Raw genomic sequence first — 461,373 nt, forward strand, 5'->3', positions numbered from 1 at the left:
ATAACAAGGTGATTAAAAATAAAAGTGGAAAAAGGCTATCAGATTTTATTACTATAAGAAGGTAGTGTTCAAATGGAAAATATCATTCTAGCTTCAATAATAGTTTTTGTTGCGGCAATTTTGCAAGCTTGCACGGGATTTGGTTTTTCAATTATGGCCACCCCGTTTCTTCTATTTGTATTTGAACCACATGTAGCAATTCAAATAAATATTATTTTATCAATTGTTATTTCAATATTTCTCGTTCCACGTGTAAGAAAAGAAGTAGATAAATCATTACTAAAAAGACTTATAGTAGGAAGTGCTTTAGGCTGTCCAATTGGTATCCTCATTTTTATTTATTTAGATGCCCAACTTCTAAAAGTAGTTACTGGGTTATTAATAATTGGCTTAACCATTCTCTTGTTTTTAAGTTTCCATATAAAAAGATCAATTAGAAAAGATGGTTTAGCTGGTGGCTTTTCGGGATTGCTAACAACAAGCATCGGCATGCCAGGTCCGCCTATTATTATTTATTTTATAGGAGCTAGTATTCAAAAGGAGGTTATACGAAGCACAACTTTAACCTTTTATTTATATGTATATTCAATCAGCTTAAGTATGCAATTAGTATTCAGTTCGACTACAAAAGAAATATGGGTGGCGTCTGTATGGCTATTACCAATTACATTTGTAGGAATGTTTATTGGACATCAGTTATTTCATTACATTAATGAACATTTATTTCAAAGAATTATGTATCTTATTTTAAGTGTGACAGGGATATACTTAATCATTTCGTCATTATGAAATGGTAATTAGATGTAGGGTTGAATAGAAATCTATTTAAATATTGAATAAATGTCATCTGAAAGCACAATAACTTTTCCTTCTCTCTTCATGATACTGTTTAATAAACCAGTAGAGGAGGAGGATTATGGAATCTGCAAAAATAATGGAAAAGCAAATTGTTAAAGAGCCAGAACAAAGAAAAGCATTATTTATCTTACAAGCGTTTCCTGGTATTTTACTGTGCATTGTAATTATGCTGCTTGGTATCTTTTTTGCTTATTTGTTAGGGAATTTCTTAACTAACTTTGGTATTCTTCCTGCCGAAAGTTCGAATCCAATTTCCGGAATTTTTGTAGCAATTTTATTAGGGATTCTAATCAGAAATGTCGTCGGTTTAAAAAGTGAGTTTGAAATAGGTGTGAAATACGCCATAAAGTTTTTTTTGAAAGCAGGAATTATATTATTAGGAATTCGGCTAAGTTTGTTAGATGCTTTGAAGTTAGGGATGTGGGGAGTTCCGATTATTTTAGTATGTATTGCAAGTGGATTACTAGTTACTTTATGGCTAGCAAAAAAATTAAACCAGTCAAATCGGTTAGCGACACTTACTGCTTGTGGAACAGGGATATGTGGTGTTACAGCGATTATGGCAACTTCGCCAGCTATTAAAGCAAAGGATGATGAAGTATCGTATGCGATTGCTAATATTACAATATTTGGATTAATTGGGATGTTAGCTTATCCTTATTTAGCATTCTTATTATTTGGAGATGATCCAATTAGAGCTGGATTGTTTTTAGGTACTGCCATTCATGATACTGCACAAGTTACAGGAGCAGCCTTAATATTTGATCAAACGTTTCAGGTTGAAAAAGTCGTCGATGTTGCTACAATTACAAAGCTAACAAGAAATGTGTTTATCGTTGCTGTCATACCGATAATGACATACTTCTTTTTAAGAAAAGAAAAGAATAAGGCAGGTGAAGCTTATAAAGCAGCAAAGTGGTATCAATTGTTTCCGTTTTTTGTTTTGGGTTTTCTACTTTTTTCTATTATTAGAACGTTTGGAGATGCTGGTTTAACCAAAAGCGGGATGGCATTTGGGATTTTAACAGAGGATTCTTGGATGGCATTTTATCAAATGTTAAGTTTACTAGGTTCACAGTATATTTTGGGTGTTGCAATGGCTGCGGTTGGTTTATCTACAAGTTTTAAAGTGTTTAAGGGATTAGGAATGAGGCCATTTTATGTGGGATTGGCAGCAGCGTTATCTGTGGGAGTTGTAAGTATATCCATGGTATATCTTTTTGGAGGGTTTATCACCATGTGAAACAACTATTTAAAATTTAAATAAGTTTCTTCCTCTTTTATAATAACTATTTTATAAATGGAATTACTATAATAGGTATAAAGCAGAACGATCATGATTGCTGCAACAGCTTAAGTTGCACGAGAGGGGGAATCATGTGAGGAATTTTTTTCAAGACTTGAGTGACCATGTAAAAAGATATCGACCAAGTATTGTTTTTCCAGAAGGGTTAGATAAGAGAGTGTTAACTGCTGGATGCCGTTTATCTACAGAAAAAGTTCTTAAACCTATATTTATAGGTGATGAAAGAGCTATCTTGAAAAAAATAGAAGAACTAAATTTAGTTCATGATGGCATAGAGATTATAAACCCAACAACTTTTGGTAATTTAGAAAAGTATGTGGAGACTTTTGTTGAACTTCAAAAAGGAAAAGTATCTTTTGAGGAAGCTCATAAAATGTTACTTGAAAGGAATTATTTTGCTGCAATGCTAGTACATTGTAATAAGGCACAAGGCTTAGTTAGTGGTGCTGAATACGCGACAAAAGATGTAATTTTACCTGCTATAAAGATCATTAAAATGAGAAGAGGAATTGAAAAGATATCAAGTGTATTCATTTTGGTGAAAGGCGATAAGAAATTATTATTCTCTGACTGTGCGATCAATATTGCACCAAATAGTAAAGAACTGGCGAACATTGCTATTTTAGCTTCTGAGGCTGCATATGCATTCAGTATAATTCCAAAGGTTGCTTTATTAAGTTTCTCAACGAAAGGATCAGCTATTTCAGAAGAAACATTAAAAGTTCTAGGGCTAGTAAGATTATAAAAGAACAGAGACCGGATTTACTAATAGATGGTGAACTGCAATTTGATGCTGCATTTGTACCTGAGGTCGCTAAGAAAAAAGCTCCACTTTCTCCGATAGAAGGGGAAGCAAATGTATTTATTTTTCCAAATCTGGATGCAGGGAATATTGGGTATAAAATTGCACAGAGATTAGGAGGATATCAGGCAATCGGTCCTATTATTCTGGGACTAAACAAACCTAGCAATGATCTTTCTAGAGGTTGTACAATAGAGGAGATATATAATGTAGCAATAATAACCGCGATACAAAGTATATATTATAATATGTGATAAGTTCTATTTCAGGAAGTGATTATCAATTATTCAGAAAATACAAAAAATAAATTGCCTATTACTAACTTAGTTGCTATAATATTGGTAGCCTAACAAATATTGTATTGGCAAACTGGTACGGACGTGATGATGAGTTTAAGGGATGAGATAGAAAAAGGAGTTGCCAACTATGAAAATCAATATAGATAACCCTGTACCATTGCATATTCAAATTCGTAATATAATTGAAAAAGAGATTAACGAAGGACATTATCAGAATAAGATACCTAGTGAAAGGGATCTGATGGAGCGTTTTTCAGTTAGTCGGACAACGATTAGAGAAGCTATAACTGCACTTGTTAACGAAGGAGTATTAAAAAAAGTTCATGGTAAAGGGACATTTATTTCAGAACAATCACCAGTTCAAGAGTGGTTATCATCTCTTAATAGCTTTACTGAAACAGTTAAGAATATGGGAATGGAACCAGGAACGAAGCTTTTAAAATGTGGCATTGTCTCAAATCAAAGTCATATTATAGATATGCTTGAAACCGATGAAATTTATCGAATAGAAAGGCTAAGGTTTTCTGATTCTATACCGACTGCAATTGAAAGGCATCATTATAATAAAGAGATAGGGTTAGCATTAGCTAAATATGATTTAAATAGAGAAACTATTTATGACTTAATAGAGAAAAATTTAGGTGTTGAATTGAATGAGGCTGAACAATTCATTTCTTGCAAAGAAGTTAGCGATGAAGATGCACATTTACTTGAGGTGAAAACAGGATCTAGCATCCTTTATGTAGAAAGGCTTATCACAAATGCAAATGGAGAACCGGTAGAATATTATACGAGTGTTTTTAGACCTGATATGTATGCTTTTCGTATTAAAACAAAGCGAAAAAAGTAACAGATTAAGTCTAATTTTTAAGATAGGAAAAATGTAAGCGTATTCAAAAAAAGAAAAGGGGAGATTTTGATGAAATACTTTAGGAAAAGTAACATAATTGCGTACCTTCTTCTATGTGTATTGGTTCTTACGTTAGCAGCTTGTGGAGCTAGTGATAGTTCAAGTGAATCAAGTAAAGGTAATGAACAAAATGGTTCAACTGAACAAACAGTCAAGTTACGTTTAGGACAATCAAAATCTGCTAATCACCCAGTATCACAAGGAATCGATAAATTTGCTGAATTAGTTGAGGAAAAGTCAAACGGCAGTTTAATCATTGAGACCTTTCATGATGCTACTCTTGGTAGTGACCGTGAAGTAATTGAGGGGACTCAGCAAGGGACATTGGATTTAGCTAGCTCATCTACTCCTAATATGTCTAGTTTCACCAATTTATTTATCGCTTGGGATCTCCCTTATATTTTTGAAAACAAAGATGAAGTTTATAAGGCAGTTGATGGTCCAGCAGGCGAAATTGTCCGAGAAGAGTTAGAGAATTCCGGTTTTAAAGTAATTTTCTTCCCAGATTACGGCTTTCGTCAAGTTGTAAATAATGTTAGACCAGTCAGAACTCCCGATGATTTACGAGGATTAAAGGTGCGTACAACTAACTCTCCAGTAGAAATTGCAGATTATACGGCATGGGGAGCTAATCCTACTCCAGTAGCTTGGGCGGAGGTTTTTACAGCGCTTCAGCAAGGAACAGTTGAGGCTGAAGGTAATTCCTATTCATTATTATGGGATACAAAGCATCAGGAAGTGTTAGATTATGCAACGGAAGTTAATTACAACTATAGCTCAGATATTGTCGTAATGAATAAAGATATTTTTGATAACTTATCATCAGAACACCAAGAAATTGTTATGGAAGCAGGTCAGGAAGCTGTTAGTTGGCAACGTGATTTAGCAAATGAAAGGGAAGCAGAAGCCAAACAACAATTTATTGACTACGGAATTGAAGTATATGAACCGACAGAGGAAGAGTACCAACAGTGGAAGAATGAAGTAGAGGTTGTTTGGGATGAATTTGTTGTTCCAGGTAAAGCTGAGCCAGAATATGTAGATTTAATTTTAGAAACGATTGGGAAAACAAGAGAAGATATTTTTAATAACTAAAATTGTTTCTTCTCACTATGGAGCAGAAACTAGCTACTGCTCCATAGTGAGTGAAAGGGGGGTGAACTGATGAATACAGAAGAGAGCATAACTACCGAGGAAATTGATATCACTTATAATCAGAATAAAGGCAAACCTAGCAGATTTAAAAAAGTGATACAACTGATTGATCATCACTTTGAAGAAGTTTTTATTGTATTAGGTTTTCTCACTTTCATTTTGTTTATAAATGCTCAAGTACTAAATAGATATTTACTACCTTTTCTTGAAATTGGTAATATTACGACTTGGACAGAAGAAGTCTCACGGTATATTTTTATTTGGATATCTTATTTGGGAGCAAGCCTTGCCATAAAAAGAAGAGAATCTATCCAAGTGAACTTTTTTATTGGTAGATTGTCAGAGGATTTAAGAAAGTCGATCAATATAGCAAATTCAATTTTTATCATCTATTTTAGTTATATCCTTATTGAAAATGGTTATGCAACACTTCTAATGCAATGGGCAAATAATCAGACTTCACCAGCGCTTGGAATTCCAATGGTTATTCCATATGCAGCTGTCCCACTTGGCTTTGCACTAATTATGATTAGAGTTGTCCAGAATATTGTCATCGATCTTAAAGGAGCGAGAATTAAAGATATCGCTATGTCTATTGGTATAGCTAGTATTCTTGGTTTTCCTCTATTGTGGTTATCAAGTGCCAATGTAGCATTAATCTTATTCGGCTATTTTGCTCTATTCATTATTATAGGCATGCCAATTGCTTTTGCTTTAGGAATTTCAACATTGGCAGCGGTGTTAGCAACAAATGTTATTCCTATGAATTTCTTTTCACAGACTGCTTTTACAAGTATTGATAATTTTCCGGTCATGGCGATTCCTTTCTTTGTTGTTGCTGGTCTTATCATGGGTGGGGGAAGTTTAATTAAAAGGTTGTTAAAGCTTTCAGACCACTTGCTAGGCTTTTTACCAGGGGGGCTTGCCCTTGTTGCGATCGTAACGAGTATGTTTTTTTCTGCTATTAGTGGTTCTGGTCCAGCTACTGTCGCTGCCATTGGTACACTACTAATTCCAGCTATGATTAAGCAAGGTTATCATCCAGGGTTTGCTACAGCTGTTATTGCAGCAGCAGGATCAATCGGTGTAATTATTCCTCCAAGTAATCCATTTGTCATTTATGGCGTAATGTCGCAACAATCAATCTCACAATTATTTATCGCAGGTATTTTACCGGGAGTATTAACAGGTTTGGTTCTTCTCCTTTTTGCCTTTGTCATATCCAAGAAGAATAATTGGCAAGGTGAAACAACATCATTTAGTTTGAAAGGGGCAACATTAGCAGCATGGGATGCTAAATTAGCATTATTAGTTCCTGTATTAATATTAGGAGGTATTTATGGTGGAATCATGACTCCTACAGAGGCAGCAGCAATTGCGGCTGCTTACGGATTAATTATTGGGATGTTCGTTTATAAAGATTTAAGTATAAAGCAACTTTATCATTGCTTAGTAAAGGCTGGTATGACTTCCTCTGTAATTATTCTCCTTATCGTTATGGCAACAATATTTGGAAGGCTCATTACAGTTGAAAGAATTGCGGAGACAGTTGCGTCATTCGTATTAAGTATTAGTGAGAATAAGTTTGTTATTCTTTTACTATTAAATGTGTTCCTATTATTAATTGGTTTAGTTTTAGAAGCGCTTGCGGCGATTGTAATACTAACACCAATTTTACTACCAATTATATTAATGATTGGAGTAGATCCTGTACATTTTGGCATTATTATGGTGTTCAATTTAGCTATAGGTTTCATTACGCCACCTGTTGGAGTTAACTTATTTGTCGCAGCTGGGGTAACGAAAACGCCGATAGAAACAGTCATCAGTAGAATTGGTCCATTCTTATTGGCTATGATAGTAGTTTTAATGTTAATAACATATATTCCGGAAATATCATTATGGTTAGTGGGTTTAATGAGATAGGAAGTTGAATAAGGAGGCTGGTAAGATGGAGGTTGTGAGAAACTTTACTAGGGATCCGCCTAGTTACGTTAAAAATAAATAAAGAAAATTTAAACGTTTTATTTACTATTAGGGAGGTGTGCAAAATGTCCTCATTGCACGTACCAAAGGAGATTAACCTCGAGTTCGGCAGTGTTCAGAAGCTAGGTCAAATAGCATCAGATTTTGGTGCCACTCATTTATTCATAGTTATAGACGCTTTTTTAACACAAAGTCCATTAAATTATCAAGATCAACTTGAGCAAATTTGTCGTAAACATTCTTTGGAAATTACCTGTTTTTCAGATTTTAGGGGAGAGCCTACTACTGAACATTTAGATGAAGCAATATCAAAGATAAATGTTTGTGGTGCAGACTGTATTGTTGCGATGGGAGGAGGTAGTTCAATAGATTTAGCGAAAGCCATCTCTGTATTTGCTATTAATAGGGGAATAACTTTAGATGAAATTGAACAGAAAAGAGATTTAAAGAGATTACCTTTAATCGCCATACCGACTACTGCTGGTACGGGTTCAGAAGCGACAAAAGTAATGGTCATTACCGATTCTAAAAGTAATATAAAAAAGAACCCAGGAAATCCAAAATTGATTCCTGATGTTGCGATATTAGATCCCAATTTGACTATGAGTCTTCCTAAACATTTTACCGTGTATACAGGTCTTGATGCTTTGGCACACGCGATGGAAGCTTATGTATCCACTCGAGCAACAGAGCTTAGTAATCATTATGCCTTAGAGGCAATAAAGATGGTGGGAGAGGCATTACCAAGAGTCTATGACAATGGAAAAGATGAAGAAGCTAGAAAGAAAATGTTATTAGCTAGTTGTTATGCGGGGATTGCTTTCTCAAACTCCTCTACTAACTTAGCGCATGCTACTGCTAGACCTTTAGGAGCTCACTTTCATATTCCTCATGGGTTAAGTGTAGCGTTACTATTACCGTTTGTAATTGAATTCGGGTTGGAGGCAGCGCGTGAACGTTATGCAAATATTGCCATGGCACTAGGAGTGGAACGAAGTAAGAATAAAGAGGAATTGGCGAAGGATGCACTTATGATTGTTCACAGATATAACGAAAGATTTAACATTTGGAATGATGGTTTCAAATACATAAAGCCATCAGAATTTGAGGAAAGTATCCCAACTCTAGTTCAAGATTCTTTATCTGGAAATGGGGTGTTAACGAATCAAATAATACCAACTGATGCAGATGTAGAAAAGATCTATAAGCAACTGCTTAAGAAAGTTTCTCAATATTCAGTGAACTAACTGGTACGTACGTCGTAACAAGTAAAATAATGGAGGGGTAAAAATGAAAAAAACAAAAGTGAAAGTTGCAACGAAAGTGAAGATGACACCGAGTGAAGCAATTGTTGAAACATTAGTAGCTGAAGGGGTCAACCATATTTCTGGTATTCTAGGTTCTGCATTCATGGATTTGCTAGATTTATTACCTGCTGCTGGAATAAGATTTATTGGTGTTCGTCATGAGCAAAGTGCGGCACATATGGCGGATGCATATACAAGGGTTAGTGGTGTAGCAGGTGTGGTGATAGGTCAAAACGGACCTGGAATTACAAATATGGTTACTTCTGTAGCGGCGGCGAATCAAGCTCATACTCCGATGGTTGTGATATCACCTTCTGCAGGAACTCCAACGATTGGGTGGGATGGTTTCCAAGAGTGTGATCAAGTTTCAGTATTTAAGGCAATTACAAAGGAGACCGTTCGTGTAACCCATCCAAGTCGTGTTGCAGATTGCTTAAGGACAGCATTTCGTATAGCCTATGCTGAACGAGGTCCAGTATTATTTGATATTCCACGAGATTATTTTTATGGTGAAATTGAGGACCAAATTCTAGCCCCTCATCAATATCGTGTTGATAATAGAGGGTGTGGCTCGCTAGAAGCAATCGATAAAGCCGTTGATTTATTACTTTCAGCAGAAAATCCTGTTATAATTTCGGGCCGTGGAATCGTGGACTCGGATGGAATTGATGTAGTGAAAGAAATCGCTGAACATCTAACGACACCAGTAGCTGTTTCCTATATGCATAATGATGCGTTTCCAGCATATCATCCACTTGCAGTTGGTCCAATTGGGTATATGGGATCTAAGGCTGCGATGAATACATTAAAAGAAGCTGATGTAGTGCTTGCTCTTGGAACGAGACTTTCTGTATTTGGAACGCTTCCATGTTATGATATTGATTATTTTCCTAAGAGTGCAAAAATTATACAAGTAGACATTAATCCAAGGAACATTGCTCGGACTCATCCTGTCGAAGTTGGAATTATAGGTGATGCAAGAGCAGCTGGACATGAAATAATAAAACGATTAAAGGAAAAAGCACCGTATCGAAAAGAGAATCAAGAAAGAGTTAGAGACATTATACGAGAAAAGGAAAAGTGGGAACAAGAACTTGAAACTTTAGCCATGGTTGATGGAAGCCCAATTAACCCTAGGCGTGCATTGTTAGAGCTTGTAAAGGCTGTTCCTGAAGATACAATTATCTCAACTGATATTGGCAATGTGTCATCTACAGCAAATGCTTATTTGAAATTTAATAAAGGTCGTCAACATATTGCAGCCTTAACGTTTGGGAATACAGGTTTTGCTTATCCTTCTGCTTTAGGAGCGAAGCTTGCGAATCCATCGAGCCCAGTATTAGCCATAATTGGAGATGGTGCCTGGGGTATGAGCTTGCATGAGGTTAGTACAGCTGTTGAAGAAAATATTCCTGTTGTTGCTTGTGTGTTTAATAATGGTGCATGGTGTGCAGAAAAGAAAAACCAAGTAGACTTTTATAATAATCGATTTGTTGGAGCGGACATTCAAAATCCAGATTTTGCTGAGGTAACTAGGTCAATGGGAGCGATTGGAGTAAGAGTCGATAGACCTGAAGATGTAGGTCCAGCGATTCAGGAGGCAATTGCTTTAAATAAACCGGTTGTTCTTGATATTCAAGTTGACGGAACTCAATTAGCTCCTCCATTTAGAAAAGATGCATTAAAAATGCCTGTAAGACTTCTACCTAAATATGCTCATTTAGATCATCGTAACTGGTAATGACTCGGGGTCTGACTTAGCTTCGTTCCACAGTATAAGAGTCAGACCCTTATTTCTAATAGAGAAGGTGGGATCTTTGTGAATTATGAACAATTAAAGACTTTTGTTACAGTTGCAGAGAAAAAGAATTTCTCAGAATCGGCAAAGGCTCTTTATTTATCACAACCAACCATCACTTCCCATATAAAATCATTAGAAAGACAGTTAAATACTAGTCTATTTGAAAGAACTACAAAACAAGTAGAATTAACACCGGCAGCAAATATATTAAATAAGTATGCAAAAGAAATAATTAAACTTAGTGAATCAGCTGAAAAAGAAATTTCTAAATTATTAGGTGAAATACATGGGTACATGTGTTTAGCATCTAGTTTGACGATTGGAGAACATATTCTTCCACAGCTGTTGGGAGAATTTAAAGAACACTTTCCGTTAGTCGACATGAAAGTGGAAATAACAAATACAGAAAAAATTCTAGGGAAAATTAAGAATCATGTAATTGATATTGGGATGATTGAAGCACCTATTGAAGATCCCGATTTAATATTAGAACCTTTTATGGAAGACGAGTTGGTACTCATTACGAGGTCTGATTTTTTTCCAGAGGAAAAAGTCGATATTACGCTCGAAGAATTAGTTACTTTGCCGTTTGTTCTGAGAGAGAAAGGTTCTGGTACTAGAGCAGTAATGCATCAACATTTAACAAAAAATGGTCTTAAGCCTGATGAATTGAATATAGTACTTGAACTTGGTAGTACAGAGTCTGTAAAAGTTGCTGTTGAAGCCGGCATCGGTACTTCAATTATTTCTAAAAGTTCTATTAAAAAAGAACTTCAATTAAAATCTCTTAAAGCATATCCGATTAGAGATCTTATTTTATCTAGATTTTTTTATTTGGTCTATCACCGTGATTCGGTGTTAAAAGCACCTACAGAAGCATTTATGAATGTTGTTTTTAATGAGGTTAATCAAGGAGTCTTTCAGCCTGTATCGTCATAGTTAGAAAAGATAGTTGAAGTCAAAAAAAAGACGCCCCGTAAGGCGTCTTTTTCTACGCTTTGCTGCGAGAGACAGCACTCCACATTGTGCATTGCCGATGACGGCGCGTCAATCTCGTCTTATGCAAATAAGCTCATCGCAAGATAAGTATACCATCCTTTAGCTAGAAAGCAAATATGAAATAATTTCCGATTGTTTATAACTCGAGTACTTCAACTTCTTCATTTTTTCTTCCGATTCGGTTAATTTGAGTAATACGTTGTGTTGATTCATCTTTAATGATAAGACGAAAATGTTGTTTTTGTTTAAATAATGTTAGAAAGCTTTGAAATCCTTCGCCTTTCGGTTGAATGGCTCCTTTTAGTTCCAATCCATCTTCATTCTCACGGTTTATGTGGATGTGGACATTAACCGATGATTCTTGCTCTTCAATTTTTACTTTTACAGTGTCAGTTGGTTGTGATTTGATACGGTATTGGCTAAGGTAACCGATGCCAGGACTTTCTCGCAATGCTACGTTTTTCTGGATTTCTTCAATAACTTGATTGTATCGATCTCTTTCTTCAAAAACAAAGCTGATAAATGCAATATAGTTGTACTGATTAAGCTCATCTTCTTCGACAACACCAATCATTGTTTTCCCTTCATTTATTGAAATCATTTCTTAAACCTCCAAAAAAGTATGTGAGATAAACGAAAGTTTGCGACGGACCATGTAAAAAATAATATTGTGATACGCATAGTCGGATTTTATCATTTATTAATCAATGTTAAAATCTTCCGTTTATGGGTAAGGTAATGGTAGATTGTTCTTTTTACTCGTAAGAGAAAAATCATATCATTAGGGGCGGTTTATGACAACTCATTTACAAGCTTTTGTAGTTGATGCAAAACGTCAAATAAAGGGCTTTGATGAACAAAATGTAGAGTGCATAAGAGAAATTGTTAGAAAGTCGATGGCCTTTTATCAGATGAAATCGTATGAAGAAGTTGAAGAAACTCAGTTTGGACGTGTTCATTCGTTGCATTTACATTCAATGATGGAAGAGAATGTATTGGCAAAAGTGGTTAAGCTTGCAATGAACCAAGAAGAAGGCTTAAGTCTTGAGGAACTATATAACAGTCATATTAGCAGACATTATTAGGTGAAAGGATGTTGATCGATGGAACAAAAACGAGCCATTACAATTGCAAAAGGGGACGGGATTGGTCCAGAAATAATGGATGCGACGTTAAAGATTTTAGAGCATGCAGGAGCTAGGATTGAACCAGAATTTATTGAGATTGGCGAGAAAGTTTATTTATCAGGAAATAGCTCTGGGTTGACTGAAGAAGCTTGGGAATCACTAAGACGTACGAAAGTTTTCTTCAAAGGTCCGATTACAACTCCTCAAGGTGGAGGATATAAAAGCTTAAATGTAACAATTCGAAAGACGTTGGGGCTGTTTGCTAATGTTAGGCCAAATATTTCTTATGCCCCTTTTGTTGAAACGAAGCATCCAGATATGAATCTTGTCATCATTCGGGAAAATGAAGAAGACTTATATGCTGGGATTGAACATCAGCAAACACCAGAGGTCGTTCAATGTTTAAAATTAATCACAAGGCCTGGAAGCGAAAAAATTGTCCGGTATGCGTTTGACTATGCAAGGCAAAACAACCGAAAGAAAGTCACATGCTTTACAAAAGATAACATTATGAAATTGACAGACGGTCTGTTCCATAAAGTATTTAAAGAAGTGGCAGAGGAATATCCTGATATTGAAACAGAACATTGGACCATTGACATAGGAATGGCTAAGATAGCAGATTCTCCACAAGATTTTGATGTGATCGTGATGCCTAATTTATACGGGGATATTGCTTCTGATGTCGCTGCTCAAATTACAGGAAGTGTTGGTTTAGCCGGTTCTGCTAATATTGGTGATCAGTGTGCGATGTTTGAAGCGATCCATGGGAGTGCTCCAGATATTGCTGGAAAAGGGATTGCCAATCCTTCGGGGCTGATCCATGGAGCAATTATGATGCTCGTTCATATTGGACAACCTGAAATTGCATCACGCGTTCATAATGCATGGTTAAAGACGTTAGAGGATGGGGTGCATACAGGAGATATTGCTAAGGGGAAGCGCTCAGTTGGAACAATGGAATTTGCTGAAGCAGTTATGGAGCGACTTGGGCAACTTCCTGTTCATTATGAACCAGTTGAATACAAGGAAGTGGCAAAGGCAGAACCGTTTACCTTGGCTCCCATGGTAAAGGATCGTGAAAAGTCTGATGTTGTAAGGGAATTAGATGGTGTTGATGTTTTTCTATTTAATAATGAGGACACACCAGATGAAATTGGTCATAAGTTAGAAAAGCTATCTGGTGATTTATTTTCTTTAGCGGTTATTACAAATCGTGGAGTCAAAGTGTATCCGAACGGCTTTCCTGAAACGTTCACGACAGACCATTGGCGTTGTCGTTTTCAGATTCGGGAAGGACAAGAAGCAAACAATGCTGATATTGTTCAGCTATTGCATCACATTGAAGAGGCAGGGCTTAATTTTATAAAGATTGAAAATCTTTACCGCTTTAACGATGAACGAGGTTATTCACTTGGTCAAGGACAATAAAAGGGTTAAACACATGTCATGTTACTTTTGACATGTGTTTTAGCTTTTTTAAAAAGTTCGAAAAAGATGTATCGGTTTAAAGTGTGAATAATTGGAAATAAATGTAATAGACTTGCATAAGCAGGAGGGATATATGGGATTAGATAAAGTTAAATTTGCTAAGGGATATGAAGTGTATGCTTTGATTAGAAGTTTGAATTTTGAGATTGAAGCGGATATAAGGCACCAATTAGAAGAGCATGATATAACGTTTCCGGGATTTCGTATTTTGTGGATTTTATCTTTTCATTCGATTATGACGATGACCGATTTGGCGTATTTAGCTCAGGCAAATATTTCAAATGTGTTCCGCCAATTAGATAAATTAAAAGAAGGAGGCTTGGTAAAGATCGTGAGTGGAATCGATGCTAGGAAGAAAGAAGTGCATTTAACAAAAAAAGGTCGGCTGATTGTTCAAACATTTATTGATAAACATAGTGCAAGTTCTGATCTGAGAATTGTTGAGTTAGTTGAAAAAATACCGAAAGAAGATTTAAATACGTTTATTGAAGTAGCTTCTTACATGAATAAAGCGTTGGTTGGCGAACCGTATTATGAATTTGTAAAGAAGTCTACAACGGATATAGCGCGCAGTTAAAAGGTTTGTCGAGGATCCCTCGGCTTTTTTTATTTGCAATCGCAAATAATTTTCGTTGACTGTGCCATAATATGACCATCTTCACTTTGTAGATCTTTTGGAAAAGGAAGAAATCTCATTTGGCGCAATTGTAATTGGGGGATAGAAATGTCAAGTAAACGAACCAATAATCTCATTGTTCTCGGTGCCAGTTCAATGATGCTAATTTTATTAGCTAAATATGTGCCACGCAATAGAATGAGGGAAGCGCATATTTCTTTCTTGTTTCAACAAGTGATTACGTGGTTCTTTGGGTTGTTGGTTGTAGAGTTAGGCTTAATCAAATATCCGTACCGAATCTTCTTTAAGAAAGCAAACAAATCAAGCTTTGTATTTGAATTTTTTATTTGTCCAGCAATAACCGTCTTATTTAATCTTTATTATCCGGATAGAAGAAGCCGATTTAAAAAAGCCATATATATATTTGCTTATAGTGGAAGCATTACTTTCATTGAGATCTTTATTGAGAAATACACAGATTTAATTAAATATAAAAAATGGGCCTGGTATTGGAGTTTTATTACTCTTTCAATGACGTATTATCTTTCTCGCCTTTACTATAGATGGTTTACAAAGGTTTCAGCAGAGCAAATAATTAAAGAAGGATAGCCTGACTAAGATAATGGTCGGGCTATTGTAATTGATTTTCATTTGGTAATAAATTCAAAAATTTTCCTGATATAGAAGTATTCATGAAATCGTTTTATAAAGGCTTATTCTACCAGGCAAAAAGGTTAATTTATCCCTTTTTAAAATTTTTTGAAAAAACTAATTGTATTATTTGCAACTTTTTCTTATAATGTGAACAATGAGTTATAACCAACTAAATTTCTTGGTTTTTTCTGCTAATGTTCTAAAGAGACATAGAAAAGGGGGAATTAGTAGATGAAGTCAATAAGAGTACAAGCGTCACCAAGTTATTATGCTTGCGAACTTGGCGTGTTTGACCAATTAGAGAGTCTGATCATTGAGGGTAGAAGAGAGAAGGCATTGTTTGTACATGGCGAAAAGTCGTTAAAGGCTGCAACGTCCTATTTGCCTCCCTTTAATAAAGTTGATGTAGTTTTTAACCAATATCGTGGTGAGTGTTCATTAGAAGAAATTGCACGCATAAAAGAGAGGGCGCATGAGGACCAGTGTGATGTGGTCATTGGTCTTGGTGGTGGAAAAGTTCTCGATTTAGCCAAGGCAGTGGCTAATGAGTTAGATGTTCCAGTTATATTATTGCCTACACTTGCTTCTCAATGTGCTGCATGGACGCCCTTAAGTGTCATTTATACAGAGTCAGGCGATTACGTGAAGTATTGCCAGTACTTGAAGAATCCTTGGATTGTTCTAGTAGAACCAGCGATTATTGCGGCTTCACCTGCCTCCTATTTACGTGCTGGAATCGGTGACACATTAGCGAAATGGTATGAAGCGAGAGCATTAACTAAGCATTTGGATGACATGCGAGTGCCTATACGTCTATCGTTACAAGCTGCTTCCCTTTGTCAGGAACTACTTCTGAAGGAAAGTGAAGACGCGTTAGAAGCATTGAGTAAGAAGGAAGTAACACCAGCTTTATTGAAGGTCATTGAAACGAATATTGCTGCAGGTGGACTTGTCGGCGGGCTTGGTGATAAGTTTGGAAGAATTGCAGCGGCTCATTCGATCCATAATGCACTTACACAATTTGAAAGTACACATTATTATCTTCATGGAGAGAAGGTTGCTTATGGTATTCTCGTTCAATTGGCACTAGAAAAAGAATTGAAAGATTTACAAACTCTATTAGTCTTCTTTAAAAAAATAGGATTGCCAGTTTCTTTAAGTGAGCTTGGTCTTGAGACAAACGAACAGACTTTAGAGAAAATAGCGTTGCATACATTACATCCAAATGAGTCAATCCATTTTATGGGGAATCATTTGCAACAGAAGATATTGTTCGCGGGATTGAAACCGTGGAATCATATAAAAACAATATATAAAGAGAAGGGGAGAGAAATATGAAGAAAGTACTTATTACAGCATTAACAGCGTTGTCAATGATTGGTCTTGCTGCTTGTGGCAGTGGAGATTCAACTAGTGGGGAATTATCAGAAGATCTATTAAAAGTTGGGGTAACAGCTGGTCCACATGAGCAAATCATGGAAAAAGTGGTTGAGTTAGCAGCTGAAGAAGGTCTTGAGGTTGATATGACGGTATTTACTGAATATGTAATGCCTAATGTTGCTCTTGATGAGGGAGAACTCGACATTAACAGCTTCCAACATAAACCATACTTAGATAACTTTAAAGAAGAGCGTAACTTAGATTTAATCGAAGTGGCGACAACAGTTAACTTCCCGATGGGAATTTACTCGATAGGGTTAAGTGATGTGGCTGAATTACAAGAAGGCGATAAAGTAGGGTTACCGAATGATCCTACGAACGGTGCACGTGCTTTAATTTTATTTGAAGAAGCTGGATTACTTACGCTTGACCCTGAGGCAGGAGTTACAGCGACAGTCAATGACATTACTGAAAACCCGTATAACCTAGATTTCATTGAATTAGAAGCTTCACAGATTCCTAGACAATTAGATGAATTAGCAGCTGCAGCGATTAACACAAACTTTGCGATTGAACATGGATTTGTTCCAACAGAAGACTCAATTTTCATTGAGCCGAGTGATTCTCCATGGGTGAATGTACTAGCTGTTCGTACAGAGAACAAAGATGATGTAGTTGTCCAAAAGTTTATTGATATTTACCATTCCGATGAAATTAAACAATTCATTGAAGAGCAATTTGAAGGTTCAGTTATAGCTTCATGGGAATAAAAATTGTGAGCGGGTGACGAAGAGTCACCCTCTTTTTCTATTAAGGAGTTGACGAATATGATCGAATTAAGACATGTCTCAAAGACTTTTACGTCAAAAAAAACAATGGTTACAGCTTTAGATGATGTTTCACTACATGTTAAAAAAGGTGAGATTTATGGTGTGATCGGTTACAGTGGTGCAGGGAAAAGTACGCTCATTCGTTGTGTGAACATGCTTGAGAAACCGAGTGAAGGTGAAATTATTGTAAATGGTGTTACAATGACTGGTTTGTCACAAAGCAAACTTCGTGAAGCACGGCAAAATATTGGGATGATCTTTCAAGGGTTTAATCTTTTAAAAACAGCAACGGTATACGACAACATTGCTATCCCTCTTAAACTAACAGGAATTCCTAAAGCTGAAATAGATGGGAGAGTTAAAAAATATTTAGAAGTTGTTGGGTTAGAACAGAAAGCTGATTCTTATCCTGGCCAATTATCAGGTGGACAAAAACAAAGAGTAGCCATTGCACGAGCACTTTCACATGAACCAGATGTGCTGTTAAGTGATGAAGCGACAAGTGCCTTAGATCCTGAAACGACAGAATCAATATTAAATTTATTAATGAAAATCAATAAAGAGTTTGGTATTACCATTCTATTGATTACACATGAGATGCATGTTGTTCAAAAAATCTGCGATCGAGTTGCAGTAATGGAAAATGGGAAAGTCATTGAAGAAGGAAATGTTATCGATATTTTTTCGAAAGCGAATTCGAATACAACGAAGAAATTTATCAACAGTCTATTCCCTGAAGATATACCAGCAGAAGTTTTTAATTCAATTAGTGAACAAGGTCCTGTGATTCGTTTATCCTTTGTTGGTCATTCAACGGGAAAGCCTGCATTAGCTGAAGTAGCAAAGAAATTTGATGTTTATACAAATATTTTATCAGGAAATATTGTTCAATTGAAAAATGAACCATATGGGCGGATGGTTGTTCACTTACAAGGAATCAAAGATCAAACCGATGCATCAATTGCTTATTTAGAAGCAGAGGGTGTTCATGTAGAAAGGGTGAATAGATAGGATGTTACAACTTACCGAATTCTTTGATCGTTGGGGAGATCCAATTTGGAAAGCAACAATTGAAACATTTCAGATGGTTTCCATCTCACTTATTATTTCCATTTTAATCGCCCTGCCGTTAGGTACGCTGTTAGTTTTAACAAGGCCAAATAAAAGTTTAGAAAATAAGTATGTGTACCAAGGTCTCAATATTGTCATTAATGTCATTCGCTCGATTCCGTTTATTATCTTACTGTTCTTTATTTTACCTTTTACAAAATTTATTGTAGGGACATCGATGGGAGTAAAAGGGGTTATCGTTCCTCTTGTAGTCTATACGGCTCCATACATTGCGCGTCTTATGGAATCAGCATTGCTAGAAGTTGATAAAGGTGTCCTTGAAGCGTACGAAGCAATGGGAATCAAAACGCAACATATCATTTGGCACGTAATGGTTCGCGAATCACGTCCTTCACTTATTCTAGGTCTTGCGATCGCAACAATTGGATTAATTGGAGCGACGGCAATGGCTGGCTTAGTTGGTGCTGGTGGTTTAGGAGATTTGGCGTATCGCTTTGGTCATTTACGTTATGAACCGGAAGTCATGTATGCAACCGTCATTATCTTAATTATCCTCGTTCAGGGAATTCAATCAATCGGCAACCGCGTTGCAGCAAGATTGAAGAAAGACTAGAAGGAGGAAGGGAGAATGTCAGGAAACATTCACTTCAGGTCACCAGAAGAATGGGAACGAGTCGCGAAAGATTATTTAGACAAAGGGGCGTTTGAATACATTCAAAGTGGAGCTGGAGCAGAGGAAACATTATTGGCTAATGTGCGTAGTTTGAAGAAATGGACAATTGTCCCGCGCGTGTTGCGAGACGTATCGGCCATTGATGTTACACAACGAATTGTTGGTGTCAAAGCTCCTGTTCCCTTTGCGCTTGCTCCGGTAGGGTTTCAAACAATTGTTCACCCGCAAGGTGAGTTAGCTTCAGCAAGAGCTGCCGCTGCCCATAATGTTCCTTTTATTGTAAGTACAGTATCAAGTTATTCGTTAGAAGAAATTGCTGAGGTAATGGGAGACTCTCCACGTTTTTTTCAGCTATATTGGCCAAGTGATGATGAAATTGCGTTGAGTTTTGTGAGACGAGCAGAAGAGAATGGATACTCCGCCATTTTTGTCACTGTTGATACACCGATGCTTGGCTGGAGAGAGCAAGATAAACAAAATCAGTATTTTCCGTTACGAAATGGACAAGGATTAGGTAATTACTTAGCTGATCCTGTGTTCTTACAGAAAGCAACAGTGACTAAAACGGAAGATGCGATTAAAGAAGTAGCTTCCCGCCTTTTTAACGCAACCTTAACGTGGGAGCATCTAAAGTGGCTTCGCGCTCAAACGAAGCTACCAATTGTTGTTAAAGGAATTGTTCACCCAGAAGACGCTAAGCTAGCTGTTGAATATGGGGCTGATGCCATCGTTGTTTCTAACCATGGTGGCAGACAGTTAGATGGTTCAATTAGTAGCATTGATGCGTTGCCAGCCATTGTTGAAGATGTAAAAGGAGAGGTTGAGATTCTCTTTGATGGTGGAATTCGTCGAGGCACAGATGTAATAAAAGCACTTGCACTTGGTGCTGATAGTATTCTACTTGGACGATTGTTCGTATACGGCCTTGCAAATGGACAAGCAGGAGTAGAGAAAGTCATAACACAATTAAAAGAAGAAGTAGAAATAGCCTTGGCTTTAACGGGGGAAACGAAGATTCGTTCGTTACAATCAGGGGTAGTGCGAAAAGTAACAAATTAATAATAAGTTTCTTAATCCCCGGTGCTTAATGTGCTGGGGATTAAGCATGATAAGAATGATGTTTATTGAGATGATGGAAAGCTAAGTGTATACTGGCTTAATAACTTGTTTTATGTAGGAGGAAAATAATGATAGAAAAGGTAAAGGCTGTATTCTTAGATATGGACGGGACAATCTTGAATCATCAAAATGAGGTGAGTATTCACACAAAAGAAATAATTGATGAGTTACGAAGCAAGGGGCTCTATGTTTTTATTGCGACTGGAAGAGCATTTGATGAGGTTTGGGAGCTTGTCCCATCAGGTTTTCAAGTTGATGGTGTTGTGACATCAAACGGAATGGCTGGTTATGTCGGGCAAGAAGTTATATTTGAACATTCACTGTCTCGTGAACTGGTTGACTTAATTATTGAGAAAGCAAGAGAAAACAAAGTGTATTATGAACTTTTTCCATACGGAACGGAGCGGGTCACTTTACGAGAAGACAAATCCTATGTTGAACATGAAATTAGAGATCCTAAGCCAGAAGGGGTCGGAATCAATGAATGGAGTTCAAGGAAAAAGGCGATTAGGGAAGAAATTGATTGGAAAGAAAAAATTGAAGAAGGTCGATTTTCGAAGTTTTATTTTTTCGCTAGGACGCAAGAGCATATCAATAAGTGGAAAGAGGTCCTTGACCAATTAAAGGAACAAATAGATTTTACGACTTCTGTATCCTCCTTACATAACGTTGAAGTGATGGTGGCTAATGTTAATAAAGCAACAGGAATAAAACAGATTATCGATCACTTTGGCTTTTCTGAGTCAGAAGTAATGGCAATGGGGATAGTGACAATGACTTGCCAATGTTGAAGCTGGTTCATTACCCTGTGGCAATGAAAAATGCCCTAGATTATGTGAAAGAAGTCGCTAAAGACGTGACTGATTTTACTTGTGATGAGGACGGAGTTTATCATTATTTGAAACGAAAATTTGAACTATAAAATAGTGAAAGGGGTGTCTCGAAAGGTCTAAAACAGACCTTATGAGACACCCTCTTCTTTGTAATTAAACGGTTAATTTTAATAACTTACTTTTTGAGTCTACCGAATCATGTTTAAGCGATTCTACCTCTTGATACTCATTTGTATTAGTGATGACTACCGGCGTTGTTAATTGATAACCTGCAGCTTTAAGTTCATCTAAATTAAATTCAATCAGTAAGTCACCTTGTTTGACAGAATCCCCTTGTTTAACGTGTTGCGTGAAGTATTTTCCTTTTAATTGAATCGTGTCGGTGCCAATGTAGACTAAGATTTCTGCCCCGTCTTTTGATGTAATGCCGATAGCATGTCCTGTTGGAAATAAAGTAGTGACGACTCCATCAACTGGAGAGAATACTTGACCGCTATCTGGTTCAATGGCAACTCCTTTTCCAACCATTTCTGTTGAAAAAAGTGGTTCATTCATTGTGTGTAATGGCACAACTTTTCCTTGCATCGGACTTGTAATGGTTTCAGGTTTTACCCCAAATAATAGTCCATTTTCGTTCTTTTTTTCTGATTTGTTCTCAAAGCCAAAAATGAAAGTTAAGAGAAACCCTATGATACAAGCAGTACTAACTCCGATAATGTATAACCAGATTGGAGTAAAAGCAGGAATAGATAACATACTTGGTAATACAAAAGTATTCATGACTATTCCCATACTGCCGTTAATCGCCCCGCCTATTGCTCCTGCTATTGCTACATAGATCATTGTTCTCCTAAAGCGAAGAATAATTCCATAGCTAATTGCATCTGTCGTACCAGCTAGTGCACCAGGAACGACTCCGCTTGCTGAAAGAGCTTTTAAGTCTGTATCTCTTGTTTTGAGAAAGACGGCTGCGCCGATTCCCACCTGTGCAAATGGTGCAGCAGCTGCCATAGCAATAATCGGATCAGGACCTGTCGCAAGGTTTGCTAGGGCAATAGGAACAATTGTCCAGTGTAAACCCAATATGTTTAAGAATGTCCATGCGCTTCCTAAAACAGCTCCAGCTAAAAGCCCACTTCTACTACTTAAAGAATCAATAATAGATGCAAGTCCTTCACCAAAAATTGTACCCACCGGTCCAAAGACGAGGAGCGTTAAAGGGACAAGCACAAGTAGAGAAATCATCGGATTGATAAACATTTGAATATCTTTGTAGATGATTTTCTTTAAGAGCCGCTCTAAGCCAGCATAAACAAACATGGCAATAAAAATGGGGAAAACAGTTGAAGAATAATTATTTAAAAGAACAGGCATCCCTAGAAAATCAATCGATTCAACGCCTCCCTCAACTAAATGGACGATATCAGGAGTGAAAAGCGATGCACCAACGGCACCTCCAACATAGCCACTGACACCGAGCTTTATCGCCGTTGAAACTCCTAAAAATACAGGCAAGAAATGGAAAACTGCGTTTCCTGCGGCTGATAAAACAATATAAGTTCCATCCCCTGGTGAAAGCCATCCTAGCATTGTTAAAACAGATAGGAAAGCCTTCAATAATCCAGCTCCGGCTAATAAACCGATAATCGGTGTAAAACTTCCTGAGATGATATCTAATGTTTTAGCCAACATGGTTTCTTTGTTTTGATTCTTCATAGGTTGTTCTCCTCTTTTATTAGTTTATAAAGAGCGCTTTCATTTTATTGAAAATATAGAATGCTCAAGTAAGAATATAAAAAGTAACGTTAATTGATAGTTGAAAGCGTTATTATGTTTTTATTATAATAAACAGAAAACAAGCTCGTTAGGATTATTATTACAATATCAGGACTGATAAATTGTTTTTTCTAATCACGGAGGAATTTGTATGAATGAGTCTCAAATCATTTCTACTTCAATGAAAATTCACTATATAACGAATTTAAATGTTTATGTTTTAAATCAGGACGGAGATCTCTTCTATGAAAACGAATCGATCTCTATTCCAATGTTTATGCCGGGAAATAATGCAGAAAATGTAAAAGCTTTATATGAAATAATGACGGAAGATGGTGAAGAAGAAATAGTCTATTCGTATATAAATGAATGGGGCTTACATTATTTTGGACGGAGATTTAGGGTGTTAGAGCAAATGTATACGATCATTATTGGCCCCTATTTTGAGCGAACACCTAACCATTATAGATTAACAATTGATTATCAATTAAGTAATGATCAAAGTCAGGATTTACGTGTAGTATGTGAGAAGGTTCATGTGTTATCAGGTGAACAGGCAAATAGTTTTGCTAGTGTTCTTGGTCAATTTAGGGCATTACTTGATCAAAAGCTACAAACAAAAATCATAGTTGCTGATAAAAACAAACGTTCAATAAAGGATCAAATGAATCATATTGATGAAGATGCAGAACTTGTAAATGTGCGCTACAAGATCGAGAAAGAATTTATATATGCGGTAGAACAAGGAGATAAGAAAACAGCATTAAAACTTATGAACTCAAGTAATATGTCAACACTATTTTCCTTTTCTGAACGATTTCCGAACCAACCGCTTCGTCGTCTGAAAAATTTAGCCATTGTTCTTAACACTTTGTTGCGAACAGCAGCTAGAACTAGTAAAGTTTCTTCCATTTTGATTCATCGAATCTCAGAGAAGTATGCTTTTGAAATTGAGCAAGCTAGCCAACTGACAACCCTTTACAAATTAGAAGAGCGGATGATAGAAGAATATTGTGATCTAATTTTGTCCAACTCATTGAAGAAGTACTCAACCTTAACGCAAAAGATCATTGAACATTTACTAAGTTCATACGACAAACCCTTAAATAAGGAAGAATTAGCGTCGATCTATCATACGCACCCAAGTCATTTATCAAGAAAGTTTAAGCAAGAGACGTCATATACATTATCTGGTTATCACCAAATGCTGCGATTAAACAAAGCGAAACATTTATTAAAGAATGAAAACCTATCGATTGAGGACATTTCATGGGTTGTAGGGTACGAGGACTCCTCTTATTTTGCGAGGGTGTTTAAGAAAGAGACCGGCATGACACCATCTCAATTTCGCGAGGAGGAGACGTAATGAAAATGAAGCGAGGGGAGGTGGCTCCATACAATCGTTCAAATGAAAAGAGGTTGTTCCAAAAGGACAATCGATCCTTCTGAAAACAACCTTTCATACTTTACATTAGTTTTTGTACCCGAAATCAGCGATGTTTTTCCAACGACGGCGTAATTCATGAGCGGCAGCTTTTGGCTTTCGGTCACGTGTAAACGTACCTTTTTTATTTCCTTGAACACGCATCGTTCCTTGGCTCGTAGCAAAGTCAGCAAAGTTCCAAACATGTTCTCCGATAAAATAATCAAATTCATCGAAGATTTCATGGTTAGCGCGTAGAAATTCGACTTGATATTCTTCGGTAAACATAACTGGGTCAATATCATGAAAGCCAGCTACGGTATCAGCGCCGTACTCGGTCATCATAATCGGTTTTCCTGGACAACGCTTGTCCCAATCAATCAATTCCTGACGTAAATGTGCTTTGGCGGATTCAAGATCTCCGCTGTCTACATACCAACCATAGTAACGGTTAATCGCAATGACATCGACAAGCTCAGCGATTTGATCTGTTTCCGGTGTTGCCATAATGAATAGAACAATCGTTACTGGACGCTTTTGCGGATCAAGCTCTTTTGTTAATTCAACAAGTGGTTTGAAATATTCGGCAGCCCCTTTTTCTTCAGTTGCTGCTTCATTTGCAATCGACCACATTACAACGGATGGATGATTCTTGTCGCGGGCAATTAAGTCTCGGATCACATCTTCGTGATGCTCAAATGTTTGAATCTCTTTCCATGTATCTCGTTTTTCTCCTTTTCCTAACCCAGATGTCGCCATGAAGTTAAGGTGAATTCCAACAGCTGGTGTTTCATCGATTACGACTAAGCCTTCGCGGTCTGCAAGACGCATTAGTTCTTCTGAGTATGGGTAATGGGCTGTACGGAAAGAGTTGGCGCCAATCCACTTTAGAATATTGAAATCCATTATATTAGAAGCTTCATTAAAGCCTCTTCCATTAATAGGAGAATCCTCATGTTTACCAAACCCTTTAAAGTAAAAAGGTTTATTATTAATTAGAAATTTTCCTTCGGTTACTTCCACAGTACGGACACCAAAAGGCTCTTCATATACGTCTACAATTTGATCATTTGAAAGCAACTCTATTTTTAAGTGGTACAAATAAGCATTTAATGGTTCCCATAGAGTGACATTTTCAATGTTCACGGAACCAGAAGCACCTTCATTTGATGCAACGATTTGCCCTTCTTCATCAATTACACTTACTTTTACTGTCGCGTCATTTCCTTGATAATCAACTTCATAATCAACCTTTCCGGTTGTGTTCGTATAATCTGTTACAACCGTGACATCGTTAACATAAGTAGTTGGAGTTGTATAGATTTTCACAGGACGATGCAAGCCGGCATAGTTAAAGAAGTCAAAATTTGGATTGTTTCGTACCACTTTCCCTAATCCTTTTTCTTCCGATTCACTGTAAAGACCGACTGGTAAAGTTGACTCATCTAAAATGTTGTCAACAGCTACGGTTACTCGATTTTTTCCTTCTATTAAATATTTATTAATTTCTGCTTCAAATGGTAGGAAGCCACCCTTGTGTTCAACTACGAGTTGACCATTTACATAAACAATCGCTTTATGAGTAGCTGAGCCAAATCGTAATACAATACGCTCATCAGATAGATAGTAGGGAAGAGTAAATTCTCGTTCATACCATACGTAACCAATGTGATTTCTAATTTCTTTTGTAACACCTATGTCATTATAGGAAGAAGGAACGGCCATTGGGATAGTTTCAGTCAGTTTTGTCTCAAACCACTTTTGCTCAAATCCTTTTCCATCATCTAATTTGAAATTCCATGTTCCATTTAAGTCGATAACACCACGAGTTTCTGTTGTAATAGGATATAACATAATAGCACTCCTTTATGAAGGTATACTCTATTTTTAACATAAGTAAAGCGATTTCATTAGGATAAAAATCGCATTTATAGGACTTTTTTGTCTTAGTTATACTGAAAAGCATAAGGCTGGGACTTCTAAAGCTTAAAGAGGAGTAGATGAAATGCCTGTAAGTTATGTGGAAAGAATCTTAGAGGGGCTGGAAGAACAATCCCTTATCTACTAATGTTCATTGTTTTGTCATAAATTACAAAGTAATATTTATAGCTATGAATCTCTCTTGAATCATGAACCTGATATAATAGTAAAATATGATGATTGATAAAACAGCAATAATAGAAGGGAGATGTAGGTTGCCGCAATGGAACCTTTATTAAAAGAAGAAACAAGTAATAATAATAATGATTCACTTAGAATGAAGATTAAGCAGTTAATTGAACATAAACACTTTCAGCCAATTGTGATTGCCATTATCTTATTGAATGGCTTGATTATTGTTGCTGAGACATATTTTACTGGTAACAATCTATTACTAGCATTAGATAGAATCATTGTTTGGATTTTTGTACTAGAGCTAATCATCAAAATTATTGGACTTGGGTTTAGAGGCTATTTTTCTGATCGGTGGAATATTTTTGACTTTAGTATTGTGATAGGAAGCATTGTCTTTTATGCGACACCTTTTGTTAGTGTCCTAAGGCTCATAAGGGTGTTACGTTTGATCAGAATGATACCAGCCATTCCTGCATTACGAAAAATCATTGATTCCTTAATGAAGTCTGTACCAGCATTAACAGGGATATTAGGATTGTCCATTTTGATCTTTTCTATTTATGCGATCATTGGGACAACCTTTTTCAGTGAAGTTCTTCCGTATGAGTTCTTTGGAAGCTTCCATACAGCCTTATTTACGCTCATGCAAGTTGTGACGTTTGAATCATGGGCAAGTCAGGTTGCAAGACCGATTATAAATGAAATTCCATGGGCTTGGGCTTATTTTGTTACCTTTATCATTATTGGGGCATTAGTTATTCTAAACTTAGTTGTTGCCGTTATCTTAAGCTATCTTGGTCAGGATGACGAAGCGAAACGAGAAGAACAGATGGACCGACTTTATAAGGAAAATCAAGAGTTAAAGCAAGACATTAAGGAGATTAAGCAATTACTTCTCGACACAAATAAAAAAAGTGCAAAGCATTAAATAACGTAAACTAGGGGTCGTCTCAAAAGGTTTGGTTTAACCTTTTGAGACGACCCTTTTTTGAGACAGCTCTTGAATTAAATCGTGAAATATAAATTCACTTAATAATAGAAATAAAAGAGGATTGAGGCTCTTACTTTCCTCAATCCTAGTGTTATTATGATCCAAAAATTGCTTGCATGATTAAAAACAAAACAGATGGAACCAATAAACAGCCTAAGCCTGTATAGAAAGTTGCGGTCATTGCCCATAAGGGACTAGTTTCGGATCTGTTGCAGCTAATCCTCCTGCAACACCACTTGTTGAACCCATTAGTCCTCCGTATACAACGGCAGCACGCGGGTTATTTAACCCAATATATTTTGCAACAAAAGGGGTTGCAACCATGATTAAAATGGCCTTAATTAAGCCAGCTGCGATACTAAGCGCAATGACTTCTGAACTAGCACCAACCGCTGCCCCTGTAACCGGACCAACAATATAAGTAGTGGCCCCGGCTCCGATTGTTGTTAAACTTGCTGCATCCGTATAGCCAAAGGAGAGGGCTACAATAACACCGACTAAAAAGGAGGAAAAGACCCCGACAAATAATGCTATTATCCCGTTAAGACCAGCTTTTTTTACTTCTTCAAGACGTACTCCAAAGGCAGTGGCTATGATCGCCAAGTCTCTTAACATTCCACCGCCCATTAAACCGATTCCAGCAAAGATAGAAATGTCGGCAAGGCCTTTTTCTCCACCTGTATGAATACCGCCAAAGTAAGCTAGAACGAGACCTAGAATAATGGCAATGGCTGAACCGTGGATCCGTCCTTTTGTTAATTTATTTGAGATAATGTAAGAGAGGTACATTGTAATTCCAACAAGGGCAAAAGCTGTAACAAGCCCATTCTTTTCTAATACTCCAGTCAGCATCTCTACCATTTAAATTCCTCCTATTTCGCTTCTTTTAACTGAATTTCATCTTCAGGAAAATTTGTATTGTCGTTACCGATTTTCGTTAATAAAGGAACGAGAGCGAAACTGACAATTGTTGCAAAAAGTCCTGCTAGTAGAGCGAGAGGACCACCGTCAAGAGCTGCAACAACGTTTTGTTGGGCCGCCATTGCGACAACAACAGGAATATAGATGGAACTCCAAAACTGTAATCCTTCTTGTGATTGTTCGTTTAAGCGCTTCTTCTTTCTTAATTTATCTACCAACAATACGAGAAGAAGCATCCCAATCCCAACACCGCCAACATTAGCGCTTACACCAACGAGACCTCCTAGTAAATCACCCAAAAAGACACCAATCAACATACAAATGGACAGTAAAGCAACTCCGTAAATAACCATTTACTCACATCCTTCATATCGTTTTTTGTGTTACAGGTAATAAGGTGATAGCGGTTAAAGATAAGGAGAAACAGAAAAGTAGAAAGCCAAAGAGGTAATTTGTAAGGTTTTATGAAGTAAGAAAGTGGATCCCTCCTTTACATTTGTAAGCGTTTGCAACTGTGGTGTCAACTGTCGACTGAAAGTTCTAAAACCAATGATAGTAGGGTCTAAAGGAAAATGCAACTATTATTTTAAATTTTCTAAAATATTGAAAACGTATTGTGAGTTGTTGTATAATGATAATCGACAGTCGACCATGCTGTTGTAGTCTATTAAGAAAGCGGGTGAGATATTCCATGAGTAATATGGATCTTAGTAATAATTCGTTATCAAATAAAATTGCAGAACGAATTACTCAACAAATTATCACGGGAGAGTTAAAGCCAGGTGAGAAATTAGTTGAATACGCGTATGCAGAAGAATATGGAACAAGTCGTGCACCGGTGAGAGAGGCTCTTTATCTTCTAACGATTGAAGGTCTAGTAGAGCGAATTCCTCGAAAAGGTGCAGTTGTCAAAAGCTACACGGAAGCTGAGATCATTGATTTACTTGAAATTAGAATTATGTTGGAATCTCTCGTCATGAAACGAATTCTTGAAAGAGGAGTAGATCTTTCTATTGTAAACAAAATGAAAGAGCTACTAAAAGATATGAAAGAAGAAAAGGATTATAAAAAATACACAAAATTAAATCATGCTTTTCATATGTGCTTAATAGAGATGAGTAAGAGTGAAATTATTAAAAATATGTACGTTCGTATGGAACTACCTTTGTTAACGATTCAAAGCATGTCATTTGCTAGTGAGGGAAATATTGAAAAATCCATTAAAGAACATGCATTAATTGTAGATTTACTAAGTAACAATAAATTAACAGAGGCTATTCATATGGTAAATAAACACAATGAATATGTGATAACAAGCATGCAAAAGCTTTTGAAAATGAATGCAAATGAGTATTAGCCTATTGAGCATTAATAGGCTTCTACACAAAATAAATTGTCGACAATCGACTTTGTTTTGAGAAAGGAGGCATTATGAAGGTTGCCTTTTTGTTTCCTGGCCAAGGTTCCCAACAAGCGAATATGCTTCATGATCTACCAAGAAGCTCTATCGTTGATGAGGCTTTAAGAGAAGCAAGTGAAGCTTTAGAAGAAGATGTCTTGCATCTAGATACGAAAGAGTCACTCCGTTCGACGGTTGCGGTGCAAATTTCTTTACTTGTAGCGAGCGTTGCTTCAGCAAGACTTCTAGAAGAACAAGGGGTGAAACCTGATGCAGTAGCAGGTCACTCTGTTGGGGCTTATGGAGCTGCAGTAGTTGCAAATGTTCTTTCGTTCCAAGATGCTGTTAAGATAGTGAAATTAAGAGGCGAACTAATGGAAAGAGCCTATCCGTCTGGCTATGGTATGGGAGTTGTATCAGGAATAATGTCCAATCAGCTTGAGAGAATCATTGGTCAGTTGTCCATTAATAACGAACCAATTTATCTCACAAATATTAATTCACCAAATCAAGTAACTATTTCAGGATCGGTTAAGGGAATCAATAAGCTACTTCTAGCAGTAAAAAAAGAAGGGGCTCGTAAAGCCGAATTATTGCAAGTGAATGTTCCGTCCCATTGTGAGTTAATGAAGCCCATTGCTAATGAGCTGGCATGTGCATTAGAACAAATAACGTTTCGCAACCCGAGGATCCCATTTGCTTCAAATCGAACAGCTCGCTTGTTGCGAAACGCGCAGTTGATTAAAGAAGAATTAGCTTTCAATGTTTCAAAGCCCGTCAGGTGGCATGAAATCACGCAAATACTTTATGAGAGGGGGACGCGGTTATTTGTGGAGTTACCGCCAAATCATGTGTTAACCGATCTTGCAAGCGCAGCATTTCCTGATGCTAGGGCAATCTCTGTAATGAAAATGGGAATTCGATCTACAAGTTTATTAATCAATAGAGAGCAGTCAGTAGAAAACTAAAACGTAAGCGTTTACAATACGGATGAATTGAAAGGGGAGATTGGAATGAGTCAACTAGTAAATCAACAGATAGCTAAAAAGAGGTCTTGGACAACAAGGCGAGATGCAAAGGCAAAACGTCTTTCAAAGGTTGAAAAAATGACATGTGGAAAAGTGATTGCAACTGAAAATATTGTTCAAGTATTAGAAGAACTATTAGTCTCTGGAGATCGAGTTGTACTAGAAGGCAACAATCAAAAACAAGCCTCTTTTCTTTCTCAGTCTTTAACAGAGATCAATCCCAATAAAGTAAACCAGTTACATATGATCATGTCGAGTATATCAAGACCCGAACACCTTGATATTTTTGAAAAAGGAATTGCCAATAAAGTTGATTTCTCATATGCAGGTCCACAAAGTTTGAGAATGGCACAAATGCTAGAAGATGGGCAGCTGACAATGGGAGAAATTCACACATACGTTGAACTGTACGGCAGGCTGTTCATTGATTTAACACCTTCTGTTGCTTTAGTAGCTGCTGATAAAGCAGATGCGCATGGGAATCTCTATACAGGTCCGAATACAGAAGAAACTCCAACCTTGGTAGAGGCTGCGGCTTTCCGTGATGGAATTGTTATAGCTCAAGTAAATGAATTAACTGATGATTTACCACGAGTCGATATTCCTGGCTCTTGGGTAGATTTCATTGTCGTAGCAGATAAACCCTATCAGTTAGAGCCGTTGTTCACTAGAGATCCAAGACACATTACTGAACTGCAAATTCTTATGGCAATGATGACTATTCGCGGTGTATATGAGCGGCATCAAGTAGAGTCATTGAACCATGGAATTGGCTTTAACACAGCTGCGATTGAGTTATTGCTACCGACATATGGAGAATCACTAGGACTAAGAGGAAAGATCTGTAAGCATTGGGCTTTAAATCCACACCCAACCTTGATTCCAGCGATTGAAAGTGGCTGGGTAGACAGTGTTCATAGTTTCGGTGGAGAAGTAGGAATGGAACAGTACATTGCAGCTCGTCCAGATGTGTTTTTTACAGGAAGAGATGGCAGTATGCGATCGAACCGGACTCTTTGTCAGTTAGCAGGTCAGTATGCAGTTGATTTATTTATCGGTTCAACCTTGCAAATGGATCGTGATGGGAATTCTTCAACGGTAACAGCAGGAAGGCTTGCTGGTTTTGGTGGAGCGCCGAATATGGGGCACGATCCAGGAGGGAGACGCCATTCTTCTCCTGCGTGGTTAAACATGATGACAGCAGATGATCCACTCGCGAAAGGAAAGAAGCTTGTTGTTCAGATGGTAGAGACATTCCAGGCGGGGAATCAGCCTGTTTTTGTCGACTCGCTTGATGCGATTAAGGTACGTGACGATGCGAATTTAGAAACGACACCAGTGATGATCTATGGAGAAGATGTCACCCATGTTGTGACAGAAGAGGGAATAGCTTATTTATATAAAACAGATAGCATTGAAGAAAGAAGGGAAGCGATTGCTTCCATTGCAGGAGTTACACCAATTGGCTTAAAGAGTACGGTTAAATCGAAATTGAAATTGCGTGAAAAAGGTATATTGGCTCTTCCAGAAGATTTACAAATTAGAAGAACAGATGCGAAACGATCACTGCTGGCAGCTAAAAGTGTAGAAGAGCTAGTAGATTGGTCAGATCATTTATATCACCCACCAGCTAAGTTCCGTAGTTGGTAAGAGGAGGGATTTAATGAGTTGGCAAACTGCAATGGATTGTAGTGAGATTTTAGCCCAGCATGCGGTAACAGCCTTGATTGAAGAAGCTGAATTAACGCCGAAGCCCGGTCTTGTTGACAAGCAAAATAGTGGTTCCCATTCAGATATGTCTTGTGAGTTGATGATTACGTCGGCGAAGGCGTTAGAAGAAACTTTTGCGCAAATAGCTTTAGTGTCTTATCAGCAAAAACCAAGTCAATCCCTTCGTGAAAAAATTGCTGAGATTGGCCGAAGTGGTGAAAAGGCTATGTTTCGAGCGACCGGTGGGGTTAACACTCATAAAGGTGCGATTTGGGCATTAGGACTTTTAATTTCAAGCAAAGCGATGGCAAGCCCCGATACTGACAGTGAAACAATTGCTAAGTTAGCTGGAGAACTTGCCCGTTATCATGATCGCTACGTTCCTACTCAACAAACGAACGGGTTACGTATCCAAAAACGTTACGGGGTTCCTGGAGCAAAAGGTGAGGCAGAACAAGGCTTTCCTCATCTAAGGCTGATTGGCTTACCTGCTTTACACAAAGCTCGCCAAAAAGCAAAGTCTGAATTACATGCGAGGATTGATACGCTCCTTGCCTTAATGGCGAATTTAGATGATACATGTATTTTACATCGAGGTGGGATGGACACTTTGTTAGTCATTAAAGAAAAAGCGGATCGCGTTTTGGTACAGGGAGGCGTCTCAACAGCAGCAGGCTGGGAAGCTTTAGCTGATCTAGATCTCGAGTGCGAACGACGTCGTGTTTCGCCTGGTGGAAGTGCTGATTTATTAGCCGCTACGATCTTCCTTGATGCGTTCAATACATCTACTAAGTCTAGATGCCTTGAATCAAGTGTTACAAACTAACTTTATTGAGGTGATTATTTTGGAAACACGTTTATATAAGTATCCAGCTTCTAAAGGCAATGTTCATCGTGCGCATGTTGGAGTCGTAGGTTCAGGTGACTTGGAAATATTACTTGAGCCATCTAATGAACCGTATGCTCAAATCGAGTTAAGAACAGGAATAGATGGGTTTGAAGCGACATGGAAGAAGGTATTAGATCGCTTCTTTTCTACTCACGATATTGCGGCAACCATAAAGATAAATGATTTTGGGGCAACCCCTGGTGTTGTGTTATTGCGCTTAGAACAAGTTTTGGAGGTGAGCAGACGTTATGAAAATGCTTAAGGATAGCTTTGTTGAAAAAGATGCTAGGCAAAGAGCGATTGCGATCTTGGATGAAGGTACCTTTAGAGAACTGTTAGGACCTTTTGATGGATTTGAATCTCCACATCTTCAGAATCAAGGAATTGTTCCGCAAAGTGATGATGGGGTTGTTCTTGGTCGAGGCGAGATTGATGGTGAATCGGCAATCGTTATTTCATTAGAAGGAAAATTTCAAGGAGGAGGAATTGGTGAAGTATCTGGAGCAAAAATCGCCGGAGCACTGGAATTAGCTCTTCAAGACAATCAAAAAGGTATCGCGACTCGACCTGTTTTATTGTTTGATACAGGGGGCGTTCGTCTTCAAGAGGCGAATTATGGACTATTATCGATTGCTGAAATTGGTGCTGCGATTGTTGCGTTAAGAAACTACATTCCTGTTGTAGGGGTGATACCAGGAAAAATTGGTTCCTTTGGTGGGATGTCGATTACGGCAGGGCTATTCAGCTCATTAATTATTACACGTGAAGGGAGAATTGGGCTGAATGGACCAGAAGTAATCGAGCAAGAAGCAGGAATTGAAGAATTTGATTCGAGGAATCGACAGCTCATTTGGAACACGATTGGCGGTGTGCAAAGGCTTGCGACTGGGGGCGTTGATCATCTCGTTGAAGATGATCGTGAGACGATTCGAAACCAAGTTAGAGAAGTGTATCAAAGCGGACTCAATCAGCAACCAAGAAGTACACAAGTAGAATTATTTCAATCGTTGCTAATGTCAATTGACCCTTCGCAACATTTAACTCCAATAGAGCTGAGAGACATTTTCGAAAAAGTTAAAGAAGGACACGAAGAGTTAGTTAAGTATGTCGGTCATGAGAGTACAAAAGAACGATCTAGTCGAGGACTTAAGTGGTTTGAAGCATTGACTGATCCGTCAGAAGAGGTTCATTCTCGTGTTCCGTCCGTGAAATGTGCAGATGGTATGCTCGAAGACGAGCGTGCCCGATTTATCGCAGTCGTTCCGAATCCTAATAGCCGCTTTCCTCGAGCGCGAAATGGAGAGGTAGGGCTAGAAGAAGGGTGGACGATTGCAGAATCGGTAAGGAATGCTATTAAGGAAGATGAAGGTGGAGACAAACGAGCGATCGTCGCAATAGTGGATGTTCCTAGTCAAGCCTATGGCTATAACGAGGAATTAGTCGGCATTCACTTAGCTTGTTCAGCAGCGGCTGATGCTTATGCAACAGCTCGATTAGCAGGCCATCCTGTAATTACACTTATTGTTGGAAATGCGATATCAGGTGCATTTTTAGCACACGGTCTTCAAGCCAATCGGATTCTCGCGTTAAAGGATCCTAATGTGCATGTTCATGTCATGTCAAAGCAATCAGCCGCTAGAATTACAAGAAGAACGGTGGAGGAACTAGAAGTAGCAACAAAGCAAACACCAGCGATGGCTTATGACATTGACTCTTTTAAAAAGCTTGGTGCATTGCATGAATTAATAGAAGGAATCAATGCAGATGCCCCAGATGTTGAGGATTGTATTATCATAAAGGAGAAGTTACGAGCTGCTATTATAGATACGAGAGGTTCACAAACGGACTTAGGCAATCGTCTCAGGTCCAGAGAAGCAAGAGAAGAAGGGCGAATCACATCTATCTTGGTAAGAAAGCAGTTGGCAGAACAATGGAGTTAAGAACGCATGATTTAATTAGAGTTAAAGGAATGCCCTCGTTCTTGGACAATGAAGCATGTGAGGAATGGGTAACGGAAGCGATGCATGAAGCGCCATTTGTTGTCGTGAGACGGGCTCCAATCGAAAATGAAATGATTCCCGTGGGCATTCGAGGGAAATCACGTTCCCATAGGTATGCAGCTTTTTTACACATGGATGAATTGGAAGAAGTAATTTCTCCAGAAAAGTTAGCAAATGAAAAAAGATGGTTAGAAAATCCACGGTTACAGGAGATCAAAGTTCTTCAAGTGTTACATGAAGTAGATGAAATTCTTTCAAATCATGATATCGTTTGGGGACCAGGTGGAAGTGCGGGGTTTGAGCTGGCAAGTGGGATACCGACTCTCACGACTAAAAGTGATTTAGATTTGATCATCCGGACGCAGCCTCAGTTACTGTTAGTAGAAAAAGCAAGGCAAATCTATCAGGAGCTTACAAATATTGAAACTAGGGTGGATGTTCAACTGGAAACACCAATCGGTGCTATCGCATTAGCGGAATACTGTCTAGAGCCAGAGCAAATTCTTACCCGAACAAAAAAGGGTCCTAAGTTAACAAAGTTTTCATTGTTAAAGGAAACAGTTAAGCTTAACGGTTAAGATAAATCAGTTTACACTTGTAAAATGGTGTAAACTGATTTTCCATTTGAGATGAGGAAGATAAATTTAAGCAGAGATAGGTGTTTCAAATGTTCATACTTGTTGAAGTGGTCTTTCCGGTATTTGCAATTTTCTTTGCAGGCTTTGTGCTAAGAAAGAAGTTTGGTTTGCAGATTGATTCTCTTTCGCAAACTGCTTTTTATTTGTTACTGCCATGTTTAGTCTTCCGAACTCTTTATGAAGTTGATATTAAAGGAGACTTGAAAAATATCATTATTTTTCAGTTCTTCTTAATGCTTTTCCTTGCAGCTCTTGTGTTGCTTATTGGGAAATTAAGAAAACAAACAGCTCAGATGACAAATGGTTTGTTGCTTTCTACCATTTTTATGAATGCAGGAAATTATGGTGGTCCTTTTATTTTATTTGCACTTGGAGAAGTAGCTTTTCAATTAGCGATTGCTTATTGGGTTATTCAAACAATTCTAATGAATACATTGGGCGTATTTATAGCGAATAAACAAGGAACCACTTTAAAGGCCACACTGATCGTAACACTGAAAATGCCGATTGTGTACGCCGCGATACTCGGGATTGGACTTCAACTGCTTGAATTAACTATTCCAATGTTTCTTTTTCAACCAGTCGATATGTTGGCTACAGCGACAATTCCAATTATCATGCTCTTACTTGGCATGCAATTAGCGAATGTGACTTTTACAAAGGCGTGGTCAGTGATTAACTATGGGATCATTTTAAGGTTAGTCATTTCACCGGTACTGGCTTTTCTCATTGTTCAATTTATAATGAACGTTGATGGGCTTTTATCCAATGTACTCATTCTTCAAGCTGCTATGCCGTCCGCAGTTGTGATGACTTTAATAGCGACAAAGTATTACTGCGAGCCTGAAGCAGTATCTGGAATTACGCTTATTACAACAATCGTCTCGATGATTACGTTGCCACTTATATTGTTCTTATTATAGTTCAGCTTCCCTTATTCTTTAACAAGATTGGAACGAACAGCGCTGTTGTAAATAAACATACTGTTCGTTCTATATAAATATAAGAAAGTCCATTTCATTCACATATATACTATTCGCTTATGATTTCATGGCCGTCTTCAAGATCAAAACCAAATCCTTCATATAAATACGTCAACACGTCCATGAAGCTTAACCATGTTGTATCTAATGTAATTATCTTTTTATTTTTATAACAGACGACGCGATAAGGCTCCTGCTCGTCTTCTTGGTATGTATAAATAAAATAGATGTATTGATACTTGAGACCTAATTCTTTTATTTTAATTGTCGAGATAGGGCTTCTCACAAAAGCAATAAAATAGTCATCTTCATTTCGACGTAAAACCTGTACGTTTTCTGAGCTCTCTTTAACTGTAAGGTCATACTCATAACCTTGCCAAAATACTTTCCAACGTTCTTTTGTTAACATTGCGTTCACTCCTGAAAATCGGTATCTTTTTTTGAATACCCAAATTTTCAAATGTTAAACCACTAATTGGAATAATTTTCAATAAAAATTAAGAAGGGAATAGCTTGAATATGTCAAGCTATTCCTGTGCTGGACTAATGATAGCTATTACGCCCATTCGCACTTCCACTTGTTTTATGCTTCGGTCTGCTTTTGTTATTTTGCTGCTTTGTTCCACTGCTGTTGCTGTTTTTATTTTTAGACATCGTTATGCCTCCATTTTTTTTGGGATTACTTGCACAATGCATTATTATCGTTTACGTATTTCGTTAAATCATTAGCAACAATAGTTGGAAGTGATAAAAATCAACACTCTTGGAGAAACTCTTGGATGACGTAGTACATATTTGTTGACAGTATTTGTTAAACGTTATAGGTTAAAAAGGTAAGTGATCAAAATGTGTAAAGGAGAATGTACAATGGATTTTGTTACATTAAATAATAGTGTGAAAATGCCGCAGCTTGGTTATGGCGTTTGGCAAGTTGAAGATGAGCAAGCGACTACTGCAGTGAGGAAAGCCATCGAAGTTGGTTATACGTCCATTGACACAGCGATGATCTACCAGAACGAAAGAGGCGTTGGGAAAGCCATTAAAGAAGCCTCTGTTCCTCGTGAGCAGCTCTTTATCACAACAAAAGTGTGGAATAGTGATCAAGGGTTTGAGAACACGTTACGTGCTTTTGATGAAAGTCTAGAACGATTAGGGCTTGATTATGTTGATTTATATTTAATTCATTGGCCAACTCCTGAGTTCGATCAGTACGTTGATACATACAAAGCATTAGAAAAGCTTTATCACGATGGACGAGTGAAAGCAATTGGCGTTTGTAACTTTGAAATTGAACATTTAGAGCGCCTCTTACAAGAGTGTGAGGTTAAACCAGTTTTAAATCAAGTGGAATGTCACCCATACCTTCAACAAAATGAGTTAAAGGACTTTTGTGCAAAACATGATATCTTCTTAGAAGCGTGGAGCCCTCTTGAGCAAGGTGGCGATGTGTTGAAGGATGAAGTTATACAAAAAATTGCTGATGTACAAGGCAAAACTCCGGCACAAGTTGTACTTCGTTGGCATTTGCAAAAGAACAACATCGTTATCCCAAAGTCAGTGACACCATCAAGAATTGAAGAAAACTTTAATGTCTTTGACTTTGAATTAACGGAGGAGCAAATGGATGAGATTAATCAACTGAATCGCGATCGTCGTAAAGGTCCTCATCCTAATGAATTTCATAATCGCTAAAATAATTTGCCCACTTCAAACCGAAGTGGGCTTAAATTTGTGTGTAAATAGGCCCTTTGGTGCAGGGGGAATCAATTAAAGTCCTAACAAAATTTCTCGTTAGGAGGAGAGGATTAGGCATATAGTAGTGTGTGTGTTTATATAATGCTAGAGAAGGAGGGGGAATCATATGGGAGTGAAACTCATTAAAGTTTCTGCATTGTACTTTGTTCTTGGCGTCTCACTAGGCTATTATATGTCGGTTGCCCATGCGTATCATCTGACAGGGGTGCATGCTCATGTGAATTTGTTAGGGTGGACGTCCATGACATTAGCTGGACTGATTTACATCTTATTTCCAAAAGCGGGATCTAGTATGCTAGGAAAGATTCATTTTTGGCTTCATAACATTGGACTTCCACTCATGATGGTTGGGCTTTTTCTCTTATTACAAGGGAATTCAGCTCTCGAAGTATTAATTCCAATTGGTGCAACATGTGTATTAGTCGCAGTCATTTTATTTGCGGTAAATGTGTTATTGAATGTGAAGAAAGAAGAGGTTGAGGCTCGTTTTCAAAAATAAAGATGGAAAATGCCAACTTAAAATTCCTTGAACACGCTTGGGTTTGATCACTCAAGCGTATTTTCATGTTCCACGATTATTTCACTTACTCTCATGCATGATTTGTCCAGTCTTCGAATAAGTATAAAAAACTGGAGACAAGTCATAGTTAAATAGGGGGATTTGGAAATGGTTGAAGCGATTTTGACATTATTTACGAATGAACAGCAAGCCCAATCGATTGTATCCAATCCGTTGGTAGAATTCATATTTATGGTGTTATTTGTCACATTTGCCGCAGCGGTTTTCGTTCATTTTCTCTTGTTTAGCAAACTAAGAACGATTCGAAATTTTATAGGAGAAACGAATTCATTAGAAATGGCACCGGTTAATTCGTTTCAAAAAGAATTCGAACAAAAAAACAAACAGGAATCAGTAAAAGCTGAGACATTTGTACAAGAAAAATTTTCAAGTTGGAGAATGTTCAATGTACCGGTTGTAAGTTTGATTAAGATGATTCAAATGACGGTATCGATTTTTATATTAGTAGGTGTATTAGGAACATTTATTGGACTAGCGATGTCCCTTGGAAGTATTGATGCAACAGGCGATCAATTAGTCGAGAATGTTGCTTTGGTGCTTGCAGGCATTGATGTAGCTTTTTATACGAGTATTGCAGGGATGGGATTATCCTTACTCATGACTGTAATGACCCGTGTTTGGAATACGGAATTTCTGTTAACGGACATCATGCTCAAAACAGAATCACATTTAGAAGAGAAGGAAAAGGACGGGATGACCCGCCTCATTGAAGTATCAGAAACGATTCATACATCCATTGTTGATTTACATGAATCCAATCAAGAATCAATGCAGAGTATTGTCGAGTCATTCCATGGCTTTCAAGAATATACGGTCGGCTTGCAGCAATCAGCGAAAGATTTAGCGAAGTTTAATGAAGGACTATCAGAGAATTTAAAAGATTTCACTGTGATCTTTGATCGAGTCAAAGAGATGACGGAAGGGTTTGATAAAGGAGTTAAAAAGCTTAATAAAAATTTTGATCAATTATTCTCTTATTTTTATAAAATGGATCAAAGAAATGAAAAAATGACTAGTGCGTTTACAGAAACGTATAAGAAAATAGATGAACTCTCAACGTCTCAGATCGAATCAATGAATCAATTCCAAGACTCAGTCGGTGATTTAAGAGATTACTTTTCTGCAATTGCTAATAGGCAGGAATCGATTCAGACGGCTTTTGAAAGAATGCTTGGACAAAGTGATCAGCTCGTTAAAGCGATGAAAGAGAACAATCAACAGTTTGAACGGATTTTCGGACATGATGTCAGCTCAAAATTATCAGCTATGACTACGAATTTACATGATTTGAAAAATGATTTTCATAGACTAGGACATACGATCTCTCGTTTACCTGATGAACTCGAAACAATAAACCGAGCTCAAGGGGAGTATAAAACTCTTCTCGGAAATCGTTACGACGAATTAAAGCAATACAATCACGAAATTTACAATCACTTAAAAATGCATTCTGCCAATTCAAGTGCATATGAAACATATTTAAATGATGCATCCCGTTATTATGAACAGTTAGGAATGACAAATCAGCAATTGTTGAATGATTTGAATCGAACAGTGACACAGATGACTGACTCTTTTAACCAAAGGGAAAATCAAATGGAATCAAACGTAGGCATCTTAAAAGATACATTATCAAGGTATGTCGCTAATTTAGAAGGAACGCTTGGTGATAAACTTGAAAAGGCGAGTAGGAATATAGGGGATTACGTAACCGAAATTAATTCAGTCTTAAAGAAAGAATTCAAGCAAATAGGTGAAATAACAGAAGAAAGCCAAATAAGAAGTGCACGTTCAATCCAACAGCTTGTGCAAGAGTTAAATCAAGAAATCCAACTGCTGAACCGTCAGTTACAAACTTTTTCTGAAGAGGCGAGTAGAAAAAGCAGTATAAGGGTTGGAGCCAATGATTAATAAATACAAACGATTATTTCAGCGTGAAGATGAAGAAAGTCACTTTTGGCCATCATTCACCGATTTGTTAACGGCGATTCTTCTTTGTTTTATTTTAATCTTTATCATCATGATGGTGATCAAATCGTTTCAGATTGAGGAGATGAAACGAACGATTGATCAGATCATGGGGGTTCGAGTGAATATCATTCAAGATTTAAATGAAGAATTCACCGAATCTGATTTGAAGATTGAGATTGATGAGAAGACAGGCGCATTGATTTTTAATACAGACATTTTGTTTGAATTTGATGCAGCTGTTCTAAAGCCAGAAGCATTTCAATTTTTGGATGAATTTGTTCCAGCCTATTTGGATGTATTACTTGAAAATGGATATGAGGAGTATATCTCGGAAATTATCATTGAAGGACACGCCGATCGTCACGGAAGTTATTTGTATAACCTAGAATTGTCCCAACAGCGAGCATTTAGCGTAGCAGAGTATATACTCAGTGAGGATTTCCCGTATAAAAATATTCAAGAACATTTAAAGACAAAGCTCACAGTCAATGGAAGATCGTATTCAGAAGGTCGTTCAGATGAAGCAGGGAAATATAGCAATCAAGCATCTAGAAGAGTTGAATTTAAATTTAGGCTGAAAGATGAGGAAATTCTAGAAAAAACACGTGAATTGTTGGAGTGAGAATGAAGAACCTATCTTTCTAAGCTTGGAAAGATAGGTTTTTATTAGAAAAGGTGAGAGTCTAGCTTCAACCGAAGATGTCCTTCAATTCTCCAGGTCTGGCATCAGTAGTGGCGTTAAAAGTGACTACCAACTTTATTTAGGACAGTTTCCAACTTACAACATACTCCGTTTTTTCATTCAAAATTCCTAGTTCAGGTTCTGATACAAACCATTGTCCATGTATATTTAATTCTTTACAAGCTAATTCAAACTGACATAGGAATAAATTCATTTTCTTGTAATTGAATCTCTTTTTCGAACGAATTCCTCGAGAAAGTCCCACCCATCCAGCACGTTCCGAGCCCTAATTGTGTTGCAAATAACAGTACTTTATGAAAAAGAAAAGCATATTCTACTAAAGCATATTTTTCGTTTTTAGCTGAACCAACTAAGTACGCTTGTGGGTTCTTAATGAAACCATATGTACCGAGCTTGATTCCTTTTTCTGTATGGTTATTCGTAACTTGAACAAGTGTAACCAAGCCTTTCCCTCCGAAAGGCCCTATTTGATTTTTCTCCTTATTAATGTAAGAAGTTAATTGACTGAGGTTTGATTTTGATAGTTTCACAGAGTCAAACGTTCTAATTGATTGACGACGGCGCATGATGTCAATATAAGAGTTCTTAGGTTCCATACGTACTCCTCTCAAGTTGAATGTTAGTGTATTTCGAGTTTTCTAGTATCTAAGTTATTGTAAATGATTCTTATACTTCTTTAATTTATAGATAACAGTTGGTTGGCTGATTTGTAAAAGCTCAGCCATTTCATAGGTCGTTTTGCATTGCTTTTTGGCTCTTGATAACATTTGGATTTCGACTTCTTCCACTGCTTCCTTCAAACTCTTTTTTTCTACCATATCCTGTTCATAATGGGAGGATTCAACGGTCTCTTTTATGTTACTTTGAAGCTCCAAAGGGAGGTGCTCAGGTCGAATGATCGGATCTTCAATTGTTAAAACGAGGCGCTCTAGAATATTTTCCATCTCGCGTACATTACCTGGCCATTTATATTGAACTAATTGATGATAAGTTGAAGGGTGTAATTTTTTTGTAGAGTGGTGCTTTTCATTCATTATTTGTAAGTAGTGTTGCAAAAGAATGACGATGTCATCTTGCCTTTCATGCAGTGGAGGAATTGAAATAGGGATGACATTTAGACGGTAATACAAATCAAGGCGAAATTTCCCTTCATCGACCATTTCTTTTAGCGGTTGATTCGTTGCAGTAATTAAGCGGAAGTTAACGAGATGTTCTACTTTTCCTCCAACTCTTGTCATTTTTTTCTCCTGTAACACTTTCAGTAATTTCACTTGAATGGATAACGGAAGTTCTCCAATTTCGTCTAGAAAAAGTGTTCCTTGATCGGCTTGCTCAATTAAGCCTTTTCTTCCTGACTTATGTGCTCCTGTAAATGAACCGGGCTCGTAGCCAAACATCTCCGATTCAAATAAAGTTTCTGGAATGGTACTACAATTCACCTCAATGAAAGGTTCTTTGTGTCGTTCACTACGATCATGAATATAACGAGCAAGGGTACTTTTTCCAACACCAGACGCACCTAAAAATAAAATCGTAGCGTCTGATTTAGCGACACGTTGAATCGTTGTTATGATTTGTTTCATCTTACTGCTTCTGAAAAGAATGGGGTGCTGACTTGCTTCTTTTCCACGTAATTCCTCGACTTCAGCTTGAAAGCCAGCAACTTTTGATTGTAATTGTTCATATTGTTCTTGAAGCCGATAGATTTCCGTCTGATCTTGACTGTAACTGATTGCTCTAATTAACTGCCCTTCTTTATTAAACACTGGATAACCGGTTGACATGATGACGTGACCAGATTTTGTATGTTGCAATACTTGCACTACTTTTTTCTCTTTTAACACAAGAGCATTAATAGAGGGGGAGAGAATCCCTTTCTTTTCTAACTCATAGATTGAAGTTCCGATGTATGAACCTTCTTCGATGTCATACATTTTCCAATGCTCGCGGTTGGAGCGGAGAATGATCCCATTTTCATCGGTAATCGTAATATTGTTATTTGATGTATTGATAATCGTATCTAATTCCAATCTCAACTCTTTTTCCATAAAAGAACACCTCTATTTACAGATTGATTTAATTATTAATTAAATTAACTGAATAATCAATGATTTAATCGATTTTGTCGTAAAACAATTTAATTGTTAATTAAATGAGCGGAAAATCAAGAAAAATGAATGTGGTAACATTGGCACTACTTTTGCATTAGAAAGAGTGAATACGTATAGGAGAAAGGGAGTCATCAACATGAATAATTGGATTAAAGAGTTAGAGGAGCTAGACAAGAAGCATTTTATCCACCCGACATCACCAATAAAGCAACAGCAACAAGCTGGTCCTAGTTTTATTTTTACAAAGGGAGAAGGTGTCTATTTAGAAGATTTAAAAGGGAATCGAGTGATTGATGGAATGTCCTCTTTATGGAATGTGAACATTGGTCATGGAAGAGAAGAGATGGGGGAAGTAGCGAAGGAGCAAATGTCAAAGCTTGCTTATAGTTCTTGTTTTGCCACTTTTAGCAATGAGCCTGCGATTCGGTTGGCAGCAAAGCTTGCCGAAGTGGCACCAGGAAACTTATCGGCCACTTTCTTTACATCTGGTGGATCAGAGGCGAATGATACCGCTTATAAATTAGCTAGGCATTATTGGATTTTAAAAGGGAAACCAAATAAGCAAAAGATTATTACAAGAACGAAGTCCTATCATGGTGTAGCGTTGGGGGGAACGAGTGCGACCGGGTTGCAGCCGTTCCGTGAGTTTACAAATTCGATCGCTCCTGATTTTGATTATGTAGATCACTTTTCTAGCGAAGCATTAAGGCGCAAAATTGAAGAGGAAGGTCCAGAAAAAATCGCGGCTTTTGTAGCGGAGCCGGTACAAGGGGCTGGTGGAGTTCATATTGCACCTGAAGAATATTTCAAAGAAGTACGCGTTATCTGCGATCAGTATGACATTTTATTTATCACAGATGAAGTAATTACAGGGTTTGGGCGTACTGGAACATATTTTGGAATTGAACACTATGGAGTCGTACCAGATATGATGTGCTTTGCTAAAGGGGTGACGAGTGGCTATGCACAGTTAGGCGGGGTGATGATGTCGGATCAAATGTATGAAGAGTTCAAGGAACTTTCAACGGGTACTCTTTTACACGGTTATACGTATAGCGGTCATGCGATGGCTTGTAGCGTCGCGCTAAAGAACCTTGAAATTATTGAAAAGGAGCAGTTGATTACTCGTGCTAAGGAAATGGGTGGTGAAATGCTTGCAGGCTTTAAAGAACTGCAACGTAAACACTCGATCATTGGCGAAGTAAGAGCACTTGGGCTTATGGGGGCAATTGAAATTGTAAAGGATCAAAATTCAAAAGAACGATACCAAACTGCTTTAGCCCCAATCATTGTTACAGAAGCTGCCAAGCGGGGTCTCGTCGTACGTTCCGTCGTTTTTGATAGTCAAGATACGCTTGTAATCGCTCCTCCTTTGATCATCAACAAGAAAGAAATCGAGGAAATGATGACGATTTTATCAAATACTTTTGCAGAAGTTGAACTGAAGATGATAGGATGAAACACAATTTAACGGTACCTGCTTGAAGTAAAACAATTTAACGGGCGTCTCAAAAGGTCAAAACAAGACCTTTTGAGACGCCCTCATTTGTTATTGGTTTAAATAATGCAAGCAGAATTCTAAGTCAGCCTGCAAATGCTTTTTCATTAATTCTTCTGCGAGATCACTGTCATGGTTAAGGATTGCCTGATAAATCTCTTCATGTTCGTCAATCAAAAAAGGTCTTTTATAAAGGACAACGGTTTTGCGGAATAAATAAATGATGGACTGCATGCGATCAATTGTATCAATCATGACAGGATTATTGGTCGCTTGAACAATTAATCCATGGAATTCTTCATTCGCTTTCATAATTTCTTCACTTGTACCGTTTCGTCCGATTTGCACACATTCTTGAAGTCGTTCTATGTTCGTATCATTCATATACATGGCTGCATTTCGTGTAGCAAATCCTTCAAGTAAAATACGGACTTGAAAGATATTGCGTAGATCGGTTTCGGTAGGATTGGCCACTCTCTTTTCTTGTATCAGTCCTTCTTGTTCCAACTTTCGTATAGCTTCTCTAATAGGGGTTCTACTAACTCCTAATTCGGAAGCAAGCTTTTCTTCAACTAGCTTTGTTCCTCGAGAGAGCTCACCGTTCAAGATTTGATCTCTAATGTATTCATAAGCTTTTGAGTAAGCGGATGTATGTTTCTTCAATATGTTGTAACTGTTACGTGGATGATAACTGTAACAGTCATCCTCCTTTCTAGAAAAACGTCCATTCCTATAAAGTATAAGAGTATTACCTGAAAATTGGAAGGGTCCAAATAGTTTTGTATACAAAAATAGATAAAAGTGTATACAAAACTAAAATATTTGTGTACAATCAATTTGTATTGAAAACGCTTTAAGATTTTTAGGAGGTAAGACAATGAAAATAGGATTTATTGGTCTAGGTATAATGGGAAAGCCAATGACACTCAATTTGATCAACAAAGGGTTTAATGTAACCGTATACGATATAAATGAAGAGGCTGTTCAACAACTAGTAAAGGCAGGGGCAATGGAAGCTGGATCACCAAAGGAAGTAGCGGAACAGAGTGAGGTTATCATCACAATGCTTCCAAAGTCTGAACATGTAAAAAGTGTAATCATAAATGAAAACGGAATCATTAATGGAGCAAAAGAAGAAACGACTGTCATAGATATGAGTTCTATTACACCAGATGCATCAAGAGAATTAGCTGCTATTTTAAAAGAAAAAGGAATTAGTATGTTAGATGCACCGGTAAGTGGAGGAGAGCCAAAGGCAATTGATGGGACACTTGCAATCATGGTTGGTGGAGATCAAGAAGTGTTTCAACGCGTAAAACCAGTGCTCGAAGCGATGGGCCAAGAGATTACATTAGTCGGCGGAAATGGCTGTGGCACAACCGCGAAGCTTGCGAATCAAATTATTGTGAATGTTAATATCGCAGCAATGTCTGAAGCGCTTGTATTAGCTTCAAAAGCAGGAATAGATATTGAGAAAATGTATCAAGCAATTCGAAGTGGACTAGCTGGAAGTTCTGTTTTAGATGCGAAGGTTCCATTAATACTAGAAAGAAACTTTGTTGCTGGTGGACGGATAGACATTAATGCAAAAGACTTAACGAATGTAAAAGAAACAGCTAATGCACTAGGTGCGCCGCTTCCCCTTTCAAGTCAAGTGCTTGAAATGTTTGAGGATCTAATAAACGAAGGTAAAGCAGCAGACGATCATGGTGGACTCATTCAGTATTATGAGAAATTAGCAAATACAGAAGTAAAGGGGAATGAATCATGAGCAACAGACTACTAACAGAACTTCAACACCAATACTCTCCTGTTAATGAAGAAGAAGTTACAAAATTATGGAATGAGGTTAGACCGACTTTCACTGATAAAATCATTGTGTTAGATGATGATCCAACTGGAGTACAAACGGTTCATGGAGTCTCAGTTTATACGGATTGGGAGGAAGAAACGATTGAACTAGGATTTAAAGAAGAAAATCAAATGTTCTTTATTTTAACGAATTCTAGAGCGTTTACGGAAAAAGAAACTAAGACCGCTCATGAACATATTGCAGAAAGAGTCGAGCGAATAGCTCAGAAGTTAGGCAGATCTTATATGATCATCAGCCGTGGTGATTCAACGCTACGAGGGCATTATCCACTTGAGACAGAAGTGATGAAGAACACGATTGAAGAACACAGTTCAATGAAACTTGATGGAGAAATTCTTTTGCCATTCTTCAAAGAAGGGGCCGTCTTACGATTGAGAATGTCCATTATGTTCAGTACGATCAAAAGCTTGTCCCAGCTGGTGAAACAGAGTTTGCCAAAGACCGGACATTCGGATTTGCTTCCAGTCATTTAGGTGAGTGGATCGAAGAGAAGACAGAGGGCGCGTTTAAAGCTGAGGATGTAACGTATATTTCGTTGCAATCTATTCGAAGTCTTGCAGTGGAGGAAATAACAAAGCAATTAATAGATGTGACTGATTTTAATAAAGTTGTCGTAAATGCCATTGAAGAAGAAGATGTCCGAATCTTTGCGATTGCCTTAATTAAAGCAATGAATAAAGGGAAGCGCTTTATGTTCAGGTCAGCAGCTACATGGACGAAAGTGATTGGAAATATATCGTCGAAGCCACTTTTGAAGCGTTCAGACTTAATAGAGCAATCTGTAGAGAATGGTGGTTTAATTATTGTAGGATCGCACGTCCAAAAAACGACTGAACAATTACAAGAACTTCAATCCCTTACTTCAATTACTGCAATTGAATTTGATTGTCATCTAGTGTTAGAGAAGGAACAATTCCGTAAAGAAATAGAGCGAGTGAAAAAAGAAGCGGAAAGTTCAGTTGCTGCAGGAGAGACGACCGTTATTTTTACAAAGCGTGAGCGCCTTGATTTAGGTGAAGGGATGAAAGAAGAGGAATTAAAACTATCAGTTGAGATTTCAGATGCTGTCACAAGCATTGTTCGTCATTTTGCAATCACTCCTAAATACATCATTGCCAAAGGTGGAATCACTTCTAGCGATGTGGGTACGAAAGGCTTGCAAGTCAAAAGAGCAACAGTAGCTGGTCAAATTGCCCCAGGAGTACCAGTTTGGAAAACGGGCAGCGAAAGTACATTTCCGGCTATTCCGTATATAATTTTTCCCGGAAATGTGGGAACAGCAAGTACATTGAAAGAAATTGTGATAGAGCTTGAACAATAAAGATCGTTAGGGGGAATTCAAATGGTAACAGGAAATATGTTATTAGTAGTCTTTTTAATCGCTTTAATCGTATTGTTTGTCTTAATATTGAAAATGAAATTGGAACCTTACCTAGCTTTAATTGGGGTTGCATTAGGAACCGGGGTTGTAATTGGAATTCCTCTATCAGAAGTTCCAGGAATTGTTGCGTCAGGATTTGGGAATACCTTAACAGGCGTTGGGATTCTGATTGGATTAGGAGTCATCTTCGGGCAGTTTCTTGCTGCCTCTGGTGCTGTTGAAAGAATTGCTCAGTCAGTCTTAAAAGTATTTGGAATTAAACGGTCACCTGCGGGCTTAGCTTTGACAGGTACGGCTGTATCAATTCCGGTATTCTTTGATGCCGCATTTGTCATTTTGAGCGGGCTTATTAAAAGTTTAACGAAAAAGACAGGGATACCTGTTATCTCATTTGTAACTGCTTTAGGTGTTGGATTAATTGTTTCTCATAGTATGATCGCTCCAACGCCAGGGCCGTTAATTGTCGCTGAAAATACGAATTCTGATTTAGGTTTCTTTATTCTATATGGAATCATTTGTGCAATTCCTGCGACACTTGTCGGTGGATATTTGTACGGCATGTTCATTGGAAAACGCATTCAACCTAATGGTGAAATCGAAGAAGCTCAGGTGAGTGAAGCTGAAAAGCCAAGAAAGCAAATTAGTACTTCTCTTTCGCTTGGAATGTTAGCGTTACCAATTGTGTTGATTTTATTAAATACTTTTTCAAAATTATTATTCCCTGATACTCAATTAGCTGCTTTCTTCGGATTTATTGGAGATAAGAATGTTGCGTTATTTATAAGTGTTATTGTTGGTGTCATTGTTTTAACTCCTTATATTTCTACTCCTAAGCAAACACTTTATTCTGAAGCGATCAGTTCAGCTGGTATTATTATCTTAATTACAGGTGCTGGGGATCTTTTGGTGCAGTTATTAATCAAAGTGGTGTAGGAGATCATTTAATTGCAACGATGCAGAGCTGGAGTATACCGGTTTTCCTTCTTGCCTTTATTTTCTCTCAAATTTTACGTGCTTCATTAGGTTCCGCGACAGTTGCCTTAGTCACTACCTCTAGTATCTTAGGACCTTTAGCGATTGATTTAGGTGTCGCACCAGTACTTCTTGGTCTAGCGATTTGTGCAGGGGCAATTGGTTTATCTCTTCCTAATGATTCCGGATTCTGGGTTGTGAACAAATTTGGTAAATTAACAATTGCTCAAACATTAAAAGCATGGACAGTTGGTGGCTTTGTTGCTGGATTATCCGCATTAGGAATGGTTTACATCTTAAGCTTATTCTCTGGTATTCTACCTGGACTTTAACATGTATTTCTACAAAAAGAGAACCTAGAGTAAAAGGAGTAAACTTATGATTGTTAATACAAAAGAGATTTTAGTAGAAGCTAGGAAAAAGAAGTACGCTGTTGCTGCTTTTAATGTGTTCAACCTTGAAACGGCTCAAGCTGCGGTTGCAGTTGCTGAGAAAGAGAAACAGCCTGTTATTTTAGCTTTAGGGGAGAGATACTTTCCTACCGTAGATGTTGAAGGGTTTTCGGCTTTGGCGCATGCGATCGCAGCCAAAGCAAAAGTGCCAATTGCTCTTCATCTAGATCATGCCTATGAAAAACAATCGATTATTCGTGCCATACGCTGTGGCTTCTCTTCTGTCATGTATGATGGCTCACGCTTTGAGCTAGAGGAGAATATCCGCCATACAAAAGAAATCGCAGAAATTGCGCATATGGCTGGAGTTTCCATTGAAGCGGAAATAGGATCTCTTGCAAGAGGCTCTTACTCGGATGAAGAGGAAGGAGATGGCACACTTACAGATCCAGATGAAGCTGTGAGATTCATTGAAGAAACAGGAGTGGATTTTTTAGCAGCAGCAATTGGAACAGTACACGGGATGTATCAAGGGGAACCGAATATTCAGATACCTTTATTAAAAGAAATAAATGAAAAGGTTAACATTCCTCTTGTTCTGCATGGTGGTTCAGGAACGCCAAATGAAATCATCACCGAGTCGATTCAATTTGGCATTTGTAAAATCAATGTCAATACAGAAGTGTCGATGGCTGCAGTTAATTATTTACATCATACCGAATTTAAAGAACAGCATCTTTCTAGTATCACTGCTGATATTCAAGCAGAGATGGAGAAAGTCATGACAAAATTTGTGAGGTTGTTTGCTAATCGATCAAATTAGTCTTATGCAGTTGAAGAACTCTTCTAGGCCTTATTGCCCAGGAGAGTTCTTTTAATTGAAGGTTTTTCATTGATCAAGTCGATTTTAACTATTTATGCAACTTTTTCGTCCCGCTGATATCCTTCTGACATTGATCCTTTATTCTTTTATGTAACAACTGAAGAATGATAAAGGGTGAATGAATGTGAGTAAAGAAATCAAACAAAAAGAGTCCATTTGGCGAAATTCAATTTTCATGAAATTATTTGCTTCCTATACAGTGTCGATGTTCGGTCATTGGTTTGATATGGTTGCAATCATTGTATTGTTTAGTTATGTATGGGAGACAGAACCGATTGTTTTGGCGCTTATCCCTGTTGCTTATGCGTTACCACAAGTCCTTTTAGGGCAGTTTGCTAGTATGTTGACAGATCGATTTCATAAAGTGAAAGTTATGCTGGTAGCAGATGTTGCAACGGCAGTCTTAACATTTTTGCTCGTATTTACAAAAGGTCCATGGATCGCACTTGTTCTCATCGCGCTTCGGTCCACGATCAGTGTTGTACATTTACCTGCTCAACAGGGACTTATTAAACGAGTAGTGAAAGAAAAGCTGCTTATGAAAGCTGTGACGTTAAACGGTTCGGTTAATCAATTAGCGAAAATGATCGGACCATTGATTGGTGCGTCTCTACTAACCATTTTCTCACCGAAGCTATGTATGATAGTAAATGCAATTTGTTATACGATATCCGCTTTCATATTGTTTAAGGTTTTGTTAGACAAAAAAGACAATGAGAAAACCTCTACTCCTGTCGTGGTAAATAAAATAAGATTAGGATTTTGGGGAACGTGGAAAACAGGGTGGCTCATCGTTTTCCAGAAAAAAACGCTTTATTACAGTTTAATGGCTACTTTCATTGGTGTGACAGCCATTCAAATGGTCGACATTCAGTTCCCCGTTTTGTTTCGGGAGATTGCTCCGCATCTACCTCATTTACCAGGTTGGTTAATGGCAGCATCAGGTGCAGGCGCCCTTACCATGATCATGTTATTAAACCACTTTAGAAAATTAACGAACTATGGATGGTTGATTGGAATCAGCTTATTCTTCATCGGGGCAGGTTTTGCAGGAGTCGCATTACTAAAGGAAGGATTTCATATTTTCTTTCCTCTTTTATTCGGTTTTATTGTTGGGTTAGGAGTAGGCCTGCTAACAATTACAAATCAGTACATTGTACAATCAGAAACAACGGAACAAGAAATTGGTAGAGTCACTGCTATCACGAACTCTGTTATCAGCTTTACTGTGATCTTGTCTCCACTAGCAGGTGGTGTACTTGTACAATATTTTGGCGTTCGGTTTGTTTATTTAGGATCGGGTAGTTTATTGCTTTTGATTGGAATGCTTTTGTTTGTAGGGGATTCTATTTTGTTTAAAAATAATCAAAATAGAAAAAAGGTGGTGATCGCAGAGGGAAAGTCAAGCTCTTGACTTTCCCTCCATAACCCTTTTACATATACCTATAAATTCATCTAGGAGGCATACAAATGGAACAACAGCACCAGCATACGTTAAGTATTGTTGACTTTAGCACAACCGCACATGGTTCAACCTTTGTGAAATTCACTGGATACGATGCTAAAATAGAGAAAAAGTTTTCAGGAGAAGTGAAATTTCTAGGTGGCAACCCGTATGGGGATATCATTCATCCTGATCGATCGACCTTATCTGATGACTGTAGACAGTATGTGCAAAATTTATTAGTGGAGAAATTTCATTCAGGAGAATTTCAATAACTAATGAAAAAAAGGTAAATGATCTAGGCGCAATACAGCTGTGTATGTGCGCTTTTTTGTTGCTAAAACTTAATTGTAATAAAAAATCCTACCAAGGCGTTCGTTCACTGTGTTAATTAGTTAGGATATTAAAAAGAAATCAATACTTATTAATATTTATTATTAATAAGTATTGATTTTCATTATAAGGAAGTGTTAAACTTAATATTAGTTAATAGGAAGCGTGTACAGAGGAGGTTCTAAAATGTATCAAGTAAATGAGACGATGGTAATTGAGAAAATGGACGAGCATTTTTGCTTAGTGAAAGAAGCAAAAGGAAAGAAAACAGTTGAGATGTGCTTTTCAACAATTGAAGATGCACTATCTTATTCATTTGAACGGAAATATTGTACGAGTTGTTAATTGAAAAAAAGGTGCCAGCTTAATTGTCGTCAAAGACTAAACTGGCACCTTTTTTTTGAATTGGATAATAAGAATTTAAACAAAAATCAGAAGAATACCACATATTAAAACGTACCAATTTGAAATAGGATGAAAGAATATAGGGGAAAGATTGTACCTTTTTCAAACGGAACCCTATCCCCTTCAATATATGATGTATTCCACTTAATTCCATGTATCATTACCGTTATTCATGATACTATTTTTCTAATATTAATTTCAGAAGATGGAGCTCTCTATGAAATTTCAAAAGAAAATTTTAATGGCCTTTTTGTTTTTTATTTTATTTCCTATTTTTATCTTAGGTTTTGTCTCGTACTATGTAACCTCTTCCACGTTAAAAAACAAAGTTGGTGAAGAGACGTTACAAACGTTGAATGCACTTGATCTTAATTTGGATATGGTGATTTCAGAAGTCAATACGCTATCTAATTACATTGCTTCATCTAGGGAAGTTCAAGATTTTTTAATGTACAACGATGAACAGTCTATGCTTGATTTTTATAATCAAGGTCAAGCAATCGCAGGGTTACTTTATGGTCAGTCAAAGATTGATAATTTAGTACTGTATAATGCAACAGAACAAGTTTATAGCTTTAAGCGAACGATTCCCCCAACGTATCAACAATTTCTTGAGTCTGACTATTATCAATACTTAGTAGCAGAAGAAGGAAGACCAGTTTGGTTGTCTACAGATCAGAGCAGTCAGTTTATTGATGAGCATCCGATTATTTTGCAAGGGCGTGCAATTAAGGATGTCAATACGCTTCGTGATATAGGCTATCTTATTCTAGAAGTGAAACTAGAACGGTTTGATGAAGTGTTTAAAAGCCTTGAACAAATAGGGTCTCAGGAAATGATTGTTAATCAAAGTGGAGAGATTGTATATAGCCTCAATCATCAAATGATTGGCGATACAGTTGATTTACCGGGTAGGATGGGAATGAATCAGTCAGGTACACTGATTGACAACTGGGATCAAGAAAAGAGTCTCATTTCTTTTATTCCGATTACCTTAAATGACTATGAACCAGCTCAATATTTTCTTTTGTCGATTAAGCCTTGGAGCTTTATTACGAATGAAACAAAAGTGATACGTCAAGTTACAATCATCTTAGTTATTCTTGTGACGGTGTTTGTTATTTCTTTCAAACAGTTATTTTTGAATAAAATTATCCATTTTATCACAGATTTTGAAAATAACATGAAAAAGATAGAAAAAGGGCAATTGGATACTAGGATGAAAGCGTTTCCTATTTGGGAGTTAAATCATTTGGCGATGGGGTTTAACCGTATGGTTAAGGAAATATCCTCGTTGTTAAGTCGAATTAAAGGAGAACAAGAGAGAAAAAGAAAAGCTGAATTTAAAGTTTTGCAAAACCAAATCAACCCTCATTTTTTATATAATACGCTTGAGTCGATCAATTCTTTGGCCGCATTAAGTGGGAATCGCGATATTAGTAAGATGACGATAAATTTAGGAAAGTTGCTTCGAATAAGTATCAACGCTGCTGATAAAGTATCAGTAAGAGATGAAGTACGCCATGTCATTAGTTACATGGAAATTCAAAAAGTCCGCTTTGAGGATCGATTTACATTTGAAATAGAGGTGGACAAACAATTAGAAAGTTACTATGTCTTGAAGCTAGTTTTACAACCGTTAGTCGAAAATATATTGATTCATGCTTTCAAACGAAATCAAGTAGATGGAATCATTAGGATTCGTGGTGGTATAGCTGGAAGCGATGGTTATTTCTTGGTTGAAGATAATGGTGTAGGCATTCCAGAAAATGTACTAGAAACGTTTAAGCATTGCAATCAAGGGAGTGAGACACATAGTCAGAACATTGGTTGTGGAGTAATGAATGTGCAAGAACGGATGAAAATTTATTATGGACAACGTTATGGAATGATGATCTGTTCGGAAGAGAACAAGGGAACAACGATTAAGCTAACATTTCCGATCAGTGAGGGGGAGCAAGATGACTTATAAAGTAGTACTAGTTGATGATGAATCACTTATTCTTAGAAGTTTAGAGAAGATTATTGATTGGGAGTCTCTTAATTGTGAGGTAGCAGGTACAGCAAATGATGGACAAAAGGCCCTTTCACTCATTAAGGAGATGAAACCAGAGGTTGTTGTTACAGATATTTGTATGCCTGAAATGAATGGGCTTGATTTGCTTAGAGAAATCCAACAATTACAAGCTCAACCGAAAGTTATTCTGTTAAGTGGATACAATGATTTTCAATATGCAAAGGAAGGATTACGGAACAATGCTTTTGATTATCTTCTAAAGCCAATCGATCATGATGAATTAGAGAAGTGCCTTGAAAGAGTCATCATTACCTATGAAGACGAAAAGAAGAAGAAGTACGATTATCGGAAGAATTTGATTTTCGAAGCTTTAACATTCGGGAGTTCATTAAAAGATGACTATGTTTACGTAATTGTAAAAGTCGAATTCAATAAATTATCATTAACTGATGAACAACAAATAAGGGAATGGGCGAATCAAGATATAGTAGATACGTTCTTAGATGTATTTTTTTATAAGGTTGATCAATCAAACTATCTACTTGTGTTTGTGGGATCTAAAGAAGACATTGATATCCAATTAAAGGTGCAGAGTGAGATACAAGAGGTAACAAACAGGATTTCGACACTTATGAAAATAGCGGTAGGAAAAAAAGTCATTGGAATTGATAACCTCTATGAATCTTATCTTCGTACAAGCAAATTGCATCAATCTGCCTCCTTTTTAAAAATGAAATGGGTTACCGAAGAGGAGATTAAAAATGAATATCATTCAATTGCCTCTCCTGACGTTGCCATTAATACAGCTAAGAGCTATTTGCTAGAAAATTTCACAAAGGAAATTGGCATTGAAAATGTTGCAAGATTAGTTGAGTTCAGCGTCAGTCATTTTAGTGTGTTATTTAAGCAAAAGACAGGTGTTACGTTTCTTGATTATTTAACAAATCTTCGAATTGAACATGCGTGTGTACTGTTAAAGACAACGGATTTAAAAACTTATGAAATTGCTGAAATGGTTGGTTATAGTGATCAACGATATTTCAGCCAAGTGTTTAAAAAGCGTGTATCTGTCACTCCGAGTCAATATAGAAAACAAGGTAACGTTTCTTAAATAAGGAGGCTCAAAATGATGAAAATGCATCTATTACGTTGTACTTTTGGGATTGCCTGTTTATTTTTGACTGCATGCACAATGGAACAAGAGGTTGTTATTGATTCAGAGAAAAAAGAAATTGAATTTTTCCAGACAAAGACAAACGTTGTTGATTTTTTTGATCAGTTAATTGAAGATTTTGAAACACAACATCCTGATATTAATGTGAAGCAAGTCAATGTTCCAGGAGGGATGGAAGTATTAAAGACGCGAATAGCACGTGGAGATGTACCTGATATTTTTATAACCTACCCAATTGAGCAAGACTATATGATCCGTGCAACAAGAGGCTATCTACTAGATTTATCAGAGGAGAACTTCATTTCAGAGATTGACCCAACCATTCAAGAGCGTTATGCGATTGATGGAAGGATGTATGGGTTGGCGCTCTCACAAAATGCTGTTGGAGTGATTTACAATAAAGATGTGTTTGAACAGTTGCAGATTGAAATTCCAAGTACGTGGGATCAATTTATAAGCGTTTTAAAGAAATTAGAAGCAAATGATTTGCAGCCTCTTTTAATGGCAAACAAAGATTTGGAAAGAGTGAGCGTCTTTAACCTTTCCCTTGTTGCCAATACTTTTGACAATCATTATTGGGAGGCGGTTAACAAAAATGAAATAGGCTTGCGAGGTGACCAAAGGTGGATTGAGATCTCGAATCAAATGCTCGAATTTTTAAGTTTTGCTCAGGAAGGTTCTTTTAATATGGAGGGGGAGGATCTTAATCAAGCCTTTATGCAGGGGGAAGGAGTCATGAGCGTGATTGGTGTTTGGGAGATTCCGAATCTTGAGAAGATCAATCCGGAGTTTGACTATGGTATTTTCCCTTTTCCTGCAACGAATGACCCAGAATTGAATAAGGTTCTTGGAGGAGTTGATGGTGGTTTTGCTATTTCAGCTGATACAGACCATCCTGAGGAAGCAAAAATGTTTCTAGAATTTCTGGTTGAAAAAGAGAATGCACAAAAGTTTTCGGACTATGAGGGGAATATAAGTACTGTTAAAGGAGTTCAGCAAAACAATGACAAAGTTCATTTATTAGCTGAACATATCAGTCAAGGTAAATCTGTCAATTGGCCGAATCATCATTGGGTTGGTGGGACAGCAGCTGAAGAGGATTTCAGGAAAATTTCACAACGTTTTTTTTATGAACGTGATATCGATGCTTATTTAGAAAGGTTAGAGATCATGTTTGAGATGTATAGACAACATCAGTAGATGTAAGTGTTTATCATAAATGGGAAACGTTCTACTCTTAAGCAACAGTTGGATGAGCCAGAATTTCAATCGATTCAGCAAGTGATCGTCGGCGAATTAAAAGCGATTGATATGGTAATCAATGAGTTTAGCCAACTTTTTGATATTCAAGAAAGTGAAGTAATGGAGTTCTTATCAAAGAAAAAAGAAGAACGACAAGCGTACAAAAGAAAAACAGAAGGAGAGGGGATTAAGAGCCATGAAACAAATGAATGAATATATTGATTCATTGTTTACTAAGAAAGACATTCTTTTAGAGGAGGTTATTACATCCATCGAAGCACATGACATGCCTTCTATCTCGGTATCACCGTCTTCAGGCAAACTTCTAACAATGCTTATCTCCATCTCAAAAGCGAAAAGTGTGCTTGAAATCGGTGCTCTTGGAGGTTACAGTGGCATTTGCCTAGCAAGAGGATTTGGAGAAAAAGGTAAATTAACTTCTCTAGAATTAAAAGAGGAGTATGCAGAGCTTGCATATGAAAATGTCAAGAAAGCTGGATTTGGTCATCAAGTAACTTATATGACTGGAGAAGCGTTACATAGTCTTGAACAATTAGCCGCTAGCAATCAGCGATTTGATTTCTTTTTTATTGATGCGGATAAAGGAAATTATGAACATTATTTAGAGTATTGTATTCAACTCGCAGAGCCCAATGCGCTTATTGTGACAGATAATGTTCTTCAAGGTGGTAGTGTAGCAGATCCAGAATGTAAGACAAGACGCCATACTGAATTTATGAAAGAGTTTAATAAAAAGGTAGCAAGCCATCCTCAATTAGACTCATTAATAGTACCAATTGGGGACGGTTTGACGGTTTCAGTTGTAAAAAAGTAAAAAAAAGCTATTCTTTGGTACCTCTAGAATAGAACACTTTATGAGCAACATGAATATTGTGAATGAAAAGAATAACGGAAAGAAGCTGTATCGTTGGTTACTAAGCGGTATAGTTTCTTTTTTAGTTAACATTCTAATATTCATTTGATTATTTGATTGACTTATATTCAAATGGTGATTAGAATGAAAATATAATCAAATGAATATTTGAATGAAGGTGTAAAAATGAAAAACAAAGTTAAACAATCGCCGGATACATGTGAAATATTTTGTTATGACGAAGAGAAGGTCAATCGTGTTCGTACAACAGTCGAAGAAGAGAATCTTGTTCCTGTTGCGAATATCTTTAAAGCTCTAGCGGATGAAACGAGATTGAAAATCGCTTATGCCCTAGTACAAGAAGATGAATTGTGTGTCTGTGACGTTGCAAACATTATAGATGCAACTATGGCAACAACTTCCCATCACTTACGGCATCTTCGTAATTTAGGAATTGCCAAAAGTCGTAAAGAAGGGAAGTTAGTCTTTTATTCTCTTGATGATGACCATGTCCGAATGCTTGTTACTACAGCAGTCGTCCATGGCAAGGAGGTCGATACCCGTGGCTGCTAAAAGCGATCAACATGTCTATCGTGTTGAAGGGTTTACTTGTGCGAATTGTGCAGGGAAGTTTGAAAGAAATGTTAAGATGCTGCCTGGGGTGACTGATGCAAAAGTAAATTTTGGAGCATCTAAGCTTTCTGTTTACGGCCATGCTTCCGTTGAAGATTTAGAGAAAGCAGGTGCATTTGAACAGTTAAAAGTGAGACCGGAATCAGAAAGGAACCGATCTTCTCATACTAGTAGAGAAGGGGCTGAAGAAGAAAAGCCATCCTTTTTCAAGAAATATAGTACAGTACTTTATTCTTTCTCCTTTCTTGTTTTCGGATTTTTGTCTTTCTTTGTAAATGGAGAAGAGAATCTCGTTACCGTTCTCTTATTTCTAGCATCAATGTTAGTCGGTGGATTCCAGCTGTTTAAAGTAGGATTTCAAAACTTAGTACGTCTTGAATTTGACATGAGAACACTCATGACAGTTGCCGTTATTGGTGGAGCACTTATCGGTGAATGGGCTGAAGTGGCTGTAGTCGTCATTCTCTTTGCAATTAGTGAAGAGCTTGAGCGATTTTCAATGGATCGCGCTCGAAATTCAATTCGTTCTCTTATGAATATTGCACCAAAAGAAGCACTTGTGAGACGTCATGGACAAGAGATTATGATACATGTCGATGATATTGCGCTTGGCGATATTATGATCGTCAAACCGGGGCAAAAGATTGCCATGGACGGTGTTGTCACTCGAGGTCATTCTTCGGTTAATCAAGCTGCGATTACTGGTGAATCCGTACCAGTTGAGAAAACCATTGATGATGAAGTCTTTGCTGGAACATTGAATGAAGAAGGATTATTAGAAATTAAAATCACGAAACTAGTAGAAGATACAACGATTTCAAAGATTATTCATCTAGTAGAAGAAGCGCAAGGGGAGCGAGCTCCTGCGCAAGCTTTTGTCGATCGATTCGCGAAATATTACACCCCGATCATTATGGTCATTGCAGCTCTCGTTGCGATCATTCCGCCACTCCTTTTTGCTGGAAATTGGGAAACCTGGGTTTACCAAGGATTAGCAGTATTAGTAGTTGGATGTCCATGCGCGCTAGTCATTTCGACGCCTATTTCGATTGTGTCTGCTATTGGCAATGCTGCCAATAAAGGAATTCTTGTAAAGGGAGGCATTCACTTAGAAGCAATTGGTTCGCTCAAAGCAATTGCGTTTGATAAAACAGGAACGCTAACAAAAGGGGTGCCTGAGGTTACTGATTATAAAGTGATTGCGCCTGATACAAATGAAACTAAATTATTGTCAATCATTACGGCATTAGAATACCATTCCCAACACCCTCTTGCATCGGCCATTATGAAAAAGGCAGAGACAGAACATATTCAGTATACAAAAGTAGATGTGGAAGACTTCACTTCAATTACAGGGAAAGGGATTAAAGGTAAGATAAATGGCGTTACTTATATGATTGGAAGTTCTAATTGGTTCCATGAATTTTACCCTTTACCCGAAGAAGTGGAACAACTGACTGCTTCCTTACAGAACGAAGGTAAGACCGCGATGCTCGTTGGAACGGATATAGAAATCTTAGCTATTATTGCGGTTCGTGATGAAGTTCGAGAGTCCAGTCAAGAAGTGATCAAAACGTTACATCGTGCAGGAATAAAAGAAACGATTATGCTAACTGGAGATAATCAAAGTACAGCTCATGCCATTGGCCGTGAAGTAGGTGTAACCAATGTTCAAGCAGAGTTAATGCCAGAGGATAAATTGAATTATATGAAACAATTAAGAGCAAAACATGGAAAAGTGGCAATGGTAGGAGATGGAGTGAATGATGCACCAGCCTTAGCAGCTTCGACTGTTGGAATAGCTATGGGTGGAGCTGGTACCGACACAGCCCTAGAAACAGCAGATGTTGCTTTAATGGGAGATGATTTAAGAAAGCTTCCATTTGCGATAAAACTAAGTCGTAAAGCGTTGAACATTATAAAGGCCAATATCACCTTTGCCATTGCAATTAAGATGATCGCCCTCTTATTAGTCGTGCCGAACTGGTTAACATTATGGATGGCGATTCTGTCTGATATTGGTGCAACGCTATTAGTAGCCTTAAATAGTATGAGACTGATGCGCGTCAAGGAATAACAACTAAATCATTGACTATTATTAGAAAACAAGACCAAATCTTAAGTGATTTGGTCTTGTTTTCTAATGAATGAAGCAGTTTGCTAGAAAAATAGTGTTATATTTAAGGGAGTCTAAAAATGCAGAGGTGAAAATAATGATGAACGAACAGATTCAGTTTCGGCATACAATTAAGACAGAAGAAGAGTTACGAAAGGTCGTTGGTTATCCGAGTGAACTCGTGAAGAAAAAGGTTATTTCCTATTTAGATCACAATTGTTTAGAGTTTATTTCCAAATCCCCTTTTTGGTAATATCAACTTCTGATGAATCAGGCTGTGACGTATCTCCTAGAGGTGATGAGGCAGGTTTTGTTCACGTTTTGAGTGAAAAGCTTTTGTTAATTCCCGAAAGACCTGGAAACAAAAGGATTGATTCGATGCGAAACATTTTAGCAAATCCTAGTGTCGGGCTGCTCTTTTTTATACCGGGCTTAGGAGAGACATTAAGGATTAATGGGAAAGCGAAATTAGTAATGGATGACGAATTACTTGAGAAAATGGCAGTCAACGGAAAAAGCCCTTTATTAGCGATTGGGGTAGAGGTCGAAGAATGTTTTATTCATTGTGCGAAAGCACTCAAACGTTCAGCATTATGGGAGCCGGAGTCTTGGATTGAGAAAGAATTAGTACCATCTGCTGCAAAAATCTTACTTGAACACGCGAAGCTCCCTAATACAAGCGTGGAATCGATTCAGACACGGCTTGAAGAAAGCTATACGAAGAGGCTTTATTAGTTGAAGGAGGGGAAGAGATGAAAATAATCAGGGATAAGAAAAGAAGCTTTGATCTAGATGCGTTTCTACATAAACCTCTCTTTGCGCATTTATCAACAGTTGCTGATGATGCCCCGCGAGATTCACCGGTTTGGTTTCTTTGGGAGGAAAGCGAATTATGGATCATTGGAACCTCAGCTGATAGCTTCCCTAAAAGAATTACAGAAAATCCGAAATGTGCAATTGGAATCGTTGATTTTAATCACAAGGAAGGAAAAGTTTTGCATGTTGGCTTTAGAGGACAGGCGGCAGTGGAACCATTTAACGTGACCATTGCCAAACGTTTACTTACTCGTTATTTAGGAGCGAATGAAAATCAATGGGATCCAAGATTTAAGCATTTAGATGACACGAATGTCTTAATACGGTTTATACCTGATACGGTAGTAGTACGGGATCAGTCTTATATAATTTAGTGTTGGATAACTAACTATTTGTGTAAGCGAGGCATCTTAATAGTTTGGTTTTTTACTTTATGAGACGTCCCGCTTTCACACAAAATGTATTTTGTTTCTGTTGCTTTTTTTATAGCCTTTACTTCGTATTTTCCCACTTCTGTGTTTATGATATATTCTGGTTTCGGTTGATGAAGCTTTGATTATGGCCAGCAATACAGCATCACTTTTTTCCATTTCTTCCAATTCTCGTCAGATTCCCACGTTACTAAAACGATAGCCTCTTCCTTCTTACTTTCTTAGTCAAGATCTATACATCTACAATCCCATCATGCTCCTCAATCATTCAAGGTTTAAGTCAATTTACTACTTGTTTGGAATTTCCTTCTGTACCTGTTGTTAAAAATCTCACCATATACAATAAAAATTTAAACATAAATCGAAGGAATGCCTCATTTTGAAAGCGTTTTATTACCTATACAATAAAACTAAGAAGTACAAAACAAAGTACGAGAGGGGAGCAAGTTAAAGATTTTAAACCAAAAATGTAAGCGTACACACCGATAAAAAAGTATAGGGGGAATAGAGATGAAACGTTTTGGTTTAAGCTTATTCACATTAGCAGCAGCAGCAGTTATTGCTACAGGGTGTTCTTCTAATGATGATGTAGCGGGTACAGGTGAAGGGGCTAGCAATGATTCATCCGATGGTGGAGAAGTGACATTAACTTTATGGCATCCAGAAGGAGATATGTCAGAGGCATATTCTGAAGTGATTGAGCAATTTAACGCTGATCATGAAGGAGAAATAGAAGCTGAAATTACATTTATTCCAAGAGGAAGTAAATATGCGTACGAAGATAAAATTTCAGCTGGTGCGACAAGTAATACGTTGCCTGATTTAGTTGCATTAGATGGTCCTAATGTGGCTAACTATGCAGAGGCTGGAATCATTCAACCGATTGATGGACTTGTAGAAAATCAAGAAGACTTCGTTGATTCAATCATCACACAAGGCACATTTGATGATCATTTATATACGGTTGGACCGACAGAATCGACAGTGGCCTTGTTCTACAATGTTGAAATGCTAGAAGCAGCAGGTATTACCCCACCGACATCATTAGAAGAAGCATGGACGTGGGATGAATTCTATGAAGCTGCTAAGACATTAACTGATGAAGAGAATGGGATTTATGGCGTGAACTGGACACTTGATTATGGAGAATGGATTATTTATTTCACTGGACCTACTGTATGGTCCAATGGTGGAAGCTTCATTGCTGAAGATGGCTCAACAACAGAAGGATATGTGAATGGTCCGGCTACCGTTGAGGCGCTCGAATATCTGCAGAAGTTTACGAACGAAGGACTAGTAAACTTACAACCTACACCTACAGAGTTTGAAGATGGAAACGCAGCGATGATGCTAATGGGTTCATGGCAGTGGAATAAACTACAAGACTACCCTGAAACAGAGTGGGGAATTACGTACTATCCTCGTAGCAATAATGGAGAACAAGTATCGCCATCAGGAGATTGGAACTGGGGAATCTCAACGAATACTGAGCACAAAGAAGAAGCGGCGATTCTCTTAAACTACATTATGAATGATGAGAACATTATTAAGTTAGCGGAAGCTGGAAATAAACCAGCAGCACGTATTTCTTCATTTGAACAAATGACAGAGTGGAATGAAGCACCACTTTCTATTTTGAAGGACCAAGTATTGAATACAGCACATCCAAGGCCGTCAACAACTTCATATCCAGTATTATCAACAAGATACGGTCAAGCTGTTCAAAACATTTTCCTTGGTGGTAACGTTCAAGAGGAATTAGATAAAGTAGTAGCAGAAGTCGATACGGACATTTCGCGTAAATAAGTTTTACCAAAAATAGAAAATGGCATTAGGCTAGCCGGCTGCCTGTACGCTACGACTCACGCGTCTTGCAGCGGCTATGCTGATTGCTACTGAGGTTGATTCAAACGGTCAATAAAGTGACCTTTTGAATCAACCTCTTTACTACAAACAAGGTGGTGGAAACGATGGCGCTTTCCAAACTAGAAAAAAGTCCAGCAACATTCCTTAGAAAAGGGCAAAGTCATTCGACTTATAAACGTCAGCAGAAAGTACTAGGAGTCTTGTTCACACTCCCGGCTTTAGCTCTTATGTTTACGTTTTTGATATTACCTGTTATTTTAGCTTTTATTTATAGCCTAATGAACTACAATATGTTAAATCCAGACGCTAAAACGTTCACGGGTTTGGATAACTATATTCGATTGTTCCAAGACCCGATCTTTTTTACCGCTTTGAAGAACACCTTGTATTTTACCGTTCTCGTCGTTCCACTACAATGTGCGGTAGCCTTGCTATTAGCGATCTTAGTTAATAAAAAGGTGAAGGTTGCATCGCTCGGACGAGTGTTTTTCTTCAGTCCGGTTGTAACTTCGATGGTCGTAGTCGCCATTCTTTGGACCTTTCTATATAACGTAAACAACGGGCTGATCAACAGTGCATTAAATGTTTTTGGTATTCCCAATCAACCGTTTTTATTAAGCCCAGATCAGGCGATGAACTCAATTATCTTTATGTCCATTTGGCAAGCGGCAGGATTTCAAATGATGATTTTCTTAGCGGGGTTAAAGGATGTTCCTGATACGTTGTATGAAGCCGCCGATATTGATGGCGCAAATGCGTGGCAAAAGTTTCTAAACGTTACTCTTCCATCCATTCAACATGTAACAGGATTTGTATTAATAATTACGACTATTCAAGCGTTTCGCTTATTTATACAACCATATGTGATGACAAACGGAGGACCTAGTGACTCGACGAAAACACTTGTTTTCATGCTTTATGAAAATGGCTTCCAATTTAGAGATGTTGGATATTCCTCAGCGATTGCCGTTGTGTTTTTCGTAGTGGTGATCATTACGTCTTTAATCTTGAAGAAGGTATTAAAACAATAAGGGGTTGATTGACGATGACACAGCGAACGAAGAAACAATTAAAGAAAATCGGGGTAACCCTGACGATTCTTTTGCTTGGTTTCTTATTTATTGCCCCGCTCTTATGGATGATCGTAGCGTCGATTAAACCAGAAACGATGATCTTTAAAGATATGGGGTTTGGAGCGTTTATTCCGAAAGAAGTAACATTTGCTCACTATTCAAAAATTCTCTTTTCTGAGAATATCAATTTCTTTCATTATATGAAAAACAGTATCTTTACTGTAGGCATGATTGTCATCCTTGGAACGATTGTCAATTCAATTTGTGCCTACGCCCTGGCCAAACTGAAATTTCCTGGCAGTGATTTCATTTTAATAGTAATCATTGCACTATATGTTGTCCCCTTTGAGAGTGTATTGATTCCACTTTACATTGTAGTCAACAACTTTGGCTGGATCAATCAATATCCGGCACTTATCGTTCCGTTTATCGCTTCTGCCTTTAACATCTTTTTATTCAGGCAGTTTTTCATGGGATTTCCAAAGGAGTTGGAAGAAGCAGCTCAAATTGATGGGGCGACACCATTTCAAACATTTATGCGGATTGTTGTTCCGAATTCAAAACCCGTATTTGCAACCGCAGCAATTTTAACGTTCGTTACACATTGGAGCGATTTTATGTGGCCATTAATTGTTGCGACTGATCAATCGATCCAGACGGTTCAAATAGGAATTCAGTATCTCTTTACAGATAACAATATTCAATATGGTCAAATCATGGCTGCATTAACCTTAACGACGATACCAGTGATCTTAATTTTCATCTTCTTCCAGCGTTATTATGTACAAGGGATCACTTCAAGTGGCGTAAAAGGGTAAAAGGAGGAGCAACATGTACGATATTGTTTCGCTAGGTGAATTGTTAATTGATTTAATTCCTCATGATGATTTTACACAAGAGCAATTTGCTTATGAAGCTAAGGTAGGAGGAGCTCCAGTGAATGTCTTGTCTGGACTTGCCAAATGGGGACATTCTTCCGCTTACATTGCTAAGGTAGGAAATGATGCATTTGGGCGCTATTTAAAGGAAAAGATTGAAAGGGCAGACATTGATGCTAACCATATAAAAGTAGATTCTAAAGCGCCAACGACGGTAGCGGTTGTCACACTAGATGAGCGTGGGGAGAGAACTTTTGATTTTATTCGGAACCCTGGGGCAGATCAGTTGCTGACCAAAGATGAAATTGACTACAGCTTAATTCGTCGAACGAAAATTTTTCATTTTGGAACTCTCTCGCTCACTCATCATCCTTCAAGAGAAGCGACTCTTGAGGTTATCAAATATGCAAAAGAGCAAAGCAAGCTTATTAGTTTCGATCCGAATTATCGTCCACTATTATGGGAGGATCAAGATGATGCTAAAAGAATGATCTTAGAAGGACTTCAATGGGCAGACCTTGTAAAGATCTCAGATGAGGAAGTTGAATTTCTGACAAATGATAAAGAGGTCGTATCAGCTGCCGAGCAGCTTGCAAGAAAATATCAGATCCCTATGTTATTTGTGACCAAAGGCAAAGAAGGTGCGGCAGTCATTTGTAATGGTCATCTTCTTTTTGAAAAAGGAAGGACGGTCCAACCCGTTGATACAACGGGAGCAGGGGATGCCTTTATGGCTTCTGTTCTTCATCAGTTTTTAGTGAAAGACAAACCGATTAGTGCAATAACAAAAGAAGATTTAGCGGATATGCTACAGTTTGCCAATGATGCAGCGTCAATGTCTACGATGAAAAAAGGTGGTTTTGGAGTCGTACCTGCGATCGATGAACTTCAAATAAACAATCGGACCGAGGTGTAAGGATGTACAAAGAACAATATCGACAACAATTCCATTTTAGCCCAAAGGAAAAATGGATGAATGATCCGAACGGATTGGTGTATTACAAAGGAGAATACCATTTATTTTATCAATATCATCCAGATAGTATGGTGTGGGGACCGATGCACTGGGGTCACACAGTCAGCAAAGATCTCATGCATTGGGAAGAATTACCGGTTGCTCTCTATCCAGATGAATTAGGGCAAATTTTTTCAGGAAGTGCGGTTATTGACCGAGATAACACGAGTGGTTTAAAAACATCAGATCAAGAAGATGTGATGGTCGCGATCTTTACTCACCACGGTGAAGATAACGAAAAACAAAGCATTGCTTACTCAAATGATCGCGGAAGAACATGGACGAAATATGAAGGGAATCCTGTCATTGAAAATCCAGGAATAAAAGATTTCCGTGATCCAAAAGTGTTTTGGCATGAATCTTCAGGAAAATGGATTATGTCACTCGCGTGCGGTGATGAAATTCAATTTTACGGCTCACCAAATCTTCTTGAATGGACGTTTCTTTCAGCTTTTGGAAAGGAATATGGTGCGCATGGTGGAGTGTGGGAATGTCCGGACTTAATTCAATTAGAGGTCGAAGAAACAGAAGAAAAGAAGTGGGTGCTCATCGTTAGTATTAATCCAGGTGGACCGAATGGCGGCTCAGTCGTTCAATATTTCATCGGTGATTTTAATGGGGAAACATTTACTTGTGATGATGACAAAGAAACGATCAAGTGGGCTGATTACGGCCGTGATTTCTATGCAGCGGTCACATGGAGCAATCTATCTGAGCCGATTTGGATTGGGTGGATGAGTAATTGGCAGTACGCTAATCAAGTGCCAACAGATCCATATCGGAGCGTCATGTCGATCCCGAGAAAATTGAAGCTACGGAGAGAGAACGAACAAGTAAAGCTCATTCAAACACCAATAGATCTTTCTTCCCTATATAAAGAGCCAACTCTAGTAGATGAACATCTAACAGTAGTTCCTACAAAAACGAAGCAAATGAATTTAAATGAGCTTCAAGTGTTGGTGCAGGCAAAGGTAGAGGAAAACCAAGCTTCTCTATTCACTTTAACGCTAAACGGGGAAAAGGAGAGACTGCATATTGAATTTGACCGTGTGAAACAAGAAGTAAGAGTCGACCGCACTGATAGTGGAAATGTAGCTTTCTCTGAACATTTTCCGAGTATTGACCGAATGCCACTCTCATTTTTTAAAGACTTTACACTAATAGTCGACCAGTCTTCCATTGAACTATTTATCAATGATGGCAGCAGTGTTATGACGGAATTGTTTTACCCATTAGAACAAACATATACGTTAGAGTGGAAAGCAATGGATGGAGAAATTACGTTTTCAAATGTAACGATCAACGAGATTAAATCTACTTGGAAGTAAGAAAGGAACGATGATGATGAATCCGTGGGATGGAAAAACCGCTTCATTTTTAAGAGCAATCACAAACGTTATTATTTTAAACTTTTTGTGGGTGATTGGTTCTATGCCGTTATTTACAATTGGACCTTCAACAGCAGCGATGTATGGAGTGATCAGGAAATGGCATTTGCATCAGGAGCATAGCGTGATAAGGTGCTACATAAATGAATACCGGCTCCATCTCAAACAAGGATTTGTCGTCGGAACACCTTGGATTTTGTTTGGTGGAATCTTACTTGTAGATGTTTATTACTTCTTGCAAATCTCTAGCTCGTTAAAGGCATTTTTTATCGCAATTACTGTCGTAGTATTTATCCTTTATCTCATTACAAGTGGTGTGTTCTTCCCTGTACTCGTTCACTATCAAGCAAAAGGTTTTACGCTGATCAAACAAGCCTTTACGTATTCACTAGTAGACCCGAAAACTAGCTTTGCGATATTTCTAATGTGGACCGGGGTTGCTGTAACGATGTATTATGCGCCATTAGCCTTGTTTGTTATCGTTGTCCCAGTATCAATGATTACGTTTCGTTTTGCTTTGCAGATGTTTAAGACCGTGGAGAAAGTACCACGGGTGCGGGAGGAGTATCTTCCAGTTGGCAAATAGATAAGGGCATATATTAGTAAGAAGGATTAAGTTGTTAACCTAATTGGTTAGCAGCTTTTTTTATTTAGTAGATTGGCATATTAAGTATTAATACTTTTTTAATATTTTCATAAGCACCATTTAAGTTTTCATTGTCATAATGCAATAACAGATGATCAAGAGGAGGAATTGAGATGGAGAATAAACCAATCGTTCAAATAAAAAATTTGAAAAAGCAAATAGGAAAAACGACAATCATTCACGGGATCTCGTTAGATTTGCACCCGGGTGAAGTGTTTGGTTTTTTGGGACCCAATGGTGCTGGTAAGACAACGACAATCCGAATGCTTGTAGGACTAATGAAAAGTACGGAAGGTGAGGTAATCATTAATGGTTATAGCATTCAAAAGGATTTTGAAAGAGCCATCTCACATGTAGGTGGTATTATTGAGAATCCGGAAATGTACAAATTTTTGTCTGGGTACGATAATTTAATTCACTATGCAAGAATGATCCCGAAGATATCAAAAGAAAAAATCGAAGAGATTATTAAACTTGTAGGATTAGAGAAAAGAATTCATGAAAAGGTAAAGACGTACTCTTTAGGGATGCGCCAACGCCTTGGCCTAGCGCAGGCGTTGCTTCATTCACCTTCGCTATTAATATTAGATGAACCTACTAATGGTCTTGATCCTGCAGGTATTAGAGAAATTCGTACCTATATTCGAAAAATTGCTAAAGAACAAAACATAACTGTCTTTGTCTCGAGTCATTTGCTCTCGGAAATGCAACTTATGTGTGATCGGATTGGGATCATCAATCACGGGAAGCTAATCAGTGTTCAAAAAGTTCATGACATGCTAAATCAGAATCAAAAGTTAACGGTTCACTTTCATGTCACTCCTCTTAAAAAGGCATTTGCAACTGTGAAGAAAAACTTTCCAAATGTTGAAATGAGAGACGGTAAGCTTCTTCTTATCATTGAACAGAAAGAAATCCCAACGATCACCAAATTTCTTGTAGAGCATGACTTCGAAGTGTTTGGTATTACTCAAGAAAGCAAAACGTTAGAAGAAAAATTCATGGAAATGACAGCGGGGGACTTGCATGCTTAATATAATTCGTTTTATTCAAAATGAAAACATGAAAATTTATAAACGTATTGGTACATGGGTAATGGTTGGAGTTTTGATTCTCACTGTAGTGATTGGTGGATTAGTGACAAAATATATGATGAACGTTTACGAAACAGAGGACTGGCAACTAGCATTACAAACAGAAAATCAGCAGCTTACTGATCAAATAGCACAGCTAAATGACATGGAAATGGGGAGTGCTGCACAACCCCTTCATCATCAGATTAGCATTAATGAGTATCGAATTACGAATAATGTTCCCCCAGTGGAATCGGGCACTTTATGGGGTTTTATGATGACAGTTCCAGATTTCACTGCGCTCGCATCGGTTTTTGTCATTGTCATTGGTGCAGGAATCGTAGCAGGGGAATTTTCCACTGGTACAATTAAACTTCTTTTAATACGTCCGGTAAATCGCTTTAAAATATTACTTTCAAAGTACATTGCGACGCTTTTATTTGCCGTTGTTTTACTAGCGCTTTTGTTCCTTTCATCTTTTGCTGTAGGTAGAATATTATTCGGATTTGGTGGGGGGCAGTTGCCTTATCTTGTATATAATGGCGAGGAAGTCGTAGAGAGAAGTATGATAACGCAAATTATGAGCTTCTATGCTTTTAACAGTATTGATTTAGTTATGATGGTTACATTTGCCTTTATGATTTCTACCGTTTTTAGAAGTGGCTCAATGGCAATAGGTCTATCTTTATTCTTGATGTTTACAGGTGGTCAAGTCGTCCAATTATTTAATCAATACGACTGGGTTAAATACATTTTGTTTACTCATACAAATTTAAGCCAATATAACAATGGAACACCGATTGTTGAGGGGATGACCATGAGTTACTCCATCATGATGCTCTGCATTTACTTTATCCTCTTCATTGGAATTTCGTTTATTACCTTTCAAAAGAGGGATGTTGTCGCTTAAACGTCTGAGAGTTACCTTTTGATGGGTTATCTTTCCTTTTAATAAATCAGTATAATGGCAAATAAAAGGAACTTCACATAGAAGTAGGGGACTGTCATGAAAGAAGAGGTGATCTTGATTGTTGAGGATGAAAAAGAAATTGGTGAACTGGTACGAGATTATTTAACGGCGAATGGATTCCATACTGTACTCGCCCATGACGGAGATGAGGGAATCAAACAATTTAAGAAAGTTTCACCGATCCTTGTTGTGTTAGATGTAATGCTGCCAAAGGTTAGTGGGATTGACGTGTGCCGAACAATTCGTGCGAGTTCCAATATCCCAATCATTATGATTAGTGCAAAGAAAAGTGAAACAGATAAAATTATCGGTTTAGGAATTGGAGCAGATGATTATATTGCCAAACCATTTAGTCCAGGAGAGCTTGTGGCTAGAATAAAAGCCCAATTACGGCGGTACAAGGAATTTGCTAGTCAGCCGATTGAAAGCAATACATTGAAAGTTGGGGAGTTAGAGGTTGATGAGAAAGGGTTTAATGTAACCATTTCTGGAAATAAAATTGAATTATCGGCAAAGGAATTTCAATTGTTGCATTATCTGGCCAAAAACAGGGGACAAGTCTTTTCAAAGACTCAACTTTTTGAACAAGTATGGGGATATGAAAGCTACGGAGATCTAAATACTGTTACCGTATATATAAGAAAGATTAGAGAAAAGATTGAAGGAAACCCGTCTGATCCGAAATATATCGTAACAGTGTGGGGAGTAGGCTATAAATTTGAAGGGAGTTCATAAAATTGAAATTAAAAGCGAGGCTCGTGTTAGCGTTCCTCTCAATTATATTGATTCCTATATTAATGTTTATTGGCATAACTTCCCTTTATACATTTCATATCGAACATGTAACTGAACAAGAGCAAGAACTCACGGAACAACTGATCAACTCGATCCATAAGTTAGTGATCGAAAAGCACGAATTATTAGATGATCCAGACGCTTTTTATAAAGAGATCTATCCGATAATTAAACCGTATATGATGGGAGTCGTGATTTCGACTTTCGACAGGGAAAAACTGTTTGATTCTCGTTTCATTGAGGGCCGTCCTCAAATGCAATTTATGTTCACCATTTGGGAATCACAGGTACAAGCTTTAACTGGAGAGCGATTTCATATTGAAATTCAATCAGATTCGATTCGACTAATGCCCGACCAAGCCGAAGAAAAGATTATAGATGTACTTCTTATTGCGATTAGTTCAGCCTTACTTGTTCTTGTTGTCCTTATGATTGGATGGACGGTTTATATAGCTCGAACGATCTTAAACCCCTTGAAGGAAATATACACAGCTACAGAGGAAATGACAGTTGGGAATTTAGATTACAAGATCTCCTATAGAAGAAAAGATGAACTTGGTCGTTTTATTGAAGGGTTTAATTTAATGAGAAGTCATTTAAAGCAATCGCTTGCCAACCAAAGGCAATATGAACAAAATAGGAAAGAACTAATTGCCACAATCTCACATGATTTACGTACTCCACTACAATCGATAAAAGGATATGTAGAGGGAATCAATGACGGAATTGTCCAAAACGAAGAAATGAAAAAGAAATATCTTCAAGTAATTCTCTCAAAAACGGAGCAGCTTGATCGTTTAATTGATGATCTTTTCGATTTTTCAAAGATAGAACTTGATCAACTAGCCATAGAAAAAAACGTCATTAACAGTCAAGAGTTTCTTGGAAGCCTATTTGAATATGCAAAAATGGATAATGAACGGAAGTCAGTAAAATTTAACGTAACAAATTCTATTCCATCCGTACTCATTGACATTGATCCAGTGCGAATAGAACAGGCTATAACGAATTTACTAGATAATGCTGTCCGATACGGCGGGACAGAAATTAACATCACAATCTCAATAGATCTTTTAACAAAATCACTTTCTATTGAAATAAAAGATAATGGAATAGGCATTTCAAAAGAAGATCTTCCAAATGTCTTTGATTTATTTTTTCGAGGGGAGAAATCAAGATCCCGAGAATTCGGTGGGACAGGGTTAGGCCTTGCTATTGTAAAGAAAATCATCAAAGCTCACGATGGAACAATCACGGTAGAGAGTGAAGTAGGGAGAGGAAGTTTGTTTATTATAAGGTTGCCTTTTGTAGAGAAAAAGCTGTAAATAGAACTTGCGTAAAGAATCTAAACTGCCTGCACCTTAAAAAGGGACAGGCAGTCTTTTTTTAGCTTTGAAATTTTTTATACTCCTTGCGTAACCCCTTTATCAAATTCATTCTTTTTCCCATGAAGTAGGTAGTACAAGCCCGTACATGCTAAGACAATAATGGCTAAGGTGACATATAGGTTTCGATAACCAATGAATGGAATTAACATGCCAAGAAGGAACGGGCCAAGACCAATTCCCAAATCATAACAAACCCAGAAAGTTGTCGTAGCGAGACCAATTCGGTGTTGAGGTACTTTTTTAATTGCAATGGCTTGTGTTGCTGACTGTAGATTACCGAATCCTAGTCCTATTAAAGCCCCGGCGATTAGTAAAGCAATGCCGCTTTCAGCTTGACTTAATACAAGCAAGCCCACTATAAATAAAATAAATGATGGAAACATCACAACATTATCGCCCCTTGTATCTAACAATCTACCTGTAAATGGTCTAGATACGAGAATACAGACAGAATAGACGATAAAAAAGTAACTGGCAGCCGTCATAAGATTAATTTCCATTGAATACGTCGCGAGGAATGACAGAATTCCAACATAGCATAACGCTAATAATCCAGTCATCGCCGTAATCGGAAGTGCGCGTTTATCAATAAAACTGGTTAACTGGAATCCTTTCATTTCGTTACGTTCCTTATACGTCATCTCAACATTAGGAATTGAAGCAAACAAAGGTAATAGGATACAAAGGATGGATAAAAGTGTACAAATGATAAAAATCATACTCATGTTGCCCATTTGCATAATGTAAACACCAATAAAAGGTCCAATCGCCGTAGCAAGGATAAAGCTTAATGAATAGTAACTTATGCCCTCGCCTTGTCGGTTGACTGGGATAATGTTCATAACAGATATTTGCATGACGGAAATGGCGACACCCATTACTATTCCTTGAACAAAACGAATGAGGAGTAAGAAGTTTAAGCTATCGATTGTAAAGAAAAACAATGAAACTAAAAAACTTAAGATGAGCCCAGTATAAAGAAGTTTCTTACGACCGATTAGGTCTAGATATTTACCCGTGAATAAACGAGCTGCTAGCACCCCGACAATAAATAAACTTGCTGCAAGACCAGCTGTTCCTTGGGAGGCACCGAAATGTTCAATCACATATGCGGTAATTGTGGTCATCGTTAGAAAATACATGAGTGCTAGTAAAAAAGTGCTTAGCCAAATAATCACAAAATCTTTTGTCCATAACGGTGTTTTAGAAGTTTGCATGTTTACTACCCCATTACTATTTTATTTTAGTAAGACCAATCAAATAACAATGAGACTTTTTAGAATTTCTCAACAATGAATATTTAGAATATAGAAATTATATCATGAATGAAGCATTTATTGAAAAGAGAATGAATCGCTAGATGATTTGTGAGTGGTGGCAATTTGTTCTCTCTAGAAAATAAACCGACCTTACTAATAAAAGGTCGGTTTGTAAATGAAACTCGATTATACTGTTTAAGAGATGCTCTCAACGATTTGCGATAAACCTTCACGAACTGGTGTAGCAGGACGCCCAAGCAGTTTCTCAAAATCATTGCTTTCGATTTCTAGTGTGCCTTCTCGAATGTCTTTTTGAATGTTGACAAGCATAGGAATAAGGAAATCTGGCACACCAGCAGCCTTCATGATATCACCGTAAGCCGTATCAGTAACGCGTTCGACAGGAACATCTTTTCCTAATACAGCGCTAAGAGCAGAAGCTAGCTCATCCTGAGTCAATAATTTGCCTGATAACTCATAAATGGTGTTCTCGTGTCCACCTGCTAAAACGGTGGCTGCTGCTTCAGCGTAGTCTTGCTGAAGAGCCCAGCCAACTTTTCCGTTTTCAGCAGACGTTACCCATGGAGCTCCTGCTAGAACCGCTTGTATACTTGATGCTTCATTTTCTAGATACCAATTGTTTCGTAAAAAGGAATAAGCGATCCCTGTGTTTAAAATCATTTCTTCTGTTGCTTTATGAGTTGGCGAAAGGAAATTAGTACTTTCCTTTGCATTTGCAATACTTGTATATGCGATGAATTTCACTCCCGCGCGCTCTGCCGCTGCAACGGCATCCCCATGCTGGCGAATTCTCGTTTCATTGTCACCATCTGCTGAAATCATTAACAGTCTATCAATTCCTCTAAATGCATGATCCAATGTTTCTGGTTTATCAAAATCACCTTGGCGAACTTCTACTCCGCGAGCTTGTAAGTCTGCTGCTTTCTCAGGGTTACGAACACTTACTGCAAGTTGATTGGTAGGAACTGTTTTTAATAACGCCTCGACAATTTTCCTTCCTAATTTTCCTGTTGCTCCTGTTACTAATAGTTTCATCTGTCAAACCCTCCCATATATTAAGTAGTATATTATTCTTGACATGTATCTATCTCGAGTACATGTATTCATGATAGATACATATTGGTGGATTGTCAACTAGGGAACAGTCATTTTGAATTTATCGTAATTTAGGTATAATAAGTTGTAATCAAATTTCATACATGTTCTGAGAAATAAATGGTTAGTAACGATAAAGTAGGTGAATGACATGTCTATTAGCAGTAGATTTTCTGTTGGTATTCACGTAATAGCTCTGATTGAGCTAAATAAAGACGGGGTAAGCTCGTCCGAATTTTTAGCAGGGAGTGTAAACACGAATCCGACTTTAATTAGAAAGATTATGGGGATGTTAAAAAAAGCTGGATTAATTGACGTACAACCTGGCATTGCAGGGGCAAAGTTAGCAAAGGACCCATCTGACATTTCATTGCTTGATGTATTTAAGGCGGTTGATGTTGTAAAGGAAAAAGATTTGTTTACTATACATGAAAGTCCACATCCTGATTGCCTTGTCGGCAGGAATATTCAAGATGCCATTATCCCCATACTTTCAGCGGCTCAAATAGCTATGGAAAAGGTACTTGGAAATGTGACGATTGAAGATATTATTAAGGATATTGTTGGAAAAGAGTAAAAAGAAATGTATTTTATTACACATTCATGCTTCTGCTGCACTCTTATATCAGGAGACTAATAAATGAAAGCAGGGTCTTTTATTAAATCAGTTAGTCAACCAAGCTCCCCAATTCATCTCTTTTGCACAAACTTTTCGTTTTTCATAAGTGAAAAGGTTATATAGAGTACCGTAGTAATATTGGTGAAAGCTTGTTTTGATTTTGCACTTTTTGTATTGATAAACGGTTACTTTCAGTGCTTTTACAATCACATCATGCAAGGAAGTAATGGGAGTCTGTGAGGGAAATCTAGCACACCGATAGGCGATTTGCGTTTGATTCCAGAGTTTGCAGATTTCTGTTGTACGATTGAAAAAAGGTTTTACCGCTTTGACAAATTTCTTTGGAATATAAGTAGGGGTGAAAGAAGAGTCTAGTTCATTTAACGAGAGTTCTTTCAACGGTCTCTTACGTAGATCTTTATTATGTAAGGTTTTCGTTTTAATGTAGTTAGTTTCCGCCTGGAATTTTCGCGGTTTAGCCCAAGTGTGATCGGGCTTTTCGTCCATATGTTGTTGCTTCAATTGTTGAGTATTGCTTGTGTCAAAATGATGAAAAACATAAACGCTATGAGAATAGCCACCTTTTTCTCGTTTCGTCCGATGATTAGATAGAATGCCTAGATTGCGTGCTTTTCGAAGCATTCTCTCAAAAGTAGAACGAGAGATTCCACCTTTAGTTGTTTGACAAGCTTGGACAAGTTTGCAAATGCGTGCATTGCAAACACCGATGACTTTAACACTGAAGCGAGTCAAATGGGTAAAGGCAATTAACTCTCCTTTAGTAAAATGATGGCCATGAATGTCTAATGTAACGGCGATTGATTGATTAAATTCCTTAACAGTTCTAAATTCACTTAAATGAGAAAATTGTTCAATTCTTCCTGATTTCATTTTCCTTCCCCCTTTAAAAATAGTTGCTTCATTTTGTATATATAAGCGATAGGGGGAATTGTAATAGCCTAATAAAAAGAAGCATTTGACTTAAATGAAAGTGAAATGCTTCTTAAATGGTTGAAGGGCTATTTTTTTTGATACGAAATCTTTCCTCTACATACAGTTAACACGACATTCAAATCTTGATCCACTATCGTCAAATCCGCATCTTTTCCAACCGCAATACTGCCTTTACGGTCGAATACACCAATTTGGATAGCAGGGTTCTTCGAAGCCATTATGGTAATGTCTTCTAAGGAACAGCCGGTATAATTTTTCATATTTTTAATGGCTTGATCCATCGTTAACATGCTACCAGCTAATGTACCATCAGGTAGTAGTGCTTTTTGATTGGAGACTTCCACTTGTTGCCCTCCAAGATCATAGGTGCCATCTGCAAGCCCTTTTGCGCGCATCGCATCAGTTATCAGAATTATTTCGTTTGCACCTTTTGCTTTGTAGGTAGTGTTGACAACTGCCGGGTGGATATGGATGCCATCAACGATCATCTCAACCATTACTTCATTTTGGTCTAACGCAGCTCCAGCAACGCCTGGTTCACGGTGATGAAATCCACGCATGCCATTGTATAAATGGGTGACGTGACGCAATCCTAGTGCGACAGCATCTTTAACTAGTGCATAAGTGGCATCTGAGTGACCAATTGATGCGATAACTCCTGTATTTGTTAAGTGCTTGACAAAGGCTAAACCATGCTCTCTTTCTGGTGCCATTGTGACAAGTTTAATTTGGTTGCCAGAGAGCTCTTGCCATTGATCAAATAAGGCAAGATCGGGATCTTTAATATGGGAGAGCGGCTGCGCTCCTGCACGTTCTGGTGAAATGAAGGGACCTTCTAAGTGAATGCCTACTATTTCTGCTTCCTCTTCGGAAGGGAGAGCGACTTGGTAGGCAGAAACATTTGATAGGGCCGCTTCAATTTGCTCGTTTGATTGAGTAATTGTCGTAGCTAAGAAACTAGTCGTTCCTTCTTTCGGAAGAGCTTGAGCCATCTTTGATAAAGCTTCAAACGAGTGATCCATTGTATCTGCACCGTTTACCCCATGAATATGGAGGTCGATAAACCCTGGTAGCAGGCAGAAATCAGACGAAAAGGTGAGGATTTCCGCTGATTCTATGGAGGGACACTCGTTCATTGGACCAACCTTTGAGATTTTGTCGTTTTTAATTTGAATAAAACTATCTTTCATTATTTCTTTTTCTGCATAGATTGTGATATTTTTTATGATGATTGTGTTTGGTCGATTCATGTAGCATAGCCCCAAGATTTCTTGATTGTTCTTGTTCTGAATTAACGAACCTCCCAATCATAAGAAAGATTAGAGAGGTTCGTGATGATCTTTATTTTCTAATAGCTATTTTTTTATTGAAGCTTTGAATTGGCTCTAAATCTTCTAATTTGTTCCCATACACATTATAAAGCAACAAACTTTCTGGTACAGATAAGGTTAGCGAATAGGAGCGTGGTGGAAGTTGCGGTGCAGTAGCTTCAAAAAGAAAGCGTTGATTTCCTAATTGGTCGACGAATGTGAACTCTAGTTGATGTCCTGCTAATGTACCAAAGAGTGAGCGTGTGCCAGTGAGGATGACAAATTCATCCATTGTCACTTCCAATTGAATTGGTTGGCCTGGGCTTATCGCACCTTGGCTGATCAGTTGCACGGATTCGATAGAAGGTTTAGGTGCATCTCCAAAACGATCCCACTTTAGAAATTCCGTGTTAAATTGAATATAATCCATATTCGTATTAGCAGTTGCTTCATAAAAAAGGCCAATGCGACCAGACTCTAAATTGGCCAGACTTGAATATCCATAATGCCCTTCTTTAACAAGCTGCTCATAACGCCAATCAATGCTATAGTTTGTTTCTCCATTGCTATACGTTCCGTCTTCTTCTATTAATCCAACTCTCACCGTTCCATTTACTCGGTTGTTAGGGTGGTTTGCACTTGAGAAAATAATCGCTTCTTTCCCATCTATCTGTCCATTGAAACGAATAGCAGACATTTGACTATAAGGTGCAACGAGTGCTTCTTCTGTTACAACTTCTTCATGCCATGTTTCTCCGCCATCAAAGCTTGTAGCAATTTGAGCAAAACCTGAATAGTTTCTCATGAACATTTTTAATTGCCCGTTTGGTATTTCGACAACTTGAGCCTCAGTTATTTCATGAGAGTGGTTAGTGAAATCTTTTTCTCTTATTGTTTCTCCGTTCGGTAATAATCTTCCCTCATTAGGTGATTCCCCTCGATGCCAAGTTTTCCCGTTATCATCACTATAGACTACAGCACTTGCCTGTCTATTATGGTCATTTAGGAAGTAGACAGGAAAGACAATCCGTCCTTTGTGAGTTCCTTCTTTCAGTTGAATTCCGTTACCAGGTCCTACTCCTAAAAAAATCATCCATTCTTCTTTTGTTTCAGGATTTAGATCAATCGGTCCTGTCCAAGTTTCTCCTTCATCATCACTAAAGTAGAGTTCGAGGTAAGAAGTTTTATAAGGTGTTAAAGGTGTTGTTGCACTGAAGATGTTATCGATCTTTTCATCGTCAAGGTAAAGGTCGCGACGCTCATCTACGCGATAATTTGTCGCTTCATTATGTTGATTATACACAACGCCTTCTTCTCGAATCGTATATTCGTTTTCATCTTGATCGACTAAAAACATATATGAGTTGCCATCAATTTCTTTAAAGCCTGTTCCTTTATAGGCATTATTGCCGAAGCCACCCATTAAGCCTGCTCCATTTGGAAAGCCATCAACTAAAGCAAAGATACGTTCATTCGTTTCATCTTGTGTGAAAGCTAAGTCAATGTTAGAAGCTTGATCCGGATAGGCATTAATAATAATTCCATCTGTTTCCCAAGTTTCTCCCTGGTCAAAGCTTCTTCTCACAGCTGCATGAATATCATTAGGTGAATCGCCTCCGTGGTTTACGCGGCGATCAATCCCAGCTAATAGTGTTCCATTCATCGTATAGTATAAAGCTGGAATCCGGTAGTTGTTTGAATCCATAAATCCTGGGTAGAAAATGCTAGAAGGTTCGGTGATAAAAGCATCGTCAGGGAGTGGATTTTCTAATGATTCATGATGCGTTTGACCGGTAATTTCAAGAAGATATTGATCATCAAGTGGTGTTGAATAAACTTCGGCAAAGTCAATATTTCCATTGAATAAATACTCGTTCCCTGATGAGCGCTCCGTTTTTCCTAATTTTGCGCTGTTTGGGCTATGAATGTTGTCTAGAAAAGCAATTTTTGATTGTTGATCTGAATGGACCAATTCACCATTTAAGAAATATTTATAGCCTTGATTTTTGTCAACGACGAGAGCAAGGGTATGAACGTAGTTTTCGGCTAATGAAACAGAGCTTGTGCGAGTATGAATGTTGCTTTTTGGAAAATCGGGGCCTTGATAGCGATTTTCACTTCCGATTGTGCCAGGTGAAATGTATAAGTGAAAGTGACTGTCTGGGAGTGTATTGTTACTTAGTGAGAACAAAGACATGAAGGATGAACCAGAATAGCGGAAGCGAACGATAATGGTTCCTTCGTCTAAGTCACTAAGCTCATCAACATATTCAGATAAATCTTTGCTTGTTCCGGTGCTTAGTTGAAGATTCTCATATCGAAGTAGGGGTGAAGGTTGTTCTGCAGCACCAACTGTTGTAACCGCTTGCAAACATAAAAAAGGCAACAATAAAAATGTGAAAATCATTAAACCATACATTTTACTTTGTTTCATCATATAACCTCCAAATGTAAAAGATTGGTCTAGCTCAACGGTGAAACGATGTTCCTCCTTTCGACGAAGTTAGAAGCCATGTAGATTTAAGTGAGTGTGCTGAGAAGAGGGCTTCAAAAATGTGGATGTTCATTAAAAAGGTATCATGATGACAATAGGTAGTCAATATATATTTTAAAAAAGGAGCTGCACTCCGTTTTGTGGGATGAAAAAATGAACCTTGATCTAAGCAGGGTTCATTTTAAACGGATTGTTCATTAGTACAATTTACTAGATATAACTTCTGCGACTTGCTCTTTATGCTGTTTCGCCTTGTCGTACATATTCATTGTAATGCCTGTGCATAAAAGGTCAATGATGAAGAGCTGAGAGACTTTTGATACGAGTGAGCCACTGTCCAATGGATTTTCTTTAGCTGATGTAAGCAACACCTGATCAGAGTATTTCGTTAGTGGAGAATTTGTATAGTTTGTTATCGCGATGACTTTCGCTCCTTTTTCTTTTGCATTTTGAACGGCATCGACAATATCCTTTGTACTACCTGTTAAACTGATCGCGACGACAATTGAATTTTCATTCATCGAAACGGTTCTCATCACTTGCATATGAGAATCAGTAATGACTTCAATGTTCTTTCCGATTCGGAGTAATCGATTTTGCATATCTAAACCTGCTATCCCAGAAGCTGAAATGCCAAATACGACGATATCGTTACTTGATGCGATTAAATCAATGCTTTTCTGCAATTCTTGCATATTGGTTAATTGCTCTGTATTTTCAATTGCTTGCAACATATTATTTTTTACTTTATCAATAAAGGTTTCATCATGATCGGACTTCTGGACGGAAGCTAACTCTTGCGCAAGGGCAAACTTAAAATCTTGATATCCTTTAAACCCTATTTTTCTACAGAATCTAAGAACAGTCGATTCACCCGTTTTACAGGCTAATGCAATCTCGGTCAATGATTGATAAATCACTTCTTCAAAATGCTCTAGTACAAAATCATAAACTTTCTTTTCCGACTTCGTAAATTCTTGCTTGCTTCTTTCCATTAAAACCGTTAGTTTAGGATGATTTCCTGTTAATAACTCGTCATTTGTCACACGTAACCTTCCTTTCTTTTTATTAAGTTCTTTTATCGTACATGAATAAAAGTAGTTTGTGTAGTCATTATAAATCATTTTGGTGCGAAACTCCAAAAATAAAAAAGTTATTGACTAGTTGTTTTCTTTTGGTTAAGATTAAGTCACAACATGCAAGCGCTTACTAAAACGTGAAGTATATTTTCGAATGGTAGGTGATGGATGTGTTACAAGGTGGTTGAAAGTTTGAAAGGTAGATTAGGAGTACAAAGCACCATTCTATTCTCCTAAAATTACTGAAAAGGTGAACAGATTGAAATGAATTGGAGATGTAAGAAATGAAAAGTAAATTAATTGTGTCATGCCAAGCTTTAGAAGGAGAACCTCTTCATAGTCCGTTTATCATGTCTAAAATGGCTTTGGCAGCTTATGAAGGGGGAGCTGGTGGAATACGTGCAAACAGCGTCATTGACATCCAAGCGATTAAACAGGAAGTAGATTTGCCGATCATTGGAATTATCAAACGAGATTTTGAAGGTAGTGACGTTTTCATTACACCGACGTTAAAAGAAGTAGATGAACTAGTTGCAGAGGGGGTTGATATCATTGCTTTTGATGCTACATTAAGAGAGCGCCCTGATAGCAAAACAATTGAAGAGTTTATTGGAACAATAAAGATGAAATATCCGAATCAAAAATTTATGGCAGACATTTCAACAGTAGAAGAAGCAATAAATGCTGAAAAGTTAGGTGTTGATTATGTTGGCACGACCCTTGTTGGCTATACTGAGTATACAAAAGAACATGATCCACTCGAAATCTTAGAACATGTCGTAAAACAAGTTACGATACCGGTTATAGCTGAAGGAAATATCAATACACCAGAAAAAGCTAGGAAAGCTTTGGAGTTAGGAGCAAGTGCTGTTGTTGTTGGAAGCGCGGTCACGCGTCCTAAATATATCACTGAGTCCTTTTATAAGGAAATGGAAAAATCCTTTAAACGAAAAGAAAAGGGGAGTCTATTATGAAAAAAATGTTAAAAGTAATGGTACTTGGGGTGGGAATGTTATTAGCTGCATGTGGGGGAGAGAATACATCCACTCAAGAAAACGAAACGAGTCCTTCTGGAAGTGCTGACGCAGAAATCAATCTTAAATTTGGAATGGTAGCTGGAACGCAATCAAATGAATACAAAGCTGCACAGTTTTTAGCTGATTATGTTAAAGAACAAAGCGAAGGTTCCTTTACAATTGATCTATTTCCAGATGCACAACTTGGTGATGATCGAGCTATGCTTGATCAGCTACAAGATGGAACGCTAGATGTAACCTTTTCAGAGACAGGTAGATTTGGTATTTGGGTGCCTAAAGCAACAATACTTGGCCTTCCTTATATCGTAGAAGACTACGATCATCTACATCGTGTAATTTATGATACAGAATATGGTCAAAACTTGCATGAAGAATTGATCAATGACTTCAACCTTCGTGTCGTTGGAACCGCTTATAACGGTACTCGTCAAACAACAACAAACAAAGAAATTAACTCTCTTGATGATATGAAAGGTCTAAAACTTCGAGTGCCTGAAGCCCAAACTCTATTAGATTATGCTTCTTACACGGGTGCTGCACCAACTCCGATGGCATTTACTGAAGTGTACCTTGCTTTACAGACGAACGCAGTAGATGGACAAGAGAATCCGTTGTCGACAATCGAAACTACTAAGTTTTACGAAGTTCAAGACTATTTAGCTATGACGAATCATGTCGTCAATGATGCCAACTATGTTGTTTCAGAATCTACGTGGGAAAGCCTTTCTGCAGAGCAACAAGAGCTATTAACAGAAGCGATTGAAGAAGCGGTAGCGTATCATACGGATCTATTTGAAACAGAAGAAGCAGAATTGGTTGCTTATTTTGAAGAGCAAGGCGTGACGATCACATATCCAGATTTAGATGAATTTAGAAATGCCGTATCAGAGGCGTATCCTAAATATTTAGAAGAAATCGGTGAAGGTGCAGAAGAGTATATGGAACAAATTGAAAATGTTCGATAAATAAAAGAGGTGCAGGTGGGATATGGGATGAAAAAATTAGTTAATAATTTTGAAGAGGTCATAGGCGGATGCTTGTTCATTGGAATGTTTATTATATTGGTTGCTCAAATTTTTTCGCGTCAGTTTTTAAACATGCCCTTGATCTGGTCTGAAGAACTAGCAAAGCTGATCTTCATCTACGTAGGGTTACTTGGAGTCACTGCTTGTATAAAAGATAAAAGTCATGTTGCCATTGACTTCTTTGTTCAAAAACTCCCACCTGCGTTCCAAAAAGCGATCTACGTCTTCAACCAGTTATTAATTTTAGCAGCATTGATTACGATTTTGATCATTAGTATTCGTATTACGGGGAGGCAGGCCCCCATTGATATGGTTTCATTAGGAATTTCTTACGTATATATGTACATGGCCCTACCAATCTTTTCGGTATTGATGATCCTTCGATTAATCCAACGAAATGTACTTGATTATCTAGCCTGGAGAAACAAGAAGGGTGGGGTGGTGTAAATGAGTGTAATAGCAATCTTTATTATATGGTTATTTTTATTATTGCTTAGTGTTCCTGTCGGCTTTTCATTAATTGTTGTTGCGTTTCTTTACTTTGTAACAGGTGACTGGAACTTAGTGTATGCTTCAGGTGCTAAACTGATTTCTGGTATTGATAGTTTTGCGCTCTTAGCTGTTCCCTTTTTCATCTTGACAGGAAGTTTAATGAATTCATCAGGGATAACAGATCGAATCTTCAACTTTGCACGTTCTTTAGTCGGTCATTTCACTGGTGGCATGGGTCATGTAAATATTATGGCTAGTTTAATGTTTTCTGGGATGTCCGGGTCTGCGTTGGCTGATGCGGGGGGTTAGGGCAGCTGGAAATTCGAACGATGAGAAAAGCTGGTTATGATGATGATTATAATGGAGGGTTAACAGCCGCCTCTGCGATTATTGGACCGCTTGTACCACCAAGTATCCCGATGATCATTTATGCGATTATTGCAGGTCAATCGGTTGCACAAATGTTCTTGGCTGGTATTATTCCAGGAATTCTATGTGCTTTTGCTCTTATGACGGTAGCTTATTATTTGGCTAAGAAAAGAAACTATCCTTTGATCCCTAAAGCAACTGGTAAGGAATGTTTGCATTACTTTTACAAAGCATTTTGGGCATTGATGACGCCTGTTATTATTATTGGTGGAATCTTCTCAGGCTATTTCACTCCAACTGAAGCTGCAGTAGTGACAACGGTGTACGCTATGGTTCTTGGATTTTTTGTATACCGTGAACTAACAATTAAGAAGTTGTTTAAAAATGTTATCGACTTCTTAAAGCTAACGGGTGTAGTCGTTTTGATGATTATGGGTGTAGAGTTTTTTGGACAAATGATTGCGCGTGAACGAGTTCCAGCACAAGTAGCTGAATTTTTCCTGAATGTAACCGACAATCAATTCCTTTTATTATTACTTATTGTCCTTTTATTACTAGTGTTAGGTACATTTATCGAATCTTTAGCTCTGCTGATTTTACTCGTACCAATTTTAGTTCCGGTAGCTGTAAATGCAGGGGTAGATCCAATCTTCTTTGGAGTTATCGTCATCTTGACGTTAATGATTGGTATTTTAACTCCACCGATGGGGATGGCGCTCTTTGTCGTAGCGAGGGCAGGTGAGATGCCAGTTGGCACAATCATTCGAGGGGTCATTCCGTTTCTCGTTCCACTATTCCTAACGGTGATTTTACTAATCATATTCCCAGAAATAGTAATGTTCCTACCAAATTTATTTGGTTAATTTGTTTCAGATAAAGGGTTGATAAAAATGAATTTTGCAGCAATTGATATTGGTGGAACAACGATTAAATATGCACTAGTAACAGAACATGGTGAAATAAGCGAAAAAGCAGCAGTACCAACACCTAAAACAGGAAAAAAAGCAATGGTAGATCAGTTGGTTGAAATCTGTAAGCGGCTTGATGCTAGAAAGAAAATCGATGCTGTGGCCATTAGTTCGGCAGGTCAAATTAATAGCCAAACAGGTGAAGTCATATTTGCTACGGATGCGATACCAGAATATGCAGGACTGAACATCATAGAAGAGTTGGAATCACGACTGAACAAGCCTGTTACAGTAGAAAATGATGTACATTGTGCTGCTTTAGGTGAGTATTGGGTAGGTGCGGCTAAAGGAAATGACAACTTCTTATGTTTAACATTTGGAACAGGTATCGGAGGAGCGGTCGTTAATAATGGCTTGATCTATCATGGTTCTACTTATTCAGCTGCCGAATTTGGTCATATTACTTTGTATCCTAATGGTTTGTCCTGTGTTTGTGGGGACCATGGTTGTTTAGAGATGTATGCTTCAAGCCTTGCTTTGGAAAAGAGGATCATGGATTTGACAGGACGAACTCAAGAAACTTTACCGATTTTTTTTGAAGAGGCTAGAAGTGGGAACATAGTTATAGAAGGGGTCATTGATTCATGGGTAGAAGATATAGCAGCTGGATTAAAAACACTTATTCACTCCTTTAATCCAAAGCAAATCGTCATTGGTGGTGGCATTTCAGCACAAGGTGAATACTTAATTAGCAAAATCCAAAAGAGTACGTACGCACGAATTATGCCATCTTTCAGCAAACAGCTTACCATTGACATGGCACAAAAAACGAATGACGCAAATTTACTGGGTGCTGTATATCATTCCTTAAAAGTGGTGTTTCCTTGAAGAAAGGAGCACCATTTTCAACTAACAGTACAATGAAAAAATATGTAAATAGAAGGGAAGAAAGGAGCTTCTAATGAGAGAGATTTCTGACCAAACTCTAATAGAAGCCTATTACGAAGCTCTAAAATTAAACTTGGATCTTGACTTTATCTTACTATTAGAAAAAGAATTAGCTTACAGGAAGTTACTCAATCCCAAAGCTGAAACTCATCCGACATAGGTATTCATTTAGAGATGTGTGTTTACTAGAGTTTAATAGAATAGTAAAAAAACGTGTAAATTAAAGGATTAGGAGAGGGTAATAATGAAAGGTATTATAACAGCTTTAATGGTTTCATATGACCAAGATGGGAACCTTAATGAAAAAGGGTTAAGAGAAATTATTCGATATAATGTAGATGTTTGTAAGGTAGATGGTTTGTACGTCAACGGAAGCACAGGCGAAAATTTTATGATTTCAACAGAAGAGAAAAAGGAAATCTTCCGTATTACAAAGGATGAAGTAAAAGGGCAAGTCCCGTTAATCGCTCAAGTTGGTTCTGTTAATTTAAGAGAAGCGATTGATTTAGCCAAATATGCAACAGATTTAGGATACGACGCTCTTTCAGCAGTTACTCCTTTTTATTACAAGTTTAATTTTAATGAAATTAAACATTACTATAACAGCATTATTAATGCGGTAGATAACAAAATGATTATTTATTCGATTCCATTCTTAACTGGTGTGAACATGAGCCTCGATCAATTTGCTGAGCTCTTTGAAAATGAGAAAATTATCGGAGTGAAGTTTACAGCTGGTGATTTTTATCTGTTAGAAAGAATGAGAAAGAAATTTCCAGAGAAATTGATTTATGGTGGCTTTGATGAAATGCTTCTTCCTGCTACGGTTCTAGGGATTGATGGAGCCATCGGCAGTACGTTTAATGTAAATGGACAACGTGCAAGGCAGATTTTTGAATTAGGCAAGCAAGGAAAAATAGAAGAAGCAAGAGAAATTCAACATGTAACCAATGACTTAATCTCTGAAATCTTAGATAATGGATTATATCAAACGATAAAAGAAATGTTAAAAGAAAAAGGTGTCGATGCTGGTTTCTGCCGTGAACCAATGGAGAAGCTTTCAGAGGAAAGAATTGCCAAGGCACGTTCAATCGCAAAGAACCATTTATAGTCTCTTAAACAAAGCACGTGTGAAGGAGTACGTAAAATGAAAATAATTGAGGTCGAAAACTACCAGGAAATGAGCAAACAAGCAGCACAATATATAATTGAAAAAATTAAGAAACAGCCGAAGCTAAAACTCGGATTAGCAACAGGAGGAACGCCCGTTGGCCTTTATCAAAAACTCATTGAAGATCATAGAGAGAATGGTACAGACTATTACGATGTGACCACATTTAATCTCGATGAGTATATAGGTCTTCAAGGTACAGACCCTAATAGCTATCGTTACTTTATGAACGATCAATTGTTTGATCATATTAACATTCAGAAAGAAAATACATTTATTCCTTCCGGTGTCAAAGAGGATAGTGAACAAGAAGCAAAAGATTATGAAGCAACGATTAAAAGTTACGGAGGAATCGATCTTCAAATACTAGGAATTGGCCAAAATGGTCATATTGGATTTAATGAGCCAGGAACTTCATTTGAATCGGCTACACACATTGTCCAGTTAGCTACCTCAACAAGAGAAGCGAATGCAAGATATTTCGCGCGGATGGAAGATGTACCTACAAAAGCGATTACAATGGGAATTGGAACGATTATGAAAAGCAAAGAAATCCTGTTACTAATCTCAGGTGATAGCAAAACCGAAGCCTTTAACCGCTTAGTAAATGGAGAAATTGATCCTCATTTTCCAGCTTCTATTCTCAGAAAGCATCCCGGTGTTACCGTTATCGCAGATCAGGCTGCCCGTTTAGGCGTGAAGGTGCATGGGTGAGAGATATTGAACGTGTAAAGGTTTACTCTATGTAAATCTTTACACGTTTTTTGCAATGTTATTTGGTTGAGGACGGAATCCGCTTGCAGGTGAAATGTTAATAATAGAACCACTTAAGCGATTTGCTTAAAGCGAAAAGTACCCAATAGGCTAACGCAATTATGAAAAGGTAGCAAACGAAAATAAAAATAGATGCCTGTCAGTTTATAAACTAACAGGCATCTATGATTTGAGTGAAAGATTATAGAGTTATCTTGTTGCCACAATCGATTTTCTTTTATAGAGCCATGAACCAAGAAGAAATGCAATGACGCCCCATAACACGATAATGCCAATTCCAGACCACAATGTACTTGAAAAGAGGCTTGTTTCATAGACCATACTTTCTCTTAAACCTTCAACGAAATAGGTGAGTGGAAGGATGTGAGAAAGGGGTTGGATCCACTCTGGCATTGTGTCAATTGGAAAGAACACACCACTTAAGAACATCATCACAAAGTTAATAATATTGACAATTCCCATATAAGCTTCAGTCGTTTGACTGAATGAAGAAAAGAGGTATCCAATTGCGTTAAAGGAAAGAGCCCCTAATAAGAAGACAACTACTAGACTTGTGAAGTTAATGTACAAATTGGCTCCAAAAACAAAGACGCCGATCAGAGAAAGTAACATAATTTGAATGACGCCAAACAACAAACGCATCGTCATATCGCTCAAGCCAAACAAACTCATATTGGCAGGAGTCATGCGCAATCTTTTGATCAGGCCTTTGCGGCGCATCTCTACTAAATCAACCATTCCAAACAGTCCACCTTGAGCAATCGCTAATGCGATCATTCCAGTAAGAAGAAAGTCGGTATAACTCAGATCATTACTTGATGAAGAAATCGATTCAAATGTTAATTCATATGTAGCGGTTGCACCGACGGCAAAAAGGTTGGCTTCTTGGACGAGCTGGTTTAACATTCCTGAAAGAGCCTGGGTAGTTACTTCTTGTTCGTTCTCTTTATTCACAACGAGTTGGATCGATGTATCCTCTTCAGATTCAGGTAAGACAATTGCAGCATCTACCTCTTGATCCATCACAAGCTGATAAGCTTCTTCTTGACTAACAGCCATGTCAGATTCAGTTTCAAGCACCGGGATTTGACTAATTTGATCAGAGAGCATTGCTGAGGTTGCATTTGGATTTTCGTCTACAATCGCAACATTTGCAGAAAACTCATTGTCAGAACTCCCACTGAAAATTGACATAAAGATGACCATCAAGATAACAGGGAAGAAAATCCCCCAAAACCAAGCTTGTTTTTCGCGGAAAGTCATTTTTAATTGGACAAGAAACATTTGTTTAAATTGTTTCAAGTTAATCCCTCCATTCCTTACCAGTGAACGTAATAAAAACATCCTCTAGACTCATTTCGCGGATGGAGACCTGCTCGACGGAATAATTCTTTTCTTTTGTAAACCCAAATAAGTTGTACAACGTGTCTTCTGGATTTGTTGTCCATAGTTTTAATGATGTATGTTCGAGCTCTGTACGTGAGACTGAATGAAGACGAGAAGAATAGTGATTGGCTTCCTCGGCAGCAAGTGGTCCATCAACAAAAGATAAATGAATTTCTCTTTCTTTCGTTAATTGATCAATGAGTGAAGAGGGGGTATCCAAAGTGACAACTTTTCCTTGATCAACGATACAAACGCGGTCACTTAACTTTTCAGCTTCTTCCATATAATGTGTCGTTAAAATCGTTGTTTTTCCTAATTCTTTTAACTGTAAAATGATATCCCAAATATTGCGTCGTGCTTGAGGGTCAAGACCTGTTGTCGGTTCATCAAGGAAGATAATCTCTGGATCGCTAATCATTGCAAGCCCAATCGCAAGCCTTTGACGCTGACCACCGGATAATTTTTTTACTTGATTGTTTCGGTGATCGGTTAAGTTGATTAGGGTAAGAATTTCCTCAGTTGGACGGGCCTTGTCGTAAAAAGTAGCAAAGAGGTTCAAGTTTTCTTGCGGAGATAATAAATCAAACATGGCACTTGATTGAGGCTGTACCCCGATTTTCTTTTTGATCATTGTTGCATGGTGATTCCAGTTCAACTCGCCAAAAGAGATTTCTCCATCATCTGGTGGAACAAGCCCTTCAATCATTTCCAGTGTCGTCGTTTTTCCGGCCCCATTTGGCCCAATGATGGTGAAGACTTCTCCAGCCTTGACTGAAAAGTTGATGTCCTGTACAGCGTGAATCGTTCCAAACGACTTTTTTAAGTTTTTCACTTCTAATACGGTCATTTTATTCCTCCTTATGAAACGAACTTCTCATCTTATATACGTTATAGATTTCTTAATAGTTTCAGAACTGCCACTTCAGATTAAGCGGCTTGGCGTATGTTTTTGTACAAATTGCCAAAAGTAAACAGAGATAATGCAGAATAAACTTTTGTTTTTACATCTCTTGATTAGACTTGAAACCTATACATTAGGAGGGATTCAGCTTGAGAAATATGAAGAAACCTATCATAGGATTAACGAGTTCAATTGTAAGTCATCACAATATCCCAAGTGTAAATTTACATACTAAATTTATTTCTTCAGTAAAAAGAGCTGGAGGAATCCCACTCATTATTCCGATCGGTACAGAAGAAATGTCAGAAGAATATGCTTCAATTTGTGATGGGTTGATCCTGACTAATGGAGAAGATGTCGATCCCTATTCTTTCAATGAAGAGCCAGATCCGCAAATAAAACAAACAAATGAAAATCGTGATAAATTAGAAATTGCGCTTGTGCAACAGGCTCAAAAGAAGAAAAAACCACTTTTGGGGGTATGTCGAGGAAATACGATGTTAAATGTTGCATTAGGAGGTACACTCATACAAGACATCCCTACACAAAATTCGAAGGCGATCAATCATCATCAAAAAGCAGATAGACCACAACCGACCCACTCGATTCAAATCAAAGAAGAAAGCTGGTTATATGAACTATTCTATACCTCTACAATGCGAGTGAATAGCTTCCATCATCAAGCGATTGATCAGCTCGGAAAAAACTTAAAAGTAGTTGCAGCTGCACCAGACGGAACGGTTGAAGCGATTGAAGGGATCTCTAAATGTCCTATTATGTGGGGCGTTCAGTGGCACCCAGAAGAAATGGCGAGTGAAGCTCCAACGATGCAACGGATCTTTGATGCCTTTATTGCTAAATGCGTGCATAATGATTAAAAATGAATATCTGGAGATGAACTTTGAGAAGGATGTGATGTGAATGGCAGATAGCAAACAAACTCAATATGTATGGTATGCCAGTTACGGCTCAAATTTAAGTAAGGATCGGTTTTTATGTTACATAAGAGGGGGGAAACCCGAGGGATCAACAAAGGTGGAAGTTGGTTGTAGAGATCAAACCCTACCTAAAAAAGAAGAGACGTATGAAATGCATTATCCTTTATATTTTGCAAAGAATTCCGCTCGTTGGCAAAATCAAGGAGTTGCTTTTATCGGGCTACAAGAGGATAAGAAGCAGGTTCTATACAGTAGAAAATATTTAATTACAACCGAGCAGTTTCTAGATGTTGTCAAACAAGAAAACAACGGAGAAGAGCTCGATATTGATTTGGAAGAAGTGAGAAAGAATAGATATATTACACTAAAAGATTCATGGTACGGAACAATTTTATTTGTAGGAGAAGAAAAGGGATTTCCGGTCTTTACTTTTACAGCTGACTGGGACTTAGATGTACCGTTTAGTACCCCTTCGAAAGAGTATTTGTCTATGATCATGGAAGGGTTGAAAAGAGATGTTGGACTGAATACCGAACAGATTATTCAGTATCTTGAGTCAAAACCAGGTGTGAAGGGGAGTTATCGTTACAGTGAACTTGAGCAGTTGATTATGTAAAAGATGAGTTTTTTTCAGTGATAACTATGATTGAAGAAATCACTTTCGGATTGGTGCGCTTATTAGGCTACGAATTCGAAGGTGTTTTTGCATTCAATTAATGAAGAAACCTTCTGTTCATAATAGTAGTTGACAATAAAAATCAAGTTATTATATAATTATCTCGAATTCGAGACAAAATGCATTTTAATAATATGTCTCGGTTTCATAATATACGACATTGATTATAATTTGAATGAATAGAAGAATGTCAATTACTACAATGGGTTAGTCTAAATCAGTAGATAAAGGAGTGTTAAAAAATGGGTAAACAAACAATGGGTATTCACCATATTACAGCGATTGTAGGTCACCCCAAGAAAATGTTGATTTTTATGCAGGGGTGTTAGGATTACGCTTAGTCAAGCAAACGGTCAACTTTGATGATCCCGGTACGTATCATCTTTATTTTGGCAATGAAGGTGGAAAACCAGGTACGATCATCACGTTCTTTCCATGGGCGAATGCGTATCAAGGGAAGATCGGTGATGGCCAAGTTGGTGTGACTTCTTATGTCGTTCCAAAAGGAAGTATCGAGTTTTGGGAAAGAAGGTTGGCAAAGTTCGACGTTCCTTTTACAAAAACGGAACGGTTTGGAGAAGTGTATCTTGAGTTTGATGATACACATGGACTTCACCTAGAAATAGTTGCAAGAGAAGAAGGCGAACCAAACACGTGGCAATTCGGTGAAGTGACACCTGATGTAGCAATAAAAGGGTTCGGTGGTGCAACGTTATTATCTGCTCAACCACATAAGACAGCCGAATTGCTTGTACAGGTAATGGGCCTTGAAAAAGTTGCGGAAGAAGATGACCTTATTCGTTTCCGCTCACCAAGTGAGATTGGCAATATCATTGATTTGAAAAAATCATCAATCGGTCGAGGTCAAATGGGTGTTGGGACCGTTCACCATATTGCCTGGAGAGCACTTGATGATCAGGATCAGTTAGATTGGAAAAACCATGTTGAAAGTTTTGGGTATGGGGTTACTCCTGTTCAGGATCGAAACTATTTTAATGCGATTTACTTTAGAGAGCATGGAGAGATTTTATTTGAAATAGCGACAGACCCTCCTGGATTTGCTCATGATGAATCATATGAAACAATGGGAAATCAGTTAAAGCTCCCAAATCAATATGAACCACATAGAGAAAAGATTGAACAAGGTGTGTTACCATTTGAAGTAAGAGAGTTAGATTAATTTGATGAGAGGATGATCAAGGTGCTATCAATTGATCCGTCAGCCCAAACAGAAAGAGAAAATTATAAGTTTTTAATCGGAAGCATTATTCCACGACCAGTCGCTTTTGTTACGACGGTTTCTGCCGATGGGACATTGAACGGGGCGCCATTCAGCTACTTTAATATCGTCTCTTCCAATCCACCAATGATTTCAATTTCGGTTCAGCGAACGGGAGGAAGACAAAAAGATACCGCTAGAAATATTAACGACCTTAAGGAGTTCGTCGTTCATATTGTCGATAATCAAAATGTAAAACAAATCAATCAAACAGCAGCAAGTCTCCCGTCAGATGAAAGTGAACTAGAATTAGCCAATCTAACTCCAGTAAAGAGCACAAATATCTCCGTACCTGGAATTAAAGAGGCAAAAATTCGCATGGAATGTACGTTAGAGCATTCTTTACAATTAGGTGAAGGGGATAAACAAAGCTGTGATTTCATAATCGGAAAAGTCGTTCGATTTCATATTGATGAGAACATTTATGAGAACGGAAGAATTGATGCAAACGGGTTAGGTGCGGTGAGCCGTCTAGCTGGGAATGACTATGCCAAAATAGGAGAAGTTTTTTCTTTGGAAAGGCCTAAATAATCGCAGCGTATGCAAAAAATGTAGTGAGAATTTATTCTCTACAATGATTCAAGACTTTAGAAAGGGGATACAAAAAATGAAACATATTTATCAAAAAGGAAAAGATCTATCAAAGCCGACTCTTTTATTGCTTCACGGTACAGGAGGAAATGAACTAGATTTAATGCCACTTGCAGGAATGATTGATGAGGATGCATCTGTATTAAGTGTGAGAGGAAACGTATTAGAAAACGGGATGCCACGTTTCTTTAAACGATTAGCGGAAGGGGTGTTTGATGAAGAGGATCTCATTTTCCGTACGAAAGAATTAAATCAATTTCTTAATGAGGCTGCAGAACAGTACGAGTTTGATCGAGACAATATGATTGCAATCGGATACTCAAATGGAGCCAATATCGCAGCGAGCTTATTGTTACATTATGAAAATTCATTGAAAGGTGCCATTCTTCATCATCCGATGGTTCCTAGAAGAAATATGGCCCTTCCAGATCTCACAGGAAAGTCAGTATTTATCGCAGCCGGAACGAATGATCCGATTTGCTCACCACAGGAATCAGAAGAATTATACTCATTATTAGAGCAAGCAAATGCAACGGTTGAGCTCCACTGGGAGAATCGTGGACATCAATTAACAGCAGACGAAGTAGCTGCTGCTGCAAAATGGTATCAAAATAAATAATTAATAAATATTTTACAAAAATATATTGAATTAGGAATAAATAAAATGGTAATATATTAAACAGAGGCAAATAAACACCAAAGCGGTGTTTATTTGTACCAAACATTTGGAGGAGAAAAGGTAATGGCAAACAGAAGTGAAATAGGAACATTATTATTACGAGTAGTATTGGGGATTGTGTTTTTAGCTCACGGTTCACAAAAATTCCAAGGAGGAATTGAAAATATAGTTGGATGGTTTGACAGCATCGGTTTACCAGGAGGCTTTGCTTATGTGGTCGCTGTACTTGAGATCGTCGGAGGAATTGCTTTAATTCTAGGATTAGGGACAAGAATTGCAGCTGCTATTTTAGGACTTATTCTCGCTGGAGCAATCTTCAAAGTAAACCTAGCACTAGGATTTATCGGAGGTTATGCTTATGACTTAATCTTACTTGTTATCGCAGTTCACTTAGTCATAAACGGAAGTAAGCAATATTCACTCGGGCAATTTTTGTTCAAAAATCAAGAAAGCAGATCAACTTTTTCAAAATCAGCTTAAATATCTCGAAATAAAGAAAAGTTAATTAAGGATAAATGATTTTGAACTAAGATGTAAACATTGAACTATTTTCATTTGAAACGATTCGCAAAAGAACAAAGAGGCAAGACTAAAGAGGAAGGTGTAAGAAGATGGGCCTTATTGAAAAATTATTTGGAAAATCAAAGGAGACGAATAAGATGTCAAACATTAAATTAGCCGTTATTTATTACAGTATGGGTGGAACGAATTATCAATTATCAAAATGGGCAGAAGAAGGAGCAAAAGAGGCAGGCGCTGAAGTAAAAGTACTTAAAGTACCTGAGCTTGCACCGCAATCTGTAATTGATGAAAACGAAGGCTGGAAAGCTCATGTTGAATCTACGAAAGATGTTCCGGAAGTAACATTGGATGATCTAGAGTGGGCAGACGCAATTATTTTCAGTGTTCCGACTCGTTTTGGAAACATGCCAGCGCAAATGAAACAATTTTTAGACACGACTGGCGGGCTTTGGTTTAATGGGAAACTTGTTAATAAAGTTGTAAGTGCGATGACATCCGCACAAAATCCTCATGGCGGCCAGGAAGCAACAATCTTATCGCTTTATACAACAATGCACCACTGGGGCGCGCTTATCGCATCACCTGGATACACTGATCCAGTCCAATTTGCAGCAGGCGGTAACCCATACGGAGTTAGCGTAACAGTTGGTCAAGATGGAAAAATGATTGAAGATGTAGAAGCGGCAGTTAAATATCAAGCTAAACGTACAGTTACGGTTGCGGAATGGGTGAAAAAAGGCAATCAATAATGTGGAATGAAACCAATCAATTAACGTTGATTGGTTTTTTGATATAAAGGGCCTACTAATTTAACCATTATACATCTGAAGGACAAATATATTTATGATAAAAAAAGTGGACAATTAAGTATAGTAGGTCTTTAATGAATGTATTAACTATAATAATGAAAGAATAAAAAATGAAAATTGCAACAACTAGAGTGGAACTAAATAAAATTTTCCTTAAAATAACCATATAGGTGAAGAGATGAAACAAAAACTTTTCCTTGTAATCACCATATTCATTGCTTTTCTTGTAAATCCTTATAGCCCAATGGACCAAGCTCCTTTTGAAATAAACAATGACGTCTATCTGGCTACTGATCTTGATTCGACAGTAAGTGCTACGGTTTTACTTTCCCCTAATTTATTTACATTTGTACTAGCTATGTTATGGGGGCTTACTTTTACTCATCTAAATCGCTACACAAGATATATTGTAGAGTTATTGCATTCTTTTGTCCCTTTAATAAAAACGAAAAGAAATCTTTTAACAATAAAATATCAGAGTACATTCTTCTCTTGTTTGTCTTAATTTCTTTTGAAAAACAAACAGAGGAGATGAGATAAATGTTAAAGAAAAAAGAAACAACGAACTGGACAGTGAGTGAGCCTATTAAAGGCTTAATTGCTGGGGTGATTATGATGATCGTTGTATTTAGCATTGCCTATTTTGTGTTTGGCCTTGTGCCGTTTTCGTAAATACGAATGATTAAGCAAACTGAATCTTAAGATTTGGTTTGCTTTTTTTTGTGTGTGGCTTTTTAAAAAAGCGCTGATCCTTTTGGATTAACGCTTCCCTTAATGAAATCAACCTCTTTCCCTTGCGATCTGTGTATCCCTAATATTTTTTTGAATCGTTATCGCTGCAAATAAACTAAGAACAAAAGCCATGCCATAAAAACCTTTTTCGCTTAAAACAATACTTTCTGCATTAAATAACCCGATCCCCATTAATGAAACAGCTATAATAAGCGCTAACCAGCTGATCCCATAATAAATACTTGTAACGGGTATGCCTTCATCTTTATCTCTTACTGCTTTCTGAAGAGATATTGCGGAATAGAGTCCGAAAATTAAAATAGCAAAGTAATACCCTTTTTCGTTCAGTTCCATTGTTGCATTAAATAAACCAATGAGATACCCCGAAACACCTACTAACAAGGCGGCCCAAGCAGCGCCTTTAAAAGCTGCAGTTGGCTCTCCGTCTTTCCTTTCTTCTTTCATTTTAAGATCAGTTTGTTTTTCTTTATCTACGACAACTTCACTTTTGTTTGTCATTCATCTTTTCCTCCTTTTTGTTAGCTAAGCTACTATCTTAGTACATTATATAGAAATTACTTACAAATAATAGATGAATTTTCCATCTCCAATTTAATTTATGTATTCACTCATTTATTGACAATGGGGAGATAGTCTTATATGGTTATATGCATAACTATATAACCATAAAACATTGTGTGAATGTCGGGGGGGTGAAAATCCATTGAGCAAGTCTTTTGATCAGAAGAAACCTATCTTTATCCAAATTAAAGAACTGATAGCAGATCAAATTATCAATAATCAATTAAAGGAACATGAGCAAATTCCATCAACCAACCAACTCGTCCAATATTATAAGGTCAACCACTTAACTGTTGCGAAAGGGATTAATCTTCTAGTTGAAGATGAGATTATTTACAAAAAGAGGGGTGTTGGGATGTTTGTTTCAGAAGGTGCAAAAGAAAAGCTAATGTTGCAACGGAGAAAAGGATTTGCAGAAGAGTTTGTATTGCCAATGTTAGAAGAAGCGAAAAAGCTTCAGTTGTCAAATAGTGAGATTCTGAAAGTCATAGAAGAATTGAAAGGACGTGTGAATGATGAGTATTAAGGTAGAGGGGCATCATTTAACGGTTCAATTTAAAGAGCATGAAGCGTTAACCAATGTGAGCTTTACATTAGAAAGCGGCAAGATCTATGGACTGATTGGGAGAAATGGTGCAGGGAAAACGAGTTTGTTGTCTTTACTAGCCTCTTACAGAAAACCAAGTTCAGGTACTCTTAAAATAAATGGAGAAGACATATTTGAAAATGAAAAGTGGATGGCTGAAGTGACATTTGTTCATCAGACAAACTATAAGGATGAATATGACACTGCTGAGGCTTATTTGAAGTTAGCGGAACGTTATCGGCCCTCCTTTGACCGAAAGTATGCGGAAGAAGTAGCCGCCCTCTTTAAGCTACCATTAAATCAACCTGTAAGAAAGCTTTCAACAGGGATGCAATCAGCTCTAAATGCCACGATTGGTTTAGCAACAAGGTCAAAGGTAACGATCTTTGATGAAGCCTATCAAGGAATGGATGCTCCTACTCGAGAGGTTTTCTACAAAGAAATATTAGAAGATCAGGCAAGATTTCCTAGAGTGATTATTTTATCAACCCATTTAGTTTCAGAAATGGAGTATTTATTTGATGAAGTTCTCATGATTCATAAGGGGAAATTAATGATTCAAGAGCCAATCGATACTTTGCTGCAAAAAGGTTTTTCCGTTACAGGTGATGCCGAGCAAGTAGAGCAATTTGCAGAAGGACTTGAAACGTTAAGTGAACAGCGACTTGGGGGAACAAAATCTGTGATGGTCTATGGTGCTATACCCGAGGATAAAATAGACTTTGTTCGGCAATCTGGATTAGAAGTAGGGAATGTTACTCTTCATGACCTATTTATCCAATTAACGAATGAGAAGGAGGAGAACTAAATGAATCAACTGATAAAAAAAGTAGCAACAGATCTTTACTCAGTTCAAATGAAATGGGTAGCGTGGTATTTACCAATCGTCTTTGTTGTATATGTTGCACTACTTGCGTTCGTGGCTGAACCAGAATTGAGAACAATGTCATTGCTGACTTTTACGTTTCAAACGGCTACAATCTTTATGCTTGTCTGTGGAATTCTAGCAAGTTTTGTCTTCCTCCCAGTATATATTAAGCAAGGAGTCACTAGAAAAACATACTTCAAAGCTACTATTTTGTCATCGATTGCTTTAGCAACGACAATCATTGTGATTACGGCGTTTGCAACGTGGGTTCTGACATTTTTTAAAAGATATACTACGCTTTTTGATGAGGTAGTCTTATCATCACTAGTTGTAATAGAGGGGAATTGGTTTTTAATCAGTTTTGCTTATGTAATAGTGATTTTCATTTATTATCTAGCTGGTTGGCTTATTAGCTTAGGGTTTTATCGGTACGGAGCGGCTGGTGGTTTTGGGTTTATTGCAATTTCTTTAGTGCTGATTTTCCTTACTGATATTATTTGGAATTTAAATACACCGAAGCCAATCGTAGGAATTATCCCGATTGGAAGTTTCTCTATTAATATAGGAATTGCATTCATATTATCGCTTATTATTATCGCTATTGTTGTTACTATTGTACAAAAAGTAACGAAAGACATCGCAATTGTAGTGGAGTAGGTAGGAAGAGGTGACAACGGCCGATTCACTACTAGCTTTAGAGGAGAGAGCTACTCCTCTAAAGCTTTGAAAGGTGAATCCTTTTTTGTATTGACTAAATCATCTAGTGGTTAAGGATGAGAGCATTGTCCCGCAATTTTTTTAAAGTCTTTTTCCGTAGTAGATAGATTGAGTTTCTAGATAGATCAAAAACAGTCTGAAGCTCTGCTGATTTCATTTCCAGGAAGATCGCCTTATGAACCCACCTTTTTTCTTTATCAGTTAAATTCCATAAATAAGCTTCAATCATTTCTTTTTCAAGAGGGATTTGCCCTTGGGTACTTGGTTCGAACTCGATAATCTCCTCAGTCGCAAACGAATGTCGCTCTTTAAACTTTGTTTCTTTACTAAGGTGGCTCATCATTCTACCGCGAATAAAGGAGATTGCATAAGAAGGGAAATGTCCTTTATCTGGATCGAACTGTTGATAAGCATTCCAAAGCGCAATACATCCAATTTGATAAAACTCGTCATGATCTTTGTACAAACGTAAAGTAACTAATTGTTTCTTAATAGCTGGATCAAACATACGTAACACTTCTTCAAATGGATATTCTTTAATGTTCATCATACATGTCTTTTTTGAAAACGCGTTTTCTAGTGTATTCCGCCGGTGCATTTACCTTAACGAAATACGGTAGGGCCCGTCACTTCAAGAAAATGGAAATATGGCATGGGAAAAAGATGATGATTTTTTTTGTTTGAGGAGGTTCATTTTTGAACGGAGAACGATGAGTAAAAGTAATTTTTGTAGAAGGATGAAAAATGAACAATTCTCATTTTAAGTGGGTTAGTAGTAACACTAGCCTCTTTTCCTATACTTATTTAACAATGCCATTAAAGAAGAAGATTCAGAGCAATTAAGCAAAAAAAGTTGCTTTTGTGGCTTTATTCATGTAAGTTAAAATGGTTATTAAACATTTTTGTTTAAAAAGTGTGAATTCAATAGTTGTTGTAGCAACAAAGACATTACTAAATTAGAATTTATAACAAGAGGATGGAAAAGAATAGACGGAAGAATAATGATTTGATTATAGGAGTGATGAAAGTGGAGACAAACGTTCCAACACATCAGAGAACTGTGAAGGATTCTTGGTATGTGAAGTATGAACAAGCCTCTTTTCCTTTTATCCAAAAGGGTTGGGTTCTACCTGCAGGGAGATGGAGAGATTTCGATCCTTTTATCCTGATGGCAGAAGATTGGTTTAAAAGAGGAGCTTTCGCTGATCATCCGCATCGTGGTTTTCAAACGATTACGTATGTCATTGATGGTCGATTAGAGCATATTGATAATGGTGGTGGCCGGGATATTTTAGAGCCTGGTGACGTTCAATATATGAATGCAGGATGGGCGGCTAGGCATGCTGAAGAGGCAGTGGAGGACGACATTGCTCACACGCTGCAGTTATGGTTAAACTTACCAAAGAACTTAAAAAAGTCAGACACCTCTTATCAAAATGTTTATTCAGAAGATGCGCCAATATTCAACGTTGAAGGGGTCTTATTAGGGTATTTGCTGGTGAGTTTGAAAATGTAAAAGGACCTCTCGAATCAGTTGTTCCAATCACACTAGCAGAAGTGAACCTTGAAAAAGGAGCTAGCTATGTCCATACATTGCCTGAAACGGACAATGCTTTTTTATATGTTCTATCGGGAGAATTGGAATTTGGAGAAGGAGCGAATAAAGTCCAATTATCAAAGCATGGTGTAGCAACACTTACCTATAAAGAGGATGGGGACTTATCTAAAAAAAGTTCATTTGCAATGACTGCAACTAGCAGACGTTCAAAAGTGCTTATTTATTCTGGAACACCAATTAAAGAGGAGATTGTTCCTCATGGTCCTTTTGTGATGAACTCGATGGAAGAAATTAGACAAGCTTACAGAGATTATCATGACGGGAAATTTGGACCTCCTGCAAATTAAAAAAATGACGGAATCATTCGCTGTAGCGTTTCAGAACTAATGTTATACAAATATAATCACAATGATAAAAAACAATAGTGGGAGGATATAAAATGAAACATCCATATAGGGTATTACTTTATTACATGTATGTGCCAATCGAAGATCCAGAGATGTTTGCTTCAGAGCATTTAACATTTTGTGAAAGCTTAGAACTAAAGGGAAGAATTCTTGTAGCTAAAGAAGGAATAAATGGGACGGTTTCCGGTACAGTGGAACAGACTGAGGAGTATATGAAAGTGATGAAATCAGATCCACGTTTTGCTGAAATGGTCTTTAAAATGGACGAATCGGATACTCATGCTTTTAAAAAGATGCACGTACGCCATCGTGAAGAGCTTGTTACACTTAGATTAGAAGACGACGTTAATCCAATGGAAACGACGGGGAATTACCTTAAGCCATCAGAATTCTTTGAGGCAATGCAAGATCCTGATACGGTCGTTATTGATGCGAGGAATGACTACGAATATGAATTAGGACATTTTCGTGGAGCAATTAAGCCTGAAATAAAGAACTTTCGTGAGTTGCCTGATTGGATTAAACAGAATCGTGATATGTTTGAAGGGAAAAAGGTTCTGACTTACTGTACTGGTGGGATTAGATGTGAAAAGTTCTCCGGTTGGTTACGAAAAGAAGGATTTGAAGATGTTTCGCAATTACACGGTGGAATCGTGACTTACGGTAAAGACCCTGATGTAAAAGGGAAGCTATGGGATGGACAATGTTATGTTTTTGATGAACGGATTAGTGTGCCAGTTAATCAAATCGAGCACGTAATTGTTGGGAAAGATCATTTTACTGGTGAACCTTGTGAACGCTATGTTAACTGTGGCAATCCAGAATGCAATAAGAAAATTCTTTGTTCTCCGGAAAATGAGCACAAATATTTACGCGGATGTACACATGAGTGTCGAGTACATCCAAGGAATCGTTATGTTGCAGAACACAACTTAACTAAAGAGCAAGTGAACGAAAGACTTTCACAACTATTGGGTGAAGTAGAGATTTAAAAGGAAACTGGATTGGTTAACGAATAATCAAAAAAATGTTATCAATCATAGTGAGATTTGAACACAAAAAGGGCCAATAACATAGGATGTCATTGTGAAGGTGATCCTTCATGAAAACTGATCAAAGGGAGTTGGTCATGATGAGTACAGTAGCAGGAACAGGATATAGTGGAGGATTTGCGTTATTAGTCGTATTATTCATCCTTCTAGTTATTATCGGTGCAAGTTATGTAGGTAAAGGATACGGTGGCTTTTATTAATATAAAAGAAAAGGGCAATGAATGCCTGATAATAAAGCAGCTCGTGAAGTAGGCTCTCTTTCTTGAATAGTGGGCCATTCAAAAGAAACCACCCGAACTAGGATGTGTACCAAGCTAGTTTGGGTGGTTTGTGTACAAAGGTAAACATTTAGTAACTTTCAAAGTAAGGTATATAATTAGATTGGTATTGTTTCGAGTTGTTCAACCCATTGGATTGTTAAGAGATTTGGTAATGTAGACGTTTCATGGTGAATCTGAATAAATTTATTGCATTTTACAGTTGCAACACATTCAATATTAAAATGTCGGTCTTCTATCAACACCTTATAACTACCTACATTTGGCAAAGAATAATTGGGTAATAACCCATTTTTTTGACAATACTTCGTTTTATAAAAAGTTCCTAATAAACTCGGTAACTCATTTAATTTTCCTTTAGTTAAGTAATTCCTAATCAATGTTGAGCTAATTTTTTGTTCATTCCATGTTAATTCTTCGACAACAGTTAGGTTTATCTGTTTTGTAGCCGCATAAACTGCCAAAGTATCAACAGAACCTCTTGCTTTTGCGCCATATGTGTAATCAAATCCACAAATAATCTCTTTGGCATTTAACCCTAAGATATAGTCATTTAAAAAAGTATCTGGCTCTACTTTTGCTAACCTTTTGGTAAACTCAACAACATAGAAAACATCTACGCCGAGCCTTTCTAACTTTTCAGCCTTTTGTTCTAATGGTTCTAAGTATAAAACTTCTTTATTAGATAATAAAATACTTTTAGGGTGCGGAAAAAAAGAGAGAACAGCTAATGACAAGTTTTGTGATTTTGCTTTTTCCTTAGCTGTTTGAATTACTTTTTGATGTCCTAAATGCACCCCATCAAAGTAACCAAGTGCCATAGCTACATCAGGCGCTGATTGTTTTATCTCTTGTAATTGATTAGCATTCACATAAACTATTTGCATTATGATCCACTCCTTTTTTCACTGCTGCTGTTAAATACAGTCCTACTTATGCGTATATGAGATTCTTGTCATTTTTTTACTAGTTCCTTAGAAATATTGACGCTTACTTTTCCAAGTATGCCAAAGTCGGCTTCGAATTTATCTCCTGCTTCAAAAGCAACAGCTTTTGAGAGCGCTCCTGATAAAACAAACATGCCTGGTTCGATGGAAATACTATATGCACTTACTTCATTTGCTAACCAAACAACTGCATTGAGTGGGTTACCTAATACAGCTGCGCTCGTTGATTCGTCTAAAAACTCACCATTTTTCTTCACAATCATTGGGATATTTGTAATGTCTTTAATATCTGTAAGAGGTGTACGCTTTCTACCTAAAATCGCACCTGCTGAAGATCCATTGTCCGCTACCGTATCCTCAAATTTAATTTTCCAATTTGCAATACGGCTATCGATTATTTCCACTGCTGGGACAACATAATCCGTTGCATCAATGACATCTTGTACAGTTATGTTCGGTCCTTTTAGTGCTTTATTAAGAATAAAAGCAATTTCAAATTCTACTTTTGGTTGAATAAATGATTCCGTATATAAACCTTCCATCTCGTCATACACCATCGAATCCAAAATAAAGCCATAGTCTGGTGTATATACATTTAACATTTCTTGCATGGCCTTACTTGTTAACCCAATTTTTAGCCCCTTTACTGCCGCACCTGCGTCAATTTTTTGACGAATTTGCGCTAATTGTACCGCATAGGCATTAGCAACTGTCATATTTTCATAGCTTTCAGTTAGTGGTGCGATTGGCTGTTTCGTACGTTCTGCTTTGAGTAATTGTTCAGCTATTAATTGAATATCCATAGACAATTCTCCTTTTTAGGACTCAATTGTTATTAACTCAGTCAATTGGCGATATTGACCACCAAAGAACAATAAAGGATCTTTATCCTCTAGTTGTAAATCTACGACTTTTCCAATAAACAATGTATGGTCGCCTTCTACATGCTCTGATACGACTTCACATGCAATTTTAGCGATGGCTCCTCTTAATACAGGTTGCTCCGCTACTGTTTCAAATTCTACTGCCTCTTCTCCAGGACGTCCTGCGAAATGACGTGAATAAGCCTCTTGATCTTCTGCTAAAATATTTACTGTATATGTTTTAGATTGCGAAACTTTCTCTAAAAATTTTGTTTTATGTCCAATAGAAATGAGGACAAGCTTTGGATCCAATGATACGGACATGAAGCCGTTTGCCGTCATTCCATGTATCTTTCCTTCAGTTTCTGTTAAAAGAACGGTTACACCTGTAGCAAATTTTCCCATCGCATCTCTAAATAAACGATCATCCATATCAAAAACCTCCATTTATAAGTGAATAATTCAAGCATAAATGAATTTATTCAAAAGTATCATTATATTTTTTATTGGAAATCCAAGAAAAAACAATAATAATTACTAAATAAAGAGGAGGGGGAAATCAGTCGTATTCTATTGGGGACGAGCCAAAAGAGCCATTGTACATTAAAAAAATTCACTTTACTCCCTTATGCAAAAATAGGCAAACGATGATCTGAATCCGATAAAAAAACTGTCTCTCCAAGTGTTAGATTGCCTTGACACTTGGAGAGGCAGTTCTTTGATTGTTTAGAATTTATCATTTATCTTTTAAATTCTTCAAAGGTTAAACTGTCTGACAATATTAATGCTTGAATAACTAATAAAATATACGCTGCCGTTGAGGCGTTCTTTAGTGAAATTTGTAGTAGGTCTTCAATTTGTTTTATTCGGTATTGGATACCACCGATTGATAATGTCAGCTCATTCACTGTCTCTTTTAAACGCTGGCCATTTAGTAAATAGATGTAAAGTGTGTATAGCAGCTCTTTTTTTCGTGGATCATTGAAATCGTATAAGTCTTTTAACGTCTTTTGCGCCATTTCATGCAACTGTTCAATGCTCATGTTCATGACGATATCGCCTAGTATACCTAAATCTTCGTAATCTGTTAGTAATTTTTGATTTGGGAATCGCTGTGCGACCAGTGCCTCTTTTAGTGAACGTTCGAAATCTTTTAAGTTACTAAAGGTTCCGCTAAGTCCGAGCGAATATTTATAATTGCTATTTTGTTTCTCTACCTTTTTGAATATTTTTGTGATTGTATTTTTCCAGCTTTTTTTATCAATATTTTGCGAGTTAAGGAGAGCAATTTCTTCTCCAAGTATCGCAAAAATACAAGGTAAATCCCAATCTTTTGCCAACTTCGACAGTTGTATTAGTTGGTCGTGAATGTCAATGATTTCGTTGTTTTTCTTCTTCTTTTGAACACTAATAATCCCTGTAGAAAACGGAGGCTGTAATTTAAATGGTAAAAATTTATAGTAAGATTCAATGCCTTTTATTTTTCGGTTATGGATTAACCGTTCTAATAACGAACTGCGTATGCGTTGCTGCTCTTCAAACTGTGCCTCCTCATATAAGATATATAATGCTAGGACCATTGAAATACGTTCTAAAAATAAATGGTCGTTTTCATCCATGCGCTTTCCATCAAAGTAAAAAAACGAACAAGTGGCATAATTATTTTTATTAATAAGAACAGGAGCTATCAACTTCCAATATGTACTGCCTTTGTAATGCTTAACATTGTGTTTATCGTCAATAAGCGATAACTGTAGCTTTTCTCTATTAATTGTTTCCAACTGTCTTTCCGTTAAGCCAATTTGACTTAAAAGATTGCCATGAATATCCTCAATTAAAATCGGGATGTTTAACAACTCATATGCTTCCTGTACTATTTCATCCATTGAATGCTTCTCTGTTACTTTTTGTGTGAGTTGACTATGAAACGTAGAAATTTTCTCTATCATTTTTTTATGATGTAAAAGTGAATCGTATGTCATTTCAAGTTCGGTTAAAATATTGTCATTTTGATAAAGGTGAATAAGTTCCTCTTGTTCTTCGAGCCAGTCTTGTTCCAAACGCACTTCGAACTCACAGCAAGAATCCCCTTTTGCGACACACTTACGCTCTATGGCAATAATTGACTCGCCATATTCATACGTCAATGCACCACTCGCAAAGCCGCACAACATATGACAAACACATTCATTGGCTAAACCGTAATTTTTTAGGTGTAATTCTGCTTCGAATGATTCTACCCATTGTCCCCACGTATCTATGCATTCAATCTGGCCGTCTGGATGTCGTACAATTTCTCCCATAAAAATAACATCTTTTACGTGGCCTAAGCGTGAGTGTCTTTTACCGACAGGATTCGTGCTGTCTTTATTTTGGCTTTTATTTTTTGCTGACTCGATTCCAAACTCTTTACCAAATCGGAATAAAAATCCTTTTGTTTTATAAGATCCGATGTTGTTATATAAATTATTTTTTAATGTGTGAAATGCATTTGCGGACATTAAGATTGTTTTCGTTTCGCTAGAATCAAAAAATACTTTACTCATTAAATAACCCCCCCTTTTTAGATTATATACTATTATGAAAATAATAACTTTTCAATAAAATTTAAAGATCATTAGTGATATTCCAATAAAAATCGATATGATATTCGAAACTTTGAACAGTTATAATCAAAACAGAAAATGATTAACTGATTAGCACATGGGGGTAATACGATGACAATTTTCGAAGGATTTCATAATAGCTACGTATTAGCAAACGGTGTACGTACACATTATTCTTGGGCCGGAACAGAAGGACCAGCTGTAATTTTACTGCACGGCGCAGGACCTGGAGCTTGTGGTGCAGCAGGTTGGCGCTTTATGTTACCTGCATTAGCTAAAGCGGGCTTCCGTGCATATGCAGTTGACCAACTATCAATGGGCTTTACAGATGCACGCCCTCACGCATGGCCGGTAAAAGGTCATCAAAGTTTAGTTGATCATGTACATGATTTTATTGAAGCGCTATGTCTAGATGAAGTATCACTTGTCGGCAATTCACAAGGTGCTTACGTTGCAGCTAAATACGCAATTGATCATCCTGAAAAAGTAAAAAAGGTTGTTTACATTGGAAGTAATACCATTTATCAAGCGATGCAAGAAGTACCCGCAAGAAAACTTCGTTCATTCTTAGAAGTAATCGGCTACGATTATACGGAAGAAGCGTTACGTAAATTTATGTATCGCAATTCAAGTGAAGACACAGTCATTCCTGAAGAACTCATTCAACTACGTCATGAAGCAGCAACTCGCCCAGGCGTAAAAGAATCAAATCAGGCGTTCGATGCTTACTTAGCAAGAATGAATGAAGAACCAAAGCTTTGGGATCGTTACTGCATTAAAGATACATTACCAAAATTAAAAGTTCCTGGTTTATTCATTTGGGGTAAACAAGATGCTGTCGCACCAGTAGAGACAGGTTATAAGCTTGAGAAATTATTACCAAACATTACATTTGATTATATTGAAAACTGCGGTCACCAAGCACAAACGGACCAACCAGAAATCGTAAACAAACTTGTTATTGATTTTTTAGCAACGGAAAAAAGTAAAGCAGTTACAGCACAATGAATTAGTTTGAAAGGGATGATTACATGGCAACCATCGTTGAAAACAAATCGCTTTATGAAGAAATTATGCAAAAAGCAAAGCGTGTAGGGGAAGTTGCAGAGTTAGAAGCAATGGAAGCAGATCGAAACGCGACCATTTCCCAACGCGTTGCAGATATTATTCGTGAGGAAGAAATTCATCGTTTGATTTTACCAAAAGAGTTTGGCTATCCACAACTCGACTGGCGCACGTTTGTTGATATGATAAGTAAAGTTGGTTATTATAATTTATCTGCTTCATGGCTAACATACTTCTTCTCAGCCCACAACTCTTGGGTTTGCTACTATCCGAAGCATATTCGGGATGCAGTGATTAACCAAGGAGGATTTGTAGCTGACGTATTTGCACCAATTGGAAAAGTGAAACCAGTTGAAGGTGGCTACATTGTTTCAGGTAAGTACAACTTTGTAAGCGGCATCAATTATTGTGACTGGGTTGGCGTAGGTGCAATAATGCAATTTGAAGACAACGATAAGCCTGAGCGGGTAGGTATTTTATTAAAAGTGTCTGATCTAGAAGTAGTAAATACTTGGGATTCCCTTGGTTTACGAGGATCAGGCAGTAATACTTTAATCGTCAACGATGTTTTCGTTAAGCCTGATGCCATTTTACGCTTTAACAAAATAGTTGAAAAGAGCCAACCACCATATGAAGATTTTGATCAAGACTATTTATACTACAATACACCATTTTATCCTGGTTTCTACGTAGGATTCGCAGCGATGGCTGTTGGAGGCGCTGAGCGTGTAGTCGAAGAATTCGAAAAGCATACAGCAGGCCGTGTACGTTTCTCTGGAGTAAACGAAAAAGACTCTCCTACAAGCCAACGTGTGCTTGCTAAGTTAAAACTTGAACTGATTTCCGCTAAAGCATTATTAACTGAATACATTACCATGATGGAAACAGATAAGAGTGGTCCATATGAAGGCGCAAAATATAAAGCAATCCGTGCTGAAATTATTGAAAAATGTACACAAATTGGCATAAAAGCATTGCTAACTTTAGGTGGGCATTCACTATTAAAAGGACATCCAGTTGAGTTATTTGCGCGTGACTTAATTGCCATCGCAACACATATTACTTCTTTATATGAAGACGGCATTCTAGGTTACGGCAGACATTTATTTGGGGTTCAAACAAATATTCAAGGCTAACTTAGCATTCGAAATATGTGATGTATAAAGTGCATGTTCGCATTTTATACACGTCTAAAATTTAAACTAATTATGAGGTGAATATAAGTGGGGAAATTTCTTTATGCACCAGAAATTGCAAAATTAGGACATGTAGCTTTAGTATCAGCAGATCTTGAAAAATCTTTATCCTTTTTCCGCGACACAATCGGTTTAGAAGAAACAGAAGTTGTAGATGGAGTCCACTACTTACGTGCTTGGGGCGACTTTGAGCACCATACACTATCAATTAAAGCTGGTAGTACATCTTACATCGATCATATCGGTTGGCGTACAAAACGTCGTGAGGATGTAGCAACTTTTGCGAAATTATTAGAAGACGCTGGAACAGAAGTACGTTGGATACAAGCTGGTGAAGAAGTAGCACAAGGTGAAGCGATCCGTTTTGAGTTGCCAAGTGGACACCGCTTCGAGCTTTACTATGATATGGAGAAAACACCTGCCGATGAATCTCGTAAATCAGTCCTTAAAAATCAAACGTATAAATCTTGGGCCAAAGGTGTGTCTCCACGCCGTATAGACCACGTAAACTTACAAACTTCTCATGATAACGCTGAAATCGTTAAATATTTACAAGAAGCATTAGGGTTTAAGTTGCGTGAATATTTCGTAAATCCGGACGATGTCCAAGTAGCAAGTTGGTTATCAGTAACAAACTTAGTACACGATGTGGCCATCATGTCTACACCACGTTCAAAAGAGCCTAATGAAATGCACCATATCGCTTACTGGTTAGATAATTCACAAGACTTGCTGCGTGCTGCTGACATCTTATGTGAAGCTGATGTGCAATTTGTAGGTCCAGGTAAACACGGTATTTCTCAAGCAATGTACATTTACGTAAAAGACCCAGGGAGTGGCTTACGTCTCGAAATCTTTACAAATGGCTACTTAATCTTCGAGCCAGATTGGGAACCAATAAAGTGGACGTATGAAGAGTATTTGAAAAACGGATCCGCTTACTGGGGAGACCGTCGACGTGATGACGTAGACCGTGATGCACAAGTAAAAGAATTGTTAAGATCATAATAAAACTACCAGTATTCATATCAATGAATGAACTGCACCCCAAAAGTTAGAATCTGACTTCTGGGGTGTGTTTTTATAGTAAAGAATTTAAATGCTAGTAAAGGAAGATCTAGTAGGAAATATATTATGTCAAGGTGGCAAAGAGAATAAAACGGATTATCGGTAAACTTTAACTTAATGTAAGCTAGAATAATTCTTAGTGAGGGGGTGTTACTGTTGAAGGCGATGTTAGGAGTTTTAATTCTATCTTTAATTGGCGGTTTTATTTTTAGCCTGTTACGTATCCCTATCCCATGGATGCTCGGTCCAATCATTGTTGTTATGTTAGTCCAATTTTTTTATAAAGAGCCTTTAAAATGGCCCGGTTATTTAATAGATTTCGGTGTTGTCACGGTCGGTACCGTAATCGGTGTGCAATTTAACACCGATTTATTTGGGTTTATGGGCTCCATTTTATTTTATATGGTAATGGTAAACAGTATTTTGATTGGCGGTTCAATTGGTATCGCCTCTTTAACAAGTAAATGGGCAAAAGTTCCAATGAAAGCTGCGGTATTAGGCACGATCCCAGGTGGCTTAAGTCAAATTGTCATCTTTGCAGAAGAAGAAAAAGTAAAAGAAATTGGCGTTATATCTTATTTTCAGGTCATTCGTCTATTATTAGTTGTTGTGTTCGTACCATTTATCGTTGCTGGTCAAGTTATCAGTAAGCAGCCAACTGACGCGAAGCTATCGATTGGTTTACTTTTATTAATTGTACTTGCATGGGGATGTTCCCATTTAACGCAGCGCCTTCATTTGCCAGTTGCATTCTTTATCACCCCAATAATATTATTAATTACGTTGCAGCTAACAACACCAATCACAATGCCACAAGTACCTGCTTTTGTCATGAACGTCGCTCAGCTGTTAATCGGTGCCCATATCGGTTTAATGCTTAAACCGGATATGATTAAACTGCCAGTCCGCGTACTTGTAGGCGGCATTCTGAGCGCATTTGCACTGATTGTTCTAACCTTCGCCTCAAGCTTTCTCATGTCGTTTGCAATGGAAACAACATACGCTACAAGTTTCCTAAGTACAGCTCCCGGAGGTCTAGATCAAATGGTTTTATTAGCCGATGCAGTTCATGCAGATGCCTCGCTTGTTTCAATGTTTCAAACTTTTAGGCTTCTATTTATATTTATTTTAGTTATGCCTTTGATGAAATTATTTTACCGCTGGCAAAATAAAAATTACCGTCTACAAGAAGAGAGCAGAGTTGAAAAATGTTAATAAGTGAAGGTTTATATTAGGAAAGATCATTTAGAATCTATAGCTATAACTAAACGCTCTCCTGACGAATTATTATATCAGTAGAGCGTTTAAACGTTTTAAAGTATACTTAAATATAAAATTACATCTAAAATAACCGGTAAAAATATTCTGAATTTTGAGTAAAAATTATTTTTTTTATTATCTATTTTAATAAAAATGTACATTATATTAGGTTTTAAAAAATAGTAGAATTGGCTTTATAAACCAAATACATTAATCTCTTGAAAGGTGGGGTGTGGAACTTGGCAGAATGAAAGGGTAAAATAAGCAGCATCTTGTAAGATCTTAGTTTTTTCGGATGCCTTTAGTAATTATAATTATTACTCCTACATTCTTTTTTCTAGTTAACATCGTCAAAGTGTAAAATTGAACAGTTATTTTAAAGAGATAACGGTTGGTAGAATTGGGCTTATGTAATCTAGACTATTTTTAAAGAAAATTACTTATAAGTTTAAATGAAAGCGTTTTAATTCTTTTGTGGGGCTAACCAACAGTATTAAGAGTAAGGAGGATTTGCTTTTGTGATAAAAATAATCTCTTATTTACCTAAAATATCAAACAGCTTTGGGATGATTGCCATCTTTATTATGATCTTAGTAACAGTCGTCGGTGTTGTTGGCCGAATGATTGGTAAGCCTGTATTAGGAAACGTGGAATTGGTTCAGATTATGCTTCTTGTCTTAATTATGACGACATTATCTTATGCGCAATCAGAAGATAGACACATTAAGATAGGATTAATTGTTGATCGGTTACCGAAAAAAGCTCAGTTTTGTCTAGATATTTTTAATTATGTTGCCACGTTTCTATATTGTCTTATTGTTGCTTATGCATTTGTACTGGAAACAGATAGGGAAATGAATGTGACTATGAAAAGTACATTGGTCCTTGGTGTTCCTCTTTACATCCTAAAAATAGTCGTAGTTATTGGATTTGTTTTATGGGCCATTGAATCAATTAACCGTATTATACAGAGATATAAATCCTTTTCAAGAGATGAATATAACAAGGAGGTTAAAGGCTGATGCCAGAAGAATTTGTCGGGGTTATTGCACTTGTTCTTATGTTGGTTCTAACAATGATGAGAGTGCCAATCTTTTTATCATTAGCCATACCAGGTATACTAGGAGTTTTATATCTGAGAGATTGGAACGTAGTCGTTTCAGCGTTAACGACAAATATATGGGACTCTAGTTTTCAGTATACATTAAGTACCTTGCCGATGTTTATTTTAATGGGAGCGATGCTTCACGCCTCGGGTATAAGTACGGAGTTGTTTGCTGCATTCAGATCCTGGTTTGGTAGAGTAAAAGGAGGCTTAGGCATTTCAACTGTAGGTGCATCAGCCCTTTTCGCAGCGGCGTCCGGTTCAAGTGTGGCTAATACAGGTACGATTGGTATGATGGCTAGTAAAGAAATGATGAACGCGGGATACAGTAAAGTTTTAACAAGTGGTTCTATCATATCTGGAGGTACTTTAGGAATATTAATTCCCCCAAGTACATTTTTAATCGTTTATGGAACGTTAACGGATCAATCTATTGGTCAATTATTATTGGCAGGAATATTGCCTGGTATCTTACTGGCTGTAAGTTTTGCGGTAACTATATATCTAACGGTTGTCATAAATCCCAAATTAGCACCAGCAACTGAGGGTGGTTCATGGCATGAGCGCTTAGTTGCACTCAAGAGCACAGGATGGATCCTTTTAATGTTTATGATTGTTATTGGCGGTATGTTTTTTGGTTTATTTGGACCAACAGAAGCAGCAGGAATCGGCGCTTTTACAGCTATTATTTTGACAGTAATAAAAGGGAAATTCACATGGAAAGTTTTATTAAACTCTGTACATAGTACAGCGCTTACAACTGGATATATATTTGCAATTGTACTAGCGGCTTTCTTATTTAAGTATCTCTTGATTATATCCAAATTACCGTTAATGATATCTTCGCAATTAACAGAAATGAATGTTCCTAACTGGGTGTTATTCTTAGCTATAGTCCTTATGTATTTTGCATTAGGTGCTGTTATGGACACGATGGGGATGATTATGGTGACAATACCAGTTGTGATACCGATTATTCAATATATGGGACTAGACCTAATTTGGTTTGGAATCGTGGTTTGTTTACTAGTTGAGCTGGCTATGATTTCGCCGCCACAAGGTGTTAACTGTTTTATCCTCGACTCAGTATCACCAGAACTAGGATTAAAGAATATTTGGTTAGGTAGTTTAATATTTATGATTCCAATATTTTTTGTCATTGCTTTGTTATATGTTTTCCCTGAAATTGCTTTATTCATACCGAATAGAATGCTAGGTTAGCTTTGTTTCTATGATGAAAGTAATAAGAGAAAGTCTATTTATAATAAAATTTCAGATGATAATGGGGGAAAATGATTATGCTGAAAAAAAGTGGTAGTAAAGGTCGTCTATTATGTTTCATGGTGATTGCAATCGTATCTGTTATTATGACAGCTTGTTCATCCGGTGAATCAAGCGGTACAGCAGAAGAGGGGAGGGCGAACCAAGAAGTTTATCAATTTGAATTTAACAACGTATCTTCTAGTTTGTCTTCAACAACTAAAGACGTTATCCTTCCTTGGGTGGAAATGGTTGAAGAGAAAACTGATGGAAGAGTAAAAATCAATGTGCACCACGGTGGGGCTTTGGGAAAAATTGGTACGGTTTATCAAGACGTGAGTAATGGTGTCTATGATATGGCAACTATGTACTCACAGTCAGTTGAAGAAACAGAAAATCATCTAATAACAGTTGGTGATTTACCGTTTATTGCGACGAATGATATCGAAATTGACTCGAAAGTTATGACAGAGTTTTACAATCGTCACAAGGATGAAGTGCTGAATGGTGTTGAAGTAATGGGGGTAACGACAGGCGGACTTACAAATATGCTCAGCTCAAAACCGATTGAAACGATTGAAGATTTCAAAGGACTTACGATTCGTGCAGGAGCAGATTCAGAATCTGCGATCTATTTTGACTGGGGAATGACACCAGTTGAAGTTGCCCCTGAAGAAAGGTACGATGCTCTTCAAAGAGGGATTATTACTGCGATGGGAACAGCAAAATCAGTCGCGGTGGATTCGCGTTATTATGAAGTAGTCGATTATTATTATGAATTACCATACAAAACAATGCACGTCTTTGCGATTGTCAATGAGAATAGATTCCAAAGTTTACCAGAAGACTTACAGCAACTGTTTAGAGAAGAGTTATTCCCTGCCTATCAAGAATTGAAAGTGAGAGAGACGATTATACAAGAAGATGTTTATCTGGAACAACTAAAGGATGAGATAAATGTTTCTGTATTTCCAGAGGAAGAGCTTGAAAAACTTAAAGATATTACAACATCATCGGAAGCTGCATGGATTGATAATGCAAATAAAAGAGGGTTGGACGGGGAAGGATTATTAGAAGAATATAGAGAGATCCAAAAAGAGTTGGCTGCACAGTAATGTAACATTCATTATTTTCATTCAACCCCTCTTCTTTTGCGAAGGGGGGTTTTATCATTCTCTTAGAAAAAGATATATAGTTCTTAAATGTTTCTCAGATGAGATAAAACAGTAAAGATTCACCAATAATCTCTTTCTTGCTAAAATCTATCCTCATTATGCTATAATTTCAGAGGGATAAAAGTCAGTTATATTTTTAGGTTGTAATTTGAAGCAGGTGACATATGTTGATGAAATATAGGACGCCATATCGTTTTCCAGTCACTTTGACGAATAAGGCAAAGGACAAGATGCGGGAGCTCAGTCTTAATGAGCGCTCGTTTTTTTCGTTGGAAAAGTCGTTTCATATCTATATAGAAAAGTATCCGCAAGAAGCTGGTCGCCCTCTTTCTGTTGCCTTGTTCTTTGATCATGAGACCAATGCAAACTTAGCTGCTAAGTACAAAGAATGTATCTTTGTCCTTCACTGTGTCGTTGAACAGGACCGCTTCATCGCGACAAATGTATCGACGAGATCGCGACAGACACCGGTCTCAAGCAATTGGCGACGAGCTGTTATGCTTGAGTTTGATTTGAACGTGCACAATAGAGAGCGTGTTTCGTTTGATTTGCTCCGAATACTTGATGAGATGCCTGTGGCTCAGGAAAGCTCGATGTATGTGAAGAAGCGAATAGCGAGTTGGGAAGGGTATTTAAAAATTCAAGAAAGATCTGCAGATATTCCGGATATGACTTCACGTTATTCAGGGCTGATCTTTAATGGTGATTTCAGTCGAGTAACGATCAAGGGGATTGAGCTTGGTGAAAAGGAATGGAAGTCACTTAAAGACTTGAGTGTTAAACTCAAAGGAATTGATCAAGACATTGGAAAAGTGTTAAAGGCAAATTGCTCCGCTCGTACAGTTGAAGTTGAATTGCATGGCTATATTGAGGGACGAGCTCGTAAAGGGCGGCTTGATGTACATCCGAAGGAAGTCGTTTTTAGCAATTTTGCAACATTGAGTCAGGTGAAAAGACTAAGGCAAGGGTTTAAGCATTTAGAAAACGGCTTAGCTGTGAATTCAGATCTTGAGCGTCTTCTATTTGAAAATAAACCACCGGTCAAGCCAGTAACAAAACAAGCGAAGTTGAAATTTCACAATCGTCTTAATGAGTTTCAACAAGAAGCCGTTAGCGGTGCGATGTCGGCTGAAGATTTATACGTCATTCAAGGGCCGCCTGGAACAGGGAAAACGACCGTTATTTCAGAAATTTGTTTCCAAAATGCAAAAGCAGGTTTACGGACGTTAGTAGCCTCACAGTCCAACTTGGCTGTTGATAATGCACTTAGCAGGTTGCTCGCGAATAAAGACATTCGTATCCTTCGAGTTGGGCGAACGGAAAGTATTGAGGAAGAAGGTAAAAAGTTCATAGAAGAAAATGTTGGTCAATACTGGAAAGACCATACGTTACATGAAGTCTCTACTCAATTTAAAAATCGGCAAAATCGAGAAAAAGAGATTGAAATAGAATTGGCTGAAAATGAACGAGAACAAGAAGCGGTGGAAGTTAACCTTAAACGTGTCAAAGCAGAACTAGAAGCAAAGCAAGATGCACAACACCAATTTAACGAAATCAAGGCGCAGCTTGATGAACATAAGAAAAACGTGGAAGTAGCTGAGCAAGAGAGACAAGCCGTTGAGAAACAGAAAGAGCAAATAAATAAATCTCTGCAAACTTTGAATTCGCAGATTGAAGAAGACGATGCCTTTCTTCTAAATCAACCTGATAGCATTCAGATTGTCATAGAGCAAGAAGAAAACGAACATCTGATTGAGCAATTAAAACAAAGCATTGCCAGTGAAGAGCTTGCCGAAAGGATAAACGAGAAAAAGAAAACGGTCGAACAAATCGTTGTTGAGCATGGAAAGTGGTCTGAGGCAGTCAAACAAATGAATGGTTTCATAGACAAAGTAAAAGCCATTAAACAAGTGGATGGATTAAAGTGGTTCTTGCTGGAGCAAAACATTACGCGAAATCCTAGGATGCACGAATACATGAAAGAGATTGAAAGGATTCGTGCAGAAGTCAATCAACTTGAAAAATTAAAATCTTATCATGACAAACTTACCCGTGCGATTACTTATGTCGAACAACTACTAACACAGCATTCAACCAAGTTGAATCAATTGCAGCAACGAGCGATCACCAATTCTAAAGCTTATACAGCTTCAGAAATTGATTATTATTTAGATGAATTGAGAAATCGTTTAAAAGAAACATCCGCAATCCTCCCGCAAATGCTCATGAACGCACTTGAAGGCTTATATAGTAGAAGACATTTTATTAGGATAAAGGCGAAACGATTAAAGCCTTTTGAATCGTACAAACAAATGGCCCAAGAATCCTTTCATTTTCTGAAACAAGAAGTGGTAGAGGAATTAGAACAAAACCAGCGTGACAATAAGTTACTCTTTCAGCAGTCAATGAAAGAGGTAGAAGAGGAAAACGAAAAGCTTGAATCTCTCCAAAATGAGTATCAACAAAAGTACGGGTCATTTGAACCCATTTCAAACGCGAAAGAACGACTTCGAGAAATAGAGGCAAAGAGATCTGAATTACAGAAGCTGAAAGATCAGATAGAACAAGCCAATTCTAGAGTAGAAGAAAATCGAGAAAGACGAAACAAGGACACTGTTCAGCTTGAGGAAGTGAAACAACAATTTGTTCAACTTGAAGCACGGTTGATTGAATTAAATGAGTTGATTGCTAGAAGGCAAGCAGAACAAGAGTCTTTGACAAAGTGGTTAGAAACAGAACCAGAACAAGAACACGAAAAAGTTCTAACGAAAATGGCAAGCCTTTCTCTAAAGCGAGATTCATTAATAGCGGAAAAGAAAAGATTTCCGCTATTTCAATCCATTCAGGGAAAATGGCTGTCCTTGCTGGAAGAAGCTGGTGATCATGACTTAGAAGAAATTCGAAAACTATATGTGAAGCATGCTAACGTGATTGGTACGACGTGTGTCGCATCGGCCCGAAAAGATTTTATTGAAAGTTATCCGGAATTTGATGTTGTAATCATTGACGAAGTATCAAAAGCGACACCGCCAGAACTGTTATTGCCTATGTTAAAAGGGAAAAAGATCATCTTAGTAGGCGATCATCACCAGCTTCCTCCCCTTATCGGGAATGACACGCTTGAAGAAACGCTTCAAGAGTTGGCAGATGGAAGTGATGACTTTGAAGGAAAAGAAGAATTAAACAAATTATTAAAGGAATCGCTTTTTGAACGGTTATTTAAAAACTTGCCGAAAAGCAATAAAACGATGTTAGCGATCCAATACCGGATGCATGAAAATATTATGGAGACGATCACTCCATTTTATGAGCAGGAAAACGAACGACTTCAATGTGGCTTGTTGGATTCAGATTCCGATCGCGACCACTTGTTACAATCTCAACTGATTAAGCGTGAGAACCATTTAATTTGGTTTGATATGCCGAATACTCCTTCATATTTTGAAGAAAGAATGAAGGGTGGAAAGAGCTTATACAATCCAGCAGAATTAAAGAATATTGCCGATCTTTTAATTCAATTAAATGATGCGACGGCTGAGGCGAAACAAGCTGGAAGAATGAAAGCCAATGAGCTTAAAAGTGTTGGAGTTATTAGCTTCTATGGAGAACAGGTGAAGAGAATTGACCGCCTCATTGAGCAAGAGCTTAGGTTAGAGCATTTGACGATTCGAACGGGAACCGTCGATCGTTTTCAAGGGATGGAAATGGATGTTATCTTATTAAGTATGGTAAGAAACCATGATAATAGACAAGATGATATAGGTTTTGCAAAAGATTATCGTCGTCTCAATGTTGCTTTATCAAGGGCGAGGGAGCTCCTCATTTTAATTGGAAGCACAAAAATGTTCACAGAGCGAACGAAACAGGCTCACGCAAGAAAGATGTACCAGCATGTATTAGACGTGGCGAAAAAGCAAAATGGGTTACGAACACTTGAAGAGGTGGCAAATGGATAACTTAACAAAACGTTTGCAGGCTAATGTACTTGAAAATCCAGCAATTGAAATGAAAGAAACTCTAATTTGGCGATTGCCAGTTGTACCGCTGGATGTTGAATTCAAACGGGTAAAACGGTTGAAAATGGATATTCTCATGAAAATGATTTTGTTGGCTGTTTTTGAAGCAGACATCCGTCGAGCTGCCAATTTAGCAGAGCTACTATTAGTAGAAGAGCTATTTATTGCCGATTTATTGGAAAAAATGGAGCGTACAGGCTTAATCAGATTAGAAAAAGGAATCTATCAACGTACTGCAAAAGGGGACGAGCAGCTTAAGGCTGGCATCGTTGAGGAAGAATTGGAAGATGAGTCGATTGACCTTTCTTACACCCCAGACAAAGATGAAATTTGGTTCGAGCAAGAGGGGACATTCACTGAGGGGAATGAAGAGTATCCGCTTTATCGATATGCAAAAGCAACTCCGGAATTTACTGACAAAGACCGTTTGTTACAGGTGGTTTCCGAGTGTAAAAATGAATTAGATGAAAATGGGCTGCAAATCGTAGTAGCAGATGTGTTGCAGGTCAACCAACGTGAAACCTACTATGTTCCTTGTATCGAATTTCAATTATATAACAAGGAGCAGGACATCTTTTACGCCCGTGTCTGGAACTCGTTGCTTGAGCGGTGGGATGAGACGCTAGAAAAACAGATTGAAGAGAAAGAGCTCATGGAATGGCGGAGAAAGTGGAAGATAGACTAGTTTAATTGTAGAACATAAGAATCAAGACGGAAAAGGCAATGGGTGAAAAAGTCCATTGCTTTTTTTAACGTGAAACTAGTTGGTTGGTTTATAGTCAGAGTCTATTTACCTACACCATAATTGAATAGATAGACTGAAATTCGTTCATCGTGTAGGTGATGCAACTTTCAGATAATTTGTATAATGAAAATTGTAAATCAATAAGGGAACAAACGAAGCTAGTCAATAAGCAATAAATAGAAAGCGTTTACATTTAGGCGAGGCCTTTTGAATGATGTGAGGGGGTGAAAGAAACAAAATCTGATTGGAAATGGATTTAACTCGTTTTCGACTAATTTCGCGTGAACAAAAAGATAGGGAGGTCAACAATATGCAAGTAAAAAATAAGTCTTTCTTTATCGTTTTTCTTATGATTGGATTCGCTTTTATTATGGCAGGGTGCGGAGGTCAGAGCTCGGAAAATACGAGTGCGACAACCGATGATAATGAAGCAATTGAAACAATGGATCCAGTAACATTAAGTTTTGCTGATTTCTTTCCAGCTCCTCACCCAGCTCAAGAACAATTGTTTTCAGGGTGGGCTGAGGCGATAGAAGAAGCAACCGACGGGTTAGTGAAAGTGGATCTTTATCCGGCTGGATCATTACTAGGAAGTGGCGATATTTATCCAGGTGTTGAGTCGGGAATTGCTGATATTGGTCATGATGTGTCTGGGTACAATGCAGGAAGGTTGCCGATCTTAAATGCAATGTATTTAGGAGGCGTTGAATATCAAAATGTTGCGGTTTCTAGTTATGTGGCACGTGATCTAGTAGCAGAGCTAAACCCTGAAGAGTTACAAGATACTGAATTAATGTTTATTTATGGGATTGCACCTGGATTATTAATGACGAATAAACCAGTTGAAAGTTTAGAAGATCTTAAAGGTATGCAAATTCGAGCAAGTGGTACAAATGTTGAAACGCTAGAAATGCTAGGAGCAACACCTGTGGCAATGCCAGTCAGCGAAGCTTATGAGGCAATGTCAAGAGGGGTTGTAGATGGAAGTTTACTGCCTCCTGATACACTTCAAGGCTTTAATTTGGCAGAAGTAACCAATTATGTTACACATTCTAGTTTAATTTATAACACGGTACACTATGTAACAATGAATAAAGACGTATGGAACTCTTTCCCACCTCACATTCAAGAAGCGATTCAAGAGGTAAATGAGCAGACTTTCGAAGAAGCTGTTGATCTATTTACAAGTTTAGTTGATGGTGGTTTACAGTATGCCATTGAGGAACATGGAGTAGAGGAAATTCATTTATCAGAAGAAGAGGAAGAGCGTTGGAAGGAAGCTCTTTCACCATTAATTGAGCGTCACGTTGAAGAGTTAGATAGTGCGGGTCTTAATGGGCAAGAAATTATGGACAAAATCGTTGAGTTAACTGAGAAATATAATGCTGAGTTAGGGGAGTAATCAACTAGCTTGAAAAAACATGCATCACACCTTTATGAAAGAAAGCGTGAAGGTGTGATGGCAAGTATGTTTTGAATTTAAGGGAGGATTGACAAGGTGATTAAGGGATATATCAACATCGTCAATAAAGCGAGTAAAGGTTTAGAAAATATTGCTGCTATCATTTTTTTTCTTACTGCAATGCTAATCATTGTCAACGTTATCTCGAGAAGAGCTTTTAATACTCCTGTAACAGGAACCGTTGATTTAGTCCTCTTTTTCACCACTGCAGTCATTGCCCTATCGATTGGCTACTGTGCTGTAAGAGATGGACATATAGCCATCAGTATCTTTATTGAAAAATTTCCTAAACGTGTTCAAAAAGTAATTGATGTCATAATTGGAAGTATTTCGGCTCTTTTTCTATTTCTTGTTGCATGGCACATGGTAGTATATGCGATTGCAATGCGCTCTTCTGGGGAAGTCTCACTTACGATTAAGTGGTCACATTTTCCGTTTGTTATGTTACTGGCTACTGGTTTTGGCATGCTAGCGCTTGTAGTAGTTGGCAAGATTTTATCTTTATTCATAAAAGAAGGTGAACAATAAATGACCCCCATTATAATTGGATTTATTTGTATTGCAATCTTTTTTCTATTTTTGGTGTTACGCATGCCTGTTTCCTATGCAATGTTAATTTCTGGTCTTATCGGGATAAGCTTCATCAATTCAACATCGGTAGCGTTAAGAGTTGCAGCGACTGAAATCTATTCGAGTTTCTCGACGTATACATTGAGTGCCATTCCTATGTTTATTTGGATGGGGTTTCTAGCTTTGTATGCCGGCATAGGAGCTAAATTGTTTGATTTTGCCCATAAAATGGTTGGACATTTACCTGGTGGGTTGGCGATTGCTGCCCAAGGGGCAGCTGGTCTTTTCGGTGCTATTTCTGGTTCGAACACGGCAACGGCTGCTACAATTGGATCGATTGCAGTACCAGAAATGAGAAAGCATGGTTACAATGATTCACTTTCAACAGCGAGTGTTGCTGCAGGTGGGATTTTAGGTGTATTAATTCCTCCAAGTACACTTTTCATTATTTATGGAATTGCTGCTGAACAATCAATTGGTTTGCTCTTTTTAGCTGGTATTATTCCAGGTATTATCTTGATGTTTTTCTTCATGGTCATCATCTATATCGTCACCATGAGAAATCCTGAGCTTGCTCCACGTGGAGAAAAATCAACTTGGAATGAACGTTTACAATCGCTTAAAGGAGGGCTTTGGGAAGTCGGTGTCATCTTTGCTCTTTCGATGGGAGGATTATTTGCGGGATGGTTTACACCAACGGAAGCAGGAGCGGTTGGAGCAGGGGGGGTGTTAGTCTTAACCCTTCTAACTAGGAAATTAACTTGGGAAGGTCTTAAAAATTCACTATTTGATACATTGCGTACGACAGCGATGATCATGTTATTAATTGGTTCGGCAGTTGTTTTCGGGAGGCTGATTGCGCTTAGTCGAATCCCGTTTGAACTAGGGGGTTGGGTAGAAAGCTTAGTATTACCTTCATTTGCCATTATGGCTTTGATCTTGCTCATTTACTTAATTTTAGGCTTTTTCATGGATGCGTTAGCATTAATATTATTAACGATCCCAATCTTTTATCCAGTAGTTGTTAACACATTAGGATACGATCCGATATGGTTTGGTGTCATTATCGTCCTTGTAGCGGCGATGGGCGTTATTACACCACCAGTAGGTGTGAATGTCTTCATTATTAAAGGGGTCGTGAAAGATGTAACTGTTGAGGAGATATTCCGGGGCATTTGGCCGTTTTTGTTTATGATTATCCTGTTAATTGCTTTACTGATGGTCGTTCCAGAGATTGCGACATTCTTACCATATCTTGATTTCTTTAATTAGTTGAATGAAGGTGGATGCATGTCTAAAGGTGAGAGTTTATGGACAAAAGGCTTTATTATCGTTACGATTAGTAGTTTTCTATTATTTCTCAATATGCAAATGCTGATTGTAACAACTCCTGTCTATTTAAGAGAACATTTTCAGGCAAGTGATCTGATGGTCGGGCTCGTTACGAGCCTTTTTGCTATCGCTGCTATAGTGGCTAGAATGTATGTAGGAAGACCCTCTCAAATGAATAAAATGAGAGGTCTTCTTTTTATAGGTTTATGTATTGCTTTACTGGCTACGATAGGTGTTTATTGGAGTTACGCAGTTATCGGAATATTATTATTACGAATGCTCTACGGTGTTGGTTTCGGTGTTGCTAGTACGACATTACCGACAATGGCTTCAAACCTAATTCCTGTCAAGAAAATGGGGGAGGGGATGGGGTATTTTGGTTTTTCCAACACGTTAGCTTTAATGATAGGACCAATGTTTGGATTGCTTTTGCTAACCACTTATAATATGGGGACGCTGCTAGTAGCTGCATCTACTATCCTTGTTATTATATTTCCCTTAATGTTTGTGTTGAATCGTGCGCCCTCACAAAGGGTTCATAATCGAACAATAGAACCTCCGGGTAGAGAAGTGAAGAATCCATTTTTCTTACCGAAACTTCTCGTTCCAAGTATCCTAAATGTATTGATGTATTCGACGTACAGTGGATTAATTAGTTATCTAATATTTTTCGGCCAAGAACGAAATATTCAAGGAATTGGCAGCTTTTTTTTATTTGCGTCATTAGCTATTTTACTGATTAGGTCATTTGCAGGAAAGGTTTATGACAAAAAAGGACCAGTTGCCGTACTTGTCCCTGGTGCGTTATTGATGATGATCGGTTTAATCATCCTTTCCTTTTCAACAAACCTCACTGTTGTCATACTATCTGCTTTTGTGTATGGCAGTGGGTACGGGATTCTCCAACCATCTATTCAGGCATGGATGATCAATTATGTATCAAAGGAGGAACGTGGGCTTGCAAATGGAATGTTTTTTAATTCTTTGGACTTAGGTGTTGTATCAGGAGCGATCATACTTGGAGTTGTTGCCTCTTCTTTCGGGTATGTCGCTATGTATCAAATATCCGCTACTTTCATGTTTGTATTTCTTGTCATATTTGGCATATCGATCTTCTTAGAGCGTCGTCGCGCTAAAGTGACAAAGACTAGAGAAATTGTCTAAATGTAAGATACAGAGAGGAAGATATGGAATTAACTTTAAAGATCATTGAAGAATGGGGGAATTTCCCTCCTTTTTCAGTGATCTCTTCTTTGTTTGCGCTTTTCTTACTGCATCAGTTGAATTTTTTGATTACAATGAAAATAGATAGAATGTTTGATTCATAGGAGAGATGCAGATGTATATTCGAGTAGTAGAAGGTTTTCATGCAGCTACCAATTGTTTGATTTTAAATCAAAAGGATCAATTGACTGAACGGATAGGCGGTTTAGGATGAGAGATTTCTATCAAAACTTTTTGAATAAGGAAAAATTGTATGAGACGTTTTATGATGAAAAGGAACAGAGATTATCGTTTGCTAAATTAATAGATTATCTCAATTACTCATACGACGGGTTACTATTAAGTGATACTGATGGACGAATTTTTTACGTAAATGAAGCTGTAGAGCGAATTTCTGGTGTGAAAAATCAAGAAATGCTTGGATTAACACCCGAAGAAATGCAAGAGCGAGGATTTATCGTTAGTCAATCGAAAAAGGTCTTAAAGAAAAATCCCCTAACGATTGTTCAAAAGTTAAAAACAGGAAAAGAAATATTCACAACGAGTCGACCGATTAAAGACGAAAAGGGAGAGACGGTTTGTTATATAGCGACGTTTCGAGACATTAGTGAATTGAATGAGCTTCATCAAGAACACACCTTTCAGCGTGATATAGATTACCAAGAGTTACAAGAACTGCGGTCTCGGTTTTTGATGATGGATGATATCGTTTCAACAAGTGCACAAATGAGGACGATCATTGAAAAATCGATTAAAGTTGCTCAATCAGATGCGACTGTGTTAATTCACGGAGAGTCTGGAGTTGGAAAGGAGTTAATTGCGAAAACGATTCACAATTCAAGTAGTCGATCCAAGAAACCTTATATTCAGATTAACTGCGGCGCCATCCCTGAGTCATTGATTGAAGCTGAGTTATTTGGTTATGAGAAAGGGGCTTTTACAGGGGCGGATCGTCCGAAAGCTGGTTTGTTGGAAGCTGGTAATGAAGGAACAGTGTTGTTAGATGAGATAGGAGATCTTCCTTTAAATGTTCAGGTAAAGTTGCTACGTGTCATTCAAACAGGAGATTTTTACCGGGTTGGTTCGACGACTCCTCGTCAATTAAAGGTTAGGTTCGTCGCAGCCACGCATAGGGATTTAAAAGAAATGGTGCGACAAGGAACTTTTCGAGAAGATTTATTTTATCGCCTTAATGTTGTTCCAATTGAAATTCCGCCATTGCGTGAGCGGAAAGAGGAAATCGTTCCACTGGCGTTTCATTTTCTGAAGAAAAATAATGAAAAATACCAAACGAATAAGAAACTAGATGAAGCTACGTGTAGACTACTAGAACACTATTCTTGGCCAGGGAATATTCGGCAACTGGAGAATATGATAGAAAGAATGGTCATTATGTCAGATGAGGATACGATTAAACCATGCGTCATTCCGGACGAAGTATTAGAACATCGTAAAAACGAAGGCGATCTTCCCGAACCTTCCATTTTAATGAACGAAACTGAAATTATCCCACTAGCTGAGTTACGAGAACGAACGGAGAAGAAAATGATTGCAAGAGCATTGGAGCGATATGGAAGCATTCGACAAGCGGCCAAACATCTAGGAGTCAACCACTCAACAATTGTGCGGAAGATGCAAAAGTATGGAATTGAATCAAAATCTACTAGTGAACACGGTGTGTAAATGCACCGTGTTTTATTTTTGCACCGTTGTTAGGTGTTAAAATGCACCGAATTTACTATACTGCTCCATAAAGGTCAGGTAAATAAGGATTTTCAGCTTCGAAAAAAGTTGGCACGCATTTTGCAGTATTAAAAGTAAATTGACTAAAACATGGTTGGAGGAATTCATATGGATTTCAAATTAAATGATGAACAATTAGCGATACAGGCAATGACAAGGGACTTTGTTAATAACGAAATTATTCCAGTCGCAAGAGAATTTGATGAAGCTGAAACATTTCCAACTCAAGTGATGGATAAATTAAGAGATTATGGACTTTTCAACCTATCGATCCCAGAGCAGTATGGAGGGCCTGGAGTTGATAAAATCTCACAAGCAATCATCGTTGAAGAAATCGCTAGAGGATGTGCAGGAATCGCTACCTCGGCTGAGGCGAATTCTCTCTCGTCTTATCCAATTCTAGTTGGAGCAAGTGAAGAGGTGAAAAAGAAGTATTTAAATCGCCTCACTGAAGAAAGACAATACGCCTCTTTTGCTTTAACAGAGCCACAAGCAGGCAGTGATGTGATGGGAATGTCGACAAATGTAGAGAAGGTCGGAGACGAATACATCTTAAATGGGGAAAAGTGTTTTATAACAAATGCTAGTTATGCTCACTTTTTCGTTGTGTTAGCAAAACTAAAAGGCGAGCAAAGCTCAAAATCATTCGTAGCATTAGTGGTCGAACGTGAATCTGAAGGGGTTTTGGTTGGTCCAAAAGAAAAGAAGATGGGATTAAGGGCATCTGATACTGCATCGGTTACGTTTAATGATGTACGAGTTCCTATTTCGAATCGAATTGGGGATGAAGGAGAAGGGTTTAAAATTTTTATGAAAGCACTTGCTTACGCCAGACCTATGGTAGGAGCACAATCGCTTGGTGTAGCACAAGGAGCTTATGAAGAAGCGCTAGCGTATTCAAAAGAAAGGAAACAATTCCGTCAACCGATCTCAAACTTCCAAGCGATTCAATTTATGCTAGCAGATATGGCGATGAATATCGAAGCATCACGATTGCTCGTACATAAATCTGCTTATTTGCTCCAAGAAGGAACACCGTCAACTCTCGCTGCTTCTTTTGGTAAATGTTTCGCGGCTGATACAGCAATGAAAGTCGCAACGGATGCAGTGCAAATTTTTGGAGGATACGGATATATTCGCGAATATGCTGTTGAAAAACATTTCCGCGATGCTAAAATTATGCAAATCTATGAAGGAACAAACCAAATTCAACGTGTCGTAATAGCGAAAGAAATTTTACAAGATTAATATATTGGAGGAGATTATAGATGAACATTTTTGTAATAATGAAACGTACTTTCGATACAGAAGAGAAAATTGCCATTAAAGCAGGTCAAGTCGATGATAGTGGTGCTGAATTTATTATTAATCCATACGATGAATACGCAATTGAGGAAGCGATTGTGCTGCGTGATCAACATTGTGGTGAAGTGACGGTTGTGACGGTTGGAACAGAAGAAACGGAGAAAGAACTTCGCACAGCTCTTGCGATGGGAGCCGATAAAGCTATTTTAATTGATTGTGAAGAGGTTGAATCAATGGATCAATTTTCCACTGCTACCTTACTGGCAACTTATTTAAAAGATCAAGAGGTTGATATTATTCTAGGCGGAAATGTTGCGGTCGATGGTGGTTCGGGTCAGGTAGGGCCTCGCGTAGCGGAACTTCTAGGAATTGCTCAAGTAACGACGATTACGAAGATTTCAATAGATGGAAACCAAGCGATCATCGTTAGAGATGTTGAGGGGATGAAGAAACGATAGAAGTAACTTTGCCTGTACTTGTAACTGCTCAACAAGGACTAAATGAACCTCGTTATCCGTCGCTGCCAGGAATTATGAAAGCGAAGAAGAAACCACTAGAAACATTAGATTTAGATGATCTCGATTTGGAGGAAGAAGACGTAGAGGGGAAAACGAAGACTGTTGAAGTGTTTCTCCCAGCAGAAAAACAAGCTGGGAAAATACTTGAAGGTGAGATAAATGCACAAGTACAAGAGCTCGTATCTTTATTAAAAACGGAAGCGAAAGTTATTTAATTGGAGGGATATACATGACTAAAAAAGTATTAGTAATGGCTGAAATTCGTGATGGTGAGCTTCGGAATGTTTCTTTTGAAGCTGTAGCTTGTGCTAAATTGATTGCAAATGGTGGAGAAGTAGTTGCCGCTTTATTAGGAGACTCGGTGGGTGAGATGGCAAACACGTTAATTCAATATGGTGCAGATCGAATTGTTAAAGTAGAGCACCCTGATTTAAAAGGATACACAACAGATGCTTATCAACAAGCGATTTTACAAGTGATGGATGTGGAACAACCGGAAAGCTTGGTGATGGGGCACACGGCAATTGGGAAGGATGTAACTCCTAGAATTGCCGCAAAGTTAAGCGCAGGCTTAGTATCTGATGTTGTAAATGTTGAGCTTGAAGGTGGCGAACCTGTTTTTACGCGACCGATCTATTCGGGTAAAGCTTTTGAGAAGAAGCAAGTGGAAGAGGGATTGATTCTTGTTACGATTCGTCCAAACAATATTATCCCGTTAGAAAGAGTTGAGAGTCTAACAGGAGAAATAGATAGTGTACAGGTAGAGATTAAAGATCTTCGCACGGTCATCAAAGATGTTGTGAAAAAAGCCACAGGAGGAGTTGATCTTGCGGAGGCAAAGGTAGTCGTAGCTGGTGGTCGTGGAGTAAAGAGTGCGGAAGGTTTCAAGCAACTTGAAGAGCTTGCACAGTTGTTAAATGCCGCAGTTGGTGCATCCCGCGGTGCTTGCGATGCGGATTACTGTAATTATTCTTTGCAAATTGGTCAAACTGGGAAAGTTGTTACTCCAGATCTGTACTTTGCCTTTGGGATTTCTGGAGCGATTCAGCACTTAGCGGGAATGTCTAATTCAAAAGTAATTGTAGCTGTCAACAAAGATCCAGAAGCACCAATCTTTGAAGTGGCTGATTACGGAATTGTCGGAGATTTATTTGAAGTCGTGCCACTGTTACTAGAAGAATTAAAGGGTGCTTATGTCAATGGCTAATGCGTTATAAATCATAGATAGGCGAGGCTGTCATCTGAACTATTGGTGGACAACCACAAAGCCTAATGATGTTGAGGTGTACAGATGGAAACATTACAAATTATCAATCTCATATTCTTTTTACTTGTGACAGGTTATGCCATTTATTTATTTGCTACATTGGTGAAAACACGTTATGAGTATATCAAACTAGGGAAAAAAGCAGAATTCGATCATACGGTACAAGAACGGTTTGAAGCGGTTCTTGTAAATGTATTTGGCCAGAAAAAGCTTTTAAAGGACAAGAAGAGTGGCGCGATCCATATTATGCTCTTTTATGGATTTTTGCTTGTGCAATTTAGTGCAATTGATGTCATTTGGAAAGGATTAGCATTTGGATCACACTTACCGCTCGGGCCTGTCTATCCATTTTTTACGCTCTTTCAAGAGATGGTTGTTGTCATGATTTTAGTGGCCGTTGTTTGGGCTTTTCATCGCCGCTATATTGAAAAGCTCGTTCGCTTAAAGCGCGGATGGAAATCAGGTTTGGTTCTGATCTTTATCGGTGGTTTAATGATTTCCAAATTAGTTGTAAAAGGCATGGAGAAGATTTGGTTAGATAAGCCGTTAACAGGCTTTGAACCGATTGCTTCTGGAATTGCCACTTTGTTTTCTGGAATTGGCCCTACGGCAGCGGCAGTGTTGTTTTTCGTATTTTGGTGGCTGCACTTATTGTTTTTATTAACGTTTTTAGTGTATATCCCTCAGTCAAAGCATGCACATTTAATTGCAGGACCTGCCAATGTGTATTTAGGTCGAACGAACAAAGTTGGCCAACTTTCAAGCATTGATTTTGAAGATGAAACTCAGGAAGTATTCGGTGTAGGAAAAGTCGAGGACTTCAACCAGAAGCAATTACTAGACTTATATGCCTGTGTGGAATGTGGACGCTGTACGAATATGTGTCCAGCCTCTGGGACTGGTAAAATGTTATCTCCAATGGACTTAATAGTAAAAATTCGAGATCATTTAACTGAAAAAGGAGCTGCTATTACGTCACGTTCGCCGTGGTTGCCAGCTTACGCCTTTCATCATACAAAAGGCAATCAAATCGCTGCAGGGTCTGCAGCAGGTGAAGAAGTGGCTGCTGGTTATGACGTTAGTTTGATAGGTGATGTCATCACGGAAGAAGAAATTTGGGCTTGTACAACATGTCGCAATTGTGAAGATCAGTGTCCAGTGATGAATGAACACGTTGATAAAATCATTGATCTGCGGCGATACCTCGTTTTAACGGAAGGGAACATGGACACAGACGCCCAACGCGCAATCACGAATATTGAACGACAAGGAAATCCATGGGGGATTAGCCGGAAAGAGCGGGATAATTGGCGTAATGGACGTGAGGATATTCATGTGCCGACCGTAAAAGAATTAGAAAAAGCTGGTGAAGACTTTGAGTATTTGTTTTTCGTCGGTTCTATGGGTTCGTATGATAAACGAAGTCAAAAAATTGCGCAATCATTTGCTAAAGTGTTGAACGAAGCTAATGTCAAATTTGCGATAATCGGCAACAAAGAGAAGAATAGTGGTGATACTCCGCGTCGGATTGGAAATGAATTTTTGTTCCAAGAACTAGCAACCGCTAATATTGAACTGTTTCAAAAGCACGGAGTTAAAAAAATCGTTACAATTGACCCGCATGTATATAATACATTCAAAAATGAATATCCAGAGTTCGGACTTGAAGGAGTGGAAATCTACCATCATACAGAACTTTTAGCCGAGTTACTCAAAGAAGGAAAGGTTAAACCGACGTATGAGGTGAATGAGACGATCGTCTACCATGATTCTTGTTATCTAGGTCGTTACAATGAGATTTACAGCCCGCCTCGCGAAATACTAGAGGCCATTCCGGGTGTAAACATCGTAGAAATGGAACGAAACCGTGAAAATGCTATGTGCTGTGGTGCGGGTGGAGGAATGATGTGGATGGAAGAGACTGTCGGACAACGCATCAATGTTGCACGTACAGAACAAGCGCTTGCTGTCAAACCAAGCGTGATCGGCAGTGGTTGTCCATATTGCTTAACGATGGTTAGCGATGGAACGAAAGCAAAGGAAGTAGAGGAACAAGTGAAGGCACTCGATTTAGTTGAAATACTAGAAAGATCAATTGTCAAAAGAGAAGAAATTGCATGATGAGGATCCTATGAATGAATAGGGCTTAAATGGTCTAAGAGACCTTTTAAGCCCTATTTTTCTTTTTTGTCATTCAGAAACTCTTACCTAGGATCGATAGGAGTTTGAATTTTCGCATGGGCTTCAATAACTTCCGCCGCATCAAATAAAGTGTCTTCTCGAAAACGTCTTCCTAAGAGCTGAACGCCAACTGGGAGATCATCCACAACAGCAGTTGGAACAGACATAGCTGGGAACCCAAGAACTGGAATGGCCATCATCGACCATTGTGCATCCATACAACGCCTCATGCTTTCAACACTTACTAAATCGGCATCTTGTTCAAATGCCTGGTCAGTAGAAACGGGCATAAGGAGGATGGGGTATTCTTGTAAAAACTCTTGAAGTTGAACAATTAATGTTCCGCGACGTGAATACCCTTTGATATAATCGGATAGCTTTGGTTCTTCTCCCCACCATTCTTTTGCATTGGAGAAATAATGAAATGCTGCCTTTTTCATTCCTTCATCACCGTATTGCTCTACAAGCGGCAAAGCGGTTCTAAAATCTTCTAATACTAGTAAATACCATAGCCTGTAGGCTTCTGCAAATAGAGGGAGATGGACTTCTTCGACAATATAACCAGCTTCTTCCAACTGACTAGCAGCATCATTCAAAGCTTGATTGACAGCTGGTGAAGGTTTGGCAACACCAACATCTCGTAAAAGGCCAACTCGAATTGGTTTTTGAAGAGGTTCCCCTAATAATGGTACGGAAGTATGAAGGGGATCCCGTGGATCAAACTCACTCATGCATGAGAAAGCAAGACGAAGGTCTGCAACATTGCGTGCAAGTGGTCCATCCGTAGACATTAATTGAGTAGAAGGTGATTGATCTCCGCTTGGAGGCCCATACCAACCAGGAATTCTTCCCATTGTTGGTCGGATTCCAGCAATTCCACATGCGTAGGCAGGGTGGCGAACAGAGCCACCGATATCATTTCCGTGTCCAATTGGCATCATTCCTGATGCGACAGCTGATGAGGCCCCACCACTTGACCCGCCAGGCGTACGTGTTTTATCCCACGGATTCAACGTTCTACCATGCAAATCATTATTAGTAAACCATCGAAAACTAAAGGCTGGTGTATTACTACGACCAACAATTACAGCTCCTGCTTTCCGTAAGTTCGCTACTGGCGGACTGTCTTTCTCTGCAATCTGATCTTTGAATGCCAAAACACCGTCTGTCGTTGCATGCCCAGCTTGGTCAACGTTAACCTTTGTAGAAACAGGCACCCCATGTAATGGTTTAAGCACCTCTCCTTTTTTTACAGCAAGATCTGCTTGATCGGCTGCAGCCAGTGCCTCCTCTGCATGAACTTCAACTAGAGCATTAAGCGCAGGGTTCACTTCCTCAATCCTATTTAAACAGCTGCTGACAGCTTCTCGCGATGAAATAAGTCCTGTTCGAATACCATGTGCCAAATCAGTTGCAGACCAACGCCATAATTCATCCGTTCTCTTATTAGTATATTCCATCTTGAAATCGCCACCTATCTATCATTTTTTTAATTGATATTGGAAACATAATGAAAAACTTGCTAACTAAAAAAGAAAAGTGTAGATGATTGCTAAGAGCTATTTTTCTAATAACGGTTCCTATCACCCTCTAGTTTCAGTGTTTTTCGCAATTACTACATTAATAATTAAATGATTAGGAAAGCGTTTTCATTCTTTTTATTTCAAAATCTTTCTAAAATATATAATGGTAGTCGAAAACGAAAGAGTATAATGAATGAAAGGTATCTATTTAAAGTGAACGAATAAGATAATGAAAAAGAGTTAGCTTTGAAGACGTTAAAATATTGATAAAGGAGAAAATATGGATATTAGATTACTAAATAGAAATGAAAATCCGCCTATGGATTTATTAATATTAGCGGATCCATCACGAGAGATCGTTGCGGACTATTTGAGGAGGGGAGAATGCTATATTGCGGAGATGGAGAAGCAGATTATTGGAGTTTATGTACTACTTCCAACAAGACCTGAAACTGTGGAGTTGGTAAACGTTGCAGTTGCGGAAAAAATTCACGGTCGAGGCATAGGGAAACGACTAGTCATGCATGCAATTGAAACCGCGAGAGGAAAAGGATACAAAACCATTGAGATCGGAACTGGAAATTCAAGCATGGGCCAACTAGCCCTATATCAAAAGTGCGGGTTTAGAATGACTGGTATTGATATAGACTTTTTTGTTAAACATTACCGCGAGGAAATTTTCGAGAATGGGATTCAATGTAAGGATATGGTTCGTCTGTCTCAGGAGTTATAAAATATACTGATGAGGTGGATTGAATTTATGTCTCAACCTTATTAGAAAAACTAATTTGTATAATGAAATGGTCAAGTTGGAAGAATGGGGAAAAGAAAATATCTTATCTTCTAGAAGGAGTGTGTTCATGATGATCGGTGTAGAAATGAATATGGTTGTGAGAGATAGCTTACAAGCATTAGAATTATACGAAAAATTATTCGATATCGAGCGTATCGAGGTTTCAAACTTCCCTCGTGGTGAAAATGAGGTAGTCTTCAGTCTATATGATGTTCGCTTTCATATGTTAGATGAAAATCCTAAGTTTCATTTAATCGCACCAACTCCTGATGATCCTAAAACTAGTTGGGTGAATGTGACTGTTCCAGATATTAACGTGACCTATACAAATGCGATAAAGTTAGGTTGTACAGAGATACAACCAGTGACCGAGATGCCTGATTATGGAGTATCAAACGCCATATTTATGGATCCTTTTGGTTATATATGGATGCTGCATCAAGTACATAAAGAGGTTAGTCATGAAGAGCGTATACAGCTTTGGGAAAAAAATAGGGAGAATGAACAATAATGAAGCTGAACATTGATGTGAAATAACGTTGAGCAAACATCTTCATTATTTTGTTGTTTATAAAATTAGTGAAAGCAAATAGAAAGAGTAGGCGATGGCTGGAAACAGCGATCGCCTACTCTTTAGCATATGTCCCATTTTTCAATTTCCGGAATAATAATACCCTAATAGCTCTGAAATTTCTTCCGCTGCTTTTATCATCTTTTCAATGAAAAATGGATAGTTGTCTTCCGTTATCCGTGTTTTTGGACCAACAATCGCTAAGGAGGATACAACTTCTTCTGTGTAATCGCGAATAGGCGCGGCAATACTGACAAACCCTTCATAAAATTGATCAATTGCAAGAGCATAGCCTTGCTCTTTAATAGTCCTTAGCTTTTCTTTAAGAATAGTAGGGTCGGTAATCGTTTTTGATGTATAAGGGTACAGTTCATTGCTTAACACTTGGTTGATTCGATCTTCGTGCTGATAAGCTAAAATGACTAAACCCTCACTAGTACAATGAATGGGGTTTCTTCTCCCGATTCTAGTCACAAGGGGGACGGTTGCCCGGTTCTCAACACGTAACAAGTACACAACCTCTGTTTTTTCTAATAAACAAATATGAGCGGTTTCTTGAACGCTATTGACTACTGATTGTAAGATCGGTAATGCTTCTTGATAGATTTCTGTTTGGGTCGTTATTACACCGCCCAATGAAAGAAGGGAAAGGCCAAGGCGATAGCGATTTGTCCGCGGGTTCTTCGTTAAGAAATTTTCTTGGGCAAGTGTTTTAATTAAGCGATGCGCTGTTCCTTTAGGTATGCCTAAATTCTTAGCTATTTCTGATACGCCGAGTTCATTTTGATTTAGCTTAAATAAGCGCAAGATCTGCATCGCATTTTTTACGGAAGAGAGTACGTTTTGATCTGTGTTTTTCGACATGTTCTCTCTCCTTCTACGACCTTAATTTAATGGCGTTTGATAGTGTCGCACTTGCTTCTACGACTTTTTTGATAATGTCTTGTTTGATGTGATTAACCCTTTTTAAGGGACCACTGACATCAATCGCAGCGACAACCTCTTTTTTAGGATTGTATACAGGTGCAGCAACTGACCAGATTCCCTCATCGAGCTCCTCGTTGCTAACTGCATACCCTTGACTTTTTACTTCGTTTAATTTTTCTTGTAATACGATTGGATCAGTAATCGTCTTGTTTGTATACTTTTTCAAATCAATCGTAAATGGTTCCTTTTGATAAGCAAGTAAAATTTGTCCGCAACTTGTGCAATGAAGCGGGTTCCTCTTACCAATATGTGAATTCAGATGCACCGGAAATTCACATTCAACCTTTTGTAAATAAATAAGACTATTTCCTTCGATAATTCCAAGGTGAGAACTTTCTCCAGTTGCCCTTGTTAGCTCTCTTAAAATCGGGTTTGCATCTCGAATGATTTTCATTTGTGACGTTACCGTATTGGTTAAGGCTAAAACCGAGACACCAAGGCTGTATGAATGATTGAGCGGGTTCTGGAGGACAAATCCTTCACTTTCTAACGTTTTTAAAAGACGGTGTGTTGTGCTTTTTCCGAGATTTAATTTATTCGAAAGGGACGTTAATGAAAGTTCAGGCTCATCAGATGAGAAACATTTCAATAAACGTAAAGCATTCTCTAATGAAGTAAACATCTTTTTCTCCTACGACATTTTCTCTTAATAGTTACAATATATCACAAAAGAAAGAGTTCCCAACCTATTTGAAGGAAACTCTTATTATGAAAGTATTAGAAATTAAAGGCGATCATGATCAATTGTCTCGTTTTTCCCAGCTCCAAGTCCCATCATGACCATTATGACAGAAACAATCGTTAGGAGAATTAATGGTGCTGTTCCTGAATGAGTGAAATCGAGAATAACCCCAAGTAAGATTGGTCCGCTTGCAGCAAGTAAATATCCAATTGATTGGGCCATTCCTGAAAGTTCAGCTGCTTGTCTAGGATTTGTCGTTCTAAGTCCTATAAAGGTAAGAGCTAAGCTGATAGAAGCTCCTTGTCCGAGTCCAAGTAAGATCGAGCTTATTGTTAAGGCAAATGAGTGACTGCTTACAATAATGCCTGTAAGTCCTGATAGATAAAGGATTCCGATTACGACAACAATGGTTCTTTGATTTCTGAAACGATCAGCGAGAATAGGGGTTAAGAAAGTCACAGGAAGTCCGGCTACTTGTAACATAGCAACCATCCAGCCAGCTTGAGAGATTGTTAAGCCTTTGTCATGAAGGATTTCAGGTAACCAAGTAATTAAACAATAAAATAAGAAAGATTGAAGTCCCATAAAAAGGGTAACTTGCCATGCAATTTTTGATTTCCAAATAGTGGTTTTCGGTAATGTACTGTTTTGGAGAGAATTACTATAAAAGTCTCGATGAAACTGCTGATACCATAAGAACAAACCGATAAAGGCAATAATAGTCCAAGCCAGTAAGGATTTTTGCCACCCTAAATGAAGACCTTCTGATAAAGGAATACTTAACCCCGATCCAATTGCAGCAAAAATGCACATGGCAGTTGTGTAAATTCCAGTTATCAAGCCAATGTTTTCAGGGTATCTACTTTTTATAATACTAGGTAACAAGACATTTGCTAGTGCAATTCCAACCCCGACTAAAGCGGTACCGGTAAACAACAAGAACGTTACACCTGTTGAGCGGATCATGATTCCTGTTATTAATGTTAGTAATCCGACTAGGATCATGGTTTCGTTGCCAAAGCGGTATCCTAATTTAGGCGCAATAAAGGATAGAAGAGCAAAAGATAATAAAGGTAAAGTAGTAATCAAACCAGCTAACCCATTTGATAGTCCGAAATCGTCCCGTATTGAACCAATTAATGGACCAACCGCTGTAATGGCTGGACGTAAGTTAAATGAAACAAAAATGATAGCTGTTAATAGTAAGATTTTTTCTTTTGACGTAACTTCTTTTGGGTAAGATAGTGAATGGTTTTCCATTAAGTAAACTCCTAGCTCGATGTAATTTTACAAACTACCCTCAATTATATTGACTCATTTCGAATAAGACAATATGACGATAACTAGAATGATAGCTGAAACGGTCTTCTTACTAGTTTAAAAGCTCCACTTTAAGCTTGAGAAACTAGCGTACGCTTGATTAACAGGCCAATCGTTTTTTCAGTAACAATCAGTAAGAAAAAAAGCTACAAAAAAAAATAAAAAGCGTTCCGCATAGAGGAACATCACTCTATAGTCAGCAGCTTCCAAACACTATAATAAAACCATAAAGAACGAAAAGCCGTAATACATTAACAGTTTGGAGGAAAAGAAAATGAGCAGAGTTGAAAAGCGTGAAGTTATAGTAGTAGGAGCAGGGCCAGTAGGGTTAACGGCAGCACTTGCTTTAAGAAGTAAAGGGATTTCAGCGACAATTATGGAAGCGGACCCAAAAGATCGACCGCGTCCAGGAAGTCGAGCGATCTACCTTCATAAAGCAACCTTAACTCACTTAGAAGAAATCTCTCCTGGGCTAGGATTTACTCTTTCAAGAAATGGAGTTTCATGGCCTATCAAACGGACATTTTTTCGCGGAACAGAAGTGTATGTAAGAAATTATGGTGTTACTGATATGAACCACCCGACGAAATTACCACCTTTTACGAGCTTGCACCAAGACGAAATAGAACGTCATATGTATGAAGCTTGTATAGCTGCTGGAGTTGAGTTTGTTTGGGGTACACCTGTTAAAGATGTCCAAACGAGCGAAGATGGAGCTGTAATAACAACAGAAACTGGTGATAAGTGGGAGGCACAGTATGTAATTGGTGCCGATGGAGCACGTTCCGCTGTGCGTGAATCTGTCAATCTTAAATTTGAAGGACCGCGTACAAAAGATACCTTCTTAGTAGTAGATGTGAAAGAAGATGAGGAAAATCCGCTTCCACTTGAACGTGTTTTCTATTATCAGCATCAAGCAATGGGTGGGCGAAATGTCATGCTTGTTCCATTTAAAGGAGGATGGAGAGTAGACTTACAGCTGCTTGAAGATGATAATCCAGATGATTTTACGACAATTGAAGGGGTTAAAAAGTGGTTGCCAAGCGTAATGGATGCTAAATATGCTGAGCGGATTACATGGGTGTCAACTTACCGTTTCCACCAAGTTGTGGCAAACTCTTTTACAGATGAAAACGGGAAAGTCCTTCTTGCAGGGGAAGCAGCTCACTTATTTGCGCCATTTGGAGCTCGTGGTTTAAACTCCGGTGTTCCGGATGCTGTCATTGCGGTAAAAGGAATCGAAAAGGCATTACAAGCAAATAGTCGTGATGAAGCGTATGAAGCGATCAGTGCTGCAGCGAAGGAACGAAAAATTGCGGCTGAATGGAATCGAAATGGTTCGACAACAGCGCTAAATCATCTTCAAGGAAGTTCTTCTTATATGAATATGAAGCGTGAATTGGCGGCTGCCTTAACACCTGTTGTACCGAAATTAGGCAGATGGTTAGATGAAGGGCCATATGGACCGAAGTCAGGGCCACCTGAGTTAACAACAAAATATTAATCATTCATTTTATCAATCTACCTTCACGGTATATGGAGGTAGATTGAGAGTATATAAGTAACAATTGGTTGGGAGATAGTCTTATGAATAAAATTGATTACCAATTTAAAGTGAATTTTGGCGATACAGATGCTGCTGGCATTGTTTTCTATCCTAATTATTATCGCTGGATGGATCAAGCGACCCATCATTTTTTTACGACTTTAGGGTTTCCTACGTCAACCTTAATAAGAGATGAGAAAGTCGGGACACCAATTATCGAGTCAAAATGTAATTTTAAATTCCCCCTTTTCTTTGATGATGAAGTGACGATTGAATCGACGATGACAGAAATGAAAGAAAAGGTGTTTACAATTGAACACGTCTTTCTAAAAGACGGGAACAAAATAGCGGGAGGCTATGAGGTTCGTGCTTGGTGTGACATAAGTGGAGAAAGACCAAAAGCAATAGCTATCCCAAATGAAGTCAGAGATGCAGTAGAGAAGATGAAGCTAATAGCTCAATCATAATTGTAAAACGAGAAAAAGTCAGGAGGACGTCAACAATGAAATTAGTTAATTACCGTTTAGGAGAAAGCGTACGTGCAGCAGCGATAGTAGGGGAGCAAGTAATTGATTTAAATCATGCGTATGTAGCGATGTTAGAAGCACAAGGGCAAGCTAGAGCAGAAAAGGTAGCCGAGGCATTGGTGCCTGCCAATACAATTGAATTCGTTGAGGGAGGAGACAAAAGTTTAGAAGAAGCATATAAAGCGATTGAGTTTGCTCAAACAAACGAAGCGAACAATCCGAAAATTGTCTTGAATCAAGAAGATGTCAAAATTGAAGCTCCTATCCTTAAACCTAATAAAATTATTTGCGTAGGTCACAATTACCGCGAACATATTCTTGAAATGAAACGTGAACTACCACCATATCCAGTTATTTTTGCGAAATTTAACAATGCGATTATAGGGCCGGAAGACGATATTCCATACTCACCTATTACGGAAAAATTGGATTATGAAGCAGAGTTTACATTTGTTATTAGTAAACAAGCGAAAAATGTTTCGAAAGAAGAGGCTTTGGATTATGTAGCTGGTTACACAATTGTAAATGATGTAACAGCTCGTGACTTGCAACGTCGTACGCTTCAATGGCTCCAAGGAAAAACATTAGATGGAAGTGCGCCAATGGGACCTTGGCTCGTTACGAAAGATGAAATACCGAATCCTCATGAGTTAGAAGTAGTGCTAACAGTAAATGGAGAAGAAAGACAACGTTCTAATACTGCGAATCTTGTTTTTGATGTGAACTATTTAGTAGAGTTCTTATCTAACATCATGACATTAGAACCAGGTGATGTCATTTGTACGGGAACTCCAGGAGGGGTAGGAGTAGCGCGTGATCCTCAAGTCTTCTTACAAGATGAAGATATTGTACGAATTGAAATTGATAAAATTGGCGCGTTAGAAAATAAAGTGAAATCAGTCAATGCTGCAGTTAAGGTGGGAGAGTAATGAGTTTGCTAGAGACATATCAGAAAGAGATGAACGAAGCTGTCGAGCAAATCATAAACAAGGTAGAAGACTTGTCAGAAGACGTTATTCGACACAAACCATCTAAAGAAGAATGGTCAATAATGGAGATTATCTGTCATGTCGAAGAAGTAATTCCTTATTGGATGGATGAGTTAGTCCGAGTTGTTGAAGCCAAAGGGACCGAATGGGGGAGAGGTCTTCAAGACGAAGCGAGACTAGCAGCTGTTGCTCAATCTCCAATGCGAGAGGTACCTGATGTTTTAAAAGGTATTAAAGAAGCTCAACAATATGCAAATGATCAGTGGACGAAATTAAGCGATCAAGATTTAGCTCTTGAAGCTCCTCACCGTAATCCTAAATTTGGTGTTAAACCGATGACATTTTTAGTGGAGCATTTTATTACAGAACATCTATTTAATCATGGTAAGCAAATCGATCGTAATCTTTCAAAAATTAACGAGCAATAAAGTGGGAGGGAATCTGTTATGGCAGAAGCTAACGCTTTTTTCAAAAGTAAGGAAGTTCAAGACTTTAACCGAGAAATTGAACAGTATCACTTAGGGCCTTTATGGAATGCAATTCCTGATTTGATGCATAAACAACCAAAACCAGAAGCAATTCCTTATTTATGGAAATGGGAAGTGCTTGAAAAGAAACTACAAGAAGCCACTCAAATATTTACACCTGAAAGAGGGGAGAACGTAGAGCGATTTATTTTCAAAATCCAGGCTTTCAAAGCAGGCAGCCTTGGGGTTGGGCTTCGACGACGAATACGCTCTATGCAGCTGTCCAACTTATCTTACCTGGTGAAGAAGCTCCTTCTCATCGCCACACACAAAATGCGATGCGTTTCATAACAAATGGAAGTGGAGCGTATTCAATTGTTGAAGGTCAAAAGATTTATATGGAAGAAGGAGACTATTTAATTACGCCGGGCGGGCTTTGGCACGGTCATGGCCATGAAGGTGATAAGCCGATGATTTGGATGGATATTTTGGATATTCCAATGATTTATTCAGCGGCTGGAACGTTCTTTGAAGGTCACCCAGATGGATTAGAGAAGCCTTCTCTACCGGATAATTATGGTTTAAGAAGATACGAAGGAGGATTGGTGCGTCCGCTTTCAGATCGAACACCACAGATTGCACCAGTAGGTTCTTATAAATGGGCGCAAACAGAGGCTGCACTTAATGGTTTAAGTGCCTTTGAACCTGACCCGTTTGATGGTATTGCAGTTGAATATATTAATCCGTCCAATGGGGCAACTGCGAACCCAACAATGGGTGCTTGGATTCAGAAGCTTCCAATAGGTTTCCATTCGAAAGCACACCGTCATACGAGTTCGGCGATCTATCATGTATATGAAGGCGAAGGATACAGCGTCATTGATGGGGTTCAGTTCCACTGGTCCAAAGGAGATTATTTTGTTATTCCGAACTGGGCTTGGCATGAACACGTCAATACGTCAGGGAACGATGCAATCTTATTCTGCTCAAATGACATTCCTATTATGGAAAAATTAAATCTACAAAAAGAAGAAGCTTATGAAAAAAATAATGGATACCAAGAAATAACGGGTGAATTTTCTCCTAAGCTTGTGAAGTAGAACAACTTCTTTATATTTACGTTGATAAGGAGAGGATTAGAGTGGTAACGACCGTACAAGATATTAATGTTGATATTTATGGGCCTAATGGAAAGAATGTAGCGAACCTAGTTGCTCGTCTTTCACAAATTGACTTTTATCACGCTCTTGGCGAGAAACAGAGTCAAGTTGCTGTTGAAAAAGTGGTTCATTCATTTATGGATGCATGGAAAGAAGAAGATTATCAGGTTGTTGGTTTAACGAAAGAGGAGCTTTCACCATTTTTAGAAGAGATGAGACTAGAAGCAAGTCCTTTATGGAGCAAATTGCAAGAAATTCCTGTTGCAATTAAGCAGAAGTTAGAAGAAACCGATCGAGTTGATTTATTATCACTTGCAAATGATGTTATTCCTGAACAAGTATTTCACCAAGCGTACGATGGAAGCTTTAAACAATTAGAGACGATTGGCCGTACAGCTATTAGCACCTTTACTGGAGCTGGCATGTACATTGCTGGGTTAGCCGTAGCGTGGGAACTAGTAGGTGACCTACCAAAGTGGCAAACAAATCCGTTCCTACCGTTAATTGAGCTAATGGAAAAAGGACATCTACCATTAGGTCTATACGATGGAAAATTTTATATCATTTAATAGAAATGACAGTAGGGCAAAGTTCTCCATGAACTTTGCCCTTTTGACGTTTATATAACAAAATCTATTCCATCAGTCATTATGTTGGAAAATATTCTTAGACATCCTATACGGTATAGGTTTTTTTATTCGTCAAAAAAAACTATAATTCACCTATAGAAGTATTTGAAAGCGCTTAACATCGATAGAGGGAGGACATTGCGTAACAGTTTCCTTTACATATTGAAATACTAGGGAAGACATAGGAGGTAACTATGAATAAAAATCGTAACGAATTGCCGTACTGGCCATTAGGTCCTTTTAAAATTCGACTTCCGTTTTTACATTATCGACTGGAAAAACCAGAAATTATTCAAGGATTTGTTTTATTTTCAATTGGCTTAAGTATCATTCCTCTTTTGCAATCTCAAGTTGGAATGTCTTATGAAGCAGCCTTAGCGGTCGTGATTGTTATGCAGATTACGATGATTATGCAGACGGCACTTGGATCACCTTTCGTTCCAGGTTTAATTACTCCTATAATTCCGCTAATCGTGATCTTTCTTGGTAATTTCGAGCCGGGTCCAGAAGCCATACAAGCTCTCGTTGCGGTTCAATTATTAGTAGCTTTTATCTTTTTATTGTTCGGTATTACCGGGCTCGGGAAGCTATTGGTAACTAAGTTATCTCAATCTTTAAAGGCGGGTATATTAATTGGGGCTGGTCTAGCTGCTTTCATTGGTGAATTCCAGCCAGGTGGAAGAGTTGCGGAGACGCCGATTTCATTAATCATTGGCGGGGCAATTTGTCTCTTTATTATGTTCTCACCAACATTTAAAGAACTTTATCAAAAGAGTTCGATTGCAAGATTTATAGCAAACTATGGTATTATGCCTGCAATCTTAATCGCGATTGCGATTGGAATGTTAGTGAAAGAATATCCTACTCCAACCATTGAGTGGGGGATTACGGTACCAAATTTTGTTGAGTTGTGGAAATATACTCCTTTTGTGATGGGCTTTCCTAGTTTAGATGTATTTCTACTAGCTCTTCCGATCGCTATTATGGGTTATATTATCGCGTATGGAGACATTATTGTCGGAACTTCACTCGTAGAACGAGCTGAAAGATTTAGAAAAGATGAGGTTATTGAGAATAATCTTTCTGCGCTTCATTTAATTACATTTATTCGAAATCTTATTCATGCTCTTTTTGCACCACATCCTGGTCTGGCTGGTCCGATTTTCACTGCTGGAACAGCTTCGGTTGTCGAGAGATATACGTATGGTAAAAAGGCAATGCAATCGATCTATTCTGGAACAAATACGCTAGTTCTCTCATTGTTTGTAGCTTGCTTTGTCTTGCCTTTAGTATCCTTTTTTCAACCGTTTCTACCAATTGCACTATCAATCACATTAATATTAACAGGCTATCTATGTATCACTTTAGGAATGGAGCAGGTGACGACTAATATTGGACGTGGGGTTGCGATGATTATGGCAGTTGTTCTTGCTGTATATGGAGCAGCACACGCACTCGTTGTCGGAATTATTCTCTATTTTGTGATTGAAAGAGGATGGGCTAGCGCAACAACAAATGAGAATGAGAAAGAAAATAAGAAAGTAAGTTAACAAAGGATAGGTGAATAGGCACCTAGTATGAATTCTACACAAAGGATAGAGTACTAGGTGTCTTTTTAATAAATTTTTCATAAATATAATTTAACATTCATCTCAATTGGAGGGGGAAATAATGAATAAAGTGAAGAGTGCAATTATCGTTGGAGCCGGTATTGGAGGGCTTATTTCTGCCTTGAGACTTTACCGCGTTGGCGTATCAGTGCGGTTGTTTGAAAGTGTGGAGAATATTCGTGAATTAGGTGTGGGGATTAATTTACTTCCTCATGCAGTAAAGGTCCTTACAGAGCTCGGATTAGATGAAGAGTTAAAGCAAATAGGGATCCCTACTGCTGAATTAATTTATAATAATAAATTTGGTCAGAAAATATGGCAAGAGCCTAGAGGCATAAATGCAGGTTATAATTGGCCGCAATATTCTTTACACCGTGGACGCCTACAAATGCTCTTACTTAATGCAGTTAAAAAAGAATTAGGGGAAAACGTCGTGTTCACAGGGCACCATTTTGATTCCTTTCAACAGTTTGACGATCGTGTTGAGGCAAGCTTTATCAATCGGAAAACGGGAGAACATGTTGGGACGTATGAGGCAGATATAATGGTAGCAGCAGATGGCATTCATTCGGTAGTTAGAAAGTTCTTTTATCCGAATGAAGGATTACCGAAATTCAGTGGCCGAATCTTATGGCGTGGATTAACGGAATCTAGTTCGTTTCTTACTGGAAAATCTATGATCATGTCAGGTTTCCAAGATCAAAAATTTGTCGCATACCCAATTTGTCCTCAAACAGCAAGTAAGGGATCATCTCTTGTGAACTGGATTGCCGAACTAAAAGTAGATGGAGATGCACCACCAAGGCATGATTGGAATCGAAAAGTCGATAAACAAATTTTTGCTCCAGCTTTTTCTAACTGGAAGTTTGATTGGTTGGATGTACCGAAATTGATAGAGGAAACAGAAATTGTTTATGAGTTTCCAATGGTAGACCGTGATCCATTACCAAAATGGACTTTTGGCAGAGTTACATTATTAGGTGATGCAGCTCATCCGATGTATCCGATTGGTTCGAATGGTGCCTCTCAAGCGATTCTCGATGCGGACGCATTAGGAGAGGCAATCGCTAAACATGCGAATGCCGAAGAAGCTTTAAAAGCTTATGAAACAGCAAGACTGCAACCAACGGCATCCATTGTGTTAAGCAATCGTCAAAATGGTCCAGAGAGTGTGATGCAAATTGTAGAGGAACGTGCACCAAATGGATTTGATCAATTACATGATGTGATATCTCATCAAGAGTTAGAGGGTATTGCTAATAAATACAAAAAAATTGCAGGTTTTGAAAAACAAACACTAAATAGTAAAGCAGGGGTCGCATTAAAATGATTCAGCATATTGTTCTAGTAAAATTTAAAAATAAGATTGCGGTAGAACAGAGAGAAGAGTTGATTCAAAAATCAAAGAAATTAAAGGAACATATTGTAGGAATAATTGATATCCAACAAGGTTTTAATTTTTCTGATCGAAATCAAGGGTACGAATATGCCGCTACCATCCTTTTTAAAGATAAACATGCTTTAGAACAATTTGGATCCCATCCCAAACACCTAGATGTCGTTTCGTATTTGCGAGAGATTGGTCTAGATGATATCGTGGTTGTTGATTTTGAAACAGAGTACCCTTTTAAGTGATTTTTAAGAAGATAGATTATTAAAACATGAAAGGACTAAAAAATGTCCTGCTGTAAGCAGGAATTTTTTAGTCTTTTTTGTGTGTGAAAATGCTTGATAGTGCTTGGAGACTTGTGAGGTTGGGCAACGCTCTTTAATAAAATATTGACGTGCAAAACTCCCACCTCCCCCCTAAAAAAGGGGGAGGGCACAGATTTACGGGGATATACCTAAGTTGATTAGTTCTGTACGATTATGTTATCAGTTATTTGTAAATTATGGAGGGGATATCAACGTGAGTCTTGAGCGAATATCAGCACAAAATATACTAGAGGATATCTCTAGTGTCTATCACTATCCTGAACAATATGTAACTAATTCGAACGAGGAGGGGAAAAAAAGAATAGGGTTTCTTGGAAACGACGTACCAGTAGAGTTATTAATTGCAGCTGGATGTATACCTGTTCCCGTTCGAGGGAGTCGAAATAAAGATCCCTACCTAGCAGATGAATATCTTGAAAGTGGTTTTGAACCAAGGGTCAAGATGCAGATGGGGCAGATTGTTAATGGTATTTATCGTGATCTCGACTACCTCATTATATCCAATTCATCGGATGCAGTTATTCGTGTCTATTATTACTTACGTGCATTGAAGTTGGCAGAGCACGATAGGAAATTACCAGAGCTATACTTTTTCGACTTCTTACATTCTAAGGTGAGAAGTGCAACTCTATATAACTTAGATAGGGTGCAAGAGTTAGTTAAAGAACTTGAACAATGGTGTGGGCACTCAATTACGAATCAGGATCTAGTTAATGCTATTAAATTAAGCAATAAGACACGTAGATTACTAAAGCGCTTTTCTTCGCTTAGGGGCCTGAAGCAGCATATGTAAATGGAGTTCAAGCTTTGCAGGTTATCAGTGCAGCCTACCTTTTTCCTCGCGAAGAGTATAATAACTTATTAGAACACTTTTTAGAGGATATAGAGCAACTTAAACAAATTGAGGGGCCTCGCATTTTTGTTACAGGTAGTACACATGAACATACAGAGTTTTATGAATTAGTAGAGTCAAACGGAGCTGTAATTGTTGGGGAGGATCATGATTTAAGTGTAAGGAATTTCATTGGGGAAATGGATACGAATGTCAATCCGCTAGAGGCTATTGTCGACTATTACCATCTCAAACGTGCACTCCCAGCCTCACAATCCACGGTGTCTGAAAGGGTTAAGTCACTAGTTGGAAATGTAAGCGCAACCAGTTCGGACGGAGTAATTTTTTATATTCACCATGCAGATGATGCGCCCTCATGGGATTTTCCAGAACAGAAAAAAGCTCTTGAAAGTATGGGAATACCAGTTCTTTTAATTGATCGCGAGCAGTATAGACTCGTTAATAAAGCAGAAGTCGATCAGAAAATAAAAGAATTTATAAAATTGTTGAAGAGTAGGGGGAGTAAACAATGAGAGAGCTCAAGGGAAAACCGATAGAAAAAGGAAGAGCGAGTGTTAAGCGATTGAAGACTTCTAGTGTAGCAACGTCTTATCAACGCGAATGGTTTAAAAATTTAAAAGAACAAGTGGAGCAAGGAGAACCTTTTGCCTTTGTGAATGCAGACGTTCCACAAGAGATTTTACGTGCAATGGAAATACCATACGTTGTGAACCAGTGGTGGTCTTCGGTATGTTCGGCCAAACAGATGTCTCCATACTATTTAGGTCTATTAAATGAGCACGGTTACCGTCAAGATTTATGTCGATACTGTTCACTTTCACTAGCGACTTCATTTGATCCAACTCCGGAAAATGGACCTTGGGGTGGTCTTCCTCAACCAACAGTAGCGGTAACGAGATTAACATGTGACTCTCAGGCGAAGATTTTTGAACTTTGGTCCCAAAAATTAGATGTACCGTTTTATCCACTTGAAAATACAGTCCCACGTTCGATCCCTAGCAACTGGTGGGAAAAAGCAAGTCATCAATGGGAGGATTTGTTTGAACCACACCGCTTAGATTATATGGTAGAAGATTTTAAAGGTCTTATTCGATTTCTTGAACACCATACGGGTAAAACCTTTAGTGAAGTGAAATTTAAAGAGGTTATGAAACTTGCAAATGAGCAGGCCGAATATAATCGGAAAACACGTGATCTTATTGCACGGATAATCCCTTCTCCTGTAAGTATTACGGATACAGTACCTGCTGTTATGGTCCCTCAATGGCAGCGTGGAACACAATGGGCAGTCGACATTGCGAAAGCATTGTACAAAGAGGTTAAAGAACTGGTTGATCAGCAGAAAGCGGTTTGTGAAAACGAGAACGTTCGACTTATGTGGCTTGGAAGAGGTCTATGGTTTAATTTAGGGTTTTACCAACATTTTGAACAAAAATACGGTGCTGCTTTCATCTGGTCAATCTATCTTGGCCTAGCTGCAGACGGATATGCAAGGTATGGAGAAGATCCATTAAGGACGTTAGTTAGCAGGACGGTTGGGATGGAAGATATGCTTCATATGCCACCATGGAATAGTGATTGGTATGTAAATGAGGCAAAGAGAAATGGGATTGATGGAGTTGTACATTTGATTTCTGATAGCTGTACTCAATCAGCGGGAGGAACGTATTTTGTCAAAAAAGCATTTGAAGATGCGGGCATACCTATTTTACAATTACGCGCCGATCCCGTAGATGCAAGAGGATGGGACGATTCTGCCATGACGGCTCAATTAGAACAATTCATAGAGAACAAAATTGGGGTGAAATAATGATGAAACAAGGTGCTTTAGACGGTGTAGTTGTTTTAGATTTTACGCAATTTGAATCAGGAACGGTATGTACACAGACATTAGCCTGGCTTGGTGCAACTGTTATTAAATTAGAAAAGCCGGGTACGGGAGAGCAAGGAAGGGGAGCGTCGAGGGATCGCCCAAATGAAGATTCTTATGGATTTCTAATTTTAAATAATAATAAGAAATCGGTAACGGTTGATGTGAAAAAACGAGAAGGAAGAGACTTAGTATTAAAAATGGTAGAGAAAGCAGATGTTTTTATTGAAAATTTCTCACCGGGAGTGATCGAGCGTTTAGGTTTTGATTATGAAACACTACGAAGCATTAACTCAGGAATTGTATATGCGCAGATTAAAGGTTTTGGTACAGATGGTCCATACGCTAAATTCCCCGCTTTTGATGCAATCGGTCAAGCAGCAGGAGGAGTCATGAGCATAACTGGCGAGCATGATGGTCCGCCGATGCATGCAGGAGCTAATATTGCTGATAGCGGAGCAGGATATCATTGTGCGATCGCTGTTCTTGGTGCTCTATACCAACGGACAGTTACAGGTGAAGGGCAAAAAGTTGAGGTCACAATGCAAGATGTGATGATAAATTTTAGCCGTTCAGCATGGGGACGGCAAATGGTGACAGGAAAAGAAGCACCCCGTGTAGGAAATGAAATGCCAATGGCGGGAGTTGCTCCTTGTAATGTGTATCCTTGTAAACCTGGTGATGCAAATGATTATGTATTTATTTATACGTCAAGACATCCAGGTAGCAAACAATGGCAAAACTTATTAAAAGTAATTGGCCGTGAAGATTTACTAGAAGATCCACGCTTTACAACACCGGAAAGTCGCTATGAGTACAAAGAAGAAGTGGATCGTTTAATAAGTTCGTGGACTAGTCAACGAACGAAATACGAAGCAATGGAAGTTTTGGGTAACGCGACTGTACCTGCAAGTGCCGTTTTATCGACAACAGATATAAGTGAAGATCTTTATTTGAGGGAACGTGGCATGATTGTTGAAGTTGATCATCCTATTCGTGGAAAGCTAGTCATGCCAGGAAATTCGATTAAATTATCGGCTTCAAATGTTCCGATAGAACCAGCACCTTTACTCGGTCAACATAATGAGAAGCTTTACAAAGAGTTATTTGAGTTCTCTGAGGAAGAGCTGAGTGAGTTACGTGCAAAGGGGGTGATTTAATTCAATGTAACCCTCTTTGTAGTTCATATTTGAGAATTTGTTTTGTTGGGAGTTAGTTTGAAAAATTAAATAATCTAGCATTCTTAAATGTAAGCGCTTAATCAAAGGGGGATAGTAGTACTAATTTGTTGTACCTACAACTGTGAAATTCATCAATAACTAAGTGATAGAGAAAAAACTATACTCAGGTGATCTTTCTCACCGAGTGAAATTGTCAGAGTGTTCCAAAAGGCTATCTCTTTTTAATTAAAATAATTTTGATTTAGGGGGCTAATATGGATTTCAAGAATCTTAACAGGTTTAGATTAACAGTTTTGGCACTGCCATTTATTTTGGTATTACTACTTGGAGCTTGCAGCAATGAAACCAATTCACCATCTGAATCTACTGATCAACACAATTCACCTGACGTTTCAGATCAAACAGTTGAAAATACGTCTGGCGGAGAGCTCAAACTTGCATTATCAGGCGGTGGGCAGGCATTAGCTCCTGCATCTGAATTGAGAACAGTTAATGATCTAATAATTTCTGGTACAACTTTGGAGAAATTAGGAAAATATGATGGAGAAGGTAAGATGCAGCCATTATTGGCGAAAGACTGGGAAGAGAATCCCGAGGATTTAACAATCACATTTGAACTAAATCAAGGAATTCAATTTCACGATGGAACAGATTTTAATGCTGAGGCTGTTAAATGGAATATTGATGAGTTTCTTGCTTCAGGGAGAGCTGAACTAAATGGGATTCAAGATGTGGAAATATTAGGAGATTATACGGTTCAAGTTCAATTAGATGAATGGAATAGTAGCATGTTAAATAATATTTGTCACTTTGTATCGATCACATCACCTAGTGCTTACGAAGAGAATGGTAAGGATTGGGTAAAAGATAATCCAGTTGGTACTGGACCATTTAAATTTGTAAGTTGGACGAAAGATGAATCGGTTGTGTTTGAAAAGAACACTAACTATTGGCAGGAGGGTAAGCCATATCTCGACGGTGTTACCTTTAATTTTATGGCGGATGCAACAACTGCTACATCATCACTACAAGTTGGTGAGATTCATGGTTTTGTAGGTGCACCGGCCCTTTCGGCTAAGGAAATGAGTGAGGTAGAAGAGCTTAAAGTTGAAACATTAACGACAGGGTTGGGGAGCTTAGGGAAAGGAATTATTGGTGATAGTGCTAACCCACAATCTCCATTTGCTGATCCATTAGTTCGAGGAGCATTATCGTATGCAGTAGATAGGGATGCAATTGTTGAAATATTGTACTATGGTCATGCGATTGCTACCAATCAGTGGGGAGTACCTGGTTCACCAACCTTTAATGATGATCTTGACACTACTTATGATCCGGAAAAAGCTAAGGAATTGTTAAAGGAAGCAGGATATCCAAATGGATTTAAGACAACTTTCACTACAAATAATAATGATGCTGACGTAAGCTTAGCAACAGCTATTCAAGGATACTTGTCAGAAGTTGGAATTGATGTTGAATTGAATACAGTAGATAATGCTTTTTTCAGAGAATTAACAACCTCTGCGAATAATCAACCTTGGGATGGTCTAGTGCTGTATAACCATAGAGGTGATTTTGACTTAGGGACATATATGCCAAGAAATTTTAGTTCGCAAGCTACGACTTACGGACATCATCTTACTGAAGTAGAAGAAATCGTAACGTTATTTAATGAAGTAAAGGGCGCGAAAGATTCAAATGAACTAGCAGATATTTCAAAAGACATCCAAAGATTAGTTGCTGTAGATCACGCTCTGGCTACTTTTATATTAGTTGAAGGATTACCATTCATTTCACATGAGTCCGTTTTAGATACCGGAATCAATTTTGGGCACGGTTCAGAGTGGACTCCTGAAAATGCAAAAATTAGTAGTAAATAAACTTGTTTTTAGTTAAAGGGGTAGGAGCACCCTGCCCCTATTTTTTTATAATCTTGCGAACCTTATTGTTTATAGTAGATTAGTTACTAAAGAACTTGTGAAAAATTGAACTTAATAGAAGAGGTGAAAATGTGAGTAAAATAAGTTTGTTAAATGTAGCAGATATTATCCTGGCATCAAATTCTGAACCTTTGTTTTCAGATGTGAAACCAATACTGCTTACAGGTGATGTTGTTGTCGGCCAACTTGAAGTGCCATACACGACCCGTCATCCTAACGCGGTATCATTAGACCGTCCTCCCAACAGCTTGCGGGCACTTAAAAATTGCGGCTTTGACATGGTTACACTTGCTGGCAATCATTTAATGGATGCAGGAATAGAGGGACTTGAAGATACGACACAATGGCTTCGCGATCATGATATTAAATATGTTGGGGCGGGAATGAACATACAGGAAGCAAAACAACCGTCTATTATTGAACGGAAAGGAACAAAAATAGGCTACCTAAATTACAACTGTGTTGGTCCAGAGGAAACGTGGGCACGACCGGATAGACCTGGCTGTGCCTTTGTGAAAATCATAACACATTATGAACTTGATCACGCGACTCCTGGAGGTCCTCCAAGTGTATATACGTGGGCGGAAAAAAGCACATTAGAGTCCATGAAAACTGACATTCATAGACTTCGAGAGAATTGTGATGTCCTCGTTGTATCCCTTCATAAAGGTTTAGGCCATACGCCAGCTAAAATTGCAGATTACGAGAAGGAAGTTTCCTATGCAGCAATTGATGCTGGTGCAGACCTAATTGTCGGACACCATGCTCATATATTAAGAGGAATAGAATTTTATAAAGGAAAACCAATTTTTCACGGGTTGTGTAATTTCGTTGCATATGCACCGATTTTAGCAGCTAAATCAAATGATGCATGGGCAAAAAGAAGAAGGGAATTATTCGGATTTGAACCAGACCCTGAATACCCTACCTATCCTTTCCATCCAGATGCCATCTATACAATGATCGCCCAATGTGAAATTGAGAATGGAAAGATTACAGAAGTAAGTTATGTTCCATTAATTGTTGATCAGGAATCAAGGCCGCTTGTCATGAGAAGAGATACGGACGGACAACGTGTGTTTGATTACGTTGAAAGGATTACACGGGAAGCTGAATTAAATGCAAGATATGAGTGGGCTGAAGATAAAATTTTAGTTTTTGAGAATCCAAACGGCAGGAGTGATTAGTTTGACACCTAGTAACGTGAATATATCAATAGTGGGAGATATTATCGTAGGTAATGACGCTGAGTATTATTTTGAACATGTTAAGGAAGAACTGGCAACAAAAGATGTATTAATTGGACAATTAGAAGTTCCCTATTCAACTGAACATCCAGAATCAGAAGAGTTGGAAAGAGACCCTGTTCATTTACATTCTTTAGTTTCAACTGGATTTGATGTACTTTCTCTTGCTGGAAATCACCTTGCCGATTTTGGAGATAGAGGAATTGACGATACCATATCTTGGTTGAAAAACCATAATATCAGTTATGTAGGAGCAGGCCCAAATCTACAAGAGGCTAGAAAGCCTGTCGTTCTTGAACGAAACGAAACGAAGATAGGTATTCTTAAGTACAACTGTGTTGGACCGAAAGAAACATGGGCTGCACCTAATAAACCGGGCTGTGCTTACGTCAATATTCTTACACATTATGAACTTCAACATGCCAATCCTGGAGGCCCGCCTAGCATTTATACGAGAGCCGAGCCAACTTCTTTACAATTGATGAAAGAAGATATTAAACAGCTACGGTCACAATGTGATATTTTAATAGTTTCCTTTCATAAAGGGCTTGTTCATCAACCTGTGAAAGTTGCCGATTATGAAAAGGAAGTTTCCTATGCAGCGATTGACGCTGGGGCAGATTTGATTGTTGGAGAACATGCCCATTTGCTAAAAGGGCTAGAGATTTATAAAGGGAAAACGATTTTTCATGGCTTGTGTAATTTGGTTGCGTACGTGCCTAGTTTACTTCCTAAACCAGGTCAAGACCAAGAGGCATGGTCTAATAAGCGAATGGAGCTATTCGGTTTTGTGCCAGACTTAGAGTATCCGACATATCCATTTCATCCAGAAGCAATTTATACAATGATAGCCAAGGTAAAAGTTAAAAATAGGGAAATTGTTCAAACGAGTTTTGTTCCATGTATCGTCAATAAGAAGGGTCAGCCTGTCGTAGTAAAACAAGAAGATGAAGGGCAGAAAGTGTTCGATTATATGGCAACGATTACACAAAAAGCAAATTTAAATGCTCGTTACCGTTGGGAAGGAAATGAAATAGTGGTTGAATAAGACGGAGTACGAGGTGGTCACTATGGAAAATTCAATTAAAATGGACAGAAATGTACCGATGGAAATGCGCGATGGTACCGTTTTACGAGCAGACGTTTATCGTCCAGATGATAACGGTAGGTATCCAGCCATATTAATTCGTACTCCTTATAGTAAACAACTTGCAAGTGATGGTTTTCTATCTGCGGTAGAAGCTGCTCAAGCCGGGTTTGTTATTGTTATTCAAGATGTTCGAGGGAGGTATCAATCGGAAGGGAAGTGGGACCGGTTGAACATGTTTGAAATAGAAGGAAGCGATGGGTTTGATTCAGTGGAATGGATTGCTGTTCAAAACTTTTGTAACGGCAATGTCGGCTTAGCCGGTGGGTCTTACTTAGCTGCAATGACTTGGATTGGCGCAATGGAAAATCCGCCACATCTAAAAGCCATCTCCCCTTGGATCGGAGACATTGCTCCAAATATGCAACCAACTCCTAGAAGTGGGGTGATCAATTTTGCAACAGCAGCAGATGCAATTCCGGTAACATCGTTGGACTTGGTCGATAAATTGGAAGAGCAAGGTCAGGATGTGGCAGAGCTTCGTTCTTACTTGAATAAGATATTAAACAATCCAAAAGAAGTGATTGAATATTTGCCATTAAAGGATATTCCCTTGGCTAGAAATGAAATCATTCGTTCCATGTGGGAGGCACGGCTGAAACCAGGTTCGGCCCAAGAACAAAACAAACGAAAGAAATACGAAAAAGTGAAAGTTCCAGGTCTTCATGTTGGTGGATGGTACGATCAACTAGAATGGGCGACATTTGAAAATTTTCTTGCTATGCAAGATCGTGGGGGCTGTACGTTCGCTCGTGAAAACCAAAACTTGTTAGTGGGTCCATGGATGCACGGTGCACCTGTTAACTTTTTAGGAGAAAGATCTTTTGGAGCTTCTGCGGGTGGTGGGAAGAGTTTAGAAATTCATGAATATCTTCTAAATTTTTTTCGAAAACATTTAACGCATATGGAGATATCCCTTCCAACTGTAAAATATTTTGTCATGGGTTCGAATGAGTGGAAAAGTGGGGACTCTTGGCCGTTACCTGAAACAAAATGGGTACGATATTTTTTTCATAGTAATGGAAAAGCCAATACGATGGCAGGTGATGGGGAACTAAGTATTCATGAACCTTATCATGAAAATCCTGATTCGTATGTATATGATCCACATGATCCGGTACCTACTCTTGGAGGGAAAACAATGGCGTCAACGGGACTCATCCCAGGTCCCTTTGATCAAACCCGAGTAGCAAATCGGAATGATGTGTTGTGTTATCAATCATGTAAATTGGAAGAGGATATAGAAATCACTGGCCCAATAAAAGTGCGCTTATTTGCATCTACAACAGCAGTGGATACTGATTTCACAGCAAAACTAGTTGATGTTTACCCTGATGGTCGTGCTTTTAATATTGCCGATGGTATTCAGCGTGCTAGTTACCGAGATTGGAATGCTCCACCGACATTAGTGAAACCAGGTGAAATCAATGAATACATCATAGATATGGGAAATACGAGCAACATGTTTCGAAAAGGACACCGAATTCGGATTGATGTTTCTAGTAGTAATTTTCCCTGGTATGACCGGAATATGAATACGGGGAATCCAATTGGTGAGGACCGTACAGGTATAAAAGCAACCCAAACGATCTATCATCAGCAAGATTTTGCTTCATATATTGATTTACCAATCATTCCAACAAGAAAGGGGTAACGAAATGCCACTTGCAAATATTAATGGAATTGAACTCTATTACGAGGAGTATGGAAGTGGAGATGAAGTAATCATTTCCGCACAACAAAATTTTACCGATGGGTGTTACCGGGAAGTGCTCGCAGAAAAAGGGTTTCGTGTTTTCAAAATCGTGTTACGAGGTTATGGAGAGTCTAGTCATGTATTTGAAGACCTAGGAACAGAATGGTACCCGACTTGGTCTAGCGATGTTCGCGCGTTTGCAAAATCGCAAGGAATCAATCAATTTATCTATACAGGTGTTTCACATGGTGCGGGTGTGGGGTGGCAGATCGCACAGGACGAACCAAAGATGTTAAAAGCATTTATCTCAGTCGTTGGTGCTCCGCATGATCGAGCTGGAGGTGATGTGTCAGAAGCCAGGAAAAGAATGATTGAAGCAGCTGAATCAAATGATTTAAACTATCGGCCTCCAGGTATATACCTAGTACCTACGACTGATCCAAACAGAATTAAGCGCAGGAACAAAATGGAGCAGTCTAAAGAGAAGTTCTTTACTAGTATGACAAAGGAAGAAAAGTTAATTAATCCACGGAAACAGTCCCCAAATGCCAAAACGAATGAAGAGCTTGCACAGAGGCTAAGTGAAATCCAAGTTCCAACTTTATTGTTATGTGCATGTCAAGATGATATTTCAAGTGCCGAGATGTCGCTATTAGCGGCCAAGTCCGTTCCAGGAGCAAAAGCAATCTTTTATCAAGATCATAGTCACGTATTAGCAAGTGAAATCCCTGAAGAAATCGCTGAGGATATTGAGACATATTTAAAGCGGTTACAAAATGATTGATGGTTTGATGCTGTAAAAAAACAGGACCGGCATAAATAGAATGAGGACAACTGAAGAAATTAAATAAATCGAAGCATACGGTGAGAATGTTATAAAAAAGATAAAAATGTATGCAGTTAAATGGATTGTGTATATTCTGGAGTGATGCTCATGGAACAATTGAATACGAAGCAGAAGGTTGTCATTATGCTTGCAATTGTGTCCGCTATGTTTTTTGCAGCGGTTAATCAAACCATAGTAGGAACTGCATTGCCACGAATTGTTGCTGATTTAGGAGGCGTAGAGTACTTTAACTGGGTTTACACCATTTTTATGCTTGCGTCTAGTATTTCAGGGATTTTAGTAGGAAAACTATCAGATATTTATGGACGTAAAGTATTTTTATTAACGGGCATTACAATTTTTCTCGTCGGTTCTTTTTTGTGTGGTTGGTCAAATTCAATCATTCAGTTAATCATATTTCGTGCGTTACAAGGTTTGGGTGGAGGGATGATTATATCGACAGCTCACGCTTCCGTAGGTGATTTGTTTTCACCAAGAGAGAGAGGAAAATGGCAGGGCTTCTTGGCATCCGGGTTTGGCCTTGCTAGTGTTTCTGGTCCAACTTTAGGAGGATTTATTGTCGATAGCTTCAATTGGAATTGGGTTTTTTGGGTGTTTCTTCCGTTTGGTGTCATTTCTTTTGTTTTGATTTTCTGGCTATTACCACAGATGGCCCCAAAAGAGAAAGAACCGATTGACTTCTTAGGGTCTGGGACGCTTACGATTGTATTAATATCCATGTTACTAACTTTCTCCTGGGGTGGTGTTCGATACGATTGGCTGTCACTCGAGATTACGGCTTTAGTCGTTATTACTTTTCTTTCCTTTTTGATATTTATTAAGGTTGAACGTACTGTTAAAAGTCCTGTTGTGCCTCTTGACTTATTTAAAAATAAAGTTTTTACTGTTTCCAATATGGCCTCCTTTTTTACTAGTGCAGGAATGTTCGGCGTCATGATGTATGTACCATTTTTTCTACAAGGAGTAATGGGATTATCAGCTACTGCTTCCGGATTTGTTATCATGCCGAAGATGATTTCTATGGTCATTTCAAGTACGATTTGCGGAATGATTATTAGCAGATTTGGGAAGTATAAAATGATTACCTTAATTGGAGTTTTTGCTATTGCTTCTGGCATGCTCTCAATATCATTGATGAATGCTGAATCTTCCCTTGTTGGGATTATTTGCAGTTTAATTATAATGGGTCTTGGAATGGGGGCTGCCTTTCCGGTATTTACACTCATTGTTCAAAATGCAGTTGAACATAAAGTGTTAGGCGTTGCTACATCGACGGCTCAACTAGCGAGGCATTTAGGGGCAACAGTTGGGGTTTCAATTGTCGGTATTGTGATGAACGCAAGATTAATGCAAGGCTTTAGCTCAGAGAATGTAACCGAGCTATTAGTAGAAATTCAAGATCATAACGGGGAGATTGAACAGCAGATTGCAAAATTGAAGGATCCGCAAACGTTAGTTGATCCCAAATCGGTTTCCGAAATCCAAACCTCACTTCCAAGCGAATTACACGAGCTATATGGGTCAATTATTATTGAACTAAGAGTAATCTTAGGTTATTCCATTTCAGGTGCATTATTAACTGGAACGTTTGTAGTCTTTTGCGGATTTATTATTACCCTTTTTTTAAAGGAAACACAACTTAGGACAACAATTAAACAAACTCCAAGTAAGAACACAAAAGAAACGGGCACTGCGGATCCAAATTTGTAGATTGGTTTAATAGTTTAATATTAAAAAAGAGTCAAGTTCTTTCCAAGTTTCTTGACTCCCGATTACATGATAATGCCTTTTCGTAACAAGACAACGGTGGCATGCAACCTATTGCTAGCTCCCGTTTTTTTTATCGCTGATTTAATATAATCCTTTACAGTATGCTCACTTATATTCATTCTTTGTGACATTTCTTTCACACTATTACCGTGGGCTAATCGCTGCATTACTTCTATCTCACGTTTACTTAATGGAATCACGTGGTGATAATGATAATTACTTTCTAAAATTTTACCGAACAATTTTCCATATAATGTAACTGTCTGTAGGAGATTCTGTATGTTAGTAGAAGTACTACTTTTACTAAAGTCAGTTGACACTGTATATCCTACTACATTAGCACTCATACAGATTGGAATAATTAACATTGAAGAAACCAAATTAGGTATAGACTGATTGGAAGTACGTGTAAGGTATGACTCAGTTGTAATAAATTCAGCTTCCCGGTTACGGATAGCTGAAAGGATTAAAGGCAAAGATCTAAGGTCATCCTGAACATTACTAATAGTATGAATTTTACCGTGTTGATCTAAATGGATAACACCTTCAGCCGAAAAACCAATGGGAGAATATCTAAATAGGTAAACATTTCGTAGAGAAAATAACTCTACTAAACCACGAATATATAAAATATGTTGATCTTCATTAGTTGTAGCTTTTTCAATTTTCTTTATATAGTCTTGGAGGGTAATATTGTCAATCAATAGCCAAACTCCCTTCGTTAAAGTTTGAATATTCGATAAATTAAACGAGATTTAATTAAATTATAAACTAGAATAGAAGAATAGTGAAGGAATAGGAAAAAATTCATCAATATTAGGAGGGGTTATTTGATCAGTAATATTAAAGTGGACAAAAATATAGCAATGAAAATGCGAGATGGCACTTTGCTTCGTGCAGATATTTATCGACCTGATGATGGTAATAAGTATCCAGCTATTTTAATGCGCACCCCATATAATAAAGAGAATGCAAAATACAATCGATATATGAATTTGTTTGAAGCGGTCATGTCAGGTTATGCGGTTGTTAGTCAAGATGTTAGAGGAAGGTTTGCCTCTAATGGTCATTATGAAGGAGAAGATGTAACACTTTCAGTTGAAGCTACAGATGGATATGACTCTGTTGAATGGATAGCAGGACAATCTTGGTGCGATGGGAATGTCGGTTTAGCAGGAGCTTCGTATAATGGAGCATTAGTGTTAAGAACGGCTATGGAAAATCCACCTCATTTAAAAGCAATTTCACCTTGGGTGATTGGCTCAGCATTTTCAGGTAATGAATGTACGTTATTAGATGGGGTGGTTGCATTAAATACAGGATTAAATTGGACCGCGAGAATGGCTGAAGATTTAGTGAAGCGAATGGATGATAAAAATGAAAACACCATAAAACTACTTCAATTATTAAATCAAGCTATTGAAAACCCTGAAGAAATTTATAACTTTTTACCTTTAAAAGAAGTTCCGCATTTTCAAATAAAAGGAGTAAGAGAGATTTGGGAACAGAGGATTTTGAACGCTGTACCCAATAAAGAAGTTGCAGAACACCTTTCACCTGTATACGAGAAAATTAAAGTACCTGCCTTTCACATATCTGGTTGGTTTGACTTTTTTACAAGAGGAACTATTGCGAATTTCTTAGGACTAACGGAAAAAGGGGGTTCGAGAAGAGCGCGAGAAAATCAATATTTACTTGTTGGACCGTGGGATCACTCAAACGTGTCAAGAGTGCTTGGTGAACTAGATTTTGGTCCGTTAGCAGATGTTCGAAATGCGGATCCAACGAAAAATGTGATTTCCTTTTTCAATCGTTATTTAAAAGGATTAGAGTCTGAAATCCCAACTGTCCGTTATTTTGTAATGGGAATCAATAAATGGCGGAATTCTGACAGCTGGCCGTTAGAGAACACGAACTGGACTAGATTCTATTTTCACAGTCAGGGACGAGCGAATTCTACAAATGGCGATGGGAAATTAGACCAATTAATGCCAGGCCTAGAAAGCCCTGATGTATTCACATACGGTCCTCAAAATCCTATCCCTTCTAAAGGGACACTTGGGCAGCCAGTCAATGGTTTTCTAGCAGGCCCATTAGATCAAGCAGCTATTGAAGCTAGACAGGATGTACTTTGTTATACGACATCCAAATTAGAACGTAGTTTAGAAGTAACAGGTCCGCTTAAAGTCCATCTGTTTGCTTCAACATCGGTTGTTGATACTGATTTTGTTGTGAAAGTATGTGACGTACACCCAGATGGACGAAGTTTCAATGTCACACATGGAATTATACGAGCTCGATATCGGAAGTCTATTTTTGAACCGCAGCTGTTAGATCAAGGTGAAATTTATGAGTTTGTTATTACAATGGGCCATACAAGTCATGTTTTTTTAGCTGGTCATCGTATCCGAGTAGATATAGCGGGGAGTTGTTTTCCGGAGTTCGATCGTAATATGAACACTGGAAATGCTGTTGGTGAGGATGAAGTCGGTGTACCTGCTAAAAATACTATTTATCACCAGTCTAAATTTGCATCTTACGTTGAACTGCCTGTTCCAGATCAGGAACCTAACTAAAAATGACTTTAAGATATTGTAAATTTGGTGCACGTCCCTGACTCCCTTAAATGGGGGGAGAGGTCGTGTTTTTACGGGGATGTTCTAAATAATAAAAAGATGGTACGTTAGCAACAAGGTAATAATCATCATCATATAGGAAACGAATAAAAACTGCCGGTGAAAAGAGATTATCTTAAGCCGGCAGCGCTATACTTTTTTCCTATTCTTTTTCATTCAAAACTTTGCAAGATTCTCTCACAATGAATTCTGTAGAGATAACCGTTGGAACTGAATTACCGTATAACTCTGGTTTTTGAATAAAATGTAAGACCATTTCCGCGATTTTTTTGCCCATTTGTAGTAATGGTCGTTTTATGACTGTTATAGATGGATTCAAAAGGCTTGTTAATTCGTAGTCCTCTATCGCAACTAGCGATACATCTTCAGGGTAACTGATTTGACTATCTTTCATAACTTGTAACAATCCGGGTAAAAATGTTCTATGCATGCATAAAATAGCTGATACTTTTTTACTGCGTATTTTAGGCATTAAATTAATCAATTCACTTGTGTTGAAATCGTTTGATGAACTATTTATGCGTACGATTAGGTTTTCATCTAAATCCAAATTGTTAGTGGCAAAAGAATCCTTGAAACCTTCTATAATTGCCCGATTTGAAGGGATGTCAGTTGAACTGCACAACAGAGCAATGTTTTTGTGATTAAGAGAGAATAAATAATTTGTCGCATGTTTGACTGCTGTATGATAATCAACGGATATTCCAGTAGCCAGCCCTGGTATGACTAACTCAAAGGTTACAACAGGTACATTAAGTGAACGTAAGAATTCATTTAATTCTTCATCATCTTCATGAGGGGAAGCAAGAATAATTCCATCGAAATGATGGTGGCTTGTATAGAGTTTAATTTTATCTAGAATATTATTCGCCCCAATATTACAGAGGCTCAGCATGTATCCTTCATTTTCAAGTTGACTGTAAATACCGTTTATGATCTTAGGAAAAGTAGGTATGCTCATGTTGACAAAAAACAAAATATTTTTATATTGTTGAGATCTCAAGCTTTGCGCAATACGATTCGGAACATAACCGAGTTCATTTATGCTTTGCATAATTTTTTGTTTTGTTTCTAAAGAAATACTTCCATTGTCATTTATAGCCCTTGAAACGGTTCCGACTCCTACACCTGCATGTTTAGCAACATCTACTATGCTTACTTTATTTTTATTATTAAGCATTACTTTCACCACCAAGCATATTTTCCTAGATTTATTTTTAATATGAAAGACTCTCATTAATTCTACTGTTAAAAGTATCGATCTTCAAGGTGCTTGTTATAAAAGAAGGAGAGTACAAACAAAAAAAAGTGAAACGTTTCCAAAATTCATTCTGATAATTCAGATTATTATTGTAAATATAGGGGTGTTGAGTTAAAATCAAAAAGTGAAACGTTTCCAATTTATTTATAAGATCTTCTGGAATGATGGATGTAGAAAGGATGATCAGAATGAAAAAAGAGATAAAGTTATATGCCGTTGGTGACATAGCCCCAAATAGAGAAAATCCAGATACGATTTTTGAAAAAGTGGCTCCTTTTATCCGAGAAGCTGATATAGCATTTTGTCAACTTGATTCGGTTTTGTCTCGGCGTGGAACGCCTCTACCTCAAGCTAGGTTGGTTGCTCATACAGATCCAGAAGTGGCCACTTCGATGAAAAAAGCCGGGTTTGATGTCGTTTCATTTGCAAGCAACCACTGTATGGACATGGGAAGGGAAGCTTTTTTTGATACTCTTGATGCACTACATCATGAGGATTTGGTGACAATAGGTGTGGGTGAAAATATAAATCAAGCAAGGAGGCCGGCCATTGAGGAGCGTGAAGGCACAAAAGTTGCATTTTTAGGTTATAACTCCATTTTACCTCAGGCTTATTGGGCAGAAAGTGATCGTCCAGGTTGCACACCTATGAGAGCGCATACATTGTATGAGCAAGTGGAGCATGACCAACCTGGAACACCTTGCCGAACACACACGTTCGCTCACCGTGAAGATCTCCAAGGGATGATTCATGATATTAAAAAGGCTAAAGAAAAAGCAGATGTGGTCGTTGTATCTGTACATTGGGGGATTCACTTTGTTCCGGCTGTATTAGCAGATTATCAAAGAGAGGTAGCGCATGCTGCGATCGACGCAGGTGCTGATTTGATACTTGGACACCATGCTCACATTCTAAAAGGTGTTGAAGTTTATAAAGGAAAAGTAATCTTTTATAGTTTAGGAAATTTTGCAATCGAATTACCACCGCATTTTAAAAAAGATGTATCAAAAAGTAAATCGTTCAAGGAAATCCAAACACTAAATTCTGATTGGGATGTTAATAAAGCTTTATGGCCGATTGATTCATATAAATCGATCACGGTGAAATGTACGATCGATAATAAACGAATAAAAAATGTTGCTTTTCAGCCTACATATATTGACCCGAAGACTGATCAGCCAAAAATGCTAAATGCAGAAGATCCACAATTTAATGAGGTTGTTGAGTACATGCAAGAAATAACGAATACTGCAAAATTAAATGCAGGTTTCTTTGTTCAAGGAGACGAGGTCCTAGTAAAGGGGGACGAAGTAGATGAATCTATCAAAAAGGTTGGCGGAACATTTAGTAACGATTAATTATGAAGATCTACCAGAAAAAGCTATTGAAGCATCAAAGAAGTGCATTTTAGATACGATCGGTGTCATTCTTGCTGCTAATACCCTTGGCGAAGGGTGTCAATCTTTTGTAAATATTACGTTAGCAGATGGTGGTAATGAGCAAAGTACGATATTCGGATTTGGCCAGAAGGTACCTGCAAGTGCTGCTGCTTTTGCCAATGGGGCGATGGCGCATTCCATGGATTTTGGAGAGTCACACGATACAGCGTTTGTTCATGCAAGTGCTCCTACAGTGCCTGCCGCTTTAGCAGTAGCAGAAGCACTTGATCATATTACTGGAAAAGATTTAATAACGGCAGTAACACTTGGAAATGATCTAGTTTGTCGACTTGGTCTTTCCATAACAAAAAATTTATTAGAGTACGGCTGGTATATGCCGCCAATCTTAGGGGCATTTGGAGCAACAGCAGCAGCAGGAAAACTATTACATTTGACAGAAGAACAGATGCTTGACGCATTTTCCCTTACACTTTGTCAAGCAACTTGTAGTGCTGAAATTACACGAAATCCACAAACACTCATTCGTTCAGTAAGAGATGCTTTCGCGGCAAAGGCAGGTGTAACCTCAGCCTTACTCGCGAAAGAAGGAGTAAAAGGATTTGATCAACCCTTCGACGGTGAAAGGGCATTCTTTTACTCATTCACTAGAGGACACTTTGATTCTAATTTATTGATGAAGAATCTTGGTAAACAGTTTGAGGGAACCAATGTTAGTTTTAAACCATGGCCGAGTTGTCGAGGAACTCATCCATATATTGAATGTTTACTGAACTTATTAAAAAAATATCAACTAGATGAGAGTGACGTTATCGAAATGAGAGCGGTTGTTAGTGAGGTTAATCAAATGCTTATCTGTGAACCGCTAGAAGGGAAACGTAAACCAGAGGGGGCAATCAATGCCAAGTTTAGTCTTCCTTATGTGCTAGCAACAACCTTAGTTCACGGAAAAGTTACACTTGAACAATTCACCGAACAATCGATTTTGGAACCTATAGTGCTAGCGAATGCACAAAAAGTGAAGTATAAAGTTAACTCGAACCTTACATTGAAAGAGTCATTACAAGGATATTTAGAAATCGAAACAAAAGATGGTGAGGTATATTCAGAAAAAATTGAGAGGCCTTATGGAAACCCGCTTCATCCAATGAGTAATGAAGAAATGATTGAAAAATTTAAGGACTGTGGCAAATATTCAAAAAAGAGATTAACAGATCATGCGCTAAATAAAGTAATTGAACAAATTTTTCATTTAGAAACTATAAAGGATGTTAGGGAGTTTACAAAATTACTATAGAGTCAAAGGTTTGTCTAAAAAATAATTTTAAAAATGGAAGCGTTTGCAGAGGGCGTGATATATCTTGCTAACTATTAGTTTGTAAGTTGTGAAAGGAGGGATTAAGTAAATTTCATCGGTTTTGTTTTAAAAATCAAAATTCATTCTGGAAAAGGATGGTGTGCCATGAAGGTGAGATGGAAGTTTCAGTATATAAATGTTACTGGAGTAATTGTACTTTTTTTATTGGCTATTACACTTGCAGGATGTAATTCAAGTAATGACGTGACAACTGCTGAAGAAAATGTATCGTCACAAGAGAAAAATGGTGAAAAGTCTTCAGAAGATAAATATGGTGGAACATTGAAAGTCGTTTTTGGAGACCCGGTCGTCAATATTGGTCTGCCACCACTTATACGAGGAAGAGGTGATATTGTCATAGCAATGTCAATTTATGAGAACCTTGCTCGTTATAATGAAAATGGTGAAGTGGAACCATGGTTAGCTGAAGGTTGGGAGGCAGATCCTAGTTCCAACAAGATTGAAGTCGAGTTAAAACAAGGAATTCAATTCCATGATGGAACACCATTTAATGCAGAAGCTGTTAAGTGGAATTTAGAATTGTATCGCGATAACGGACGTGTCGAGGCGGCTGCTATTGACACAATTGATGTAGTGGATGATTACAATTTGACAATCAATCTATCACGTTGGGATAACACTATTTTTGATAATTTATTTGGTTTTGCGCAAATGGCTTCGCCTACTGCATATGAGCAAAACGGTGAGGAATGGTTGAAAGATAATCCAGTTGGTACAGGTGCATTTGTATTGAAAGAATGGGTAAAAGATGAAAAAGTGACTGTTGAACGAAATGAGAACTATTGGGTAGAGGGCTTGCCGTATCTAGATGGTGTAGAGTTCCACACGATCACTGAGTCTTCTACTGCTGAAGCAGCAATGGTTGCGGGAGAATTTGATCTTTATTTGTTTTCGTCACCTCAAGTTACAAGTAATTTAGAAAAAGATTTTGTTATTGAAGCTCTTGAAAATGGCATGGGAGCTATTGGTAATAGTATGGCTCCTGATAGTGAGGACCCTAACTCTCCATTAGCAAATAGCGATGTACGAAAGGCGATTGGTTATGCCATAGATAAAGAAGCAATTGTAGAGGCTGTGTATTTTGGATATGCAGAAGTGGCTCATCAATGGTCTGTTCAAAAAGCAGCAAATTATAACCCTGATGTCGAGGGTACTCCATATAATCCAGAGAAAGCAAAGGAATTACTAAAGAAAGCTGGTTTTGGTGACGGTTTTGATTTGACGATTACATTTGTTAATAATCCAGATCTCACCCAATTGTATACAGCCATTCAGGCTTACCTTGCTGAAGTTGGGATTAATGTAGACTTAAATGGAGTTCAGTCACAAGAATGGCAGGAGATGACAGGTAGTGAAGGTGAGTGGGACGGCTTAATTAATAGTGTTTTTAGAATTAGTAATGACGTTACATTTGATTTCAATAGAAGCTTGGCAAGCACAAGCTCTCATTATCGCTCTACCAAATTAAGCGAAGAAGCAGAAGAATTATTAAGTCAGGCTCAAACCATTTCTACTTCAGAAGAATTACTAGAACTATCTCATGAGCTACAAAAACAAGTCTTTGATGAAGAACAGACAAGTATTCCTTTAGTGGTTGGCAATATGTTGCTAGCTCAAAATGGAAATGTTCAAGAACATGGATTTTTGAAAAGCCAGTTAACTCATTGGAGCCCAGAAGCTACCTGGATGCAACAGTAGGGAGCTAGTCGAAATGTCTTGCTTAGCGGAACAACTCTACACTATAGGGTTGTTCCAACATCAAATACTCTTCCATAGTGGTTTTTTTCATATTTATTTTTTGATTATTTAGATTAATTGACTAGAATTGTTCATACCTCAAAGGTAAATTTAAAACTTCTTAAAAAAACAAGGTGTGAAAGAGATCTTGGATTAAAGAGGAGTAGAAAAGGAGAATAACGATAATGGCTCAATATATTTTACACAGGTTGATGCAAATGGTTGTTGTTTTACTTGTCCTTAGTTTGTTTTGTTTTTTCCTTTTACACTCTTTACCCGGAAATCCAGTTTTAACAATACTTGGAGAAGATGCTACACAAGAAGAGATAACTCAATTGACACAAGAATTAGGATTAGATCGACCGTTGCCTGTGCAATACTTCTCTTGGCTTGGGGAGTAGTACAAGGGGATTTAGGGAGGTCGATCATTTATCGGGAAGATGTGGCAGATATGATAATAAATCGATTGCCACCCACTCTTCATATTGGCATATTTGCATTCATCATTAGTGTTATTGTTGGTGTTCCGATGGGAATTATGGCAGCAGTGAAACGCGGAGGATGGATCGATGGTTTTATTACAACTACTGCAAACTTTGCGATGGCAATTCCAAACTTTTGGTTAGGTATTTTAGGAATTTATCTCTTTAGTTTGACATTAGGGTGGCTCCCGGTACAAGGTTATGTTTCTCCAACCGAAGATTTTTGGGCTAGTACCAAGTATGTATTAATGCCATCTTTAGTACTCGGTTTATCATCTATGGCTATCCTAGCTCGACAAGCAAGATCATCGATGTTAGAAATCATTCGTCAAGACTATATTCGTACAGCTCGTTCGAAAGGGATTAAACAAAAGATAATCATTTTTAAACATGCTCTGAGAAACGCCATTATCCCAGTTGTGACACTTGCAGGGTTAATGTTGCCTAATATTGTTGGCGGCTCAGTCATCATCGAACAAGTATTTAATATTAATGGTCTTGGACGACTGTTGTTACAAGCAGTTTTTAATCAAGATATTGTTGTAGTCCAAGGGTGTTTGATTTTGATAACTGTTACAGTTGCACTGGCTAACTTGTTGGTTGATATTTCTTACAACTATATAGATCCACGAATACGTTATAAATAAGGAGTGGGATTAATGACAACTGAAACAGCTCGTACAATGCCAATCGATGAGGCTCCACCGAAAACAAATGAATTACGCAGATTTCTAAAAGTGTTTCTTGGGCGTAAAATTGTGATGTTTTTCGGTTTTATATTAGTAGCTATGGTATTTGTCGCAATATTCGCTGATTTTATAGCGCCTTATGATCCTTATAATCAAGATCTAAGAAATGCACTGCAGCAACCTTCAGCGGCGCACTGGTTAGGAACGGACAATTTAGGTCGAGATGTACTAAGCCGAGTCATTTACGGTACGAGAGTATCACTGCTTGTTGGCATGGTATCTGTAACCATTGCTGTAGTAGCAGGTGTATTGCTAGGAATAATTTCGGGCTATTTTGGTGGACTCATAGATACGGTTATTTCTAGAATAATTGACGCTTTACTTGCTTTTCCAGGCATTATTCTTGCTTTATCTATTGGAGCAGTCCTTGGTGCTGGAATGTGGACTGTTATAGTAGCTTTAGCGATTGCTTTAACACCTACTTTTGCAAGGCTTATGCGCGGTCAAGTATTGACAGTGAAAGAAGCAGACTATATCAAGGCATCTGAAGTAATTGGGGCATCTAATTTCCGTATTATGTTGAAGCATGTACTTCCGAATTGTCTTTCGCCAATCATAGTCTTAGTTACATTAAATTTAGGGGTAGCTATTTTAGCTGAAGCATCTTTAAGCTTTTTAGGAATTGGTATTACACCGCCTCAGGCAGCGTGGGGAGCGATGGTTAGTGAGGGTCAACGTTATCTAGTGAACAATCCAATTCTATCATTCGCACCAGGTGGCTGTGTACTTCTCGTTGTGCTGGCATTCAATATTGTAGGTGATGCGTTGAGGGATGCTTTGGACCCTCGCTTGAGAGGTTCGATCTAAGCAAAATAATAATAATAGATATTTGCTCCATTAAAAGGGTGAAACAAAAATGGTGAAGGGGGCTATGTTGAAAATGAAGCATCTCTTAGAAGTCAAACAACTAAAAACAGAATTTAATGTTGACGGAAACCGAATACAAGCTGTTGATGGTGTGAGCTATTATATTGAAGAAGGTGAAATAGTTTGCTTTGTTGGTGAAAGTGGTTGTGGTAAGTCAATTACGCAAATGTCTGGTCTGCAATTGATTCCTACACCTCCAGGTAAGATTGTTGGGGGAGAAGTTTTGTATAAAGGAGTTGACTTGCTCAAGCTTAAACCGGAAAGTGAAGAAATACGGAAAATCCGTGGTGGAGAAATTGGATTTATTTTCCAGGAGCCGATGACTTCACTTAATCCAGTGTTAACGATCGGTGAACAAATTATAGAGTCAATCATGCTTCATCTTAAAGTAAGTCGAACAGAAGCTCGTGAAAAAGCGATCGAAGTGATTAAGAAGGTAGGAATTCCAGATGCCCAGACACGTATTGATGATTATCCGCATCAATTTAGTGGTGGGATGAGACAACGGATTATGATCGCAATGGTATTATCCGTCAATCCTAAAGTATTAATTGCAGATGAAGCGACAACTGCACTTGATGTTACAACTCAAGCACAAATCTTGGAAATGCTTCGTGATATTGTTAAAAGTATGAATATGTCCTTAATTCTTGTAACTCATAATCTAGGTGTAGTTGCTAGGTACGCTGAGAGGATTTATGTGATGTATGCAGGAACGATTGTCGAATCAGGAACAGCTAAAGAAGTGTTGAAAAATCCAAGTCATCCTTATACAGTAGGGTTAATTAATGCCGTGCCAAGACTTGATGATCCAAAAGAAAAGAGGTTAGTCCCGGTTGAAGGACTGCCGCCAAATTTAATTAATAAAAAAGACCACTGCCAGTTCTTACCAAGATGTATCTTCCGAACAGAAGATTGTTACAATTTGCCAGCCCCCCATTAAAACAGGTGGAAAATGAGCATAGAGCGGCTTGTTATGTTGATTTGGCCTCGGTTAAACACATTGATTCACAGCAAGTCGCAAAAGAAACTGCTTCTGCAACTCAAGTTATAGAAAAACGAGAGGGTAAGTCAAATGGGGATGACAAGTTATTAGAAGTAAACAATTTAAAAATGTACTTTCCTGTTAGGAAAGGAATGCTTAAACGAAAGGTTGCAGATGTTAAGGCTGTTGATAACGTTAGTTTCTATTTGAAAAAAGGAGAAACATTAGGATTAGTAGGGGAAAGTGGTTGTGGGAAATCTACCATTGCCAGATCTGTTTTACGTCTTTATGATCCTACTTCAGGAGAAATAAAATTTAATGGAAAAGACATAGCCAACCTTACGAAAAATAAATTACGTCCAACAAGAAAAGAGATTTCAATGATTTTCCAAGATCCTTTTAGTTCATTGGACCCGAGACAAACAGCAGAATCAGTGGTCGGTGAGCCGTTAATTGTACATGGGCTTGTAAAAAATAAAAAAGAATATACGAATAGAGTGGAAGAGCTATTCCGTATGGTTGGACTGGATCCAAGTCTAAAAAATCGTGTGCCACATGAGTTTAGTGGAGGGCAACGGCAAAGGGTTGGAATTGCCCGTGCACTAGCAAGCAATCCTTCTTTAATTGTTTGTGATGAGGCGATTTCAGCACTTGATGTTTCCATCCAAGCACAAATTATCAATTTACTAGAGGACCTTAAAGTCAAACTAGATCTAAGCTATTTATTTATTGCTCATGATTTGTCTGTTGTTCGTCATATTAGTGATCGAGTAGCTGTTATGTATTTAGGTAGAATTGTTGAAACAGCTGATTGGAAAACGCTTTATGATAATCCGAAACATCCATATACTAAAGCTCTTTTAGAAGCAGTGCCTATTCCAGACCCTGACGTAGAGGAAGGGAGGGAACTCATTACGATAAAAGGTGAGATTCCAAGTCCCCAAAATAGGCCAACAGGATGCAGCTTTCATAATCGATGCCCGCTCGCAACGGAAGAATGTAGAGAAAGTGATCCTGAATTGCAAGAAGTTGAAGCGGGCCACGGAGTTGCCTGTATAAAAGTGTAAAGGAAAGGAAAAAGGATAATGAGATGGAGTTATTTCTATTAAACAATCCCTTTCGTTATCCTTATCTAATAGGAATGCGATGTCAGTCTTTTATATATTAACGGAAAGAGTGATTGTATGGCTAAACCGAAAGAAATTATGATTTATGGAATGACACGATCCGAATACGTAGCTCAACTAAGAGACTCTTTACCAAAATCTCAAACAATAGATAAGGAGCATATTACCAGGAAATGGCTAAATATTCCTTATACCAATCTACCTAACTCTCAATTGCTTGACATTTATCTGCCTAAGACGGGCGGTGGCCCGTTTCCTGTTGTCATTTACATTCATGGTGGGGGCTTTATCCTCGGCAGTAAAGATGGTAAATCGAGCGCTGTCGCACTAAATGGTTTAGATAGAGGATATGCTGTGGTGATAATAAATTACACGCTTAGTTTGGATGCGGCTTTTCCTACTCAAATACATGAAGTAAAGGCGGCGATCCGCTGGGTAAAATCGAATGCAAAAGATTACCAGATAGACTCTTCACGGATTGGGCTTATGGGTGCATCTGCTGGGGCCCATTTGGCTGCGTTAGCAGGCACATCTAGTGCTGTAGGTGAATTAGAAGATAAACGGTTAGGTCATCCAGAAATGGACAGTACGGTGCAGGCTGTAGTCGTGGATTTTACTCCGGTAAACTTCGCAACTGTCAATGAACAGCTCATTCGATTGGGACGTGAAATCCCTCAAGGATTAGATGCCCCGCAATATTCCAGTGCATTATATTTAGGTGACCTGATGGAAAATGTCCCAGAAGTTGTACAGCAAACGAATCCTGAAACGTATATTTCACCTTTGTCGCCACCTTTTTTTATTCAACATGGAACGGAGCATTATATATTGCCATATGATCAATCAGTTCACTTTGCAGAAAAGTTAGTAAAATCCATAGGTGTGAGCAAAGTGAAATTATCTTTATTGGAAGGAGTAGGAGGCGGAGATGATCCCAACTATTTCACCCCTGAACATATTAAGCGAGAATATGACTTTTTGGACCGATTTTTAAAATAGGGGGAAGGAATTGAAAGCATTTCGAAACTATAAAAGGAGTTCGCAATATGTACATGGTTATGAGGATATTAAACTTGCAGTAGATATATATCGCCCATATAAAGATAACAAAATGGAAGAGGTCGAACCACTTCCAGTCATTTTGTTAGCAGGGAGGTTTCATCGCCGTAAGATTTTCCTGAAGATGCAACAGGTCATAGAGAAGCTTATATTAAATGGGTACGTCTATATTGTTCTGGAAACGCGCGGGCATGGTGCTTCTTTTGGTTATTCACAAGGGTTTTGTGAGCCGCACGATAACCATGATGTCAAAGAAATCATTGAATGGGCAGCAACTCAGTCGTGGTGCAATGGGGCAGTTGCGATGATGGGAATTTCTAATATGGGATTTATACAGGAAACAACAGCGGTCACTGCACCTGCTCAATTAGTAGCGATAACACCTGTAGTATGTAATAGTGACTTCTATTACCAGAACTACCCGAACGGTGTTTCAGCAATACCGAAAATAATGAGTAATAGGCCAACCGTAACTGAGATGGGGGCACCAGTTGATGAGGATGTCCATCCAAAATATCCACTGGCCAAAGCTGCATTAAAGGAGCATGAAAACAACAAAGCTTTTATTGGCTATCAATTTGTTCCTAATATGTATCGAGATTCTGCTAATCCACATTTTGATTATGTTCCTAACATGGTGATACCTCCGTGTGAACATTCTGAGACGATCAAGGAAACGGGGCTTTCCATTTATCAGATGGCAGGTTGGTTTGACCCTAGCGTTGGTGGGCAGCTTATTACTTATAAAGACTGGGGCGGACAAATATTAATAGGACCGTGGAATCACTTTCAAAGTATGTATGGAGAGTCTGAATTACCGAACGGGAATGTTGATATGGGAGAAGAACATTTACGGTGGTTTGACTATATTTTAAAAGGAATTGACAATGGATTTGGTTCACAGCCTCCCATACGGTACTATACTCAAAATGCTCCTGCTGGAGAAGAATGGAGAGTCTCAGACAGTTGGCCACTAGAATATCAACAAAACACAACGCTTTATTTTGGACCTGGTTCAACAGGAACAATTCAATCTGTAAACGATGGCTCGTTGCAAGCACAGAAAACTTCGGAACAAGATCATGATAAATACAAAGTGAACTTTGATATCGATGTATTTGATTCCCAAATGGGTCGGATGGATCGGTTTTGCCCGAAAAATATGTGTGAAGTGTTAGATGAAAAAGGCTTAACCTATACTTCTATTCCTTTGCAGAAGGATACTGAAATAACAGGGCATCCAGTCGTGGATCTTTGGATAACGTCTTCTCAAACAGATGGGAATTTTATAGCTTATCTTGAGGAGGTTGATGATGAAGGATATTCTCGACTCGTTACAGAGGGGTTTATGCGAGCATCGCATCGTAAAGTGTCTAAGAATGTAGCTTGGGATTTATTAGAACTTCCTTACCACCGAAGTTTACAGAAAGAGGCAGAGCTTTTACCACGGGAGATACCGGTGAAATGTTCGTTTCACTTAGAAGCAGTTTCCTATATCTTTAAAAAGGGGAGTCGCATAAGAGTTACCATTACATGTGCTGAACGAGGGATTCAGCAGCCAGAGGGACTAAACGAAGAAACTGAACCGGTTATTAAGATATTCCGTGGTGGGATGACGAATTCTGCTATTAATCTACCTATAATTGTGCCAAAAGTGAATGTATTTAGAGGGAACGTCATATTGAATTGTTTAGGCTACCAATATTCTGGTTCTTCTACCCTTTATACCTTTAGGAATCATGTTTATTTGAGATTTAATAACAGATGGATGAAATGGGAGACGGTTGGGTTGAACGTACTTAATAATATAGAGAAGTATGAATTAAAAGGTGACAATGGTCTGTTTCAAGTTAGAGTATTGTTTACGGAAAATAATCAAGCGTCAGCAAAAGGTTTTGGGGAGGGGATCGAATTTGAATCTTTATAATTAACCATGTGTTAATTATAAAGAAAAATGACTTAGAAAATTAAATTTAAAAAATATTTATAAGTTATTGAAATTTCAATTAATAACCTGTATTATAATCAGTATATAAGTTAATTAGTTTCTCAACTTGAATATATTATTTAGGATCCTAATTAAATAACTTGGATTTATTTCTTGAAATGTTTTGAGTTGGAAAATAAATTTGATATTTAATAAGTGATGAGTAATAAGGAATAAACTAAAATATTAACCAAATAATTAGGTTCCTAACTAATTATTTGGTTAATTAGTTAGGAACCTAATTAATTGAAAAGCCGAAAATCAACTAAAGCGTGATAATGAAAGACTAGAAAACATCGAAAGGTTATCATTTACATAATGTTAAAAACTAGTACCTATGCCTTTGGAGGAGTAAAGTAAAATGTTTAGTCATGAAAAAATGTGGTTTGGAACGTTATTTCGAAGAATTTCCCTTAACTTAACAAATATGATCGATCATCAAATGGCAGATCGCGGTATCACAAGCTCACAATATTGGATATTAAAATTGCTTTGGGAAAATGATGGTGTTACACAAAAGGAATTAGTCACTGAATTAAGTGTAAAGCCCGCTTCTTTAACCGGAATGATTGATAGCATGGTTGAAAAAGGATGGGTGAAACGTTCTTTGGATCCAACAGATGCGCGTGTCAAAAGGATCTACTTAACCTCATCTGGTCGAGACCTTGAAGCCGATGCAATTAAAATTATAACGGCTTGTGAGGAGATTCTCTGTGAAGGGTTATCAGAAGAAGAAAAGATAGCTTTTAAAGGAATGCTGAAGATAGTCCTGGATAATTTAATCAAGGAACAAAAGAATAATTAGAAAGGAAACTTTTTAAAAGTACATTTGTAAGCGTTTGCGAAGAAATTGAGAATACTCATTTGGTGAACTAAAGTAAAGGAGTTTGATACTATGAGTAAGTTAAATGAAAGTAAATGTCCATTTAACTATGGAAATCTAGAAAGCTATGAAAATGAATTATTTAAGGAAGTGAAAATAGATAAAAGAGGTGATCATGACTTTGATCCAAAAGCACCTGAATCATTTACTAGCGCTCATGATCTATACAAAGAAATGCGTAGCAAATGTCCTGTAGCCCATAGCAATGAATGGGGGGGCTTTTGGGCTCTATCAAAATATGAAGACGTTGTTGGGGTGTTAAAAGATTACGAAACATATACGACATCTGTTCAAAACGTAGTCCCGAAAGTAGCATTTACTGGCAGACGTCCACCTTTACACTTCGACCCACCAGAACATACCGTTTACCGCCGACTAATTAATCAGTTTTTCACGAAAAAGAAGATGTTAAAGCTTGAACCAATCATACAACGGGACACTGAGGAGTTGGTTAAAGCTCTTATGGAAAAGGATGAAGTAGAGATTGCAGCTGATTATTCTCACCAATTACCCTCTCTAGTGTTTGCACAATTTTTTAACTTACCTAAGTCTCTTTCAAAAAAAATTAAGGAAGTTAGTACTGCTTATGTAAAAGCAATCATGGAGTTTGATAATCAAGAAAAGGTAAAAGGATTAAGTCTTCAACTTTACGATATAGCACGTACTGTTATCGATTCACGAAAGGAAAACCCGATGGATCCCGAAGAGGATTTTACTAGTGCATTATTAAACACGAAGCAGGAAGGTGAATACTTAACAGATGATATGGTATTAGGTTGTGTTCGAGCGATGTTAGTAGCTGGAATGATCGCACCGAGTGTCTTAATTGCTAGTATTTTTGTTCATCTTGCAAAGCATAAGGACATACAAGAGCAGTTAAGAAATGATTTGAGCCTGATTCCCGCAGCAACAGAAGAGTATCTTAGACTTCTTACACCATACCGAGGCATGGCGCGTACAGCAAAGCAGGACGTTGTTATTGGTGGTCAACTAATTAAGAAAGATGAACCAATCGCACTGAATTATGCGTCAGCAAACCGTGATGATGAAGTATTCCCTGATGGAGATACATTCATTCTAAATCGTCCAAACATTAATAAGCACATTGTATTTGGCGAAGGACCACATAAATGCCCTGCGTCACCATTAGCTCGTATGATGGTACGTTTTGCAATAGAAGAGGCTTTAAAACGCACTAAAGATATCGATTTAATTGGTGAAATTAAGATGACTGTATGGGCAGAGTGGGGCGTCCTAGAAGCGCCGATGAAATTAACGCCAGTAAAGTAAGGGTAACTTGAGGTAGACTTTAAAGTTAAAACGAAAATCGCAACAAAACTGAAGTACAACCAACTGATCCCTATTAAAATTTAAAAGAAGAAACCTAGGTAGGTGAAAATATGGAGCATAACGGACAAAAGGTTAAGAAGATTCAATCTTCCTTTGCAGGTGTTTTAGATAATGTTAGTGAAACACTAGGAAAAATAGGAGGATTAGCAATCTTACTAATGGTCATCTTAGTAACATTTAATGTTATCAGTCGAAAGATATTTAATTGGTCCATGCCTGGATTTTATGAAATCTTAGGATTGATTGGTGCAGTCTTTTATTCTTTCGGAATTGTGTATGGTGCTACTAAGGGTCAGCACATTGTAATGGATATGGTAGTGAATCGTCTCCCAAAAAATTGGCGTAAAATATGTGAAATGTTAACTCGAATCATTATTTTGGCATTCTGTGGGTTGTTAGCTTACGCAGGGATAGACGTAACATTAGGAATGTTAGAAGAAAGAACATATGATATCAAAATTCCTGTCGCTCCGTTTCGCTTCGTTGTCGTAACTGTTTTCGTATTGCTCGCACTTCTTATTCTAGCCGGGAAAAATATTAGTAAAGGCGGTGAAGAAGAATAATGGATCCGCTCACAGTCGGTATACTTTGTATGATTGCTTTCCTCTTAATGATGATAATCGGTGTGCCTGTTGGGATTGCGATGACTCTAACTGGGTTTGTAGGGTTTGGGTATATCGTTTCAATGACAGCATCGATAGGGAAGGTTGCTTTAATTCCATTTACGACAATTACTGATTATAACTTTGCTGTAATCCCTGCCTTTATTTTGATGGCTCAAATATTTGGAGTAGCTGGGTTCGGTGCCAAATTATATGAACTGTGTGAGAAATTATTAGGCTATCACCGTGGTGGGCTCGCATTAGCAACTGTAGTTGCGTCAGCTGTATTTGCAGCTATTAGTTCTTCAACAATTGCAACTGTTGTTACGATTGGAGTCATTGCTATTCCGGAAATGATGAGGCGTAAATACGATCCAGGTTTAGCAGGTGCCTCGGTTGCGGCAGCGGGGGCCTAGGGATTTTAATACCTCCTAGTGCTATTTTAATTCTTTATGCGTTAATGACAGAGCAATCTATTCGTGCTTTATTCGTAGCTGGTATTGTACCAGGAATGATACTTGCAATTGCTTACGTCGTAACAATAGCAATTATTTGTAGAATGAATCCTGAGTTAGCCCCAGGTACAGGAGAAAAATATTCGTTTAAAGAAAAATTGAAAGCGCTAGCAGGAACTTGGGAAGTTATAGCAATCATTATTTTGTCAATCGGCGGACTTACTTGGGGCTGGTTTACTCCAACAGAAGCAGGAGCAGTAGGTGCGGCTGGTGCCATCTTAATTGCAATTGCAAGAAAAAAGCTGACATGGGAGAAATTGATGCAATCTCTTAAGGGGACAGCAGCAAATAGTGGGATGGTTGGGCTCATTATGATTGGGGCATTTACATTTAACTATTTTGTAGCTGTAACGACAATTCCTCAAAATATCGTAGAAACGATCGGAGGAATTCAAGCCTCACCAATCATGATTATGCTAATTATTTCATTTATGTATTTGATATTAGGGATGTTTATGGACTCATTATCTATGCTTTTATTGACAGTGCCGTTTATGTTCCCTGTAGTAATCGCATTAGGATTTGACCCGCTTTGGTTTGGTATTTACATTGTTTTAGTTATGGAAATGGCTGTTATTACACCTCCGGTTGGAATAAACGTATATGCAACAGCTGGACTTTTTAAATGGCTCACTTTAGAAAAAGTCTTTCGTCGAGTTACTCCATTCGTATTAGCTCAGATTGTTGTTATTTTAATTTTATTGTTCTTCCCAGAAGTAGTTACTTTCTTACCAGGATTGTTGAGGTAAAGCAAAATAGGCTTCATGAAATTTAACATAAAACAATAACTCAAAATTAAAAGGGGGAAAAAAGGTTGAAGGCAAAAAAAGGGCTTCTTTCATTGGCGATTACTACGGTTTTAAGCATGGGTGTTTTGTTGGCGGGATGTGGAGATTCGACTAGTACAACTGGTTCAGATGAAGGTGCACAGGGGACGGTGGATTTGAGCTACGGCACATATATATCTTCGGGTCATTACCAAGGGAAACTTGATCAACAAATGTTTGAAAGGATTGAAGAACAAACAGAGGGTACGCTTGCTGTTAATAAGTTCTTTGATGGAACACTTGTAAATTCAAGAGAATGGTATCAAGAGGTGTTACGTGGATCAGCTGAAATTGTTCAGGCGGCAGTTGGATCGGAAAAAGATCGCTTTCCGCTAGAGTACTCTGTTGGCCTATTTAATTATGGAATTACTGATTTAGGTCATTTACTTGAGTTTACTAGAGAACTAGTAGAACAAACACCAGAATTGGCAGAAGAATACGAAGAAGTAGTGCCACTTAATAGAATGTCTGCAGGTCAATCGTGGATTCATACAGTTAGTAAGCCGGTAAGGTCTGTAGAGGATTTTAGAGGCATGAACATTAAGGTTGCAGATGAAGCATCTGTTGAATTAGTGAGAGCGCTAGGTGCTAACCCAATTAACTTACCTATCTCAGAGACATATAGTGCGCTTGAGAAAGGGACAATTGATGGAGTCGTCACAGGGGCTGATCCTCTTAGAACCTTTAATTTTGCTGAAGTAACAAAGTATAGTACTCGCTTACCTTATGCAACTCCATGGCAAAATTCAAAAATGATGAATAAGGAAGTATTTAACAACTTGTCATCAGAACAACAAAAAGTATTAATTGAGAATGCTAGATGGTGGGAAGAACAGTTAATTGTTGAATTAGAAAAAGAAGTTCAAGCAGGAGTAGATCTGGCTATTGAAGAGGGGAACGAAATAATCGACCTTTCTGAGGATGTTACCAATGAGATCCTAGCGGTTATGGAGGAAAATGCAAAGGCTGCTGCAGAGGCACTCGATGCAAAAGGTTTGAATGGAACAGAGTTATTTAATAATGCTCGGTTAATCGCTGACAAATTTACTGACTAAGCAGGCCCTTTGAGAAATCAACCTTTTGGAATAAGAAAACCTTAATAATAGGTTTTCTTATTCTTATCAACTATATTTTAGGAGATGAACTGCTTACATGAACAATCAAAATAATACTAGTCAACAAAAGTGTCCTTTTCATCAAGGAACTATAGATTTAAGTCTAGATAGTCAAGATAAGTTGGATGAACGGCTAACCAATGACTTTGATCCAACCAAAAAAGAGACCTTTACAAGTGCTCATGAAGAATATAAAGAGTTAAGGCAAAGATGCCCAGTCGCTTATAGTGAAGCTTATGATGGCTTTTGGGCGTTGTTGAAATATGAGGATATAGTTAATGTTTTAAAAGATCCGAACACTTATGTGACTTCAGTTCAAAATGTAGTACCTAAAGTTTCAACAACAGGAAGAAGGCCGCCATTACACTTGGATCCGCCTGAGCATACTCCGTATCGGAGAACGTTAGATCCGTTTTTTACGGATGAAAAAATGAACGAAATTGAGCCAGTTATTAGAAAAACAACAATAGACCTCCTTCAACCGTTTATTAATTCAGGAGGTGGAGATATATGCACGGAATTTTCGCATCAACTTCCTGGTTATGTGTTTGCACAGTTTTTTAATTTGCCAACTGAATTAGGAATGAAAATCCGTGAAGTTACAAAATTATATGTAAAAGCTTTGAATGAGGTGGATAAACCAACCATTCAAGAAAAAAGTTTAGAGTTATATGATATAGCTAGAATGATCATTCAGATGAGAAAAGAAGCACCATTGGACCCTACAACTGACATAACGAGTGCATTTTTAGCAAGAAAATACAAAGGAGAACCATTACCTGATGAACTCATTTTAGGTACAATCCGTCAGTTAATTGTTGTCGGAATGATTGCACCTGTAGTTTTCATTGGCAGTATGTCTGTTCATTTAGCTGAAAACCAAGATGTTCAGGAGTTACTTCGGAATGATCCAAGTCTAATTCCAGCTGCTATAGAGGAATATTTGCGGCTATTTACTCCTTATCGAGGTTTTGCACGAACGTCTAAACATGATGTGGAAATAAGAGGACGTAAGATTAAGAAAGATGAACCGATCGCAGTTGTCTTTGCATCAGCTAATCGAGATGAAGAGGTATTTCCGAATGCCGATAAGTTTATATTGAATCGTCCTAATATTAAGAAACATGTTGCTTTTGGAATGGGACCCCATCAATGTCCAGGTGCACCACTTGCTAGGTTAATATTGAATATAACACTTAAGGAATTACTAGTACGTACGAAGAAATTAGAACTTGATGGTGAAGTAATAATGACGCGTTTTCCAGAATGGGGGCCAGTTTCCGTACCTTTAAAGGTTGTAAATTAAGTTATAACTAGAAGTCTATTCTATAGACTTCTAGTTTTTTTTATGAGTATAGGTAGGCGTTGTTCTAAAATGTAAAAATAAGTCGGAATTTGATATGTTATAATACTTATTATTCATAGTTTCTTTTGTCTTGAGAAAGGGGATCGGTAATGGAGCTTACCAAACGGGAAAAACTATTACAACGACTTGAAAACCATTTGAGAATGACAGCTCGCCAACTTGTAAAGTTTGATACAGAAGAAGAAACATTACAATTCTTAATCGATTCTTTTCGCTCAGAGTTAAAATGTGATTTTGTTGGAATTGTGCGCAAGGAAGACCATTTATTCACTTCGAAAGTGTGGAGTGGCAGTGGAACGACGATCATTGATCATTTTCCATTGAAAGTAAATGAATGTTCTCCTACTTTACTGAATAAGAGTTTGGCGTTTTTTAAGGTTGATGAACATACGAAATGTAACTTTACGAAACTTTTAATAGATAAAAAGATCTCCACTTGGTTCACTGTACCAATACGAGATGGTAGCGAAAATTATGGCTTTTGCATTATTGGCTTTTTAAATTTTGTTCCTTTGTTAGAAGAGATGGATGAAGTGTTTGTTGAATTTGGGAAGGATGTAGCAGTAGCTCTATCTTTGTCGAAAAGAAAAGAATGGCAAAAGCAAAAGTTTAAAGGGATGGAATGGATTAGTCACAGTCTTTCGATCGACAATTCCATCGATCAAGTAGTAGAAAAGGTTGTAGAAGGTGCAGGGAAAGGAACAGATGCGACATTCGCCTGTATTTACTTGTATAACGAAAAGGAAAATTGCTTTGTTTTTCAGCCGCCGGCCTTTGGAACAGAGAAAGAAGCGATGAATATTTCGGTAGAGGGTAATTATGTACTTAAAAAATACTTTCCATATTTGGAAACACCAGGTGGGCAGCAGCTTACGATTCCTTTAGTAATGGATTTGAAAACGATCGGTGTTTTGCATGTAGAAAACAAAGAAACTGGTGTTTTCACAAAAGAAGATTGCGAAATTTTGGAATTATTATCTAGCCATGTTGCAACGATGATTGAAAATGCACGTTTATACAAAAATGAAATAGATCATAAGCAACGTCTTCATAACTTATTGGACTATCAACAATCTCTCGTCAAAGAAACGGTAGAAAGAGATAATTTTGATGGAATTACTGCGACACTAAGTGAGCTTTTCTCAAGATCGGTTATATTATTTGACCGATTTATGAGGCCGATCGCCTATCAATTATTTGATTTGAACGAAGATGACTTGCAATCGTTAATAGAGCTTGCGACATTAGAAGTATTTCAAAAGAAACATCGTGAACTCTTTTTTTCCGTTGATGAGGGCAAAAAAGTTGGAGTTTGGCCAGTTGATGGTGGCGGAGAAATATTAGGATATTTGGCAATTGATAGTACAAATGAACGGATTGATGACTTTTATCGTTTAAGCATTGATTTGGCTCGTAATATTTCATCGATTCAATTCATTAAGCAAAAACTTGTTTTAGATGCGAAAGAGCACGTGAAGGATAGTTTTATTAATAAGTTACTTGTGAAAGAAATAGAAGACGAGGAAAGCATTATCCAATATGCAAATTTATTTAATTGGAATTTATTTAATGAACATCGTGTCGCGGTCCTATCGATTCATTTAGATGAGCAGGGTCAACAAATAATGAATATTCTAGAAAAACAAGCAAAGATTACTTCGCTTTGGGATCAAATAAAAACGAGACTGCTCATGTACGACAAAGAGATCATAATTGCTGGTAAAGGTGACGAGTACATCTTGCTTGTTCCTGCTGATAGAGAAGGGAAGAACGCGAAGGTATTCTGGTCAAAGTTATACGAAGAATTATCAAAATTGTTGAAATTACAAGGTGATTCAAGCCAACTATATTTAGGAATAGGCGGGAAAACGGATACGTTGAAAGACTATTATGTTGGCTATCAGCAAGCTGTGCAAGCGCTTAATGTTGTCTCACGCCGGTTTTCAGACATTGGATTTGCAGTATTCGATGAATTAGGTTCGTATACTGTCTTGCATCATTTAAAAGACAGTGAAGTGGCAATGTTATTTATTCATAAGCAGCTCGAGGCTTTGTTGCAATATTCTGAAGGGAAAAGCATGGACTTGTTCCGGACATTAAGAGTCTATCTCTCGCATAATGGTAGTATCAAAGATACATCTGAAGAACTCTTTATACATAGAAGTTCACTTCTATATCGTTTGGAGAAGATTCAAAATCTTCTTCATGTTAATCTTGATTCTTCAGAAGACCGATTTGATTTAATGATGGCTTACAAACTTTATGATTTATATTACACAAATACAATGAAGAAGTCATGACATCTCAAGCTTGCTGTTAAATTAAAGGTGGCAATCGCCCCGTTGACAATAAGGCCGTCTTGTTACTTCCACGAATCTTCTAAGAAAGAATTTTTTTCAAAATCAATTGTTGCTTAGGGTGTGTCCTAAAGGTCAGAAAAAGGCCTTGTGGGACACACCCTTTTTGTTTCAGATACCAAAAGAGGAATCTCTCCCTGTAGAGACTACTAAATTAACGAATTAAATTTTGAGACTGCCAATTACACTTGATAGAACAATAATCACACCTAATAAGTCCTGGTTAAACTAATTACATATCTAACCAAAAGACATTTTCTTCGAATATCGAAATTCTCTCACGAAAAATCGAACTCGATCATTGCTATTTTCCATATGCAATCTATGGAATTCGTGAGATAGGTTAAATGACTGTTTCTTTTGTCGCAATTATTGTAAGAAAATAGTTAATTTATTTGTATGAATATTATTGCCCGTTAAACTAGTTAAAAATGAAGGCGAATGTGTGGTTAGACCTAATTTCTGATCGGGAAAATCGGTCAAAAATACTAGTTGATAAAAAGTCGAGTATGTTATTTAGCTTATCTAAGTTTTTTAGTTAGAAAGGCAGAAGCTTTATTTTATAGGTCATTTTATCCATTGTAAACCCAATGAACCATTTATGGACAGTTAATTCAGAGTAGTCAAAAAATGGATTTTTCCCTATAATTCCGATTGTATAGAACAATAACAATATCTGGAGGGATCTATTTGAAAAAGCGAAATCTACTTATTACAACAGCATTAGTTGGGACAATGACATTGGGAGGAATTGCACCGACGACTTTTGCCCATGATGCTCTTGGCTCAGATATTAACAAAGGCGAACGTCACGTATTCAATTTAGAAGAAATCGAGAGGTTAACAGCGAGCTTTAAAGATGGTTCGAAAAATGTGTCGAATTTCAGAGAGGCGGCAGCTGTCCAAATCAGTGAACTAAACGGTGTACAAAACAATACAGCTGATGTATACGCACATAAAGGTTATGCTTATTTAGGAACGCATACGGCAGCAGGTGGCAATGGGGGAGTTCGTGTTTTTGATTTACAAAACCCATCCAATCCAGTTGAAGTGGCCGTATTCGCGGATGATATTCCACATACATGGCAAGAAAAGGTGATTGTGAAATCAGTCAATACCCCTCATTTTAAAGGAGATCTTGCAGCAGTTAGTATCCAGCAAACTTCTCGTAACAATGTGAACCGTCCGGACAGTAAAGGAGGCGTACTATTATATGATGTGACAGATCCAACCAATCCACAGAAGCTAGGTTTCTATGAATTAGATCGTCGCATTACAGGAACGCATGAGCTCTATTTAACAACACAAGGTAACCGTGCACTTGTGTTAACGTCGAGTCCATATGCAGATTATTATACACATGGGGAAGATCAAGATTTTCAAATCATAGATGTGACAGATCCAACTAACCCTGATAAATTATGGGGCTGGGATCCACGCGAGCTTGAAGAAGTAGCCGAAGATTTCAATGGTTACCACTGGAATTCCCCAGATGGAAAAACTAGACCGGTCTTCAATCACAGTGTCATTACCGATAATAATGCTCAGCATGCTTATGTTTCGATGTGGGATTTAGGAACGGTCATTTTTGATATTAAAGACCCTGAAAACCCAGTATACTTAGGAAGAACAGATTACAGGGATGATCAAAAAGGAGCCGCTCACTCTGCTGCGCTTGCTAAAGGGGGTACGGTGTTAATTGAGACTCGTGAAGTAGCCAACCCTATTGGTGACGGTTATGAGAGTGCTTATGGTTATACGCGTATTTTTGATATTAAAGATAAGTCCAACCCTGTTTTGCTAAGTGAATTCACAACAGATCTTACGTATGATATTCCAGATAGCGGAAATGTAAGCACGTTCGCTAAAACAGTTCATGATCCTAAAGTACACGGCAACACATTGTATTTATCTTATTACTCTGGCGGGGTAGTGATGGTCGATATTACCGACCCAGCGAACCCTACTCAAATTGGTCAATATACTCCGGAGCAAGCCGATGTATGGGGTGTGTTTGTAGATCGTAACTATATCCTAGCATCTGATATGGGGCAAGGATTGAAAGTGTTAACTCGCGGACAACAAGGAAATGGGAATGGCCGCTAATCTAACAGAATTGGTTTCATATAATATCTACAATAAATAGATTGTTTGTCAGGTGGCTTAAGGGTTACGATTAACCCTTAAGCCACCTTTTTAACATCTGTAGCTGTTTAGTATATACAGATTTTATCATTCCTCTCAGTCCCTACTTTTTTGTTCTTCAATCATAATGAGAACTGATCGTACTTTTATCAACAATATGTAGAAAAAGCGAATCGATTTTCCTATATAGTGTACGTATCGTTTGCGAAACACTCCTTTTAAAATAAGAGTAAGGTTAATTCTTAAGACCTTTCGTATTATTTTGAGAGGGCTTACAAAGGTGATGAAAAAGACATAAATTGTAGTAGAAATTTAAATATCGAATGTTATTGTCAATTTAATGTAGGAAGGAAGCGAGAGTTATGACAAAGTCTTTTAAAGTTGGGGTTGTAGGAGCAGGAAATATGGGCTCTGGAATTGCACAAAAAATGGCGCAAGAAGGACTAGACGTTACGTTAGTCGATGTTACAGAAGAACAAGTTGAAAGAGGACTTGGAATTATTAAAAAGACTCTATCAGAGGGAGTCGAACGTGGTATCTTTAGTGAGGAGCAAGTAAGTGAAACACTGAATCGAATTCACGCAACACCATCCTATGAAGCTTTAAAGGATGCAGATCTTGTAGTAGAAGCTGTCTTTGAAGACTTAAATGTTAAAGGGAATTTATTTCAAAAGCTTGATCAAATTTGTGAGGAGAAAACAATTCTTGCAACAAACACATCAAGCTTATATGTTAAGGATATAGCGGAATTCACGAATCGGCCTGAAAAAGTGATTGGAATGCACTATTTCTATCACCCAGCAAAAAATAGATTAGTAGAGGTTATTCCACATCAAGAAACGAGTGAAGAGACGATTGAGACAACACTCTTAATTGGAAAGCTTCATAATAAAACGTGTATTGTCGTAAAAGACTCACCAGGATTTGCTGTTAATCGTTATTTTGTTCCGTTTTTAAATGAATCGGTTCATTTATTGGAAGATGGAATCGCAAATATTCCAACGATTGATGCTGCAGCGAAGCAAGGATTTGACATTGGAATGGGACCGTTTGAATTAATGAATGTAACAGGAGTTCCAATTGCTGAGCACTCGTGCACGTATTTAGCAAAGGAAATTAGTGAGTTCTATGCACCAAGTGACTTACTTAAAAAGCAAACAGAATTAAGAGAAAACTGGGATCTAAGTGGTGACATTGATGAAAGCAAGTTTGCAGAAATTAACCGTCATCTCTATGCAACGGTTTTTGGTGTCGCTGGCGCACAAGTTGACGAAGGTGTAGCAAGTGTTGAAGATACTGATCGCGGGGCAAAGATTGGATTGAAATGGAAGTTCGGACCGTTTGAATTGATTAATAAAATTGGTGTGAAAGAAGCATATGAAATGGTGCAAGAACTAGATTCCAAGCGATCAGGTTTTCATGTGCCAAACGTATTAAAAGAACATGCCAAACTAGATCAACCTTTTGAATTCAATTACATTGACCTTGAAATAAAAAATGCAATTGCTTACATTACGATCAATCGTCCAGAGGCGATGAATGCACTTAATCCAGTCGTAGTAGAACAATTGGAGCAAGCTTTTGATCAAGCTGAAAAGAAGCCTGAAGTGAAAGGGATTGCAATTCAAGGGGCTGGAAAGGCATTTGTTGCAGGAGCTGATATTAATTTCTTTATTGATTGCATTCAAACAAATCAAATTGAAAAAAATGTCGCGTTTACACGTAAAGGACATGAATTATTTAGAAGGTTTGAAACGTCTGATAAAGTAACGATTGCTGTATTAGATGGTCTTTCACTCGGTGGGGGAAGTGAATTAGCGTTATCTTGTCAAGCGATTGTTGCCACACAACAAGGGTCAATGGCCTTTCCTGAAAGCGGTCTAGGAATTTATCCAGGGCTAGGTGGAATGCTTCGAATTAATAAGCATGTAGGAAAAGAATTAGCTAAGTATTTTGTTCTAACTGGAAGACCGTTACCAGCAACAGTGGCGAAAGATTTAGGGATTGTGACTGAACTTACCGATATGGAAAGAATAGAAGCGTCGATTGAGAAGCTAGTTGAAAATGGGAAAAAAGATAAATATGCTAGTAGAGAGATTCCAGCGTCATATAATGAAATCGTAGACACATTTAATGAAGAAAATGTACAAAAAATGTTGAATGGTGAGCAACCTCTAGGTGTAAGTGATAAGGTTGCAGAGAAAATGACGAAAGTTCTTTCATATAAAGGACCGATAGCGCTAGAGACGATCAATGATCTTATTAATCAACAATCTGAATTAACGATTGATGAGGGCATTGAGCTTGAATTAAGCTATTTAGTGAAAACCTTTGAAACGGATGAAGCTTTAACTGGATTAAGTGCCTCTATGCAAGGACAGCGTCCGGTCTTTAAAAAAGCTGAAGTAGAGGTAGGAGGGAAGCAAACACAATGAGTATGTTTCACAAAGCATATATCCCATATGGAGGCTATTATTCTACTCCTTTTGTTAAGTGGCAAGGTTTATTACAAAATGAGAATTCAATCGAATTAGGGGCCAAAAGCAGTAAGAAATGGTTTGAATCTAGAAACATTAATCCTAATGAAGAATTAGATTATGTATATTTAGGTGTAACAGTTGGACAAAAAAGTGTCTTCTATGGTGCTTCATGGGCAGCTACGATGATGGGGGCTCCAGATATTCCGGGACAGACGCTTATGCATGCTTGTGCGACATCAACCACTTCTATATTCAACGCAGCAACAGCGGTTGAAGTTGGAAATGTCAATACAGCCTATTGCTTGTTAACGGATCGTTGTTCGAATGGTCCGCACACGATATGGCCGAACCCTAAAGGGCCTGGAGGGCAGGTTATTTCTGAAAATTGGAACTTAGATAACATGTCGGCGGATCCATCAACTGGTATTGGGATGTTAATGACGGCAGAAAAAGTAGCGAAGGAACATGGATTTACAAAGGAGCAAGCGGATGAACTGATTTTCCGAAGATATGAACAATATGCTGATGCGTTAAAAGATGACCGTTCTTTCCAAAAGCGTTATATGCAGCCAGTTGAAGTTGCGCTATCAAAGCGAGAAACAGTCCTGATTGAAACAGACGGAGGAGTAACAGAAACGTCAAGAGAAGCCCTACAGCGATTAAAGCCGACTACAGAAAATGGCATTGTTTCATTTGGAGGTCAGACTCATCCAGCTGATGGGAATGTCGGCGTGATCGTAACATCACAAGACAATGCTAGACGTCTCAGTACGGATTCAAGTATTCCGATTCAAGTGATTTCTTACGGGTATGCAAGAGCGGAGAAAGCAACTATGCCAGTAGCTCCTGTACCAGCCGTTCGAATGGCACTTGAACGAGCTGGAATTACAATTGATCAAGTGACAACAATTAAAAATCATAGTCCATTCATTGTCAATGATATGTACTTTGCTAAAGAGCTTGGCATTGATCCAATGACCTTTAATAATTATGGAACTTCTCTAGTATTCGGCCACCCACAAGCACCAACGGTTGGACGCTTATTAATTGAAGCGATTGAAGAAACGGTTGAAAAGGGTGGCGGTTACGCATTAGCAACGGGCTGTGCAGCAGGTGACAATGGTGCGGCAATCCTCGTTAAGGTTGGGTAACATTCACGTATGATTTAATCTGAACAGTTTTTTAATTGTCTTACTCCAGCTCTCTCTTTAACCGGAGAGAGCAAAGTCTTGTAGCTAGCTTTGAATTGGAAGGAGAATGTGCAGTGAATTACGATCTATCACTACCTGAAGTATTAGAAGAAGCATATCAAAAACATCCTGATAAAGAAGCAATTTATGATGGGCTTTCACGATTATCGTACAGACAACTATATGAGGATGTACAATTATTAACGTCTGGATTATCGCAAATAGGCATTAAAAAAGGCGACCGAGTGATAGCCTCACTGCCAAACTGGAATGAGTTTGTCACGATTTATTTTAGTTTAGCAAGTCTTGGAGCCATCTTAGTACCTTGCAATACTCGCTATCGCACCGAAGAATTAGAATATATTCTCGAGGATTGTGGAGCGAAAGTGGCCTTCATATCGGAAGATTCAGGCCACATAGATACACTAAATCATTATTTGAAAACATCAACAAACGGAAAAACACTTGAACACATTATTACCGTGCGCTTCAAGAAAGATGGCCATACGTCATTTGCTGAGCTATTAGACTTAGGTCAAAAAAGCCAAGTACAAGCGGCTACCATCAACCCAGTTGAAGATGTTTTTTCGATTTTATATACATCAGGCACAACTGGAAAACCTAAAGGAGCAATGTTAACTCATAAAAACGTTGTTCATACAGCGAAAATCTCTGCAGAATACATGGAGTGTAGTAGCGAAGATGTCTTTTTAGTGGCTGTTCCGGCTTTTCACGTATTTGGAATGGTGCCAGGGATCATGTCGGCGATCTCAGTTGCTGGAAAAATTGTCTTCATGGAGCAGTTTAAAGCGGAAAAAGCCTTGAAACTAATTGAACAAGAAAAAATATCGGTTCATCACGGAGTACCAACGATGTTTATTCTTGAATTAAATCATGCAGAATTTAAAAATGTAGATTTATCTTCCCTGCGTACTGGTATTATTGCAGCTGCACCGTGTCCTGAAGAAATTGTAAAGAAAATTCGGACCGACATGGGGTGTGATGTTGTTGTTTCATACGGCTTAACAGAATCTTCAGCTGGGGTAACGATGACGAGCTTCGATGACGATGACGCGGTTCGCTCGGAGACGGTTGGAAAAGTAATGCCAGGAGCAGAAGCGAAAGTGGTCGATAGCAATCGACAAGAAGTGGCTACTAATGAAGTTGGGGAATTGGCGATTAAGAGTTTTGGAGTAATGAAAGGATATTACCAATTACCGGAGAAAACAAGTGAAGCGATCGATCACGAAGGCTGGTTTTACACAGGAGATTTAGCGACCATTGATGAAAGGGGTTACATTCGGATTGTTGGCCGGAAGAAAGAAATGATTATCCGGGGCGGCTATAATATATATCCTCGAGAAATTGAAGAGATTTTTTACGCACATCCAAGTGTCTTAGAAGTCGCCGTTATTGGCTTACCAGATACTGTTTTAGGGGAAGTTACTTGTGCGGCAATCAAGTTAAAGCCAAATCAACAGGAAGACGAAACTTCGATGAAAGAATATATAAAAGGAAAGATAGCGAACTATAAAATTCCTGATCATTTCATTTTCTTAGAAGAACTTCCGATGACTGGAAGCGGGAAAATTAAAAAGATGGCGTTAGAATCGGAAGTGAGAGAGAAGTTAAAGGCATCATTGCGCTAGAAAATAATTAAAGATCATACATGATAGTCTTATATAATAAGGGCAGAGATTTGCAAATCTCTGCCCTTATTCATATGGAAATAACCAACTGATTGAGAGGAGGAAGGTGTTAAATACGATGTATTATTAGCCTGTAAATACTTCTCCATCAGGGTAACGAATATTCGATTTTTGAGCTCTTGCTAAAGAGAAAGCTAATGTTAAAGGCCCAATTCGACCAATAAACATTAAGACAATAATGATTTGCTTTCCTAAAGGAGACTATTCACTTGTTAAGCCCATCGATAATCCAACTGTCCCAAAGGCAGAAAAGGCTTCAAAGACAATCATGAGAAAGGGAGCATTCTCCGTTATGGAAAGGGCAAAGATTGCTAAAAATACGGCTAATAAACTAGTAACAACAATTGCCAATGAACGAATAATCATTTGATTTTTAATGGTACGCTCAAATACAACTGTTTCGGTTCGACCTTTTAAAAAAGTAATCACTGCCATAACAATGACAATAAATGTTGTTAACTTAATCCCACTACCGGTTGAAGCACTTCCAGCCCCTATAAACATAAGCAACAACATCAACACAATAGATCCAGTTGTCATACTGCCAATATCGATTGTGTTAAAACCTGCTGTTCGCGGAGTTACAGCTTGAAAGTACGATGCCCAAATCTTATCACCAAAATTAAATGCCCCTAAAGTAGCTGGATTTGAATATTCGAGTGTAAAGAGGATTAGCATGGCGACTACGTTGATTACTAACGTCCCAACAAGCATTAACTTTGTATGGAGTGACAGCTGGTGAAATCTTTTAGTATGCCATAGATCTGATAAAACCGTAAATCCAATTCCCCCAGTAATAAATAATAACGTAATGACCATATTTACAACCGGATCTCCAACATAACTCATTAAGCTGTCAGACCATAACGAAAAGCCTGCGTTATTAAATGCAGAAATCGCATGAAAAACACTCGTATAAATGCCATAGGCCCAACCTAATTCAGGTACCCAACGTATTGAAAGTAAGATAACGGCAATCAATTCGATTAATATAGCAAATATAAATAATATCTTAACTAGTCGAATCACTCCACCAATAGAGGTTTGGTTAAGAGCTTCTTGCACTAACATTCGTTCCTTCAAACCAATTTTCTTGCCTAGTACAATGACAATTAACACAGCAAAAGTCATTAATCCAAGCCCTCCAATTTGCATGAGGACCATGATTACGATTTGGCCAAAAACGGTAAACGCAGTCCCTGTATCAAGGACAACAAGACCTGTAACGGTTGTAGCCGAAGCAGCTGTAAATAAAGCGTCAATCCATGTAATTGGTTCCGTTGTAGCATATGGAATTTTTAAAAAGATTGTCCCAACCAAAATAGCAATAAGAAAACTTATTGCTAATGTTTGTGGGGGAGACATGCTTATTCGTCTTTTTAAGATGCTTTTTCTACGGGAAGACATGATTAAATTCCATCTTCTTCAAAGCGTTTTAAGTCTCTCTTGTGACCAATGACAATAAGGACATCTTCTTGATAAATCAATTCATCTGGCATAGGAGAAACATTAATGTCCTCCCCCCGCTTAATAGCTAAAATGGTGCAACCATATTTAGCACGGATATCTAAATTTACAATTGTTTTGTTATGCACTTTCTTGGTTGCGAGTAGTTCGACAATGCTATATTCCTCTGATAGTTCAATATAGTCTACGATTTTATCTGAGGTTAAGTGCTGCGCAATTCTCACGCCCATATCATGCTCTGGATGGATAATGCGGTCCGCTCCAATCTTTTCTAGTACTTTATGATGATAAGCATTTTGAGCTTTTACCCAGACCTTTTCAACATTCATTTCCTTTAACACTAATGTGGTTAAAATGCTAGATTGGATATTGTCACCGATCGCAACAATAACATATTCAAAATTACGAATCCCAAGAGACTGTAACGCTTTTTCATCAGTAGAATCTGCAATGACAGAGTGAGTGGAATGCCGTGCAAATTCATTTACTTTTTCCTCTCTAATATCAATTGCTAATACTTGATGACCCATACTATATAATTCTTTACAAACACTGCCTCCAAATCGACCTAAGCCGATAACAGCAAATTGTTTCTTTTGTTCTGCCAACTTTCTCCACCTCTTTTTTGCAAAATAAAATAGACCATCACTAAGAATGGTCTATAAAGGACCCTTCTCTCCAAAAAACGCTGACGAGGTTAGCTGTCGGATTAGGGACTGAGAGTATCCCCTCTTACTAAGTAAGATTCACCCCAAGATGGATTTTATCCATCAAAGTGGTTCCCCCGCTCATAATGATTAAGCGACTAAGGTTTTCTATATTGTTTTTATATAGAGAATTTACTCCTCTTTAAATAGATAGTCAATAAAAAATTACAATCGTGGCACTAAAATATGCGAAAAAGGCTTCTGTCCAAGGTTGCGAACAGGATGTTTACCCTTCAACGATCGCAAGGTATCGGATTAATTCTCCATTTGACTCAACGATTAAGATATCTTTTCGTTCTTTAACGGAATAGATCTTTGCACCGATAGGGAGTTTATTTGACATTTCATCCAAAAAGTTCGTATGAGTATCGGTTTTGCTTTTTATTTCACCAATTTGGACATCTGTTGTTAAAGATAATGTTTCTATCCAGTCAATATCTGTCTTGTAAATAATTCCATCATACTGAAAGATATCGGCATCTGGTTCTAAAGTTAACACTTCTTTAGCGTTAATCGAATCAATTACAGTAAACTCTTCATGATTTGTGCAACCTGAAATGGGAATTAAAACTAATATTAATAAACTTATAAAGCACTTTTGAGCATGCATCTGAAATCCCCCTTTATATTTAGACGAGTATTCTTTATCGAAAGTTTCTTTTCTGTTAGCTTCAATGGATAAGAAGGATTCAAGCAATTTCCCATAAAAGTGGAAAAACATGTTATGGTTATAAAGGAAGGAAAACAACCGGGGGAGGTTCGAAATGAGGTTTATTTTTGGAATTCCAATTCTTTTGTTTGGGAGTTTTTTACTTTCATTAACCGTATCTTCATTTGGAAATGTAGGAAATGCAATCATGAATGTAATAGGGTTTGTTTTTCTGATGGCTGGTGCTCTCATTATTAGCCGGAGAAAAGTAAAGGAACATTCCTCTTAAGTGTTTCTATATTCATGTGAAGAAACTTTTAATGGTCAAGTAAAGGAGAGATTGGGTGAATAAATACTGGCCACTCATAAACGTTTATTCAATATCGTTGTCGATTTTATGGCTCCTATATGTTATGGGCATTTATCCATATGGTTACGATTATCATTTGACTGCTGATAATGCTTTAGAAGTGGAGAAGGGAATCATAAATCCAGTAACGTTCTTTATTGAAGCAGGTGATCGTAACATCATTTCAATTATGGTTAGTATAAATTCATTCATCAATAATTGGTTAAAGCTACTACTTTTGATCCCACTATTTGTTGCAGGGGTATTTGGTTTTTTCAAGGCTGGGTTAAGAGGGGATGTAAGGCTCCGTACATATGCAATCATTTATCTGATTTTGTTACTAGTTGTATTAAGTACAAGCATTGTTATATTTCAGAATCAAAATGAAGAGATTTTAAGTTTGTTGATTGATAGTATGCCGTGAATGGGAGGAAAACATTTTGGTTATAAAGAAATTTCCATGGTTTATCATTATATTAGTATTAGTTGCTTGCAATAATGAGGATGAAACAATCGAGCAGCAGGAATTAAGAGAAAAGTTAATAGAAGTGAATCAATTAGGTGTCATGGGAGAGCTGAATAAGGCGGATATTGATGTTGCGATAAGTGAAGCTTCTCAATTAGATTTACAAGGGGTCGATCGAAAATGGTTTATTTTATTTCATTTACTATATACGACTAATGGAATCGAAGCTGACACTGAGAAGGTTTACGAGGACAGTCAGTTAAGGATCCTTTATGAGCAGACTTGGCAAGAGTTGGCATTAGAAAGATATGGTGTCCAGTTAGAAGAGGAAAAGTTGCAAGAAATACTGGAGACGAGTTTACGTCCTTTAAAAGAAAGTGTGCTTACTTCTGAAGAAGAGCAAGAGGATGGTGTTCATCACTATTTTGCAGAAGCGTTGGGATACAGTCTAGATGAGTATTTTTATATGTATACGATACATGTCTATGAAAGAAGGGCGATCAGTGAGACGTTGTATCCGTTGTTAGAGAGGGAATATAACCTTGCTGATGAGCATGATGTTAGCCTTCAATACCGTATGGAAGTGATTGAGGAAATTGTAGAGACTATCGTTTAAGCAATATCACTTGCGTAAAGTAGGATCTTTGTTGGAATAGCATATTTTATCATTAAAAAAATTTTAATAAAACTTAGCGTTGATCCAATTAAGGGTTAGCGCTTTTTATCAGTTCTTCAAACATGTATCTCTATCCTGAACAGAATTGAGAAGGGATGACCCTCACAGAGAGGTTTACATGCAAACATACATAATATATACACCTCTTTGAGCAAACTACTACAAAAGAAACAAGAGGTGAGAGAAGATGGAAACCTACAATCAGACAGCTTTTCCACGAGGGTTAACAGGAGATGATCCGATGGTGTTGAAAAATGCGCATGAATCTTATGACCTTTTTGTAAATGAGCAATACATAGGGAAGAAAGAGCTAACAACTCCTGAAGATAACATGAATCATGTCGTAGATTTTCTACACGCCCAAGGAATTGACGATGTATCAACACAATTGAAGGGGGACCATTTTAAGGTAAATACAAACGATGAAGAACGTGTCGTAAAGGTATTAAAGGCATATTTGCAAAATAATTAATTGAATCAGGATGAATTCGAAAGATCCAAGTGCAAAAGCTGCATTTGGATCTTTCGAATTCAGATGGTGATTCAATAATTTACACTAAAAACAGTAAGAAAAAATCAATTTGTCAATTTTCGAATAATATTGACATTTGAAGCGTTTTTATTTATTATCAAATTAGTGAAAGTGTTTCCCTAATATAGTAATAGGTGTTTAAGAATTCAGTCTCTTTATTCGTTCGATTTGTAACCGATTACAATGAAGTTCCCTGAATCATTTATTATATTGGGAAAAGAAAATAATGAAAAAATGGGGGAAGAAAGATGAAAAAAAACAAAGCTCTTTTTACTGTATTATTTGTGTCAATGCTCCTTCTACTCGCTGCATGTGGCGGCAATGAAGGTGCTCAGTCTGACGGAATATCAGATGAGCAAACGTATAACTTCCGGGTTTCGTTAGTAACTCCACCATCCCATGGTTGGACAGTAACAGCGGAGAAATTTAATGAAGAACTTCAAGCACGTTCTGATGGTCGTATGAGTGCAGAAGTATTTCCAAGTGAACAACTTGGTTCTGAAGCTGATATGGTTCAACAAATGGAAATAGGATCACTAGATTTTGGTTTTATTACAAATGCCTACATGAGTACTAGATCTGAATCTTTAAATGCGTGGTTTATGCCGTTTTTATTTGAAAATTTAGAAGAGGCAAGCCAAGTTCGTCAATCAGAAGAAGCAAAGCAAATGTTAGCTGAGCTTGAGTCGCAAGGACTTGTTGGATTAGACTTCAGTTTTGCTGGAGAGCGTCATGTATTAATGAAGAGTGGTGCAATTGAAGATCCATCTGATTTAGCTGGTAAGAAATTACGTATCATTGGTAATCCAGTTATGCAAGAATTTTGGACTGGTTTAGGAGTTAGTCCTACACCGATGCCGCTTGGGGAAGTTTATTCATCACTACAAACAGGTGTTATTGATGGAATTGATATTGATTTAGATGCTCTTGTTTCTTTAAATCTGCAAGAGATTGCTGATGATTTAACATTAACAAAGCATATGGCATTCCCATCAGTTGTTGTAATGAGTCAAGAAGTGTTCAATTCACTATCAGCTGAAGACCAAGAAATTGTAAAAGAAGCGATGCAGGCGGCAGTTGATTGGGGAGTTGAAGATGCGATTCAACGTGAGGAAAGCAACCTTGCAAAATTACAAGATGCTGGCTTAACAATTATTGATAATGTTGATACAAGTGCTTTTACATCTGTACAAGAAGATATCTATTCTAAATATAGCAGCAATGAAATCATTAATAGTTTCATAGAAAGCAATCAGTAAGACGATAGGGGCGTAGTAGTGACTTTAACTAACTTTTTCGGAAAATTAAGTGATGCTATCCATAAGGTAGAAAAGTTGATAGTTATGATCTTAATAGTTGCAATGTTTTTAGCACTTACAGCTGGTGTATTTTTCCGTTATTATCTAAACAGCCCCTTATTCTGGAGTGACGAGTTTGCTATTTTCACTTTGGTTTGGTTAACCTTTTTGGGTGGAAGTATAGGTATTAAACGGCAGCAAACAGCTGCCGTAACCATTTTAGTAGATAAATTGAATGAAAAGAGTCGAAAGATCATTGCAAGTATAGGTTTTGTGATTATTTTATTATTTTGTTTGTTTATCGTTTACTATTCTTATATTTGGTTAAGTTCACCAAATATCGTATTACAAAAATCTAATTCGATGCAGCTTCCGATGATTTACCCTTATTTAAGTGTTCCAATAGGCTTTATCTTTATGAGTTTACACTCGGTGCATTTATTTTTGTTAAGTCTAAAGGAAACTTTATAAGGGGAGGGGTTCACGATGTTAATCGCTTTGTTTGTGTTTATCGTTCTATTATTGTTACGTATACCTATAGCAATTGTTTTAGGAATAACAAGTATTTCTTATATCGTCATTAGTGGGAGTTTAGGACTTTTAAATACGGTTCCACAACGGTTATATTCTGGTTTAGAAAGCTACGGACTGTTAGCGATTCCTTTGTTCATGCTTGCTGGGGAATTAATGAACTCAGGGGGATTACAAAGCGTCTCGTTCGTTTTGCCAAAGTGTTATTTGGGCACTATCGAGCTGGGTTAGCATATGTAAATGTTGTCGCGAATATGTTTCTAGCTTCAATCATTGGTTCAGCCACAGCGCAAATAGCTATGATGAGTAAAGTCATGGTTCCATCAATGGAAGAAGAAGGATACAAGCGATCTTTTGCAGCTGCAACGACTTCTGCTGCTGCACTACTTGGACCAATTATTCCACCAAGTATGTTGTTTATCATTTACGGTGTACAATCAGGAACATCGATTGGGACGATGTTCTTAGCTGGGATTATGCCAGGGATTCTCTTAGGACTTTCTTTTATTCTACTAATCATGTATATCGGTTATCGTCAAAAGTTACCTAAATCTGAGAAAGAGCCTTTGAAAAATGTTTTTGAAGCTTCTTTCAAAATCATACCTGCTTTAATGGTTCCTGGAATCATTATTGTAGGGATCATTAGCGGAGTGTTTACTCCTACTGAATCAGCGGCGATTGCATGCTTACTTGCAATCATTGTTGGATTCTTCCTATATCGAGATTTGAAAATCAAAGACGTTCCTGACATTTTAGTGAATACAGCGATGACAACTGCGACAGTGACACTGCTAATTGCAATGGCGAATATTTTCGGATGGGTATTAACATTTGAGGGAATTCCGCAAATGTTAGCGAAAACCATGACAGGTATCACGGATAGTCCACTATTGTTCCTTTTATTAACGAATCTATTATTACTATTAATAGGGACGGTAATTGATGGAATCGCAGCATTAATCATCTTGGTTCCGATCTTCTTACCGATGATTAATATGTACGGCATTGATCCTGTTCACTTTGGGATTATCATTTGTATCAACTTAACGATTGGATTGTTAACACCACCAGTAGGAGCAGGTCTATTCATTGCTTCTTCGGTTGGTCAAGTGAAGATTGAAGCTTTAACGAAAGCAATCTTCCCATTTTTAATTGTTTCGTTTATTGTCTTACTGATCATTACCATTTGGCCAGAGATCGTATTATGGATTCCGAATATGGTGAGATAAATTTTTTACAATTAAGAAGCTGGGACGTTTTCTCTATCCATTATTGGATGAGAAATTGCCTTTTTAATGAAAATTAAACTTCAGACTGTAGACAAAGGCCTTTGAGTTTCGTTTCTCAAAGGCCTTTTTACGCTATTTCTCCTATTTCTTTTGATCGTTGAAGAGTAGGGAATTTCTATCTTTCCGCTCAACAAAGCGGACGGGATGGGAGGGCCGACTCCTGCAGGAGGGAAGGGCAGGTTGAAATCCACCGGCGCAGCCGGTTAGTTCAACGCCCGCCTGCGGAAAGCGTGCCCCCATCCCGGGAGCGAGGTCGAAGCTCCTTTTCAAGTCTACCGGCATACTCTGTTTGCCATCATATCATACCCAAAAAATGCCATTTATTATTGAGATTTTTTATAAAGGATTGGTAATACGCACCTGAAAAGGGTGCTTTTTTTCATTGAGAAAAAGAATGAGATCGAAGAGAATAGGAGGATGTGTGAATATAGAAGGGCGTTGATAACGTGACAAAAGAAATGAAAGAAGTGTATTGGCTTCGAGTCATAGCTTGTTTGAGTGTTGTCCTTACTCACGCGGTGAGCAGAGTCATAACAGACTTCTCTTTATCAGGGGATATTCGAGTTGGGTATCGGACGTTGCAAATGCTATTGCTTTACGGTACACCAATGTTTGTCCTTATTTCAACGATTGTAATGACGCATGCATATCAAGATAAAATACCAAAAGGGTTTCTCATAAAGAGAGTGAAATATATTTTCATTCCATATATCGTTATGTCACTATTCTATGCTGGCGACAAGTACTATCGGTTTAACTGGTCGTTAGCTGATTTGGTTACAGAATTTGGATACAATCTCATTGGTCAGTGGCATGGTTACTTCGTATTAATCATTTTTTAGTTTTACTTGTTGCATCTATTATTTGTAAAATACATGAAGCGATTTAAAGCCGCTCAAGTCCTTACGGCTAGTTTTGTCATTAGCGCAGGATACTGGGTGTGTTTGTATTTTTATTTCATTGATTTCGTGAATCATTCGAGTTACTTAACACTGTTCTTTTCTAGAATTTTGTTCTTTGGTTGGCTCTTTTATTACGTTGTCGCTTATTATTGTGGAAGAAACTATGAACGTTTTAAACAATTCCTCCATAACAATTGGATGTTGATTGTGATCGGGACGGCTGTATCACTTGGAGTGGTCCAATATATTTATCATTCAGGACTGTTAACGAGAGTGACATCAGCTCGTTTTGATTTAATTCCGTATACGGTATTTTTCTTTTTCCTTTCCTTCTACCTTGTTTCAAAAGTGAAACAGACTCCGAAGTGGGTAGTTACTATTAGTGAATATTCATTTGGAATTTATTTGCTTCATCCTTTTGTTCAAACTGTATTTAGTAGGAGGTTAGCGATTACAAGCATGACGGAAATTCAATATGTAATTGTCCAGTTGTTAGCTGGGATCGTAATACCGATTGTGATGATTTACTTTGTGTCTAAATGGAGATATGGTACTTTTATAGTTGGAAAATCAGGTGGTAGGAAGAAGAAAGTAACGGATCGTTATGAGCAGTCAAGGGCTGCGTAGGTTTGACAGGTGCACTAGCACTTGTCGAATTATAGTCTAACTTTTAATGTAAACCTTCTTTGTATAGAAAGTCGCGATTTTAACTATTTGTTCAGCCATATACGTTTTTGGATGGTTAAAGTCGTTTTGGATCCACTCGAGGATGAGCCCTATCATTCCGCTGACGCGATATGTATAAAAAAGTTCAATATTAATGTCTGTATCAATGTCATTTGCCTGGAAGTCAATATCTTCTCTAAAGTGTTTCTTCATGGACTCAATTAATTGGTCTCTGAAATTATGGGTAATATGAGAGCCTAGCATCACTTGATAAAATTGTTTGTACTCGATAAAGTGGTCAAATAAAGGAATGGTAGAAAGCTCTAATATATTTACTTCCGTATCAGAGTTCAAATAGCAGTGACGAAATGCTTTGCGTAGTTCAACAAAGACATCTTCAATCATCTCTTCTAATAAATCTTCTTTTTGCTCGTAGTGAAAATAAAATGTACCACGATTAAATTCAGCTTCTCTCACGATTTCGGTTATGGTAATTTCGTCAAAGGGTTTCTTCTGTAGCAAAGTTAAAAGAATTTTCTTGAAAATCTTTTTAGATCGTATGGCTTTCTTTTGAGTCGTTTGATTCATTGTAAGCTTTCCACCTTTTCTAAATAAAATAGTTTCTATTATACAATATGTGAGAAAGTGTTAAGTTTTGTACAATTATTAATATTTTGATTATTGGAAACGGTTACAATGATGACTATAATAACTTTACATACAATTATTTGCCTGAACGTATTGCTTTAATTATAAAAGGGGGTCTTCAGTATGTCCACATTAATTGCATTAAATTCAAAGGCAGTCGAGTTTACTTCCAAACCTTTAAAAATGTTAATAGGTGGTAGATGGGTAGATGCAATGTCAGGTAAAAGAACGGAAATAAGAAATCCGGCAACAGGTGAGTTAATTACTACAGCGGCAGAAGGTGATAAAGAGGATGTAGATTTGGCAGTTGCAGCGGCACGAAGAGCATTTGAAGAAGGTCCTTGGCCTAAAATGAAGCCAAATGAAAGAGCAAGGCTCATTTTAAAACTTGCAGATTTAATTGAAGCAAATGCGGAAGAATTGGCACATTTGGATACGCTTGATTATGGTCAACCGGTTTCTCTTACGACTGGCTTTGCAGCAGCAGCAGCTGATAATTTCCGTTATTATGCAGGATGGGCAACGAAAATAACAGGAGAAACAATTCCTTCTTCAACCCCTGGAAACATCTTTAACTATACGATTCGTGAACCAATTGGCGTTTGTGCAGGGATTGTTCCGTGGAATGCACCGTTAATGAATGCAATTATGAAAATTTCAGCACCATTGGCAGTTGGAAATACAGTCATTGTCAAACCTTCTGAAGAGACCCCGATTAGCTTGCTGCGTTTTGCTGAATTAGTCCAAGAAGCAGGGTTCCCAGATGGAGTCGTTAATATTGTCACTGGCTATGGAGCGACTGTCGGTGCAGCGCTTGCCTCACATACCGATGTCGACAAAATTGCGTTTACTGGTTCTACTGTTGTTGGGAAAGAAATCATCCAGAATAGTGCGGTTAACATTAAAAAAGTAACACTTGAGTTAGGTGGGAAATCTGCTCATATTATATTTGATGATGCCGACTATGAAACAGCTCTAGCAAATGCTGCCAATTCAATCTTTTTCAACTCTGGTCAAGTGTGTTTTGCCGGATCTCGATTATATGTTGAAAAAGGCATTTATGATCGTTTCTTAGCTGACTTAGCTGAATACTCGAAAAATTACCGTGTAGGAAATGGCTTTGACAAGGATACGGTTATCGGGCCTCTTATTTCATCTAAACAGAAACAACGAGTCCTTCATTATTTGGATATTGGCCAACAGGAAGGAGCAGAGATGATAATTGGCGGTGATGCTAAAGAGGCAAATCTAGCAAATGGACATTTTGTTAAGCCGACGGTAATGGCTAATGTTCATAATGACATGACGATTGCGAAAGAGGAAATCTTTGGTCCTGTCGTTTCTGCTATGCCGTTTGATGATATTGATGAAGTGATTAAACAAGCGAACAATACGGTTTATGGTTTAGGTGGAGGGATATGTACAACGGATCTTCGGAAAGCACATAAAGTAGCTCACGCATTACGAACTGGAAATGTATGGGTCAATACGTACAATATCACAGAGCCGGGCTCACCGTTTGGAGGTTACAAACAAAGTGGGTTGGGGAGAGAAAATGGGGCTGCATCCATTGATATGTATACAGAAATTAAAAACATCTGGATTAACTTAGGTTAATAGAAGCTGCCTCAGGTTAGCTCTTCATGCTTACCTGGGGTGGAATGATTTGATAAGTATAGGAGGAGCAGATGTATAACGGAATTGAAACTTTCGGAGAAGTTGTTAAGCACCGTGCGCGTTCTCATCCAAATAAACGATTCATAAAGTTTGAAAACGATACATTAACGTATGATGAGTACCATCGTGGTGGCAACCAAGCAGCTCATATGATTTCAGCTTTAGGACTTAAAAAAGGTGACACATGTGCGGTGATGCTGCCAAATAGCTCGGAATTTTTAGTTACCTGGTTAGGTTTGGCAAGAATCGGTGTGATTGAGGTTCCAATTAACGTTGCATATAAAGGAGATTTGCTTACCTATATTTTAAACAAAGCAACTTGTCAGGCTATTGTTATTTCCTCTAAATGGGTAGAGAGGATTAAGGATATCGCGGATGATCTAACACATCTTTCACACGTAATCGTTGTAGGAGAAAAAGTAGTAGAGAGACATACGAGATTTAATTGGTATTGTTTTAATGATTTACTCACACAAGCACAGGAATGCGACATAAAGGTAGAAATCACGCCTAATGATCCGTCTTTAATACTTTTTACCTCAGGAACAACAGGGCCTTCAAAAGGAGTGGTGCTGAGCCATCACGCTAATTTTAACCTAGCTCAAACCGCTTGTGACTTAATGCATTATGGTCCTGATGATCGCCTTTTTACGGTTTTCCCATTATTTCATGTCAATGCGCGTTATACGACGGTACTTGTTGCATTGCTTGCTGGTTGTGACGTTGTCATGCATGATCGCTTCTCTGCATCAAAATTTTGGGATATTTGTCGAAAGGAAGGAATTACTTGCTTCAATTATATGGGATCACTTCTGACCATTTTAATGAAGCAACCGAAACGAGCCAATGATGGCGACAATCCTGTCAGAATGGTTCAAGGTGCCCCTGCTCCAATTGAGATTTTTGATGAGTTTCAATCTAGATTTAATGTGAAAATAACAGAAGCGTATGGATCAACAGAAGTTGGCTTAACGATGATTAATCGTGCAGAATCATTTCGAAAAGGCTCTTGTGGGAAAGCGGTTAATTGTTATGAAGTAGAAATACATGATGAAGAGGGTCGTCCATGTCCACCGGGGTAGCAGGAGAAATTGTCATTCGACCAAAGGAGCCTGCCATCATGTTCTCTGGCTACTATGGTATGGCTGATGAAACTGTGAAATCTTGGCAAAACCTTTGGTTCCACACAGGGGATAGTGGATACATGGATCAAGATGGTTATTTTTATTTCGTTGATCGAAAAAAAGATGTCGTTCGGAGAAGGGGCGAGAATATCTCATCCTATGAAATTGAAAGTGTAATCAATAAACATCCGAAAATTCTTGAAGCTGCAGTCATTGGGGTGCCATCTGATTTAACGGAGGAAGAAGTACTAGCTGTTGTCCATTTGAAGGAGGAAGAGGAACTACATCCTGAAGAAATACTAGAGTTTTGCCAGTCTCGAATGGCGCATTTCGCAATTCCTCGGTATATTCGCTTTGTAAAAGAGCTGCCAAGAACACCGTCTCAACGAGTCGAAAAGTATAAATTAAGGAAAGCTGGGATCACTGTAGACACATGGGATCGTGAAATTACCGGATATAAAGTGACCCGATAGACAGGCGAACAATGGAGGGAGACTATGTATACAGGTCCACAGACATTTGGGGAAATCGTAGAGCACAGGGCAAAATTAAGACCGTATGATCGATTTATCCGATTTTTGGACGATGAGTTGACCTATGGTGAATATCATCAACAGGGGAACCAGGTAGCTAATGCAGCATTGTCTTTAGGGTTACGTAAAGGCGATTCTTGTGCTGTAATGCTGCCAAATAGTAGGGAATTTTTAATTACATGGTTAGGGCTTGCTCGAATAGGGGCAATTGAAGTTCCTATTAATACAGGTTTTCGAGGAGATCTTTTAGCTTACATTCTCAACCAAGCAAGATGTCAATCAATAGTCATACAATCTGATTGGATAGAGCGCATTAACGATCTTGCCAATCAGCTACAGTATTTAAAGCAAGTCATAGTAGTCGGGGCACTTCCTGAACAGAAGTCGAATCTCTTTACTTGGTATTCTTTTGAACAGCTTATCTCTCAAGCAAGCGATCATAGGATAGAGGCGTCAATTCAAGCAAATGATCCATCTCTCATCCTGTTCACGTCAGGAACGACCGGTCCGTCCAAGGGAGTCGTTCTGACTCATAGTGCAAATTTTAGTTTGGCACATACTGCTTGTGAAGTAATGGAGTATAAACGTGAAGATCGATTATTTACGGTCTTTCCATTGTTTCATGTTAATGCACGTTATACAACGGTTCTTGTTGCGCTGCTTGTTGGCTGTGACGTTGTGATGCATGACCGCTTTTCGGCTTCGAAATTTTGGGATATTTGCCGTAAGGAGGGCATTACGGCCTTTAACTTTATGGGGTCAATGCTAACAATATTAATGAAGCAGAAGCAACAAGCAAATGATGACGATCATTCTGTTCGTAAGGCATATGGAGCACCTACACCTATAGAAATTTATGAAGACTTCAAGCAACGTTTTCAGGTCGAAATCACGGAAGTATATGGGTCAACCGAGTTAGGAACAGTAGCAGCTAACCCTGCTAAGCAGTTTCGTAAAGGGGCTTGTGGAAAAATCCTCCCAATCTATGAAGTTGAAATTCATGATGAAAACAATCAGCCGTGCCCAGTTGGGAAAAGTGGCGAGATTGTTGTCCGTCCGAAAAAACCAGGAATCATGTTTACCGATTACTATGGTAACGCCGAAGCGACGATAAAAGCATGGCAAGATCTATGGTTTCATACCGGCGATACGGGGCGTCTAGATGAGGACGGTTATCTTTATTTTATTGATCGAAAGAAAGATGTTGTCCGTAGGCGTGGTGAAAATATTTCATCCTACGAAGTCGAGCGCGTGATTAACGATCACCCGCAAGTGTTAGAAGCAGCTATTATTGGAGTTCCTTCAGAGCTATCGGAAGAGGAAGTTCTTGCTGCTGTGATTGTAAAAGAAGGTGAAAAGCTGTCTCCTGAAAATTTATTAAATTTCTGCCAGTCCCGAATGGCTCATTTTGCTATTCCACGCTATATCCGCTTTGTAAAGAGCTTGCCAAGGACACCATCACAACGAGTGGAAAAATACAAACTGCGTACAGAGGGAATTACAGATGATACATGGGACCGGGAGCAAATAGGCTTTCAAGTTAAACGATAACATTTGATCATTACATGAAAAAGGAGACAAATGATGGCGTCATTAACAGGAAAGGTAGCAATTGTCGGTGCTGCGGACACGGAAGTTGGCTTCGTTCCTCATCTATCAGCTACACAGCTATGTATTGATGCAGCCTTAAGAGCATTAGAAGACGCTGGTATTAGTAAGGATGAAGTCGATGGACTGATAACGTGTAATTCGATGGCTGAACCAATTCTTTATCACGCAGAAGCCATCGCGGAGTATTTGCAAATATTTCCGAAATATTGCATGAGTGTTGGTACAGGAGGAGGAACGACCTTTTCTGCTCTTCATCATGCAGCTTCTGCGATTGCAACGGGAATTTGCGATACAGTTTTGATTACTATGGCAGACAGCTTGCGCAGTGGGCTTACAAAAGAACAGACAATGGCCATGCAAGCGTCGACCGGACACAGAGAGTTTGAACTACCATATGGTCCAACGGTACCTGCCTATTATGCACTCATCGCAAAAGCGCATATGGAACAATATGGAACAACTCCAGAGCAATTGGCGAGAGTTTCAGTCACGGCTCGAAAACATGCCCATTTAAATCAGAATGCCCAAATGAGAGATCTGATTACAGTGGAAGATGTCATCCAATCACGGTTCATTGCAGAGCCTTTACATCTTTTAGATTGTTCTCTTATATCAGATGGGGGGGCTGCCGTAATCCTTACATCCGCAGAACGGGCTGTTCATTTTCCACATCATCCTGTTTACATTCTTGGAGTCGGGGAGGGGCATGGGCATGAGCACATTAGTCAGGCGCGCAGCCTTACAACGTCAGCGGCTGTTGAATCAGGACAGCGTGCCTACAAAATGGCAGGTCTACGTCCAAAGGATATCGACTTTGCAGAGTTATATGATTGCTTTACTCCAACCGTCTTAATCGAGCTTGAAGACCTTGGTTTTTGTGAGAAAGGAGAGGCAGGAGCTTTTGTGGAAAGTGGTGAAATTGAACTCGGTGGTTCCTTACCCGTTAATACTCATGGGGGTCTCCTTGCTCATTGTCACCCAGGCAATCCTGGCTCAATGTTCGCATTAACTGAAGCGGTCACCCAGCTTCGTCATCAAGCTGGAATCAGACAAGTACCGAGAGCGGAAGTAGCTCTGGTCCATGGGCAAGGTGGGATTATGTCAAGTCATACAACCCTTATTCTTGGTCGGGAGGTAGGATAATGCAAGGAAAAATTACTCCAAAGCCGACCGTAGAGACAGCTCCTTATTGGGAGGCTTGTCGCAACCATGAACTTCTTATCCAGCAATGCTCTACTTGTCATCATTTTCAATTTTATCCGCGATTGATGTGTACAAAATGCACGAATAGAAAAATGCAGTGGAAAAGGGCTACTGGTCATGGAACTGTGAAGAGCTTTACAATTGTTCATCGCGCAATATCAAAGGTCTATCAAATGGAAGCTCCTTATGTTGTTGCATTAATTCAACTAGAGGAAGGCCCAACGATGATGAGCAACATTATAAAATGTAATTTACAAGCGGTTGAAATCGGTATGAAGGTCAAAGTTGAATTTGAGACTTGGTCCGAATCGATGACCGTTCCACAATTTACACCCGTTTAGCTAAGCTTAATTTCAGATTCACCTTTTTAAAAATCGATTTTGAGGAGGAATATCATGAAAGCGCTTGTTTTAACGGAGTTTGGCAAGAAGATGGAGGTACAAGAAGTTGAGAAACCATCATTGACGGATACTGGGGTCGTGATACGTGTTGAAGCGAATGGTATTTGTAGAAGTGACTGGCATTTTATGATGGGAGATTGGGATTGGATTGGCTTACAAATGGAACTGCCACATGTATTTGGACATGAATTTGCAGGTGTTGTGGAGGAAGTAGGAAATCAAGTGACTAAATTTAAAAAAGGCGACCGAATCGTAGTTCCTCATGCACATGGTGAAGGAACATGTGAATACTGCTTAACAGGTCATTCAAATATTTGCGATCACGGCAGTGTCGCCGGGACAACGTATTGGGGAGGCTACGGCAGATATGTAAATGTTCCAGATGCTGATCGCAATGCCGTTCATTTACCTGACAGTGTTAGTTTTGAAGCAGGTGCAGCTTTAGGTTGTAGGTTTATGACAGCTTTTCACGGGCTAGTCGATCAAGCAAAAGTGAAGCCGGGTGAATGGGTTGCTATCCATGGAAGCGGTGGTCTTGGGCTTTCACTCGCACATATCGCAAAAGCAATTGGTGCGAAAGTAATCGCTGTAGATATTAATGATGAAGCGTTAAAACTAGCAAAAGAATTCGGAGCCGATATTACAATTAATGGTCGTGAAACAGATGCTGTTCAAGAAATCATTAATATTACGAACGGCGGCGCTCACGTTGCTGTTGATGCACTTGGAATAGCATTAACTTGCCAAAATGCAGTAAATTCTTTACGGAAAAGAGGGAGACATCTTCAACTAGGCCTGACATCGAAGGATGAGAAAGGCAAGGTTGAATTACCAATCGACCTAATTGTTGTAAAAGAGCTTGAAGTTATTGGCTCAGCAAATATGCCTGTCTCTCGCTTCCCTGATATGATGCGCATGGTTGAAAGCGGATTGTTACAACCTGAAAAAATGATTACGAAAACAGTTGGATTGGTAGAAGCGGCAGATATTCTTTATGATATGGCGGAATTTAAGACACCTGGTATTACTGTGTTGAATAAATGGTGAGATGAGAGTGAACCCCTACTGGAATGTAGGGGTTTTTTAGGTTGTCTCATCCTCTGATCAAGGAGTATGAAGGTCAGGAAACTAACTGCCGAAATGTAACCATTCATCGATGTTTTTTAATAGTTAACCAGAGACGGATAATATTCAAATCATATGTCTATCAAATCACACTCTTTAGAGGGGAGAGCCTACTCTTAAATGGGAATATTTAAATAATTCAGAAAAGTGTACCATTAATTTAGATAGAAAATATGATTTGAAAAGAGAGGATGAGTTGTATGTCTAATTTAACTCCAGAAGCAAAAGCCTATTTACAAGTTTTTAATCAAATGCCTGCAATTCAATCTATGAATCCGAAAGAAGTAAGAGAAATGTTCGCTGATGCTCCTCCTGTTGAGGTATATTTGGCACCACTGGCAAGCGTTGAAGACCGGTTCATTTCTGTTGATAAGGATGAGGAAATAAAAATAAGAATTTATACGCCAGAAGGGGAAGGGCCTTTTCCACTTTTTGTTTACTATCATGGCGGTGGCTGGGTTTTAGGAGATATTGAGACATCTGATGCAAGCTGCAGAATGATTGCAAATCAAACAGGTACGATCGTTGTGTCGGTTGATTATCGACTCTCTCCTGAATATAAATTTCCTATTCCAATGCAAGATTCATATGCTGCCTTACAATGGGTGAGTGAAAATGCTGAACTCTTAAATGGAAACGCTTCCAAAATTATAGTAGGTGGAGATAGCGCTGGGGGAATCTCGCAACCGCTGTTTCTATGATCGCAAGAGATCAAAATGGACCAAACATTTCGGCGCAGGTGCTCATTTATCCGGTGACTGATTTGGGTTATGATACAGCGTCTTATGAGGAATTTCAACAAGGGTATGGGTTAGATAAAGATCTCATGATTTGGTTTGGAAGTCATTATATTAGAGACGAATCAGATCGAAAAAACGAATTTGTAGCACCTCTATTAGCGAAAGATCTAAGTAATCTTCCTCAAGCATTAGTCATTACAGCAGAATGTGATGTCTTAAGAGATGAAGGATTAGCTTATGCAAAAAGGTTAAGAGACGAAGGTGTTAACGTTGATTCCATTTGTGAAAAAGGATTAGTTCATGGCTATTTTACAAATATGGAAGTTTTTCCAGATAGAATTAAGAATACTACATTAAAAATTGATCAGTTTTTGACTGGAGCCGACCACAAAGTGAAAAATTCTTAAAGATTTTTTTCGCTTATCTCGATGTTTAATAGGTTGTTTGTTTTAACACTTTAATTTTAAGAGAGGAGTGTTCGAATATGAACCAAAAAAAAGAGGTCGTTCACTTAGACGCAGTTGTTGTAGGAGCAGGATTTTCGGGGTTATACATGCTTTACCGATTGCGAGAAGCTGGATTTAGTACGAGAGTTTTCGAAGCGGCTGATGGTGTAGGTGGGGTATGGCATAAAAATCGTTATCCTGGAGCACGCTGTGACAATGAAAGCATTGATTATAGTTTTACATTCTCTGAGGAACTTTTTAAAGAATGGAATTGGTCTGAAAAATTTTCAAAGCAGTCAGAAATCCTAGAGTATCTAAACTATGTAGCTGATAAATTTGATTTGCGTCGTGATATCCAGCTCAACACTCGAATTATTTCAGCGCATTATAACGAAGAAGATAATAGGTGGACGATTCAAACGAATGAAGGAAGTACACTAAGTGCTAAATATTTTATTTCAGGAGTAGGATGCCTTTCTACCGCTAATGTACCTAAGTTTAAAGGTTTAGATCGTTTTGAAGGTAAATGGTACCATACTGGAAACTGGCCAAAAGAACAGGTGAGTTTGAAGGGGAAACGAGTGGGGGTTATAGGTACCGGTTCCACGGGAATTCAAGTCATTCCAGCCATCGCCCCTGAAGTAGACCATCTTACTGTTTTTCAACGTACAGCACAATACAGTGTACCATCAAGAAACCATGCATATGACCCTGAGTATGTAAGACAAGTGAAGGACAACTTCAATGAATTTAAGCGTAAGAGGAGATATTCTTTTGGTGGGTTCCCAAATGACATAGAAGCTAGGCCTTCAGCATTAGAAGATACTCCAGAAGAGCGAGATCATTTATACGAGGCTGCTTGGCAAAAAGGTGGAGTTAGTAGCTTCTTCCTTGAAACCTATCAGGATTTAACAGCAAACGAAGATGCTAATGAAACATTGTCAGTATTTATCCGTAATAAAATTAAAAATATCGTCCACGATCCAGAAACTGCAGAGAAACTATCACCAACTTACTATTATGGCACGAAACGACCGATTCAGGATACAAATTATTATGAAACCTACAACCGTGATAATGTTAGCTTAGTAGATGTCAAGGCAAACCCGATTATGGAGATTACACCAAAAGGGATTCGTACAACTGATGGGGAGTATGAACTTGATATTATCATATTTGCTACCGGTTATGATGCAATGACAGGGTCACTATTTAAAATTGACATTCGAGGAAAAGATAACGTGACACTTAAAGAAAAATGGGAGAATGGGGAGCAAACAAAAACCTATCTTGGAATAGCAACTTCTGGTTTTCCTAATATGTTTATGATTACTGGTCCTGAAAGCCCTTCTGTATTAAGTAATGTACCTACTTCTATTGAACAACATGTGGAATGGATTACAGATTGTATTGAGTACCTAAGAGACAACGATATTGAAATCCTTGAGGCAAAAGAAGATGCTGAGGAGGCATGGAGCAAGCACTGTCGGGAAGTAGCTGAAGCCACCCTTTTTACGAAGACGGATTCTTGGTATACAGGTGCGAATGTCCCTGGTAAACCACGAAGATTCCTTATTTACCTTGGTGGAGTTGGCCCGTACCGTGAAAAATGTAGCGAAATAGCATTCAAGGGATATGAAGGATTCTCGTTGCAGTCCACAATGGAAAAAGCCTGATTCTTTTTAACAATATTATGAAAGCGCTTTAATAACCCTGCGTGAACTATTGATTTCTAAAAGAATAAAGCCCTGTCACTTATTGAAGTAACTAAGTGACAGGCGCTTTTAAAAAAGGTGGGATATCGTGTCAAAAACATTAGAGGATAGAATCGATGAACTAGAAGCTCGTCACCAAATCTATGAGGTAATAGCAAACTATAATCATGGTGTCGATAAAAAGGATCGAGAGTTATTTATGGATGTTTGGGAAGAAAATGCAATCTGGGATTTGGGAGATCCAGGAGGGTGCTGTCGCAATAAGCAGGAGATATTAGAAAGGCTAGAGATTAGTTGGAGGGATGTTCCAAAAACACATCATTATACAGTAAATATTGTTGTTACAACTGATATGGAGAATGGCATGGCAACTGCTATTTCAGATCTTGATGCAACGGCAATGGATAAGGAAGGGACAGCTTTTGTGATAGCAGGCACTTATTATGATAGATTTAGTAAGAGCACTGGAAAATGGCGTTTAGCAGAAAGGAAGGTGAAAATCCATTCCTTTACACCTGTTTCGGACCTTGCAGCTGCTAAACCTTCCACACATACGAATGGTTAACGAAGCAAAAAAAGCAACCTGTAGTCATAAAATAGATTACAGGTTGCTTGAATTGTAATTAAGAAATAAGCCCTTTTCGAAGTAACTCAGCTACTGCTTCGACACGGTTATTGACTTCTAGCTTCTTTATAGCAGATTTTATGTAATCCTTTACGGTATATTCACTTATTTCCATAGAGCTAGCCATTTCCTTTATACTTTCGCCCCAGGAAATCCGCTGCATCACTTCGCTTTCTCGCTTACTAAGCTTGTCAACCGCTTGTCCTTCCTTGTTGCTTTCGATCATTTTCCCGACTAATTTTCCATAGAGAGTTAAAATAGATAACATATTTTCGCTACAGGTGAAATTTGTCGGTAACTCTCGCGCAATAAAATAGCCAACGGGGGTCGAGCTATAACAAATAGGTATGATGATGTGATCATTTTTTTCATTAGGGTTCGTATATTTACTACCATATTTCCCAAAAAAATCTTCGTTAGAAATATAAACAGCTTTTCTTTTTTGTAGAGAGTTATAAATAGGAGGTAAGTTTCGGAGATCATCTCTCACATGGCCAATATAGTATAAACCTGATGCATTGAGCTTAATAATGCCTTCAGCGATGTTTCCTAGTGGAGCATATCTGAATAAATGAGCTTCTTTAATAGGAAATAAATCGAGTAATCCCTTCGTACACAAGTTTAATTTTTCCTCTTGCGATGAGGATTTATCAAGGTTTGCTATATACTCATGGATGGACGATTGTTTTAACATCTATAACCTCCTCAATTAAAGTATACGCTATCCTAAGTGACTGTATAAAGAAAGCGTTTTCAAAAAAATGGTATATTGCACTGATTTTGAACAAAAAAAGTATTTAGTTTATATCTAATATGCTTATGATGTTGTTTAATAAATATTCTCCATAAACTTGTAGTAACCTTCTTCTATGACGTTTAATTTCTTAATGTTCTAAAAAAATTAATCAACGACATTAGGGATTATCTAGCGTGGACTAGAATGGGAATTAGATATAATATCAACAGATGCCTGTAAAAGTCCTATAATGTAGGCGGCAATCTTTTTTGTTTTCATCATTTATGTTAGTGTTGAAGTAAATAAATGTACGAACGAGTAGTTCTCTTAATAATCAAAAGAAAAGAGCCGAAGTCATGGAGATCAAAATCAATCACAAGATAATTAAAGAAATGTGCGGCAACGTCTCCTTTAAAAAAGGAGACTCTTTTTATCGCTCGGATAAAGTGACAATTCACCATTGGAGCTCTGATTTTTGTGAAGCGACCGTTAGTGGAAAAGAAGACTTTCATGTCACGATTGCCAAAGGGGAAGCGGGCAATATTCAAACGACATGTAGCTGTCCGACTTTAGCTAATTTCCAAAAATGCTGTCAGCATGTCGCGGCTGTTTTGTTAGCGCTTTGTGACCAGCAGAGACAAGAAACGTTAGATTCAAGTGTACATGATGACCGAGCGCGATATGGTGATTTAACGGAAGACTTTCTAGCTCTTTTTAAAGACAGACCGACACGGACAAGTCGACAGCAACGTTATTTTGAGAAAAGAGAAATACTGAATACAAGGCTGATAAGTAAACCTGTTGCGGTCGGAAAAGATCAGTACTTACTTGGGATTGAGTTAGTAATAGAAGAGACAAAGGTTCCTCACGTAAGAGAGTTTTTACAAGATGTGAAACAGGGAAAGTCGAGAGTGGTGTCGTCCAAAGTAACGTATGATCCAAGCATTCACTGCTTTTCAAATGAAGCTGATGCCGTGTTGCAACAGCTGATTCGGATCATTCATGATGAAGAAGCTTATCTAGAGACATTGCCTGAGGCGGATATTCCTAGTACGAACGAGACTTTGCTCGTTCCGCCCTCTTCATGGGAGTACATCACCTCCTTGCTCATCAAGGCTTCATTTGTTTCGATGATGCATGATGACCATGTATATGAACGATTTAACCTTGTGAAAGGTTCACCGCCGCTACAATTTTCACTGAAAGAAACGGACCACGCTGAGTATCAATTGACCATTATAGGATTTGAGCGAATGATCGTTTTGCCGTTTTATAGTTCCGTGTTATGTGAAGGGGAAATATTTCAGTTAGAAGAAGCTGATTGTGAACGGTTGCTTCATTTAAAGCAAATGCTGGTGTCTCCAAGTGAAAATTCCATTCCGATTCCGCTCAATCAAATTGATTTCTTTTTAACGAAGATTGTACCTGGACTAAAAAGAATTGGGGAAGTCCAGATGTCAAAAGCGTTAACTGAAACAATGCTGAAAACTCCTTTAATTGCTAAGTTGTACTTGGATCGTTTGCGAAACCGACTACTTGCAGGGCTTGAATTTCAATATGGAAATGTGATCATTCAACCATTGGAAAGCAGAGACATTCCGAGTGGACCTATGATTATAAGGGATATGGAGAAAGAAGAGGAGATTCTTCAATTAATGGAGGCAAGTGGTTTTTCTCAAACTGATGGCGGTTATTTCATGCAAAATGAGTTACTCGAGTATGAGTTTTTATATCATATGGTTCCGAAGCTTAAGCGTCTTGTCCAGATTTATGCAACAACAGCTATCAGGAATCGGATATTTAGAAAGCATACCCCAAGAATTAGAGTAAAGGTGAAAGAAAAAGAGAGAAGGAACTGGCTCGCATTTACATTTGAGTTCGATGGGCTTGCAGAAAACGAAATGAAAGAGGTTTTGGCAGCGTTAGAAGAAAAGCGCAAATATTATCGGCTTCAAAATGGATCACTTCTGTCGCTTGAGACGAGAGAAATGGAAGAGATCGAGCGTTTCTTGAATGCTGTTCCAGTTCAGACTCAAGAGTTTGAGGTAGGTCTTAATCTACCTATTACCGAAGGACTCAAATATCTTGATTCAATTGAGGAAAGCGAAGTCTTTAAGATGGAGGAATCGTTCCGTCAATTTCTAGATCAGCTACAAAACCCAGGGGCTGTCGAATATGAAGTGCCTAAAGAGTTAGATTCGATCTTACGAGATTACCAAAAGCGTGGGTATCAATGGCTAAAGACATTAGCTAGCTATGGCTTTGGTGGAGTTCTAGCCGATGACATGGGACTCGGAAAAACGGTACAGAGCATTGCCTTCATTCTGTCAGAGCTTCCTCGTATTCGTGAAAGCGGTAAGCCGGTCCTAATTGTCTGCCCTTCTTCTTTAACTTATAACTGGTTAAGAGAAATTAGGACTTTTGCATCCGAGCTACAAGCGCTAGTCATAGATGGAAAGAAAGAGGACCGTGAACAGCTCTTGAAGGATATGAAAGAATTAGATGTTATCATCACGTCCTATCCGTTACTGCGTCGTGATAGGAAATCGTATGAAAAACAATCGTTTCATACAGTTTTCTTTGACGAGGCTCAGGCTTTTAAGAACCCAGTGACACAAACCGCGCGGGCTGTGAAAAGGATCGAGGCAGAACATCGTTTTGGGCTTACAGGAACGCCAGTGGAGAATTCCCTTGAAGAACTATGGGCGATTTACCACGTCGTATTCCCACAACTATTCCAAGGATTAAAGGAATACAGCGAGCTCACAAGGAAAGAAATCGCTCGCAGAGTTCGACCGTTTTTACTTCGGAGAATGAAAGAGGATGTGTTATCTGAGTTACCAGAGAAAGAGGAGATCCTTGTATCAACCGATCTGCTCCCAGATCAAAAGAAGCTCTATCTTGCTTACTTAGCAAAATTAAGACACGATACCGTAAAGCACTTGGATAAGGACACCTTGCGAAAAAATCGGATAAAAATATTAGCCGGGTTAACGCGATTACGCCAAATTTGCTGTCATCCTGCGTTATTTGTAGATGGCTATAAGGGAAGCTCAGCAAAGTTTGAGCAGCTAATCGAAATCGTGGAGGAATCAAGACAATCTGGAAGAAGGGTGTTGATTTTCTCTCAGTTTACGAAAATGCTTGAGCTAATTGGTAGAGAGCTCACAGCAAGTGGTCACACATATTTCTATTTAGATGGCCAAACTCCTTCAGAGCAACGAATTGAACTTTGCAATCAATTCAATGAGGGGGAACGAGATTTGTTCCTTATTTCTTTGAAAGCAGGGGAACAGGGTTGAATCTAACAGGTGCAGATACCGTTATTTTATATGATCTTTGGTGGAACCCTGCGGTTGAAGAACAAGCAGCCGATCGAGTTCATAGAATGGGACAGAACAATAAAGTGAAAGTCATAAAGCTCGTGGCCCGTGGTACGGTTGAAGAGAAAATGAATGAACTTCAAGAGCAAAAGAGAGATTTGATTGCAGAGGTTGTCGATTTAAAAGCGAACGCCACTGCAACGTTAACAGAAGAGGATATCCGTCAGATCTTAATGATTGAGTAGAGACAGATGAAGCTTTCTATAAAAGTGTTTCCTTTGATCAGGATTCGTGTGTAAAAAGCAGTGGTTCCTAACCACTGCTTTTTATGAAATGAAAGGAAAATTGAGAGCTTACTAGGCATTTTTCAATTTTGTTAGTTTGGGTATATCAAATGACAAAAAATCTTGTTACTGACTAATAAAACCTCCATTTCCATAATAAGGTCCATATGCTATCATGTTATACGTTAAACTTACATACTATTTGACTACAAATTGGATTTTTAGGAGTGACATTGTCTTACATGAAGAGCATTGTATGGTTAGGATATGAACTGAAGAATATGCTAACAGATCGAAAAGTGGTCGGTGTTCTCATATTCGGACCTCTTTTTTTGTTAGCGTTTTTTTCATATGTAGTGAGTCCTTTTTTTTCCGAAGAGGATTCAATGGAAAAAATAAATATAGCACTCGTGAATTTAGATGATGCGAGGGAAACAAGAATTATGCTTCAGCAGTTCATTCAGAATCCTGACATTCAGGAGGTTGTTACCCTCAGGCAAGTGAATGAAGTCATGGCCAATCAGTGGCTTGCAAGCAATCAAGTAGCTGCCGTTATTACAATTCCTGAAGGATTTGGAAGGGATTTAGCTAGAGGAATTAATACACCTATTGTTGTGACAGGAAATGAACAGCGCCCTCAGCAATCCGCACTTGTTCGCCAGCTCATGCAAAGTGGAGCTAATATGGTCACTGCCTCTCAAAGTGGAATTAATACGATCTATCTTTATATGGAAGAAGCAAAAGTTGCCCCAGAAGAACTCAATCAAATTTTTCATGAATCGATTCTAAGCTTTACGTTATTAGCGTTAAATCGTCAAGAAATATGGAAAAAAGAAAGGATTTCAGCGTTTGGTGATTTGAGTATGGGACAATATTATCTCGTCAACGCAGGAATTTTGTTCGTTTTTTTCATTGGATTATTTGGATTGAAAGTGGGGACAAATGAAAGCAGACTGCTTGAGAGGCGGTTACGTTCACTAGGAATTAATCATTGGCAAATCGTCATGGTACGAGTAGGGTCATTGGCTCTATTTATTGTTGTGCCGTACGTGTTGTTTTTTGGTCCTTCAATCTGGATCATGAAGGAGTCGTTTCAAGGGAGTATATGGGAAGTGATCATCATCAGTGCTCTTGTAATCATAACGATTAGTTCTTTTTTTATTTTCTTCTCTCTTTTGTTTGATAACATCGCTGCGATCAATTTGGCAAGCTTGATTCTTCTCATTGCCATGTCACTAAGTGGCGGAACCATCATCCCACTTGCATATTTACCGACTTGGCTTGAGTATATTCAGCCATTCTCCATGATGCATTGGTTGAGTCAAGGCTGGTTTTCTGCATTTTTTCATGAGAGTGGAAACGTATTTTGGCTAAGTTGTATGGTGTTGGTTCTATTCATTTTGATTTCTTTAAGTCTAGCTGTCATCGTCCAGTCTAGTAGAAGGGAAGTATAAGATGATGAAGATGATATGGACTTGTGCTTGGTTAAGAATGAAATGGTGGCTTAGAAGGCCAGTGGAGCTTAGTTTCTTAGTGCTAATCGTTCCAATAGCGGTGGTGTTGTTACTTTTATTAACTGGAAATTCCGCACAGGAGGAAGGGATACGAGTTGCGGTGGTCGATGAAGATCAGAGCATCTATTCCGAAGTAGTGATAGACCGCTTTTCTACTCAATCAATTGTATCGGTAGAAAAAATGAATAGAGAAGAAGCCATTCAGTTAGTACAGACGAATAAAATAGAGGCAGCTATTATTTTTAGCAATGGCTTTATGGATCAGCTGATCGATAAGAAACGAGCGGAAATCGTTGAATTGTATTATCCTCCTTCCTCTTTAACACATGTATTGATCTCAGAGCTTGTTGCTAGTGAAGTACTTCGGTTATCTAGCAATGTTCAAGCTGCTCATTATATTGATGATAAGTATGAAAAGCTTGATTTACTATCTCGAGAAGATAAGAAAATGATAGAGCAAAATAGAGTGCCGACAAACTTATGGGAAGATGCTTGGAATCAAAGTGATTCCTACTGGGAGCCAGAGCCATTAATGTCGATTACCTACATAGATGGTGGCCTTCATTCACGCATAGGGGAAACGGAAACTAGTGATGAGAGTGAGAGTCAAGCATGGATATACTTTGAAATTCAGTTTTTGATGGGCTGTCTTAGTGCGCTTATTTTATTTTTATTTATCTTTATGCAGCAATGGATCGTAGACGATTATCAATTAGGAGTTCGGAAACGTTTGAAGGGGACCGCTGTATCTCCACTATTATATATCATAGGACATTCTATACCGACGATGGTATTCGTCTTGCTTCAAGGGATCCTTGCATTGGTGTTGATTTTCGGTATGAATCAATTTGCTCTACCATTAACGTGGGAAATCGTCTTTCTTTTTGTCCTTTATGTTATGGCTACTTTTTCGATCGGAACCTATATCGCGATCTTAGTGAAATCACCTTTACAACTTCAAACAGTAGGAGTTTTATTTGTATTATTTACAAGTTTAGCAGGAGGGAGTTTTGTTGATTTAAGCGAATGGAGCGACTCCGTTAAGTGGCTCTCTTACGGAACACCACAAGGATGGTTCTTAAATGGAGTAAGAGACATCTTACCTTATGTAGGTGAAGGGTCTGTTGGATCTGCTGTATTGTTAACTGGATGTGCCCTTTGTGTGTTTACTCTCTTCTTTACAGCTCTTAGTGTGGAAAGGTGGCGGAAACAATCATGATTCGAATCGAAAACGTAAGCAAACAAATTGGGTCTAAGATGATCCTTGAAAACATAACGTTAACGGTAGGAAAAGGGGAAATACTCGGTTTGATTGGCCCGAATGGAGCGGGGAAAACAACCCTACTTTCTTTATTGAGTACGACAGAAAAGGTAGAGGATGGCGAGATATGGATCGGGGAGTGTTCACTCCGAAAAAACGTGAAAAAAGCTCGCAGAAAAATAGGCTATGTCCCACAAGAAATTGCTTTATACCCTTCATTGTCCGTCTTCGATAATGTAACGTTTTGGGCAAAAATGTTACAGATCAAGCAGACAAAAGTAACAGAATTAGTTCGTCTTTTGCAGTTGGATGACTTTTTGCACGAAAAAGTAGACCGTTTATCTGGGGGCTATAAGCGTCGAGTGAACATCGCAGTGGCATTGTTACACGAACCAGAGGTTCTTCTTATGGATGAACCAACAGTCGGAATGGATTTATATTCGAAAAAGGATTTGCTCCCTTTTATCAAACATGTTTCCAAACAAGGGACTACAATCGTTTTTACAAGTCATGACGTGGATGAAATGCTTTATTTAGCAGATCGAATTGCCATGCTTGAACAAGGAAAATTAATTTTTGATGGTTCGGTTGATCAAGCGAAAAAAGAAATAGCCATTCTCCAAGGGCTGAATTCCTAGTTCTTTGTAACCTATTCTTTCGATTAAATAGAAATTGTGTAACAAATTTGTAATTTTGTGTTCCATAAAATGGGAAAGTGTGATATCGTGTTTGTGGTTATCAAACAACTAAGAACTCTCACTAAAGCAGTTATACTTGAGAGGAGAAAAAGGAGTTAAATAATGAAAAGATTGAAATTGGTAGTTTGGGCTGTACTTGTAGTAGCGATGGCATTTCTTGCTGCATGTAACAATTCGGCAAGTAATGAAGCAGTGGATCCAAAGCAATTATTAACGGATGCGATTAAACAGTCACAGGAAATGGAAAGCATGGCGTTTGAAGGTCAATATGTATTATCATTAGACTTTGAAAATATGATGATAGATGAAGAGATTAAAGGTTTTCTAGATATTTTTAAAGATTTAACGATTAATTACAGCGGTGCTTACCAAAAGGACCTAGAAAAAGTCGAGTTAGTCCTCGAAACACAAATGAACCTTGGCGATTTAAGATCAACAGTTGAAGTTCCACTTCTAATTGAAGGTGAAAAGATCTGGCTCAAAGTTCCAAATCTTCCAGGATTTATTCCAGATGAGTTTTCTGGACAATATCTTGAAATGGATTTAAAAGAAATCGCTGAAATGAGCGGCGAAGAGTATGTACCGATTTTCCCAGAAAATGAAGAAGAAGAGCAAGCAATGACTGGTTTGGCTCTAGAAATCATTGGCGTTTTCATCAAGAATGTTGATGATTCTAATTTCAGTGTTACATCAGAAGAAGGAACAGAAGTAACGGTTGACTTCAGTGGAGATCGTCTCTATGACATTATTGAAAATACTGTTAGACACTCATTACCTGAACTATATGAAGTACTTTCTAAATCTGAACACTTGGAATTGTTAGGACTCACGCAAGCGGATTTAGATGAACTTAAGGAATTAGAAAACGAAATCCCAGAAGATGCGTTCGCAGAATTAGAAGAGCTTAAAGATTACATTCAAATCAACGTAGGAGAAATGAAAGTACTCCTTGATGAAGATGGCTTTATCAAACAAGAAGGCTTTTCGTTTGATGGAACATTTAGCGACCCAGAAATCGGGGAAGACATCCGTATTAGTTTTGATTTCACACAAAGCTATTCTAATGTTAACGGTGAGCAAGAATTTGTTCTAGAAGCACCAGGCGCGGACGTAATAGATGTAGCAGAGCTATTTGGTACATTAATGATGGGCGGCATGGATTATTCAGATGAATTTTACGATGTTGAATTTGAAAGAGTAGATGAGCTACAGTTCGAATTAGCTCAAGAAGAATGGTTTAACCGACCAGAAGTTAGTGAAATCTTCTTTGAAGATGAATCGACATATGAACTACTATTTGATGAAGAGTTCTTAGAAATGCTTCTATATGACGAAGCAGGACGCGACGAATGGTTAAGTGAATATGGTGTTGAATTGTAATTGATTACTAGGAAAGAGAATTGTCTTTGGACAATTCTCTTTTTTGTGTTTCGTATAAACATCCCTTTTACTTTTGAATTCGATAGGTTGTACCTCTCAACTCTAATTAAGAGGGGGACATACTTTGTATTTGTCGAATTCAAATTAGACGAGATCTTCAAAGGCAAAGATATGAATTCAATTGAATCCTGCTCCTCATTAGTTAAGTTGTCGATATGAAAATTCAGGTAGCTAAACAATTTGAAAAATTGGCATGGAAGTTGCAAAGAGATAATTGAATGACTAAATGAGGAGGGGAAGTTTATGTATTATGAAAATATCGTTGCTTATAAGGACGGGGTAATTGGTGTTATTAAATTAAATCGTCCTGAAATGAGAAATGCAATTGATTCTAGGACTCTTGAAGAGGTTGAGGAGGCGATAGAAATATGGGAAAAACATGAAGGCATCAAAGTCATTATTTTTACTGGTGAGGGGGAGAAGTCTTTTGCTTCTGGGGCTGATATTAAGCAATTAAAAGAAAAAGAAGCGAAAGATGCACTATTACCAGGACTATCAGGGGTTTGCCAAAAAATTGAAAGTAGTAGCAAAGTGACAATTGCCGCAATAAACGGATACGCACTAGGTGGCGGCTGTGAGCTAGCTCTTGCATGTGACATACGGATAGCGGCAGAGCATGCGAAAATCGGACTTCCTGAACTAAATTTATCAATAATTCCAGGTGGGGGAGGAACACAGCGTTTAGCAAGAATTGTTGGTAAAGGTCGTGCAATCGAAATGATTCTAATGGGTGAAGTGATTTCAGCTGAAAAGGCAGAAAACATAGGTTTAGTGACAAGAGTAGTAAAAATAGAAGATTTATTTCAAACAGCTTACGAAATCGCTGCGAAAATTATGGAGAAAGGTCCACTTGCTGTAACGCTAGCAAAGATGGTAATACATCAAGGGTTCGATCTTGATATGAAGAATGCTTTACTAATAGAAAAGTTAGCACAAGCGATTTTATTTAATTCTGAAGACAAACATGAAGGTGTAACCGCATTTTTGGAGAAAAGAGTGCCAAGTTATAACGGTAACTAGTGAAGAAGCGAATGTATAGAAAGTAAACATGTGATGTTTAATAAATTAACGATTTGAAATTAATTGATTATCTTTATGGTGATAGTTAATTTCAGGGAGTTTGATAATGGAATGGAAATCAAAAAGAATATTCATCCTACAATGTCGTTTTCTTTAAATGCAAAGGTTATTATTTTGTTCAGTTGTTTTCTTGTTGTCACAGGAAGTGTACTAATACCAAGTACATTTGGTTTGACTGAGATTCAACAGAGGACACTTGGGTTACTGATTTTTTCTATTATTATATGGGCAACTAAAGCAATACCAACTGGAATCTCTTCGTTACTTATTATTTGTTTACAATTAATGTTAGGGATTGTCCCAGAATTTTCAGAAGGGATCCAAGGGTTTCTTTCTTCGTCTATTTACTTCATACTAGCTGTTTCACTTGTTAGTACGGTTATGACAAAAGTTGGTATTGATAAAATACTTTCTACTATTATCTTGAAATTTTCACATGGAAATATAAAGAAAACAGCGATTGGATTCTTTGTAGCAACGTTGCTACTGCCGATCGTTATGCCGTCAGGAAACGCAAGACTCCGGATGTTCATTCCTTTAATGGAAGAAATTAACTGTAGTCATAATCTTCACAAAAATAGTTCGTTCGTACGTTTCACAACATGGGCCTTGTCGGGCATTAACCAAGTTGTTACTTTGATTGTTATTACCGGGGAGGGTTAGCGGTAGTAGCGAGTCAGTTAGTGGTAGATTTGGGATACGAAGTAACGTGGAGTAAATGGTTCTTCCTAATGGCTTTACCTATTTGGGCTATTACTTTAATGACGGGTATTTGTATGTGGTTCTTTTGGAAAATGAATAAATTACCTAAGTCTAAACTTCATAATGAATCGAAAAATAATCTTCTAGTTTCGAATGAAAGAAGTCATCTACCTGTTTCTATGGTAATTGTTGTACTAAGTTTTATGTTGATCTTATGGATAGTCGGGCCAACGTGGAACATTCCCATTATTGTACCACCATTATTAGCTTTAACATTTTTTTCTTTACCAGGTATTGGGTTGTTAAAAAATAGTGATTTAAGAAACTATGATTGGGAAAACTTTCTTTTATTAGGAACTGCTATTTCTTTAGCGATCACAATTGAGCATAATGGAACAGCAACATGGTTAGCTAGTAAAGTATTTTCCTTTATAGGCGGAAGCTCGTACGAAGTAATAAATGTCCTAATTGTGCTAGTGGTAGTTATGTTGATTCGTTTATTGTTTGTTAGTCCGGTAGCTTCTCTAACGGTTATCTACCCATTAACGATTGCGTTTTCTAACTCGGTCGCTTTAGACCCGCTATTAGTGTATCTATCGACAACGATCATCATTTGCTCAACAATGATTTTGCCGATTCATTCTCCTATTCTCGTATTAGCAAATGAAATGGGTCACCTATTTCTAAAAGAAAGTATTTTTATAGGCAGTATTTTACTTATCATTAGTTTTATTGTTGCGATCTTTTCTTATTTTATTTACTGGCCTTTACTGATTTAGAAAGACTACCGTTTTAATTTTTAACAATTGAACGTAAAATCAGTGGTCCTATGTTTAGAAAATGAACACAGATTTAAAGGTGGTAAAATATTCTCGAATTGAAAAGAATTATTAATGAAGGGATTATTAATAAAAAATTGTAAGCAGTACGCATATATTTCCGTAATTAAGTACCTATTTTTTCAACATGGCATATTTATTGCATGTATAATAAATGTCATTAAGTATAAATTGTGCAGCAGTGCTTTCATACGGTTTTTATTGATAACAGATAGGATGGCACGTTACTTGCATAGTAAGGATGTAAGATTTACATGTACAAATATAAATAGGAGGATATTTTTATGAGCTTCACACATCGTATTGCTGAATTCTCTGTTGGTTTAAAAGATCAAGATATAACCGAAGAGGTAAGAGAGCAAATTAAAAAGGTTTATTTAGACTACTTAACCGCAGCAATTTCTGGATCTCAAACGGAAGTTGGTAAAAAAGTTTATGAGTATTATAGCGAGTTGGGAAAGGGTGAATCAACAGTTTTAGGGCAAGACACAGGATTGAACTATCATAATGCAGCGTTTGTAAATGGAACAAGTGCACATTGTTTGGATTTTGATGATGGTCATACAAAAGGGTCTGTACATATTGGATGTGTCATCTTTCCAGCAGTATTGGCAGTCGCAGAAAAGAACAACTCATCAGTCCAACAAGTGATAAGAGCTATACTAGTAGGATACGAAGTTACCATTCGGGTTGCTTCCGTGATTCATCCCTATTCTAGACAACGTGGGTTCCACAATACATCAGTAGCTGGAATTTTCGGTGTGACAGCTGCCATCTCACATTTACTAGAGTTTAATTTTGATGAAACGGTTGGGGCATTAGGTAATGCAGCGAGCTTTGCTGGTGGAACCTTCGCTTTTCTTGGTAGCGGTTCTGAAGTTAAGCGCTTACATCCGGGTATCGCAGCACGTGACGGTATTATTGCTGCAGAGTTATCCAAGAGAAAACTATATGGACCAAGTGATATTTTTGAAAAAGAAGGTGGAGTTTTTGATGTATTTGCTGGAGGGCAAATAAACAACGAACTAGCGGAACTGCCTATCGGACGATCATTCGAAATATTGAATATTTATATCAAACCATATCCTTGCTGCCGACATTTGCATGTGGTCATTGACGCAATTAAGGAAATTCAAGAACAACACCATATTTCACCCACTGAAATCAAAAAGGTAAAAATTGGTGTTAATAAAGTTACTTCGTTTCATTCTCATAAGGAATGTAATAGCTTACTAGATTTACAAATGAGTATTCCTTTTGTAGCGGCAGTGGCTCTTTTAGGGGAAGAAATAACAGTTGATAGCTTTAATTTAGAACGTACTGATTATGAAGAGATTAGAAAAGTAATGGAAACTATTGATGTAGTACTCGATGAAGACTGTGAACGAGTCTATCCGTTGAGTAGGAAGACAAATATAGTGATTTACCTACAAGCAGGACAAAGCATTGAAATCTCATTTGACACAGTCAAGGGGAGCCGCCTAATCCTATATCAATGGAAGACTTACAACAGAAATTCACAAAAAATTGCGAGAACATAATTGGAGAAAGCGCGATAAAAAAAGTAACTAATAATGTTGAAAACCTTCATTTAATAGATATTTTTTCGACTTGAGGGTTGTACCATTTTTATTTTATAAAGGAGGCGATGGATAGAAGAAAGTGAAGGGTGAGAAGTGGTTAAATCAAAAAAAAAATGATGAAAATTAAGGGAGGAAGGCTTTTATGAAAAAGGGGAAATTGTTTGCATCAATTGTTTTTGCAATGATCTTTACTGTTTTAGTTGCTGCATGTTCTAGTGAAACACAAAATAGTAATGAAGGTGCTGAATCAGGTGATACAAAGAATGTTGTACTAACTACTGCTGGAACGTCTGGTGCATTTTATCCTATTGGTGCAGCGATGGCACAAATTGTTAATAACAATGAGCCTTCACTCCGCATAACAAACCAAGCATCTGGTGGATCAGTGGAAAATGTTCGTCTATTAAAAAATGGAGAAGTTGAATTCGCCTTGTTAGGTGGCGATAGTGCAGTTGGGGCATATGAAGGGATTGGCTTAGAGTTTGAAGGAGATCCACATGACGATGTGCTTAAAGGGGTATTCAGTATGTACTCTCAACCTTTGAATCTCGTTACAGTAGAAGGAACTGGTATTGAAAGTTTTAGCGATTTAGAAGGAAAAAGAATAGCAGTTGGAGCTCCTGGTAGTGGGACAGAGGTAAAGACAAGAGAAGTATTGGAAATCCTAGGGCTTCCTTATGGTGACGGTGTAAGACAAGAATACTTATCTTTTGCAGAAGGTGTAGAAGGGATGAGAGATGGACATATTGATGCTGCTTTCATTTGGGCTGGTATTCCTACTCCTGGGGTTATGGATTTAGCTAATGTACGTGACATTAAGTTAATCGGTCTTAATGATGAAGAAGTGGAAGCGGTAAATAATGCAAATCCATCCTTGTATAAAGAAGTTATTCCAGCTGGGACGTATAAGGGCGTTGATGAAGATACCCAAACACTTGCGGTTAATACGCAAACCGTTGTTCACGCTGATCTAGATGAAGAGTATGTCTACAATTTTGTTAAAGCAATTTTTGACAATCTTGACAACCTTCACGAAGCTGTTGAAGCGATGCGAGAAATGACACCTGAAACAGCGCATCAAAATGTGATTGAGTTACATCCAGGCGCTAAACGTTATTATCAAGAAATTGGCGTATTAGATTAATAAATGATTTCTGTTAAGGAGGAACGACTCGTTCCTCCTTCTAAAAAATAATTATGAAGGGGTGAATAGTAACTATGGAGGAAACTCAGCCAATCAATCGTTCAAAATTCGTTGTGAAAACGGTTTTCTTTCTTTCGATTATACTTTCACTGTTCCATTTGTATACAGGTGGATTTGGAGTCCTTACTGCCATGTTACAAAGGAACTTACATTTAACTCTCGTTTTAATTTTAGTATTTCTATTGTATCCAATTCATAAATCGGCAAAAGTAAGATGGCTAGACTACGTCTTTATTTTCATAGTGTTAGGATCTTGTTTATATATAATTTCAACATATGAACAATTGTTATTTAGAGTTGGTAATCCGGTATTTTTAGATAAGTTTTTCGGTGTCTTAATGATTCTTCTAGTTTTAGAAGCTACAAGGCGTGTTGCAGGCTGGGTTTTAGCTGCAATCGGGGGTTCTTTTTAGTCTATGCTTATTATGGTAGTTATTTCCCGGGTATCTTTCAATCGACTAATATGTCAATTGATCGTATGGTTTCGCTATTGTACATGTCAACCGATGGGCTTTGGGGGACAACATTAGGAATTGCAGCAACATTTGTTGCCTTATTTGTAATCTTTGGGGCGTTTTTAAATACGACTGGTGCAGGAAAAGTGTTTATTGATTTGGCTTTTATCGTCGGTGGTCGGTTCCGTGGCGGTCCCGCTAAAGTGGCGGTCATCTCGAGTGCGTTAATGGGAAGCGTAAACGGAAGCCCAGTTGCCAATGTTTCTTCTACTGGACAATTTACGATTCCTCTAATGAAAAAAGTTGGCTATAAACCTAAGGTAGCTGCCTCAGTTGAAGCGGTTGCGTCAACGGGTGGTTCGATTATGCCACCAATCATGGGTGCTGGAGCATTCGTAATGGCCGAATTAACGGGTATTCCTTATGCGGAAATTGTAATAGCAGCCGTCATTCCAGCGCTACTATTTTATCTATCTGTATTTTTATTTGTTGACTTTGAAGCTGGGAAACAAAAATTGAAAGGACTACCAAAAAGTCAATTACCAGTTTTTAAGGAAACATTTTGGAAGGGGATTCATTTATATGCGGGTTTAACTACTTTAATCTATCTACTCGTGTTTAAACAAGTATCTCCAATGTTTGCTGCTTTTTGGTCAATCATTCTTCTAATTGCAACTTATATGATTGTCTATTTTAAATCAGCTGACTGGAAGTTCTTTGTTCGGGCTTTGGAACAAGGGGCTAAATCGATGCTATTAGTCACAATGGCTTGTGCTACAGCTGGTTTAGTAGTAGGTGTTATTAATTTAACGGGAATAGGTGTAACGTTAACAACATTAATGGTAAACCTTGGTCAAAACCACTTAATCTTAACACTATTAGTTACTATGGTCGCTTGTATCATAATGGGAATGGGGCTACCACCAACCGCCTCTTATATCGTATTAGGTGTCTTAACTGCACCGGCATTAGTCAGTCTAGGAGTAGGAGTATTATATGCTCATATGTTCGTATACTATTTCGCGTGTTTAGCTCCAATTACACCACCAGTTGCGCTTGCCTCCTATACGGGAGCTGGGATTGCAGGTAGTAATCCACTACGAACATCATTTACTTCAGCAAGGATCGGCTTAGTCGCCTTTTTAATACCATATATGTTTATATTTGGTCCAGAACTACTAGCACAAGGTAGTGTAGGAGATGTTTCATTAGCTATCTTTATGGGGTTAATCGGTGTTACCTTGTTGGCAGCGGCCATTACTGGTTGGTTTAAAAGAGACTTGACTTGGTATGAGCGTTTTATCAGCCTAACTTCTTCTATCTTCTTAATTTATAGTGGAATCGTTACGGATGCTATTGGATTAGGATTAATGATTCTCTTTTTAGCTTTAGTATTTTTTACTAGGAAAGGTAATAGGGAAAATAATTCAACGGAGCTAGAGATGACTTCCTAGTTTTGAATCATTTGTACAATCGGTTAGGTAGCGTTTGTTACATGAAAGGAAGGTAAGTTGGAATATGGGATTTTATTGGGAAGAGTTTTCAATCAATGATCAATTTCAGACGGAAGAAATCACAGTGGAAGAAAAATTGGTACAGTCCTTTTCCGAACTATCAGGTGACACGAACCCAAATCATACGAATCCTTCTGAAGCAAAAAAATCAATTTATAAAAGACCGATAGCCCACGGCATGCTTATTGTTTCACTCTTTACAGGATTAAATAGAAAATTAGGGATATTAAAAGGTACATCTCTCGGAGTCATTCATGTCGAATGGTCATTTAAAAAACCTGTATATGTTGGTGATACGATCTACTATTCTATTCAAGTGATCGACAAAAAGGAAACATCTAAGACAGACCGTGGGTTATTAAAACGAAAGGTGTGTGTAATTCATAAGGATACAAATTGTATAGCAGGAGAAGGGACCTTCTTAAATCTTGTGAAAAGAAAGGCAGGGTCATTAAATGACAAGTAATCGTTTAAACGAATTACGAATATTATCACCATTAGGAATATTAGGTTATGGATTTTCAGAAGAATCATTTTATGAGGGTTTGCGACGCAACCCCCATTTTATTGGCATAGATGCAGGGTCAACCGATGGTGGACCCCAAAAGTTAGGTTTAGGGGTTGGAGTAGTAAGCAAACAGGCTGTGAAAAAAGATCTGAGTATTATCTTGAAAAATGGAAAAGCGAAAGGAATTCCTGTTGTAATTGGTAGTTCTGGGGCGCTGGTTGCAGGAAAGGGTTAGACTGGACGTTAGAAATAATAGAAGAGATTCTTGAGGAAGAGAAGTTTGAACTCACTACGGCAATCATTGGTGCAGAAATAGAGAAAGATGTTGTTAGATCTGCTATGCTGAACAATCAAATTAAGCCTTTAGGTCCAGTGCCAGAATTAAATGAAGTGCATATTCATACTGCCACCAAAATTGTCGCTCAAATGGGGTAGAACCATATATTAAGGCTTTTGAATTAGGGGCAGAATTAATTATTGGAGGAAGAACCTATGATCCGGCTATCTTTGCCGCTTATGCAATTAAGAGTGGATTTGATCCAGCATTATCATGGCATTTAGGGAAAATTCTTGAATGCGGGGCTCTTTGTTTAACTCCAGGAACAGCTGGAGATTGCGCTTTTGGCGTTTTGAGACATGATCATTTTGAAGTTCAATCTTTACACCCAGAACGGATGGTTACTGAGAGTTCAGTTGCTGCTCATGTGTTATACGAAAAATCACATCCAACTACTCATTATGGGCCAGGATTTAAACTAGATGTTAGTAACTGTCAGTACCAGCAATTGAATGATTTTAGTGTTCGCGTGTCTGGGACTAAAATCAAACAAGAACCATACAAAGTGAAACTTGAGGGTGTTGAACCTGTTGGTTGGCGGCATATAGCAATTGCAGGGGTCCGCGACCCCATTGCTATCAGTCAAATAGATCATATGATTAACTATGCAAAAGAACGTGTGAAAGAATTCTTCTCAAAAGAAGATATTAGCTACGAATTAAACATCATTCGCTATGGGTTAGATGGAGTATTAGGAGAAAATGAACCTAAACGAGATTCGACTCCACATGAAATAGGTTTAGTTCTCGATGTAGTGTCTACTAGCAAGGAGTATTCAAAAGCAATTTGTTCCTTTGCTCGTTCGACATTACTGCATTACCATTATCCTGGAAGGAAAGCGACTGCTGGGAATTTAGCTATTCCATTCCCTGATGTAAGTGGTGGAGAAGTATTTGAATTTACGATCTATCATTTAATGGAAGTGGAAGATCCATGTGAATTATTCCCATTGACTATATCTAATTTGGGAGGGAAACATGTCTATTCCAATCAGTGACGTTGTTCAAATCATAAGAAGTAAGAATGCGGGACCTTTTGAAATTACTTTTGACTTAATTTTTAAATCAAAAGAAAGCTTTGAAAAGGTCTTACAATTAGAAGTGTTTACAAGAGAAAGAATAGCAAGCCTTTATCGAATAAAACCAGAAGACGTCCTTTGTATTGCTAGTTATCCTCCTGCATTGGCGCTTAAAATAACAATCGCTAGAAGAAAGCCATCTGGTGGTATAGGAGAAACAGATACATTTGGCGCACAACAACATGCACCGTTATTAGACGTAACTATTCCTGCAGAGCGCTAGAAACGGGAAATTAAATGGAAAAGAAATAGTCGATCCTCTAAATTAGAGTTCGGCTATTTTTTTGTTATATAGGGACATCCATATTTAATCAATGAGAGTTCTGTTAAGGAATTAAACGTCAATGTTCAGTATATAAACGGATTGTTACCTTTGTTAAAAAATACACCGGAAAATACATGGAAACTTCGTCTGAAAAAGTTGGCACGTTAATTGCAATGTAAAAAGTGAGTGAAACATATAAAATAATTGTTATTTCGAGAGGAGATAGTTGTTATGGATTTTAACCTTAATCAAGAACAATTGGAGTTACAAAAATGGGCGAGGAATTTTGCTAAAGATAAGTTTTCGGAAAAAGCTTACACATGGGTGAGAAATCAAGAAGTTCCTTGGGAAAATGCCAGAATTTTAGCAGAACATGGACTAATGGGAATGGTTCTTCCAGAAGAAGATGGCGGTCAAGGCATGCCGTTAATTAATGCGATCATTGTTATGGAAGAAGTTGCAAAAGTTTGTCCAAGTACAGCAGATATGCTCCAAGTCGGAAACTTTGGTGCAATAAGACAACTAGCGGCATATGGAAGTAAAGAATTGAAAGATCGTGTTTTACCTTCGATTTTAGCAGGAGAAAAATTAATTTCAGTAGCGATGTCAGAACCAGGTGCTGGATCGGCGACAACTGATTTAAGTACAAAAGCTAGAATAGAAGGAGACAAAGTTATTATTAACGGTTCTAAAGTATTTAACACGCATGGTCCACACAATTCTTATTATGTTGTCTGGGTACGATTTGGTGATGATGTAAAATCTTCCGGGGCAATTCTAGTAGAAAGAGATGCGCCTGGTTTCAGCTTAGGAAAAACGGAAACTCATATGTCTGGCGAGGAACACTGCGCACTATTCTTTGATGATTGTGAAGTGCCAGTAGGAAACATTCTCGTTCCAGATAACGGATTTAAAAGATTGTTTACAATGTTCAATATTGAGAGAATGGGGAACACATCAAGATCGTTAGCTTTAGCGCAAGCAGCGTTTGATTTAGCGGTAGAGCATGTAAAAGAAAGAGAACAATTTGGAAGAAAATTAGCAGAGTTCCAGGGAATTCAATGGAAAATTGCAGAGATGAAAATGAAACTTGATGCAGGACGATTGCTACTATATCGCGCAACTACAAATGCAGATAAAGGAGCACCGAATCCTACAGAAGCGTCAATTGCTAAGGCGTACATTAATACAACAGCTTTTGAGGTGGCTCATGAAGCCGTTCAGATCTTTGGTGGATACGGATATTCAACAGACTATCCATTAGAGTATATTTTCAGAAGAATTAGAGGATGGATGATTGCTGGTGGAACACCAGAAATGTTGAAAAATAAAATTGCTGAAGATGTGTTAGAAATGAGATTTAGTCAAAGAAAGAAACCTACAGGAGGGGAAAAAGTTGGGGCGAAATAACATTGAAGAACCTACAGTTGTTACTGAAAAGGGCTCTAACGGATTTCTTATGGAATACGAAGGAGCTGAAATTCTATGTGAATATGGGCTACCGGTTGCCAAATCCAAACTAGCGCGTACAGAAGAGGAAGCTATTGAACTTGCTAACACGATCGGCTATCCAATCGTTTTAAAAGGGATGTCAAGAGACATTGTCCATAAGACAGAAGCGGGCATTGTAAAGGTAAATATTACGAACCAAACTCAATTAATTAAAAGTTTTAATGAAGTCCTTACGAATGCTTCCAATTATAATAGCGAGGCAAAGATGGCAGGAGTTCTAGTGCAAGAAATGGCATCAAAAGGAATTGAATTAATTATTGGTATTAAAAAAGATCCAATCTTTGGTCATCAGCTTGTAATTGGCTTTGGTGGAACATTAGTAGAAATTATGAAAGATTTCTCGATGAGAATGATGCCAGTTTCAAAAGAAGATATAGCAGAAATGATTAAGGAATTGAAAAGCTATCCAATCATTGAAGGATATCGTGGACAGCAAGGGATAAATAAACAAAAACTAATTGATATATGTCTAGGTTTAAATAACTTAGTAGCGGAAAGACCAGAAATCGAAGAATTAGACTTGAATCCAATCATGTTTTCTGGCAATGAGGCGGCAATTTGTGATGTCAGAATACTAGTCGGAAACGATCAGAAAAATGAGGTTTCTAATCGAGATCTTACTAACGTGAAGTATATGTTGAACCCACGTTCAATTGCTGTTATTGGAGCTTCAACAAACGAAAAGAAGAATGGTGGAAGATTGTTCAGATATATTGTTGAAAATAACTTTGACGGAGAGTTATATCCGATTAACCCAGGTGCTACAGAAATTAAAGGGTATAAAGCTTACCCTAGTTTAAAAGAGGTGCCAGGGGAGATTGATTTAGCTTGTATTATTGTTGGAGCGAAACATGTTCCTCAAGTAATGGAGGAGTGTATAGCAAAGGGAATAAAGGCAGCAATTGTCTATTCTTCTGGATTTGCTGAGATAGGAGAAGAAGGTCAGGCGTTACAAGAGCGTTTATTATCACTAGCTGAAGAAGGAAATATCCGAGTATTAGGACCTAACTCAATAGGTATTGCTAGTCCTTCCAAAAATATCTATACGGCTTTTGGTGCGGCATTAGAGTCAAAAGTTAAAGTACCAGGAAATATTGGCTTTATCTCTCAAAGTGGAGCAATGGGTAGCGCTTTACTTAGTAGGGCATGGGAGCAAGGAGCTGGTTTTAGTAGATGGGTCAGTGTAGCGAATGAGGCTGATTTAACGATTCCAGATTTTATTGAAGTATTAGCAGAAGATGAATTGACAAATGTTATTACTGTCTTTATGGAAGGAATTAAAGATGCTAAAGCGTTTAAGAAAGCTACAGAGAAAGCATTCCAACAAAAGAAACCTGTACTTGTATTTAAGACAGGTAGATCAAGTGTAGGGAAAAGAGCCGTTCAATCTCATACAGGTTCAATTGCTGGAGACGATGCCGTTTTCTCAGCAGCATTTAAAAAGTACGGAGCGCTTCGTATTGATCATATTGAAGAGTTAATTGACGTTTCTAGAGCATTTAATATTCAGCGATTGCCAAAAGGAAATCGAGTAGGAGTACTTACGGCTTCTGGTGGTGCTTGTAGTGTGATTGCCGATCTATGTTCAGAGAAAGGGTTAGAGGTTCCGGAATTAAAGGAAAGTATCAATGAAATTAAGGAACTAATTCCATCATTTGGTTCAGCTCAAAACCCGGTTGATGTAACAGCAGAAGTTATAGCAAAGCCAGAAATGTTTAAAAAAGTAATGGAAACGCTTACGAGGGATTCAAATATTGATGGCGTGATTGTCATGCTTACTACGAATGCAGACCCGGGTGCTACAGTCATTGCACAAGCAATCTTGGATGTATTTAATGAGTCTGATAAACCAATCGTAGTTGGTCGTTTAGGGGCAGAAGCAATTGCAACTCAGGCTATGGATTTTTACCAGAAAAATGCGTTCCCAGTGTATTCAACGCCTGAAAAGGTTGTGAATGTCATGGATTATTTGGTCCGCTATAGTAAAATCTCTCAAGAAAAAAAGTAACAGTCTAATAGAATAGAATGGAGAGATAACATGGAAAATCTAGCAGTAATTGGTGGAGGAGTAATGGGCAGAGGCATCGCTTACGCTGCTGCCCTATCTGGGCATCAGGTGCTCCTTCAAGATATTCAACCTAATGCTTTGGAAAAAGCCACTTCCTTTATTGAAAAGGAAGTGAAAAAGTCAATTGAAAGAGGACGCTTACAAGCAGTAGAAGCAGAAGAGTGTCTTAGTAGAATTAAGTTTACAACGAGTATAGAAGAAGCTGGAATGCAAGCTGATCTAGTTATTGAAGCTGTACTTGAACAAATGGAACTAAAAGTAAATATTTTTAAGCAATTAGATGACGTATGTCCTAATCATACAATTTTAGCTACCAATACCTCAACAATGAGTCCTACTGAAATTGGGGCACAAACATCACGACCTGAGAAATGTATCGCAATGCACTTTTTTAATCCTCCACATAAAATGAAGTTGGTCGAGATAGTAAGAGGTTTAGATACATCTGATGAAACATTTAATAAAGCAAAGCAAGCTGCCCTTTCAATGGGTAAGGAAGTTGTAGAAGTGAATGAGTTTCCTGGTTTTGTAACGAGTCGGATGAATTGCTTAATTGGAAATGAAGCAATGAATATGCTGATGGAAGGGGTCGCTTCAGCTGAAGATATTGATAAAGCAATGAAACTTGGATTAAATCATCCAATGGGGCCATTGGAGTTGGCAGATCTTGTCGGCCTAGATACTCGGCTTAGAAACATGGAGTATCTTCATGCCACTTTAGGTGAAAAATATCGTCCTTGTCCATTGCTAGCTAAATATGTGAAGGCTGGTAGGTTAGGTAGAAAATCTGGCATGGGATTTTATAACTACGAGAAAAACATAATAGGAGTGCAGAAAGTATGAAAAATCCAGTAATTGTTGATTCAGTTCGAACGGCTGTAGGTCGACTTGGGGGTAGCTTAAAAACGGTAGAGGTTGATTTTCTAGCTGCGAAAGTGATTGATGAAGTTGTATCTCGTTCAGGTATTGAAAAAGAAGTTGTTGATGAAGTTATTTTAGGACAAGGGAAACAAAGTACAGATACGCCAAACCTTGCTAGGTTAGCGACACTTAGGGCACAGCTTCCGATTGAAGTTCCTGGCTATACTGTCCATCGGCAGTGTGGTTCAGGAATTCAAGCAGTAAATAACGCTGCTCAACAAATCCATTGTGGTTTGTCAGACGTAGTGATAGCTGGTGGAGCTGAAAGTATGAGTACCGCTCCATATTACATACGTAATGCTAGATTCGGCTATGGTGCTGGAAATGGCGAAATTCTAGATCCAAATACGGAGAGTCAACCACGATCACAACCTATTGAAGATTATGGACATTTGACAATGGGAATGACAGCTGAGAACCTTGCTGAAAAATATAACATCACCCGCGAAGAGCAAGATGAATTTGCCCTTCGTAGCCAGCATTTAGCGCTTCAGGCAATTGAATCAGGAAGATTCAAAGATGAGATTGTTGGTTATGAAACAAGAGTAAAACGAGAGAGTGTTATGTTTGACATCGATGAACATCCAAGAAATACAACACTTGAAAAGCTATCGACATTAAAACCCGTCTTTAAAAAGAATGGAACAGTCACAGCAGGAAACAGTAGTGGTCGAAATGATGGGGCATCAGCCATCCTATTAATGTCAGAAGAGGCAGCTAGTAGATATAGTATAAAACCAAAAGCAAAAGTTATTGCTCAGGCTTCAGTTGGAGTCTCTCCTGATATTATGGGGATTGGTCCGGTTCCAGCAACGATGAAAGCTTTGAAAATGGCAGGGTTAACGTTTGATGATATTGGACTAGTAGAATTGAATGAAGCGTTTTCTGCTCAAGCGTTAGCAGTACTTAAAGAGTGGAATATCGGTGTGAATAAAGTAAATGTAAACGGTGGCGCCATTGCTTTAGGGCACCCAATTGGTGCAACTGGCGCAATTTTATTAACGAAGTTGTTACATGAAATGGAGCGTCGTGGTGAAAAGTATGGGCTTGTGACGCTTTGTACGGCAGGAGGACTAGGGATTTCTACAATCATTGAGAATATGCAAGTGTAATGTTAATTCGTGAGGAGGAAATGAAGTGAATATATTTGTCATTTTAAAACGGACGTTTGATACTGAGGAGAAAATTACGATCAGCAATGGGAAAGTAAATGAGGATGGTGCTGAATTTATTATCAATCCTTATGATGAATACGCTGTTGAAGAAGCAATCACGTTACGCGATGCTCATGGTGGGGAAGTAACCGTTATCACAGTGGGTGAAGAAGAGTCAGAGAAAGAGCTACGGACGGCACTTGCGATAGGGGCTGACAAGGCCGTTCTGATTAACAATGAAGATGTTGAAGATTTTGATCAATTCTCAACTTCTTCAATTCTAGCAGCTTATTTAAAAGAGAAAGAGGTTGATATTATTTTAGCTGGAAATGTAGCAGTTGATAATGGTTCAGGGCAAGTTGGACCACGTTTAGCAGAAGAACTGGGAATTCCAGCCCTAACAACGATAACGAAGCTTACGGTTGATGGTGGAAAAGCGACAGTTGAGAGAGATATCGAAGGTGATGTAGAAGTAGTCGAAGTATCTCTGCCACTATTGGTTACTTGTCAGCAAGGACTAAATGAACCTAGATACCCTTCGTTACCAGGGATTATGAAGGCAAAGAAGAAGCCGCTTGAGAAACTAGATTTAGATGATATCGATCTAGATGAAGATGATGTAGAAGCAAAAACAAAGACAGTTGAACAATTCTTACCTCCAGAAAAAGAGGCAGGGAAGATTTTAGAAGGGGAAATGGAAAAACAAGTCCAAGAGCTCGTGTCCTTATTAAGGAACGAAGCGAAAGTAATGTAACTTAGGAGGGACAAAAAATGGAGAAAAAAGTACTTGTTTTAGCAGAGATTCGTGAAGGGGAAATTCGTAATGTTTCTTTTGAAGCCATTGCAGCTGCCAAAAAAGTTGCTAACGGAGGGGAAGTCGTTGGATTACTTCTCGGAGAAAGGGTAAGTCATCTGACAAAAGAGCTAATCCAACACGGGGCAGACCGCGTCATTACTGTAGAGGATAGAAACTTAAACGTATATACTACAGATGCTTATTTACAAGCGATTATCCAAGTAATAGATTATGAGAAGCCAGAAGGATTTATTTTAGGCCACACAGCTATAGGGAAAGACGTATCTCCACGAATTGCTGCCAAGTTGAAGACTGGGCTTATCTCAGATGCTGTTAGTGTGGAAGTTGTTGGAGAAGAAGTGTTATTCACTCGTCCAATCTATTCTGGTAAGGCATTTGAAAAGAAAATCGTTCAAGAAGGCATTGTCTTTGCAACAATTCGCCCAAACAATATTCAGCCATTGGACAAAGAACCATCACGTACTGGTCATGTAACGTCAATAGCAGTCGATATTAAAGATTTGCGTACAATTGTGAAAGATATCGTAAGAAAAACAACTAGTGGTATTGATCTTTCTGAAGCAAAAGTGATTGTTTCTGGTGGGCGTGGCGTAAAAAATGCAGAAGGATTTAAACCACTGCAAGAGCTAGCAAATGTGTTAGGTGGAGCGGTTGGAGCATCACGTGGAGCGTGTGATGCTGACTATTGTGATTACTCGATGCAGATTGGGCAAACGGGGAAAGTTGTTACTCCAGATCTTTATATTGCTTGTGGTATTTCTGGCGCTATCCAACATGTAGCTGGGATGAGTAATTCAAAGGTAATTATCGCAATAAATAAAGATCCTGAGGCGCCAATTTTTTCAATTGCAGACTACGGGATTGTAGGTGACCTTTTTGAAGTCGTGCCAATGTTAACGGAAGAAATTAAGAATTTAAAAGTAACAAATTAAAATTTAATTAAAAAACCACTAATTGATCGTTAGGGTGTAACTAGTTATCTCATACACTTAATGGCGAGTCTAGCAATGGACTCGCATTAAGTGTATGAAACTTAGAGAAAATCGAGGCTGATAACCATCAAGGAAAGCGCATAAATGGCGTTTGTGTATTTGTGTTTTTGACGGAGTAAACTTTGCTTTGCTTCGTCAATCAAATTTAGTAAGGAGTTGGGAATGATGAGAAGAACAGAGCCTGGAATGAGTCCTTTCTGGGATTATATCGGAATGGAAGAAGTGGAAATGAGCGAAGGGTATGCAGAAATTAAAATGATTATCAAACCAGAACATACTCAACGAAGAGGCACTGTTCATGGCGGAGTACTTGCGACATTGATTGATGCAGCTGTAGGCTCTGCAGTTCGAACTACACAAACTGAAGATCAATCTTCAGCCACAATCGAATTGAAGATTAACTATATTCGACCTGCTAAGGGAGACTATTTACTTGCAAAAGGAAAATTGTCGCATAGAGGAAAGAAAGTACAAGTTGGTACGGCAGAAATCTTTAATTCAGAAGGGAAAATGGTGGCAATGGGTTCTGCTACCTTTATGGTGATCTCTTAGAATTAAACACTACCGTTAATAATAAAAAATGTAAAAAGTCGGTTTTCCTTTTTAGGGAAATCGACTTTTGTTCCTGTATGCACTTATAAAAAACTGAACGAGTACTAAGAAGTTACTATGTTATAATATTCATAATATTAGTAAATGTACAATTAGACGATGGAGGGTAGAGCTAGTGAAATTCAAAATGATTATGACTTCAGGCTATCCTGAAATGACGAAAATGATAAAGAAGGTTGCATCTGAATTAAACTATGCAGTAACAGTTGTTGAGGGTACATTGAATGAAGCGGCTAATGAAGTGAAAAGTCTTGTAGCTAAGGGCGGTTATGAAGTTGTTATTAGCCGAGCTGGAACAGCAAAAGTAATTAATGAAATTGTAGACCTACCTATTGTGTATAGCGATTCAGATCATTTTGATTTTTTGCAAGCTTTTGTTCGCGCTAAAAAACACGGAGATAAAATTTGCTTTATTACATATCCTGAAGAAGGTTTTTTGTTTAATTTTGAACACATATTTGAAACAATTGGCTTTGAAGTTACAATTCTACCTTATAAGAATCAGACAGAAATGATCAACCAAATAAAAGTGGCTAAAAAGATGGAAATGGATGTTGTCGTAGGAGGCGGAATTCGCGCTACAGAAATTGTCCAAAGTCATGGAATGAAAAGCATGTTTCTTACAATAAGTGAAAGAACAATAAAACGAGCCTTAATTCTTGCTAGTAAAGTAGCAAGTGACCGTATCGTTGTAAAAGAAAAAGCAGAAAAGCTCAATGCGGTTATTAATGTTTCGGAAGAAGGCATTTTATTTTTAAATCGAGATGGAAGAATTGAAACATGTAACCCAGCTGCAGAGAAAATATTTGAAGAAAAGGAAGAAGGAATTACTGGGAAAGGGTTAAACGAAATTAAAAACGCTAAGTTACTAGAATTGCTGAAAGTAGAGAAAATCTATACTGGGAAAGGTAATTTTACGTTAAAAGATCTTATCGTAACCTATGAGCCAATTATCGTTGATTATGAAAGATTAGGAACGGTTATTACATGTCGAGAATTTAGCAAGATTCAGAAATTAGAAAATAAGGTTCGTCGTGAATTACAATCGAAAGGCTTAGTAGCTCGATTTTCTTTGGATGATATTCACCATAGAGGTGAAAAAATGTCTGATGTTATTCAACTAGCAAAAGAGTATGCGACTACCGAATCAACAGTCCTGATTATCGGTGAAAGTGGTACAGGGAAAGAACTCATTGCACAAGGGATCCATAATGAAAGTAGTCGTAGGGAAGGCCCTTTTGTTGCAGTTAACTGTGCTGCCTTACCAGAGAATCTGCTAGAGAGTGAATTGTTTGGGTATGCAGAAGGAGCATTTACAGGTGCAAATAAAGGGGGAAGACAAGGGGTTTTTGAATTAGCTCACAAAGGAACAATTTTCCTTGATGAAATAGGTGAGATCCCTCATCATATTCAAACAAGATTATTGAGAGTACTTCAAGAAAAAGAAGTCATGCGTGTAGGCGGTGACAGAGTTACCCCGGTCGATATACGAATAGTAGCTGCGACAAATCAAAAGCTGTGGGAGCTTGTCCAGGATGGAAAGTTTCGATCTGACCTATACTTTCGCTTAAGTGTTTTACATATAGAAGTACCACCTTTAAATCAGCGCCGCGACGACATCCCTATACTGGTTAATTACTTCTTGGCGGGGTTAAACTCTACATTAACGTTTGATGATTTTTCAGAGGAACTACAAACCTTTTTCATCTCATATAATTGGCCAGGTAACATTAGGCAGTTGGAGAATATAATTGAAAGACTTCATTTGCGTGTCAAAAATGTAAAGGATGAGAAAGCATTCATTCAAGATGCACTGAGAGAGACGGATGACAATCAAAAGCTAATGGAAATAGGCGATCAATCCCTTGTTTTAAAAAATGGGACAATGGAAGAGATTGAGAAACAAGTCATTAATCAAATGCTTGAAAAACATAATAATAACAAAACGATTGTTGCAGAGAAATTGGGCTTAAGCCGGACGACATTGTGGAAAAAATTGAATGATTGATCCTATTTATGAGGCTGGGACATAAAGAAAGTGTTTATTAAAAATTCGAACGACGACAACCTTAGCGGAGGAAATATACGTAGACTCCTGCGGGATTAAAAGGGAGGCCACAGAAAAACTTCCATTTTTCTGTGCTTAATAAGAATCTGAATAAAAAAGGCAATTTCTATCCATTATTGGCTGAGAAATTGCCTCTTTCCTTCTCTATTTTCCTATTATTTTTCATCCAAAAGCTTTAGTATTCTCTTAATATTCACTGCGAATATCGTGGTTGCTGCTTGAATTTTCATACCAAACAGACCCGAGGATGTTGCAATTTTGAACCCTTGTCTATGTTTTAATTCGCTATTTTCTGACTCTATTTTATAACGTGACCTCTCCATTTCTTTAAACTCTTCCGTTTGTTGAAAGGCTTTTTGTTCAGAGTGTTCTTCTGATTTAATGGTCACATAATAAGACTTTGTTTTTGCTCCTTCTTTGTAACATCCTACTTGAAACGGACAGACTTTGCATTTTTCAACATCAAATTGTTATCGGATTCTAGGGTTAGTATGAATGAAAAATCAACAGGTTCATGTAATACCTAAATTATAAAATAAAAGGACAGTGAAATGTTTGATGAAAATTAAACTTCAGACTGTAGACAAAAGGCCTTTGAGTTTCGTTTCTCAAAGGCCTTTTTACGCTAATTCTCCTATTTCTTTTGATCGTTGAAGAGTAGGGAATTTCTATCTTTCCGCTCAACAAAGCGGACGGGATGGGAGGGCCGACTCCTGCAGGAGGGAAGGGCAGGTTGAAATCCACCGGCGCAGCCGGTTAGTTCAACGCCCACCTGCGGAAAGCGTGCCCCCCATCCCGGGAGCGAGGTCGAAGCTCCTTTTCAAGTCCGAAACAAACGAGCACTTTTTCAGTGGCCTCATGAAAAGGCAAGGATGAGACCCCACAGTGCGTTAGTACGAGGAGGCTCACCAGCCGCCCGCTAAAAAGCGAAGTATATTTCCGGAGCGGATGCTATGCATCGACGGTTCGGAATTTTCACTATTAAAAACGCTTTTGTCCCGGCCTCTTTTTTGTTGTGTTTAAAAAGTAAACAATCAATCAAGAAAAGGTTTTATAAATTAACAGATTTAAATTATTTCTACCATTTTCAGGAGGAATTTATGGCATAGATCTTGCAATGATATGAAATGAAAACAATTAAATCTCTTAGCTGAAATTTCAAGAAAATGATTTACGATGAAGGAGGATTATGATGGGGAAAGTATTTTAGTAAATAAAGATCGAGGAATTGCTACGATATATCTAAATGAACCAGAAACGTTAAATGCATTAAGTATGAATTTAAAGTATCAATTATTAGATACCCTAAATGAAATTGAAAGAGACAACCATATTAATGTTGTGATTATTGCAGGGAAAGGGAAAGCTTTTTGCGCTGGTGGAGACGTGAAAGCTATGGCACGTGATGAATATGATCCAATCGTAATTAAAAGAAATTTAGAAGTGTCGACCAGTATCATAGATAAGATTCGTAAAATGAGAAAAATCACCATAGCTGCGATACATGGATACGCGGCTGGTGCTGGATTGAGTTTGGCTCTATCATCTGACCTAATTGTTGCAGAGGAAGAAACGAAACTCATCCTTTCCTTTAAAAATGTTGGGTTAACCCCTGATCTTGGAATCCATTATCACTTACCAAGAATTGTTGGAGAGTGGAAGGCGAAGGAATGGATATTTAAAGGAATGAAGCTATCTGTAGAAGAAGCAGTAAACTACGGCTTTCTAATTGATGTTGTACCTAAAGGACAATCTCAAGAAAAAGCTTTTGAATTGGCAAGTGAGTTAGCTGCTGGACCATTACAAGCATTCATTCAATCAAAGTTATTGATCAATAGCGGCTCAAATTTAAAATTAGAAGATATCATGGAAAAAGAAAATGATCTTCATACCATTTTACGGGCCACTAATGATCATAAAGAGGGGATTAATGCCTTTTTTGAAAGACGTACTGCTAGATTCTCAGGTAGATAAGACATACTGAATAAGACTCTGTTTGGCTATCTGGTTTAGTGTAATGCCACTTACCTAAAATGATATGTTTATTAGTATTTTTCTTATCAATTAGTTTAAAAAAAAGAGAAAAATATAGTGCGGAATGTTCTTCCATGCCATAGTATGTAACAAACTGGGGCATGGATATATTTATATTCATGCCCCAGTTAACCTTTTTCTTTTTATTATACTATTCTATAAGTACTATGAACTAGTTGATAAAATAGATACCAAATTTATGTTTGTATATTCTTCTAATATCATTTAAAATACAATTTAAATCGTAATTGTTACGATTTGTTGTGCGGTTAACACTTCTTCATACACGAATTATGTAAAGGGTGAGAAGATGCTAGCAAGCTCTCGATAAAGCTGAAAGATAAAGAGACTCAAGTTAGAAAACAGGAGGGATAAGCAATGAGTGTAATAGAACATAAAAAAGAAGCGCCGAAACAAGTCAATTGCAAAATAATAACTGTAAGCGATTCTAGAACGATTAAGACCGATAAAAGTGGATACATAATTCGTGCACGTTTAGAAGAAAAAGGACATGTTATAAGGGATTACGAGATTGTTAGAGATGAAAAACAGGCGATTAGTGAGGCTCTTCAAAGAGGAATCGCAGCAACTGATATAGACGCAATTTTATTGAATGGAGGTACCGGAATAGCCGATAGGGATGTTACGATTGAGACCGTTAAAGAATTACTGGATAAAGAGATTGTTGGTTTCGGTGAGTTATTTAGAATGCTAAGCTATACAGAAGATATTGGGGCTGCATCTATGTTAAGCCGTGCTATTGCAGGTGTAAGTAAGCACACAGCTATTTTCGCTATGCCTGGTTCTAGTGGTGCTGTGAAATTAGCAATGGATAAATTAATTAGTTCAGAAATAGCACATGTCATTAGAGAAATTAGAAAGGACTTAATAAAATAGCAAATGAGTAATGAGTGTGTAGATATTAGAAAGCTAATAGTTGAGCAGGTTAAATAGGCAAATTTAATTCTTATAAACAAGATAGACCAAGTGAGCAAGAATGTACTTGATTCAATTGAAACAAATATTGCAGGGATTAACAATTATGCTCGTGTTGCTAGTACTACCTTTGGAAAAATAAACCCTTCATTTTTATACTTAAAAAAAGATGGCCATCATTCACATGTTACAAATCATTTGCATATTAGAACCGTTTCCATTCATATCGACCAACCTACTGATCGAATTCAATTTAATCATTGGTTAGAAAAATATCAAGGACAAATTTTACGAGCAAAAGGTTTTATTTATTTGAAAGAGATTCCTGGCCTTTTTTTATTTAACTATGCCTATGGGGATCTCATAATTGAAAGATATACACTAGAAAAACATCTTGAACCTGTCGTTGTACTGATTGGCGAGAATTTAGAGAGGAGAGTCTTAGAAAACGAACTAAGGAACTTACAAGATAGCTGTAGTAATTAAATTGGAAGTGGTGTCTCAAAATAGCTTAATTGAGACACCACTTTTTTTGATTATAACGATTGTTTCGTATAGAAACGAATAATGTTTTGACAATTTTTAAAAGAAAGGATAAAATAATGTAAATCGTAATAGTTACGTTTTACATTATTGGAATTTGTGTCTTTACATGAGTAAGTAAGGTAGTTCCTTAACGATTTTAACCAAATCTACGGGATTGGATAGTAATATATTCAATCAAATTCTAAAGGTGATTATGGTTGAGGATCAGTGGTTATAGAATTTAGGATCTTAAAATGATAAAGGGAGTGGTAGGGTGGCTACATGGGATTTAAGTGATACGAAATATCACATTCTAATTTGTAATGGGAGTAGTTGTAATAAAGCAGGAGCTGAAACATTAACGCAATCTATTAGAAATGAACTATATGCAAATGATTTAGATTCTAAGATACATACAACAAGGACGTTATGCAATGGAAGGTGTCATGATAAATGTGTCGTAATCACATACCCGGATGGTAATTGGTATAAAGATATGACTAGTGAAGATGCTTCCCTTTTTGTTGAATCATTAGTAGCCGGAACGACAATGGAATACAAACTTAGTCATACTTATTTTGGAAACGGCTTTGAACGAACGGAGGGAACTATAAAAGGAGTAGAAAGAGATGTTGAAAAAGTAGAGCGAGTTTCAAAGAAACTATGAGTTAAAACTATGTCCTGATTTAAGTAATCATTACGTTTAACAAGATATCAAGGAGGCAATTTATGAAAAAGATTATTCCTGTAACAGTATTAAGCGGTTATCTTGGTTCTGGTAAAACCACATTACTTAATCACATATTGAGAAACCGTAAGGGATTAAAAGTTGCAGTCATTGTAAATGACATGAGTGAAGTGAATATTGATGCAGAACTAGTTAAACAAGGTGGTGAGTTATCTAGAACTGAAGAGAAACTAGTGGAAATGTCTAACGGATGTATTTGCTGCACGCTTCGAGAAGACTTATTACTAGAAGTCGAAAAATTAGCTCTAGCAGGGAATATTGATTATATTGTGATCGAGTCAACAGGGATCAGTGAACCAACACCAGTTGCGCAGACATTTTCCTACATAGATGAGCAATTAAATATAGATTTAACTAAATTTTGCCGTTTGGATACGATGGTGACTGTTGTCGATGCTAATCGTTTTTGGCAAGACTTTCGTTCTGGAGATAGTTTACTCGATCGAAAGGAATCGTTAGGAGAAGATGATCAACGAGAAATTGCTGACTTGCTAATTGATCAGATAGAGTTTTGCGATGTTCTCATCGTAAATAAATGTGACCTTGTTTCAGAGGAGGAGTTAGTAAAACTCGAACAAGTATTAAGAACATTGCAACCAAAAGCAAAGGTAATTCGCTCTATTCATGCAGATATAGATCCTGGTGAAATAATAAATACAAAATTATTTAATTTTGAAGAAGCAAGTAATTCAGCAGGGTGGATTCGGGAATTAACTCAAGGTCATGCTCAGCATACACCTGAAACAGAAGAGTATGGAATTTCCTCTTTTGTGTATATGAGAAGGGAACCATTTCATTCAGTTCGTTTTCATAATTGGATCCATTCTATGCCCAATAATGTCGTTAGGGCAAAAGGGATTGTCTGGTGTGCAACAAGAGGTAATCTAGCGCTGTTAATGTCACAAGCAGGACCTTCCGTAACAATAGAACCGATTTCCTACTGGGTAGCAAGTCTTCCAGCTGCTGAGCAAAGACAGATTATAAAGGAAAACCCTCATCTACTTCAAGATTGGGATGTCGAACATGGTGATAGACATACTAAGTTAGTTTTCATTGGAACAGATCTAGATAGAGACGAAATGACAAAGGAGCTAGATCAATGTTTGTTAACCGACACAGAGTTTACAACTGATTGGAAGATGTTAGAGGATCCCTTTAAGTGGAATTTACAAAAGGCTTAAAAAAGTTGGGGTAGTTTGATTTTGTCTAGATAGAGTATACAATCGAAGAGCAACTACAAGTAAAATTCATATGGATAACATGTAAACGTCTAGGAAAATAGAACAATTACAATTAGCTTTAGTTCAGCGTAAAACCTTATTTAGTACTAGCCCTACTTTTGTGAAAGTAAATATTCTCCAAACTAACTGTTGCTAAATATACAAAATCATAGTTTAATAGACATTATATGACAAAATATTAAAAGTGCCATAAGTAATCAACTGTGGATAATAGGGAAATCAGTTAAAATCTGATGCAGCCCCCGCTACTGTAAGTGTCGATGAACATGTAAAACCACTAGATTTTTTCTAGGAAGGGACATAAGTAAGTTTGAGACACAAGCCAGGAGACCTGCTTTTAATATATGAATCCAATCTTCGGAGGGAAGGTTTGGGGTGAGCATCTAGAAATCTAGTTGAGTAGATTTCTAATTTGATCATGCCTATACCCTTAACTTCAAGATGGAGTTAAGGTTTTTTTATTATCGTCATGAAACAAGGTGCGTAACGACTCGTTATGCTTAAAAGGGAAGAACGGTGCAAATCCGTCACGGTCCCGCCACTGTAATGGGGAATTTCATTGTATGAAGTCACTGAGTATTCGGGAAGACACAATGAAATGATGAACCTAAGTCAGGAGACCTGCCTTGTTTTCGTCTTCAATACCTACGGGTCATAGGTAGAGAAGTGTAATAGATGAGCTTACTATTCGTTTGCCGTTTAATGCACCTCTATCTTTGATAGAGGTGTTTTTTGTTTCGTAGTCTAGCGTTACTAATCTAATCTGTTTGGAAAAAATTACTTTGGAGTTGATGAAACATGACAACTTGGAATTTAAAGGGTACCCAAAAGCACGTATTAATTTGTAATGGTTCTAGCTGTATGCGTAAGGAGGGGAAGAAATAACTCTCGCAATTCGTGAAGAGATTGCAACCCTTCAATTAGATCATGAAATTCACACATCACGAACTCGTTGTAATGGGCGTTGTAAGGATGCTTGTGTCGTCATTGTATATCCAGAAGGCAAGTGGTATTCGGCAACGTCTACGGAGGTAGGACGTGACATTATAAAAAATCACGTTGACCCAAGCATTCACTTACATGACGCATTAATATATGACTTCGTAGATGATGAACTGAATGCAGTCAATGAGTCAAGCAGAATTGAAGGAATTATGAAAAAGGAAAAAACAAACGTTTAGTTTTCTAACATGGAAGGAGGCTAGTAAGATGCTTGGGAAAATACTTGTCATAGGCTTTGGTCCTGGAAGTTTTGATCATATGACAAACAGGGCACAAACGGCAATACAAGAAAGTGAATGCATCATTGGGTATAAAACGTACGTTGACTTGATTCAAGATTTACTGACGGATCAAGAAATTATTAGTACAGGAATGTCTGAGGAAGTCAGCCGTGCTCAAGCAGCGGTAAAACTTGCAGAACAAGGAAAAACCGTAGCTGTCATTTCAAGTGGAGATGCTGGAGTGTACGGAATGGCAGGACTAGTTTATGAGGTTTTAATCGAAAAAGGGTGGACAGAGAATACAGGAGTGAGCGTTGAGGTGATTCCAGGTGTTTCTGCAAGCAACTCCTGCGCTTCTTTACTAGGAGCACCGATCATGCATGATGCGTGTACGATTAGTTTAAGCGACCATTTGACACCTTGGTCTCTTATTGAAAAGCGAATTGATGCAGCGGCACAAGCTGACTTTGTCATTAGCTTATATAATCCGAAAAGCGGTAGAAGAACGAGACAAATCCAAGAGGCTCAGAAGATTTTACTTGAATATCGTTCACCGCAAACGCCAGTAGGCTTAGTGAAAAGTGCTTACCGAGATCGTCAACAGATTGTTATAACGGATCTTGAAAACATGCTGAATCATGATATCGGCATGCTGACAACTGTCGTAATCGGGAACTCATCTACATTTCTCTATGATAATAAAATGATAACGCCAAGAGGATATCAAAGAAAATATACGTTACATACTGAAAAACAACGATTAAGACCGCACGAGCGGTTACGTCATGAGAACGAGCCTTGGGCGTTACATCAAGGGAAAAAGGAATGGGATACTCAGAAATCAGAAACAGCCGCAACGGTAACAACAGTTCATTCCATTAAAGCTGGCTCACTAGAACTAGCATTAGAGGCGTTAAGTAAAGTGGAAGAGAGTACTTCTACTAGCTATAAAAAAGAAAATAAAACCGTTCACCATCCCGTCGTTTCGGTGTTTGAACTAGCAGTCAGTCCAGGAATTGTTAATAAGCAATTTACACCTAAACAAATGCTCACGTTAGCTGAAGTGGTCGGAAATGAAGGGGAAATGGAGTATACCCCTCATCATCAGATACATTTGCGAATACCAACGGCAAATCCTAATGACATTACAGAAAAATTAGAAGAGGCAGGCTTTATTCTTGAACCTTTAGGAGATGTCTTTCAATTAAAAGCTTGTGATTTTTGTGAAGGGGAGAAAAAAGATTCAATCCCACATGCAGAAGAGTTGCATCAAAAATTAAGTGGCGTTCCTCTTCCGAAAGAGTTAAAGGTTGGATTTAACGGTTGTGGCATGGCTTGTTACGGTGCCGTTAATGATGATATTGGTATTATTTTTCGTAAAGGGAAATTTGATTTGTTTTTAGGGGCAAAAACCGTTGGTCGAACAGCCCATGCCGGTCAGCCTGTTGCAGAAGGAATTGAGCCTGACAAAATTGTTGAAGTTGTTGAAACCATCATTCAGGAGTACAAAGAAAAAGGTCATCCAAACGAACGCTTCTTTAAATATTTCAAACGTGTAGGGACCATTCAAGGCTATACATACCAAGATATGACACCAAAGATTGAGATTGAACCAGCTCCGTGTGGAGACTAAATAAATATGGGGGAAATGAACATGAAAGCTATTTTACTTGTTGGACACGGTAGTAGAGATCCTGAAGGAAATGAACAAGTCAGACAAATGATTGAAGAATTAACTAGTCAACTAGATTCTACTTTACTAGTTGAAACGTGTTTTTTAGAATTCGAGAAGCCAACGATTGAACAAGGAATTCAAGCTTGTGTCGAAAAGGGAGCAGCAAGTGTTTACGTCATTCCACTTATGCTACTCGCAGCGGGACACTCTAAAATTCATATACCTGTAGCGATTGATGAAGCGAAAAAGAAATATCCTCAAGTCAAATTTACGTATGGCAGACCATTTGGTATTCATGAAGAAGCTATTGAAATTTGTAAAAGTCGTTTAGAGGAAGTTGGGGAAAATCTAGCTGAACCAAAAGAGGACACAGCAGTACTTTTATTAGGACGCGGTGGTAGTGATCCGGATGCAAACAGTGACCTTTATAAGATTAATCGCCTCCTCTGGGAAAAAACGAATTACAAATTAGTCGAACCTGCATTTATGGGAGTAACCGATCCACTCATTAAAGAAGGAGTAGAGCGCTGTATTAAGCTTGGAGCTAAGAAAATAGTAGTTTTGCCGTATTTTTTATTTACCGGAATTTTAATAAAGCGATTAGAAGGCTTAATGAGTGACTTTGAACGTGAATACCCAGGTGTGCAATTTAAGCTAGCAGGCTACTTCGGGTTTCATACGCGTTTAAAAACCATTATTAAAGACCGTATTGAAGAAGCGCTACAAGGTGATGTCAAAATGAATTGTGATACTTGTCAATATCGAATTGCTGCAATGGAACATATCGATCACCATCATCATCATGACCACGATCACGCTCATCACCATCATCACGAGCATGAGGCTCAGAAACTATGATTCTATTTTTAGCTGGAACAAGTGACGCTAGACAACTAGCGATTACGCTCTCCGATGCCGGACACAAGCTTTTAACAACAGTTGTAACAGATAACGCTTCGATTGAATTGCGTAAAGCGGGGCTTGATGTCTTAGTAGGGCGGTTAACGAGTGAAGATTTTACACAATTGATACAAGAGCAAGGCTTTCAAGCTGTAGTAGATGCAAGTCACCCTTTTGCAGAAGAAGCTAGTGTAAATGCTTTAACTGCAGCAAAAGAAGCAGGTGTGCCTTATATACGTTATGAGAGAGAATCACAATCTCATGAACAAAAAGGCGTTACGATGGTTGAATCCTACAAAGAAGCAGCTGAACGAGCTTTTGAGAAAAAAGGCGTGATCCTACTTACTACAGGAAGCAAAACCCTTCAAGTTTTTGCAGAGAAGCTTCTGAATCAACCTGATATCCGAGTCGTTGCTAGGATGCTTCCGAGAAAAGATAACATGGAAAAATGTGAACAGTTAGGATTTTCACAAAAAGACATAGTCGCGATACAAGGGCCATTTACAAAAGAGTTCAACTATGCTCTTTATCGTCAGTACAGTGTGACAACGATGGTTACGAAAGAAAGTGGCAAAGTTGGCTCAGTAGATGAAAAGATAGAGGCAGCGAGTGAATTAGGCATAGAGACAATCATCATTAAGAGACCAAAAATTCAATATGAAAATAAGTTTTCTAACTTCTCTGATGTATTGAAATTTGTTAACGAAAAATTACGAAAAGAAGCGAAAGCGACTGGAGGCTATTAAACATGGATTTTTTAACAGATTTTAAACCTTTAACGGTTCAACCCCAAGAGATCGAGGGAATGAGTTTTCAAATGATTGACGAAGAATTTGGAGAGCATTCCTTTACAGATGACCAGTATAAAGTCGTGCAACGAGTCGTCCATGCATCGGCGGATTTTGAATTAGGACATAGTATGTTGATTCATGAAAAAGCGATTAAAGCAGGAATTGAAGCGATACGAAATGGTGAAAAAGTGTATGCAGACGTACAAATGATTGTAAGTGGTGTTAGTAAAGGGAGAATTGAAAAGCATGGTGGAAGTGTAAATGTGTATATTTCCGACCCGGATGTGATGGAAGAAGCAAAACGATTAAACACAACCCGAGCGATTATATCTGTGAGAAAAGCGATTCAGCAGTTCGAAGGTGGAATTTTTGCGATTGGAAATGCACCAACTGCTTTGCTTGAGTTAATTCGGTTAATTAAAGAAGGTTATGCTAAGCCAAGTTTAGTAATCGGTTTGCCAGTAGGATTTGTGTCGGCACCTGAGTCAAAGGAAGAATTAGCAAAGCTAGATGTACCGTTTATTACAAATGTCGGTAGAAAAGGCGGTAGTACGGTTACGGTTGCGGCATTAAATGCAATATCTCTTTTAGCTGAAAAGGCATAAAAATGGAAGCGAAAGCTAAAAAAAAGGATAAAAAAGAGATGCGCTCGGGTTATACGACGGGCGCTTGTGCAACGGCTACAACGAAAGCAGCACTAACCGCTCTTATTACACAAGAAAAACAATTAGAGGCAACGATCTATTTACCTGTTGGAAAGTTCGCGACCTTTGAGATGGAAAACTGTGATTTGGGTTCAGAATATGCCGTAGCTGGAACGATTAAAGATGCGGGTGATGACCCAGATGCTACACATGGTGCGTTGATCATTGCAAGAGTAAGTTGGTCATCAGAACCCGGAATTCACTTAGATGGTGGGGTTGGTGTTGGTCGAGTTACAAAGGAGGGTCTCCCTGTGCCAGTCGGACAAGCTGCCATTAATCCTGTTCCTAGAAAAATGATCTGTGAAACAGCGGAAGAAGTGCTTCACTCTTTTGGGATTAAAAGAGGAATTTCGATTGTCATTTCGGTTCCAGACGGTGAAAAGATGGCTGAAAAAACGTTAAATAAACGTCTCGGCATTATTGGCGGTATTTCGATCCTAGGCACAAGAGGTACAGTGATCCCTTTTTCTAGTTCAGCTTATATGGCTAGTATTGTTCAAGCGATTAGTGTTGCACGGGCAAGTGGCTGTCGTCATGTTGTCATATCGACTGGTGGACGTAGTGAAAAATTTGGCATTCAGCAATACCCGGAGCTTCCTGAAGAAGCTTTTATTGAGATGGGAGATTTTGTTGGTTTTACCTTAAAGCAATGCAAGAAACAAGGAATCGAAAAAGTATCTCTTGTTGGCATGATGGGGAAGTTTTCAAAAGTAGCACAAGGTGTGATGATGGTTCATTCTAAAAGTGCACCTGTTGATTTTACCTTTTTAAAAAATGTTGCACGTGAAGCTGGTGTAACAGATCAACCATTACTTGAAACAGTGTTAGGGGCTAATACTGCTTCGCAAGTTGGTGATTTAATGCTGGAACATGGGTATAAAAAATTCTTCACCATTCTTTGCGACTATTGTTGTGCAGCGGGATTAAAGGAAGTGGGCGGAGGAATGTCGATTGAAACAACTTTGTATTCGATGAAGGGTGTGTTTCTAGGAAAGGCAGGGAAAGATGACAGAACAAAAAATGAAAATCATTGGAATTGGTGATGATGGAAAACGAAGCCTATTACCAATCTATGAAAAGTGGATTTATGAGAGCGAGATTTTAGTAGGTGGAGAAAGACAACTGGCTTTCTTTTCTGATTATTCAGGAGAAAAAAGAGTATTAAAGGGTGGATTAACCGATCTAGTCAATGGTTTAAGTAAGGAAACGAAAAAAATAGTCATCTTGGCGTCAGGAGACCCTTTATTTTACGGAATTGGTAGCTATTTAGCCAAAAAATTAAATGTTGAGATTTACCCCTATTTAAGCTCCATCCAACTTGCTTTTGCCCGTATGAATGAACGGTGGCAGGACGCTTATGTAACGAGTGTTCATGGCAGAAGCATGAAAGGACTTGCTCAGCGTATAAATGGGCGAGACAAAATAGCGTTGTTAACAGATGCTTTGAATAACCCAATTGAAATAGCTCGCTATTTGCGTTCGTTTGGAATGAATGAGTATCGAATGTTCGTTGCAGAAAACCTTGGTGGAGAAAATGAACGTTATGGTTTCTATGACTTTGAAGAAATAGAAGCAATGGATTTTTCGCCACTTAATGTTGTTATCCTTCAAAGAGTAAAAGAAGTGAAAACTTGGGGAATGGGCATAGAGGATCATGAATTTCATCAAAGAAAACCAGAAAAAGGGTTACTGACGAAAAAGGAAATTCGAACTCTTAGTTTAATGGCCTTGAATTTAAAAGAAAATAGTACCGTTTGGGATATTGGAACGTGTACCGGTTCAGTTGCGATTGAGGCTAGTCTGATTGCAAAGGAAGGAAGTGTGTTTGCAATCGAGAAAAACGAACAAGATCTCAACAACTGTATGTTAAATCAAATTAAATTTCGAACCGATTTCACGGCCATTCAAGGAAAGGCACCAGATAAGCTAGACACGTTTCCCGATCCTGATGCCATTTTCATTGGGGGAACGGCTGGAAGCATGGAAGATATTTTATCAACCTGTTGTACCCGGTTGAAAAATGGTGGAAGAATTGTTTTAAATGCCGTTACAATCGAAAATTTAATGCAAGCAGTTGAGGTTTTTAAACAAAATGGATTTGAGCCTACGATTACCCTTGCTCAAATCTCAAGAAGCAAACCAATTTTGAATCTAACAAGGTTCGATTCGTTGAATCCAATTTATATCATTACCGCACAACGTAAGGAAGGGGCTTCATTATGATAGGAACATTGTATGGATTAGGAGTAGGTCCTGGAGATCCAGAACTTCTGACGATCAAAGCATTCAGGAAATTGAAGGAAGCAGATGTTATTGCCTACCCTAAAAAAAGGAAGGGTAGCAAAAGTTACGCGCACCGTATTATCGATGTGTATATAACCCCAGGGGAAAAAGAGATGTTAGGTCTTGTCTTCCCGATGACAAAGGATCCTGTTATTTTGCAACGGGAATGGTCAAATACGGTGGATCAGGTTTGGGAGCAACTTAAAATCGGGAAGGATGTTGCGTTTGTAACAGAAGGAGATCCTCTTTTATATAGTACGTTTATTCACATGATGAATCTAGTGAAAAAACGCCATCCAGAAGTAACGATTCAGACTGTACCAGGAATTTCATCCATTAATGGGGCAGCTTCTAGACTGGGCATTGCGCTTGCTGAAGGGGATGATCATGTCGCAGTTATTCCAGCAACTGATGACTATGAAGCAATGAAAAAAGCAATTGTTGAACATGATTGTGTTGTGTTTATAAAGGTCGCAAAAGTGATCGACCTCATTCTTAGCATATTGCGTGAGCTTGAATTATTGGACAAGGCGTCTGTTGTTACGAAAGTCACATCTGATGAGGAAGTCATTTGGAAGATCGATGAATTAGAAAGAGCTGAGCTAGAATACTTAACGCTAATGGTGGTGAGAAAATAATGGAAATTACAATTATTGGAGCGGGTCCTGGAGATCCAGACTTAATTACGGTTAAGGGATTGAAGAAACTAGAAGAAGCCGATGTCGTTTTGTATGCTGATTCACTTGTAAGTGAGGAGCTTATTGAACGAGCTAAACCGGAAGCGGAAGTAATGAAAACAGCGGGGATGCATCTTGAAGAAATGGTTGAAGTTATGGTCGAGCGTGTCCAACAAGGTAAGAAGGTCGTTCGCGTTCATACAGGAGACCCTGCAGTATATGGGGCAATCATGGAACAAATTTCTCTATTAAATAAACAGGAAGTTCATGTTGAGATTATTCCAGGAGTTAGTTCTGTTTTTGCTTCAGCCGCAGCGCTGGGTGCCGAATTAACGATTCCAGATTTAACTCAAACGGTCATCTTAACACGTGCTGAAGGGCGTACGCCGGTTCCGGAAACAGAGAAACTACGAGATTTAGCAAAACATAATTGTACAGTTGCTTTGTTTTTAAGTGCAACGTTAACGAAGAAAATTGTCAGAGAGTTCTTAGCTGCAGGGTGGAGTAAGGATACCCCAGTTGGAGTCGTTTATAAAGCGACTTGGCCTGATCAAAAAATTGTCCGTTCAACCCTTGAAAACTTAGATGACGATATGCGCGTAAATGGAATTAGAAAACAAGCAATGATTTTAGCTGGTTGGGCACTAGATCAAGATATTCATAGTAAGGAATTTAAATCAAAATTGTACGATAAAGAATTTACACATGGCTTTCGGAAGGGAGTGAAACAATGACACTTGTTTTAGAGGAAGGCAAACAAGTTAGCCTCGAACAGAATGCAACGTATGCAATCGTGGCCATCACCAAACATGGTGTTGAGTTAGCTCGTTTTTTACATAACAACTTTTCACAAACAGACTTATTTTATATGAGTAAATTTGAGAGAGGAGATGAACAAAGAAGGAACATTCAATTATTTGAAGGCAATGTTCGTCTCTTGTTGCCCGCTCTATTCCAAACATATAAAGGAATTATCATGATTGTTTCTTTAGGAGCTGTTGTTCGGATGATTGCTCCACTGTTAAAAGATAAAAAAACAGATCCAGCGGTTGTCGTAATTGATGATAAAGGTCAACATGTGATAAGCGTATTATCAGGCCATTTAGGCGGTGCAAATGAGTTGACAAGGGAAGTTGCTAACCTCCTTGAAGCAACACCAGTTATTACGACGGCGTCGGATGTTCAAAAAACGATTGCAGTCGATTTATTTGGAAGTCGCTTCGGTTGGACATGGGAATCTGCAGAGAAACTAACCCCTGTAAGTGCATCTGTTGTGAATGAAGAACAGGTTGCCATCATACAAGAGTCAGGTGAAAGAGACTGGTGGCAATACGATCATCCCCTCCCTGATACGATTAAAATATACCCAACGATTGAAGCAGCTCTCGAGGCTAAGCCTAACGCAGCACTTGTTGTCACTCATCGTAAGTTAAAAGAAGAGGAACAATCGATTTTGAACAATGGAGTGCTTTACCGACCAAAAGTTATTGTACTTGGGATCGGCTGTAACAGAGGAACCTCAGTATTAGAGATTGATGAAGTGATTCAAAATACACTTGAGGAATTGCAGTTTTCCTTAAAGAGCGTAAAGGCCATTTGCTCAATCGATTTGAAAAAAGATGAAAAAGGGCTGCTATCCATTGCAGACAAATACAATTGGGAGTTCATTTGTTATTCGGCTGAACAGTTAAATCAAATGTCCATTGAGGAGCCATCCGAGACCGTCTTTACATTCACGGGAGCTTATGGAGTTAGTGAACCTGCAGCTAAACTGTATAGTCGGTCAGATACGCTAGAGCTTGTTAAGAAAAAATCAGGAAACGTAACGATATCCGTTGCTGTAATTCCTTATTCATAGGAGGCGGTACATATGACTGAGCGAAGAATCGTCATTGCTGGTACGGGAAGTGGTGTAGGAAAAACGACTCTGACGATTGGGTTAATGTCGTCCCTGCAAAAAAGAGGGCTATCTGTACAAGGATTCAAATGTGGACCAGATTATATTGACCCGAGTTATCATACAGCCGTAACGGGGCGTATTTCTAGAAATTTAGATAGTTGGATGCTTAAAAAAGAAACAGTATTAGATATTTTCAAGCGCGGCAGCCAAGATGCAGAGATATCTATTATTGAAGGGGTCATGGGTTTTTTTGATGGAAAGAACCCTAAAAACAATGAAGGTAGTACGGCGGATATAAGCATGATTACGGAAAGTCCCGTTATTCTAGTTGTAAACTGCGCTAGTATGGCAAGAAGTGCAGCCGCTATTGTAAAAGGATTTCAACTGTTAGCCGAAGGACCAAACATTGTTGGTGTGATTGCTAACAATGTTGGAAGCGAGGGCCATTTTACGATTGTTAAAACAGCAATTGAACAGGAGTGTAACGTTCCTGTAATTGGATATTTAAAGCGACAGCTCGATATTGAAATACCTGAAAGGCATTTAGGATTAATTCCATCAATTGAAAGAGGAGAACTCGATTCATTTTTTGATCAATTAGGAGATCTTGTAAGTCAGACGATTGATCTTGATCAGCTTCTAGAATTATCGGTTGCAAAACCACTGTCCGGTGGTCAGATAGGAAGTTCATTATTTGAGAAAAAGAAAGAGGCGTTCGTTCGAATTGCGGTTGCAAAGGATGCAGCTTTTAATTTTTATTACCCAGAGAACTTGGAACTTTTACAGTCATATGGAGCTGAGATTGTTTATTTTTCACCATTAGCAAATGAGCCTCTACCTGAAGCCTGTGATGGATTATATCTTGGAGGTGGATTTCCTGAAGAATATGCCCAACAACTTTCACAAAATAGCGTCGTTAAAGAGTCCATTAGAACTGCCATTGAAAACGGTTTGCCGACGCTTGCAGAATGTGGAGGATTTATGTATTTAACTGAATCTATTGAAACAACTGATCAGTCAAAGTTTCCGATGGTTGGGTTAATTCCTGGAACCGTTAAAATGCAGAGAAATCTTGCTGCCCTAGGTTATCGTGAAATCAACGGTCAAATTGGTAACTTTCTTATTAGTGAGATTGAGAAAGCAAGAGGTCATGAATTTCATTATTCCACTTTTCAATGTGGCCAAGAAGTTCCGTATGCATACGAAACAAAGGGCATGCGTGGAACTAAGCAGGAAGGTTATATGAGGAACAATCTTATAGCTGGGTATACGCATTTCCATTTTGCCTCATGTGTAAAAATGGTCGAAAATTGGATTGATAAGTGTAGTCAAGGGAAAGTAAGTTTGTAATTTGCGTGAATTTCGTCGGCGGGTATTTCTAAGAAAACGGAGAGATTGAAAGTATGACAAAAGGAAAAGGAAAGGTTTTTCTTGTCGGTGCAGGGCCCGGAGACCCGAAGTTAATTACAGTTTATGGTCTTGAATGTATTCAAAAAGCTGATGTCATTGCCTATGATCGCTTAGTAAATAAAGATCTGCTTAGCTATGCAAAAAAAGAGGCAGAACTTGTTTACTGTGGGAAAGCTCCAGGGAATCACATATTTATTCAAGAAGAGATTAATCATTTACTTGTGACAAAGGCTCGTCAAGGTAAAATCGTTACGAGATTAAAAGGTGGAGACCCATTTGTGTTTGCTAGAGGAGGTGAGGAAGCAGAGGTGTTATCAAAGGCACAGATTTCATATGAAATTGTTCCAGGTATCACCTCTGGAATTGCAGCTCCTGCCTATGCAGGAATTCCAGTCACGCATAGAGGCTTTGGTAGATCCTTTACGATGATCGCGGGTACTGGACGTGAGGATGACGGAATAGATGAAGTGAATTGGGAAGCAATTGCAAATGGAAGTGATACGATTGCTTTTTACATGGGTACCCGTAATTTAACTTATATCTGTCAGCAACTGATCTTACATGGGAAAGACTCTAGCACTCTAGTAGCCGTTATTCAAGAAGGGACAACCATTCATCAGAAAACAGTCATGGGTACATTAGAGACAATTGAAAAAAATGTAGCAGAAGCAAAGATTAAACATCCGGCCATGATTGTTGTCGGCAATATTGTGCAGTTAAGAGAAAAGTTACATTGGTTTAAAGAAAAAGGAGAGAATGCAGATGAGTGTCATAGAGTTCCTACATTCTAGAAGAGCTATTCGAAACTATCAACCTCGTGAAGTAGAAAAAGAGAAAATTGAACAGTTACTAAAAGTAGCTACTCTTGCTCCAAATGATCGATTACGAGAACCGTGGAGTTTTTATGTGATACAAGGAGAAGCAAAGAAAAGATACGAACAAGTAGCTCTTGACTATTTACAGGAGCGCTTTCCTACGAAACCGAAACTCATTGAGAGTTCAATAGAAGTCGTGAAAAATACACCGGTTATTATTATGGTAACAGCTGATATTGCCTCAAACAAAGCAGATACAAAAGATAATGAATATGCAGTTTGTTGTGCGATTCATTCAATGTGGTTAGCTGCATGTGAGTTAGAGCTAGGATTTGTTTGGAGAACAAGAGGGGTCGGACTTGTACATGATCAGCGTTCTTATCAATTTATCGGTTCTCCTGAAGGAAAAAAGATGGTGGGGACGATCTTTTTAGGTTATCCAGACCAATCGGAAACTGAAGTTGGTATGTTGAAAAAACGGACTTCTTATGAAGAAAAAACGGTTTGGCTTTAAGTATGTTCGAAGAGTTGAAATGTAATGTAAGATCTACTAAAAAGTGACTTTGCTAGATGTTTTTTGGAGGAATACGATGTTTACAGAAGAAGAAAAAGATGCTTTTTACAAAGTGTTGTATAGAAGGCGAGATATTAGAACGTTTCTAACAGATCCGATTCCTGAGCAAGCGCTTCATAACATACTACTAGCAGCCCACCATGCGCCATCTGTTGGTTTTATGCAACCTTGGAATTTTATTGTTATAGATTCCAAGGAGGTTAAGGAACGTTTAGCTTGGGCTGCTGATAAGGAAAGAAGAGCTCTTGCGATTCACTATGAGAATGAGACGGAAAAAAAACAGCACTTTTTACAATTGAAAATTGAAGGAATAAAAGAAGCACCATACACGATCTGCGTGACTTGTGATCCGACACGAGGTGGTTCTCATGTATTAGGAAGAAACTCAATCCCAGAAACGGATGCCCTATCCACTGCATGTGCAATTCAGAATATGTGGTTGGCGGCATGCGCCGAAGGTCTAGCGCTTGGGTGGGTTAGTTTTTATAAAAAGCAAGATATTCGTGACATCTTGGAGATTCCTCCTCATGTCGAACCAATCGCTCTACTGAGCATTGGTTACACGAAAGACTATCCAGATAAACCCATTTTAGAAACAGTTAATTGGGAGAAGCGAAGAAATGTAGAGGACCTCTTGTATAGAAATGGATGGGGTAATAGATAGAGGAAAATAAATTGGGGGTTTCGGATGAACAGAAATTACTTACTATTAGGATTGCTTTTGATTTCTTTTATAATGACGGCTTGTGGAGTGTCTGATGCTTCACACCATGAAGAAGAAAAAGTAACGTTGGAGGTAGCATTCCCTTGGAGTCCACCGGGGCTTGATCCTCATCAGTCAGGGAGGAATAGTTGGGATGTCATGCGTTCAGGTGCAGGAGAGACGTTAATCAAATTAGACGAAACGTTACAACCAGCAGCTTGGCTGGCAAAAAGCTGGGAACAAGAGGATGAGAATAGTTGGATCTTTACACTCCAAGAAAATGTTTTGTTTCATAATGGCACGAAGCTTAATGCAGAAGGTGTAAAAGATTCAATTGAAAGGTCGATCGAGATTAATCCACGTGCAAATGATTTATTGTTAATTGAAACAATTGAAGTGCTAGATGAATTTGAATTGAAAATAAAAACAGTTCAAAGTAATTCAGCGCTAATCTCTCATTTAGCTGATCCTTCCTTTATTATTGTTGATACTACGACTATTGAAGACAAGGAAGCGTATCCTGCTCTTACGGGAGCATTTTCATTTAAAGAATTTATTAAAGATGAGTCGTTAACAGTAGAACGTTTTGATGACTATTGGGGGGACGTGCTTTACTATCTGAAGTAACATTTAACTTTATATCTGATGGGAATACAAGATTAATGTCTCTTCAATCAGGTGATGTAGATATCGCAATTGATATCCCAGTAGATGGAATTTCGTTAATTGAGCAACATTCACAGTTAGAAATAGTGACAGCTCCTTCATTAAGAACTCATCTTGTCCTTTTTAATATGAGTTCTACTCTCTTTGAGAAAGAAGAATACAGAAAAATGATTGACCAAGCTATTCCTCGGGCAGACATGGTCGAAACAATCATGAATGGCTATGGCACAGTAGCTAATAGTGCTTTTTCAGACGTACTGCCTTTTGGAAAGTTAGAAGATCCACATTCTATAGATTCAATTGAAATGATTATGACCCAGAACGGTTGGGAGAGAAGTGAACAAGGTATTTGGGTAAACGATGACCAGGTTTTTGAAGCAACGATGTTAACATTCCCACAAAGACCAGAGCTTTCAGTGATGGCTGAAATCATTCAAGCGGAATTAGCACAAGAAGGAATCAAAGTAAATATTCGTCAAGTTGAGAGTATTGATGATGCACTAGCGCAAGATGATTGGGACCTCTCCATGTACAGTATGCTAACAGCTCACACGGGAGATCCACAGTATTTCTTGAATATTTTCTACCGCGAGGATAGCTCTTCAAATGTTAGCAACTATAAATCGAAATCACTCGAAAATGTGATCGATCAATTAAATAAAACAACAGATCAAGATAAACGAATTGAATTAGCATTAGAGGCACAAACAATCGTACAAGATGATGTTCCTCAATCATTTGTTGTTCATCCTGAAACGATTTTTGGAGTGAATAAAAAAGTAGACGGGTTTTTAGCCCATCCAATTGAGTATTACTATATTCATCCAGAAATTACGATCAATTAGCTGAGAGGAACGTATGATGATTCGTTTTTGCATAGAGCGTTTGCTTCATTTGATTCTAATTGTTTTTTTTCTTTCAACGCTCACATTTATTCTTTTAAGAATATCACCGGGTGATCCAGCCTTTATCATGTTGACGACTCATGGAATGCCTGCTTCCGAGGAGGTGCTTTTGTCTGTACGTGAAGAACTTGGATTAACCGATTCAATCTGGAGTCAATACGGACAATGGATAAAGAGCCTTGTCTCTGGGCAATGGGGAATTTCCTATGCTTCAAAAGAACCTGTTCTAGATGAGCTAGTAAAAAGATTACCAGCAACGCTCGAATTGGCAGTCGCGGGTTTGGGTGTCATGACCTTTTTTACACTAGTAATCGGAATTAGTACGGCCATTTGGGCCGATGGCTGGATGAATCGGTTTAGTAAGCTTTTAGCCCTGCTAGGTTCGGCATTACCTAGCTTTTGGCTCGGGTTTCTTTTCATTTACTTCTTTTCGGTTAAATATGGAATCTTTCCAACAACTGGACGAGGGAGCTGGCACCATCTAGTATTGCCAGCTCTTACAATGGGGATCGGAATGGGTGCAGTGTACGCACGTGTCCTACGAACGAATATGCTTGATTTAATGAATCATAATTTTGTCAAAGCAGCAAAAGCAAGAGGGTTATCTACATGGCGTATTTTGGTCTTTCACTTATTAAAGCATGCTTTTCTTCCAATCTTAACGATGCTTGGGACAAGTTTTGCTTTTATGCTAGGCGGAAGTATTATTGTAGAAAGTATTTTCTCATGGCCTGGATTAGGAAGATATGTCATTCAAGCGATCTTACAGCGAGATTATCCTGTCATTCAAGGCTATGTTATTTTCGCTTCTCTTTTATTTATCACAATTCATTTTCTCGTTGATCTCATTTATGGGTGGTTAGATCCGCGATTAAGAATAACGGACTGATGGAGTTGATCATGTTGAAAATCTTTTCAAAACGTTTTGGTGCTGCTAACCTGATCGGGGCTTTCCTCCTGTTAGGAACTATTCTTGTGGGTCTTTTGGCGCCATGGTTATCTCCTCATGATCCATTATCCATACATGTAGCAAATAGATTGCATCCACCTACTTGGGAATATCCGTTTGGAACGGATCATTTAGGCCGCTGTATTTTATCAAGGATGATGTATGGCATACGAACAACTGTTACGACAGCTTTTCTCATTATGACATTCACTATGATGATTAGTATTCCACTTGGACTCGTAACAGCCTATAATCGAGGTCGTTCCGATCATTTTATTATGCGTTTAGTAGATGGCACTCTTGCATTACCGGACATTATCATAACAATCGCGATTGTTGGTATATTAGGGCCTGGTTATTTACATATGATTATGGCGATTGTGGTCGTACGTTGGGCAAGCTATGTTCGTTTTATTCGCAGTCTTGTTATAAAAACAACAAAGGAGGATTTTATTTTAACGGCTCGCATCTCAGGGAATTCACATTATAGGATAATGAAAAATTATATTTTTCCATTTATTTCTTCGCCCATTCTTATATTTGCAGCGTTAGATATGGGGAGAATTGTCCTGTTAATTTCTGGTCTTTCCTTTTTAGGACTTGGAGCTCAGCCCCCTACACCTGAGTGGGGAGTAATGTTACATGATGCGACAGCGTATTTTCAAATTGCGCCACATGTGATGATTTTTCCAGGTCTAGCGATCATGCTTTTTGTATTAGGATGTCAACTAATTAGTGAAAGGAGGAAAACAAGTGATACATGGATCTAGTATGAGTACAAGGGTTGACCAAGCAGCTTTATTACAAATCGAACAACTTGAATTATCATATACTGACTCTAAAAAAAAGGTCCCGATTGTTCAAAATGTGTCGTTTGAAATACATTCAGGTGAAATTGTTGCGCTTGTTGGTCCAAGTGGTTGCGGAAAAAGCATGACTGCGCAAGCAATTGTTGGTCTACTAGATTCAGGGGTTCAGGTGACAAATGGAGCAATTATTTATAAAAAGGATAACGTTTGTACGTATACAAATAAGCAAATGAAATTACTAAGGCGTAATGAAATTGCTTTATTTATTCAGCATTCCTTAAGCGGACTAAACCCTATTCGAACCGTTAAAAAGCAAATGGTTGAAACACTTATGAATCAAAAAAGATGGAAGAAGAAAGAAATGGAATTTTATTTACATACTCTTTTACAGCAAGTGGGATTTTCAGATCCTAAAGCTATTCTTGGCTCTTATCCATTTGAATTAAGCGGGGGAATGCAGCAGCGAGTATTACTAGCGATGATGGTAAGTTTGAAACCGAAACTATTAATTGCAGATGAACCGACCACTGCTCTTGATGTGATTAATCGAAATAGAGTTTTAAATTTACTAAAAAAAATCCAACAAGATCATCATTTAACCGTCTTACTCATTTCCCATGATCAACAAAGTGTCAAACATATTGCCGACCGAGTCATCCAAATGAGTGCAGGGGGATTGTTCGTGAGTCTACTTCAACTATGCAATGTGTCTAAGGATTATCCTGTTAAAGGCAGAAAGAGGAGTCTATTGCGTGAGCCTGTATGTAAAGCTTTGAAACAAGTTAATTTAACAGTAGAAAAAGGCGAGTGTGTTGGTCTTGTTGGCGAGAGTGGTAGTGGTAAGAGTACGTTAGCGAAAGTCATAATGAAACTCGAACCTCTATCATCAGGTGAAATTTTTCTAGAATCACAACCTATAAGTGGCAAACAATGTCAGGATAAAGAATTTTACAAGCGAGTCCAATTAGTATTACAAGATTCCTCAGCGACGTTACATCCTAAAATGAATGTAAAAGAAAGTTTAATGGAACCGTTAAAGAATTTTTTTCCTAGAGAGAGAGAAAAATGGCTAGACATGTTAATGAAAGTAGTAGAATTAGTAGCTCTTGATGAACGTCTCCTAACAAGATATCCTTATCAATTAAGCGGTGGACAAAAACAAAGAGTTTGTATTGCAAAAGCATTAGCTGTTCAACCAAAACTGATTATTTTTGATGAATCGATAGCTAGTTTAGACTCAGATTCACAAGCGTCCATTATTAAAATGTTTCAATTGATCCAGGAGGAAGAAGAAATATCTTTCTTATTCATTACCCATGATCTTCAGTCAACGAAACAATTTTGTAACCGGATAGCAGTGATGTATGAAGGAGAGATTGTTGAGCAATTTACTAAATGGGATAAAGCACAGGTGAAACATCCATATACACGTTCTTTAATGGAAGCTTTTATAAAGGTTTAGGGAGGTCACAATGGGCAAAGAGAAGAATACGAAGCGAGGACTTATACTCGTTTACACTGGAGATGGAAAAGGCAAAACAACTGCTTCTTTAGGATTAGCGCTTCGAAGTGTAGGCAGAGGCCAGAAGGTTAAAATCTTTCAATTTATTAAGTCTCCAGAGCGGACGTATGGAGAGCAAATTGCTTTACGGAAGCTAGGAGTAGAAATGGTTCAACTTGGTATCGGATTTACTTGGACGAAAACACCAGAAGAACATAGGGAAGCTCTGAAAAAAGCTTGGCCTATTGCGAAAGAAGCTGTTATGAGTGGGGAGTATGATGTTGTTATTTTAGATGAATTAAATAATGCGTTGGCAATTGAGAAGTTTTCAATTGAGGATGTGTTACCATTAGATGAGGTCATTGATTTATTGAAAAATAAACCTTCACATGTTCATCTTGTTATTACAGGAAGAAATGCTAAAAAAGAAATATTGGATTTAGCCGATCTCGTATCGGTGATTGAACCTGAAAAGCATTATTATAATGAAGGAATTCCGGCAGTAAAAGGAATCGAATTTTAACGATCAAAGATCATGCATCTTACAGATAGTGAAGGCTGAAGGACGGACATCGTTCCATAAATGAAAGAGGTTTGGAGTGAAATCTAATGAAAAAAGCTGTTCCACTTATGATTCAGGGAACACACTCTGATGCTGGAAAAAGTGCACTTGTTACAGCTCTATGTAGAATTTTTGTTCAAGATGGTTTTAAAACGGCTCCATATAAATCTCAGAATATGGCTCTAAATTCTTATATAACGCTTGATGGGAAAGAAATTGGGCGAGCACAAGGAGTACAGGCTGAAGCGGCAGGAATTGCTGCGACAACAGATATGAATCCGATTTTAATTAAACCAACAGGTGAATATAAATCACAGATTGTTGTTCATGGAGCACCTTATAAAAATATGCAGGCAGGTGCTTATCGTGAAGAATTCTATGACCAGGGTTTGCAGATAATTGAACAGTCCTATAGCCGATTAGCTAATCAATTTGAGAGAATTGTCATAGAAGGAGCAGGAAGTCCTGCTGAGATTAATTTAAATGATAGAGAACTTGTCAATATGCGTGTTGCCCAAATTGCCAATGCACCTGTTATTCTAGTAGGAGATATTGAAAAAGGAGGAGTGTTTGCAAGTTTAGTAGGAACATTGCAGCTTCTTCATCCCGAAGATAGAAAAAGAGTTGTAGGGGTATTCATTAACAAGTTTAGGGGAGATGTTACACTCCTTGAACCAGGACTTACTTGGTTTGAAGAATATACAGGTGTTCCTGTTTTAGGTGTGATCCCTTATATTCACGATTTAATGATCGAGGCAGAAGATTCAGTTGTGTTGAGTAAATACTCAACGAATCAAGATGATTCTAAAGAAATTGATATTGCGGTCATACGCTTTCCGATGATTTCTAACTTTACGGATGTTGATCCTTTTTTTAATGAACCTGATTGCCACGTTCGTTTCGTGAAAAAAGCGGAAGAGTTAGGAGAGCCAGATTTAGTAATTCTACCAGGTAGTAAAAATACAATAGAAGATATGATGTTTATAGACAATAATGGGTTGTCCAATCAGATTTTACAGTTGGCAGAAAAAGGTGTAACGATGATAGTAGGGATTTGCGGAGGCTATCAGATGTTAGGGAACACCATTGACGATAAATATCGGGTTGAATCAACACATAGCGAGAAAGCAGGATTAGGGTTAATCCCAATGAAAACATCATTGACGCAAAAGAAAATGACGGTTCAATCGGAAGGGGTAGCTGAGTTAGGAGAACAGAAGATTTCAGTTACAGGTTATGAAATACATATGGGCGAGTCTCATTATCAACACACTCACACTCCTTTTATCCGATTAGCAGATCGAGTAGATGGGTACATCTCCTCTAGTAAAGCGTTAATAGGAACCTACTTCCATGGTATATTCCATAACGATCAATTGAGAGAAGTACTACTTAACGAAATTAGGCGAAAAAAAGGTTTAGATCTGGTTCATAATAGAGTTTCTTTTGCTCAGAAAAAAGAAGAAGGATTTGAATTATTAGCGAAGGTAGTAAGAGAAAACATTAAATTGGACCGAATAAATGAAGTCATGATCCAATTTCAAAGACACACAAACTAGTACTCCATAAGGATAACAGATACTCCTAATTGCTTATTTAAAACGGAAGGAAAAGCCTTTTCCTTCCGTTTTAGTATGCTATTTTACCTGCGTATGTTATTTGTAAACAGTTATCCAGCATTCTTTCAATTTCTTGATGATTCATCTCAGACCCAATGAATAGGAACTCAGTTAAAAAATGGTTTGAATTAATAGGTAATAACGTTGTATCAACTTGTATGGATGATCCAACTTGAGAAATGGAATATAGTTCTTGTTTAGATGAATGATAGCATCTTCCTTTCATACGAAATACTTCATTAGGAAGATTAGAAAAAAAGTCTTCTAAACGGCTAAAATCAATAGGTGAATTGCTCTGATAAACAAATGTTTCAATGCCATATTGACCAATAACATTCAAGTTCCTTCTAGAAGAGAACAATTCTATCTGGTGACTATATAAATAGTTAGCTGCTTCTAGGTCAAAGCCAACATTATTATTCTCCGTTCTCCATACCCTTTCATGTAGTCTTTCTACAACCGCGTTTGGTTGTAAATTTTGTATAAATACAGTTAGTTCAGCTAACCGTTCATGTGAAAGCTGTTCTGTATTTGTTAAGTAAATCATTCCAGCGTGCTCTAGTTGGTGAATAAATGCCTCTCCAAGTGTATATTCGAGTGTTGGCGTAGAATTCAGTTCATTTGTCTGTATGCTGTGTTCAGAAAAATAGGCAAACCAAAAATCCCTCGCATTTAATATATGAATATGGGCCTTTGGCGAGTAATTTAAACGTTTCATTTGTGATGCAAAGCTTCCAAGAAGAGATTCAAAAGTTGAGATCGGATAAATATCTAAAATAATCTCGTCAATATGTTCATTGTCGCATTCCTCTTCTAGTATCGTGAGCAGATTGGATACTGTGTTTATCTCTAAGTGATGAACAGCTTCACTAACAAAGTGTGTAAGAGGAAAGGGATCTTCTGCTGAATGAACTACTAACTTAACATCGGTAGGTCGGAAGCGAATCACTCTAATGTTGTTTGCATTCTTTCTTTGTAGTTTTCTTATTACATCACATTTATCTTTTAAAGAAAAGCCGGTTATAACTGTTAGAGCTTTTTGTTTTTCCAATCTGCACACATCCTATATCTCTTGTATTTTTACCAGCTAGATTTTTTTACACCTGGAATTTGACCTTTGTGGGCAAGTTCTCTAAATGCAATTCTAGATAGTTTAAATTTACGGAGAACACCACGCGGTCTACCAGTCATCTCACATCTACGAGTTAAACGACTAGGCGCCGAATCACGCGGAAGTTTACTTAGGGCTACGTAATCTCCTTTTTCCTTTAATTCTCTTCTTTTTTCTGCATAATGTGCAACAAGCTCCTGTCTTTTCTTTTCCTTAGCCACCTTCGACTTTTTTGCCATGATGACGACCACCTTTCTATGATAATCAAAATCATTACGATTTATATATTAAAGGAAAGTTATGGTGAAGTAAAGTTTCTTGTGGAATAAAAGGTAAATTTTCTCTTTATGGATAGGGTGGGAGCGAACAGTATCAAGCTGTTCGCTATAAATATCACTCAAACATGATTCCTAACTTCATAAAACAAATCCTCGAAATCAGACCAGCGTATTTTACGTTTTAAGTACTCTCTAAAAGAATAGCAGCTTTTTTCCTGAGGGTTATTGTAAAGGGATGAGATTAATATTTCCAAACGAGCTTGGATCATAAAATAATAACGATCTGAGGTTTGAACAACAGGGATATCTGTGATTTTCACCTTTTGTCCCGTTATATTTCTAAACTCAATTCTCTTATAAAACACAATATCAGCCTCTTTTTTAAACCGTTTTCTTTTTATTATAACCAATCAAGGTTGTCATTGTCTAAATATTCATAGAAATATGTGAAGCTTCTCTATACAAAAAAACCAGATTCATATTTAGAATCTGGTTTTCTCCTATTTCCGATCTTATGCTAATCTTGTCTTGAAGTTTTCGTAGCCAAACTCTCGTACGATACGATAATCTCCATTTTTATCTTTTAACGCAATTGCTGGTAGGGGCATGCCGTTAAAAGTAGTGTTTTTCACCATCGTGTAAATGGCCATATCGCCAAAGACTAGGCGGTCTCCATTTTGTAAAGGCTGATCAAAGGAATATTCGCCAATCACGTCACCGGCAAGACAAGTTTGTCCACCGAGTCGATACGTATATGGCTTCTCATTGGCTTCACCTGATCCAAGTAGAGGAGGGCGGTAGGGCATTTCTAACACATCTGGCATATGACAAGTAGCAGATGTATCAAGAATTGCAATCTCGATATCATTCTCGAGTTTGTCAAGAACGGTCGTAACGAGGTAGCCGGCATTTAAAGCAATCGCTTCTCCAGGTTCTAGATAGACTTCTAACCCATATTGATCTTGCATTCTTTTAATGCATTTCTCAAGTAAGTCAATGTCATAGTCTTCACGAGTGATGTGATGTCCACCGCCAAAATTGATCCACTCTAGTTGAGAGAGCCACGGCCCGAACTTTTCTTCAACTGCATTTAATGTAGTTTCCAAATCATCTGAGTTTTGCTCGCAAAGTGTGTGGAAGTGAAGGCCTGACACACCATCAAGTAGCTCTGGACGAAAGTTTTTAGCTGTAACACCAAAGCGTGAACCAGGAGAGCATGGATCATAGATCGCATGCCCCACCTGTGTAGAGTGCTCTGGATTAATCCGTAAGCCAACTTTTTTTCCAGCTTGAAGGACTTTGTCCTTAAACTTTTCTACTTGTGAAAAAGAATTGAAAATAATGTGATCACAATAGGAGATGATCTCATCAATCTCATCTTCACGATAAGCAGGGGAGAAGACGTGATTTTCTTTGCCCATCTCCTCATGTCCAAGTCGTGCCTCATACAAACCGCTTGATGCCGTGCCACTTAAATATTTTCGGATCAATGGATACATCGTTGACATCGAGAACGCTTTTTGCGCAAGAAGGATTTTCGAACCTGTTCGTTCCATGACGCCATTTAAAGTCTTCAAATTTTGTTCTAGAAGGCTTTCGTCCACTACATAACAAGGCGTTGGTAATTCCTCAAACCGCATCTTAACGCACTGTCTCCTGCTCTTTGATCGGCTCATTATCAACAAGCTCTGGGTTGAAGCTTTCTTGCCATGGAAGACCCCACTTGTTTAATGCTTCCATGAATGGATCTGGATCGAATTCTTCGATGTTGTATACGCCTGGTTTGTTCCATTTTCCAGTCATAACCATCATCGCACCAATCATTGCTGGAACACCTGTTGTGTAAGAAACCGCTTGTGAGCCAACTTCTTTATAGCACTCTTGGTGATCACATACGTTGTATACATAGTATGTTTTTTCTTTGCCGTCTTTTTTCCCTTTGAAAATACAACCGATATTCGTTTTTCCGACTGTGCGTGGTCCAAGAGAAGCAGGATCAGGCAGTAACGCTTTTAGAAATTGAAGTGGAATGATTTCTTTTCCTTCGTATTCAATTGGCTCAATTGACGTGAGGCCAACATTTTCAAGACATTTTAAATGAGTTAAATAGCTTTCACCAAATGTCATGAAGAAACGAATGCGTTTAATTCCAGGAATATTCACAGCAAGAGATTCAAGTTCTTCGTGATACAATAAATACATATCTTTTTCGCCGATTTCAGGGAAGTTGTAGACACGTTTAATTTCCATTGGATCCGTTTCAATCCATTCGCCCTTCTCCCAGTAGCGTCCATTTGCAGATACTTCACGAATATTGATTTCAGGATTGAAATTCGTTGCGAACGGATAACCGTGATCACCTGCGTTACAATCAAGAATATCGATATATTCGATTTCATCAAAGTGATGCTTTAAAGCGTGAGCAGAGAAAACTCCCGTTACGCCTGGATCGAAGCCACTACCTAAAAGAGCCGTAATTCCAGCTTTTTCAAAGCGCTCACGGTAATCCCACTGCCATTTATATTCAAATTTAGCCGTATCTTCTGGCTCATAGTTGGCTGTATCCATATAATGCGTCTTTGTTGCAAGACACGCATCCATGATCGTTAAATCTTGGTAAGGTAATGCCAAGTTCATAACGATATCTGGTTTTACTTCTTCAATTAATGCGATTAACTCATCTACATTGTTCGCATCCACTTGGGCTGTCGTAATCTTTGTCTTTCCACCGTCAAGTTTTGCTTTTAAATCATCACACTTTGACTTTGTACGACTTGCGATACAAATTTCTTCGAATACTTCATAGTTTTGAACACACTTGTGAATCGCTACAGAAGCAACTCCACCACAACCGATAATTAGCGCTTTTCCCAATTTTTCATACCCCTAACTAAATGTATTTTGCAATATGCAAGAGAAGTCCGTACACACTGACTTAGTAGTAGCTTAACTGCTGAGAAAGTCTTAAGCAAAAACAACGACTTAATGACTTTTGGACAGCAAAAAAGCAAGTGTAAACGCATTATGCGCACAACACTTGCTAAGATATTATCGTCAATATTAAAAAGGCAGCAACAATCCATGACAAAAATATGTATCGGATTTAGATCTATATCATAAAAAAGTAAAAACCATTATGATTAGAGAGCTCTTTAATATATAAAATATCTTATTAGGATCAGAGTCTATATAGCAAATAATTACTTCTTAGCACTCTTATTGACCGTTTCACAAGTTGATGTGCAAATGCACTGGTTGTAAAGTAACCAACTTATAAAATTTGAGCTTCTAACTCAATCAATAAGGCAACAAAGTTGCCAAGCGGCATTTGACCCAGCTGTCCGTATGGCTTTGACTTACAATCGTAAGTGGTCAAAATTATCTGCTTGGAAAGACCTGATAACGAAGAGAGAGCTTTCCAATTAATGCTTCTCTAGATTATCAACTTGTAATTAAAATAGCAATAGTCATATAAAAAAAAATAAAAAAAATTGTTATGTGAAATCGATTTTATTTGCTGTTGAGGAAATAATTGGTTAATTGCATTCACATTTGAACCATTTTTTCCTTAATCTATAAGAAGATTCATTTTTTTCATTGAAGGCCATTGGTTTTACTTAAAGAAATATGTGGTATAAGGAACTATTAGAGTTTTATGTAACAATTATACTTGTGAAAAAACTAAATTACGAAAAGAAAAATCAATGATAAAATAGATAGACTATCCGATTATGAAGGTTGCAAGTTTGAAATGGTATTTATACAACATTGGTAGGTGTGTGACGTGCGGGGAAAGTATGTAGCGATCATGATCGCTAGTTTATTATTGATGAGTTTCCTTTTGTATTTATTTGTTTTTGATGGCAATTCTAGAAAACTAGAAAGCTTTGAAAAGGCAGAATTGCTTATCGAAGTTGAGGAAATAGAGAACCAAAATCTTGTAGTAGAAGAAGAAAATCAGCTCGAAGATGAGAACGAAGATGACGTACGACTAAATACAAAAATCAAAGGAAAAGTAAGAGAAGTCGTGGAAGGCGCCATTAAATTAGTTAGAAAAGATCAAAAGATAGTCGCGATTGGTGATTCACTTACTCAAGGAGTTGGCGATGAGACAGAGCAAGGTGGTTATGTCGGCATCCTTAATCACACGTTCGAAGATCATAACGTAAACCTGACAATAGAAAATTTCGGTAAAAGAGGTAACCGTTCAGATCAATTATTACAACGGTTAGATGAAGAAGAAATTGTCTCCTCTATCGAAGAGGCTGATATGATTCTCATTACTATTGGGGCTAATGACATAATGAGAGTGGTGCAAAATCATTTTACGAATCTTACAATTGAACCTTTCCAAGAAGCTAGAGCAGGCTATAAAGAGCGATTAACGGAAATTATTTACGTCATGAATCAACTAAATCCAGATTCACACATTTTCTTAATTGGTTTTTATAATCCGTTTGAGGCGTATTTTAGTGATATTGAACAAGTAGAAATGATCATAGATGATTATAATGAGGCTAGTGAATCGGTGACAGAGCAATTTGAGAATGTAACCTTTATCCCAACAAAAGATTTATTTAGTGAATCTGATCAAGAATTATTAGCTGATGATCATTTTCACCCGAATACTAGAGGCTACAAACTAATTGCAACGCGTGTCTTAGACTATTTAATGATGATCTCGAGTGAAGAATCTTAATTCATTGAAGTAAGGCGCAGAAAGGAGATGTAAATTGGATAAACTAAGAAAAAAAGTGAGTTGGAAAGTATTGTTTTTGGGTTTAGTAGGGGTGAATGGCCTTTTTCTTATCCTTTTCCTCGTCTTTCTTTTGTGGCCCGTTTCTCAATCAAATATACCAGAAAAAGAGTTCATTGAAGATGTTTCAGGGGCTGAGTTCACGGTGCAGTCGAGTAAGCAAAATTTAAATGCGCTTGTGAATGGGTATGTAAATAAGTTGCTAAAGGATAAGGACGATAAATATTTTGTTGAGTTTGATGAGGATGTTCATTTGTTAGGTTCCTTTGAAGCGTTTCAAACAGATATTCCATTTTCAATAATATTGCAACCTGCTGTTCAAGAAAACGGAGATCTAATTTTACGTCCAACGGAAATGTCTCTTGGATTACTACAACTGCCTAAGAGAAGAATTCTTGATTACGTTAAGAAAAATACCCCTACACCAGAATGGATAGAAATTGATCCTAAAAATGAGCTCATCTATATCGCTGTTACGCAAATGGAAGTGAAATCCAATTTCAAAGTGAAAGTACAACAATTTGATTTGAAAAATGATAAAATTTCTTTCCGAATTAAAGTGCCGAATGAAACGTTAGGATTATAAAAGAAATGAAAAAGGAGCTTGCCTCAACTGAAGAACACGAGGTTCGCAAGGTTTTTTGCAACACGAGAGGATTTAAAAGGGTGATGTTATAGGAAATGGCTGGGCTAGCAGGATTCGAACCTACGCATGACGGAGTCAAAGTCCGTTGCCTTACCGCTTGGCTATAGCCCAACAACATTTTTATTATGGATTTAATGAAAGATGATTATTCATATTTCTTTCAAAAATTTTTAAAGCATGTCTGATTTCATTCATGGAACAATCTCAAGTTTTAGCAAATTTACATGTAGAGTTTAAAAATAACACTTGAATTTTATGTATACAATTGATAATATAAGTAACAATATAATAAAAAATGAATAGCGATAAACTTCTTATCCAGAGTGGTAGAGGGACAGGCCCTATGAAACCCGGCAACCATCAAGTCAACATACTTGAACGGTGCTAAATCCTGCAAAGGTTGTAACCTTTGAAAGATGAGAGCGACGTATAATAATACAAACCTCTCTTTTAATCTAAAAGAGGGGTTTTTTTGGATAGAAGGCTATCGCTCAAAAAGGAGCGAGTACAATGGAAAAAGCAATCTTTGGTGCAAGTGAATTTTTTAGTCAAGAGGCATTTGTTACAGGGTTTCGAGGAATTGAGAATGTTCGAAGAGGACAATTGAAAGGAACGAATATAGAGATAGTAGAAATTTGGTTTGATCCGTGGAAAGTTTCTTATGAGGAAGTCGTAAACTTATTCTTTGATTTACATGACCCTACTGCGACAAAAGGTCAAACAATAAAGAATCAATCATTCATCTTTTTTACCGATCATATTCAATTAACAAAAGCGAAACAAAAGAAGAAAGAGTTAAAACATTTAGTGAAAAATGAAGTTATTACAGATATCATTCCAGTAGAGCGCTATATCGATCGCTTGAAAGAAAGTAGGCTCATTTCTTAATCCGAAAAAAGATGATAGTAAATGTAAAAGCCACTGAAAAAGGTGAGATACATCCCTTTTTCAGTGGCTTTAGTCATAAATAGAACATAGAGAGAATTAATTCTTAAACACATGTTGTCCAATAACAACCGTTGTCTCTCTTGTGTCTAGCCAACGGTTAGTAGCTATGTCAGGGTTGTAAAAGAATAATGATTCTTCTGTTATATTTCTCATGTCGGATAATGCTGCTTCTACAGCTTTGATCGATTCTGCATCGGCTGGTTTATTAACTTGTCCATTTGCGACCGGTTCGAATTGCTTAGGTTCGTAGATGACTTCCTTTACTGTATCAGGAAATTTAGAGCTCTCAATTCGATTTAAAACAACATCCGCCACAGCCACTTTTCCTTCAAAAGGTTCTGTTTGTGCTTCAGCTCGTACAATTCTAGCTAAGAGATCTACTTCTTTTTCAGAGAGATTGATTTCGCTAGTTTCATTGCTGCTTATTTCTTTTACTTTAGCCGTGTCGTTATTTTTATGTATGTTAATATTCTGTCCCACAACAATTACATTTAAATCTGTAATTTCAGGATTGGCCATAGCTAATTCTAGTAGAGTTAAATCATGCTCTTTTGCAATTTGAGTCATCGTATCTCCTTCTTCTACCGTATAAGCAAAGGTAGGTTCACCAATCATTAGTGCGACAAATAGTGTAAAGATAAAGAGTAGCTTTTTCATTAAGTAATCCTCCTAATACAAATCGTTTTGATAGCTTTTCACATTTCCATTCCTATGAAAACGAAGTAGGGATTATGATTACAGTGAGATTACAGTGAGATTACAATTAGAGAGGGGGCTACCGAAACTATTATATAGAAGGAAAATATTAGGAGGAATTAGTTAAGAGTGAAAGCTACTTTATAAATTATCCAAGAGTAGCAAACATAGGTCTAATACGTTTTTGGTAGTTTTTGCTAACTTTCTCCCTGAATTTCACGGCTAATTAACTAGTCCTATTAGCCTATTTTTATTGACGAGGCACAATCTCAAACTGAGATGGAGTTGGAAGTTAAATGATTTATAGGAGGTTTGTAAATGAATAAGAGAGTAACAATGAAAGTCTATGATAGATGTGGTATAGCGAAGAGTTTCTTATGTCTCAAAATGAAAGCAAAAAGGGGTTTAAATTAGTAACACTGGGGCGAATTAGTCCTAAATACACGGTTACTTGCTTTACGATACATAACTAATAATTCAGTACGAAAATCCCATTGTAAATAAAAGCGTTTACAATTAACATAATATTCATGATATTTAATTTGTATGGTTAACAAACTAAATAGGTGAGAGTTAGGTTGCCGGCCTGAAAGAGTAAGCGAAAAGCGTGACTACATACAATCTAAGTAAACGAATCAGAGATATCCTTCTAAAAGTTAGTTAGTTTGTTTGCTATACAAATAAAAGAAAGCGCTTAATTTAAGGGGGTGATTTTTTTCAAGGTAAAGCAAATAACAGAAAGTATATTTCGTTAATTACATTCATTAAACAGGGGGAGGAAGAAGGTAATGGTTAAAGTGAGGCAAGAGAAAAAGAAGTCTAAGTTCAAAAATCGTTGTAAAAAATTATTCGTTTCAACACTTGCAGTCTCATTAGTTGTTCCAGCTATTGCAGTCGGAGCGAATGATGATGATGATCGAGAGGATCTAGGGTATGTCCCACCAACTGATGGTTCAGAAGTAGAATTTATTAGTACATTCGATAGACTGAATTTTGTTGAAACAGGCGACACGGTGCTTGGTATAGCAAATGAAGATAACATTATTACTTCCGATGGATATTATTTTAAAGACTTAAATGGGAATGGTGAGCTTGATCCTTATGAGGACTGGAGACTACCAGTTGAAGAACGTGTGGAAAACTTAGTGTCACAAATGACTCTTAAGCAAAAAGCTGGGTTAATGAATATCAACACTCATCGAATCAATCTTGATCTTGAGGACGGTGAGTATGTAGTTGAGGATGATCAGTTAATCGTCGATAGAGGAATGAGATATACGATTTTCAGAACTACTGAATCGGCTAATGTTGTAGCACAATATACGAACCAGCTACAAGAAGTAGCAGAGAAACAACCATTAGGGATTCCAGTAGTTGTAACATCTAACCCTCGTAATCATCCATCGATCAATTACACAGATGTGGTCGATGAACCAGGCCAACACTCTTTCTGGCCAGGACAATTAGGAATGGCAGCTACGCGTAATGTAGATGCGGTAAGAGAATTTGCTGAAATTGCAGCACAGGAATGGAGAGCAATGGGAATCCGTAAAATCTACGGATACACCGCTGACCTAGCAACAGATCCACTTTGGTCAAGAATTGAGGAAACATTCGGAGAGGATCCACAACTTTCAGCAGATATGATGACAGCTCTAGTAAAAGGTTTCCAAGGTGAGGAACTTGGACCAGATAGCATCGCGAAAACCGTGAAACACTTCCCAGGTGGAGGAGCGCGAGAAGATGGTCTAGACCCGCACTTCCCTGAAGGAAAAAGAAATCCATATCCAACTCCAGGAAGTTTAATGGATTACCATATCATACCTTTCCAAGCAGTGATTGATGCAGGTGTAAGCTCATTAATGCCTTACTATTCATTCCCAAGCAATGATTTAAGTGCAGATCAAGGATTGCCTTGGCATAGTGAAGATCAACAGTTCGAGGAAGTGGGCTTTACGTTCAACTCAGCGTTTATTAACGATCTTTTACGTGAGGAAATGGGCTTTAAAGGATATATCAACTCAGATACAGGAGCAGTTACAAGCAGAGCGTTCGGTCTTGAAGATTTACCGGCAGTAGAAAGGTTCGCAAGAGCAATTAATGCTGGTACAGACCTTATTTCTGGTAACTCTGATCCACAACCTATCATTGACACAGTCGACCAAGGACTAGTTTCTGAAGATAGAATTGATGAAGCTGTTTCACGCTTACTTACAGAAATGTATACATTAGGTTTATTTGAAAATCCATATGTAGATCCAGAGAAAGCTCTTGAAGTGGTCGATCGTCCAGAATCACAAGAAAAGGCCGATGTCTTACACCGTGAATCAGTCGTTCTAATGAAAAATGAGGATAACGTTTTACCATTACGCAATAAACAAATCAATGACATCGTCCTTTATGTAGAAATGTTTACAACGGCAGATAATGATGAAGAAATTACGGCAGGATTAATGGATCTAATTGAAGAATACGATGGCGCAATTACATTAACAGATAATCTTGATGAAGCGACACATGCCTTTGTTTGGGTTCAACCTGTACAAGAAATGTGGGAAAATAATGTAGTTATAACCGTTGGAGAAGGAACAGGAATTGATGATGTAGACAGAATTGTAGAAATCCAACAAACTGTTCCAACGATTACAACTATTAGCATGACAAACCCTTGGTTACTTGAAAAGATTGAAGAAAATGCAGCAGCAGTGATCGCGACATTCGGTGTGAAAACTGAAGCATTATGGGATGTTGTTAGAGGAGAATTCAATCCAACTGGTACATTGCCATTCACGATCCCAGCAAGCATGGAAGCGATTGAAAATGGAGCAGGAGATATTCCAGGATATTTAGAAGATGAGTCATATGCGTACAAAAACTCAGCTGACGATCAATATTGGTTTGGATTTGGTCTTTCTTATGAAAATTACGAACAACTACTGTTAACAGAATTGCAAGAGCAAACAGAAGATTATATTGCATCTGGTGACATATCTGGCCCAGTAGTTAATCAATTAACGAACCAACTAAAGCAAAGCCAACATCACTTAGATAAGGGCTCAAAAGAACAAGCAACACACTTTGTTAACAATTACCTTTCTCACCTTCAACGTGACGCAAATAGCCGACACATTACAACCGAAGCAAAAGAGAGTTTAACGAAGGTTGCAAGTGGTATTATTGAAAAGTGGTAAGAATAGTTGAATGAAAGTCTGACAAACGATTGATTTTGTTTGAAAAGAAATTGAGAAACTCCCATTTTGATAAGTGGGAGTTTCTTTGTTTTATATGCACGGATGAGCTACAGAATAGACGTTTGACTAGGGAAAAAGACTGATAAATAAATAAGGTTGTCATCTTCTTCAAATCTTCCAATAAAGAGAACGTTGGCCCCCTTTAAGATTATCACCTCAGCCTCCAGACTGATTTTTTTATTATTTTTGTAAAATTTGGTAATCGAATGGGTGTTTTAGTATATAATTCGCTTGGGGAGAGTAAATTTGTTGAGCTCGAACTTTGGAAGTAGGTACATAGAGGGGGAGACGTATGAATCTTATTACATTTATTGTTCGGAGAAAGATCTTAGTTGGGTTGTTGGCAGTTTTGGTGGTTTTAATCGGGGCATATGCAATGCAAAAGCTTGATAAGGAGCTTTTTCCAGCAATTGATTTTGATGGGGCTTATGTAATGATTGATGCAGGAGATTTGCAAGCAGCTGAAGTGGAGAGAACGATAACGAGTCCATTGGAACAACAGATTTTAGCAATAGATGGCGTGGAGAGCATTCATTCATCATCTACTATTGGGTCAAGTAACATGGATATCTTCTTTGAGCGTGGGCGCGGGGAAGAAGTTTTTAAAGAGGTAGATACGATTGTGAGCAGTTCAACTGCCACTATATCTAGTGTTCGAGATGTCGTAACCGGTAAATACAGTACAAATCAACCGTACGACTTTTTCATGGATATTTCAGGTGGAAGCCAGGAGGATATGACTGCTTTAGCTCAGGACATTTTAGAGCCTAGATTGGAAGCATTGAAAGAAGTATCTGATGTTTTATTAGTTGGTGTACAGGAATTTGAAATGATGATCGAATTGAACCGTGATCAGTTATTAGATGAGGGAGTTAATGTTGCAGAGTTAATTGGCTTTATCCAACAAGAAAACAATGAGGTTACAGTAGGAACCTTAAATGGAGAACAAGATTCACCAACTCTCCGATGGAACACAAGAGTTGAGACAATTGAAGACATTGAAAATTTGAAAATCCCAACACAAGACGGATTTATAAATTTAAGTGAAGTAGCAACAGTTTCGTTAAAACCGAAAGTAGAAACATCTGGCGTCTGGAAAGATGGCGACAGTGAATTTATTTTCGTTCAAGTCGGTAGAGTCTCGAACGTCTCTCAAATAGAGATGGCCAAAGCTGTCCGAGCGGAAGTTGCAAAGATGAAAGAAGAGGGTTTAGTCGACGGTTTTGAATTAAACGATGTTGTCTCTCAAGCAGATTATGTTCAAGAGTCAATAGATGGGGTTTCTAACAATATTTTAATAGGTGGCATTCTTGCCGTTTTGATCTTGTTATTGTTTTTACGAAACGTTCGAGCGACACTCATTGTAGGGATTTCGATTCCAACATCGATACTCTTAACTTTTATCAGTATGTGGTTATTGGATTATAGCTTTAACGTTTTGACATTAATTGGGCTTGGATTAGGGATAGGAATGATGGTTGACTCTGCGATCGTGATATTGGAGTCGATCTATAGAAAGAAGGAAGAGGGGTTAGAAAGCTTAGATGCAATCACAAAAGGTATAAAAGAAGTGGCCACTGCTGTGATTGCCTCTATGTTAACAACGATTGTCGTCTTTTTACCGGTTGGGCTAATGGGGGAGAAATCGGACAGTTTATGATTATCCTTTCAGCTATTGTAGCAATTACGCTGATTAGTTCCGTCGTTGTGTCATTTACATTAATCCCGTCTCTAGCGGATAAATTTTTAAAACTGAAAAATAACAACACACGTAAGAAGGAAGGTCGAGTATCTCAAATTTATAGCAAGATCGTTTCATGGATTGTAAAGAAAAAGAGACATAGTGTAGCCATTATTATTTTGTTCCTATTCATGTTTGTCGGGTCTCTTGCTTTAGTGACAAAAATACCGATGACCATTATGCCTGATGTCTTTAACCGCTATGCAGAGATTGTCGTGAATGTAGAAACGGGTTTAACCCCTTCCGATAAGGAAAGCTTAGTCGAGGAAATTGATAAAGTTCTTTCTTCCATTAAAGACGTAGAAACGAGTTACGTCATGGATAATGGCGATATGTTTTATACGATTATTAATATGACCAAAGGCGACGAGATTACAAGGGATCAAAAGGAAGTGAATGAAGAGGTCTTTAGAGCGTTGCGTGAACTAGAGGAAACGGAGCCAATCGTCAGTGTTCAAGGAGTGATGGATGAAGGAGGAGGACATCCGGTTCAAGTCAATATTAAGGGAGAACAGTTTGATGAGTTACAGTCGTTAGCAACTGCATTTACAAGTGAGCTTGAAAACATTGACGGGATCGTTGGAATTTCACATTCAATGGAAAGATCATCAGTAGAAGAAAGAATCGAGCTGAATGAAGACGAATTGGAAAAGGCTGGTTTAACCTCTTTTCAAGTTAGACAGTTTCTAGAACAAGCATTTCTTCAAGTGCCAGCAGGAGAAATGACGATCGAAGAACAAACGATTCCAATCGTATTAACTTGGGAAGAAGCGACAGAAAAATCATCCGATTTGCTTAACTTGAATGTCCCAACGTTAGAAGGAGATAAGAAGCTTTCGCGCTTTATCGACTTACAGAGTGTCGATACTCCTAACAACATTAATCGAATAGATGGGGAGCGATATATTTCGGTTACAGCTGACATTGAAGGGGTCGACCTCGGCACGATTAACAGAGACGTTCAGAACCTTATCAATGATTTTGAAGTACCAACAAGTTATAGTATATCTGTAGCTGGGGATTTAGAGCAGCAACAAGAATTGATCGTAGAAATGCTTTTAATATTAGGATTAGCGATTTTTCTCGTTTATTTCGTAATGGCCGTTCAATTCAATCACCTCATCCAGCCGTTTATTGTGATGTCGATTATCCCAATGACGATCGTTGGAGTCATTTTAGGATTAGTTGTAACACAGAGAGAGTTGAGTATTATGTCGGCAATGGGTGTGATCATGCTAATTGGTATCGTATTAAATAATGCGATTCTCTTAATAGACCGGACAAATCAATTGCAAAAGGCTAACTACCGCGTTGAGGATGCACTTGTAGAGGCGGGAAAAAACCGGATTCGTCCTATTTTCATGACAACACTCACGACAGCAGGAGGAATGCTGCCGTTAGCATTAGCAACGGGAACGACTGGAAACTATCAAGCTCCAATGGCTACGGTGATCATATCAGGGTTACTATTTGCTACTTTTATTACCTTGCTGTTAATCCCGGCGGTATATAAAGTGTTTTCTTCTAGTGAAAAGGGAATTAGAAAACTTTTGAAAAGGGATAGAAAGAAGAAAAATGCGGAAGTGAATGAAATGGAAGTGTAACCTATAATTTAAAAAGAGCGTTTTTTTTGTAATATAAGATGAAAACAGACGTAATCAAATGAGATTACGTCTGTTTAGTCATCATGTTCATAGTGACCTAATATACTAGAAATTCTCTCAGCAGTCCTTGTTACTTCACCTACAAAAAGCGGATATTTGTCGTTTGTGACACGAGACATCGGTCCCACTACACATACTGAAGCGATAACTTCATTTGTATAATCTCGAATAGGTGCTGCGATACTGACGACTCCTTCATAAAATGTCTCCTCTGCTATTACATAGCCATCTATTTTAATTTGATCCAACCACCATTGAAGTTCTAAACGATTTGTGGTGGTTTTATTTGTATACGATTGCAGTTCTACGTTTTCGATCATTTTACGAATGTTTTCTTCTGATTGAAAAGCTAGAAGGGCTAAGCCGGATCCGGTGCAATAAATAGGGTTCCTTTTACCGATGTCTGAAAAAAGGCGTACTGGATGATCACATTCTATTTTGTGTAAATAAACGATACTTTTGTCTTCAATCACAGCAAGATGTGCTGATTCACCAAGCCTTGATACAAGAGCTTCTAATTTTGGCAACGTTTCTTTATATATTCCTTTTTGCTCGGTAACAATTCCTCCAAGTGTTAACAGCCCAAGTCCAAGTGTGTATTGATGATTGGGAGCTTTTTGGAGAAACCGATAATCTAGTAAAGTTGAGATTAATCGATGTGCTGAGCTTTTGGAAATTCCGATTTGTTTCGAAATCTCCGTTACGCCTAAAGTAACTCGATTGGATGTGAATAATCGAAGAATCTTCATTGCATTTTTGACAGAGGACAAAGTTGATTTACTATCTATGTCATTGGCTAAAAATTGTTGCTGTTTGTACAATGTCCGATTGGTAGCTTTTTTTCGTTCGGTAGCCGTGGAGAAAAGACTGTTTTGTTTTTTTACGATTTTACTAATATGATCACTCGCTTCTTTGACGTAGTCCACTAACTGATTCAGCCTCATGTTCGTCATTCTTTCAATTGGCCCGGCAATATTAATCGAGGCAATGACTTCATGATTAGCATTGAAAATCGGTGCTCCAATTGAAATAACTCCATTATGTAGTTCTTGGTTACTAATTACGTAACCACTCTTCTTGATGCTTTTCAATACGCTCATGAATACATCGGGATTTGTGATTGTTTTATTTGTATATGGATACAACCCATGTTTGATCACTTGATTGATATCTTCTTCGGTTTGATAGGCAAGAATGGCTTGCCCAGAACTAGTACAGTATGATGGATTTCTTCTTCCTGAGTGTGATAACAGACGAATAGGGTGAGGACATTCCTCTTTGTGCAGGTAAACTACTTCCGTCCCATCTAAAATACAAATGTGTGAAGTTTCACCTGTGATTTTTGTTAATTTTTTCATAATCGGGATTATTTCTTGTAAGATTATCATTTTTGAAGAAAGAAGATGACTTAAAGATAAGATAGAAACGCCCGGCGAATACAATTTTGTGTACGGATCCTTATTAATAAAGCCTTCTGAAGCCAATGTATGAACGAGTCGATGGGCTGTACTTAAGGCGATCTCTAATTCGCCTGCGATTTTAACTAAAGGTAATTCAGATCGGTCCATTGAAAAAATAGTTAATAACCGTAAGGCATTTTCTAGCGAGGAATATTTTCTTTTAGTGGTAGACATCTATTCACTCCCTCAAAAATTAAAGGTAAATGTTCCGTATAGAAGAAGTAACGACTTTTGTTCGGAATATTCTTACTATAACATAACATTAGTTGTTGAATAAGATTGTCAATTTATTACATGCCTCTCTATAGGGAGCAAGGAGGAAAATACATGACAGAAATGTTATATGGAGTGCGAGAAGGGGAAGTCAACCTTGAACGCTATCAGCTACAAGAATTAAACCAATTACTCGTATTTGCAGCGCAGTTTAATGATTTTTATAAAGAGAAATTAGCACATGTATCATTGCCGATTCAATCGAACGAAGACTTATTAGAGGTTCCTTTCACTCTTAAATCGGAATTATCAAAAGATCAAATCGACTTTGCTCCATATGGTAGAAATCATTCATATCCAGAATCAAGTTATATTCGCTACCATCAAACTTCTGGTACTTCTGGGCGACCTTTAAAAATTCTTGATACGAAAGAAAGTTGGGAGTGGTGGAGTGATTGTTGGGTGAAGGTTCTTGAATCAAGTGGGGTAACAAAAGAAGACCGGTTATACCTTGCTTTTTCATTTGGACCATTCGTCGGCTTTTGGTCAGCTTACGAAGGAGCGAAAAAAGTGGGAACGACCGTGTTTCCTGGTGGTGGCCAATCAACGATTGAGAGATTAAATAGCATTATTGAAAACAAAGCAACCGTTCTTCTCTGTACACCAAGTTATGCCTTACATCTTGCTGAAGTTGCAAGCGCTAACAATATTGATATTAAGAACGCCCATATCGAAACGATCATTACGGCCGGAGAACCAGGGGATCCATTCCTTCCGTGCGTGAACACATTGAGCGTTTATGGAGTGCGAAACTTTATGATCATGTAGGAATGACAGAAATGGGTGCGTATGGCTATTCTTGTTCTGAACAAAAGGGGATTCATGTAAATGAAGAGCACTTTATTTGTGAAGTGATCGACCCACAAACCTCTTTACCTGTCGCAGAAGGAGAAAGAGGTGAGCTTGTCTTAACAAATTTAAAGAGATATGGATACCCTCTGATTCGCTACCGGACGGGTGATATAGTTATTAACACGAATACGAAATGTCCGTGTGGCAATTCACACAAACACCTTCCAGGAGGAATCATCGGCCGTGCTGATGACATGGTTGTTATTCGCGGAATTAATATTTTTCCACAATCAATTGAAGCAATCGTTCGAGAGTTTAATGAAGTGACGGAGTTTAGTATTGTTTATTATACAATTGAAGAAATGGACCAAATCAAGGTGAAGGTTGAAACAGAGAATGAGGGAATAAAAGATGATTTGCAAAAACGGCTAAGAGATCGAGTAGGGTTAAGGGTTCAAGTAGATGTTGTTGAAAATGGATCGCTTCCTCGTTTTGAAATGAAGGCTAAAAGAGTTGTAGATGAGAGAGTAAAGTAAAAAAAGGAAAGTGAGAAGCACGGGACAAAGAGCTTTTATTGATGAAAAAGCATGGCATCCGCTCCGGAAATACTTCGCTTTTTAGCGGGCGGCTGGTGAGTCTCCTCGTGCTAACACAGAGGGCAATGTGGGGGTCTCACCCTTGCCTTTTGATGAAAATTAAACTTCAGACTGTAGACAAAAGGCCTTTGAGTTTGATTTCTCAAAGGCCTTTTTACGCTATTTCTTTTGATCGTTGAAGAGTAGGGAACTTCTATTTTTCCGCTCAACACCCGCCTGCGGAAAGCGTGTCCCCCATCCCGGGAGTGAGATCGAAGCTCCTTTTCAAGTCCGAAATAAACGAGCACTTTTTCAGTGGCCTCCCTTTTGATCCCGCAGGAGACTACGCATATTTCCTCCGCTTCAATAACCCAGCCTCTTCGTTTGATTTGAAAACACTCAACCTTCCTTAAAACAATCCAATCATATTAATAAAAACGATAGTGATGGTTAGTGGAACAATCCATCTCATTAAAAACTTCCACGTAGAGAACCAACTTGTAGAGAGTGAATTACCAGCTTGAAATTCTTTGGAAACAAGTTGTTGATCCATTCGATGAGTTATAAATAAGGCAATTAATAAGCTTCCTAATGGCAGCAGGATGTTACTAACGAGATAGTCGGTTGCATCAAAAATCGGTTGACCGAAGATGAGTACATCTTGGAGAACTCCAAATGACAGTGCAGCTGGAATTCCGGCTATGAAAATGATGATTCCTGAAACGAAAGCGACCTTTTTTCTTGAACGTTTTCCGTCTTCTATAAAAGCCGAGATGATGATCTCAAGCAAACTGAAAGAAGAGGTTAAGGTTGCGAACAAGAATAATAGTAAGAATAAGCTTAGGAATACTGAACCAAATGGCATTTGTGAGAATGCAGTTGGTAAGACCATGAATAGTAATCCAGGTCCTTCCGCTGGTTCAAGTCCGAAAGAGAAGACAACTGGAAAAATGGCAAGTCCTGCTAATAACGAAACAAAGATGTTCATAAAGACAACGGATGACGCCGCAGAAGGGATGCTCACTTTCTTGTCCAAGTAAGAGCTGTATGTAACCATGCAAGAGAATCCGACTGCTAATGAGAAAAAGGATTGACCAAGTGCATATAAGATCGATTCCCCTGTAATACTTGAGAAATCAGGCTTCAGGAAAAAGCGAACCCCTTCCATCGCTCCTTCTAACGTCAGGGAACGAAACACAAGGACAATGAAAAATACAAAGAGTAGTGGCATTAGATATTTACTTGCTTTTTCGATCCCGTTTTTAATTCCAAACGATAAGACGATGACATTGATGAGTAGGAATAATGCTAACCCAAGTAAACCCATCCAAGGAGTGCTCGTCACTTGTCCGAATAACTGTCCATAATCGGCACCGTCATGAATAATGTTACCTGAAACGGCTAATCCGGAATAAAGCAGGACCCAGCCACCGACGACACTGTAAAAAGAGAGTAGTAGAAAGCAACCAATCACGCCGAGGCGGCCAACCCATACCCAAAAGCTATTCGGTGCTAATTTCTTATAGGCGGAAATGGCTTCTTTCTTTGCCCCTCGTCCGATCACAAATTCAGAAATGAGCATCGAAAGGCCAATCACCACTGTAAAAACAATGAAGATAAGGAAGAAGGCGCCTCCGCCATTCATCCCTGCGACATATGGAAACTTCCAAATCGCCCCTAGGCCAATCGCCGCTCCTGCCGTTGCTAGAATAAACCCTAATTTAGAGGACCATTGTTCACGTTTTGTATCCATAGAATCATCCTTTGCTATGTGAGTTTCGCTCTTGCCGATCTGATTCCCCTGCTTTTATAACTAGTCAAAAAAAGCAGGGGAGAGACACTTCTCTTAAATTTCTGTTCGTAAATCCCATAGCTCTGGGAAGAAGCGCTGATCTAGAACTTTTTTCAAGTAGTTTACACCAGAAGAGCCTCCAGTTCCTACTTTAAAGCCTATGATTCTCTCAACTGTCTTCATATGGCGGAAGCGCCATTGTTGAAGCCAATCTTCAATATCAACCAGTTTCTCACCTAATTGATATAGATCCCAATATTGATCGACATTGCGGTACACGGTGAGCCATGCTTCGCGTACAGAATCATCCGCTTTATATGGTTTTGAGAAATCACGATTCACCATGTCTGGATTGATCGGCAATCCAGCTTTTGCAAGAGCTTGAATCGAGACATCATACAAGCTTGGTGCATGAAAAGCCTGCTCCAGTATTTTATGAAGCTCTTGATCTTTTTCATAGATTTTCAAAATGTGGCCCGTTTTATAACCTAAAGCAAATTCAATTAAGCGATATTGGTACGACTGAAAGCCAGAAGCCTGACCAAGCGAGTCGCGGAACTCCATGTATTCTGATGGCGTCATCGTTGAGAGAACGTCCCATGCTTGGATGATCTGAGATTGAATCTTTGAGACACGAGCTAAACGTTTAAAAGAAGTAGGAAGGTCGTCTGCCTTAATCGACTCGATCGCTGCATTTGTTTCATGCAAGATTAGCTTCATCCAAAGTTCACTTACTTGATGGATCACGATGAAGAGCATCTCGTCATGATGGTCCGATAAGCGATCTTGGCTTGAAAGTAGCGTATCTAACTGTAAATATTCTCCGTATGTCATGTTGTTATTAAAATCAGTGTGAATTCCCTTCTCCGCTTCAGCTGCTTTGTTTTGATAGGTTTCGTTCTTTGTCATAAGTAAGCCTCCTTTATTATAGTGGGCGAATAACCGCTCGAACTGGACTTCCATCGGCCTCTCTTAAAGGCAAAGGGAGAGCAATTAACTCATAATCGCCTTCTTCGACATCGTCTAGCATTACGTTTTCTAAAATGTGAATCTTATGTTCATATAAGGCGTGATGGCCTTCTAAATCTTTGCTATCGAGTGCATCGACAGAAGGGACGTCGACGCCGATTAATTGGATTCCTTTTTCATGTAAGTAGATGGCACCATCCTCAGTAACATACGGAATGCTTTTTGGAAAGCGCTCTGGTCTATTCGGAATGGCTGTTTTGATCAGAAGTCTAGTAACTCCTTTTAAATCAAAATGGCTCAGGGCAGCGCGATCGATTTTCTCAAAAGATGAAAGATCAATCACTCGAGCCTCACCGATAAAGACATTCAAATCTAAATCTAGTATTTTGGCCCCGTCATTACGAAAGTGAAAGGGGCATCGACATGAGTTCCAGAATGAACACTCATAGTGATTTGCCCAATATTGACAGAGCCCGTTTGCTCTTTTGAGTACGTCATTTGATAAGAGAAGGGTGTATCTTCTGGCCAATGAGCGAGCTTGTCATGCAAAGGTTGTGAGATATCGATCCATGATTGGTTGTTTCGTTGTTTGTTCATCGTTACGCCACCACTTCACGTTCATTTTTAAATTTCTTATAGCGTTCTTCTTTCATGATTGTCTTTAACATTTGAACACATTCCCACACTTCCTCAAACGTATTATAAAGGGCAACAGGAGCGAGACGAATGCCATTTGGCGTACGGTAGTCTGGGATAATCTTTTCTTCCTTTAACGCTTTGCAAATTCTTGCTGCTTCAGGGTGCTCAAGATAAACATGACCTCCTCGTCGATGATCTTCTTTAGGATTTTGAATGGCAAATCCGTAATCCGTAAGTTCATGCTCAATCAGATCCATCAAATATTGAGTAAGCTTCAATGATTTCACCCTTATTTTTTCCATTCCCACTTCCTCAAAGATGGAAAGAGAACCGATGAGAGGAGCGAGGCTTAACACATGCGGTGTTCCAACTTGGAAAGCGCCCGCGTCTTCAGCCGGTGTAAGTGTATGATCCATATCAAATTGTTTATCTTTACGTGAGCTAAACCAACCAGCGAGCCCAGGGTGTTTGCCGAAGTGTTTTTTATTAACAAATAACCCTCCAACGCCACCAGGACCGCCATTTAAATGCTTGTAGTTGCACCAAAAGGCAAAGTCAACATCCCAGTCACTCAAGTGATGAGGGATCGAGCCAACAGAATGACATAAATCAAAACCAATCAAAATGTTGCGCTTATGAGCTTCAGCTGTTAGTCGCTTCATATCAAGAATTTGACCACTTCGGTACAGCACACTCGGTAAGACAATTAGTGCAATATCTTCCTTCATTTCATTAATAATGTCTTCTTCAGCCAAAGTATGCCCGTCAGAACTACGAACTTCAACTAAGTGTTCACTAGGATCATAGCCTTTTAAAGTTAGCTGGCTCTTTAAAGCGTAAATGTCACTTGGAAAGTTAAGTTCATCGGCTAAAATTTTCGTTTTCTTGCTGTCAGGTTGATAAAATGTACTTACTAATTGATGGAGGTTCACCGTTGTCGATCCTGTTACGATGACTTCTTCAGGTGATCCGCCCACAAGTGGAGCTAAGCTATTCCCTAATTGTTCCGATAAATAGAACCAAGGATGCTCCCCTTGAGTCCAACCATCAATACCAAAGTGCTTCCATGAATCTAGTAAGCTTAGCAACGTTTGTTCAGCTCGTTTTGATAAGAGCCCAAGCGAGTTTCCGTCAAAATAGATGCTTCCTTCTTTTACATAAAACTCATTCCGATAAGGGGCAAGCTCATCTTCTTGATCTAAACGAACCGCATACTCCTTATTGTAAGCGTTATCAATATTAGCCATAAAAAAACTCCTCCTAAAGTAGAGTAATGAATTAATTAAATTATATTGCAATAACTGACATCATGTCAATGACATTATGTCAGTTAGTTCTAGAATCATTGTATTCACAAGAATAACCTTGTAGAATAAGGACCATAGAGAAATCAAAGAGGTGTAGAAGGTGGCGAAAGAGAAGGAGAACTTAACGGCAAGAGAGCGTCAAGCGATACAAACGAGAAACAATCTTTTGAAGGCAGGAAAAGAAGTTTTTCTTGAAAATGGATTTCAAAAAGCTACGATATCTCAAATTATAAAACGAGCCAATACCGGATATGGGACAGCCTATGTCTATTTTAAAAATAAAGACGATCTCTTCATCGTCTTAATGGAAGAAGTCATGGACAAATTCTATCAAGTAGCGGAGCAATCATTTGAGCCAAAATCAAAAAAAGAAGCACAAGAACAAATTTCAAAACAAGTGCATCTGTTTCTCATGTTGGCAGTCGAAGAAAAAGCGATGATGAGCGTCGTTAAGGAAGCAATCGGGTTTTCTTCTGAAGTGGAACAAAGGTGGAATGTCATTCGTGAACGGTTTATTGAACGCATTTCAGTCGATGTCCGCTATTCGCAAGAACACGGGCTCGCCAATTCTTCTTTTCACCCTGCACTAGTTGCTCGTGGATGGTTCTACGCAAATGAAATGTTCATGTGGGACTGTGTGAAAGGGGACAACGACTTTTCGATTGAGGATGTAATTTTGAATTTGACGAAGTTGTATGTGGACGGGTTGTATTAGGAGATGAGTTAAATGATGAAAATAAATGTAGCGATGTATTTATTAATCGTTTTCCTCCTCGTTGGGTGTTCAGCGAATGAACAACAAAATCCAATAGACAACGAGCAGGGGAATGATTTGGAAGTGATTGCAGAAAATCTTACTGTTCCGTGGTCACTCGAAAAACTTGATCAAACGTTCTATTTAACAGAAAGACCAGGATCCATCATAAAATGGGAAAATGGAGAAGTGGAACGGCAAAGAGTAGAACTAGAGCAAGATATTTCGACAGCTCCCGAGGCGGGGTTATTAGGGTTTGTGCTCGCCCCTGACTTTGATGAATCAAATTTAGCTTATGCGACTTATACATATGTAGATGATTCTGGACAATTTAACCGTATTGTAACTCTCCGTTTGGAAGATAACGTATGGAGGGAAGAGCGTTTGCTCCTCGATCATATTCCTAGTGGTACGTTTCATCATGGTGGCAGGCTTAAAATTGGCCCCGATGGAATGCTTTATGCAACAACCGGTGATGCGTCTGAACCGAATATCGCACAAGAGCTTGAGTCGCTAGGTGGGAAGATTTTACGAATGAATCTTGACGGCTCTATTCCTAGTGATAATCCATTTCCAGATTCCTATGTGTATAGTTATGGACATCGAAATCCCCAAGGCATTACTTGGTCGTCTGATGGTACGTTGTACTCGAGTGAGCACGGCAACAGAGCAAATGATGAGATCAATTTAATCGAAGCTGGTCAAAACTATGGCTGGCCGATGATTGAAGGCGTTGAGGAGCAAGAAGGGATGGTTGCACCGCTATTCACTTCAGGAGAGGCAGACACTTGGGCCCCATCTGGAATGGCCTATTCTAATGGGAAATTGTATGTTGCCGCATTAAGAGGAACTGCTGTATTAGAATTTGACCTTGAAACAGGTGAACAACGAGAAGTAATAACTGGATTAGGAAGAATTCGTGATGTTTTCATTGAGGATGACTTTCTTTATTTCGTTAGCAATAATACAGATGGTCGCGGTACACCGCAGGAGAATGACGATAAGCTGTATCGAATTTCGCTTTTTAGAATAGAAATGGAAATTGAATAAGAGAAGGTGAAGGCCATACGGCTGTATTCGTGATCTACAGAAGCCAATAGGCACCAATATTTCAAGAAATATAATAGTATATGTTCCTGCTCCCAGTGGTAATTTGCTAGGGGCAGGATTTTTTAGTAAAGAAATAAAATGGCTCTACGAAACAAAAAACAGAATCTCGTAAATGACTCTGTTTTCTCTAGTAAGCTTGATTCCACTAAACAAACTCTATCAAATATAACCGCTGAAATTGACTACTCGGACATCATCTGTTTGGCTTCAAAATATAATGTTTGAATGAACTTCTTTGTATTAACTCGAGTAGAAGTTGCCGGAGAGCCAGATTCATTTTTTAATTCTAACATTCTTTTTCGAACAACTGTAAAATCAAAAAAGTGGGAGGCGTACTTTTCAAAAAGGACATTAGAAAAGTCAGTAAGTCCAAGCGATGCTAAGTGATTTAAGGAATGATAAATCGTTCTTCGGACCCTCTGTTTAGAAGCTTTTATCTCTCTTCTTACATCTTCATCATCCGCAGTTGCTCCTAGCTTTTTTGCAGCTACCTGCTCATAAATAGTTGTCAGAGAGGGCATTTCATGATCAAATGTATACTTCTTCTCAAAATTATATAAATAAACCAAAATATCTAGTAAATCTCTAGAACCGCTTTCACCAGAGATCCCTAATTCAGATAAAAGAAATTGGCCATAAGTCTTAATATTATCCTCTTTATAAGCAGAAGGTTTCCACTTAGGTTCTATTTGTAGGACGTTATTTAACGATTTTTGAATGTCATAAATGGATTTTTCTAAGCGGATATGCTCCATCACTTTTTGAAGCACAGCTAATACTTCGATTTTATTAATTGGTTTATTCACATAGTGCTCGATCCCAAGTAAATACGCTTCACAAATTAGATCCTTTGATTCTATTTGAGAAATCATAATGATTTTTCCCTTAAACGAAGGTTTGATTGCTCGAATTGTTTCAAGACCATCACGCTGAGGCATTAGTAAATCAATTAATAAAATATCGACCTTTTTTATGTTTAATGTTTCTCCATCCAATAATGCACCATCTTCAGATTCACCTACAACTTGCCCAAGGTCTTCATCCTCTATCATTTGAGCGAGCATAGAACGAACGATTTCATCATCATCGGTAATATAGAAGTTCATCTAGAACACTCCTTTTCCACTAAATTTTCAACTGGCAAGCTAATTATAAATACAGTTCCTTTATTCCCATGTCTACTTTGGAAGGTGACGGTGCCGTTAAGCTTTGTGACCATATCCTCTACAAAGGTTAATCCAATGCCTGTTGAGGGATTCCCCATAAGGTCATATTTAGAAGTGAAGCCAGGTTTGAATATTAATTTTTTATGCTTATCAGCAATCCCGACTCCGTCGTCTTCAATGCTAAATTCAACCGAATTCTGCTTTGCGATCGCTTCTATTTTAATGGTTCCCTTGTCAGTAATAGCTTCTACGGCGTTTGCAACTACATTATTGAGAATCGATAAAATCGTATAGATATGGTAACGAGAGTGCACTCCCTCAATCGTATAACTAAATTTAACCTCTTTTTCTAATAAGCGAGCATACTTTTCATTGGCTCGAACAATAATATGAATGAGCTCATTAATATGGACATAATCTGAGAAACTTTCATTTGTAATAAGTTTAGACAATCCGGCAAAAATTCTTTGATTGTCTTTTTTAATGTCATGTACCTCACCAGCGATTTCTAGTAGTTGTTGACGAGTACTTTTGATGACATTGCTGTTAATAAGTTGATCCTGATCCAATCCTCTATATAGCTCGTAAGCCTTTCTAGTAATTGCCTCCGAGTTTTGAAGTGATTTTTTCAAGTGAATGGATTCCTCATACAAATTGGAGACGAGCATGAGCATATGTTCATTATGCTTTCGAACCTCTCGCTCCCGTGATTGGGTTTCATACAACTTCATCATACTAAAAACACCTAACACCATAAAGCTGTGAGAAAGAGCTATAATAACCATTTCCGTTAAAGAGGCAGAAGTAATGGTCATTCCAAATACAAGATATTGCACGAATAGCTCTGAAAAGTCTGATAATAATTCAATAATGATGCCAAATAACCCAATGATCAAGGGACTGTGGTGGTAACGATTAACTTTCATTACATAAAAAAGACAAGTATACGTGAAATAAAAGAAAAAAGTGGGATAATGTGATTCAAACGATGTTAACCAGTTAAAGTTGTTCAGCATGAACCAATCTAGTAGTATTCGAAAAATGACAACTACAGAAGCAGTTAAAAAAACCGGAATAATAGCGGTGTTTCTTAAAAATAGTAGAAAAAGAAAAAGAACGGGTGGGCCTAAACTAACACGGAATGTTTCGTTAATGGGGTAGAAATTAATTTCGCCCGCAAGTGGAACAAAAAGGATCATAAAAATAATAATCGTACGTTCTTTTTTTAGTAAGGGATAAAGGTTCAAAGGTGTCACTCCTAGAGCTTTGTCAAAAAGACTACCAAAGATTTAAGCATAATTCTATATAAAAAGTTATGTTTATTCAACTATATTTACAATAAATTAAGAGCCTCCGCCCACTGTGATTCAACGCGTATCCTATGGGCTTAGTTTCTTAGGTGATTCAATTTTCTCAAAATACTACTTTTTTGAGAAAATTGGATGTTTTTTGTGTTTTCTTGTAGCATCCGGTCTCTTTTTGTAGATTTCTTTCTATACTTATGTATATTTGTAAGCAACCTAAATGCAAACGCTTACAATTTTTTAGGGGGTGTCAATGATTTTTTAAAAGTGAGATTTGAACGCGGATAAATAAAAAACTAGAGAGGTGATTCTTATGGTAGAAGCAATCATTGATTGGGGAAATACGATTTTATGGTCCTATGTGTTAATTGTTTTACTTGTTGGGTTAGGGATTTATTTTACGTTCAGAACGAAATTTGTTCAAATTAGAAATCTTGGAGAAATGTTTCGTTTAATAAAAGAAAGTCCTTCGACTACCAGTGGAAAGAATCAAGTTTCATCATTCGGGGCTTTCTGTATTAGTGCTGCATCAAGAATTGGGACAGGTAATCTTGCTGGGGTGGCTATTGCGATTACTTTAGGAGGTCCAGGTGCTGTCTTTTGGATGTGGATTGTTGCTATTTTTGGTGCAGCATTAAGCTTTATTGAAAGTACATTAGCTCAAGTATATAAGGTTAAAGGATCTAATGGGTACAAGGGTGGCCCAGCCTTTTATATGGAAAAAGCTCTTGGTGCAAGATGGATGGGGGTATTGTTTGCGATATTAATTACTTTCTGTTTTGGACTGGCTTTTAATTCGGTTCAAGCAAATACGATAACATCTGCATTTGAGGAAGCCTTTGGCATTAATCGACTTGTCCTCGGTATTGCTTTAACTGTACTGACTGGGTTTGTTATCTTTGGTGGCGTGAAGCGTATTGCTAAAGTGACTCAGGTAGTAGTTCCGATTATGGCTCTATGTTATTTGATTTTAACTACATATGTAGTGATTGGAAACATTGGTGAAATTCCTGGGATGATTGGTCTGATCGTCTCTAGTGCGTTTGGTTTCAACGAAGCGGTTGCTGGTGGGATTGGTGCTGCCATTATGAATGGTGTCAAGCGCGGATTATTTTCGAATGAAGCTGGAATGGGGAGTGCACCTGTTGCAGCAGCAGCAGCAGATGTGAGTCATCCGGCAAAACAAGGGTTTGTTCAGACGCTAGGTGTATTTATCGACACATTAGTTATTTGTAGCGCAACTGCGTTTATTATTTTATTATCTGGTGTTCAAGGAGAGGGAATGGGTGGCATTCAGCTCACTCAAAGTGCATTAGCTAGTCATGTTGGTTCGTGGGCAACCATTTTTGTCGCTATTGCCATTTTGTTATTATGTTTTAGTTCAATTGTTGGAAATTACTATTATGGTGAATCCAATTTAGAATTTATTAAGGAAAATAGAACAATTCTCTTTGTCTTCCGTCTAGCAGTCTTAGCAGTAGTACTATTTGGGTCCGTATCAAGCCTAAGCATGGTATGGAATCTAGCTGATCTCTTTATGGCGCTAATGGCAATCACAAACTTAATTGCTCTTCTTTTAATTGGGAAGATCGCGATTGCCGTTTTAAAAGATTATGTGAAACAGAAAAAAGAGGGCAAAGATCCGGTTTTTTATGCTAGCAGCATTGAAGGCCTAAAAAATGTAGAATGCTGGGAAGATGAAGAAGTTTCTGAGAAGCATAAAGAAGCCTAATGCTATAAACGGGAAAGCTTGTCTATAGCGACACGCACAAAAACAGTTATAATTGAAAAAAGTTAGGAGGGCACTGAAAAAAGGACAAACCAATTTCAGTGCCCTCTTTAGGGGATTTTTATTTAATTAATCAACCATCGCCCTGTTATGTGAGCATCTCCAATAAAAAGAACTATCTTATTAATCCTCCGTATCCCAAGTTGTTGATAGATCCCAAGCTAGTGGAGTTTCTATAATTTGTTTGACTTCTTTTATATTTGTCGTTTTACCAAGTGCCCACATCAACTTGGCCACAATGGCCTCTTTGTTCATATCTCCAGATAAAATTACATCATACTGTGCAACCTTTCTACCTACCTCATAAAGATATAAATCTCCTCCTTCTTCTAAACATTGAGTTGAAATGAGGACGGCGACGCCTTCATCAATTAACTCTTTTATTTTAGGTAAGAGATTTCTTTGTTCAAATGGAACACCACCATTTCCGTAACTCTCGACAATTACCCCTTTATACAACTTCTTCAAAAAATCAAAAATCTCCGGTTTTGTTCCAGGGTGTAATTTCAAAACAAATACATCAGGACATAAACTTGTATCTAACATGAGTTTCAGTTCAGTACGTTCAGGCTGCCAGTAGTAGTTTCTTTTATCATAGCGACATATGGTAAGTTAATACTTTCAAAAGCATCATAGCTTTTTGTTCTCATTTTTACAGCCCTTGTTCCCATCATGACACGCCCATCAAATACAACAAAAACCCCGCCAATGTTTTCACTTGCAAACAGAAGTGCATCTGATAAATTCTTTTTGGCATCTGTATGTTTAAAGCTGATAGGGACTTGAGAACCTGTCACAACAACTGGCTTTTGCAATCCTTGCAGCATATAGGACAATGCAGCGGATGTAAAACTTAGCGTATCAGTTCCATGAGTAATCACAAATCCATCATACAAATCATAGTTTTGATAAACAGCTTCTGCAATTTGAACCCAATGTTCTGGCTGCATATTTGTACTATCTCTGTTCATGAGGATTTGATAGGTTACATCAACAGATAAAGATTTGTCGTGAAAATAATCTAGTAGATCCTTTGCTGAGAGACCGGGAACAAGTCCCTCCTTACCTTCAATTGATGCAATCGTCCCACCAGTAGCAAGTAACAATAGTTTTTTCATATCTGTCCACCTTTAGCTTCCAATATCGTAATAGTGTTTGCATAACGCGACCTTAATGTTTAATATATTATAATATAAGCGTACTTAAATCAATATATTGTTCTCGTTTCGAGAACGAATTTCTTGATGAGTTCGTTTCGCATGCTATAATTTATGAAGATAGAGCGTGTTCAACGGCTGTCATAGAATTTCTCTATTATCAAACTATAAAACAATCTATAAAAAATACGGAAGCAGGGATCCAGTTGTTAAAGCGATTATCAGAACTTAGAAAGAAGAGAGATTGGTCAATGCAGGAAACGGCTGACCGGCTTGGTATTGCAAAAAGTACGTATGCGGGCTATGAATCTGGCTATCGAATGCCTTCAATCCAAGCGTTAGCTGACATTGCTGATTTGTACGAAACAACGGTAGATTATCTTTTGGATCGCGAAGTAGAAAAACGTCCGAAAATTGAACTTACAGAACTATTGGCAGCAGAGGAACATGTACTAATACTTGATCATTCTCCATTAACTGTGGAGGAATTAAGAGATTTTGTTGCTTTTACTAGGGTAAAAAGAGAGCTGAAAAAGGACGAGAGATAACAGTATGGTTCTTCGTCTACCACTTTGAGAGGGCACTGAAAAAGGTCGGTTTAACCTTTTTCAGTGCCCTTCCCTTTTGCCTACAGACGTCCTCTTTTAACTCATTTGTGCCAAGGCAGAAAAAAACTTTTTTATCTATTTGTAGTGTTTTGTTCTTTTTCGTAGCTTAGTTTTTAAACTAAATAAGAAAGTTAATAGCTCAATAATGGAAGCGATTACAATTAGGAGGAAGGCAAATGCAATCACTACAGGGAATGAATACCATTGAGGGAGAAAATCTCGATCGCTGGGTAAAACAGTGCCGTCCACTTGGTACGAAAGGTCGTTGTGCAGAGTATATTCCTGCTCTAGGGGAGTCAAATCTTTTAGATTTAGGGATTTGCATCATTACCCCAGAAGGTGTTGAGATCAAATCAGGGGAATGGGACGTTCCTTTTACTCTACAAAGTATCTCAAAAGTCATTAGTTTTATTGCTGCTTGTTTAGATCGTGGAATTTCATTTGTGCTAGAACGTGTTGATGTGGAACCAACCGGGGATGCCTTTAATTCAATTGTCAGGCTGGAAATGAATAAACCGGGGAGGCCATTTAACCCAATGATTAATGCAGGGGCTATTACAATAACTTCGCTCCTGAATGGGGAATCACCTGAGCAAAAGTTACACTCGGTATATGAATTGCTTGAAAAAATGATTGGGAGACGACCAACTTTTAACGAAAGAGTTTTTCAGTCAGAATGGAAGACGGCGAATCGAAATAGAGCATTAGCTTACTATTTAAAAGAGAGCGGTTTCTTAGAATCAGAGGTCGAAGATGCGTTAGAAGTTTATTTAAAACAATGTTCCATTGAAGTAAATGCCAAAGATATTGCTCGAATGGGTTTAATTTTATCTCAAAATGGATTCGATCCGATTCAAAAAAAGCAAGTCTTTCCTAAGGAGGTAGCAAAGTTGATTAAAGGTTTAATGATGACTTGTGGGATGTACAATGCCTCAGGGAAATTTGCAGCTTTTGTTGGGGTCCCAGCTAAAAGCGGAGTGTCAGGGGGGATTATGGCTTCAGTTCCAGCAAGGTATGAGCAAGAAACTCTTTTTCAAATGGGGTGTGGCATCGGCATTTATGGTCCAGCAATAGATGAATTTGGAAATAGCATAGCAGGAGTTGAACTATTGAAAAATCTTGCAGGGGAATGGGATTTTAGTATTTTTTAACAATTGGATCAAACATGTAAAAACGATAGAAGATGAAAAAATTAAGGGTGGTATAAAAGATGATCACTACAAAGGAAGTCAAAAAGGAAGAAAATAAGAATGTGTTAAGTCTGTTTCAATCTACACAAAGGGTTATACAAGAAGCGTTACATAAATTAGGTTATAAAGATGACATGTTCGAGCTTTTAAAAGAACCAATCAGAATGCTCACAGTACGTATTCCTGTTCGTATGGATAACGGAGAAGTTAAGATCTTTACTGGTTATCGTGCACAACATAATGATGCTATCGGACCAACAAAAGGGGGAATACGATTTCATCCTGAAGTAACTGAAGAAGAAGTGAAAGCGTTATCGATCTGGATGAGTTTAAAGTGTGGAATAGTTGATCTTCCATATGGAGGGGGAAAGGGTGGGATCGTATGTGATCCGCGAAGCATGTCTTTTAGAGAGTTAGAAAGGTTAAGCCGGGGATATGTGCGAGCCATAAGTCAAATTGTAGGCCCAACAAAAGACATTCCGGCACCGGATGTATTCACAAATTCACAAATTATGGCTTGGATGATGGATGAATATAGCCGTATTCGAGAATTCGATTCACCAGGTTTTATTACTGGAAAGCCACTTGTACTGGGTGGTTCACATGGGAGAGAAAGTGCTACAGCAAGAGGTGTAACCATTTGTATAGAAGAGGCTGTAAAGAAGAAAGGTCTTACATTGCAAGGCGCACGTGTGATTATACAAGGATTTGGAAATGCAGGAAGCTTCCTAGCTTCTTTCATGCATGAGATGGGAGCGAAGGTAGTCGGGATATCCGATGCTTATGGAGCTCTTTATGATCCAGATGGCCTTGATATTGATTATTTGTTAAGTAAGAGAGATAGCTTTGGTACGGTGACCAACCTATTTAAGCAAACGATAAGCAATGAAGAGCTGTTGAAGTCTGAATGTGATATTCTTGTGCCTGCTGCGATATCCAACCAAATTACAGTGGACAACGCTCACGAGATTAAGGCAGAGATTATCGTAGAAGCTGCAAACGGACCAACAACATTAGAAGCTACTAAAATATTAACAGAACGTGGCAAATTTCTAGTGCCTGATGTATTAGCAAGCTCAGGTGGTGTTACAGTTTCCTATTTTGAATGGGTTCAAAATAATCAAGGGTATTATTGGGACGAAGAAGAGATTGATAAAAAATTACGCGCAATTATGAAGCATTCATTTGAAAATATATGCCAACTATCACAAAAACATCAAGTCGACATGCGTCTAGCCGCTTATATGGTGGGGGTTCGGCGAATGGCAGAAGCCTCTCGTTTAAGAGGTTGGATTTAGCATAGATAAGATTTATACATAAGCATTTTTTACATCGACTTATGAAATAAATCAAATGAAATATTTTATTATTATGTGCTTGTAGTATTATGTTTCTTTCCGTAACTTAAACATTAGACTAAATTGTATCTGCTACATAGCATGATAACCTTAAAATGCATGGTAGATATATAGAGAATGGAAGAGAAATCACGCTATAGAAGTTGGAATATTAAAATCGAAAGGTGTTTAGAATGATTCAAGAAACTCATACGATAACAAGTCCTTGTAAAGGCATCATTGAAAAAGTTTTAATTACAGAAGACTCATACGTCTACGAGTGGGAAAAGTTATTTTTTATTAAAACGTCTGAAGGAAATATGGAAGAGATTTCTGTAGGTGCTAGTGGCACGATTACCTCTCTTCGTATCAAAGAAGGAGACTTTGTATCGACAGAGAGCATATTAGCTCTATTAAAAGATGATCTTTTGATTACCGGTAGTGATTAATGTTTTGTAATACAGGTAGCATTGGTGCTTAATTTTTCTCTTTTTTATAATTATATACCAATAGAAGACCCTGCTAAAAAGTAGGGTCTTCTATTGGTTCATTTCAGCTTAGCACTTATAAAAGCTACCAGCACCTACAATAATTAATAAGATAAACAAGACAACAATGAGGATGAACCCATCATAGCCACGCTTTGGACCATATCCCATAACAGGACCAGCGTAACAATAAGGAGCAGCTTCTCCCATTGTGAATGGAGCAGTTTCTCCCATTGTGAATGGTACATTTTCTTCAGCACCCATAGTGAATGGGGCATTTACATTAGCGTCCATAGAAAAAGGTGCATTTACGTTAGCACCCATAAAAGGTGCGTTTGCGTTTGGATACATGTTGACACTTCCTTTCGGGGGTTGGTTAATTATCTCTACATCATACTCGCCTACCCCTTGAAATGAAGCACGTCTACCCATAATTGGGTAGGTATCTCGATTTTTCTTGATATATTCATTATCGAGGATGGTTTTGTTGTAGAAAAAATAAATATTGTAAAAAGGATATTGAAGTTTGGTTATGATGAATAACAATTTGTTGCTTTTTATATGTTAGATAGCTTCTCTGTAACATTGAAACGGAGGCTAAATGATTATAGTTAGGTCTTGTGACAGTGCCTAGCATATAAGCAGATTGATTGCTGTATGGTCTACGATTTTCATTAAGCGTTTGAATCATTTGTTCAGCAGTCAAGATTCCAAAGCCGTGCCCGAAAAAAGTACCATCACCAAGTACTACGGCATTTTGCCCTCTTAGCCAGTGAATTTGTGGATGAAAGTCCGGATTGTTAAAATAGACAACATCACCAGGAATAAGATGGTTAGTAGACACGTTGTGCATTCCAAGATCAGAATCAACATGCCAGCTATATAAGTAAAGGTTTGGGAAAAGAAGGTTAAAGCTATAATCACCTATGCTGTTCAGCACCGCATCGTAAAAAATAATGACACAAGCCGTTGAACATTCAAACGCATAAAGGGAACTGTTCCTAAAAATGTCCCGGATTGCATCAGAGGGTCTTACGTCTGGTCTTAACAGAAAGCCACCGGTTTCTGTTAAATGCCAGTACTGCGGATTACAACGAGCATATTCAAATAAGGTAAACTCCATTTCGCTTTCATTCATGCTTATTGAACTGTTAATAATGTTTTTCCGTGTTGTGACTTCAAATACGAATTCATTGAAGGAAGAATATGAATGCAGGGTAGGGTCTTCATCCATTTGTCTTATAATCATTCTTTCCACTGTTCCAAAGGTCTCCATCTCAGGTTGTTGCAAAGGCATCCCCATTATTTGTATCATATGCTCCTCCATTCATCCCTTTTATTATCACAGTATTCTAGTTCCATGTTTATTATCACAGTATTCTAGTTCCATGTTTATATGTTTATTAATATGCTAGATGGCATGTATAATGGATAAAAAAGGAATACCACATACGGCAACAGGGGGAAGTGTAATCACATTAAGAAAAAAGCTCGTCCCTTATGTTCACTGAGAAAAAAAGGGTATATACTTCGCATTGCGAAATATACATATTGAGATAAACTTATAGGTAGGGCCAGAAGAATGTGAAAACCTTCTTCATGAGCAAAAACAAGCAGGCTAAAAACTTAGTGGAAGATTTATTGATTAGGAGTTTTCATATGGATAATAAAGAGAGTTATAGTAAGGTACTGATTGCGGCGTTATTGCTTATTGGGTCTTTTATTGCTGTTTTGAATCAAACGCTTATGATTACAGCGATTCCTCCGTTAATGGTGGAAATGAATATTACGGCCAACACAGGACAATGGTTAACGACTGTCTTTATGTTGGTGATGGGTATTATGGTTCCTATTTCTGCATTTTTAATTGAAAAATTTACGACAAGACAGTTGTTCCTATCAGCAATGGGAATTTTCACAATTGGAACAGTCATTGCAGCATTAGCAACTAATTTTCCTTTTTTGCTTACAGGTAGAATTGTGCAGTCTATTGGAGCAGGCGTAATGATTCCATTAATGCAGACGGTGTTTTTACTCATTTTTCCTGTAGAACGAAGGGGAGCGGCTATGGGGTATATAGGTCTTGTCATCTCATTCGCACCAGCCATCGGACCAACATTGTCTGGTTGGGTGACGACCAATTATGAGTGGCGCTATATGTTTTATGGAATTCTTCCTTTAGCACTGATGATTTTGATTTTGGCGTTTTTTAGTATGAGGAATGTAACAGAGTTAAAAAATCCGAAAGTGGACCCAGTTTCGATTATGTTATCTACATTTGGGTTTGGAGGACTTCTTTATGGCTTCACGAGTGCCGGAAACAATGGGTGGGCGAGTACACAAACGATCCTTTTTCTAATACTTGGTTTGGTATTAATCTACTTTTTCGTTAAGCGCCAGCTTGGTTTGTCCCATCCAATGCTGGAATTCCGTGTTTTTAAAGCACGAATGTTTACTCTTTCTACGATCATTTGCAGCATTGGCTTTTTGGGACTGATTGGGCTTGAAACATTGATCCCATTATATATGCACAACATGCGTGGATTTACAGCCGTGGAAGCGGGGATTGTCTTGCTCCCTGGTGCGTTAATAACAGGATTAATGGCTCCAATCACGGGAAGAATATTTGATCGATTTGGTGCAAAGGTACTGGCTATCCCTGGTTTAATCATCATGACAATGTCAACCTTTGCTTTTCTTTTCATTGATACAACTACATCAATTATGTATTTAACAGTCATGTATGCAATTCGAATGTTTGGATTCTCGATGGTGATGATGCCAGTTAATACAGCAGGACTAAATCAGCTCCCAAGAAGATTGCTTGCCCACGGCTCAGCAGTAACAAATACGATTCGTCAGATGTCAGCATCAATTGGAACAGGCTTACTCGTAACGACAATGACAACAGCAGAGAGAGCTGGTGCTAGTCTTCCTCAAGTAGCCAATCCAGATATATTTGGTGCCATTATCGCCTTTGGGATGATCGCTGTCTTAACACTTGTCTCATTAATCCTTTCGTTTAAAGTTCAGAAAACGTATCCTCCGACGGATGAAGAGTGGGAGAGGGCAGCTGGATAGTTGTAATTGAAAAAGGTGTTTTTCTCTGAAAGTAACAAGAGGGAAACACCTTTTTTGTCCGTTTACTTCTTAAATGATTCATTTTGTTGTTTTAATTTCTGATGAAGAAGGTTTAATTGTTTCATTAAGTTTTCGTACTCTCTGAAGTAGAGGGGGTAACAAAAAAAACGCACTGAAACTTGTAGAAATTGCCCATCAAGTCTGTCCACACTCTGCAACAAGAGGGAATATTGAGGTGGAGATTAACTTAGTATAATTGAGGATCAGATATGAAAAAACCTAGAGAGGAGAATGCATTGCTCTGAGGAGCTATTGTCTGTTCACTCAAATTAAGAAATTAAGCTCTCTTATAAATAATAAGAAAGAAGCCCAATTTGTTTGGCGTGCCTTTAAAATGTATGATGCTGAAAATGGTATGGAAATAAATTTGATTGTCAGTATGAATGGTTTATTATTTTAACGATGAGGGATTGATCAAGAGCAGTTTCTTTAAGGGACTGGACGGGGAATGCGTTTCTTTAACAAGGGGCACATTCTTTATGTCAGTAAAAAGGAAAATAATGTTAAACTAACGGAGCTATTATGTGGAAGAAGAAATCGTAATTAGATTACTGCGTAGTAGACCAATACTATACAACAAGTATCTTCACTTTAACTATAATACCTAAAAAAGACCACTCCATCTGAAAGTGGTCTATCCTGCAGGTAAATTAGTAGTTAGACTTGTATTTTCTAAACGTCTGTCCTCTCCATAAAATCGATAGCGCAATAACTAATCCAACAATAGAAAAAGACAAAATGACTAATTGAATATCAAATCCTCTAGAAACGAGTAAAGTTACACTTGCATAGGCGAGAGGATCAAACCCATTCATAGCTAAAAAGACAATACTCATGACCCGCCCCATAATGCGGGGATCAGTATCTTCTTGTGCTGAAGTGAAAAATGGGATGGATACAAATGTCATGGTAAATCCAATTAAGAACGCTAACGCCGTTAAAATATATAAGTTAGGAATTTGACTAAAAGCTATAGCTACTATTAATGTTGCAATTAAGCCTATAATTGATGTTAATCCCCTACGGCGTATTTTGATCATACCGATTACAGCTGTACTTATTAGCATGCCAACTCCTAAAGCAGCTTCAATGTAACTAAGATTAATGGGGGTCCCTCCATAAGTTTCCACTAAAATGGGGATTGCAATGGATATCGCTCCGAAGGCAAAAAAGTTTAACGTTATTAAAATAAGGATACCTGTAATTAAAAATCTACTTGCTTTTACATAGGAAAGCCCTTCTATGAGATCTTTAAATGGTGTTTGTTTTATTGTATTGACTACAGGACCTTCCTTTAAGAAAGGTGGGAACATAAAAAAGGCAGACAAAAGAACAATAATAGATGAGACTAAATAACCTGTTGTTACGCCACCGAATTCCATGACACTCCCAGAGATAATAGGGCCAATAATAAAGCCAATCTGCCCCAACCCCTGAATAATAGCATTTGCTTGTTTTATTTGGTTTTTTTGTACTATTTTTGGAATTAAGGATGTTCCAGCTGGTCCAGAAAATGCATCTAATGTTCCGAAAATGGACCCCAAAATGATTAAATACAGAAATGTTAATTGATTTGCATTGTGCAAGAAGAACATGATGACTAGCAGAACTCCTTGGATTGAACTCGTACTGAACATGATTGTCGTTTTCTTGAATTTATCAGCAAGAACCCCTCCATATGCCATCATGAGAATACGTGGCACAGTAATGGCAATAAGAATAATGCCCAATGAACTAGCAGAATTTAAATCAGAAATGACAAACCAGGTTGTTGTCATAAAAAACATACTAAAGCCTACCAGCGCCAAAAAGCTACCAATAAACAGAAATATAAAAGTGCGATTCCGAAACAATGATTGTTGTTCCATAGATAACCATCCTCTCAAAGCTATTATAGAATCAATCATAAATTGTGACGTAATGTCGTAAGCAAACATTTCTCACAGAAAATAGGTAAATCATTCATTTATATTTGTAAAACGATTAACGAGTGTATTGATTGTGACCTTACGTAACAGTTTATAATTCAGTAAGGTGGTGTTTACATGGAAATGACAATTGGTCAGTTTGCGAAATTTGTAGATTCAACGGTAAGGACACTTAGATACTACGATAAAATGAAGTTACTTACCCCAAAAAAATTAAATAAAAATGGTCGGAAAATATATACACAATTAGAGTGGGAACATTTTCAACAAATATTGATTTTAAAGCATCTTGGTTTAACATTAAATGAAATAAAAGAACAAATGACTAAGCAGAAATTTAATAATAGAGAGTTGTTGCAGGTACAGAAGCGGTTAATTGAAGAAAAGCAAGCGGAATTAAATGGTAAGTTAGAAGTAATTACGAGGATGGAGAGATTGTACAACATAGAAGGCATATCTGAGGAAGAATTAAATGAATTTAATTTTATTATGCTTGATTTATTTAGGAAGGAAAAATCGCAAATTCAAATTTTAGAAAAACATTTTAGAGATGATAAAGAGATCTTGAAAGAAATACAGGTGCTTTATGATCCTGATTATAAGGAGAGAATGGATAGAGCGATATGGTTTCTATTACAAGCTATTAGAAATGTTATTCATTATAATGATTCTGCCAGCAGAAAAAAGGTACAAGAAATTCTTAACGAAATGAATAACCTATTTCCTGCGAGTAGGAACATTTTAAATCTTGTGGATGATGATCATTTTTTAGCTAAGTACTATCATGAGTTTACTAATTATTTTCCTGAAAATATAGCTAGCTATATGTATAAAGAATTAAAAACCTATTATGATGAGAACGATAATAATGAATAGGATAAGACAGGTGACTGAAAAGCAAATGACTCTCAAGGGCCTTTGTTCCACTAACGGGAGCTATTGTTGAGGAAGAAAGACAAAAAAACTACACATCCATTTGCTACGCAGTACAACGATACTGGTTACATAGAAGTTTCTAATGAGACGATTGCCTTAGAAGTAATCGTCTTTCATTTTTGACTCTTACTACGTAACTATTAAATTCGTTTTTGAATGGATATCCCCCTCAAAGATTAAGGTGGAGAAGTTCGGTTTTATTTGTACAGATTTCAGCAAATTGTGCGGGTGTGGGCGACACTCAAGGTTTAACTTTTGCGCTTCTTGGTGAGCTCCGATGCCGAAACGAAAACCAATTGTAAAAGCAAGTTGATTATTGGTTCTTTTTAGTTATGATTTTGTGGATGTTGAAGATTAATCATCTATTACAGCTTTTCCTTGTTCACGTAACTTCTTTAAAGATGTAAGCATATGATTTATTTCTTCATCCGAATGTCTTTCCCATGAGCTTAATTCAGCGATTATTTTCAAAGGCGATTTAGACCTATAAGAACGTGTTGGGTTTCCAGGAAATTTTTTGTCAGTTAAGTTCGGATCATTTTCAAAATCATCCAATGGTTCTACAATGTAAATTCTTTCTTTTGAGATAGATGTTGCTAATTCAGCACCCCATTTTGCCGCATCTAATGTTGCAGTGAAATATATATAGTTCGATTTTTTGTTTTGGTAATTTGATAAGTGTTGCGGTTCTAATAGATCTCCAATTTTTAGTTCCGCTTTAGTACCATGATAGAAAGGACCATTATCTAAGACATCTTTTTTGTCATTCATATTAATACACCTCTTATATTTTTAGATTTGTAATTAACACTATAGTCTAGGAATTACAAAAAAAGTAGCCTATAAATACTTTATAAGTAGTAGTATAATGAAACTAGAGAATGATATCCAACGACATTTACCTATTCCCAACTATATAATTGCTCCGGTTTATGGCCTAACATCTGGTTTTGTTTTAAGAAGTGATATGAAACAAAACTAGGTTTTAGTTTAACTAACAAATTGATAACTAGAAGCCCGAAGAACTTACTTCGGGCTTTTTCAGTGCGATTTGATAGTGAAAGTTCTGTAATACAGCGTGTTAGTCTTGTGCAACGGTTTCTTGCCTATATGTTACGTTTTTCCCCTTATAATAATATCCTTAGAAAACTTCTTTACTCTAGTGCCATCAGGAGGAAATTCTCCCAAACTCTTTATTCGCTATAGATAGAACGGATCTGGGATCTGATTTCACGTTCATTTGTTGTTTGAAGAGCAAGAAACTTTGGGGGGGCGGGAATGGAGAAACTTACGTGAGAATGTGACATCTCCATCAGAAGTGTACCGATTTCTACGTGCTGTCTATTTTTTATTGTAAGCCAGAATACTCTCTTTTCGTTCAACGGTGTGCCCCACTGTTCTTTTTCAAGTGAATGGCGGAACAGTAGAAAACCGGCTATCACGAAGTCATCCTCTTTTACTTCGGCTGCTGAATGGAATCCGGCCTCCTCAACTTGCCGCCAGACGGGTACGAGCAGCTTTTCTGCATAAATACCGTAAGTGGCATCTTCATACTCCGGAAATAAGGTTTCTAACTCCTCACGGTTGTCTTCAAGGATTTTCTTCCAGTTTAATTCAACATAGGCATTCAGTGATGTCTCAAGTTCTGATATGGTCATGTTCTGATTAAATAAAGTCATTGGCTAGTCCCCTTTCTTTTTTGTTCACCCTTATCGTACAACCTTAAAGCAAATTGGAATGTTTGATATAATAAATTCAGTATTTAAAAATGATTTGCAGGAACAACTTTGCAATATAGTGAAGGTGAAAAATAAAATGGATAAGCTTAGACCTGCCGACATTGCGGCGAAACTGAATGTAAGTACAAACACACTTCGTAACTATGAAGCAAAAGGACTTGTACCTTCGCCAAAACGGACAGCAAGCGGATATCGTGTTTACTCGGACATTCATCTTGTCTATTTTTTATGCATTAAATCGCTATCCGATGGTTTTGGAATGGATGTAGCAGTGAAAGTTATGGAAAACATCGGGAATAAGAAAATCGATGAAGCACTTTGGATTCTTAACGATGAATTAATCCATAGAGGAGAGGAAAAGAAGTTCGTGATGGAAGCCGTCGAATTAATTGAATACTCCGAGAAAAAATCGTGTCTTTGGTCCCTAGGGGAAGCCGCAGAAAGAATGAATGTTTCCCGAACAGCCATCAGGTACTGGGATAAGGAAGGGTACATACGTGCGATTCGGGATCCGGAAAGTAGCTATCGTAATTTTGATGGTCTTCAATTGGCTAAAATAAGTCTCCTTAAAGCGATTAACCATCGGTTTTATACGGATGAAAATGCACGGATGAAGGACAGGTTTGGGGGAGCTGAGGGAAGAGCGGCATGTCGAAAACTTGCCGAGGAGGTTCTAACCCTGCTAGGGATCAGAAATAGAAGGCAATTGAAAGCGATGGCCGCTCTAGAAAAACTTTTGGAGGTAATTGAAAAAGAATAATTCAAATTCATAAAGAATGTGGAGACAATGTAACATGGAGTTTGGAAAGAGTAAAAAACATCACTTAACGGTTGCTTTAGTGAAAGAATATCTTTTATTTTGGGAGTATTTATTGTAAAGTGAAAATTGAACTGGAAAATTGTAGCTAGGGTTCCGCTATCTAGATAGGTCAGTGACCAAGGGCTACATCTTTTACAATATGTAAAAGGCACCTATTGACATAAAAGGTCCGAGGGGAAAGGTTCAGCGTATTTGTTATGCGTTGAAATCTTTCCCCTCGGGCCTTTTTTTATTACTTTAAGGGAGGATTACTGTATGAAAAAAATTGATGAGTTAAAAGCTGGGGTTGCAGTTGTTATTTTGAATGAGAAAAAACAAGTATTATTACAGAAAAGGTCAGATGTAGGACTTTGGGGTATTCCGTCAGGGCACATAGAAATAGGAGAAACAGTATCCGAAGCAGCTATCAGGGAAGTTAAAGAAGAAACTAATTTAGATATAAGAATTAAAAAGCTTATTGGTGTGTACTCTGATCCTGACTCACAGGTATTTGCCTATCCAAATGGTAAGGTAGTACATTTTATTACAACTTGTTTTCTTGCTGAAATTATGGGGGTGAACTACGATGTAATTCTTCTGAGTCGCTAGAAATTAAGTTCTTTAAACAACAAAATCTACCGCGAGATTTATTGAAAATGCATCCACGATGGTTAAAGGATGCACTTGCTAATAAAGAATTGGCGTTTATTCGTTAGTAAAATTCTTATTGAAGCAACGGGAGAGCGTTAGTTAAGAAACCCAATATCTGAAAACGGGACTCCTTAATTTATGGAAGTCCCGTTTTATTATCCCATCATCAACATGAACCTTTCACAGATCCTATTGTTTCATAACCAATTTGCAATCATTACATTTGTAACTAACTTTTCATTCCTGTGCCAATTAAGATTATACTAACAAGTAATACAGGAGGGTTCGTATATGGCGATGGTGGAAATGAAAAATATTGTGAAGCGGTATGGTTCACAAGTAACTTTAGATCATGTTGATTTAGAAATTGGCGAAGGTGAAATCCTTGGGTTATTAGGTCCGAATGGAGCGGGGAAAACGACTTTGATTCACGCTTTAGCTGGAATTATTGGCTTCGATTCTGGTAATATCAAAGTTTTCGGTCAGGAACAGAAATCTCATTTGATGAAAATCAAACAGCAGATTGGTTTAGTAACGCAGGATATTACGGTATTTACGGACCTCAGTGCTAGAGAGAATTTGGAGTTCTTCGGTGGCCTTTATGGTCTTAAGGGGGCAAAATTAAAGGAACGAGTAGATGAAACGTTAGCATTTGTAGGCCTCACGGAACATGCAAGTAAGCTACCGACGAAATTTTCCGGCGGGATGCAAAGAAGATTAAATATTGCCTGTGCCCTTGTGCATCAACCGAAATTCTTGATTATGGATGAACCAACAGTGGGAATTGATCCTCAATCACGCAATCATATTTTAGAGACGATTCGTAAATTAAACGAGCAAGGAACAACGATCCTTTATACGACTCACTATATGGAGGAAGTTCAACACCTTGCAACGCGTGTCGTTATTATCGATCAAGGACATGTGATTGCCGATGGAACGATCAGCGAGTTAGTAAATAAAATCCAACATGAAGAAAAAATAACAATCGAAGTAGCAGAGCCGACAGAGGAACTCTTAGAAAAGCTCCGTAAGCTAGAAGGGGTAAAACAAGTAACGTTAAGAGGGAAAGAAATACACATCATTTCTCAAGTGGGTGCAGGGAATCTTGATCGTGCTCTTACTATATCCAAAGATTTTGGCGGTATCCATTCCGTTTCCGCAGAAAAGCCAACGTTGGAGGATGTGTTTTTAACTCTTACAGGAAAGCAACTACGTGACGGAGGGGAGGAATAGCAATGATCTTACGCTCAAGTTACTTTATGTTGCGCCGTATGTTTCGAAATTATATAGGGATGGCAGTATTGTTGTTACTTCCGATCTCCTTAATCACTGTTTTAGGATTTATCGCAGATGGTGCGGTGAGTGAACCCCTTGGCATTCCAATGAAAGATGAAGTTGCCGCCACGATGATGCTTGCATTCCTTTTGTTTGGTGGATTTTTGACGATGGAATATGTAAAGGAGGATGTCATGTCCTCGATGAAATGGAGAATGTATTCGTTGCCCTATCATTCCCATAAACACGCTTATTCCATTTTAATTACTAGCGCTCTTTTTAATATGCTGCAAAGTTTCTTAATCGTGATTTACACGCTTTTTGTCTATGACGTCAATTGGGGAAATTTAGCGTTTATATTGTTAACTCTTTTAATGGTTTCAACCGTTGTCCAATTCATCTTTATTAACTTCGTTTTAGCGGTGAAAAACTATAAAACGGCAGAACGATTAGGAACAGGATTTGGGCTCGCATGTCTGATGGTCTCAGAGGTGTGGTTTCCATTGCCGGAGGGTGCTTTTTATCAATTGTTATCGACTTACAGCAACCCATTTGCTCTCGGACGGAACATGATTTATGCAACAATGACAGGGGGAAATATAGATAAAGCCATCATTAGCTTTATCATATTACTAGCAGCCGCCATCGTACTTGCGATTTCTGGAGCCTATTTCGGAAGGCGGAAGCTCGTATGACCGTATTTGCATTTGTGTTCAAACGTTTTTTTCGAAAAAAATCAAATAGTATCTTTTTAATTCTTTTGCCGATTGGATTAATTTTTCTTCCGATGGGTGAATGGCCTCTTATGCCGTTAGGATTTCACTTTTATAGTATACTATTGTTGTTCATGGCTTCCCGTTTAGGGGAATCATCTTAGAAGACCGTAGCAATAAGACATTATTAAGGCTAAGTGTAGCGCCAATCACTCATCTACAGTATTTGTGGCAAAACTTATTAGCTTACTCTGTCATTTTGACTGCAGTAAATCTGATCTTTGTCATTCTAGGTGTGATGGTACACGGGGACAGCATACCATCTCCGGCCTTACTATTTATCATTTATACGGTTTTTTCTATGACAGCCTTAGGTTTCTCGTTAGCTTGGTACTCCTTATTTCGAAACAAGGAAGCTGCCTTCAGTATTCTAGGAGGAATTATTATCCTTATGGCGATGCTAGGTGGTGTGATGTGGCCTGTCGAAATGATGCCTGATTACCTCCAGCGAGCAGTGATGTTGCTGCCAACTTACTGGGTAGCGGAAGCGACCATCCTTGTATCTTACGGGGCTCCAATGAAGGAACTGGTCATTCCGCTCGTGCTGATGATTCTCTTTGGTATCGCTTTTCTCTTATTAGGGAGCAGAAGAAGATTACTATAAAATGAAGTCATCCTACTTATAATGGTAGGAGAGAGGTCTAGTACAAGGACGTGTACATGTATGAAGAACAAATGGGAAAACTGGACACCGCAAATAGCAATGAACGTATGGCGTATTCTGGGATTGCTTTTTTTAAGTTTGCTATGGTTCCAAAGTTACGGCAACAAAGAAGGAGTAATCCTTCTGTTGTTTCTCACCATTATGACATTGGCTCGTTGGCGATTTCAGCTGTCCGGTTGGACCGTCTTAATCGATCAAATCATTTGCTTCATCTCGATTTTATTTTTCCCATTTGCAGCCTATGCTTTGGCAATGCCTGTAATGGAAAGTATGCTTAAGAGACAGCCTTGGTTTGCTTTGCCAACGATTGTTTTTGCCATCATTTATCCAGAAACGTCTCTTCTTTTAGTAGGTGTTCTCATCCATGCAGGTTTGTCTGGAGCTATTCTTGGCGGGTGGTTTCAGGATACGAAAAGATATCAGTTGGAAGCTGATCAACAAAGGCGAGATCGCTACGAATTGGAAAATGTAAAAGAAGAACTTCTATTGGCTAATGCGCAAGGGGCACGGATGGCAGAGCTAACAGAAAGAAACCGAATTGCCCAGCAACTTCATGATGATGTCGGACATGAGCTTACCGCATCTGTTCTGGCGTTACAAGCCTTTGAGGAACTTTGGAAAGAGAATGATCCAGAAGCGAAAGAAATGTTTACTCAAGCACAGCAGCGTCTCTCCCAAAGTGCCGTCTATTTGAGAGAGACCGTACATAACTTAAAGCCTGTAAAAGAAATTGGAATAGAGGGGCTGCACGAAATAACGGATCAATTCACCTTATGTCCAGTGCAATTTACTTCTTATGGCGACTCGTCTAAAGTGGCTGCCTATTTATGGAGCATTCTTTATCCGACGTTAAAAGAAGCGTTAACGAATATTATTCGGCACGCGCACCCGACACAGGTCGAAATCTCTTTGGATATTAGTCCACATATTTTAAGGTTATCGGTTTATAACGATGGAGTCGCAATTAAACAAGAGACAAAAGGAAACGGTGTAGGCTTAAGAAATCTACGTCATCGTGCGAAGGCGGTGGGAGGAAGCATATCGACAGATGCTCAAAATGATGGTTTCTTACTAATCTGTGTCCTTCCGTTAGAAAAAGCAGAATAAGAGGAGAGGTCGGTCTATGAACATTTTGATCGTTGATGATGATCCTTTAGTTTGTAAAAGTTTGAAAGTTCTTCTTTCACGTGAAAAGGATATGGATGTGATGGGGACTGCTGAAAATGGCTCTGAAGCGATAAATGCCTGCCGTACACAATTACCAAACATTGTATTAATGGACATCCAAATGCCTGTAATGGATGGGATTCAAGCAACGAGACAAATCAAGAAAGAATGGCCACAAGTTCATGTCATGATGTTAACAACTTTTAAAGATGAGAAGAATATTCGCCTCGCGCTACAAGCAGGGGCGGAAGGGTACTTAATTAAATCAACGAAAGTTTCCAGTATGGCCGAGAAATTGAGGGCGCTCCTTTCCGGAACGAGCGTCTTGGATGCGGATGTCTTAAAGCAACTTACTCAGCCGAAAGACAAGGAAGAACTGAAGCAACTCACTCCACGTGAAAAAGACATTGCTGAACTAGTGTCACAAGGACTTTCCAATCGAGAAATAGCAGCTCAGCTTTACATCAGCGAAGGGACCGTACGTAACACCTTATCAATCATTTTAGAAAAGCTGCAGCTTCGTGATCGAACCCAATTAGCGATTTATTATTTGAAAAGATAAGGATTTAATGGAAAGAGGACGGTCTTGAACTTCTGCACGCAAGAGAGCCGTCCGCCACCTTTTGCACTACAAAGTTTCTACTGGTATCACATCTGAAATGAGCGGAGAATTGATTGAAAAAAGACAATACAAGTCAGTAACCCCATTTTCCTGTTTGCAATTTTGAATGACAAACCCTTCATATCCCTGATGAATAAGACTGTTACGAAACTTCTCATTCGCTTCCTTCATATTTAAAAGGGTAGCTTCATCTTTCCAGGTGAAGTTTCTTTTTCCGGCATGAAAATATTCACAATATTTGTCACGATCATTCATAAACAATTCAAAAGAATCCCAGGTATTAGAATCATATATTTTAAGGTTTGGTTCATCCATAAATAGCTTGTAAATAAAGCCAGTTACTTGCCTTTCAACCTGAATCACCTTAGGTGCTCCATCTTCCCAAAATTCCGTTTCTGACTTCTGATCAACCGTCTCCGTCCCTATTGCATAGGGTTTAGCAGAATGAATATCAGATGTAAGCCAAAATCCAATCGTCCCAATAACGTTATTGACGTTTTGAACCTTCTCTTCACTAGTAAAGTCTTCAACTTTGTTTACAGTACCAAAATAAGCGATCATTTTCATGCCTCCTATTTTTAAATTGTCCAATGGTAACAGGAACTATTACTTATTTTTACTGTGTGGTAGATGAACGAGAACGTACGGTACAGGTTGGTTAAGGATATAGTTTAGTATTAATAGTAGGGACAGTACCATAAGTGATGAATTATTTGATTAGATGAAGGGAGTAGGAGTAGTTAGTTGGCTCTCTATTTTCTATAAATAAGTGATATCATCATAATATAAGGAGGGATATGAAATGGATACAATCATTTTTGATGTTGATGATACCCTATATGATCAAGCACAATCTTTTCATAAAACGGTGAGGAAGCTTTTTCAAGAGCCGTTTTCAGACGAAGAGATTGATGAATTATATAGAGCTAGTCGTAAGTATAGCGAGATTTTGTTTGATCAAAGTGAAGCAGGTGAAATAACCCAATTTGAATGGCAAACCGGACGAATCATGGCTGCCTGTAAGGATTTCAACATTCCTATAGATACGGAAAAAGCGACTATCTTTCATGAAACGTATGTGACCGAACAAAAAAACATTACCTTGTTTCCGGAAGTCGAAGAACTACTAAATGTACTTCACAAAGAAGGGAAACAGCTTGGGATTCTTACAAATGGTGAAGAAAAACATCAAGCAATGAAAATGAAACAACTCAACCTTAGTCGTTGGATTCCGGCAGAAATGACGTTTATTTCTGGTTCGATAGGTCATGCAAAACCGAAAAGAGAAGTATTTGATTTTATTGAAGAGAAAATGGACCTTGATCAAACCAAAACCGTTTATATCGGGGATAACTTTGAAAAAGATATTATCGGGGCAAAACAAGCAGGCTGGCAAGCGATTTGGATGAATCATCGTAAGAAAAATTTGCCTACTTATACTACCTATAAACCAGATAAAGAAGTGCATAGTGCCAAAGAGTTACTAGAATTATTAGTGAAAAAGGCTTAGGTCGCTATGGGAGGAATCAGCGATTGTCATCCTGGTTCTAGTAGCATTGAGCGGGTTTATAAACTTTAGTAAAATAAGGTATATTAATATTATTGAATAGTACTCTTTAAAAGTAGGTGAACAAAGTGGGAAAATATCAATTGGATGCCAAAGGTAAGGCAGCTGTGACAAAGTTTCATGAAAAACAGACGCCTGCCAAATTTGATAAAAAGCAGCAACTTGAAAAATTACGTGCGGAGTATTTGAAAAAGAAGCAAAAACAAACAGATAAATAATACGAATGAAAACATAGGAAGACTAAAATCTCCCTATGTTTTTTCTAATTCGAAGTTCTTTTTTCAATTGATGATAGAGTTTTAGGCCAATAAATTTCAGATTCTCTGTTGATGTTGACAATTTCCAACGAGAATTATTCCTTCTAAGACAGGAGCACTTGAAGTGCCAGTCAACGAATTAAAAGGGCGAACTAACACCTGCGAATTTGGCGTAATGGATGCAGCAGTAGGAAGTTCTATTCGAGATGACCAAGTAGGTGGGTCTTCGGGAGTAGCAAACAACTGGTTTCTAAAGCTACCAGTCCCGGAAATGATAATCTCACCTGTATACTTGTCAAAATCACCGAAAAATTGAGGTTGCGGTAAGGTTACCATGATGCTCACAGCCTGACCTCCTCTTGGACCAACATTCACATAAGCTACGCCGCCTGAACCGAATGGTGCACGTCCCTGAGCTGTAAAGACGTACAGCAGGGGTAAGGGATGAGACCCGGAACGCAGAGGATGTCTCCAGGGAATATTACATTAGGATTTGGAATATGGGGATTGTTGACTGCAAGTGCTTCTATTCTTACTCTAAACATCTGCGCGATGGTATAGAATGTGTCTCCTGGAATTACGGTATACCGACCCAAAAACCCCTGTGGACAGTTTCGTGGTATTCTTGATTGCTGTCTATACATAAATACTGCCTCCCACTCGTAAATACCTTATTTTATGGTATGTGGTAACGATTAAAGTGGGTATGTTTTTTTATGGGGCAGGGTCATTGGTTCGAACAAATCGAACTATTTTCTAGTGAGGAGAAGGAATTAACCCTCCTCCTGAATTCGTGGTAGTTCGACACTTAACCATTTTCAATATTACTTTCTGTTGACTTCTCAGCTTATTAATTTGATGAATTTTTTTGTTTACTGTTTGAGGTGGTTCTTCTAACCAGCTATTATCAATCATAATGTTAACACCGTCATTAGCGTAGGAGGTGACTTCTGTTGCTAAACGAACGTACGTTGTGGATATATCAGTTCGTAAACTAGCTGCAGCGGCTGTTGCGTAGTTTGAGGTACTTGATTGTATCAATAGCGATGTATGGAACATGATTAATTTATCCGAAAATGGTGCTATTTCTGAGTTAGACACTTTAAGGTCTGATGGCATTGGTACAGCAATGTCGTCGTCTGTTAAAATGGTGGAGAAGAGTTTAACATGTTTGGTAGCTATTTCCTTTCCTTTATCGCAGTATTGACGTACTTTTTTTGACTTTGCAACTTGTGAAAGGCCAATTAATAATACTTGCCCGACTAAATTCGTTTCAATATTGGCATAAACATGAGTAATTTCAATAACATTAACGGGTCTACGGTTTAAGGTCAATAGACCACCTTTATAATTTTTCTGATCGATAAAATCAATTTCATTCGTTGTGGAGACATAAGGTGGTCTCACAAATAACCCTTTAGATAATAAAACATCACTGGTTTTGTTGTACAAAGTTGTTGATGATTCTACCGCTTTACTTAAAAATTCGCGGACACTGGATTTAGCTGAAGTTGCCAGAGCCACACCGTAGACAGATAATCCTACCTTTGCCATATTCTTAATATAGTATAAATAAAAAGTATCTGAGTAAAGGCGTGGAGCATTAGGATTGACATCTTCATCTTTAAAACCAATAGGAATAGATTGTTGGTCATCTTTCAGAATTTGTTCGGATCGGACAAGGCTTTCTTCTGAGGTATGTAGTGCGTATTCCACAATTGATTTGTTTTCTTGATCATCAACATTTTCTAAAAAATACTTAAAAACACAGACGGCCATGCTATTATTTTGAAAACTGCTCCAAAGTGCGGCAATCTCTTAAGAGGTTAATTTGCTTGGATGCTCTTCTATCATGTACGCTCTCTCCTTATAACATAATTACCGTTATAATTTGTTGTTTTTAATAATTTATTCCGTACCTAGGCGAACAGGAGACTTACAAAGAAGGAAGGTTTCCCTCTCAATGGATGGCCGTTTGATACGAAATATATTAAGGGTAATTTTTTTTCTTCATTACGTAAGGTGCTCTCTTTCCAACAACCTCCAAATTTAACTCTTTTCTACTTACATCATTAAAGTGCATAATGAATATTCTATAGCTGTATGAGCCTACATCGTTTGAAAGGACCATGACATGCGGCATATTCTTCTATCGACATTCCTTGTTTACTTAAACTTCCGGCGGCAAACCTGGCGAATTCTTCCAAAGTATTTAAAAGCATTGTTATACATTGCGTTTATTAATTCGTCTTATTACTATTTTTTTAAAAGGCGTATTCTGTGGGAGTTTCAGTCCAATAATTTAAATTTAAAGGTATTACGCATTATCCATATTTACTTTATCACGCCTTTACTGTTCTTACTCTGCATGAAAGACCTTCCACAAGAGAACGTAAAATTACAAATGAAGCATATCTTCAAATGGTCTATTATATGTGCTTTCTGTGAGTTTATTGGATTAAAAACAAAACTGATCTTCTTTAAAAATGGCTGGAACATTTTCTGGTCATGGCTCATCTACATTTTTCTCTTTACCTTCGGCTATATTAACACCAAAAGACCTTTGTTTATTTGGACATTAAGTGTTCCCACCTTGCTGTTTTTTCTATTGAAATTTAAGGCGCCAATATATAGAATTACCATACTTGGTCCGCTCTTTTTCTTCATAAGACAGAAAAAACCAACTCTTTAATATTTTTTATGAAAAGACTCCTACACTGTTTACAAGGTGAAGAAGTCTTTTTCTATGAACAACTGTATAGTTAGAAAAACCTTACATTTAATGGTATTAACGAATGTTAGGTCTAAAAAGTCTTGTTTTAGCAGGTAGGTAAGTCATAGTTCATTATGTTCATTAAAATTAACGAGAACAAAAGGCTATTTTTTCTAAAATTAATGGATAGTCTAGAAAAAATAGATATAAATCTATACATTCCTTTCACGAGACTCATATCATGTACCAAACAGGGGAGGTGAATGTATGGGTTATTCTAAAAAGAAATTAAGGAAATGTATTAAGAAAGAGCTAAGGTCAAAAAAATGTAAAGGAAAGAAGAAAAAAGTGATTATACCAGGAGCACCAGGGGCACCAGGAGCACCAGGTCCAGCAGGCCCACCAGGCCCAGCAGGCCCACCAGGCCCGGTAGAGCAGTCAGCTTTTAGAGCGGTTAAGGCAGAAAATCAACCGCAAGCGTTAGGGAATGATTTTGTACCTGTTACGTATGAGGTTCAAGAATTTGATCTGAATGATGAATATTCTCCAACCACATCGCAATTTGAAGCAGAGCAAGATGGGGTCTATCATCTTCATGCTAGTATAGGTTTCTTCCCTGATGTACCGAGTGATAATATAATAGCAATTCTAATAATGGTGAACAATGTACCTGTTCAAGTAGCAAATCACTACATTCCAGTGAATCTTTTCAATGTAGTCTTTACTTCTACGATTTATCAATTACAGGCTGGGGATGTAGTTACCGTAGAAGCTGGAAGTAGTGTACCTGGACTTATTATTGCAGAGAATGCTTTTACAAACTTTGCTGCTGCAAGGTTTCCTTCTCCAACAAATAGTTCACTTAGTAGTACTTCACAGTCTCAAGCAAAAATTTCAAGGGAAGATCTAGCGAAGCAGTTGCTAGGGACATGATATCATTAGATGGAACAATCTTAACAAGTAGATAATCAAAATTTAAATTATAGTTAACTTATAAGCTTCATTTTTGACTGGCAGCGACACTTATAAATGGTGTGGCTGCTTTTCTTTGATTTCATAAATTTGTAAAAGCTAGCATGGTATAAAAAGATGTTGAAACACGACGGTTGATAGATTTTTAGAAAAATGGCAAAAAAGATAAATAAAAAATATGGGTTTGAATTGAAAGGATAATAGGGCGGGTATTGATTGGTGAATAAGAAAAGGGGAAGCTCTGAATTATCCAATCGTAAATGGTTCCTTATAATGGAGATACAAAATATCTTTTTTGTTCCTTTTAATACCCATAGTTACTAGCATATTTTACTAGAATATCAGCCAATTACCGTTGCTGCCTTTACAGAATTCCATAATATATCTTATAAAACATTATGGAGGTTATAGGTATGTTTGGGTATTCTATGGTACAAATGGTACGTTCACATGCTGAAAAAATAGATAGACCGTTACGTGATCAAATCTTAAATCTGTACAAACCCTTTAAATGGACTCCTTGTATTTTTCATCGTTTATTTGAGGGCTGGATCCAAAAGACAAAGAAGCTATCTGTCATTATTCAGTTTGAGAAAAATTGTTTTGATGAAGGCTGTATGGAAGTAGAAGGAGTTTTTGCAAATCATATGAGATGTAAACTCGAGAAACGCTTTACAAGTGTATCTTGTTGCAGTGCCACTTTAACTCCATCAGCTTTAGAAGAGTTGCTTCCTAGTTGTAAGCACATTAAAATGATTTCTCATAACCGTGAAGTTCAGGCTTTATTGGATACAGCCGTTCCTTCTGCGAATGCAGAAAATATTATGAGAAATGGTACAGAGCTTTCTGGTCAAGGAGTTGTAGCACTGTTATTGATACAGGGATTTATCCACATCCTGATCTTTCTGGTAGAATAATAGACTTTGTAGATTTTATTAACGAAAGATCGGAGCCTTATGATGATAACGGTCATGGTACACATTGTGCTGGGGACCTTGCCGGTGATGGGTCAGCTTCCTCAGGCAGATATGTGGGGCCTGCACCGAAAGCGGACATCATTGGTGTAAAAGTATTGAATAAAATCGGATCTGGGTCATTATCAACAGTTATGGAAGGGGTAGAGTGGTGTATCCAATACAATGAAAATAACCCAGAACGAAGAATTAATATTATTAGTATGTCATTAGGTAGTACGGCACAACATTATGGTAATCCAGCTTCAGACCCTATGGTTCAAATTGTTGAGGAAGCTTGGGACCGGGGAATCGTTGTGTGTGTAGCAGCAGGAAACGAGGGTCCTAGGCCACAAACCATAGCTAGTCCTGGTGTAAGTGAAAAAGTTATTACAGTGGGAGCTCTTGATAATAAAAACAATGTAGATCGTACAGTGGATGAAATCGCTAGCTTTTCAAGTAGGGGGCCTACGATATATGGTGCGGTGAAACCGGATATTGTAGCTCCAGGCGTCAACATTATTTCATTACGATCACCGAATTCGTATTTAGATAAATTTTCAAAAAGTAGCAGGCATGAAACCAATTATTTTATATTATCAGGGACATCTATGGCAACACCGATTTGCGCAGGTATTGTAGCATTAATGTTGGAACAAAGTCCTCACTTAACTCCGGATGAAGTAAAGGATTATTTAAAGAGAGGAACTGATTTGTGGCGTAGGATAGATGAGAATACCTACGGAGCAGGATACATTAATGCAGAAAATTCAATTCCATAATCAAATGATTGTCACGAAAAAAACTCTCGCTGAAAAGTAAAAAAGGCAATTATTATAAAACCATTCGACCGCGTAATGGTTTATTCTTTATATGAATGATCAAGGATAGCCAAAGTCAAAAAGCTACGTTTGATTCGCATTTTATGATTAAACAAAAAAATTAAAAGGCACCGTAACATAGTAACGGGTTCAATTTTCGAGTACAAAATTAAAAAAAGTAATATAAAAGGGAAGCTAATCGCACACTAATTGGTTTCCCTTTTTTTATTGTTATATCAATGTTTCTTCTGATTTATTCATGAAAATATTACTGTAATTAGCATACCAATTAGCAAATGTCTGCCATCTAGCAGATAGTGTTTAAAGTGGGTGTTAAAACTAATGCTAAATGTACTACTAATTAATCCAAGGAGGATACTAGGATTGAAATTTATTAAGCCCAAAAATCAAAATGCTGAAAAGGTTGCATTACTTACCTTCAACAAAGAAGTGATATTCTCCCGTTGTTTATGAAACTGTTATTAAGTCGAGTTCCTATCACTAGAGCTTGTGAAATCCTAGAAATCAAGAGAGGTACTTATTACGATAAGTTAGAGTTTTCTGGATCGGCGGTGCTTGGAGTATTTAGAACGCCACGAAACGAAGGTCCTTCAAGGTATGGACTTCAAGGAAATGTGGTTAAATACTGGTTGAAGCTCTCGTTAGTTCAAGAAGTTAACTTCTGATAATATTAATCCTAAGAAACCCCAATCTCATATATAAAATTATTCCGTTGATAATAAGTGATTATATACTTCAAAGGCAATTTCCTCTCCAATCGTTTCTCCTAATCCCAACAGGATTTTAACTAATTTCCATATTGAATGTTTTTGAGTAGTTGCAATAATAATACCCATTTTCTTTTCTTTTTTCATTCCAATATAGGTGTTAAATCCGACTGTACCACCAGTGTGCCAATGAATGTAATCTTGTGTTTGTTTATCTTTGGAAATCATCCATCCCAATCCCATATGTGTATTATTATCAACTCTACTATTATTTTGTATTTTATGTGTTTGGTTAAAAACTTCTTGTAAAGGATTATCTGTTAATCCTAAATTTCCTTCTAAGAAAGTCAACATATCATTTAATGTGCTTTTTAATCCACCAGCTCCTGGTAGAGCAGGAATAGAAAATGGGGGTATTTCTTTCTTCTTCATATACGATTTAATTATTTTTCGCTGGTTATTATCACTTATATTAATAAATGTGCTATGCAGACCTAAAGGTTTACAAATCCGAGCATTTATTGCCTCTTCATATTCTGTACCAAGAACACTTGCTAGTAAATTTCCTAAAATCCCTACACCGACATTTGAATACTTCCATTTGTTTTTATACTTCTTTAACTGAAAGTTTGACAAAAATTCGTCTAAATCCTTTAGTTGATAAGATGAAAACGGATTCATTTTATCATGCACTTTAATATTTGAAGCATCTCTTGGCAAATTCGATTGATGGGTAATTAAATCTCGTAAAGTTATTTCTTTTCTATTATTTGAAAATGCTTGGATATAACTTGGCTGATATTTTAATACGGAGTCATCTAATTGAACTATATTATCCCTTATCATTGTCTGTAAAAATACAGCAGTAAAAACTTTAGAAATAGAACCGATTTCGAAAATTCTGTCTTCAACAGGTATACTAGATTTATCTTCTATGCCTACTGAATATATCTGTCTCCCGTTTTGATTAACAATACCAAGTAGGATACTTGAATCCTTACTTCTATTTTTATTAGACACTAAAATATTCTTAATTCTTGTTTCCATATTTTCTCCTTTCATAACTTTTAAAATCCTCTGGTAGAAGAACAAAAGTTAAACATTTTTTACCATGAGTATAATTTATCCTTCTTACACAAACCTGCTTCGTTACTTTAAGTACATCTTTTCACAAAGTTTTTAAAACTTACATTAATATATTAACATAAATATCCAGAAAAGCAGGGGAGATAGCAATTCCCCTGCTAATTTTAATGTTATTTTGTTTTCAATATACTTGTTATTTTTCCTACTAATTCGACTGCGAAATGCGGTTTTGTACTTCAAAACCGAACCCGTGTAACATAGTACTCATTCTTCTCTTTTAAGGCACAATGAGAGAAAAATGAAAATGAACTTATCGGGGTGCCGCCCTACATAACCTTTCAAAACTCTTATGTATCAATCGTTGGCGAAACTGATGTTTGAGTTGGTAATCCTTAGTTAACTATTAAAAACTAATGCAAAAAAAGAAAACTTACCTTCTTTATAATAAGCAATAAGTTCTGGATAAATACAAGAAGACATTTCTTATAATAGAAAAAACATATGATTTCAAAAAAGGGATAAACTGAAGAATGAATTAAGAAAGGAGATGAAAATTATGACCAAAAAATATAATAAAGGCAGCCGTAATCAAAATGCACCAGAATTACACGGCAAAGTTCCAGCTAGCGGTGATAATAATAAAGGGAATAAAAAGCGATAGTGAATGTAGGGACAGGTACCTCGTCCCACTTTAGCTGACATGTCGTTAGTGGAGCAGTCAAGAGCTTGGATAAGGTATGTGCCGTTTCCTCCTATACTGCAATCTCATAGACTAAACCAACAAGACTATAAATAATAGGAGGGAGACGAATGCATCTATCTTATACGGCTCTTGGAGACTCCTTAACCGTCGGCATTGGAGCAGTTCATTCACCTGGCTTTGTGAAACGATATGCAGGAATGATTGAACAAGCGTATAAAGTCCCGCTCACTTTACACATAAAAGCGAAAGCAGGATTGACCTCGACTCAACTTTTGGAAATGTTATCAAGAGCAAATGTACGAAAAGCCATCGCTGAAGCAGATTTGATCACGATAACAATAGGAGGTAATGATTTAATTCAAACGTATCGTTACAGCAATCATTTCAATACACTTGAAGACAGCGTTCAAAGATTTACAAATAATATGCAAAGAATTTTAGCGGAGATTGCCTCAATCAAAACATACTCTTATAAACCAAAATACACCGTACAGCTAATCGGATTATATAATCCGATTCCAAATGTTCCGTATAGTCATTACTTTATTAATCAATATAATAATGTGTTACGTAGATGTACGAACCGAATTGTGGCTTATGTAGATATCTATACTAAGTTTGATCAAGGTGGACATTATCTTCTTTCTCATGATTTCCACCCAAATAGCCGAGGCTATCAAATAATAGCTGAACAGGCATTTAAGAAATTAGGTTTGCGTGATCAATTGTGTGGGTAGGTGGATATTCGGGTGAAGTGGAAAGCAGTTCTTTAGGGGCTGTTTTTTTGTTTGTCTTCCTTTATATTTCTTTATATCCCGATTTGAAATTTATACCAATTCCTGCTAGCGATGGTTATAATAAATTCAACTGTTATCAAGGGGGAAAATCAAATGATCATGACAACGACTACAATGATTGAAGGCAAACCAGTTGAATCGTATTTAGGAATCGTCACAAGCGAAGTGATTTTAGGGGCTAATGTAGTGAGGGACTTCTTTGCTTCGATTACGGATATCGTAGGTGGCCGAAGCGGAGCCTACGAAAGTAAGCTTCAAGAAGGTCGGGAGTCTGCTTTAAATGAACTGGAGCAAAGAGCTAGAAGGTTGGGTGCTAATGCGGTAATTGGCATTGACTTAGACTTTGAAACATTACGTGACGGAATGATGATGATTGTTGCGACAGGCACAGCTGTGAGAGTTTAGAATGAAAAAGGGACGGTTCTCAAGGAAGCGAGAGAACCGTCCCTTTGATTCGTTAAAACCAAAATCTCCTTGGTTGTACCATGAAATAACAATGATGACAACAGCACATATGACCTGGGTTGTTTCTTCTTCTTGCTAGATTATATAGATGAAGCGCATAATAATGATTCATTTCTAAACCCCCTTCAAGATAATTTGATCTTTATATAGTATGTAAGATGATTCATGACATATAGGCAAGCTAAGTGATAAACTTTGAAATTTTTAGGCGTGGATGAAATTTACTGGTCTTAAGAGACATTTTGAAAGCTAAGTGGGGGCAATCGGACAACGTAAGGTATTCAAGAGGGAATAGAGAGGGGGAAACTTGCAAGTGTTTTTTCTTTTCATAACTTTAGTATTTTTCTATCCTGAATGACAACGGTTGGCTATCCCGAAAGCATCAACCTGACCCACTTTTAGTTATAAATAGAGTAACCTATGGAATAAATTCTTGCATACCTGTAACAAGTTCCTCAATTAATGCTTCTTCCCCACCAATTGCTTGTATTGCCGAACCCAAAGACTGCAGTAAGTTACCACCAATTTCAAGTTTTTGTGCTGAAAGGGTTAAGCTGTCTTTAGTGGTAAGTTGTTTGGTCGCCCCTATCGTTACTAGCCCTTGGCCTAACCCATTGCTCAAATGAAATTTTCTTTTCTCCTTTCGACCCATTTTCTGACCTATATTTCAGTTTATGTTACAGGTACAGTATATGAACTTCAAGTCTTCGAGTGTAGATAACTTGTTATTAAATTTATTGTTTTATTGGAAAAATTCATCTGTCACAGATTCTGAAATCAGTCCTCTAATGATAATAGAAAACGGCGTATTGTTTGCTTGTGACGAAATTGAACTTCCCTAGTGAAGAGTAGTGGACAGGAGTCAGATTATTTTAAAGTGATTATTTTAGTAACTCCTTTTGCCTATATGACATAAAATAATTATGGTAATAACTAAAAAAGCAGGTGTACATTATGCCTTCAATCATTGGCGGACCGATTAAGATTCTTAGTAATAGTGGTGTGGTGAATTTTGGAGATACACTGAACAGTTCACCTAAATCTGTTTCGAAATCTGTTTCAGGTGCAGGTAGTGCGCACACAGGTGATTTCCAGATTACAAATAATGGTATCAATATTAACAATGTCTTAGATCCTGATGTACTTGATCAAAATCAAGGCGGAAATGTTTAAGGGTAAATGAGAACTCATGTAAAATTGGTGGTGAATAAGGGTGAACGATTTCTTTAACGATGTACCAAAACCATTCAAAAAGTTTTTTGGTGAAGATTTTTGGGGGAATTTCGATCATATGTTTCAAGAGTTTGAAAGTCAAAAGAAAAGCCAATTCCCAAAAACGAATATCTATGAATCTGGAAATGAATTAATTTGTCTTTTATTATTACCAGGGATTGAGCGAATGGATGATATTAATCTTAACGTAAACAGTAATATATTATCGGTTAGTGGAACGATTCATTTACCATTCGAAAGTTACCATTCTAATAAAGAGGAAATCTTTGCAGGGAGCTTCAAAAGAGACATTCAGCTCCCATTTCCTGTTCGAAGTGATAAAGTAATTGCTTCGTATAAAAGGGGATTTCTGAAGGTTTACTTATACCGTTTGTTAGTGAAATCGTCACAAAGTAGTATAGTCATAGAGGATTTAGAAAAGGAGTAATACTATAGAAGGGAAAGAATAAATAAACAATCCATTTTCGTTTTCTGAAAATGGATTGTTCGTTTTATATTAATGTTAATCCCCTAAAAGTTGCCTTATATGTTTTACTCTTGCTTCTGCATCAATTAGTCGATTTGATCCTATTTGGGCGATGGACCCTGCTGAAATACTTGTAATATCAATATGATTGACATTGATGAAATGAGACTCGTTTCTCCTTGTTATGATGAGGCTGCCATCCATTTGTGGTTTTGGAATTTCTCGTGAAAATAAAGGATATTGATTGAAATTTCCTTCCCTCCCGTAAAATAACTCTTTCTCACGCTGTACGGCTAGTGCTTTGTGCCGAGGTGTAATTTCTTCCGCATCTCCAATCTCTAAAACAGAACTGAACGTAACAACCTGGACATCAATTAATTTAACTACCGATATTCGCTTCAACATATGGCCACTGCCTTTATTCAAAAGCTAACGGAACGAACGGTCCAATAATTAACGACTCGGGTGGGGTATCAAAAATAGAAGACAGATTAATACAATCTGTATCTCCTACCAAAAAGATGGATGAACTTGAAACCCCGGTAATTCGAATATTTTCAACATTTAAATGACGATTGATTACAGTATAATTCATTGATTTGCTCCTCCTGTTTCTTTTGGTAAATTTTGTATGAATAATTCAAAGGTTTTGTTAATATCGCCTTTTACTTTCGATTTGGTCTGAAACTCTAATTCGTCTATCTGTTCTCTAGTTAAATGCTCAATATTCAGTTGATTTAAATATTGAGCGATGCGAGGATCGATCTGATTTCTTACATCATTAATGATAAATTGTCTATATTCTGGTTGGAGGGGAAATTGATATTTATGCTCGAGTTCTTCAATAACGGGAATACATTCATGGTCTAAATAGTGATAAATTTCCGACCGGATTTTCTCGAAAGATGTTTGATACTCCCTGCTTCTTGGAACATTCAATTTATGATTTTGCACATGGAAATCTTCAATTGCCTCATTTTGGCTATGGGGACTTAAGCCGATGTTTAACGTACCTTCAAGCGTTTCAACCTTTAGTTGATCAAACTTATATTCGATGTGAGTCGGCTGTTGATTCTGTCTTTGTGCTGCTAGTTCCTTTTGAAGGGTAAGTATGGATTGTTCCAATGTTGATATTCGGTCATTTAACATTTGTATATGACTATTTACCTGTTGAAAATAAGCATTCCAGTAGTCCAATTGTTTCTCCCTCCTCTTACTTGCTTAACAAATCATTGATTTTTACTCAAAAGGAATTCTCTTGACAATTTGTTTCAAAAAAATTTTTACACGCTTGCTGGAGCTAACGGTACCGCTGGTGTCAATGCTTCTGTAACCGTTGCTTGTTGTCCTGCTTCAGGAGCAGGTTCTGTAAATCCACCCGTATTGTAGTTGTTGGATAATGCTTTAATCATCCCAGCACTTCCTATTTGAAGTACGGAAGAATTTGATAATCCATTGATGCGAATGGACTGAATATTGATGCTTTGATTAATGAAAAAGTTCATAAGTTACCTACCTCCAACCATTAAACTACTCCTGTGATGTTTTGGTCCGCTACATCCGAATCATTTACGTTTGTGACGCTATAATCGTTTCTAACTCTTAAATTATCTCCTGTATTAAATGAACCCGCTCCAGAAAAAGTCTTTGCTGTACTAACAGGGGCGATTCTAAATACATCCCCGACATTAAATACCCCACTGGACGCAACAGCATTCACTTTTATCGCTCCAACAATTGCTGGCATATAAATAACACCCCATAACAGATTATGGTTCATTCTATGAAGAAATGGGCTTAGGTGTTCATCATAGTGAGATAAATGTAAAAGGGTCGGTTCTAAGGAAGCAAAAGAACCGTCCCCATGTTTTTTGGAAGTAAAACAATCCATATTTCGGAAAAAAACCATGAGTTTAGTAGCGTGGGACAAGAAACGACAGTCGTACATATGATTCTATCTGCGCTAAGTAAATACAAGGACTTTGCTGTTTATGGTATTCTCTAAAGAAGTTTATTTTAAAAATATGTCAGTTCGAAACGGTGAGCAACATTCAATTGTTTTGCTATTTTCTTCTGAGTGGCTAGTAGTGTTAGGTAAGAACGATTGCAGACTACAAGGCAATCGTTCTTTAGTGAAAGGAGCTTTATTTTTGTGAAAAGCATTCAAAGTCGCCTCTTGATTATGCTTATTATGTTTATCATTCTCCCGTATTTTTTATCTGTGCTTTTGATATATGGTTATACGAAGAAGAATGTGGAGCGGTATGAGCTTGCAAGCAGTCATGATCAAATGCAAGAGGTGTCGGAACATCTCGAACAATATTTTCAGGACATGATTCATCTTCCGTATATGTTGTATCGAAATCCTGATTTATTTCGAATTTCAGACGATGATGTTGAAGATTCTGTTTATTCGAACCCGTTGATTATTGAAAAAGCACTGAAAACTTTTTATTTGATGCGAAGGGAAATCCGCCAAGTCCGGTATTATATTGCGAACGAAGAAAATTCGTTTTCTGTTTATAATGCGATGATAAGTGCCCGAAAGCATCAACCGGATTTATTAAAGCAAAACTCTATTCACGATCTCGTAAACTCTGAAGAGAATTTTGTGATTGAGCCGCCCCATCAGATTGAGAATTATACCGATGCGGCGATCATACCCCAGTCGGATAAAACGATGGTTTTGACGATTCATCATAAAATCATGGATGTCCTGTCAAATGAACTTCTTGGTATCATTACGGTTGATATCGATATGGATGAATATATCCGCATCAGTAATCGTCTCATCCAAGGGGGGGAAGAGTCGGCATTTTTAATGGATTCCGATGGTTTGATCATTTATGCAAGTGATCAAGACTTGATCGGAAAACCTATGCCTACCGAATTACGGTCGCAGATCAATCAAGAGGAAATATACTCTGATGATGGCGATATTATTTTGTCTAAAACCTTGTCGGGGCCGTTAGATCAATGGGAGTTAGTGAAGATCACCCCGAGCGAGTTCCTGTTCAATGAGGTGAGGCAAACCGCCCATACAAATATCATAGTCGGTGTGGGAGTGGTATTTTTGGGCTTGTTGATGGTTGTCATTATTTCTTACAAAATTACTCGTCCGATCAAACTCCTTAGCAGGAAAGTGCGGAGAATTGAGGGCGAGAATATGGACAAGGACGTGCTGTTTGATGATCAACGAGAAGATGAAATCGGCCATCTGGAAAAGCATATAAAGGGGATGATGGACCGAATTAATCTTCACATTGAACGTGAATATAAACTGGAGATTGAAAATAGGAAGAACCAGTTTAAGGCTCTAAAGTCTCAGGTGAATCCGCACTTCTTATATAATTCATTACAGTCCATCGGTGCGGTTGCTTTAAGGTCTAATTCTCCGGATGTGTATAAATATGTGACGTCCCTCTCTCGCATGATGCGATACTCCATTCGTGCAGATCAATGGGTGACGGTTCAAAGTGAAGTGGATTATATAAAAGCCTATTTGGACCTTCAAATGGAGCGTTTTCGAACAAGTTTAAGCTACTCAATTGATATACACGAAACAATTCTTGATATTAGAGTTCCGAGTATGATTTTACAACCGCTTGTTGAAAATTTCTTTAAACACTGTTATGAAGAGGGAGTTTATGATGCTCATTTGCACGTTTATGGAGAAGTACGAGAGGAATATTTATATCTAGTTGTTGAAAATGATGGACCGAGTCTAACGGATGAAGAGTTAGTGGCGTTAAGGGAAAAATTCTATACGACGGGTGATGAAGAAATCGATTCACACGAGCATATCGGCCTGAAAAATATTCATGAACGGTTAGTTTTAAATTACGGACCGAGAGCAGGACTGGAAATAGATACGAAGCAAGGACAAGGGTTTTCCGTGAGGCTTAAGATTCCAATACGTGCAAAGGAGGATGAAAAACATGAAAGTTCTATTGGTGGATGATGAATTTAATGTGCGGGATGTCATTCGTTCCTTGGGACAGTGGCAAACATACGGGGTTACGACGGTTTTGGAAGCCAATAATGGCAAAGAGGCAAAAAGGTTGATTGAACGGGAATCGCCGGAAATTATTTTTACAGACGTGAAAATGCCCGAAATGAGCGGGATCGAATTAATCGAGTGGCTAGATGCGATCTCTTATCCGGGTAAAGTGATTATGGTTACCGTCTGTGACGACTATTCTTTCATGCGTAAAGCGATTCAGTACAGCAGCTTCGATTATTTGTTGAAACCAATTGAAGTTGATGCGCTCAATCAAGCATTGTCCGGTGCTGTGAATGCTTGGAAAAGCGAAGAGGAGGAACGGCAAAACAAAGAGTCGGGCATTTATGAAGATGTTAAAAGCTTACGTATGAACCGGGTGGTAACGGCAGCTTGTAACGGCGAGCCTTTTGATGCTGGACAAATTTCATTATGTCTTCCGCAAGCTGATGGATACGATCTTGCTTTACTTTCCTTTTACCAGATGCACGATTCGGATTCTTATATTCAGTTGTTGACTAAGGAGCTTTGTGATCGAAAGTGGGGAAATGCCTTTGCGTTATTGAACGATCATCATCTCTGTGTCGTTATGACTGTACCTGGTAAATGGTTAGCGGTAGAAGAATGGATCAGTCATCACTTTGATATTCCCATTCGTTATTTCAGCATTCCATTGAAATCATTGGAAGATCTGCCTTCGTCCTTTCAAGCTGCGCAAAGGGAGATGGACGATTTAAACTTCAGATCGATAAACCGGCTGACCCATGTCGATGATGCGATGCGCATGCATGATATTGTCGCTTATGTGGACAAGTATTTTACAGAAGAGGTGAGTTTAGAAAAACTGTCCAACCGCTTTTTCCTGAGTCGCGAACATATCTCAAGAAGATTCAAGCAAGAAAAAGGAGTGACCCTGTCTGAATACGTCACTCAACTTAGAATTGAACAAGCGAAACAGTGGTTAATTCAAACGGACGAGAAGGTGTACTCGATTTCAATAAAGCTTGGATATCAGGATGGAAACTTTTTTTCAAAGCTATTCAAAAAAATGGTTGGAATGACACCAATCCAGTACCGGGATTATAGAAAAGGCAAAACAGAAAAGGTTAAATAGATCCGTTTTTGGCTTTTAAAACTAGGGAGTATTTATAAGTAGTAAGATTACTTGAGGGGAAACAATGAATAAAAAGATGTTGCTATTGTTTTGGACAGGTAACCTCATCATCTCACTTTTCGCGTGTGAAGCTGGCAATGAAATAGTGAAAAAGGAAACGATAAGTGAAGATCAGAAAATTACGTTGGAAGTGTGGAATCGGAAAGTCGAAATTTCCACACAGTTCGAAGAGATGATTCTAGCTTATGAGAAGGAAAATCAGGGTGTGGATCTAATCGTTCGTACCGTAGGCGGAGGAGTCGATGACCGCAGCGATCTAATCGCACAGTTAGCTGCCGGAAAAGGTCCTGATATCTTTACGAACGGTGGATACGAAGAGGCCAAAATGTGGAGTGAGTATTTGGAAGACCTTTCTGATCAACCATGGATTGAGTATGCATTAGAAGAGGCGCTGGCATCAATGACATTTGATGACAACATTTACGGAATGCCAATAAGCCTTGAAGGGTATGGGTTCATTTACAATAAAGATTTATTTAAAGAGGCAGGCATTGAAACGGTGCCCAAAACGCTCACTGAATTAATCGCAGCAGCAGAAAAATTGGAAGCGGCAGGCATCACCCCTTTTGCAATCGGATATTATGAAAAATGGAAATTAGGCCATCTTATAAACATTGCCTTCGCGCAACAGGAAGATCCAGATGCCTTTATTAAAGGCCTGAATGACAGAACGCTAGACATCGAACACAATCAAATATTTAAAGACCTGGTAAGGTTGTTGGATGTATCAATTAAATACGGAAACGAGAATCCGTTGACTACGGATTACAACATGGAAGTGAATTTATTTGCCACTGGGAGAGCAGCGATGATCCAGCAAGGTAACTGGATTCAACCGATGCTCGATCAACAATCGCCAAAGATGAACATCGGATTTCTGCCAATCGCAATGAATGACGACCCTAAAAACGATGCCTTAGCGGTCGGTGTCCCTAATTACTGGGTCGTGAATAAACAATCGCCCCCGGAAAAGAAGAAAGAAGCAAAGAAATTTTTAAACTGGATGGTTTCTTCTGAACAAGGAAAACACTTTATGACCGAACAATTCAAATTTATCCCGGCGTTTAAACATATTGAGACAAACGATTTAGGACCGCTCGCAGACGATATTATTCGTTACGCCGAGGATGGGAAAACGTTGTCCTTTAATTGGTTTAAATACCCTGGGGGAGCTAGGGATGAGTTCGACCACGAGTTCGGGCTTGCCATGCAAGCTTATATTGATAAACGGCTTACTCATGATCAACTGCTGCAAGAGTTGCAGAAGTCGGGAGCGGGGGGACGGTTCTCGTGCTTCCTTATCTTTGCTCCTCATATTTGTCACACCCCGAATCTTATCGAAGTTAAACAAGTCCTGCTCTTCTGACGAAATGGAGCAGGGCTTTACTTATATAGCTCGTTCTTTTGTTAGTTAGTAATAAAAAATCAGAAGAATAGGTGGAGCACGGCTGGGAGATATTCTCTCATCGTTCCTAAGCCCCAAAAAACAATGAAGATGCAATAAAATAGTATATGCTAGATTCAACTAAAGACAAATATTCCTCTTAAAAAATCCTCCCTCTATAAATAGCATGAACCCACTCTAACAATTACTTTATCAGCAATTAAATCTCATAATGTATAGAGTTTCTAGTAATGTAACTCTCGCCATACCACTGTACAACAAATCTCTAATCATCTATTTTCAATCTAATTTTAAGGCGTAAGTTGAGGGAAGCATGAGAACCGTCCCGCTGCTTCGTGAACGACAAGTGGTGGGGATTGTTACTGTTTTTCTACAGGGAAACCTAAAATCTATTAGACGAATCGTACTGTTACGGAAATCTATGAACCTTTTAGGTTTGTTATACCACCAAAAAAATGAAGGGAGGCAATAATGAAAAAATAGTTGTTTGTAAATGAAAAATATTAATCAATTCAATTAAAGAGAGGGAAAACAAATGAAAATCAAAACTCGTAAAAAGGTAGGAAAATTAGTTTTATGTGCTGCGATTTTAGCGAGCAGTCTGACAAGCATTAGCGTTGCTGCGAGCTCTAACTGGAGTATTGAGGATGATTACACGGCATCATGGTCCAGACAGCAAGCAGAGAAAGTGGCTCTAACGGAAGAGACGACAGCCCCAATCATCGATTTGGACTTTGAAGATGTAGCTCCGGATGTGTGGGTTTGGGATACTTGGCCGCTTCAAAACAGAGACGGTTCCCTTGCGAACGTGAAAGGTTACAGAATCGCATTCGCATTGGTTGCACCACGTACTTATACTTGGCATGACCGTCATACTGAAGCAAGAATCGGCATGTTCTACTCTAAAAACGGCAAGGATTGGACGTATGCTGGAATTCCATACGACTATGACAACGCGTTAGGGCACATGCAATGGGCTGGATCTGCTATGTTGGACGAGAAAGGAAAAGTGCATTTCTTCTATACAGCAACTAGTGATATGAATGCCAATGGCGGTAAAGAATTTAATCAAGACGGATGGGTGCAAAGAGCGGAACAACGCCTAGCTAAGACGACATTTGATATCAGTGCAGACAAAAATGGCGTGCATCTGACAAATGAAGGGGATCACCAAATTCTTCTTGAAGCAGATGGCCATCATTATGAAACGATCGAACAGTTCCAAGAGCACGGAAATATCATCACTGGATTCCGCGATCCGTTTTTCTTCAAAGATCCGAATACAGGTGAAGAATACATTATTTGGGAAGGTCAAGCAGGCACTAACAGAAATGATATCAAACCGGAAAATATCGGGGATAAAGAATACCGCGAATCACACAACGTTCCTGATCATGCGAAATTTTATAACGGAAATATCGGAATTGCGAAAGTACTTGACAACGACGTAACTAAACTTGAAATATTACCGCCGCTTCTTGAGTCGGTTGGGGTTAACCATCAGTTAGAACGTCCGCATGTTGTGGTAAAAGACGACACTTACTACCTGCTTACAATCAGTCATGAATTTACGTTTGCACCAGGTTTAACAGGTCCGGATGGATTGTACGGTTTTGTCGGCGAGGGAAGCTTGCGCACAGATTATAAGCCAGTAAATGGCACAGGTCTTGTTGTTGCCAATCCGGCGGAAAAACCGTTTCAAGCTTATTCATGGTGGGCGGCTCCAGATGGCCAGGTTATCAGCTTCATTAATGAACCTGTAGATGAGAATGGACAAGTTAAATTTGGCGGAACATTTGCACCGACGCTGAAGGTATCCTTTGACGGTGACAAAACAAAGATCGTGAAAGAAATGCAAGCTGGAGAAATCAAACCATTCGGTCCTTACGGTAGATCTTTAAAGTAATACTTTGGGCGAAGTGGGTGAACCAAAATTCTTGAAACAAAGGAGCGATAACATGTCTATCCAAAAAAGGATTCAAAAAAAAGGGAAAGCACTAACGACTTTAGCTTTGGCGACAACCCTTGCTGTTTCTGCATTGATTCCTGTTCACGCCGAGGTCGCGGACACGACTGTTAACTGGACTCGTGAACAAGTATCGAAAATTGAACTCAATAAAGATAATACCTTGCCTTATACAGATGTAAGTAAACTAGAGAAATTTACGGAAGATTACCATGTTTGGGATTCATGGCCACTAACCGACCGCGATGGAAATATCGCCTCGATTAAAGGCTGGAAAGTGTTGTTTGCACTGTCTGCTCCTAACAATGTACTGCCAGGTAAAGTGCATGACATTGCAACCATCCGCTATTTTTATTCGAAAAACGGGAAAGATTGGACGCTTGGTGGAACGCTTTTCCCTGAGGGAGCTTCATTAGGATCTCGTGAATGGGCTGGATCTGCCATGATGGATGACGGTAAAATCCATGCATTCTATACAGCAACTGGACATAGAGGTCAAGAGCATTTAACTTTTGAACAGCGATTGGCGATGGCTACAGGTGATATCGTAGCAGACAGCAAAGGAGTCCGTTTTGAAAACTGGGGTGATCACAAGATCATTTTAGAGCCGGACGGTAAGTATTATCAAACAAGAGAGCAAGCTCAGCAAGGTGAAGGCGGGGGCTATGCTTTCCGTGACCCTATGTGGTTTAAAGACCCCAAAACGGACAAGGAATATATTTTGTTTGAAGGGAATTCAGGCGGTGCTGTAGGTGATCGTACCTTTAAACAAGAATATGCAGGAAGTATTGAGTACACTAGTAAAAACCCAGTTCCTGCAGGCGCTGTACATGCGAATGGGAACATCGGTATTGCAGAGGTAGTGGATGGCGATCCTTCAAATCTTAAAATGCTCCCGCCGCTTTTGGAAGCTAATTATGTAAATGAAGAATTAGAACGTCCGCATATCGTTGTAAAGGATAATAAATATTATTTATTCACTGATACTCATATCAATAAATATGCTGAAGGGCTTCAAGGTCCTGAAGGTTTGTATGGTTTTGTTTCTGATACATTGTTCGGTGGTTATGAGCCGTTAAATGAAAGTGGTTTAGTTTTAGCTAATCCTCCTGAAAATCCATACCAAGCTTATTCATGGTTGGTTCTTCCGAATTTAAGTGTCGTAGGGTTTGCTCATTTTGGTGATATTGGTGATATGTCAATTGGTGATATTGGACATCAACCAGATGAATTCCAATTTGAACATTTTGGAGGAACATTGCCTCCAACTGTTAAGCTATCAATCAAAGGCGATACGACAAAAATAGGAAAAGAATACAGCCCTGGTTGGATTAAGTAATAAGGAAATGATAGAAATGGTCGGCTAATCGAACAAGAGATTAGCTGGCCATTCTGTTCATTTTCAAGGAAGTATTCGTTTTATTGCAGGGTATGGAGCTATTTAGAGGAGGAACATAAATGGAACGCAAAAGAAATAAAAAGGGCAAATGTTTTTTAGCAGCGGTGATAGGCCTTTCTGCTGTATTCGCTCCTATTGTAAGCAGTGGTGTATCTGCCAAAGAAACGATTGATCCTTATCATTGGACTCGTGAAGATGTGAGCCATCTTTCAATGAATACTCAAAATACGGCACCTACTATTCAGAAAGACGAGCTTATTGAAATCACATCAGACTCTTATATTTGGGATACGTGGCCGTTGCAGGAAAAGAATGGACATCCAGCTGTCGTAAACGGTTTTAAAATTATTTTTGCTTTGTCAGTACCTAAAGATGTTCTTCCTGGTAAAAGACATGATACAGCTGAAATTCATTATTTCTTTTCAAAGGACGGGAAGAGCTGGCAATCCGGCGGCCCTGTTTTCAAAGATGGAGAAGCGTTAGGCTCAAGACAATGGGCTGGATCTTCGATTGTTCACAAAGATGGGAAATTACAGATTTTCTACACCGCAACAGGTAAGAAAGGTGAAACTCAATTAAGCTATGATCAGCGAATCGCAACCGCAACGGCAACGATAAAAACAACGAACACAAATGTGTCATTTGAGGATTGGTCCACACACGAAATCATCCTTGAAGCGGATGGAGAACACTATCAAACAAGTGAACAAACAGGTCCTCAAGAATCTTCATATGCATTCCGTGATCCTTATTTTTTCCAGGATCCAAAAACTGGGGAAGAATATCTTTTGTTTGAGGGGAATTCCGCAGGGACTCTTGAAAAGAGACCATATAAACATGAATATATTGGCTCGTCAAAATTTCGTCAAAACCATGTAATCCCTGATGGATCCAAAGAGTTTAATGGCAGTGTTGGAATTGCCAAAGCAACGAATCAAGGTTTGTCTACATTTACATTGCTGCCGCCATTGTTGGAAGCGAACTATGTAAATGATGAATTGGAAAGACCAAGTGTCATGGTTAAAGGAAACAACTATTATCTTTTTGTAAAGACTCACAGTGAGAAATTTGCCCCTGGCCTTCAGGCACCGGAAGGGTTATACGGGTTTACGTCAGACTCGCTTTTTGGAGGCTATCAACCTTTGAATGAAAGTGGGTTAGTCATCGCCAATCCATCTGATAATCCGTATCAAGGCTATTCTTGGATGGTGATGTCCAATGGCACTGTCATCAGTTTTGTCAATTATGTGGATGTGGATGGGAAAGATATTTATGAGATTGGCGAGCAATCACCAGAATATCAATTCGACCACTTTGGCGGAATGCTGGCACCTTCATTAAAAATATCGATCACACGTAATGAAACAAAAATCCTTCATGAAAAGAAGCAAGGGGTTTTTAAGTAAATCCACACTTAATAGATAGAAAGACGGATCATAAATGAGAAGGACAAGCAATGGCGTTCGGTTTTTGACTGAGCGCCATTGACAAGGTGTAATCAAATCATAATCATGAGTCAACCTCTTATGGGAAGGCTGTTTTCATAAAGATTGTTGCTATGAAATAGTGTTTCCTTTTAGTGAAATGGAGCGCAATGGAACGAACATGTGAAGGACACGTAAGCCATAAAAACAACAAAGTATGCGAAAACAGCCTATGAGAAAAAGTGAGATTTCAACTATTTTCAAATAGGAAAGAGAGGAACATCATGAAACGTTATCTCGTAATCTTTTTTTTGATTGTTATAGCGCTGGTCATCTGGTTGGCTACAAGTCATTCAAATGACGAGCAAGAGCAAGTGGAAGAGGATCTTCAACAAGAAGATGAATCTTTAGAGGGTTTGGCTGCCTACTGGACATTTGATGAAGGAGCAGGCACAACGACTGTTGAAGCACGTTCCAATCTAGAACACCACATTCATTATGTGTTTAATAACGCAGTTGATAAACCAAACAGTGAGCCGCTATGGAAGCAGGGGATTTCAGGAAATGCTTTATTGTTTGATGGCTACTCAACTTGGGTAGCAGCAGATGCATCGACACTAGATATCCAAGGAGATGCGATGACCATTGAAGCTTGGGTCGCGCCTCGAGCATTTGAGTGGGGAAATGAGGGAAAACTTTCTTCGATTCTTAGTTATCACAACCAAGAGGAGAATCAAGGCTTTCAATTAGGTGTGTTTCGTCATGGAACATGGTCGTTCCAATTCGGGACAGGGGAGGAATGGCTGGAAGTGTGGGCAGATGAGGAATTTAGACTTCCGCGTAATGAATGGTCCCACCTTGTTGCTGTTTTTTCCGAAGAACGAAACGAAGTCGTCCTTTATCGGAATGGTGAACAAGCAGGCCATCTAGAGGTTCCGCCTCATACTCAGGTCGCCTTACCTGATCAAGAACTTCGAATTGGAAAAAATAATGCCCCTGCTAAAATAAGTGATACTTTTGATGCGAGTATGTTTAATGGGTTAATAGATGAGGTGGCCATTTATCAAAAGGCAGTTGAACCGGCTTTTGTTAAGGAGAGCTTTGCTCAATTCGGTGAACTTCCTGACCCAAGCGTTGAACTTGCTTGGGACAGAAACAGATATGAAGGCGATCGCCATCGGCCTCAGTTCCATTTTACACCCCCAGAGCATTGGATGAACGAACCTCATGCTCCGCTTTACTTCAATGGACAGTACCATTTATTTTATCAGTTTAATCCAGCAGGACCTTATTGGGGCGGTATTCACTGGGGACATGCTGTCAGTGATGATCTGATTCATTGGAGAGACTTGCCGATTGCCTTAGCCCCTGAAGCCGATCAAGTCGACCCTGATGGTGTATGGTCCGGGGATTCGATTATTGATGATGAAGGCAACCCTGCGTTATTTTTTACCGCTGGGAATGACAGCATGATGCCTAATCAAATGACAGGTCTAGCAAGAAGTACGTTTTTAGAGGATCAACATCCTGATTTAGTGAATTGGATTAAGCACCCAGAACCTGTCACCATTCAAGAAGAAGAGATTCAAACGGAGAAAGGAACGGTTTGGCATGGGCAATTTAGAGATCCGTTTGTTTTTAAATCTGGAGATAAATGGGTCCAGCTTGTTGGTTCAGGAATCAGAAATGGCGAGGAGTCAGTTGGAGGAACGGCGCTTGTTTATACATCAGATAATTTAATTGATTGGCAGTATGAGCATCCTTTAATGATTGGCAATGTCCTCGACTATCCAAAAACGGGGGATGTGTGGGAGCTTCCCGTGCTATTACCGATTGGGAAAAACGATAATGGTGAAGAAAAATATGTCTTTCTCATTAATCCATGGTTTGACGGCGATAGTGAACATGCGGTGAAATATGTTTGGTATTGGATCGGTTCGTGGGATGAGGAAACCTATCAGTTTATCCCTGATCACGTGGAGCCGCAGCTGCTAGATGTCGGAGAACACTTTACAGGTCCAAGCGGAATGGTCGATGGTCAAGGCCGAGCCATTGTGTTTTCGATTGCACAGGATAGAAGAACCGAAGAAAGCCGGTACAATGCCGGCTGGGCTCATAATGCGGGCTTGCCTATTGTCCTTTCGCTTCGTGACGACCATCGTTTAGGAGTGGAACCGGTTCAGGAAGTAGAACGTTTAAGAGAAGAGCACCTTTATGCACTCGACACCCCTGCTACGATAGAAGATGTGAACCAACAAATAGCAGACCTCAGTGGAGACATGCTTGAAATTGAATTGGAAATAGAAAGAAAAGCAGCTCAAAAAGTCGGGATAAAAGTACGGCAATCACCAGATCAAGAAGAAGAAACGCTTCTATTCTATGATTTTGACGAACAAACGATGAATGTCGATCGCGAGCGTTCTAGTCTTTCAGATCATGTGGATAAAGGAATTCAAGGAGGAAAGGTTGAGTTTGAAGGCGATCTTTTACGCCTCCGTCTCTTTCTTGACCGTTCTATGGTGGAAGCTTATATAAATGGCGTAAATAGTTTAACAACACGCGTCTACCCATCAAGAGACGATTCTCTCTTTCTAGAATTATTTTCAGAAGGAGAGTCGGAAGTGAAGAAAATGAATGTGTGGAGAATGGGAAGCGCCTATTAAAAAAAGGGTCAGACCCCAATTGTACAGGGGTCTGACCCTTTTTCGATGAAATGGTGTCCGATCAAAGCGCGGCGTCATTACGTCGTGTCACCTTTTATCAGCTCGACATCCACAATCGTGTTATTCGGCTTGTCACCTTCCTTGTCCTCAATCATCTTGACTAATGTTGAGCATAGCTCCCGTCCAAGGCGGTCTGCTGGCTGCTTGATGGTTGTGAGCTTCGGATCTTGAAGCATGCGTGTAAAGGACGTATAGTCATAGCCTACAATTTTTAGCTGCTCAGGGACTTGAATGTTGTTTTTCTTGGCGTGAATATACAGAGCATATGCCAGCATATCATTGCTGCAAAATACACCATCATATTTGGCAAGCTCATCGGCTACTTGTTCTTCAATGAATGTCTCATAGTTCTTGAAAAGAGAGAAAGCTTTTCGGCTGTATTCTTGCTCAATTACCTTAAAAGGAATGTCGTGTTTCATACAAGTTAGTTTAAAGGCATCGGCACGCCTATTTGGCAGCACATCAATATCGAGTGGACCAGATAAGTGGAGTAAATGTTTACAACCGCTTTCAATTAAATGCTGAGTCGCAATCGTACCCCGTTCAAGTTATCTGATCCTACATAAGGGATGTTGTTTGACATAATTCGATCAAACGATACGATCGGTAGCTTCACCTTTTTATATTCTTCTATATCCAGGGTTTGGCTGCACATAATAATGCCATCGACACGATTTTCTTTCAGCATGCCTATGTATTTCGCTTCTTTTTCAGCCTCATCTAATGAGTTGCAGATCAGAATTTTATAGTTATGTTGATAAGCGAATAACTCAATGTTTTTAATGAGTTCAGCAAAAAACGGATGTTCAGAATCAGGAACGATCACTCCAAGGAGATATGACTGACTTCTTTGAAGGGCACGGGCAATTTGATTTGGAGAATAATCAATAGCAGCCATGGCCTTTTCGACTTTCTTTCGTGTCTCTTTCCCGATATAGCCTCTATTATTTATGACGCGTGACACAGTCGTGACTGAGACGCCAGCCTCTTTTGCAACATCTTTTATACTTACCATAGCGATCTCCTTTGTCTAAGAATTATTAAGTGAATGAAAACGTTCTTATTTTTAACATAACAAACAATGACAGAAATAAACAAGAAAAAGCATTTCGTCTTCCAAAAAATTTGATACGGATGTTAAAAGTGTAGCACGAATGTGGTAACGAATGACATATATTTTTTTCGTGTGAAAAAAAGGGTAAGTTGAATTTTAGCTAGGTTTTTATGGGGATATAAGATGGGTTTACATTGATATACTAGAATTCTAACATTAAACTGATATGAATGTGGTAACGTATTCATATTTTAAGTGAAATTTTAAATGTGTTAGCAGAAAATTAGAATTGACATATAGATTTTTGCTGTAATAACAGGGGTGAAAACGTATTTAATTGGAAAATATCATTAATTATTTGTATGAAAACGTTTGACATATATATGCGCCGGCCTATATACTTTGTGTAAGCTCTTTCAAAGAGAGCTGTAAACGTTCGCTTTGCTTTGTAAGGTTAATAGTTTTTGAAAAATGAAAAAGTAGGGGGAATTACAGTGAGTAAAGCAAGATTGATCTTTGGAATGATGTTGATTATTAGTTTGATGGCAGTAGGTTGCAGTCAGAATCAAGATGTTGTAAATGAAAGCGATAGCAACAAGGAAGAGGTTGCAGGTGTGATCGAACTGGATATGTGGATTCACCAGTCTGGTGAAGATGAGACGAACTACAATTTAGAGCGGATTGCAGCGTTTAACGAAGCCCATGATAGCGAGATCCATATTAATGTTGAAGTGGTCATGGATGATGGCGGCAGCTCGTACAACGACAGTTTGAACGCGGCATTGGTTGCTGGCAATCTACCAGATGTGTTAGCGCTGGACGGTCCTTTCGTTGCTAGTTATGCCGAAGCTAATATTATCGCGCCTGTAACGGAGTTTATCTCAGACGAAGATCGCGCCGATTTTGTTGATTCGATTATTGAACAAGGTACGTTTAATGGCGAATTGTATTCTTTAGGGGCTATGGAGTCATCGGTGGTTCTTTATTACAATAAAGAAATTTTTGAAGCAGAAGGGATTGAAGCCCCGACTACGATTGAAGAAGCGTGGACGTGGGACGAGTTTATGGCAGTAGCGAAGCAATTAACAACAGACGATCGTTACGGACTGAACTTGTTTATGGATTATGGAGTAGGTGAGTGGTACACGTATATGGGAGCACCGTTTGTTTGGTCAAATGGCGGATCATTAATCTCAGAAGATGGAACGACCGTAGACGGCTATTTAAATGGACCCGAATCAGTTGAGGCGCTGGAATTTGTGAAGAGTTTATTTGAAGAGGGTGTTGTCAGCTTAACTCCTTCAGAAACCCAGTTTGAATCAGGGAAAGCAGCAATGGCTCTTGGAGGACCTTGGATTGCGCTCTCTGCAGAAAATGCAGGATTGGATTATGGTATGATGCCATATCCGTACAGCGAAGTTCCGAAATCGCCATCAGGCAGTATGGCTTATGCCGTTTCATCCCAAGCAGATCATCCAGAAGCAGCGTATAAAGTGATGCAATGGATGACAAATGAAGAGTCAACGATCGGCTTATCAAGAGTAACAGGAATGCCTCCGGCTCGTAAGTCGGCGTTTGAGAACATGGAATCATACAATGAGTTACCGAAAAAGGTGATGCGTGACCAAGTGGTAAATACAGCACACGCTCGTCCGACAACACCAGCATACCCTGTTTTAACAGACGCATTTGCCCAAGCCCTGCACGCAGCAGCGCTCGGTGAAGATCCACAAGAAGTATTAGACCAGCAAGTCCAACGCGTAGAACGCGAACTACGCAGATTTAACAAGTAATAGAGATTTTCCAAAAAGGTTGCACTTTACCTTTTTGGAAAATCTCGAAGCAATGAGCGGAACCGCTGCAGGGTTTTAAGTCCGTTATGAGTGGTTTTCTCATAACGGACGCGCAGCGAGTGGAGCCATTGCAACACAGCAAAAAAAGGTTGCACTTTACCTTTTTGGAAAATCTCGAAGCAATGAGCGGAACCGCTGCAGGGTTTTAAGTCCGTTATGAGTGGTTTTCTCATAACGGACGCGCAGCGAGTGGAGCCATTGCCACAGCCAACAAAAAAGGTTGCACTTTACCTTTTTGGAAAATCTCGAAGCAATGAGCGGAACCGCTGCAGGGTTTTAAGTCCGTTATGAGTGGTTTTCTCATAACGGACGCGCAGCGAGTGGAGCCATTGCCACAGCCTTATAAAAACATTCAGAGGGTACCCAAAAAAAAAGGACCACCCTCTGCTAAATGCCTTGATGTGGAGTGATAGGTAATGGAAGTGGATAAAAATTTGAAACGGAAGAGTCGAATTCGCTCACAAACAAAAGCTCGCTTTAACTTGAAATCTCAAAAGTCACAAGAAGTAATCAATGGATATGTATTTTTACTACCTGCCTTACTATTGTTAACGGTCTTTTTACTCTATCCGATGGGAATGGCTTTTTATTATAGTTTTACAGATTTCTATTTACTAAAACCAAATCAGATTCAATTTATTGGACTTGAAAACTTTACTTATATTTTTCAAGATCCAGAGTTTAAGCAGGCGTTTAAAAATACCGCTTATTTTGCCCTGCTCGTTGTGCCGATCCAAATGGCAGTCGCGTTAGGATTAGCGTTACTCATTAATCAGAAAATCAAAATGAAAGTAGTTTTCCGTACAGCTTATTTCAGTCCGGTCGTGATGTCATTAGTCGTTGTGTCAATCCTATGGACGTTTTTATATAACCCAAACGAAGGTTTAATTAACGAAATGCTAGGGGTATTCGGCATTTCGCCGCAGCCGTTTTTAACAAGTCCGAATCAAGCGATGAATTCCATTATTGCGATGTCGGTATGGCAAGGGGCGGGATTTCAAATGTTGATTTTCCTTGCCGGGCTGCAAAATATTCCGAAGCATTTGTATGAAGCTGCTTCGATAGATGGAGCAACCCCTTGGCAGCAATTTTGGAACATTACGTTGCCAGGTCTGCGCAATGTTTCCGTTTTTATTTTCGTGACGATCACGATTGCCGCAGTAAAGTTATTGGTTCAACCGATGATCATGACCCAAGGCGGGCCATTAGGATCCACGAAAACGCTTGTTTATCACATATATGAAGTTGGCTTTAACTACCGTGATGTCGGCTATGCGTCATCGATGGCCGTTGTATTCACGATATTAGTCTTACTTATTACAATTATCCAACGTAAGGTCGTTGCAGAGGAAAGAGGGTAACCGTCATGAGAAAAAGAAAGTTGATCAAAAACACGGTGCTATACGTCTTTATGACGATCCTAGCGTTTCTCTTCTTATTTCCTCTTATTTGGATGCTCGTTTCTTCATTGAAAAATGAGTTTCAAATTTTCGAAGATATTGGTTCGATCAGGGCGTTTCTACCGCCGGCAGCGCCAGAAGGAGGCTACTTTGCCAACTATATTGCGGCGTTTCAGCGGGTTGATTTGTTTCGTTATATGGTAAATAGCTTAGTTTATACAATCGGGATTTTGCTTTGCGGGTTAGTTGTCAATTCGATGGCAGGCTATGCGTTAGCGCGATTTCAATTTCCGCTCCGCCATTTCTGGCTGGCTGTGATCATTGCGACATTGATTATTCCGCCTGAAAGTATTTTCCTCCCACTTTATGTTCTCGTTTATAACCTTGGCTGGGTCAATACCTATACGGGCTTAATTGTTCCGTTTGTGGCCAATGCCTTTAGCATCTTTTTATTCAGACAGTTCTTTCTAGATTTTCCAAAAGAAATTGAGGAAGCGGCGAAAATTGACGGCTGTTCACAAATCGGCATCTTCTTTAAGATCATTGTGCCGCTATCCAAACCGATCTTTGCAACCGTGGCGATTTTCACATTTATTAACCATTGGAATGATTTCTTATGGCCGTTAGTCGTCGCGACAGAGGATCGGATGAGAACGATTCAAATCGGGCTTCAGTATTTCATGAACCAGCCGCCGATCCAATGGGGGCAGGTGATGGCTGCACTGACGGTCACTACGATTCCGATGTTATTAATCTTTATTTTCTTACAAAGATATTATATTCAAGGATTAACGCATACTGGTTCGAAAAACTAAGGTGTTCAAGACGTGATTGGAGTGACAGGTAGTGGGAAAAGTCATTAGCTTAGGAGAGTTATTAATTGATTTTATGCCAAAGGAAAAAGGAAAGTCGTTAAAGGAAGTCGTGGATTTTGAAAAAGCAGCAGGCGGTGCTCCGGCCAATGTAGCGGCTGCGATTGCAAAGCTCGGAGGAAGGGCGAGCTTTATCGGAAAAGTAGGAAATGATGCATTCGGTCATTTTCTTGAGGAGGAGCTGCAAAATGCGGGTGTCGATACTCGTTTTCTAGTAAAAAGTGATGTGTATAAAACGGCGCTTGCTTTTGTTTCCAATCAGGCAAACGGCGAAAGAGATTTTATGTTTTACCGCGATCCATCCGCTGATATGATGCTGACTGCGGATGAAATAGAGGAAGCGTGGTTTGAGAAAGGGGATATTTATCACTTCGGTTCGGTGTCGCTGATCGATCATCCAGTAAAAGAGGCGACGGCCCAGGCGCTAAGTATAGCCGAAACAAAAGGGGCCATCATCAGTTTTGACCCGAATGTGCGGCTTCCTCTCTGGGATCAAGCCGAAACGGCAAAAGAGTGTATCCGTCGATATTTCAACCGAGCGCACATTGTAAAAGTCAGTGAGGAAGAGCTTTTCTTTTTAACGGGTGTTAAAAAGGAACAAGAAGCCGTCCTCACACTGTTTGGCGGAGCGAATAAACTTGTCCTCGTGACGAAAGGTTCGAAAGGTTCAAGTGTTTATACGGCTGGCTCTATGCTTGAGGTAGAAGCAGTTAAGGTTGATGCGCAAGATACGACTGGAGCCGGAGATGCTTTTGTTGGCGGGTTGTTGTATTTCTTGCAAAACGAATCGAAACAGATTGATCTAGAAGCGTTTTTATCGAATGAAACAAAGGTAGTAGAAATGGTGCAATTTGCGGGTAAATGCGGGGCGATCACGACCACACGCCGCGGCGCGATACCTGCCTTACCAGCTTTAAATGACGTGAAGTAAAACGGGGTGATAACTATGCAGATGGGTGGAGTGGCAGGAGGAATATACAAAGTTTGTGACTGGTTGATGAAACTGGCCATATTAAATCTCATCTGGCTGCTGTTTGTCGTAATGGGCCTTGGTCTATTCGGGGTATTTCCAGCGACGGTTGCGATGCTAAATGTTCTCAAATGCTGGGTTAGGAAAGAAGAGTGCAAAACGTTTTCCTATTTCGCTTCTGTCTATAAACAATCCTTTGTAAAAGTCAATCTGTTGATGATCATGACCGTCGCAGTTGGTGCAGTATTGATGATAAATGTGGTAATCGTTCAGGCAATGGAAGGTCTGCTGCGCGTGTTTGTACAGTATGGAATGGTCTTTTTGCTTCTGCTTTACAGCATCGTTGCACTCTATATTATGCCGGTTTTTTCGCATCGACCTCAAGGAGTTTGGGCGACGATTAAGCGGGCCTTTGTGATCAGTTTTCTACATCCGGTTCGCACCGGAGTGTTTGTTGCTGGATTAGGCTTAATCTATTTGGTGATTCGATCGATTCCGGGCATGATTCCGTTTTATGGAGCTAGTCTCATTGGGATGTGGACGATCTTGATGATCATGCCGATTCTAGATGAGAAAGAGGAAAAGAAAGATGGTCAAGAGCAGAGAGAACGAGAGAGAGATGTTAAAAAGGATATATGGGAGGTACGAAATGATACGACATGAAGAAGCCACTAAGAAAGCAACAGCATCCATTCATCAAATAAAGGAAGAGGTGGATAGAAACCACTGGAGACTCCAGTATCATGTAGCAGCACCTGCTTATTGGATCAATGATCCGAACGGCTTTAGCTTCTACAACGGAGAGTACCATTTGTTTTACCAGCATCATCCATATTCGGCTGTTTGGGGACCGATGCATTGGGGACATGTGAAAAGCAAAGATTTAACGACGTGGGAGCATCTGCCGGTTGCGCTTGCGCCAAGTGAAGAGTATGACAAAGATGGTTGTTTTTCAGGCAGTGCGATTGAAAAAGATGGAAAGCTTTATTTGATGTACACAGGTCATATTTGGACAGGAGCAAACCATGATACGGATTTAGAGCAAGTCCAATGTCTGGCTGTCAGCGATGATGGTGTGAATTTTAAAAAGCTAGCGAATAACCCGGTTATTGGAGCAGCTCCTGATGGGGATATTCATCCCAATCACATACGGGACCCGAAAGTATGGAAGCACGGTGACGAGTATTATTGCGTCATAGGAAATAAAACAAAAGACGAGATAGGGCAGGTTCTCTTGTACCGTTCTTCTGATTTACTAGAGTGGGAGTTTGTGAATGTGGCAGCAAAAGGAGAAGGGAACTTTGGTTTTATGTGGGAGTGTCCCGATCTCTTTTCCCTTGATGGCTGTGATGTCCTCGTAATGTCGCCGCAAGGGATGGAACCGGATCATCATCTATATCATAATCTTCACCAGTCGGGGTATGTCACCGGTCAACTCGATTATGAAACAGGAAAGCTCGATCATGGCAGCTTCGAATTGCTTGATTATGGCTTTGACTTCTATGCTCCGCAAACGACGATTGATGATCAAGGGCGAAGAGTAATGATCGCTTGGATGGCGATGTGGGAAAGTGAAATGCCTGAACAAGAATTTAATTGGGCAGGGGCGATGATATTGCCGCGGCAGTTGTTCATTCAAGATGGGAAGATCATCAGCAAGCCAATGCCGGAAGTAGAATCATTACGAAATGAGATAACGGCCTTTGAAAATGTCCTCATTGATGGCAAAAAAGTACTCGATGGCGTCTCGGGTGATTGTCTTGAGCTCGATGTAACGTTTGATGCAAAAGAGGCCTCTATGTTTGGCTTGAAAGTACGGGTCAATAAAAAGCAAGGGGAAGAGACGGTTGTGCAATATGATGTGGAGGAAGGCTTTTTAACTCTTGACCGCAATAGGGCCGGAAAAGGGTTAGATGGCATTCGCAAAGCTCCTGTTGAGTTGAAAAATCATGAGCTTCACTTGCGGATTTTTATCGATAAATCGTCGATTGAGGTGTTTATCAATGGTGGCGAGAAGGTCATGACCTCAAGGCTTTATCCAGGGCAGGCATCTACGGGTATTGAGTTTTTTGCCGAAGGAACGGCTTTGATTAAGAGCTTGAAAAAATGGAGCTTACGTAAAAGTATTGGTGAAGAGTTGGTACACTCAAGTGCTACCGTTTAAAACATCAGCAGCCTTAGTTCGGGATGGTACCGGACTAAGGTTGTCATATAGGCTCTTCGGAAAGCGCTTACAAGTAAAGGTGGAAATAAAATGGTTTCTTATAATTACATGTAGGAGGAAGAGGGTATGAGAGTAAGGAAGTTCCGAAAATCAATCCTATTGTTTCTAGTGCTTTTACTTGTTAGTCAGTCAGTTTTGCTGTATCCTGTTTCAGCTGAAGAAACAGAAACCCCTGAAAAGGAAGGAGCTGAAGATGCAGTGCCTGAAGATTATTATGATGAAACGTTTCGACCGCAGTTTCATTTCACACCAGAAGAAAACTGGATGAATGATCCCAATGGAATGGTGTACATCGATGGAGAATATCATTTGTTTTATCAACATAACCCGACTGATAAAGTATGGGGTCCGATGTATTGGGGCCATGCGATTAGTACAGACCTCGTGAATTGGGAGCATATGCCGATCGCGCTTTATCCAGATGAAAATGGTTTTATTTGGTCAGGAAGTGCAGTGGTCGATGAGAACAATACAAGCGGATTTGGCGATGGCAGCGGGCCACCGTTAGTCGCTGTCTTTTCATATGAATTTGGCCAAGACGAGCAAACAGTTGGTTTAGCCTATAGTAACGATAAAGGAAGAACATGGGAAAAGTATGAAGATAATCCTGTCATTGATATGCCGGAAGAAACGAAGGTGAGTCATGGCGGAGACAGTGTGTTCAGAGACCCGAAAGTGTTTTGGCATGATGAGCAGAATGAGTGGGTTTTTGTCATTGCAAGCGGCAAACAAGTGGACTTCTATACATCTCCCAATTTAAAGGACTGGACAAAGACAGGCCGCTTTGAAAACCCAGCGGTGAATGGAGATCTCGGCATTTGGGAATGCTCGGATCTGTTCAAGCTGCCGGTTGAAACAGAAAAAGGACTGCAGGAAAAATGGGTCCTATTAACAAGTGTGGAAAATGGACCGACAGGCGGGCAAGGAATCGGTTATTTTATCGGCGAGTTTGATGGAGAGACCTTCATTGCAGATGAGGAAGAAATCAAGTGGTTCGACTATGGGGCTGATATGTATGCAGGTGTGACATGGAGCAACACCCCAAATGACCGTCCGATCTTGCTTGGATGGATGAGTCCGCCAAAGTATGCGGGTGATACCCCGACAGACCCGTGGAGAAGTGCGATGACACTGCCTCGAGAGCTGCGACTCGAACCAACGGAAGCGGGAATTCGTTTAGCACAGGCTCCTGTGACTGAATTAGAATCGCTGCGTGGAGAAAAAGTGAGCTGGACGAATGAGACGGTAGAAAGTACAAACGCTCTGTTATCTGAGATTGAAGGGGATATGTTAGAAATCATCGCAGAAATTGACCTTGAGCAATCGACAGCCAATGAGATCGGTTTTCATGTAAGAAAAAGCGATTCAGAGTATACCGCCATTGGCTATCAACAAGATCAGAAAGAAGCCTATGTCGACCGACGCCAATCAGGAATCATCGATTTCCACCCTGATTTCGCCGCGAAACATACAGCTTCGTTAGAATCGAATAACGAGTCGCTCAAACTGCATATGTTTGTGGATCGTTCATCGGTTGAAGTGTTTATTAACGATGGTGAAGTCGTGTTTACGGAGCAGATTTTCCCTGATCCAAAAAGCATTGGGATTGAATTGTTTGCGGATGACGGCACGATTCATCTGAAAAATCTTGAAATCTATCAAGTTAATCGAGCTCAATTTACACCAGGGTATCAAAATGAGTTTAAACGAAGCTATGGATATGATCCTAGTGAAATCGATGTCAGGAGTTTGCCGACAGACATTGAAAATGCTAGTTTTGAAACAGGTGACCTAACGGGCTGGATCACGCATGGAAGTGCCTTTGATGGGGTGGTATCGGATGAAGCTCAATTTTGGGGCGAACCGTTTCAACAAGAAGGCACGTACCATGTATGGGGATTTGCAGGTGCCGAGCGTGATGACCGTTCTGATCTCCGTACTGGTGTGATGAAATCAAGCTTATTTAGGTTAGAGGGAAATGGAACGATTAGCTTCCTCGTAGGGGGCGGCCAAGATGAAAACAATCTCTACGTTTCATTGGTGAAGGCCCAAACGGGAGAAGAGTTATTTAGAGCGACTGGCCGTAATACAGAGCAGTACCGGAGAGTGTCTTGGAATGCGTCTGAATACGTAGGGGAAGCGGTATTTATTAAAGTTGTGGATCAGCACTCCGGCGGTTTTGGCCATATTAATGTCGATGATTTTCAAGTGCTTCATTCCAATGAAGATGTCATCCCGAACGAGATTGAAAATCCAGGCTTTGAAACCGGGGATTTAACGGGATGGACCGTCTTAGAAGGAACGTATAATGATGATGATGTCACATCAGAAGTCGACTACTGGCATCCTGAACCGATTAATAAAGAAGGTGACTATCACCTTTGGGGAAAAGATGATAAGACAGCCAAAATCAAATCAAGCCACTTTGTTTTAGCTGGGACGGGGGAGATTACATTTTTAATCGGTGGAGGAAACGACCTTGAAAATCAATACGTTGCTCTCATGAGAGCAGCTGATGATCAAGAATTAATGCGTCAAACGAATGAGTGGTTTGATGATTCCGAGAATTACCACCGCGTCACGTGGGATGCCTCTGAGCACATGGGAGAAGAGCTGTATTTGTTAATCGTAGATAACGATGATTCGGGTGGCTGGTCGCACATTAATGTCGATGATGTTAATGTCTTGCATCATGGTCCTATCTCCTATTGGTCTTTTGACGAAGGAGCCGGAAAGACGGCCCTAGATGAAGTGAGTGAAACGAAAGACGATATTCACTATGTGTTTAATGATGCGGTTGATAAACCGTCTTCCGATCCGCTTTGGAGAGAGGGGATTGCCGGCAGCGGTTTGTTGTTTGATGGCTATTCAACTTATATTGAAAGAAAAGCAAGTAAATTCCCTAAAATCACCGATGCCCTTACCATTGAAGCTTGGGTAGCTCCAAGAGCCTATGAATGGGGAAATGAAGGCAAAAAGTCAATCATTGTAAACCAGCATGATATGAGCAAAAACGAAGGATATGCGTTAGGGATGGGCCGACATGGAAGCTGGTCATTCGAGGTCGGAATGAACGGGGAATGGATGGAACTTTGGGCTGATCAAGATAAGCCGCTAGAAAAGTTTAAATGGTCCCATATTGTCGCTACCTATGATAAAGAAAAGAGTGAGCTCAGGTTGTATCTAAATGGCGAGGCGGCAGGAACGATGAAAACGCCGTTACATGCCAATATCACACCGTCCAATGAGCCGCTGATCATCGGAAAGCATAATCATCCGGCCATTATTAATGGGACGTTTTCTGCGAATATGTTTAATGGCTTAATGGATGAAGTGAACATTCATAACGCTTCCTTTAGTGCGGAAAAGGTAAGCAAGATTTACAACAATTATGTGGAGACGTTTGAGAACGGCGAGCACCCGACGCCGAATGTAGCCATGGACCGCAACCGCTTTGACGGAGACCGGCACCGTCCGCAGTATCATTTTATGTCACCTGAACATTGGATGAACGAACCGCATGCGCCGTTTTATTTTAATGGCAAGTACCATATTTTCTATCAGCATAACCCGCAAGGACCTTATTGGAACCATATTCACTGGGGACACGCGGTTAGTGATGACATGGTCCACTGGCAAGATATGCCTGTTGCTCTAGCACCAGAGGGAGGATCGGTAACACCGGATGGAGTCTGGTCAGGGGACGCGACGTTTGATCAAGATGGCCTGCCGGTTCTATTGTTTACCGCAGGAGATGATAGTAAAGTTCCGAACCAAATGACCGGTCTAGCGAGGAGTACATTTGCCAAAGACGGAGATGTTACCTTGCCAAATTGGGAAATGCATGATGAGCCTGTAACCGTTCAAGCACCCAATTTACATGCCGATGAAGGCGAAGTATGGTACGGACAATTTAGAGACCCGTATGTGTGGCAAGAGGGGATACATGGTATCAATTAGTCGGTTCTGGAATTCGAAATGGCGACAAAAGTGTAGGTGGAACCGCTCTTCTTTATACATCAACCGACTTGGAAAACTGGACCTATGAAAAGCCGTTTTTTGTCGGGGATTACGAGAATTATCCTGAAACTGGCCAAGTTTGGGAGTTGCCTGTATTCTTGCCGTTAAAAGACGAAGAAGGGCATGACACAGGCAAACATGTGTTATTCATCAATCCGTGGTATGAAAGCTACAGCCCGCACAACATCAAATATGTCTGGCATTGGATCGGAACGTGGAATAAGGAAACGTTAGAGTTTACTCCAGATCACACGGAGCCGAGGATCTTCGATAAGGCTGAGCACTTCACCGGTCCAAGCGGATTTGTCAATCACGATGGACGCTCGATTTTGTTTAGCATTGCTCAAGGCAGACGCTCGGAGCAAGCGCAGCATGATGCAGGTTGGGCTCATAATGCCGGACTGCCATTAACCCTGACGTTACGAGATGATCATCAACTTGGAATCGAACCAATTAAAGAGCTGCAAGAGCTACGAGTGAAGCAATTAACTTCATTTAAAAATAAGAAAATCTCAAAAGCAAATGAGCTCTTATCAGATGTTCAAGGAGATCTATTAGAGATTAAGTTAGAAATAGACAAAGGAAATTCGAGTGAATTTGGAATCAAAGTAAGACGCAGTGAAAATGGAGAAGAGGAAACGCTAATCTATTATGACTACGAGAATTCGATGTATTCGATTGACCGAAATAAGTCTAGTTTAGATCCCGATGTCCGCAAAGGAATTCAAGGAGATGTTATGGAATTAGATGGAGAAAATTTGAAACTCCATATTTACTTAGACCGTTCAATGGTCGAAGCATATGCAAATAACTATAAGAGTCTGACATCAAGAGTGTACCCGACTCGTTCTGATGCGCTTGGATTAGAGTTGTGGAGTGAAAAGGGAGAAGTGACAATTAAGTCAATGGAAGTATGGGAGCTAGGCTCTGCTTATGGCGAGACGGTTCCAGCTTATTGGCCTGATCCAAAAGAAGCTCCAGAATCGATTAACTTGCCCAATCATGATTTCCAAACAGGCGATTTAACGGGCTGGATCACAGAAGGCGATGCGTTTACAGGTGAACATATTACCGATCGTTACGATTGGGGTTGGAGCGGTCCGTTTAAACAAGCTCATACAGATATTGATGTGAACCACTATCATTATTGGGGCTTCCATCCCGATCAAGGCGGAGATGGGGCAACTGGGGTCATGAAGTCGCAAAACTTTATCTTAGGCGGCAATGGCCAAATGGACTTCTTAGTAGCAGGAGGAAACATTCCAGACCAGCTTTATGTCGCATTAGTGAGGGCATCTGATGATGAATATCTCATGAAAGCGACTGGCCACAACTCGGAACAATATCGCCGAGTACGGTGGGATGCCTCTCGGTTTATTGGTGAAGACCTCTATTTGAAAGTGGTGGACCAAGCAACAGGCGACTGGGGACATATCAACCTCGATAACGTAAATGTTCCAGTTGACCCGAGTACTCCATTTGATGTAACGGGCTTAGAAGAAAAGCAAGATGAAGAACAAGGAAAAGGAAAAGGCAAAGGGAATGAAAAGCCAGGAAAGAGAAAAGGGATTTCTGGCATGACAAAAGGAGTTAGCAGCAAGCAGAATATAAAGCTGGAGAACTAGCGGTACCTTGTTTTTAAAAAATGCGCAGCTTAGTAATTGGACTGAGCTGCGTTTTTTATGGAGCCTGATCGCTCCCTAAACCTTACAAGATGGTTTTAGTAGGATAAGTTCGAATGTTCGTGCAATAAAACCCTTTTAGCTAATTCTAAAAGGGCTTTTCATTTTTAGAAATTTTAATAGTCCTTGAAGAAGAATCTTTACTCAAAGCCAATAGAAAAATCATGAGAAGGAAGCGAGAGAACCGTCCCCATGTTTCAAAACTTAACGCCATCGTTCAAAATCCTAACATCTAGTTTGGAGGTTAAAAAAGAAACACTCATTTAGAGATTGGCACGCTTATTGCATTACAAGATTAGTAGGAAGATTATTTGAAAGGGGATTTCAATCATGGTTTTTCATCTTAGTTAAGACCAATCAGTAGTAGAAGAGCGGGGACTGTCATGATAGTCCAATACAGAGAATTTTACATAGAAGTAGGAGTGATGAAAGTGGCGACTTTCCAATTCATAAGTCTGATCTTATTTTTAGCGGTAACGGTTTATGCAATCTATTTATTTAGTAAACTAATCATCACAAGAATTGGCTACATTAAGCTAGGAAAGAAAACCGAGTTTGAATGGAACCTAAAAGAACGTCTACACGCAATACTCGTGAACGTTATCGGGCAGCGGAAGATGTTTAAAGATGTTAAAAGTGGAATTATGCATGTCATCCTGTTTTACGGGTTTTTTATTATCCAAGTCGGATTGATTGAAATTATCATTAAAGGATTTATAGAAGGATATGAATACCCTTTAGGGGCTGCACATAAGTATTTTAGTTTCATGCAGGAGTGGACTACATTCCTTATGTTTTGTGCGATCGTCTATGCCTTTTATCGTCGTTATGGCGAGAAATTAACTCGTTTGCAGTGGAAACGTGATGGAAAGGCTGCTTTTGTCTATATCGCTTTATCGATTTTATCAGCAACGATTCTTCTTGTACTCGGATTTGAGAAAATTATGCTTGGGATGGAAATGAACTTCGTCTATGCTCCATTTTCGAGTTTGATTGCTGTTGTTTTTGCTAATGTAGGAGTAATGGCTGGCACGATTTTATACTATCTCTCATGGTGGATTCACATGCTTGCAGTCATGAGTTTCATGGTATTTGTACCACAGTCCAAACAAGCCCATGAAGTGTTTGCGATCTTTAATGTCTTTTTTAAGAAAACAGGTCCAGTAGGCAAATTGAAATCAATAGATTTTGAAGAAGAAGACGTTGAAGTGTTTGGCGTTGGGAACGTAGAAGACTTCTCCCAGCATCAGCTAATAGACTTATATTCATGTGTTGAATGTGGCCGCTGTACCAATATGTGTCCGGCGACAGGCACAGGGAAGATGCTTTCTCCGATGGATTTAATCGTTAAATTACGTGATCACCTAACAGAAAAAGGAGCTGCCGTTACATCAAGATCAGCTTGGGCCCCTGAATTTATCTTTCATAACACGAAAGCGAATCAGTTAGCGATGCAAGGCGCAGGAAGTACTGAGGCAGCAGCTGCTTTTGATTACAACGTTAGTCTGATTGGGGAAGTCATTACAGAGGAAGAAATTTGGGCTTGTACGACATGCCGGAACTGTGAAGATCAATGCCCCGTTATGAACGAGCATGTTGATAAGATCATTGATATGCGTCGTTACCTTGTCTTAACAGAAGGGAAGATCTATTCAGATGCTCAGCGTGCGATTACGAACATTGAGCGTCAAGGCAACCCTTGGGGAATTAGTCGCAAAGAGCGTGAAAACTGGCGCGATGACCGTGAAGACATTGAAGTCTCAACCGTAAAGGAACTGGAGAAAAAAGAGGAAGAATTTGAGTACTTATTCTTCGTCGGTTCAATGGGCTCATACGACAATCGCAGTCAAAAGATCGCCCAATCCTTTGCAAAAGTGATGAATCTAGCAAATATTAAATTTGCGATTCTCGGTAACAAAGAAAAAAACTCTGGCGACACACCGCGCCGTATTGGTAATGAATTCTTATTCCAAGAGCTTGCTAACGCCAACATCGAAACATTTAAAAAGCATGGAATAAAAAAGATCGTCACAATAGATCCACATGCGTACAATACACTAAAAAATGAGTATCCAGAGTTTGGATTAGAAGCGGAAGTGTTCCACCATACAGAACTAATCGACCAATGGATTAAAGAAGGAAGAATAACCCCAACAAAAGAAATGAATGAAATCATCACGTACCATGATTCCTGTTACCTTGGACGGTACAATGAAGTTTACGAGCCGCCTCGTAACATCTTAAAAGCCATTCCAGGCGTACAAATTGTAGAAGCAAGCCGCCACCATGCAGACAGCATGTGCTGCGGAGCCGGCGGGGGACTCATGTGGACAGAAGACGACACAGGAACACGAATTAACGTAGCTCGAACAGAACAAATACTCGAAACCAACCCAACCATGATCGGCAGCGGCTGCCCATACTGCCTAACAATGCTCAGCGACGGAGCTAAAATGAAAGAAGTAGAAGATGACGTCAGAACGCTTGACATCGTTGAGATATTAGAGAAATCCCTAGTAGATAAAGAGAATTAGGAAAGATGGAGTGGAGAAAGATTTATGTTTGAAGGAACGATTAACTTAAGCGATGAGCTATTAATGGAGTCTTATTTACGAGCAATTGAGCTCGGGTTGGCAGATGAATTTATTATGATTTTAGCTGTGGAAATTGACAGGCGAAGAATAACGAAAATGTTTGACATATACGTACAAGAAGAGTTTCAATGTAAGCTTACATCTTAATCAAAATGGATGTCTATAATGAGCCATTACTCAAAGACAAAAGTAAATGAAAGAGGTGCCTGTCATATTGACAGGCATTTTTTTAAAGAAATAAACTCTGGTAGATTATCCTACGAATAATGTCCTACTTTTGTCTATTAATGTATAATAATCCCATAGGATGCCGATAAATGGCGAATCCTCATGATAAAAACAGTTTGTTTGCTAGTTATTAAGCTCTATTATTTAGTAACACGTAATAACAGAGACGTATATCTAGGTAGACCTTACTAGTGGTGGAGGTGAGAATACGGATATTTAATGAAGTTATTAAACTTGTTGGAAGAATTATCGGCTGAATTTTTTGAATAATCAGTTTACTAAGGGTGTGGAATAGATCTTAAAGGAGGTGATTCGGTATGTAATTTGTATATAAAAAGATCCAAGGTAGTCATGGCAGACAATGGTCTAAGGCTCCCTGTGAGTTGGAGTATGCTCCTACTATATAGAGTATACCCCTTTTAGTTAAAAATGAAGTATAAATATAACAAAGGAGTGAGCGAAAATGGAAAGCAAAAAAGAATATGTGATTTCACCGGACACGATGGTTATTGGACCTATATATAATGAGAATGGTTATCTTCACTCAATAGTAATGGAAGTACATACTAATTATAAGATAACAAAGAAACCATATAAGGTTATGAAAGATTCTTGTCACTACTATGGATCAAATTATAATGGAATAAGAGAAGCAACTACTCAAATAACAGGTTTTAAATCAAAGGTACCAATCTGCATCAGTCATTATTTAAATCTATTCTTCTTTCCTCTAGAATCCCCAAAAATGAAACATGCACATGGGTTTCGTTAGCTCACATTGAAAAAGTCATTCCAGTAAGTCCTCATGTATCAACGATTAAATTCACGAACGGTAGTGAAATGCAAGTTCCTTATTCGAGGGGGACGATTGAGAGAAATTTAGGACGGACAGCTTATTATCGAATGCTCCTAATGAGGAGATTTGAGAGTATTGGCTGAGCGAAGTAAATAGAAGAACGTTCTTTTTTATCTTAGTAGCTTTAAAGGATGGGTAATTATAGATGCGGACAGTTAATAGCTAGTGGTTACTGATGAAAATAAAAGTAAAGCGATGTGAAAATGGTGGGAAGAAAGTTTATAGATTTGACAGGGAGAACTTTTGGAAGCTGGTTCATTATCGAAAGGGCGAAAGACCGGAAAGGGCAAACTTATTGGCTTTGTAAGTGCCAATGTGGTAATAAAAGAGAAGTAAATAGCGCCTCATTACGGAAAGGTTTGTCTAGTAGTTGTGGGTGCCTAAAATATAATGACCTTACAGGACAGAGGTTTAATAACTGGACAGTATTAAGGCGTGCGAATACACGAAACAAGGATATTTATTGGCTTTGCCGCTGTCGATGTGGAACAGAACGAGAAGTTACTTCACAATCTTTACGTTTAGGAAAAACAAAAGGTTGTGGTTGCCAAAGGTATGATGTTGATATGATGGAGATTTTAAAGTTATTAAGGTTTAGTTAACTAAGTATTATAATTTATTAATTGTGTCATCTTAGCTATAAAGTATAGCACTTGTATTTAGTAAGATGAGAGTGCAGAAAAATTCGACAGTTTGCTTAGAGTTTTTCCCCTAGATATTTAATTATTTTGCTTTGGTAATGCCTTTGATAGCCAGTTCCTTCCGCGACTAATCATGTCGATGGTGGATGAGTCGATCCACCAACACCGCATATGCTTAGAATCAATAAATATCTGATTCCATCGAATAAACACCAATTATGATGTTATTGTTCAACCATTCCGCATTAAGTTGAAAAAATAACTCTGATCCCTCATTGCTAAAAGGTAGGTATCCCATTTAACCCAAGATATTTAAATCTACTTTTTCAAACTTCTTTCTAAAAATGGAGAAGATGATTTTAATGATAAGAGAATAGATATTAATTATTGCATTTAAATAATTTGAAATCTAATCTAAAATATGAACAAAAATTGATAGGTCGTATAACTTAATTTTAAGATGCGTATGTTAAATAGCAGAATATTAGTGGTTTAAGCGTCCAGACGTTCCAGCACGACTCAAAATCGTGTTCCTTCTGGAGTGTCGGTTCGACCCCGACCACCGGTACCATTACATAAAGTTAGGTTAAGTTTAAAACAAATTATAAACTCAGAAATGTTGATACATCAACGTTCCTGAGTTTTTTTGTTTTTCTGAGAATGGGATAGAAAAGGTTAGGATTTGGATTCATTTTACACAAATTTTACACAAGAATTTGACTATAGTTTGTCTTTGCAAATAGATACTAGACTTATTACCATAAAAATAAAAGTATTATATAATTGATCTATTGATAATTATCCAAAAAATTAAGTTTATTAAAAATTATTTTTCTTTGTAAAACGGGAGGATGCAATGGCTGAAGTACATAATATTAAACAGGTTGGAGCAGATGAAAACAAAAGTAGAATAAGTAGTTTTATTAAAAAGAATAACAAATCTTTGACTTTGTCATTGGGTGAAGTTTCTGATTTAAAACAAATAGGTCAAGGTGGTAATGGGCTTGTCTATGCTGGAATTCAAAATGGTGAAGAAGTTGCGATCAAGTTTCTTGTGGTGGGTAAACAATCAAGTAAATTAGAGCGTTTTAAAGCGGAATATTTTAACGTTAATTTATTAGAAGAACGTATTAATATCGTCAATTATATAAATTATGAAGAAATACAGTGTGAAGATGGTTATTTATTACCAGCTATTATTATGAAAAGATATGAAAAAGCACTAAATAAATTAAAACAAGATTCACCGGAAATTAGTGAAAAGACCTTTATAAGGTTGTTTAACTTTTTACTCAATACTTTAGAAAAAATACACCAACATGGAATAATACATAGAGATATTAAGCCTGAAAATATTCTGGTGACAAAAGAAACCAACTTTGTTTTAACTGATTTTGGGATCGCTAACTATAATCCAGAGTTATATACACTAAAAGCAAAAACTGAAAAGAAAGAAAGATTAGCGAACTATGAGTTTTCGGCGCCTGAACAAGCAAAGAAAGGTGCTATTCCAGCTCCATCAATGGATATATACGCTCTTGGCCAAGTCTGCCAATGGTTTGTCTTTGGCGAAACCCATAGAGGTACAAATAGACGTAAAATTACTGAAGTCTTTAAATCAGATGAAGCAGAAGTTACTGAAAATGTAATTAATAAGTGCCTTTATAATAACCACGAACAAAGGTATCAAAGTATTAGTGAAATTTTTCAACATATTGATCAAATTAAGGAATCAAGAAGAAAAGTTGATCCTTTTGAAGAAATGTATTTATTTAATAATGTTATTAGAGCTACATGCCCTTCTGTCTCTTTAGGTCTACAGTTTGTTGAAGATGAGAAATATGTAAAAAGGCTTGTAGAAAATATCAATAAGCAAAACTTCAAACGTAAGCTTTGGTTTAATACTGGAATAGGAAACTCTGATTTCAGTAAACTAAAGTATTTGGGAGATAAAAAGATCCTATTAGATTATAGAGAAATTAAGGTAAAAGGAATATGGCTTTTTTCTGGTAGTGTTTATGATGATTTAATATTGATCGAAACAGAAGAAAATGAACCATTTATTATAGATGGAGAAGAGACTTTTAGTGCATTAATAATAAATAATAAACACATAGTACATGGCTATCACCAGAATTCAGGTTATATAGAAATTGGGGACCAAGTACATAGTCTTAGTGAACTCGAAGTAGAGGAACACGATAGATCAAATTCCTATAAATATTTTTTTATTGGCACTCAGTATCACTGTTCAATACTGTGGCAAAACGATGCTGTTTTAGATGAATTTCAAGAAAGAGGAATAGTTACCGAGGAAACGGTAACACAATTGATAAGAGATTTAAGAAAGAAAAAGCATGAAGAAGTAGTATATAGATTATAGTAAGTCAAGAAACTCCGGAGAGAGGGTGACCTTATGAGCCTCAATGATATAGAAAAAATGTTACAGGACTTAATTAATCAATCCATTGATGAAAAAATAAAAAATAAAGAAGAGATTGACGAAAAGAGACTTATATCGATTATAAAGAAACTCTATTCAAAAGAAAGCGTTGATGAATATGCCAACCCAATTTATTTATCGCTTAGAGAAAAGAGTCCTATGATGGTAGAGGAAGAAAGGTTAATTAGACAGGAATTTGAATCCCGACTTCAATTAAGATGGTTAAATGCATTCTATGATCTAGCTGCAGTTATCAAAATATCTGAAGAGAGTGCAATGGAAATTATTGACGATTACTTAGAAAATCATGCAGAACAAAAAGATAATAAATATTCTATACCTATTACTTTTGATATATTAATGAAACTTTTTACTAAAGCTATTGTGGTTAGTAAAGAAATATATACTTTGCTTAAAGCCGGTTTCTCAGATGGGGCGATGTCTAGATGGAGAACGCTACATGAATGTAATGTCTTTTTTAGGAATCTGACTTCAAGGTATGAAGATGAAAATTTTACAAATGAAGTAATAAGTAAATTTGCTGATTATTCAATTGTGGAAAATTATCAAGAAATCAATAATTACCTAAAAAAAGATGATAATTTTAGAGTTAACCAAGTGGAATTTGATAGTATTACAAAAGATTATCAAGAATTGTTAGCGAAGTATGGAAGACATTTTAGTAAACCATATTCTTGGGCACAAAGTATTTTCCCTCATAAGAGTAAGATTTACTTTAGTGACTTAGAAAAAAATGCAGGTATTGATCATCTAGCTATCTATTATAAGCTAGCAAATTACCATATACATGCAAGTCCCACCGGTTTATATAATAGTTTAGGAAATATTGAAGATGAAAGAATAAAAAAATATGGATATGTTTTTGGACCGAGTAATTATGGATTATCTATACCTGGTCAACTAACCATTATTTCACTAATGCAAATATCAACCTCTTTATTATTATTAAATTCGAATATCGATAGAATGATAAGGGCGACTATTTTTCAGAAATTTGTAGATGATGCATCTAGTGAATTTGACAGGATACAAAAGGAAATAGAAAAAGAGGAGTTAAATGAATAACATTAATAGTGATAATTTGTAGTAAGTAAATTAGCTCGACAATTAGACCCTTAAATGCTCAGAGCCTCGGCTCTGAGCTTACATATCCTCAAAAGTATCAACCGTCTTCTTCTCATCTTCTTCCCGTAATTCTTTCAGAACATGGGAATAGTATTTATAGGTCGTATCGATATCTTTGTGGCCTAACCGTTCACTCACATAGTTAATGGAAATTTTCTTATAAAGCAGAACACTTGCGTGAGTGTGGCGTAATCCATGCATTGTAATTGGATTAATGCCTAGTTCAGTTAATGTTTTAAGTAATAGTTTATTTGCATTAGTATTACTGATTACTTTGTACATAGATTGGGGACTATAAAAAACTAACTGATACATATTCGGTGGTGATGTTTCAAACAATCTCCTAAATGCGTTTATTGTTTTTTCATCAATTTTGATTATGCGGTGAGATGCGTTGTTTTTTGGTGGACCAAACCCTTCTGGTGATCGCTTCATGTAACCCCACGTCTTTTCAATCAATATCGTGTTATTTATGAAGTCGAAGTCCTTTCTTGTTAATCCGACTAACTCTCCAAAACGGACGCCGGATGTAAGTGCTAATAATATTAAATAGTAGCCTAAACCTTGATCTAAAAGTTTGTAAACTGCGTTTTTCAAATGCTTAGTTTCTACATAATTTAAGTGTTTATCCTCTGGCTTTTTAGCTGGTACTGTCCATGTCAACACAGCTTTCCTCGTAAAATCCAGATGAATAATTCCTTCCTCTAAAGCATCTTGTACCATCGAGCGGATATGCGTGTTCACTTTCTCAACTGTCTCCCGAGATTTATTTGCTCCAAATTCATTTAAAAATAATTGGTAGTCATGTCGCCTTATTTCCTGCAACGGTTTGCTGCCAAAATGTTCTCGAATTGCCTTCAGCGTATAGTCATAATGAAGCAATGTAGTTGTACTGAGGTTTCTTTTGTATAGTTTTACCCAGTTTTCAAAATACTCATCAATTGGAGCAGGTTTTAAATGTGGTAAAATACCTTTACTTAATTGTGTTTCTATTTCTGCTGCTGCTACTTGAGCTTCTTTTTTTGTCTTAAAGCCACCTTTCCGTATTGGTTTTGAAACTCCATTCACCACGTGACTAACAGTATATTGATAGGTTTTTCCCCGCTTTTGAATGCTTGCCATTGTTGTTCACCTCTTTGATGTTTTGGGGTATTACCAAGCACTATCACCTGATAATGCTTGGCAGATAGTATTGTAGATATAAAACGAAGGTCTACTTGTTATTTATACATCAAGAAAAAATTCGTTGGAAATTCTCATCCAAAAATTTTGCCATTTTTGATGCATGAAATGACCATGTCTGTCCTTTGGGTTTTGGGTAGAAAACAAACCCACCATTTTCTGAATCGAGGATTTCCTTAAACTTTGTTCGATAGAGGATGTTCTCTTTAATCCAATCTGATTTTCTATTCACTTTCTTTTCAAGATCATTCATAGCCCAATAGACTCCGAATAATTTTAATTTTTGTAATTCTTCTAGTTCCGTCTTTGAAATGATTACTGTATCGGGTGGAACAGGGATATTTAAACTTACCGATAGTTCTTGAACGGTTTTGACTTCGCTTGGATCAATTAAGAAATTATTTTCACTAAGACTATTATTTGGTTGTGTTTTGTATTTGGCAATTAACTTTTGTATGAAATGGCAATTAAGGGAATACGAAAATCCGTATCTTTATCCATACGCGATGAGCTTGACACGGAGCCTCTATGGCCATGAAATTTGGCAACACGGCAAGCTTGTAGCTTGCCAGGCATAGTAGCCTATCATGACCACCTCTCCGTGTAAAGCTGCGCTTATTCATAAATTGGTGCATACGCTTAATTGCCAAAAGACACATTTATTAAATGCCATAAACAGTGTTTCTATCATTGATGTCACTCCTTCTAAGATGTTATTTATTTTTAAAGCAGAGAAAATAGATTAATAACAATCGCCACATGTTGATATTTAATTATCAGCTGATACTATGCCTTATCGGCAGGAAGTAAAAAATTTCGAAGGTCGCAAATAGCGGGATTTTCTACCAGATGAATTGCTATTGCTTCGGTAAAAATATGCTTTATATATCTAATAGTAATAAATAAAGATTACCTTGGAAAATTAGTGAGGGGGTAGGAGACAAGGAATTGGTTTTTCGGAGAGAGGTAGGACGTTGATTTTGGTTCAATATCTCCGTCAGTGATTCCGTCAGTGACTGACGTACCCACTGACGAGGATTTTGTTATCAAAATACACGTCAGAATCGCGCCCTTACTGGATTCTTCTAGCCGCTCAAAAACCTTAAAATAACCAGGACTATATTTCCCCCTGATCCTGCTAAAAAAGGGTCTTTTTTGGCCCGAAAATGAACGCATGAATTACGGGATTTTAAAGTGCCTATATGCACCTAAAAACAAGAGCCGTTATCTAATCTCTGTGTTCGCCTTTTCGTCTATGTTGAATGATTGACCTAAGACCCTAAACGCCAGTTAGGTCTGTTTACGCATAGCGATTGTTGTAACACCACTAAGTCTGCTTCTACATAAAAAGTAACGAAGGACTATATATTCATCTGTGAACTCTCTAAACGCTGTTACCGGAACTGTTCGGTCTATTCTAACGAATGTGTCTTTGGGTCCTCTCGAATTTCTATTGTTATTAATGATGAGCCCCTTGAGGGAACCACTTTATTTCGTAGTAGACGGTTTACTATGCAACAAATATCTTCATTTTTAAGTTAGGAAAGTGAAATAAGATTGGGAATGATGAGAGAGAGGCCTAAGTGGTCTCTTTTTCTGTTACAAGCCACAAAGCAATAAAGAAATTTGATAAGGTGGAATTGGAATTTCTTTAAGTCAAGCGTCTATTCATGATTCAAATGGTGGAAAGATTTTTTATTGGAAAAAAGTAGTTTGTGAGATACACTTTTAATATAAGGAAATATATGGAGGATTGCAATGGATTTACAAGAGGGCATTGATTCATACATTCAAGCAATGAAAGATATACAAAAATCAATAAACCAACTTCAAGGAGAAAGGTTCTTAAAAAACCACCAAAAGACCTTGCATTTTAGTCTTTTAGAGACAATCTCCAATGGAGTTTACGGAGATAGATACCGTAATATAGATAGGTTCAAAAGATTTATAATGGAGTTTTGTGAATGGGAAGACGCAGAAAGAGTGAGCCTTCAACAATTGGCATTACTTCTTGAGAATACACAAGAACATGAGTTTCAAAGATTAAAGAAACATGTCTCTAAAGGAATAGATCGTTACCCACCTGCAAGTGCAACTCCATTTAGTTGTGATTCTTCATTAAAGGAAATAAAAGACTTAATGCCTAAAGGTAATACTTCAATCATGGGTGTGGATATACACACTCTTACTCATGTAAACCTCTTGTGGAAATATCGTAATAGTTTAGTACATGAAGCAAGATCAATTGGTGCTCAAGAATTGTTTGACCATGTTGACTATCCACATTATGTTCATTTCACAATGTTAGAAAAAGACGGTCAATGGGAAGTGTGGAAAATCTCTTATCCTATCCAATTCTTCAATAATCTCATTGAAATAGCATTGGTAAGTGTGAGAGAGAAATTGGTTGAAATGGAACATGATCCACGCAGTAATTATGACTTTGGAGAACTTTGGGTGAAGTCAAAGCAAATGAAATAAAAGGGGGTAAGACAATGGACTTAATTTTAAAATATATTGCAGGTCCTTTAATAGCTGCTGCACTCACGACTTTTTTCGTTTGGTTAAAAGAAAGCAAGAGTGAGAAAAACAAACATTTAGAAAATGTAACCTATGAGCAACTTACAAAGGTATACAATAAATTGTTCATTCTTTATTACAAATACAATCCAATCTTGGAAATCAAAGAGGTTGAAAAAACCTATGACGTTACACCAAACGGGAAAGAATTAACACGTCCTGTACCCTGATGCAAAATGGATGAACTATGAAGATGTAGTAAAATCTTTTGAAGAGGCTGGATATACAAACATTACGGTAAATTTGGATTATGATATTATTACTGGTTGGCTAACCGATGAGGGTTAAGTAGAATCAATCATATTGATAGCGAGAAGAAAATTAATTCTTACGATGATTTTCAGTTGTATGCAGAGGTTAAAATTACATATCACGATCATAGGAAGAACAAAAATAAGTGATAATGAGGTGTGCATAGGTGGGTGAGATACTTAGAGAAAATCAAAATAAAAAATTGTTGCTTGAGATGAGTGTTGTGGATGGTGAATATGACTTCACATCGTCTATTGTCGCAGCATTAAGTCAAGCAGAATTAGAAATACATAATTTAGATGAAACAATTGAGTCAATTCAATGCTTAAAGCCTAGTTGTGATAAATTGGACTATATATTAGCTGCGAGTTCAGGTACATTGTGTGGCATCATTGATATTTTCTTGGTTGGTAAACCTGGAGAATCACCTCTCGGAGATATTACTGATAAGTGGTTTGCTAATCGAACAACTGATTTTGCTAAATTGTACGGATGGGAAGATAAAGGAGAGAACTCTTTGTCTTCAGCAATTCGTTTTCTTGAAAATAAGTTTAAAATTCCATATGACCAGCGTGGAGCTGGTGACGCGGCAAGTTTTGTTTTTGATTTAAGTCCGACAAATCATCATTTTAAATCACTCGCACATAATCCAAGTTTGCTTGGTTTGTTCTTTTCAATATTAGACCAGTTTAAAAATTCTTCGCATTTTATTTCCGGTGGTGAACTTATATCTTTAGTTGATGCAGATGAGAAATTCGAGTTAAGAGGAAACAACATACCAAGCAAGTTTTTCTGTGCATTTACTAATTGGTTTGGTCATTTAATATCTGATATGTCAGGCTCATCAGGTACCAAGGGCCGTGGAATGGGGATTCCTTCTCCTTTATGGACATGGACAAATGATATCATTGCATTAAAAAGGACTTTGAATATTCCTGTGTCACAGTTTGATAACTCAATAAACGAGCTAGCTGTAAATATATATAACAAAGGATATGATGCTCGATTCCAGTCGACTCAAGCCATTCCAGTTTTTATAAACGAGATGTTAGTTCGACTTGTTTTTGCTATCAGAAGACTTATCAAATATTTTGCTGAAACCGATAAAGAAACTCGTTCGTTTTCACTTATGTGGAAAAAGTGTGAGCCTTTTTCAAATCCAACTGTTAAAAGAATGCTGACTGTAGCACATGGGACGTTTTGCCTTATAGATATAGGTGATGCTACTGTTCGTGGTTTTGTAACAGGTGCAGGATCTTTTAATCCGACTGAGTTTTTCTTGCGTCTTAATATTGTAGGGGTTGGACGACTTACTATTTCCTTATATGGTGAAGTTAAGCGTGAAATCGGCATACAAAAAGCAGAAAGAGAAATAATCTTTGCGAGAAAAGAAAAATTGGTTGTAGAAAATTATATTGAGGGACTACAACTATTATCGGAATTATATGATGATAAAAATCTTTTAAATTTTATAACTGATTTCGAGAATAGTGATATGTATATACACGCTTTTGAAAAATCTTTTTTGTTAGCTAAAAAGAGAAATGTACCAAATAATGAAATATTAAAAAATAAGATGGAAATAGATTCTTATTTTTTGGGGGAGATAAAGTGTGAGTAAGAAGAGATCAAATTTACAAATTGCTCAAGAACAAGTTGAATCTACCATCAAAAAGACAAATGAAAAAATAGAGGAGCTTGGAAAATATACTAGCAATCTTTATATTGCATTAAACGATATTCAGGAGCAATTTGATAAAATTAGAAACGTGCCAAGTCAGAAACACTTGGAATATAAAAAACTAAAAGAAGTTCGTTTGTATTGGAAACAACAGGTTGAAAAAATTGAGTCAGATTATAAAAATGCTGTCGCCAAGAATGCTGAAAAAGGTGTAGCAGGTGTTGGCGCAGGTGTAGCAGTAGCCGCCCTTGGTCCTACTGCAGCAATGGGAATAGCTACAACTTTCGGTGTTGCATCAACAGGAACGGCTATATCCGCTCTGAGTGGTGCTGCAGCCACTAATGCTGCATTAGCGTGGTTAGGTGGTGGAGCACTTGCGGCAGGTGGTGGCGGTATGGTAGCCGGAAACGCTATCTTAGCTCTTGCTGGGCCTGTTGGTTGGGCAATTGCAGGCATTGCAATTTTGGGTAGTGGACTTCTTTTTTGGAAGACTAAAAGTGATCGGAATCGACTTGAAAACATTTTTACATTGATAAGTAAGCGAGATGAAAAATCATATAAACTTGCAATTGTCGAGCTTAATGAACGCATATCTCGTATAAAAGACGAAAGTGTTAAACTCAACGATGCGATTGAAAAGATAGAATCATTTGGAGTGGATTATAATCATATGACCGAAGCTCAGCAGTTTGAATTAGGAGCTTATGTGAATTTGATGTCAGCATTAACACAATTGCTTGTAAATCCGATATTAGGTTTGCAACCAAAGTATAATGAAGAAGACTTCAGCAAATTTATTACTGAAGGTAACGGAAAAGCTAATGAAGTTTTATGTTCCTCACATAAAGATTTGATAATCGCATTATCAAATCTATTATATAAAATTAAATTAGATGATAAGGATAAAAAACTTTTGTGGAAGTCCTTTAGAAAGAACAAGAAGTTCTTATCATCAATGAATACCTCGAAGAAAGAGTTTGATTATATAATTCTTGATATAGTTTGCGAGGCTCTTTATTTTAGGCTCTGTTAAACGTTAATGTTGATATCTAAAAAAAGCGAACATACGTGCCTCCGTTAGAGTGTGAAACTCTAATGGAGGCACGCGTTCTTGTTCGGTTGGATTCAATTTTCCCAAGTGTTTCAGTAAATTGCTGAACGCTTTGCTCATCGCCGCAGTAAACACCACTACATCTTGTCTGCGATCACCATCCAAGCCAGGTTGAGTGCGTGTCGCAGATAGTATTGAAATAGTCTGCGACCACTATTCAACCCATGTGGTATGCGGAAACATAGTCTCTTAACATAATTAATGTTTTGAAAATTTACAATTACTGTACAGTACAACCATACTATTCACTAGAAAATGATTTCCAACAATTGACGAGATTACAGAAGATCAAAGCCTAATTCCTCGGTTGTGATCATAAGTGATTAGGCTTTTTTAAGATAGTATAGTCTTGTGGCTGTAACAGTTCATAGCTATAGAGAGGGCTTCTCTTCCATAGACCCAAGAGCATTATTGATTTTTACATGTTGCAAGTTGATAAAGTCCGCTAATCCGTCCAAAAGTAACTTTAACCATTCCCCTTTAATTCTGCTAAGTCTTCCAATAAACTTTTCCAATCATTAAATCATCTGGTTCTTCTAGTTCATATTTGTCCTTCTGTCCACTCAGGACATCAGAAAATACAGTATAAAAATCCCCGTTATAACGAGCGGTAAAATGATTAATTTCCTTTTCAATTTCTTTAATCAGATCTTCTTTCGTTTGGTTCCTCAACTTCAGTTGTTGGTGCAAGCTTTGTATTCGTGAAGCCCATATGCCATCCTTCCAGTAAAAAGAGTTATGTTTCGGATAGCAAGAATGCCCAACGTTTTCTACGGTCTCCATTCCGTTGTTAACCATCCGCATAATCGTTTCACGAGAAACTCCAAGCTGCTCACATAATTCATTGCTCCGAATTAGATAGGGTGGTTGGTATGTAAAATGTAGGTCCCCGTATTCGGAGATGAGCAAGTACAGCGAGTCCAAATAATACTTAGTTAGTGCAAAGCTCTGTACCGTCAATGAATTGATAACGAGACAGTCAATGAGGTTTGATAAGAGGTATTGTGCCTTTACGACGTCAATATTTTTGGATATCACTGTGTCATCACTTGGAGAAATTCCTACCACGAAATTATTGAATTTCAACTGGGTGGCATAAGTCGTAAGAGTGAATTTTGTTAAATAATTGAACGAACTATCATCTTGGATATGAGTTACCAATTCGCGGATAATTTGCTGCTTACCGTCAGAACTTTTCGGTTCCACTACGCCACCTCCTTTTTTATCATCATAACAACAATACAACCAAAAAAACAATTTCGTTTCAATAGATAAGCTTTATTGTGAGGATTTCAATAAATCTTCAATTATACTTCGTTAAAGGGTAAGAACATATCAACTGAATACAGTAGGGAGTGGTTGAAATTAGGGGATGATGATTTTTCTTTAGATTAATGGCATAGCTGTTAGCAAAACCAAATACATCTTGAATGGGAACGACAGGTTAATTAAAATAGAATGAGGAACATACGTTCTTGGTAATTATATATGGCGAGGTGATAACGATGGTGCGATACACATTTGCTTTTACTACTCATGCTAAAAAACGGTGTATACAGCGTAATATTGATCGATCTCAGTTATGTCGGCACCTTCTTTCGATTCCATACAATGAAGAAAAAAATAAGAAAAGAGAGTGGCCGGTGCCGAACAGTAAATTGCTTGTTATTTTTTCGGATAGTGACTTTCAACGAATTATTATTACCGTGAGTTATCAGAAAATAAAAAAGGGGCGTGATCGTAATGAAGCGGAAAAAAATTGAGGAATTTGATGATGCTTTCGAGGATGGTGTTTTTGCTTTTCCACCTAGTCCGTCCGAACCAAAGGTAAAGATAAAAGCATTGGGGAATACTGTAAACACAAAGGTGTTTTACCTACAGATTTATCTAAAGAAGAAATGAGTCAATTCTTAGATGAAGAGTGAATTTATGGGAATGGTCTGAATGTGGGGCATTATCACAACAACAGGGGCAATAGGTAAAGGTCTGTTGCTAAAGCCATATGTATATACAACATATGGTATCGTAGGCGTTATTCTTCATTCTACAAAATTAATACTTGAGAGAATATTATGTTTACTACAGATTCAAATATTTTTTTATTATTACGAGTGATTATTGTGAAAACTATAACGTAAATTACCACCACATGTGGAGTATATGTGCTCCACATGTGGTGGTAATTTATTGCAGATGGCATAGCTGGGTTAACTAAATCAATCTAACAATATAGTTCATTGGTATGGAGGGTTAGCCAATATTATAAGCGCCAATGAAGTTACTTCCATAGAAGACGGGGATTATCATAATTCCTACGTCTTCTTTTTTATTTTTCCAAAGCTCTAGGGAAGATACTAACACCAACTTTCCCTTAAATTGGAATTAAAATTGGGGTTCGAATTTTAGTATATGCTGCCGATAAGGTCATTTGTATAGCAAAGAATGCTATCCGGGTTATCCGAATGTAAAAAAAAACACTAAGAAAGAAGGGATAAATATGAGTAATGTAATGTTTATAGGTGAATTTTCCACAGCATTAGGCTTGCCTACCAATACGTTAGAAAGTTGGGTGAAACGACTTGAAGAACACAAACTACATTTCGTTAATAAAGACCCCGTTACAAATAAAAGGGTATACGATGAAGAAGATTTAAAGGTCTTTATGTATATAAAGGATCAAAGGAAAAAAGATGTACCTTTCCATGTAATTTATAAACAAATCAGTAAAGAAGTGCAATTGCGTTATGAGGTTGTTGAGGATTTAGTAGACGATGAAGAAGAAATAAAATCTCAATTAGAGTTATTTAAAATGCAATTGTGCTATCAAGTACAGGATACACTAGAAGATGTGTTGACAGAGCGCTTAATAGATTTCAATAAAACGGTTAAAGGGTTTATACAAGAACTTCTAGAGAAAGAACTCGTAAAACAGGAACTTAATGTAGACCACATGCAACAAGAGCTGCGTGTAAAAATACAACGCGCTAGATTGGAAGAGTTTATTACTATTCATAGGTATATTGCGGAGCTTGAGGAACATGCCCTCTATAAGTGGAATAACAAACCTGAATCAGAACGCCTGAAAAAGGTAGGTTGGTTTAAAAAAGCAGAGGATGTCGAAGCTCGTAATGAATTTGTAAAAGCATACGTAAATCAGTATTTAGGAGCTTGCATAAAAAAGGGTTTGACTTGTCAGAGAATTAACGAAAAAGGAAGAGGAGCTAGGTTTTAAGCTCGTATATAGAATTCGTTGGTGAGAGGAATGACGATTACTTTTTTTGCTACTCTTCTAGTTACTAAGTAACCACACCATTGAACTGGTTGTTTGAACTACTGACCCTATATGGGAGTAAGACTGAAGCCACCTCTTTCTTAAAATGCTATTACCGTAATAATATATGTACTTTTTTGATAAAAAATTTATGGAGGAAAATGAAATGCAACTTATTCACTACAGATTGTCATTGCTCAAGAGTTAGAAAGTTTTTTTCAGCTAATAGGTGGGTTGAATTATAGCGTTAAGACTAGCATTCTAGTAATAATATGCCGTTGGATATTCCAGGAGAAAATTATGACTGATTTTGTTGAATGTATGGGGAAAACATTCAAGTATAATAGATTATAGAAGTAATGGCGTCTGACAAAGCGTAAAGACATTTAAGTTCTCTATGTTTTTGTGGTTTCTGACACCAAAATCCAATTTGAAGAACCTTGACATTTGGGACCTTTTTAGGCACCGTGGGCTATTCCTAAATGGATTTCAGCTATTAATGCATAAGTCATACAAGTTCTATTTGATACATACTGTGGTAAGAAAAACGTCTGTAATAGGACAATTTTCTCAACTCATATGTTAAGTATGAGGAGGGATGGTATGGCTAATAGTTCAATAAAACATGATTCGCATGATGATATTGTATATATATCATTGGACAAGATAGTTCCTTTATACAGCCCTAATGTGACGGGTGTGTTTCTCAATAGAATGAAAGGGAATTTCCAGCACCTATCGACCTTTGATTTACTATTCCCTGTAGAGAAAGATCCTAAAAAAGATGAATATATTTTGGTTGGAAAATATGATTATTATCATTTTATCGTTAATAAAACTTTGATGAAGACTGTGCCTTGTATACTAGAACCATATTCAGGGAGGGTTTCTCAGTATTTTAAGCTATTGAGAAGAAGTCACCCAAGTGGTGAACAAACGAAAAGTACACGGCAAAGTGTATTGAAGTTACTGGAAAGTAGAAAAGTGATTTGGAAAACTGTCATCCAGTATACCTCCTTAACGAAAAAAGAACTTAGTGACCTTAAATATAATCCAACAGTTCCAGCTGAACATATAAATGCCTATACTACTGAAATAACATTAAACTGGATTGATAATCAAGCATTTAGGCCGGAAGTTAAGAAGTTCTTATACAAACGTGCTGGACTTCCTTATAGAGATCAAAAAAGATTAACAGACGAAAGAAGAAAATTTATTGTTTCTTTTTTAAATAGAGAGAAACGTTTTGCAATGTTAACAGATTCACAACAAATAAAGATATTGACTAAGGCCATTAACTTTAAGGCAACAATGTTTGACCATCTCAAAATGCTAATTGATGATTATCTTAGCTAATAGCTTAAAATAAATAGTACAAATGCTAGGCCAAAAAGAATTAAGGACATTCTCATTAATGCCTTTCCTGTTTGGAGTTAAATTATTGCCTTATGTAGTCTCTTCTAGAAACTGTAATGATAATAGGTTTATTGTTCACTCCCTTTACTGTAAAAAAAAGTGAGGGAGTATTTCTTATTACATAAGACTTTTGGAGGGGATGTTAGTATGAACTCTTCTAACTTAGATAAAGAGCGGGCTTTGCGTTTATTTACATATTTGAAAGAATTTTCGATGCTGGAGACTCCTTTAGTTCGTAACGTGGAAAACTACGACGATGTTTTGTGGTTTTCTGAAGTTCCTGAAGAAAAGGAATGTACCACCCCATTACAAGATGGAGATTTTCATGATGTATGGATAGAAATCGAAAAGCCAATTAAGCCTCCTGTCTCTTCGCCATCTGAGAAAATAGTTACTTGGTTAGAATCAGAAGATGAATTAAATAATGAAAATAAAGAGCCTAAGCTGGTTGAACAAATTCCTAATCCTAACTATGTTGAAGATGATGAGGATGAATCACCAGAACCAAGATACATAAATTTAAACGACCATCCTGAAATTACTAATGAATTTCAAAAATACATGGAAAACGAGTGGATGCCTTGGAAAGAAGAGGTATTTCGCTTTAAGAAAGTTCAATCGATCTATACAGATTTATTCTCCATTTACCAAAAGCATAAAAATTTAGGTGAACAATTTGAGCTGATTGTAGGTGTTGGTTTATTGAACTGGAAGTCACCGAATGGGCAAATTGTCCATTGCCACCTATTAAATGTTCCGGCAACATTTGGTTTTGATGCGGATACTGGTGTAATAACGGTTGTTCCTACTGCTCAAGGGATTAATCCAGACTTAGAACAAGATATGTTGGAGTTAGAAGATCGGCTCGATAGTTCTTCACTTCAGCCGGTTATTGAATTGATCCATTTATTACAAGAAAACTTCTGGGACAAGACCACACAAGATACCATTTTAAGATCCTACGTGCAATCATTATCTGCTGAAGGTGTTTACTATGAAGAAGAAATAGAAAATAAACATAATTTTGCAAATGAACCTATTGTTTTATACAGTCCAGCATTAATCTTAAGGAAAAGGGTGGAAAAAGGCTTTCAACAAGCTTGTACGAAAATTATAGATAATATAGAGAGTGATCCTAGTTCCATACCACAAGGAGTAACCCGCATTTTTAAAACTATGGATGACTTACAACCCAATGGTATAGAGGGAATGGACACTGGTGTGGAAGCAGAGGACAATATTATCTATTTTCCGAAAGAAGCCAATGAAGAACAGGAAAAAATTATTTCCAGGTTAAGTAGTCGAAATGGAGTGATTGTTCAAGGTCCACCTGGGACTGGGAAAAGTCATACGATTGCTAACTTAACCTCACACTTACTAGCAACTGGAAAAAGAGTGCTGATTACTTCAGAAACGGACCGTGCGTTAAAAGTTTTAAAGGCTAAACTTCCTAAAGAGCTTCAAGGTCTTTGTGTGAGTTTATTAGGGGCGGATTCACAATCGTTTAAGGATTTAGAACACGTGATACATATGATTTCTAATGAACGTGATGATTGGGATCCGGATGTGACACAAAAAGAAATCGAAAACATATTAAAAAGCTCCATGATTTAAAACAGCATGAAGCAGCTTTAAAACATCAACTTCGATCAATAAGAGAAAGTGAAACGTATAAGCATCACCTAATAGATGGAGCTTATGTAGGTACTGCTCAAAACATAGCCCAACAATTACGAAAAGATAGTGATCAGTACGGGTGGATTTCGGATAATGTTCCTTTAGATTATAAGTTTCCATTAACTAATGATGAAATTATGGAATTAGTTAGTCTTTTCGATGAGATTGATTCGAACATAGAGGAACAGTTAAAACGTACCTTTCCAGACTCTAAGAGTTTATTGACTCCTGAGGAATTTACTGGACTCACATATAGGGAATATTCACTACGAGAACAACTAACTAAACATCAGCACATTCCTGAAGAAGAGCTAAAGCCGTTTTATCGTTACTCTAATGCAACAAGAAATGAGTTATTTTCAACTACTGAAGAAGTTCTTTCTATTATAAAACTACTGGAAAATAAGAGTGAAACTTGGATTCAGCGAGTTTTAGATGATTTATCAAATAAAAAGGCACAAGCGTGGAAAGAATTTTATCAGCAAGTTGAGGCACTACTTAATGAAGTTAGTGAATTATCAAAAAAGCATAGTCTTGTAGTAGTGACTGGTCTTTCTGAACGACCACTAAATGACGTGAAGTCAGATACATCTTTACTACGTAAACACCTAGAGAGTGGTAAAGGGCTAGGCTTTCCATTAATTCGTCCAAAAGTGGTAAAGGATTCTTGGTATATCGTAAAAGATGTAAAGATAGATGGAAGGAAATGCGATAACCTCGAAAGCCTTATAAGGTTGGAAGAAGTGTTAACAGTCGACTGTGCGATTAATTTAATGAATCATTTAATGAATGACCAACTGAACACAGAGCTTCCCAAGAAAACAGGTCGAGGATTAACCATAGCAGCTATAAAAAATGAATTAGAGATTTTTAATGAAATAATGAAGTTGGGAGATTTGCTTGAAGAAATTCCATTAGAGTTGTCAAATAATCTATCGAAAGATTCCCTTTTATCCTTAAAAAACAAACTTGAATTAGTTGCTGTTAAAGTTGAAATAAAAACTATCGAAGAATCGTTAAATAATATGCTTGAAATTTTGGGACGAGTAGAGACAGATACGCATGATGTTGTTGAACGAATCAGGACATCGATTACAAAAAGGAACATAGAAGAGTATGTTACCTCCTATGATCAATTAATACAATTAGAACATTATGCAACTAAATCCAACCGTTTCAGCAAATTAAAAATGCTATTAAAAGAAAGTCTGCCAGCCCTTTACGATGAACTTAGCCATTCCACAAATTATGTTGAATGGAAGAACAGGATAGAGTATTTTAATAAAGCATTGAATTGGGCGAAGGTGAATACTTGGTTAAATAACTTTATCAATTTCGATGTGGAGCAATTAACGAAAGACCTAGAAAAAGTTGCGAAAGATATTAAAACAACACTCACAGAACTAGGTGCTAATAAAGCATGGAGTTCTACATTAATAAATATGACAGAGACACAACGCCAGCATTTAATCGCTTGGTCAACTGCTGTTAGAAAAGCAGGGAAAAAAACAGGACCTCATGCACCAAGACATTTAAAAGATGCTCAATACCATATGACTTATTGTCGTGATGCCATACCAGCTTGGGTGTTGCCTTTGTATCGAGTTTTTGACACATTTAAAATGGAACCGAATTTATTTGATGTGGCAATTATTGATGAAGCGAGTCAATCAGGGCCAGAGGCTGTTATTCTAAAGTATTTATCAAAAAAATTAATAGTTGTTGGTGATAATAAACAAATTAGTCCTGAGTATGTTGGTCTAAATAGGAATGCTGTTAACTATCTACGTAAAGAATACTTATTTGATTTTGATATAGCAGATATGCTCGATGGTGATACTTCATTCTTTGACCTATCTAACGTTCTTTTTGGAGGAAGAATTACATTACGGGAGCATTTTCGATGTATGCCGGAAATTATTGAATTCTCAAATAAAATAAGTTATACAAATACACCATTAACTCCTTGAAGGCAATATCCGCCCAACAGGTTAGAACCAATAAAGACGAAACACATAATAAATGGGTATCGTGAAGGATCAGGACAAAAAGTTTTGAACCGTCCAGAGGCTGAGGCTGTTGTTGAACAAATAAAGAATTGTATAAATGACCCGCGTTATAATGGTAAAACGATGGGAGTAATTAGTCTTCAAAATATTGGTCAAGCCCAAGAAATTCACAGATTGTTAGTAAATGAAATTGGAACAGAAGAAATGGAACGAAGAAACCTTATTTGCGGTGATGCATATGCATTCCAAGGGGACGAACGAGACATCATCTTTTTAAGTTTAGTTGCAGCACCTGGAGAAACAGCGTTGAAAGCAATCAATTCTGATAAAGATACACGCCGATTTAACGTTGCAGTTAGTCGTGCTAAAGATCAGCTTTGGTTATTCCATACTCCTACAGTTAATGACATTAGAAATAAATCATGTTTACGTTACCAATTAATAGCTTATTGCCAAAATCCATCTAAAGAGACAATGGAATCTAATCGTGAAAAATGTGAAAGTGACTTCGAAAGGGCCGTTTTTGATCAAATATCAACAAGAGGATTTAATGTGGTTCCTCAACATGAAGTTGCCGGCTTCCGAATTGATTTGGTTGTTGAAGGTACAACTGGAAGAATCGCTGTTGAATGTGATGGGGATCAGTGGCATGGTCCGGAACGTTATGATTACGACATGAATAGACAAAGAATTCTAGAAAGATGTGGTTGGAAATTCTGGCGTGTTAGAGGGAGCGAGTATTATCGAAGTCCTGAAACAGCACTTGATTTACTGTGGGAAACATTAGACTTTTATGAAATAAGGCCAGAAGGTTTCGAAAAAGAGCCTATGGAAGAAGACAATTTTGATGAATGTAGTTCATCCAAAAATCAACAAAACAGTGATAAATTGGCGAGCTCTATTAAGACTAAATCCATCTCTTTAAAGAAAAAAAATCCACAAAATAAAGGCAAGAAGAAGGATAAAATAACCCAAGAAAGCCAGGGTAACCATGTGTCAAATAAGGTGGAACAAATGTACCTATTCTCCGGAGACGAACAAGAGCAACTATCCTTGTTTGAGGAAGAAATTAGTACACCAATTGTTACCATCTCCGAGGATGAATCTTTAAAGATGAACGATATAAAGTTTAACCAGTCACCGACTCTAAAGTCTTACTTAAAAAGTGAAGGTTTTGAAGTAATCGATAAGCGATCAAAAGGTGGTGCTTTATGGATAATTGAAGAAGAAGCGCTAACCCCAATAATACAACAATTAAAAAGGCAAGGGATTGAATTTACCTACTCTAAAAACGGAGGTCTTGCAACAAAACAGAAATCTGCTTGGTTTACATCATATAAAGATTAAGAAATAGACGAATGTAGCGCCTGCCCCCAGTGCAGTAACACTTTATTGCACTGGGGGCAGGTACCCCTTTTCTTCTTTTTTCTTACCGCCAACCTTCGCTAGATAAAAGATACATTTCAATCATGTTCGATTTTTCTGAAACTAGCAAATTCAATTTTCATCTTCGTCTCCCCATTTTTAGTAGACACCTATGAAAGTTAATGGAGGAAGATGATTATATTTTAAATATTATTTTATAAGATGTGTTGGGTGGTCTATGTGTTTTTCCTATACAATCACACTCGTTCCTTTTTTTTCCTTTAAAGAAAAGGTATAATTTATTAGAGATGTCTTCAATATTGGGGTGAATGAAGAAGGTGTTACTAACGATGAATTATGCAGCAACATTTATGACGGAAGCTTGGTTTGAAACAGAAATGCGTACGGTGATTCAACTGAAAAAAGAAGGGCTTACTCGTGCGGAGATTCTTGAAAAGCTTATTGAAGAAAACACCTTCCAAATGAGAAGTGTAGATAGTATTAAAGCTCGTTTTCAGTTGGTATATAGACGAGTCAATGCATTAGATGAAGAGTTATCGAATTTATTCCTACAAAGTCATGCATACGACATGAAGGCAATCAATCTATATACCTTTTTAAAAATATATCGAATCCCATATGAATTCTTTTTAGAAGTAATTGTACCTAACTCTCAAATAAATCAGCAAACATTTGTAAGAAGTGACTTTTATTATTTCTTTGAGAAGAAAGAAGTCCAGTCAGAGATAGTGATGAAGTGGAAAGAATCCACGAAGAAGCGTCTTATTAGTGCGATGTTACAATTCTTTAGAGAGAGTGCTTTAATTAATCAAGAAGATAAAAATACGTTTAAAATTGTTCCTTTACATATGAGTTCAGAACTAAAAGAATATGCCGAGAAGAACGATAGACTTCTTTCTCTTATGGCGACGTTAAAGTAGGTGAGAAGATGAGTGAAGTATACAAACGATTACAACGGTTAGAAAAACGAATACATGAGGAAGGTTTCACGACCCCTACTGGAATAGGTAGTGAAATTCCTCATTATGTATTTGACTATCCACCAGAAGAAGAACTGCAAGTCCGTTTATATGTTCCAAGTTTAATCCAGCGGTCAACAGTGGACATTAAAGAGATTAATTTATTTCAATTCTTATTAAACCTGTTTGAAGATGAGTTGGACGATCTGTTAGAGATTAGTGAGGAAGAAGGATATGAAGGTATCGTTGATGTAGTGGAAACGATGTTAGATGAGCAAGATACATTAGTAGATACCTTTATTGAACAAGCAGGAGAAGCAGAGATTCTATTTATTACAGGGGTAGGGAACTCATTTCCATTTTTAAGATCAAGTCAAATATTGAAAATGCTTTCTAATGCTGCTTACCGGAAGCCGATTATTTTATTTTATCCTGGTCATTTCACAGGATTAGAGTTACGACTCTTTAATCGATTAAACAATGAAGACCAATATCAATTATCACGTATTTCTTAGGGGGATATCATGCGTGTTGAAGAGCTATTTAGAAAGAGTATACACCGTCCTATAAATGGTGTTGTTCAAGCTGGTCAGCTTGATGAAGGAACAATTAAAAATGAGCTTGAAGAATATGTTATGACCGAAGAGGGTTCATTTTATTTAGAAACTTTCTATAAGAACTATCTTGCTGTATTCAAAAATCCGTCAACAAATATTGGTGTGTGGGTATCTGGTTTCTTTGGCTCTGGTAAATCACACTTTCTTAAAATCTTATCCTACTTGTTAGATAATAAAGAGATTGATGGGAAAAAGCCAGTTAGCTATTTTGAAGAAAAAACATCAAAAGATGATTTACTGTCAATGATGCATGAAGTAGCGGAAAAAGAATCAGATGCGATTCTCTTTAACATTGATTCTAAATCTTCTTCTTCATCTACTGATAAAGAGCGAATTGTTGAAGTGTTTTTACGTGTATTTAATAGACATCTTGGTTACTCTGATACACTTTGGGTTGCGGAGATGGAACGACAACTAGCTGCCGATGGGAAGTACGGGGAATTTCGTGACGCAATTCAATCGATATCTGACACGAGCTGGGAGCAATTCCGTCTAAAAGTTACATTAAGAAAGAAAAAAATAATTCAAGCACTTGTAAAAATAGGCTATGACGAAGATACGGCAACAGACTTTTTCGATATTAATCGGAAAACGTTTGAAATGAACTCAGAACGTCTTTCACAGTTAATTGCAGATTATTGTGAAAATCGGGGAAAAGAGTACCGTTTGACATTCCTAGTCGATGAAGTTGGACAATATATTGGTACGAATTCAAGTTTAATGTTGAACCTACAGACAGTCGTAGAAGACATCGGAAACCGGTGTAAAGGACAAGCATGGGTTATTGTAACATCGCAAGAAAAAATCGAAAGCTCAGTATCAAATCTTGATAGTACGAAGGATTTCTCAAAGATCCAAGGACGTTTTGCGACTCGAATTAATTTATCGAGTGCCAATACAGATGAAGTAATCAAGCGTCGTTTACTTGAGAAAACAGATGTGGGAGCAGATACACTACAAACGATGTATGACCAAGAAGAACAAATGATTCGTAATCGTCTTGCGTTCGATAACAAGACCCAATTACGTTCAGGATATCGCTCATCGAGTGAGTTTGTATCACTCTATCCATTTGTTCCTTATCAAGTAGAACTACTACAAAAAATCTTTAATAAGATTCGTCATCAAGGAGAAGGTGGGGCTCACTTAGCTCACGGGGAACGTTCGTTACTGAAAGCCTTTCAAGAGGCTGGACAGTTAAATGCAAGCTATGATGTAAAACATATGGTCACACTTGAAGAATTCTACCCTTCTATTCGTGGTTTTCTAGAATCCTCAATCACAAGTACCATTGCACGAGCAGAGGACCGCGCTAGGAATAATGAGGGATTAGAAGTAGGAGACGTAGCGGTATTAAAAGTTCTTTATTTAATCAAAGGAATTGATGAAATTAAAGCTACTGCCAACAATATTGCAACCTTGTTATTAGAAACCATTTACGATGAAAGACAACCATTAGAATACAGAGTGAAAGAGTCGTTAAATCGCTTGCAGCAGACAATGTTTATTGAGCAACATGCTGATGGAACATACTCATTCTTATCAGATGAAGAACAAGAAATTAATCGCGAAATTAGGGTAGAAGATGTGAATCATATTGCGATTAAATCTCAACTTGGTGATATGTTCTTCCGTAAGATGTATCCTAAAGTGAAGTTTGATTATAAAAAAGATGCGCTGCATATACCGTTTGAGTTTAATAAGCGCTTTGATAATTATACGAAAGGACAAATGAATCACCCTCTAACGATGCAAGTGTACTCTGTGTTTATGTCGAACGAAGCGGCTGCATTAGAGGCTAATGAAGGGCATTTAATTATTTGTTTAAACGAGGAAGTTGTAGCTCAAGCAGAAAGTGCTTTGAAGTACATCGAACAAGTACAAAGCTATATCAAACGAAAAAGAACAACAACGACAACACAAGCGCAATCAAGAATTTACGATGAAAAAGAATCGCAAATCGATGAATTTGCACAAAAAGCAGAAGAGCTACTTGTAAAGTCTTGTGAAGGTGCAAGGTTCTTTATACAAGGGCAAGAGCGTGTATTCAAAGGTTCATTTGAAACCCAAACAAATAGTGCCTTAGAAATGCTCGTAAAAAACACATATCGTAAGCTTGAATATGTCGATACACCAATATCATTTAAAAACCAAAAGGAAGAATGGAAAAAAGCTGTAACAGAAGGGCTTCAAGGGAACCTATTTGGTGAAACAAACAACAAGAATGCCGTTGAGGAGGTTGCGTTTGTACTCGACGATTTAGCAAGATTGAATGATAAAATGACGGTCAAAGCTCTTTTAGAGAAGTTTCGTGGTATTCCGTATGGTTGGAGTGATCAAGATACTATCGGGATATTGTTAGCTTTACTAAAAGATGGAAAGTGTAAGCTGACATATTCAGGTGAACCATTTACTCCTTCAAATAATTCTTTCTTTGACCGTCTGACGAGAGTGACAGAACTTGAGAAAATAATGATTTTACCAGTAGTTGAAATGGATCGACAAGTAAAGATCAATGCGAATGAATTAATTCGGGATTTCTTTGGGCGAAACGATACGTTTGATACGTATGAAGATTACGATCAATTTATCAAAGCTCAACTAAAAGAGCGCTTCTTAGACCCATTAGATGCGATTCGAGATCGTAAAAGACAAGCTCCTTCACACAATTATCCTTATCCCGGGGATAACATGTTAACTCAAGTAGCGACAGGCGTACAAAAAGTTGTAGCCATACGTGAACCTGAACAGTTTGTTAAAGAGTTTATCAATTTAGAAGATGAGTTAGAAACATGGCTTAGTAACATCGAACAACTAAATAATTTTTATCATAAATCTGCGATTCAACGATTTGATGATGCTGTCAAAGCGATTGAGCAGAACAAACAGGACTTGGCTATTATCCGTAATGATGATCTAAAAGTGATTGAAAATGAAATCAATCGTATTTTAATTGCAGATGAGCCATATCGTGAGATACCCTCACTATCAAAATTGATAGTTCAATTAAATGAAAAACTTACAGAGGAAGTAGAAGAACAAAGACAAGCATCTATTGTACAAGTAGGAAAAATGGAAGAGCGTATTTCATCTACAAAAGAGTTTTATTCAGCTGAGGAATCTATACTTGAATTCATTGAAAAAGAGGAACAAGAAGTTAAAACATTAAGGAAACGTATTGAGGATGAATCTAAGTTAACTACAATTCGTCTCTTATTACAAGAAGTTCAACATCTTACAAACGATATAGAGTCCAAAGCAAAGAGCATGGAAGAGAAGCTTCGTAGACAAGCGGTAAATGTTCAGCCAAGAGATGAGGGAAAAAAAGGACAATCTACTCAACCATCGCCACCAACGATGGTCAGGGAAAAACAAGAAAAAGTAATCAGCCCAGCCGTGCTTTCAAATATCTTCTTTAATCAGAAAGCCATGATAGAGACGCAAAATGATTTAGACAATGCAATACAAACACTAAGACAAGAATTGTTAAAGGAATTGAAAGACCATAAGTTAATGAAAGAATAGGGGAAGTAGGCTGTCTCAAATGTAATTTCGAGACAGCCTCTTCTCAGAGGAGGTATATCTTTGAACAAAGCAGAGTTAAAAACATTTGCGATAGAAGCAAGAAGAGATTTATTAGAAAAAGTAGCGCTTCGAGCGAGATTATTTGGTATAGATGAGGGTACAAGCTCCCTGTCTATGAAAGAGCAATTTGGACAGCTTACAGTTAATGGAAAAACATATCCGTTACAAATGAAACCTGCCTTTACATCTCTTGAAAGAGAGCTAAATATAAAAGGCTATGAGCAACTAATTGAAGAGGTGGCTTATACATGGTTTAACCGTATCATAGCAATTCGGTATATGGAAGTACACGGCTATCTACCTGAACGAGTTCATGTGTTATCGAGTAGCACAGGAAAAGCGGAACCAGATATATTAAATCAATATGTTTCAATTGATTTACATGTAAAGAGAGAAGAGGTTGCTGTCGACATTCGTAAGGGGGATACTGAAGCTGCCTATCGTAAGTTATTTATTGCCCAATGCAATGCCTTAAATTCAGCCCTTCCGTTCTTATTTGAGAAAATTAATGATTATACAGAACTATTACTACCGGACTTTTTACTTGATAGTGAATCAGTGATCAGCAGGCTTGTTCGTAATGATGAATTAACGGAAAGCTTTAATGAAGTAGAGGTCATAGGTTGGTTGTATCAGTTTTATAATACGGAACCGAAAGATCAAGTATTTGCAAATTTAAAGAAAAACAAAAAGATTGAAAAATACGACATTCCAGCAGCCACACAGTTATTTACACCAAAGTGGATTGTTCAATATATGGTAGAGAACTCACTAGGGCAAATCTGGCTTGAGTCTAATCCTGATTCACCATTAAAGGAATCAATGAAATATTATATCGAGCCTGCCGGGCAAGAGGAGGAAGTACAAAAACAGCTTGAAAAGATTCGTTATAAAAACGTCAATCTTGAGGAAATTACAATTATCGACCCGTGTGTTGGGTCTGGACACATCCTCGTATATGCCTTTGACTTGCTTTATCAGATGTATGAAGAGGCAGGGTATCCGAGCAGTGACATACCTCAATTGATATTAGAAAAGAATTTATATGGACTAGATATAGATGATCGAGCAGCTCAATTGGCTTCATTTGCACTGATGATGAAGGCGCGAGAAAAGTCGAGACGCATTTTCAGGAAGGATGTTGAATTGAATGTAATGTCGATTCAAGAATCGAACGGACTGGATGTTGATGGGGTAGTGGGGCTTCTTGCCGAGAATGTGGAAGAGGAGAAGGAGTTACATACACTGTTAGAAACTTTTGTGGATGCGAAAAATTTTGGATCAATATTGCAGCCGGAGAAGATTGATTATGGAAAATATATCGAACGGATTGAGAATGTAGATGAAAGTCAGTTGTCCTTGGAGAATTATTTAGCGTATGAGCAGTTAGGTTCTGTTATAGCGCTACTGAAGCAAGTAGGAATTTTGTCATGTCGATATAATGCGGTAGTAACGAACCCGCCATATATGGGAAATAGGAGTATGACAACAATATTGTCGAATTTCATTAAAAATAATTATAAGATATCTAAACATGATTTTTTTAGTGTTTTTATTGAAAGAAACCTAAAATACACTTTACCTAACGGTTATATGGGGATGATCACCCAGCCTTCATGGTTACAGTTAAACTATTTCAAGGCGTTTAGAGAATTTATTGTAGAAAATACGATTATTAAAAGCTTATTGTATATGGGACGTGGTAATTTCGGTATTGACTTTGGATCAACTTCTTTTGTAATTAGGAATTTTAAATCACCAAAATACAATGGTAATTACTTCAAACTTTACAGACGATTATTCCAATATATAGATACAGAGGATATTGAAAGTATATTTATAAAAAGTATTAATGTGGAAAATTATATACACTGTTTTGATGCAAATAAAGAATCGAGTTATCAAAAAATTAAATTTACGTTTAACCAAAATAATTTTAAAAAAATACCCAATACTCCATTTTCATTTTGGGTAAGTAATCAAGTTATTGGAGTTTTTAGTAATAGTAGACAATTAGCCGAAATAGCTGAACCAAGGGCAGGTCTGCAAACGGGAGAAAATGAAAAATTTGTTAGGCAGTGGTACGAGATACCTTTTAATAAAATGGGTATAGGAATGGGCGATAGAGAAACAGCAAAAAATAGTGAATTAAAGTGGTTTCCTTATAATAAAGGTGGGAATTATCGCAAATGGTATGGGAATTTTGAAAATGTAGTAAACTGGTATAACGATGGAATTGATATTAAAGAAGATAAGCTTTATAAATTGTCAATTGGAAAGTGTCTAGAAAGTAACTCAAAACCTAAGAATATTCAATATTATTTTCGTGAAAGTATAACATGGTCATTTGTTAGTTCTGGTAGCTTTGGTGTTAGATATTCACCCAAAGGTTCAATTTTTGACATTGGTGGTTCGTCTGTTTTTCCAAATAAGAAAGACATTTTATATATAACTGCGTTTCTAAACTCAAAGGTAGCATACACCTTTTTAAAAATTCAAAATGACACGATGAATTTTCAAGTTGGAAACATTGCAAGCCTACCAATTAGAACTATAGAGGGGGAGCTCCTCGAAAAAGTTAATTTTCTTGCTCAAAATTGCATTGATATCTCAAAAAGTGACTGGAATTCTTATGAAATATCCTGGGACTTTGCAAGGCATAAATTAATAAGTTTACAGGAAGAAAGTTTATTAATAAGTAATTCCTTTTTAAGGTTAGAAAAGTATTTGAAAGAAAACTTCAATAAATTAAAAGACTTTGAAGAAGAATTAAACCTAATTTTTATAGATCTATATGGATTAGTAAAAGAACTTAATCCCAAAGTTAACGACGAGGAAATTACACTAACACATCCAAATAGAGAGCTTGATACTAAATCCTTCCTTTCCTACTTCATCGGCTGTATGATGGGACGTTATTCATTAGACGTTGAAGGACTTGCTTATGCTGGTGGTGAGTGGGATGAATCAAAGTACCAAACATTCAACCCAAACAACCATGGGTTAGTACTAATAACAGACGATCGTTACTTTGACGATGACATCATCACGCGCTTACGTGAATTCTTATCTGTTGCTTTCAGCCCTGAAACTGTCGATGAGAACATAGAGTGGATTGCAGAGTCGTTGACAATGAAGAAAAACGAACCTGCTGAAGAGCGGTTGCGTCGTTATTTTATCGATGAATTTTTCAAAGACCATGTCAAGATTTATCAAAAGCGACCGATCTATTGGCTTGTTGATTCTGGTAAACAAAAGGGCTTGCGTACACTTGTTTACTTGCACCGTTATCAACCAGACACAATGGCGACGATTCGATTTGAGCATTTACAAGAAATACAAGCAAAGTATAACAATGAAATCTCATCCATTGATAGTCGTATCGTAAACCCTAGCTTAAGTGCAACAGAAAAGAGGGAATTAGATAAGAAAAAGACTCTCTTCCAGAAACGTTTAGATGAGTTAGTGGAATTTGATAAAGACCTTGCGATGTATGCAAATGAGCAAATTGCGATTGACTTAGATGATGGTGTGAAAGTGAATTACGATAAATTTAAAGAGGTATTAGCAAAGATATAGAAAGGTTCACCCTAAATGTCAAAAAGTATATACCTGAAGAAGAAAGTTCCGATTTTGTTTTATTTTAACAGAACAGGAGATTACGAACTAGAAAGTATCAACATAGAGGCTGATAATAGTTCAGTTGTACGATGGAGAGATTTAAGAAGGACCTCAACCTATAAAAATACAGTAGAAAAGGCAAAGCTTACAATAAGTGCTTTGCCTTTTCTTGCGAGATTTTATATATCAATAATGATACAATATAAGGAATTAACACTTAATTTTGACATTCAATTGTAAATTATAGATGAACAACTACCTAGTTCGAGGTGATTATATGGATGTAATTGATTCGTTAAAGGAAAAGATTCAACAAGAAAAAGAGAAGAAAGGGAGAGCGATTGTTTTTTGGTACGATCCAGCGATGCAAGTTTCATTAGCTGAACTACAAGAATCGTTAAAAGATGAAGAGGTTGTAGTTCGTGAGTTAACGGAAAATAATTTCTTTACGACTAAAGTAGAGCTTGAGATCAAACAGCCTAAGCAATCATATTTATTATATGCACCGTTCCCACAGCCGAAGGAACAGCATAATTATTTACTTGATATTTTATTATATAGTGCAGAGTTTAAAGCGGATGAAGTAGCAGTATTAGCAGAACGATTAGGGGTTAAAGATAACGTTCTTCGTCCGATGATGGAGCAATACCCATTATTTTTCCGTAGTGCTAAGCGAAAAGAAAGGCTTGGTCGTTTCGTATCGCAGCAATCCGATGTACGGGATTTAGAAATTGCAATGGTGGCAGTACTCGTTAACTCTCCATCACCTACTATTTCTAGAATTACAAGAAGTCTTTTGGTTGCTGGGATTGAAGAGGAAAATAATAAGTACATAGGTGATGTTAAGAAATACTTTTTACTTGAACGAATGTACGAACTAATTCAGCAGTATTTCGGTATTTCTATTCAAATTCATGAAAATCCCCTTACATACATACTTGAAGTCATGTTATATCAACACGTGAAACGAGATGCGTTGTTGTCTGCAAATTCATTAGATGAACAGTATCCATCTACATTACCAAATGTTTGTGCCATACTAGTTGATGATTGGATGCGATCCAGTGAAAAAGAAACATTGGTTCTTGAGCAATACATTAAGGATACAGAGGTAACATTCCAACTTCGTCCGTTATTAATCGAGCATGAGTTAGACCAGTTTGAGAAGGTTTCAACTTTCCCGACGATAGATTACTTATTAATTGAAAAGCTTATTGATGAATTAGAGCATGATGTCTCAAATGTGAAGGAATGGCAAAAACGTCTTCTCTACAGGAAGGGAACCTATTGGGGAAAGAAGAAGCATATACAACAACTTTATGACGTGTTGTTAGAGGCAGTTCGTTTCACTGATAGAAAGTCATTCCTAAAACAATATGACAGTCGTTCAGAGGTATATGGTCAATATGCCACAAGCTTGCATCTAATTGACCAATCATATCGTCGGTTTATGTTTTATTATACGAAGCTACAATCAAGGGAAATCGTTGATTCATTGGCACAGTCTTTAACCAATTGGTATGAAAACGTATTTTTATTAAAAATGGCAACAGAAAGTAATTATTTTCTTGAAAACAACGAAAGCACACATGTACCGAAACAACGCACGTTCTTTTCTTCTTCCATTAAGCCAATTCTTGATAAAGAACAAACAAGGGTGTTTGTCATTATTTCAGATGCCTTACGTTATGAGGCAGGGGCAGAATTAAGTGAACGGTTAAACAAACGAATTAATGGACAAGCATCTGTTTCACCATTATTTGCTAGTCTACCTTCTTACACACAGCTTGGCATGGCGTCGTTACTACCAAATCGTCGTTTTTCGATTGACAAGAAGTTCGTGTACACTGATGAACATTCAACAAGTGGCTTAGTGAATCGCAATAAAATTCTACAGCAAGCTCATCCTGATGCTAGTGCATATCATTTGAATGATTTACTTGATTGGAAGGGTGAGGCAAACGAATATTTAAAAGGCAAACGTCTTGTTTATTTTTATCATGATGTCATTGATGCGACGGGAGATTCAAAGAAATCTGAACGTGAGACGTACGATGCTGTAGAGAGAGCTCTTGAGGCAATTGAGCGTGCTGTTGACCGTTTATCTGCGTTACAAGCGAAGCGAATTTTTATTACGTCTGACCACGGATTTTTATTCCAACTAACCAAGGTAGAAGCAGATGCAAAAGTAGAGGCTGTGACTGGTGATGTTGTCGACCAAAGTCGTCGGTATGCAATTGGTTCTTCTCTTTCTGTTCCAGAAGGAGCGATTAAATTATCTGAAAGTCAAACTCTGTTTGAGAATGCAGAAGTTGTACTTGCTAAAGGGGTTAATCGATTTAAAACGGGTGGTGGCTTACAGTTCATTCATGGTGGTGCGATGCCACAAGAAGTGATTACACCTCTTATCGATTATCGAAGAACAGAAATGGCAGAACAGGTGAACGTAAGTGTTGCGATGCTTGACAAGACGATTACCAACTATCGTATTCCTGTTTCATTCTACCAAGAAGAGAGTATCTCAACTGATTATGTACCACGACAATTAAAAATGGCGTTTTATCAAGATGATGAACGTATTTCAAACGAAGTAACCATGACGTTTGATTTAGTGGGTGAAACACAGGAACGTAATCAAACGATTCCATTCAACCTTGTCGAGAAGTATTATGCAATTGGTGAGACATGTACGCTAAGAGTCGAAACGATACAAGGGAACAAATCCCAAATTTATAAAGAGGAACGATTTACTATTCGAATGTATGATGCAATCTATTAATGCTCATGAAGCTGGTGGAGGGGTAACATGCTAGATGTTGGTGAAATAGTCAAAGGACCGTTCTGGTCTGAAATTGTAGAGATAAAAAAATGTGAGCTGATTGATGATGCTTTATATGTTGTTGAAGCAATTGGAAGACAGAGTAGTCAGTTCTATGAGACCTACCTCGAAGATTATCAACTAGAGCAATTAGAACGATTGCAACAAAAGACGAATACATCCTTTAATAAAGAACGTCTGCAGCATTATTTACAATATTATGTGCTACGAGCAGATGAGAAATATTCAGAGTCTCAGGCACGAGGTAATAATAAAATGATGCCACTACCTCACCAGATAGAAGCCGTTTACAGTCGGATGCTTCAATCACCGCAAGTTAGATATTTACTTGCGGATGATCCTGGTGCAGGGAAGACAATCATGTCCGGAATGCTTTTACGGGAATTAATGGGTCGTGACATGGTTGAACGTGTTCTAATTCTAGTGCCACCTCTTGTCTTAAAGCAGTGGCAGGAAGAGCTTCGTGAAAAGTTCTCAGAGGACTTTGTTATCGTCAATCGTACCCTTTTAAATAGCGCTGGTGACATGAATCCATTTGAAACACATGATAAGCTACTTGCCTCTCTCTATTGGGCTTCAAGAGAAGAGGTTAAGAACTTAATTTTAAAAGCAAACTTTGATCTGGTTATTGTAGATGAAGCACATAAAATGGCAGCCTATACTCATGGTGTGAAAAAGAAGAAGGTTCAAAGGACGAAAATGTTTCAATTAGGTGAGACGTTACTTCGCCATACGGAGCATTGCTTACTGCTAACTGCTACACCACATAAAGGAGACAAGGAAAACTTTCGCCATTTGATGAGTCTAATTGATCACGATATTTTTTCAAAGTTAAACAGTAGTGAGTCGTTATTTGAAAAGAGTAATCCTTTCGTTATTCGCCGATTAAAAGAGGCGATGGTAAAGTTTGACGGTACGCCGTTATTCCCTAAGCGAACAACGAAAACGCTTGGTTTCGACCTGAGTAAAGAGGAAATTGAATTGTATGAGGAGGTAACAGAGTATGTAAGGGAGCACTTTAACCGCGCAAAGCAAAATAATAAGCCGAGCGTGGCCTTTGCAATGATGCTTCTTCAACGACGCCTCAGTTCATCAGTAGAGGCGATTTATTTATCGTTAGTCCGAAGAAAAGAAAGATTAGAAGAAGTAATGACGCAAGAACGGAAGTCCCATCAGTTAGATATTGACCCGTATGAAGAATTGTCACCAGAAGAACAAGAGGAGCTTGAAATGAATGTAGAAGGGGAAACGGATACATTGGACCTAGCTGAACTCCAGCTGGAGATTGATGTACTTAGTCGTCTTATCAGGAAAACAAATCAAGTTCGTCAAAGTGGCACTGAACGGAAGTATATGGAATTAGAGCGAACATTGTTTGGACCAGATGGACTTCTAGCAAAAGGGGAAAAAATCCTAATTTTTACTGAATCAAAAGATACGCTATATTTCTTAGAGCAGCGACTTCTTGGACATGTACCAGAAGTGACGAAAATCATTGGAAACTACTCGATGGACAAACGACGGGAACAAGTAGAAAGATTTCGCAATGAGGCTCAAGTCATGTTGGCAACAGATGCAGGGGGAGAATCGATTAATCTCCAATTTTGTAACCAAATGATTAATTACGATATTCCTTGGAACCCTAACCGCTTAGAACAAAGGATGGGGCGTATTCATCGTATTGGACAAAAGAATGAAGTGTTTATTTTCAACTTAGTTGCAACTAATACAAGAGAGGGCGATGTTTTAACTCGCTTACTGACGAAGCTAGAGATGATGCGTGAAGACTTAGGACAAGAGCTTGTCTATGATTTTATTGGGGATGTCTTAGAAGAACAGTCTGTCGATTTATCCTCATTAATGGAAGAAGCCATTAGTGGACGAGAACACCTTGATGATATCATCGCACGTATGGAGAAGACGTTATCAGAAGAACATAAACGATTGTTAGAGCTAACCAAAAATGAACGGGTAGACGAGCAGAGTTTTGATTTACCAGGAATGAGAAGAGCACACCATGAACGCACAATTACGAGCTTGCCAGCAAGAGTCTATGGTGAATTTGTAGTTAAGCAATTTGAAACGTCTCGTATAAGGTTGAATGTATCTCACGACCGTAAAATAGCTAGAATTGAGCGATTTCCAAAAAACATTCGTGAATTTGCAAGGAAACAGAAAATCATGATTAATACTGAAGAGTCTACTCGCTTTGCCCTTCAATCAGGAGCACAAAAAGAAGGTATAGAATTAATAAGGAGCAGTGAGCCTGTCTACAAGTTGTCGATGACATTAGCAGCTAACGAAGTACAGCAAATTGTTTTGCCTGTCTGTCTACTTATTGGAAATGTGACTGAGCCTCTAACCGTCGAATTAAGTGAGGTACGTATCGTGGATGGAACAGGAAGAGAACTTGAGCAAAAGCTCTTATTGTTAGCAAAAAGAGCTGATGGTCGAAGAGTAACGATTAGCCCGTATCTTCTTTTTGAAAGTGAATTACGATTAACGAATGCAAATATTTCGGAACAACAGGGCTTTAAAGGAGAAGTGATTCAACAAGCAAGGAAGCTTCTTAGAAGTGTTCAACTAAAACGTGACCATTATGTAAACAGAAAAAGTATGTATTTACGTAAAGCTTTTGACGAGCAAATGAACACGCTTCAAGAGCGCCTGCAACAATACGAAAGTAACAACGAAGACAATCGAAATAGTGCATTAATTAACCAAACATACACTCAAATAGAAGATTTAGAAGAACGCAGCCGTGAACGCTTGGATGAAATGGAGCGAGAGCGTAGCATTCAGCTCCGTCCTGTTAAACGACTAGCTCAAATAAGAATTGAACCGCTAACAGAGACTTATCCAAGGCTGATCCCAGAAGATGTGTATCCACTTATCAAACAGTACGAGCTTGAAAATGGTAGGGTGAATGTAACTGCACAAAGTGCTTTTGGACTTATTGATTTTACATCAGAAACACCAGATGGGGAGATTCGTCTCATTCTAGTTACAACTAACATAAATGAGTTATTAAACCACCTTCGAATAGAGGACTATGAACATATAAGGGACAGTGTGTATGTATATGAGCTAGATAGCGATTCAATTATGGCCGATAAATCATTATCATTGTTAATTAGCGAGTCACTGTTTTAAATAAGGCTCTGATCACTAAGCGTAGAAATTATATAATCGGTATAATAGGAGGATTTAACTCATGGCTGAACTAAAGTTCGAAATCACTGAACAGATTGCGGTATTGTCTGAATCTCCGAAAGGATGGACGAAAGAATTGAATCTCATTAGCTGGAACGGCCGTGAGCCGAAGTACGACATTCGTGACTGGGATCCGAACCATGAGAAGATGGGGAAGGGTGTTACCTTGAGCAATGAAGAATTACTAAAACTAAAGGAATCATTAACAAGGGTTTAGTAATTCGATAGCCTAATTTGACGAGAGTAACGAATGGATGAAAGTTGCTCTCGTTGTTTATTATGAATAACTTAAAAAGCATCCAATAAAAACATAACTTGACAATTGATAAGTACCTTTCTGAAATAGTTAAAATACTCCAATCTAAAGTGCAATTTTAACCTACCTTTAAATCCAATAAACACTTTTACTAAGGCGTTCTAAATACTTTCTAAAAGAATTGCAATCTCCATGTATACTTCCTCCCATTATATTTTATGCGAAAATATTAAATCAAATATTGCATGAGTATTATTATCATATATGGAAAAATAATACTTTATAAATGATATAATAGTCTGAGAAATTACTGTAATAGAAGGGTGTGTGTTACTTGGACTCGGCCTACCTGCATAATTCAGTCTTTAACATTGAATTGAAAAGAAGAGAGTTAGAACAACGAAATCTAGCACGTTCCGAAGTTAAACGTTGGTTCGAGGATAACTACCGTGTTTTTTCAAAGAAGAGTGCATTTACCTGTTTATGCTGCAACAAACCAGTAAATATGAATTTAACTAAAGATGAGGGCAGACCATTTTATTTTCGCCGCAATGATGAGAGTGAATGTTCTTACTCTGAAAACACGAAGACTTATGATAAGCATGTTTCTAAACTTGAGGACAAGTCTAAAAAAGATATTGGTCTTACAATTTTTCGAGAGAAATTAGAAGGTGAGCTGAAGCCTTACAATGTCGAAATTGAGAGAGGGTATCATTACAAAAAGAAGCTCTCGTTTATTCCAGATTTCATCATAAAGTTTCCTAACTCTGAGGAACACTGGGCGATTGATTATTTTACAGCAATTGACCAAGGTTTAACTTCAGGCAGTTACGCTCGTCATTTATCTAAACGAATGAAAACTTATAAAGAAGAAGGTTTTAAGCCCTTTTCATTTGTGGATTATAGTTGGCTTTCTTTTTTAGAAGAGACGAATAAAGGAACCCTGCTTACTGCTGAAACTTATGTAACTAGTAAAACACATGAAGATTACCAGTGGGATACATTTCTTGAGCAAAATATGCAAGGTAGATTACTAGACTTCTTCACGAAAGTTACAGGGGCTACTATGAGAGAATTTAATAGCCGAAGTATTGCTTATGTAGATGTATTTAATAGGCTATGTACAATCTTTCGCTTTATACCAATAGCACAACATGATCGGAATATCACTTTTTATAAACTATCATCATCTGAAATCCCTCTGGCTCAAGCGTTAGCGATGAATGCTGACCACAATCATTTTGTACTTTCAAAAGAGAATGAGGATGATAGGAGAAATGATTTCCTAAATGCACTATTTGAAAAGAAACAACAATTTGAGTTAGAACAACAGGGGTTGAGAGAGGAGCAAGGAAGAACTAAAGCAGAGGAAGAAAGAGTTAAACAAGAGGAAAAAAAGCAAAGGTCACGGTTAAGGGCTGAGGCTGCAGAAATGCAAATGCTAAGACAGAGGGCTGAAGAATTAGAAGACGAACAAGTAGAGAGAGAAATGCAAGAAAGGGCTAGAAGAGCAGCGTTAAGACCTATTGAAGAACATCCTGAATATTGGAATGAACGGTCTCGTAGGAACTCTAAGTATAGCAATTACACCTATCAACAAAATCCTTCGATAACTACCCATGAGAAAACGGAGGACAGCATAGAAAAAAAGAAAAAAGAGAAGGTTCGAGATTTATTGTTGTCTCAACCTATTACAGGTGAACTCTATATTGATGGCGATAAAAAGTCTTGGCGGATTGTAATTTTAAAGTGGATAAACGAAAATCAATCAGGTGATTCGCTAGTTGTTTCATTACAGAAGATTATCAGTCATATGAAAAGTGAAGGCATTTCTTTCAATCAAAGTGATAAGCTTGTTAAATATACTATAAAACATTTCCTTGAGTTTTATAGGAAGACGATAAAAACAGAATTGAAGAAAATGATTGAATTAAACATTAAAGAATAACTAATTGTTCTTCAAGTATTGTTAATTATCGAATATAGAAAAATAAAAATTTGGTCAGGTCATAACATTGTGATCCTTATAGGGTGGAGGGTGTATTACTTTGAAAATTACTTCTCTTAAAATTAAAAACTTTAGATGCTTTGGTGAAATAGAAAAGCAAATTAATCTATCAGATATTACAACATTAATTGGTAGCAATAGTTCTGGAAAAACAGCCGCACTTCAGGCGTTGCAGAAGATGTTTGGCATGACGCAGAATGAACGTAGACTTGTAAAAGGGGACTTTTATGTTTCTAATGAAGTAGATATTAATGCAATAAAAGAATTGAGTTTATACATAGAAATTAAAATTGAGTTTCCTGAACTAGAGAATGAGGGTAATGATGGCGAGTACAGTGTACCTGCATTTTTCTCGCATTTCACTGTAGATTCTTTAGATCAAAAACCATATGTAAGAATGAGATTAGAAGGTAATTGGTATTCAGATAATACTCCCGATGGTGATATTCAACAAAGGTTGTTTTTTATAAATGTTCCAGATGGTGAGGAAGTTACAGAAGAATCTCTTCTCCCAGTATCTCCACATCAACGTTCCAAAATTCAAATGCTTTACGTTCCTGCTATTAGAGAGCCGATAAAACAGTTAAAGAATGCTTCAGGGACCATTCTTTCAAGAATTTTAAATAGTATCAGTTGGCCAGAAGATATGAATCAACAAATAAAGGATGAAATGAGTTCAGTTAATGATCTATTCAATAATATTGAAGGGGTAGATGGAATAAAAGAGATAATAGGGCAACATTGGAAAAAATACCATAGTGACTCACGGTATAATGAGGCTAAACTTGAGTTCAATAGTACTACACTAGAAACGATATTAAGTAAAATAGAGGTGCAATTTTCACCATCTGTTGAATCTAATCCCTATACCATTGATAAGTTAGGTGACGGGTTACAATCTTTATTTTATTTATCCATTGTATCATCTTTATTAGATGTAGAGGGGAAAATTTCAAGAGACTCAGGTGCAGCACTAACTATTTTAGCTGTTGAGGAACCGGAAAATCATATATCTCCACATTTACTGGGGAAGGTCGTAGAAAACTTAAATGAGATATCACAAATTAGTAATGCACAAGTTTTATTAACATCTCATAGTGAATCTATAATTAAAAATATTTCACCAGAAGATTTATGTCATTTAAGAATTGATAAATCAACAGGATCTACTATTGTAAACAGTATTGAACTACCTAGTAAAAGTGCAGATGCTTACACATATATAAAAGAGGCTATTAAAGCATATCCAGAAGTTTACTTTGCAAAACTTGTAGTTCTAGGTGAAGGAGATACTGAAGAGATAATTATACCAAAATTATTACAAGTAAAAGAAATTTCATCATATGACACAGGAATTTCAATAGTGCCATTAGGTGGAAGACATGTAAATCATATGTGGAGATTACTTAATCAATTAGATATACCTCATATAACGTTATTAGATTTAGATTTAGAACGAGGTGGTGGTGGTTGGAGTAGGATTAAGTATGTAATTAAAGAACTAATCGAAAATGGTAAGGATAGAAATAAATTATTGGAAACTGATGAAGGAATTTTATTAGAAGACGAATTCAATGACATGCACGAGTGGGAAATTAACGTTACCAAAATAACTTCTTGGATTGAAAAGTTAGAAAGTTATAATGTCTTTTTTTCAAGTCCAATAGATATTGATTTTCTTATGCTTGAAAGATTTCCGTCTGAATATAAAGAAACAATGAGGATAGGCCCTAGATTACCTGATAAGGAGGAAGACCCAGATAATTATAGAAAAAAGGTCACATCATCGATTCAAGCTACACTAAAAAATGAAAATGCTACTGGCTTTACATATTCGGAGGAACAACATGAATTAATGGTATGGTACAACTCTCTATTTTTAGGTAGAGGTAAACCAAGTACTCATATTGATGCTCTAGCAAAGATATCCGATAGCGAGTTAATAGAAAGTAAGCGTCAAATAATACACACATTCCATTAGCCCTGGTCCCATGCGATACTCTAATCAATAATGATGAAAGGGTGTCGCTATGAAACGTAAAGAAAAACACGATTTGTGGAAAAAACGCATGGAGGCATACGAAGCCAGCGGGGAGACGATCCCAAAATGGGTATCTAAACAAGATGACATTACAGAATATCAATTCCACTATTGGCGAAAGAAGATCAAGGAAGAAGGAAACTCAGATTCAAGTGATGAGGTAAGCCGCACCTGGACATCTTTTGATGTCCCTACCTTCACCACCACATCCATTGAAGTGAGACTAGATGATCTGTCTGTCTATATTCCTGAAAATGTGAGTGAAGAACATTTGTCTCGTGTACTACGCGTGTTGAGAAATGGATGATCAATCAACGCTCCATTGATAAAGTCTACCTTGCAAAAGGGAGTACAGACTTACGAAAATCCATTGATGGACTTGCGGCTATCGTACAAGAAAGCTTTCAATTAGATCCCTTCTCCCCATGTCTATTTGTTTTCTGTAATAGACAACGAGATAAGATCAAAATCCTTCACTGGGAACATAATGGATTTTGGCTCTATTATCGCCGTTTAGAAAAAGGTACGTTCCCTTGGCCAGAAGATTCATCTTCTTCTCCGCAAATGATTAGCCACCGTCAGTTCCGTTGGTTACTTGACGGCCTTTCTATTGATCAAAAATCTGCACATCCAAAAGTTACCGCACAGCGAGTCATTTAATGAATAAATGATAAAGCAAATCGATGAGAGGTGATGTATAATTAAGCTATGAAAACTACAGAAACCACCTCTCAACCTACAACTGAAGAATTAGAAGAACGTGTCTCATCACTTGAGGAACAAAACGCAGAGCTGACGGCAAAAATTAAATGGTATGAGGAACAATTCCGTCTTAGTAAGCAACGCCAATTTGGTACTTCAAGTGAGAAGACAAATGCTGATCAGTTAGAATTGCCTCTTTTTAATGAGGTAGAAATTACTGCTGACCCATCGATTGAAGAACCTACGGTTGAAACCATTACGTACGAACGTAAAAAAACCAAAGGTCAACGTGATAGTAAACTTGAGAACCTTCCGAAGGAAGTTATTGAGTATCGATTACCTGAAGAAGATCAGGTTTGTTTGTGCTGCAATGGAAAGCTACATGAAATGTCAACAGAAGTACGACGTGAATTAAAAGTCATCCCAGCGGAAGTGAAGGTCATTGAACATGTTCAACATGTTTATGCGTGTCGCCGTTGTGAACGTGAAAGCACTGAGACTCCTATTGTTAAAGCTTCTATGCCGAAATCTGTTTTTCCAAAGAGTCTTGCTTCGCCATCTGCGATGGCCTACATCATGAATCAAAAATATGTAGAAGGGCTTCCATTATACCGTCAAGAACAGCAATTTGCTCGTCTTGGTATCATTTTGTCACGCCAAACATTAGCTAATTGGGTTCTTTATGGTGCTAATACATGGTTAAACCTCATCTATGATCGAATGTATCAATATCTGATGAATCTTGATATTGCTCATGCTGACGAAACGACGCTGCAAGTGCTACGAGAGCCAGATCGTCCATCAACAGCTACCTCTTACTTATGGCTTTATCGTTCAGGACAGGAAGGCCATCCGATTGTATTGTTTGATTACCAGCAAACACGAGCAAGTAAACATCCTAGAAAGTTTTTATCTCCTTTCCAAGGATACTTACATGTAGATGGATATGCTGGATACAATGGAATTCCAAACATAAAGTTAGTTGGTTGTTGGGCACACGCTCGTCGAAAATTTGATGAAGCTTTAAAGGCTTTGCCTAAAGAACAACAGTCGAAAGATGTCACAGCCAAAGAAGGCTTGAAGTTCTGTAACCAACTATTTGCGATTGAACGAGAAATCAAAGATTTGTCGTTCTCTGAACGTCATCAAGTACGTCTAGAAAAAAGTCGACCACTTCTTGACGCTTTTTCAGCATGGCTTCGCATGCAAACGCCAAAAGTATTACCAAAGAGTGCACTAGGACAAGCGATCAAATACTGTCGAAATCAATGGGATAAGCTAGAGGCTTTCTTAGATGATGGCAGACTGGAAATTGATAATAATAGAAGTGAGAGATCCATTAAGCCGTTTGTGATTGGCAGAAAGAACTGGATTTTTGCCAACACTCCGAAAGGAGCAAAGGCAAGTGCTGTGACTTATAGTATTGTAGAAACTGCCAAAGAAAATGGCCTCAACCCTTATCAATACTTAATGCACTTGTTTGAGGAGCTTCCCAATATAGATGTGAGTGATGAAAAAGCCATTGATCAATTGCTTCCTTGGTCAAACAGTCTTCCGGCTCACTGTCGTATTCAACATGATAAGTAGATTATAAGTTAATCCCCATCTCTATAATAGGTGGGGATTATTTGACGCTTACAATAGAAAAGTGTCCAGAGGTCTTCGAAAGATTAATCTATAAAATTAGAAGTTTGATTAGTTTGTAGGTGAAATAATGATAAAAGAGGAATTATGGAAACCAACTGATGGGATAGTTCTAGAGGAAGCTGCTTATCAAGTTGTAAGGAACCAAGAGAATACATTGGTAATTGCTGGGCCGGGGGCAGGGAAGTCAGAGTTGCTAGCCCAACGTGCTTCCTATTTATTGGAGACAAATATATGTAAAGATCCTCAAAAGATACTTGCTATCAGTTTTAAGGTTGATGCAGCAGATAATTTAAAAAAGAGAGTAGAAAAGAGGATGGGTGGCGAATTAGCGAAAAGGTTTGAGTCCAGAACATTTGATTCTTTTGCTAAAACCATTCTAGATAGATTTAGACTAACGTTACCAAGCGGATGGCGTCCAGATGCAGAGTATAATCTGGTTTTTAATGATCGAGAATTAATGGATATTGCCATTGGATATATTAAAAACGAACATCCTAACTTTCCGAATTGGCGATATGAAATAAAAGCTGATCGTTTGGTGAGAAGTTTAACTAAAGATCCATTGCATTTACTTGGCGAAAGAGAAGATGATTTATACGGTTGGGTAACAAAAGAACTATGGAAAGTAATGATTAAAGGAGCTTCATCTCTCCAATGTTCATTAACATTTCCTATGATATCTAGGTTAGCAGAATATATATTAAACCTTAATTCATTTATAAAGTCTGCACTAAGATTGACTTATAGTCATATTTTTCTTGATGAATTTCAAGATACGACCTATGTTCAGTATGATTTGCTAAAGGTAGCGTTCTTAGGATCGAGTTCTGTTCTAACTGCGGTTGGTGATGATAAACAAAGAATTATGGGTTGGGCAGGGGCAATGGCTAACTCATTTCAGGTCTATTCTTCTGATTTTAAAGCACAAAATTTCCAATTAACTTTTAACCATCGTTCTGCTCCTAGATTGTTAGAAGTACAAAACGTATTATCTGAAGCAATTAATCACAATGCTTTTCATGTAAGGTGTACTGATAAGTGGGCAAAAGATGATGGAGTTTGTGAAGTGTGGACTTTTAATGATTATGTTCAAGAAGCAAAATACATCGCAAGGTTTTTAAATGTAAAACTTGAATCAATTAAACCACGTGATATTTGTATAATTGTTAAGCAGCAAGAGAGTGTTTATGCAAAGCAAATTATTGAGGAATTAAAAAAGGTAGGAATTAATTCAAGGATTGAAAAAGATTATCAAGATTTATTGTCGGAAGAATATGTTCAATTAATAGTAAATACACTTTATCTTACGATCTTTAAAAGTTCTCCAGCAAGATGGCAAGAAATTATTAAACTAATATCTGAGCTTAATGGAATTGATTATAATGAAGATTTAAAAGCAATGTGGGGAATTGAAGAGGAATTTCAAACTTTTATTTCTCAATTAAAAAGCAAAATGAATAGTATAAGTGATATACACAATGAAATACCTCAAATACTTGATGATATAATAGATTACTTCAGTTTAATTAAATTTAAAAATTACTATCCAAAGTACTCAGTTGGAAACTTATTAAAAAATACTAGGGAAAAGTTTCATCAAAAAATATTAGAATCTTATATAGAACATGGAGAATGGGATAAAGCAATTCAAGATTTTTTAGGAGATTATAGTATACCTATTATGACTATTCATAAAAGTAAAGGATTAGAGTATGAATGTGTTTTCTTTATTGGTCTAGAAGATGATGCCTTTTGGAGCTTTAGAAGCCAATCTGATTCTGATATGAGAGCGTTTTTTGTTGCTTTATCTAGAGCAAAAAGTGAAGTTTATTTTACGTTTAGTGAAATACGGGAAATCATGAAGTATAGAAAATTACAAACAACGCATCAATCAAGATCTATAATTTCCTCGTTATATGGACTTTTAGTTACAGCTAACGTAGAAACAAAAAATCTCTAAGTAATATGGAAGGCTAAGGAGGGATATTATTGAGTTCGAAAAATGCTACCGACTTATTAAAAGAATACGTTGAAAGAATTAACGAGGATATTCACTCTATGGTTGGGGAAGATAAGAAGATTTTGAGGGAGGCAAAGATTACTTTAAATGACATTTTGAAAAAAAAAGAAGGTTCCCAAAACTTTGAGGACTTACATGCTTCATCTCTATCTATTTTCACTACAATTATAAGTAAATTTTTCATAGGTAAGATATCTGAATTTAGTAAGATTAGGCATCAGTCTGGGGGTGCTAATTTTGCTATCGCTCATTTATTTGGGCATAGTGACATTGAAGAAGATCCAATATTTGCAGTTAGTAAAAATAATATTGAGTTTTCCGCGAAATCCCTTAATCTATTTAAAGACAATAGAGTGACAATTGCGTTAGGGAATGAAATTGAAGAGCATGTGCCACATAATCGATTACATGTAGAGAATCTACAATTTTATACTCCTGCTAAACAGGCAAGGGGATTTGCAGATAAAACATGTGCTGAAAGAAAAATCGTAGCCCACTTATTAAAACAAATAAAAGAAAAAGGTATCTATGATTTGGAAGGTTGTACGCTCTCTGTATACACCAAGTTGGAGCCATGTATTTATTGTTTTAATATGTTAGATTCATTTAGAAAGGAATACGGAGTCGATATTTACCTAATTTATAATGAAATGGCTAAACAAATGAAAGAGGAATTGGAAGATCCGAATATACTCGAAGAAATTAATGAGTTACTTGAATTGTTTGAGTCTTAGATATAATTTTTGAAAATATTTTATCATTGCCTAATTACTTGAGAACGGGGGTTTATTGCAACAATCAAGGAAAACGATCGTTTGATCGAAAAAGAGGGACTTATTTGGAGGATAATGGAAAGATTGTTTTGCTCAGAACCAAATTGAATATAAAAATATGATCTTACTAATTGAGTTGTCCTATGAAAGAAAATATAAGTTAATAAAATACCCCAAAGTTGAACGGATTATAATGCGCGGAGAAATTTATAAGCTCTATGCTACAGTCAACAATGTGCACATGTTGAGTATATAGAAGTGGTAGATTATACTTTTCATCTGTATTATCCACCAAATTATTTTTACACAAACTTTACACATTACCATCACTAAACCTTATAAACACAATATCTTTTGACCAATATCGACCCCGTGTACCAGTGTCATCTAATCAGCTAAAAAATTGTTTCCGATAACTCTATAAAACAAAGTGATTACGATTACAAGGTTATTAAATCCACCCAATTTATTTTGGGTGGATTTTCTTAATTATGGTTATATCGTAAGCGTCAAATAATCCCCACCTATTATAGAGATGGGGATTAACTTATAATCTACTTATCATATTGAATACGACAGTGAGCCGGAATACTGTTTGACCAAGGAAGCAGTTGATCAATGGCGTTTTCATCACTCACATCTATATTGGGAAGCACCTCAAACAAGTGCATTAAGTATTGATGTAACTGCTAGACTAAACTGAACAGTTTTTGCTCGATAAAACTGAACACTTTCTGCTCAAATAACTTCCAATCAGTTAAAATTTGAAAGTATGAAGAAAACTGATTGGAGGACTAAGAAGGTGTTGAAATTAGAAATGATTGTTGAAGTTCATCAATTGAAAAGACAAGGTTTTAAAGTTGCTGTTATTGCGAGAAAGTGCAATCTATCAAGAACTACAGTTTATGAATATCTAGAAAGGGATTTTGAAGAAGCATGTAGGTGGGTGGACGATTTGAAGACTAGGAATCGGAAGCTGGATCCTTTTCAAGATCATATTCTAGGATGGTTAAAAGAGCATCCTGATTTATCTGCTTCACAAGTTTCTGATTGGTTAGAGGAACGCTATTCTTTTTCTGACGTTGGTGATAGTACTGTTCGTACTTATGTTAGAGAGTTGCGAGAAAAGTACCATATACCAAAAACTGTTACATTTCGTAGTTATGAAGCTATAGAAGAATTACCAAAGGGAAAACAAATACAAGTGGACTTTGGAGAAATGAAAATTAGGACATTTGAAGGGAAATGGATAAAAATTTATGTCATTGCCTTTGTCCTTTCCCACTCACGGTATAAATATGCTGAGTGGCAAGATCGGCCTTTCACGACTCGCGATGTTTTGCGTTGTCATGAGAATGCATTTGAGTATTACGGAGGCAGGACAGACGAGATTGTATATGATCAAGATAAGCTTATGACTGTAAGTGAAAATGGAGGCGACATTATCTATACGGAAGAGTTTCAAGCTTATAAAGTGCAAAGAGGGTTTTCAGTTTATTTATGTAAAGCAGCAGATCCAGAATCTAAAGGTAAGATTGAAAATGTTGTGAAATTCATTAAAAGGAACTTTGCGAAAAATCGAGTGTTTCATCAGCTGGACACGTGGAATGAGCATTGTTTAGCTTGGCTTGATAGGAAAGGAAACTATCAAGTGCACAATACAATAAAAAAGAGACCCGTCGATGTGTTCGCCCTGGAAAAGCCACATTTACGAAAGGTCTCCACTCTACTCTCTTTCGAGAGTAACCATGGAACAAGTATAACAAGAACTGTCCATAAGGACAATATTATCAAATATCAATCTAATAGGTATTCGCTACCACTTGGAACTTATAAACCGCAGGGAGAAAATACGGTCTATATTCGAATCGATAAAGAAGAGCTAATCATCGAAAAGACCCCAGGGGGTGCACTATTAGCTACTCACCCTCTTTCTAGAGGAAAAGGTCAACTAATAAAGAACACGCATCATTCAAGAGATAAATCAAAAGGGATACAAGCATATATGGAAACGATAAGAGCTTCTTTTGATGAACAGGATAGGATACAACTATTTCTTGAAGAAATTGAAAAGCGATACCCTAGATACATACGAGACCAGCTACAAATTTTACACAGAGCAGTGAAAAATTTTGAACCATTTATTCAACCTGCCTTAGATATTTGTATTAAGCAGACCTTGTGGAGTGCCAATGATTTTCATGATGTCATAAAACATTTAGCAAGAATTGAAAATCATGAGGGTACTATACTTCCCACTGATATTCCGATAATAGAAATGTCCTCCATTCATTACAAAGAGAAAGCATCTGTTAGAGAACTAGATGGTTATCTTAAGATTTTAGGAGGTGTCTAAGTTGGAATACTCGGTAGAGAGTTTACAAAGACAATTGCATCATTTAAGAATGTCCGAAACATCAAAAGAGCTGCCTGCTTTTTTAAGGAAAGCAGAGTCACACTCGTGGACCTATCAGGAGTTTCTTCGGGAATTACTTTCATATGAGGAAAAGCGTCGTGAAGAAAAAATGATCGAAAAACACTTGAAGTGGGCAAAGTTTCCTTACCAAAAGACCATTAATGAGTTTAATCTTAAAGAAATGCCATCACTTAGTAAGAGACAGTTAAGGCAGCTCCAGGAGCTTTCTTGGCTTGATGAATCTTTTAACCTACTATTTTTGGGACCGCCAGGTGTTGGCAAAACACATATAGCAATCGGATTGGGGTTAGAAGCCATTCAAAAAGGACATCGTGTATCTTTTGTATCCATGGGAGAATTAGTACCTTTATTAAAAAGTGAGGAATATCTTCGGAAATCTCAACTGAAAATGAAGAGAATTAGAGAAGCTGACCTAATCATAATCGATGATCTCATGTATATGGCAATGGATCAAAATGAAGCTAATCTATTTTTTCATCTGATTAACCATCTTTATGAACGAAGTTCAATCATTCTTACATCAAATAAAGGGCCTGAGGAGTGGGGAGAATTAATAGGAGATAAAGGAATAACAACGGCGATTTTAGATCGCCTTCTCCATCGCTCTGAAGTGCTTCATTTTGATGGAGCTAGTCATAGAATTAAGTATCGAGAGTCTCTGTTTCAAGCGAAAAGTGTTCAAAATTAATGAGCAAAAAGTGTTCAAAACTACTTGACGGTTACAATTGATAAGGATTGAGGCCATTTTCTTTGGCTGTTTCTACAATACTATAAGTTAGAGCACTTGCCTTTGCTCCTTTCGGAGTGTTGGCAAAAATCCAGTTCTTCCTGCCGATCACAAACGGCTTAATGGATCTCTCACTTCTATTATTATCAATCTCCAGTCTGCCATCCTCTAAGAAAGCCTCTAGTTTATCCCATTGATTACGACAGTATTTGATCGCTTGTCCTAGTGCACTCTTTGGTAACACTTTTGGCGTTTGCATGCGAAGCCATGCTGAAAAAGCGTCAAGAAGTGGTCGACTTTTTTCTAGACGTACTTGATGACGTTCAAGGAACGATAACTCTTTGACTTCTCGTTCAATCGCAAAGAGTTGGTTACAGAACTTCAAGCCTTCCTTAGCTAAGACTTCTTTCGATTGTTGTTCTTTAGGCAAAGCTTTTAAAGCTTCATCAAATTTCCGACGAGCGTGTGCCCAACAACCAACTAACTTCACATTTGGAAGTCCGTTGTATCCAGCATATCCATCTACATGTAAGTAGCCTTGAAAAGGAGATAAAAACTTTTTCGGATGTTTACTTGCTCGTGTTTGCTGGTAATCAAACAATACAATCGGATGGCCTTCCTGGCCTGAACGATAAAGCCATAAGTAAGAGGAAGTTGTTGATGGACGATCTGGCTCTCGTAGCACTTGCAGCGTCGTTTCATCAGCATGAGCAATATCAAGATTCATCAGATATTGATACATTCGATCATAGATGAGGTTTAACCATGTATTAGCACCATAAAGAACCCAATTAGCTAATGTTTGGCGTGATAAAGAGACACCTAAACGAGCAAATTGCTGTTCTTGACGGTATAATGGAAGCCCTTCCACATATTTTTGATTCATGATATAGGCCATCGCAGATGGCGAAGCAAGACTCTTTGGAAAAACAGGTTTCGGCATGGAAGCTTTAACAATAGGGGTCTCAGTGCTTTCACGTTCACAACGGCGACACGCATAAACATGTTGTACATGTTCAATGACCTTCACTTCGGCTGGTATGACTTTTAATTCACGACGTACCTCTGTCGACATTTCGTGTAGATTTCCATTGCAGCACGAACAAACCTGATCTTCCACAGGTAATCGATACTCGATGACTTCCTTCGGAAGGTTCTCAAGTTTGATATCACGTTGCCCTTTGGTTTTTTTACGTTGATACGTAATCATTTCAACCGTAGGTTCTTCAATTGATGGATCAGCCGTAATTTCTATCTCATTAAAAAGAGGCAATTCTAACTAATCAGCATTTGTCTTCTCACTTGAAGTACCAAATTGGCGTTGCTTACTAAGACGGAATTGTTCTTCATACCATTTAATTTTTGCCGTCAGCTCCGCGTTTTGTTCCTCAAGTGATGAGACACGTTTTTCTAAATCTTCAGTTGTAGGTTGAGAGGTGGTTTCTGTTGTTTTCATAGCTTAATTATACATCACCTCTCATCCATTTGCTTAACATTTCATTAAATGACACGTTGTGCGATAACTTTTGGATGTGCTGATTTTTGATCTATAGAAAGGCCGTCAAGTAACCAACGGAACTGACGGTGGCTAATCATTTGCGGAGAAGAAGATGAATCTTCTGGCCAAGGGAACGTACCCTTTTCTAAACGGCGATAATAGAGCCAAAATCCATTATGTTCCCAGTGAAGGATTTTGATCTTATCTCGTTGTCTATTGCAGAAAACAAATAGACATGGGAGCGTTGATTGATCATCCATTTCTCAACACGCGTAGTACACGGGACAAATGTTCTTCACTCACATTTTCAGGAATATAGACAGACAGATCGTCTAGTCTCACTTCAATAGATGTGGTGGTGAAGGTAGGGACATCAAAAGATGTCCAAGTGTGGTTTACCTCGTTATTTGGACCTGAGTTTATTTCTGCCTTGATTTTCTTACGCCAATAGTGGAATTGATATTCTGTAATGTCATCATGTTTAGATACCCATTCTTGTATCGTCTCCCCGCTGGCTTCGTATGCCTCCATGCGTTTTTTCCACAAATCGTGTTTTTCTTTACGCTTCATAGCGACACCCTTTCATCATTATTGATTAGAGTATCGCATGGGAAAAGGGTTATTGGAATGTGTGTATTATTTGACGCTTACGTTATATCCATCTATGCAATAATTTCATGTCTTGTCTTTAATATAATCCCTAAGAGTTTCTTTCAATAACCCGAATAATTGAGCATATCAAAAATGACTGTTAAAATATAACATATGTTACATACAAGTAAGTTACACCATAAATAGAAGCGAAGAACAGATGGTATCTGATCCTTTCTGAAAATCATAGAGCCATACTATAAATAACGAGTCGTTTGGGAAAAGAAAAAATTGTTCGATTGCTGAGAAAAACAGGTGGTAAAGAAAATGAAAAAAGTTAGAAGTTGGTCAAAACCATATTTGTTGAATTTGATTGGTAGAAAGAGAGTAGATTGGTCAATCTTTCAATATGGGACGCAGATTCCATTAGATTTTCATGAGGATTTTGCGCAGGCGAATGCCAATAAATTTTTGCGGCTTGGTGAGCGAGTTCCAGTTGAGTTATTAGTTGATGAGGAAACATATAAGGCGACATTAGTTTACTTTCAAAGGAAAAACTCAGAGGGAGGTTCCTTGCAACTTCGGTATGATCAAAATACAGTATTAAAAGAATTGCTTAAAAGTGCTTTTACTTCTTCTTATGAATTCTTTAGTGAAAATAGAGAAGAAAAGTCAAAGAAACCAGTTTATACACCTGATGAGATGGCTGAATACATAGATTTTTATCAAACTGAAACTCCTTTTAAGTATAGAGTGTCTTTTCAGAAAAAAGAGGAGAATTCGAATCCTGCTTTTTGGTGGGTCAATCAGGGGAAAACTCATAACCAAGAAAAAGAAGGTGGGTTTCTTTGGGCTCCCCAGAAGTCTAAGAGGGGCTTTCCTGTGCCGCATCATGTAAGCCTTTTAAGGGCACGGGTTGGAGATTTTGTGTTTTGTTATTCAGATAAAGAGATAAAGGCACTTGGGATTGTGCAAGATGAAGTAGTTGAGTCGAATAAGCCTAGTGAGATCGTTAGTAATGAGTGGCAAGAAGATGGCTATTTGCTGAGTATAAAGTACTTTGAGATTCAACCGAAGATTAAAAAAGAAGACATTCCGTTAGAGTGGAGGGTATCAGAAGCTGGTCCGTTTGATGTAAATGGTGATATTAAACAGGGGTATTTCTTTGAGCTTTCAGATTCCTTTGCTAGTAAGTTATGTGAGCAATTTAAAGAAAGATTACCAAGGGAAGTGGTAGATATTATCGGTCATTCAGGCCCTGAACAAGATTTGGTGGAAGTAAAGGAACAACCTCAACAATATACGTCTAGAAATCTTACTGCACACATTTATTCTTTCATTAGAAGCAAAGGATTTTATTATACTGAGACAGAAATTAACAATCTTTATCTCTCTCTCAAAACCAAACCCTTCGTCATCCTCTCTGGAATTTCTGGTACAGGCAAAACCAAAATCGTCCAATGGCTCGCAGAAAGTGTTGGAGCGACAGAGGAGAATGGTCAATTCGCTTTAATTCCAGTTCGTCCGGATTGGAGTGATGGATCTGATTTACTTGGGTATACGGACATCAAAGGTGATTTCAAGGAAGGGCCACTTACAACAGTATTAAAGAATGCCATTGGTCATCCTGATCTCCCTTATTTTGTCTTATTAGACGAAATGAATCTCGCGCGTGTGGAGCATTATTTTAGTGACTTATTAAGCGTTATGGAAAGTCGGAAGTGGGAGAATGGCAAACTTGTAACGTCTTTGGTTCTTCCGAAAGAAGTTGTTGGAAGTGATGTTTATTTGCCTTCAAATGTCTATATCATTGGAACTGTGAACATGGATGAAACGACGCATCCTTTTAGTAAGAAGGTGTTGGACCGGGCGAATACGCTTGAGTTTAATCGGGTGAAGTTGGATCATTTAGACTTTTTGCTAGAAACAACGGAGAAGGTTCCAATTGTTTTACATAACGATGTGTTTGCGACAAAGTATCTTCACTTAAAAGGTGTTTATGCTGAGTATCCGCAGTTAGTCGAAGAGGTGACCGGTGTCCTTGTAGAGATTAATAAAGTGCTCCAAATTAGTTCGGCTAATGTTGGTTACCGGGTTCGTGACGAGATTTGTTTTTACCTTGCTTATAACGACGAAAGCAATCTGATGGAGCGCAAGGAAGCGTTGGACCATTGCATTCTACAAAAGATCTTGCCACGTCTATCAGGGAGTGACACTCGAATTGAAAGAGTGTTGAAGGCTTTGTTTAAGCTGTTTACGAATAAAGAAATTGAACGTGCCGAGGATGGTAGGCCTGATGATCTAATTTATGCGGTGTATCCAAAAAGTGCTGAAAAGGTGCTAGAGATGATAAGGAGGTTAGAAGACGATGGCTTTACTTCCTTCTGGATCAGCTCCTAAGGAAGTTGAGCTGGTTGTTATAGAGACAAAATCGTTTTCCCTTGTGATTAAGGGGAGGCCGTTTCATGAACGCTATGAGGGATTGCAGCAGTACAGGCGTCTTGATTTCCATGATGTAATGCAGTTTGACTATCATGGAGAATCTGTGGAAGAAGTACTTGTTTTCGATGTTGAGCAGCAGGCACTAGTCAGTTACTCAAATCAACGCCCGATTTTCTTTGAAAACAGTGTGTATCAAGTGATTGTTTCTCCTAAAGAGGAGAGAGAGCTTTCCTTTTATCATGAGCATCAAAGCTTGCGGAAGGCGATCAGTCGAGTGAGCATTGGTACGTCTTATCTACTGATGGGGAATTTGCAGTTCCAGAATGAAGTTGGTCTTTCAACGTTTGAGATTCGTGATGAGAAACAAACGCTGCTAGAGGTCACGATTGAGGTGTTTCCGTCTAAGCTTGATTACAAGAGAGATTATCAAAGGCTCTTAGAAGAAGTGAATGATGAGATTTACAATTTGGCGTTTCACTTTTTGAAAAAGACATACTTAGGAGCACAGATCAAGCTAGATGGACAGCCTTCCTTGGCAGAGTTTTATCGCCTTATCACGGTTCATTTTCAATCGTTTCTACAAGCCATTGATCGAATTGAGCGGCAGCCGCATCATAAGCTTATGAAAAAGCATGAAAGGGTGAGGGGAGATCAACTGCAGCGTCTTGATTCAACAGGAAGAAGCTATTTACGGAAGAATGCTCAACTTTTTGTTGAAGTTAACCAAGGTTTGACGATAAATGGTCGTAATGTGATGCCAAGAGAAGGACTTAACATAAAAAAAGAGCTAACCTATGATACAGCAGAAAACCGTTATGTGAAATGGATGATCACGAGGCTGATTGATAAGCTGGAGTTCTTGTGTGAGAAGCTTAGTAATAAAAAGTGGCCAAAGACGGAGACGGATGCTGAACTTCTAGATAAGGTCAAAGGAATGATTCATAAGCTTACGCGTAAAAAGAAGAATCCGTTTTGGAAGGAAATTGGTGCTTTGGATCGCTCGGTGATGAGTCTTGTTTTGCAGATGGCACCGGGCTATCGCGATGCTTTTCAAATCTATTTAACTGTCTCAAAGGGGCTTGCCTTACAAGGGAAGCTCTATCAAATGTCGGTGAAAGATGTTGCCGAACTATATGAATGTTGGACGTTCTTAAAGCTTGGTCAACTATTGCAAAGAAAATATACTCAAGTTAGTCAAGATGTTGTGAAGGTAAATAGGGATGGTTTGTTTGTACGACTCGATACCAATCAATCAGCCAAACGAGTGTTCAAGCATCCGGTAACGAATGAAAAAATTACGTTAACCTATCAGATGACAGAGAAGAATCCAACAACGACACAGAAGCCTGATAGTGTTCTCAGCATTGAAAAGCAAGGGAAGGACTACGTCTACAACTATGTGTTTGATGCAAAGTACCGGATCGATTTTGCCGTGAAGGATAGCTACTACGGCGGAAAATACAATACACCTGGACCGTTAGAAGAAGATATTAATACGATGCACCGCTACCGTGATTCGATTGTGGCCAAGCAAAAAGGGCCTTATGAACGCACCGCTTTTGGAGCGTATGTCCTGTTCCCTTGGGAAGATGAAGCGAGCTATGCGGATCATCATTTTTATAAAAGCATTGATGAAGTCAATATCGGAGGCTTGCCGTTTTTACCGTCTGCGACTGATCTAGTGGAGCAGTTTGTGGAACGGTTGATTGAAAAGAGCCCAGAGGAGATTCAAGCTGAAGGGATCTTGCCGCGAGGAACAAGGGCGGATTTTGTTTCTGCTTTAGAAGAAAAGGTATTAGTCGGTGTGGTCTCAACGGAGCATCAGTACCGGAAATGTATGCAGGATGCCTCTTTTGTGTTGGAAGCAGGTGCGTTAAAGCGTGGCTGGCAAGAGGCAAAGTATGTTGCCTTATATGTGAGCAAGGAAGTAGGGATTCAAAACGGGGTGTGGAATTACGGGGAGATTCGGGATGTGAATGTCCGTGATGATGGCTCTGTTTGTTTCTTTGTCAAATCTTGGGTGAATTTACCTGTTTTAATTAAGCCGGTTCACTACGGAATTGCTGGTTATGCGATGACGACATTGTTTCAGTTAAAAGAAGCAAAGGAGCTGCCTGAGCTGTTTATGAAATCGAAGGATGAAATGGCTGTTTGGCGGATGCTGAGGAGAGTGTCTGACCGGATTCAGGTGGAACTAGATTCAAAGCACCTCGATCAGGCGAATAGTATTGAGAAGTATCGTTTTAAGGATGTAGAAATTCGGATGAATCGTTTGGAGAATCGAGTTGAGATTGTGAAAGGTGAAGTTCAGAAAGTTGTTGAGTATGATGAATTAAGAAAGAAGCCGAGTGGGATGTTTCGCGAGGTTTTGAAGGTGGTTGAAGGGGATTGAGTATTGAGGAGTTTGGATTTGTTTGAAACTTTTAAAAGTGCTTAAGAGTATCCAATATAAAGAAGGGATGAAGTGCAACAAGCACTTCATCCCTTTGTCTTATCACTTTACTTTCACCGCACTACTCTTTTTCTTACTTCTCTTTTTATTAGCCCGCGCCGGTGTATACCCATTAGGATAAACGGTTCCTTGGCCAATTTCTAGTTTCTCGATAAGGTCTTCGTGTTTTGAAACGTTGTTGTGTTTGCAAGCTTGCAAATATACTTGGGCTGCTACTTGTGCATCCTCTAGAGCATGGTGGTGTTTGAATTCGATTTGTAAATGATCTGCCACTACATTTAACGAATAACTATGGAGACCAAGCCATGTTTTTTTCGAAACATTCACTGTGCAGTTATATGAAAAGGATGGATAATCAAGTTGATATTCATCCAATGAGTGTCTCAATACAGACATATCAAAGCTAGCATTGTGAGCTATGACGAGTTTTCCTTCTAATAGATGAGAGATATCCTTCCAAACATCATGAAACGTTGGGGCGTCTTTAACATCTTCAGAGGTAATCCCATGTATTCTCACACATATTGGGTCGAAGTACATCTCATTAGGTTTAATTAATTGGTAATATTCCTCGGCAACCTTGCCGTTTCTTACGACAACAAGTCCAATCGAACAAGCACTTGAACGATTTGTATTTGCTGTTTCAAAGTCAATCGCAACAAAATCCAATTGGAGTCCTCCTACATAATTTGTATTAGTAGTTTAGTATATCGTAGATGCGAGAGGATTTATAGAAGTTATTTAGTAAATGATATGAGTATTAATATAAGCTGTTATTTTTGAGGTTACTGATAGAGAATTTAAAATTAAGAACGGATTACTTTGGAGGAAAATGGTAGAGAGCCAGCTAATTAGTAGCTGGCTTTTTTATATAAACTAGTTTTCATTGCTGATATCAGCTAATAAAAGAGTTTTGATTATATGTTTACCTTTATAAAATGATGTGTGAAAAAATAAATTTATTATTTTAGGATTTGTATTCTAAATTTTTAGAGGGTGTATATATTTATCTTGTAAGTGAGTGAAACGTTTCATTCACATTCATGTAAACGCTTTAACGAGTGCTGATAATGGCACAGAGGGTATAAAACTTAACTATAACTTATTGAAACGTTTCACTGCATACCTTTTATCGAAAAAGATGTCTTTTTAAATACAAATGAAACGTTTTAGTCTGAGGTGATTGTTATTAACGCAACTATGAAGGACGTAGCAAAAGCAGCAGGGGTCTCTATAGGAACTGTGTCAAAGGTTATCAATAAGTCTGGTTTTGTAAGACCTCAAATTAGAGAAAGAGTCTTATTAGCAATTTCTTTGCTTAATTACAAACCAAATGGAATTGCACGTAGTTTAAAGAATTCAAAAACGAATATTATCGGTGTAATTTTACCAGGATTAAATGATCTTTACTCTATGAGGATTTTAAACAGCATCGAGAAAGTCGCTTCAACGAAAGGATATAAAATTATCTATTGTTCTACTAATGGCGAGGTAGCAAGAGAGATTAAATCTCTACAATGGCTTATAGAAAAAAGGGTTGATGGGATCTTATTTTATCCATCTAGCGAAGAGCTTACGGATGTAGAGATACCAGCATCTATTCCCGTTGTCCTGCTCGAACGCCAGATAAAGGGTTATAATTTTACGGCAATAATGCATGAACATATTGAAGCTTGTAGACAACTTATTGAACCACTTACAAATAAAGACTTCCAGAAAATAATATTTTTTCATGGACCGATAAGAAGTTCTATTGAATGGTCAAAGGTAGATGGAATTTACAAAACTCTTGAGTATCTAGGGATTGAGAGTGAGGATCAACTGTTTATAGAAGTGAATGTTAAACAGGATAAAAGGGCGCTTACTGATTTTATGAGCAAGACCTTACTAAAAAGGCAAGAAGTAACAGCGGTTCTTTCTACAAATCCTACATTATTATCCGCATCTATAAGGGCTTGTCAAAACATTGAATTATCACTTGAAGAAGATATTGAAGTTTGCGGATTTGGAGATATTGATCCTTATGGAATCATAATGCCGCCAATAAGAATAGCAGAAGAGCAACCGGAAGAGTTAGCTAAAGTAGCTTTTAATGCGTTGTTTGAACAGATAAGTAAACCTACAAAGAAGCTTAATCAAACTTTCTTTATAACTCACAAACTTATAAATTAATTTATCGATCTTTAAAGGGGGGTGACGTAAAAAAGGGGGTTAATAGCAAGTAATAGATAAATAAAAAATTGGAGGAGATTAGAATGAAAAAACTATTATTATCGTTGCTTTTGTTAATGGTTTTTATAATGACTGCATGTAGTTCAGGTGAAGAATCCTCTAGCCCTAGTGAAGGGGAAGCAAGTAATGATATTACTATAGGTCTATCTAATTCAACTCAAGACATTGACTTCTTTGTAGCATTGAAACAGGGTGTTGAACAAGGTGCAGAACAACAAGGTTTCAATTTGATTAGTGTAAATGCCAATAATGATAGTGCGAAACAAATTGCAGACATTGAAGATCTTGTTCAACAAGGTGTGAGTGCAATATTAGTGAATCCGCAAGATGCTGAAGCGATTGTTCCAGGAATTGAAGTTGCAAATGCTGCAAATATTCCTGTTATTGCTATCGATCGCGGTGCAACTGCTGGAGAACTTCTTGCATTTTTGGAGACAGATAATGTGGAAATGGGGCAAAAAGCAGCTGATTATATTGCAGAAAAGTTAAAAGAACGCCACGGTGATTACGTGGGGAAAGTCGTTGAGTTACAGGGGTTACAAGGTTCGACAGCTGCACGTGATAGAGGAGAAGGATTCAATAAACAAATGGAAGAGAAGTATCCAAATATTGAAATTGTAGCGCGTCAGCCGGCAGATTTTAACCAAGAAAAAGCATTAAATGTTATGACGAATATTCTTCAAGCTAATAGTGAGATTGATGCAGTATTTGGACACAACGATGATAATGCTGTTGGTGCTGCAAATGCAATTGAACAGGCAGGAAGGTTTAAACCGGCTGGAGATGACGAACATATCTATGTCATTGGAATTGATGGAAATCGACAAGCGATTCAAGGGATCGAAAATGGTTCAATTGATGCAACGATCTCTCAAGTACCAATCAAAATGGGTGAAATGGCAGTTGAATATGCAAAAGCATATTTAGAAGGTAACGACGTAGAAGCACACACGTATACGAGAAATTTCCTCGTAACAAAAGAAAATGTAGAAACGGAAGATTTATGGGCTAAGGAGTTAAAGTAAATTGAAAAAGGGGATTTAATCCCCTTTTTCATCCTAGGGGAAGAGAATGTTTGGAGAAGCACTATTGTCGATGAAGGGTATCTCTAAAGGTTTTCCAGGTGTGCAAGCGCTAGAATCGGTAAATCTCTCTATTGGTAAAGGGGAGGTTATCGGTTTGCTAGGAGAAAATGGCGCTGGAAAGTCTACGTTAATGAAGATCCTTAGTGGGGAGTACATTTCAGATGAGGGTGACATTTTTTTAGAGGGCGCCAAAGTATCTTTAAACAATACAAAGGATGCTCAAAACCTAGGAATTAGCATTATTCATCAAGAATTAAATTTGCTTCCTTATTTGACTGTTGCAGAAAATATTTATATTCATTCCCTACCTCGAAAAGGAATAAATTTAAACCGAAAAAAATTACTGCAAGATACAAAGTCATTATTAAAAGAATTAAAGTTTGATATTGATCCAGATGCTCAAGTTGGTAGTATGACTGTGGCATCTCAGCAACTAGTAGAAATTGCAAAAGCACTATCCTTTAATTCGAAAATTATCGTTATGGATGAACCTACCTCAGCAATTACGGAGCAAGAATCAAAAAAACTATTTGACATCATTCGCGGACTAAAAGAAAAAGGAATATCCATTATTTATATATCTCATCGTATGGAAGAAATTTATGAAATATGTGATCGTGTAATTGTTCTTCGTGATGGAAAGAACGCTGGTGAAGGGAAGACGATAGATTTAACTACTGATGAAATTGTTAAGATGCTAGTAGGAAGAGAGATGACAAGTATTTATCCTTCGAAAAAGAGTACAGAAAAAAGAGATGAAGTTGTTTTGGAGGTTAAAAGTCTGTCTATAAAAGACCAGGTTCAAAATGCGTCTTTCAAATTATATAAGGGTGAAATTTTAGGTTTCTCTGGTTTGATGGGGGCCGGAAGAACAGAATTAATGGAAGGTATTTTCGGTTATAGAAAAAAGGATTCAGGAGACATATTTATAAATGGTAAGAACGTCACAATCAAATCTACAAGAGATGCAATCAATCTTAAAATTGGATTTGTGCCTGAAGACAGAAGACATCAAGGGATGATCGCTGGTTTTACTGTTGCTGAAAACATAAGTATTGTTGTCTTAAAAAAATTATTAGGAACATTTAAGAATATTAAATCAAGTAGAGAAAAGGAAATTGCTGAAGAATATATTTCAAAATTACGTATTAAAACATTTGATTCGAAGACAAAAATAGCAAACTTAAGTGGTGGTAATCAACAGAAAGCAATTATTGCCAAATGGCTAGAAACAAAACCAGATATTTTAATTTTAGATGAGCCTACTAGAGGTATAGATATTAGGGCAAAACAAGAAATCTACAAAATTATGAACGAAATTGCTGAACAAGGTACATCAATTATTATGGTTTCTTCTGAATTACCAGAAGTCTTAGGACTCAGTGATAGAGTCGTGGTTATGGCTAAGGGAAGGGTCACTGGTGAATACAAGAAAGAGGACGCAACCGCTGAGAAAGTCATGAAACTAGCTACGGAAGGAGTGTAGGCATTGGATAGTAATAATAAGAGCACGTCAAATTCTCAGCAGAAACCTACGAATGACACAAAAATAATTAATCTGTTTCAAGCCCTACTTCAAAATAAAGTACTGTTTGCTCTTTTAATAATATGTGTAATTTTAAGTTTTACATCTGAACAATTTCTCTCTTTTAATAACTTAACTAATATCTTACTTCAAAGTGCCATTATGGGGTAGTTGCGATAGGGATGACCTTTGTCATTATTACCTCTGGTATTGATTTAGGAGTTGGGGCTGTATTAGGACTTACAAGTGTTGTGACAGCAGGGATGGTCAGTGCCGGTTTTCCAATTATTATCGTGTTAATGCTTGCAATGTTGCTAGGTGCAATGTGCGGGTTGATTAATGGGTTTTTTATAACGAGATTCAGCATGGCTCCTTTTATTGTAACTTTAGCAATGATGGCTGCTGCTAGATCTGTCGCAATGGTTTATACAGATGCAAAGACTATCTCTATCTATGATGACGCTTTTTTTAGGTATCTTAGATCAGGAGAGATCTTAGGGATTCCTGTCATGATTCTTATACCCATTATTATCTTCCTAGTTGCTCATTATGTCTTACGATATACGATTTTTGGAAGATATGTTTATGCAATAGGGAATAACAAAAAATCAGCTGAGCTTTCAGGTATAAATGTAAAAAGGGTTGAGCTTTCTGTTTATATTATAGCGGGTTTTCTCTCTGGAATCGCTGGTATTTTAATGACTGCCCGACTAGGATCAGGAACCCCTTTAGCTGGATCAAATCTTGAGTTAATGGCAATAGCTGCAGTAGTAATTGGTGGCTCTAGTTTAATGGGAGGCCGTGGAACTGTTTATGGAACTGTAATAGGTGTTCTTTTAATAAACGTAATTAACACTGGTATGAACTTGATGAATATCTCATCTCATTATCAAGGGTTAATGATGGGGGTAGTTATTCTATTAGCAGCCTTGATAGATTCATATGGTAATAAAAAGAAAAACAGATAATATAGGAGGAATAAAAATGAGCGAAGTAAATCATTCAATGAAAAAGGTAATAAATGATCCTGAAAGAGTGGTAGATGAAATGTTAGAAGGGCTATTATTAGCCCATTCAGATAAATTAAAGAGTATTAGAGTCGACAATCGTTCGTTAGTTCGAATTGATGCACCGGTAAAAGATAAAGTTGGCATCGTTACAGGCGGTGGGTCAGGGCATCTTCCGTTATTTCTAGGCTATGTCGGCAAAGGAATGTTAGATGGCGTTGCTGTTGGTGATATATTCCAATCTCCTAGTTCGCAGCAAATGCTAGATGTTATCCGTGCGGTTAATACTGGTGCAGGAGTTCTAGCATTATACGGAAACTACGGCGGAGATGTAATGAATTTTGATATGGCAAGTGATTTGGCTGATATGGAAAACATTAGAGTAGAAAGTGTGGTTGCAACCGATGATATTGCCTCCATGCCAAAAGGCGGTGAAGAAAAACGTAGAGGTGTAGCAGGAATGTTCTATATGTATAAGCTTGCTTCAGCTAAAGCAGAGCAAGGAGCGAGTCTTGAAGAAGTAAAAAGAATTGCAGAGAAAGCCAATGCTTCAGTTAGAACGATGGGAGTCGCTCTTTCTCCGTGTACATTACCTGAAGTAGGAAGGCCTACTTTTACGATCAAAGATAATGAAATGGAAATTGGTATGGGAATACATGGGGAGCCGGGAGTGAAAAAGGGGAAAATAGAATCGGCAGATAGCATTGCCGAGACACTCGTGAGCTCTATTCTTGAAGATATGCCAATTGAAAAGGGCAATAATGTTTCAGTTTTAATTAATGGTTTAGGGGCGACTCCTTTAGAAGAATTATACATTGTTTATCGGAAGGTTCATCACATGTTAGCGGATAGAGGGATTGAAATCCACAACCGTTATATTGGCGAGTTTGCAACTTCTTTAGAAATGGTTGGTCTCTCTGTATCAATTCTAAAGCTTGATGATGAATTAAAAGAGTTAATTGATGAACCATTCAGTACTCCGTTTTTTTCTCAAAACTAAATAGAAAGGAGAGGGAATTTTATGGAAGAAACTTTAACAATTGATGACTTTAAAGGAATATTTACGATAATTAGTGGACTCATGGATGAAAAAAGAGATTATCTATGTCAACTAGATGGAGCTCTAGGTGATGGAGATATTGGACTAACAATGTCTAAAGGATTTAGAGGAATTAAAAAACACCTCTCCGACTTTCAAGAAAATGATATTGGTGTTTTACTAATGCAAAGTGGATTAGAAATGGCAAATAATGCGGCATCTACAATGGGCACTTTAGTAGCGACAGCACTAATGAGGGCGGGGAAAGTGTCGCAAGGTAAGAGTGAATGTACTATAGCAGATATCTCAATCGCGTTTAATGCCATGGTTGAGGGAATAAAGGATCGAGGAAAAGCTCAGGTTGGAGATAAAACAATTCTTGATTCGCTAAGTCCTGCTGCAAAAGCAATTGAAGAAGCAAATGCTAATGGACTCACATTAAAAGAAGCGGTTAGTAATGCTTCAAAAGCAGCAGAAAAAGGTATGTCGGAAACGGTTTATATGCAATCACAGCACGGTAGAGCCGGACGGTATTTAGAAAAATCAATTGGACATCAAGATCCTGGGGCAACTGTAGGAGCATATTTTGTAAAAGGTTTTGAGGAATACATTTATAATATTTCTGAATGAGAGATTCGATAAAAATTGAGTGATAGGTATATTTTAAAGCGCTTAGAGTAAGTGGGGAATCACTTACTCTAAGCGCTTTTTTTTGAATTGATTAGGATAAGGTTAGTTCGACAGGTTGAGGTAGTAATTTGCAGATTTATGTCTCTTTGTCGAAGAGGCTCGAGGGACTAACGGGTACAAGTGATGGAAGCGATGTAGGAAAGAATACAAGGGAAAAGAAGCAGCACTCTTATGAATATTGCGTTGTAAGTGGTACTTAGAAGAGGGAATCCTAATGTAATTAGGGGTTGACAAACTATTGCTTAGGAAATATAGGGGTGTAATTGATTCATATTGGTAATTGGAATGACATAGAGTTGTTTTTGGATAAGTATTAGAGGTAGGGGGAGTGCGGAATTTGTCGTAATATGCATGTTGCAGAAGGCCTCGATTGTCTGAACACAAACAAAAGAAGCCGGCCCCTAAAAAGCGGCCAGCTCCATCCTTATCTTAAACCGTACTTCTAACGACTCCTTTTCGATATTCCTTTGGCGTACACCCATACGTCTTTTTAAACACCTTTGTAAAATGTTTGGAATCAGTGTACCCGACACGTTCGCTTATTTCGTAGACTTTTAAGATCGGGTTTTTTAATAATTCACACGATCGTTTCATTCGTAGTGTGGTTAAATAGCTTATGAATGATTCGCCTGTAACGGTTTTGAATAGTTGGCCGAGGTAGTGTTCGCTTAGGTGAATTCGGTCGGCTAATAGTTTTAATGTTAGTGGTTCTTTGTAGTTTGATTGAATATAGGAGATGGTGTTTGTGATGAGTCTTTCTTGTTGAGTTTGTGGTTCTGATGAGCCAAGGTCTGGGTTTTCATTAAGTGTTTGCTGGCGACTGGCTAGTTCTTGTGTCACTTTTTTGATAAGGTCAAAGAGTTCGTTGACATCGATTGGTTTAAGGATGTAGCCTTTTGCGTTGTAGTGCAGGGCTTTTTGGGCGTATGAGAATTCTTCGTAACCGCTCATGATGATGACTGCTGGGTGGAGCTTGTGGTCGAGAATATGTTTTGTTAATTCTAGTCCATCCATGTGGGGCATGCGAATGTCGGTTAGAATGATGTCGATTGGTTCTTTTTCGAGCCAGTAGAGAGCTTCTTGGCCGTTTTCGGCTGTGCTGACGACATCGATATCAAGGTCAATCCATTCTTCCATTGTTTTTAGGCTGTCTGAAATCATCCAGTCATCATCTACGATCAGCATTTTGTTCATTCAAATTCCCCCTTTTTCAATCGGCAGTTTAAGTTGAACAGTCGTTCCTTTCTGAAGAGTACTAGTAACCGTTAGGCCATATGGCTCTCCGTAGCGGGAGAGTATCCTTGTTTGGACGTTGTATAAGCCGACTCGGTTTCGATATTTCGTTAAGTTGGTTGAGTTATGTTTTAAATTTTCATTAATTTCTGAAATTTGATCCTGGTCGAGACCTACTCCGTTATCAGCGATATCAATTAAGATGAAATCATTTTTTGTTCGAACATATATCGTGATCTTTCCTTCTGAGCGTAATGGGTCAATGCCGTGAATAATTGCATTCTCCACAATCGGTTGGAGGATCCATTTGATCGTACTATAGTGTTCGATCGCTGGTTCAACGATGATTTCATATTTAAGAGGGTAGCGCATTCGTTGTTTTTGAATTTCTAAGTAATATTCAACATACATGAGTTCTTGCTTAAGAGGTACTTTTTCCTCGAACGAGCTGATGCTTAGTCGCAATAAGCGTCCTAATAAAACAATTAGATGGCTGATTTCATATTCCTTCTTTTTTCGAGCTAAGGAGTTGATGGATTCAAGTGTGTTATAAATAAAGTGCGGGTTGATTTGAAGCTGCAGAGCGGTAATCTCAGCTTCTTTCTTTAATTGTTCTTCTTTTTGAACAGACTCAATTAATTCTTTGATTTTGCCTAGCATGTGGTTGAATCCACGAGCTAAGTCGCCTATAGCATCCTTGGAATTGGTAATGAATCGTTCCTCGAAATTCCCGTATTCTACTTCTTTCATTTTTCGTTGCAGTTTGTGAATCGGTTTTGATATTTGATGAGAGATGAAAAGGGATGCGAAAATGCAAACAAAGATGCTGATCACAATCGAAAAGAGCGATATTTTCTTTGTATCGGCAATCGTTTGATATAAATGATCGACTTCAAAATATTCGACGACGTTCCAATTCGTTAGCGGAAAAGCTTTCTTGTATATGAGAAATTGTTCGCCCGCTTCGTTCGTTATAATTGAATTAGAACGGTGATCCTTGACTTGGTCATGTTCAAAATCTAGTCGTGAAGGAGGGGGAGAATATAATCTTCCTCACTATAAATAAATGTTCCAGCTACTACTTCAGGGCCTTTATAGTCATTTAAGAATTGGCCGACGACTTCTTCTGGAAAATCAATGATGATGGTGCTTTTTGTACGCAGCTTGTCATCCCATGCTTCGTTAATAAAGGAATAGACAGGTATGTCGGTATTGTAATTGCTGTAATCTCTTAGGTGTGGCGCTGTTATGTAAGGATGAGAGTCTAGCTTGAACCAGTTGTTCTCATAGAAGTCTGTTGACGTGAACTCTTGATTAAAGGAATATCCGTAATGATAAATGAAGCCATGTTGATTAATAAGGGTAATGCCTTTGAAATCAGGAAAGATATTTTCAATGCTAATTAGTAATTTATCGAGTTCGATATACAGTTGTTGGTGGGTGCGAAGGTGCGTATTTTCGCTAAATCTTGTAAATAAACTATTATGGATAATTCCTTGGCTTAAGCGGTCGAGCTCATTATACAAGTTTTCGAGTGCATTTACTTTTTGATCGAGGATGGAACTAGCATGAAAGTGAACGTTTTCTTTCATGTTCTTTGTTGCCTTGTGGTAGGTGATCCCTCCGACAACGCTGATTGGTACGATGGAGATTAATAGAAGACATAGTAATAATTTAAAAAACAATGAGTGAAAAAACTTCATAAGGTCACCTCGAAACGGAACTTTGTAATCGCTTACAATAAATGGTAGTTTTTTGAACGACGTGTTTGTTTTAGTCGTTTTATCACATAGTACCAATAAGTTTCTTCAGAAAGCTACATCTGTTATGTAGTCGTGCAAAAAAGGTGTCGAGAAGCATTGTTATTTTAAACTAATAACTTTTTTTAGATCGGCAAGCGACCGGTGGGTTAGTAGGCTCCTTTCTTATATAAGAGGCAATGGTCTTAACTAGCGTTAGAAATAGAGTATAAGTAATGAAGAATAAAGTCAACAGCATTTAGAGGTTGGAAGAGTACTTCGTCTTTTTGCCCACTTTTTTAAAAGAAACGCCCCCTTTTTTTTGAGCAATATAACATTTATGATTAGTCTTAACAAATATACTAACCTTCAAGGGTCGAAGAATGGTATGTTTTGAAATTTTAAAGGGGGTACATCTAATGGATCGAAATGATTGGAAAGTAGTAGGTATTTTTCTCTTTTTGCTATTTATGGTAGCGCTTACAGCTGGATGTCAATCGCCGGCGGCAAGTCCTAGTGGGCAAAATGAATCGAATGAGCAAAGTGCAGGTGAAGCGCAGCAACAAGAGGGGGAGAGTGGGGAGCAAACGTTAAAACTCTTGATTCCGAACTATTATAACGAAGTGGAAAGAGAGCAATGGGCACGCGTGATTGAGAGATTCACAGAGTTGAATCCAGAGATCGATGTGAACGTGGAGAATGGGGATGTTCGTGTTGAATCTGGTAGTTTAACGGCCCTACTGCAATCAAAGGTGAATACACCTGATGCGATTTTAATGAATGCAGGCCCGAGCCGGATCTCTCTATTATCTGATGCGGAATTAATTCGCTCCTTAGATGACCTGTATGATAAAAATGATTGGCAAGATGCGATTCGTCCGTTTGCTTATCAATTGATTTCCGGAAATGAGCATATTTACGAATTGCCACATATGATTGATGCGATTGCTCACTTCTATAATATTGATGTCTTTGAAGAGCATGGAGTTGAAGTGCCTGAGACACCGGAAAAGTATATTGAAATGCTAGAGCAATTAGCAGCGGTAGATGGAGTTGACCCGATTACAGTAGGAGCTCGAAATGGCTATGCAATTGGTTGGTTGTTTGGCGTGATGATTGAGGCAATGGCTGGTACGGAGAAACTGGAAGAAATTCTTTACGGCGATGGAAGCTGGAATGATCCTGAAATTGTTAAAGTAGCAGAAACGTTAGTAGAGTGGGTGGAGACTGGGTTCATTCCGCAAGAAGCTGTAACGCTAACAGAAGCAGATTCAAAGTTCAAATTCTTAAATAAGCAAGCGGCGATCTATACAGGTGGAACGTATTTGATCACGGATCTTGCGCAAGAGAACTTACAAGACAGTGTAGGATTCTTCATGATGCCTTCTTTCTTAGATGGCAAAACAGCTAGACCGACTGGTGGAATTGGTCAATCATGGGTCATTCCAACAGACGCGAAAAACCCAGAGGCTGCTGAAGCATGGCTTGAGTTCATTCTTTCTTCAGACTATGCAGAAGTAGTGTACAGCTATCCTGATTACAACTTTATTCTAGCGTCTACGGCAGCAGTTGAAGCAGAGCCAGCTGGAGATGTCTTAAAGTCGGCAGCAGTAGATGTAGAAGACGGCTCTGGTTATAATCCGAGTGTCTTTATAGGAGTGGAAACAGGGGAAAGTTATTTCCAAAATCTTCAAGGGTTAGTAGGCGGTTTGATTTCTGCTCAAGAGGCGATGAATAACATTGAGGAAGGAGCACAAAAAGATAAGGAAAATGGGTTCCAACTAAACAGGTAATCATGTCTTCTTGTTCTTTTTAAACGGGTATGGTTCTTTAGCGGTGATGGCTTCATCACCGCTATTCCTGCATCAAAAATTTGCGGGAATAGAATCTTGTTTTTGCCCACTTTCTTTAAGGAAATGCCTCCTTTTTATTTAAGGAAAGAACGAGTAAGCTAAAGCCAGGATCAACAAATTCAGAATTTTAAGAATTTGGTTTCGGGAGGAGAGAAGGGGATAGAAGCGGAATCTACGGGGATTTGGATGTACAAATTAGTTGAAGTAATGGGAGGGAGAAAAAAATGAGTGTACCTGTTAATGTAGCCGCCCAGCCGGCGCAACAGAAGGTAGCAACGAAAAAGATGAATGCGTTTAAGAAGAAAATCGTGATCTTTTCCTTTTTGGCACCAGCACTGCTTTTATACTTTGTCTTCATGCTTTATCCGATGCTAGATGCTGTTCGGTATAGTTTGTTTGATTGGAACGGGGCATCATCGTCGATGAACTTCGTCGGGCTAGAAAACTATGCGGCTCTTACACAAGATTCATTGTTTCTACGATCACTAGGTCATAACTTGTTGTGGGTTGTGCTCAGCTTGGTGTTAATGGTGCTACCAACACTAGTATTAGCGGTGTTGATTAGTAAAGTGAGAAAGGGTCGAATGTTTTTCCGAGCTGCTTTCTATTTGCCAAGTGTACTCTCATTAGCTGTTGTCGGTGTGTTGTGGTCCAAAATCTATGATCCAACGATGGGACCGATTAATACCTTTTTACGAGCGATTGGAATGGATTTTCTTGCACGTAACTGGTTAGGCGAACCATTTCTAGTCATACCGGCATTGGTAATTGCCAGTACTTGGGCGTTCTACGGTTTGTATATGATTCTATTTTTAGCAGGGTTGCAAAGCATTGATCCGCAAATGTATGAAGCGGCCGATATTGATGGCGCGGGTCCGATTCGGAAATTCTGGTACATTACCGTTCCTAGCTTACGAAATACGATGAATGTCGTCGTTAGTATGGTCATTATTCATGCATTAAAAGGGTTCGCTCTTATTTGGATTATGACTCAAGGTGGACCGTTCTATATGAGTGAAGTTGTTTCGACGTATGTGTACAAAAGTGCCTTCAGCATGAACCAAGTTAGCTATGCTGCAGCGCAAAGTGTGGTACTCGGCATTATCATTATCACCTTTACAATTGCCTTTAACTACTACCGCGAAAGGACTGAGTAAAAATGGCCAACCTAGCAAAGAAACAAATCTCTGGACAAAGAGCATTGATCCTATCTCTATCTGTTCTGTTGCTCTTCATGATTGCTCCAATCATTTACGCAGTCTTAGCTAGTTTTAAAACCAATATGGAAATTTTCTCGAGTCCGTTTGCTCTTCCACAGACGTGGAGCTTTGACAACATTATAAGTGCCTGGCATGTAGGGAATTTCCAACAGTATTTCTTCAATAGTGCGTTTGTGACGATTGGAGGCATGGCGTTGGTCGCACTTGTTGCTTGCCCGGCTGGCTATGCATTTGCGCAATTATCGTTTCGCGGGAACAATTTGGTGTTTTATTTAATATTGCTAGGAATGGCACTGCCTGTTCAAGCGATTATCATTCCTATTTTCTATCATTTACGAGGCATGGGTTTAGTAGATACGTTAACAGGACTTACTCTCGTCTCAGCTGGATTGGCTTTGCCTTTTTCGATTTTCTTAATGCGAAACACGTTTCGAGATGTCCCGAAAGAATTACGTGAATCAGCAATGATTGATGGTGCAGGAGAATGGAAGACGTACTGGAAGATCATGCTTCCGCTTGCGAAGCCAGGCGTCGTTGCCTTATTGATCTTCACCTTTATGAACATCTGGAATGACTTCTTGTTGCCGCTCGTGCTTTTGATGTCACAACAAAAATATACGATTTCATTAGGTTTGTATTCCTTCCAAGGTGAAATGGCGACAAACTATGCTTTAATTTTCGGGGAACGGTCATTAGTATGGTTCCTAGTATTATCGTCTATTTAATTTTCCAACGTTCATTTGTAGATGGAATGTCGAGTGGAGCTAGTAAATAACACGTAGAAATAGGGGGAGAGAGAATCTACTTTTTACCCACTTTTCCCATTGAAATGCCACCTTGTTTAAAACGTGTGAGCGTATAAAATTAGAACCAATAAAACTTTTCAATGCAATTTCAGTAAGCGCTACCAAAGTTTTCGTTGTATAGGAAAAGTTATATTTAAACTTTAGTAAAGAAATGAGGAGATTCATATGGCAAAACAAATGCAAGCTACTATTACGGACTTAAATGCTGAGAAACATCTACTTCCAATGGAATGGGGAGGCATTCAGTGGCTATGCGGTCAAGATATCGACCCAGAGAGTGAAATGACATTTGGGATGGTTTTCATTAATGCCGGTGACTCCAATCCTAGACATATTCATCCAAACTGTGAAGAGATTATCTTCGTGTTATCCGGAGAGTGTGATCACACTCTTGGAGATGAAACCTATCACTTAAAGCCAGGGATGATGCTTAGAATCCCGAGAAATGTTCCACATAATGCAACCGTAACGAGCTGGGAGCCTTGTCGCATGATTATCGCTTACTCAGCCCCTGATAGACAAACAATTGGAGAATGAGAATGAGATAAAAGGAGGAGTACAGTTGGAACCAATCAAATTTAATTATGAGTATTCCAATAAGATTAAGGTAGGATTTATAGGGTGTGGGGCTCACTCGTTTCGAAATGTTTACCCAACATTTGACTATGCCCCAGTTGATCTAGTCGCTGTTTGCGACTTAGACATGGAAAGGGCGGAGATTTACCGCAATCGATTCGGAGCGAAAAAAGCGTATACCGACTACATGGAGATGATCAAAAAAGAAGATTTGGATGCGGTGTTCATCGTCTTGAATTTTGACCGGAATGGTCGTCCGCTTTATCCGAAAATTTTACCAGACATTATCAATGCCGGTCTTCCGGTTTGGGTTGAAAAGCCGATTTCCTACACGGCCCAAGAGGCAGAACAGTTACTAGAGTTACAAGAAAAGGCCGGAGTACAAATTCTCGTATCAAATAAGCGTTATTTCTATCCTTCCTTTGTTGGAGCGAAGAAAATCATTGAAGATGAGAAATTTGGTTCTGCGGTGTCCATGACAGGTCGGTACCCACTGACGCTCACGCCGTTTCAAGATGAGCTTGGTGAACGGACAGGGTTGCATTGGTTCTTAGACATTTGCCACCCAATGTCAGGGATGCATTACTTAATGGGTGATGTGAAAGAAATGTGCTTCATTGAACATCAACCAAGTGGCAATGTGCAGACACTCTTAACTTTTAAATCAGGGGCAATTGGTAGTTTGCATTTGCCGTCAACACAATCGGAAACGAGTCCAAACGAGCGTTATGAAATTGTCGGCAATCAGCAAAATGTCGTTATCGATAACGCCATTAGACTCGCGTACTATCAAGGGAAAAAAGGAAGTGGAGACTACGGCAAAGCGCCATCGTTTATCGGCGATGACCCGACAAATGGGCCGATCCATTGGGAACCCGAATTCTCATTAGGTCAACTCCACAATAAAAATCTATTTACTCAAGGCATGGTGCAAAGTGTCAACCATTTTGCTAATGCTGTCTTAAACAATGAGCCTGTTGAACGTGCAACGCTTCGAGATGCTTGGCACTTAACGAAGATCTTTGAAGCTTACAAAAATAATCGAGCTGGCAAATGGATTGAACTATAAGAGATTGGCGAAGGAGGGCTTGTTATGAAATTTAGCGTTGTGACCGATATGCTCGGGGAGGAATCGTTTGAAGAGGCGATCTCGCAAGCGAAGAGACTCGGTTTTGATTTTGTCGAACTGAGAGCTAAGCTAGACGGCGATACCGTTGATACGATTTCAGTCGATAAAGCAAAGGCATTGCGGGAAGTGGTCGAGAGTTATGGTTTGAAAGTCGCGACATTAAGTTCGTGGGCTGTTAATTCATGTACCTTCTCTGGACCTCCGAAATACGACAACTACGATGATCGTCATCACTTAGAAATGACCGAACAGTTAGACCGTTTGTTTGATTTAGCAGATGCCTTTCATGCTCCAAACGTCAGGATTTACCCATTGCACCGGAGAGAAGGGTTTGATGCATTATCAACTGAGGAAAAGGAACAAGAATATACACATAATGCGGATGTGCTCCTTAGACATGCTAAGCATGCAAAGAAGCGTGGGAAAGTTCTTTTAGTTGAGAATGAACCACCGACTTTGGCGAATAATTGCCAAGAGCTTGGCGTGCTAATGAAAAAAACGCAGCATCCAAATTTAAAGTTGAACTGGGACATCGTCAATGGTTGGAGAAGCGGGGAATATCCTACGATTCAAGCCTATCAAGCTATTAAAGGCCATGTTGCATCCATTCATTTAAAAGGGGCTTCAAGAGAAATTAATTCAATTACCGACGAATCTCCATATGGTCGTTTTAATAACTTTGCGATTGCAGGTCAAGATGATTTTGAACATGAAGAGATTATACAAGCGGTTGCAGAAGGGGACCCCCAAGCGATCTTGACAATTGATACACATTATCCATCCTTCTACCAACAAGACAAAATTGGTGAAGTGGAAGTCGTACGTCAAACTAAAGAGTTTTTTGAAAAAATTCTAAAAGTCAGAGCGTAAGGAGGCCCTTATGAATAAAAAAGTTGTGATCATTGGCTCGTTAGACACAAAGGAAGCTGAATTCCGTTATGTAGAATCGATTCTAACGAGTAGCGGCGTTTCGACATTGTTGATCAATACAGGAATCTATGAAACAACTTGTGAAGCTGACATTACCAATGAAGAAGTTGCGGCAGCTGGCGGCGTCACGCTTGAGGAACTGCGGAAAAAGCAGGATCGAGGCTTAGCAGTGGCGACGATGGCAAAGGGGCGGCAGTACAGGTTCAGAAGTTAGTAGGTCAAAATGAAGTAGCTGCCATTTTTGGAATGGGAGGAACGGCCGGAACAACTGTTGCCGCTACGGCGATGAAAGAAGCACCGATTGGTGTTCCAAAGCTGATTGTCTCAACCGTCGCATCTGGAAATACAAGACCATACGTCGGTGAAAAAGACATCATGATGATGTATTCGGTCGTTGATATTGCTGGAATTAATAGCTTATCGGCACAAATTTTAAAAAATGGAGCGAATGCCTTAGCTGGAATGGTTCAAGGTGCTGATATAAAAGTTGATGTGGAAAAGAAACCGATGATTGCAGCGACAATGTTTGGTGTGACGACTCCTTGTGTTACAAAAGCGAGGGAGCGCTTAGAGGAAGAAGGATATGATGTGTTAGTGTTTCATGCAACGGGCACTGGCGGAGATGCGATGGAAGCATTGATTCAAGATGGCTACATTGAAGCCGTTGCGGACATTACAACGACAGAGTTTGCGGATCAATTGGTCGGAGGAGTGTTTAGCGCAGGCGATCAACGATTGGAAAGTGCTGCAGCCAAAAAGATTCCTCAAGTTATTTCAGTAGGGGCCCTTGATATGGTTAACTTCGGTCCGCGTGATTCCGTTCCAGAGCAATTTAAGGACCGCATCTTTTATCAACATAACCCAACGACAACCTTAATGAGAACAACAGTAGAAGAAAATAGTCAGCTAGGAGAAATCATCGCTCGAAAGATCAACCAAGCTCCGAAAACATCTGTTGTTGTCTTTCCAAAAGGCGGCGTCTCCCTTCTTGATCGAGATGGGCAGCCATTTGAGGGAGTGTTAGAAAGAGAAGCGTTATATGCGAGTCTAAAGGAAAACCTTCACCCTGACGTTCAATTTATTGAAGTAGAAGAAGACATTAATGAACCGACAGTAGCGAATGTAATTGTTGATCATTTACTGCATTTAATGAAAAAGGAGGTTCAAGCATGACAGTAACAAGAGAAGAAGTGCTAAGACGATTGCGAGAAAACATTGGAAATAACCGTGCGATCATCGGCGGGGGAGCAGGAACTGGACTATCTGCTAAAAGTGCAGAAATGGGCGGAATCGATCTAATCATTATTTATAACTCAGGTCGATATCGAATGGCTGGCCGCGGATCGTTAGCTGGGTTAATGCCTTACGGTGATGCCAATCAAATTGTTGTGGAAATGGGCAATGAAGTACTCACAGTTGTTGAAGATACACCGGTTCTAGCTGGTGTGTGCGGAACAGACCCATTTCGAAATATGGAGCTTTTCTTAAAGCAATTAAAAGAGATGGGCTTTTCCGGAGTACAGAATTTCCCTACAGTCGGTTTGTGTGATGGCCAATTTCGTCAAAATCTCGAAGAAACAGGAATGGGCTATGACCTAGAAGTTGAAATGATCAGAAAAGCCCATAATTTAGGACTTGTTACTTCGCCTTATGTTTTCAATAAAGAAGATGCTCGGAAAATGGCAGAAGCGGGAGCAGATATCCTTGTTGCCCATGTTGGCTTAACGACAAAAGGCGCAATTGGAGCACAAACGGCAATGAGCTTAGATGACTCCGTTAAACTGGTCCAAGAAATTCATGATGCGGGTAAAGCCGTTAACGAAGACATAATCGTTCTCTGTCATGGTGGTCCGATTTCAGAGCCTGAAGATGCAGCTTACGTATTAAGTAAAACAAATGGAGTTTCTGGGTTTTTCGGAGCTTCAAGTGTTGAGCGTTTACCGACTGAGACCGCAATTGCGGAGCAAGTACAGAGGTTTAAAAACATCAAGTAGGTGAAAAATAAATGTTGCAATTATTTTTGGCCTTATTATCTGGAGCTCTTGTCGGGTTTGTGTTCGGTTTAATCAAACTACCAATCCCAGCTCCACCAGCTCTATCAGGAATTATAGGGATATTAGGAATCTATTTAGGTTATCAACTTTATTTATGGGTAATCCCGATGATAAGGTAGGGATTCGTATTTCAAGAAACCGCTGTAGTCGATCATTGATCAATACAGCGGTTCTTTATTGGATAAAAAACTTTTGTAATTTTCAATAAAAGGTATTGTCATTTTTCATACTTTTAAGTAGAATGTTCATAAGGTTATGTTAGATCGATCCATTAACATCGTTACACTTTTATTAGATCGATCTATTATGGTGAAGGAGGGGCTACAAGAGAAATATTCTCATCCAATTATGAAAGCGCTATCTTGTTTGGTTGAAAATTAGAACGATCTAAAAGGGGTGCATTTATTTGAAGAAATTACTTACATCAGTTTCAATTTGTAGTGTGTTATTGTTAGCAGCGTGCGGAGGCGGTCAAAGCGCGGAGCCATCGGCAACGAATGATGTTGAAGTGCCTGAAGGCGTGAAAGAGATGAAATTAGCTGTCGCTACGCCGGAAGAGCGATCGTTAACACAAGGGTTATACAAGTTCCAAGAAATTGTTGAAAGCGAAACAGGTGGTTCGATCAAAGTGGAAGTTTTCCCTAATGGTCAGCTAGGCGGAGATCGTGAAGTGTTTGAGGGATTGCAATTTGGGACAATTGAAGGGACAACGATTTCAACAGGTCCAGTTGCGCAATTTGCTCCACGATTCCAAATGTTTGATTTGCCATTTTTATTCCCAAATACAGAGGTCGCTTATGAAATTCTAGATGGTTCAATTGGAGAGGATTTATTAGGAGATTTGCCTGAACAAGGCGTTATCGGTCTTAACTATTGGGAAAATGGCTTTAGACATTTAACGAATAACGGCAAAGAGGTAGCTTCTTTAGAGGATATTAAAGGGTTGAAAATTCGTACGTTAGAAAATGAACTTCATATTGATATGTGGCGTGAGTTAGGAGCGAATCCTACACCGATGGCTTTCACTGAATTGTTTGCTGCATTACAACAAGGCGTTGTAGATGGCCAAGAAAACCCGGCTGGAAATGTAACGACTTCCAAGTTCTATGAAGTCCAAGATTATCTAACGAAAACAGGTCACATTTACAATGCTAGTTTGTTTATGATTAGTGAAACTTTCTGGAATACCCTTACAGATGAAGAACAAGAGATTGTCAGAAAAGCTGCTGATGAAGCGAGAGATTACCAACGTGAATTGAATCAACAAGAAGAAATCGAAGCATTTACCTTCTTAGAAGAGAACGGCATGACAATCATTGAACTATCAGATGAAGCGCAGCAAAAGATTTTTGATCAAGTTCAACCAGTCTATGAGAAATATTCTGCAAGTATTGGTGAAGAGTTAGTACAAGAATTATTGGATGCTGTTCAGTAACGATCGTTTCTACTTAAGAGTGGGTGGCAAATGTACCATTTGCCATTCACTTATTTTTTTTTGCCTATTTACTCATAGGCAGGATAAGGGTTTTAATAAATGTAGGTTGAAGGCGAGTTACAGAGTAATTTCTCTAGTAACTTGAAGGCAAATTATAGCTGAAGGGGTATTGCAATGACAAACATTCAAAACATTTATTGCGTAGGAAGAAACTATGTATTACATGCGAAGGAATTAAACAATAAAGTTCCTACATCTCCATTTCTATTTTCGAAACCCTCTCATGCATTAGTAGAGGCTGCTGGCCAAGAGGTCTTATTACCAGGAGATCGCGGGTCTGTTCACTATGAAGTAGAGCTAGTGGTTCGAATCGGAAAATCTTATAAAAAAGGCATGACGGTCGATGAACTCGTGGATCAGATGGCGATCGGAATCGATTTTACACTACGGGATGTTCAAACGGAGCTCAAGAAAAAAGCATATCCGTGGTTATTAGCTAAAGGATTCCCAAATTCAGCTCTATTAAGCCGATTTGTCGACTTCCCAGGCGAAGAAGAATGCAAAAAAGGCAATTTCGCATTAGTGAAAAATGGAGAACAAGTACAGCTAGGAAATATTAAAAATTTAATCTTTGATTTACAAACGATCATTGACTTCACATCCGTTCACTTTGGATTAGGGGAAGGAGATATTATCTTCACAGGAACGCCAGAGGGAGTTGGAGAAATTAAAAATGGAGACGAATTATCTCTTTTATGGAAGGAAGAGGTTTTAGGACAGTGCTCGATTAAACTAGGCTAATGGATTGTGTTCATATGAATGCTGTGGTTACAGCTGCCTGCCCTTCATTGTTAGGATTTTACTAAAAGGGCAGGCCTTTTCTATTTTTAGGGAATTTGAAAAACGAAGTGATAAGAGGGGACTTAAGTTGTCAGCATCTTTTTTAGCACTTTAATATCGAGGTCATGCTCAAGGACTTTTTCAGACAAATCATTAATTTTAACTTGTTGCTCTGTGTTAACGGTGAGTTGCTTACTAATAGCGTCTAGCCTCTCTAAAATTAAAGCAATATTTTCTGTGACTTCGTGAAATTCCTCTTTGGTAACCATCATCTGTTTCATGTCAAGAAGTTCCTCTTTAGTAGCCATCGCTTGTTTTATATCGAGAAGTTCATCCTTTGAAGCCATGTTTTGTTTCATGTCTCGAAGTTCTAGTAATAGTTGATCCAACTTTTCTTCCATATCATTTGCCTCCTTCCTTTATTAGATTCCTTTTATTATATTGCAATTAGGTGATAGATAAAATATGTAAAGAATATACCTTTTTTAGCATCTTCCTAATAGGTTTATAAAGGGCGTCCCACTTCTAGTAGTAGAGGGACGACTTTAATCGTTTTAGAGGAAGAGAAGGAAGGCGTTAACGTATCCTCTTAAAAATGTGGTATTATTTACTAATTATATAGTAAAAAACAACTGGAATTTAATTAGGTTTGTAGAGAGGAGCAAAGAGTGGATTTTCTATTTTTAGTATTATTTATTGGAGCAATTGTTGTGATTCCTAAGTACATATCGTTTATTCGATCTGGATATGAAGCGGCAGGTGGAACACCGTTTTGGCAGACATTGCTTAACAAAGGGAATTATGGGGAGTACTTAACTTTTAAACAGTTAAAAAAACTTGAGGGTTATCAAAAAGTTATGATGAACTTATATATTCCAAAAAAAGATGGTTTAACAACAGAAGTTGATTTAGTTTTAATTGCTGAAACGGGGATTTATGTATTTGAGTCAAAAAATTATAGCGGTTGGATCTTTGGGGACGAGAAAAATAAAAATTGGACTCAAAGCTTAGGGAAAAGAAAGAAATACTCTTTTTTTAATCCGATTTGGCAGAACGAAGGACATATTCGTGCCCTGCAAACGAAGGTAGGGGTAAATGACAAAGATCTCTACAAATCCTATATTGTTTTCAGTGAGCGCTGTACGCTGAAAACAATAAATCTACGTTCTCCAGGGGTCAAAGTAGTGAAGCGTAACGAGTTACTTCAGACGATTAGAGATGACATAAATAGTAGAGAGAAACGATTAACTCCAAGAATGATTGATCATATCTATTCGAAGTTACAGAAGTACGTTAGTGTGGATGAGGTCATAAAAAAAGTTCACGTATATGAATTAGAATTGAAACGAAAGAATAGAGGATAATAGGCTAAAAGGGCGTCTTGAAAGGTGAAAACTTTTGGAGACGCCCTTTTTTGTTTTAAACGCCCATTCGTTTCTTTTGATTATTAATCTTCTTCGTTTGTTGGCTTTGCATTTTTTTAGTTGATTGAAGGTGCCCTTTTTGTTTTCCGGTAAAGGATTGTTGTTTCTTTTTGTTAGCAAGTTGTTGTTTCACAGCTTCTTGAAGGCTAATTTTCTTTTTCGGTGTTTCCGATTGGTTATTTTGTTCAGTCATATGAGTGATCCTTTCTTACATTAAAGTTTAAGTATTCTCAGTATAGTCTATTTGATGGTAACTATGTGAGAGATTTAAATTTCCGAAACATTCTTTTAATGGGAGTGTGACGCGGATTTTACGACTTTTCTATAGAAAATTTTATTTTCCTATACCGTGCAAGCGAAAGAGCGCTTACTTGTGAAAATAAGAGAAAAACGTTTATTGACAATCATTTTTACTTCTTATAGATTACTCTAGTATGTTTAATTTAGGAGGAAGAAATGGATACTCAGAATCAGACACAGGTGAAGATAACGACAGCAGATCCATCAGCGTTAGGGTTGTTTGGACTTGCGATGGTGACATTTGTCGCAGCATCGCAGAAATTAGGATTAACAGAAGGGCTTTCGCTCATATTACCTTGGGCGTTCTTCTTAGGGGGAATTGCTCAGTTATTTGCTGCGTACTTAGACGCGAAGCATAATAATATTTTTGGAACGACGGCTTTTGGAGCATTTGGGTTATTTTGGTTTGGAGTCGGTACAACTTGGTTGATTCAACTAGGTTATTTTGGTGAAGCACTTGCTGCTCAAGGAGATCCGCGCCAGTTAGGTTTTGCTTTTATCGGTTACTTGATCTTTAGTCTTTATATGACAATCGGCGCAATGGAAACACATAAAGTTCTGTTTTTTATCTTTGTTTTTATTGATCTATTATTTATTGGGTTAGCATTAAGTTCATTTAATATTATGTATGATGTAACTCATATGTTAGCAGCTATTGCGGAAATGTGTATTGCCTTGTTATCATTCTACGGCTCAGCAGCCATCGTTTTGAATACACATTTTGGTCAAGTGGTGCTACCGCTAGGAAAACAATTTGGTATTTTTAAAAAGTAGTAAAATAGCATCCTAACGGGTGCTTTTTCTATTAGATGAATAAGAAAGTTTCATAGTTGGATAAAACTATTTTCAAAAATGATTTGCTAATTTGGAATCTTTCTGTTAATCTAAAGAAGAATTATTTTTGTTCGGTGTGAATTTAAAGAAAGAATGATTATTTTAATTTTTCGCCTTTGATATCTAACTTGAGCAACAATAGTAATAAATTTTGGACAAGATCCACAAAAGGAGATATACACATGCAACAAGGTACAGTAAAATGGTTTAACGCAGAAAAAGGATTTGGCTTTATTGAAATCGAAGGTGGAGACGATGTATTCGTACATTTCTCAGCTATCCAAGGCGAAGGATTCAAATCTTTAGATGAAGGTCAAAAAGTTACATTCGAAACAGAGCAAGGTCAACGTGGTCTTCAAGCTGTTAATGTAAACAAAGCATACTAATAAAAACAAGGACTCTGGTAAAGGGTCCTTTTTTTTATGGTGAAAATCATGTGATTATTAGGAAGACGAAGTTGTATATCCCATTTTCTTTGAGACAAGCTAAAATTAAAATTATAAAGAGGTACCTATATGAGTAAACGACATTTTGATGATTATCAGTTAAGTGAAGAAATAAAAAGAGCTCTTGAGGTGATGAAATATGACACACCAACAGAGGTTCAAGGTGAAGTAATTCCAAGGGCGATCGCCAATCAGGATCTTATCGTAAAATCACAAACTGGTAGTGGAAAGACTGCCGCCTATGGAATCCCCGTTTGTGAAATGATTGGATGGGAAGAAAAAAAGCCTCAAGCATTGGTTCTTACACCTACACGAGAACTCGCGGTCCAAGTAAGAGAGGATTTAACGAACATTGGTAGGTTTAAACGCATTAAAGCGATGGCTGTCTATGGGAAAGAACCGTTTGCGAAACAAAAAGAGGAATTAAAGCAAAAAACACACGTCGTTGTCGGGACACCTGGAAGAGTAATCGATCATATTGAAAGAGAAACCCTCGATTTAGACGAAATAAAGTATTTGGTGATAGACGAAGCAGATGAAATGCTGAATATGGGATTTGTTGATGAAGTAGAAGCCATTATTAAAGCTCTTCCTTCTAATAGGGTGACGATGGTCTTCTCGGCAACCTTGCCTAAAGATGTTGAGAGCTTGTGTCATGCATACATGATCGAACCGTTCCAGGTTGAAGTGGAGACAACGGGATTGACAACAAGTACGATTGAACACGGGGTAATCGAAGTAATGGAATCGGACAAATTCCCTCTATTAAAAGATGTGACGGTTGTGGAGAATCCGGATAGCTGTATGATTTTCTGTGGAACGAAGGAACAAGTAGATACCGTCTTTTCTAAGCTTGAGGAAGCTGATTATTCATGTGAGAGGCTGCATGGAGGACTAGAGCAGGAAGATCGATTTGCTGTAATGAAGGGGTTCAGGCACGGGGAATTTCGATATTTGGTAGCGACGGATGTTGCGGCAAGAGGAATTGATATTGATAATGTGACTCTCGTTATTAACTATGACGTTCCGATCGAAAAAGAGAGCTACGTTCACAGAACAGGAAGAACGGGTCGGGCTGGCAATGAAGGTAAAGCGATTACGTTTGTCACACCGAATGAAGGAAAGTATCTTACAGCTATTGAGAAATACATTGGCTTTACCATTCCTGTATTAGAAGCTCCAGAAAAGCAAGAGGTTTCTAACAGTAGAGCTGCTTTTGAAGAAAAGATGGGCGCGCGTCGCATCGTCAAAAATAATAAAACAGCGCGTATCAATAAAGATATTATCAAGCTTCACTTTAATGGTGGAAAGAAGAAGAAACTGCGTGCGGTAGATTTTGTTGGAACGATTGCCAAGATCCCTGGAGTAAATGCAGAGGATATCGGCATTATAACGATCCAGGAAACTCTAACCTATGTCGATATTCTTAATGGAAAAGGATCATTAGTATTACAAGCGATGGAGAATACAACGATTAAAGGGAAGAAGCTAAAAGTGAGCAAGGCGCTTAAATAATAAAAACAGCTTTGTAAAAAAGAGTTCTAATTAACGAAAATCCGAACGGGATGACGGTCGGTGCATAGCATCCGCTCCGGAATTATACTTCGCTTTTTAGCGGACGGCTGGTGAGCCTCCTTGTGCTAACGCACTGCGGCGTCTCACCCTTGCCTTTTAATCCAGCAGGAGTCTACTTATGTTTCCTCCGCTAAGGTTGTCACGTACTTTCATAAAACACTTTAGTTGTCTCGTTCTCTTTTTTAGGTGAGAAAGTAGGTAATAAAAGGTGTTATCTTTATTAAGAAGGATAAAAAGTAGAATAGTTGTTGCTAGTATTGGGAAACTGTGATAAATTATTAAATCTAGCCGCGAAAAAATGAATTTCAAAAAGTTGTTGCGTAGAATTATTTATCGTGGTATAGTATTACTTGTCGCAGTTAACGACTTGTTGTTTCATAACGACTCGCGAAAAACTTTCTTAAAAAATAAGTTGCGTAGAATTGGTTGTTATGTTAAGATTGTAAATGTCGCTAACGAGTGACACGAGTTCTTTGAAAACTGAACAAAAGCCAAGCGAAAAGAGAAAACATGATTTTCTCGTCAATTTTAAGTGATTTAGAAAAATCACAACGAAGTATCGTTAGCGATACGATTTGAGCACAAATCAAACATTTTTATGGAGAGTTTGATCCTGGCTCAGGACGAACGCTGGCGGCGTGCCTAATACATGCAAGTCGAGCGGACTGAATTAAGAGCTTGCTCTTAATTCAGTTAGCGGCGGACGGGTGAGTAACACGTGGGCAACCTGCCCTGTAGACTGGGATAACATCGAGAAATCGGTGCTAATACCGGATAACATCTGAGACCTCATGGTCTTAGACTAAAAGATGGCTCCGGCTATCACTACAGGATGGGCCCGCGGCGCATTAGCTAGTTGGTAAGGTAATGGCTTACCAAGGCGACGATGCGTAGCCGACCTGAGAGGGTGATCGGCCACACTGGGACTGAGACACGGCCCAGACTCCTACGGGAGGCAGCAGTAGGGAATCTTCCGCAATGGACGAAAGTCTGACGGAGCAACGCCGCGTGAGTGATGAAGGATTTCGGTTCGTAAAGCTCTGTTGTTAGGGAAGAACAAGTATCGTTCGAATAGGGCGGTACCTTGACGGTACCTAACCAGAAAGCCACGGCTAACTACGTGCCAGCAGCCGCGGTAATACGTAGGTGGCAAGCGTTGTCCGGAATTATTGGGCGTAAAGCGCGCGCAGGCGGTCTTTTAAGTCTGATGTGAAAGCCCACGGCTCAACCGTGGAGGGTCATTGGAAACTGGGAGACTTGAGTACAGAAGAGGAGAGTGGAATTCCACGTGTAGCGGTGAAATGCGTAGATATGTGGAGGAACACCAGTGGCGAAGGCGACTCTCTGGTCTGTAACTGACGCTGAGGCGCGAAAGCGTGGGGAGCAAACAGGATTAGATACCCTGGTAGTCCACGCCGTAAACGATGAGTGCTAGGTGTTAGGGGTTTCGATGCCCTTAGTGCCGAAGTTAACACATTAAGCACTCCGCCTGGGGAGTACGACCGCAAGGTTGAAACTCAAAGGAATTGACGGGGCCCGCACAAGCAGTGGAGCATGTGGTTTAATTCGAAGCAACGCGAAGAACCTTACCAGGTCTTGACATCCTTATGCCCTCCCTAGAGATAGGGATTTCCCTTCGGGGACATAAGTGACAGGTGGTGCATGGTTGTCGTCAGCTCGTGTCGTGAGATGTTGGGTTAAGTCCCGCAACGAGCGCAACCCTTGATCTTAGTTGCCAGCATTTAGTTGGGCACTCTAAGGTGACTGCCGGTGACAAACCGGAGGAAGGTGGGGATGACGTCAAATCATCATGCCCCTTATGACCTGGGCTACACACGTGCTACAATGGATGGTACAAAGAGCAGCAAAACCGCGAGGTCGAGCCAATCTCATAAAGCCATTCTCAGTTCGGATTGTAGGCTGCAACTCGCCTACATGAAGCCGGAATTGCTAGTAATCGCGGATCAGCATGCCGCGGTGAATACGTTCCCGGGCCTTGTACACACCGCCCGTCACACCACGAGAGTTTGTAACACCCGAAGTCGGTGGAGTAACCCTTTTGGGAGCTAGCCGCCTAAGGTGGGACAGATGATTGGGGTGAAGTCGTAACAAGGTAGCCGTATCGGAAGGTGCGGCTGGATCACCTCCTTTCTATGGAGTAATACTCTAGTCGACGAACAACTTCGGTTGTTTGACGCTTGTGCTTTGGTTCAGTTTTGAGAGAATTCACTCTCAATTTATATAGAAGAAACTGATTTGATATCAAATAGATCAGTGGCTTTTGGTTCTTTGAAAACTAGATAATGCAAATAGAAACAATGTTAGTTTTATCGGTATCTTATTTATAAGAGAAGATCAAACGAGCATGTCAAGAATTCAAAAACGACTTTTTCAAAATAGATCGTTTTTGGCAAAGAGCTTCGAGTAGTTCGAGGAAGCGAGTGGTCGAAAGAATGGAACGTACACCCGTACGTGACATGACTGAGATCCACGAAGCTGACGAAGAAATGCGAAGAAGATCTGCAGCCAAAATGGTTAAGTTAGAAAGGGCGCACGGTGGATGCCTTGGCACTAGGAGCCTAAGAAGGACGCGACGAACGGCGAAACGCCTCGGGGAGCTGTAAGTAAGCTTTGATCCGAGGATATCCGAATGGGGGAACCCACCATCCGTAATGGGATGGTACCCATACCTGAATACATAGGGTATGAGGAGGCAGACCTGGGGAACTGAAACATCTAAGTACCCAGAGGAAGAGAAAGCAAATGCGATTTCCCAAGTAGCGGCGAGCGAAACGGAAACAGCCCAAACCAAGAGGCTTGCCTCTTGGGGTTGTAGGACGTCTCATACGGAGTTACAAAAGACGAACATAGGTGAAGCGATCTGGAAAGATCCGCAGTATAAGGTAACAGCCCTGTAGCCGAAATGTTCGTCTCTCCGAGACGTATCCTGAGTACGGCGGGACACGTGAAACCCCGTCGGAATCCGGGAGGACCATCTCCCAAGGCTAAATACTCCCTAGTGACCGATAGTGAACCAGTACCGTGAGGGAAAGGTGAAAAGCACCCCGGAAGGGGAGTGAAAGAGATCCTGAAACCGTGTGCCTACAACTAGTTGGAGCCCATTTACGGGTGACAGCGTGCCTTTTGTAGAATGAACCGGCGAGTTACGATCCCGTGCAAGGTTAAGCTGAATAGGCGGAGCCGCAGCGAAAGCGAGTCTGAATAGGGCGCATTAGTACGTGGTCGTAGACCCGAAACCGTGTGATCTACCCATGTCCAGGGTGAAGTTCAGGTAACACTGAATGGAGGCCCGAACCCACGCACGTTGAAAAGTGCGGGGATGAGGTGTGGGTAGGGGTGAAATGCCAATCGAACTCGGAAATAGCTGGTTCTCCCCGAAATAGCTTTAGGGCTAGCCTCGAGGGAAGAGTATTGGAGGTAGAGCACTGATTGGACTAGGGGTCCCCACAGGATTACCGAATTCAGTCAAACTCCGAATGCCAAATACTTATCCTCGGGAGTCAGACTGCGAGTGCTAAGATCCGTAGTCAAGAGGGAAACAGCCCAGACCATCAGCTAAGGTCCCAAAGTATACGTTAAGTGGAAAAGGATGTGGAGTTGCCCAGACAACCAGGATGTTGGCTTAGAAGCAGCCACCATTTAAAGAGTGCGTAATAGCTCACTGGTCGAGTGACTCTGCGCCGAAAATGTACCGGGGCTAAACGTATCACCGAAGCTATGGATTGACACCTTCTGGTGTCAGTGGTAGGGGAGCGTTCTAAGTGCAGCGAAGTCAGACCGAGAGGACTGGTGGAGCGCTTAGAAGTGAGAATGCCGGTATGAGTAGCGAGTGAGGGGTGAGAATCCCCTCCGTCGAAAGCCCAAGGTTTCCTGAGGAAGGCTCGTCCGCTCAGGGTCAGTCGGGACCTAAGCCGAGGCCGAAAGGCGTAGGCGATGGACAACAGGTTGAAATTCCTGTACCACCTCCTCACCGTTTGAGCAATGGGGGGACGCAGAAAGGTAGGGTAAGCGCGCTGATGGATATGCGCGTCCAAGCAGTTAGGCTGGAAAGTAGGCAAATCCGCTTTCCATAAAGGCTGAGCTGTGATGGCGAGGGAAATATTAGTACCGAAGTTCCTGATCCTACACTGCCTAGAAAAGCCTCTAGCGAGGTGAGAGGTGCCCGTACCGCAAACCGACACAGGTAGGCGAGAAGAGAATTCTAAGACGCTCGGGAGAACTCTCGTTAAGGAACTCGGCAAAATGACCCCGTAACTTCGGGAGAAGGGGTGCTCTATTAGGGTGCAAGCCCGAGAGAGCCGCAGTGAAAAGATCCAAGCGACTGTTTAGCAAAAACACAGGTCTCTGCGAAGCCGCAAGGCGAAGTATAGGGGCTGACACCTGCCCGGTGCTGGAAGGTTAAGAGGAGGGGTTATCCCTTACGGGAGAAGCTCTGAATTGAAGCCCCAGTAAACGGCGGCCGTAACTATAACGGTCCTAAGGTAGCGAAATTCCTTGTCGGGTAAGTTCCGACCCGCACGAATGGTGTAACGATTTGGATACTGTCTCAACGAGAGACCCGGTGAAATTATAGTACCTGTGAAGATGCAGGTTACCCGCGACAGGACGGAAAGACCCCATGGAGCTTTACTGTAGCTTGATATTGGATGTTGGTACAGTTTGTACAGGATAGGTAGGAGCCTTGGAAGCGTGAGCGCCAGCTTACGTGGAGGCGTCGGTGGGATACTACCCTGACTGTGCTGACATTCTAACCTCGAGCCGTGATCCGGTTCAGGGACAGTGTCAGGTGGGCAGTTTGACTGGGGCGGTCGCCTCCTAAACAGTAACGGAGGCGCCCAAAGGTTCCCTCAGAATGGTTGGAAATCATTCGTAGAGTGCAAAGGCAAAAGGGAGCTTGACTGCGAGACCTACAAGTCGAGCAGGGACGAAAGTCGGGCTTAGTGATCCGGTGGTTCCGCATGGAAGGGCCATCGCTCAACGGATAAAAGCTACCCTGGGGATAACAGGCTTATCTCCCCCAAGAGTCCACATCGACGGGGAGGTTTGGCACCTCGATGTCGGCTCATCGCATCCTGGGGCTGAAGTAGGTCCCAAGGGTTGGGCTGTTCGCCCATTAAAGCGGTACGCGAGCTGGGTTCAGAACGTCGTGAGACAGTTCGGTCCCTATCCGTCGCGGGCGTAGGAAATTTGAGAGGAGCTGTCCTTAGTACGAGAGGACCGGGATGGACACACCGCTGGTGTACCAGTTGTTCCGCCAGGAGCATAGCTGGGTAGCTACGTGTGGACGGGATAAGTGCTGAAAGCATCTAAGCATGAAGCCCCCTCAAGATGAGATTTCCCATGGAGTTAATCCAGTAAGACCCCTTAGAGATGATGAGGTTGATAGGTCTGGTGTGGAAGCGTGGTGACACGTGGAGCTGACAGATACTAATCGGTCGAGGACTTATCCAATATATTCTTGAGTTTCTATGACGCATTATCTAGTTTTGAGAGAACCATTTCTCAAATGTGAACGAAGATACTCTAAGGAGAATCCGATGTTCAATAAATAGTCTGGTGGCGATAGCGAAGAGGCCACACCCGTTCCCATGCCGAACACGGTCGTTAAGCTCTTCTGCGCCGATGGTAGTTGGGGCTTCCCCCTGTGAGAGTAGGACGTTGCCAGGCAGATAAAAGACAATCCATTGGATTGTCTTTTTTAATATGCATATACATAATTCTCAAGGCGCAGAAGAGCTCTGTTTCGAAGAAACAGCATCTTCTCCGAATAAGCCGATGGAACATCGTGAGAATGCTTCAAAGAATAATCTTCATGTCCGCTTGTGAGACGAGCACGTTTCTCTTCGTAACACAACGTGAAAAGCACCATAGAGAATCATCGTGCGCAAGCTTCCCCGTAGAAGAGAAATGGCGAGCCAGGACGTTGCCAGGCAGATAAAAGACAATCCAATGGATTGTCTTTTTTAATATGCATAAACATCCATGCTCAAGGCGTTGAAGAGCTCTGTTTCAAAGAAACAGCATCTTCTCCGAATAAGCCGATGGAGCATCATGTCCCCTGGTGATGGAGCTCATATCTCTTAGTAAATCAGCTTCCTCCTAAAAGAGAAATAGCAAGTCAGGATGTTACCAGGCAAATAATGCACAATCCATTGCATATGCACCTTTTCATAAACTTTTACAAATAACTATTTAAAATAATGTGAATTTCTTCTAAAATAAAGCATCTATAAAAATAACCCAATCTAAATCCTACCATTATCATTATTACAAAATTTGTATTATACTTTGTTATGTCGCTTAACGAAGTATTTCGTTGTCTTTTTTATTCTTAGTTCTTAAATGAAATATTTTACATAGGTTTGAGGTTGAGCTATGAAACTAGGATTTTTATACAGAAAGGTGTTTTAATAATCATGTTACACAATCCAACAGGAAAAGAGCGGTTAGGCTTAGCATTATTGCTCGGGATGCTGGCTGTATTAGGGCCGCTTAATATCGATATGTATTTGCCGAGTTTTCCGGAGATTGCGGACGATTTAGGGGCTCGTGCTTCATTGGTACAACTTAGTTTAACAGCGTGTCTGCTTGGACTTGCGGTAGGGCAGGTTGTTGTTGGGCCGATTAGTGATGCAAAGGGGAGAAAGAAGCCTTTGTTGATTTCTATCTTTTTCTTTGCGGTGTCCTCACTTCTTTGTGCGTTAGCGCCAAATATTACGGTTTTGGTTGTGGCTCGATTTTTACAAGGGTTTACGGCGGCTGCGGGAGTAGTCATTTCACGTGCAGTCGTGCGGGATGTGTTTAGTGGTCGAGAGTTGACGAAGTTTTTTGCGCTTTTGATGGTAATTAATGCTGTTGCTCCAATGGCTGCTCCGATTGCTGGGGGAGCGATATTGCTTTTGCCTTTTGCAAGCTGGAGTACGATTTTTTACTTTTTAAGTTTGATTGGTCTTTTGATTGTGCTTGTTGTTTCAATGAAGTTAAAAGAGACATTACCGAAAGAAAAGAGGATTCCAAGTACAGTCGGGCATTCGGTTCGGACGATGGGGAGCTTATTTAAAGATAAGAGCTTTATTGGTTATGCGTTAACTGTTGGTTTTATTCATGGAGGAAGCTTTGCCTACGTTGCGGGAACTCCATTTGTCTATCAAGGGATTTATGGTGTGTCACCACAAGTTTTCAGTGTTTTATTTGGGATAAATGGGTTAGCGATTATATTAGGAAGTTATCTAATTGGGCGCTTCGGTGGGGTGATTCATGAAAGAAGGTTGCTTCAAATTGCTGTATTGATAGCTGTTAGTGCGACAGGGTTTTTACTTTTTATGACGATGATTGAAGGTCCGTTAGCACTCATTGTCATTCCGATCTTTATATATATGACTTCGATGGGGATGGTTACAACTAGTACCTTTACGTTAGCGATGGAACATCAGGCGCATCGGGCGGGAAGTGCAAGTGCGGTGCTAGGGACGCTTTCTTTGTTCCTTGGTTCCCTAGTATCTCCTCTCGTAGGTATAAATGAAACGACGGCGGTTCCAATGGGATTGATCTTGTTTGCTACGTCTTTCATTGGGATGGTTGCTTTCTTTAAGCTAACAACAGCGAAGCAAATTGAAGTAGATGAGAGAATCAAGATGGAAGGTTGATGCCTTCCTTTTTGTTATTTAGTAAAGGGAGTGAGTGTTGTGGCGAGGCATGATTTTACGACTGGTTCAGTAAGCAAGCAATTATTTCATTTTTCTGGGCCAATAATTCTCGCAAATCTTTTGCAAGTTTCCTATCAGTTTATTGATAGTTTATGGGTTGGAAATTTATTAGGGGCTAGTGCTCTTGGTGCGGTTACCATTTCAACAACCGTTGTTGTGACGGTGTTAGCTTTTATCATTGGGATTAATAATGCAACATTAACGATTTTGTCGCAGCAGAAAGGAAAGGAAAATGAAGAAGGTTTAAAAAATTATCTGAATGCCTTTGTCGTCCTGCTTTTTGCGTTATCGATTTTCATTGGAAGTTTAGGGTTAGTTTTCTCGAAGTCAATCTTAGTTTGGCTCAATACTCCTGCTGAGATGCTTGATCAAGCTACAGTCTACTTACAAATTAATTTCTTAGGTATTCTATTTCTAGTTGGATACAATTTCATCGGGACTGTTCTTAGAGCAGTTGGTGATAGTAAGACACCGATGAAATTTGTGCTAATAGCAGCATTGTTAAATACCGTATTAGACCCTTTATTCATTTCTGTCTTTCAATGGGGCATTAAAGGAGCTGCTTATGCAACAGTTGTTTCACAAGGGGTTGCGTTCTTATTAGGGATAGGCTATACGCTACGACATCGTATCGTGCCTTTTACGAGACCTAAGTGGCCATTGAAAGAAGAGGTCTTGTTAATAGTAAAGTTAGGGATTCCTTCGGGCTTACAGATGACAGTTATCTTTGCTGGAATTACCGCTATTATGACCGTTGTCAATTCCTTTGGGGGAGCAGTAGTCGCTGGTTTTGGAGCAGCTCAAAGAATTGATAGTTTGATTACTTTGCCAGCATTGGCACTAGGTACGGCTGTTAATAGTATGGCGGGACAAAATATTGGGGCAAATCGTTGGGATCGTGTTCGTGATATTGCTGTGTTTGGTGCTGTTTATAATTTCTGCATTATGATAGTTGTTGCTGTGATCATTTTTTTATTTGCAGAACCTTTTATTCGTCTTTTCATCCAAGAAGAGCAGGCGCTTGCTTTTGGAACTGATTATTTAAAGATTATTGCCTTCTTTTATCCTTTCATTGGGCTGAATTTCATATTAAATGGAATTGTTAGAGGCTCTGGGGCGATGTATCAAGTGTTAGTGTTGAATATTATTTCATTCTGGGTATTGCGTTATCCGCTCACATACATTTGCTCGAATCTATTTGGTGAAAACGGAATTGCAATTGGAATGGGGATCGGTTTTATTATTAGTAGTTTATTTGCTTTTGCCTACTATCGATGGGGAAATGGCGGAAGAAAGAGCTGTTTGCTGAGAATGGATAAAGTAGATACTAGAAAGTATACTCTTTTATTATATTGACAAAGGTCTATGTTTCATAGATAATGATCTTAACTTAATAACTGGTACCTTTAATTCAGTCCTGTGAGGCTGACAAGGTAGGTCGTACAGATAAGGGGTTTTTTGTGTTATTCACTCAAAACCTTGTCTAACTATGCGTATCTAGGTTTCTTGTCAGCAAAAAAGGTTGATAAGAAACCTTTTTTGTATGCAAAAATCGCGATACGCGGCGAGCGTTTTAACCTCCATGGTGCCAGTAACCAAAAAATTGGAGGAATGAATATGAAACAACCAAATTCGAATGATCGTGATTATGCATTACAACCAGTTCCGCAATCGGCTAGACAAGGGTTCTGGAGAATGTTTGCTGTTATGATGGGGTTAACCTTTTTCTCAGCAAGTATGTGGTCTGGAGGAAGTTTAGGGGCAGGACTTACATTTACTGAATTTATCTTAATTGTGTTGGCGGGGAATTTGATTCTTGGTCTTTACACTGGTACGTTAGGTTATATCGCGGCAAAAACGGGTTTGTCGACACACCTTTTGGCTCGATATGCTTTTGGAGAAAAAGGTTCATATGTTGCATCATTCTTACTAGGTGCGACTCAAGTTGGTTGGTTTGGAGTAGGGGTAGCAATGTTTGCCTTGCCTGTACAGAAGGTAACAGGAATTGATACGTATGTATTAATAGCGATTGCTGGAGTGTTAATGACAGCAACTGCGTATCTTGGAATGAAAGCATTAACCGTCTTAAGTATAATTGCAGTACCATCGATAGCGGTCCTTGGAAGTCTTTCAACTTTTGAAGCGGCAAATACAATTGGAGGCATGGGAGGACTATTTGAATATCAACCGGCAGAAAGCATGGCATTAGCTGCAGCATTAACGATTTGTATCGGTTCCTTTATAAGTGCGGGGACGTTGACTCCTGACTTTGCAAGATTTGCAAAAACGAAAAAGACTGGCTTTGTTACAACCGTTATTGCGTTTTTTATCGGGAATTCATTAATGTTTCTATTCGGTGCCATTGGTGCGATTGCAACAGGAGAATCGGACATTTCAGAAGTGATGTTTTTACAAGGTTTAATCATCCCTGCGATTATTATCTTAGGTCTAAATATTTGGACAACAAATGACAATGCCTTATATGCGTCAGGACTAGGATTTTCTCATATTACGAAAATTTCTAAAAATAAAGTCGTCATTTTTAACGGGATTGTTGGGACGGTTTTAGCTATGTGGTTATACAATAACTTCGTTGATTGGTTAACATTTTTAGGATCGACTTTACCACCAATTGGTGCCATTATTTTAGCAGATTATTTCATCGTACGTCGCGGACAAGAATTAAAAGAGAGTGCGATTAAAGTGGTGAATTGGTTGGCATTGGTAGCATGGGGAGCGGGAGTGTTAGCAGCATCCTTTGTTCCTGGGATTGCTCCACTTAATGCGCTTTTAGGATCAGCCATTACTTATATTGTTCTTACATTTATAAAAAAACGTATGACTCAACAAGCAGAAGAAGTCATAGAAAAGAAAAAGGTGAGCTAATTGTTAGTAAAAAACGCAAAATTACGTGGTCGTGAAGGACTATGGCAAATTGTAATTAAAAACAATCAAATTGAAGCTATTTCAGAAAATGTTGAAGGATATGAGGGTGAGGTTCTTGATCTTGAAGGTTGTCTCGTTCTCCCTCCTTTTGTTGAGCCGCACATTCATCTTGATACGACATTAACAGCAGGTGAGCCAGAGTGGAATAAAAGTGGTACGCTTTTTGAAGGGATTCAGCGTTGGTCTGAACGGAAACAATCTTTAACGAAAGAAGATGTAAAAAGCCGTGCGAAAAAAGCTTTAACATGGCAAATTGGACAGGGAATACAACATGTTAGGACGCATGTTGATGTAACAGATCCTTCTTTAATTGCTTTGGAAGCTTTACTAGAAGTGAAAGAAGAAATGGCTTCACATGTTAACTTGCAAATTGTAGCCTTTCCACAAGAAGGTATACTCTCATATCCGAACGGAGAAGAGTTACTAGAAGAATCATTGCGTATGGGAGCAGATGTTGTAGGGGGAATTCCGCACTACGAGTTCACTCGAGAGTACGGGGTCGAATCAATGAAAAAAGCGTTTGCGCTTGCTGAAAAGTATGATCGACTCGTAGATATCCATTGCGATGAAATTGATGATGAGCAATCGCGTTTTGTAGAGGTTGTAGCAGCTGAAGCGTATCGCCTTGGAATGGGGGAGCGTGTGACAGCGAGTCATACAACGGCAATGCATTCATATAACGATGCTTATACGTCAAAGTTGTTTCGACTGCTAAAGCTTTCAAACATCAATTTTGTAGCTAATCCACTTGTAAACATTCACTTGCAAGGTCGCTTTGATTCCTATCCAAAACGACGTGGGATCACGCGCGTGAAGGAGTTACAAGAAGCGAATATTAATGTATGTTTCGGACACGATGATATTTTTGATCCTTGGTATCCGCTTGGAACAGGCAACATGCTGCAAGTGTTACACATGGGCATCCATGTTTGTCAGCTGTTAGGGTATGATCAAATCGTTAATTCAATTGACCTTATTACGAAAAACAGTGCAAAGACTTTACACATCGAAGACGAGTATGGCATTGAAGTTGGCAAAGTCGCGAATTTCATTGTTCTCAACGCATCAGATGAATATGATGCAATTCGCCGTCAGACTTCTGTCCGTTATTCGATTCGAAACGGAAAAATTATTTCTGAAACAAAGCCAAGTGAGACAGTTGTTGAATTGAGTAATGGAGAAAAAGAATTAATTACATTTAAATAATAAGCAAAGAAAAGAGGTTCGCCAAACGGTCGAACCTCTTTTCCTTTATCTAGTCGGCAAGTTGAATGCCTCTTTGTGCTGCTACGGAAATGATCATGCCAAGTTCGTAAAAAGTGTTTTTCTTCAGATTTCCTTTTTTTATTGTGTTCATCAGAGATTGATAGAAGTGAATGAGAAGCTCTGGTGGTAATTTTTTATATAGATTCATAGTAACACCTCGTTTTTTTACTACTTATCTTTATTGAACCAAATACAACTTCCAATTTCTGTGATTGATGTCACAGTTTAACAGGTTGTGCTATAACTGATACTTCTTTAAGCGTTTGTAAAACGTGCTTCTTGGAACACCAAGAAATTTTGCGGCTAAGCCTACATTGCCGTTTGTTTTCTTGAGGGCTTCGGTCATCATTTCTTTTTGAACTTGTTCTCGGGCCGTAAGTGTCGGTTTTGGAATGGGAGTGGTGGCGTGTGTCTCTTTTTCTGTTGATGAATTTCTGAGACCAAGTTGGTTGATCCATATTTGAATGTTTCCTTTATTTATAGGTTCACTTTCTGAGAGGATCTTAAATCTTTCTAAGACATTATATAGTTCACGAATGTTTCCCGGCCAATCGTATTCGCTCAGGTGGTTAAAAAATTCTGTAGGTAACTGGATATCCCAATCATTTTCCACGCAAAAATACCGAACAAGATAAGGGATGTCTTCTTTTCTCTGTCTTAGAGGAGGGATGTTAATTGGGTATACATGCAATCGATAGAATAAATCTTCTCGGAACAATCCGTCTGTCGTTAGTGTTTGTAAGTCTTTATGAGTGGCTGTGATGATGCGAATATCTATAGGAACTTCTTTCTGACTGCCAATAGGATTGATCGTTCGTTCTTGGATTACTCGAAGCAATGCAACTTGCATCGCCGGGGTAATTTCTCCAATTTCATCGAGAAAGATCGTTCCTTTATGTGCTAACTCAAACTTTCCCTTCTTCCCGCTTCGTAATGCTCCTGTAAACGCTCCTTCTTCATAGCCGAATAATTCACTTTCCATTAAATCTTTTGGGATGGCACCGCAATTCACAGCAATGAAAGGTCCATCTTTCCGTGTGCTGTTCTCATGGATCGTTCGAGCAATCACTTCTTTGCCTGTTCCTGTCTCCCCGTGTATGGAAACATTTGCATTCGTTGGTGCGACTCTCTGTAATTCTTGTAACAATTGTTGAAACGATTGACTGATCCCTTTTTCTCCTCTGAATGTAAATGTATTGGTAGGGATAAAAAAGGTGTCTTTCTTCTGTTCTGTAAAATATGTAGCGTGCCCGATCAAAGTACCGTTTCGTTTTGAGTATATGGGGATTACTGATTGAATGTGTAGGTTGTAGGTTAAAAATTCTTCTTTATGTTTTCCGAACCAATTTGAAATTTTATCACGAATAGGCTTGCTTGCTGTAACAACTTTTTCACGGATGTTCGTAATGAGAAGCAGTTGATTGTTGTCTGTTAAGTCCATTGTTTGTTGAATTAAGTCCATTTCCTCGCGGTGTTGGAGAATGCTTGCTTCACGTTCAATGGCATGGGCAGCTGTTACTGCCATTCCTAACATGTACGGGTGTGTCTTCTCAATTGGACAGGAGAAATCGATAATACCTAATACTTGACCGTCATCTCGGAAAATAGGGGAAGCTGCACAGCTCCAACGGTGGGAAGCGACAGCGAAATGTTCTGCTCCATTAATCATCATTGCCTCTTTTGCTTGTAAGGCTGTACCGATTGCATTTGTCCCAGCATGTGCTTCTGTCCAACGAACGCCCTCGATAAAATTGATTTTACGAGCTTCTTTCATTATCTCTTTATTTCCAGACATTGATAACACATAGCCATTAGGGTCCGTGATTAAGGCAATCATTCCTAGTTCTTGAATGGAAGAGTCCATTTTCGTTAACTGAGGTTTCGCGGCTTCTAACAATAACGTGTTCCTTTTTCGTTGGGTAATCAAGTCATCGAGTAAGAGAAATTCTTTCACTCGGTTGATAAAGGGGTCAACATTTAAATGTTTGCATCTGTGCCATGATTCAAGAATACGTTTATTTACTCTACTAGAGTCTAGTGTTCCGTCTTTGACAAACCGTCTCCATAAATCGATAGAAATGGATGTGTCGATCATGTTCCCCTCCATTGAAAATAGAATGGTATTTTACCTGTGAAACAACATGTATGAATAGTGTTTAAGGTGAGAGATTTTGTTGGAAGTGTCTTTGTACATACAAATAGTGGAATTTTCCTCTATTGTAAGCGATTACCCATGAAAATTCAATAGTCTTTATGACCCCTATAAAAGGGAGACAAAACGAGACAAAAGAGACAAAGTGAGACGAATGTCTCTTGTTGTCTCCTTTTTCGAAATAGATAAGTCGATCAGTAGTGGATTTATCGGCCTTTCTTGAGTTGGCACACCTCTTGCATTTGAACAAGTGAAGACAAAAGGTTGTCTCATTAAAGGGGAGGGTGTTCCGATGAAATCGACAAAAGAACAAGCAGTAACGCTTTCGAAAGAAAAAGCAATTTGGATGTATCAAAAGATGGTAGAAATCCGTAAGTTTGAGGATAAGCTGCACGAGATATTTGCAACTGGAGCCATTCCTGGCTTTGTTCATTTGTATGCGGGGAGGAAGCAATCGCCGTTGGAATTTGTGCTCATTTAGATGATCAAGACAGCATTACGAGTACCCATCGCGGCCATGGTCACTGCATTGCAAAAGGTTGTGATCTTGATGGAATGATGGCTGAAATCTTTGGGAAAATTACTGGACTTTGTAAAGGAAAAGGCGGTTCGATGCATATTGCAGATTTAGATAAAGGAATGCTTGGTGCAAATGGAATTGTCGGAGGAGGATACCCGTTAGCAGCTGGTGCCGCTCTTACAGCTAAATTAAAGAAAACAGGGGCAGTAAGTGCATGCTTCTTTGGTGATGGAGCCGGAAATCAAGGGACGTTCCATGAAGGGATTAACCTAGCTGCGATTTGGAAACTGCCAGCTATTTTTGTGGCCGAAAATAACGGATATGGTGAAGCAACGCCATTCACGTATGCATCTGGATGTGAGTCGATTGCTGATCGTGCGGTAGCGTACGGGATTCCGGGTGTAACCGTTGATGGAAAAGACGTAGTTGCGGTGTATCAAGCAGCTCAAGAAGCGGTTGAGCGGGCGCGACGGGGTGAGGGACCGACCCTTATTGAGTGTGTGACCTATCGTAATTACGGCCATTTTGAAGGAGATGCACAAAAGTATAAGAATTCAACGGATAAAGAGAAACATTTGAACGAAGATGATGCGATTGTGAAATTCAGACAGTACCTTTTGAGCAACCAGTTAGTAACGGAAAATGAATTAAATGAAATTGATGCTTATGTAGAAAAAGAGGTAGAAGATTCTGTTGCTTATGCCGAAAACAGTGCTTATCCAGAACCATCTGAACTGTTAACCGATGTCTATGTGTCCTATGAATCAAATGATAAGGGGGAGCAGCAATGAGTAGAAAAATCAATATGATGAGTGCGATTAATGAAGCAATGGTACTGGCAATGCGCAAAGATGAAAACGTTATCTTACTAGGGGAAGACGTTGCTGGAGGAGCTGCAGTTGATCACTTGCAAGATGATGAAGCGTGGGGTGGTGTATTAGGTGTTACAAAAGGATTGGTCCAAGAATTTGGGCGAGATCGCATATTAGACACTCCGATTTCGGAAGCTGGATATGTTGGTGCTGCTATGAGTGCCGCAGCTACTGGGATGCGTCCAATTGCCGAATTGATGTTTAATGATTTTATCGGAAGTTGTATGGATGCTTTTATCAATCAAGGGCCTAAGTTTAGATATATGTTCGGTGGGAAAGCGCAGGTTCCGCTTACAGTTCGCACGATGCATGGAGCGGGGCTTCGAGCGGCTGCTCAGCATTCTCAAAGCCTTTATGCTTTATTTACAGCGATTCCAGGGCTTAAAGTCATTGTTCCTTCAACTCCATACGATGCCAAAGGATTGTTGCTAGCGGCCATTGAAGACAACGACCCGGTCATTTTCTTTGAGGATAAGACCCTTTATAACATGTCTTATGATGAAGTACCAGAAGGGTATTACACGATTCCATTAGGAAAAGCAGATATTAAACGAACGGGTTCTGATCTCACGATTGTAGCAATCGGCAAGCAAGTTCACACTGCTCTAGCGGCAGCGGAACAGTTGGCGAAAAAGGGACTTGAAGTAGAAGTTGTCGATCCGCGCAGCTTATCACCGCTTGATGAAACGACCATTCTCTCATCGGTTGAGAAAACAAGCAGACTCATTGTGATTGATGAAGCAAACCCAAGATGCAGTATGGCAACAGATATTGCTGCACTAGTCGCAGACAAAGGGTTTGATTATTTAGATGCTCCGATAAAAAGGATTACGGCACCGCATACACCTGTACCATTTTCGCCGGTCCTTGAAGATCTTTATTTGCCAACACCTGAAAAAGTCATTACAGCTGTATCGGAACTTTTAGGAGATAAATCATTACTTCAAGTATAGAGGGAGAGGGGGTTAGTATTATGGCAACGAAAGTAATTATGCCAAAACTAGGATTATCAATGAAAGAAGGAACGGTATCTGTATGGAGTAAACAAGAAGGGGATCGAGTCAAAAAAGGAGATCCGATTGCAGATATTAACTCAGAGAAATTAGAAAAGGAAATTGAAGCGCCTGTAGATGGCACAATCATAAAAATTTCTGTTCCAGAGGGCATGGAGTCCCTCCTGGAGAGGTGATTTGTTACATTGGTGAGCCAGGTGAACAAATAGAAGATGAGACGGTTGCTCAAGCTTCGAAAAAAGAAATCGCATCAACAACAGAAGCTGTTCCGCAATCAAAGAAAACATCGGTGAAAACACGTATAAAAATCTCTCCGGTTGCCAAGAAGATCGCTGAGAATCAAGGCATCGATGTCACAACGATTAAAGGAACAGGACCACAAGGAAGAATTACAAAGGAAGATATTGAAAGAGCAATTGAGTCAAAACCTGTTGAGGAAACGGTACCTGAAGTCAATCAACAAATTGAAGACATGGTAGAGAAAGTACCTGTCGCAGGAATGCGAAAGGTCATTGCTGATCGCATGCAAGCTAGTCTACAAAATGCTGCGCAATTAACGATTAATATGAAAGCAGACGTGACCTCCCTTCTCACTATTCAAAAGCAATTGTCAGAAGTGGCGCAAAACGAACACGATACAAAACTAACTGTAACAGATTTCATTTCACGCGCTGTTGTTCTTGCGCTACGTGAACATAAACAACTTAACAGTAAACGAATAAAGGATGAAATTCATCTCTATCAAAGCATCCATTTAGGAATGGCTGTTGCACTTGATAAAGGGTTAGTTGTTCCGGTTATACGGAATGCTCAAACTCTTACCCTTTTAGAATTAGCGAAAAAGGTGAAAGAACTTGCTGCACGCTCACGAGAAGGATCATTAACAACAGACGAAATGTCAGGTTCAACCTTTACGATCACCAACCTTGGGGCGCTAGGAGTGGAACATTTTACTCCTATTTTAAATACGGGTGAGAGTGGAATTCTTGGAGTTGGTGCTGTCGAAGAAGTTGCTAAATTTATTGGTGATGACGTCGAGAAACGCCAAATTGTACCACTAAGTTTAACATTTGATCATCAAGTTCTTGATGGCACTCCCGCTGCAGAGTTTCTTCGCTCAATTACACGCTATTTAGAAGAGCCGACTAGAATGCTTTTATAAAGGAAAGAAGGTGTTCATTCAATGTCAACTGTCGCCATTATTGGGGGAGGACCAGCAGGCTACATTGCTGCCATTACAGCCGCTCAAAAAGGCCAAGAAGTCATCTTAATTGATCGAGGTCCTCTTGGCGGGACTTGCTTAAATGAAGGGTGCATGCCGACGAAAGCGTTATTGGAAAGTGCATCTATATATGAAAAAGTCCAGAGTGCCAATCATTATGGTGTGAAAATTCCTTTAGAAGGGGTGCAAATTGATTGGAGTGGGGTTCAGTCCCATAAACACTCAGTTGTGAAAAAGCTGGTGTCTGGGATTGACTATTTAATGAAGAAGAATAAGATTACCGTCAGAAAAGGCGAAGCGACCTTTCTCACAGAACATAAAATCTCCGTGAATGAGGAGGAGATCGAAGCTGATCATTATATCATTGCATCAGGAACCGAACCAATTGAACTACCGTTTGCCCCATTTGATGGCAGCTGGATTATAAATAGTTCTCATGCGATGTCGTTGCCTTCTATACCTCCGACTATGCTTATTGTTGGCGGAGGAGTTATTGGCTGCGAATTTGCTAGCATTTACAGTCGATTGGGAACAAAGGTAACGATAGTTGAGCGAGCAAGTCAATTGTTACCTGGTGAGGATGAAGATGTTGTGAATGTATTAGTGAACCAACTTGAAAAAACAGGTGTTGAGATTCATACGAATACTACCTTAAGGAGCTTGGAGAGGTCGGAACATCTAGCAACCTTTGAAGGTCAAAATGGAATGATCACAACAATCAATCCTGATGTCGTGCTCGTATCAATTGGTCGAAAGCCTAGAACGGCAAGTTTAAACCTTAATAACGCTGGAATAAATCATTCTGAGAAGGGGATTCATGTCAATGAATCGATGCAAACAAACGTCCCTCACATCTATGCTTGTGGAGATGTAATAGGAGGAATTCAACTAGCTCATGTTGCGTTTCATGAAGGGACAATCGCTGCTCTACATAGCTGCGGGAAGAGGCAAGTGTAAATTACCGAGCTGTTCCAAGATGTGTCTATACATTCCCTGAAGTTGCTAGTGTAGGACTGACGGAGACACAAGCAAGAGAACAATACGGTGATATTCGCATTGGGGAATTTCCTTTTATGGCAAATGGGAAGGCGCTAATCGAAAATGAAGTGGATGGCAAAGTGAAAATTATAGTAGAACCAGAATTTAATGAAATTATAGGACTGTCTATTATTGGCCCTCATGCAACAGAACTAATTAATCAAGGTACCATCATGTTACATGCGGAATTAACTGTTGATGTATTGGATCATTTTATTGCGGCCCACCCGACACTTTCCGAAGCCATACAAGAAGCGATTCTTAGTGCCACTGGAAGAGATTTGCATAAATGAGTGATTGCACTCTACGGAGATTGCCTCTATAAATATCTTATTAGATTCCTAAAAGGGGATGAAACCTATGAACCAGCAAAAAACCGCCGTGATTACAGGAAGTGCACAAGGGATAGGAAAAGGTATAGCTTTGCGACTAGCTAAAGATGGATTTAACATTGTATTAAATGATCTAAATGAAGATCTGTTGCATGAAACGGTAAGGGAATTTGAAACGAAACAAATAAAGGTAGCGGCCTTTGTTGGAGATGCTGCAAAACAAAATGATCAAAGGGCTTTAGTGGAAAAAGCGGTTGATCGTTTTGGAAGTGTAGATGTTTTTATTAATAATGCAGGGGTTGAGCAAGTAGCTCCAATTGAAGAAATCACACCAGATCAATTGGAGTCATTATTTCAAGTAAATGTCTTTGGAGTCGTCTATGGCATACAGGCTGCAGCCGAACAA

General features: G+C 38.2%; 370 protein-coding genes, 1 tRNA gene, 3 rRNA genes, 33 pseudogenes and 4 riboswitches (1 of these 411 only partly in view). Of the genes and pseudogenes, 326 read left to right on the plus strand and 81 right to left on the minus strand.

What is annotated here, in order from left to right; all coding sequences use genetic code 11:
* Positions 1–72 precede the first annotated feature (72 nt).
* The 9 genes and pseudogenes from BkAM31D_RS07185 to BkAM31D_RS07225 all read left to right on the plus strand — a co-directional run bounded on the left by BkAM31D_RS07185 (position 73) and on the right by BkAM31D_RS07225 (position 11,363).
* Positions 73–789: a sulfite exporter TauE/SafE family protein gene (locus BkAM31D_RS07185; protein WP_066152603.1), complete on the plus strand. Its 717-nt coding sequence runs from the start codon at positions 73–75 to the stop codon at positions 787–789.
* A 127-nt stretch (positions 790–916) separates the two neighbouring features.
* Positions 917–2,101 (plus strand): YeiH family protein, encoded by a 1,185-nt coding sequence (locus BkAM31D_RS07190; protein ID WP_235820371.1) that lies wholly within the window; start codon positions 917–919, stop codon positions 2,099–2,101.
* Between the two features lie 136 nt (positions 2,102–2,237).
* A pseudogene (gene pta / locus BkAM31D_RS07195) lies at positions 2,238–3,220 on the plus strand (phosphate acetyltransferase).
* Between the two features lie 172 nt (positions 3,221–3,392).
* Entirely contained in the window at positions 3,393–4,115 is a 723-nt protein-coding gene (locus tag BkAM31D_RS07200) for a GntR family transcriptional regulator (protein ID WP_066152597.1), read from the plus strand.
* Positions 4,116–4,184: 69 nt separating this feature from the next.
* Positions 4,185–5,270 carry a TRAP transporter substrate-binding protein gene (locus BkAM31D_RS07205; protein ID WP_066152594.1) on the plus strand — a complete coding sequence of 362 codons (1,086 nt, stop codon included), beginning with the start codon at positions 4,185–4,187 and terminating at the stop codon, positions 5,268–5,270.
* 69 nt (positions 5,271–5,339) lie between these two features.
* On the plus strand, positions 5,340–7,256 hold the full coding sequence (locus tag BkAM31D_RS24690; RefSeq protein ID WP_084372102.1) for a TRAP transporter large permease: 1,917 nt from the start codon (positions 5,340–5,342) through the stop codon (positions 7,254–7,256).
* Between the two features lie 125 nt (positions 7,257–7,381).
* Positions 7,382–8,563: an iron-containing alcohol dehydrogenase gene (locus tag BkAM31D_RS07215; protein WP_066152591.1), complete on the plus strand. Its 1,182-nt coding sequence runs from the start codon at positions 7,382–7,384 to the stop codon at positions 8,561–8,563.
* Positions 8,564–8,606: 43 nt separating this feature from the next.
* Positions 8,607–10,364, plus strand: a complete 1,758-nt coding sequence (xsc, locus tag BkAM31D_RS07220; RefSeq protein WP_066152589.1) for a sulfoacetaldehyde acetyltransferase — start codon at positions 8,607–8,609, stop codon at positions 10,362–10,364.
* Positions 10,365–10,442: 78 nt separating this feature from the next.
* On the plus strand, positions 10,443–11,363 hold the full coding sequence (locus tag BkAM31D_RS07225) for a selenium metabolism-associated LysR family transcriptional regulator (protein WP_066152586.1): 921 nt from the start codon (positions 10,443–10,445) through the stop codon (positions 11,361–11,363).
* A 196-nt stretch (positions 11,364–11,559) separates the two neighbouring features.
* On the opposite strand, the gene BkAM31D_RS07230 is transcribed toward BkAM31D_RS07225, so the two are convergent.
* Positions 11,560–12,024, minus strand: coding sequence for a hypothetical protein (locus BkAM31D_RS07230; protein WP_066152583.1), 465 nt, complete (start codon positions 12,022–12,024; stop codon positions 11,560–11,562).
* 193 nt (positions 12,025–12,217) lie between these two features.
* Here BkAM31D_RS07230 and BkAM31D_RS07235 point away from each other — a divergent pair, with 193 nt between their 5' ends.
* From BkAM31D_RS07235 to BkAM31D_RS07280, 10 genes and pseudogenes are all read left to right on the plus strand, one after another.
* Entirely contained in the window at positions 12,218–12,508 is a 291-nt protein-coding gene (locus BkAM31D_RS07235; RefSeq protein WP_066152580.1) for a DUF6407 family protein, read from the plus strand.
* A gap of 18 nt (positions 12,509–12,526) precedes the next feature.
* Positions 12,527–13,981 carry an NADP-dependent isocitrate dehydrogenase gene (locus tag BkAM31D_RS07240; protein WP_066152577.1) on the plus strand — a complete coding sequence of 485 codons (1,455 nt, stop codon included), beginning with the start codon at positions 12,527–12,529 and terminating at the stop codon, positions 13,979–13,981.
* Between the two features lie 133 nt (positions 13,982–14,114).
* Positions 14,115–14,618 carry a MarR family winged helix-turn-helix transcriptional regulator gene (locus BkAM31D_RS07245; protein ID WP_066152575.1) on the plus strand — a complete coding sequence of 168 codons (504 nt, stop codon included), beginning with the start codon at positions 14,115–14,117 and terminating at the stop codon, positions 14,616–14,618.
* 147 nt (positions 14,619–14,765) lie between these two features.
* The gene (locus BkAM31D_RS07250; protein WP_066152574.1) at positions 14,766–15,266 is read left to right on the plus strand and encodes a CBO0543 family protein; all 501 of its coding nucleotides are present in this window, start codon (positions 14,766–14,768) and stop codon (positions 15,264–15,266) included.
* Between the two features lie 276 nt (positions 15,267–15,542).
* Complete coding sequence (locus BkAM31D_RS07255) at positions 15,543–16,649, plus strand: iron-containing alcohol dehydrogenase family protein (RefSeq protein WP_085449753.1); 1,107 nt, start codon at positions 15,543–15,545, stop codon at positions 16,647–16,649.
* Positions 16,646–17,461, plus strand: a complete 816-nt coding sequence (locus tag BkAM31D_RS07260) for a MetQ/NlpA family ABC transporter substrate-binding protein (protein ID WP_066152568.1) — start codon at positions 16,646–16,648, stop codon at positions 17,459–17,461. The genes BkAM31D_RS07255 and BkAM31D_RS07260 overlap by 4 nt, the downstream gene beginning before the upstream one ends.
* A gap of 57 nt (positions 17,462–17,518) precedes the next feature.
* Positions 17,519–18,532: a methionine ABC transporter ATP-binding protein gene (locus BkAM31D_RS07265; RefSeq protein WP_066152565.1), complete on the plus strand. Its 1,014-nt coding sequence runs from the start codon at positions 17,519–17,521 to the stop codon at positions 18,530–18,532.
* Position 18,533: 1 nt separating this feature from the next.
* Positions 18,534–19,205: a methionine ABC transporter permease gene (locus BkAM31D_RS07270; protein ID WP_066152561.1), complete on the plus strand. Its 672-nt coding sequence runs from the start codon at positions 18,534–18,536 to the stop codon at positions 19,203–19,205.
* A 15-nt stretch (positions 19,206–19,220) separates the two neighbouring features.
* On the plus strand, positions 19,221–20,324 hold the full coding sequence (locus tag BkAM31D_RS07275) for an alpha-hydroxy acid oxidase (protein WP_066152558.1): 1,104 nt from the start codon (positions 19,221–19,223) through the stop codon (positions 20,322–20,324).
* A 128-nt stretch (positions 20,325–20,452) separates the two neighbouring features.
* Positions 20,453–21,306, plus strand: a pseudogene (locus tag BkAM31D_RS07280) (HAD family hydrolase).
* 64 nt (positions 21,307–21,370) lie between these two features.
* Here BkAM31D_RS07280 and BkAM31D_RS07285 read toward each other — a convergent pair.
* Positions 21,371–22,933, minus strand: a complete 1,563-nt coding sequence (locus tag BkAM31D_RS07285; RefSeq protein WP_066152555.1) for a glucose PTS transporter subunit IIA — start codon at positions 22,931–22,933, stop codon at positions 21,371–21,373.
* A 211-nt stretch (positions 22,934–23,144) separates the two neighbouring features.
* Here BkAM31D_RS07285 and BkAM31D_RS07290 point away from each other — a divergent pair, with 211 nt between their 5' ends.
* On the plus strand, positions 23,145–24,359 hold the full coding sequence (locus BkAM31D_RS07290; protein WP_066152552.1) for a helix-turn-helix transcriptional regulator: 1,215 nt from the start codon (positions 23,145–23,147) through the stop codon (positions 24,357–24,359).
* A gap of 105 nt (positions 24,360–24,464) precedes the next feature.
* Here BkAM31D_RS07290 and uidA read toward each other — a convergent pair whose 3' ends face one another.
* Complete coding sequence (uidA, locus tag BkAM31D_RS07295; protein WP_066152549.1) at positions 24,465–26,270, minus strand: beta-glucuronidase; 1,806 nt, start codon at positions 26,268–26,270, stop codon at positions 24,465–24,467.
* A 349-nt stretch (positions 26,271–26,619) separates the two neighbouring features.
* Here uidA and BkAM31D_RS07300 point away from each other — a divergent pair, with 349 nt between their 5' ends.
* A complete protein-coding gene (locus BkAM31D_RS07300; protein WP_066152545.1) occupies positions 26,620–27,459 on the plus strand; it encodes an ion transporter in 840 nt (279 codons plus the stop codon).
* 157 nt (positions 27,460–27,616) lie between these two features.
* Here BkAM31D_RS07300 and madM read toward each other — a convergent pair.
* Positions 27,617–28,383 (minus strand): annotated as a pseudogene (gene madM / locus BkAM31D_RS07305) (malonate transporter subunit MadM).
* 11 nt (positions 28,384–28,394) lie between these two features.
* Complete coding sequence (gene madL / locus BkAM31D_RS07310) at positions 28,395–28,796, minus strand: malonate transporter subunit MadL (RefSeq protein WP_066152539.1); 402 nt, start codon at positions 28,794–28,796, stop codon at positions 28,395–28,397.
* Positions 28,797–29,134: 338 nt separating this feature from the next.
* On the opposite strand from madL, the gene BkAM31D_RS07315 reads away from it, so the two are divergent.
* The 8 genes from BkAM31D_RS07315 (at position 29,135) to BkAM31D_RS07350 (ending at position 37,030) form a co-directional block, all read left to right on the plus strand.
* On the plus strand, positions 29,135–29,800 hold the full coding sequence (locus BkAM31D_RS07315) for a GntR family transcriptional regulator (RefSeq protein WP_066152536.1): 666 nt from the start codon (positions 29,135–29,137) through the stop codon (positions 29,798–29,800).
* A 74-nt stretch (positions 29,801–29,874) separates the two neighbouring features.
* Positions 29,875–30,810, plus strand: coding sequence for a malonate decarboxylase subunit epsilon (gene mdcH / locus BkAM31D_RS07320; protein ID WP_066152535.1), 936 nt, complete (start codon positions 29,875–29,877; stop codon positions 30,808–30,810).
* Between the two features lie 45 nt (positions 30,811–30,855).
* Positions 30,856–32,520, plus strand: a complete 1,665-nt coding sequence (mdcA, locus tag BkAM31D_RS07325) for a malonate decarboxylase subunit alpha (RefSeq protein ID WP_066152531.1) — start codon at positions 30,856–30,858, stop codon at positions 32,518–32,520.
* A 13-nt stretch (positions 32,521–32,533) separates the two neighbouring features.
* Positions 32,534–33,406, plus strand: coding sequence for a triphosphoribosyl-dephospho-CoA synthase (locus tag BkAM31D_RS07330; protein WP_066152527.1), 873 nt, complete (start codon positions 32,534–32,536; stop codon positions 33,404–33,406).
* Between the two features lie 19 nt (positions 33,407–33,425).
* Complete coding sequence (locus tag BkAM31D_RS07335; RefSeq protein WP_066152524.1) at positions 33,426–33,731, plus strand: malonate decarboxylase subunit delta; 306 nt, start codon at positions 33,426–33,428, stop codon at positions 33,729–33,731.
* Positions 33,718–35,409 carry a biotin-independent malonate decarboxylase subunit beta gene (mdcD, locus tag BkAM31D_RS07340; RefSeq protein WP_066152521.1) on the plus strand — a complete coding sequence of 564 codons (1,692 nt, stop codon included), beginning with the start codon at positions 33,718–33,720 and terminating at the stop codon, positions 35,407–35,409. The genes BkAM31D_RS07335 and mdcD overlap by 14 nt, the downstream gene beginning before the upstream one ends.
* Positions 35,400–36,047, plus strand: coding sequence for a malonate decarboxylase holo-ACP synthase (locus BkAM31D_RS07345; RefSeq protein ID WP_066152518.1), 648 nt, complete (start codon positions 35,400–35,402; stop codon positions 36,045–36,047). Before mdcD ends, BkAM31D_RS07345 begins: the two co-directional genes overlap by 10 nt.
* 89 nt (positions 36,048–36,136) lie before the next feature.
* Complete coding sequence (locus BkAM31D_RS07350; protein WP_066152515.1) at positions 36,137–37,030, plus strand: AEC family transporter; 894 nt, start codon at positions 36,137–36,139, stop codon at positions 37,028–37,030.
* A 109-nt stretch (positions 37,031–37,139) separates the two neighbouring features.
* Here BkAM31D_RS07350 and BkAM31D_RS07355 read toward each other — a convergent pair whose 3' ends face one another.
* Positions 37,140–37,499, minus strand: a complete 360-nt coding sequence (locus BkAM31D_RS07355; protein WP_066152513.1) for a hypothetical protein — start codon at positions 37,497–37,499, stop codon at positions 37,140–37,142.
* A gap of 458 nt (positions 37,500–37,957) precedes the next feature.
* On the opposite strand from BkAM31D_RS07355, the gene BkAM31D_RS07360 reads away from it, so the two are divergent.
* From BkAM31D_RS07360 to BkAM31D_RS07375, 4 genes are all read left to right on the plus strand, one after another.
* Positions 37,958–38,782 carry an aldo/keto reductase gene (locus BkAM31D_RS07360; protein WP_066152510.1) on the plus strand — a complete coding sequence of 275 codons (825 nt, stop codon included), beginning with the start codon at positions 37,958–37,960 and terminating at the stop codon, positions 38,780–38,782.
* A 169-nt stretch (positions 38,783–38,951) separates the two neighbouring features.
* The gene (locus BkAM31D_RS07365; protein ID WP_066152507.1) at positions 38,952–39,344 is read left to right on the plus strand and encodes a cytochrome-c oxidase; all 393 of its coding nucleotides are present in this window, start codon (positions 38,952–38,954) and stop codon (positions 39,342–39,344) included.
* Between the two features lie 168 nt (positions 39,345–39,512).
* Entirely contained in the window at positions 39,513–41,336 is a 1,824-nt protein-coding gene (locus tag BkAM31D_RS07370) for a MotA/TolQ/ExbB proton channel family protein (RefSeq protein ID WP_066152505.1), read from the plus strand.
* Complete coding sequence (locus BkAM31D_RS07375) at positions 41,329–42,018, plus strand: OmpA family protein (RefSeq protein ID WP_066152502.1); 690 nt, start codon at positions 41,329–41,331, stop codon at positions 42,016–42,018. The genes BkAM31D_RS07370 and BkAM31D_RS07375 overlap by 8 nt, the downstream gene beginning before the upstream one ends.
* Positions 42,019–42,266: 248 nt before the next feature.
* Here the strand turns inward: BkAM31D_RS07375 and BkAM31D_RS07380 are convergent, their stop codons facing one another.
* On the minus strand, positions 42,267–42,695 hold the full coding sequence (locus BkAM31D_RS07380; protein WP_066152500.1) for a nitroreductase family protein: 429 nt from the start codon (positions 42,693–42,695) through the stop codon (positions 42,267–42,269).
* Between the two features lie 54 nt (positions 42,696–42,749).
* Entirely contained in the window at positions 42,750–44,147 is a 1,398-nt protein-coding gene (locus BkAM31D_RS07385) for a sigma-54 interaction domain-containing protein (protein WP_066152497.1), read from the minus strand.
* 199 nt (positions 44,148–44,346) lie between these two features.
* Here BkAM31D_RS07385 and BkAM31D_RS07390 point away from each other — a divergent pair, with 199 nt between their 5' ends.
* Complete coding sequence (locus BkAM31D_RS07390; protein WP_066152495.1) at positions 44,347–45,669, plus strand: aminotransferase family protein; 1,323 nt, start codon at positions 44,347–44,349, stop codon at positions 45,667–45,669.
* A gap of 90 nt (positions 45,670–45,759) precedes the next feature.
* Here BkAM31D_RS07390 and BkAM31D_RS07395 read toward each other — a convergent pair whose 3' ends face one another.
* Entirely contained in the window at positions 45,760–46,374 is a 615-nt protein-coding gene (locus tag BkAM31D_RS07395; protein WP_066152683.1) for a GntR family transcriptional regulator, read from the minus strand.
* 211 nt (positions 46,375–46,585) lie between these two features.
* Between BkAM31D_RS07395 and garR the strand changes: the two genes are divergently transcribed.
* The 26 genes and pseudogenes from garR (at position 46,586) to BkAM31D_RS07525 (ending at position 73,723) form a co-directional block, all read left to right on the plus strand.
* Positions 46,586–47,479, plus strand: a complete 894-nt coding sequence (garR, locus tag BkAM31D_RS07400) for a 2-hydroxy-3-oxopropionate reductase (protein WP_066152492.1) — start codon at positions 46,586–46,588, stop codon at positions 47,477–47,479.
* Positions 47,476–48,902, plus strand: a pseudogene (locus BkAM31D_RS07405) (four-carbon acid sugar kinase family protein). Before garR ends, BkAM31D_RS07405 begins: the two are co-directional and overlap by 4 nt.
* A 93-nt stretch (positions 48,903–48,995) precedes the next feature.
* Positions 48,996–50,266, plus strand: a pseudogene (locus tag BkAM31D_RS07410) (GntP family permease).
* A gap of 46 nt (positions 50,267–50,312) precedes the next feature.
* A complete protein-coding gene (locus BkAM31D_RS07415; protein ID WP_066152483.1) occupies positions 50,313–51,149 on the plus strand; it encodes a class II fructose-bisphosphate aldolase in 837 nt (278 codons plus the stop codon).
* A 184-nt stretch (positions 51,150–51,333) separates the two neighbouring features.
* Positions 51,334–52,623: an MFS transporter gene (locus BkAM31D_RS07420; protein WP_066152480.1), complete on the plus strand. Its 1,290-nt coding sequence runs from the start codon at positions 51,334–51,336 to the stop codon at positions 52,621–52,623.
* A gap of 56 nt (positions 52,624–52,679) precedes the next feature.
* On the plus strand, positions 52,680–52,928 hold the full coding sequence (locus BkAM31D_RS07425) for a hypothetical protein (protein ID WP_066152477.1): 249 nt from the start codon (positions 52,680–52,682) through the stop codon (positions 52,926–52,928).
* A gap of 244 nt (positions 52,929–53,172) precedes the next feature.
* Positions 53,173–53,331: a hypothetical protein gene (locus BkAM31D_RS23495; protein ID WP_157076776.1), complete on the plus strand. Its 159-nt coding sequence runs from the start codon at positions 53,173–53,175 to the stop codon at positions 53,329–53,331.
* A 277-nt stretch (positions 53,332–53,608) separates the two neighbouring features.
* A complete protein-coding gene (locus tag BkAM31D_RS07430) occupies positions 53,609–55,363 on the plus strand; it encodes a cache domain-containing sensor histidine kinase (RefSeq protein ID WP_066152472.1) in 1,755 nt (584 codons plus the stop codon).
* On the plus strand, positions 55,353–56,519 hold the full coding sequence (locus tag BkAM31D_RS07435; RefSeq protein WP_066152468.1) for a response regulator transcription factor: 1,167 nt from the start codon (positions 55,353–55,355) through the stop codon (positions 56,517–56,519). Before BkAM31D_RS07430 ends, BkAM31D_RS07435 begins: the two co-directional genes overlap by 11 nt.
* A 15-nt stretch (positions 56,520–56,534) precedes the next feature.
* Positions 56,535–57,782: an ABC transporter substrate-binding protein gene (locus tag BkAM31D_RS07440; RefSeq protein ID WP_066152464.1), complete on the plus strand. Its 1,248-nt coding sequence runs from the start codon at positions 56,535–56,537 to the stop codon at positions 57,780–57,782.
* A gap of 15 nt (positions 57,783–57,797) precedes the next feature.
* Positions 57,798–58,037, plus strand: a pseudogene (locus BkAM31D_RS07445) (hypothetical protein); the annotation flags it as partial.
* Entirely contained in the window at positions 58,021–58,659 is a 639-nt protein-coding gene (locus BkAM31D_RS07450) for an O-methyltransferase (protein ID WP_066152459.1), read from the plus strand. The pseudogene BkAM31D_RS07445 and the gene BkAM31D_RS07450, both read left to right, overlap by 17 nt.
* A 225-nt stretch (positions 58,660–58,884) precedes the next feature.
* The gene (locus tag BkAM31D_RS07455) at positions 58,885–59,271 is read left to right on the plus strand and encodes an ArsR/SmtB family transcription factor (RefSeq protein WP_066152457.1); all 387 of its coding nucleotides are present in this window, start codon (positions 58,885–58,887) and stop codon (positions 59,269–59,271) included.
* Complete coding sequence (locus BkAM31D_RS07460; protein ID WP_276565212.1) at positions 59,261–61,408, plus strand: heavy metal translocating P-type ATPase; 2,148 nt, start codon at positions 59,261–59,263, stop codon at positions 61,406–61,408. Before BkAM31D_RS07455 ends, BkAM31D_RS07460 begins: the two co-directional genes overlap by 11 nt.
* Positions 61,409–61,544: 136 nt before the next feature.
* Positions 61,545–62,182: pseudogene (locus tag BkAM31D_RS07465) on the plus strand (pyridoxamine 5'-phosphate oxidase family protein).
* Positions 62,183–62,199: 17 nt separating this feature from the next.
* Positions 62,200–62,637, plus strand: coding sequence for a pyridoxamine 5'-phosphate oxidase family protein (locus BkAM31D_RS07470; protein ID WP_066152449.1), 438 nt, complete (start codon positions 62,200–62,202; stop codon positions 62,635–62,637).
* A gap of 567 nt (positions 62,638–63,204) precedes the next feature.
* Entirely contained in the window at positions 63,205–64,500 is a 1,296-nt protein-coding gene (locus BkAM31D_RS07480) for a sugar ABC transporter substrate-binding protein (RefSeq protein ID WP_066152446.1), read from the plus strand.
* Between the two features lie 164 nt (positions 64,501–64,664).
* The gene (locus BkAM31D_RS07485) at positions 64,665–65,591 is read left to right on the plus strand and encodes a carbohydrate ABC transporter permease (protein ID WP_066152445.1); all 927 of its coding nucleotides are present in this window, start codon (positions 64,665–64,667) and stop codon (positions 65,589–65,591) included.
* Positions 65,592–65,605: 14 nt separating this feature from the next.
* Positions 65,606–66,451 (plus strand): carbohydrate ABC transporter permease, encoded by an 846-nt coding sequence (locus BkAM31D_RS07490; RefSeq protein WP_066152444.1) that lies wholly within the window; start codon positions 65,606–65,608, stop codon positions 66,449–66,451.
* Positions 66,452–66,464: 13 nt separating this feature from the next.
* Positions 66,465–67,427 carry a carbohydrate kinase family protein gene (locus tag BkAM31D_RS07495; protein WP_066152441.1) on the plus strand — a complete coding sequence of 321 codons (963 nt, stop codon included), beginning with the start codon at positions 66,465–66,467 and terminating at the stop codon, positions 67,425–67,427.
* Positions 67,428–67,429: 2 nt separating this feature from the next.
* Positions 67,430–68,854, plus strand: a complete 1,425-nt coding sequence (locus tag BkAM31D_RS07500) for a glycoside hydrolase family 32 protein (RefSeq protein WP_066152439.1) — start codon at positions 67,430–67,432, stop codon at positions 68,852–68,854.
* Positions 68,855–68,864: 10 nt separating this feature from the next.
* Entirely contained in the window at positions 68,865–69,500 is a 636-nt protein-coding gene (locus tag BkAM31D_RS07505) for a YesL family protein (protein WP_084372096.1), read from the plus strand.
* Between the two features lie 173 nt (positions 69,501–69,673).
* Positions 69,674–70,594, plus strand: coding sequence for an ABC transporter ATP-binding protein (locus BkAM31D_RS07510; RefSeq protein WP_066152434.1), 921 nt, complete (start codon positions 69,674–69,676; stop codon positions 70,592–70,594).
* Positions 70,587–71,543: an ABC transporter permease gene (locus BkAM31D_RS07515; protein ID WP_066152430.1), complete on the plus strand. Its 957-nt coding sequence runs from the start codon at positions 70,587–70,589 to the stop codon at positions 71,541–71,543. Before BkAM31D_RS07510 ends, BkAM31D_RS07515 begins: the two co-directional genes overlap by 8 nt.
* Positions 71,544–71,639: 96 nt before the next feature.
* Positions 71,640–72,338 (plus strand): response regulator transcription factor, encoded by a 699-nt coding sequence (locus BkAM31D_RS07520; protein ID WP_066152424.1) that lies wholly within the window; start codon positions 71,640–71,642, stop codon positions 72,336–72,338.
* A 2-nt stretch (positions 72,339–72,340) separates the two neighbouring features.
* Positions 72,341–73,723: a sensor histidine kinase gene (locus BkAM31D_RS07525; protein ID WP_066152422.1), complete on the plus strand. Its 1,383-nt coding sequence runs from the start codon at positions 72,341–72,343 to the stop codon at positions 73,721–73,723.
* A 77-nt stretch (positions 73,724–73,800) separates the two neighbouring features.
* Here BkAM31D_RS07525 and BkAM31D_RS07530 read toward each other — a convergent pair whose 3' ends face one another.
* Both BkAM31D_RS07530 and BkAM31D_RS07535 read right to left on the minus strand, forming a co-directional pair.
* Positions 73,801–75,003: an MFS transporter gene (locus BkAM31D_RS07530; RefSeq protein WP_066152420.1), complete on the minus strand. Its 1,203-nt coding sequence runs from the start codon at positions 75,001–75,003 to the stop codon at positions 73,801–73,803.
* A gap of 237 nt (positions 75,004–75,240) precedes the next feature.
* Positions 75,241–76,101: an SDR family oxidoreductase gene (locus tag BkAM31D_RS07535; protein ID WP_066152416.1), complete on the minus strand. Its 861-nt coding sequence runs from the start codon at positions 76,099–76,101 to the stop codon at positions 75,241–75,243.
* Positions 76,102–76,312: 211 nt separating this feature from the next.
* On the opposite strand from BkAM31D_RS07535, the gene BkAM31D_RS07540 reads away from it, so the two are divergent.
* Positions 76,313–76,738, plus strand: a complete 426-nt coding sequence (locus BkAM31D_RS07540; RefSeq protein WP_066152415.1) for an Rrf2 family transcriptional regulator — start codon at positions 76,313–76,315, stop codon at positions 76,736–76,738.
* A gap of 87 nt (positions 76,739–76,825) precedes the next feature.
* Here BkAM31D_RS07540 and BkAM31D_RS07545 read toward each other — a convergent pair whose 3' ends face one another.
* The 4 genes from BkAM31D_RS07545 to BkAM31D_RS07560 all read right to left on the minus strand — a co-directional run bounded on the left by BkAM31D_RS07545 (position 76,826) and on the right by BkAM31D_RS07560 (position 82,662).
* Positions 76,826–77,671, minus strand: coding sequence for a hypothetical protein (locus BkAM31D_RS07545; RefSeq protein ID WP_066152412.1), 846 nt, complete (start codon positions 77,669–77,671; stop codon positions 76,826–76,828).
* Positions 77,672–77,799: 128 nt separating this feature from the next.
* The gene (gene nagA, locus BkAM31D_RS07550; protein WP_066152407.1) at positions 77,800–78,984 is read right to left on the minus strand and encodes an N-acetylglucosamine-6-phosphate deacetylase; all 1,185 of its coding nucleotides are present in this window, start codon (positions 78,982–78,984) and stop codon (positions 77,800–77,802) included.
* A gap of 91 nt (positions 78,985–79,075) precedes the next feature.
* Complete coding sequence (locus tag BkAM31D_RS07555; RefSeq protein WP_084372094.1) at positions 79,076–81,481, minus strand: sialidase family protein; 2,406 nt, start codon at positions 81,479–81,481, stop codon at positions 79,076–79,078.
* 254 nt (positions 81,482–81,735) lie between these two features.
* Positions 81,736–82,662, minus strand: coding sequence for a MurR/RpiR family transcriptional regulator (locus BkAM31D_RS07560; protein ID WP_084372092.1), 927 nt, complete (start codon positions 82,660–82,662; stop codon positions 81,736–81,738).
* Between the two features lie 239 nt (positions 82,663–82,901).
* Here BkAM31D_RS07560 and BkAM31D_RS07565 point away from each other — a divergent pair, with 239 nt between their 5' ends.
* The 9 genes from BkAM31D_RS07565 (at position 82,902) to nagB (ending at position 89,281) form a co-directional block, all read left to right on the plus strand.
* Positions 82,902–83,591, plus strand: coding sequence for an N-acetylmannosamine-6-phosphate 2-epimerase (locus BkAM31D_RS07565; protein ID WP_066152401.1), 690 nt, complete (start codon positions 82,902–82,904; stop codon positions 83,589–83,591).
* Positions 83,588–84,619, plus strand: coding sequence for a sialic acid TRAP transporter substrate-binding protein SiaP (locus BkAM31D_RS07570; RefSeq protein ID WP_084372090.1), 1,032 nt, complete (start codon positions 83,588–83,590; stop codon positions 84,617–84,619). The genes BkAM31D_RS07565 and BkAM31D_RS07570 overlap by 4 nt, the downstream gene beginning before the upstream one ends.
* A gap of 27 nt (positions 84,620–84,646) precedes the next feature.
* Positions 84,647–85,126, plus strand: coding sequence for a TRAP transporter small permease (locus BkAM31D_RS07575; protein ID WP_066152397.1), 480 nt, complete (start codon positions 84,647–84,649; stop codon positions 85,124–85,126).
* Positions 85,127–85,480 (plus strand): TRAP transporter large permease subunit, encoded by a 354-nt coding sequence (locus BkAM31D_RS24695; protein WP_306807456.1) that lies wholly within the window; start codon positions 85,127–85,129, stop codon positions 85,478–85,480.
* Positions 85,481–85,500: 20 nt separating this feature from the next.
* Positions 85,501–86,403: a TRAP transporter large permease gene (locus BkAM31D_RS07580; protein ID WP_306807457.1), complete on the plus strand. Its 903-nt coding sequence runs from the start codon at positions 85,501–85,503 to the stop codon at positions 86,401–86,403.
* Positions 86,404–86,430: 27 nt separating this feature from the next.
* Positions 86,431–87,336: an ROK family protein gene (locus BkAM31D_RS07585; protein WP_066152391.1), complete on the plus strand. Its 906-nt coding sequence runs from the start codon at positions 86,431–86,433 to the stop codon at positions 87,334–87,336.
* 73 nt (positions 87,337–87,409) lie between these two features.
* The gene (gene sda, locus BkAM31D_RS07590; RefSeq protein ID WP_084372089.1) at positions 87,410–87,556 is read left to right on the plus strand and encodes a sporulation histidine kinase inhibitor Sda; all 147 of its coding nucleotides are present in this window, start codon (positions 87,410–87,412) and stop codon (positions 87,554–87,556) included.
* A gap of 84 nt (positions 87,557–87,640) precedes the next feature.
* On the plus strand, positions 87,641–88,507 hold the full coding sequence (locus tag BkAM31D_RS07595) for an N-acetylneuraminate lyase (protein ID WP_066152389.1): 867 nt from the start codon (positions 87,641–87,643) through the stop codon (positions 88,505–88,507).
* Between the two features lie 36 nt (positions 88,508–88,543).
* Positions 88,544–89,281: a glucosamine-6-phosphate deaminase gene (gene nagB / locus BkAM31D_RS07600; RefSeq protein WP_066152386.1), complete on the plus strand. Its 738-nt coding sequence runs from the start codon at positions 88,544–88,546 to the stop codon at positions 89,279–89,281.
* A gap of 249 nt (positions 89,282–89,530) precedes the next feature.
* Here the strand turns inward: nagB and BkAM31D_RS07605 are convergent, their stop codons facing one another.
* Together BkAM31D_RS07605 and BkAM31D_RS07610 are read right to left on the minus strand one after the other, a co-directional pair.
* Entirely contained in the window at positions 89,531–90,643 is a 1,113-nt protein-coding gene (locus BkAM31D_RS07605; protein ID WP_235820370.1) for an ABC transporter permease, read from the minus strand.
* A 1-nt stretch (position 90,644) separates the two neighbouring features.
* Positions 90,645–91,574: an ABC transporter ATP-binding protein gene (locus tag BkAM31D_RS07610; RefSeq protein WP_066152383.1), complete on the minus strand. Its 930-nt coding sequence runs from the start codon at positions 91,572–91,574 to the stop codon at positions 90,645–90,647.
* A gap of 212 nt (positions 91,575–91,786) precedes the next feature.
* Here BkAM31D_RS07610 and BkAM31D_RS07615 point away from each other — a divergent pair, with 212 nt between their 5' ends.
* The 9 genes and pseudogenes from BkAM31D_RS07615 (at position 91,787) to BkAM31D_RS24205 (ending at position 97,794) form a co-directional block, all read left to right on the plus strand.
* Positions 91,787–92,506, plus strand: a complete 720-nt coding sequence (locus tag BkAM31D_RS07615; protein ID WP_066152670.1) for a gamma-glutamyl-gamma-aminobutyrate hydrolase family protein — start codon at positions 91,787–91,789, stop codon at positions 92,504–92,506.
* Positions 92,507–92,549: 43 nt separating this feature from the next.
* On the plus strand, positions 92,550–93,182 hold the full coding sequence (locus tag BkAM31D_RS07620) for a hypothetical protein (protein WP_066152380.1): 633 nt from the start codon (positions 92,550–92,552) through the stop codon (positions 93,180–93,182).
* A 302-nt stretch (positions 93,183–93,484) separates the two neighbouring features.
* Positions 93,485–94,422 (plus strand): annotated as a pseudogene (locus BkAM31D_RS07625) (ring-cleaving dioxygenase).
* A gap of 21 nt (positions 94,423–94,443) precedes the next feature.
* The gene (locus BkAM31D_RS07630; RefSeq protein WP_066152372.1) at positions 94,444–95,052 is read left to right on the plus strand and encodes a flavin reductase family protein; all 609 of its coding nucleotides are present in this window, start codon (positions 94,444–94,446) and stop codon (positions 95,050–95,052) included.
* A 76-nt stretch (positions 95,053–95,128) separates the two neighbouring features.
* The gene (locus BkAM31D_RS07635) at positions 95,129–95,731 is read left to right on the plus strand and encodes an alpha/beta hydrolase (RefSeq protein WP_066152369.1); all 603 of its coding nucleotides are present in this window, start codon (positions 95,129–95,131) and stop codon (positions 95,729–95,731) included.
* Between the two features lie 123 nt (positions 95,732–95,854).
* Complete coding sequence (locus BkAM31D_RS07640; protein WP_066152365.1) at positions 95,855–96,271, plus strand: DoxX family protein; 417 nt, start codon at positions 95,855–95,857, stop codon at positions 96,269–96,271.
* Between the two features lie 179 nt (positions 96,272–96,450).
* Positions 96,451–97,062, plus strand: a complete 612-nt coding sequence (gene wrbA / locus BkAM31D_RS07645) for an NAD(P)H:quinone oxidoreductase (protein WP_371807187.1) — start codon at positions 96,451–96,453, stop codon at positions 97,060–97,062.
* 238 nt (positions 97,063–97,300) lie between these two features.
* A complete protein-coding gene (locus tag BkAM31D_RS07650) occupies positions 97,301–97,627 on the plus strand; it encodes a hypothetical protein (protein ID WP_066152358.1) in 327 nt (108 codons plus the stop codon).
* A gap of 35 nt (positions 97,628–97,662) precedes the next feature.
* A complete protein-coding gene (locus BkAM31D_RS24205) occupies positions 97,663–97,794 on the plus strand; it encodes a hypothetical protein (protein WP_257391640.1) in 132 nt (43 codons plus the stop codon).
* A 108-nt stretch (positions 97,795–97,902) separates the two neighbouring features.
* On the opposite strand, the gene yiaA is transcribed toward BkAM31D_RS24205, so the two are convergent.
* Positions 97,903–98,373: an inner membrane protein YiaA gene (yiaA, locus tag BkAM31D_RS07655; RefSeq protein WP_066152353.1), complete on the minus strand. Its 471-nt coding sequence runs from the start codon at positions 98,371–98,373 to the stop codon at positions 97,903–97,905.
* A gap of 205 nt (positions 98,374–98,578) precedes the next feature.
* On the opposite strand from yiaA, the gene BkAM31D_RS07660 reads away from it, so the two are divergent.
* From BkAM31D_RS07660 to BkAM31D_RS07670, 3 genes are read left to right on the plus strand one after another with little or no spacing between them, the layout of a single operon-like run.
* On the plus strand, positions 98,579–98,962 hold the full coding sequence (locus tag BkAM31D_RS07660; RefSeq protein WP_066152349.1) for a GntR family transcriptional regulator: 384 nt from the start codon (positions 98,579–98,581) through the stop codon (positions 98,960–98,962).
* Positions 98,949–99,830: an ATP-binding cassette domain-containing protein gene (locus tag BkAM31D_RS07665; RefSeq protein ID WP_306807458.1), complete on the plus strand. Its 882-nt coding sequence runs from the start codon at positions 98,949–98,951 to the stop codon at positions 99,828–99,830. The genes BkAM31D_RS07660 and BkAM31D_RS07665 overlap by 14 nt, the downstream gene beginning before the upstream one ends.
* Positions 99,831–100,547 carry a hypothetical protein gene (locus BkAM31D_RS07670; protein ID WP_066152343.1) on the plus strand — a complete coding sequence of 239 codons (717 nt, stop codon included), beginning with the start codon at positions 99,831–99,833 and terminating at the stop codon, positions 100,545–100,547. It begins immediately after the preceding gene.
* A 103-nt stretch (positions 100,548–100,650) separates the two neighbouring features.
* On the opposite strand, the gene BkAM31D_RS07675 is transcribed toward BkAM31D_RS07670, so the two are convergent.
* Positions 100,651–101,157: a sigma-70 family RNA polymerase sigma factor gene (locus BkAM31D_RS07675; RefSeq protein WP_169801095.1), complete on the minus strand. Its 507-nt coding sequence runs from the start codon at positions 101,155–101,157 to the stop codon at positions 100,651–100,653.
* A gap of 471 nt (positions 101,158–101,628) precedes the next feature.
* On the opposite strand from BkAM31D_RS07675, the pseudogene BkAM31D_RS07680 reads away from it, so the two are divergent.
* The 3 genes and pseudogenes from BkAM31D_RS07680 (at position 101,629) to BkAM31D_RS07690 (ending at position 103,824) form a co-directional block, all read left to right on the plus strand.
* Positions 101,629–102,512 (plus strand): annotated as a pseudogene (locus BkAM31D_RS07680) (pirin family protein).
* A gap of 92 nt (positions 102,513–102,604) precedes the next feature.
* The gene (gene trhO, locus BkAM31D_RS07685) at positions 102,605–103,564 is read left to right on the plus strand and encodes an oxygen-dependent tRNA uridine(34) hydroxylase TrhO (RefSeq protein ID WP_066152338.1); all 960 of its coding nucleotides are present in this window, start codon (positions 102,605–102,607) and stop codon (positions 103,562–103,564) included.
* A 110-nt stretch (positions 103,565–103,674) separates the two neighbouring features.
* On the plus strand, positions 103,675–103,824 hold the full coding sequence (locus BkAM31D_RS07690) for a YjcZ family sporulation protein (protein ID WP_371807188.1): 150 nt from the start codon (positions 103,675–103,677) through the stop codon (positions 103,822–103,824).
* 176 nt (positions 103,825–104,000) lie between these two features.
* On the opposite strand, the gene BkAM31D_RS07695 is transcribed toward BkAM31D_RS07690, so the two are convergent.
* From BkAM31D_RS07695 to BkAM31D_RS07710, 4 genes are all read right to left on the minus strand, one after another.
* Complete coding sequence (locus BkAM31D_RS07695) at positions 104,001–104,789, minus strand: FAD synthetase family protein (protein WP_066152335.1); 789 nt, start codon at positions 104,787–104,789, stop codon at positions 104,001–104,003.
* 68 nt (positions 104,790–104,857) lie between these two features.
* Positions 104,858–105,652, minus strand: a complete 795-nt coding sequence (locus BkAM31D_RS07700; protein ID WP_066152333.1) for a 2-keto-4-pentenoate hydratase — start codon at positions 105,650–105,652, stop codon at positions 104,858–104,860.
* Positions 105,653–105,667: 15 nt separating this feature from the next.
* Complete coding sequence (locus BkAM31D_RS07705; RefSeq protein WP_066152332.1) at positions 105,668–106,144, minus strand: flavin reductase family protein; 477 nt, start codon at positions 106,142–106,144, stop codon at positions 105,668–105,670.
* 308 nt (positions 106,145–106,452) lie between these two features.
* Entirely contained in the window at positions 106,453–108,258 is a 1,806-nt protein-coding gene (locus BkAM31D_RS07710; protein ID WP_066152329.1) for a V4R domain-containing protein, read from the minus strand.
* A gap of 171 nt (positions 108,259–108,429) precedes the next feature.
* Here BkAM31D_RS07710 and BkAM31D_RS07715 point away from each other — a divergent pair, with 171 nt between their 5' ends.
* From BkAM31D_RS07715 to BkAM31D_RS07800, 19 genes and pseudogenes are all read left to right on the plus strand, one after another.
* Complete coding sequence (locus BkAM31D_RS07715; RefSeq protein ID WP_066152327.1) at positions 108,430–109,326, plus strand: alpha/beta fold hydrolase; 897 nt, start codon at positions 108,430–108,432, stop codon at positions 109,324–109,326.
* Between the two features lie 23 nt (positions 109,327–109,349).
* Positions 109,350–110,519 (plus strand): acyl-CoA dehydrogenase family protein, encoded by a 1,170-nt coding sequence (locus tag BkAM31D_RS07720; protein WP_066152324.1) that lies wholly within the window; start codon positions 109,350–109,352, stop codon positions 110,517–110,519.
* An 87-nt stretch (positions 110,520–110,606) separates the two neighbouring features.
* Positions 110,607–111,587 carry a VOC family protein gene (locus BkAM31D_RS07725; RefSeq protein WP_066152321.1) on the plus strand — a complete coding sequence of 327 codons (981 nt, stop codon included), beginning with the start codon at positions 110,607–110,609 and terminating at the stop codon, positions 111,585–111,587.
* A 225-nt stretch (positions 111,588–111,812) separates the two neighbouring features.
* On the plus strand, positions 111,813–112,862 hold the full coding sequence (locus BkAM31D_RS07730; protein WP_235820373.1) for an AbrB family transcriptional regulator: 1,050 nt from the start codon (positions 111,813–111,815) through the stop codon (positions 112,860–112,862).
* Positions 112,863–113,425: 563 nt separating this feature from the next.
* Positions 113,426–113,929 carry a TRAP transporter small permease gene (locus tag BkAM31D_RS07735; protein WP_066152315.1) on the plus strand — a complete coding sequence of 168 codons (504 nt, stop codon included), beginning with the start codon at positions 113,426–113,428 and terminating at the stop codon, positions 113,927–113,929.
* Positions 113,929–115,233 carry a TRAP transporter large permease gene (locus BkAM31D_RS07740; RefSeq protein WP_066152313.1) on the plus strand — a complete coding sequence of 435 codons (1,305 nt, stop codon included), beginning with the start codon at positions 113,929–113,931 and terminating at the stop codon, positions 115,231–115,233. The genes BkAM31D_RS07735 and BkAM31D_RS07740 overlap by 1 nt, the downstream gene beginning before the upstream one ends.
* Before the next feature lie 77 nt (positions 115,234–115,310).
* Positions 115,311–116,387, plus strand: a complete 1,077-nt coding sequence (locus BkAM31D_RS07745; protein ID WP_066152310.1) for a TRAP transporter substrate-binding protein — start codon at positions 115,311–115,313, stop codon at positions 116,385–116,387.
* A gap of 224 nt (positions 116,388–116,611) precedes the next feature.
* A complete protein-coding gene (locus BkAM31D_RS07750; RefSeq protein WP_066152307.1) occupies positions 116,612–120,403 on the plus strand; it encodes a DEAD/DEAH box helicase in 3,792 nt (1,263 codons plus the stop codon).
* Entirely contained in the window at positions 120,396–121,148 is a 753-nt protein-coding gene (locus BkAM31D_RS07755) for a hypothetical protein (RefSeq protein WP_066152304.1), read from the plus strand. The genes BkAM31D_RS07750 and BkAM31D_RS07755 overlap by 8 nt, the downstream gene beginning before the upstream one ends.
* Before the next feature lie 370 nt (positions 121,149–121,518).
* Complete coding sequence (locus BkAM31D_RS07760) at positions 121,519–122,610, plus strand: TRAP transporter substrate-binding protein (protein ID WP_066152301.1); 1,092 nt, start codon at positions 121,519–121,521, stop codon at positions 122,608–122,610.
* Positions 122,611–122,706: 96 nt separating this feature from the next.
* Positions 122,707–123,198 carry a TRAP transporter small permease gene (locus tag BkAM31D_RS07765; protein ID WP_066152298.1) on the plus strand — a complete coding sequence of 164 codons (492 nt, stop codon included), beginning with the start codon at positions 122,707–122,709 and terminating at the stop codon, positions 123,196–123,198.
* Positions 123,199–124,512 carry a TRAP transporter large permease gene (locus BkAM31D_RS07770; protein WP_066152295.1) on the plus strand — a complete coding sequence of 438 codons (1,314 nt, stop codon included), beginning with the start codon at positions 123,199–123,201 and terminating at the stop codon, positions 124,510–124,512.
* Positions 124,513–124,530: 18 nt separating this feature from the next.
* Entirely contained in the window at positions 124,531–125,736 is a 1,206-nt protein-coding gene (locus BkAM31D_RS07775) for an MFS transporter (RefSeq protein WP_066152292.1), read from the plus strand.
* A 23-nt stretch (positions 125,737–125,759) separates the two neighbouring features.
* Positions 125,760–125,900 carry a hypothetical protein gene (locus BkAM31D_RS23500; protein ID WP_157108280.1) on the plus strand — a complete coding sequence of 47 codons (141 nt, stop codon included), beginning with the start codon at positions 125,760–125,762 and terminating at the stop codon, positions 125,898–125,900.
* Between the two features lie 106 nt (positions 125,901–126,006).
* The gene (locus tag BkAM31D_RS07780) at positions 126,007–127,479 is read left to right on the plus strand and encodes a sigma-54 interaction domain-containing protein (protein ID WP_066152289.1); all 1,473 of its coding nucleotides are present in this window, start codon (positions 126,007–126,009) and stop codon (positions 127,477–127,479) included.
* A 168-nt stretch (positions 127,480–127,647) separates the two neighbouring features.
* On the plus strand, positions 127,648–128,787 hold the full coding sequence (locus BkAM31D_RS07785; protein ID WP_066152286.1) for an acyl-CoA dehydrogenase family protein: 1,140 nt from the start codon (positions 127,648–127,650) through the stop codon (positions 128,785–128,787).
* Between the two features lie 20 nt (positions 128,788–128,807).
* A pseudogene (locus tag BkAM31D_RS07790) lies at positions 128,808–129,577 on the plus strand (electron transfer flavoprotein subunit beta/FixA family protein).
* A 14-nt stretch (positions 129,578–129,591) separates the two neighbouring features.
* Complete coding sequence (locus tag BkAM31D_RS07795; protein WP_066152280.1) at positions 129,592–130,569, plus strand: electron transfer flavoprotein subunit alpha/FixB family protein; 978 nt, start codon at positions 129,592–129,594, stop codon at positions 130,567–130,569.
* 84 nt (positions 130,570–130,653) lie between these two features.
* On the plus strand, positions 130,654–132,750 hold the full coding sequence (locus BkAM31D_RS07800; RefSeq protein WP_066152277.1) for a (Fe-S)-binding protein: 2,097 nt from the start codon (positions 130,654–130,656) through the stop codon (positions 132,748–132,750).
* A gap of 83 nt (positions 132,751–132,833) precedes the next feature.
* Here BkAM31D_RS07800 and BkAM31D_RS07805 read toward each other — a convergent pair whose 3' ends face one another.
* Positions 132,834–134,270, minus strand: a complete 1,437-nt coding sequence (locus BkAM31D_RS07805) for an amidase family protein (protein WP_066152274.1) — start codon at positions 134,268–134,270, stop codon at positions 132,834–132,836.
* A 343-nt stretch (positions 134,271–134,613) separates the two neighbouring features.
* Between BkAM31D_RS07805 and BkAM31D_RS07810 the strand changes: the two genes are divergently transcribed.
* On the plus strand, positions 134,614–135,066 hold the full coding sequence (locus BkAM31D_RS07810) for a GNAT family N-acetyltransferase (protein WP_066152271.1): 453 nt from the start codon (positions 134,614–134,616) through the stop codon (positions 135,064–135,066).
* Positions 135,067–135,196: 130 nt separating this feature from the next.
* Positions 135,197–135,637: a VOC family protein gene (locus tag BkAM31D_RS07815; protein WP_066152663.1), complete on the plus strand. Its 441-nt coding sequence runs from the start codon at positions 135,197–135,199 to the stop codon at positions 135,635–135,637.
* Between the two features lie 141 nt (positions 135,638–135,778).
* On the opposite strand, the gene BkAM31D_RS07820 is transcribed toward BkAM31D_RS07815, so the two are convergent.
* The 3 genes from BkAM31D_RS07820 to BkAM31D_RS07830 form a co-directional block, all read right to left on the minus strand.
* Positions 135,779–136,561 carry an IclR family transcriptional regulator gene (locus tag BkAM31D_RS07820; protein ID WP_066152268.1) on the minus strand — a complete coding sequence of 261 codons (783 nt, stop codon included), beginning with the start codon at positions 136,559–136,561 and terminating at the stop codon, positions 135,779–135,781.
* Positions 136,562–136,574: 13 nt separating this feature from the next.
* Positions 136,575–137,306: an IclR family transcriptional regulator gene (locus tag BkAM31D_RS07825; protein WP_066152265.1), complete on the minus strand. Its 732-nt coding sequence runs from the start codon at positions 137,304–137,306 to the stop codon at positions 136,575–136,577.
* A 102-nt stretch (positions 137,307–137,408) separates the two neighbouring features.
* On the minus strand, positions 137,409–138,626 hold the full coding sequence (locus BkAM31D_RS07830) for a CynX/NimT family MFS transporter (RefSeq protein ID WP_066152262.1): 1,218 nt from the start codon (positions 138,624–138,626) through the stop codon (positions 137,409–137,411).
* Between the two features lie 334 nt (positions 138,627–138,960).
* Here BkAM31D_RS07830 and BkAM31D_RS07835 point away from each other — a divergent pair, with 334 nt between their 5' ends.
* The 19 genes and pseudogenes from BkAM31D_RS07835 (at position 138,961) to BkAM31D_RS07925 (ending at position 159,821) form a co-directional block, all read left to right on the plus strand.
* Positions 138,961–140,190, plus strand: coding sequence for an FAD-dependent monooxygenase (locus BkAM31D_RS07835; protein WP_066152260.1), 1,230 nt, complete (start codon positions 138,961–138,963; stop codon positions 140,188–140,190).
* 83 nt (positions 140,191–140,273) lie between these two features.
* Positions 140,274–140,699, plus strand: coding sequence for an acyl-CoA thioesterase (locus BkAM31D_RS07840; protein ID WP_174521902.1), 426 nt, complete (start codon positions 140,274–140,276; stop codon positions 140,697–140,699).
* A 35-nt stretch (positions 140,700–140,734) separates the two neighbouring features.
* The gene (locus tag BkAM31D_RS07845; RefSeq protein ID WP_066152257.1) at positions 140,735–141,688 is read left to right on the plus strand and encodes a fumarylacetoacetate hydrolase family protein; all 954 of its coding nucleotides are present in this window, start codon (positions 140,735–140,737) and stop codon (positions 141,686–141,688) included.
* Positions 141,688–142,176 carry a DinB family protein gene (locus tag BkAM31D_RS07850; RefSeq protein WP_066152254.1) on the plus strand — a complete coding sequence of 163 codons (489 nt, stop codon included), beginning with the start codon at positions 141,688–141,690 and terminating at the stop codon, positions 142,174–142,176. Before BkAM31D_RS07845 ends, BkAM31D_RS07850 begins: the two co-directional genes overlap by 1 nt.
* Before the next feature lie 18 nt (positions 142,177–142,194).
* Positions 142,195–143,315 (plus strand): annotated as a pseudogene (locus tag BkAM31D_RS07855) (cupin domain-containing protein).
* A gap of 41 nt (positions 143,316–143,356) precedes the next feature.
* A complete protein-coding gene (locus BkAM31D_RS07860; RefSeq protein WP_066152246.1) occupies positions 143,357–143,944 on the plus strand; it encodes a hypothetical protein in 588 nt (195 codons plus the stop codon).
* A gap of 254 nt (positions 143,945–144,198) precedes the next feature.
* Complete coding sequence (locus tag BkAM31D_RS07865) at positions 144,199–145,554, plus strand: xanthine/uracil/vitamin C permease (protein WP_066152243.1); 1,356 nt, start codon at positions 144,199–144,201, stop codon at positions 145,552–145,554.
* A gap of 121 nt (positions 145,555–145,675) precedes the next feature.
* Positions 145,676–146,944: a flavin-dependent oxidoreductase gene (locus tag BkAM31D_RS07870; protein ID WP_218017027.1), complete on the plus strand. Its 1,269-nt coding sequence runs from the start codon at positions 145,676–145,678 to the stop codon at positions 146,942–146,944.
* The gene (locus BkAM31D_RS07875; protein WP_066152241.1) at positions 146,941–147,249 is read left to right on the plus strand and encodes a Dabb family protein; all 309 of its coding nucleotides are present in this window, start codon (positions 146,941–146,943) and stop codon (positions 147,247–147,249) included. Before BkAM31D_RS07870 ends, BkAM31D_RS07875 begins: the two co-directional genes overlap by 4 nt.
* 274 nt (positions 147,250–147,523) lie before the next feature.
* Positions 147,524–148,123 carry a 2-hydroxyacyl-CoA dehydratase family protein gene (locus BkAM31D_RS07880; RefSeq protein ID WP_180319895.1) on the plus strand — a complete coding sequence of 200 codons (600 nt, stop codon included), beginning with the start codon at positions 147,524–147,526 and terminating at the stop codon, positions 148,121–148,123.
* A gap of 14 nt (positions 148,124–148,137) precedes the next feature.
* The gene (locus BkAM31D_RS07885; protein WP_085449755.1) at positions 148,138–148,695 is read left to right on the plus strand and encodes a 2-hydroxyacyl-CoA dehydratase family protein; all 558 of its coding nucleotides are present in this window, start codon (positions 148,138–148,140) and stop codon (positions 148,693–148,695) included.
* On the plus strand, positions 148,692–149,993 hold the full coding sequence (locus BkAM31D_RS07890; protein ID WP_066152236.1) for a 2-hydroxyacyl-CoA dehydratase subunit D: 1,302 nt from the start codon (positions 148,692–148,694) through the stop codon (positions 149,991–149,993). Before BkAM31D_RS07885 ends, BkAM31D_RS07890 begins: the two co-directional genes overlap by 4 nt.
* Entirely contained in the window at positions 149,993–151,213 is a 1,221-nt protein-coding gene (locus tag BkAM31D_RS07895) for a CaiB/BaiF CoA transferase family protein (protein ID WP_066152234.1), read from the plus strand. Before BkAM31D_RS07890 ends, BkAM31D_RS07895 begins: the two co-directional genes overlap by 1 nt.
* Before the next feature lie 275 nt (positions 151,214–151,488).
* Positions 151,489–153,114 carry an ABC transporter substrate-binding protein gene (locus BkAM31D_RS07900; protein ID WP_066152231.1) on the plus strand — a complete coding sequence of 542 codons (1,626 nt, stop codon included), beginning with the start codon at positions 151,489–151,491 and terminating at the stop codon, positions 153,112–153,114.
* Positions 153,115–153,245: 131 nt separating this feature from the next.
* A complete protein-coding gene (locus BkAM31D_RS07905) occupies positions 153,246–154,361 on the plus strand; it encodes a CapA family protein (RefSeq protein ID WP_066152228.1) in 1,116 nt (371 codons plus the stop codon).
* 1 nt (position 154,362) lies between these two features.
* Complete coding sequence (locus BkAM31D_RS07910) at positions 154,363–155,469, plus strand: CapA family protein (RefSeq protein WP_066152225.1); 1,107 nt, start codon at positions 154,363–154,365, stop codon at positions 155,467–155,469.
* A gap of 22 nt (positions 155,470–155,491) precedes the next feature.
* Positions 155,492–157,222 carry a CocE/NonD family hydrolase gene (locus BkAM31D_RS07915; protein WP_066152222.1) on the plus strand — a complete coding sequence of 577 codons (1,731 nt, stop codon included), beginning with the start codon at positions 155,492–155,494 and terminating at the stop codon, positions 157,220–157,222.
* Positions 157,223–157,226: 4 nt separating this feature from the next.
* Positions 157,227–158,048 (plus strand): alpha/beta fold hydrolase, encoded by an 822-nt coding sequence (locus tag BkAM31D_RS07920; protein ID WP_066152219.1) that lies wholly within the window; start codon positions 157,227–157,229, stop codon positions 158,046–158,048.
* A 150-nt stretch (positions 158,049–158,198) separates the two neighbouring features.
* Positions 158,199–159,821 carry an MDR family MFS transporter gene (locus tag BkAM31D_RS07925; RefSeq protein ID WP_066152217.1) on the plus strand — a complete coding sequence of 541 codons (1,623 nt, stop codon included), beginning with the start codon at positions 158,199–158,201 and terminating at the stop codon, positions 159,819–159,821.
* Positions 159,822–159,883: 62 nt separating this feature from the next.
* On the opposite strand, the gene BkAM31D_RS07930 is transcribed toward BkAM31D_RS07925, so the two are convergent.
* A complete protein-coding gene (locus tag BkAM31D_RS07930) occupies positions 159,884–160,585 on the minus strand; it encodes a response regulator transcription factor (protein WP_066152214.1) in 702 nt (233 codons plus the stop codon).
* Between the two features lie 126 nt (positions 160,586–160,711).
* Between BkAM31D_RS07930 and BkAM31D_RS07935 the strand changes: the two genes are divergently transcribed.
* Positions 160,712–162,457, plus strand: a complete 1,746-nt coding sequence (locus BkAM31D_RS07935) for a CocE/NonD family hydrolase (protein WP_066152211.1) — start codon at positions 160,712–160,714, stop codon at positions 162,455–162,457.
* 202 nt (positions 162,458–162,659) lie between these two features.
* Here the strand turns inward: BkAM31D_RS07935 and BkAM31D_RS07940 are convergent, their stop codons facing one another.
* Positions 162,660–163,697, minus strand: a complete 1,038-nt coding sequence (locus BkAM31D_RS07940) for a LacI family DNA-binding transcriptional regulator (protein ID WP_066152208.1) — start codon at positions 163,695–163,697, stop codon at positions 162,660–162,662.
* 269 nt (positions 163,698–163,966) lie between these two features.
* Here BkAM31D_RS07940 and BkAM31D_RS07945 point away from each other — a divergent pair, with 269 nt between their 5' ends.
* The 21 genes and pseudogenes from BkAM31D_RS07945 to BkAM31D_RS08040 all read left to right on the plus strand — a co-directional run bounded on the left by BkAM31D_RS07945 (position 163,967) and on the right by BkAM31D_RS08040 (position 192,025).
* Positions 163,967–165,136 (plus strand): CapA family protein, encoded by a 1,170-nt coding sequence (locus tag BkAM31D_RS07945; RefSeq protein WP_066152206.1) that lies wholly within the window; start codon positions 163,967–163,969, stop codon positions 165,134–165,136.
* Positions 165,093–166,472: an MmgE/PrpD family protein gene (locus BkAM31D_RS07950; RefSeq protein WP_066152203.1), complete on the plus strand. Its 1,380-nt coding sequence runs from the start codon at positions 165,093–165,095 to the stop codon at positions 166,470–166,472. The genes BkAM31D_RS07945 and BkAM31D_RS07950 overlap by 44 nt, the downstream gene beginning before the upstream one ends.
* Positions 166,473–166,637: 165 nt before the next feature.
* On the plus strand, positions 166,638–168,251 hold the full coding sequence (locus tag BkAM31D_RS07955) for an ABC transporter substrate-binding protein (protein ID WP_066152200.1): 1,614 nt from the start codon (positions 166,638–166,640) through the stop codon (positions 168,249–168,251).
* Between the two features lie 224 nt (positions 168,252–168,475).
* A complete protein-coding gene (locus tag BkAM31D_RS24210) occupies positions 168,476–168,691 on the plus strand; it encodes an ABC transporter permease family protein (RefSeq protein WP_257391642.1) in 216 nt (71 codons plus the stop codon).
* A 50-nt stretch (positions 168,692–168,741) separates the two neighbouring features.
* Positions 168,742–169,419, plus strand: a complete 678-nt coding sequence (locus BkAM31D_RS07960) for an ABC transporter permease (RefSeq protein ID WP_257391643.1) — start codon at positions 168,742–168,744, stop codon at positions 169,417–169,419.
* A gap of 12 nt (positions 169,420–169,431) precedes the next feature.
* Positions 169,432–170,328, plus strand: a complete 897-nt coding sequence (locus BkAM31D_RS07965; protein WP_084372081.1) for an ABC transporter permease — start codon at positions 169,432–169,434, stop codon at positions 170,326–170,328.
* A gap of 73 nt (positions 170,329–170,401) precedes the next feature.
* Positions 170,402–171,331, plus strand: a complete 930-nt coding sequence (locus BkAM31D_RS23505; protein ID WP_157108281.1) for an ABC transporter ATP-binding protein — start codon at positions 170,402–170,404, stop codon at positions 171,329–171,331.
* Positions 171,304–172,440: an ABC transporter ATP-binding protein gene (locus tag BkAM31D_RS23510; RefSeq protein ID WP_306807459.1), complete on the plus strand. Its 1,137-nt coding sequence runs from the start codon at positions 171,304–171,306 to the stop codon at positions 172,438–172,440. The genes BkAM31D_RS23505 and BkAM31D_RS23510 overlap by 28 nt, the downstream gene beginning before the upstream one ends.
* Positions 172,441–172,557: 117 nt before the next feature.
* Positions 172,558–173,499: an alpha/beta hydrolase gene (locus tag BkAM31D_RS07975; protein ID WP_066152194.1), complete on the plus strand. Its 942-nt coding sequence runs from the start codon at positions 172,558–172,560 to the stop codon at positions 173,497–173,499.
* A 10-nt stretch (positions 173,500–173,509) separates the two neighbouring features.
* A complete protein-coding gene (locus BkAM31D_RS07980) occupies positions 173,510–175,486 on the plus strand; it encodes a CocE/NonD family hydrolase (RefSeq protein ID WP_066152191.1) in 1,977 nt (658 codons plus the stop codon).
* 421 nt (positions 175,487–175,907) lie between these two features.
* A complete protein-coding gene (locus BkAM31D_RS07985; protein ID WP_066152188.1) occupies positions 175,908–176,351 on the plus strand; it encodes a MarR family winged helix-turn-helix transcriptional regulator in 444 nt (147 codons plus the stop codon).
* A gap of 90 nt (positions 176,352–176,441) precedes the next feature.
* Positions 176,442–177,719, plus strand: a complete 1,278-nt coding sequence (locus tag BkAM31D_RS07990) for a cytochrome P450 (RefSeq protein ID WP_084372079.1) — start codon at positions 176,442–176,444, stop codon at positions 177,717–177,719.
* 110 nt (positions 177,720–177,829) lie between these two features.
* Positions 177,830–178,342 (plus strand): TRAP transporter small permease, encoded by a 513-nt coding sequence (locus BkAM31D_RS07995; RefSeq protein ID WP_066152186.1) that lies wholly within the window; start codon positions 177,830–177,832, stop codon positions 178,340–178,342.
* Positions 178,343–178,422: 80 nt separating this feature from the next.
* Positions 178,423–179,645, plus strand: a pseudogene (locus tag BkAM31D_RS08005) (TRAP transporter large permease).
* A gap of 65 nt (positions 179,646–179,710) precedes the next feature.
* Positions 179,711–180,778 (plus strand): TRAP transporter substrate-binding protein, encoded by a 1,068-nt coding sequence (locus BkAM31D_RS08010; RefSeq protein WP_066152180.1) that lies wholly within the window; start codon positions 179,711–179,713, stop codon positions 180,776–180,778.
* 97 nt (positions 180,779–180,875) lie between these two features.
* The gene (locus BkAM31D_RS24945) at positions 180,876–182,144 is read left to right on the plus strand and encodes a cytochrome P450 (protein WP_169801093.1); all 1,269 of its coding nucleotides are present in this window, start codon (positions 180,876–180,878) and stop codon (positions 182,142–182,144) included.
* Between the two features lie 149 nt (positions 182,145–182,293).
* Positions 182,294–184,504 (plus strand): helix-turn-helix domain-containing protein, encoded by a 2,211-nt coding sequence (locus BkAM31D_RS08020; protein ID WP_066152177.1) that lies wholly within the window; start codon positions 182,294–182,296, stop codon positions 184,502–184,504.
* 747 nt (positions 184,505–185,251) lie between these two features.
* A complete protein-coding gene (locus BkAM31D_RS08025) occupies positions 185,252–186,667 on the plus strand; it encodes an LVIVD repeat-containing protein (RefSeq protein ID WP_235820364.1) in 1,416 nt (471 codons plus the stop codon).
* 401 nt (positions 186,668–187,068) lie between these two features.
* Positions 187,069–189,141, plus strand: a complete 2,073-nt coding sequence (locus tag BkAM31D_RS08030) for a 3-hydroxyacyl-CoA dehydrogenase/enoyl-CoA hydratase family protein (RefSeq protein WP_066152172.1) — start codon at positions 187,069–187,071, stop codon at positions 189,139–189,141.
* On the plus strand, positions 189,138–190,337 hold the full coding sequence (locus BkAM31D_RS08035) for a thiolase family protein (protein WP_235820362.1): 1,200 nt from the start codon (positions 189,138–189,140) through the stop codon (positions 190,335–190,337). Before BkAM31D_RS08030 ends, BkAM31D_RS08035 begins: the two co-directional genes overlap by 4 nt.
* Before the next feature lie 113 nt (positions 190,338–190,450).
* A complete protein-coding gene (locus BkAM31D_RS08040; protein WP_066152169.1) occupies positions 190,451–192,025 on the plus strand; it encodes a long-chain-fatty-acid--CoA ligase in 1,575 nt (524 codons plus the stop codon).
* Positions 192,026–192,151: 126 nt separating this feature from the next.
* On the opposite strand, the pseudogene BkAM31D_RS08045 reads toward BkAM31D_RS08040, so the two are convergent.
* The 3 genes and pseudogenes from BkAM31D_RS08045 to BkAM31D_RS08055 all read right to left on the minus strand — a co-directional run bounded on the left by BkAM31D_RS08045 (position 192,152) and on the right by BkAM31D_RS08055 (position 194,869).
* Positions 192,152–193,492: pseudogene (locus BkAM31D_RS08045) on the minus strand (TrkH family potassium uptake protein).
* Positions 193,493–193,494: 2 nt separating this feature from the next.
* Entirely contained in the window at positions 193,495–194,160 is a 666-nt protein-coding gene (locus BkAM31D_RS08050) for a potassium channel family protein (RefSeq protein WP_066152166.1), read from the minus strand.
* Positions 194,161–194,223: 63 nt separating this feature from the next.
* A riboswitch (cyclic di-AMP (ydaO/yuaA leader) is annotated at positions 194,224–194,366 on the minus strand.
* Positions 194,367–194,485: 119 nt separating this feature from the next.
* Positions 194,486–194,869, minus strand: coding sequence for a hypothetical protein (locus BkAM31D_RS08055; protein ID WP_066152163.1), 384 nt, complete (start codon positions 194,867–194,869; stop codon positions 194,486–194,488).
* A gap of 154 nt (positions 194,870–195,023) precedes the next feature.
* Between BkAM31D_RS08055 and BkAM31D_RS23920 the strand changes: the two genes are divergently transcribed.
* The 8 genes and pseudogenes from BkAM31D_RS23920 to BkAM31D_RS24215 all read left to right on the plus strand — a co-directional run bounded on the left by BkAM31D_RS23920 (position 195,024) and on the right by BkAM31D_RS24215 (position 201,578).
* Positions 195,024–195,197, plus strand: coding sequence for a hypothetical protein (locus tag BkAM31D_RS23920; protein WP_169801092.1), 174 nt, complete (start codon positions 195,024–195,026; stop codon positions 195,195–195,197).
* Between the two features lie 55 nt (positions 195,198–195,252).
* Positions 195,253–195,681 (plus strand): hypothetical protein, encoded by a 429-nt coding sequence (locus tag BkAM31D_RS08060; RefSeq protein WP_066152160.1) that lies wholly within the window; start codon positions 195,253–195,255, stop codon positions 195,679–195,681.
* A 16-nt stretch (positions 195,682–195,697) separates the two neighbouring features.
* Positions 195,698–196,339 carry a hypothetical protein gene (locus BkAM31D_RS08065; RefSeq protein WP_066152157.1) on the plus strand — a complete coding sequence of 214 codons (642 nt, stop codon included), beginning with the start codon at positions 195,698–195,700 and terminating at the stop codon, positions 196,337–196,339.
* Positions 196,340–196,586: 247 nt separating this feature from the next.
* Positions 196,587–196,871, plus strand: coding sequence for a hypothetical protein (locus tag BkAM31D_RS08070; RefSeq protein WP_066152156.1), 285 nt, complete (start codon positions 196,587–196,589; stop codon positions 196,869–196,871).
* A 308-nt stretch (positions 196,872–197,179) separates the two neighbouring features.
* Positions 197,180–198,190 (plus strand): TRAP transporter substrate-binding protein, encoded by a 1,011-nt coding sequence (locus BkAM31D_RS08075; protein WP_066152151.1) that lies wholly within the window; start codon positions 197,180–197,182, stop codon positions 198,188–198,190.
* Between the two features lie 18 nt (positions 198,191–198,208).
* Complete coding sequence (locus BkAM31D_RS08080; RefSeq protein WP_066152149.1) at positions 198,209–198,700, plus strand: TRAP transporter small permease; 492 nt, start codon at positions 198,209–198,211, stop codon at positions 198,698–198,700.
* 15 nt (positions 198,701–198,715) lie between these two features.
* Positions 198,716–199,989: pseudogene (locus BkAM31D_RS08085) on the plus strand (TRAP transporter large permease).
* 518 nt (positions 199,990–200,507) lie between these two features.
* Positions 200,508–201,578, plus strand: a pseudogene (locus tag BkAM31D_RS24215) (acyltransferase family protein).
* A 36-nt stretch (positions 201,579–201,614) separates the two neighbouring features.
* Here the strand turns inward: BkAM31D_RS24215 and BkAM31D_RS08100 are convergent.
* On the minus strand, positions 201,615–202,205 hold the full coding sequence (locus BkAM31D_RS08100) for a TetR/AcrR family transcriptional regulator (RefSeq protein WP_066152135.1): 591 nt from the start codon (positions 202,203–202,205) through the stop codon (positions 201,615–201,617).
* 183 nt (positions 202,206–202,388) lie between these two features.
* Here BkAM31D_RS08100 and BkAM31D_RS08105 point away from each other — a divergent pair, with 183 nt between their 5' ends.
* The 10 genes and pseudogenes from BkAM31D_RS08105 to BkAM31D_RS08150 all read left to right on the plus strand — a co-directional run bounded on the left by BkAM31D_RS08105 (position 202,389) and on the right by BkAM31D_RS08150 (position 213,405).
* Positions 202,389–203,882, plus strand: coding sequence for an aldehyde dehydrogenase family protein (locus BkAM31D_RS08105; protein WP_066152133.1), 1,494 nt, complete (start codon positions 202,389–202,391; stop codon positions 203,880–203,882).
* Between the two features lie 71 nt (positions 203,883–203,953).
* Positions 203,954–205,024 (plus strand): AMP-binding protein, encoded by a 1,071-nt coding sequence (locus BkAM31D_RS08110; protein ID WP_085449758.1) that lies wholly within the window; start codon positions 203,954–203,956, stop codon positions 205,022–205,024.
* Positions 205,009–205,539, plus strand: a complete 531-nt coding sequence (locus BkAM31D_RS08115) for an AMP-binding enzyme (protein WP_085449759.1) — start codon at positions 205,009–205,011, stop codon at positions 205,537–205,539. Before BkAM31D_RS08110 ends, BkAM31D_RS08115 begins: the two co-directional genes overlap by 16 nt.
* A 24-nt stretch (positions 205,540–205,563) precedes the next feature.
* Entirely contained in the window at positions 205,564–207,150 is a 1,587-nt protein-coding gene (locus BkAM31D_RS08120; protein ID WP_066152128.1) for an ATP-dependent acyl-CoA ligase, read from the plus strand.
* A 30-nt stretch (positions 207,151–207,180) separates the two neighbouring features.
* A complete protein-coding gene (locus BkAM31D_RS08125) occupies positions 207,181–208,353 on the plus strand; it encodes a thiolase C-terminal domain-containing protein (RefSeq protein ID WP_066152125.1) in 1,173 nt (390 codons plus the stop codon).
* Complete coding sequence (locus BkAM31D_RS08130; protein ID WP_066152122.1) at positions 208,353–208,754, plus strand: Zn-ribbon domain-containing OB-fold protein; 402 nt, start codon at positions 208,353–208,355, stop codon at positions 208,752–208,754. The genes BkAM31D_RS08125 and BkAM31D_RS08130 overlap by 1 nt, the downstream gene beginning before the upstream one ends.
* A gap of 54 nt (positions 208,755–208,808) precedes the next feature.
* Positions 208,809–209,861, plus strand: coding sequence for a zinc-dependent alcohol dehydrogenase family protein (locus BkAM31D_RS08135; protein ID WP_066152119.1), 1,053 nt, complete (start codon positions 208,809–208,811; stop codon positions 209,859–209,861).
* A gap of 371 nt (positions 209,862–210,232) precedes the next feature.
* Positions 210,233–211,086: pseudogene (lipP1, locus tag BkAM31D_RS08140) on the plus strand (LipP1 family hormone-sensitive lipase).
* Between the two features lie 77 nt (positions 211,087–211,163).
* Entirely contained in the window at positions 211,164–212,801 is a 1,638-nt protein-coding gene (locus BkAM31D_RS08145) for a flavin-containing monooxygenase (protein WP_066152109.1), read from the plus strand.
* 127 nt (positions 212,802–212,928) lie between these two features.
* The gene (locus BkAM31D_RS08150) at positions 212,929–213,405 is read left to right on the plus strand and encodes a nuclear transport factor 2 family protein (protein ID WP_066152106.1); all 477 of its coding nucleotides are present in this window, start codon (positions 212,929–212,931) and stop codon (positions 213,403–213,405) included.
* A 58-nt stretch (positions 213,406–213,463) separates the two neighbouring features.
* On the opposite strand, the gene BkAM31D_RS08155 is transcribed toward BkAM31D_RS08150, so the two are convergent.
* Positions 213,464–214,159, minus strand: coding sequence for a helix-turn-helix domain-containing protein (locus BkAM31D_RS08155; protein ID WP_066152104.1), 696 nt, complete (start codon positions 214,157–214,159; stop codon positions 213,464–213,466).
* Between the two features lie 398 nt (positions 214,160–214,557).
* On the opposite strand from BkAM31D_RS08155, the pseudogene BkAM31D_RS08160 reads away from it, so the two are divergent.
* From BkAM31D_RS08160 to BkAM31D_RS08270, 24 genes and pseudogenes are all read left to right on the plus strand, one after another.
* Positions 214,558–217,769: pseudogene (locus BkAM31D_RS08160) on the plus strand (DEAD/DEAH box helicase).
* 281 nt (positions 217,770–218,050) lie between these two features.
* Entirely contained in the window at positions 218,051–219,262 is a 1,212-nt protein-coding gene (locus tag BkAM31D_RS08165) for an ABC transporter permease (protein ID WP_066152093.1), read from the plus strand.
* 1 nt (position 219,263) lies between these two features.
* The gene (locus BkAM31D_RS08170; RefSeq protein ID WP_066152090.1) at positions 219,264–220,541 is read left to right on the plus strand and encodes an ABC transporter permease; all 1,278 of its coding nucleotides are present in this window, start codon (positions 219,264–219,266) and stop codon (positions 220,539–220,541) included.
* The gene (locus BkAM31D_RS08175) at positions 220,538–221,221 is read left to right on the plus strand and encodes an ABC transporter ATP-binding protein (protein WP_066152087.1); all 684 of its coding nucleotides are present in this window, start codon (positions 220,538–220,540) and stop codon (positions 221,219–221,221) included. The genes BkAM31D_RS08170 and BkAM31D_RS08175 overlap by 4 nt, the downstream gene beginning before the upstream one ends.
* Before the next feature lie 162 nt (positions 221,222–221,383).
* Positions 221,384–222,661 (plus strand): hypothetical protein, encoded by a 1,278-nt coding sequence (locus BkAM31D_RS08180; RefSeq protein ID WP_066152085.1) that lies wholly within the window; start codon positions 221,384–221,386, stop codon positions 222,659–222,661.
* A gap of 303 nt (positions 222,662–222,964) precedes the next feature.
* Entirely contained in the window at positions 222,965–223,741 is a 777-nt protein-coding gene (locus BkAM31D_RS08185) for an enoyl-CoA hydratase/isomerase family protein (RefSeq protein WP_066152082.1), read from the plus strand.
* Between the two features lie 111 nt (positions 223,742–223,852).
* The gene (locus BkAM31D_RS08190) at positions 223,853–224,464 is read left to right on the plus strand and encodes an anion permease (protein ID WP_180319896.1); all 612 of its coding nucleotides are present in this window, start codon (positions 223,853–223,855) and stop codon (positions 224,462–224,464) included.
* 20 nt (positions 224,465–224,484) lie between these two features.
* Positions 224,485–225,282, plus strand: coding sequence for an SLC13 family permease (locus BkAM31D_RS08195; protein WP_085449761.1), 798 nt, complete (start codon positions 224,485–224,487; stop codon positions 225,280–225,282).
* Positions 225,283–225,626: 344 nt separating this feature from the next.
* Positions 225,627–226,883, plus strand: coding sequence for an MmgE/PrpD family protein (locus tag BkAM31D_RS08200; protein WP_085449762.1), 1,257 nt, complete (start codon positions 225,627–225,629; stop codon positions 226,881–226,883).
* A 184-nt stretch (positions 226,884–227,067) separates the two neighbouring features.
* Complete coding sequence (locus tag BkAM31D_RS08205) at positions 227,068–228,069, plus strand: TAXI family TRAP transporter solute-binding subunit (protein ID WP_066152073.1); 1,002 nt, start codon at positions 227,068–227,070, stop codon at positions 228,067–228,069.
* A 74-nt stretch (positions 228,070–228,143) separates the two neighbouring features.
* Entirely contained in the window at positions 228,144–228,542 is a 399-nt protein-coding gene (locus BkAM31D_RS08210; protein WP_085449763.1) for a hypothetical protein, read from the plus strand.
* A 50-nt stretch (positions 228,543–228,592) separates the two neighbouring features.
* Positions 228,593–230,038: a TRAP transporter permease gene (locus BkAM31D_RS08215; protein ID WP_257391644.1), complete on the plus strand. Its 1,446-nt coding sequence runs from the start codon at positions 228,593–228,595 to the stop codon at positions 230,036–230,038.
* 64 nt (positions 230,039–230,102) lie between these two features.
* Positions 230,103–230,564 carry a MaoC family dehydratase gene (locus BkAM31D_RS08220; protein ID WP_066152067.1) on the plus strand — a complete coding sequence of 154 codons (462 nt, stop codon included), beginning with the start codon at positions 230,103–230,105 and terminating at the stop codon, positions 230,562–230,564.
* Positions 230,554–230,841 carry a hypothetical protein gene (locus BkAM31D_RS24085; protein WP_218970372.1) on the plus strand — a complete coding sequence of 96 codons (288 nt, stop codon included), beginning with the start codon at positions 230,554–230,556 and terminating at the stop codon, positions 230,839–230,841. The genes BkAM31D_RS08220 and BkAM31D_RS24085 overlap by 11 nt, the downstream gene beginning before the upstream one ends.
* Before the next feature lie 241 nt (positions 230,842–231,082).
* The gene (locus tag BkAM31D_RS24090) at positions 231,083–231,940 is read left to right on the plus strand and encodes an acyclic terpene utilization AtuA family protein (RefSeq protein ID WP_257391667.1); all 858 of its coding nucleotides are present in this window, start codon (positions 231,083–231,085) and stop codon (positions 231,938–231,940) included.
* A complete protein-coding gene (locus BkAM31D_RS08230; RefSeq protein ID WP_066152061.1) occupies positions 231,921–232,244 on the plus strand; it encodes a DUF4387 domain-containing protein in 324 nt (107 codons plus the stop codon). The genes BkAM31D_RS24090 and BkAM31D_RS08230 overlap by 20 nt, the downstream gene beginning before the upstream one ends.
* A 273-nt stretch (positions 232,245–232,517) precedes the next feature.
* Entirely contained in the window at positions 232,518–233,696 is a 1,179-nt protein-coding gene (locus tag BkAM31D_RS08235) for an acyl-CoA dehydrogenase family protein (RefSeq protein WP_066152058.1), read from the plus strand.
* Positions 233,683–235,806 carry an acetate--CoA ligase family protein gene (locus BkAM31D_RS08240; RefSeq protein ID WP_066152054.1) on the plus strand — a complete coding sequence of 708 codons (2,124 nt, stop codon included), beginning with the start codon at positions 233,683–233,685 and terminating at the stop codon, positions 235,804–235,806. Before BkAM31D_RS08235 ends, BkAM31D_RS08240 begins: the two co-directional genes overlap by 14 nt.
* Positions 235,807–235,836: 30 nt before the next feature.
* A complete protein-coding gene (locus BkAM31D_RS08245; protein ID WP_066152051.1) occupies positions 235,837–236,709 on the plus strand; it encodes a 3-hydroxyacyl-CoA dehydrogenase in 873 nt (290 codons plus the stop codon).
* Positions 236,706–237,899 (plus strand): thiolase family protein, encoded by a 1,194-nt coding sequence (locus BkAM31D_RS08250; protein WP_066152048.1) that lies wholly within the window; start codon positions 236,706–236,708, stop codon positions 237,897–237,899. The genes BkAM31D_RS08245 and BkAM31D_RS08250 overlap by 4 nt, the downstream gene beginning before the upstream one ends.
* Positions 237,900–237,924: 25 nt before the next feature.
* Positions 237,925–238,695, plus strand: coding sequence for an electron transfer flavoprotein subunit beta/FixA family protein (locus tag BkAM31D_RS08255; RefSeq protein WP_066152045.1), 771 nt, complete (start codon positions 237,925–237,927; stop codon positions 238,693–238,695).
* Between the two features lie 17 nt (positions 238,696–238,712).
* A complete protein-coding gene (locus BkAM31D_RS08260; protein ID WP_066152042.1) occupies positions 238,713–239,690 on the plus strand; it encodes an electron transfer flavoprotein subunit alpha/FixB family protein in 978 nt (325 codons plus the stop codon).
* A 222-nt stretch (positions 239,691–239,912) separates the two neighbouring features.
* A complete protein-coding gene (locus BkAM31D_RS08265; protein WP_257391645.1) occupies positions 239,913–240,302 on the plus strand; it encodes a PaaI family thioesterase in 390 nt (129 codons plus the stop codon).
* A gap of 175 nt (positions 240,303–240,477) precedes the next feature.
* The gene (locus BkAM31D_RS08270; RefSeq protein ID WP_066152037.1) at positions 240,478–242,370 is read left to right on the plus strand and encodes a sigma 54-interacting transcriptional regulator; all 1,893 of its coding nucleotides are present in this window, start codon (positions 240,478–240,480) and stop codon (positions 242,368–242,370) included.
* Between the two features lie 215 nt (positions 242,371–242,585).
* Here BkAM31D_RS08270 and BkAM31D_RS08275 read toward each other — a convergent pair.
* Positions 242,586–242,897, minus strand: a pseudogene (locus BkAM31D_RS08275) (transposase); the annotation flags it as partial.
* Positions 242,898–243,606: 709 nt separating this feature from the next.
* Here BkAM31D_RS08275 and BkAM31D_RS08280 point away from each other — a divergent pair.
* The 25 genes and pseudogenes from BkAM31D_RS08280 to BkAM31D_RS08400 all read left to right on the plus strand — a co-directional run bounded on the left by BkAM31D_RS08280 (position 243,607) and on the right by BkAM31D_RS08400 (position 268,520).
* Entirely contained in the window at positions 243,607–244,404 is a 798-nt protein-coding gene (locus tag BkAM31D_RS08280; protein WP_085449765.1) for an enoyl-CoA hydratase/isomerase family protein, read from the plus strand.
* A 438-nt stretch (positions 244,405–244,842) separates the two neighbouring features.
* The gene (locus BkAM31D_RS08285; RefSeq protein ID WP_066152029.1) at positions 244,843–245,361 is read left to right on the plus strand and encodes a MogA/MoaB family molybdenum cofactor biosynthesis protein; all 519 of its coding nucleotides are present in this window, start codon (positions 244,843–244,845) and stop codon (positions 245,359–245,361) included.
* Positions 245,362–245,451: 90 nt separating this feature from the next.
* A complete protein-coding gene (locus BkAM31D_RS08290) occupies positions 245,452–245,886 on the plus strand; it encodes a GTP-binding protein (RefSeq protein ID WP_066152025.1) in 435 nt (144 codons plus the stop codon).
* A 313-nt stretch (positions 245,887–246,199) separates the two neighbouring features.
* Positions 246,200–246,592 carry a (2Fe-2S) ferredoxin domain-containing protein gene (locus BkAM31D_RS08295; protein ID WP_066152023.1) on the plus strand — a complete coding sequence of 131 codons (393 nt, stop codon included), beginning with the start codon at positions 246,200–246,202 and terminating at the stop codon, positions 246,590–246,592.
* Between the two features lie 62 nt (positions 246,593–246,654).
* Complete coding sequence (locus BkAM31D_RS08300) at positions 246,655–247,854, plus strand: GTP-binding protein (RefSeq protein WP_066152021.1); 1,200 nt, start codon at positions 246,655–246,657, stop codon at positions 247,852–247,854.
* A gap of 225 nt (positions 247,855–248,079) precedes the next feature.
* Positions 248,080–248,267, plus strand: a riboswitch (cobalamin riboswitch).
* A 108-nt stretch (positions 248,268–248,375) separates the two neighbouring features.
* Positions 248,376–248,557: riboswitch (cobalamin riboswitch) on the plus strand.
* A 155-nt stretch (positions 248,558–248,712) separates the two neighbouring features.
* Positions 248,713–249,095: pseudogene (locus BkAM31D_RS24220) on the plus strand ((2Fe-2S) ferredoxin domain-containing protein).
* A gap of 28 nt (positions 249,096–249,123) precedes the next feature.
* Positions 249,124–250,770 (plus strand): precorrin-3B C(17)-methyltransferase, encoded by a 1,647-nt coding sequence (gene cobJ, locus BkAM31D_RS08310; RefSeq protein WP_066152013.1) that lies wholly within the window; start codon positions 249,124–249,126, stop codon positions 250,768–250,770.
* Between the two features lie 21 nt (positions 250,771–250,791).
* Complete coding sequence (locus BkAM31D_RS08315; RefSeq protein WP_066152636.1) at positions 250,792–251,670, plus strand: sirohydrochlorin chelatase; 879 nt, start codon at positions 250,792–250,794, stop codon at positions 251,668–251,670.
* The gene (gene cobK, locus BkAM31D_RS08320; RefSeq protein ID WP_066152010.1) at positions 251,667–252,458 is read left to right on the plus strand and encodes a precorrin-6A reductase; all 792 of its coding nucleotides are present in this window, start codon (positions 251,667–251,669) and stop codon (positions 252,456–252,458) included. Before BkAM31D_RS08315 ends, cobK begins: the two co-directional genes overlap by 4 nt.
* 2 nt (positions 252,459–252,460) lie before the next feature.
* On the plus strand, positions 252,461–253,108 hold the full coding sequence (locus BkAM31D_RS08325) for a precorrin-8X methylmutase (protein ID WP_066152005.1): 648 nt from the start codon (positions 252,461–252,463) through the stop codon (positions 253,106–253,108).
* A 2-nt stretch (positions 253,109–253,110) separates the two neighbouring features.
* Positions 253,111–254,250, plus strand: coding sequence for a cobalt-precorrin-5B (C(1))-methyltransferase (locus tag BkAM31D_RS08330; RefSeq protein WP_066152002.1), 1,140 nt, complete (start codon positions 253,111–253,113; stop codon positions 254,248–254,250).
* Positions 254,213–255,430, plus strand: coding sequence for a bifunctional cobalt-precorrin-7 (C(5))-methyltransferase/cobalt-precorrin-6B (C(15))-methyltransferase (locus BkAM31D_RS08335; RefSeq protein ID WP_066151998.1), 1,218 nt, complete (start codon positions 254,213–254,215; stop codon positions 255,428–255,430). The genes BkAM31D_RS08330 and BkAM31D_RS08335 overlap by 38 nt, the downstream gene beginning before the upstream one ends.
* Positions 255,427–256,128: a precorrin-2 C(20)-methyltransferase gene (cobI, locus tag BkAM31D_RS08340; protein ID WP_066151995.1), complete on the plus strand. Its 702-nt coding sequence runs from the start codon at positions 255,427–255,429 to the stop codon at positions 256,126–256,128. The genes BkAM31D_RS08335 and cobI overlap by 4 nt, the downstream gene beginning before the upstream one ends.
* Positions 256,128–256,901, plus strand: a complete 774-nt coding sequence (gene cobM / locus BkAM31D_RS08345) for a precorrin-4 C(11)-methyltransferase (RefSeq protein WP_066151992.1) — start codon at positions 256,128–256,130, stop codon at positions 256,899–256,901. The genes cobI and cobM overlap by 1 nt, the downstream gene beginning before the upstream one ends.
* Positions 256,898–258,025, plus strand: a complete 1,128-nt coding sequence (locus BkAM31D_RS08350) for a cobalt-precorrin 5A hydrolase (protein ID WP_066151989.1) — start codon at positions 256,898–256,900, stop codon at positions 258,023–258,025. Before cobM ends, BkAM31D_RS08350 begins: the two co-directional genes overlap by 4 nt.
* Positions 258,026–258,037: 12 nt before the next feature.
* On the plus strand, positions 258,038–259,417 hold the full coding sequence (locus tag BkAM31D_RS08355; RefSeq protein WP_066151986.1) for a cobyrinic acid a,c-diamide synthase CobB: 1,380 nt from the start codon (positions 258,038–258,040) through the stop codon (positions 259,415–259,417).
* 53 nt (positions 259,418–259,470) lie between these two features.
* Positions 259,471–260,268, plus strand: coding sequence for a uroporphyrinogen-III C-methyltransferase (gene cobA / locus BkAM31D_RS08360; RefSeq protein ID WP_066151983.1), 798 nt, complete (start codon positions 259,471–259,473; stop codon positions 260,266–260,268).
* Positions 260,240–260,806 (plus strand): nitroreductase family protein, encoded by a 567-nt coding sequence (locus BkAM31D_RS08365; protein WP_066151980.1) that lies wholly within the window; start codon positions 260,240–260,242, stop codon positions 260,804–260,806. The genes cobA and BkAM31D_RS08365 overlap by 29 nt, the downstream gene beginning before the upstream one ends.
* Positions 260,807–260,882: 76 nt before the next feature.
* Positions 260,883–261,530 carry a 5,6-dimethylbenzimidazole synthase gene (gene bluB / locus BkAM31D_RS08370; RefSeq protein ID WP_066151978.1) on the plus strand — a complete coding sequence of 216 codons (648 nt, stop codon included), beginning with the start codon at positions 260,883–260,885 and terminating at the stop codon, positions 261,528–261,530.
* A gap of 198 nt (positions 261,531–261,728) precedes the next feature.
* Positions 261,729–263,080: pseudogene (locus BkAM31D_RS08375) on the plus strand (ABC transporter substrate-binding protein).
* 13 nt (positions 263,081–263,093) lie between these two features.
* Positions 263,094–264,029, plus strand: a complete 936-nt coding sequence (nikB, locus tag BkAM31D_RS08380) for a nickel ABC transporter permease (RefSeq protein ID WP_257391646.1) — start codon at positions 263,094–263,096, stop codon at positions 264,027–264,029.
* Between the two features lie 11 nt (positions 264,030–264,040).
* Positions 264,041–264,859 (plus strand): ABC transporter permease, encoded by an 819-nt coding sequence (locus BkAM31D_RS08385; protein WP_066152633.1) that lies wholly within the window; start codon positions 264,041–264,043, stop codon positions 264,857–264,859.
* Positions 264,843–266,360 carry an ABC transporter ATP-binding protein gene (locus tag BkAM31D_RS24225; protein WP_085449766.1) on the plus strand — a complete coding sequence of 506 codons (1,518 nt, stop codon included), beginning with the start codon at positions 264,843–264,845 and terminating at the stop codon, positions 266,358–266,360. Before BkAM31D_RS08385 ends, BkAM31D_RS24225 begins: the two co-directional genes overlap by 17 nt.
* Positions 266,361–266,370: 10 nt before the next feature.
* Positions 266,371–266,922, plus strand: a complete 552-nt coding sequence (gene cobO / locus BkAM31D_RS08395; RefSeq protein WP_066151967.1) for a cob(I)yrinic acid a,c-diamide adenosyltransferase — start codon at positions 266,371–266,373, stop codon at positions 266,920–266,922.
* Between the two features lie 86 nt (positions 266,923–267,008).
* Complete coding sequence (locus tag BkAM31D_RS08400) at positions 267,009–268,520, plus strand: cobyric acid synthase (RefSeq protein WP_066151965.1); 1,512 nt, start codon at positions 267,009–267,011, stop codon at positions 268,518–268,520.
* A 70-nt stretch (positions 268,521–268,590) separates the two neighbouring features.
* Here the strand turns inward: BkAM31D_RS08400 and BkAM31D_RS08405 are convergent, their stop codons facing one another.
* The 5 genes from BkAM31D_RS08405 to BkAM31D_RS08425 form a co-directional block, all read right to left on the minus strand.
* Positions 268,591–269,631, minus strand: coding sequence for a GTP-binding protein (locus BkAM31D_RS08405; protein ID WP_066151962.1), 1,041 nt, complete (start codon positions 269,629–269,631; stop codon positions 268,591–268,593).
* A 29-nt stretch (positions 269,632–269,660) separates the two neighbouring features.
* Positions 269,661–269,930 carry a 30S ribosomal protein S14 gene (gene rpsN, locus BkAM31D_RS08410; RefSeq protein ID WP_066151959.1) on the minus strand — a complete coding sequence of 90 codons (270 nt, stop codon included), beginning with the start codon at positions 269,928–269,930 and terminating at the stop codon, positions 269,661–269,663.
* 158 nt (positions 269,931–270,088) lie between these two features.
* A complete protein-coding gene (locus BkAM31D_RS08415) occupies positions 270,089–270,334 on the minus strand; it encodes a DUF2535 family protein (RefSeq protein WP_066151957.1) in 246 nt (81 codons plus the stop codon).
* Between the two features lie 147 nt (positions 270,335–270,481).
* Positions 270,482–271,609, minus strand: a complete 1,128-nt coding sequence (nspC, locus tag BkAM31D_RS08420) for a carboxynorspermidine decarboxylase (RefSeq protein WP_066151955.1) — start codon at positions 271,607–271,609, stop codon at positions 270,482–270,484.
* Between the two features lies 1 nt (position 271,610).
* Complete coding sequence (locus tag BkAM31D_RS08425; protein WP_066151952.1) at positions 271,611–272,843, minus strand: saccharopine dehydrogenase family protein; 1,233 nt, start codon at positions 272,841–272,843, stop codon at positions 271,611–271,613.
* Between the two features lie 910 nt (positions 272,844–273,753).
* Between BkAM31D_RS08425 and BkAM31D_RS08430 the strand changes: the two genes are divergently transcribed.
* Together BkAM31D_RS08430 and BkAM31D_RS08435 are read left to right on the plus strand one after the other, a co-directional pair.
* The gene (locus BkAM31D_RS08430; protein ID WP_066151949.1) at positions 273,754–274,668 is read left to right on the plus strand and encodes an SGNH/GDSL hydrolase family protein; all 915 of its coding nucleotides are present in this window, start codon (positions 273,754–273,756) and stop codon (positions 274,666–274,668) included.
* Between the two features lie 34 nt (positions 274,669–274,702).
* Positions 274,703–275,311, plus strand: coding sequence for a YpmS family protein (locus tag BkAM31D_RS08435; protein ID WP_066151946.1), 609 nt, complete (start codon positions 274,703–274,705; stop codon positions 275,309–275,311).
* A gap of 96 nt (positions 275,312–275,407) precedes the next feature.
* On the opposite strand, the gene BkAM31D_RS08440 is transcribed toward BkAM31D_RS08435, so the two are convergent.
* Positions 275,408–275,482: transfer RNA gene (locus BkAM31D_RS08440), tRNA-Gln, on the minus strand.
* A 200-nt stretch (positions 275,483–275,682) separates the two neighbouring features.
* Positions 275,683–275,794: riboswitch (SAM riboswitch) on the plus strand.
* A gap of 87 nt (positions 275,795–275,881) precedes the next feature.
* Between BkAM31D_RS08440 and BkAM31D_RS08445 the strand changes: the two genes are divergently transcribed.
* Complete coding sequence (locus tag BkAM31D_RS08445) at positions 275,882–276,259, plus strand: peptide-methionine (S)-S-oxide reductase (RefSeq protein WP_066151944.1); 378 nt, start codon at positions 275,882–275,884, stop codon at positions 276,257–276,259.
* A gap of 96 nt (positions 276,260–276,355) precedes the next feature.
* Here the strand turns inward: BkAM31D_RS08445 and BkAM31D_RS08450 are convergent, their stop codons facing one another.
* The gene (locus tag BkAM31D_RS08450; RefSeq protein ID WP_066151942.1) at positions 276,356–276,976 is read right to left on the minus strand and encodes a cell wall hydrolase; all 621 of its coding nucleotides are present in this window, start codon (positions 276,974–276,976) and stop codon (positions 276,356–276,358) included.
* An 827-nt stretch (positions 276,977–277,803) separates the two neighbouring features.
* Between BkAM31D_RS08450 and BkAM31D_RS08455 the strand changes: the two genes are divergently transcribed.
* Positions 277,804–280,206, plus strand: coding sequence for a glycoside hydrolase family 3 protein (locus tag BkAM31D_RS08455; protein ID WP_066151939.1), 2,403 nt, complete (start codon positions 277,804–277,806; stop codon positions 280,204–280,206).
* Between the two features lie 352 nt (positions 280,207–280,558).
* Positions 280,559–283,611: pseudogene (locus tag BkAM31D_RS08460) on the plus strand (efflux RND transporter permease subunit).
* Between the two features lie 74 nt (positions 283,612–283,685).
* Here the strand turns inward: BkAM31D_RS08460 and BkAM31D_RS23515 are convergent.
* A complete protein-coding gene (locus tag BkAM31D_RS23515) occupies positions 283,686–285,305 on the minus strand; it encodes an IclR family transcriptional regulator (RefSeq protein ID WP_157076771.1) in 1,620 nt (539 codons plus the stop codon).
* Positions 285,306–285,458: 153 nt separating this feature from the next.
* On the opposite strand from BkAM31D_RS23515, the gene BkAM31D_RS24230 reads away from it, so the two are divergent.
* Positions 285,459–286,172, plus strand: coding sequence for a phenylacetate--CoA ligase family protein (locus tag BkAM31D_RS24230; RefSeq protein WP_257391647.1), 714 nt, complete (start codon positions 285,459–285,461; stop codon positions 286,170–286,172).
* A complete protein-coding gene (locus tag BkAM31D_RS24235; RefSeq protein WP_257391648.1) occupies positions 286,121–286,732 on the plus strand; it encodes a phenylacetate--CoA ligase family protein in 612 nt (203 codons plus the stop codon). Before BkAM31D_RS24230 ends, BkAM31D_RS24235 begins: the two co-directional genes overlap by 52 nt.
* A 448-nt stretch (positions 286,733–287,180) precedes the next feature.
* On the opposite strand, the gene BkAM31D_RS08480 is transcribed toward BkAM31D_RS24235, so the two are convergent.
* From BkAM31D_RS08480 to kynU, 4 genes and pseudogenes are all read right to left on the minus strand, one after another.
* Complete coding sequence (locus BkAM31D_RS08480; protein ID WP_066151933.1) at positions 287,181–288,524, minus strand: sodium-dependent transporter; 1,344 nt, start codon at positions 288,522–288,524, stop codon at positions 287,181–287,183.
* Positions 288,525–288,617: 93 nt separating this feature from the next.
* Positions 288,618–289,472, minus strand: coding sequence for a tryptophan 2,3-dioxygenase (gene kynA, locus BkAM31D_RS08485; RefSeq protein ID WP_066151930.1), 855 nt, complete (start codon positions 289,470–289,472; stop codon positions 288,618–288,620).
* A gap of 16 nt (positions 289,473–289,488) precedes the next feature.
* Positions 289,489–290,129, minus strand: a pseudogene (gene kynB / locus BkAM31D_RS08490) (arylformamidase).
* 2 nt (positions 290,130–290,131) lie between these two features.
* Complete coding sequence (gene kynU / locus BkAM31D_RS08495) at positions 290,132–291,418, minus strand: kynureninase (RefSeq protein ID WP_066151926.1); 1,287 nt, start codon at positions 291,416–291,418, stop codon at positions 290,132–290,134.
* A gap of 160 nt (positions 291,419–291,578) precedes the next feature.
* Between kynU and BkAM31D_RS08500 the strand changes: the two genes are divergently transcribed.
* Both BkAM31D_RS08500 and BkAM31D_RS08505 read left to right on the plus strand, forming a co-directional pair.
* Entirely contained in the window at positions 291,579–292,193 is a 615-nt protein-coding gene (locus BkAM31D_RS08500) for a TetR/AcrR family transcriptional regulator (protein ID WP_066151923.1), read from the plus strand.
* A 15-nt stretch (positions 292,194–292,208) separates the two neighbouring features.
* Complete coding sequence (locus BkAM31D_RS08505; protein WP_066152621.1) at positions 292,209–293,282, plus strand: PQQ-dependent sugar dehydrogenase; 1,074 nt, start codon at positions 292,209–292,211, stop codon at positions 293,280–293,282.
* Positions 293,283–293,524: 242 nt separating this feature from the next.
* On the opposite strand, the gene BkAM31D_RS08510 is transcribed toward BkAM31D_RS08505, so the two are convergent.
* Both BkAM31D_RS08510 and BkAM31D_RS08515 read right to left on the minus strand, forming a co-directional pair.
* Positions 293,525–294,448, minus strand: a complete 924-nt coding sequence (locus BkAM31D_RS08510; protein ID WP_066151920.1) for a response regulator — start codon at positions 294,446–294,448, stop codon at positions 293,525–293,527.
* On the minus strand, positions 294,445–295,764 hold the full coding sequence (locus tag BkAM31D_RS08515) for a sensor histidine kinase (protein WP_276565211.1): 1,320 nt from the start codon (positions 295,762–295,764) through the stop codon (positions 294,445–294,447). Before BkAM31D_RS08515 ends, BkAM31D_RS08510 begins: the two co-directional genes overlap by 4 nt.
* Positions 295,765–296,125: 361 nt before the next feature.
* On the opposite strand from BkAM31D_RS08515, the gene BkAM31D_RS08520 reads away from it, so the two are divergent.
* Complete coding sequence (locus BkAM31D_RS08520; protein WP_066151917.1) at positions 296,126–297,544, plus strand: alanine/glycine:cation symporter family protein; 1,419 nt, start codon at positions 296,126–296,128, stop codon at positions 297,542–297,544.
* 180 nt (positions 297,545–297,724) lie between these two features.
* On the opposite strand, the pseudogene BkAM31D_RS08525 reads toward BkAM31D_RS08520, so the two are convergent.
* A pseudogene (locus tag BkAM31D_RS08525) lies at positions 297,725–298,719 on the minus strand (asparaginase).
* A gap of 245 nt (positions 298,720–298,964) precedes the next feature.
* On the opposite strand from BkAM31D_RS08525, the gene BkAM31D_RS08530 reads away from it, so the two are divergent.
* The 4 genes from BkAM31D_RS08530 (at position 298,965) to BkAM31D_RS08545 (ending at position 302,342) form a co-directional block, all read left to right on the plus strand.
* A complete protein-coding gene (locus BkAM31D_RS08530) occupies positions 298,965–299,306 on the plus strand; it encodes a helix-turn-helix domain-containing protein (RefSeq protein WP_066151914.1) in 342 nt (113 codons plus the stop codon).
* A 236-nt stretch (positions 299,307–299,542) separates the two neighbouring features.
* Positions 299,543–300,517, plus strand: coding sequence for a glutaminase (locus BkAM31D_RS08535; RefSeq protein ID WP_066151911.1), 975 nt, complete (start codon positions 299,543–299,545; stop codon positions 300,515–300,517).
* A gap of 59 nt (positions 300,518–300,576) precedes the next feature.
* The gene (locus tag BkAM31D_RS08540) at positions 300,577–301,854 is read left to right on the plus strand and encodes a Glu/Leu/Phe/Val family dehydrogenase (protein WP_066151908.1); all 1,278 of its coding nucleotides are present in this window, start codon (positions 300,577–300,579) and stop codon (positions 301,852–301,854) included.
* Between the two features lie 233 nt (positions 301,855–302,087).
* Positions 302,088–302,342 (plus strand): biotin/lipoyl attachment domain-containing protein, encoded by a 255-nt coding sequence (locus tag BkAM31D_RS08545; protein WP_066151905.1) that lies wholly within the window; start codon positions 302,088–302,090, stop codon positions 302,340–302,342.
* 108 nt (positions 302,343–302,450) lie between these two features.
* Here BkAM31D_RS08545 and BkAM31D_RS24700 read toward each other — a convergent pair whose 3' ends face one another.
* Together BkAM31D_RS24700 and tgl are read right to left on the minus strand one after the other, a co-directional pair.
* Positions 302,451–302,732 carry a YjcZ family sporulation protein gene (locus BkAM31D_RS24700; RefSeq protein ID WP_066151899.1) on the minus strand — a complete coding sequence of 94 codons (282 nt, stop codon included), beginning with the start codon at positions 302,730–302,732 and terminating at the stop codon, positions 302,451–302,453.
* Between the two features lie 118 nt (positions 302,733–302,850).
* A complete protein-coding gene (gene tgl, locus BkAM31D_RS08555) occupies positions 302,851–303,696 on the minus strand; it encodes a spore coat transglutaminase TGL (protein WP_066151896.1) in 846 nt (281 codons plus the stop codon).
* Positions 303,697–304,040: 344 nt separating this feature from the next.
* Between tgl and BkAM31D_RS08560 the strand changes: the two genes are divergently transcribed.
* Entirely contained in the window at positions 304,041–305,462 is a 1,422-nt protein-coding gene (locus tag BkAM31D_RS08560; RefSeq protein ID WP_066151892.1) for an MDR family MFS transporter, read from the plus strand.
* Between the two features lie 710 nt (positions 305,463–306,172).
* Here the strand turns inward: BkAM31D_RS08560 and BkAM31D_RS08565 are convergent.
* The gene (locus BkAM31D_RS08565) at positions 306,173–307,390 is read right to left on the minus strand and encodes an MFS transporter (protein ID WP_066151891.1); all 1,218 of its coding nucleotides are present in this window, start codon (positions 307,388–307,390) and stop codon (positions 306,173–306,175) included.
* A 177-nt stretch (positions 307,391–307,567) separates the two neighbouring features.
* On the opposite strand from BkAM31D_RS08565, the gene BkAM31D_RS08570 reads away from it, so the two are divergent.
* A complete protein-coding gene (locus BkAM31D_RS08570; protein ID WP_066151887.1) occupies positions 307,568–308,326 on the plus strand; it encodes a MerR family transcriptional regulator in 759 nt (252 codons plus the stop codon).
* Positions 308,327–308,740: 414 nt separating this feature from the next.
* On the opposite strand, the gene arr is transcribed toward BkAM31D_RS08570, so the two are convergent.
* Together arr and BkAM31D_RS08580 are read right to left on the minus strand one after the other, a co-directional pair.
* Positions 308,741–309,157, minus strand: coding sequence for an NAD(+)--rifampin ADP-ribosyltransferase (gene arr / locus BkAM31D_RS08575; RefSeq protein ID WP_066151886.1), 417 nt, complete (start codon positions 309,155–309,157; stop codon positions 308,741–308,743).
* Between the two features lie 422 nt (positions 309,158–309,579).
* Positions 309,580–310,065, minus strand: a complete 486-nt coding sequence (locus BkAM31D_RS08580; protein WP_066151885.1) for a DUF6022 family protein — start codon at positions 310,063–310,065, stop codon at positions 309,580–309,582.
* A 136-nt stretch (positions 310,066–310,201) separates the two neighbouring features.
* Between BkAM31D_RS08580 and BkAM31D_RS08585 the strand changes: the two genes are divergently transcribed.
* The 7 genes and pseudogenes from BkAM31D_RS08585 to BkAM31D_RS08615 all read left to right on the plus strand — a co-directional run bounded on the left by BkAM31D_RS08585 (position 310,202) and on the right by BkAM31D_RS08615 (position 316,019).
* A complete protein-coding gene (locus BkAM31D_RS08585; protein ID WP_066151883.1) occupies positions 310,202–310,885 on the plus strand; it encodes a MerR family DNA-binding transcriptional regulator in 684 nt (227 codons plus the stop codon).
* 315 nt (positions 310,886–311,200) lie between these two features.
* Positions 311,201–311,640: pseudogene (locus BkAM31D_RS08590) on the plus strand (NUDIX domain-containing protein).
* 226 nt (positions 311,641–311,866) lie between these two features.
* On the plus strand, positions 311,867–312,811 hold the full coding sequence (locus BkAM31D_RS08595; protein ID WP_066151879.1) for an ABC transporter ATP-binding protein: 945 nt from the start codon (positions 311,867–311,869) through the stop codon (positions 312,809–312,811).
* 2 nt (positions 312,812–312,813) lie between these two features.
* Complete coding sequence (locus BkAM31D_RS08600) at positions 312,814–313,548, plus strand: ABC transporter permease (RefSeq protein ID WP_066151877.1); 735 nt, start codon at positions 312,814–312,816, stop codon at positions 313,546–313,548.
* A 175-nt stretch (positions 313,549–313,723) separates the two neighbouring features.
* Complete coding sequence (locus BkAM31D_RS08605) at positions 313,724–314,230, plus strand: ABC transporter permease (protein WP_371807196.1); 507 nt, start codon at positions 313,724–313,726, stop codon at positions 314,228–314,230.
* A gap of 60 nt (positions 314,231–314,290) precedes the next feature.
* Positions 314,291–315,397, plus strand: coding sequence for a sensor histidine kinase (locus BkAM31D_RS08610; RefSeq protein ID WP_066151873.1), 1,107 nt, complete (start codon positions 314,291–314,293; stop codon positions 315,395–315,397).
* Positions 315,398–315,413: 16 nt separating this feature from the next.
* Entirely contained in the window at positions 315,414–316,019 is a 606-nt protein-coding gene (locus BkAM31D_RS08615) for a response regulator transcription factor (protein WP_066151871.1), read from the plus strand.
* A gap of 66 nt (positions 316,020–316,085) precedes the next feature.
* Here the strand turns inward: BkAM31D_RS08615 and BkAM31D_RS08620 are convergent, their stop codons facing one another.
* Entirely contained in the window at positions 316,086–316,640 is a 555-nt protein-coding gene (locus tag BkAM31D_RS08620) for a hypothetical protein (protein ID WP_066151870.1), read from the minus strand.
* A gap of 241 nt (positions 316,641–316,881) precedes the next feature.
* On the opposite strand from BkAM31D_RS08620, the gene BkAM31D_RS08625 reads away from it, so the two are divergent.
* Together BkAM31D_RS08625 and BkAM31D_RS23925 are read left to right on the plus strand one after the other, a co-directional pair.
* Positions 316,882–317,589 carry an HAD family hydrolase gene (locus tag BkAM31D_RS08625; protein WP_066151867.1) on the plus strand — a complete coding sequence of 236 codons (708 nt, stop codon included), beginning with the start codon at positions 316,882–316,884 and terminating at the stop codon, positions 317,587–317,589.
* 125 nt (positions 317,590–317,714) lie between these two features.
* Entirely contained in the window at positions 317,715–317,864 is a 150-nt protein-coding gene (locus BkAM31D_RS23925) for a hypothetical protein (RefSeq protein ID WP_169801090.1), read from the plus strand.
* Between the two features lie 96 nt (positions 317,865–317,960).
* Here the strand turns inward: BkAM31D_RS23925 and BkAM31D_RS08630 are convergent, their stop codons facing one another.
* Both BkAM31D_RS08630 and BkAM31D_RS08640 read right to left on the minus strand, forming a co-directional pair.
* Complete coding sequence (locus tag BkAM31D_RS08630; RefSeq protein ID WP_503487636.1) at positions 317,961–318,383, minus strand: YoqH family protein; 423 nt, start codon at positions 318,381–318,383, stop codon at positions 317,961–317,963.
* Between the two features lie 276 nt (positions 318,384–318,659).
* Positions 318,660–319,682, minus strand: a complete 1,023-nt coding sequence (locus BkAM31D_RS08640; RefSeq protein ID WP_066151864.1) for a DUF3231 family protein — start codon at positions 319,680–319,682, stop codon at positions 318,660–318,662.
* Between the two features lie 1,201 nt (positions 319,683–320,883).
* On the opposite strand from BkAM31D_RS08640, the gene BkAM31D_RS08645 reads away from it, so the two are divergent.
* Both BkAM31D_RS08645 and BkAM31D_RS08650 read left to right on the plus strand, forming a co-directional pair.
* A complete protein-coding gene (locus BkAM31D_RS08645) occupies positions 320,884–321,549 on the plus strand; it encodes a C1q-like domain-containing protein (RefSeq protein ID WP_066151862.1) in 666 nt (221 codons plus the stop codon).
* Between the two features lie 452 nt (positions 321,550–322,001).
* Positions 322,002–323,323 (plus strand): annotated as a pseudogene (locus tag BkAM31D_RS08650) (S8 family peptidase).
* A 764-nt stretch (positions 323,324–324,087) separates the two neighbouring features.
* Here BkAM31D_RS08650 and BkAM31D_RS08660 read toward each other — a convergent pair.
* On the minus strand, positions 324,088–325,137 hold the full coding sequence (locus BkAM31D_RS08660) for a serine hydrolase domain-containing protein (RefSeq protein ID WP_066151858.1): 1,050 nt from the start codon (positions 325,135–325,137) through the stop codon (positions 324,088–324,090).
* A gap of 849 nt (positions 325,138–325,986) precedes the next feature.
* Between BkAM31D_RS08660 and BkAM31D_RS08665 the strand changes: the two genes are divergently transcribed.
* Entirely contained in the window at positions 325,987–326,616 is a 630-nt protein-coding gene (locus BkAM31D_RS08665) for a GDSL-type esterase/lipase family protein (protein ID WP_066151856.1), read from the plus strand.
* A gap of 153 nt (positions 326,617–326,769) precedes the next feature.
* Positions 326,770–327,081 carry a YbjQ family protein gene (locus BkAM31D_RS08670; protein WP_066151854.1) on the plus strand — a complete coding sequence of 104 codons (312 nt, stop codon included), beginning with the start codon at positions 326,770–326,772 and terminating at the stop codon, positions 327,079–327,081.
* Between the two features lie 478 nt (positions 327,082–327,559).
* Here the strand turns inward: BkAM31D_RS08670 and BkAM31D_RS08675 are convergent, their stop codons facing one another.
* On the minus strand, positions 327,560–327,763 hold the full coding sequence (locus BkAM31D_RS08675; protein ID WP_066151852.1) for a hypothetical protein: 204 nt from the start codon (positions 327,761–327,763) through the stop codon (positions 327,560–327,562).
* A 332-nt stretch (positions 327,764–328,095) separates the two neighbouring features.
* Here BkAM31D_RS08675 and BkAM31D_RS08680 point away from each other — a divergent pair, with 332 nt between their 5' ends.
* Positions 328,096–328,314: a spore germination protein gene (locus BkAM31D_RS08680; protein ID WP_066151850.1), complete on the plus strand. Its 219-nt coding sequence runs from the start codon at positions 328,096–328,098 to the stop codon at positions 328,312–328,314.
* Positions 328,315–328,354: 40 nt separating this feature from the next.
* Complete coding sequence (locus BkAM31D_RS08685; protein ID WP_066151848.1) at positions 328,355–328,801, plus strand: Hsp20/alpha crystallin family protein; 447 nt, start codon at positions 328,355–328,357, stop codon at positions 328,799–328,801.
* A gap of 75 nt (positions 328,802–328,876) precedes the next feature.
* Here BkAM31D_RS08685 and BkAM31D_RS08690 read toward each other — a convergent pair whose 3' ends face one another.
* The 5 genes from BkAM31D_RS08690 to BkAM31D_RS08710 all read right to left on the minus strand — a co-directional run bounded on the left by BkAM31D_RS08690 (position 328,877) and on the right by BkAM31D_RS08710 (position 330,587).
* Positions 328,877–329,245, minus strand: coding sequence for a spore germination protein GerPE (locus BkAM31D_RS08690; RefSeq protein ID WP_066151845.1), 369 nt, complete (start codon positions 329,243–329,245; stop codon positions 328,877–328,879).
* 13 nt (positions 329,246–329,258) lie between these two features.
* Positions 329,259–329,435, minus strand: coding sequence for a spore germination protein GerPD (locus BkAM31D_RS08695; RefSeq protein ID WP_066151843.1), 177 nt, complete (start codon positions 329,433–329,435; stop codon positions 329,259–329,261).
* Positions 329,432–330,037 (minus strand): spore germination protein GerPC, encoded by a 606-nt coding sequence (gene gerPC, locus BkAM31D_RS08700; protein ID WP_066151841.1) that lies wholly within the window; start codon positions 330,035–330,037, stop codon positions 329,432–329,434. Before gerPC ends, BkAM31D_RS08695 begins: the two co-directional genes overlap by 4 nt.
* Before the next feature lie 86 nt (positions 330,038–330,123).
* The gene (locus BkAM31D_RS08705) at positions 330,124–330,345 is read right to left on the minus strand and encodes a spore germination protein GerPB (protein ID WP_066151838.1); all 222 of its coding nucleotides are present in this window, start codon (positions 330,343–330,345) and stop codon (positions 330,124–330,126) included.
* 20 nt (positions 330,346–330,365) lie between these two features.
* A complete protein-coding gene (locus BkAM31D_RS08710; RefSeq protein WP_066151836.1) occupies positions 330,366–330,587 on the minus strand; it encodes a spore germination protein in 222 nt (73 codons plus the stop codon).
* 405 nt (positions 330,588–330,992) lie between these two features.
* On the opposite strand from BkAM31D_RS08710, the gene BkAM31D_RS08715 reads away from it, so the two are divergent.
* From BkAM31D_RS08715 to BkAM31D_RS08745, 7 genes are all read left to right on the plus strand, one after another.
* Positions 330,993–332,801: a cache domain-containing sensor histidine kinase gene (locus BkAM31D_RS08715; RefSeq protein WP_066151835.1), complete on the plus strand. Its 1,809-nt coding sequence runs from the start codon at positions 330,993–330,995 to the stop codon at positions 332,799–332,801.
* Entirely contained in the window at positions 332,779–333,954 is a 1,176-nt protein-coding gene (locus tag BkAM31D_RS08720) for a response regulator (protein ID WP_066151833.1), read from the plus strand. The genes BkAM31D_RS08715 and BkAM31D_RS08720 overlap by 23 nt, the downstream gene beginning before the upstream one ends.
* Positions 333,955–334,018: 64 nt before the next feature.
* Positions 334,019–335,380, plus strand: a complete 1,362-nt coding sequence (locus tag BkAM31D_RS08725; protein WP_084372071.1) for an ABC transporter substrate-binding protein — start codon at positions 334,019–334,021, stop codon at positions 335,378–335,380.
* A 574-nt stretch (positions 335,381–335,954) separates the two neighbouring features.
* Positions 335,955–337,325 (plus strand): glycoside hydrolase family 68 protein, encoded by a 1,371-nt coding sequence (locus BkAM31D_RS08730; protein ID WP_066151831.1) that lies wholly within the window; start codon positions 335,955–335,957, stop codon positions 337,323–337,325.
* Positions 337,326–337,377: 52 nt separating this feature from the next.
* Entirely contained in the window at positions 337,378–338,724 is a 1,347-nt protein-coding gene (locus tag BkAM31D_RS08735; RefSeq protein WP_066151830.1) for a glycoside hydrolase family 68 protein, read from the plus strand.
* A gap of 119 nt (positions 338,725–338,843) precedes the next feature.
* On the plus strand, positions 338,844–340,190 hold the full coding sequence (locus tag BkAM31D_RS08740; RefSeq protein WP_066151828.1) for a glycoside hydrolase family 68 protein: 1,347 nt from the start codon (positions 338,844–338,846) through the stop codon (positions 340,188–340,190).
* Between the two features lie 302 nt (positions 340,191–340,492).
* Positions 340,493–342,871 carry a GH32 C-terminal domain-containing protein gene (locus tag BkAM31D_RS08745; RefSeq protein WP_084372069.1) on the plus strand — a complete coding sequence of 793 codons (2,379 nt, stop codon included), beginning with the start codon at positions 340,493–340,495 and terminating at the stop codon, positions 342,869–342,871.
* A 77-nt stretch (positions 342,872–342,948) separates the two neighbouring features.
* Here the strand turns inward: BkAM31D_RS08745 and BkAM31D_RS24240 are convergent, their stop codons facing one another.
* Both BkAM31D_RS24240 and BkAM31D_RS24245 read right to left on the minus strand, forming a co-directional pair.
* The gene (locus BkAM31D_RS24240; protein ID WP_306807470.1) at positions 342,949–343,464 is read right to left on the minus strand and encodes a substrate-binding domain-containing protein; all 516 of its coding nucleotides are present in this window, start codon (positions 343,462–343,464) and stop codon (positions 342,949–342,951) included.
* On the minus strand, positions 343,446–343,946 hold the full coding sequence (locus BkAM31D_RS24245; RefSeq protein ID WP_257391649.1) for a LacI family DNA-binding transcriptional regulator: 501 nt from the start codon (positions 343,944–343,946) through the stop codon (positions 343,446–343,448). The genes BkAM31D_RS24240 and BkAM31D_RS24245 overlap by 19 nt, the downstream gene beginning before the upstream one ends.
* 533 nt (positions 343,947–344,479) lie before the next feature.
* Here BkAM31D_RS24245 and BkAM31D_RS08755 point away from each other — a divergent pair.
* The 13 genes and pseudogenes from BkAM31D_RS08755 (at position 344,480) to BkAM31D_RS08820 (ending at position 364,854) form a co-directional block, all read left to right on the plus strand.
* Complete coding sequence (locus tag BkAM31D_RS08755) at positions 344,480–345,778, plus strand: ABC transporter substrate-binding protein (protein ID WP_235820341.1); 1,299 nt, start codon at positions 344,480–344,482, stop codon at positions 345,776–345,778.
* Positions 345,779–346,254: 476 nt separating this feature from the next.
* The gene (locus BkAM31D_RS08760) at positions 346,255–347,199 is read left to right on the plus strand and encodes a carbohydrate ABC transporter permease (protein WP_066159960.1); all 945 of its coding nucleotides are present in this window, start codon (positions 346,255–346,257) and stop codon (positions 347,197–347,199) included.
* Between the two features lie 5 nt (positions 347,200–347,204).
* On the plus strand, positions 347,205–348,053 hold the full coding sequence (locus BkAM31D_RS08765; RefSeq protein WP_066159956.1) for a carbohydrate ABC transporter permease: 849 nt from the start codon (positions 347,205–347,207) through the stop codon (positions 348,051–348,053).
* Between the two features lie 31 nt (positions 348,054–348,084).
* Positions 348,085–349,041, plus strand: coding sequence for a PfkB family carbohydrate kinase (locus BkAM31D_RS08770; protein WP_066159953.1), 957 nt, complete (start codon positions 348,085–348,087; stop codon positions 349,039–349,041).
* Positions 349,042–349,056: 15 nt separating this feature from the next.
* Positions 349,057–349,743: a YesL family protein gene (locus BkAM31D_RS08775; RefSeq protein ID WP_066159950.1), complete on the plus strand. Its 687-nt coding sequence runs from the start codon at positions 349,057–349,059 to the stop codon at positions 349,741–349,743.
* A complete protein-coding gene (locus BkAM31D_RS08780; protein WP_084372488.1) occupies positions 349,730–351,244 on the plus strand; it encodes a glycoside hydrolase family 32 protein in 1,515 nt (504 codons plus the stop codon). Before BkAM31D_RS08775 ends, BkAM31D_RS08780 begins: the two co-directional genes overlap by 14 nt.
* 342 nt (positions 351,245–351,586) lie before the next feature.
* Positions 351,587–355,707, plus strand: a pseudogene (locus BkAM31D_RS24250) (GH32 C-terminal domain-containing protein); the annotation flags it as partial.
* Between the two features lie 93 nt (positions 355,708–355,800).
* Positions 355,801–356,949: a glycoside hydrolase family 32 C-terminal domain-containing protein gene (locus BkAM31D_RS24255; protein ID WP_257391670.1), complete on the plus strand. Its 1,149-nt coding sequence runs from the start codon at positions 355,801–355,803 to the stop codon at positions 356,947–356,949.
* A gap of 482 nt (positions 356,950–357,431) precedes the next feature.
* A complete protein-coding gene (locus BkAM31D_RS08795; RefSeq protein WP_066159947.1) occupies positions 357,432–359,540 on the plus strand; it encodes a (Fe-S)-binding protein in 2,109 nt (702 codons plus the stop codon).
* A 24-nt stretch (positions 359,541–359,564) separates the two neighbouring features.
* Positions 359,565–359,747 carry a sporulation histidine kinase inhibitor Sda gene (gene sda / locus BkAM31D_RS08800; protein WP_066159944.1) on the plus strand — a complete coding sequence of 61 codons (183 nt, stop codon included), beginning with the start codon at positions 359,565–359,567 and terminating at the stop codon, positions 359,745–359,747.
* 583 nt (positions 359,748–360,330) lie between these two features.
* A pseudogene (locus BkAM31D_RS24835) lies at positions 360,331–360,767 on the plus strand (competence protein ComK).
* 1,414 nt (positions 360,768–362,181) lie between these two features.
* Positions 362,182–363,708: a protein kinase domain-containing protein gene (locus tag BkAM31D_RS08815; RefSeq protein ID WP_066159938.1), complete on the plus strand. Its 1,527-nt coding sequence runs from the start codon at positions 362,182–362,184 to the stop codon at positions 363,706–363,708.
* 33 nt (positions 363,709–363,741) lie between these two features.
* A complete protein-coding gene (locus BkAM31D_RS08820; RefSeq protein ID WP_066159935.1) occupies positions 363,742–364,854 on the plus strand; it encodes a DUF5677 domain-containing protein in 1,113 nt (370 codons plus the stop codon).
* 78 nt (positions 364,855–364,932) lie between these two features.
* Here BkAM31D_RS08820 and BkAM31D_RS08825 read toward each other — a convergent pair whose 3' ends face one another.
* Complete coding sequence (locus BkAM31D_RS08825; RefSeq protein WP_066159932.1) at positions 364,933–366,036, minus strand: site-specific integrase; 1,104 nt, start codon at positions 366,034–366,036, stop codon at positions 364,933–364,935.
* Between the two features lie 109 nt (positions 366,037–366,145).
* The gene (locus BkAM31D_RS08830; RefSeq protein ID WP_371807197.1) at positions 366,146–366,553 is read right to left on the minus strand and encodes a DUF771 domain-containing protein; all 408 of its coding nucleotides are present in this window, start codon (positions 366,551–366,553) and stop codon (positions 366,146–366,148) included.
* 1,301 nt (positions 366,554–367,854) lie between these two features.
* On the opposite strand from BkAM31D_RS08830, the gene BkAM31D_RS08835 reads away from it, so the two are divergent.
* The 4 genes from BkAM31D_RS08835 (at position 367,855) to BkAM31D_RS08850 (ending at position 371,642) form a co-directional block, all read left to right on the plus strand.
* Positions 367,855–368,577 (plus strand): hypothetical protein, encoded by a 723-nt coding sequence (locus BkAM31D_RS08835; RefSeq protein WP_066159926.1) that lies wholly within the window; start codon positions 367,855–367,857, stop codon positions 368,575–368,577.
* Between the two features lie 14 nt (positions 368,578–368,591).
* A complete protein-coding gene (locus BkAM31D_RS08840; RefSeq protein ID WP_066159923.1) occupies positions 368,592–368,846 on the plus strand; it encodes a hypothetical protein in 255 nt (84 codons plus the stop codon).
* 248 nt (positions 368,847–369,094) lie between these two features.
* Positions 369,095–370,549 carry a hypothetical protein gene (locus BkAM31D_RS08845; RefSeq protein WP_157108282.1) on the plus strand — a complete coding sequence of 485 codons (1,455 nt, stop codon included), beginning with the start codon at positions 369,095–369,097 and terminating at the stop codon, positions 370,547–370,549.
* Entirely contained in the window at positions 370,542–371,642 is a 1,101-nt protein-coding gene (locus BkAM31D_RS08850; protein ID WP_066159920.1) for a hypothetical protein, read from the plus strand. Before BkAM31D_RS08845 ends, BkAM31D_RS08850 begins: the two co-directional genes overlap by 8 nt.
* 567 nt (positions 371,643–372,209) lie before the next feature.
* Here the strand turns inward: BkAM31D_RS08850 and BkAM31D_RS08855 are convergent.
* A complete protein-coding gene (locus BkAM31D_RS08855; protein WP_066159915.1) occupies positions 372,210–372,926 on the minus strand; it encodes a hypothetical protein in 717 nt (238 codons plus the stop codon).
* Positions 372,927–373,225: 299 nt separating this feature from the next.
* On the opposite strand from BkAM31D_RS08855, the gene BkAM31D_RS08860 reads away from it, so the two are divergent.
* The 22 genes from BkAM31D_RS08860 to istB all read left to right on the plus strand — a co-directional run bounded on the left by BkAM31D_RS08860 (position 373,226) and on the right by istB (position 408,885).
* Positions 373,226–373,483 (plus strand): DUF4258 domain-containing protein, encoded by a 258-nt coding sequence (locus BkAM31D_RS08860; protein WP_066159912.1) that lies wholly within the window; start codon positions 373,226–373,228, stop codon positions 373,481–373,483.
* Between the two features lie 734 nt (positions 373,484–374,217).
* The gene (locus BkAM31D_RS08870; RefSeq protein WP_066159904.1) at positions 374,218–374,952 is read left to right on the plus strand and encodes a MerR family transcriptional regulator; all 735 of its coding nucleotides are present in this window, start codon (positions 374,218–374,220) and stop codon (positions 374,950–374,952) included.
* Positions 374,953–375,594: 642 nt separating this feature from the next.
* Positions 375,595–376,347 (plus strand): hypothetical protein, encoded by a 753-nt coding sequence (locus tag BkAM31D_RS08875; RefSeq protein WP_066159901.1) that lies wholly within the window; start codon positions 375,595–375,597, stop codon positions 376,345–376,347.
* Positions 376,348–376,554: 207 nt separating this feature from the next.
* The gene (locus BkAM31D_RS08880; protein WP_066159898.1) at positions 376,555–378,021 is read left to right on the plus strand and encodes an AAA domain-containing protein; all 1,467 of its coding nucleotides are present in this window, start codon (positions 376,555–376,557) and stop codon (positions 378,019–378,021) included.
* Positions 377,961–380,054, plus strand: coding sequence for a DEAD/DEAH box helicase family protein (locus BkAM31D_RS08885; protein WP_066159895.1), 2,094 nt, complete (start codon positions 377,961–377,963; stop codon positions 380,052–380,054). Before BkAM31D_RS08880 ends, BkAM31D_RS08885 begins: the two co-directional genes overlap by 61 nt.
* An 84-nt stretch (positions 380,055–380,138) precedes the next feature.
* Positions 380,139–381,440, plus strand: coding sequence for a PDDEXK-like endonuclease domain-containing protein (locus BkAM31D_RS08890; RefSeq protein WP_066159892.1), 1,302 nt, complete (start codon positions 380,139–380,141; stop codon positions 381,438–381,440).
* Positions 381,441–381,808: 368 nt separating this feature from the next.
* The gene (locus tag BkAM31D_RS08895; protein ID WP_066159889.1) at positions 381,809–382,399 is read left to right on the plus strand and encodes a DUF1819 family protein; all 591 of its coding nucleotides are present in this window, start codon (positions 381,809–381,811) and stop codon (positions 382,397–382,399) included.
* Positions 382,400–382,407: 8 nt separating this feature from the next.
* Positions 382,408–382,953 (plus strand): DUF1788 domain-containing protein, encoded by a 546-nt coding sequence (locus tag BkAM31D_RS08900; RefSeq protein WP_066159886.1) that lies wholly within the window; start codon positions 382,408–382,410, stop codon positions 382,951–382,953.
* Positions 382,954–382,962: 9 nt separating this feature from the next.
* Positions 382,963–386,580, plus strand: coding sequence for a BREX system P-loop protein BrxC (brxC, locus tag BkAM31D_RS08905; RefSeq protein WP_066159884.1), 3,618 nt, complete (start codon positions 382,963–382,965; stop codon positions 386,578–386,580).
* Positions 386,581–386,640: 60 nt separating this feature from the next.
* A complete protein-coding gene (gene pglX, locus BkAM31D_RS08910; protein ID WP_066159881.1) occupies positions 386,641–390,219 on the plus strand; it encodes a BREX-1 system adenine-specific DNA-methyltransferase PglX in 3,579 nt (1,192 codons plus the stop codon).
* Between the two features lie 319 nt (positions 390,220–390,538).
* Positions 390,539–393,040, plus strand: a complete 2,502-nt coding sequence (pglZ, locus tag BkAM31D_RS08920) for a BREX-1 system phosphatase PglZ type A (RefSeq protein WP_066159875.1) — start codon at positions 390,539–390,541, stop codon at positions 393,038–393,040.
* Between the two features lie 27 nt (positions 393,041–393,067).
* Positions 393,068–396,253 carry a DEAD/DEAH box helicase gene (locus BkAM31D_RS08925; RefSeq protein WP_066159873.1) on the plus strand — a complete coding sequence of 1,062 codons (3,186 nt, stop codon included), beginning with the start codon at positions 393,068–393,070 and terminating at the stop codon, positions 396,251–396,253.
* A gap of 61 nt (positions 396,254–396,314) precedes the next feature.
* Entirely contained in the window at positions 396,315–396,530 is a 216-nt protein-coding gene (locus BkAM31D_RS08930; RefSeq protein WP_066159870.1) for a YdbC family protein, read from the plus strand.
* A 373-nt stretch (positions 396,531–396,903) separates the two neighbouring features.
* The gene (locus BkAM31D_RS08935; RefSeq protein ID WP_066159867.1) at positions 396,904–398,517 is read left to right on the plus strand and encodes a hypothetical protein; all 1,614 of its coding nucleotides are present in this window, start codon (positions 396,904–396,906) and stop codon (positions 398,515–398,517) included.
* Positions 398,518–398,617: 100 nt separating this feature from the next.
* Positions 398,618–400,558 (plus strand): ATP-dependent nuclease, encoded by a 1,941-nt coding sequence (locus BkAM31D_RS08940; RefSeq protein ID WP_085449771.1) that lies wholly within the window; start codon positions 398,618–398,620, stop codon positions 400,556–400,558.
* Positions 400,559–400,607: 49 nt separating this feature from the next.
* A complete protein-coding gene (tnpA, locus tag BkAM31D_RS08945) occupies positions 400,608–400,925 on the plus strand; it encodes an IS66 family insertion sequence element accessory protein TnpA (RefSeq protein WP_034751745.1) in 318 nt (105 codons plus the stop codon).
* Entirely contained in the window at positions 400,922–401,278 is a 357-nt protein-coding gene (gene tnpB / locus BkAM31D_RS08950) for an IS66 family insertion sequence element accessory protein TnpB (RefSeq protein ID WP_066161164.1), read from the plus strand. Before tnpA (BkAM31D_RS08945) ends, tnpB (BkAM31D_RS08950) begins: the two co-directional genes overlap by 4 nt.
* 48 nt (positions 401,279–401,326) lie before the next feature.
* Entirely contained in the window at positions 401,327–402,907 is a 1,581-nt protein-coding gene (gene tnpC, locus BkAM31D_RS08955; RefSeq protein ID WP_085449772.1) for an IS66 family transposase, read from the plus strand.
* Between the two features lie 127 nt (positions 402,908–403,034).
* Positions 403,035–404,927, plus strand: a complete 1,893-nt coding sequence (locus BkAM31D_RS08960; protein ID WP_066160255.1) for a UvrD-helicase domain-containing protein — start codon at positions 403,035–403,037, stop codon at positions 404,925–404,927.
* A 29-nt stretch (positions 404,928–404,956) separates the two neighbouring features.
* A complete protein-coding gene (locus tag BkAM31D_RS08965; protein ID WP_066160258.1) occupies positions 404,957–405,721 on the plus strand; it encodes a hypothetical protein in 765 nt (254 codons plus the stop codon).
* 856 nt (positions 405,722–406,577) lie between these two features.
* A complete protein-coding gene (gene istA, locus BkAM31D_RS08970; protein ID WP_169801165.1) occupies positions 406,578–408,116 on the plus strand; it encodes an IS21 family transposase in 1,539 nt (512 codons plus the stop codon).
* Between the two features lies 1 nt (position 408,117).
* Positions 408,118–408,885, plus strand: coding sequence for an IS21-like element helper ATPase IstB (istB, locus tag BkAM31D_RS08975; protein ID WP_157076924.1), 768 nt, complete (start codon positions 408,118–408,120; stop codon positions 408,883–408,885).
* A 40-nt stretch (positions 408,886–408,925) separates the two neighbouring features.
* Here the strand turns inward: istB and tnpC (BkAM31D_RS08980) are convergent.
* The 3 genes and pseudogenes from tnpC (BkAM31D_RS08980) to tnpA (BkAM31D_RS08990) form a co-directional block, all read right to left on the minus strand.
* Positions 408,926–410,380 (minus strand): annotated as a pseudogene (gene tnpC / locus BkAM31D_RS08980) (IS66 family transposase); the annotation flags it as partial.
* A 44-nt stretch (positions 410,381–410,424) separates the two neighbouring features.
* Positions 410,425–410,682: an IS66 family insertion sequence element accessory protein TnpB gene (tnpB, locus tag BkAM31D_RS08985; RefSeq protein WP_084372510.1), complete on the minus strand. Its 258-nt coding sequence runs from the start codon at positions 410,680–410,682 to the stop codon at positions 410,425–410,427.
* Positions 410,675–410,992 (minus strand): IS66 family insertion sequence element accessory protein TnpA, encoded by a 318-nt coding sequence (gene tnpA, locus BkAM31D_RS08990; protein WP_066160264.1) that lies wholly within the window; start codon positions 410,990–410,992, stop codon positions 410,675–410,677. The genes tnpB (BkAM31D_RS08985) and tnpA (BkAM31D_RS08990) overlap by 8 nt, the downstream gene beginning before the upstream one ends.
* 348 nt (positions 410,993–411,340) lie before the next feature.
* On the opposite strand from tnpA (BkAM31D_RS08990), the gene BkAM31D_RS08995 reads away from it, so the two are divergent.
* Entirely contained in the window at positions 411,341–413,413 is a 2,073-nt protein-coding gene (locus tag BkAM31D_RS08995; RefSeq protein WP_066160266.1) for an McrB family protein, read from the plus strand.
* Entirely contained in the window at positions 413,382–415,847 is a 2,466-nt protein-coding gene (locus BkAM31D_RS09000; protein ID WP_066160269.1) for a restriction endonuclease-like protein, read from the plus strand. Before BkAM31D_RS08995 ends, BkAM31D_RS09000 begins: the two co-directional genes overlap by 32 nt.
* Before the next feature lie 102 nt (positions 415,848–415,949).
* On the opposite strand, the gene BkAM31D_RS09005 is transcribed toward BkAM31D_RS09000, so the two are convergent.
* Positions 415,950–416,576, minus strand: coding sequence for a 3'-5' exonuclease (locus tag BkAM31D_RS09005; RefSeq protein ID WP_066160272.1), 627 nt, complete (start codon positions 416,574–416,576; stop codon positions 415,950–415,952).
* 510 nt (positions 416,577–417,086) lie between these two features.
* On the opposite strand from BkAM31D_RS09005, the gene BkAM31D_RS09010 reads away from it, so the two are divergent.
* The 6 genes from BkAM31D_RS09010 (at position 417,087) to dhaL (ending at position 423,425) form a co-directional block, all read left to right on the plus strand.
* Positions 417,087–418,079: a LacI family DNA-binding transcriptional regulator gene (locus BkAM31D_RS09010; protein ID WP_157076925.1), complete on the plus strand. Its 993-nt coding sequence runs from the start codon at positions 417,087–417,089 to the stop codon at positions 418,077–418,079.
* Between the two features lie 83 nt (positions 418,080–418,162).
* On the plus strand, positions 418,163–419,164 hold the full coding sequence (locus BkAM31D_RS09015) for a substrate-binding domain-containing protein (protein WP_066160279.1): 1,002 nt from the start codon (positions 418,163–418,165) through the stop codon (positions 419,162–419,164).
* Positions 419,165–419,210: 46 nt separating this feature from the next.
* Complete coding sequence (locus BkAM31D_RS09020) at positions 419,211–420,710, plus strand: sugar ABC transporter ATP-binding protein (RefSeq protein ID WP_066160282.1); 1,500 nt, start codon at positions 419,211–419,213, stop codon at positions 420,708–420,710.
* Positions 420,711–420,931: 221 nt separating this feature from the next.
* Positions 420,932–421,717: an ABC transporter permease gene (locus BkAM31D_RS09030; RefSeq protein ID WP_085449774.1), complete on the plus strand. Its 786-nt coding sequence runs from the start codon at positions 420,932–420,934 to the stop codon at positions 421,715–421,717.
* A gap of 37 nt (positions 421,718–421,754) precedes the next feature.
* Complete coding sequence (locus tag BkAM31D_RS09035; RefSeq protein WP_066160357.1) at positions 421,755–422,756, plus strand: dihydroxyacetone kinase subunit DhaK; 1,002 nt, start codon at positions 421,755–421,757, stop codon at positions 422,754–422,756.
* Positions 422,757–422,777: 21 nt separating this feature from the next.
* Positions 422,778–423,425 (plus strand): dihydroxyacetone kinase subunit DhaL, encoded by a 648-nt coding sequence (dhaL, locus tag BkAM31D_RS09040; RefSeq protein WP_066160288.1) that lies wholly within the window; start codon positions 422,778–422,780, stop codon positions 423,423–423,425.
* A 489-nt stretch (positions 423,426–423,914) separates the two neighbouring features.
* Here dhaL and BkAM31D_RS09045 read toward each other — a convergent pair whose 3' ends face one another.
* The 3 genes from BkAM31D_RS09045 to BkAM31D_RS09055 form a co-directional block, all read right to left on the minus strand.
* The gene (locus tag BkAM31D_RS09045; RefSeq protein WP_066160291.1) at positions 423,915–424,679 is read right to left on the minus strand and encodes a response regulator transcription factor; all 765 of its coding nucleotides are present in this window, start codon (positions 424,677–424,679) and stop codon (positions 423,915–423,917) included.
* The gene (locus BkAM31D_RS09050; protein ID WP_157108283.1) at positions 424,680–425,468 is read right to left on the minus strand and encodes a sensor histidine kinase; all 789 of its coding nucleotides are present in this window, start codon (positions 425,466–425,468) and stop codon (positions 424,680–424,682) included.
* 269 nt (positions 425,469–425,737) lie between these two features.
* Positions 425,738–426,421 carry a cache domain-containing protein gene (locus tag BkAM31D_RS09055; RefSeq protein ID WP_085449776.1) on the minus strand — a complete coding sequence of 228 codons (684 nt, stop codon included), beginning with the start codon at positions 426,419–426,421 and terminating at the stop codon, positions 425,738–425,740.
* Positions 426,422–426,876: 455 nt separating this feature from the next.
* Between BkAM31D_RS09055 and BkAM31D_RS09060 the strand changes: the two genes are divergently transcribed.
* The 11 genes and pseudogenes from BkAM31D_RS09060 to BkAM31D_RS09110 all read left to right on the plus strand — a co-directional run bounded on the left by BkAM31D_RS09060 (position 426,877) and on the right by BkAM31D_RS09110 (position 437,261).
* Positions 426,877–428,250 carry an ABC transporter substrate-binding protein gene (locus BkAM31D_RS09060; protein ID WP_066160297.1) on the plus strand — a complete coding sequence of 458 codons (1,374 nt, stop codon included), beginning with the start codon at positions 426,877–426,879 and terminating at the stop codon, positions 428,248–428,250.
* Positions 428,251–428,534: 284 nt separating this feature from the next.
* Complete coding sequence (locus BkAM31D_RS09065; protein ID WP_066160299.1) at positions 428,535–429,467, plus strand: carbohydrate ABC transporter permease; 933 nt, start codon at positions 428,535–428,537, stop codon at positions 429,465–429,467.
* 2 nt (positions 429,468–429,469) lie between these two features.
* Positions 429,470–430,255 carry a carbohydrate ABC transporter permease gene (locus BkAM31D_RS09070; RefSeq protein WP_085449778.1) on the plus strand — a complete coding sequence of 262 codons (786 nt, stop codon included), beginning with the start codon at positions 429,470–429,472 and terminating at the stop codon, positions 430,253–430,255.
* A gap of 246 nt (positions 430,256–430,501) precedes the next feature.
* A complete protein-coding gene (locus BkAM31D_RS09075) occupies positions 430,502–430,873 on the plus strand; it encodes a cupin domain-containing protein (RefSeq protein ID WP_235820564.1) in 372 nt (123 codons plus the stop codon).
* A gap of 25 nt (positions 430,874–430,898) precedes the next feature.
* Positions 430,899–431,981, plus strand: coding sequence for a Gfo/Idh/MocA family protein (locus tag BkAM31D_RS09080; protein WP_066160309.1), 1,083 nt, complete (start codon positions 430,899–430,901; stop codon positions 431,979–431,981).
* Positions 431,982–432,005: 24 nt separating this feature from the next.
* Positions 432,006–432,911 (plus strand): sugar phosphate isomerase/epimerase family protein, encoded by a 906-nt coding sequence (locus tag BkAM31D_RS09085; protein WP_066160314.1) that lies wholly within the window; start codon positions 432,006–432,008, stop codon positions 432,909–432,911.
* 10 nt (positions 432,912–432,921) lie between these two features.
* Positions 432,922–434,144 (plus strand): annotated as a pseudogene (locus BkAM31D_RS09090) (Tm-1-like ATP-binding domain-containing protein).
* Positions 434,141–434,965, plus strand: coding sequence for a phosphoenolpyruvate hydrolase family protein (locus BkAM31D_RS09095; RefSeq protein ID WP_066160324.1), 825 nt, complete (start codon positions 434,141–434,143; stop codon positions 434,963–434,965). The pseudogene BkAM31D_RS09090 and the gene BkAM31D_RS09095 overlap by 4 nt, the downstream one beginning before the upstream one ends.
* An 11-nt stretch (positions 434,966–434,976) precedes the next feature.
* Positions 434,977–435,144, plus strand: coding sequence for a XapX domain-containing protein (locus tag BkAM31D_RS09100; RefSeq protein WP_066160327.1), 168 nt, complete (start codon positions 434,977–434,979; stop codon positions 435,142–435,144).
* A gap of 287 nt (positions 435,145–435,431) precedes the next feature.
* A complete protein-coding gene (locus BkAM31D_RS09105; RefSeq protein ID WP_066160329.1) occupies positions 435,432–436,460 on the plus strand; it encodes a TRAP transporter substrate-binding protein in 1,029 nt (342 codons plus the stop codon).
* Positions 436,461–436,634: 174 nt separating this feature from the next.
* Positions 436,635–437,261 carry a fumarylacetoacetate hydrolase family protein gene (locus tag BkAM31D_RS09110; RefSeq protein ID WP_066160332.1) on the plus strand — a complete coding sequence of 209 codons (627 nt, stop codon included), beginning with the start codon at positions 436,635–436,637 and terminating at the stop codon, positions 437,259–437,261.
* Positions 437,262–437,383: 122 nt separating this feature from the next.
* Here the strand turns inward: BkAM31D_RS09110 and BkAM31D_RS09115 are convergent, their stop codons facing one another.
* Positions 437,384–437,701: a hypothetical protein gene (locus tag BkAM31D_RS09115; RefSeq protein ID WP_066160334.1), complete on the minus strand. Its 318-nt coding sequence runs from the start codon at positions 437,699–437,701 to the stop codon at positions 437,384–437,386.
* A gap of 267 nt (positions 437,702–437,968) precedes the next feature.
* Between BkAM31D_RS09115 and BkAM31D_RS09120 the strand changes: the two genes are divergently transcribed.
* Positions 437,969–438,664 carry a nuclease-related domain-containing protein gene (locus BkAM31D_RS09120; RefSeq protein WP_066160337.1) on the plus strand — a complete coding sequence of 232 codons (696 nt, stop codon included), beginning with the start codon at positions 437,969–437,971 and terminating at the stop codon, positions 438,662–438,664.
* Positions 438,665–438,719: 55 nt separating this feature from the next.
* On the opposite strand, the gene BkAM31D_RS09125 is transcribed toward BkAM31D_RS09120, so the two are convergent.
* Positions 438,720–438,917 carry a hypothetical protein gene (locus BkAM31D_RS09125; RefSeq protein ID WP_066160340.1) on the minus strand — a complete coding sequence of 66 codons (198 nt, stop codon included), beginning with the start codon at positions 438,915–438,917 and terminating at the stop codon, positions 438,720–438,722.
* A gap of 263 nt (positions 438,918–439,180) precedes the next feature.
* On the opposite strand from BkAM31D_RS09125, the gene BkAM31D_RS09130 reads away from it, so the two are divergent.
* The 10 genes and pseudogenes from BkAM31D_RS09130 to BkAM31D_RS09175 all read left to right on the plus strand — a co-directional run bounded on the left by BkAM31D_RS09130 (position 439,181) and on the right by BkAM31D_RS09175 (position 453,758).
* A complete protein-coding gene (locus tag BkAM31D_RS09130) occupies positions 439,181–439,798 on the plus strand; it encodes an acetate uptake transporter (RefSeq protein ID WP_066160343.1) in 618 nt (205 codons plus the stop codon).
* Positions 439,799–440,040: 242 nt separating this feature from the next.
* Positions 440,041–440,244, plus strand: coding sequence for a cold-shock protein (locus BkAM31D_RS09135; RefSeq protein ID WP_066160345.1), 204 nt, complete (start codon positions 440,041–440,043; stop codon positions 440,242–440,244).
* 129 nt (positions 440,245–440,373) lie between these two features.
* Positions 440,374–441,819 carry a DEAD/DEAH box helicase gene (locus BkAM31D_RS09140; protein WP_066160350.1) on the plus strand — a complete coding sequence of 482 codons (1,446 nt, stop codon included), beginning with the start codon at positions 440,374–440,376 and terminating at the stop codon, positions 441,817–441,819.
* A 655-nt stretch (positions 441,820–442,474) separates the two neighbouring features.
* Positions 442,475–444,030, plus strand: a 16S ribosomal RNA gene (locus tag BkAM31D_RS09145).
* A gap of 382 nt (positions 444,031–444,412) precedes the next feature.
* Positions 444,413–447,351, plus strand: a 23S ribosomal RNA gene (locus BkAM31D_RS09150).
* Between the two features lie 101 nt (positions 447,352–447,452).
* Positions 447,453–447,567 (plus strand): 5S ribosomal RNA (rrf, locus tag BkAM31D_RS09155).
* The 16S, 23S and 5S rRNA genes sit together here, the layout of an rRNA operon.
* Positions 447,568–448,316: 749 nt before the next feature.
* Positions 448,317–449,546 (plus strand): Bcr/CflA family efflux MFS transporter, encoded by a 1,230-nt coding sequence (locus tag BkAM31D_RS09160; protein ID WP_066160965.1) that lies wholly within the window; start codon positions 448,317–448,319, stop codon positions 449,544–449,546.
* A 39-nt stretch (positions 449,547–449,585) separates the two neighbouring features.
* Positions 449,586–450,925: pseudogene (locus BkAM31D_RS09165) on the plus strand (MATE family efflux transporter).
* A 298-nt stretch (positions 450,926–451,223) separates the two neighbouring features.
* Complete coding sequence (gene codB, locus BkAM31D_RS09170) at positions 451,224–452,492, plus strand: cytosine permease (RefSeq protein ID WP_066160959.1); 1,269 nt, start codon at positions 451,224–451,226, stop codon at positions 452,490–452,492.
* Complete coding sequence (locus BkAM31D_RS09175) at positions 452,493–453,758, plus strand: cytosine deaminase (protein WP_066160956.1); 1,266 nt, start codon at positions 452,493–452,495, stop codon at positions 453,756–453,758.
* 49 nt (positions 453,759–453,807) lie between these two features.
* Here the strand turns inward: BkAM31D_RS09175 and BkAM31D_RS23530 are convergent, their stop codons facing one another.
* Together BkAM31D_RS23530 and BkAM31D_RS09180 are read right to left on the minus strand one after the other, a co-directional pair.
* Entirely contained in the window at positions 453,808–453,966 is a 159-nt protein-coding gene (locus tag BkAM31D_RS23530; protein WP_157076935.1) for a hypothetical protein, read from the minus strand.
* Positions 453,967–454,056: 90 nt separating this feature from the next.
* Positions 454,057–455,913, minus strand: coding sequence for a sigma-54-dependent Fis family transcriptional regulator (locus BkAM31D_RS09180; protein WP_066160954.1), 1,857 nt, complete (start codon positions 455,911–455,913; stop codon positions 454,057–454,059).
* A 349-nt stretch (positions 455,914–456,262) separates the two neighbouring features.
* Here BkAM31D_RS09180 and BkAM31D_RS09185 point away from each other — a divergent pair.
* From BkAM31D_RS09185 to BkAM31D_RS09205, 5 genes and pseudogenes are all read left to right on the plus strand, one after another.
* Positions 456,263–457,281 (plus strand): annotated as a pseudogene (locus tag BkAM31D_RS09185) (thiamine pyrophosphate-dependent dehydrogenase E1 component subunit alpha).
* Positions 457,282–457,295: 14 nt separating this feature from the next.
* Entirely contained in the window at positions 457,296–458,315 is a 1,020-nt protein-coding gene (locus BkAM31D_RS09190; RefSeq protein WP_371807198.1) for an alpha-ketoacid dehydrogenase subunit beta, read from the plus strand.
* A 20-nt stretch (positions 458,316–458,335) separates the two neighbouring features.
* A pseudogene (locus BkAM31D_RS09195) lies at positions 458,336–459,537 on the plus strand (dihydrolipoamide acetyltransferase family protein).
* A gap of 21 nt (positions 459,538–459,558) precedes the next feature.
* A pseudogene (lpdA, locus tag BkAM31D_RS09200) lies at positions 459,559–460,928 on the plus strand (dihydrolipoyl dehydrogenase).
* A 67-nt stretch (positions 460,929–460,995) separates the two neighbouring features.
* Positions 460,996–461,373: the beginning of an acetoin reductase gene (locus BkAM31D_RS09205; protein ID WP_066160939.1), read on the plus strand. Its footprint extends 399 nt past the window's final position; the window shows 378 of its 777 coding nt (coding positions 1–378); the start codon lies at positions 460,996–460,998; the stop codon falls past the right edge of the window.

The organism is Halalkalibacter krulwichiae (assembly GCF_002109385.1).
GTDB classification, from domain to species: domain Bacteria; phylum Bacillota; class Bacilli; order Bacillales; family Bacillaceae_D; genus Halalkalibacter; species Halalkalibacter krulwichiae.

Coding starts and splice junctions, on each gene's coding strand:
- BkAM31D_RS08075 (WP_066152151.1), top strand. CDS start 197,180: ATGAAAAAAAACAAAGCTCTTTTTACTGTATTATTTGTGTCAATGCTC.
- BkAM31D_RS08230 (WP_066152061.1), top strand. CDS start 231,921: ATGTCTATTCCAATCAGTGACGTTGTTCAAATCATAAGAAGTAAGAAT.
- BkAM31D_RS08760 (WP_066159960.1), top strand. CDS start 346,255: ATGGAAGTGGATAAAAATTTGAAACGGAAGAGTCGAATTCGCTCACAA.
- BkAM31D_RS08820 (WP_066159935.1), top strand. CDS start 363,742: ATGAGCCTCAATGATATAGAAAAAATGTTACAGGACTTAATTAATCAA.
- tnpA (WP_034751745.1), top strand. CDS start 400,608: ATGAAACGTAAAGAAAAACACGATTTGTGGAAAAAACGCATGGAGGCA.
- BkAM31D_RS23515 (WP_157076771.1), bottom strand. CDS start 285,305: ATGTCTACCACTAAAAGAAAATATTCCTCGCTAGAAAATGCCTTACGG.
- BkAM31D_RS07440 (WP_066152464.1), top strand. CDS start 56,535: ATGATGAAAATGCATCTATTACGTTGTACTTTTGGGATTGCCTGTTTA.
- BkAM31D_RS08215 (WP_257391644.1), top strand. CDS start 228,593: ATGTCAATTGATCGTATGGTTTCGCTATTGTACATGTCAACCGATGGG.
- BkAM31D_RS08110 (WP_085449758.1), top strand. CDS start 203,954: ATGTATAACGGAATTGAAACTTTCGGAGAAGTTGTTAAGCACCGTGCG.
- BkAM31D_RS08130 (WP_066152122.1), top strand. CDS start 208,353: ATGCAAGGAAAAATTACTCCAAAGCCGACCGTAGAGACAGCTCCTTAT.
- BkAM31D_RS07850 (WP_066152254.1), top strand. CDS start 141,688: ATGAGTTTGCTAGAGACATATCAGAAAGAGATGAACGAAGCTGTCGAG.
- BkAM31D_RS07575 (WP_066152397.1), top strand. CDS start 84,647: ATGAAAAAATTAGTTAATAATTTTGAAGAGGTCATAGGCGGATGCTTG.
- BkAM31D_RS24205 (WP_257391640.1), top strand. CDS start 97,663: ATGTTAAAGAAAAAAGAAACAACGAACTGGACAGTGAGTGAGCCTATT.
- BkAM31D_RS07825 (WP_066152265.1), bottom strand. CDS start 137,306: ATGTTTACTTCATTAGAGAATGCTTTACGTTTATTGAAATGTTTCTCA.
- BkAM31D_RS08200 (WP_085449762.1), top strand. CDS start 225,627: ATGAGCTTCACACATCGTATTGCTGAATTCTCTGTTGGTTTAAAAGAT.
- BkAM31D_RS07275 (WP_066152558.1), top strand. CDS start 19,221: ATGTCAGGAAACATTCACTTCAGGTCACCAGAAGAATGGGAACGAGTC.
- BkAM31D_RS07245 (WP_066152575.1), top strand. CDS start 14,115: ATGGGATTAGATAAAGTTAAATTTGCTAAGGGATATGAAGTGTATGCT.
- BkAM31D_RS08315 (WP_066152636.1), top strand. CDS start 250,792: ATGAAAGCTATTTTACTTGTTGGACACGGTAGTAGAGATCCTGAAGGA.
- BkAM31D_RS08020 (WP_066152177.1), top strand. CDS start 182,294: ATGGAGCTTACCAAACGGGAAAAACTATTACAACGACTTGAAAACCAT.
- BkAM31D_RS08610 (WP_066151873.1), top strand. CDS start 314,291: ATGAAGAACAAATGGGAAAACTGGACACCGCAAATAGCAATGAACGTA.
- BkAM31D_RS07990 (WP_084372079.1), top strand. CDS start 176,442: ATGAGTAAGTTAAATGAAAGTAAATGTCCATTTAACTATGGAAATCTA.
- BkAM31D_RS07505 (WP_084372096.1), top strand. CDS start 68,865: ATGATGATGAATCCGTGGGATGGAAAAACCGCTTCATTTTTAAGAGCA.
- BkAM31D_RS07620 (WP_066152380.1), top strand. CDS start 92,550: ATGGCAGATAGCAAACAAACTCAATATGTATGGTATGCCAGTTACGGC.
- BkAM31D_RS07750 (WP_066152307.1), top strand. CDS start 116,612: ATGTTGATGAAATATAGGACGCCATATCGTTTTCCAGTCACTTTGACG.
- BkAM31D_RS07940 (WP_066152208.1), bottom strand. CDS start 163,697: ATGCTTAATAATAAAAATAAAGTAAGCATAGTAGATGTTGCTAAACAT.
- BkAM31D_RS07915 (WP_066152222.1), top strand. CDS start 155,492: ATGGAAAATTCAATTAAAATGGACAGAAATGTACCGATGGAAATGCGC.
- BkAM31D_RS07450 (WP_066152459.1), top strand. CDS start 58,021: ATGAAACAAATGAATGAATATATTGATTCATTGTTTACTAAGAAAGAC.
- BkAM31D_RS07955 (WP_066152200.1), top strand. CDS start 166,638: ATGAAGGTGAGATGGAAGTTTCAGTATATAAATGTTACTGGAGTAATT.
- BkAM31D_RS08815 (WP_066159938.1), top strand. CDS start 362,182: ATGGCTGAAGTACATAATATTAAACAGGTTGGAGCAGATGAAAACAAA.
- BkAM31D_RS08035 (WP_235820362.1), top strand. CDS start 189,138: ATGAGTATGTTTCACAAAGCATATATCCCATATGGAGGCTATTATTCT.
- BkAM31D_RS07435 (WP_066152468.1), top strand. CDS start 55,353: ATGACTTATAAAGTAGTACTAGTTGATGATGAATCACTTATTCTTAGA.
- BkAM31D_RS07890 (WP_066152236.1), top strand. CDS start 148,692: ATGAGAGAGCTCAAGGGAAAACCGATAGAAAAAGGAAGAGCGAGTGTT.
- BkAM31D_RS08250 (WP_066152048.1), top strand. CDS start 236,706: ATGAAAAATCCAGTAATTGTTGATTCAGTTCGAACGGCTGTAGGTCGA.
- BkAM31D_RS23505 (WP_157108281.1), top strand. CDS start 170,402: ATGAAGCATCTCTTAGAAGTCAAACAACTAAAAACAGAATTTAATGTT.
- BkAM31D_RS08505 (WP_066152621.1), top strand. CDS start 292,209: ATGAAAATAAATGTAGCGATGTATTTATTAATCGTTTTCCTCCTCGTT.
- BkAM31D_RS07785 (WP_066152286.1), top strand. CDS start 127,648: ATGGATTTCAAATTAAATGATGAACAATTAGCGATACAGGCAATGACA.
- BkAM31D_RS07895 (WP_066152234.1), top strand. CDS start 149,993: ATGATGAAACAAGGTGCTTTAGACGGTGTAGTTGTTTTAGATTTTACG.
- cobO (WP_066151967.1), top strand. CDS start 266,371: ATGGGCAAAGAGAAGAATACGAAGCGAGGACTTATACTCGTTTACACT.
- BkAM31D_RS08665 (WP_066151856.1), top strand. CDS start 325,987: ATGCATCTATCTTATACGGCTCTTGGAGACTCCTTAACCGTCGGCATT.
- BkAM31D_RS07650 (WP_066152358.1), top strand. CDS start 97,301: ATGAAACAAAAACTTTTCCTTGTAATCACCATATTCATTGCTTTTCTT.
- BkAM31D_RS09125 (WP_066160340.1), bottom strand. CDS start 438,917: ATGACTGAACAAAATAACCAATCGGAAACACCGAAAAAGAAAATTAGC.
- BkAM31D_RS24945 (WP_169801093.1), top strand. CDS start 180,876: ATGAACAATCAAAATAATACTAGTCAACAAAAGTGTCCTTTTCATCAA.
- BkAM31D_RS08170 (WP_066152090.1), top strand. CDS start 219,264: ATGATGAAGATGATATGGACTTGTGCTTGGTTAAGAATGAAATGGTGG.
- tnpB (WP_084372510.1), bottom strand. CDS start 410,682: ATGGATGATCAATCAACGCTCCCATGTCTATTTGTTTTCTGCAATAGA.
- BkAM31D_RS08840 (WP_066159923.1), top strand. CDS start 368,592: ATGGACTTAATTTTAAAATATATTGCAGGTCCTTTAATAGCTGCTGCA.
- rpsN (WP_066151959.1), bottom strand. CDS start 269,930: ATGGCAAAAAAGTCGAAGGTGGCTAAGGAAAAGAAAAGACAGGAGCTT.
- BkAM31D_RS07260 (WP_066152568.1), top strand. CDS start 16,646: ATGAAGAAAGTACTTATTACAGCATTAACAGCGTTGTCAATGATTGGT.
- BkAM31D_RS07515 (WP_066152430.1), top strand. CDS start 70,587: ATGCTTAATATAATTCGTTTTATTCAAAATGAAAACATGAAAATTTAT.
- yiaA (WP_066152353.1), bottom strand. CDS start 98,373: ATGACAAACAAAAGTGAAGTTGTCGTAGATAAAGAAAAACAAACTGAT.
- BkAM31D_RS07360 (WP_066152510.1), top strand. CDS start 37,958: ATGGATTTTGTTACATTAAATAATAGTGTGAAAATGCCGCAGCTTGGT.
- BkAM31D_RS07780 (WP_066152289.1), top strand. CDS start 126,007: ATGAGAGATTTCTATCAAAACTTTTTGAATAAGGAAAAATTGTATGAG.
- BkAM31D_RS08720 (WP_066151833.1), top strand. CDS start 332,779: ATGAAAGTTCTATTGGTGGATGATGAATTTAATGTGCGGGATGTCATT.
- BkAM31D_RS09115 (WP_066160334.1), bottom strand. CDS start 437,701: ATGGAAGAAAAGTTGGATCAACTATTACTAGAACTTCGAGACATGAAA.
- BkAM31D_RS09135 (WP_066160345.1), top strand. CDS start 440,041: ATGCAACAAGGTACAGTAAAATGGTTTAACGCAGAAAAAGGATTTGGC.
- BkAM31D_RS08585 (WP_066151883.1), top strand. CDS start 310,202: ATGGATAAGCTTAGACCTGCCGACATTGCGGCGAAACTGAATGTAAGT.
- nagA (WP_066152407.1), bottom strand. CDS start 78,984: ATGAATCGACCAAACACAATCATCATAAAAAATATCACAATCTATGCA.
- cobJ (WP_066152013.1), top strand. CDS start 249,124: ATGCTTGGGAAAATACTTGTCATAGGCTTTGGTCCTGGAAGTTTTGAT.
- BkAM31D_RS07230 (WP_066152583.1), bottom strand. CDS start 12,024: ATGATTTCAATAAATGAAGGGAAAACAATGATTGGTGTTGTCGAAGAA.
- BkAM31D_RS08670 (WP_066151854.1), top strand. CDS start 326,770: ATGATCATGACAACGACTACAATGATTGAAGGCAAACCAGTTGAATCG.
- BkAM31D_RS07865 (WP_066152243.1), top strand. CDS start 144,199: ATGAATAAAAATCGTAACGAATTGCCGTACTGGCCATTAGGTCCTTTT.
- BkAM31D_RS24245 (WP_257391649.1), bottom strand. CDS start 343,946: ATGGTAAGTATAAAAGATGTTGCAAAAGAGGCTGGCGTCTCAGTCACG.
- BkAM31D_RS07775 (WP_066152292.1), top strand. CDS start 124,531: ATGTCTAAAGGTGAGAGTTTATGGACAAAAGGCTTTATTATCGTTACG.
- BkAM31D_RS07690 (WP_371807188.1), top strand. CDS start 103,675: ATGAAAACTGATCAAAGGGAGTTGGTCATGATGAGTACAGTAGCAGGA.
- BkAM31D_RS08535 (WP_066151911.1), top strand. CDS start 299,543: ATGCAATCACTACAGGGAATGAATACCATTGAGGGAGAAAATCTCGAT.
- BkAM31D_RS09190 (WP_371807198.1), top strand. CDS start 457,296: ATGATGAGTGCGATTAATGAAGCAATGGTACTGGCAATGCGCAAAGAT.
- BkAM31D_RS09130 (WP_066160343.1), top strand. CDS start 439,181: ATGGATACTCAGAATCAGACACAGGTGAAGATAACGACAGCAGATCCA.
- BkAM31D_RS07985 (WP_066152188.1), top strand. CDS start 175,908: ATGTTTAGTCATGAAAAAATGTGGTTTGGAACGTTATTTCGAAGAATT.
- BkAM31D_RS08510 (WP_066151920.1), bottom strand. CDS start 294,448: ATGAACTTCTATATTACCGATGATGATGAAATCGTTCGTTCTATGCTC.
- dhaL (WP_066160288.1), top strand. CDS start 422,778: ATGGAAGAAACTTTAACAATTGATGACTTTAAAGGAATATTTACGATA.
- BkAM31D_RS07770 (WP_066152295.1), top strand. CDS start 123,199: ATGACCCCCATTATAATTGGATTTATTTGTATTGCAATCTTTTTTCTA.
- BkAM31D_RS08205 (WP_066152073.1), top strand. CDS start 227,068: ATGAAAAAGGGGAAATTGTTTGCATCAATTGTTTTTGCAATGATCTTT.
- BkAM31D_RS08210 (WP_085449763.1), top strand. CDS start 228,144: ATGGAGGAAACTCAGCCAATCAATCGTTCAAAATTCGTTGTGAAAACG.
- BkAM31D_RS24700 (WP_066151899.1), bottom strand. CDS start 302,732: ATGTATCCAAACGCAAACGCACCTTTTATGGGTGCTAACGTAAATGCA.
- BkAM31D_RS08835 (WP_066159926.1), top strand. CDS start 367,855: ATGGATTTACAAGAGGGCATTGATTCATACATTCAAGCAATGAAAGAT.
- nikB (WP_257391646.1), top strand. CDS start 263,094: ATGATGATTCGTTTTTGCATAGAGCGTTTGCTTCATTTGATTCTAATT.
- BkAM31D_RS07640 (WP_066152365.1), top strand. CDS start 95,855: ATGGCAAACAGAAGTGAAATAGGAACATTATTATTACGAGTAGTATTG.
- BkAM31D_RS08735 (WP_066151830.1), top strand. CDS start 337,378: ATGTCTATCCAAAAAAGGATTCAAAAAAAAGGGAAAGCACTAACGACT.
- BkAM31D_RS08120 (WP_066152128.1), top strand. CDS start 205,564: ATGTATACAGGTCCACAGACATTTGGGGAAATCGTAGAGCACAGGGCA.
- BkAM31D_RS07555 (WP_084372094.1), bottom strand. CDS start 81,481: ATGATGAAACAAAGTAAAATGTATGGTTTAATGATTTTCACATTTTTA.
- BkAM31D_RS07845 (WP_066152257.1), top strand. CDS start 140,735: ATGAAATTAGTTAATTACCGTTTAGGAGAAAGCGTACGTGCAGCAGCG.
- arr (WP_066151886.1), bottom strand. CDS start 309,157: ATGAATGACAAAAAAGATGTCTTAGATAATGGTCCTTTCTATCATGGT.
- BkAM31D_RS08125 (WP_066152125.1), top strand. CDS start 207,181: ATGATGGCGTCATTAACAGGAAAGGTAGCAATTGTCGGTGCTGCGGAC.
- BkAM31D_RS07670 (WP_066152343.1), top strand. CDS start 99,831: ATGAATCAACTGATAAAAAAAGTAGCAACAGATCTTTACTCAGTTCAA.
- BkAM31D_RS08995 (WP_066160266.1), top strand. CDS start 411,341: ATGAAAAAAGTTAGAAGTTGGTCAAAACCATATTTGTTGAATTTGATT.
- BkAM31D_RS08280 (WP_085449765.1), top strand. CDS start 243,607: ATGAAGGAGGATTATGATGGGGAAAGTATTTTAGTAAATAAAGATCGA.
- BkAM31D_RS07425 (WP_066152477.1), top strand. CDS start 52,680: ATGGAACAACAGCACCAGCATACGTTAAGTATTGTTGACTTTAGCACA.
- BkAM31D_RS08775 (WP_066159950.1), top strand. CDS start 349,057: ATGCAGATGGGTGGAGTGGCAGGAGGAATATACAAAGTTTGTGACTGG.
- BkAM31D_RS08690 (WP_066151845.1), bottom strand. CDS start 329,245: ATGTTGAAGCGAATATCGGTAGTTAAATTAATTGATGTCCAGGTTGTT.
- BkAM31D_RS07875 (WP_066152241.1), top strand. CDS start 146,941: ATGATTCAGCATATTGTTCTAGTAAAATTTAAAAATAAGATTGCGGTA.
- BkAM31D_RS07235 (WP_066152580.1), top strand. CDS start 12,218: ATGACAACTCATTTACAAGCTTTTGTAGTTGATGCAAAACGTCAAATA.
- BkAM31D_RS07330 (WP_066152527.1), top strand. CDS start 32,534: ATGAGTTGGCAAACTGCAATGGATTGTAGTGAGATTTTAGCCCAGCAT.
- cobM (WP_066151992.1), top strand. CDS start 256,128: ATGGAAATTACAATTATTGGAGCGGGTCCTGGAGATCCAGACTTAATT.
- BkAM31D_RS09095 (WP_066160324.1), top strand. CDS start 434,141: ATGACAGTAACAAGAGAAGAAGTGCTAAGACGATTGCGAGAAAACATT.
- BkAM31D_RS08355 (WP_066151986.1), top strand. CDS start 258,038: ATGACTGAGCGAAGAATCGTCATTGCTGGTACGGGAAGTGGTGTAGGA.
- BkAM31D_RS09050 (WP_157108283.1), bottom strand. CDS start 425,468: ATGAAAGAAGTAGAATACGGGAATTTCGAGGAACGATTCATTACCAAT.
- BkAM31D_RS08325 (WP_066152005.1), top strand. CDS start 252,461: ATGGATTTTTTAACAGATTTTAAACCTTTAACGGTTCAACCCCAAGAG.
- BkAM31D_RS07240 (WP_066152577.1), top strand. CDS start 12,527: ATGGAACAAAAACGAGCCATTACAATTGCAAAAGGGGACGGGATTGGT.
- BkAM31D_RS09060 (WP_066160297.1), top strand. CDS start 426,877: ATGGATCGAAATGATTGGAAAGTAGTAGGTATTTTTCTCTTTTTGCTA.
- BkAM31D_RS23920 (WP_169801092.1), top strand. CDS start 195,024: ATGAGGTTTATTTTTGGAATTCCAATTCTTTTGTTTGGGAGTTTTTTA.
- BkAM31D_RS07610 (WP_066152383.1), bottom strand. CDS start 91,574: ATGACCGTATTAGAAGTGAAAAACTTAAAAAAGTCGTTTGGAACGATT.
- BkAM31D_RS08450 (WP_066151942.1), bottom strand. CDS start 276,976: ATGAAAAAGCTACTCTTTATCTTTACACTATTTGTCGCACTAATGATT.
- BkAM31D_RS08560 (WP_066151892.1), top strand. CDS start 304,041: ATGGATAATAAAGAGAGTTATAGTAAGGTACTGATTGCGGCGTTATTG.
- BkAM31D_RS24210 (WP_257391642.1), top strand. CDS start 168,476: ATGGCTCAATATATTTTACACAGGTTGATGCAAATGGTTGTTGTTTTA.
- BkAM31D_RS08725 (WP_084372071.1), top strand. CDS start 334,019: ATGAATAAAAAGATGTTGCTATTGTTTTGGACAGGTAACCTCATCATC.
- BkAM31D_RS08860 (WP_066159912.1), top strand. CDS start 373,226: ATGGTGCGATACACATTTGCTTTTACTACTCATGCTAAAAAACGGTGT.
- istA (WP_169801165.1), top strand. CDS start 406,578: ATGATTGTTGAAGTTCATCAATTGAAAAGACAAGGTTTTAAAGTTGCT.
- madL (WP_066152539.1), bottom strand. CDS start 28,796: ATGGTTATTTACGGAGTTGCTTTACTGTCCATTTGTATGTTGATTGGT.
- BkAM31D_RS07570 (WP_084372090.1), top strand. CDS start 83,588: ATGAAAAAAATGTTAAAAGTAATGGTACTTGGGGTGGGAATGTTATTA.
- BkAM31D_RS07585 (WP_066152391.1), top strand. CDS start 86,431: ATGAATTTTGCAGCAATTGATATTGGTGGAACAACGATTAAATATGCA.
- BkAM31D_RS08570 (WP_066151887.1), top strand. CDS start 307,568: ATGGAAATGACAATTGGTCAGTTTGCGAAATTTGTAGATTCAACGGTA.
- uidA (WP_066152549.1), bottom strand. CDS start 26,270: ATGTTATATCCTATTACAACAGAAACTCGTGGTGTTATCGACTTAAAT.
- BkAM31D_RS07700 (WP_066152333.1), bottom strand. CDS start 105,652: ATGGATATTCAATTAATAGCTGAACAATTACTCAAAGCAGAACGTACG.
- tnpB (WP_066161164.1), top strand. CDS start 400,922: ATGATCAATCAACGCTCCATTGATAAAGTCTACCTTGCAAAAGGGAGT.
- BkAM31D_RS08930 (WP_066159870.1), top strand. CDS start 396,315: ATGGCTGAACTAAAGTTCGAAATCACTGAACAGATTGCGGTATTGTCT.
- BkAM31D_RS08175 (WP_066152087.1), top strand. CDS start 220,538: ATGATTCGAATCGAAAACGTAAGCAAACAAATTGGGTCTAAGATGATC.
- BkAM31D_RS07370 (WP_066152505.1), top strand. CDS start 39,513: ATGGTTGAAGCGATTTTGACATTATTTACGAATGAACAGCAAGCCCAA.
- BkAM31D_RS08245 (WP_066152051.1), top strand. CDS start 235,837: ATGGAAAATCTAGCAGTAATTGGTGGAGGAGTAATGGGCAGAGGCATC.
- BkAM31D_RS09100 (WP_066160327.1), top strand. CDS start 434,977: ATGTTGCAATTATTTTTGGCCTTATTATCTGGAGCTCTTGTCGGGTTT.
- BkAM31D_RS07720 (WP_066152324.1), top strand. CDS start 109,350: ATGGCAACCATCGTTGAAAACAAATCGCTTTATGAAGAAATTATGCAA.
- BkAM31D_RS09035 (WP_066160357.1), top strand. CDS start 421,755: ATGAAAAAGGTAATAAATGATCCTGAAAGAGTGGTAGATGAAATGTTA.
- BkAM31D_RS07635 (WP_066152369.1), top strand. CDS start 95,129: ATGAAACATATTTATCAAAAAGGAAAAGATCTATCAAAGCCGACTCTT.
- BkAM31D_RS23530 (WP_157076935.1), bottom strand. CDS start 453,966: ATGAATCTATATAAAAAATTACCACCAGAGCTTCTCATTCACTTCTAT.
- BkAM31D_RS07840 (WP_174521902.1), top strand. CDS start 140,274: ATGAATAAAATTGATTACCAATTTAAAGTGAATTTTGGCGATACAGAT.
- BkAM31D_RS07375 (WP_066152502.1), top strand. CDS start 41,329: ATGATTAATAAATACAAACGATTATTTCAGCGTGAAGATGAAGAAAGT.
- mdcH (WP_066152535.1), top strand. CDS start 29,875: ATGAAGGTTGCCTTTTTGTTTCCTGGCCAAGGTTCCCAACAAGCGAAT.
- BkAM31D_RS07355 (WP_066152513.1), bottom strand. CDS start 37,499: ATGTTAACAAAAGAACGTTGGAAAGTATTTTGGCAAGGTTATGAGTAT.
- BkAM31D_RS08235 (WP_066152058.1), top strand. CDS start 232,518: ATGGATTTTAACCTTAATCAAGAACAATTGGAGTTACAAAAATGGGCG.
- BkAM31D_RS09180 (WP_066160954.1), bottom strand. CDS start 455,913: ATGATCGACACATCCATTTCTATCGATTTATGGAGACGGTTTGTCAAA.
- BkAM31D_RS07810 (WP_066152271.1), top strand. CDS start 134,614: ATGGATATTAGATTACTAAATAGAAATGAAAATCCGCCTATGGATTTA.
- BkAM31D_RS09110 (WP_066160332.1), top strand. CDS start 436,635: ATGACAAACATTCAAAACATTTATTGCGTAGGAAGAAACTATGTATTA.
- bluB (WP_066151978.1), top strand. CDS start 260,883: ATGTTTACAGAAGAAGAAAAAGATGCTTTTTACAAAGTGTTGTATAGA.
- BkAM31D_RS08565 (WP_066151891.1), bottom strand. CDS start 307,390: ATGGAACAACAATCATTGTTTCGGAATCGCACTTTTATATTTCTGTTT.
- BkAM31D_RS07390 (WP_066152495.1), top strand. CDS start 44,347: ATGAATAATTGGATTAAAGAGTTAGAGGAGCTAGACAAGAAGCATTTT.
- BkAM31D_RS09085 (WP_066160314.1), top strand. CDS start 432,006: ATGAAATTTAGCGTTGTGACCGATATGCTCGGGGAGGAATCGTTTGAA.
- BkAM31D_RS07500 (WP_066152439.1), top strand. CDS start 67,430: ATGTACAAAGAACAATATCGACAACAATTCCATTTTAGCCCAAAGGAA.
- BkAM31D_RS07255 (WP_085449753.1), top strand. CDS start 15,543: ATGAAGTCAATAAGAGTACAAGCGTCACCAAGTTATTATGCTTGCGAA.
- BkAM31D_RS07430 (WP_066152472.1), top strand. CDS start 53,609: ATGAAATTTCAAAAGAAAATTTTAATGGCCTTTTTGTTTTTTATTTTA.
- BkAM31D_RS07265 (WP_066152565.1), top strand. CDS start 17,519: ATGATCGAATTAAGACATGTCTCAAAGACTTTTACGTCAAAAAAAACA.
- BkAM31D_RS08695 (WP_066151843.1), bottom strand. CDS start 329,435: ATGAATTATACTGTAATCAATCGTCATTTAAATGTTGAAAATATTCGA.
- BkAM31D_RS08385 (WP_066152633.1), top strand. CDS start 264,041: ATGTTGAAAATCTTTTCAAAACGTTTTGGTGCTGCTAACCTGATCGGG.
- pglZ (WP_066159875.1), top strand. CDS start 390,539: ATGGATGTAATTGATTCGTTAAAGGAAAAGATTCAACAAGAAAAAGAG.
- BkAM31D_RS24085 (WP_218970372.1), top strand. CDS start 230,554: ATGACAAGTAATCGTTTAAACGAATTACGAATATTATCACCATTAGGA.
- BkAM31D_RS07315 (WP_066152536.1), top strand. CDS start 29,135: ATGAGTAATATGGATCTTAGTAATAATTCGTTATCAAATAAAATTGCA.
- BkAM31D_RS07835 (WP_066152260.1), top strand. CDS start 138,961: ATGAGCAGAGTTGAAAAGCGTGAAGTTATAGTAGTAGGAGCAGGGCCA.
- BkAM31D_RS07595 (WP_066152389.1), top strand. CDS start 87,641: ATGAAAGGTATTATAACAGCTTTAATGGTTTCATATGACCAAGATGGG.
- BkAM31D_RS07665 (WP_306807458.1), top strand. CDS start 98,949: ATGATGAGTATTAAGGTAGAGGGGCATCATTTAACGGTTCAATTTAAA.
- BkAM31D_RS08730 (WP_066151831.1), top strand. CDS start 335,955: ATGAAAATCAAAACTCGTAAAAAGGTAGGAAAATTAGTTTTATGTGCT.
- BkAM31D_RS07540 (WP_066152415.1), top strand. CDS start 76,313: ATGTCTATTAGCAGTAGATTTTCTGTTGGTATTCACGTAATAGCTCTG.
- BkAM31D_RS07215 (WP_066152591.1), top strand. CDS start 7,382: ATGTCCTCATTGCACGTACCAAAGGAGATTAACCTCGAGTTCGGCAGT.
- BkAM31D_RS07365 (WP_066152507.1), top strand. CDS start 38,952: ATGGGAGTGAAACTCATTAAAGTTTCTGCATTGTACTTTGTTCTTGGC.
- trhO (WP_066152338.1), top strand. CDS start 102,605: ATGAAACATCCATATAGGGTATTACTTTATTACATGTATGTGCCAATC.
- BkAM31D_RS09020 (WP_066160282.1), top strand. CDS start 419,211: ATGTTTGGAGAAGCACTATTGTCGATGAAGGGTATCTCTAAAGGTTTT.
- wrbA (WP_371807187.1), top strand. CDS start 96,451: ATGTCAAACATTAAATTAGCCGTTATTTATTACAGTATGGGTGGAACG.
- BkAM31D_RS07820 (WP_066152268.1), bottom strand. CDS start 136,561: ATGTCGAAAAACACAGATCAAAACGTACTCTCTTCCGTAAAAAATGCG.
- BkAM31D_RS08545 (WP_066151905.1), top strand. CDS start 302,088: ATGATTCAAGAAACTCATACGATAACAAGTCCTTGTAAAGGCATCATT.
- BkAM31D_RS07615 (WP_066152670.1), top strand. CDS start 91,787: ATGAAGAAACCTATCATAGGATTAACGAGTTCAATTGTAAGTCATCAC.
- BkAM31D_RS07920 (WP_066152219.1), top strand. CDS start 157,227: ATGCCACTTGCAAATATTAATGGAATTGAACTCTATTACGAGGAGTAT.
- BkAM31D_RS08795 (WP_066159947.1), top strand. CDS start 357,432: ATGAAAGTGGCGACTTTCCAATTCATAAGTCTGATCTTATTTTTAGCG.
- BkAM31D_RS07815 (WP_066152663.1), top strand. CDS start 135,197: ATGATCGGTGTAGAAATGAATATGGTTGTGAGAGATAGCTTACAAGCA.
- BkAM31D_RS07270 (WP_066152561.1), top strand. CDS start 18,534: ATGTTACAACTTACCGAATTCTTTGATCGTTGGGGAGATCCAATTTGG.
- BkAM31D_RS08445 (WP_066151944.1), top strand. CDS start 275,882: ATGGAAAAAGCAATCTTTGGTGCAAGTGAATTTTTTAGTCAAGAGGCA.
- BkAM31D_RS08070 (WP_066152156.1), top strand. CDS start 196,587: ATGGAAACCTACAATCAGACAGCTTTTCCACGAGGGTTAACAGGAGAT.
- BkAM31D_RS07975 (WP_066152194.1), top strand. CDS start 172,558: ATGGCTAAACCGAAAGAAATTATGATTTATGGAATGACACGATCCGAA.
- tgl (WP_066151896.1), bottom strand. CDS start 303,696: ATGATACAAATAATGGGGATGCCTTTGCAACAACCTGAGATGGAGACC.
- BkAM31D_RS08155 (WP_066152104.1), bottom strand. CDS start 214,159: ATGTTAAAACAATCGTCCATCCATGAGTATATAGCAAACCTTGATAAA.
- BkAM31D_RS08580 (WP_066151885.1), bottom strand. CDS start 310,065: ATGACTTTATTTAATCAGAACATGACCATATCAGAACTTGAGACATCA.
- BkAM31D_RS08895 (WP_066159889.1), top strand. CDS start 381,809: ATGAATTATGCAGCAACATTTATGACGGAAGCTTGGTTTGAAACAGAA.
- BkAM31D_RS07205 (WP_066152594.1), top strand. CDS start 4,185: ATGAAATACTTTAGGAAAAGTAACATAATTGCGTACCTTCTTCTATGT.
- BkAM31D_RS09030 (WP_085449774.1), top strand. CDS start 420,932: ATGACCTTTGTCATTATTACCTCTGGTATTGATTTAGGAGTTGGGGCT.
- codB (WP_066160959.1), top strand. CDS start 451,224: ATGAAACAACCAAATTCGAATGATCGTGATTATGCATTACAACCAGTT.
- BkAM31D_RS08260 (WP_066152042.1), top strand. CDS start 238,713: ATGGAGAAAAAAGTACTTGTTTTAGCAGAGATTCGTGAAGGGGAAATT.
- BkAM31D_RS24230 (WP_257391647.1), top strand. CDS start 285,459: ATGACAGAAATGTTATATGGAGTGCGAGAAGGGGAAGTCAACCTTGAA.
- BkAM31D_RS07455 (WP_066152457.1), top strand. CDS start 58,885: ATGAAAAACAAAGTTAAACAATCGCCGGATACATGTGAAATATTTTGT.
- BkAM31D_RS08595 (WP_066151879.1), top strand. CDS start 311,867: ATGGCGATGGTGGAAATGAAAAATATTGTGAAGCGGTATGGTTCACAA.
- BkAM31D_RS07870 (WP_218017027.1), top strand. CDS start 145,676: ATGAATAAAGTGAAGAGTGCAATTATCGTTGGAGCCGGTATTGGAGGG.
- BkAM31D_RS07530 (WP_066152420.1), bottom strand. CDS start 75,003: ATGCAAACTTCTAAAACACCGTTATGGACAAAAGATTTTGTGATTATT.
- BkAM31D_RS07545 (WP_066152412.1), bottom strand. CDS start 77,671: ATGAAATCAGGAAGAATTGAACAATTTTCTCATTTAAGTGAATTTAGA.
- BkAM31D_RS08300 (WP_066152021.1), top strand. CDS start 246,655: ATGAAAAAGATTATTCCTGTAACAGTATTAAGCGGTTATCTTGGTTCT.
- BkAM31D_RS09055 (WP_085449776.1), bottom strand. CDS start 426,421: ATGAAGTTTTTTCACTCATTGTTTTTTAAATTATTACTATGTCTTCTA.
- BkAM31D_RS07800 (WP_066152277.1), top strand. CDS start 130,654: ATGGAAACATTACAAATTATCAATCTCATATTCTTTTTACTTGTGACA.
- BkAM31D_RS09045 (WP_066160291.1), bottom strand. CDS start 424,679: ATGAACAAAATGCTGATCGTAGATGATGACTGGATGATTTCAGACAGC.
- BkAM31D_RS07995 (WP_066152186.1), top strand. CDS start 177,830: ATGGAGCATAACGGACAAAAGGTTAAGAAGATTCAATCTTCCTTTGCA.
- BkAM31D_RS07695 (WP_066152335.1), bottom strand. CDS start 104,789: ATGCAAATAGTTTATGTGAATGCTAATCAATTACAAGAGATAAAACAA.
- BkAM31D_RS08780 (WP_084372488.1), top strand. CDS start 349,730: ATGATACGACATGAAGAAGCCACTAAGAAAGCAACAGCATCCATTCAT.
- nspC (WP_066151955.1), bottom strand. CDS start 271,609: ATGCGGTTTGAGGAATTACCAACGCCTTGTTATGTAGTGGACGAAAGC.
- BkAM31D_RS09015 (WP_066160279.1), top strand. CDS start 418,163: ATGAAAAAACTATTATTATCGTTGCTTTTGTTAATGGTTTTTATAATG.
- BkAM31D_RS08960 (WP_066160255.1), top strand. CDS start 403,035: ATGATAAAAGAGGAATTATGGAAACCAACTGATGGGATAGTTCTAGAG.
- BkAM31D_RS07950 (WP_066152203.1), top strand. CDS start 165,093: ATGAATCTATCAAAAAGGTTGGCGGAACATTTAGTAACGATTAATTAT.
- BkAM31D_RS08520 (WP_066151917.1), top strand. CDS start 296,126: ATGGTAGAAGCAATCATTGATTGGGGAAATACGATTTTATGGTCCTAT.
- BkAM31D_RS08925 (WP_066159873.1), top strand. CDS start 393,068: ATGCTAGATGTTGGTGAAATAGTCAAAGGACCGTTCTGGTCTGAAATT.
- sda (WP_084372089.1), top strand. CDS start 87,410: ATGAGAGAGATTTCTGACCAAACTCTAATAGAAGCCTATTACGAAGCT.
- mdcD (WP_066152521.1), top strand. CDS start 33,718: ATGAAAATGCTTAAGGATAGCTTTGTTGAAAAAGATGCTAGGCAAAGA.
- BkAM31D_RS08615 (WP_066151871.1), top strand. CDS start 315,414: ATGAACATTTTGATCGTTGATGATGATCCTTTAGTTTGTAAAAGTTTG.
- BkAM31D_RS07535 (WP_066152416.1), bottom strand. CDS start 76,101: ATGAAACTATTAGTAACAGGAGCAACAGGAAAATTAGGAAGGAAAATT.
- tnpC (WP_085449772.1), top strand. CDS start 401,327: ATGAAAACTACAGAAACCACCTCTCAACCTACAACTGAAGAATTAGAA.
- sda (WP_066159944.1), top strand. CDS start 359,565: ATGTTTGAAGGAACGATTAACTTAAGCGATGAGCTATTAATGGAGTCT.
- mdcA (WP_066152531.1), top strand. CDS start 30,856: ATGAGTCAACTAGTAAATCAACAGATAGCTAAAAAGAGGTCTTGGACA.
- BkAM31D_RS08335 (WP_066151998.1), top strand. CDS start 254,213: ATGACAGAACAAAAAATGAAAATCATTGGAATTGGTGATGATGGAAAA.
- BkAM31D_RS08640 (WP_066151864.1), bottom strand. CDS start 319,682: ATGGCCGTCTGTGTTTTTAAGTATTTTTTAGAAAATGTTGATGATCAA.
- cobI (WP_066151995.1), top strand. CDS start 255,427: ATGATAGGAACATTGTATGGATTAGGAGTAGGTCCTGGAGATCCAGAA.
- BkAM31D_RS07345 (WP_066152518.1), top strand. CDS start 35,400: ATGGAGTTAAGAACGCATGATTTAATTAGAGTTAAAGGAATGCCCTCG.
- BkAM31D_RS08165 (WP_066152093.1), top strand. CDS start 218,051: ATGAAGAGCATTGTATGGTTAGGATATGAACTGAAGAATATGCTAACA.
- BkAM31D_RS07185 (WP_066152603.1), top strand. CDS start 73: ATGGAAAATATCATTCTAGCTTCAATAATAGTTTTTGTTGCGGCAATT.
- BkAM31D_RS07250 (WP_066152574.1), top strand. CDS start 14,766: ATGTCAAGTAAACGAACCAATAATCTCATTGTTCTCGGTGCCAGTTCA.
- BkAM31D_RS08660 (WP_066151858.1), bottom strand. CDS start 325,137: ATGGAAACAAGAATTAAGAATATTTTAGTGTCTAATAAAAATAGAAGT.
- BkAM31D_RS07710 (WP_066152329.1), bottom strand. CDS start 108,258: ATGAGTAAAGTATTTTTTGATTCTAGCGAAACGAAAACAATCTTAATG.
- BkAM31D_RS24695 (WP_306807456.1), top strand. CDS start 85,127: ATGAGTGTAATAGCAATCTTTATTATATGGTTATTTTTATTATTGCTT.
- BkAM31D_RS08135 (WP_066152119.1), top strand. CDS start 208,809: ATGAAAGCGCTTGTTTTAACGGAGTTTGGCAAGAAGATGGAGGTACAA.
- BkAM31D_RS07945 (WP_066152206.1), top strand. CDS start 163,967: ATGAAAAAAGAGATAAAGTTATATGCCGTTGGTGACATAGCCCCAAAT.
- BkAM31D_RS07760 (WP_066152301.1), top strand. CDS start 121,519: ATGCAAGTAAAAAATAAGTCTTTCTTTATCGTTTTTCTTATGATTGGA.
- BkAM31D_RS09140 (WP_066160350.1), top strand. CDS start 440,374: ATGAGTAAACGACATTTTGATGATTATCAGTTAAGTGAAGAAATAAAA.
- BkAM31D_RS07190 (WP_235820371.1), top strand. CDS start 917: ATGGAATCTGCAAAAATAATGGAAAAGCAAATTGTTAAAGAGCCAGAA.
- BkAM31D_RS09065 (WP_066160299.1), top strand. CDS start 428,535: ATGAGTGTACCTGTTAATGTAGCCGCCCAGCCGGCGCAACAGAAGGTA.
- BkAM31D_RS08880 (WP_066159898.1), top strand. CDS start 376,555: ATGAACTCTTCTAACTTAGATAAAGAGCGGGCTTTGCGTTTATTTACA.
- BkAM31D_RS08625 (WP_066151867.1), top strand. CDS start 316,882: ATGGATACAATCATTTTTGATGTTGATGATACCCTATATGATCAAGCA.
- BkAM31D_RS23500 (WP_157108280.1), top strand. CDS start 125,760: ATGGAATTAACTTTAAAGATCATTGAAGAATGGGGGAATTTCCCTCCT.
- BkAM31D_RS23495 (WP_157076776.1), top strand. CDS start 53,173: ATGTATCAAGTAAATGAGACGATGGTAATTGAGAAAATGGACGAGCAT.
- BkAM31D_RS08185 (WP_066152082.1), top strand. CDS start 222,965: ATGTATTATGAAAATATCGTTGCTTATAAGGACGGGGTAATTGGTGTT.
- BkAM31D_RS08645 (WP_066151862.1), top strand. CDS start 320,884: ATGGGTTATTCTAAAAAGAAATTAAGGAAATGTATTAAGAAAGAGCTA.
- BkAM31D_RS08680 (WP_066151850.1), top strand. CDS start 328,096: ATGCCTTCAATCATTGGCGGACCGATTAAGATTCTTAGTAATAGTGGT.
- BkAM31D_RS08350 (WP_066151989.1), top strand. CDS start 256,898: ATGACACTTGTTTTAGAGGAAGGCAAACAAGTTAGCCTCGAACAGAAT.
- BkAM31D_RS08455 (WP_066151939.1), top strand. CDS start 277,804: ATGGTTAAAGTGAGGCAAGAGAAAAAGAAGTCTAAGTTCAAAAATCGT.
- BkAM31D_RS07580 (WP_306807457.1), top strand. CDS start 85,501: ATGAGAAAAGCTGGTTATGATGATGATTATAATGGAGGGTTAACAGCC.
- BkAM31D_RS07925 (WP_066152217.1), top strand. CDS start 158,199: ATGGAACAATTGAATACGAAGCAGAAGGTTGTCATTATGCTTGCAATT.
- BkAM31D_RS08620 (WP_066151870.1), bottom strand. CDS start 316,640: ATGATCGCTTATTTTGGTACTGTAAACAAAGTTGAAGACTTTACTAGT.
- BkAM31D_RS08365 (WP_066151980.1), top strand. CDS start 260,240: ATGAGTGTCATAGAGTTCCTACATTCTAGAAGAGCTATTCGAAACTAT.
- BkAM31D_RS07830 (WP_066152262.1), bottom strand. CDS start 138,626: ATGGAAAACCATTCACTATCTTACCCAAAAGAAGTTACGTCAAAAGAA.
- BkAM31D_RS07715 (WP_066152327.1), top strand. CDS start 108,430: ATGACAATTTTCGAAGGATTTCATAATAGCTACGTATTAGCAAACGGT.
- BkAM31D_RS07380 (WP_066152500.1), bottom strand. CDS start 42,695: ATGGAACCTAAGAACTCTTATATTGACATCATGCGCCGTCGTCAATCA.
- BkAM31D_RS07730 (WP_235820373.1), top strand. CDS start 111,813: ATGTTAGGAGTTTTAATTCTATCTTTAATTGGCGGTTTTATTTTTAGC.
- BkAM31D_RS08265 (WP_257391645.1), top strand. CDS start 239,913: ATGATGAGAAGAACAGAGCCTGGAATGAGTCCTTTCTGGGATTATATC.
- BkAM31D_RS07965 (WP_084372081.1), top strand. CDS start 169,432: ATGACAACTGAAACAGCTCGTACAATGCCAATCGATGAGGCTCCACCG.
- BkAM31D_RS07560 (WP_084372092.1), bottom strand. CDS start 82,662: ATGATTTATAATGACTACACAAACTACTTTTATTCATGTACGATAAAA.
- BkAM31D_RS07960 (WP_257391643.1), top strand. CDS start 168,742: ATGATAATAAATCGATTGCCACCCACTCTTCATATTGGCATATTTGCA.
- BkAM31D_RS07385 (WP_066152497.1), bottom strand. CDS start 44,147: ATGGAAAAAGAGTTGAGATTGGAATTAGATACGATTATCAATACATCA.
- BkAM31D_RS09160 (WP_066160965.1), top strand. CDS start 448,317: ATGTTACACAATCCAACAGGAAAAGAGCGGTTAGGCTTAGCATTATTG.
- BkAM31D_RS08705 (WP_066151838.1), bottom strand. CDS start 330,345: ATGAACTTTTTCATTAATCAAAGCATCAATATTCAGTCCATTCGCATC.
- BkAM31D_RS09075 (WP_235820564.1), top strand. CDS start 430,502: ATGGCAAAACAAATGCAAGCTACTATTACGGACTTAAATGCTGAGAAA.
- xsc (WP_066152589.1), top strand. CDS start 8,607: ATGAAAAAAACAAAAGTGAAAGTTGCAACGAAAGTGAAGATGACACCG.
- BkAM31D_RS08330 (WP_066152002.1), top strand. CDS start 253,111: ATGGAAGCGAAAGCTAAAAAAAAGGATAAAAAAGAGATGCGCTCGGGT.
- BkAM31D_RS08220 (WP_066152067.1), top strand. CDS start 230,103: ATGGGATTTTATTGGGAAGAGTTTTCAATCAATGATCAATTTCAGACG.
- BkAM31D_RS08480 (WP_066151933.1), bottom strand. CDS start 288,524: ATGGATACAAAACGTGAACAATGGTCCTCTAAATTAGGGTTTATTCTA.
- kynA (WP_066151930.1), bottom strand. CDS start 289,472: ATGACAAAGAACGAAACCTATCAAAACAAAGCAGCTGAAGCGGAGAAG.
- BkAM31D_RS08875 (WP_066159901.1), top strand. CDS start 375,595: ATGGCTAATAGTTCAATAAAACATGATTCGCATGATGATATTGTATAT.
- BkAM31D_RS08030 (WP_066152172.1), top strand. CDS start 187,069: ATGACAAAGTCTTTTAAAGTTGGGGTTGTAGGAGCAGGAAATATGGGC.
- BkAM31D_RS08190 (WP_180319896.1), top strand. CDS start 223,853: ATGGAAATCAAAAAGAATATTCATCCTACAATGTCGTTTTCTTTAAAT.
- BkAM31D_RS07470 (WP_066152449.1), top strand. CDS start 62,200: ATGAAAATAATCAGGGATAAGAAAAGAAGCTTTGATCTAGATGCGTTT.
- BkAM31D_RS08180 (WP_066152085.1), top strand. CDS start 221,384: ATGAAAAGATTGAAATTGGTAGTTTGGGCTGTACTTGTAGTAGCGATG.
- BkAM31D_RS08765 (WP_066159956.1), top strand. CDS start 347,205: ATGAGAAAAAGAAAGTTGATCAAAAACACGGTGCTATACGTCTTTATG.
- BkAM31D_RS08600 (WP_066151877.1), top strand. CDS start 312,814: ATGATCTTACGCTCAAGTTACTTTATGTTGCGCCGTATGTTTCGAAAT.
- BkAM31D_RS08540 (WP_066151908.1), top strand. CDS start 300,577: ATGATCACTACAAAGGAAGTCAAAAAGGAAGAAAATAAGAATGTGTTA.
- nagB (WP_066152386.1), top strand. CDS start 88,544: ATGAAAATAATTGAGGTCGAAAACTACCAGGAAATGAGCAAACAAGCA.
- BkAM31D_RS09000 (WP_066160269.1), top strand. CDS start 413,382: ATGGCTTTACTTCCTTCTGGATCAGCTCCTAAGGAAGTTGAGCTGGTT.
- BkAM31D_RS08825 (WP_066159932.1), bottom strand. CDS start 366,036: ATGGCAAGCATTCAAAAGCGGGGAAAAACCTATCAATATACTGTTAGT.
- BkAM31D_RS07480 (WP_066152446.1), top strand. CDS start 63,205: ATGAAACGTTTTGGTTTAAGCTTATTCACATTAGCAGCAGCAGCAGTT.
- BkAM31D_RS09070 (WP_085449778.1), top strand. CDS start 429,470: ATGGCCAACCTAGCAAAGAAACAAATCTCTGGACAAAGAGCATTGATC.
- BkAM31D_RS08745 (WP_084372069.1), top strand. CDS start 340,493: ATGAAACGTTATCTCGTAATCTTTTTTTTGATTGTTATAGCGCTGGTC.
- BkAM31D_RS08115 (WP_085449759.1), top strand. CDS start 205,009: ATGTCCACCGGGGTAGCAGGAGAAATTGTCATTCGACCAAAGGAGCCT.
- BkAM31D_RS07300 (WP_066152545.1), top strand. CDS start 26,620: ATGGAACCTTTATTAAAAGAAGAAACAAGTAATAATAATAATGATTCA.
- BkAM31D_RS07795 (WP_066152280.1), top strand. CDS start 129,592: ATGACTAAAAAAGTATTAGTAATGGCTGAAATTCGTGATGGTGAGCTT.
- BkAM31D_RS07705 (WP_066152332.1), bottom strand. CDS start 106,144: ATGGATGATCGTTTATTTAGAGATGCGATGGGAAAATTTGCTACAGGT.
- BkAM31D_RS24690 (WP_084372102.1), top strand. CDS start 5,340: ATGAATACAGAAGAGAGCATAACTACCGAGGAAATTGATATCACTTAT.
- garR (WP_066152492.1), top strand. CDS start 46,586: ATGAAAATAGGATTTATTGGTCTAGGTATAATGGGAAAGCCAATGACA.
- kynU (WP_066151926.1), bottom strand. CDS start 291,418: ATGGCTAATATTGATAACGCTTACAATAAGGAGTATGCGGTTCGTTTA.
- cobA (WP_066151983.1), top strand. CDS start 259,471: ATGACAAAAGGAAAAGGAAAGGTTTTTCTTGTCGGTGCAGGGCCCGGA.
- BkAM31D_RS07200 (WP_066152597.1), top strand. CDS start 3,393: ATGAAAATCAATATAGATAACCCTGTACCATTGCATATTCAAATTCGT.
- BkAM31D_RS07510 (WP_066152434.1), top strand. CDS start 69,674: ATGGAGAATAAACCAATCGTTCAAATAAAAAATTTGAAAAAGCAAATA.
- BkAM31D_RS07805 (WP_066152274.1), bottom strand. CDS start 134,270: ATGGAATATACTAATAAGAGAACGGATGAATTATGGCGTTGGTCTGCA.
- BkAM31D_RS07755 (WP_066152304.1), top strand. CDS start 120,396: ATGGATAACTTAACAAAACGTTTGCAGGCTAATGTACTTGAAAATCCA.
- BkAM31D_RS08900 (WP_066159886.1), top strand. CDS start 382,408: ATGAGTGAAGTATACAAACGATTACAACGGTTAGAAAAACGAATACAT.
- BkAM31D_RS08400 (WP_066151965.1), top strand. CDS start 267,009: ATGAAAAAAGCTGTTCCACTTATGATTCAGGGAACACACTCTGATGCT.
- BkAM31D_RS07900 (WP_066152231.1), top strand. CDS start 151,489: ATGGATTTCAAGAATCTTAACAGGTTTAGATTAACAGTTTTGGCACTG.
- BkAM31D_RS07415 (WP_066152483.1), top strand. CDS start 50,313: ATGATTGTTAATACAAAAGAGATTTTAGTAGAAGCTAGGAAAAAGAAG.
- BkAM31D_RS07740 (WP_066152313.1), top strand. CDS start 113,929: ATGCCAGAAGAATTTGTCGGGGTTATTGCACTTGTTCTTATGTTGGTT.
- BkAM31D_RS08285 (WP_066152029.1), top strand. CDS start 244,843: ATGAGTGTAATAGAACATAAAAAAGAAGCGCCGAAACAAGTCAATTGC.
- BkAM31D_RS08055 (WP_066152163.1), bottom strand. CDS start 194,869: ATGCATGCTCAAAAGTGCTTTATAAGTTTATTAATATTAGTTTTAATT.
- BkAM31D_RS07290 (WP_066152552.1), top strand. CDS start 23,145: ATGAATGAGTCTCAAATCATTTCTACTTCAATGAAAATTCACTATATA.
- BkAM31D_RS07520 (WP_066152424.1), top strand. CDS start 71,640: ATGAAAGAAGAGGTGATCTTGATTGTTGAGGATGAAAAAGAAATTGGT.
- BkAM31D_RS08710 (WP_066151836.1), bottom strand. CDS start 330,587: ATGCCAGCAATTGTTGGAGCGATAAAAGTGAATGCTGTTGCGTCCAGT.
- BkAM31D_RS07350 (WP_066152515.1), top strand. CDS start 36,137: ATGTTCATACTTGTTGAAGTGGTCTTTCCGGTATTTGCAATTTTCTTT.
- BkAM31D_RS07675 (WP_169801095.1), bottom strand. CDS start 101,157: ATGATGAACATTAAAGAATATCCATTTGAAGAAGTGTTACGTATGTTT.
- BkAM31D_RS07745 (WP_066152310.1), top strand. CDS start 115,311: ATGCTGAAAAAAAGTGGTAGTAAAGGTCGTCTATTATGTTTCATGGTG.
- BkAM31D_RS08870 (WP_066159904.1), top strand. CDS start 374,218: ATGAGTAATGTAATGTTTATAGGTGAATTTTCCACAGCATTAGGCTTG.
- BkAM31D_RS08740 (WP_066151828.1), top strand. CDS start 338,844: ATGGAACGCAAAAGAAATAAAAAGGGCAAATGTTTTTTAGCAGCGGTG.
- BkAM31D_RS08100 (WP_066152135.1), bottom strand. CDS start 202,205: ATGAATCAAACGACTCAAAAGAAAGCCATACGATCTAAAAAGATTTTC.
- BkAM31D_RS07485 (WP_066152445.1), top strand. CDS start 64,665: ATGGCGCTTTCCAAACTAGAAAAAAGTCCAGCAACATTCCTTAGAAAA.
- tnpA (WP_066160264.1), bottom strand. CDS start 410,992: ATGAAGCGTAAAGAAAAACACGATTTGTGGAAAAAACGCATGGAGGCA.
- BkAM31D_RS07495 (WP_066152441.1), top strand. CDS start 66,465: ATGTACGATATTGTTTCGCTAGGTGAATTGTTAATTGATTTAATTCCT.
- BkAM31D_RS08145 (WP_066152109.1), top strand. CDS start 211,164: ATGAACCAAAAAAAAGAGGTCGTTCACTTAGACGCAGTTGTTGTAGGA.
- BkAM31D_RS07565 (WP_066152401.1), top strand. CDS start 82,902: ATGAAAAGTAAATTAATTGTGTCATGCCAAGCTTTAGAAGGAGAACCT.
- BkAM31D_RS07285 (WP_066152555.1), bottom strand. CDS start 22,933: ATGAAGAATCAAAACAAAGAAACCATGTTGGCTAAAACATTAGATATC.
- brxC (WP_066159884.1), top strand. CDS start 382,963: ATGCGTGTTGAAGAGCTATTTAGAAAGAGTATACACCGTCCTATAAAT.
- BkAM31D_RS07490 (WP_066152444.1), top strand. CDS start 65,606: ATGACACAGCGAACGAAGAAACAATTAAAGAAAATCGGGGTAACCCTG.
- cobK (WP_066152010.1), top strand. CDS start 251,667: ATGATTCTATTTTTAGCTGGAACAAGTGACGCTAGACAACTAGCGATT.
- BkAM31D_RS08105 (WP_066152133.1), top strand. CDS start 202,389: ATGTCCACATTAATTGCATTAAATTCAAAGGCAGTCGAGTTTACTTCC.